404 protein-coding genes, 1 tRNA gene, 3 rRNA genes, 15 pseudogenes, 1 riboswitch and 1 other annotated feature are annotated in these 461,373 nt (G+C 70.6%); of the genes and pseudogenes, 135 read left to right on the forward strand and 288 right to left on the reverse strand.

From position 1 onward, the window contains the following. Window positions 1-335: 335 nt before the first annotated feature. The 3 genes from LJB74_RS00140 (at window position 336) to LJB74_RS00150 (ending at window position 1,875) form a co-directional block, all read left to right on the forward strand. The gene (locus LJB74_RS00140; RefSeq protein WP_259306630.1) at window positions 336-914 is read left to right on the forward strand and encodes a SigE family RNA polymerase sigma factor; all 579 of its coding nucleotides are present in this window, start codon (window positions 336-338) and stop codon (window positions 912-914) included. Then, entirely contained in the window at window positions 911-1,111 is a 201-nt protein-coding gene (locus LJB74_RS00145; protein ID WP_259306631.1) for a hypothetical protein, read from the forward strand. The genes LJB74_RS00140 and LJB74_RS00145 overlap by 4 nt, the downstream gene beginning before the upstream one ends. A 533-nt stretch (window positions 1,112-1,644) precedes the next feature. Continuing rightward, window positions 1,645-1,875 (forward strand): hypothetical protein, encoded by a 231-nt coding sequence (locus LJB74_RS00150; RefSeq protein WP_259306632.1) that lies wholly within the window; start codon window positions 1,645-1,647, stop codon window positions 1,873-1,875. A gap of 209 nt (window positions 1,876-2,084) precedes the next feature. Here the strand turns inward: LJB74_RS00150 and LJB74_RS00155 are convergent, their stop codons facing one another. Beyond that, a complete protein-coding gene (locus LJB74_RS00155; protein ID WP_259306633.1) occupies window positions 2,085-3,239 on the reverse strand; it encodes a glycoside hydrolase family 15 in 1,155 nt (384 codons plus the stop codon). 311 nt (window positions 3,240-3,550) lie between these two features. Beyond that, complete coding sequence (locus LJB74_RS00160; protein WP_259306634.1) at window positions 3,551-3,910, reverse strand: hypothetical protein; 360 nt, start codon at window positions 3,908-3,910, stop codon at window positions 3,551-3,553. Between the two features lie 272 nt (window positions 3,911-4,182). Here LJB74_RS00160 and LJB74_RS00165 point away from each other — a divergent pair, with 272 nt between their 5' ends. From LJB74_RS00165 to LJB74_RS00185, 5 genes and pseudogenes are all read left to right on the forward strand, one after another. Next, window positions 4,183-4,659, forward strand: a complete 477-nt coding sequence (locus LJB74_RS00165) for a relaxase domain-containing protein (protein WP_259306635.1) — start codon at window positions 4,183-4,185, stop codon at window positions 4,657-4,659. After that, window positions 4,601-5,674, forward strand: a complete 1,074-nt coding sequence (gene mobF / locus LJB74_RS00170; protein ID WP_396125098.1) for a MobF family relaxase — start codon at window positions 4,601-4,603, stop codon at window positions 5,672-5,674. The genes LJB74_RS00165 and mobF (LJB74_RS00170) overlap by 59 nt, the downstream gene beginning before the upstream one ends. Then, on the forward strand, window positions 5,656-8,244 hold the full coding sequence (locus LJB74_RS00175; protein WP_259306636.1) for an AAA family ATPase: 2,589 nt from the start codon (window positions 5,656-5,658) through the stop codon (window positions 8,242-8,244). Before mobF (LJB74_RS00170) ends, LJB74_RS00175 begins: the two co-directional genes overlap by 19 nt. Window positions 8,245-8,574: 330 nt before the next feature. Next, window positions 8,575-8,961, forward strand: a pseudogene (locus LJB74_RS20755) (hypothetical protein); the annotation flags it as partial. Between the two features lie 118 nt (window positions 8,962-9,079). Continuing rightward, window positions 9,080-9,742, forward strand: coding sequence for a toprim domain-containing protein (locus tag LJB74_RS00185; RefSeq protein ID WP_259306638.1), 663 nt, complete (start codon window positions 9,080-9,082; stop codon window positions 9,740-9,742). Window positions 9,743-10,162: 420 nt separating this feature from the next. Here the strand turns inward: LJB74_RS00185 and LJB74_RS00190 are convergent, their stop codons facing one another. From LJB74_RS00190 to LJB74_RS00355, 33 genes and pseudogenes are all read right to left on the reverse strand, one after another. Then, a complete protein-coding gene (locus LJB74_RS00190; RefSeq protein WP_259306639.1) occupies window positions 10,163-11,197 on the reverse strand; it encodes a DUF4041 domain-containing protein in 1,035 nt (344 codons plus the stop codon). Window positions 11,198-11,530: 333 nt separating this feature from the next. After that, entirely contained in the window at window positions 11,531-12,808 is a 1,278-nt protein-coding gene (locus LJB74_RS00195) for a hypothetical protein (RefSeq protein WP_259306615.1), read from the reverse strand. Window positions 12,809-13,025: 217 nt separating this feature from the next. Next, window positions 13,026-13,697 (reverse strand): hypothetical protein, encoded by a 672-nt coding sequence (locus LJB74_RS00200; protein ID WP_259306640.1) that lies wholly within the window; start codon window positions 13,695-13,697, stop codon window positions 13,026-13,028. Then, window positions 13,694-15,160: a type IV secretory system conjugative DNA transfer family protein gene (locus LJB74_RS00205; RefSeq protein ID WP_259306617.1), complete on the reverse strand. Its 1,467-nt coding sequence runs from the start codon at window positions 15,158-15,160 to the stop codon at window positions 13,694-13,696. Before LJB74_RS00205 ends, LJB74_RS00200 begins: the two co-directional genes overlap by 4 nt. Next, window positions 15,157-15,615: a hypothetical protein gene (locus LJB74_RS00210; protein WP_259306618.1), complete on the reverse strand. Its 459-nt coding sequence runs from the start codon at window positions 15,613-15,615 to the stop codon at window positions 15,157-15,159. The genes LJB74_RS00205 and LJB74_RS00210 overlap by 4 nt, the downstream gene beginning before the upstream one ends. A gap of 260 nt (window positions 15,616-15,875) precedes the next feature. Next, a complete protein-coding gene (locus LJB74_RS00215; RefSeq protein ID WP_259306641.1) occupies window positions 15,876-18,431 on the reverse strand; it encodes a S8 family peptidase in 2,556 nt (851 codons plus the stop codon). 5 nt (window positions 18,432-18,436) lie between these two features. Further along, window positions 18,437-19,722: pseudogene (locus LJB74_RS20760) on the reverse strand (AAA family ATPase). Continuing rightward, window positions 19,722-20,810 carry a bifunctional lytic transglycosylase/C40 family peptidase gene (locus LJB74_RS00230; protein WP_259306622.1) on the reverse strand — a complete coding sequence of 363 codons (1,089 nt, stop codon included), beginning with the start codon at window positions 20,808-20,810 and terminating at the stop codon, window positions 19,722-19,724. The pseudogene LJB74_RS20760 and the gene LJB74_RS00230 overlap by 1 nt, the downstream one beginning before the upstream one ends. Window positions 20,811-20,813: 3 nt before the next feature. Then, window positions 20,814-22,145, reverse strand: a complete 1,332-nt coding sequence (locus LJB74_RS00235) for an ATP-binding protein (RefSeq protein ID WP_259306644.1) — start codon at window positions 22,143-22,145, stop codon at window positions 20,814-20,816. Between the two features lie 191 nt (window positions 22,146-22,336). Beyond that, the gene (locus LJB74_RS00240) at window positions 22,337-23,848 is read right to left on the reverse strand and encodes an SCO6880 family protein (RefSeq protein WP_259306625.1); all 1,512 of its coding nucleotides are present in this window, start codon (window positions 23,846-23,848) and stop codon (window positions 22,337-22,339) included. Window positions 23,849-23,863: 15 nt separating this feature from the next. Further along, on the reverse strand, window positions 23,864-25,273 hold the full coding sequence (locus LJB74_RS00245) for a type IV secretion system protein (RefSeq protein WP_259306645.1): 1,410 nt from the start codon (window positions 25,271-25,273) through the stop codon (window positions 23,864-23,866). A gap of 7 nt (window positions 25,274-25,280) precedes the next feature. After that, window positions 25,281-26,087, reverse strand: a complete 807-nt coding sequence (locus tag LJB74_RS00250; RefSeq protein ID WP_259306646.1) for a hypothetical protein — start codon at window positions 26,085-26,087, stop codon at window positions 25,281-25,283. After that, on the reverse strand, window positions 26,087-26,386 hold the full coding sequence (locus LJB74_RS00255; protein WP_259306647.1) for a hypothetical protein: 300 nt from the start codon (window positions 26,384-26,386) through the stop codon (window positions 26,087-26,089). Before LJB74_RS00255 ends, LJB74_RS00250 begins: the two co-directional genes overlap by 1 nt. Then, window positions 26,383-27,219 carry a hypothetical protein gene (locus LJB74_RS00260; RefSeq protein WP_259306648.1) on the reverse strand — a complete coding sequence of 279 codons (837 nt, stop codon included), beginning with the start codon at window positions 27,217-27,219 and terminating at the stop codon, window positions 26,383-26,385. Before LJB74_RS00260 ends, LJB74_RS00255 begins: the two co-directional genes overlap by 4 nt. Then, on the reverse strand, window positions 27,216-27,413 hold the full coding sequence (locus LJB74_RS00265; protein ID WP_259306649.1) for a hypothetical protein: 198 nt from the start codon (window positions 27,411-27,413) through the stop codon (window positions 27,216-27,218). Before LJB74_RS00265 ends, LJB74_RS00260 begins: the two co-directional genes overlap by 4 nt. 52 nt (window positions 27,414-27,465) lie before the next feature. Then, window positions 27,466-28,278 carry a hypothetical protein gene (locus LJB74_RS00270; RefSeq protein ID WP_259306650.1) on the reverse strand — a complete coding sequence of 271 codons (813 nt, stop codon included), beginning with the start codon at window positions 28,276-28,278 and terminating at the stop codon, window positions 27,466-27,468. A gap of 750 nt (window positions 28,279-29,028) precedes the next feature. Further along, window positions 29,029-30,252 carry a hypothetical protein gene (locus LJB74_RS00275; RefSeq protein WP_259306651.1) on the reverse strand — a complete coding sequence of 408 codons (1,224 nt, stop codon included), beginning with the start codon at window positions 30,250-30,252 and terminating at the stop codon, window positions 29,029-29,031. A gap of 779 nt (window positions 30,253-31,031) precedes the next feature. Beyond that, window positions 31,032-31,643 carry a hypothetical protein gene (locus LJB74_RS00280; RefSeq protein WP_259306652.1) on the reverse strand — a complete coding sequence of 204 codons (612 nt, stop codon included), beginning with the start codon at window positions 31,641-31,643 and terminating at the stop codon, window positions 31,032-31,034. 65 nt (window positions 31,644-31,708) lie between these two features. Next, entirely contained in the window at window positions 31,709-33,580 is a 1,872-nt protein-coding gene (locus LJB74_RS00285) for a hypothetical protein (protein WP_259306653.1), read from the reverse strand. Continuing rightward, window positions 33,577-34,920 carry a LysM peptidoglycan-binding domain-containing protein gene (locus LJB74_RS00290; protein ID WP_259306654.1) on the reverse strand — a complete coding sequence of 448 codons (1,344 nt, stop codon included), beginning with the start codon at window positions 34,918-34,920 and terminating at the stop codon, window positions 33,577-33,579. Before LJB74_RS00290 ends, LJB74_RS00285 begins: the two co-directional genes overlap by 4 nt. Beyond that, window positions 34,917-35,366 carry a Tad domain-containing protein gene (locus LJB74_RS00295; RefSeq protein ID WP_259306655.1) on the reverse strand — a complete coding sequence of 150 codons (450 nt, stop codon included), beginning with the start codon at window positions 35,364-35,366 and terminating at the stop codon, window positions 34,917-34,919. The genes LJB74_RS00290 and LJB74_RS00295 overlap by 4 nt, the downstream gene beginning before the upstream one ends. 5 nt (window positions 35,367-35,371) lie before the next feature. After that, a complete protein-coding gene (locus LJB74_RS00300; protein WP_259306656.1) occupies window positions 35,372-35,827 on the reverse strand; it encodes a TadE/TadG family type IV pilus assembly protein in 456 nt (151 codons plus the stop codon). Next, window positions 35,824-36,150: a TadE family protein gene (locus LJB74_RS00305; protein ID WP_396125099.1), complete on the reverse strand. Its 327-nt coding sequence runs from the start codon at window positions 36,148-36,150 to the stop codon at window positions 35,824-35,826. Before LJB74_RS00305 ends, LJB74_RS00300 begins: the two co-directional genes overlap by 4 nt. 107 nt (window positions 36,151-36,257) lie before the next feature. Continuing rightward, window positions 36,258-36,461 (reverse strand): hypothetical protein, encoded by a 204-nt coding sequence (locus LJB74_RS00310; RefSeq protein WP_259306657.1) that lies wholly within the window; start codon window positions 36,459-36,461, stop codon window positions 36,258-36,260. Between the two features lie 36 nt (window positions 36,462-36,497). Next, entirely contained in the window at window positions 36,498-37,400 is a 903-nt protein-coding gene (locus LJB74_RS00315) for a hypothetical protein (RefSeq protein WP_259306658.1), read from the reverse strand. Further along, window positions 37,397-38,266, reverse strand: coding sequence for a type II secretion system F family protein (locus tag LJB74_RS00320; RefSeq protein WP_259306659.1), 870 nt, complete (start codon window positions 38,264-38,266; stop codon window positions 37,397-37,399). The genes LJB74_RS00315 and LJB74_RS00320 overlap by 4 nt, the downstream gene beginning before the upstream one ends. Then, a complete protein-coding gene (locus tag LJB74_RS00325; protein ID WP_259306660.1) occupies window positions 38,263-39,873 on the reverse strand; it encodes a CpaF family protein in 1,611 nt (536 codons plus the stop codon). The genes LJB74_RS00320 and LJB74_RS00325 overlap by 4 nt, the downstream gene beginning before the upstream one ends. Further along, window positions 39,870-40,694, reverse strand: a complete 825-nt coding sequence (locus tag LJB74_RS00330) for a hypothetical protein (RefSeq protein WP_259306661.1) — start codon at window positions 40,692-40,694, stop codon at window positions 39,870-39,872. The genes LJB74_RS00325 and LJB74_RS00330 overlap by 4 nt, the downstream gene beginning before the upstream one ends. A gap of 4 nt (window positions 40,695-40,698) precedes the next feature. After that, a complete protein-coding gene (locus tag LJB74_RS00335) occupies window positions 40,699-41,415 on the reverse strand; it encodes an SAF domain-containing protein (RefSeq protein ID WP_259306662.1) in 717 nt (238 codons plus the stop codon). Between the two features lie 23 nt (window positions 41,416-41,438). Next, a complete protein-coding gene (locus LJB74_RS00340) occupies window positions 41,439-42,326 on the reverse strand; it encodes a hypothetical protein (protein ID WP_259306663.1) in 888 nt (295 codons plus the stop codon). Next, window positions 42,314-42,760 carry a hypothetical protein gene (locus LJB74_RS00345; RefSeq protein ID WP_259306664.1) on the reverse strand — a complete coding sequence of 149 codons (447 nt, stop codon included), beginning with the start codon at window positions 42,758-42,760 and terminating at the stop codon, window positions 42,314-42,316. The genes LJB74_RS00340 and LJB74_RS00345 overlap by 13 nt, the downstream gene beginning before the upstream one ends. A 451-nt stretch (window positions 42,761-43,211) precedes the next feature. Further along, a complete protein-coding gene (locus tag LJB74_RS00350; protein ID WP_259306665.1) occupies window positions 43,212-43,634 on the reverse strand; it encodes a helix-turn-helix transcriptional regulator in 423 nt (140 codons plus the stop codon). Between the two features lie 303 nt (window positions 43,635-43,937). Next, window positions 43,938-44,969 carry a site-specific integrase gene (locus tag LJB74_RS00355; RefSeq protein ID WP_259306666.1) on the reverse strand — a complete coding sequence of 344 codons (1,032 nt, stop codon included), beginning with the start codon at window positions 44,967-44,969 and terminating at the stop codon, window positions 43,938-43,940. Between the two features lie 932 nt (window positions 44,970-45,901). Here LJB74_RS00355 and LJB74_RS00360 point away from each other — a divergent pair. The 5 genes from LJB74_RS00360 to LJB74_RS00380 all read left to right on the forward strand — a co-directional run bounded on the left by LJB74_RS00360 (window position 45,902) and on the right by LJB74_RS00380 (window position 50,221). Further along, window positions 45,902-46,243, forward strand: a complete 342-nt coding sequence (locus tag LJB74_RS00360; protein WP_310650777.1) for a metalloregulator ArsR/SmtB family transcription factor — start codon at window positions 45,902-45,904, stop codon at window positions 46,241-46,243. Between the two features lie 52 nt (window positions 46,244-46,295). Next, window positions 46,296-47,258: a cation diffusion facilitator family transporter gene (locus LJB74_RS00365; protein WP_259306667.1), complete on the forward strand. Its 963-nt coding sequence runs from the start codon at window positions 46,296-46,298 to the stop codon at window positions 47,256-47,258. Between the two features lie 210 nt (window positions 47,259-47,468). After that, window positions 47,469-47,894 carry a helix-turn-helix transcriptional regulator gene (locus LJB74_RS00370; RefSeq protein ID WP_259310239.1) on the forward strand — a complete coding sequence of 142 codons (426 nt, stop codon included), beginning with the start codon at window positions 47,469-47,471 and terminating at the stop codon, window positions 47,892-47,894. After that, complete coding sequence (locus tag LJB74_RS00375; RefSeq protein ID WP_259306668.1) at window positions 47,891-49,840, forward strand: cation-translocating P-type ATPase; 1,950 nt, start codon at window positions 47,891-47,893, stop codon at window positions 49,838-49,840. The genes LJB74_RS00370 and LJB74_RS00375 overlap by 4 nt, the downstream gene beginning before the upstream one ends. A gap of 45 nt (window positions 49,841-49,885) precedes the next feature. Then, window positions 49,886-50,221 carry a YnfA family protein gene (locus LJB74_RS00380; RefSeq protein ID WP_259306669.1) on the forward strand — a complete coding sequence of 112 codons (336 nt, stop codon included), beginning with the start codon at window positions 49,886-49,888 and terminating at the stop codon, window positions 50,219-50,221. Between the two features lie 181 nt (window positions 50,222-50,402). Here the strand turns inward: LJB74_RS00380 and LJB74_RS00385 are convergent, their stop codons facing one another. The 8 genes from LJB74_RS00385 to LJB74_RS00420 all read right to left on the reverse strand — a co-directional run bounded on the left by LJB74_RS00385 (window position 50,403) and on the right by LJB74_RS00420 (window position 57,913). Further along, window positions 50,403-51,590 (reverse strand): cell wall metabolism sensor histidine kinase WalK, encoded by a 1,188-nt coding sequence (locus LJB74_RS00385; RefSeq protein WP_259306670.1) that lies wholly within the window; start codon window positions 51,588-51,590, stop codon window positions 50,403-50,405. After that, complete coding sequence (locus tag LJB74_RS00390; protein WP_310650778.1) at window positions 51,559-52,272, reverse strand: response regulator transcription factor; 714 nt, start codon at window positions 52,270-52,272, stop codon at window positions 51,559-51,561. Before LJB74_RS00390 ends, LJB74_RS00385 begins: the two co-directional genes overlap by 32 nt. A 144-nt stretch (window positions 52,273-52,416) precedes the next feature. Beyond that, a complete protein-coding gene (locus LJB74_RS00395; protein ID WP_259306672.1) occupies window positions 52,417-53,040 on the reverse strand; it encodes a sulfocyanin-like copper-binding protein in 624 nt (207 codons plus the stop codon). After that, window positions 53,040-53,312 (reverse strand): SHOCT domain-containing protein, encoded by a 273-nt coding sequence (locus LJB74_RS00400; RefSeq protein ID WP_259306673.1) that lies wholly within the window; start codon window positions 53,310-53,312, stop codon window positions 53,040-53,042. Before LJB74_RS00400 ends, LJB74_RS00395 begins: the two co-directional genes overlap by 1 nt. 218 nt (window positions 53,313-53,530) lie before the next feature. Then, window positions 53,531-54,574 carry a DMT family transporter gene (locus LJB74_RS00405; protein WP_259306674.1) on the reverse strand — a complete coding sequence of 348 codons (1,044 nt, stop codon included), beginning with the start codon at window positions 54,572-54,574 and terminating at the stop codon, window positions 53,531-53,533. Between the two features lie 203 nt (window positions 54,575-54,777). Next, complete coding sequence (locus LJB74_RS00410; protein WP_259306675.1) at window positions 54,778-55,416, reverse strand: DUF3105 domain-containing protein; 639 nt, start codon at window positions 55,414-55,416, stop codon at window positions 54,778-54,780. Between the two features lie 541 nt (window positions 55,417-55,957). Further along, entirely contained in the window at window positions 55,958-56,566 is a 609-nt protein-coding gene (locus LJB74_RS00415) for a DUF305 domain-containing protein (protein ID WP_259306676.1), read from the reverse strand. A gap of 21 nt (window positions 56,567-56,587) precedes the next feature. Beyond that, on the reverse strand, window positions 56,588-57,913 hold the full coding sequence (locus LJB74_RS00420) for a peptidoglycan DD-metalloendopeptidase family protein (RefSeq protein WP_259306677.1): 1,326 nt from the start codon (window positions 57,911-57,913) through the stop codon (window positions 56,588-56,590). A 196-nt stretch (window positions 57,914-58,109) separates the two neighbouring features. On the opposite strand from LJB74_RS00420, the gene LJB74_RS00425 reads away from it, so the two are divergent. After that, window positions 58,110-59,426 (forward strand): type II restriction endonuclease, encoded by a 1,317-nt coding sequence (locus LJB74_RS00425; protein ID WP_259306678.1) that lies wholly within the window; start codon window positions 58,110-58,112, stop codon window positions 59,424-59,426. A gap of 28 nt (window positions 59,427-59,454) precedes the next feature. On the opposite strand, the gene LJB74_RS00430 is transcribed toward LJB74_RS00425, so the two are convergent. From LJB74_RS00430 to LJB74_RS00460, 7 genes are all read right to left on the reverse strand, one after another. Beyond that, window positions 59,455-61,044 carry a multicopper oxidase family protein gene (locus tag LJB74_RS00430; protein WP_259306679.1) on the reverse strand — a complete coding sequence of 530 codons (1,590 nt, stop codon included), beginning with the start codon at window positions 61,042-61,044 and terminating at the stop codon, window positions 59,455-59,457. Between the two features lie 234 nt (window positions 61,045-61,278). Continuing rightward, window positions 61,279-62,124 (reverse strand): ATP-binding cassette domain-containing protein, encoded by an 846-nt coding sequence (locus LJB74_RS00435; RefSeq protein ID WP_259306680.1) that lies wholly within the window; start codon window positions 62,122-62,124, stop codon window positions 61,279-61,281. 5 nt (window positions 62,125-62,129) lie between these two features. Continuing rightward, window positions 62,130-63,269, reverse strand: a complete 1,140-nt coding sequence (locus tag LJB74_RS00440; RefSeq protein ID WP_259306681.1) for an ABC transporter permease — start codon at window positions 63,267-63,269, stop codon at window positions 62,130-62,132. Continuing rightward, entirely contained in the window at window positions 63,266-64,405 is a 1,140-nt protein-coding gene (locus LJB74_RS00445) for an ABC transporter permease (protein WP_259306682.1), read from the reverse strand. The genes LJB74_RS00440 and LJB74_RS00445 overlap by 4 nt, the downstream gene beginning before the upstream one ends. 111 nt (window positions 64,406-64,516) lie before the next feature. Beyond that, on the reverse strand, window positions 64,517-65,236 hold the full coding sequence (locus LJB74_RS00450; RefSeq protein ID WP_259306683.1) for an SGNH/GDSL hydrolase family protein: 720 nt from the start codon (window positions 65,234-65,236) through the stop codon (window positions 64,517-64,519). A gap of 308 nt (window positions 65,237-65,544) precedes the next feature. Continuing rightward, window positions 65,545-65,856 carry a hypothetical protein gene (locus tag LJB74_RS00455; protein ID WP_259306684.1) on the reverse strand — a complete coding sequence of 104 codons (312 nt, stop codon included), beginning with the start codon at window positions 65,854-65,856 and terminating at the stop codon, window positions 65,545-65,547. Next, window positions 65,853-66,098, reverse strand: coding sequence for a DUF2892 domain-containing protein (locus tag LJB74_RS00460; RefSeq protein ID WP_259306685.1), 246 nt, complete (start codon window positions 66,096-66,098; stop codon window positions 65,853-65,855). The genes LJB74_RS00455 and LJB74_RS00460 overlap by 4 nt, the downstream gene beginning before the upstream one ends. A gap of 350 nt (window positions 66,099-66,448) precedes the next feature. On the opposite strand from LJB74_RS00460, the gene LJB74_RS00465 reads away from it, so the two are divergent. The 7 genes and pseudogenes from LJB74_RS00465 to LJB74_RS00495 form a co-directional block, all read left to right on the forward strand. Then, on the forward strand, window positions 66,449-67,909 hold the full coding sequence (locus LJB74_RS00465; protein ID WP_259306686.1) for a hypothetical protein: 1,461 nt from the start codon (window positions 66,449-66,451) through the stop codon (window positions 67,907-67,909). A 71-nt stretch (window positions 67,910-67,980) separates the two neighbouring features. Continuing rightward, window positions 67,981-68,700: a PspA/IM30 family protein gene (locus LJB74_RS00470; protein ID WP_259306687.1), complete on the forward strand. Its 720-nt coding sequence runs from the start codon at window positions 67,981-67,983 to the stop codon at window positions 68,698-68,700. Between the two features lie 116 nt (window positions 68,701-68,816). Continuing rightward, a pseudogene (locus tag LJB74_RS00475) lies at window positions 68,817-69,539 on the forward strand (response regulator transcription factor); the annotation flags it as partial. A 98-nt stretch (window positions 69,540-69,637) separates the two neighbouring features. Then, entirely contained in the window at window positions 69,638-70,063 is a 426-nt protein-coding gene (locus LJB74_RS00480) for a hypothetical protein (RefSeq protein ID WP_259306688.1), read from the forward strand. 136 nt (window positions 70,064-70,199) lie between these two features. After that, window positions 70,200-71,392, forward strand: a protein-coding gene (locus LJB74_RS00485) for an IS3 family transposase (RefSeq protein WP_259306689.1) whose coding sequence is annotated in 2 segments (ribosomal slippage) — window positions 70,200-70,478 and window positions 70,481-71,392 — 1,191 coding nt in all. Because the reading frame shifts where the segments join, the coding sequence is not laid out codon by codon here. A 566-nt stretch (window positions 71,393-71,958) separates the two neighbouring features. Then, the gene (locus LJB74_RS00490) at window positions 71,959-73,137 is read left to right on the forward strand and encodes a site-specific integrase (protein ID WP_259306690.1); all 1,179 of its coding nucleotides are present in this window, start codon (window positions 71,959-71,961) and stop codon (window positions 73,135-73,137) included. Window positions 73,138-73,245: 108 nt separating this feature from the next. Then, window positions 73,246-73,431, forward strand: a pseudogene (locus LJB74_RS00495) (transposase); the annotation flags it as partial. A 36-nt stretch (window positions 73,432-73,467) separates the two neighbouring features. On the opposite strand, the gene LJB74_RS00500 reads toward LJB74_RS00495, so the two are convergent. Beyond that, a complete protein-coding gene (locus LJB74_RS00500; protein ID WP_259306691.1) occupies window positions 73,468-75,099 on the reverse strand; it encodes a TIR domain-containing protein in 1,632 nt (543 codons plus the stop codon). A 273-nt stretch (window positions 75,100-75,372) separates the two neighbouring features. Between LJB74_RS00500 and LJB74_RS00505 the strand changes: the two genes are divergently transcribed. Next, entirely contained in the window at window positions 75,373-76,086 is a 714-nt protein-coding gene (locus tag LJB74_RS00505; RefSeq protein WP_259306692.1) for a hypothetical protein, read from the forward strand. Here LJB74_RS00505 and LJB74_RS00510 read toward each other — a convergent pair. Then, a complete protein-coding gene (locus tag LJB74_RS00510; RefSeq protein ID WP_259306693.1) occupies window positions 76,074-76,349 on the reverse strand; it encodes a Txe/YoeB family addiction module toxin in 276 nt (91 codons plus the stop codon). The two genes, LJB74_RS00505 and LJB74_RS00510, sit on opposite strands and share 13 nt — an antisense overlap. Beyond that, a complete protein-coding gene (locus LJB74_RS00515; protein WP_259306694.1) occupies window positions 76,346-76,597 on the reverse strand; it encodes a type II toxin-antitoxin system Phd/YefM family antitoxin in 252 nt (83 codons plus the stop codon). The genes LJB74_RS00510 and LJB74_RS00515 overlap by 4 nt, the downstream gene beginning before the upstream one ends. A 406-nt stretch (window positions 76,598-77,003) precedes the next feature. Between LJB74_RS00515 and mobF (LJB74_RS00520) the strand changes: the two genes are divergently transcribed. The 7 genes from mobF (LJB74_RS00520) (at window position 77,004) to yicI (ending at window position 87,403) form a co-directional block, all read left to right on the forward strand. Beyond that, entirely contained in the window at window positions 77,004-79,985 is a 2,982-nt protein-coding gene (mobF, locus tag LJB74_RS00520; RefSeq protein WP_259306695.1) for a MobF family relaxase, read from the forward strand. A 56-nt stretch (window positions 79,986-80,041) separates the two neighbouring features. After that, window positions 80,042-80,368, forward strand: coding sequence for a hypothetical protein (locus tag LJB74_RS00525; protein WP_259306696.1), 327 nt, complete (start codon window positions 80,042-80,044; stop codon window positions 80,366-80,368). A gap of 438 nt (window positions 80,369-80,806) precedes the next feature. Then, window positions 80,807-81,826, forward strand: coding sequence for a LacI family DNA-binding transcriptional regulator (locus tag LJB74_RS00530; RefSeq protein ID WP_259306697.1), 1,020 nt, complete (start codon window positions 80,807-80,809; stop codon window positions 81,824-81,826). Window positions 81,827-81,894: 68 nt separating this feature from the next. Further along, window positions 81,895-83,205: an ABC transporter substrate-binding protein gene (locus tag LJB74_RS00535; RefSeq protein WP_259306698.1), complete on the forward strand. Its 1,311-nt coding sequence runs from the start codon at window positions 81,895-81,897 to the stop codon at window positions 83,203-83,205. A gap of 83 nt (window positions 83,206-83,288) precedes the next feature. Beyond that, a complete protein-coding gene (locus LJB74_RS00540) occupies window positions 83,289-84,218 on the forward strand; it encodes a carbohydrate ABC transporter permease (protein ID WP_259306699.1) in 930 nt (309 codons plus the stop codon). Between the two features lies 1 nt (window position 84,219). Beyond that, the gene (locus LJB74_RS00545) at window positions 84,220-85,104 is read left to right on the forward strand and encodes a carbohydrate ABC transporter permease (protein WP_259306700.1); all 885 of its coding nucleotides are present in this window, start codon (window positions 84,220-84,222) and stop codon (window positions 85,102-85,104) included. Between the two features lie 31 nt (window positions 85,105-85,135). Continuing rightward, entirely contained in the window at window positions 85,136-87,403 is a 2,268-nt protein-coding gene (yicI, locus tag LJB74_RS00550; protein WP_259306701.1) for an alpha-xylosidase, read from the forward strand. Between the two features lie 109 nt (window positions 87,404-87,512). On the opposite strand, the gene LJB74_RS00555 is transcribed toward yicI, so the two are convergent. From LJB74_RS00555 to LJB74_RS00565, 3 genes are all read right to left on the reverse strand, one after another. After that, window positions 87,513-88,505, reverse strand: a complete 993-nt coding sequence (locus LJB74_RS00555; protein ID WP_259306702.1) for an alpha/beta hydrolase — start codon at window positions 88,503-88,505, stop codon at window positions 87,513-87,515. After that, window positions 88,502-89,917, reverse strand: coding sequence for an MFS transporter (locus LJB74_RS00560; RefSeq protein ID WP_310650779.1), 1,416 nt, complete (start codon window positions 89,915-89,917; stop codon window positions 88,502-88,504). Before LJB74_RS00560 ends, LJB74_RS00555 begins: the two co-directional genes overlap by 4 nt. 150 nt (window positions 89,918-90,067) lie before the next feature. Further along, entirely contained in the window at window positions 90,068-90,352 is a 285-nt protein-coding gene (locus LJB74_RS00565) for a GNAT family N-acetyltransferase (protein ID WP_310650780.1), read from the reverse strand. Window positions 90,353-90,452: 100 nt separating this feature from the next. Here LJB74_RS00565 and LJB74_RS00570 point away from each other — a divergent pair, with 100 nt between their 5' ends. Continuing rightward, window positions 90,453-92,360 (forward strand): penicillin-binding transpeptidase domain-containing protein, encoded by a 1,908-nt coding sequence (locus tag LJB74_RS00570; RefSeq protein WP_259306704.1) that lies wholly within the window; start codon window positions 90,453-90,455, stop codon window positions 92,358-92,360. A gap of 13 nt (window positions 92,361-92,373) precedes the next feature. After that, window positions 92,374-93,783 carry a CoA transferase gene (locus LJB74_RS00575; protein ID WP_259306705.1) on the forward strand — a complete coding sequence of 470 codons (1,410 nt, stop codon included), beginning with the start codon at window positions 92,374-92,376 and terminating at the stop codon, window positions 93,781-93,783. Between the two features lie 36 nt (window positions 93,784-93,819). Here the strand turns inward: LJB74_RS00575 and LJB74_RS00580 are convergent, their stop codons facing one another. The 3 genes from LJB74_RS00580 to LJB74_RS00590 all read right to left on the reverse strand — a co-directional run bounded on the left by LJB74_RS00580 (window position 93,820) and on the right by LJB74_RS00590 (window position 98,302). Continuing rightward, on the reverse strand, window positions 93,820-94,656 hold the full coding sequence (locus LJB74_RS00580) for a PIG-L family deacetylase (RefSeq protein WP_259306706.1): 837 nt from the start codon (window positions 94,654-94,656) through the stop codon (window positions 93,820-93,822). 131 nt (window positions 94,657-94,787) lie between these two features. Continuing rightward, window positions 94,788-95,858, reverse strand: coding sequence for a methyl-accepting chemotaxis protein (locus LJB74_RS00585; protein WP_259306707.1), 1,071 nt, complete (start codon window positions 95,856-95,858; stop codon window positions 94,788-94,790). A gap of 89 nt (window positions 95,859-95,947) precedes the next feature. Then, window positions 95,948-98,302, reverse strand: a complete 2,355-nt coding sequence (locus LJB74_RS00590; RefSeq protein WP_259306708.1) for a bifunctional diguanylate cyclase/phosphodiesterase — start codon at window positions 98,300-98,302, stop codon at window positions 95,948-95,950. A gap of 1,116 nt (window positions 98,303-99,418) precedes the next feature. Here LJB74_RS00590 and LJB74_RS00595 point away from each other — a divergent pair. Together LJB74_RS00595 and LJB74_RS00600 are read left to right on the forward strand one after the other, a co-directional pair. Next, a complete protein-coding gene (locus LJB74_RS00595; RefSeq protein ID WP_259306709.1) occupies window positions 99,419-101,389 on the forward strand; it encodes a S8 family serine peptidase in 1,971 nt (656 codons plus the stop codon). 147 nt (window positions 101,390-101,536) lie between these two features. Next, the gene (locus LJB74_RS00600) at window positions 101,537-104,065 is read left to right on the forward strand and encodes a bifunctional diguanylate cyclase/phosphodiesterase (protein ID WP_259306710.1); all 2,529 of its coding nucleotides are present in this window, start codon (window positions 101,537-101,539) and stop codon (window positions 104,063-104,065) included. Between the two features lie 52 nt (window positions 104,066-104,117). Here LJB74_RS00600 and LJB74_RS00605 read toward each other — a convergent pair whose 3' ends face one another. The 4 genes from LJB74_RS00605 to ppk2 all read right to left on the reverse strand — a co-directional run bounded on the left by LJB74_RS00605 (window position 104,118) and on the right by ppk2 (window position 108,081). Next, window positions 104,118-104,984 carry an ABC transporter permease gene (locus LJB74_RS00605; RefSeq protein WP_396125100.1) on the reverse strand — a complete coding sequence of 289 codons (867 nt, stop codon included), beginning with the start codon at window positions 104,982-104,984 and terminating at the stop codon, window positions 104,118-104,120. 13 nt (window positions 104,985-104,997) lie between these two features. After that, the gene (locus LJB74_RS00610) at window positions 104,998-105,984 is read right to left on the reverse strand and encodes an ABC transporter ATP-binding protein (RefSeq protein WP_259306711.1); all 987 of its coding nucleotides are present in this window, start codon (window positions 105,982-105,984) and stop codon (window positions 104,998-105,000) included. Further along, entirely contained in the window at window positions 105,981-107,096 is a 1,116-nt protein-coding gene (locus LJB74_RS00615) for a DUF2092 domain-containing protein (RefSeq protein WP_259306712.1), read from the reverse strand. Before LJB74_RS00615 ends, LJB74_RS00610 begins: the two co-directional genes overlap by 4 nt. 145 nt (window positions 107,097-107,241) lie before the next feature. Beyond that, window positions 107,242-108,081, reverse strand: coding sequence for a polyphosphate kinase 2 (gene ppk2, locus LJB74_RS00620; protein ID WP_259306713.1), 840 nt, complete (start codon window positions 108,079-108,081; stop codon window positions 107,242-107,244). Window positions 108,082-108,247: 166 nt separating this feature from the next. On the opposite strand from ppk2, the gene LJB74_RS00625 reads away from it, so the two are divergent. Continuing rightward, complete coding sequence (locus LJB74_RS00625) at window positions 108,248-109,042, forward strand: 4'-phosphopantetheinyl transferase superfamily protein (protein ID WP_259306714.1); 795 nt, start codon at window positions 108,248-108,250, stop codon at window positions 109,040-109,042. Here LJB74_RS00625 and LJB74_RS00630 read toward each other — a convergent pair. Both LJB74_RS00630 and LJB74_RS00635 read right to left on the reverse strand, forming a co-directional pair. Continuing rightward, complete coding sequence (locus LJB74_RS00630) at window positions 109,011-110,336, reverse strand: M1 family metallopeptidase (protein ID WP_259306715.1); 1,326 nt, start codon at window positions 110,334-110,336, stop codon at window positions 109,011-109,013. The genes LJB74_RS00625 and LJB74_RS00630 overlap by 32 nt on opposite strands. Beyond that, the gene (locus LJB74_RS00635) at window positions 110,333-114,229 is read right to left on the reverse strand and encodes a Pls/PosA family non-ribosomal peptide synthetase (protein ID WP_259306716.1); all 3,897 of its coding nucleotides are present in this window, start codon (window positions 114,227-114,229) and stop codon (window positions 110,333-110,335) included. Before LJB74_RS00635 ends, LJB74_RS00630 begins: the two co-directional genes overlap by 4 nt. Before the next feature lie 240 nt (window positions 114,230-114,469). Between LJB74_RS00635 and LJB74_RS00640 the strand changes: the two genes are divergently transcribed. From LJB74_RS00640 to LJB74_RS00650, 3 genes are all read left to right on the forward strand, one after another. Further along, window positions 114,470-115,099, forward strand: a complete 630-nt coding sequence (locus tag LJB74_RS00640) for a hypothetical protein (protein ID WP_259306717.1) — start codon at window positions 114,470-114,472, stop codon at window positions 115,097-115,099. 269 nt (window positions 115,100-115,368) lie between these two features. Next, a complete protein-coding gene (locus LJB74_RS00645) occupies window positions 115,369-115,935 on the forward strand; it encodes a copper chaperone PCu(A)C (protein ID WP_259306718.1) in 567 nt (188 codons plus the stop codon). Beyond that, window positions 115,932-117,146, forward strand: coding sequence for a Dyp-type peroxidase (locus LJB74_RS00650; protein ID WP_259306719.1), 1,215 nt, complete (start codon window positions 115,932-115,934; stop codon window positions 117,144-117,146). The genes LJB74_RS00645 and LJB74_RS00650 overlap by 4 nt, the downstream gene beginning before the upstream one ends. A gap of 9 nt (window positions 117,147-117,155) precedes the next feature. On the opposite strand, the gene nhaA is transcribed toward LJB74_RS00650, so the two are convergent. The 14 genes from nhaA to hisI all read right to left on the reverse strand — a co-directional run bounded on the left by nhaA (window position 117,156) and on the right by hisI (window position 135,634). Beyond that, on the reverse strand, window positions 117,156-118,472 hold the full coding sequence (gene nhaA / locus LJB74_RS00655) for a Na+/H+ antiporter NhaA (RefSeq protein ID WP_259306720.1): 1,317 nt from the start codon (window positions 118,470-118,472) through the stop codon (window positions 117,156-117,158). Window positions 118,473-118,575: 103 nt separating this feature from the next. Then, window positions 118,576-120,144 (reverse strand): Na+/H+ antiporter, encoded by a 1,569-nt coding sequence (locus LJB74_RS00660; protein ID WP_259306721.1) that lies wholly within the window; start codon window positions 120,142-120,144, stop codon window positions 118,576-118,578. A gap of 209 nt (window positions 120,145-120,353) precedes the next feature. Further along, entirely contained in the window at window positions 120,354-121,793 is a 1,440-nt protein-coding gene (gene pyk, locus LJB74_RS00665; protein WP_259306722.1) for a pyruvate kinase, read from the reverse strand. 102 nt (window positions 121,794-121,895) lie between these two features. Next, window positions 121,896-123,371 carry a glutamate synthase subunit beta gene (locus LJB74_RS00670; protein WP_259306723.1) on the reverse strand — a complete coding sequence of 492 codons (1,476 nt, stop codon included), beginning with the start codon at window positions 123,369-123,371 and terminating at the stop codon, window positions 121,896-121,898. Beyond that, entirely contained in the window at window positions 123,364-127,932 is a 4,569-nt protein-coding gene (gene gltB / locus LJB74_RS00675; protein WP_259306724.1) for a glutamate synthase large subunit, read from the reverse strand. Before gltB ends, LJB74_RS00670 begins: the two co-directional genes overlap by 8 nt. A gap of 152 nt (window positions 127,933-128,084) precedes the next feature. After that, entirely contained in the window at window positions 128,085-128,969 is an 885-nt protein-coding gene (gene lgt / locus LJB74_RS00680) for a prolipoprotein diacylglyceryl transferase (RefSeq protein ID WP_259306725.1), read from the reverse strand. A gap of 2 nt (window positions 128,970-128,971) precedes the next feature. Next, window positions 128,972-129,793, reverse strand: a complete 822-nt coding sequence (gene trpA, locus LJB74_RS00685) for a tryptophan synthase subunit alpha (RefSeq protein WP_259306726.1) — start codon at window positions 129,791-129,793, stop codon at window positions 128,972-128,974. After that, window positions 129,790-131,043, reverse strand: a complete 1,254-nt coding sequence (trpB, locus tag LJB74_RS00690; protein ID WP_259310242.1) for a tryptophan synthase subunit beta — start codon at window positions 131,041-131,043, stop codon at window positions 129,790-129,792. The genes trpA and trpB overlap by 4 nt, the downstream gene beginning before the upstream one ends. 207 nt (window positions 131,044-131,250) lie before the next feature. After that, window positions 131,251-132,063, reverse strand: a complete 813-nt coding sequence (gene trpC, locus LJB74_RS00695; RefSeq protein ID WP_259306727.1) for an indole-3-glycerol phosphate synthase TrpC — start codon at window positions 132,061-132,063, stop codon at window positions 131,251-131,253. A gap of 143 nt (window positions 132,064-132,206) precedes the next feature. Then, window positions 132,207-132,647 carry a DUF2752 domain-containing protein gene (locus LJB74_RS00700; protein WP_259306728.1) on the reverse strand — a complete coding sequence of 147 codons (441 nt, stop codon included), beginning with the start codon at window positions 132,645-132,647 and terminating at the stop codon, window positions 132,207-132,209. A 26-nt stretch (window positions 132,648-132,673) separates the two neighbouring features. Further along, window positions 132,674-132,970, reverse strand: coding sequence for an HGxxPAAW family protein (locus tag LJB74_RS00705; RefSeq protein ID WP_259306729.1), 297 nt, complete (start codon window positions 132,968-132,970; stop codon window positions 132,674-132,676). A 62-nt stretch (window positions 132,971-133,032) separates the two neighbouring features. Then, window positions 133,033-133,611 carry a Trp biosynthesis-associated membrane protein gene (locus LJB74_RS00710; protein ID WP_259306730.1) on the reverse strand — a complete coding sequence of 193 codons (579 nt, stop codon included), beginning with the start codon at window positions 133,609-133,611 and terminating at the stop codon, window positions 133,033-133,035. After that, window positions 133,608-135,089, reverse strand: coding sequence for an anthranilate synthase component I (locus tag LJB74_RS00715; protein ID WP_259310243.1), 1,482 nt, complete (start codon window positions 135,087-135,089; stop codon window positions 133,608-133,610). The genes LJB74_RS00710 and LJB74_RS00715 overlap by 4 nt, the downstream gene beginning before the upstream one ends. Before the next feature lie 101 nt (window positions 135,090-135,190). Beyond that, window positions 135,191-135,634: a phosphoribosyl-AMP cyclohydrolase gene (gene hisI, locus LJB74_RS00720; protein ID WP_259306731.1), complete on the reverse strand. Its 444-nt coding sequence runs from the start codon at window positions 135,632-135,634 to the stop codon at window positions 135,191-135,193. Window positions 135,635-135,779: 145 nt separating this feature from the next. Here hisI and LJB74_RS00725 point away from each other — a divergent pair, with 145 nt between their 5' ends. Then, a complete protein-coding gene (locus LJB74_RS00725; RefSeq protein ID WP_259306732.1) occupies window positions 135,780-136,427 on the forward strand; it encodes a TIGR03085 family metal-binding protein in 648 nt (215 codons plus the stop codon). A 95-nt stretch (window positions 136,428-136,522) separates the two neighbouring features. Here the strand turns inward: LJB74_RS00725 and hisF are convergent, their stop codons facing one another. From hisF to LJB74_RS00775, 10 genes and pseudogenes are all read right to left on the reverse strand, one after another. Continuing rightward, window positions 136,523-137,293 carry an imidazole glycerol phosphate synthase subunit HisF gene (gene hisF / locus LJB74_RS00730; protein WP_259306733.1) on the reverse strand — a complete coding sequence of 257 codons (771 nt, stop codon included), beginning with the start codon at window positions 137,291-137,293 and terminating at the stop codon, window positions 136,523-136,525. 13 nt (window positions 137,294-137,306) lie between these two features. Beyond that, complete coding sequence (locus LJB74_RS00735; protein ID WP_259306734.1) at window positions 137,307-138,227, reverse strand: FKBP-type peptidyl-prolyl cis-trans isomerase; 921 nt, start codon at window positions 138,225-138,227, stop codon at window positions 137,307-137,309. A 120-nt stretch (window positions 138,228-138,347) separates the two neighbouring features. Then, entirely contained in the window at window positions 138,348-139,709 is a 1,362-nt protein-coding gene (pafA, locus tag LJB74_RS00740) for a Pup--protein ligase (RefSeq protein WP_259306735.1), read from the reverse strand. Between the two features lie 114 nt (window positions 139,710-139,823). Then, window positions 139,824-140,537 carry a proteasome subunit alpha gene (gene prcA / locus LJB74_RS00745; RefSeq protein WP_259306736.1) on the reverse strand — a complete coding sequence of 238 codons (714 nt, stop codon included), beginning with the start codon at window positions 140,535-140,537 and terminating at the stop codon, window positions 139,824-139,826. Beyond that, complete coding sequence (gene prcB, locus LJB74_RS00750; RefSeq protein ID WP_259306737.1) at window positions 140,534-141,376, reverse strand: proteasome subunit beta; 843 nt, start codon at window positions 141,374-141,376, stop codon at window positions 140,534-140,536. The genes prcA and prcB overlap by 4 nt, the downstream gene beginning before the upstream one ends. A 3-nt stretch (window positions 141,377-141,379) precedes the next feature. Then, window positions 141,380-141,568: a ubiquitin-like protein Pup gene (locus LJB74_RS00755; RefSeq protein ID WP_259306738.1), complete on the reverse strand. Its 189-nt coding sequence runs from the start codon at window positions 141,566-141,568 to the stop codon at window positions 141,380-141,382. Window positions 141,569-141,658: 90 nt separating this feature from the next. Next, window positions 141,659-143,299, reverse strand: coding sequence for a depupylase/deamidase Dop (dop, locus tag LJB74_RS00760; RefSeq protein ID WP_310650781.1), 1,641 nt, complete (start codon window positions 143,297-143,299; stop codon window positions 141,659-141,661). Between the two features lie 73 nt (window positions 143,300-143,372). Then, entirely contained in the window at window positions 143,373-145,016 is a 1,644-nt protein-coding gene (gene arc / locus LJB74_RS00765; RefSeq protein WP_259306739.1) for a proteasome ATPase, read from the reverse strand. Window positions 145,017-145,109: 93 nt separating this feature from the next. After that, window positions 145,110-146,130: pseudogene (locus tag LJB74_RS00770) on the reverse strand (tRNA (adenine-N1)-methyltransferase). A gap of 10 nt (window positions 146,131-146,140) precedes the next feature. Further along, on the reverse strand, window positions 146,141-147,307 hold the full coding sequence (locus LJB74_RS00775; protein WP_259306740.1) for a site-2 protease family protein: 1,167 nt from the start codon (window positions 147,305-147,307) through the stop codon (window positions 146,141-146,143). A 63-nt stretch (window positions 147,308-147,370) separates the two neighbouring features. Here LJB74_RS00775 and LJB74_RS00780 point away from each other — a divergent pair, with 63 nt between their 5' ends. After that, a complete protein-coding gene (locus tag LJB74_RS00780) occupies window positions 147,371-148,249 on the forward strand; it encodes a PD-(D/E)XK nuclease family protein (protein WP_259306741.1) in 879 nt (292 codons plus the stop codon). Between the two features lie 25 nt (window positions 148,250-148,274). Here the strand turns inward: LJB74_RS00780 and LJB74_RS00785 are convergent, their stop codons facing one another. Continuing rightward, window positions 148,275-149,006 carry an HAD family phosphatase gene (locus tag LJB74_RS00785; protein WP_259306742.1) on the reverse strand — a complete coding sequence of 244 codons (732 nt, stop codon included), beginning with the start codon at window positions 149,004-149,006 and terminating at the stop codon, window positions 148,275-148,277. 104 nt (window positions 149,007-149,110) lie between these two features. Between LJB74_RS00785 and LJB74_RS00790 the strand changes: the two genes are divergently transcribed. Further along, window positions 149,111-149,974 carry a PAC2 family protein gene (locus LJB74_RS00790; protein WP_259306743.1) on the forward strand — a complete coding sequence of 288 codons (864 nt, stop codon included), beginning with the start codon at window positions 149,111-149,113 and terminating at the stop codon, window positions 149,972-149,974. Window positions 149,975-150,013: 39 nt separating this feature from the next. Here the strand turns inward: LJB74_RS00790 and mshC are convergent, their stop codons facing one another. Beyond that, the gene (gene mshC, locus LJB74_RS00795; RefSeq protein ID WP_259306744.1) at window positions 150,014-151,309 is read right to left on the reverse strand and encodes a cysteine--1-D-myo-inosityl 2-amino-2-deoxy-alpha-D-glucopyranoside ligase; all 1,296 of its coding nucleotides are present in this window, start codon (window positions 151,307-151,309) and stop codon (window positions 150,014-150,016) included. Between the two features lie 105 nt (window positions 151,310-151,414). Here mshC and LJB74_RS00800 point away from each other — a divergent pair, with 105 nt between their 5' ends. Then, window positions 151,415-152,377: an aldo/keto reductase gene (locus tag LJB74_RS00800; RefSeq protein WP_259306745.1), complete on the forward strand. Its 963-nt coding sequence runs from the start codon at window positions 151,415-151,417 to the stop codon at window positions 152,375-152,377. Window positions 152,378-152,390: 13 nt separating this feature from the next. Here LJB74_RS00800 and LJB74_RS00805 read toward each other — a convergent pair whose 3' ends face one another. Beyond that, complete coding sequence (locus LJB74_RS00805) at window positions 152,391-152,744, reverse strand: primosomal protein (RefSeq protein WP_259306746.1); 354 nt, start codon at window positions 152,742-152,744, stop codon at window positions 152,391-152,393. Between the two features lie 79 nt (window positions 152,745-152,823). Between LJB74_RS00805 and LJB74_RS00810 the strand changes: the two genes are divergently transcribed. Further along, on the forward strand, window positions 152,824-153,072 hold the full coding sequence (locus LJB74_RS00810; protein ID WP_259306747.1) for a DUF5703 family protein: 249 nt from the start codon (window positions 152,824-152,826) through the stop codon (window positions 153,070-153,072). Window positions 153,073-153,103: 31 nt separating this feature from the next. Here LJB74_RS00810 and LJB74_RS00815 read toward each other — a convergent pair whose 3' ends face one another. The 3 genes from LJB74_RS00815 to ald form a co-directional block, all read right to left on the reverse strand. Beyond that, a complete protein-coding gene (locus LJB74_RS00815) occupies window positions 153,104-154,465 on the reverse strand; it encodes a M20/M25/M40 family metallo-hydrolase (RefSeq protein WP_259306748.1) in 1,362 nt (453 codons plus the stop codon). A 33-nt stretch (window positions 154,466-154,498) separates the two neighbouring features. Continuing rightward, window positions 154,499-156,619, reverse strand: a complete 2,121-nt coding sequence (locus tag LJB74_RS00820; RefSeq protein ID WP_259306749.1) for a M3 family metallopeptidase — start codon at window positions 156,617-156,619, stop codon at window positions 154,499-154,501. Between the two features lie 159 nt (window positions 156,620-156,778). After that, on the reverse strand, window positions 156,779-157,894 hold the full coding sequence (ald, locus tag LJB74_RS00825) for an alanine dehydrogenase (protein ID WP_259306750.1): 1,116 nt from the start codon (window positions 157,892-157,894) through the stop codon (window positions 156,779-156,781). 139 nt (window positions 157,895-158,033) lie between these two features. On the opposite strand from ald, the gene LJB74_RS00830 reads away from it, so the two are divergent. From LJB74_RS00830 to LJB74_RS00840, 3 genes are all read left to right on the forward strand, one after another. Then, complete coding sequence (locus LJB74_RS00830) at window positions 158,034-158,555, forward strand: Lrp/AsnC family transcriptional regulator (RefSeq protein WP_259306751.1); 522 nt, start codon at window positions 158,034-158,036, stop codon at window positions 158,553-158,555. Continuing rightward, window positions 158,552-159,343, forward strand: coding sequence for a fructosamine kinase family protein (locus LJB74_RS00835; protein ID WP_259306752.1), 792 nt, complete (start codon window positions 158,552-158,554; stop codon window positions 159,341-159,343). The genes LJB74_RS00830 and LJB74_RS00835 overlap by 4 nt, the downstream gene beginning before the upstream one ends. 527 nt (window positions 159,344-159,870) lie before the next feature. After that, window positions 159,871-160,698, forward strand: a complete 828-nt coding sequence (locus tag LJB74_RS00840; RefSeq protein WP_259306753.1) for an SDR family NAD(P)-dependent oxidoreductase — start codon at window positions 159,871-159,873, stop codon at window positions 160,696-160,698. A 51-nt stretch (window positions 160,699-160,749) separates the two neighbouring features. Here LJB74_RS00840 and LJB74_RS00845 read toward each other — a convergent pair whose 3' ends face one another. The 5 genes from LJB74_RS00845 to LJB74_RS00865 form a co-directional block, all read right to left on the reverse strand. Continuing rightward, a complete protein-coding gene (locus tag LJB74_RS00845) occupies window positions 160,750-161,643 on the reverse strand; it encodes a hypothetical protein (RefSeq protein WP_259306754.1) in 894 nt (297 codons plus the stop codon). Window positions 161,644-161,710: 67 nt separating this feature from the next. Continuing rightward, entirely contained in the window at window positions 161,711-162,712 is a 1,002-nt protein-coding gene (locus LJB74_RS00850) for a sugar ABC transporter permease (RefSeq protein ID WP_259306755.1), read from the reverse strand. 276 nt (window positions 162,713-162,988) lie between these two features. Beyond that, a complete protein-coding gene (locus LJB74_RS00855) occupies window positions 162,989-163,462 on the reverse strand; it encodes an ATP-binding cassette domain-containing protein (protein ID WP_396125209.1) in 474 nt (157 codons plus the stop codon). After that, window positions 163,384-163,812 carry an ATP-binding cassette domain-containing protein gene (locus LJB74_RS20765; RefSeq protein ID WP_396125101.1) on the reverse strand — a complete coding sequence of 143 codons (429 nt, stop codon included), beginning with the start codon at window positions 163,810-163,812 and terminating at the stop codon, window positions 163,384-163,386. Before LJB74_RS20765 ends, LJB74_RS00855 begins: the two co-directional genes overlap by 79 nt. Before the next feature lie 90 nt (window positions 163,813-163,902). Then, window positions 163,903-165,120: a sugar ABC transporter substrate-binding protein gene (locus tag LJB74_RS00865; protein WP_259306757.1), complete on the reverse strand. Its 1,218-nt coding sequence runs from the start codon at window positions 165,118-165,120 to the stop codon at window positions 163,903-163,905. Between the two features lie 496 nt (window positions 165,121-165,616). On the opposite strand from LJB74_RS00865, the gene LJB74_RS00870 reads away from it, so the two are divergent. From LJB74_RS00870 to LJB74_RS20505, 6 genes are all read left to right on the forward strand, one after another. Next, window positions 165,617-166,555 (forward strand): alkaline phosphatase family protein, encoded by a 939-nt coding sequence (locus tag LJB74_RS00870; RefSeq protein WP_259306758.1) that lies wholly within the window; start codon window positions 165,617-165,619, stop codon window positions 166,553-166,555. A 398-nt stretch (window positions 166,556-166,953) separates the two neighbouring features. Next, a complete protein-coding gene (locus tag LJB74_RS00875) occupies window positions 166,954-168,081 on the forward strand; it encodes a 6-phosphofructokinase (protein WP_259306759.1) in 1,128 nt (375 codons plus the stop codon). 72 nt (window positions 168,082-168,153) lie between these two features. Further along, window positions 168,154-169,140, forward strand: coding sequence for an aldo/keto reductase (locus LJB74_RS00880; RefSeq protein ID WP_259306760.1), 987 nt, complete (start codon window positions 168,154-168,156; stop codon window positions 169,138-169,140). Between the two features lie 290 nt (window positions 169,141-169,430). Next, window positions 169,431-170,366 carry a zinc-dependent alcohol dehydrogenase family protein gene (locus tag LJB74_RS00885; protein ID WP_259306761.1) on the forward strand — a complete coding sequence of 312 codons (936 nt, stop codon included), beginning with the start codon at window positions 169,431-169,433 and terminating at the stop codon, window positions 170,364-170,366. A gap of 112 nt (window positions 170,367-170,478) precedes the next feature. Then, complete coding sequence (locus tag LJB74_RS00890) at window positions 170,479-171,306, forward strand: GlxA family transcriptional regulator (RefSeq protein WP_259306762.1); 828 nt, start codon at window positions 170,479-170,481, stop codon at window positions 171,304-171,306. Between the two features lie 12 nt (window positions 171,307-171,318). Further along, complete coding sequence (locus LJB74_RS20505; protein WP_310650883.1) at window positions 171,319-171,453, forward strand: helix-turn-helix domain-containing protein; 135 nt, start codon at window positions 171,319-171,321, stop codon at window positions 171,451-171,453. 161 nt (window positions 171,454-171,614) lie between these two features. Here the strand turns inward: LJB74_RS20505 and LJB74_RS20510 are convergent, their stop codons facing one another. The 5 genes from LJB74_RS20510 to LJB74_RS00910 all read right to left on the reverse strand — a co-directional run bounded on the left by LJB74_RS20510 (window position 171,615) and on the right by LJB74_RS00910 (window position 175,919). Beyond that, the gene (locus LJB74_RS20510) at window positions 171,615-172,457 is read right to left on the reverse strand and encodes a methyl-accepting chemotaxis protein (protein WP_310650782.1); all 843 of its coding nucleotides are present in this window, start codon (window positions 172,455-172,457) and stop codon (window positions 171,615-171,617) included. A gap of 46 nt (window positions 172,458-172,503) precedes the next feature. After that, on the reverse strand, window positions 172,504-173,154 hold the full coding sequence (locus LJB74_RS20515) for an MCP four helix bundle domain-containing protein (RefSeq protein WP_310650783.1): 651 nt from the start codon (window positions 173,152-173,154) through the stop codon (window positions 172,504-172,506). Window positions 173,155-173,701: 547 nt separating this feature from the next. Next, window positions 173,702-174,331: a hypothetical protein gene (locus LJB74_RS00900; protein ID WP_259306763.1), complete on the reverse strand. Its 630-nt coding sequence runs from the start codon at window positions 174,329-174,331 to the stop codon at window positions 173,702-173,704. 193 nt (window positions 174,332-174,524) lie between these two features. Beyond that, window positions 174,525-174,971, reverse strand: a complete 447-nt coding sequence (locus LJB74_RS00905; protein WP_259306764.1) for a LysM peptidoglycan-binding domain-containing protein — start codon at window positions 174,969-174,971, stop codon at window positions 174,525-174,527. Between the two features lie 363 nt (window positions 174,972-175,334). Next, window positions 175,335-175,919: a SigE family RNA polymerase sigma factor gene (locus LJB74_RS00910; protein WP_259306765.1), complete on the reverse strand. Its 585-nt coding sequence runs from the start codon at window positions 175,917-175,919 to the stop codon at window positions 175,335-175,337. A 326-nt stretch (window positions 175,920-176,245) separates the two neighbouring features. On the opposite strand from LJB74_RS00910, the gene LJB74_RS00915 reads away from it, so the two are divergent. From LJB74_RS00915 to LJB74_RS00935, 5 genes are all read left to right on the forward strand, one after another. Continuing rightward, complete coding sequence (locus LJB74_RS00915; RefSeq protein ID WP_259306766.1) at window positions 176,246-177,241, forward strand: NAD(P)-dependent oxidoreductase; 996 nt, start codon at window positions 176,246-176,248, stop codon at window positions 177,239-177,241. Next, window positions 177,238-178,224 (forward strand): RNA polymerase sigma-70 factor, encoded by a 987-nt coding sequence (locus LJB74_RS00920; protein WP_259306767.1) that lies wholly within the window; start codon window positions 177,238-177,240, stop codon window positions 178,222-178,224. The genes LJB74_RS00915 and LJB74_RS00920 overlap by 4 nt, the downstream gene beginning before the upstream one ends. Before the next feature lie 267 nt (window positions 178,225-178,491). Then, window positions 178,492-179,061: an iron transporter gene (locus tag LJB74_RS00925; protein ID WP_259306768.1), complete on the forward strand. Its 570-nt coding sequence runs from the start codon at window positions 178,492-178,494 to the stop codon at window positions 179,059-179,061. A 716-nt stretch (window positions 179,062-179,777) separates the two neighbouring features. Then, window positions 179,778-180,032 (forward strand): DUF6131 family protein, encoded by a 255-nt coding sequence (locus LJB74_RS00930; protein WP_259306769.1) that lies wholly within the window; start codon window positions 179,778-179,780, stop codon window positions 180,030-180,032. Window positions 180,033-180,347: 315 nt separating this feature from the next. After that, on the forward strand, window positions 180,348-180,638 hold the full coding sequence (locus LJB74_RS00935; RefSeq protein WP_259306770.1) for a WhiB family transcriptional regulator: 291 nt from the start codon (window positions 180,348-180,350) through the stop codon (window positions 180,636-180,638). A 228-nt stretch (window positions 180,639-180,866) separates the two neighbouring features. Here LJB74_RS00935 and LJB74_RS00940 read toward each other — a convergent pair whose 3' ends face one another. The 7 genes from LJB74_RS00940 to LJB74_RS00970 form a co-directional block, all read right to left on the reverse strand. After that, window positions 180,867-181,619 carry a DUF4396 domain-containing protein gene (locus LJB74_RS00940; RefSeq protein ID WP_259306771.1) on the reverse strand — a complete coding sequence of 251 codons (753 nt, stop codon included), beginning with the start codon at window positions 181,617-181,619 and terminating at the stop codon, window positions 180,867-180,869. Next, the gene (locus LJB74_RS00945; RefSeq protein ID WP_259306772.1) at window positions 181,604-182,707 is read right to left on the reverse strand and encodes an enolase C-terminal domain-like protein; all 1,104 of its coding nucleotides are present in this window, start codon (window positions 182,705-182,707) and stop codon (window positions 181,604-181,606) included. The genes LJB74_RS00940 and LJB74_RS00945 overlap by 16 nt, the downstream gene beginning before the upstream one ends. Further along, window positions 182,695-185,745: an FAD-binding and (Fe-S)-binding domain-containing protein gene (locus LJB74_RS00950; RefSeq protein ID WP_259306773.1), complete on the reverse strand. Its 3,051-nt coding sequence runs from the start codon at window positions 185,743-185,745 to the stop codon at window positions 182,695-182,697. The genes LJB74_RS00945 and LJB74_RS00950 overlap by 13 nt, the downstream gene beginning before the upstream one ends. A 2-nt stretch (window positions 185,746-185,747) precedes the next feature. Next, entirely contained in the window at window positions 185,748-187,514 is a 1,767-nt protein-coding gene (locus tag LJB74_RS00955; protein WP_259306774.1) for a thiamine pyrophosphate-binding protein, read from the reverse strand. A 90-nt stretch (window positions 187,515-187,604) separates the two neighbouring features. After that, a complete protein-coding gene (locus tag LJB74_RS00960; protein WP_259306775.1) occupies window positions 187,605-189,395 on the reverse strand; it encodes a glycoside hydrolase family 15 protein in 1,791 nt (596 codons plus the stop codon). Beyond that, a complete protein-coding gene (locus LJB74_RS00965; protein ID WP_259306776.1) occupies window positions 189,392-189,757 on the reverse strand; it encodes a hypothetical protein in 366 nt (121 codons plus the stop codon). Before LJB74_RS00965 ends, LJB74_RS00960 begins: the two co-directional genes overlap by 4 nt. Then, on the reverse strand, window positions 189,754-190,773 hold the full coding sequence (locus LJB74_RS00970) for an SDR family oxidoreductase (RefSeq protein WP_259306777.1): 1,020 nt from the start codon (window positions 190,771-190,773) through the stop codon (window positions 189,754-189,756). Before LJB74_RS00970 ends, LJB74_RS00965 begins: the two co-directional genes overlap by 4 nt. A gap of 667 nt (window positions 190,774-191,440) precedes the next feature. Here LJB74_RS00970 and istA (LJB74_RS00975) point away from each other — a divergent pair. Then, a complete protein-coding gene (istA, locus tag LJB74_RS00975) occupies window positions 191,441-192,670 on the forward strand; it encodes an IS21 family transposase (protein WP_259306778.1) in 1,230 nt (409 codons plus the stop codon). Further along, the gene (gene istB / locus LJB74_RS00980; RefSeq protein WP_259306779.1) at window positions 192,667-193,449 is read left to right on the forward strand and encodes an IS21-like element helper ATPase IstB; all 783 of its coding nucleotides are present in this window, start codon (window positions 192,667-192,669) and stop codon (window positions 193,447-193,449) included. Before istA (LJB74_RS00975) ends, istB (LJB74_RS00980) begins: the two co-directional genes overlap by 4 nt. 562 nt (window positions 193,450-194,011) lie before the next feature. Here istB (LJB74_RS00980) and LJB74_RS00985 read toward each other — a convergent pair. Continuing rightward, window positions 194,012-195,112 carry a TIGR04053 family radical SAM/SPASM domain-containing protein gene (locus LJB74_RS00985; RefSeq protein WP_310650784.1) on the reverse strand — a complete coding sequence of 367 codons (1,101 nt, stop codon included), beginning with the start codon at window positions 195,110-195,112 and terminating at the stop codon, window positions 194,012-194,014. Next, window positions 195,109-196,437, reverse strand: a complete 1,329-nt coding sequence (locus LJB74_RS00990) for a nitrate/nitrite transporter (protein ID WP_259306780.1) — start codon at window positions 196,435-196,437, stop codon at window positions 195,109-195,111. Before LJB74_RS00990 ends, LJB74_RS00985 begins: the two co-directional genes overlap by 4 nt. A 540-nt stretch (window positions 196,438-196,977) precedes the next feature. On the opposite strand from LJB74_RS00990, the gene LJB74_RS00995 reads away from it, so the two are divergent. The 4 genes and pseudogenes from LJB74_RS00995 (at window position 196,978) to narI (ending at window position 203,780) form a co-directional block, all read left to right on the forward strand. Next, window positions 196,978-200,652 (forward strand): nitrate reductase subunit alpha, encoded by a 3,675-nt coding sequence (locus tag LJB74_RS00995; protein WP_259306781.1) that lies wholly within the window; start codon window positions 196,978-196,980, stop codon window positions 200,650-200,652. After that, window positions 200,652-202,363: pseudogene (gene narH / locus LJB74_RS01000) on the forward strand (nitrate reductase subunit beta). The gene LJB74_RS00995 and the pseudogene narH overlap by 1 nt, the downstream one beginning before the upstream one ends. Continuing rightward, on the forward strand, window positions 202,360-203,034 hold the full coding sequence (gene narJ, locus LJB74_RS01005; protein ID WP_259306782.1) for a nitrate reductase molybdenum cofactor assembly chaperone: 675 nt from the start codon (window positions 202,360-202,362) through the stop codon (window positions 203,032-203,034). Before narH ends, narJ begins: the two are co-directional and overlap by 4 nt. Beyond that, window positions 203,031-203,780, forward strand: a complete 750-nt coding sequence (gene narI / locus LJB74_RS01010) for a respiratory nitrate reductase subunit gamma (protein WP_259306783.1) — start codon at window positions 203,031-203,033, stop codon at window positions 203,778-203,780. Before narJ ends, narI begins: the two co-directional genes overlap by 4 nt. Window positions 203,781-203,810: 30 nt before the next feature. On the opposite strand, the gene LJB74_RS01015 is transcribed toward narI, so the two are convergent. From LJB74_RS01015 to LJB74_RS01035, 5 genes are read right to left on the reverse strand one after another with little or no spacing between them, the layout of a single operon-like run. Continuing rightward, window positions 203,811-204,251, reverse strand: coding sequence for a hypothetical protein (locus LJB74_RS01015; protein ID WP_259306784.1), 441 nt, complete (start codon window positions 204,249-204,251; stop codon window positions 203,811-203,813). Continuing rightward, complete coding sequence (locus LJB74_RS01020; protein ID WP_259306785.1) at window positions 204,252-205,694, reverse strand: multicopper oxidase domain-containing protein; 1,443 nt, start codon at window positions 205,692-205,694, stop codon at window positions 204,252-204,254. Next, window positions 205,691-206,827 carry a hypothetical protein gene (locus LJB74_RS01025; RefSeq protein ID WP_259306786.1) on the reverse strand — a complete coding sequence of 379 codons (1,137 nt, stop codon included), beginning with the start codon at window positions 206,825-206,827 and terminating at the stop codon, window positions 205,691-205,693. Before LJB74_RS01025 ends, LJB74_RS01020 begins: the two co-directional genes overlap by 4 nt. Then, window positions 206,824-207,162, reverse strand: a complete 339-nt coding sequence (locus LJB74_RS01030) for a metal-sulfur cluster assembly factor (protein ID WP_259306787.1) — start codon at window positions 207,160-207,162, stop codon at window positions 206,824-206,826. The genes LJB74_RS01025 and LJB74_RS01030 overlap by 4 nt, the downstream gene beginning before the upstream one ends. Then, on the reverse strand, window positions 207,159-207,965 hold the full coding sequence (locus tag LJB74_RS01035) for a metalloregulator ArsR/SmtB family transcription factor (protein WP_259306788.1): 807 nt from the start codon (window positions 207,963-207,965) through the stop codon (window positions 207,159-207,161). Before LJB74_RS01035 ends, LJB74_RS01030 begins: the two co-directional genes overlap by 4 nt. 79 nt (window positions 207,966-208,044) lie before the next feature. Between LJB74_RS01035 and LJB74_RS01040 the strand changes: the two genes are divergently transcribed. Beyond that, window positions 208,045-208,788, forward strand: a complete 744-nt coding sequence (locus LJB74_RS01040; RefSeq protein WP_259306789.1) for a DUF2249 domain-containing protein — start codon at window positions 208,045-208,047, stop codon at window positions 208,786-208,788. Further along, entirely contained in the window at window positions 208,778-209,266 is a 489-nt protein-coding gene (locus tag LJB74_RS01045) for a DUF2249 domain-containing protein (RefSeq protein WP_259306790.1), read from the forward strand. Before LJB74_RS01040 ends, LJB74_RS01045 begins: the two co-directional genes overlap by 11 nt. Here LJB74_RS01045 and LJB74_RS01050 read toward each other — a convergent pair. The 3 genes and pseudogenes from LJB74_RS01050 to LJB74_RS01060 form a co-directional block, all read right to left on the reverse strand. After that, entirely contained in the window at window positions 209,206-210,744 is a 1,539-nt protein-coding gene (locus LJB74_RS01050) for an FAD-dependent oxidoreductase (protein ID WP_259306791.1), read from the reverse strand. The genes LJB74_RS01045 and LJB74_RS01050 overlap by 61 nt on opposite strands. Then, window positions 210,735-212,896: pseudogene (locus tag LJB74_RS01055) on the reverse strand (molybdopterin oxidoreductase family protein). The gene LJB74_RS01050 and the pseudogene LJB74_RS01055 overlap by 10 nt, the downstream one beginning before the upstream one ends. Then, window positions 212,897-214,315 (reverse strand): MFS transporter, encoded by a 1,419-nt coding sequence (locus LJB74_RS01060; RefSeq protein ID WP_259306792.1) that lies wholly within the window; start codon window positions 214,313-214,315, stop codon window positions 212,897-212,899. 295 nt (window positions 214,316-214,610) lie between these two features. Here LJB74_RS01060 and nirB point away from each other — a divergent pair. From nirB to LJB74_RS01085, 5 genes and pseudogenes are all read left to right on the forward strand, one after another. Next, a pseudogene (gene nirB, locus LJB74_RS01065) lies at window positions 214,611-217,197 on the forward strand (nitrite reductase large subunit NirB). Then, window positions 217,194-217,652, forward strand: coding sequence for a nitrite reductase small subunit NirD (gene nirD, locus LJB74_RS01070; RefSeq protein ID WP_259306793.1), 459 nt, complete (start codon window positions 217,194-217,196; stop codon window positions 217,650-217,652). The pseudogene nirB and the gene nirD overlap by 4 nt, the downstream one beginning before the upstream one ends. After that, entirely contained in the window at window positions 217,649-218,899 is a 1,251-nt protein-coding gene (gene cobA, locus LJB74_RS01075; RefSeq protein WP_259306794.1) for a uroporphyrinogen-III C-methyltransferase, read from the forward strand. Before nirD ends, cobA begins: the two co-directional genes overlap by 4 nt. After that, window positions 218,896-220,032 (forward strand): uroporphyrinogen-III synthase, encoded by a 1,137-nt coding sequence (locus tag LJB74_RS01080; RefSeq protein WP_259306795.1) that lies wholly within the window; start codon window positions 218,896-218,898, stop codon window positions 220,030-220,032. The genes cobA and LJB74_RS01080 overlap by 4 nt, the downstream gene beginning before the upstream one ends. Continuing rightward, entirely contained in the window at window positions 220,029-220,763 is a 735-nt protein-coding gene (locus LJB74_RS01085; RefSeq protein ID WP_259306796.1) for a sirohydrochlorin chelatase, read from the forward strand. The genes LJB74_RS01080 and LJB74_RS01085 overlap by 4 nt, the downstream gene beginning before the upstream one ends. 58 nt (window positions 220,764-220,821) lie before the next feature. Here the strand turns inward: LJB74_RS01085 and moaA are convergent, their stop codons facing one another. The 3 genes from moaA to glp all read right to left on the reverse strand — a co-directional run bounded on the left by moaA (window position 220,822) and on the right by glp (window position 223,658). Then, the gene (gene moaA, locus LJB74_RS01090; protein WP_259306797.1) at window positions 220,822-221,895 is read right to left on the reverse strand and encodes a GTP 3',8-cyclase MoaA; all 1,074 of its coding nucleotides are present in this window, start codon (window positions 221,893-221,895) and stop codon (window positions 220,822-220,824) included. After that, entirely contained in the window at window positions 221,886-222,362 is a 477-nt protein-coding gene (locus tag LJB74_RS01095; RefSeq protein WP_259306798.1) for a molybdenum cofactor biosynthesis protein MoaE, read from the reverse strand. The genes moaA and LJB74_RS01095 overlap by 10 nt, the downstream gene beginning before the upstream one ends. 84 nt (window positions 222,363-222,446) lie before the next feature. After that, window positions 222,447-223,658, reverse strand: coding sequence for a gephyrin-like molybdotransferase Glp (gene glp, locus LJB74_RS01100; RefSeq protein ID WP_259306799.1), 1,212 nt, complete (start codon window positions 223,656-223,658; stop codon window positions 222,447-222,449). Window positions 223,659-223,714: 56 nt separating this feature from the next. On the opposite strand from glp, the gene LJB74_RS01105 reads away from it, so the two are divergent. Next, the gene (locus LJB74_RS01105) at window positions 223,715-224,356 is read left to right on the forward strand and encodes a molybdenum cofactor guanylyltransferase (RefSeq protein ID WP_259306800.1); all 642 of its coding nucleotides are present in this window, start codon (window positions 223,715-223,717) and stop codon (window positions 224,354-224,356) included. An 11-nt stretch (window positions 224,357-224,367) separates the two neighbouring features. Here the strand turns inward: LJB74_RS01105 and LJB74_RS01110 are convergent, their stop codons facing one another. The 8 genes from LJB74_RS01110 to LJB74_RS01145 all read right to left on the reverse strand — a co-directional run bounded on the left by LJB74_RS01110 (window position 224,368) and on the right by LJB74_RS01145 (window position 232,336). Then, window positions 224,368-224,682, reverse strand: a complete 315-nt coding sequence (locus LJB74_RS01110; RefSeq protein ID WP_259306801.1) for a DUF6457 domain-containing protein — start codon at window positions 224,680-224,682, stop codon at window positions 224,368-224,370. Between the two features lie 72 nt (window positions 224,683-224,754). Next, window positions 224,755-225,102 (reverse strand): ferredoxin, encoded by a 348-nt coding sequence (gene fdxA / locus LJB74_RS01115; protein WP_259306802.1) that lies wholly within the window; start codon window positions 225,100-225,102, stop codon window positions 224,755-224,757. 32 nt (window positions 225,103-225,134) lie between these two features. Next, window positions 225,135-225,809: a metalloregulator ArsR/SmtB family transcription factor gene (locus tag LJB74_RS01120; RefSeq protein WP_259306803.1), complete on the reverse strand. Its 675-nt coding sequence runs from the start codon at window positions 225,807-225,809 to the stop codon at window positions 225,135-225,137. A gap of 46 nt (window positions 225,810-225,855) precedes the next feature. Next, complete coding sequence (locus LJB74_RS01125; protein ID WP_259306804.1) at window positions 225,856-226,236, reverse strand: DUF488 domain-containing protein; 381 nt, start codon at window positions 226,234-226,236, stop codon at window positions 225,856-225,858. Between the two features lie 53 nt (window positions 226,237-226,289). Then, a complete protein-coding gene (locus LJB74_RS01130; protein WP_259306805.1) occupies window positions 226,290-227,405 on the reverse strand; it encodes an FAD-dependent oxidoreductase in 1,116 nt (371 codons plus the stop codon). 345 nt (window positions 227,406-227,750) lie between these two features. Continuing rightward, complete coding sequence (locus tag LJB74_RS01135) at window positions 227,751-228,959, reverse strand: ThiF family adenylyltransferase (protein ID WP_259306806.1); 1,209 nt, start codon at window positions 228,957-228,959, stop codon at window positions 227,751-227,753. 177 nt (window positions 228,960-229,136) lie between these two features. After that, entirely contained in the window at window positions 229,137-229,463 is a 327-nt protein-coding gene (locus LJB74_RS01140) for a DUF2249 domain-containing protein (protein ID WP_259306807.1), read from the reverse strand. Window positions 229,464-230,119: 656 nt separating this feature from the next. Continuing rightward, on the reverse strand, window positions 230,120-232,336 hold the full coding sequence (locus LJB74_RS01145) for an MMPL family transporter (RefSeq protein ID WP_259306808.1): 2,217 nt from the start codon (window positions 232,334-232,336) through the stop codon (window positions 230,120-230,122). Between the two features lie 183 nt (window positions 232,337-232,519). Here LJB74_RS01145 and LJB74_RS01150 point away from each other — a divergent pair, with 183 nt between their 5' ends. Together LJB74_RS01150 and LJB74_RS01160 are read left to right on the forward strand one after the other, a co-directional pair. Continuing rightward, complete coding sequence (locus LJB74_RS01150) at window positions 232,520-233,071, forward strand: TetR/AcrR family transcriptional regulator (RefSeq protein ID WP_259306809.1); 552 nt, start codon at window positions 232,520-232,522, stop codon at window positions 233,069-233,071. Window positions 233,072-233,489: 418 nt separating this feature from the next. Continuing rightward, window positions 233,490-234,242 (forward strand): YwiC-like family protein, encoded by a 753-nt coding sequence (locus tag LJB74_RS01160; protein ID WP_259306810.1) that lies wholly within the window; start codon window positions 233,490-233,492, stop codon window positions 234,240-234,242. A 336-nt stretch (window positions 234,243-234,578) separates the two neighbouring features. Here the strand turns inward: LJB74_RS01160 and LJB74_RS01165 are convergent, their stop codons facing one another. The 4 genes from LJB74_RS01165 to LJB74_RS01180 all read right to left on the reverse strand — a co-directional run bounded on the left by LJB74_RS01165 (window position 234,579) and on the right by LJB74_RS01180 (window position 239,513). Further along, on the reverse strand, window positions 234,579-235,937 hold the full coding sequence (locus LJB74_RS01165; protein ID WP_259306811.1) for an NAD(P)/FAD-dependent oxidoreductase: 1,359 nt from the start codon (window positions 235,935-235,937) through the stop codon (window positions 234,579-234,581). Window positions 235,938-236,184: 247 nt separating this feature from the next. Then, complete coding sequence (locus tag LJB74_RS01170; RefSeq protein ID WP_259306812.1) at window positions 236,185-238,113, reverse strand: cation-translocating P-type ATPase; 1,929 nt, start codon at window positions 238,111-238,113, stop codon at window positions 236,185-236,187. Window positions 238,114-238,416: 303 nt separating this feature from the next. Continuing rightward, window positions 238,417-238,656, reverse strand: a complete 240-nt coding sequence (locus tag LJB74_RS01175) for a heavy-metal-associated domain-containing protein (protein WP_259306813.1) — start codon at window positions 238,654-238,656, stop codon at window positions 238,417-238,419. Window positions 238,657-238,826: 170 nt separating this feature from the next. Further along, a complete protein-coding gene (locus tag LJB74_RS01180; RefSeq protein WP_259310246.1) occupies window positions 238,827-239,513 on the reverse strand; it encodes a Crp/Fnr family transcriptional regulator in 687 nt (228 codons plus the stop codon). A gap of 673 nt (window positions 239,514-240,186) precedes the next feature. Here LJB74_RS01180 and LJB74_RS01185 point away from each other — a divergent pair. After that, window positions 240,187-241,242 carry a zinc-dependent alcohol dehydrogenase family protein gene (locus LJB74_RS01185; RefSeq protein ID WP_259306814.1) on the forward strand — a complete coding sequence of 352 codons (1,056 nt, stop codon included), beginning with the start codon at window positions 240,187-240,189 and terminating at the stop codon, window positions 241,240-241,242. Between the two features lie 26 nt (window positions 241,243-241,268). On the opposite strand, the gene LJB74_RS01190 is transcribed toward LJB74_RS01185, so the two are convergent. Beyond that, window positions 241,269-241,391, reverse strand: coding sequence for a hypothetical protein (locus LJB74_RS01190; protein WP_259306815.1), 123 nt, complete (start codon window positions 241,389-241,391; stop codon window positions 241,269-241,271). Window positions 241,392-241,751: 360 nt separating this feature from the next. Then, window positions 241,752-242,036 carry a hypothetical protein gene (locus LJB74_RS01195; RefSeq protein WP_259306816.1) on the reverse strand — a complete coding sequence of 95 codons (285 nt, stop codon included), beginning with the start codon at window positions 242,034-242,036 and terminating at the stop codon, window positions 241,752-241,754. A 552-nt stretch (window positions 242,037-242,588) separates the two neighbouring features. Between LJB74_RS01195 and LJB74_RS01200 the strand changes: the two genes are divergently transcribed. The 3 genes from LJB74_RS01200 (at window position 242,589) to LJB74_RS01210 (ending at window position 244,768) form a co-directional block, all read left to right on the forward strand. Next, the gene (locus tag LJB74_RS01200) at window positions 242,589-243,182 is read left to right on the forward strand and encodes a WYL domain-containing protein (protein WP_259310247.1); all 594 of its coding nucleotides are present in this window, start codon (window positions 242,589-242,591) and stop codon (window positions 243,180-243,182) included. Between the two features lie 48 nt (window positions 243,183-243,230). Next, a complete protein-coding gene (locus LJB74_RS01205; protein WP_259306817.1) occupies window positions 243,231-243,431 on the forward strand; it encodes a hypothetical protein in 201 nt (66 codons plus the stop codon). A gap of 182 nt (window positions 243,432-243,613) precedes the next feature. Then, the gene (locus tag LJB74_RS01210; protein ID WP_259306818.1) at window positions 243,614-244,768 is read left to right on the forward strand and encodes a cytochrome P450; all 1,155 of its coding nucleotides are present in this window, start codon (window positions 243,614-243,616) and stop codon (window positions 244,766-244,768) included. Window positions 244,769-244,912: 144 nt separating this feature from the next. Here LJB74_RS01210 and LJB74_RS01215 read toward each other — a convergent pair whose 3' ends face one another. After that, window positions 244,913-245,245: a cupin gene (locus tag LJB74_RS01215; RefSeq protein WP_259306819.1), complete on the reverse strand. Its 333-nt coding sequence runs from the start codon at window positions 245,243-245,245 to the stop codon at window positions 244,913-244,915. 233 nt (window positions 245,246-245,478) lie between these two features. Between LJB74_RS01215 and heR the strand changes: the two genes are divergently transcribed. After that, window positions 245,479-246,276: a heliorhodopsin HeR gene (heR, locus tag LJB74_RS01220; protein ID WP_259306820.1), complete on the forward strand. Its 798-nt coding sequence runs from the start codon at window positions 245,479-245,481 to the stop codon at window positions 246,274-246,276. A 308-nt stretch (window positions 246,277-246,584) separates the two neighbouring features. Here heR and LJB74_RS01230 read toward each other — a convergent pair whose 3' ends face one another. After that, entirely contained in the window at window positions 246,585-246,845 is a 261-nt protein-coding gene (locus tag LJB74_RS01230; RefSeq protein ID WP_259306821.1) for a hypothetical protein, read from the reverse strand. Window positions 246,846-246,862: 17 nt separating this feature from the next. Further along, window positions 246,863-246,923: riboswitch (guanidine-III (ykkC-III) riboswitch) on the reverse strand. A 114-nt stretch (window positions 246,924-247,037) separates the two neighbouring features. Continuing rightward, the gene (locus LJB74_RS01235) at window positions 247,038-247,658 is read right to left on the reverse strand and encodes a hypothetical protein (protein WP_259306822.1); all 621 of its coding nucleotides are present in this window, start codon (window positions 247,656-247,658) and stop codon (window positions 247,038-247,040) included. Window positions 247,659-248,338: 680 nt separating this feature from the next. Between LJB74_RS01235 and LJB74_RS01240 the strand changes: the two genes are divergently transcribed. Both LJB74_RS01240 and LJB74_RS01245 read left to right on the forward strand, forming a co-directional pair. Then, window positions 248,339-249,016, forward strand: coding sequence for a response regulator transcription factor (locus LJB74_RS01240; protein WP_259306823.1), 678 nt, complete (start codon window positions 248,339-248,341; stop codon window positions 249,014-249,016). Continuing rightward, window positions 249,013-250,620 carry a histidine kinase gene (locus LJB74_RS01245; RefSeq protein ID WP_259306824.1) on the forward strand — a complete coding sequence of 536 codons (1,608 nt, stop codon included), beginning with the start codon at window positions 249,013-249,015 and terminating at the stop codon, window positions 250,618-250,620. The genes LJB74_RS01240 and LJB74_RS01245 overlap by 4 nt, the downstream gene beginning before the upstream one ends. A 26-nt stretch (window positions 250,621-250,646) precedes the next feature. Here LJB74_RS01245 and LJB74_RS01250 read toward each other — a convergent pair whose 3' ends face one another. Then, window positions 250,647-251,057: a hypothetical protein gene (locus tag LJB74_RS01250; RefSeq protein ID WP_259306825.1), complete on the reverse strand. Its 411-nt coding sequence runs from the start codon at window positions 251,055-251,057 to the stop codon at window positions 250,647-250,649. Window positions 251,058-251,538: 481 nt separating this feature from the next. On the opposite strand from LJB74_RS01250, the gene LJB74_RS01255 reads away from it, so the two are divergent. Genes LJB74_RS01255 through LJB74_RS01270 form a run of 4 tightly spaced genes read left to right on the forward strand, consistent with a single transcriptional unit; the run spans window position 251,539 to window position 254,401 of the window. Further along, window positions 251,539-251,913: a YciI family protein gene (locus tag LJB74_RS01255; protein ID WP_259306826.1), complete on the forward strand. Its 375-nt coding sequence runs from the start codon at window positions 251,539-251,541 to the stop codon at window positions 251,911-251,913. Window positions 251,914-251,942: 29 nt separating this feature from the next. After that, window positions 251,943-253,157 (forward strand): alpha/beta fold hydrolase, encoded by a 1,215-nt coding sequence (locus LJB74_RS01260; protein ID WP_259306827.1) that lies wholly within the window; start codon window positions 251,943-251,945, stop codon window positions 253,155-253,157. Between the two features lie 27 nt (window positions 253,158-253,184). Beyond that, window positions 253,185-253,799, forward strand: a complete 615-nt coding sequence (locus LJB74_RS01265; RefSeq protein ID WP_259306828.1) for a DUF4865 family protein — start codon at window positions 253,185-253,187, stop codon at window positions 253,797-253,799. Continuing rightward, window positions 253,793-254,401, forward strand: coding sequence for a putative glycolipid-binding domain-containing protein (locus tag LJB74_RS01270; protein ID WP_259306829.1), 609 nt, complete (start codon window positions 253,793-253,795; stop codon window positions 254,399-254,401). The genes LJB74_RS01265 and LJB74_RS01270 overlap by 7 nt, the downstream gene beginning before the upstream one ends. On the opposite strand, the gene LJB74_RS01275 is transcribed toward LJB74_RS01270, so the two are convergent. From LJB74_RS01275 to LJB74_RS01295, 5 genes are all read right to left on the reverse strand, one after another. Next, window positions 254,396-254,737: a YrdB family protein gene (locus tag LJB74_RS01275; RefSeq protein WP_259306830.1), complete on the reverse strand. Its 342-nt coding sequence runs from the start codon at window positions 254,735-254,737 to the stop codon at window positions 254,396-254,398. The two genes, LJB74_RS01270 and LJB74_RS01275, sit on opposite strands and share 6 nt — an antisense overlap. A gap of 79 nt (window positions 254,738-254,816) precedes the next feature. Further along, window positions 254,817-255,653, reverse strand: coding sequence for a hypothetical protein (locus LJB74_RS01280; protein ID WP_259306831.1), 837 nt, complete (start codon window positions 255,651-255,653; stop codon window positions 254,817-254,819). Beyond that, window positions 255,650-256,330, reverse strand: a complete 681-nt coding sequence (locus LJB74_RS01285; RefSeq protein WP_259306832.1) for an ABC transporter permease — start codon at window positions 256,328-256,330, stop codon at window positions 255,650-255,652. The genes LJB74_RS01280 and LJB74_RS01285 overlap by 4 nt, the downstream gene beginning before the upstream one ends. Before the next feature lie 12 nt (window positions 256,331-256,342). Beyond that, complete coding sequence (locus tag LJB74_RS01290; RefSeq protein ID WP_259306833.1) at window positions 256,343-256,570, reverse strand: hypothetical protein; 228 nt, start codon at window positions 256,568-256,570, stop codon at window positions 256,343-256,345. Next, on the reverse strand, window positions 256,567-257,538 hold the full coding sequence (locus tag LJB74_RS01295) for an ABC transporter ATP-binding protein (protein WP_259306834.1): 972 nt from the start codon (window positions 257,536-257,538) through the stop codon (window positions 256,567-256,569). Before LJB74_RS01295 ends, LJB74_RS01290 begins: the two co-directional genes overlap by 4 nt. 335 nt (window positions 257,539-257,873) lie before the next feature. On the opposite strand from LJB74_RS01295, the gene LJB74_RS01300 reads away from it, so the two are divergent. The 10 genes from LJB74_RS01300 to LJB74_RS01345 all read left to right on the forward strand — a co-directional run bounded on the left by LJB74_RS01300 (window position 257,874) and on the right by LJB74_RS01345 (window position 265,613). Continuing rightward, the gene (locus tag LJB74_RS01300; RefSeq protein WP_259306835.1) at window positions 257,874-258,293 is read left to right on the forward strand and encodes a response regulator; all 420 of its coding nucleotides are present in this window, start codon (window positions 257,874-257,876) and stop codon (window positions 258,291-258,293) included. A 5-nt stretch (window positions 258,294-258,298) separates the two neighbouring features. Continuing rightward, complete coding sequence (locus LJB74_RS01305) at window positions 258,299-258,985, forward strand: response regulator transcription factor (RefSeq protein ID WP_259306836.1); 687 nt, start codon at window positions 258,299-258,301, stop codon at window positions 258,983-258,985. Beyond that, window positions 258,982-260,634 (forward strand): histidine kinase, encoded by a 1,653-nt coding sequence (locus LJB74_RS01310; RefSeq protein ID WP_259306837.1) that lies wholly within the window; start codon window positions 258,982-258,984, stop codon window positions 260,632-260,634. The genes LJB74_RS01305 and LJB74_RS01310 overlap by 4 nt, the downstream gene beginning before the upstream one ends. A 207-nt stretch (window positions 260,635-260,841) precedes the next feature. Next, on the forward strand, window positions 260,842-261,354 hold the full coding sequence (locus LJB74_RS01315; RefSeq protein ID WP_259306838.1) for a hypothetical protein: 513 nt from the start codon (window positions 260,842-260,844) through the stop codon (window positions 261,352-261,354). Window positions 261,355-261,379: 25 nt separating this feature from the next. Next, window positions 261,380-262,117: a CPBP family intramembrane glutamic endopeptidase gene (locus LJB74_RS01320; protein WP_259306839.1), complete on the forward strand. Its 738-nt coding sequence runs from the start codon at window positions 261,380-261,382 to the stop codon at window positions 262,115-262,117. A gap of 29 nt (window positions 262,118-262,146) precedes the next feature. Then, window positions 262,147-262,794 (forward strand): sensor domain-containing protein, encoded by a 648-nt coding sequence (locus LJB74_RS01325; RefSeq protein ID WP_259306840.1) that lies wholly within the window; start codon window positions 262,147-262,149, stop codon window positions 262,792-262,794. A gap of 133 nt (window positions 262,795-262,927) precedes the next feature. Continuing rightward, a complete protein-coding gene (locus tag LJB74_RS01330; protein WP_259306841.1) occupies window positions 262,928-263,398 on the forward strand; it encodes a DUF3237 domain-containing protein in 471 nt (156 codons plus the stop codon). A gap of 36 nt (window positions 263,399-263,434) precedes the next feature. After that, window positions 263,435-264,406, forward strand: a complete 972-nt coding sequence (locus LJB74_RS01335) for an alpha/beta fold hydrolase (protein ID WP_259306842.1) — start codon at window positions 263,435-263,437, stop codon at window positions 264,404-264,406. 68 nt (window positions 264,407-264,474) lie between these two features. Further along, window positions 264,475-265,218 (forward strand): nucleotidyltransferase domain-containing protein, encoded by a 744-nt coding sequence (locus LJB74_RS01340; protein WP_259306843.1) that lies wholly within the window; start codon window positions 264,475-264,477, stop codon window positions 265,216-265,218. Continuing rightward, the gene (locus tag LJB74_RS01345; protein WP_259306844.1) at window positions 265,215-265,613 is read left to right on the forward strand and encodes a hypothetical protein; all 399 of its coding nucleotides are present in this window, start codon (window positions 265,215-265,217) and stop codon (window positions 265,611-265,613) included. The genes LJB74_RS01340 and LJB74_RS01345 overlap by 4 nt, the downstream gene beginning before the upstream one ends. Window positions 265,614-266,025: 412 nt before the next feature. Here the strand turns inward: LJB74_RS01345 and LJB74_RS01350 are convergent, their stop codons facing one another. The 9 genes from LJB74_RS01350 to LJB74_RS01390 form a co-directional block, all read right to left on the reverse strand. After that, window positions 266,026-266,502: a Mov34/MPN/PAD-1 family protein gene (locus LJB74_RS01350; RefSeq protein ID WP_259306845.1), complete on the reverse strand. Its 477-nt coding sequence runs from the start codon at window positions 266,500-266,502 to the stop codon at window positions 266,026-266,028. 13 nt (window positions 266,503-266,515) lie between these two features. Continuing rightward, complete coding sequence (locus tag LJB74_RS01355) at window positions 266,516-267,802, reverse strand: ThiF family adenylyltransferase (protein ID WP_259306846.1); 1,287 nt, start codon at window positions 267,800-267,802, stop codon at window positions 266,516-266,518. Next, entirely contained in the window at window positions 267,795-268,370 is a 576-nt protein-coding gene (locus tag LJB74_RS01360) for a hypothetical protein (protein WP_259306847.1), read from the reverse strand. The genes LJB74_RS01355 and LJB74_RS01360 overlap by 8 nt, the downstream gene beginning before the upstream one ends. Further along, window positions 268,367-269,329 carry a nucleotidyltransferase gene (locus tag LJB74_RS01365; protein WP_259306848.1) on the reverse strand — a complete coding sequence of 321 codons (963 nt, stop codon included), beginning with the start codon at window positions 269,327-269,329 and terminating at the stop codon, window positions 268,367-268,369. The genes LJB74_RS01360 and LJB74_RS01365 overlap by 4 nt, the downstream gene beginning before the upstream one ends. A 94-nt stretch (window positions 269,330-269,423) precedes the next feature. Beyond that, entirely contained in the window at window positions 269,424-270,695 is a 1,272-nt protein-coding gene (locus LJB74_RS01370) for an SAVED domain-containing protein (protein WP_259306849.1), read from the reverse strand. A 977-nt stretch (window positions 270,696-271,672) separates the two neighbouring features. Continuing rightward, complete coding sequence (locus tag LJB74_RS01375; RefSeq protein ID WP_259306850.1) at window positions 271,673-272,386, reverse strand: SOS response-associated peptidase; 714 nt, start codon at window positions 272,384-272,386, stop codon at window positions 271,673-271,675. A gap of 39 nt (window positions 272,387-272,425) precedes the next feature. Beyond that, complete coding sequence (locus tag LJB74_RS01380; protein ID WP_259306851.1) at window positions 272,426-272,701, reverse strand: hypothetical protein; 276 nt, start codon at window positions 272,699-272,701, stop codon at window positions 272,426-272,428. A 234-nt stretch (window positions 272,702-272,935) separates the two neighbouring features. Beyond that, entirely contained in the window at window positions 272,936-273,289 is a 354-nt protein-coding gene (locus tag LJB74_RS01385; RefSeq protein WP_259306852.1) for a hypothetical protein, read from the reverse strand. A 1,165-nt stretch (window positions 273,290-274,454) separates the two neighbouring features. Beyond that, window positions 274,455-275,114 carry a hypothetical protein gene (locus LJB74_RS01390; protein ID WP_259306853.1) on the reverse strand — a complete coding sequence of 220 codons (660 nt, stop codon included), beginning with the start codon at window positions 275,112-275,114 and terminating at the stop codon, window positions 274,455-274,457. Window positions 275,115-275,682: 568 nt separating this feature from the next. On the opposite strand from LJB74_RS01390, the gene LJB74_RS01395 reads away from it, so the two are divergent. Both LJB74_RS01395 and LJB74_RS01400 read left to right on the forward strand, forming a co-directional pair. After that, entirely contained in the window at window positions 275,683-277,416 is a 1,734-nt protein-coding gene (locus LJB74_RS01395; protein ID WP_259306854.1) for a hypothetical protein, read from the forward strand. Window positions 277,417-277,688: 272 nt separating this feature from the next. Next, on the forward strand, window positions 277,689-278,465 hold the full coding sequence (locus LJB74_RS01400) for a hypothetical protein (RefSeq protein WP_259306855.1): 777 nt from the start codon (window positions 277,689-277,691) through the stop codon (window positions 278,463-278,465). A 223-nt stretch (window positions 278,466-278,688) separates the two neighbouring features. Here LJB74_RS01400 and LJB74_RS01405 read toward each other — a convergent pair whose 3' ends face one another. The 4 genes from LJB74_RS01405 to LJB74_RS01420 all read right to left on the reverse strand — a co-directional run bounded on the left by LJB74_RS01405 (window position 278,689) and on the right by LJB74_RS01420 (window position 283,304). Then, on the reverse strand, window positions 278,689-279,693 hold the full coding sequence (locus tag LJB74_RS01405) for a hypothetical protein (RefSeq protein ID WP_259306856.1): 1,005 nt from the start codon (window positions 279,691-279,693) through the stop codon (window positions 278,689-278,691). A 199-nt stretch (window positions 279,694-279,892) separates the two neighbouring features. Continuing rightward, entirely contained in the window at window positions 279,893-280,360 is a 468-nt protein-coding gene (locus tag LJB74_RS01410) for a hypothetical protein (protein ID WP_259306857.1), read from the reverse strand. Between the two features lie 171 nt (window positions 280,361-280,531). Further along, window positions 280,532-281,830 (reverse strand): tyrosine-type recombinase/integrase, encoded by a 1,299-nt coding sequence (locus LJB74_RS01415; protein WP_259306858.1) that lies wholly within the window; start codon window positions 281,828-281,830, stop codon window positions 280,532-280,534. Further along, window positions 281,817-283,304: a site-specific integrase gene (locus LJB74_RS01420; RefSeq protein WP_259306859.1), complete on the reverse strand. Its 1,488-nt coding sequence runs from the start codon at window positions 283,302-283,304 to the stop codon at window positions 281,817-281,819. The genes LJB74_RS01415 and LJB74_RS01420 overlap by 14 nt, the downstream gene beginning before the upstream one ends. Before the next feature lie 908 nt (window positions 283,305-284,212). Here LJB74_RS01420 and LJB74_RS01425 point away from each other — a divergent pair. Continuing rightward, window positions 284,213-285,181, forward strand: coding sequence for a YfjI family protein (locus LJB74_RS01425; RefSeq protein ID WP_259306860.1), 969 nt, complete (start codon window positions 284,213-284,215; stop codon window positions 285,179-285,181). 301 nt (window positions 285,182-285,482) lie between these two features. After that, window positions 285,483-285,827 carry a hypothetical protein gene (locus LJB74_RS01430; protein WP_259306861.1) on the forward strand — a complete coding sequence of 115 codons (345 nt, stop codon included), beginning with the start codon at window positions 285,483-285,485 and terminating at the stop codon, window positions 285,825-285,827. 57 nt (window positions 285,828-285,884) lie between these two features. Here LJB74_RS01430 and LJB74_RS01435 read toward each other — a convergent pair whose 3' ends face one another. Both LJB74_RS01435 and LJB74_RS01440 read right to left on the reverse strand, forming a co-directional pair. Beyond that, entirely contained in the window at window positions 285,885-286,178 is a 294-nt protein-coding gene (locus LJB74_RS01435; RefSeq protein WP_259306862.1) for a hypothetical protein, read from the reverse strand. A gap of 132 nt (window positions 286,179-286,310) precedes the next feature. Then, window positions 286,311-287,087 carry a hypothetical protein gene (locus tag LJB74_RS01440; protein ID WP_259306863.1) on the reverse strand — a complete coding sequence of 259 codons (777 nt, stop codon included), beginning with the start codon at window positions 287,085-287,087 and terminating at the stop codon, window positions 286,311-286,313. A gap of 408 nt (window positions 287,088-287,495) precedes the next feature. Between LJB74_RS01440 and LJB74_RS01445 the strand changes: the two genes are divergently transcribed. Continuing rightward, a complete protein-coding gene (locus LJB74_RS01445; RefSeq protein WP_259306864.1) occupies window positions 287,496-287,828 on the forward strand; it encodes a hypothetical protein in 333 nt (110 codons plus the stop codon). Window positions 287,829-288,741: 913 nt separating this feature from the next. Here LJB74_RS01445 and LJB74_RS01450 read toward each other — a convergent pair. Both LJB74_RS01450 and LJB74_RS01455 read right to left on the reverse strand, forming a co-directional pair. Further along, a complete protein-coding gene (locus LJB74_RS01450; RefSeq protein ID WP_259306865.1) occupies window positions 288,742-289,005 on the reverse strand; it encodes a hypothetical protein in 264 nt (87 codons plus the stop codon). A 359-nt stretch (window positions 289,006-289,364) separates the two neighbouring features. Further along, the gene (locus tag LJB74_RS01455; protein WP_259306866.1) at window positions 289,365-290,015 is read right to left on the reverse strand and encodes a hypothetical protein; all 651 of its coding nucleotides are present in this window, start codon (window positions 290,013-290,015) and stop codon (window positions 289,365-289,367) included. 1,211 nt (window positions 290,016-291,226) lie between these two features. On the opposite strand from LJB74_RS01455, the gene LJB74_RS01460 reads away from it, so the two are divergent. Next, window positions 291,227-291,487, forward strand: a complete 261-nt coding sequence (locus tag LJB74_RS01460; RefSeq protein WP_259306867.1) for a hypothetical protein — start codon at window positions 291,227-291,229, stop codon at window positions 291,485-291,487. 912 nt (window positions 291,488-292,399) lie between these two features. Here LJB74_RS01460 and LJB74_RS01465 read toward each other — a convergent pair. From LJB74_RS01465 to LJB74_RS01475, 3 genes are all read right to left on the reverse strand, one after another. Next, on the reverse strand, window positions 292,400-293,068 hold the full coding sequence (locus LJB74_RS01465) for a hypothetical protein (RefSeq protein ID WP_259306868.1): 669 nt from the start codon (window positions 293,066-293,068) through the stop codon (window positions 292,400-292,402). Further along, entirely contained in the window at window positions 293,069-293,473 is a 405-nt protein-coding gene (locus LJB74_RS01470; protein WP_259306869.1) for a hypothetical protein, read from the reverse strand. It abuts the gene before it with no gap. Window positions 293,474-293,785: 312 nt separating this feature from the next. Further along, window positions 293,786-294,706 carry a hypothetical protein gene (locus tag LJB74_RS01475; protein WP_259306870.1) on the reverse strand — a complete coding sequence of 307 codons (921 nt, stop codon included), beginning with the start codon at window positions 294,704-294,706 and terminating at the stop codon, window positions 293,786-293,788. A 129-nt stretch (window positions 294,707-294,835) separates the two neighbouring features. On the opposite strand from LJB74_RS01475, the gene istA (LJB74_RS01480) reads away from it, so the two are divergent. Both istA (LJB74_RS01480) and istB (LJB74_RS01485) read left to right on the forward strand, forming a co-directional pair. After that, complete coding sequence (gene istA / locus LJB74_RS01480) at window positions 294,836-296,065, forward strand: IS21 family transposase (protein ID WP_259306778.1); 1,230 nt, start codon at window positions 294,836-294,838, stop codon at window positions 296,063-296,065. Then, window positions 296,062-296,844, forward strand: a complete 783-nt coding sequence (gene istB / locus LJB74_RS01485) for an IS21-like element helper ATPase IstB (protein ID WP_259306779.1) — start codon at window positions 296,062-296,064, stop codon at window positions 296,842-296,844. Before istA (LJB74_RS01480) ends, istB (LJB74_RS01485) begins: the two co-directional genes overlap by 4 nt. Window positions 296,845-297,333: 489 nt before the next feature. On the opposite strand, the gene LJB74_RS01490 is transcribed toward istB (LJB74_RS01485), so the two are convergent. The 3 genes from LJB74_RS01490 to LJB74_RS01500 form a co-directional block, all read right to left on the reverse strand. Further along, window positions 297,334-298,526 (reverse strand): IS3 family transposase gene (locus tag LJB74_RS01490; RefSeq protein WP_259306689.1). Its coding sequence is split into 2 segments (ribosomal slippage): window positions 297,334-298,245 and window positions 298,248-298,526, totalling 1,191 coding nucleotides; the frame shifts between segments, so codons are not numbered across the junction. Window positions 298,527-298,570: 44 nt separating this feature from the next. After that, window positions 298,571-299,800: a competence protein CoiA gene (locus LJB74_RS01495; RefSeq protein ID WP_259306871.1), complete on the reverse strand. Its 1,230-nt coding sequence runs from the start codon at window positions 299,798-299,800 to the stop codon at window positions 298,571-298,573. A 256-nt stretch (window positions 299,801-300,056) separates the two neighbouring features. Further along, window positions 300,057-300,758 (reverse strand): site-specific integrase, encoded by a 702-nt coding sequence (locus tag LJB74_RS01500; RefSeq protein ID WP_259306872.1) that lies wholly within the window; start codon window positions 300,756-300,758, stop codon window positions 300,057-300,059. Between LJB74_RS01500 and LJB74_RS01505 the strand changes: the two genes are divergently transcribed. Continuing rightward, window positions 300,645-301,891, forward strand: a protein-coding gene (locus LJB74_RS01505) for an IS3 family transposase (protein ID WP_259306873.1) whose coding sequence is annotated in 2 segments (ribosomal slippage) — window positions 300,645-300,948 and window positions 300,948-301,891 — 1,248 coding nt in all. Because the reading frame shifts where the segments join, the coding sequence is not laid out codon by codon here. The two genes, LJB74_RS01500 and LJB74_RS01505, sit on opposite strands and share 114 nt — an antisense overlap. After that, window positions 300,944-301,060, forward strand: a sequence feature (AL1L pseudoknot). It overlaps the preceding gene by 117 nt. A gap of 28 nt (window positions 301,892-301,919) precedes the next feature. Here the strand turns inward: LJB74_RS01505 and LJB74_RS01510 are convergent. From LJB74_RS01510 to LJB74_RS01530, 5 genes are all read right to left on the reverse strand, one after another. Then, window positions 301,920-302,453, reverse strand: a complete 534-nt coding sequence (locus LJB74_RS01510; RefSeq protein WP_259306874.1) for a hypothetical protein — start codon at window positions 302,451-302,453, stop codon at window positions 301,920-301,922. A 14-nt stretch (window positions 302,454-302,467) separates the two neighbouring features. Continuing rightward, a complete protein-coding gene (locus LJB74_RS01515) occupies window positions 302,468-302,908 on the reverse strand; it encodes a hypothetical protein (RefSeq protein ID WP_259306875.1) in 441 nt (146 codons plus the stop codon). Between the two features lie 122 nt (window positions 302,909-303,030). Then, window positions 303,031-304,032, reverse strand: coding sequence for a tyrosine-type recombinase/integrase (locus LJB74_RS01520; RefSeq protein WP_259306876.1), 1,002 nt, complete (start codon window positions 304,030-304,032; stop codon window positions 303,031-303,033). Continuing rightward, window positions 304,025-304,363 carry a hypothetical protein gene (locus LJB74_RS01525; protein WP_259306877.1) on the reverse strand — a complete coding sequence of 113 codons (339 nt, stop codon included), beginning with the start codon at window positions 304,361-304,363 and terminating at the stop codon, window positions 304,025-304,027. Before LJB74_RS01525 ends, LJB74_RS01520 begins: the two co-directional genes overlap by 8 nt. Before the next feature lie 113 nt (window positions 304,364-304,476). Beyond that, window positions 304,477-304,561, reverse strand: a tRNA-Leu gene (locus LJB74_RS01530). A 158-nt stretch (window positions 304,562-304,719) separates the two neighbouring features. Between LJB74_RS01530 and LJB74_RS01535 the strand changes: the two genes are divergently transcribed. Further along, window positions 304,720-305,943, forward strand: coding sequence for an AI-2E family transporter (locus tag LJB74_RS01535; protein WP_259306878.1), 1,224 nt, complete (start codon window positions 304,720-304,722; stop codon window positions 305,941-305,943). 50 nt (window positions 305,944-305,993) lie between these two features. On the opposite strand, the gene LJB74_RS01540 is transcribed toward LJB74_RS01535, so the two are convergent. Genes LJB74_RS01540 through LJB74_RS01550 form a run of 3 tightly spaced genes read right to left on the reverse strand, consistent with a single transcriptional unit; the run spans window position 305,994 to window position 311,831 of the window. Continuing rightward, window positions 305,994-309,317, reverse strand: coding sequence for an error-prone DNA polymerase (locus tag LJB74_RS01540; protein ID WP_259306879.1), 3,324 nt, complete (start codon window positions 309,315-309,317; stop codon window positions 305,994-305,996). Beyond that, window positions 309,310-311,073, reverse strand: coding sequence for a DNA polymerase Y family protein (locus LJB74_RS01545; RefSeq protein WP_259306880.1), 1,764 nt, complete (start codon window positions 311,071-311,073; stop codon window positions 309,310-309,312). The genes LJB74_RS01540 and LJB74_RS01545 overlap by 8 nt, the downstream gene beginning before the upstream one ends. Beyond that, on the reverse strand, window positions 311,070-311,831 hold the full coding sequence (locus tag LJB74_RS01550) for a hypothetical protein (protein WP_259306881.1): 762 nt from the start codon (window positions 311,829-311,831) through the stop codon (window positions 311,070-311,072). Before LJB74_RS01550 ends, LJB74_RS01545 begins: the two co-directional genes overlap by 4 nt. A 382-nt stretch (window positions 311,832-312,213) precedes the next feature. Between LJB74_RS01550 and LJB74_RS01555 the strand changes: the two are divergent. Then, a pseudogene (locus LJB74_RS01555) lies at window positions 312,214-312,706 on the forward strand (YbhB/YbcL family Raf kinase inhibitor-like protein). A gap of 113 nt (window positions 312,707-312,819) precedes the next feature. Here the strand turns inward: LJB74_RS01555 and LJB74_RS01560 are convergent. The 16 genes from LJB74_RS01560 to LJB74_RS01635 all read right to left on the reverse strand — a co-directional run bounded on the left by LJB74_RS01560 (window position 312,820) and on the right by LJB74_RS01635 (window position 330,446). Then, entirely contained in the window at window positions 312,820-313,299 is a 480-nt protein-coding gene (locus LJB74_RS01560; RefSeq protein WP_259306882.1) for a DUF779 domain-containing protein, read from the reverse strand. 1 nt (window position 313,300) lies between these two features. After that, a complete protein-coding gene (adhP, locus tag LJB74_RS01565; protein WP_259310248.1) occupies window positions 313,301-314,311 on the reverse strand; it encodes an alcohol dehydrogenase AdhP in 1,011 nt (336 codons plus the stop codon). A gap of 215 nt (window positions 314,312-314,526) precedes the next feature. Beyond that, complete coding sequence (gene adh / locus LJB74_RS01570; RefSeq protein ID WP_259306883.1) at window positions 314,527-316,050, reverse strand: aldehyde dehydrogenase; 1,524 nt, start codon at window positions 316,048-316,050, stop codon at window positions 314,527-314,529. 200 nt (window positions 316,051-316,250) lie between these two features. Next, entirely contained in the window at window positions 316,251-317,708 is a 1,458-nt protein-coding gene (locus tag LJB74_RS01575) for a GAF domain-containing protein (protein ID WP_259306884.1), read from the reverse strand. Between the two features lie 171 nt (window positions 317,709-317,879). Further along, window positions 317,880-318,494, reverse strand: coding sequence for a hypothetical protein (locus LJB74_RS01580; RefSeq protein WP_259306885.1), 615 nt, complete (start codon window positions 318,492-318,494; stop codon window positions 317,880-317,882). After that, window positions 318,491-319,828, reverse strand: coding sequence for a hypothetical protein (locus LJB74_RS01585; protein WP_259306886.1), 1,338 nt, complete (start codon window positions 319,826-319,828; stop codon window positions 318,491-318,493). The genes LJB74_RS01580 and LJB74_RS01585 overlap by 4 nt, the downstream gene beginning before the upstream one ends. Before the next feature lie 26 nt (window positions 319,829-319,854). Then, the gene (locus LJB74_RS01590; protein WP_259306887.1) at window positions 319,855-320,640 is read right to left on the reverse strand and encodes an ABC transporter ATP-binding protein; all 786 of its coding nucleotides are present in this window, start codon (window positions 320,638-320,640) and stop codon (window positions 319,855-319,857) included. Next, window positions 320,637-321,497 carry a hypothetical protein gene (locus LJB74_RS01595; RefSeq protein WP_259306888.1) on the reverse strand — a complete coding sequence of 287 codons (861 nt, stop codon included), beginning with the start codon at window positions 321,495-321,497 and terminating at the stop codon, window positions 320,637-320,639. Before LJB74_RS01595 ends, LJB74_RS01590 begins: the two co-directional genes overlap by 4 nt. Next, window positions 321,494-322,000, reverse strand: a complete 507-nt coding sequence (locus LJB74_RS01600; RefSeq protein WP_259306889.1) for an RNA polymerase sigma factor — start codon at window positions 321,998-322,000, stop codon at window positions 321,494-321,496. Before LJB74_RS01600 ends, LJB74_RS01595 begins: the two co-directional genes overlap by 4 nt. Window positions 322,001-322,245: 245 nt before the next feature. Next, window positions 322,246-323,079 carry an RNA methyltransferase gene (locus LJB74_RS01605; RefSeq protein WP_259306890.1) on the reverse strand — a complete coding sequence of 278 codons (834 nt, stop codon included), beginning with the start codon at window positions 323,077-323,079 and terminating at the stop codon, window positions 322,246-322,248. 39 nt (window positions 323,080-323,118) lie between these two features. Continuing rightward, window positions 323,119-325,158, reverse strand: a complete 2,040-nt coding sequence (locus LJB74_RS01610; protein WP_396125104.1) for an ABC transporter ATP-binding protein — start codon at window positions 325,156-325,158, stop codon at window positions 323,119-323,121. Beyond that, window positions 325,155-326,888 (reverse strand): ABC transporter ATP-binding protein, encoded by a 1,734-nt coding sequence (locus LJB74_RS01615; RefSeq protein ID WP_259306891.1) that lies wholly within the window; start codon window positions 326,886-326,888, stop codon window positions 325,155-325,157. Before LJB74_RS01615 ends, LJB74_RS01610 begins: the two co-directional genes overlap by 4 nt. Before the next feature lie 85 nt (window positions 326,889-326,973). Next, window positions 326,974-327,645, reverse strand: a complete 672-nt coding sequence (locus tag LJB74_RS01620) for a TetR/AcrR family transcriptional regulator (protein ID WP_259306892.1) — start codon at window positions 327,643-327,645, stop codon at window positions 326,974-326,976. A gap of 89 nt (window positions 327,646-327,734) precedes the next feature. After that, on the reverse strand, window positions 327,735-328,958 hold the full coding sequence (locus LJB74_RS01625; RefSeq protein WP_259306893.1) for an SPFH domain-containing protein: 1,224 nt from the start codon (window positions 328,956-328,958) through the stop codon (window positions 327,735-327,737). Between the two features lie 73 nt (window positions 328,959-329,031). After that, window positions 329,032-329,505 (reverse strand): NfeD family protein, encoded by a 474-nt coding sequence (locus tag LJB74_RS01630; RefSeq protein ID WP_259306894.1) that lies wholly within the window; start codon window positions 329,503-329,505, stop codon window positions 329,032-329,034. Between the two features lie 155 nt (window positions 329,506-329,660). Further along, a complete protein-coding gene (locus LJB74_RS01635) occupies window positions 329,661-330,446 on the reverse strand; it encodes an ABC transporter ATP-binding protein (protein WP_259306895.1) in 786 nt (261 codons plus the stop codon). Between the two features lie 90 nt (window positions 330,447-330,536). Here LJB74_RS01635 and LJB74_RS01640 point away from each other — a divergent pair, with 90 nt between their 5' ends. After that, on the forward strand, window positions 330,537-331,319 hold the full coding sequence (locus tag LJB74_RS01640) for a hypothetical protein (protein WP_259306896.1): 783 nt from the start codon (window positions 330,537-330,539) through the stop codon (window positions 331,317-331,319). Between the two features lie 23 nt (window positions 331,320-331,342). Here the strand turns inward: LJB74_RS01640 and glgA are convergent, their stop codons facing one another. After that, complete coding sequence (gene glgA, locus LJB74_RS01645; protein ID WP_259306897.1) at window positions 331,343-332,566, reverse strand: glycogen synthase; 1,224 nt, start codon at window positions 332,564-332,566, stop codon at window positions 331,343-331,345. Between the two features lie 106 nt (window positions 332,567-332,672). Between glgA and LJB74_RS01650 the strand changes: the two genes are divergently transcribed. After that, window positions 332,673-333,917 (forward strand): glucose-1-phosphate adenylyltransferase, encoded by a 1,245-nt coding sequence (locus LJB74_RS01650; protein WP_259306898.1) that lies wholly within the window; start codon window positions 332,673-332,675, stop codon window positions 333,915-333,917. Between the two features lie 99 nt (window positions 333,918-334,016). Then, window positions 334,017-334,757 (forward strand): phosphoserine phosphatase SerB, encoded by a 741-nt coding sequence (gene serB / locus LJB74_RS01655; protein ID WP_259310250.1) that lies wholly within the window; start codon window positions 334,017-334,019, stop codon window positions 334,755-334,757. A gap of 106 nt (window positions 334,758-334,863) precedes the next feature. Here the strand turns inward: serB and LJB74_RS01660 are convergent, their stop codons facing one another. From LJB74_RS01660 to fabG, 3 genes are all read right to left on the reverse strand, one after another. Beyond that, complete coding sequence (locus LJB74_RS01660; protein ID WP_259306899.1) at window positions 334,864-335,397, reverse strand: histidine phosphatase family protein; 534 nt, start codon at window positions 335,395-335,397, stop codon at window positions 334,864-334,866. A gap of 5 nt (window positions 335,398-335,402) precedes the next feature. Next, window positions 335,403-336,170, reverse strand: coding sequence for an enoyl-ACP reductase FabI (gene fabI / locus LJB74_RS01665; protein WP_259306900.1), 768 nt, complete (start codon window positions 336,168-336,170; stop codon window positions 335,403-335,405). Window positions 336,171-336,231: 61 nt separating this feature from the next. Beyond that, the gene (gene fabG / locus LJB74_RS01670; RefSeq protein ID WP_310650785.1) at window positions 336,232-336,939 is read right to left on the reverse strand and encodes a 3-oxoacyl-ACP reductase FabG; all 708 of its coding nucleotides are present in this window, start codon (window positions 336,937-336,939) and stop codon (window positions 336,232-336,234) included. A gap of 216 nt (window positions 336,940-337,155) precedes the next feature. Between fabG and LJB74_RS01675 the strand changes: the two genes are divergently transcribed. Genes LJB74_RS01675 through LJB74_RS01685 form a run of 3 tightly spaced genes read left to right on the forward strand, consistent with a single transcriptional unit; the run spans window position 337,156 to window position 338,589 of the window. Then, complete coding sequence (locus tag LJB74_RS01675) at window positions 337,156-337,494, forward strand: DUF3099 domain-containing protein (RefSeq protein ID WP_259306902.1); 339 nt, start codon at window positions 337,156-337,158, stop codon at window positions 337,492-337,494. Then, complete coding sequence (locus LJB74_RS01680; protein ID WP_259306903.1) at window positions 337,487-337,729, forward strand: hypothetical protein; 243 nt, start codon at window positions 337,487-337,489, stop codon at window positions 337,727-337,729. Before LJB74_RS01675 ends, LJB74_RS01680 begins: the two co-directional genes overlap by 8 nt. Next, window positions 337,726-338,589 (forward strand): SURF1 family protein, encoded by an 864-nt coding sequence (locus tag LJB74_RS01685; protein WP_259306904.1) that lies wholly within the window; start codon window positions 337,726-337,728, stop codon window positions 338,587-338,589. Before LJB74_RS01680 ends, LJB74_RS01685 begins: the two co-directional genes overlap by 4 nt. A gap of 15 nt (window positions 338,590-338,604) precedes the next feature. Here the strand turns inward: LJB74_RS01685 and LJB74_RS01690 are convergent, their stop codons facing one another. Further along, window positions 338,605-340,203: an ABC-F family ATP-binding cassette domain-containing protein gene (locus tag LJB74_RS01690; RefSeq protein WP_259306905.1), complete on the reverse strand. Its 1,599-nt coding sequence runs from the start codon at window positions 340,201-340,203 to the stop codon at window positions 338,605-338,607. Window positions 340,204-340,416: 213 nt separating this feature from the next. On the opposite strand from LJB74_RS01690, the gene LJB74_RS01695 reads away from it, so the two are divergent. The 3 genes from LJB74_RS01695 (at window position 340,417) to LJB74_RS01705 (ending at window position 342,423) form a co-directional block, all read left to right on the forward strand. After that, the gene (locus LJB74_RS01695) at window positions 340,417-341,025 is read left to right on the forward strand and encodes a biotin transporter BioY (RefSeq protein WP_259306906.1); all 609 of its coding nucleotides are present in this window, start codon (window positions 340,417-340,419) and stop codon (window positions 341,023-341,025) included. 10 nt (window positions 341,026-341,035) lie between these two features. Further along, window positions 341,036-341,773, forward strand: coding sequence for an energy-coupling factor ABC transporter ATP-binding protein (locus tag LJB74_RS01700; protein WP_259306907.1), 738 nt, complete (start codon window positions 341,036-341,038; stop codon window positions 341,771-341,773). 62 nt (window positions 341,774-341,835) lie between these two features. Next, a complete protein-coding gene (locus tag LJB74_RS01705) occupies window positions 341,836-342,423 on the forward strand; it encodes an energy-coupling factor transporter transmembrane protein EcfT (RefSeq protein WP_259306908.1) in 588 nt (195 codons plus the stop codon). Between the two features lie 16 nt (window positions 342,424-342,439). On the opposite strand, the gene LJB74_RS01710 is transcribed toward LJB74_RS01705, so the two are convergent. From LJB74_RS01710 to LJB74_RS01745, 8 genes are all read right to left on the reverse strand, one after another. Further along, the gene (locus LJB74_RS01710; RefSeq protein ID WP_259306909.1) at window positions 342,440-342,778 is read right to left on the reverse strand and encodes a metal-sulfur cluster assembly factor; all 339 of its coding nucleotides are present in this window, start codon (window positions 342,776-342,778) and stop codon (window positions 342,440-342,442) included. Next, the gene (gene sufU, locus LJB74_RS01715; protein WP_310650786.1) at window positions 342,775-343,332 is read right to left on the reverse strand and encodes a Fe-S cluster assembly sulfur transfer protein SufU; all 558 of its coding nucleotides are present in this window, start codon (window positions 343,330-343,332) and stop codon (window positions 342,775-342,777) included. Before sufU ends, LJB74_RS01710 begins: the two co-directional genes overlap by 4 nt. Beyond that, window positions 343,329-344,660 carry a cysteine desulfurase gene (locus tag LJB74_RS01720; protein ID WP_259306910.1) on the reverse strand — a complete coding sequence of 444 codons (1,332 nt, stop codon included), beginning with the start codon at window positions 344,658-344,660 and terminating at the stop codon, window positions 343,329-343,331. The genes sufU and LJB74_RS01720 overlap by 4 nt, the downstream gene beginning before the upstream one ends. A gap of 117 nt (window positions 344,661-344,777) precedes the next feature. After that, window positions 344,778-345,542, reverse strand: coding sequence for a Fe-S cluster assembly ATPase SufC (sufC, locus tag LJB74_RS01725; protein ID WP_259306911.1), 765 nt, complete (start codon window positions 345,540-345,542; stop codon window positions 344,778-344,780). A gap of 2 nt (window positions 345,543-345,544) precedes the next feature. Next, a complete protein-coding gene (locus LJB74_RS01730; RefSeq protein WP_259306912.1) occupies window positions 345,545-345,895 on the reverse strand; it encodes a non-heme iron oxygenase ferredoxin subunit in 351 nt (116 codons plus the stop codon). Next, window positions 345,892-347,160: a Fe-S cluster assembly protein SufD gene (gene sufD / locus LJB74_RS01735; protein ID WP_259306913.1), complete on the reverse strand. Its 1,269-nt coding sequence runs from the start codon at window positions 347,158-347,160 to the stop codon at window positions 345,892-345,894. Before sufD ends, LJB74_RS01730 begins: the two co-directional genes overlap by 4 nt. After that, window positions 347,160-348,593, reverse strand: coding sequence for a Fe-S cluster assembly protein SufB (gene sufB / locus LJB74_RS01740; protein WP_259306914.1), 1,434 nt, complete (start codon window positions 348,591-348,593; stop codon window positions 347,160-347,162). The genes sufD and sufB overlap by 1 nt, the downstream gene beginning before the upstream one ends. Further along, window positions 348,590-349,327 carry a metalloregulator ArsR/SmtB family transcription factor gene (locus LJB74_RS01745; protein WP_259306915.1) on the reverse strand — a complete coding sequence of 246 codons (738 nt, stop codon included), beginning with the start codon at window positions 349,325-349,327 and terminating at the stop codon, window positions 348,590-348,592. The genes sufB and LJB74_RS01745 overlap by 4 nt, the downstream gene beginning before the upstream one ends. A 197-nt stretch (window positions 349,328-349,524) precedes the next feature. On the opposite strand from LJB74_RS01745, the gene LJB74_RS01750 reads away from it, so the two are divergent. The 3 genes from LJB74_RS01750 to LJB74_RS01760 all read left to right on the forward strand — a co-directional run bounded on the left by LJB74_RS01750 (window position 349,525) and on the right by LJB74_RS01760 (window position 352,293). Continuing rightward, complete coding sequence (locus LJB74_RS01750; protein ID WP_259306916.1) at window positions 349,525-350,472, forward strand: ABC transporter ATP-binding protein; 948 nt, start codon at window positions 349,525-349,527, stop codon at window positions 350,470-350,472. Next, on the forward strand, window positions 350,469-351,242 hold the full coding sequence (locus LJB74_RS01755; RefSeq protein ID WP_259306917.1) for an ABC transporter permease: 774 nt from the start codon (window positions 350,469-350,471) through the stop codon (window positions 351,240-351,242). The genes LJB74_RS01750 and LJB74_RS01755 overlap by 4 nt, the downstream gene beginning before the upstream one ends. An 82-nt stretch (window positions 351,243-351,324) precedes the next feature. After that, window positions 351,325-352,293 carry a heme A synthase gene (locus LJB74_RS01760; RefSeq protein WP_259306918.1) on the forward strand — a complete coding sequence of 323 codons (969 nt, stop codon included), beginning with the start codon at window positions 351,325-351,327 and terminating at the stop codon, window positions 352,291-352,293. Here LJB74_RS01760 and LJB74_RS01765 read toward each other — a convergent pair. Beyond that, window positions 352,259-353,377 carry a GGDEF domain-containing protein gene (locus tag LJB74_RS01765; RefSeq protein ID WP_259306919.1) on the reverse strand — a complete coding sequence of 373 codons (1,119 nt, stop codon included), beginning with the start codon at window positions 353,375-353,377 and terminating at the stop codon, window positions 352,259-352,261. The genes LJB74_RS01760 and LJB74_RS01765 overlap by 35 nt on opposite strands. Before the next feature lie 127 nt (window positions 353,378-353,504). Here LJB74_RS01765 and LJB74_RS01770 point away from each other — a divergent pair, with 127 nt between their 5' ends. Beyond that, the gene (locus LJB74_RS01770) at window positions 353,505-354,518 is read left to right on the forward strand and encodes an ATP-binding cassette domain-containing protein (protein WP_259306920.1); all 1,014 of its coding nucleotides are present in this window, start codon (window positions 353,505-353,507) and stop codon (window positions 354,516-354,518) included. After that, complete coding sequence (locus LJB74_RS01775) at window positions 354,515-355,333, forward strand: ABC transporter permease (RefSeq protein WP_259306921.1); 819 nt, start codon at window positions 354,515-354,517, stop codon at window positions 355,331-355,333. Before LJB74_RS01770 ends, LJB74_RS01775 begins: the two co-directional genes overlap by 4 nt. 28 nt (window positions 355,334-355,361) lie before the next feature. Here the strand turns inward: LJB74_RS01775 and LJB74_RS01780 are convergent. From LJB74_RS01780 to argC, 29 genes and pseudogenes are all read right to left on the reverse strand, one after another. Continuing rightward, a pseudogene (locus tag LJB74_RS01780) lies at window positions 355,362-355,951 on the reverse strand (NUDIX domain-containing protein). A gap of 102 nt (window positions 355,952-356,053) precedes the next feature. Further along, window positions 356,054-357,757, reverse strand: coding sequence for a CTP synthase (locus tag LJB74_RS01785; RefSeq protein WP_259306922.1), 1,704 nt, complete (start codon window positions 357,755-357,757; stop codon window positions 356,054-356,056). Between the two features lie 106 nt (window positions 357,758-357,863). Beyond that, window positions 357,864-358,001 carry a hypothetical protein gene (locus LJB74_RS01790; protein ID WP_259306923.1) on the reverse strand — a complete coding sequence of 46 codons (138 nt, stop codon included), beginning with the start codon at window positions 357,999-358,001 and terminating at the stop codon, window positions 357,864-357,866. Window positions 358,002-358,053: 52 nt separating this feature from the next. Beyond that, window positions 358,054-359,016 (reverse strand): glycosyltransferase family 4 protein, encoded by a 963-nt coding sequence (locus LJB74_RS01795; RefSeq protein WP_259306924.1) that lies wholly within the window; start codon window positions 359,014-359,016, stop codon window positions 358,054-358,056. Further along, a complete protein-coding gene (gene murJ, locus LJB74_RS01800) occupies window positions 359,009-360,700 on the reverse strand; it encodes a murein biosynthesis integral membrane protein MurJ (RefSeq protein WP_259306925.1) in 1,692 nt (563 codons plus the stop codon). The genes LJB74_RS01795 and murJ overlap by 8 nt, the downstream gene beginning before the upstream one ends. 7 nt (window positions 360,701-360,707) lie before the next feature. After that, window positions 360,708-361,598, reverse strand: a complete 891-nt coding sequence (locus tag LJB74_RS01805) for a hypothetical protein (RefSeq protein WP_259306926.1) — start codon at window positions 361,596-361,598, stop codon at window positions 360,708-360,710. Then, a complete protein-coding gene (locus LJB74_RS01810) occupies window positions 361,595-362,644 on the reverse strand; it encodes a copper transporter (RefSeq protein ID WP_259306927.1) in 1,050 nt (349 codons plus the stop codon). The genes LJB74_RS01805 and LJB74_RS01810 overlap by 4 nt, the downstream gene beginning before the upstream one ends. 37 nt (window positions 362,645-362,681) lie before the next feature. After that, window positions 362,682-363,866, reverse strand: a complete 1,185-nt coding sequence (gene steA, locus LJB74_RS01815; RefSeq protein WP_259306928.1) for a putative cytokinetic ring protein SteA — start codon at window positions 363,864-363,866, stop codon at window positions 362,682-362,684. Window positions 363,867-363,872: 6 nt separating this feature from the next. Further along, window positions 363,873-365,594 carry a DNA repair protein RecN gene (recN, locus tag LJB74_RS01820; RefSeq protein ID WP_259306929.1) on the reverse strand — a complete coding sequence of 574 codons (1,722 nt, stop codon included), beginning with the start codon at window positions 365,592-365,594 and terminating at the stop codon, window positions 363,873-363,875. A 3-nt stretch (window positions 365,595-365,597) separates the two neighbouring features. Beyond that, the gene (locus LJB74_RS01825; RefSeq protein ID WP_259306930.1) at window positions 365,598-366,479 is read right to left on the reverse strand and encodes an NAD kinase; all 882 of its coding nucleotides are present in this window, start codon (window positions 366,477-366,479) and stop codon (window positions 365,598-365,600) included. Beyond that, a complete protein-coding gene (locus tag LJB74_RS01830) occupies window positions 366,476-367,348 on the reverse strand; it encodes a TlyA family RNA methyltransferase (RefSeq protein ID WP_259306931.1) in 873 nt (290 codons plus the stop codon). The genes LJB74_RS01825 and LJB74_RS01830 overlap by 4 nt, the downstream gene beginning before the upstream one ends. Window positions 367,349-367,351: 3 nt before the next feature. Beyond that, window positions 367,352-367,528, reverse strand: coding sequence for a hypothetical protein (locus LJB74_RS01835; RefSeq protein WP_259306932.1), 177 nt, complete (start codon window positions 367,526-367,528; stop codon window positions 367,352-367,354). An 82-nt stretch (window positions 367,529-367,610) separates the two neighbouring features. Continuing rightward, window positions 367,611-368,645 (reverse strand): HAD-IIA family hydrolase, encoded by a 1,035-nt coding sequence (locus LJB74_RS01840; RefSeq protein WP_259306933.1) that lies wholly within the window; start codon window positions 368,643-368,645, stop codon window positions 367,611-367,613. Beyond that, a complete protein-coding gene (locus LJB74_RS01845; RefSeq protein WP_259306934.1) occupies window positions 368,642-369,040 on the reverse strand; it encodes a hypothetical protein in 399 nt (132 codons plus the stop codon). The genes LJB74_RS01840 and LJB74_RS01845 overlap by 4 nt, the downstream gene beginning before the upstream one ends. A gap of 347 nt (window positions 369,041-369,387) precedes the next feature. Then, window positions 369,388-370,374: a hypothetical protein gene (locus tag LJB74_RS01850; protein ID WP_259306935.1), complete on the reverse strand. Its 987-nt coding sequence runs from the start codon at window positions 370,372-370,374 to the stop codon at window positions 369,388-369,390. Window positions 370,375-370,685: 311 nt separating this feature from the next. After that, a 5S ribosomal RNA gene (gene rrf, locus LJB74_RS01855) occupies window positions 370,686-370,802 on the reverse strand. 77 nt (window positions 370,803-370,879) lie between these two features. Continuing rightward, window positions 370,880-373,985, reverse strand: a 23S ribosomal RNA gene (locus tag LJB74_RS01860). 413 nt (window positions 373,986-374,398) lie between these two features. Beyond that, window positions 374,399-375,922, reverse strand: a 16S ribosomal RNA gene (locus LJB74_RS01865). Together the 16S, 23S and 5S rRNA genes form the textbook arrangement of a ribosomal RNA operon. 529 nt (window positions 375,923-376,451) lie before the next feature. After that, window positions 376,452-377,714 carry a tyrosine--tRNA ligase gene (tyrS, locus tag LJB74_RS01870; RefSeq protein ID WP_259306936.1) on the reverse strand — a complete coding sequence of 421 codons (1,263 nt, stop codon included), beginning with the start codon at window positions 377,712-377,714 and terminating at the stop codon, window positions 376,452-376,454. Next, window positions 377,711-378,466, reverse strand: a complete 756-nt coding sequence (locus tag LJB74_RS01875; RefSeq protein ID WP_259306937.1) for a DNA-3-methyladenine glycosylase — start codon at window positions 378,464-378,466, stop codon at window positions 377,711-377,713. The genes tyrS and LJB74_RS01875 overlap by 4 nt, the downstream gene beginning before the upstream one ends. After that, window positions 378,463-379,068 (reverse strand): uridine kinase, encoded by a 606-nt coding sequence (locus LJB74_RS01880; RefSeq protein WP_259306938.1) that lies wholly within the window; start codon window positions 379,066-379,068, stop codon window positions 378,463-378,465. Before LJB74_RS01880 ends, LJB74_RS01875 begins: the two co-directional genes overlap by 4 nt. A 4-nt stretch (window positions 379,069-379,072) precedes the next feature. Continuing rightward, window positions 379,073-380,533: an argininosuccinate lyase gene (argH, locus tag LJB74_RS01885; RefSeq protein ID WP_259306939.1), complete on the reverse strand. Its 1,461-nt coding sequence runs from the start codon at window positions 380,531-380,533 to the stop codon at window positions 379,073-379,075. Next, complete coding sequence (locus LJB74_RS01890) at window positions 380,526-381,782, reverse strand: argininosuccinate synthase (protein ID WP_259306940.1); 1,257 nt, start codon at window positions 381,780-381,782, stop codon at window positions 380,526-380,528. The genes argH and LJB74_RS01890 overlap by 8 nt, the downstream gene beginning before the upstream one ends. Window positions 381,783-381,861: 79 nt before the next feature. Next, entirely contained in the window at window positions 381,862-382,413 is a 552-nt protein-coding gene (locus LJB74_RS01895; protein ID WP_259306941.1) for an arginine repressor, read from the reverse strand. Beyond that, entirely contained in the window at window positions 382,410-383,342 is a 933-nt protein-coding gene (gene argF, locus LJB74_RS01900; protein ID WP_259306942.1) for an ornithine carbamoyltransferase, read from the reverse strand. The genes LJB74_RS01895 and argF overlap by 4 nt, the downstream gene beginning before the upstream one ends. A gap of 1 nt (window position 383,343) precedes the next feature. Continuing rightward, a pseudogene (locus LJB74_RS01905) lies at window positions 383,344-384,599 on the reverse strand (acetylornithine transaminase). Further along, complete coding sequence (gene argB, locus LJB74_RS01910; RefSeq protein WP_259306943.1) at window positions 384,596-385,540, reverse strand: acetylglutamate kinase; 945 nt, start codon at window positions 385,538-385,540, stop codon at window positions 384,596-384,598. Before argB ends, LJB74_RS01905 begins: the two are co-directional and overlap by 4 nt. Next, entirely contained in the window at window positions 385,537-386,700 is a 1,164-nt protein-coding gene (gene argJ, locus LJB74_RS01915; protein ID WP_259306944.1) for a bifunctional glutamate N-acetyltransferase/amino-acid acetyltransferase ArgJ, read from the reverse strand. Before argJ ends, argB begins: the two co-directional genes overlap by 4 nt. Next, on the reverse strand, window positions 386,697-387,761 hold the full coding sequence (argC, locus tag LJB74_RS01920) for an N-acetyl-gamma-glutamyl-phosphate reductase (protein WP_259306945.1): 1,065 nt from the start codon (window positions 387,759-387,761) through the stop codon (window positions 386,697-386,699). Before argC ends, argJ begins: the two co-directional genes overlap by 4 nt. A gap of 130 nt (window positions 387,762-387,891) precedes the next feature. Between argC and LJB74_RS01925 the strand changes: the two genes are divergently transcribed. After that, complete coding sequence (locus LJB74_RS01925) at window positions 387,892-388,878, forward strand: quinone oxidoreductase (RefSeq protein ID WP_259306946.1); 987 nt, start codon at window positions 387,892-387,894, stop codon at window positions 388,876-388,878. A gap of 64 nt (window positions 388,879-388,942) precedes the next feature. Here the strand turns inward: LJB74_RS01925 and pheT are convergent. The 6 genes and pseudogenes from pheT to infC form a co-directional block, all read right to left on the reverse strand. Continuing rightward, window positions 388,943-391,518 (reverse strand): annotated as a pseudogene (pheT, locus tag LJB74_RS01930) (phenylalanine--tRNA ligase subunit beta). Continuing rightward, entirely contained in the window at window positions 391,518-392,585 is a 1,068-nt protein-coding gene (pheS, locus tag LJB74_RS01935) for a phenylalanine--tRNA ligase subunit alpha (RefSeq protein WP_259306947.1), read from the reverse strand. The pseudogene pheT and the gene pheS overlap by 1 nt, the downstream one beginning before the upstream one ends. Before the next feature lie 49 nt (window positions 392,586-392,634). After that, the gene (locus LJB74_RS01940) at window positions 392,635-393,504 is read right to left on the reverse strand and encodes an RNA methyltransferase (RefSeq protein WP_259306948.1); all 870 of its coding nucleotides are present in this window, start codon (window positions 393,502-393,504) and stop codon (window positions 392,635-392,637) included. A 44-nt stretch (window positions 393,505-393,548) separates the two neighbouring features. Continuing rightward, window positions 393,549-393,932 carry a 50S ribosomal protein L20 gene (gene rplT / locus LJB74_RS01945; RefSeq protein ID WP_259306949.1) on the reverse strand — a complete coding sequence of 128 codons (384 nt, stop codon included), beginning with the start codon at window positions 393,930-393,932 and terminating at the stop codon, window positions 393,549-393,551. 61 nt (window positions 393,933-393,993) lie between these two features. After that, complete coding sequence (gene rpmI, locus LJB74_RS01950) at window positions 393,994-394,188, reverse strand: 50S ribosomal protein L35 (protein ID WP_259306950.1); 195 nt, start codon at window positions 394,186-394,188, stop codon at window positions 393,994-393,996. A gap of 81 nt (window positions 394,189-394,269) precedes the next feature. Further along, on the reverse strand, window positions 394,270-395,250 hold the full coding sequence (infC, locus tag LJB74_RS20520) for a translation initiation factor IF-3 (RefSeq protein WP_310650787.1): 981 nt from the start codon (window positions 395,248-395,250) through the stop codon (window positions 394,270-394,272). A gap of 330 nt (window positions 395,251-395,580) precedes the next feature. Here infC and LJB74_RS01960 point away from each other — a divergent pair, with 330 nt between their 5' ends. Then, window positions 395,581-395,946, forward strand: a complete 366-nt coding sequence (locus LJB74_RS01960) for a DUF1844 domain-containing protein (RefSeq protein WP_259306951.1) — start codon at window positions 395,581-395,583, stop codon at window positions 395,944-395,946. Between the two features lie 55 nt (window positions 395,947-396,001). Here the strand turns inward: LJB74_RS01960 and LJB74_RS01965 are convergent, their stop codons facing one another. After that, window positions 396,002-397,336, reverse strand: a complete 1,335-nt coding sequence (locus LJB74_RS01965; RefSeq protein WP_259306952.1) for an MFS transporter — start codon at window positions 397,334-397,336, stop codon at window positions 396,002-396,004. A gap of 105 nt (window positions 397,337-397,441) precedes the next feature. On the opposite strand from LJB74_RS01965, the gene LJB74_RS01970 reads away from it, so the two are divergent. From LJB74_RS01970 to LJB74_RS01980, 3 genes are all read left to right on the forward strand, one after another. Beyond that, window positions 397,442-398,167 carry a hypothetical protein gene (locus LJB74_RS01970; RefSeq protein WP_259306953.1) on the forward strand — a complete coding sequence of 242 codons (726 nt, stop codon included), beginning with the start codon at window positions 397,442-397,444 and terminating at the stop codon, window positions 398,165-398,167. 46 nt (window positions 398,168-398,213) lie between these two features. Then, on the forward strand, window positions 398,214-398,915 hold the full coding sequence (locus tag LJB74_RS01975) for a S1C family serine protease (protein ID WP_259306954.1): 702 nt from the start codon (window positions 398,214-398,216) through the stop codon (window positions 398,913-398,915). Window positions 398,916-399,008: 93 nt separating this feature from the next. Next, complete coding sequence (locus LJB74_RS01980) at window positions 399,009-399,413, forward strand: spore germination protein GerW family protein (protein ID WP_259306955.1); 405 nt, start codon at window positions 399,009-399,011, stop codon at window positions 399,411-399,413. A 34-nt stretch (window positions 399,414-399,447) separates the two neighbouring features. Here the strand turns inward: LJB74_RS01980 and LJB74_RS01985 are convergent, their stop codons facing one another. From LJB74_RS01985 to LJB74_RS02010, 6 genes are all read right to left on the reverse strand, one after another. Then, window positions 399,448-400,164, reverse strand: a complete 717-nt coding sequence (locus LJB74_RS01985) for an SseB family protein (RefSeq protein ID WP_259306956.1) — start codon at window positions 400,162-400,164, stop codon at window positions 399,448-399,450. A gap of 11 nt (window positions 400,165-400,175) precedes the next feature. Further along, entirely contained in the window at window positions 400,176-400,916 is a 741-nt protein-coding gene (gene priA, locus LJB74_RS01990; protein ID WP_259306957.1) for a bifunctional 1-(5-phosphoribosyl)-5-((5-phosphoribosylamino)methylideneamino)imidazole-4-carboxamide isomerase/phosphoribosylanthranilate isomerase PriA, read from the reverse strand. 75 nt (window positions 400,917-400,991) lie between these two features. After that, on the reverse strand, window positions 400,992-401,630 hold the full coding sequence (gene hisH, locus LJB74_RS01995; RefSeq protein ID WP_259306958.1) for an imidazole glycerol phosphate synthase subunit HisH: 639 nt from the start codon (window positions 401,628-401,630) through the stop codon (window positions 400,992-400,994). A 66-nt stretch (window positions 401,631-401,696) separates the two neighbouring features. After that, window positions 401,697-402,227 (reverse strand): hypothetical protein, encoded by a 531-nt coding sequence (locus tag LJB74_RS02000; protein ID WP_259306959.1) that lies wholly within the window; start codon window positions 402,225-402,227, stop codon window positions 401,697-401,699. Then, window positions 402,224-402,844, reverse strand: a complete 621-nt coding sequence (gene hisB, locus LJB74_RS02005; protein ID WP_259306960.1) for an imidazoleglycerol-phosphate dehydratase HisB — start codon at window positions 402,842-402,844, stop codon at window positions 402,224-402,226. The genes LJB74_RS02000 and hisB overlap by 4 nt, the downstream gene beginning before the upstream one ends. Then, complete coding sequence (locus LJB74_RS02010) at window positions 402,841-403,935, reverse strand: histidinol-phosphate transaminase (protein ID WP_259306961.1); 1,095 nt, start codon at window positions 403,933-403,935, stop codon at window positions 402,841-402,843. Before LJB74_RS02010 ends, hisB begins: the two co-directional genes overlap by 4 nt. Window positions 403,936-404,003: 68 nt before the next feature. Between LJB74_RS02010 and LJB74_RS02015 the strand changes: the two genes are divergently transcribed. Next, a complete protein-coding gene (locus tag LJB74_RS02015) occupies window positions 404,004-406,208 on the forward strand; it encodes a RecQ family ATP-dependent DNA helicase (protein ID WP_259306962.1) in 2,205 nt (734 codons plus the stop codon). An 82-nt stretch (window positions 406,209-406,290) separates the two neighbouring features. On the opposite strand, the gene hisD is transcribed toward LJB74_RS02015, so the two are convergent. Beyond that, window positions 406,291-407,613: a histidinol dehydrogenase gene (gene hisD / locus LJB74_RS02020; RefSeq protein WP_259306963.1), complete on the reverse strand. Its 1,323-nt coding sequence runs from the start codon at window positions 407,611-407,613 to the stop codon at window positions 406,291-406,293. A gap of 32 nt (window positions 407,614-407,645) precedes the next feature. Here hisD and LJB74_RS02025 point away from each other — a divergent pair, with 32 nt between their 5' ends. Then, window positions 407,646-407,876 carry an RNA-binding S4 domain-containing protein gene (locus LJB74_RS02025; protein ID WP_259306964.1) on the forward strand — a complete coding sequence of 77 codons (231 nt, stop codon included), beginning with the start codon at window positions 407,646-407,648 and terminating at the stop codon, window positions 407,874-407,876. 55 nt (window positions 407,877-407,931) lie between these two features. On the opposite strand, the pseudogene dnaE reads toward LJB74_RS02025, so the two are convergent. The 21 genes and pseudogenes from dnaE to mraZ all read right to left on the reverse strand — a co-directional run bounded on the left by dnaE (window position 407,932) and on the right by mraZ (window position 432,626). Continuing rightward, window positions 407,932-411,475: pseudogene (gene dnaE / locus LJB74_RS02030) on the reverse strand (DNA polymerase III subunit alpha). 5 nt (window positions 411,476-411,480) lie between these two features. Next, window positions 411,481-412,453: pseudogene (locus LJB74_RS02035) on the reverse strand (RluA family pseudouridine synthase). Next, window positions 412,446-413,165: a signal peptidase II gene (gene lspA / locus LJB74_RS02040; RefSeq protein ID WP_310650788.1), complete on the reverse strand. Its 720-nt coding sequence runs from the start codon at window positions 413,163-413,165 to the stop codon at window positions 412,446-412,448. The pseudogene LJB74_RS02035 and the gene lspA overlap by 8 nt, the downstream one beginning before the upstream one ends. 27 nt (window positions 413,166-413,192) lie before the next feature. Continuing rightward, complete coding sequence (locus LJB74_RS02045; RefSeq protein ID WP_259306965.1) at window positions 413,193-413,630, reverse strand: TraR/DksA family transcriptional regulator; 438 nt, start codon at window positions 413,628-413,630, stop codon at window positions 413,193-413,195. Window positions 413,631-413,873: 243 nt separating this feature from the next. Then, window positions 413,874-414,557, reverse strand: a complete 684-nt coding sequence (locus LJB74_RS02050; protein ID WP_259306966.1) for a DivIVA domain-containing protein — start codon at window positions 414,555-414,557, stop codon at window positions 413,874-413,876. Window positions 414,558-414,706: 149 nt separating this feature from the next. Next, window positions 414,707-414,997 (reverse strand): YggT family protein, encoded by a 291-nt coding sequence (locus LJB74_RS02055; protein ID WP_259306967.1) that lies wholly within the window; start codon window positions 414,995-414,997, stop codon window positions 414,707-414,709. A gap of 3 nt (window positions 414,998-415,000) precedes the next feature. Then, entirely contained in the window at window positions 415,001-415,480 is a 480-nt protein-coding gene (locus tag LJB74_RS02060; protein WP_259306968.1) for a cell division protein SepF, read from the reverse strand. 92 nt (window positions 415,481-415,572) lie between these two features. Continuing rightward, complete coding sequence (gene pgeF / locus LJB74_RS02065; protein ID WP_259306969.1) at window positions 415,573-416,298, reverse strand: peptidoglycan editing factor PgeF; 726 nt, start codon at window positions 416,296-416,298, stop codon at window positions 415,573-415,575. Between the two features lie 74 nt (window positions 416,299-416,372). Continuing rightward, window positions 416,373-417,608, reverse strand: a complete 1,236-nt coding sequence (gene ftsZ / locus LJB74_RS02070) for a cell division protein FtsZ (protein WP_259306970.1) — start codon at window positions 417,606-417,608, stop codon at window positions 416,373-416,375. Between the two features lie 163 nt (window positions 417,609-417,771). Further along, entirely contained in the window at window positions 417,772-418,638 is an 867-nt protein-coding gene (locus LJB74_RS02075; protein WP_259306971.1) for a cell division protein FtsQ/DivIB, read from the reverse strand. 122 nt (window positions 418,639-418,760) lie between these two features. Continuing rightward, window positions 418,761-420,266: a UDP-N-acetylmuramate--L-alanine ligase gene (murC, locus tag LJB74_RS02080; RefSeq protein ID WP_259306972.1), complete on the reverse strand. Its 1,506-nt coding sequence runs from the start codon at window positions 420,264-420,266 to the stop codon at window positions 418,761-418,763. After that, on the reverse strand, window positions 420,263-421,447 hold the full coding sequence (murG, locus tag LJB74_RS02085) for an undecaprenyldiphospho-muramoylpentapeptide beta-N-acetylglucosaminyltransferase (RefSeq protein ID WP_259306973.1): 1,185 nt from the start codon (window positions 421,445-421,447) through the stop codon (window positions 420,263-420,265). Before murG ends, murC begins: the two co-directional genes overlap by 4 nt. 37 nt (window positions 421,448-421,484) lie before the next feature. Beyond that, window positions 421,485-422,605: pseudogene (locus LJB74_RS20770) on the reverse strand (FtsW/RodA/SpoVE family cell cycle protein). A 256-nt stretch (window positions 422,606-422,861) separates the two neighbouring features. After that, window positions 422,862-424,328, reverse strand: a complete 1,467-nt coding sequence (gene murD, locus LJB74_RS02095; RefSeq protein ID WP_259306974.1) for a UDP-N-acetylmuramoyl-L-alanine--D-glutamate ligase — start codon at window positions 424,326-424,328, stop codon at window positions 422,862-422,864. A gap of 2 nt (window positions 424,329-424,330) precedes the next feature. Next, on the reverse strand, window positions 424,331-425,413 hold the full coding sequence (gene mraY / locus LJB74_RS02100; RefSeq protein WP_259306975.1) for a phospho-N-acetylmuramoyl-pentapeptide-transferase: 1,083 nt from the start codon (window positions 425,411-425,413) through the stop codon (window positions 424,331-424,333). Next, complete coding sequence (murF, locus tag LJB74_RS02105; RefSeq protein WP_259306976.1) at window positions 425,410-426,849, reverse strand: UDP-N-acetylmuramoyl-tripeptide--D-alanyl-D-alanine ligase; 1,440 nt, start codon at window positions 426,847-426,849, stop codon at window positions 425,410-425,412. The genes mraY and murF overlap by 4 nt, the downstream gene beginning before the upstream one ends. Then, complete coding sequence (locus LJB74_RS02110; RefSeq protein ID WP_259306977.1) at window positions 426,846-428,453, reverse strand: UDP-N-acetylmuramoyl-L-alanyl-D-glutamate--2,6-diaminopimelate ligase; 1,608 nt, start codon at window positions 428,451-428,453, stop codon at window positions 426,846-426,848. Before LJB74_RS02110 ends, murF begins: the two co-directional genes overlap by 4 nt. 60 nt (window positions 428,454-428,513) lie before the next feature. Continuing rightward, window positions 428,514-430,253, reverse strand: coding sequence for a penicillin-binding protein 2 (locus LJB74_RS02115; RefSeq protein WP_259306978.1), 1,740 nt, complete (start codon window positions 430,251-430,253; stop codon window positions 428,514-428,516). A gap of 290 nt (window positions 430,254-430,543) precedes the next feature. Further along, window positions 430,544-430,945, reverse strand: a complete 402-nt coding sequence (locus tag LJB74_RS02120) for a hypothetical protein (protein ID WP_259306979.1) — start codon at window positions 430,943-430,945, stop codon at window positions 430,544-430,546. Next, window positions 430,942-431,967, reverse strand: a complete 1,026-nt coding sequence (gene rsmH, locus LJB74_RS02125) for a 16S rRNA (cytosine(1402)-N(4))-methyltransferase RsmH (RefSeq protein WP_259306980.1) — start codon at window positions 431,965-431,967, stop codon at window positions 430,942-430,944. Before rsmH ends, LJB74_RS02120 begins: the two co-directional genes overlap by 4 nt. A gap of 182 nt (window positions 431,968-432,149) precedes the next feature. After that, complete coding sequence (mraZ, locus tag LJB74_RS02130) at window positions 432,150-432,626, reverse strand: division/cell wall cluster transcriptional repressor MraZ (RefSeq protein ID WP_259306981.1); 477 nt, start codon at window positions 432,624-432,626, stop codon at window positions 432,150-432,152. Between the two features lie 395 nt (window positions 432,627-433,021). Between mraZ and LJB74_RS02135 the strand changes: the two genes are divergently transcribed. From LJB74_RS02135 to LJB74_RS02145, 3 genes are read left to right on the forward strand one after another with little or no spacing between them, the layout of a single operon-like run. Then, window positions 433,022-434,035, forward strand: a complete 1,014-nt coding sequence (locus tag LJB74_RS02135) for a MoxR family ATPase (protein WP_259306982.1) — start codon at window positions 433,022-433,024, stop codon at window positions 434,033-434,035. Continuing rightward, window positions 434,035-435,285, forward strand: coding sequence for a DUF58 domain-containing protein (locus LJB74_RS02140; protein WP_259306983.1), 1,251 nt, complete (start codon window positions 434,035-434,037; stop codon window positions 435,283-435,285). The genes LJB74_RS02135 and LJB74_RS02140 overlap by 1 nt, the downstream gene beginning before the upstream one ends. Further along, a complete protein-coding gene (locus LJB74_RS02145) occupies window positions 435,282-437,474 on the forward strand; it encodes a DUF3488 and transglutaminase-like domain-containing protein (RefSeq protein WP_259306984.1) in 2,193 nt (730 codons plus the stop codon). Before LJB74_RS02140 ends, LJB74_RS02145 begins: the two co-directional genes overlap by 4 nt. On the opposite strand, the gene LJB74_RS02150 is transcribed toward LJB74_RS02145, so the two are convergent. The 3 genes from LJB74_RS02150 to LJB74_RS02160 all read right to left on the reverse strand — a co-directional run bounded on the left by LJB74_RS02150 (window position 437,419) and on the right by LJB74_RS02160 (window position 439,735). Beyond that, window positions 437,419-437,814 carry a DUF3040 domain-containing protein gene (locus LJB74_RS02150; RefSeq protein ID WP_259306985.1) on the reverse strand — a complete coding sequence of 132 codons (396 nt, stop codon included), beginning with the start codon at window positions 437,812-437,814 and terminating at the stop codon, window positions 437,419-437,421. The two genes, LJB74_RS02145 and LJB74_RS02150, sit on opposite strands and share 56 nt — an antisense overlap. Before the next feature lie 38 nt (window positions 437,815-437,852). Beyond that, window positions 437,853-439,139: a DNA polymerase IV gene (gene dinB / locus LJB74_RS02155; protein WP_259306986.1), complete on the reverse strand. Its 1,287-nt coding sequence runs from the start codon at window positions 439,137-439,139 to the stop codon at window positions 437,853-437,855. Between the two features lie 131 nt (window positions 439,140-439,270). Beyond that, entirely contained in the window at window positions 439,271-439,735 is a 465-nt protein-coding gene (locus LJB74_RS02160) for an SAV_6107 family HEPN domain-containing protein (protein WP_259306987.1), read from the reverse strand. 93 nt (window positions 439,736-439,828) lie between these two features. Between LJB74_RS02160 and LJB74_RS02165 the strand changes: the two genes are divergently transcribed. After that, complete coding sequence (locus tag LJB74_RS02165) at window positions 439,829-440,743, forward strand: spermidine synthase (protein WP_259306988.1); 915 nt, start codon at window positions 439,829-439,831, stop codon at window positions 440,741-440,743. Window positions 440,744-440,827: 84 nt separating this feature from the next. On the opposite strand, the gene LJB74_RS02170 is transcribed toward LJB74_RS02165, so the two are convergent. Together LJB74_RS02170 and LJB74_RS02175 are read right to left on the reverse strand one after the other, a co-directional pair. Further along, on the reverse strand, window positions 440,828-441,031 hold the full coding sequence (locus LJB74_RS02170) for a cold-shock protein (RefSeq protein ID WP_259306989.1): 204 nt from the start codon (window positions 441,029-441,031) through the stop codon (window positions 440,828-440,830). A 256-nt stretch (window positions 441,032-441,287) separates the two neighbouring features. Further along, entirely contained in the window at window positions 441,288-442,229 is a 942-nt protein-coding gene (locus tag LJB74_RS02175; RefSeq protein ID WP_259306990.1) for a proteasome assembly chaperone family protein, read from the reverse strand. A 253-nt stretch (window positions 442,230-442,482) separates the two neighbouring features. Between LJB74_RS02175 and LJB74_RS02180 the strand changes: the two genes are divergently transcribed. Then, on the forward strand, window positions 442,483-444,804 hold the full coding sequence (locus LJB74_RS02180; protein WP_259306991.1) for an AAA family ATPase: 2,322 nt from the start codon (window positions 442,483-442,485) through the stop codon (window positions 444,802-444,804). A 30-nt stretch (window positions 444,805-444,834) separates the two neighbouring features. Here the strand turns inward: LJB74_RS02180 and LJB74_RS02185 are convergent, their stop codons facing one another. Beyond that, window positions 444,835-445,725, reverse strand: a complete 891-nt coding sequence (locus LJB74_RS02185; protein WP_259306992.1) for a peptidase — start codon at window positions 445,723-445,725, stop codon at window positions 444,835-444,837. A 94-nt stretch (window positions 445,726-445,819) separates the two neighbouring features. Here LJB74_RS02185 and serA point away from each other — a divergent pair, with 94 nt between their 5' ends. Beyond that, the gene (gene serA, locus LJB74_RS02190; protein ID WP_259306993.1) at window positions 445,820-447,031 is read left to right on the forward strand and encodes a phosphoglycerate dehydrogenase; all 1,212 of its coding nucleotides are present in this window, start codon (window positions 445,820-445,822) and stop codon (window positions 447,029-447,031) included. 106 nt (window positions 447,032-447,137) lie between these two features. Here serA and LJB74_RS02195 read toward each other — a convergent pair whose 3' ends face one another. After that, on the reverse strand, window positions 447,138-447,335 hold the full coding sequence (locus tag LJB74_RS02195; RefSeq protein ID WP_259306994.1) for a DUF5302 domain-containing protein: 198 nt from the start codon (window positions 447,333-447,335) through the stop codon (window positions 447,138-447,140). A 131-nt stretch (window positions 447,336-447,466) separates the two neighbouring features. Continuing rightward, window positions 447,467-448,111, reverse strand: a complete 645-nt coding sequence (locus LJB74_RS02200; protein WP_259306995.1) for an HAD hydrolase-like protein — start codon at window positions 448,109-448,111, stop codon at window positions 447,467-447,469. Between the two features lie 84 nt (window positions 448,112-448,195). Here LJB74_RS02200 and LJB74_RS02205 point away from each other — a divergent pair, with 84 nt between their 5' ends. Beyond that, complete coding sequence (locus tag LJB74_RS02205; protein WP_259306996.1) at window positions 448,196-449,239, forward strand: aldo/keto reductase; 1,044 nt, start codon at window positions 448,196-448,198, stop codon at window positions 449,237-449,239. Between the two features lie 121 nt (window positions 449,240-449,360). Continuing rightward, the gene (locus LJB74_RS02210; RefSeq protein WP_259310253.1) at window positions 449,361-451,064 is read left to right on the forward strand and encodes an AMP-binding protein; all 1,704 of its coding nucleotides are present in this window, start codon (window positions 449,361-449,363) and stop codon (window positions 451,062-451,064) included. A gap of 96 nt (window positions 451,065-451,160) precedes the next feature. Here LJB74_RS02210 and nrdR read toward each other — a convergent pair whose 3' ends face one another. Both nrdR and LJB74_RS02220 read right to left on the reverse strand, forming a co-directional pair. Continuing rightward, on the reverse strand, window positions 451,161-451,661 hold the full coding sequence (gene nrdR / locus LJB74_RS02215) for a transcriptional regulator NrdR (protein WP_259306997.1): 501 nt from the start codon (window positions 451,659-451,661) through the stop codon (window positions 451,161-451,163). A gap of 303 nt (window positions 451,662-451,964) precedes the next feature. After that, window positions 451,965-452,249 (reverse strand): LysM peptidoglycan-binding domain-containing protein, encoded by a 285-nt coding sequence (locus tag LJB74_RS02220; protein WP_259306998.1) that lies wholly within the window; start codon window positions 452,247-452,249, stop codon window positions 451,965-451,967. A 438-nt stretch (window positions 452,250-452,687) separates the two neighbouring features. Between LJB74_RS02220 and lexA the strand changes: the two genes are divergently transcribed. Next, window positions 452,688-453,473, forward strand: a complete 786-nt coding sequence (gene lexA, locus LJB74_RS02225; RefSeq protein WP_259306999.1) for a transcriptional repressor LexA — start codon at window positions 452,688-452,690, stop codon at window positions 453,471-453,473. A gap of 53 nt (window positions 453,474-453,526) precedes the next feature. Here the strand turns inward: lexA and LJB74_RS02230 are convergent, their stop codons facing one another. Then, entirely contained in the window at window positions 453,527-454,570 is a 1,044-nt protein-coding gene (locus LJB74_RS02230; protein ID WP_259307000.1) for an aminotransferase class V-fold PLP-dependent enzyme, read from the reverse strand. A gap of 81 nt (window positions 454,571-454,651) precedes the next feature. Here LJB74_RS02230 and LJB74_RS02235 point away from each other — a divergent pair, with 81 nt between their 5' ends. After that, window positions 454,652-455,605, forward strand: coding sequence for a LysR family transcriptional regulator (locus LJB74_RS02235; RefSeq protein WP_259307001.1), 954 nt, complete (start codon window positions 454,652-454,654; stop codon window positions 455,603-455,605). Window positions 455,606-455,614: 9 nt separating this feature from the next. On the opposite strand, the gene LJB74_RS02240 is transcribed toward LJB74_RS02235, so the two are convergent. The 4 genes from LJB74_RS02240 to hflX all read right to left on the reverse strand — a co-directional run bounded on the left by LJB74_RS02240 (window position 455,615) and on the right by hflX (window position 461,111). Further along, window positions 455,615-456,628, reverse strand: coding sequence for an L-lactate dehydrogenase (locus LJB74_RS02240; protein ID WP_396125106.1), 1,014 nt, complete (start codon window positions 456,626-456,628; stop codon window positions 455,615-455,617). 88 nt (window positions 456,629-456,716) lie between these two features. After that, window positions 456,717-458,822, reverse strand: a complete 2,106-nt coding sequence (locus LJB74_RS02245; RefSeq protein ID WP_259307002.1) for an ATP-dependent DNA helicase — start codon at window positions 458,820-458,822, stop codon at window positions 456,717-456,719. Then, window positions 458,819-459,652 carry an aminoglycoside N(3)-acetyltransferase gene (locus LJB74_RS02250; protein WP_259307003.1) on the reverse strand — a complete coding sequence of 278 codons (834 nt, stop codon included), beginning with the start codon at window positions 459,650-459,652 and terminating at the stop codon, window positions 458,819-458,821. The genes LJB74_RS02245 and LJB74_RS02250 overlap by 4 nt, the downstream gene beginning before the upstream one ends. A 4-nt stretch (window positions 459,653-459,656) precedes the next feature. Next, window positions 459,657-461,111, reverse strand: a complete 1,455-nt coding sequence (gene hflX, locus LJB74_RS02255) for a GTPase HflX (protein ID WP_259310255.1) — start codon at window positions 461,109-461,111, stop codon at window positions 459,657-459,659. Window positions 461,112-461,373 lie beyond the last annotated feature (262 nt).

Raw genomic sequence — 461,373 nt, forward strand, 5'->3', positions numbered from 1 at the left:
CGACCGAAGCCAGGACGGCATCTGGGCCGAGACCGGCACGTCTCGACAGGTGGCGCAACAAGCTCATCCAGCCCGCCGCCAATGGCGTACGCGCCATCTACCAGTTCGTGCGAGTACGTGCTTGAGGACGCCACCTCCGTGCAATACGACGTCATGATCCTCAGGACGCCCTACCCCCCTCAAGGCCCCGCTGAACTCGCGGCGCCGACACCCAGGCTTCGGCTGGCAACGGACAGTCGAAGGCGCCACCCAGCCGAGAAGGAGAACTGCCAGCCCAGCGAGAGGCAGATCGACGCCAGATGGAACGTCCGGTCGTACCGGTGCGTGTGAGGGGTATGAGCGTGCTTGAGCCGGATGTAGCAGGGCGGCAGTGGCTGCCGCCCGAGGCGGACGACGTCGAGGTCGTCCTCGAGCCGGCCCGCAGCCACGAGCAGGAGTTCGTGGACTTCGTGCGATCGGCGAAGGATCCGCTGTATCGGATGGCCTACCTGCTGTGCGGGGACCCGCACCGGGCCGAGGACCTCGTGCAGCAGACGTTCGAGCGGACGTGGCGGTCGTGGCGGTCTGCTCGCAACGGCGATCCGCTCGTGTGGTCGCGCCGGATCCTGGCGAACCTGCGCATCGACACCTGGCGCAGAACCCGTCGGGAGGTGCTCACCGGCACCGCGCTCGACCTGGCCGACGACGCCCGCGGCGAGCGGACGGTCGACAGCCGCGACGCCGTCGTCCGCGCGCTCCTCGCCCTCCCCGTCAAGCAGCGGCGCATCGTGGTGATGCGCCACCTGCTGGAGCTGAGCGAGGACGAGGTCGCCGCCGAGCTGGGCATCCCGGTCGGCACCGTCAAATCAACGGCGTCCCGGGCACTCGCCCGGCTGCGCGCAACGGTCGGCACGTCGGAGGGGATGGGGTCATGAGCACGGACACGGAACAGTTCGCCGGCAGGCTGCGAGCCGGTCTCGATCTCGACGGACTGCACTCGGGCCTCGAGCCCGTCGCGGTCTTGGCCGGCAGCCGCCGAGCGCGGCGTCGCCGCACCCTGGGACTGACTGCGGGGGCATTGCGGCCGGAGTCGCCGTGGCCGTCGCTGCCCTGGCGCTGCCGGGCGCCCTGATGTCGTCGCCCACGGTCGCACCCGCGGGGCCCACGGAGGCGCCCGCAGTGTCAGCGGAGAGCGTGGAGACTCTGGCCCCTGGTGTCACGGCGGTCGGTGCGGTCACGGGCGACGGCCCAGCATGGAGCACGGGCCTTGCCGTGCGCACACCGCAGGGCACCGACCCGTGACCCTCGCCGCCGGGACCGCCGCCGATCTGAGCGAGACGACCGCTGGGACGGGTGTGCAGGTCGATCACGCTCTCCGGATCGTCGTCGGCCCCGCGGACGCGCCCGCCGCCTCGTTCGTGGTCGCGTGGGCCGGTGTCCGCGAGTCACCCGCGCCGACGGCCCCAGCGTCCGGACGGGTCGTGGACCCGTCCGCCGTGACGCTGTACGACGTGGGCGATCCCGGCCTCGACGCTGGTGGGCTGCCCGTCGCCAACCGGGTCATGGCCGGCGTCGTCCCCGCTTGGCTGCCCGGCGCCCACGTCGTGTTCTTCACCTCCGGCGACCTGACTGACCCGTCGGGCACAAAGGTGCACGCCGTGGAGGGTGCCGACGTTCGCGGACCCCGGTGGCTCGGGGGCTCGCGTCTACCTCGCCGTCGCCGACGCCCAGGTGCCGGTCGGGCAGCGGGCGCGCGGGATCTTCTACGTGTCCGACGACGGGACGTTCATCGATGCGGACGGCACCTGCGCCGACGCGCGCCAGACGCCGGCATGCGACGGCGCGCGGCCCGACGGCCTCGACCTCAAAGCAGAGCTGCTGTCCGCGATCCGGTGACAACGGCCCTGGGGCACCCCTGGACACTTCTCTTCCGTGAGCGGCCTGGTTGTGTCCATTGATGTCGAGCTCGCGGAGGCCTGCGGGGCGAGGGGATGTCCTCGCTCACCTCAAGGTTCATGCGCGTCCGCGAGGGAGATGAGGCCCATGCCGGAGCCCGTCCTACATTCAGATGCTCGAATGAATGCCGTCAGCAGCGTCGACGCGATTCAGCGTTTGGACGTGGTCGAGGCGCCGTGTGCGTCGAGTGCGGCGACGGCGAGGATGACGCTGGCGGCCGTCCAGGCCAAGGGTGCGGGGGCGCCGGGAGTGCCGTCGGAGTTGACCTTCTCCGGGAGGCTGCCCCAGCTGGTCCGGTGCGCACTGAGCCAGTCGAGCCAGTGGCCGGCCACGAGTGGGTCGTTGTCGGATGCCGCGGCCAGGGCGACAAGGGCCGTCTCCGGGGTCCAGGAGAGGCCGTCCTGCTTCCAGCCCGCGCCGGGCGCGAGTCCACCGGCCGGCCGCATCGCGTCGACCTGGTAGCGCCGCCATGCGGTCACCACACCAGCCGAGGGCCGGTCTGTGAAGGGTGGCATGAGGAAGCAGATGGCCGCGTCGGTCCCACCGGAGGTCTCATAGCGCTGGTACCCGTTGGGCTGGAAGCCTTGTGCGATGAGGCGCTCGAGTCCGTCAGCTGCTTGATTGGACCGCGCCGCGGCAACGGGGTCGTCCAAAACTGCGTAGAGCCGCGCGCTCGCCCGTAAACCTGCCAGCAGCGGCGCCGCGGTGCCGAGCGTCAGGTTGGCTTCTCGCTGCTCCCAGTAGTCCGAGCTTGCCGGCGGTAGGCGGGATCCGTCGCTGACTTGGTCGAGCGCGAATCCAGTCGCAGACTCCAGGAGACCTTGGAACTGGGCGGCGGTCGCGCGAGGGTCGCTGCTCGACGCGGCGACCTGGTCGAGTGCCCACAGCGCCCAGCCCGCGCCGTCAGCCTGTTGGGAACGTCGATCGGGTGGGTCGTCACGGCCGAGGAGGTACCGGGCCTGGAACCCACCGTCGTCGCCCTGCACGCTCGCGAGGAAGCCCAGGATCTGCTCCGCCTCGTGAGCATGTCCGGTCTTCGCGAGGGCCGCCGCCGCGAACGCGTTGTCGCGCGGCCACGAGAACCCCCAGTTCTCGCCCGCACCTGCGGCGAGCAAACCGACGGGTTCGCTCAGCTGGTGCAGGTCGAGGAGGGCGTAGCGCACCATGTCGGCCCACGGGGTGCCGACACCCGGGATGGTGCCGCTGCTCAGCCAGCGCTGGTCAGCGGTCGGGCCGACCGTGTCGGAGAAGTCGGTGGTGATACGCCACGCCGACGTGGTGACCAGCTCGACGTGATGCGACACGCCGATCGATGTCCCGCCGCGCCGATCAACGATTGACCAGCCAGTAGCGACGCAAGCGGTCACAGCGACAGCCTCCAAGCCGGCAGTCAAACGCATGCGATGTCCCACCAGCGCGCCTCCTGGGTTGGTTCCGTCCGGTTGTCACGGGACTGTGATTCGCTGACGAACGCACCAATCGATCAGGCGCTGACGGGGCGGCTGGAGCCCCGCACCGATCGCGCGCCTCCTAGGCATTGCCGGACAGATTGCGCAGTTGCCGGCGGCCCCATTCCACGCGAGAACAGCAGGGACCGTCGGTCGGCGCGGCAAGCTCAATTGGCTGAGGCGACTACCCGCGGGGCCCGAGCCACCCGGACCGGCCCGGCGACGGCCGCCGGCTGCGCCGCCTGCCGCAGTCGCGCCGCCTCGCGCACGGTGAACAGGTCCGCGCCGCCGCACCACTCGACCGCCTCCGCCAGGGTCAGTCGCTCCTGCTCGGTCATCTGCACCAGCGCCGCCCCGGCGCGCGCCTCGCATGCCGTGACCACCGCGTCCCGCTCGGCCAGCGCCGAGACGACCACCACCCCGAGCGCGTCGCGCCGCCGCTCCTGCTCCACCCTCCGCGCCCGCATCCGCGCTTGCGCATCCAGCGCCGTCCGCCGCGCCCGCTGCCTCGCCGTCTGATCCGCCATCGGGACTCCCCTACTCGTGTGACCTCACCTCCGAAGGCCGACACGAGCCCGCACGCGCTCACCAGCACCAGCCCACGCACCGCCGACGACGTCCCCTCTACGTGACGACGACCGACGACCAGCGACCGCACCGCCCCGACACGACCCGAAGCCACCAAAGCGCTGCCCCACACCTCTTGCATTCCCGGGAGGAAGGCGGTCAGTCAACCCAGAGTTGACCGGCCATCTCTCGATCGCCGAGGCCACCCCGGACGCCTTCGGCGGATGTGACCATGTCGATCCACAAGCTGACGGCCGGGAGCGGGTACGACTACCTGACCCGCCAGGTCGCAGCCCAGGACGCGACCGAGAAGGGCCACACCAGCCTCGCGTCCTACTACTCGGCCAAAGGCGAGGCCCCCGGCACCTGGATCGGGTCCGGGGTGGCCGGCATCGACGGGCTCCACGAGGGCGACGAGGTCACCGCCGAGCAGATGCGCAATCTGTTCGGCGCCGGCAAGCACCCGCTGGCCGAGCAGCTGCGCGCCGCAGCCGCCGGGGCCGGGCTGAGCGAGCGCGAGCAGGAGACCGCCACGTGGCTGGGCAACCCATTCCGGGTCTACGCCAACGACACCTCCGCGTTCCGGATCCGCGTGGCAAGGGGAGGTCGCCGCCCTCAACGCCACCCGCGGAGTACGCTCCGCCGACCCGGTGCCGCTGGACGACAGGGCGCGCATTCGCACCCAAGTCGCGGCCCAGATGTTCCGTGAGGAGCACGGCCGCGAGCCCGCCGACGCCCGCGAGCTCGCGGCAACGATCGCCAAGCACTCCCGCCCACGCACCAACGCTGTCGCGGGCTACGACCTCACGTTCTCCCCGGTCAAGAGCGTCAGCACGCTGTGGGCGATCGCCGACCGACCGACCGCGGCCGCGATCGAACGGGCACACCAGGCGGCGGTCAGGGACGCGCTGACGTTCCTCGAGAGCACAGCCCTGTTCACCCGCGAGGGCACCGACGGCGTCCGACAGGTCGAGACCCGCGGCCTCGTCGCTGCCGCGTTCACGCACCGCGACAGCCGCGCCGGCGACCCCGACCTGCACAGCCACGTCGCCGTCGCCAACAAGGTCCAGACCCGCGAGGGCGGTCGGTGGCTGGCCATCGACGGGCGGCTCATGTTCGCCGCGACCGTCGCCGCGTCCGAGACCTACAACACTGCGCTCGAGCGGCACCTGACCGACACCCTCGGTGTGCGGTTCGAGGTCCGCGAGGGCGACGACCCGCGCAAGCGTCCGGTCCGCGAGATCGTCGGCGTCGACCCGGCGTTGGCTGCCCGGTGGTCGGACCGACGAGCCAGCATCGAAGAGCGACGAGCCGAACTGGCCAGCTCGTTCCAGGCCACCCACGGACGCCCGCCCTCCCCCGTGGAGTCCGTGCAGCTGGCACAGCAGGCGACCCTCGAGACCCGGCAGGGCAAGCACGGACCACGCAGTCTCGCCGAGCAGCGCGCCACCTGGGCGGACCAAGCACTGCAGGTCCTCGGCAGCGAGAGCGACGCGCAGGCGATGCTGCACCAAGCACTGCACCCGCCCGTGACGCCCACCCATCGCGTCGATGCCGCGTGGGTCCGCGAGACCGCCGCCACCATCCAGGAGACGCTCCAGGAACACCGCTCCTACTGGCAGCGCTGGCACGTCAGGCCGAAGCCCAACGCCGTGTCCGCGGCGTCGACGTTCCCACCCGCGACGTCGACCGCGTCATCGGCTTCTTGGTCGACGAGGTCCTGACCCGCCGATCGGTGCCGCTCACCCGCACCGAGCAGGACATCGACACCCCCGCCGCGCTGCGCCGCAGTGACGGCGCGAGCGTCTACACGGTCGCCGGGTCGACCCTCTACACCTCCCCCGCCCTGCTCGCTGCCGAAGCACGGATCGTCGCCCACGCCGGCGAGCGGGACGGCACCCGCGTCACATCCGCCGCGGTCGAACGGGCGCTCGCCCAGTCCGCCGCCGACGGCCTGCCGCTCAACGCCGGGCAGGCAGCCCTTGTCACCGAGATGGCCACTTCCGGTGCACGGGTCCAGCTCGCGATCGCCCCCGCCGGAGCGGGCAAGACGACCGCGATGCGCGCCCTGGCCGCCGCGTGGACGGCTGGCGGCGGGGACGTCGTCGGGCTCGCGCCGTCCGCCACTGCCGCGACGGTTCTGGGTGAGGCCATCGCCGCCCGCACCGACACCATGGCCAAGCTCCTGTGGCACCTGGACCACGATCCGGAGCACCTGCCCGGCTGGGCGCGGCGCATCGGCCGGGCGAGCCTGGTCGTCGTCGACGAAGCCGGCATGGCCGACACCCTCTCCCTGGACCGCCTGATCGAGTTCGTCACCGCACGCGGCGCGTCGGTGCGGCTCGTCGGCGACGACCAGCAGCTGTCCGCGATCGGCGCGGGCGGCGTCCTGCGCGACGTGCGCGCCACCTACGGCGCCCTGCACCTCACCGAGCTGATGCGATTCGCCGACCCCTCCGAGGGCGCCGCCTCCTTGGCCCTGCGCGACGGACTGCCCGAGTCCCTCGGCTTCTACCTCGACCAGCGCCGGGTTCACGTCGGGGACCTCACCACCCTCACCGACGACGTCTTCGACGCCTGGCGCACCGACCGCGAGAACGGCCGCGACGCCGTCATGCTCGCCCCGACCCGCGAACTCGTCGGTGAGCTCAACGACCGCGCCCGCACCCACCGCCTCGACGGTCAGACCCCGGAGCGCGCCGTGCCCCTCGCCGACGGGTCGACCGCCTCGGCCGGCGACACTGTCCTGACCCGGGCCAACGACCGGAAGCTGCGCGTGACCGGCACTGACTGGGTCAAGAACGGTGACCGGTGGCACGTCACCGCCGTGCACCCGACCGGGGCGCTGACCGTCCGGCACACCACCAGCCGATGTAGCGTCGACCTCCCCCCGGACTACGTGCGCACCTCGGTCGACCTCGGCTACGCCACGACGATCCACACCGCCCAGGGCGTCACGGCGGACACCAGCCACACGCTCCTGACCGGGCAGGAGTCCCGGCAGCTCGCCTACACCGCGGTGACGCGCGGCAAGACGGCCAACCACCTGTACCTCGAGGTCGTCGGCGACGGCGACGAGCACAACGTCATCCGCCCCGAGTACGTCCACCCACTCACCGCGACCGACCTCCTCGAACGCATCCTCGCCCGCGACGATTCAGCGCAGTCGGCCCACACCACACGCCGGGTCGCCGAGGACCCCGCCACCCTGCTGGGCCAAGCGGCGGCCCGGTACGTCGACTCCCTGCACGTCGGCGCCGAACAGCTGCTCGGCGCCGAGCAGGTCGCTCGCCTGGACAGCGCCGCGGACCTCGTCGTGCCCGAGCTGACCAAGGCCGCCGCGTGGCCGACTCTGCGCGCGCACCTGCTCCTGCTCGCGGCCCAGGGAGGCGACCCCGTCCTTCGCCTCCGCGCCACGGCCGGTGCACGCGAGCTGGACACCGCGGACGACGTCGCTGCCGTGCTCGACTGGCGGCTGGACGACACCGGCCTGCGCAACGCCGGCACCGGACCCCTGCCCTGGCTGCCCGGCATCCCCGCCTCCTTGTGCGAGGACCCACAGTGGGGCCCGTACCTCGCAGCCCGCGCCGCACAGGTGCGCGACCTCACCCAACAGGTCACCGAGCAGGCGCGATCGGACCAGTCGACGCCGCAGTGGGCCCGCACCGGGCAGCGTCGCCCCGACGACGAGCTCCTCGTCGACGTCGCCGTGTGGCGCGCGGCCACCGGGGTGCCTGACAGCGACCGGCGCCCCACCGGCGCTCCCCAACTCGGCAAGGCCGCCGCCCGGTACCAGCAGGCACTGGACTCCCGCCTGGCCACCCACCACACCCCGGCCCTCGCCGAGTGGCAGCCCCTGCTCGACCGCGCAATCACCGACACCACACGGGACCCGTTCATACCGGTCCTCGCCGAGCGACTCTCAGCCCTGTCCCGCGCCAGTCTCGACGCCCCGCAGGTCGTCCGCCGTGCCCTCGCCGACGGCCCCCTTCCCGACGACCACGCCGCAGGTGCCCTGTGGTGGCGCATCACCGGTCGCCTGTCTCCCGCGGTGGCCGCGCGAGCCGAGTCCGACCACCACCTGGCCGCGTCGTGGACCCCCGGCTCGCTGACCTCGTCGGCCAGGACACGGCCGACACGTTGCAGGCGAGCCCGTGGTGGCCTGCCCTGGTCACCGCCGTCGACCACGCGATCGCCCGCGGCAGCACCGTCGAGGACCTGCTCGTTGGTCGGATCGCCGACGACGACGTCGACCCGTGCCAGGCGCTCGTCTGGCGGATCTCCATCCTCATAGACCCCGTCATCGACGATCCCGACCGGTACGCGCCCACCCCCGCGCTCGGTGGCGACGACGTCGACCCGTTCGGGCAGGGACGAACCGCAACACGCGCTCGTCGCCCCCACCGACGACGAGTGGCAGCACCTGCTGCCCGCGGTTGACCAGACCTACGACGACCCGTTCGCGCCCGAACCGGACGAGTCCGCCTCGAGGGACCCCTTCGACGACCCTGCAATCGTCGAGGCCTACCTCACCCTCGCGGCGGCTGTGCGAGCCCACGCCACCACACTGCCGCCTACCGACCGGATGATTGACGCCCAGGCGTCCCGTGAGTTCGACGCCGCCATGGCACCGGTCAGCCCTGCCCGCATCCTCGAGCTCAACCGACTGGCCACCGACTACTACGTGCGCCAGTTCCCCGGTTCCTGGGCCCAGCCCTACCTGGCCGAACGGCTCCGTACCGACCTGACCGGCGACCCGTACGTGCTCCCCGGGTACGCCCCGGCCGGTTGGACCCGGCTCGTCGATCACCTGCGCCGCCAGGGCGTCACCGACCTGGAGCTCACCGAGTCCGGCCTGGCCAGCGTCGCGCGGACCGGTCGCCTCATCGACCGCTTCCGCGATCGCCTGATCTTCCCGATCACCCGCGTCGCCGCCGACGGCCAGCTCGAACCCCTCGGCTTCGTCGGCCGCCGTCACCCCGACGCGACCGACCAGACCGGCGGACCGAAGTACCTCAACACCCCCGACACCCCGCTGTTCCACAAAGGTGCGCAGCTCTTCGCCGTGCGCCGCGATCTCCTTGCCCAGGGAGCTGCGCCGGTCCTCGCTGAAGGCCCCATGGACGCCCTTGCCATCTCCCTCGCCGGCCAGGGCACCTACGTCGGAGTCGCCCCCCCTCGGGACATCGCTCACCGAGGAACAGGCCGCCGAACTTGCTGCCGCCACCCACCGCGTCGGTGTCACACCGCTCATCGCCACCGACGCCGACCTCGCAGGCCAGATCGCCGCCCAACGCGACTATTGGCTCCTCACCGCACACGGCATCAACCCCGCCGCCGTGGTGCTGCGCGCCGGCAGCGACCCCGCCGACCTGCTAGCCACCTCCGGCCCGGGCGACCTCCACGTGGCACTGAGTCGGGCGTTCCCTTTGGCCGACGCGCTCGTGCAGGAGCGCCTCCACACGCTCCATGGCACCGCGGGTCTGCGCGCAGCGGTGATCGTCCTCGCCGCCAGCTCACCCGAAGGCTGGGATCTCGGCGCGGTCCGCATCGCCACGGCGACTGGCGTACCGGACCACGTGGTTCGCCGCGAACTGGCTCGGGCGGCCAAGCGATGGACCCACGACCCTCGGACCGCCGCCGGCGCACAGATCGGCGGCCTGTCGTTGGTACGCGACCGCGCCATGTCCACCGCAGCGATCGCCGCTCCCGACGCGGAGCCGGTGCCGTCCGCTGATCGGCATGCGCTGCGCGCTCGCCAGACACCCCGTACACGCACACCACGGCGATGAGCCGTATCGACATCATCGCTCGCAAGGCTGACGACTCGCCTGCGAGCAGCGGGTTAACACGGGATCCGCGCCGCCGGCTGACGCCGTCTCCGTCGCTTGTTCGTCCAGCCCCTCCCAGAGCGGATCGGCTCAGGAGTGGTGTCGGTGCTGCTGTATAGCGTGCGCAGCATGAGAGGCGTGAGATGCCCCACGGCCCGCCCGGCTGTCGCTACCGAGGTCGAAGCTAGCGTGATCGCCTCTCGGGTTCGCAAGGGGCGAAGGCAGAGAGGTGTAGATACTGCGGATGGTGGCACGTCGTCGGACTCGGTCCGGCGCTCGAGCGGCCGTCGAAACATCGCTCACGTCACTAGCCACGTTCCGCGGATGGTCGAGTTGAGCGCGCCAGTAGGCGGCCGCTGGTGAAGACCACTGTGAGCAGCGCTAGCCGACGACGACGGGCCCCGAACCGAGTGTCGCCGCGGGCCATCGACTGCGACTTTGGAAGTACTCCAGCGCTTCGGGGGCATCCGTGAACTCAAGCAGGCCCCCGACCTTCGCGGCTAGGAGGTCTCGAACCTCGTCGGGTGTCGCGAAGAAGAACTCCCGACGTTCGTTTACGAAGTTCACCCGCCGGTCTTCGAACGCCCTATGCAGTTCGCCCTCGAGCGTGATGGCGTCTTCGGAGAAGAACAGCGCATGTACGTCGAAACGGAACGGCACGGACGCGTCGCCCAGTTCCCGGATCCGATCTCGCGGCTCGAGGCGCCGCGTCATGCCGATCTTCACCACGTTTGGGCCGAAGGCGCCGACGTTGGAGATCACGTAGACGTAGCCGGCGCGGATGTTGGCGATCCGGTAGTCGTTCGCCTCGATTGCCTCGTCGATCTGGGCGAGGCGGCCAGCCAACTCGTCCGCCGCCGCGTCGTCGCCGCTCGCACGCAGCGACGCCATGACAATGACGTAGTGGGACTTCTCCTTCTCGAGGCGTTCCCTCTCGGCCGCAAGTTCCTGCTCCGCTCGGCGCTGCTCGCGCAACTGTTCGCGCTCCTCGCGTGCGAGTTCCCGTTCCTCCTGCACCTTCATCTGGAAGTCCGCCGTCAGTTCCAGTTCGGCCAGGCGCAGGGCGTGGAAGGCCGGGTTCACCCGCATCTCCATGATCGTGCCCAGCTTCTCGATCGCCGCAACGGCGGCCTCGAGCCGCTTCTTCGCAGTGCTGATGTTCCCGGATCGCAGTGATCGAACGCAGTTGTCGGCCTCGGCGTTGTATGCGCGAAGCATCAACTTGGAGAGGTCGCCGACCATCTTGCGGCCTTTGGCCAGGGATCCGTCGAAGGTGAACCGGTCCGCTGCCAAGACAGGCTGGCCAACCCTCACGATCGAGTCGATCTGAGTTTCGAGGTCCCGGAGTCTGTCCTTATACGCGGCCGCGTCCTCAAGCGGATGGTGGTAGCGGTAGATGCCCACGTCCTGCAGCACCCGCTGATCACTCAACTCGATGGCCTCCCCCGCGGCTGGCCCGCGCAGCAGTCAAGGCCACCTCGAGCTCAGCGATGCGACTCAGAAGCGTAGCCGCGTCCGGCTGAGTCAGCAGGTCCTGGGCGGTCCCGGAGACGAGACTCGCTTCGATCGCTGTCGAAGGGACGACGCGCGACTCCCCGGCTGATGTTCCAGGCTCGTCGTCGAGCCCTGCAGCCGGTATCCAAAGCTGCCAACCGACGGGCAGGTCTGGCCAGGACGGGTCGGGCTTCCATCCCGGCGGCGGCGCCCAACCGGGCGGCGGGGTCGGCCAACCCGGAGGCGGGTTGTACCTCACTCGGCGCTCCGCGCTCGCACACCTCTGCTGGTGTCTGCTGGTGTGACGTCGAAAGGCGACTTCGACACCGCGGCCCCCAGATGCGCCAGGGTTGCCTGCGGCACGACCTTCTCCAGGTCGAAGTTGCTGAAGGACTCTCGGTCTGCCGACACGATCACCAGAGGGACGCTCTCCGGCCTTCCTGTGGCGGGCGCGATCCGGTCGACACCCACGGTCAGCGCAATGGAGTGGACCTTGCCCGCACGGTCGGCTTCGAAGACCTCATGCAGCGTGCGCACCGCGACCTGCCACACGGCGCCCGCGTAGCGGTCCTTCTGAGCCTTGACCGGCAAGGGAGTCGCCGCGATGAGGTCCTTGGCCTTCACATACTTGTACTCCTTCACTGCAGGGAGCGTTGGCGGCTCCGGCACAGTCACCGTCAGCGTGAGCTCGCGCGTGTCGAGCGTGAACTGATAGTCGTGGCGGACAGGGAACGCCTCCGGGTACACCGAGTTCGACAGCACAATCCCCACGTACTGCTGGATCGCGGACTCCACGTCGAATGCCAGCTCGTTGACGAACGTGTCCAGCTCCTGATTGCGGGCCTCGACTTCGGCTTCACGCTGTCGACAAGCCTCCGCATAAGCTGATTCCGCGGCTGCGAGGCTCGTGATCCGCCGCCGTTCGACGCCCTCACGCCGCGCTTGTGCCGCGACGTAGGCCGCGTGCAGGGCCGTCGCCTCCTCATGCCACTTCAGACGTGCGGCCTCGTAGCCGGACCGCGCACGCTCGACTGCTTCCTGATGCCGCTTCTTGCCACCGAAGGCTGCCCCTAGAGCGCTCGGACCCGACGGTTCCACGTAGGCGGGCTCCGTCGGGTAAACCAGTTCCGGCATGGCCGGCGTTGGGTTGGCAAGAACACCGGCGTCGAACGGCGGATGTTCCGCCGTGGACCTGAGACTCTCCAGGTCGATGTGGTCGTCAACCTCGAGAGTCCAGGCCAGCAAGCCGTCGATCTCTCCGTAGACCCTCGCCAGATCCGAATTCAGTGACGCAACCTTGGCGAGCTTGTACTCGGTGTAGAGGCGCGCGGCCTCGCGCTCAGCAGTCTTCTGATCCGCGAGCGAGGCACGACTGACCGCCAACCGCGCTCGCTCCGCGGCCTTTCGAGAGCGATCCAACTCACGCTCCGCGCTTGCACGCGCCCGGTCGTTAGCTACCTGCTGCGCCCTACTCCGCTTCTCAGCCTGCTGCGCCTGATAGTTCATCTCCGCGAAGAAGCCGCGCTTGGCCACAGATCCCCCTCGACACGTCTGACACCCCAGCAAGCGTGGACGCCTGCCCCCGAACACCGTATCCCTCGACGCCGACGGCGCCGGCGAATCCGAGCCAATCCCGTTCCTCAACGGAGCAGATCGCGTGGATTTAGCCCGCTGGGTCGATTGTCGCTTGGGTGGCATGCGTCCAGACGAGGACGCCATTCTGCGAGGAGCCCCATCCGTCGGCGAACTTTCAAGTCTCGAGATCAGGCCCCGGGCCATCGATGATCTGGAGTTGCGGCTGTGTCGACCGTCCGTGCCACACCGGCGTGGGTGACATTGCGGCGGGCGCGGTCAGAGTGCCGAGATCGGCGTGCTGCACGGCTGCTCGTTCTTGCACGGCCGCTTCAGCCGTGTGCCTCGCATGCCGACTCTTCGCGGGCCAGGCCTGATGGCCGGCTTCTTGGCAATGCTGGCTCATCCGCTGGCGCATCCGGTCGGCGAAGGCAGGCAGCGCGTACCTGTGCCACTCCTCAAGGCCGTCGGCGGTCAACCCGAGGCCAGCTCGGCGGCGCAGGTCGGCGAGGACAGCGAGCTCGTGCACCAAGTGGGGGTGGCTGGGCCAGCACGACGGAATCATCGCGTCGGCGTCCCACACATACTCATGGTTGAGCCAGGTGACGACCTGCTCGAGCCAGCGCCAGATCTCGGCCCGCAGTTGAGGGTCGACGCATGTCGCCGGATCCCAGGGGCGGGCCAGCAGGCGCGGGTCCCCCAGAGCGTTCTGCTGCTCGAGCATCCCGCCGCCCCCGGCCAGGTCGAGCTCGGCGTAGGCGTGCTCCACCCGACGGCCCGCTCGCGGGAAGGCACTCATCATCGCCCGGGCCGCCTGGCTCGGTGCAGGAGTGGGAGCCTCGTCGCTCACGGTCGAGTGTCCTCGCGATCATCGACGAGGCCGCGGCGTCGCGCCTCGGCGAGTGCCGCGACGGCACGAGCCTCAGGGCTGAGCTGGTCCCGGTGGCAGGCGGCTACCTCCACTCGCAGAGCGTCCTTGCCGGCCAGCAGTCGCTGGCCCGCCTTGCCGTCGATGCATCTATGCAACTTGGCAATGATCGGCGCACCGTTCTCCGCGAGGACCAGTGCGTGCCGCTCGGTCAGCTGGCGCACCTCGGCCGGGGTGAGGATCGCGATGTCCTCGCCAGACATCTGTCGACCAGCCATCTGCCCGCTCTGCCGGGAGGTGCGCGCTACGCGTACCTGACCGAGCAGGTCCGAGACCTCCTTGTTGAACGCGACGTCCTTCGATCCGCCGAACACGATCAGGGTGTTGGTCAGCCCGAGCAGGGTGCGGGTCTCCTGCTCACCGAAGATCGCTGTCAGCTGGGGCCATGCCTGGGCGGCCCAGATGAAGCTAATGCCCAGAGCGCGCTCGTTGGCCATGCGGGTGCGCAGGGTCGGCAGCGGCGCGGTCGAGGGCAGCTCGTCCAGCACGGCGTGGAACGGCGGGCACAGCCGTCCCCATGAGCTGGCGTTGGCGATCTCCAGTGCGGTATCGAGGACGTGCTCGGCGAAGGCAGTCATGAGCGGCGAGGCGGAGGCGTAGGGATCCTCACGGCCGAGCAGGTAGATGGTGCCGTGCGCCGCGATGACGTCCGCGATCGCTGTGGCTGGGTAACCCGGGCGGGGCACGCATCGGCGTCGGATGTCGTCTTGGAAGAACAGGGACATGGCCTGCTGGATGGTGGTCACGGTGTTACCGGCGGTGCGGTCGTCGCCGTGCAGGGCGCCGTGCAGCAGCCCGCCCCAGAACGACGCAGCGTGCGGGTGTTCGCGCAGGATCTCGCTTGGCTGGGTGGCGGCCAGCGGCCGGGCGACCCACCGCAGCACGTCCTCCAGGCTGCCGCCGGTCAGTGCGGCCGCGTGGAAGAAGCCCTGAAGCACCTTGGCGGCCTCGGCGGCGTAGAACCGCGCGGCGGTGTCGCCATGACCGCCGGCGACGGCGCCCTTGACCGTGCCTGCGGTGAACGCCTTCGCGCGGCGCTCGGCAACGAGCGGGTCGACGCAGCCGCGGATCGGGTCCCACACCACCTCCGGTAGGCCAGGCACGAGGCCGAACGGGTCGAGCACGACGCACGGGCGGCCGCCGGTGGACCGCGGGCCGAACGACAGCAGCAGGTCGTCCACCTTGGTGAGGGTCGCCATCGCGGCTCCGGGCGCGTCGAGGAGCGCGGGCACGAGCAGGTCCAGGGTCTTGCCCGAGCCCTGCGGGCCGATCACGCCCGCGGTGCGGTCCCACGGCACCCACAGCTCGCCCCCGCGAGGCTCGCTCGCCCTGCCGAGCCTCCAGCCGACGTCGGTGGGGTGCAGTCGTCGGTGACGGTGCGTCATCGGCGGCCGCCTCGCGGAGCGCCGTACAGGTCCGGACGGATCACCCGGGCGTGCCGACGCAGCCGGGTCCGGCCAAGCAGCGCCTCGGCCTCCGCCGCGGTGGCCATGCCACGCAGGCGGGCCGGTCCCCAGCGGTCGAGCCCGAGCTTCACCGCCCAGCCGATCACCAGGACGACGAGGAGTTCGACGACGGCGACGCATGCCCACAGCAGCCCGGACGTCGCGGGGTGACCTACGGCGGGCAGACCGGCACCGGCCTGCCCGCCCAGGAGCGGGGCGAGGGTGGTGAACAGCGCCAGGCGGTCGACGAACACCCATCCATTGCCGGCCACGAGGTTCGCGAGCGACCGTCCGGCTTGCAGGCCCAAGACAAGAGCCAGAAGCACAGTCAGCAAGGTCGCCACCGGGATCTCCCAGGTGAACGGGTACGGCGTCGTGCGACGTGATCGCTGCATGTGCCACCTCTGCCTCCCAAAGGCTGCACAGGCTCGGTCGGTGCTCACGGGGCGTCGGAGCGGGCGCCTCCTACTCTTCGCTCAGTCGCTCCAGTTCTGGATACGCAGGACCGGTTCATAGTCGCGGCCGCCGTAGAACCGCCCGCGAGGAGGCACGCGAACCCGACGGGTCAGCAGCCGCTGCCCGCCCGCAACGTCGGTGGCTCGCCGAACACGGCTCCGTCGCGCCGCGTCGAGCCTGCCGATGTCCTGCGGCGAGGTCAGGATGTGATCTCAACGACGGTGCCGACCACCTGTGCAACTGGCGTCCACAGGTCGACCTCGACCTCAGGCGACTCGATGCTCACGACGAGCGAGTAGTCGACCCCCAGGCTGCTCTGATCGTACGTTCCCCGGTTCTTCCACCAGCCGGCGACCGGATAGACGGCGATGGCTCCCTTGCTCGCCAGCGCGGCCGCTGTTCCTCGCCAGATGTCCGTGTGCAGGGAGCCTGGTGCCTGCTGCTGGTTGCTCCCGAATGTCCAGCCCTGTTCGGTGTCGAGGCCCGGCGGACGCTGGCCGTCTTGCCGTGCGCGCGTGTTGATGCGCTCACGGAATGACTCGACGCTCTCCTCAGGACGCCGGGTCGCGAATCGAAGCCCGTGCGAAGGGTAGATATACCGCCCGGTCCAGCCGCGGCTTGAGGGGTTGGGCTCCACGAAGTAGGACAGCGTGATGCGCAGCCGTACCTGGGTCTCGCCAAGATTCTCAAGTTCCTGCACCGGCCACGGCAGGTCATGCAGGTTCATCTCGCGGACCTTGCCGGCGTTGCTAGCGCCGTCTCGTTCGTACGGGTGAATACGCGCCTCGGCGATGAGCGTCAGTGCGTCGGCTGCGCTGCGCAGCGCCCGGCCAGCGTTGGGTACACCCATGCCGTAACGGCGTAGGAGGCTCACCCGGCGACCCATCGTGGTTGCAGCATCCAGGCGGACGCTCATAGCCGGTGTCCACTCGGCCGAGTGGACGATCAAGGCCCGGACGGTCTCAGGGCGGAGTGTCGGGTAGGCCGCCTGGATGTCCGCTGCGATAGCGGCGACCTGCGCTGTGGCGGCCGACGTGTCCCGGGTGGTGGTGAAGAACCCCTCCCCGGGGCGCTGGAGCCGCGTCGTGAGCAGCGCGAGGTTAGGAGGGGTGTCCACGCCGGTCTTGTCCGGTGAAGCGGCGACGTTGCCCCCGTCGGCGACCACCTCAGGCTTGAAGGGCCACTTCTTGCGATCAAAGACGACCGAGGTACGGCTGACCGGCGAGAGCTCGCCGCGCTGCGCGATTGGCGCGTAGCCGGCGAAGTCGGCTGGTGCACCGGACATGTCGTCCTGCTCGGAGTAGGCGCCGACGGTCAGCGCGTTCCACGCCTGCGCAGGGTCCTCGACCGGTTCGACATCGCTTCGATCAAGGTGATCGTCAGTCGCAGCGAGATCGCGGATGTTGCCGGCGGAGACCACAAACAGGCGCGGTCTGCGCGGCTCGTCGCGATCCAGGTAGGTGAACTTCGGGTCGGTGTCGTCGATCGCACGGCCGAACGACAGTGCGTCGATGGTTGCCGACCACGACGTCGGTCGTCCTGCGTCGGTGTGTTCGGCCGGATCCGCTTCGGCCGTCGATGAGACCGGGCGCGGCGCGGTGACTGCCAGCATGAACACTCGAGTGCGATCGGCGGACTGAATCTCGGGCAGGTCCACCGATCGCGCGATCATCGCGCCGTACAGGTCGCGGTCGTTGTCCCCGTGGTCGGGCAGGAACTTCACCGACTCGAGGCCGTGGCGCAGTCTGACTGGTTGGGTGCTGACGATCGCGCCGTGCAGGTCGCCGTACAGCGCCAGCCCGGCCATCTCGGTGCCGTGGGGGTGGAGGGGCTGCACCCGCCAGCGCGGGTCGGCCACATGCAGATCGCTCTCGTTGATCGAGTCGACGAGCAGAGGGTGTCCGGCCTGGATTCCGGTGTCCAGCAGGCATACCACTGGTGCGTTAGCGTCGGCTGCCCGCAAGCGGTTGCGTAGATCTTCGACCCAGTCGGCCTGCTCCATGGCAGGGAGCTCAGCCAGCAGGTTGGCGACGTCGTGCGGTCGCCTCAACTCGGCAATGTCGTCGAGCGCTTCGAACGCCGAGGCCAGTTGGTCGGCGGTCGCGTGCAGGAGCACGACGGTCCTGTCCCCGAAGCCCAGGTAGTGCTCGCTTGTTCGCAACTGAAATCGCGCAGTGAAAGCAGCGAATCGGTCACGCGAGTGCCCGTCGCGTCTGCGGAGCCACACTTCCCACCAGAACGTCTGCGACGCCTCGCTGGGGTAGAGGTCCTCCGGGTCTGTCCAGAGCTCTCGGGTGGTGGCTCGGCGGATCGACTGGATTCCATCGACGAGCGTGGCGTTGCGCGCTCCATCTGTGCTGGCCGTCTCGACGTACGCGGTCAGGCGCTTGGCGAAGTACTCCTTCTTGCCGTCCGGGATGTACACGGTCGCGACTTGAACGCTGCCGCTTTCCCTCTCGTCCTGTCGCACAGCTACAAGTTCGGGTTGGTCCCCCGCTCGTTGCGGGTCCAGGCTCTCCAGGGCCAGCTCAAGGCCCGGGAACGACTGGAATGTGACGTAGGTGCCTTCCGTCTCGGGCTCATCGGGCGGGGCGGTGAACGCTTGCTCGAGCTCGCGGGTGAGACGACTCCCGTGGCGTCGCCGGTCACCGGTGAAGCCCTCCTTCTCGCCGCCGCCTCCGGCGGCAGCAAGCGTGAACGGCTCGGGATGCGGCGGGGTCGGGACGAGGATGTGCGGGCGATCGCGTACAGCCATACTGCCTACGCGATCGGCTCGAGATGAGCACCAGCGCGCGGCCGCTCCGCCAGTGCTGCGACCAGATCTCCGGTCAGGATGCGGGTCCGCCCGTTGAGGACTGTGCGCTTGGCAGCGTTCTCGGTCGCCGTGGCGATCTCCGCGTGGCTAAGCCCGCGCGCCGCCGGGACCACCCGGGGCCAACTGACGTTGCCAGCATGGAAGGACGCCAGTCGGTTGCCGATGACCGCTCTGATGCTCTCGTCATCGGGAAGCGCGAAATCCATGATCGTGTCGAATCGCCGATACAGGGCGTTGTCCAGCAGCTGCGGGTGGTTGGTGGCGGCCACGATGACGCTCTCGGACGTGTCCTCTTCCAGGAACTGCAGGAACGAGTTCAGCACGCGGCGGATTTCGCCGACGTCGTTGGGGGCAGCTCGGTCGCCGGCGAGCGCGTCGACCTCGTCGAACAGGTACACCCCCGGGTCTCGACGAGGGCGTCGAATATCAGGCGCAGCTTCGCGGCTGTCTCGCCCATGTACTTCGTGATGATGGTGTCGAGCCGGATCGCGAACAGCGGAAGCCCGAGCTCGCCTGCGATGACTCGCGCCGTCGAGGTCTTCCCCGTGCCGGGCGGGCCGATCAACAGCAGCCTGCGTGCCGGGTGCAGCCCGTGCCGGGCGAGCATGTCCCGTTGACGTTGTTCGAGCAGGACGTGCCTCAGCCGCTCGGTCAACGCTGCGGACAGCACAAGGTCCGCCAAGCGTGCCTCGGGATAGCTGACAGTCAGCAGAGAGCCCAGCTCCCCGCGTGGGCGCGCGAAGGGCACCACGGCAGCAACCCGCGCCTGCGACGTTGTTCGCTTGCGTAGTTCGTCGACGAGGTCGCGCAGCTCCTGCGCAAACCTCGACTGCCCGGCGCGAGCAGCCTTGGCGGCCACCTGCATCGCGACCGCGTAGAACTGAGAGTCGTCACCATCGGCGTGGCTCTTCACCAGTGCTTTGAGCTGGTCATTGGTCGCCACGCCGTCACCTCCTCCGCAGCTTTCGGCGCCGTGACCAGGGTTGGTCGGCGTCACGTTCAGGATATCGGTTGCGGATCGCGGCCGGCCGTCGCCTCGCTGTCGGGCTCTGTCGTATGGACGCACCACCCGGACGAGGCCGACCGGTGTGCACGGCAACCGCCTCGCGCCGCGGGCGTGCCTGGGCGCGTGGCCTGGACGGGCAAGTACAACTTGTGGCCGACGTGGTCGACGCAGACCTTCCCGCCGCGGAGGACGCTCACCGAGATCGGAGTCGTTGTTAAAAGGCATCACGTCGCAGCCCCGACCCGCCAGATCGAGAACAGGTGATGGTCGGTCCAGTGGCCGTAGTCGTAGTGGCCGACGCGTGATCCGCCGGCCTCGATGGTGAGCTGCTCAGCGGGGTCGAAGACGATCATCACGTGGCCGACGCGGTTGGGGCCGAGGTAGCTGTCGGTGAAGATCAGGTCACCGGGCCGCTCCTGGCCGAGCGGCACCCGGTAGCCGTTGCCTTGCGCGACCCAGTTCTGCTGGGCAGCGGCAGTGCGCGGCAGGGTGATGCCGATCTGCGCGAACGCGGCCCGGGTGAACGCCGAGCAGTCCCATGCGGAGGGCCCGTTGGCGCCGTAGACGTACGGCTCGCCGAGCTGGGCGGTGGCGAACGCCAGGACGGTCGCGATCTGCTGGTTCGGCAGCTCGGGCAGGGCGGGGTTGCCGACGCCGCCGATGCCGCAGTCGGACGGGTCGCCCGCGACTACCCCTCCCCCGTACGCGGCGGCGTAGTACAGGACGTCGTTCACGTACCAGTCGGCGTGGTTGTACGCGAACAACGCTCGTCGCACGCCGTCGACGCCGGCGGTGACCCCCGACGCGGTCAGGTAGTTCGCCGCGCTCATCACCGAGTCGGCGTCGTTGCCGATGTTCGCGCGCCCGTCGCCGGATCCGTCGACGCCGTACCGGGCCCAGCTTTCGGGCATGAACTGCATGAGCCCCTGCGCGCCGGCTGAACTCGTCGCGCGGGTGCGCCCGTGGGCGGTCTCCTCCATGCCGACGCCCGCCAGCAGGGTCCAGGGCAGGTGGTACCGGTCGGAGGCAGCGAGGTAGAGCACCTTGACGGCGTCGGGGATGGTCGCGGCCGGGTTGCGCAGCGACGCCAGGCGAGGTGTGCCCGGTGCCGGCAGCTCGAAGCCGAGCCCACCCTCGCCGGCCGGATCACCGTCGGTGAGGACGACCGCCTTGGCCGAGGCTGCGTCGGAGACCGTGCAGGCCGCCTGGACGGCCCCGCCGGAGACGGTGGACACGATCGCCGCCGCGCCCATCAGAACCAGCGCGACCGGCATGACGAGGGCCACCACGATCCCGGTTGCGAGGACCTTCATGACCTACGCCGCCCCGGCGATGGCCTCGTTGGTCCACGTCAGCTGCTGCTCGACCGGGTGCAGCCGCGTCTCGACCTTGTACGGGTGCTCGCCGACCATCCACAGCGCCCGGCCCTTGCGCTGCATCGCCCACCCGGTGATCGCCGCGGTCGCCTGCGGGCCAAGGCCGAGCATCGCGTCCAGGTCGCGGGCGATCTCGGGCTTCTGGCCGTGCAGGATCTTGATGTCGGCGAGGTGCATGAGGTCCCGGGCGATGTTCGCGGCCTGGGAGCCGACGTCACCGACGGTGAGCATGTCGGACGGCTTGTGCGCGTTGGCCCACTGGATGTCACCGCCCTTGCCGGCCACGCCCCGCGACAGGCGGAAGTCCTCGTCCAGCGACTTCACGGCGTCCACGCCCAGGCGCATGATCTTCCACACCTCGTCGCGCACGACGACGCGCAGGTCCCCCGGCGGGGCGATCTCGCGCATGCCCCGGCCCCAGGAGTTCAGCGCGAGCAGGGCGATGCCGATCGCCTCGTCGCCCAGCGGGCTCAGCCGCGACAGCGACAGGGACTGGATGGGGGCGGTCCAGTCGACGGCGATGTTCGTGTGGTCGTCGAACAGGCCGGCCAGGGCCCCGGAGACGAGTTGGCCCAGGGCGTCGCGCAGCAGGCGGCTCTCGTCGAGGAACTGCTGGCGGGTGGCGAAGCGGCACTGGTCGACGAGGGTGTCGCTGGGCTCGTCGAGGTGGTGCCACAGCTGCGGGATCGTCGTCTCGGTGAGGGTCGATGAGGCGTGCGCGTAGCCGGTGAGGTCGCGCAGTGCGGTCTTGACGATCACCTCCTCGGAGGGGCCGAATGGGACGCGTTGCTCGCCGATCCGCTGGCTGCCGACGAGGCCGCGGACGAGCGTCAGCCAGCGGGAGAAGACGATTGCGGCGCGCTGCTGTGCCTGCCGGGCGTTCAGCCGGTCCCAGCCGTCGCCGAGGGGTCCGAACGCCAGCGGGTTCACCCGTGCCGGCATGCCGGGGCCGAGGGCGATGGGGTCGACGCCGAAGAATCGGCACAGCGGCTCGTACTCGTCCTTCGGGTCGCCGAGGATGAGGATGCGGTAGCCGAAGTCGGTCATGCGCAGGGCGAACGCCTTCGTGGTGGCGGACTTTCCGGTGCCGGGCTTGCCCATGGTGATGACGTTGGCGTTGGTGACGGGGATGTCGTCGCGCAGCACCCAGCCGATCGGGTCGGCGTAGAACGCGGTGCCCGACATCGTGTCGGCGCCCATCTGAGCCCCGGTCTGTGGCAGCCCGGGGCCGGCGACGAACGGCCAGAACGCCCCGGCCTGGTCGGAGGTCATCTGGTAGGACACCACCGGCGCCGACGCGGGTGCCCAGCCTAGGCCTCGTCGTCGGTCGCCGCGCGCCCGCACGTGCCGGAATAGCCTGTCGGGCGAGGCGGCGGGCGGCGTAGCGAGAGCGGCGGGCAGGTCGTGCCCGAAGTCGGCGAGGAGCCGGGAGACGTCCCTGCCCGTCGTTGCCGGCCGGGGGCTCACGCGTCCCCCGTCCGCGTCAGGCTCACGCCGAGCGGCACGACGGAGGCGGCGAACGCAATGTCGTGGCTGACGTCCAGGCGCAGCGGGGCGAACCCGGCGCGGCGGATCGCTGCGTCCAGGCGGCGCCCATACTCGGCGACGCGCACTGTCTTGGGCACGGTGACCGTACACACCGCGTACGGGCGGGTGACCGCGCTGCCGCGGGCCTGCTTGATCTCCAGGGATCGCACCTGCGCGGCCGCGTCGTGCATCTTCGTCGTCGAGCGCATCCGGGCCCGCTCCCGCAACCCCTGACCCATGTCGGCGGCCCACTCGCGCGACGCCGTCTGCCGAGCGGCCTTGGCCTGGCTCAGGATCGGGAAGGCGACGAGGAAGCTGCGCCGCTCCCCCGGCTCGGTCGGGGTCAGGACCGGAGCGAGCGCACCCAGGACGGCGCCCTTGACCGGGAGCTTGATGGTGGCGCTGATCGAGTTCCACGCGTCGTGGCTGTAGTGCCGGGCGACAACGTCGGCGCCCGATGGGCCGGCCATGGCCCACGGGACGTCCGCGGTGACGTCCTCGCCGTTTGCCGCAGCGAGGAGCGCGTCGACGATCCCGGCGCGGTCACCGGGGGCGAACCCGGTGCGGCACGCCACGGCGAGCTCGGGGCTCGTCAGCCAGGTCACGGCTACCGCGCCGAGGCCGCCCTTGAGCTGGGCCTCGACCTCGGCCATGAGCCCGTACATGACCTGGGCGCGTCCCTCGACCCCACGGCCGGCCTCTCGGGCCGCCTTCCCGATCCGGGTCTCGGGCACGACGATCGTCACGAACGCCTGAGTGCGGACCGACGCCTGCGTCAGGACGCGCTGCAGGTCGTCGTTGATCGCCCGGACCTGCGCCGGCCCGTCGGGGCGGCGGTGACGGCGGATCCACTCGTCGCGCTCGGCGCCGTCCTCGGGGACCGTGCGCACCAAGAGCAGGACCTCGTCGATCAGCTCGGTGCGTCCCGCCTGGTCGATCAGGTCGGCCAGGCCCTTGGCCATCCGCGCCCGGTCGTCGACCCCGCGCATGCCGATACCCGGGTGGACGATCGCCGCCGTCGCCGCCCAGGTGCGCGCGACGTGGTTCTGGATCAGGGCTACCCGCGCGGCGTTCAGGCCGACGGGCGGCCCCTCGTGGATCTCGACGCCGGTCAGCGACCCCGGCAGATCGACGCCTCCGAGGTCGTCGGCCTGCCCGCGCGAGGCCTGGGAGCGAAACCGGGTCCAACCGCCGAGCCCGCCGATCGCGACGGCCGTGCTGGCCAGCAGCCAGCCCAGGGCCGAGCGGCCCCGCACCGGGACGACAGTCACCACGGCGACCACGCCGGCGACCAGGAGAAGGACGGCCGCCGACGCCCACGCTCGTCGGCTCAACGCCCAGAGGACAGGCAGGACGCAGACGGCCAGCACGGCCGCCTGCCAGCCTGTGAGCCCGAACGGGAACCAGCCGATCCTGGCTCGGGAGTACTCGCTGTAGACCTGGCTCACGGGCAGTCTCCTCTCTCAGACGACGACCGCGGCGACGGCTGCCTCGGGCGCTGCGGCTGCGCCGCCTCCGGCACCGCCGGCGGCGCCGGCCGTCGGGGATCCGCCGACCGGGGGCTTCCCGGTGGCGCTCGGGCTGGGACCGAAGCCGGCATCGTCGTCGGGCCCCGAGCCATTGATGTCCGGGGTGTCCTCGTCGCGCGAGCGGCCCTGTTGACCGGGCCGGGAGCGGCTGCCGGAGAAGTCCGGGATGTAGGTGTTGTGGCCGACGCCCATCTGATTCGTCAGGTCCGCACCGAGGGCGGCACCCTGGCTCCCCAGGCCCTGCGCCATGCCCCAGCCCTGCGCCAGCACCTGACCGCCCGCGCCGAGGGCGCCGAGGAAGCCGCCCGCCGAGCGAGCAAACCGGTCGTTCGTGGCCGCCTCCGTGTCGGCCTCCCCTCCGGACTGCCCGGAGGCGTCGCTGCTGGAGGCTGCATCCGAGGTGTTGGCGCCGTCCGCCCGCCCGTTCAGGACTCCTTGCCAGCCGCCCTGGGCGGCCAGCCCGGCGCGCATGGCCGAGCCGGAGCTCGTCCCGGGGTCGACGAACGCGAGCAGCTTGAACAGCGCCAGCGGCGCGAAGCTGCCGACGAAGATCAGCACGACGCCCGGGACGGCAGTGCCGATCGCCGTCTGCAGGGAGTCGGTCATCGACAAGGCCACGCCGCTGGTCGCCTTCACGCCCAGACCAAGCATCAGGACCATCAGGACGGGCGTGAACGCGGCGGCCAGGAACCAGCGGAACGTCTTCCAGAACCAGGACCGTCCGCCGTCCCAGACGAGCCCGGCCGCGGACACCGGATTGGTGGCGGCCAGCACCATGAGCGCGGCCGCGCGGGCGAGCATGACCAGCAAGTGCGCCACGGCCGCGAACACGACGAAGATCCCCAGAACCCCGAGGACCGTCGCGACGGTGCCGTCCGTGAGGTCCGCGGTCGAGAACCCCGTCCACGGCTGCCACGCCGACATTGAGTCGACGCCGAGCAGCGACTGCGTCAGCGCCCTCGTGAGTCCCCCGGCGGCGGCGAGGATCGCGACGGCGAAGACGATCCACATCACCCACACCGCTCCGAACTGGCCTACCCCGAGCAGCACCCGGCCCACGCTCTGCCCGTCGCGGCGCACCCCGGCGATGCCGAGCTGCACCAGGAACAGCAACAGCACCACGGCGCCGGCGATCCAGAACGTCGCGCCGTAGAGGTCCCGCATCGGGCCGCCGGCGCTCAGGTCGGGCACGAGGAACGCGTCCTCGATGGTGAGGGCGAGCTTGAGCAGCCACAGCCCGGCATTCCAGATGCCCAGCATCGCGGCGGTCCACCCGTCGGCGACGACACTGGCGGCAGCGTTGCCCAGGGCAGCGAAGGGGTTGAGGTAGTCCGACCAGTTCATACCGACCTCACTTCGCCGCGCTCGTCGTCCAGGTGCGCCACCCGGCGGCGGCGGCGAGATCGGTCCCGGGCCAGGTCGATGGCGCGGGCGCCGGGGACGCACCGGGCGCGATGACCCAGCGGTCGGCGGCCCACTGCAGGCGTTCGCAGTACCCGTACGCCGCGCGAGCTTCCGTCACGACGGTGACCGTGACGTCGAGCAGCACGCAGGCCACCACCCAGTCATCCTCGTCGCTGCCCTTGATCTGCGCGGCCACGGGGACGGTGACCACCGAGGTGCCGGGTGCGTCGATGTGCCGCCCGGCCTCGCTGGCCAGGAGGGCCTGGACCGCGGCCATCAGCGCCCACTCCTCGACTCCCGGCGCCCCGGGCGCGGACCAGTGCTCGTGCGCGGCTCGCACCTGCGGGATCGACATGCTCTGCAGAACCGTCGTCGCTATCGCGGCGAGCTGGCCGACCGCACCCTCGGGGGTGCGATCGAACCCCGTCGGGACCTCCGCAGGGCCAAGACTCGTCGCCGCGGGCACCACGATCGTCGGCGCCGGGCTGGCGGCCGGGGTGCCGCCGCGGGAGTCGTGCGGGGTCACCCGCAGCATCGGCGCAGCGGCGATGGCGTCCCGGCGGGCTGGCCCGCTCGGCAGCGCGTCGACGACCACCGCGGCGCGATCGTCCCCGGTGCCCCTGGACGCGACGGCGCCGTGCACGGCGTAGACCAGCCCGACCAGGCCGCTCACGACGACGAGGACCAAAGTGACGACGATGGCGAGGAGCCTTCGCCTGCCCCACTGCGGGGTCTCGTCGGGAAGCGCCGACATCACACGCAGCCCGCGCCGGTGATACCCGCGACCATCGGCGGGACCACCATGTACGCGATTCCGGAGATGAACATCATGACCAGCGAGACGATGCCGGCCTTGCTGGCATGCGGCAGCGAGAACACCCGCCCGCCGACGATCGCCCCGAGCCCGACGATCACGCCGATGCCCAGCAGGATGAGCACCCCCCACATCACGTAGCCGGTCATCTGGTCCGCGTAGGCCTGGGCGCCGGGCGGCGCCACCGGGCAGACGGCGCGCATGGCGGTGCCGAGACTGTGCGCGGCGAGGATCCTCATGAGCTTCCCTTCTGTGGATGTCCGGCAGCGCTCACGTGGCGCAAGACGTCGCGCGCGGCCGTGACGAGCGCCGGTGGCAGCGGCGCGGAGTCGATACCGCGCAGGGCGAGCCGCTTGTCGTGCGGGACCGCGACCCACCGCCCGGTGCGGTGCTGGTCCCGCGTAGCGGTGCCCATCGCGGCTGTCAGCGCGGGTGGCCATCGGCGCGGGTCCGGGCCGCGCACCGCGACAACCGGTCGGATTGGATCGAGCAGGGTGAGGGCGATCTCCAGGCGACGGAGCCCCGGCACGGTGGCTGTGCCGACGAGTACGAGCTGCGGCGCTGCGTCCACGGTGGCAAGCAACCAGCCGTGAGTCGCGCGCAGCTGCCCCAGCTGCCAACCGACGTCCAGCACGCTCAGGACCGTGCCGGTGGCCGCGTCGTCGGGCAATGGCAGCTCGCCGGCGCTCACACGGAGAAAGCTCGGTCGGGCGAGATGGACCTGGTCGCGGCGTCCGACGATCCATCCCGAAGAGGTCGTCCCCAGCTCGGCGGTGGCCGCTCCCGCCAGGCCCGACGCGGAGGGCGAGCTGCACTCGATGACACGGGCCGGCGAGGCGTGGGTGGCGATCGCCAGCGCGAGGCTCGTCGCGCCGGCCTGGGGCAGGCAGCCGACCACGGGCAGAACACTCTCCCCCGGACGCCAGAAGTGGGCGTCTGTCACCGCAGGCTCGGTCGGCCTGGGCGCGGCCTTCGAGTCCGTGGGTCGCGGCGCGAGGAACTGCCCCTCCTGGACGGCGAGCCACGCCCGCCGCAGCTCGTCGACCCCGACTGCTCGGGTCGCGCTCGTCATCGTCGACCACCAGCCAGCGCGGTGCGGCGCATCCGCAGCGCCTCGCGCAACTGTTCGGCGGGCAGGCCGGCCAAGGCGGTCTGCGCGGCACGGGCCCGGCGCAAGCGCTCCAGGCTCTCCTCGAGGCCGGCCACGGCGGCGGCCTCGTCGTGGGCCTCGTGCAGCAGCCGCTGCAGCTCCAGGTCGTCGGTCACGGTCATCACCTCGCCACCGAAGGCACACCGCAGCGGTCGGGCGCTCACTGCGTCACGCCGAGAGCTGACGCGCGTAGGCATCAGCCAGCGCCCGGATGCTGCGCCGGGCTCGGCGGCGGACCGTCGCCTCCGAGACCCCGTGCCGCGCCGCGACCACGCTCGACCCGGACCGGGAGCACAACCCGCCGCGCCCCTCTCGGCTGCGGGTCACCTCCATCTGGCAAGCGGCTTCGGCCAGGCCGACGAGCAGCTCCCGATCGTGCTCGTCGATCACCCGGTGGGACGTCGCCCACGAGAGCAGCTCAGCCAGCTCCTCCTCTGGCTCGACCCCAGGGGGTTCTGCGGCCCGGGCGTCGAGAACCCGCCACAGGTCGGCCTCGGGCGCCAGGGGCATCGCATGCGCCCAAGTCGGGTCGACCGCCCGCAGATGTCCAACGGCGCCGAGCTCGCGCAGCACGCCGCGGCGCAGGTTCATGACGATGTTGCCCGCCACCTTCCGGCGTCGCTCCCAGGCAAAGCTGCGCACCTCGATCCACAGCTGCGCAGCGACGCACTCGTCGATCCGAGGCGTCATGTCACGCAGCCGATGAGCCACCTGGATCGCACCGGGGAGCAGCAGCCAGGCCAGCGCGCCGGCTGCCGCGATGTCGTCGCCTCCGGTCGGGCTGCCGAGGCGGGCGAGTCTGTGAAGGACGTCGTCGACGTCGTCGCGGTCCGCCGAGCGGATCCACTCGGGCAGGGCGAGCAGGTCGTTCACGACGGCCAGGCGTGGATCATGCCCGCGCCAGACGGGCCATTCCGTGCGGGCCTGGGCTAGCAGGCCCCCGGCCCGGTCGTCGAGTCCAAGTTGCGCCGAGACACTCATCGTGGGGTCCTTCCGCCGTAGGGATACGGCATGAAAGATCACGCTCGGACGTCCCCTGACTCGTCCCCCGATCGGCCCACGCCACCGATTCACGTCGACTCCGGCGCCGTCCCCCCCTCTCCGCGCGCATCGCCCCACCTGCGGAAACGTCAAGGGCCGCCGTGTCCCCCTTCGTCCCCCTGCTCGTGCTTCAGGAGCGCTGGCGCCACCCCGCGTGGACCGTTCGCCGACTGTCGGTGACCGCTGCCATGCTCGTGTTCGTGACCGACGGCGACAACGAAGAGCTGCCCCACCGGCAGTTGAGGCGGGCCCACCTACGACGGGTAACCGCGGCTGGCATCCCCGCCCGACGCGCTATTCGCCCTGATCGAGTCGGCACAGCTGTCAGTTCTCGAAGTCGCCTGCACGAGTCACCCATCGGGCACCGGACGGGGACGCGAGTGAGAGCTGGCGCGTTGGTGTGCACGGACCGTCCCAACGGTGCCTAACGACCGTCAAGCGGCGGCGCACGCGGACCCGGCTGGGCGCCCGATTCGGTGCACCTGACGGCAGCTCTGACTTCGACTGCCCCTGCGGGGCGATCTCCACGGCGTGGGCGACGGGGGTGGGGGCGTCCACGCTCAAGGTGCCTGCCGGCCACGCGCCCTCGGTGATCCATTTCCGGGCGGCGGTAGGGCCGACGACGACGGGGCATGGCGGCAGCGACTGAGCGCGTGGACACGCACCCGTGCCTGCGGAACCTTGCGCGCGTCAGGTGACCTCGTCCAAGTCATCTTGCCACTGTGTCAGCAGGCTGATCCCAGCGTGCAGGCGCCGGTCCCGGGCGGCGCGGACGGTGGCACGGGTCTCGAGTTCCGCGCGCATCGTGCGCCCGGCCGCGATCGCCTCCATCGCCGACCAGAACGCCTCGAAGGCCCGGAACCTCGACAGGTCAAGCACCGACTCCAGCACGGGCGTGGGCGAAGGTGTGCCGTGCATGATCCCGTTCCGGACCCGCAGGGCCCGGGCGGTCAACAGGTCCCGGGACCGGGTCAGCTCCCGCTCGAGCTCCATGTACAGCCGGGCGTCGCTGATGCTGTCCAACCAACGGGCGGCCGACCGGCGGGTCGTGGCGTCATCGCACCGGGCGAGCAGGTCCTCGCGGCGGTGCGCGGCCTTGACGAAGGAGTACGTCAATCCGCTCTCCCCGCCGGTCCGGACCGCGCGCTCGAGTTCGTCGCCCTCTATCCCACCGCCGGGCAGGCAGGCGGCGATCGCCCGCATCACCTCCTGGGCCCAGGTGGCGTATGGCCAGTCGCCCAGCACGTGTCGCTCAAGGTTCTCCGGGCTCATGCGCGCGTGGGTGGCCAGGTGGTAGTGGGCTGCGTCCTGCAACGCGAGGGCGGTGCGCTGGTCGATCACCCGGCGTCCTTCGACCCGGGACTCGCGGGACTCGCGGGAGTCGACCGCCGCCGCCTCGCCCAGCATCCGCAGAGCCTCGGCGAGGTCGGCCGACAACGGCACCGACAGCAACGTTGCCAGGTCCGGCCCGTGCCGGTTGATCCCGGTCGCCATGAGCCGCTGGCCGTAGTGGTCGACCTCCCCCGCCGGCTGGACGCGGTCGGCGGCGTACCAGCTCTCGGCATCCTGCCCATCGACCAGGAGGTGCGCAGGGCCCGAACGCTGCCACACGACACCGCCGCTGCGCAGCGCGACGGTGCTCAACAGCACCTGCACGGTCCGCTCGGCGTCTTCCAGGGCGAGATGGGTTTCGCGCTGGCCGAGGTCGACGCGGGCCAGTCCCAGGTACGGTCGTCGGCTGCGGTCCGGGACCCAGTTGACATCGTCGAACTGCCACCCAGTCGAATGGCCTTGCGCGAGCCGTCGCAGCTCGTCCCGGTGCGGAAAGGGTTGGCCGTCGTCGGCAAGCGCGTTCGGCAGGGCCCAATCCGCGTCGAAGAAGGTGACCGGCCCGAACGTCTCCTCCGAACCCATCAGGCGGGCCCGAGCGTAGGTGATCCACGCGATGCAGTGGTGCTTGGTGGGGGGTGCGGGTGAGGATCTCGTGCGCGGCGGCCAGACGCACCGCGATCGGCTGCCCGGCGGCGCGGGGATGCTCGGGCTGGGCCCACCGTCCAGGGTGCAGAGCCGACGCGGCGCCCAGGAGTGTGAAGTTGCTTCCTCGTCCGGAAGCGGCGAGCTGGCTGGTCAGATTGGTGAGCGACCACGCGAGAGGTTCGTCGTGACCGGACTGGCTGGCCTCGACGGCGTCCTGCCACGCAGCGCCAATCCCCCGAGCGGAGACCAGGGCAGCCCGCAGTCCAGCGGCCGGCGCGTCCATCGCGGCCACGTCGAGGGCGCCGATCTTTCCCTCCGTGAACCGGCCGTGCACCACGCGCGCGTACTGCGCGAGCCAAGGAGACAAGGCACGGCGCAGGTGCCGCTCGAGCCGGGCACTGCTGGCCGCGAACTCCGCACACAGGGCCCCGCGAGCATCCTTCCGTTGCCAGGTGTCCGGCCGGGCGTGGCGACGCCACTGTTCGATCTCCTCTAACGCGTCGAGCAGCGCCAGCTCGGCCGTGCGTGGCGCGGGCGGGGTGCGCAGGGCCTCAGCCAGCGCAGCAAGCCAGGCCAGGTCCGCGCCCTCGGGCGCTGAGGGGTGCGGCACCCGCACACCGTACGACAGGGGTGCAAAGGAGTCTGTCGGACCGCCGGAACTGGTGCGCGGCACGTCTCACGAAACTTCTTGACGTCCCTTATCGCCACGTAAGTGATCACCCCTCCCCGGAGGGGACAGTGCCGGTCATTCGCCCCCGTCCGGGAGTCACCTGACTGACCGACAGCATGCGCGAGTAGTTCGCGACCAGGTCCCGGTCCCGGGCGTCGAGTTCCATCGGCAGCCCTGGGTATGCAGCGATCAGATGAACCCGTGTGAGGTGCAGTAGGCCGGATCCTCGGTGCGCTGACGCTGCCAACGAGATGCGTACCGGCGGGCGCGCGTGGGTGACCCTCGGCCCAGCAATGAGCCGCCCCGGGTACAGCCCCGCGTCCACAACGAGGAATGCGGCCACGCTGCCGGCTCCGAGCCAGAAGGCCGGCGGCCACAGTACGAGGGAGACGCCCATCGCGGTGCCGATCACCAATGGAGCACCGAGCAGGTGCCAGGCGGGGACCGGCGAGTCCTCAGGAGCATGGATGGCGATCACGGCTCGCCGGTCGAGCCGCCACAGGTGCCGGCTGAGCAGGATCAGCAGCACGAGCCAGACCGGCCAACCGAGCACAGCCAGCGGCCAGCCGACGACGGCACCGAAGGGCCGGCGAGCCATCGCCCGAGCAGCCACCAGAGCCAGCGCCGGCAGGTCGTGGCCGCGGGCTCGCACCAGCATCCCGCTCACCTTTCGACGGCTTGGCTGCCCCGGACCAACGTCATCGCGCCATCGAGGGGCAGCTGTCACGACGCTCTGCTCCGCAGCCAGTCGGCCCGGCCCTGCAGAATCTCCTCGGTGCGGCCGACGAGCTCTGGTGGCGCACCCTCGTCGTCGGTTCGGTTGGCGATCTCGTCGCGGATGATGCGTCGCGCCTCGGCGTGGCGTCCTTCGGCGGTGGCCACCGCAGCCAGATCCAGCCGCGGGATCTCCTCGAACGGAGCCGCCATGGCCGCCGTCTCGGCGGCCATGCGAGCGGGGGCGAGGTCGCCGGCAGCGAGTGCGTGCGTGACGACGAGGTGGGCGACGTCGACGACGGCGACCACTGCGTGCTCGTCGAGCCGGTCGCCGTCGATGAGCCAGGTCCACCCGCCCCCGGCTCGTCGCTGAACCGGGGCGTCGAAGGGGCGGCCCTCGACGAGTCGCAGGGCGGTGCGCAGGTCCCCTATGCCATCGGCGCCGTGCGCCTGCCCCCGACCACGCAGGCGGCGGAACAGGTCGAGGTCGACGAGCAGGTCGACCACCTCGTACACCGCCGTCCCGCGGTGCAGCACCCCGTTCGCAAGGCGGGCGTCGGGCAGGTGCGGCTCCCCGGTGCGGGGGTTGGGGCCGAGCCACTCGCGCACGAGCCGGACGTACTCGCGGACCTTGGCCGGGGTGATCCCGAACGCGTCAGAGACCTCGCCCGGGGTGGCACCGTGCGGGTGCAGCGCGATGAAGGTAAGCAGCTCGGTCATGTAGGGCTTGCGCTTGACCAGGGGCTTGCCGCGAGTCGTGGCGCGCACCGGGCCGAGCAGGCGCAGCTTCGGCTGGCGGCTGGAGTCGGCGAACCACGCGGCGACGTCCTCGTCCAGACGAGGGTCGGCGTCCTCCACGTCGCGGCGCACCGTCGCCGCGACCCGGGGCGCGAGCGCCTGCAAGTCCGCGGGCGTCGTGGCGGACACATCCAGGTACAGCTCGTCGGGTTCGCTCAGGATGCTGCTCGCCTCCGGCTCAGCCGGTGCGCCCTCGCGCCGGCCGCGGTCGGGCTCGGGTTCCCGGGGCAGGGTGTGCTCGTCCCGCAGCGCGCCCGCCTGGTCGACGAAGGACCGCCAGCCCTCGGTGGCTTGGTCGTCGACGGGCACGGCGATGGCGTCAACCTGCTCGCTCTGGGCCAGGAGGGCCGCGCACCCCTGCGCCTCGTCGCTGGTCAGTCCGACGGCGACGAGGTCGAGGCCCGCACTGGCGAGGGTGAGCCGCCCGTCGGCGGTGACGTCCAGCACGATGCCGGGAGCGTCCCGTCGGGTGCCGCTGAGGACGACGCAGGTGCCCGTGTGGCCGGGGTGGTCGTGGACGAGATCGAGCAGCTCATCGAGAGCGGGGTGCGCCGTCGAGGCGTCGAGCAGGATCAGTCGGGCGGGCCACGCATCGGCCCCAGCCTGGGTGGCCCGCGCGGTGACGACGTCGACACCGACAGCGGCCGCGTTGTCGAGGGTGCGCACGGCCTCGGCCAGGGCGTCGTCGACCGGGTCGTCGCCGCCGTCCGCGGGGCCCTCGTGCACCCGGACCCGGTCGGGGTTCAGCGCCGCGAGCTCGTAGCCGACGCCGATGCACTCGACCCTGGCACCCGCCGACCACGGGTTGCACGCGACCTCTGCGACGAGGTAGCGCGCGAAGTCCAGTCCGTAGGTCGGGTCCCCCGTGATCGACACGTCGAGGTCTTCGACGTTGAGCAGCCACACCGCTTCGTCGTCCCCGACCCCGATGGTGGCCAGCAACGGGTAGGGCGCCGGCTGGTCGGTCACGTCGGGTCCGACCTCGTCCAGCGGCACGGCGGCCGGGACGCGCCAGTGATACCCGTCGGAGCTGCCGAGCCACGGCGCGCCCAGCGTGGTCGGCGTCCCCAGGTGCAGAATCACGTGAGTCGCCGTGAGTTCCACAGCCGCCAGGTCCGGCATCGTTGCGCCGCCTCGGGCGACCGTTGCGGCAAGGCGACGCAGGACAGCGTCCATGTGCTCGATGGTGGGGGCCGTGACCGCCCCCACGGCGGTGATCGTCTTCTCGACCGGAGCGAGCGCGCGGTCGGGGGGCGCCAGGGTGCGGCCGGGACGTCGGGCGCGGGACCGGGCGTGGCGTCGGCGAGCTTGCAGCAGGAAGAGGGAGCCCGCAAGTATCGCGCCTCCCCCGTCAGTCCGGCGAGCAGCCACGGCGCGGTGGTTGAGGTCTCTTCGTCGTCCTGCACCGGCACGTCGACCTGCGCGGCACCAGCGGGGACCGGCTCTGTTGCCGGGTAGGTGCTCGTCGGCGCCTCGCTCGGCTCGGGTACGACGACGGACGGAGCCGGCTTGGTCCCGGGCACGGGGGCCGCGGTGACGGACGCCGGGTCGGTCGTGGCGGGGACCGAGGACACAGTGCCGGGGATGGTCAGCAGCTGGCCGACGTCGATCACGTCCGGGTCGGTCACTCGCCGCCCGTCGGGCTGGACGGTGTTCTTGCTGGCTTCGAAGATCTCCGGGTACCTCCCTGCGTCGCCGAGCTCGCGGGCGGCGATGCGCGAGAGGGTGTCGCCCAGTCGCACGGTGTGGGTGTGGGGGCTCGTCACCGGTGCTGCAGGCGCGACAGGCGCGGGCAGCAGCAGCACAGTGCCCGCGTAGATCAGGTCCGGGTCGTCGGCCACCACCGGGTTGAGGTCGACGAGCTCCGGCCACCGATCGGCATCGCCGAGCTGGTCTCGGGCGATTGCCGACAGGCTGTCGCCGGGCCGGACCGTGTAGGTCGACCCCTCGAGCGCCGGCGGGGGTCCGGTGTCGACCTGTCGCGACTCGACCATCACTGGCGCGTCGACGACGTGGTGCGCCATAGCAGCGTGGGCCGGGGCGGCCCCAGCGACGGTCAGGCCCACGGAGGGGATGGCCACGAACAGCAGGCCCGCAGCGCTCACGAGCTGCCGCGCCGCGAGCTGCGGAACGCGCAGGCCCGGGATGCGCGGCGCACGCACCCCACGCAAGCGAGCGACCACCTCGAGCAAGATGGCCACGCTCAGGACCACCCACGCCAGCCATGCGACGAACGTGACGGCCTGAAGCACAAGGGTGCCGTCGTCGGGCGACCGCAGGGCGGTCCAGATCTGCCCGAGGGTGGGCACCTCGCTCGGGATCAGGTCGACGCCGACCCGAAGGAGGGCTGCCGGGACCGCGACCACGACGCCGATCAGCAGGACGCTGGCGACGAGGCCGACCAGGCGGGCGCGCAGTCTCATCGGACGACTCCCTCCACGGCGCGGACAGTCTGCGCCTCGGCATGGCCGGTGACAGTGAGCTCCTGGATCCCGATGATCGACAGAAACCGGGTTCGGTACGTCGTCGCCGTGTCCACCACGACGCGGGTCCCGACGACGCTGGCGGTGCCGGTGACCTCGGGGGTTCCCGCGATGTAGGTCGAGGCCGCCGCGACCGCCGCGGCCGGGTCGACCACCGCAGCTTGGCCGAGCACGGCTGCGGCGCCCTGGAGCTGCTGACCGCCGGCGCGCGCCGCCTCGAACGCGACCACCTGGGCGTGCTGCTTCGCGAGCACCTGGCCACCCAGGTCCACCGCGAGCCCGACCAGCAGCACCATCGTCAGCGCGGTCGTGATCATCCAGAGGGTCACCGAGCCACGCTCGGGATCGTCCTGCCCGAACCGACGACGCGTGGAGGTGGTGGGCATCGCAGTCACCTCTCGCGATAGGTATCGAGGGACGAGCGGACGGTGGCTTCGACGCCGAGCGAGCCGGGAAGGCCTGGCAGGGTGTCGGCGAGGGACACCTGGCACGTCACGGTCGCCCCGACCGACGCCGGTTTTCCGGCCGGTGCCGCGAAGCCGGCGACGTCAACGCTCACGTCACTGGCGACGCAGTTCAGTCCCTGAGCGGCCAGCGCGGAGGTGGCCGCTGATTGCGCCGCGGTCAGCGCCTCGTCCTGGGTGCGGGCGATGGACGCCGCTCGTGCGGCCTGGGCGGCTGCGGCCTCCACCGCCTGGTGGGCGACGGCGAGCCGCCCGCCGGCCATGATGAGCCCGAGGAACAGCGCAAGGACTGGGGCGAGGATGACGACCTCGATGACGGTCGACCCCTTGTCCGAGGGTCGGCCGCCTCGACGTCGTCGAGCGCGAGCGAGCGCGGCGATCATCTAGTCACCCGCTCGACGGGTGCCGACGCGCTCTGGGTGATCTGTGGTGTCCAGCCCGGGACAACGCTCATCGTCGCGCCTGTCACGACCACCGATGCGGTCGTGGCGTCTCGCGTCGCCGTGACCGTGACGCCACGCAGCACGTCCTCACCCCCCGCGGAGGCGACGAACTGCTCCGCAGCGACGTCTCCGGCCCCGGCCGACGAGTACTGCGCAGCGGCGGTGCGCGCACCCTCCTGCGCGGCCGCGATCGCCACCGTGCGGGCGTGGTAGATCAGCGCAGCCTGCATGCCCGCGAACATGAGCAGAAACAGCGCCGGCATCAGCACGACGATCTGCACGGTCGCCGAACCGCGGTCGATCGGCCGGCGCGCCGGCGCAGCGCGCTCCCGACTGCGTCCTAGGGCGGCTCGACGGTGGCGCACGGCACTCAGCTGATCCCTGGGATCTTGCTGTTCACGAATGCCAGGATTGCGGCGTAGACGAGCCCGGCGAGGGCTAGCAGACCGACAGCCCAGAACACGATCTCGATCGTGCTAGCCCCCTCGTCGTCGGCACGGGTCAGCGCGCTCCGGGCGCGGTCGCGCAGAGTGAGCCCGAAGGTCAGCAGGGTGGCGATCAGGTAGTGCGGCATCGTTCGTTCCTTCCTCGTGGCGGGCAGTGCCGTGCTCTACATGCCGAACAGACGAAGCAGGGAAGGGGCCATCAACAGGGCGAGGAACACCAGGCCGAGGAACGACGCAGGCACGTACATGCGCTCCTCGACGACGCTGGCCTCGGCCAGCTCCTCGGACAGCAGGCTGCTGCGCACAGCGGCGCTGCGGGCGCGCAGCGACCGGTAGACCTCTGAGTTCTCGTCGCCCGCCAGCCGCATGATGTGAGCGACGTCGGCCAGCTCGGGCAGGTCGAGGTTGTCCGACAGCTCCTTGAGCACGTCCCAGGGCGGTTGGCCGTTGTACCGGGCGCGGGCCAGCTCCTCGCGGATGCGGTTGAACACCCACGAGTCACCGATCTCGGCCGCGCTGGCCAGCGCGAGGGTCGCCCCGGCGCCGCTGTTGCGCTCCAGGGCGCACAGCTCGATGTAGGCGCTCAGCGCCCGGGCGCACTCGGTGCGCGCCCGCTTGGCCTCCTCGGCGATGTCCCGCGACGGCGCCATGAACATCAGCGCTCCGAGCAGCACCGTTCCGCCGACAGGCACGACGCCCGGCACCCGGATGCCCAGCAGGGCGAAGAACCCGGTGAGCAGGGACGGCAGCACGAGGCCGAGGAGTCCATAGGAGACCTTGCGGCCGTAGAACTCCGCGGAGGTACGGCGCAGGACTGCCAGGTCTCGGGCGGGTGCGGGCCCGAGCAGGCGGGTGGGCAGGGTCCGCTCGGCCCAGATTCCGAGACGTTCCTCCGTGTCGGGGACCGCGGACGACGTCGTGATGGCGCCGCGGCGTCGCGTGGCCGGGGACAGGCGAGCCAGGACGTGGCCGAGGTCCGGCTGGGCGGGCACCAGCGCGTACAGTGCCCCGGCCAGACCGGCGCCGACGACGACGCCGAGCACGAGCGCCAGCTGCAGGGCAGTCATCGGACACCCGCCCTCGCGGACGGACCCAAGAACCTGGGCAGGCCCTTGCCCTCGGTCATCTTCCGCATCCACAGGAGCCCGCCGGCGTAGGCGCCGAGCAGCACGAACAGCAGCACCTGACCCAGCGGAGTGCCGTAGGGCGCGACGTAGTCGCCCGTGAACGCCAGCCACACGAGAACACCGGCGGAGAACATCGTGACGAGCCGGGCGCTCCCCCGCGGCTTCGCGCGACCCGCCTCCACCTTGCGGCGGGAGGTCACGTCCTCAGTGACCGACTCGGCCACGCCCTGCAGGGCGTTCGCCAGGCCACGGTTGCGGCGCTGCGCCGCGAGGATGAGGTTGGCGACGATCAGGTCGCCGGTGACGTCGTCGAGGTCGTCGGCGAAAGCGCGCAGTGCCTGCTCGGTGTCCCACCGGGCACGGAGCCGGGCGACAAGCATGGTGACCTCATGCTTGATCGCGTCGGGCGTCGACCGCAGCGTCGCAGTCACGGCCTGCTCGAGGCCCACTCCCGAGCTCAGAACTCCCGCGAGGTTGCGCGTCCACTCCTCCATCGCCTCCAGCCTGCGAATGGTGGTGGCCGTGGGCGGGGCGGCCAGAAGGTAGGGCACGCCCAGTGCGGCGGCAGGCAGGACCACGACCGCGATCATCCAGCCAGTCGCCAAGGCGAGCAGCAGCCCGCTGCCGACCGAGACGGCCAGCACCAGCCGGGTCCGGCTGGACGTGCCCGCCAGCCGTCGCGCGAGGGCCGAGGGGCGACGCGCGACCGGTTCGCGGACCGTCTGCGGTCGAAGCGCGAGCACGGCCCCGATCAGCCCGGCGACGACCAGCGCACCAAACGCGGCCGACCACGCCCCGACGTTCACGCGCGCCACCCCCGACCGTCCGCCTCGGCCCGGAAGAGATCCAGGTCGAAGCCGTCGACAGTGAGGTCCCTACACCGCTCGCTCATCAGCCCGGTCGCCCGAGCCGGGCCCGCGCCGGAGGGGCCGAACAGGTGCGTCAAGGCGTAGCCCATCTCCCGTTCCCCGGGCTCCACCACGACGACCTCGCTGACCCAGCGCCGCAGCTGCTGACTGCCGTCCGGCATCGCGACGACCCTGCGGTTCAGCTGCACGATCACCTCGAGACACCCGGCGAGCTTCTCCAGGGCCAGGTCCCGCGTAACGTGCCCGCCGGACTCCATCGCGCACGTGACGAGCTTGCGAATGGCCGCCTCCGCGCTGGCGGCATGCGTGGTGGACAGCGACCCGGTACCGCTCTCCATCGCCTTGATCATCGTCCAGACCTCGCGCCCGCGGATCTCCCCGACGATCTGCCGGTCGAGGGCGAACCGGAAGCTGTCGTTGAGCGCCTCGTCGAGGTCAAAGGCACCGGCGGCCCGGCCATCCGCGCCGATCTCGCCCATGCCCGGTCGGGCCTCCCAGTCGACCACGATGTCGTGACGGCCCGTCTCGCGCAGGAACAGCTCGTACTCGGTCTCGAAGGTGCCCAGCACCTCCTCGCGCGGGATCTCCGCACACAACGCGCGCATCAGCGTCGTCTTCCCGGCGGACATCGGACCAGCCACGACGATGCTCCACTTGCCGCGCACCGCCGCAGCGAGGAAGTCCGCGCAGGCAGGACTCATGCAACCGCGGTCCACCCAGGCTGCGAGCGTGTCGACCTTGTGCCGGTGGCGGCGCACGACGACGGTCGGGCTGCTGGTCACCCATGCCGTCGCCGCGAGCCGTGCACCGCCGTCGAGCTTCAGATGCAGCCGCGGGGTGCTCTCGGAAAACGGGCGCGGGTTCGACTCGGAACGATTGGCCAGGAACCGCAGGAAGTCGATCAGCTCGTCGTCGCTGTCCGCCACCGGGTCGACCTGGATACGTGAGCCGTCCAGGAGCTGGAGCAACACCCGGTCGTGGCCGAGGATGAAGATGTTCTCGGCGCGGTCGTCGTCGATCAGCGGCTGAAGCCGACCCATGCGGAAGACGGCATCGAAGATCGCCTGTGCCATCTGCGTCCGTTCGGAAGCGGTCCACGCATCGCCGGTGCCGGCCTGGACGACGTCCGCGATGTGCTCCTTGAGCACGTCGTGGATGACCGCCCAGCCGTGCCGCTCCTGTTCGTCGCTGTCCATGTCGAAAGGTCGGCGGGGCGTGGCCGAGTCGTCGTCGGCCGATTCCCGGCGCCAGTCCCCGCCCAGGGCCGCGGTGAGGCGGCCGGCGACGACGGTGCGGAACGCCCGCACCAGCTCCCAGTCGATCGGCGTCGCGGCGGCGTCGCCCGTCGTCGCGGTGGTCGTCGGCTCTCGGCGCACCGCCGCCCGGCGGCGGCGTGCCTCCTCAAGCGCGGCAGGCCCGGTGACCGCGGGCCGCAGGGAGAAGTCACCACGGACGCGACCGGCCCGGGCCGGCGGGGCGGCGAAGATCGGCAGGGCGATCGGGTCCGTCGGCGGCACAGGTTCGGTGATCGGATCGCTGCTCATCGACGTCCCCCTCCCGTGGCGTCCAGTCGGGCGGCGGTGGCGCGGATCGTGCCAGTGATCGTGCTGCCCGTGGCGCGGATGCTGCGAAGGAGTGATGAGTCCTCCCAGCCCGACCGTCCAGCCAGCCGCTGCAGCGACCCGGGACGAGGCGGTCGCGAGCCGTGCGACAGCACGAGGGCGTGCTCTGGGTCCCAGGCGACGGCGGCCACCACCGGCAGCGACAGCACCCGGGACACCTCGCGAGCACCGAACGGGTCGCCTTCGCCGACCAGCAGCACGCCGAGTGAGCTGCCGGCCCCCGCCCGGTCAAACCGCTCGCGCAGCGTCTCCGCCCAAGACCTGGCTGCCGACAGGGCCACGAGGTCGGTCCGGATGACCAGCAGCGCGAGGTCGGCGGCCTCGATCAACGGCTCCGGACTGCCGAACAGCCCCAGTCGGCCGGCATCGACCACGACGTCCTGCCCAGTGTCCTCGAGCGAGCGCAACGCCGCCGCGAGCGGCTCCCACAGGCCGACGAGGCTGCGCGCCTGCTCATGGGACCGGGTGCCCGGCACGAACCGCATGCCCGAGCCCGGCAGCTCAAGGGAGACCTGCGCAAGGGTGTCGAGGAGTGGCCGGCCGTCCTGCTGAGCCAGGGCCAGCTCGATCATCGCCTCGGGCGGCATGATCGACCCCCGCAGGTACCCGGCGGCGACGGCGGACCCGCCAGTGGGGTCGGCCTCGACGAGCAGGCACGGCCGGTGCCACGTCAGGGCCAACCCGAGCGCCGTGGTCGTCACCCCGGGCGACCCGCTCGCGGAGCACAGGACGATGAGGCTCATGGGCTCACCGCTCTCGGGAGTCCAGAACGAGGGCGACGTTCCCTGTCGCGGCCATGCCTGCCAGGGCCGCGGAGTCGGCTGTGGGCACCTGAACCGTGACAATCGTCTCGGCGCCCGCACCCGTGGCGCTCGTGCCGGCCTGAGTCCCCACGACGACTGCTCCCACCGAGACGGGTGTCGCAGCTGGGTTGATCCCGGTGGCCTGGGCGGGCGTGGCAACGACACGGACCCGATCACCCGCCATGAGGGCGACCCCGGGCATCCGAGCCTGGGCCACCCCGATCCCCACCAGTGAGTTCCCGTCCGACGGAACGGTCGCCTTGGTCACCGACTCGGTCGTCACCAGCGAACCCGCCGCCACATCCAAGGCGGCGCGTTGACCGACAAGGCCGGCGAGGTCGCCACCGGCGACCGTGTGCAGGGACGGGTCCAGTTCGATGCGGACGGTCATGAGGTCCTCGCGAGCGATCACCGAGCCGCGCTCGATCGTCGAGCGCGCCGCGACGACCTCCTGCGCCGTCGTCGTAGAGGCCAGCAGCCAGACGTTGCCCAGCGCGCCCAACGCGACGACGAGCACCATCGCGGCGAACAACCCCCAGCGCCGGCGGGCGCGCGGCGGGTTGGGCACAGTGGCCGACGACGCCGAGCCGTTCGTGAGCCGGGTGTCGTCGGCTGTGCCCCGCCCCGTCTTGACCGGTGAAGTGACCGCGCTCGTCGTCATCGTCTGATTCCTTCCCCCGCGGCTCATTGGGTGAGCACCTGCGCTTCGCCGATCGTCACGCCCGTCGCCTGGGTCAGGTCGAGCGAGAGCGTCCCGGCCTGGCCGATGCCCGACCAGGTCACGACCCAGTGCGACGTGGCCCGCACCGTGTAGTCGCCCTGACGGGCGTATGTGTGCCCGCAGTCGGGCGACGACGCTTCGCCGTACGACACCGCGTAGGGAGTGCCCGGTCCTGCGCACGTCACGACCTGCCCGTCGCCCATGTCCCAGGACACCGAGGCGACCTTTGCCGTGGCCGAGACGCTCCAGCCGCCCGCCGAAGCCGTGCGCGTGATGGGCCCGAACGTCTGCGCGTCCGGGGCTGACACCCACATCCAGTTCGGCATCCCGACCAGTCCGACCGAACCAGCCCGCGCCTCCGGCACGATCCCGACCCGCACCGCCTGGAGCTGCATGGACGCGACCGCTTGCTGGGCGAGGGTCGCGGGGTCCGGCGGCGCAGCCGCCGCCGGCGCCGTCAACGACCAGTACTGGATCAGGAAGCCGACGACGAACATGCCCCCGTGACCTGCCGGCACCTCACACCGGTAGATCGCGCCGTCGGTGTGGCCCTCCCAGACCGGGTCGGTCTTGGGCGGCTGCGGGTCGGCGAGACCGGCCGGCAAGCAGTCTTGCCCGTTGATCTGGATGATCGGGACGGTGCCCGAGCCGCCTCCCGTGCCCGATCCCGATCCACCGCTGCCACCTCCGTCGCTCGGTGCCCCCGGAGCGGCGGACCACAGGACGCAGATGCCGAAGCTGTCGTATGAGACGCAGGTCGCGCCGTCAGCGAACGCCTCGGATACACCCGTGCCGACGACAGCCGCCGCCGTCAGCGTGACCGCCGCAAGGCACCGCCTCAGCCACCGCACGCCAGGTCCTTGGCCGGCTCGACGTATCCGACACGCCACGCTGTCGGATCAGGCAGCTCGTAGTTGTAGACGGAGATCTCCAGCGGGCTCGTCGCTGGACGGCCGGGCTGGACGATGGACTGACCGTCCTTGTCGACGGCGACGTAACGGCTCACGTCGACGCATGCGCCGAACATGACGGTCGGCACTACTGGTGGGGTCGCTTCCGGCATGGTCGTCAGGTCGACACTGCGCCGCTCAATCGAGTCCAGCACCAGGTCGCCCGACACTCTCGTCGCCATCGCTCGTGCAGTCGTCAATGCGTTCTTCCGATTGACCAACTCGGTCCCGATCGCGACCGCGTCGAAGCAGGTGTCGGGCGTGTTCGGCGGGTCAGAGAGGCACTCCGTCTGGGAACGCAGGTATGCCCGCACAACCTCCTCGGCGCGGGCCACCGCCTCGTCCTCCGGGCCTGGCGTAGGCGTGGATGTCTGCGTCGGCGACGTCATCGACGGGCTTGACGTCGCACTTGCTGTGGCAGAGGGCGGCTCAACGGAGCCGCCGGTGCAGCTTGCGATGAGTGCCGCGACGAGCGCGGTGAGCAGAACGCTCAGCGTCTGTCGGACGGATCTCGTCATCTGCGCTCCTCACGCTCTCGTCGCCCTCAGGCGGCGCAGGAAGCCGGCGTGCTCACCCTGAACTCAAGTCGATCCTTTAACGCTAGTGGCTATGGTGCGAATTGACTACTGCCCTCGGGCTCCGAAGAGCCGTGACACTGAGCGGAGGTCGCATCCATCGCGCTCGGACGAAGGTCGCTTCCACCTCAAATGCGGAGAAGTCGACCATCCTAGAGATGCCAGGGCGTTGAGTCACCCCCTGGAGTCACTCTGTGGACAGAGCCTCTGACTACGGGCGCAGTGCGCTCTCGACCTCAGTCGACAAGACGCCCAAAGTCTCCGCCATCGCGTTGAGAGTCGCCGCGGAGGGCAATCGACGGCATCCCTGCGCCTCCCACCGCTTCAGCGATGCGACAGACACGTGGGCGGCTCGGGCAACCTCGTCGACGCTGAGGCCTGCGGCGAACCGCAGCCAACGCAAGCTGGCAGCCCCCTCGGGCGGCAAGAGCAGCGCGGTGACGCGAACTTGAACGGCCCGCGCGACCGCATGTAGCAGTTGAGGGCTCCGTGGGCGCGCCTCGCCGCGCTCCCACATCGAGATGCGCTCCCCGCCGACGACGCCGACCTCGTGCGCGAGCTGGTGCTGCGTCAGTCCAGCACCTATTCGCGCGGCGCGAAGTGCAGCGCCGTCGATCGCCGGTGCGGTCTCCATGCGGCCACAACTTACGCGGTGGAGCCCCTCAGCTCGGAATCGAGTCCCTCGCGCCATTGTGTCCGCGGCGACCAAGGTCGCATCCGCTCCCGCTCGTGCGAGGTTGACTCCGAGCGCACATCGCACGTGGGGTTGGAGGTCAGCCACGCATCCCGCTCGTGGCGGCGGATGCCATCATGGTGGTTCGAAGACGCGGCGAGTCCCGACGTCAGCCGGGGGCATCACGCCTAAGGCGTCGCGCTTGTCGCGTCCGGCCCAACCGCCCTCTATCGCGATGCGCGACGACACGCGTCGCGACGAAGGTCACTCGTCCGGCTCGCTCGCCAACTTCGAGAGGGCATGGGCGAGCGCGTCGTCGCGAGCGGCCGTTGCGTGCTGGTATCGCATCACGGTGGAGGTCGTGGAGTGTCCCGCTCGGGCGCTCAGCTCGGCGAGCGTCGCGCCGGCCTGCGCCGCGAGGGTCAGGCCGGTGTGCCGCAACCAGTGGAACCTGAAGGTGGCCGGCAGGGACGTCTGCAGAACGGCACGCTTGAAGTGGTAGGCGAACGTCGTCTGGCGCATGTGCACTGTGGAGCCCGGCGCGGCCGGGAACAACAGCGCCTCGGGGCCGTCGGGCACGAAGGACTCCAGATGCGCCGCCAGCACTGGGCGGACGTGGGGTGGGATGCTCACCGTCCGCACGCCGGCGTCGGTCTTCGGCGGCCCGACGTGCGCACCCGTCTTGGTCCAGGTCACGCCTCGCTGAACGGAAATGAGTTCGGCCGTCATGTCCTTGCGTCGGAGTTCCAAGACCTCGCCGTTGCGCAGTTGGCACCACGCCCCGATCTGGACCGCCGCAGCCAGTGGCGCCGGCATCGCGGCGGCCAGCTCGTTGACCTGCGCCGGGCTGGCGACGACGGTCTGGGTCGCCGGTCTCGCGTTCGACGCACCGCGCACCCGGCACGGGTTCGCCGCTATCAACTCGTCTTCGATCGCCGTCGCAAGCACGCCCCGCAGCAGCGCGTAGGTCCGCGCCCGCAGCGTTGGCCTGTCCGGGACCAACCGCCGGTACCACCCGTTCACCAACGCCGGCGTCAACTCGGTCAGCAGCACCTCCCCCAACTCGGGATAGATGAGCTTGACCAGATAGTGCTCATACACGCGCCTCGTCGAGGGCCGAAGGGGCTGACCAGACGCGCTGCGCCGATCCCGCAGCCACACATCGGCGTACTCCTGCAGTGCCATCCGCCGAGCCAGAACCGCGGGACGCAGCACATGGTCCTCCAGGGCGGTGCGCTGACGCGCCAACCACGCGTCCGCATCCACCCGCCGGGCGAACGTCTCCGGCGCCTTCACCCACACCTGCGGGTCAGTGCCGGGCACCGTGTATCTGGCCCGGTAACGACCCGAGCCCAGCCGCTCGACACTGCCAAAACCTGAGCGCCTGCGCATGCCCCCCGCCCAGCGTCGTGGAATAACGTGGAATAGGCCACCATACGCGTCGTTCACTACCACGCCCCAAGGTTCCACCGTACAACCTGGTCAGAGGCACAATCTGCGAACACGGAGACGTCCGGTTCCGCACCCCTACAGCACTGAAAGACGGTTCGAATCCACTCGGGGCAGCATTTCAACGCTCTGACCTGGGGAGACGCAAGCAGCGCGAAGTGTCCGTGGAATAAGGCACGGTGCGGAGCCCCCCTGGACTGCGCTACACCGAGCCCCTTGATGCCTCGCGCGCTGGCGGGCCGACGCTGTCGAGGGGCCGTTGGCGAGGCTCACCACTCGGACCACGGACCCGCCACGGGCGACCCGGCGCGGTGCAATACCGGGCCGACACTGCCTCAGCGCGTACTCGCGCAGCACCGCGGTCCACACGATTCCCCACGGCGAGCTCGCGTTGCTCAGTGCGGGTGAGCGCAGCGCCAGAGGAACACCTCGGCGCGATATGGCGCGCGAGGCGCCTTGCGCAGATGGGTCAGGCAGAGGACCTGACCCGACGATCGCCCGCCAGCATTCATGCAGCTCGGCGGTGCCGCAAGCTCCGCGCGGCCCTCCCGGTGTCGTCAGGACCCCCACTCCATCTCGTACCCCCGATGGACATCGCCGGGCAGCACCATCACCCCGCCCAACTCGTGGGCGCGCAGGAGCTTGTCGACGTCATCTGATAGTTTGTTCAGATGTTCATTAGTGACGGGCAGGCGACAGAGGCGATGCATCAGTGCGCACCGGACTCCGATTCAGATCGGATTGCTGCGCTGACCAGTGCACTGCCACCTGAGGCGACCGTGGAGGACCTGGCGTCGGTCTTTGGGCTGTTGGGTGACCCCGCTCGGCTGCGGCTGCTGATCACGCTTCTAGAGGGCGGCGAGGTGTGCGTGCATGACCTGGCGACAGTGACCGGCCAAAGTGAGTCGGGGGTCAGTCACGCTCTGCGGCTGCTCCGTGCGCACCGGGTCGTGGTCGTGCGGCGCAGCGGGCGATCGGGCTTCTACCGGCTGGCGGATGGGCACGTCCGCATCCTGCTGGACGTCGCCTTGGCCCACCTCGGGCATGCGCCCGCGGCACGGGCCGTCCGGACCGACGAGCCCTCGTCGGCCGCCGCCGAGATCAGAGAGGCTCTCGCGTGACACGGGACCAGCAGCTGTCGATGACGCCGACTTGCCCGAGGTGCAGCACCCGATGACAACCGACCACACCACGGACAACGACCCGTGCGATGACACCACTTCGCCCACCAGCGGCGACGGACACGCGCACGGCCCGCGGATCGGCAGCGCAGGCTCCCGGCACCAGCGACCACTGGCCATCGCCTTCGCCCTGACCGCGAGCTATGCCATCGTGGAGGTCGTCGCCGGCCTCACCACGGGGTCGCTCGCCCTGATCAGCGACGCCGCGCACATGGGGACCGACGTCCTGGGCCTCGGGATGGCGTTGGCCGCGATCCAGCTGGCGAAGCGCCCAGCAGCCGGCGGGCGGACCTACGGCACCTACCGACTCGAGGTCCTTGCCGCCGTGATCAACGGGCTGCTGTTGTTCGGGGTCGGGTTCTACGTGCTCTACGAAGCTGTGCAGCGCTTCCGGAATCCACCCGAGGTCGCCGGGATGCCGATGCTCGTCGTCGCCTCGATCGGCCTGGTCGTCAACATCATCTCCTTCCGGCTGCTGACGGCCGGGTCCAAGGAGAGCCTGAACGTCAAGGGCGCCTACCTGGAGGTGCTCTCCGACATGCTTGGCTCCGTCGGGGTCATCGTCGGCGCGATCATCATCACCGTGACCGGGTTCCGCTACGTCGACACGATCGTCGCGGTGGGGATCGGGCTGCTCATCCTGCCCCGCACTTGGAACCTGATGCGCCAGGCCTTGCGGATCCTCATGGAGGTCGCGCCCCCCGGCATCGACATCAACGCCGCTACCGCCGAGCTCGCAGCCCTACCTGGGGTCCGGGAGGTCCACGACCTGCACATCTGGACCCTGACCAGCGGGATGGAGGCCGCAACCGTGCACATCGTGGTCGAAGACGACGCCACCTGGCACCGCGTGCTGGACGGGACACGTCGGATCCTCACCGAGAAGTACGCCGTCACCCACCCCACCATCCAGCTCGAGCCCGCAGACCACGTCGAAGCACCCGTCGGCTTCTGACCGGCGCGCGCCCGAGACCGTCCCCGACACGGAGCGCAGTGGCGCTACCAATCCGCACCAGGAACCGATCCGAGACTCGGCAGGGCCCTGCTCCCGGTCGAGGCCGGAGCCTCACGCACATGGGGCGCCGGTGGCCGCGCCGAGTCGAGAGGGACCAGCAGCCGGCCAGACCGACGCATTACATGAGTACGCTATTATCGCCGCATGTCGATGCCGGACGACGGATCCCCACCAAGTCCACCGACCCTTCCTGCGGGCGGAGTGCTGGCGCTGGCACCGGCCGCTGCGCTGTTCCATTCCTTGTCCGACCCGACGCGTCTGGCCGTCCTGCAGCATCTGACCCACGGTGAGCACCGGGTGCGGGACCTGACCGAGCATATCGGTCTCGCGCAGAGCACGGTGAGCGCGCACCTCGCATGCCTGAAGGAGTGTGGTCTGGTCGACTCGCGCCCGCAGGGTCGGGCGTCGATGTTCTTCCTGACAACAGCCCCGGAGCTTCTCGACGTCCTCGCGGCGGCCGAGCGGCTGCTGGACGCGACCGGGCACGCGGTCGAGCTGTGCCCCACCTACGGTCTGGGCCGAACCGGCGGCCAGACATCGATGGCCGCGGCCACGCACGAGGAGAGCGTCCGATGAGCGACGCCTGCTGCGCCGATCAGACCGCCGCCGCGGAGGTCGACGACAACGACGTCACCAGCATCTGGGGTGTCAGGGAGATCCGCGCCGGTCTCGTCGCGGGCACACTCCTGTTGGCCGCCTTCCTGCTCGGGCTGGGCGGTCAGGACGGGTGGGCGCTGGGACTGAACGTCGCCGCCCTGATGGTCGGGGCGAGCACCTTCGTACCAGAGACCATGCAGAAGCTGGCCCGGGGCAAGATCGGCGTCGGCACCCTGATGACGATCGCCGCCGTCGGAGCAGTGATCCTCGGTGAGTTCGCCGAAGCCGCCACGCTCGCCTTCCTGTACTCCCTGAGCGAGGGCCTGGAGGAGTACTCCCTGGCCAAGACCCGCGGCGGCCTGCGCGCCCTGCTGTCCCTGGTACCCGACAAGGCCACGGTTCGACGGGCCGGGATCGAGCGGGTCATCGACCCGGCCGACCTCGCTGTAGGCGACACGATGCTCGTCAAGCCCGGGGAACGGCTCGCCACCGACGGCGCCATCCGCGTCGGTCGCACCACCCTGGACGTCTCGGCCATCACCGGTGAGTCGATCCCCGTCGAGGCAGGACCCGGCACCCCGGTGTACGCGGGATCCATCAACGGCACCGGAGCTCTCGAGGTCGAGGTCACCACCACCTCCGAGAACAACTCCCTGGCCCGCATCGTGCACATCGTCGAGGCCGAGCAGTCGCGCAAGGGCGCCACCCAGCGCCTCGCCGACCGGGTCGCCAAGCCCCTCGTGCCCGCCATCATGATCGTCGCCACCCTCATCGCGGTCATCGGCTCCCTGCTCGGGGACCCGGGACTATGGATCCAACGGGCGCTGGTCGTGCTGGTAGCCGCGTCCCCGTGCGCCCTGGCCATCTCGGTGCCGGTCTCGGTCGTCTCCGCCATCGGGGCCGCCAGCCGATTCGGTGTGCTGATCAAGGGCGGCGCCGCCCTCGAGGCGCTCGGCGCCATCCGCATCATCGCCCTGGACAAGACCGGCACCCTGACAGCCAACACCCCCACCGTCGTCGCCGTCGCCACCACCGCGGGCCACACCCGCGAGCACGTCCTCGCCGTCGCGGCCGCCCTTGAGGCGCGCAGCGAGCACCCCCTTGCCCGGGCGATCCTCTCCGCTGTCGACACGGTGCCCGACGCCGCTGACGTCCAGGCGGTCCCCGGCGCCGGCCTGATCGGCAACGTCGAGGGCCGGCCGGTACGGCTGGGCCGACCCGGCTGGATCACCGCCGGGTACCTGGTCCACCAGGTGCAGCAGATGCAGGAAGCCGGGGCCACCGCCGTCCTCGTCGAGGAAGACGGGACGGTCGTCGGCGCGATCGCGGTCCGCGACGAGCTGCGTCCCGAAGCGCACGCGGTTGTCGCCGAGCTGCACCGCCAGGGCTACACCGTCACGATGCTCACCGGCGACAACGCCGCAACGGCCCACGCCGTGGCCGCCCAGGCCGGCATCACCGACGTCCACGCCGAACTGCGCCCAGAGGACAAGTCCACCCTGGTCGCCGCACTGCGCACGAAGACCCCCACAGCGATGGTCGGTGACGGCGTCAACGACGCCCCCGCCCTGGCCACCGCCGACCTCGGCATCGCGATGGGCGCCATGGGCTCCGACGTCGCACTGGAGACCGCAGACGTCGCCCTGATGGGCACGGACCTGCGCGCCCTGCCCCAAGCATTCGCCCACGCCCGGCGGGCCCGGCGCATCATGCTCCAGAACGTCGGGCTGTCGCTCACCCTGATCGCGATCCTGATCCCGCTGGCGGTGGCCGGGGTGCTCGGGCTGGCCGCCGTCGTCCTGATCCACGAACTCGCCGAGGTCGTCGTCATCGCCAACGGCGTGCGCGCAGGACGCACCACGAACCTGCACACCACCAGTCCCGCGACCAGCACGTCCAGTCCGCAGCAGGCCATGGCCCGATAGCTGCTGCTAGGTCACCGACGGCCTCCCGCGCCTAGGCTCTCGGCCATGCTGATCGCCAGGTCCGTCGCCCTGTTCATCCTGGCCGCGATCGCCGAGATCGGTGGCGCATGGCTCGTATGGCAGGGAGTGCGTGAACACCGCGGCCTGCTGTGGGTCGGCGCCGGGGTGATCGCGCTCGGTCTGTACGGCTTCGTCGCGACGCTGCAGGCCGACGCCAACTTCGGCCGCATCCTGGCCGCCTACGGCGGTGTGTTCGTGGCCGGTTCACTGACCTGGGGAATGGTGGTCGACGGATTTCGGCCCGACCGCTACGACATCATCGGCGCGGCTGTCTGCCTCGCTGGGGTCGCGGTCATCATGTACGCCCCCCGTGAGGCCTGACCGTCCTCCCCGCCGAGAGGCCGCTCGATCCCAGACGGCGCCGCCGTGCGCGGCGCCGGCGAGGTGCCCTACCGCATCGCGAAGGCTGACTTGCGGGCTGCGTCGTGACGACCCCGTGCCACGGCCAGGCTGGCACGCGCGCAGGCCTGCCCTCGGCGGCTTGACGCCCAAGGCCCGGCCGTCAGCGAGGCATTGACCTGCGGTGCTCGCGATTGCGGGCGGTTGAGGGCGCGGGGAAGTGAATCCGGAAGGTGGCGCCAGTTCCTGGGCCTTTGCTCGAGGCGGTCAGGGTTCCACCATGGGCTTGGACGATCGCGCGCGCGATCGTCAGGCCGATGCCGCTGCCCGCCGTGGTACGAGTTCGGGACGTGTCGGCCCGGTAGAACCTCTCGAAGAGCCGTTCGGCGTTCGAAGGGTCGAACCCTTCGCCCGTGTCGATGACCTTCAGCGTGGCGCCGGTGGGTTCTGCGTCGACGACCACGCGCACCGTGCCACCAGCGGGTGTGTGGCGAAGCGCGTTGTCGAGCAGGTTCGCGAGGGTTTCGCCGAGCCTTTGGCGGTCGACCTGGACGATCGGCGCGCGGCCGGCGGCCTCGATGTCCAGCCGCCTTCCAGCGGCGGTGTACCGGGCGCGGGCCGCTACTACTGCTTCTGTAGCGAGCCCCGCGAGGTCTACGGGCTGGGGGTGCAGGTCGAGCTGGCGTTCTTCGGCTCGTGAGACGGCGCCCATGTCGGCCACGAGGTGCTGGAGTCGCAGCGTCTGCTCTCTCAACGTGGCCATCGTGGCATCGTCGGCGGGCAGGACGCCGTCCACGACGGCCTCGACTGTCGCATCGAGCGACGCCAGGGGCGTGCGCAGCTCGTGGGCGAGGTCACCGATCAGGCGACGGCGCGTGGTCTCGGTCTCGGCAAGGCGGGCGGCCATCGCGTTGAAGGAGTCCGCGAGCTGGGTGAACTCAGGGCCGATCGCCGGCGCCTCGACACGGGCATCCAGGTTTCCTCGAGCGATCCGGTCGGCCGCCACCGCGACGGCGGCCACGGATCCTGCCAGGCGTCGGGCCACGATCCACGTGACCACGGCCGCGGTCAGAATGGCGACCGGCATGGCGACGCCCAGCGAGACGAAGACGGCATTGGCGAATGCCTCGTTGACGTGGGTCTGCACGCCCTGTTCGATCCCGGACCCCATGGCCATCCGCAGGTGGGACTGAAAGATCGCAGGCGCGATGACCAGCGCGACGCCCAGGAGGGTCGCGCCGCCAGAGAGCACAACGAGCCCGAGGGACGCCGCGAGGCGCCAGACGAAGCCGAGGGGGCGCGTCTGCGACGTGGGGTCTTCATCCGAGTCCGATCCGGTAGCCGACGCCACGCACCGTGCGGACGTACCGAGGTGCGGCGACGTCGTCGCCCAGCTTGTGGCGGACGTGTCCGAGGTGGATGTCCACAATTCGCTCGTCACCGAACCAGCTCGGCCCCCAGACCCGCTCGATCAGTCGGGCGCGACTGAACGCCATACCCGGACGTGAGGACAGGACCTCCAGGAGATCGAATTCGATCGGCGTCAGAGCGACCAGCTTGTCGCCGAGCCACACCTCGCGGGCCTCGGGGTCGATCGCCAGGTCTCCGAATCGGCGCAGCGGTTCAGCGTCTGCGGGCGCGGCTGTCCCTGCGACGGCGGGCGCGGTCCGGGGGCGGCGCATCATTGAACGGATCCGGGCGACGAGCACCCGCGCGGAGAAGGGTTTGGACATGTAGTCGTCGGCCCCGACGGACAGCCCGACGAGGGTGTCGATCTCCTCGGTGCGCGCGGTGAGCATGATGACGTACGCGTCACTGAACGTGCGCAGCTGACGGCAGACCTCGATCCCGTCGATCCCCGGCATCATCCAGTCGAGCACGACGACGTCGGGCGTGATTTCTCGCGCGAGGCGCAGGGCCTCGTGCCCTTCGGCGGCAGTCGTGACGTCGAAGCCTTCGCGCTCGAGATACGCCGCCACGACCCGGACCAACGCCGGCTCGTCATCGACCACCAACGCCCTGACACGTGGCACAGGCGAGGGGTCCGCGTCAGACGTGGACCCCTCACGTGTCGCCATGTTCCAGGCCTCTCCCGCTTCGTCGAATCCTTGGTAGCGAGCCTCGTGCTCCCGGGACCCCTCTCCTCGCCCATCGCCCATCGTCCGTGGGCGAGGAGGTCAGGACACCGTCAGCTCGGTAGACATCCCCGCGCCGTAGTGACCGGGAAGGTTGCAGACCAGCTCATATCGCCCGGGCGCCAGAGTCAGCGTGACCCACCCGGACGAACCGGGGCGGATACCGTCGCCAGCACCCTGGGCGCCGCTCGCGGACGCCTCTCCGAGGGTGCCCTCCTCGCTGATCTTGGAGTTGGCACCGATCGGACGCATGCCCGCCTTCTGGTTGTCTCCCAGCGGGAGCACGACCAACTCGTGATCGATGCTGCCGAAGTTGGTCGCCACGAAGGAAACGGTCCCCGCGGGCACGGTTGCGTGGTCAAGGCTCAGGCGCATGACACCGCCGCTCATGTGGTTGCGGCCGCCCATCATGGCGCCACCCATCATGGGTCCCCCCATGCTGGTCAGGGACACATTCACAACAGCTCCTGGCAGATCCGGAACTGCCTGAGATGCGCCGGGGAGAAACCCGGAACCGGCAGCGCCGAGCCGTGTCCTGGTGGTGGCCGCGACGCCTGGACCGAAGGCACCGGCCCACGCCGAGGCCGCCAGCACGGAGCCGAGCAAGACCGCGACCGCGACGGTCAGCGCCGCGATGAGCCAGCCCCGCCTGACCGTCGTCGCCATCATCGGCCACCACGGGCGGCGAACAGCGCCGCGCGCTGCGCCTGGTAGGTCTCGAGGTCAAGCTCACCCGACGCGAACCGACGGTCGAGAATGTCGAGCGCGGACTCCTGGCCTGCCACCTGGTGCGGCGCCGGCGTCGTCGCGCCGGAGTGTGAGCTCGACGGGAGCAGTCGGACCAGCAGCCAGATGATCGCTGCGATCAGGATGATCCAGAACAGCCCCATGAAGATCCACGCGCCGCCACCCATGCCGCCGCCATACCAACCCATCATGTCCGTCTCCTTCGCTCGTGTGCCTGACCTCGGTATGCCACCAGCGTCTCGCTGCGATACGAGGAAGCCCCCGAGGAACGATGAAGTTCCCGCAAAGATCACGAGGCTCTCGGGAGCCATCGTGACGATTCTCATGCCGTCGCCGGACAGCGGGACGTCGATGGGGACGGATCAACGACTCGCTACGGCGTCACGCACCTGAGCGCACCGGCGCAGGGTCAGTGAGGGTGGCGGTGCCGCAGGTCGGGGTAGTGCTCGTGGGTGTGCTCGATCGCGGGGTGGGTGTGCGCGTGGGAGTGCCAGGTTCCTGCCGGCACGGGCTGGGCGTGGGCGTGCTGGTGCTCGGCGTCGTGGGTGTGCGAGTGCTCATGGGTGATCGCGTCGTGGGTGTGCTCGTGCTCGTGGCGCTCGGTGAGGTGCAACCAGACTCCGGCGGCCATGAAAGCTCCCGCCGCGCCCATGGGCCACGTCAGGCTGTCGCCGAGCGCAATCGCCAGGAGGGCACCGAAGAACGGGGCGACGGAGAAGTACGCGGCGGCGCGAGCGGTGCCGACATGGCGCATCGCGACGATTAAGAGAACGAGGCTGACGCCGTAGGCGAAGAACCCCACGCCCAGGGCCGCGACGATGCTCTTGGCAGCGGGGAGCTGGGCACCGAGGGCGAACGCGAGGACAAGGTTCACTGGTCCGGCGACCGCGCCTTTGACCGTTGCGAGCCAGGTCGCGTCCGTGAGCGCGACCTTCCGGGTCAGGTTGTTGTCCAGGCCCCAGGACAGGCATGCGCCGAGGATCGCGAGCGACGGCCACGGGCTGCCGAAGCTCACGCCGGTGGGCACGGACAGAACGATGGCACCGCCGACGATCGCGAGCATTCCGAGCGCGACGCGGCGATCGACGTTCTCCTTGAACACGAACCATGCGAGGAGCGCGGTGAACACGCCCTCGGCGTTGAGCAGCAGCGACGCCCCCGACGCCGGCGTGTTCGACAGGCCCAGCATCAGCAGGACCGGCCCGAGGAGCCCTCCGAAGAAGACCGCACCTGCAAGTGGCAGCAGCTCGCCGCGCGCCAACCGCACCCGTGGTGAGCGACGGACCACGCGGATCAGGCCGAGCCCGAGCCCCGAGCCGCAGTAGAGCAACCCCGCCAGCAGCCATGGGCTGACGTCACCGAGAAGGACTTTTGCCAACGGCGTCCCGGCGCCGAACAGCGCCGCCGAGACCAGTGCGGCCTGCACGCCCCGGTTGCGAAGACTGGCCAGCATCACTCGCCATCACCCCACGCCCGGACGCCCGGCACGCGGGCTGCGCCGGCGAGCATGGCGACGACGTTGCCATGGCGGTGACTTGCTGACCGACGAGTTGGCTTGCTATCTGCGTGCATGCGCAGATACTTCCACGACTGCGCCTTCAGTTCCCTCGACGACGAAGAACCGAACGCAAACGTCCCCCGGCTCACCCCGGCGGGTCAGCTGGCGCCGACACCGCCAGAGCACGCAGCGCCGGGCTCAGGGGTCTGGGGACCGTTCGCGTACTTCGCGACGAACGCCGGCAACCGAGGGTCAGACGCGCTCGTCATGGTCAGCTGCAAGCCCCACGCGCTCGCGACCACCGGTGAGCTCAGCCCGGGGAACGGGCTCAGCAGGCCGTAAGGGTTCTTGCCAATCACGCCGGTAAGGATCGCCACCTGGTCCGCGGGAAGGTCGGGGCTGTAGGTCACCCAGACCGCACCATGCTCCAGAGAGTGCACCGCGTACTCGTTCTTCACAGGCGTCGTGTAGACCGCACAGTTCGTCAACGTCTCCGAGTGGTCACCGCCGACGGGCGGCGTCTCTGGGTACGTCACAGCCCCCTCCACGTGGTTGCGCGCCAGGTTCGGGTACTCCTTGACCCCGGCGATCGGGGTGCTAGCGGCTTCGGCGATCGTGGAGTTGCGTGCCTGCTGGCGAAGGAGCACAGCTGCCGTGATCCCGCCCAGGACCAGGACGAGGACGACAACGACGGCTGTGACCAGCAAGGTCCTGCGTCGCTCCTGACGCTTCTGTTCGGTACGCAGGGCAGCCAACACAGCCGCACGGTCGTTCGCCTGGTTCTCGCGCTTGCTCACGTGGCTCCTCAGATTCAGATGGCCTGTCTAGGCAAGACTCGCTGCACCCTTGCCCGACCCCGACACAGACGCGGGCATCCACCACCCTCTACCGACTATATGAAGTCTCGAGTCGAAGTCGATGAAGATTCCATCAAGTCCCCGTCGGCTCGGGCGCAGCAATGTCGGCCGATCCGCGTCAATCGATGACCCGCGCCTGGCGGTGTGGCGGTACGTCTACTCGCGGAGCCGTGACGATGGCGTGCGTCGACTGGGTCGAGCACCAACCGTCGCGGGCGATCTTCGTCCACCGCAGCGACGCGGCCGCCTCATGCGACGTGGGACAGGACCGTCATCATGCCGAGCGCAGCGTGGTACGTGTTGTGGCAGTGCAGGGCCGCCACCCCGGCCGCGCGATCTGTCGTCCGCGAGGCGCGCGTGCTCCTGTGAATCTCCCCAACACTCGGAACGGTTGCCTCGGGACGCATACCAGCGAGCCGGCCAGTGAGCGCCGCACACCGCAAGTGCACGATCGCACCTCGCCCCGCTGTCTTCCCCCGAGTCAGTGGCTCAGTATCGACTTCATCTCGGCGAGCTCGGCACCCTGGTCACTGGTGATCGTCGCCGCGAAGTGCCGAGCCAGAATGCTCTCGCCGCTCCTTGCTTCCACGTCGGCCCGATCGATCGAGCTGGTGTGGTGCTCGATCATCAGGGACAGGAACTGGCGATCGAACGCGAGACCCGAGGCGTCTTCGAGATCGGCCACCTGCTGGGCCGTGACCAGCCCTGGCATCGAGGCGTCGCGATCGCGCGCTGGTATCGAGCCGATCTCCGGAACCTCGGCGCCCCACGCTTGGAGCCAGGAGGTCATGGCGTCGAACTCCGCGGCGCGCGCCGTCAGGATCGACTCGGCTAGCCGCTGGGTGTCCGGGTCGCTTGATCGTTCCGCCGCAAGCCGCGCGATCGCCAGAGCGCCACTGTGAACGATGACCATCTGGGCGAATTCGACGTCGGCGTCATTGTGCGCCTCGAGCATGCTCGCCGATGCCGAAATCTCAGCCGGCTGCCCTGTGGGCGTCGCCTTGGGTTCCGATGCCGAGCAGGCAGTCAGGATCGCAAGAAGCGTCGCGGTCCCCAGGGCTGCGACATATCGCGTGCGGGTGGTGATCACCGTGCTCCATCCAATCGACGGTCAGAGACCGAGGTAGGCCCGTGGGTTGACGGTGCTCGCGTTGACATAGACCTGGAAGTCCAGGTGGCATCCGGTCGACACTCCACCAGTGTCGCCCGCGTATCCGATCAGCTCGCCCTGGACCACCTTCTGCCCGGGCACGACTGCGTACCGCGACAGGTGGTTGTACGCCGTAATGACGGAGTTCCCGTCGATGAACCCGTGGTCGAGCGTGATCCGGTTCCCGTCGCCGCCGAGAACCCGTGTGCTGAGAACGGTCCCGCCGCGGCCCGCGTAGATCGGCGTCTCGCAACGCGCGCGCAGGTCGATGCCTGCGTGCAGCCGCCAGATGCCGAGGACCGGTTGCAGCCGCATGCCGTACTCGCTGGTCACGGTGATGGGGCTGGTGGCCGTCGGGTTGCCGAACAACGCTCCGGAGACGGTTCCGGACGGCCGCTGGAGCGGCGGCGGGGCCTTCTTGCCCGCCGCAGCCGCAGCGGCGGCCGCTGCGGCCCGAGCGGCTTCCGCCGCGGCGCGCTGCTGGGCGATGATGCCCGCGAGCTCCGCGGCGATCGCGTTGCTCTCGGCCTCCGATGCGGCCTGCTCGACCTCGGCCTGCCCCTTCATCCGGACGAGGGTCTGCTCTTGCGCGCTCTGGTCGGCGATCAGCCTCCCGATCTCGGCTTCGCGAGCAGCTGCCGCCTCGCGCGCGGCTTCAGCCTCGACGACCTTCTGGTCCGCCTCGGCCTGAAGCACGGTGACCTTGTTCTCCACTGCGGACAACCGCGCCTTGTTGTTGCGGTTGGTCGCCTCCACCTGCCGCAGTGCGTCCAGGGTCTTCGTCTGCGTTCGGAGTGCAGTCGTCACGAGGCCGTACTGGCCGATGAAGTCCTGAGTGTTCGTCGCCCCCATCACGACGCCGAGGCGGGTCGGCCCCGTTTGACCCTTGTACGCCCGCCGAGCGACCTGCACAACGGCGGCGCGGATCCTCGTGCGCCGCGTCTCGTCGGCCGTCAGCGTCTCGGTGATGCTCGCCTGCTGCGACCGGGCGTCCTGGAGCCTGCTCGCGAGCAGAGCCGACTCGCGTTGCGAACGCTCGGACTCCACTCGGGCGGCAGCCAGCTCCGCCTGCGCGGCAGGCAGGCGAGCCTGAGTGGCCTCGACAGCGAGCACGGCTTGGCCGATCTCGACACTCAGCCCCTCGACCGAGTCCCGTGCTCTCGCTGCCCGCTGATCAGCAGCTGCGGCCCGGCGCTCCGCGTCGCGCCGCTGGTCGTCGTAGCTGCCCGCGAACGCCGGGGCAGAAAGGGCCGTCAGCCCAGACAGCAGCGCCACGAGGGAGCTCACCGCCACCAGTCGGCGACCTCGCACGCGCGCACCTGCCGTTCTTTGAGGATCGGACACGCTCACCGCGCGCCGTGGCCCGCGCAAATCCATGTTCGGAGTCGCGGACTAAGGACCCCTTCGGATTCGATGTGACTTCGGTGAAGGTCACGGGGGCGTCCGTCTGCGACCGTCGCGACCGAGACGGCACAATGACGGTGTGAGCGCGCCAGCCGTTGATGACTCCCGCCCGTTGCCATTCGACCTGACAGCCATCCAGGAACTTCTGGAGCGCTGGCGCGACGACCCGGGCGGCACGTACCGGACGTGGTTCCTGTGGGACCAGAGGCTCAAGAACTTCCGCTCGTTGCGCCGCGGGATCCAGCAGGTCAGTGCCGAGATCGAAGACGGTGTTTTCGGCACTGCGTACCACGGGTCGTCTCTCGAGACCGTCGTCCGCGGAGTGGCTGAGCAGCGGCAGATCTTTCGCGGCGCTGACCACGCCTTCCTGTGGAAGCCGAAGCTGCGGATCCCCGACATCTACGAGGACCGGACCAATCAGCTCGCGTTCGGACGGATGCTCGAGACTTGCCGATGCTGCACGACCGATGCACAGCTCGTGGCCGCCGTGCGCGCCTTCGCAGGTGTGGGTGTCAAGGGGATGGGGCCCGCGGCGGCGAATCTGTTGTATTTCCTGCACCCGACGCTGCTGCCACCCGTCAACACTGCGATTGTGAACGGCTACAACGCGCTGACTGGCGCCCGGATCAAGCTGGGCAAGTGGGACGAGTACCTCCGGATGCGCTCTGGACTGCTCGCCATCAACGAGCAGTTTCGAAACCTGCTCTCGAATGACCTCGGGGCGATCGCCGGGTTCCTGTTCGACCTGGGAAGCGGCCGCTATGTGGTGCCGCCAGCGGTTGAGTCGGACACAAGGACGAGCCGCGCTCAATGGCATGCCGAGCTTGACGAAAGACTTCGGCGAGCCGCGGCGACGCCCGGGCCCGCGGGCGCAGACGAGCAGGACCTGACGCACACTCAGATCCAGGGGTGGCTGCGCGATCTGGGTCTGGCCCTGGGTTTCGACGTGTGGATCGCGAGCAACGACCGCAATCGCCCATACGCCGGCGGGCGGCTCGCAGACGGGGCCCTCACCGACTTACCTCCGGTGGTGACCGCGAGTCGGGCGGCGGACGCCATCGGGCTGATCGACGTGCTGTGGTTGACCCGTGCAGAAAGCTCGGTGGCTGCCGCGTTCGAGGTCGAGCACACGACATCCATCTATTCGGGGATCGTCCGCATGCTTGATCTCGCCATGTCCACAGAGTCCGGCAGCGTCAGTGCGCTCTACCTGGTCGCGCCGGACTCGCGGCAGGAAGAGGTCCGTGCCCAGCTGCGCAGGCCGGCGTTTGCCCGGGTCGCCGACCTGAAGGTGAAGTACCTGCCCTACAGCGAGCTCGAACAGCACCGGCTCTCAGCGGCAAGATTCGGCCAGGGCCTGCGCCCCATCGAGACGATGGCACGCTCGCTGTGGTGAGTGCGGCCCGTCCGCAACTCTCCTGGGCTCATGCAACGTAGGACAGGACCGTCATCATGCCGAGCTCGGCGTGGTAGGTGTTGTGGCAGTGCAGAGCCCACTGACCTGGGTTGTCTGCCTGCAGGTCGACGGCGAGCTTGCCCATCGGCAACACGTTGACGGTGTCCTTGCGGATCCCCGGGCGACCGTTCGCGCCAACGAGCGCGAACGTGTGCCCGTGGAGATGCATGGGGTGGAACATCATGGAGGCGTTGGTCATGACCAGCCGGACGCGCTCGTCGGCCCGGACCTGCAGCGCATCGTGATCGCCGAACGGCGTGCCGTTGATGAACCACTGCCGCCCGCCGTTGACCATCTGCAGGTTGAGCTCGAGCTCGCGGTCGGGTGCCCGCGACTCGAGCGCCCCTGACGCTCTCGGCGTGAGATCGGCGTAGGCCAGGAGGCGACCGTGGAGCTCCGTCGGGAGGGCGTCCGCTGGCGGCGCAGGAGCGGAGGCGGTTCGCAGGATGGCCGCAGCCGGTGCGGCAGCTTTGCCCTCGGGGACCGCCACGATGGGGAAGGCTCCGTCGCCGGTTGTGATCACAATGTCGTAGCGCTCGCCCATGCCGAGGATCAGAGTGTCGACCTCGAGGGGGTCCACGGGGAAGCCATCGGTGTGGGTCACGGTGAGGCGGTGACCTCCAACGGCGAACCGGTAGGCGGTGTCGCTGCCCGCGTTGATGATCCGCAGCCGGATCCGCCGACCCGGAGTGGTGCTGATGACGAAGGGGTCTTGCGGGGGCCGGCCGTTGATGAGGTGCACCGGATAGGCGACGTCGCCGGTGTCTGCACCGAGTGGGCGATCTACGGAGGGCATGCTGTCCGACATGGACATCGAGCCGGTGTTCGTTCCTCCCATATCCATGCCGTCCATCGCCGTACCCGCCATCGACGAGCCCGACATCGTCATGCCATCTCGCTTCATCCGCGCGAGGATCTGGTCCGGCGAGTCGCCCCAGCCGTCGGTCCAGTCGTCCAGCACCAGGACGACTTCCTCGTCGTACTGTCCGGGCTCGTCGGGATCCTCGACGATGAGGGGAGCCTGGAGCCCTGTGTCGAGCTGGACGCCCACGTGGGGGTGGAACCAGTAGGTCCCTGGGTGCGGAGCGACGAACCTGTAGTCGAAGGTGCTGCCGGCTGCCACAGCGTCCTGGGTGATCCCCGGGACACCGTCCATGTCGTTGCGCAGGGCAATCCCGTGCCAGTGGACGCTGGTGGGGGCTGGCAGAGCATTGCTCAGGCGGATCCTGAGCTCGTCCCCGGCTTTCACTCGCAGCTCGGGGCCTGGCACTGTGCCGTCGAACGCCCACGTCTGCACGGTCCTGCCGGCGAGGTCGATCGTAGTCGGAGCAGCCCGGAGCTCACGCCGAACGATGTTCCCCGTGGAGTGCCGCGCTGCCTCGGTCGCCGCGACGATCGCGTTGGTGGGGCCGACGGGTTGCGGCCCGCCGAGGAGTCGCACACCAGCAAAGGCGCCGGCTCCCACGACGACGACGCCAGCCGCTCCGAGCTGCAGGAATCGGCGGCGATCGAGCCCCTTGGTGGGCTGGAGCGGGGACGGGCGGGGTGTCGAGGCCAAGTCGGACTCCAGAGAACGGAAGGAACGCATCGGAATGTCGCGCGCACCCGTGTGCTGGCGCTGTGCGGCTCCGTGAAACCTACGCAGCCGGGACTAAGGTCCTACGAAGCATCTATGAAGATTCGCTGAAGCCTGCGCTCATGAGTCGCTGATGTCCCCGACGGCCCGGTACCGGCGCTGTCTCCAGCGGAGCCATGCGGTGTTCGAGGTCTGGGTCCCTGCTAGCGGCACCTCTCAGAGAGTCGCCGCGAACTCACCTCGACAACCCTGCGAGCAGAACCAGTAGGTCACGCCATGGGATTCCAGGTGCGGTCCGGTGCGTTCGACGCTCATCCCGCAGACCGGGTCAACGGCCAGTGCGGCGATCTCACGCAGAGTGCCGTCCTCTAGCCAGAGCACCCGGTCGGCGACCTCCCGCAGCCTGGTGTCGTGGCTGACGATCACGACAGCACGGCCGTCCTCGTCGGCCAGGGCTCGCAGTAGCCGTGCCAGGTCGCGGCCGTGGGCAGCGTCCAGGTTGGCGGTCGGCTCGTCGGCGAGCAGGACGCGGGGGTCGTTCGCTAGCGCCCGGGCGACGGCAACCCTCTGCTGCTCGCCGCCGGACAGCTGGGCCGGCCGGAATCCCGCTCTACTTTCCAGGCCCACGCGGGTCAGCAGGCTCGAGGCCCGATCGGAGGCGGCACGTCCGACGACGCCGGCGAAGTTGCACGCAACAGCGATGTTCTCCGCGGCGCTGAGGGCGCCGATGAGAGCGTAGTCCTGGAAGACGAACCCGAAGGTGCGGGCGCGCAGCCCAGGGAGGTGTCGTTCGTCCGCGCTGGTGATGTCGATGCTGGTGCCGTCCCGAGCGGTCACGGCGATGGTCCCGGAGGTGGGGTGCAGGAGTGCGCCGAGCATGAGCAGCAGCGTCGTCTTGCCTGACCCGCTCGGGCCCATGATGAGCAGCACCTCCCCCGCACTCACCTCCAGGTCAACGGCACGCACGGCGTGCACGACGGTGGGGCCAGTCTGGTAGTCACGCGTCAGAGCACGCACCGACATCAGAGGCACCGCTCCGGTGCCGGGTCCTGTCGTGGGCACAGTGGTCATTGTCGCTCCCGGAAGGCGGTGGCGGCGTCGACGCGAGTCAGGCGCAGCAGCGGTAGCAGGGCGGCGATCAGACCCGCCGCGAGGGCACCGAGGCCCGTGGTCAGGACGCTCTCCGGCGTGACGGACAGCAGGACGGTGGGCGCGAGGACCGGGACCAGCCGCGCCAGCACCAGTGCGAGCCCGGTCGCCAGGACCAACGCGAGTCCGACGGTCCACAGCACCTGGCTGGCCACGGTGCCGACGAGCTCCCAGGTCCGTGCCCCGACGGCCTTGAGGACTGCGTAGTCGCGCAGCCTGGCCAGTGTGGAGGTCAGAAGCCCGAGGGCGACGACGGCCAGTGCGATGAGCAGGCCGATCAGGTTCATCAGGACGAGCACGTCGGCGCTCATGCTGCTGACGATGCTGGACTCGGCCGCCACGAACTGGGCGCGGGTCTGCACCGTAGTGCCGGGCAGAGCCGCGGCGACTTGCGCGGCGAGCTGCGTGGCCGAGGTCCCGTCGACGGCGCCGACCAGCACGTACGACACGGTCGCGCCGCGCATCTCGGCGAACTGGTCCAGTGAGACGAACACTGTCGTGTTGGTGATGCTCGTCCCGCTGCTGGTGAGGCCGGCGACCTTCAGAGGCGTTCCGAGCACGGTGGCGTCGGACCCGATCGGCAGGCCGAGGTCGTCGGCGACCAGCTCGTCGAGCACGGCTTCGCCGCGACCGGGCGGTACCCCCGCCTCCAAGGTCAGGGGTCCACCGCGGCCCGAAGACGTGTCGTACCCGACCAGATAGGTCAGCTGGCGTCCCGACGGGCTACCCAGGGCTCCGGAGGTGAACGCGATCGGGGCCGCCCACGCCGCGCCGCGCACGGCCGCCGCAAGGCGCGCGGTGTCGGCGGGCAACGTAGATGCGCTCATGTGCATGGTGCGCACGCCGCCCTGCGAGACGAAGACATCGGCCGGCGAGGTGCGCAAGTAGTACGTGACCCGCTCGAGAGCGCCGGCGAGCACGGCGTCGAGGACGAGGACGAGCAGCAGGGCTGCAGCGACGCCGGCGACAGTCAGCGCGCCTTGGCGCACGTCTCCGAACAGCACCCGCCGCCCCAGCGGCACACGACCCGGCCTCATCGACATCGGAGGGTGGATCATGTCTGACTCCGGAACGCAGCCGCAGCATCAAGCCGTGTGACCTGACGTGCCGGAACCCAGGCGGCAAGCGCGGCCATACCGACCGCGACCAGGGCGGCGCGGGTCAGGGACCCACCCGTGACCGAGACGGGGAACTCCGGCCGCCAGGCGCCGATGACGAGCCGGGCGACGAGGAGCAGCACCACTGCCGCGCCAGCCCCCAGGGCGGTCAGGGACATGGTCTGCATCAGGGCCAGCCGGCGCAACCGCCCCGGTGTGGCGCCCAGCGCCTTGAGCACGCCGAAGTCGCGACGATGCTCGGCCACCAGCGTGTAGGCCACCAGCGCGACGATCAGGACCCCGGCGGCGAACGCGACACCGACCATCAGCCGCACCGGTCCGCCGTAGATCCGGGTCGCAATCGCCAACGAGGCTTCGCGCAGGTCGGTGATCGTGCGCACGCTGTACCCCGCCGTCCGCAACCGATCCGCCACAGCGCCCGGATCCGGAGTAGCGACCAGGACCGCGCCCGTCGTGCCGGGTGCGCGCAGCAGCCCCGCAAGCGTGGCGTCGGTGGTGAACACCAGCGGCGTCATGAACATCGCGGTTCCCCCGGTCAGTCCGACGATCGGCAGGTCATCACCGAGGACGGGGAGCTCGCTGCCGACAACGAGGCCGTGCTTGTCCGCAAAGAGGCTGTCCACCACGACCTCCCCGTCACCTGGGAGCCGCCCGGCGGTCAGGTCCCAGGGGGCCCCGAGGCCGCCTGGCGTGAAGCCCACGAGCGCCACAGCCGCCTTGCCGGCATGCAGTTCGAGGATCGAGTAGGTCGTGCGAACCGCGCTCACCCTGGATACGCCGAGGATCGCCGCGACCTTGTCCACGACGGAGGTCGACATCACACTCGGTTCAGCAAACAGGCTCTGGACGCCCGGGGCGACGACGGCCAGCTGCGCTCCGGAGTGGTCTTCGAACGTCGTCACCCGCTCCCTGACACCCGTCCAGAGCCCGTCGAGCACGAGGATCATCATCAAGGCGAGCCCGATTCCCAAGGCACCCGCGAGCAGTCGGACCGGGCGCGCGATCAACAGTCGTCCGCCGACCTGGACCGACCGCCGCGCGGATGGCCGGCGACCGGCCTGATCTGTGATGACCACGATGACCACCGACTCTCAGGCTCGTCCTTGTCCCCGCGCGCGACACCCAGTCACGACCATCATCGTCTCCAACGCCCGACACCCAACACCCGACCCGGCATCTCCCGATAATCAGGATCTGCGTGCATGGGATCGATCCCGCGAATATGCGATGAAGATCTCCTGAAGACACCTTGCGGCCGAATTGCTCTGGCCGGTGGCGGCCGAATCCGTGCCGACATCCTCCGCGCTGCCCGACTGCTGAGCATCGCGGAGGATTGCGAGCACGGTCGGCGCCAGGGCATCCGCGATCCGCCCGTAGCCGGTGGCCGACGGATGAAAGGAGTCGGCACTCATCGTGCTCGGATCGTGGACGAACTCCCGACCGACGGCAGCGCTCACGTCGACAAGGCGCACAGACGGGCGCCGTGCAGCAGCGCGCCTCTGTGCACCGGTGATCAGCCTGCCGTAGCCGTGCACCGCACTCCGCAAGGGGTGGGGCAGGGCTCGCATCGCGCGGAACTCCGGCAGGCTCGACATCACCACCGGGGCCCCCAGACCCACGAGGGCGTCGAGGAGCTCACCCGAGTGACGCGCAAGGCGCGCGGGCTGAGTCAGGTGGATGACGTCATTGGTACCCACCACGAGCACCGAGACGGCCGTGGTGCGCGAGGCCAACGGCAGCTGACGATCGAGCACGTCACGCGTCAGGGCGCCCGAGCGCGCATGGCACACGACGTGCACCGGACGACCCGCGCCGTCGGCCACCCGCTGGGCGAGCTGCACCGGCAACGCATCTTCCACCTCGTCGACTCGGACGCCCGCCATCGCGGAGTCGCCGAACGCCGACATCTCCACCGGGGTAAGGCCACGGAGAGCTCCTCCGGTCGGCAGGACGGTCACGTCGATGTCAGGCACGCCCCGGGGCGACCGCCCGTAGCGCCGGCGCACACCCCTGGCCTGGCCACCCATGACTGTCACAAGGGCGACCATGAGTGCGAGCATGCCTCCCCACGACCCACGCCGCACCGCCATCCTCATTCCCTTCTTCAGTCATTCCCTCTTTGTGCCGGGCTCCGGCCACCGGCCGCCAAGCGGGGCGTCACCATGAACATTGCCGACGTCACGGAGCGCGATTGCCGACCCCTGAGGGGGATGCGTCAATGGTTGTGCCGACCCGGCATCGCGAACATCATCAGGGCCATCGCGCCGAGACAGATCAGGGCGAACAGGATGGCCCCAGATCCCGCCGCACCCGTTCCGACGAGGATGCCCACGATGACCAGCATCGGGATGCAGCACGCGATCATCATCAGCCGGTGCCCGCCATGTTCGCGGCGGCTCGTCTCGAGGCCCTCGTCCGAATCCGGTTCGCGACCATCATGCTGATGCAGCGGCGCGACCTTCGCCCGAGGCGAGGATGGCGGCTGAAGTCGGCCCTCCTGGCCCATGTCTGGCCGCCGTTCGCTCATGACTTCGCCGCCCTCAATGAGGCGGGCACGTGGCCCAACTTCTTGTACAGCGGGCAGTGTCCGGTGGCTCCCGTCACGACCAGATCGAGGCCGGCCAGAATGAGGAGCAGCTCAAGCACGACCGCGACCGCCGACCCGGCCCCGGACACCAGAAGAGTTCCCCCGGCGACTCCGAGCAGGCCGATCACGATGCGACCGACCCGCTCGATCGGGGCAATGTTGACTGTCAACATGGTGCTCATCACCTCTCGCTGGTGGACCCCGGCGCCGCCGTGGACCGCAGGTCGTCCTTCCCATTCAGCGTGGCCGACGCACGTGCAGACGCGCTTTCCCTTCGATGAAGATGCTCTGAAGCCCGAGGCGCATCGCGCCTCCGCACAGATCCGTCGGGACCTGCTCCGCACCGCAGATGCAGGTGAGTCTCAGATTCGTTCGGTGGGTCGCATCCGGACGAACAACGCGCCGCACGTCCGGCTCGCTGCGGCCGAGAGGCTTAGTCGGATCTTCGTCGTTCCTCCGGGCGATCCTCATGACGGTCGACGAGTGTTGAGGCTTGGCCCCGTGAGATCCAAGCCCAGGAGTGCGAGCAAGAATGCCCAGAGGAACCGGTGCGACGAGCGTGCCCCTCGTCACGGTCATCGTGGTGTCCGTGGTCGTGGCCGTCCTGGTCGCGCTCGTGTGGTCCTGGCGGCAGTCCGTCAGACGGCGTCGCGGTGCGGCATCCGCAGGAGCCTCCGGGCTCCCTGCGGATGAGTTCGCCGCGTTCACGACCGCGTCGCTCAACACGCGGGCAAGCGCGGCTCTGGTCGCGATCGACGACGCGGTGAAGACCTCGGAGCAGGAGCTGGGTTTCGCCGAGGCGCAGTTCGGGCTCGAGGCGACGGCCACCTTCGGGAAAGCCTTGGACGCCGCCAAGACGTCGGTGGCACGTGCCTTCGCGATCCGCCAACAGCTCGACGACGCCTTCCCCGAGACGGAGCCCCAGGCTCGCGCGATGGCCGCCGAGATCATCCGGACCTGCAAGCAGGTCGGTCTTGACCTTGACTCGCACACGCACGAGTTCGACGCGCTCCGTGACCTCCAGTCACGTGCACCCGAGCTCCTGGATGAGGTCGCCCAGCGTGCCGCAGACATCTCGCGGCGCATACCCGCGGCGCGCACGGCTCTGGAGGGCCTGTCGGCTTCCTATCCCGCGACGGCACTCGCGACGGTCAGCGGCAACCCCGATCAGGTCTACCGGCTGATGGCCGGAATCGCAGCGACCGTGGCCGCAGGTCGGTCCGCGATGGCGACCGGAGACCGCGAGGCCGCAGTTCGGGCCGCACGGTCCGGCGAGGCTGCGCTCGCGCAGGCGATCAGTCTGCTGGACGCCGTCGACCATGCCGAAGCCGCGCTCGCCGCTGCATGTCGGCAGCTCGGGGAGACCATCGCCTCCCTGAGCAGCGACGTGATCGAGGCTGCCCGGCTCGCGCCCTCAGATCCGGCCGTGAACGCGCAGGCTGCCGCCGTGACCGCAGCGATCCTGCGGGCCCAGCAGGAGCGCACCGGCGGGGACCCGCTCGGGACGCTTCGCACGCTGACCCAAACGCAGGCCGAGTTCGGCGCGAGCCTGGCACCCTTCCGAGCGCGCGCCGCGCACGATGAACACGTCCGCAAGCGGCTCGCCGAGATGATCGCTCACGCCAGCGCGCAGATCGATGCCGTCGGCGCCTACATCGACAGTCGTCGCGGAGCCGTCGGTCCAGAAGCCCGCACCCGCTTGTCCGAGGCCGCGCGGCACACCGAGCAGGCCCAGGAGCTCGCCACCACGGACCCCGATCGCGCTCTCGCCGAAGCCACCCAGGGCAGCCACCTCGTGGACTCAGCCCAGGTACTCGCGCAACAGGATGTCGCCGACTTCGAGCAGCGGCAACGCCAAGACACCGGCCGGCCCGCCGTCGACTCGCTCGGCAATCCCGTCGGGATGGTGCTCGGGGGGATTCTCATCGACCAGCTCCTGCGCGGGGGCGGTCGCGGGTTCGGCGGAGGTTTCGGGGGCGGCGGAGGGTGTTGACCTCCTCCGGCTCACCCACCGGCAACACATCACGTTCAGCTCAGCCCATCGACCGAAGAAGAGGAACGACAATGGCAGACAAGCAGACCGTTCTCGGACGCATCACCCAGCTCGCCAAGGCGAACATCAACGCGCTCGTCGATCGCGCCGAGGACCCGGGCAAGATGATCGACCAGCTCATCCGGGACTACACGAACAACATCGCTGAGGCAGAGGACGCCGTGGCTCAGACCATCGGCAACCTGCGACTCGCCGAGCAGGACCATGCTGCCGACCTCGCCGCAGCCACCGACTGGGGCCAGAAGGCGCAAACGGCGTCGTCCAAGGCCGAGCAGCTGCGCGCCGCGGGCAACGCGATCGACGCGGACAAGTTCGACAGCCTCGCCAAGCTGGCGATCGGCAAGCAGCTGACCGCCGAACGAGAGGCGGCAGACGCCGAACCACTCATCGCCTCGCAGACCATCGTCGTCCAGCGGCTCAAGGATGGCCTGGTCGCGATGAAGGACAAGCTCGGCGACCTCAAGACACGGCGCAACGCCCTCGTGGCCCGGCACAAGACCGCCGAAGCGCAGACCCGAGTTCAGGGGGCTCTGTCGACGATCAACGTCCTCGACCCGACAAGCGAGATCTCCCGTTTCGAGGAGACGGTGCGCCGCGAGGAGGCCAACGCCGCAGGCCAGGCCGAGGTGGCTGCGTCCTCGCTCGATGCGCAGTTCGACGAGCTCACGACCTCGAGCGAGCACAGCGAGATCGAGGCACGCCTGGCCGCGCTGAAGGCAGGTCAGGTCTGAACGGGATCCGTCCGTCCGTCCCGGTGTCGGCGAGCGAGCCTGCCCCCACCGGGTCGGATGGATCAAGCGCACCAGACTCACCCGTCGGTAGACCCAGGCGTGACGAGACCGTCGCGGCGAACACCCCGCAGGCCCGTCTACTCGTCGTCGACGACGAACCCCACGTCCATGAGCTGGTGCGCTCGCTCCGGCTGGTCGGGTTCGACGTGCACGTCGCCGCCAACGGGGAGGGCGCCCTGAGAGTTGCGCGAGACGTCGATCCGGACCTGGTGGTCCTCGATGTGATGCTCCCTGACACCGACGGTTTCGCCCTGTTCCAGCGACTGCGTGCGAGAGGCGAGCACGCCGCCGTGGTGTTCCTCACGTCACGAGACGCCACCCAGGACAAGATCACGGGCCTGACGATGGGCGCCGACGACTACATCACCAAGCCCTTTCGTGTCGACGAGGTCGTCGCTCGGATCCGCGCGGTCCTGCGGCGCACGCAGGCGAGTGAACAGACTGTCTCGAGCATCCTCACGCACGCCGATGTTCGCCTCGACGAACACAGCCACGGCGTGACGCGCTCGGGGCATCCCGTGGATCTGACGCCCACCGAGTTCAACCTGCTGCGATATCTCATGCTCAACCCAGGACGCGTGCTGACCAAGACGCAAATCCTCAACCACGTCTGGCAGAGCGACTGGGGTCGCGACGCGAACATCGTGGAGACCTACATCTCGTACCTCCGGCGCAAGCTCGACGCCAGCCCAGACGGGCCAGCGTCGGCCACCACGCTGATCCAGACCCGGCGCGGCGTCGGGTACACACTGCGAGAGGTGCCGTCGCAGCGGACCTGAGACCGGCACGAGGGGCCGTCGGCTAGCCCTGGACTGCTTCGCCGAATCTTCATGCGTTCTCAAGCGGTTGGGCACGACCCCGCGACCACCATTCGAGCATGACGACTGACGACACGACGGCACACCCGGCTCTGGACGCCGCGCTCGCAGATGACGAGCAGCGCGAGGCCCCCCTGCCCCCACGACGCCGCACGGCCTGGACCGTCTTCACAGGAGCCGTCGGCGGTGTCGTCGGGCTGGCCCCGCACGTCCTTCACCACATCGGACCGCTCGTGGGAACCGCACTGGTCGCGGGCGCAGGAGGCACGGCGCTTTTCGGCTTCCTCGGTCTCCTCGCGTCCGTGCCGATGCTCATCAAGCTGAGGCGACGGTTCGCCAACTGGTGGGCCCCTGCGATCGCTCTGGCCGTCTTCACGGCGATGTTCCTGCTCTCCGCCTTCGTGATCGGTCCCCTCATCAGCTCGCCGCCAGGCGCGGGATCGGACGTCACTCCGGTCGACCACGCCTCGCATCACGCGCCCTGAGGACGTCGGCCCCGTTCCAGGAAGCAGTGTTCGACGCAGGATGGAGAAGCGACATGGCGATCACAACCCGGGACTGCCCCGGGTCTGGTTGACACCTGATCTGTGAGGATCTGGTCCTCGCTGGAAGGATGTCCCCGTGGCAAAGCCCTATCCTCAGGAGTTCCGCAACGACGTCGTGGCCGTGGCCCGCAAGGGCCAGGCACCGCTGTCTCAGATCGCGAAGGACTTCGGCGTCTCCGAAGGCTCGCTGGCGAACTGGATGAAGCAGGCCGATGTCGAGGACGGCAAGCGTCCCGGTCTGAGCGAAGACGAGCGCAAGCAGTTGCGTGAGGCGAACAAGAGGATCCGCCTGCTCGAGCAGGAGAACGAGGTCCTACGGCGCGCTGCTGCCTACCTGTCGCAGGCCAACTTGCCGGGAAAATAGTCTTCCCTCTCGTCCGTGAGATGGCCGCGGCCGGCGCCCGCATCAGGGTGCCGGTCGCGGTGGCGTGCAGGGTCCTGGGTCTGACGACGCAGGGGTACTACAAGTGGCTCAAGAACCCCGTGTCCCAACGGGACTGGGACGACGCCCACCTCATCGACGTCCTTTACGAGATCCATCAGGACGATGCGACGCTGGGCTACAGGTTCCTCACCGACGAGCTGGCCGACGAGCACGGCATCGTCGTGGGCGAGAACCGCGTGCACCGGCTGTGTGGCATCGCCGGCATCTACGCCTCTCATGCGAAGAAGAAGACCAGCAAGCCAGGTGCCACCGGCCCCGCTCCGCATGACGACCTCCTCGCGGTGGTTGACGAGCACGGCGTGGTCCGTCACGAGTTCGTCGCCGAGGCTCCCAACAAGGTCTGGTTGTGGGATATCTCCGAGCACCCCACGCGCGAGGGCAAGCTCTACATCTGCGCGATCAAGGACCTGTACTCCAACAAGATCGTGGGCTACTCCATCGACTCGCGGATGAAGGCGTCGCTGGCGGTCTCAGCGATGCGGAACGCGATCGCCCTGCGCTCACCGGTGAGAACGATCTGTCACTCGGACAGGGGCGGTCAATTTCGCGCCAAGAAGACCCAGCGCCTGCTCGCGAACAACGGCCTGGTCGGTTCGATGGGCCGCTCATACGGAGCCGGCGACAACGCCAGCATGGAGAGCTTCTTCTCCCTGCTCCAGAAGAACGTCCTGGACACCCGCCGCTGGGACACCCGCCAGGAGCTCCGGCTGGCGATGGTGACCTGGATCGAGACCAAGTACAACCGTCGCCGCCGACAGCGCGCCCTGGGCAAGCTCACCCCCGTCGAGTTTGAGATGATCTACGCAGCCGCAGACGCGGCCTGAGAACCATCAACCCCGAGTGTCAACCAGACCGGGGGCAGTCCCAAGAGGCTGACCTGACGCGCTGCGCCGATCCCGCAGCCACACATCGGCGTACTCCTGCAGTGCCATCCGCCGAGCCAGAACCGCGGGACGCAGCACATGGTCCTCCAGGGCGGTGCGCTGACGCGCCAACCACGCGTCCGCATCCACCCGCCGGGCGAACGTCTCCGGCGCCTTCACCCACACCTGCGGGTCAGTGCCGGGCACCGTGTATCTGGCCCGGTAACGACCCGAGCCCAGCCGCTCGACACTGCCAAAACCTGAGCGCCTGCGCATGCCCCCCGCCCAGCGTCGTGGAATAACGTGGAATAGGCCACCATACGCGTCGTTCACTACCACGCCCCAAGGTTCCACCGTACAACCTGGTCAGAGGCACAATCTGCGAACACGGAGACGTCCGGTTCCGCACCCCTGCAGCACTGAAAGACGGTTCGAATCCCACTCGGGGCACCCTTCTGACCTGCGCAAACGCAAGTCTTGTCCCCACGTGGGGACAAATGTGTCCCCATGAGATGCACCATGGGGAGGTGGCGAGCATCGAGAAGCGCGTTCGCGGGGACGGCACCGTGGCCTTCCGGGTGGTGTGGCGCGACCCCACACAGCCGGGTCGGCAGTCGATGACGTTCGATGATCGACGCCAGGCCGAGCAGACGATCAAGCTGCTCGATTCGAACGGGCAGCGGCTCACGCTCGCCATCGAAGTGGCCAACGCGATCCGCCAGGGCGGCCCGACGGTCGAGGACGTGGTGCGCGAGCACATCGATCTGCTCAACCGCGTCGGGGAGGACACGCGGTCCGGGTACCGGGGCCGGGCGCGGGACCACATCACTCCGCATCTCGGCGCCCTGCCGGTCAAGGCGCTCACGTGGCAGCAGGTGACGCTGTGGATCCGCGAGCTGCAGACCAAGGGGCTCTCACACAAGTCGATCGCCAACATCCACGGGCTGCTGTCGGCGTCGATGAACACCGCGGTCCGCCTCGGGTACCGGGCGGACAACCCGTGCGCGGCCGTGCGACTCCCCCGCAGCCAGCGGGCCGGCGACGACATGGTGGTCCTCGAGCCCGAGGAGCTCGACCTCATCCTGGACAACCTGGTCGAGCACTACCGGCCGTTCATCATCACGCTCGTCGGGACCGGCATGCGCTTCGGCGAGGCGACCGCGCTGCACGTCGAGGACCTCTCCCTGGACGCCCACCCGCCGACCATCCGCATCAACAAGGCCTGGAAGCAGGACGGGGACCGCCAGCCGTACATCGGAGCACCGAAGTCCGCCCGGTCACGGCGGACGATCTCGCTCTCACCCGACCTCACCGAGATGCTGCGCGACCTCACGGCGAGCAAGCGCGGGACAGACCTGGTGTTCGTCAACCTCGCGGGACGCCCGATCCGCAACAACACCTTCTGGGCGACCAACTGGACGCCAGCGATCCTCCGGGCGCAGAACCCCGTCGACGAGAACGGTGCGCCCGACCTCGACGCGAGGCGTCTGACGAAACGGCCGCGGATCCACGACCTGCGGCACACCCACGCGAGCTGGATGCTTGCCGAGGGGATGGACATGTTCACCCTGTCCCGGCGGCTGGGGCACGAGACCTACGCCACGACGGACTCGCGGTACAGCCACATGATGCCGGCGCAGCAGTTGGTGGCGGCGCACGTAGCGGCGGCGGCGCTGGCGAGGCTCCGAACGCGCACGCCCGAGTGACAGCACCACGCCGCCGGGCCAGAACAAGGTGCGCAAACTCGAATCAATCCCGGGTCCTAGAACTCACAGGGCTCTTGGACCCGACTCCCGCTCCAAGACCTACGAGCCTGGCGGGCCCAAGTCCTGGCCTACTTCGACACCGCCGGCCTGAGCAACGGCGGGACCGAAGCCATCAACCTCATCATCGAGAAGACCCAGCGCCTAGCCGACGGCTTCCGCACCTTCGACCACTACCGACTACGCATCCCGCTCGCCGCCTCCGGCACCCGCCCCTGGAGGGTCAACCACGCTTGAGTCCGAAGAACCCTGTATTCGGGTAGGTGCAGACGCCTACAACTCCGGGGTGTCAACCCCGCTGCGATCCAGCTCCTCTGTGGCGTTCCCCTCGTCCGCTGGCTCGTCAGCCTCTCCGCCGACCGCAGGCAATGAGAGAAGCTTCTCCTGAAGCAGGTCGGCCACCTCATCCAGGGAGCGGTTGCCTAGGCTGATGTGGCCCACAGTGTCCGGAAGCCCAACCATGGCGGGACGAGCGCTGCCAACAACGAGCGGGAGCAAGTAGTCGTCGGTTCGCTTGACCGCGGCACCCTTTCCTACCTCGAACTCGAAGACAGCCCAATCCTTCTCAGGGTAGTGCTCTGAAAGGCAGACAATCATGAACTGCGCATCCTGGCTATACACCCGCCCCAACTCCTTGCGCAGATCTTTTCCCCAAAGATGGGCCTGCTGGTCGAAGTCATAGTACACTTCGAGGCCCCGCGACTCGAGCGCCTTTACGAGTTCGACTACAATCGGTCTGTCTTCGCCAGCAAATGACACAGCAACGTCATATTCGTAGCCGACGCGACGAATGTTCACCTGCGACCTAACTCGCGCGAAGTCGAGGTGATCAAGGTAGAAGCGAAAAACGGGGTCATCAATTGTCAGAGTGTCGTTCTCATAGAGCAGAATGTCTGACAGGCTATTCTCCTCGATCACCGCGGGTAGATTGTTCATCGCACGATAGAAACTGTTCCGCTGTCGAGACTTCTGCCGCGCATCCTGGCTCCCGACGATGCTGTGATAGAGCTCATCTTTCGAGATCTGCTGCTTCCCCGTCCGCGCGACGCGCTCGACGATGCGGAAGTACGTATCATGGACCGATCGAGCCTGACGTCGCCCGCGGGCGAGGTTCACGACCTTGGATAGATACCGCCCGTCGTACTGCCGTACCACGGCCTCCCTGATTAACGGCAGTTCAATTGCGACCTCGACTTCGGGCTCGACCGTGTGGAGAACGTCGGCAGAGATGCACGCAATTCTGCAGATTGCCTGGAGAATCGAGGGCGACCCCTGGGCCGCCCCAACGGCGGTCTGAACGCTCTCGGCGCTCATGCGGATATTGAGCGCTTCGCACCCTTTTGCAATCAGAGCCTCCATGAAGGACCCGTCTTGCGATCCGAGCCGCCAAACGTCGTTCCGGATTGCCAACTCTGGATCTAGTCCCAGGATTTCCTCACCGGTCTTGGCAATACCGATCATGAAGAAGCGGATACCTAACTCGTGCCAGAGCTTCAAGAGGCCGGCAAGTTCAGTCCTGGCGTTGAGCGTCAAGTGGTGAACGTCGTCGATTGCGATGATCTCGTACGCCTTAAGCCACGGCTCGATCTCGCCAAGATCGGCTTCGACATCAAACTCCATCGCCAGCACGTCGAGGATGCTCGGCGAGTTGCTGTAGCGCCGTCCGCTGAACATGTGAACGCGAGAGCCGTCGAGGCCGAGAGCTCCCAGGGCCCGGTGTGCGACCGTTGACTTCCCGATACCCGAAGGGCCGACCAGAGTGACGTGCTTCCCCGCCGTGGCCAACGAGCCCTTCAGTTGCTGCGCCTCTCGCGGGGGCACGTATGTGACCTCTGGCAATCCGGCCTCGTTGAAGACAGCATCGAGACGGTATGAAGGCCTGGTCGGCGGTGGCGGGATGGTCATGCAAGCAACTTACTGAATGTGAACGCGTCCCGTGGGCGAACTCCCCGGCGCGTTGGCCCCGGACTCGCACCCCCCTTCGGGCGAGGACAGATCGCAACCGAGGCCGTGCGCACTCAGCGGTGCAAGAAGAGTCTGAACCGATGAGGCTGAACCGATGAGTCTGCTCTCCGTGTCCGGGCTCCTACGCTGAGCGAAGGCGCGCTGGCGGTCGGGGAGTTCGTCGGGCAGACGCGGCCGGGCCCTCTGCAGGCACTCCGCCGTTACGCTCGATGCGTGATCGTCACCGCTGCGGAGCAGGCCAACGCCTCGTCATGGACCTGGCTGGAGGTATACGGGCCGACGATCGGCTTCATAGGGGTGCTCCTGGCGGGCTGGCTCGGGAGCCGGTGGAGAACCAAGGCGGATCACCGGCTGGAAATCCGTCAGAAGTCGCTCAGCCGCTTCGAGGAGTCCGTCGAACTGATCACGCGCGTTCAGGTGGACTTCCGCGAGTTCACTTCGAACGCACCGCGCGGCGGCGATGACCCGAAGGCCGACAGCCTGGCTGGCGATGCAGTCGACCGGATCCTCAAGGGCACCAACGAAATCCGCCTCATCGGCGTCTTCCTGCGACTCGTTGCCTCGCCAGCGGTCGTGACGGCGTATGAGAAGTTCAACCCGCGCATCGACGAGTACCTCCGGGAGGTGACTCGGCAACTCAAGTCGGACGGGGTGTTCCGCGGCAAGCCTGCCCAGGAGTTCGAAGATGACCTTGACGACCTGATCCAGCACTACGTTGACACCCTCCGTGCCGACCTTGGGTTGAGGGCTGTGGCGTGGCGGCTTCAGCCCACGCCTCCCATCCCACCGGCTGCGTCGGTGCCTATCGCTCACGATTTCACTGCCCCGGATGCAACTGCGACGGACGTCACATTGCCAGATCCTCCGCCGTCCCCTCCGCGGCGTGAGGACGTTGGCGGCGACTGGCCAGGCCCTCAGGACTCATAGTGGTACCGACAGGCGGCGATGCGGATCTCGTCGCCGGCCACCTTGTAGATCAGGCGGTGCTCGTCGGTGATGCGCCGTGACCAGTACCCGTGCAGGCCGTGCTTGAGGGCCTCGGGCTTGCCGATTCCCTCGTGCGGGGTCCCGCTGGCGGCGCCGCGGGCGATGTCCTTGATGAGGTCGTTGATGCGCTTGACGACGCGGCGGTCCTGGGTCTGCCAGTACAGGTAGTCGGCCCAGGCGTCGGAGTCCCAGACGTACCTCATTCGGCCAGCTCGTGCTCCGCCCCGGCGCCGGACTCCAGTCGCTCGATCGAGGCGAGCAGGCGGCGGGCGTTGGCCGGGTTCTGCAGCAGGTAGGCCGTCTCCTTGAGGGACTCGTAGTCCGCCAGGGACAAGATCACGACCGGTTCGTGGCCGGCGCGGGTGATCACGACCTCCTCGCGATCGGCCAGCACTCCGTCGAGCACCTCGGCATACCGGGCCCGCGACTGCGAGTACGTCATGGTCTTCACCGCACACCTCCGATGGCTGTACAAGAAACTGTACGTCGACCGTGTCGGTTCGCCAAGTCACCCCTCGCGATGACGAGGCGCCCCGCGGCGTCATCGCGCCCTCGCGCGGCGGCCGATAGCAGAACCGATGACGAACGCACGGAGGGCCCGCCGCCTGTGCCCGTCATCGTCTCGCTGACCTGCGCCTTCACGGCCGTCATCGCCGTGACTATCGCCCCTGAGCAGCCTTGCCTCGCATGTTGCAGGTGAATCCGCATACCTGCTCGTAGGAACCCATCGCGCATCCGGCGCCCGGGGACCCGATCTTCTGCCCGTTCGCTGCACACCTGCTGGTAGAGGCGCTCACACCGGTCCGGGTGGCGGCGCGCGGTGGCGTGGGGTCGGTGAGGGGAGGTGAGTCGCGGTGATGTCGATGCACAAGCTCACGGCCGGTGACGGGTACAAGTACCTGACCCGTCACGTCGCCGCCGGTGACGTGGGCCTGGGTGCGGGCGACTCGTTGACCGGGTACTACGAGCAGTCCGGCAACCCGCCCGGCCGCTGGTACGGCCACGGCCTGGCCGGCCTGGGCACCGACAGGGTGGGGGTCGAGGGGTCAGGGGTCGCCGGCATCGCGCGGCTGGTCCCGGGAGACCTGGTGAGCGAGGAGGCGATGGGCGCGGTCTTCGGCCACGGGGCCGACCCGCTGACCGGTGCGCCGCTCGGGCGCCCCTTCCCCCAATACTGGACAACCCTCGACCCCGCACCCGGGACTCCCGGGCGTCATGCGGTGGTGGGGTATGACCTGACGTTCACGGCCCCCAAGTCCGTCTCGGTCCTGTGGGCGTTGGGCGATGACGCGACCCGCGCACAAGTCCACGGAGCCCACCGGGCCGCAGTGGCCAGCGCGCTGGAGTTCGTCGAGGCGACGGTGGTGCGCACGAGGGTCGGGGCCGCCGGGTGCCGGCAGGTCCGAACCAAGGGGATGATCGCCGCGGGGTTCGAGCACTGGGACACCCGCACCACCGACCCGAACCTGCACACCCACGTCGTGCTCGCCAACAAGGTCCAAGGACCCGACGGGGCCTGGCGGGCCCTGGACGGCAAGACGGTCCATGCCGCCGTGGTGACCGTCTCCGAGCTGTACGACGTGCTGATGGCCGACGAGCTCGCCCGCCGGTTGCCTGTCTCGTGGGGCATGCGCGAGCGAGGCCCGCGGCGCAACCCCGCGTTCGAGGTCGACGGCATCGGAGACGACCTGCTCACGGCGTTCTCCACCCGGGCGGATCAGATCCACTGCGCCGAACAGGACTGGGCCACCGCGTTCGCGGCCGCTCACGGTAGGGCGCCGTCGCGGGTGGAGACGACCAGGGCCCGCCAGCATCTGGCGAGGGTGACCCGGCCACCGAAGACCATCCACCGGTTGAGTGACCTGTTCGCCGACTGGGCGAACCGGGCCCGGGCTCTGACCGGCCTCGAACCGCACGACCTCGCGGCCCGGGCCCTGCAGGGCACCTACGGTCGGGCGCTGCACGCCCACGACGTCGGACCCGAGGTCCGCGACGCCCTCACCACCCAGACCGTCGCAGCAGTCTCGACCAGGCGCTCGGTGTGGACGACATGGAACCTGGGCGCCGAAGCCCTGCGCGCCTCCAAGCTCCTGCGCATGGCATCCCCCACCGAACGACTCGCGCTGCTCAACGCGGTAACCACCGACGCCGCTCGGTTGTGCGTGCACCTGGACGACACCCGAGACCCCGACCGGCGCCGCGTCGGAGAGTCGCTGTTCACCACCACCGAGCTCCTCGCTGCCGAGAAGACCCTGATCGACGCAACTGCCGACGACGCGCGCCTTCCGTATCGGATTGCGGATATGCGTAGCCCTCACGTCCGGCTTCGCCAGTGTCTGGACACCCTGGCGAGCGACCAACGGGCCGCCGTCGAAGCCATCCTGACGTCATCGCATCTGCTCGACGCGATGGTCGGACCAGCAGGCTCGGGCAAGACCACGACGCTCGCGGCACTGGCGACGGCCTGGCGCGCGAACTGCGGCACCGTGCTCGGCCTGGCTCCCTCCGCCACCGCCGCACACGCACTGTCCCAAGCGCTCGGCGTTCCATGCCAGACCACCGTGAAATGGCTGTACGAGTCCGTCGGCCCCGGGGCCCACACCCGCGCCGAGACCTACGCGCAGGGGCTGCGCGCCGAGGCGGCGAGCTCGGACTACTTCGCGATCCGCGACGCCCGCGAGACCCAATGGAAGGCCCGCGCCGAACAGGACGCCTGGCGCGTGACTCCCGGCCAGCTCGTCATCATCGACGAGGCGACCCTGGCGGACACCCGCACCTTGGCAACCCTCACCGAGCAGGCTCGCGACGCGGGCGCCAAGGTCCTCCTGGTCGGGGACCACCTGCAACGCGGGTCGGTCGACGCCGGCGGGTCGTTCGCGATGCTCGCCCGGCGCGGCCCGACCGCCGAGCTCACGTCCCTGTGGCGGTTCAGCGAACCCTGGGAGGCCCGTGCGAGCCTCGAGCTTCGCCGCGCCCACCCTCAGGCCCTGGACACCTACGAGGCCCACGACGCCTTCAGCGACGGCACCCGCGACCAGATGCTCGACGCCGCCCTCGCCGCATGGACCGAGGCCGGCGAGCACGGTCACGTCGCCGTGCTGCAGGCCGCAGACAACCGCACCGTCCGTGACCTCAACGACGCCGCCCGCGCTGCCGGCATCCGCGCCGGGACCGTCAGCCCCGAAGGCGTCGACCTGCACGACGGGCTCACCGCCGGGATCGGCGACCGGATCGTCACCCGACACAACCATCGCCGCCTGCACACCGCCGACGGGTTCGTCCGCAACGGCGACCTGTGGGACGTCGTCGCCATCAGACGCGACGGGTCCCTGCGTGTCCGACCCGCCAGCACGGCCGATCCCCGCGACGGCGACGGCGCCACCGTTCGCCTGCCGGCGACCTACGTCGCCGAGCACGTCGAGCTCGGCTACGCCACGACCACCGCCCGCACCCAAGGCATCACCGTCGACGAGACCCACACTATCGCTGCGCCCGGCATGGCCCGCGAGGACCTGTACGTCGCCATGTCCCGCGGCCGCCACCGGAACCACACCTACGTCATCACCGAACCCACCGGCGACGACTGCCTCCCCGGCCAGACCCAGCAGGCATCGGCCCGCGACGTCCTGGACGCCATCCTCGCGACTTCCCACGCCGAGCAGACCGCTACCGAGACCTGGGACGCGTTCCACCCCGACCAGGCTCCGCCGATCCCGCCTGTTCACCCCCGAGACGACCCGAGCAGCAGCCGCAGTAGCGGCGCGCTTCGGGCCGCACCGCTGGCTCCCCCGGTGCCGAGCTCGTACGACGGCCCGGTCATCGAGAGGAGCTGGCCGTGACCACTCGCTGCGCCCCACCACCGCCGGCATGTCAACAACGCCGAGAGGACTGAACGATGACCGACCCGATGCCCGTCCATGTCCCCGAGCAAACCTTCAGCCCCGAGGAGGTGGCCGAGACCCTCGGCACCTCCGCCTGGTGGGTCCGCGAACAGGCCCGCTCCGGCCGGGCCGCGCACCTGCGCCTCGGAAAGAGCCGCATCCGGTTCACCGCAGCTCAGGTCGCGGATCTCGTCAACCGCGCGACCGTCGTCGCAGACACCTCCCGCACGGAGCGCCAGCCCGAGCAGGTCGATGCATCCGTGCTCGGTGCGACCGTGCGCTCCATCGGCGCTCACCGCATCCGTCGCTCCCCCGCCGCGCCGTCCCGGGAGGCCACCTGACGGCCCGAAAGCCCGTCCCCATTGGGGACGCGACCGCCCGCGCGGTCGCAAGGTGTCCACACGGGTTCACGTGTTTGCGCAGGTCAGCGACCCGTGGCGATCGCTCGCGAGACACCGTCTCACTATTTGGACGGTTTCGAATCCCACTCGGGGCACCCTTCTGACCTGCAGGAACGCGCCGGTTAGCTCCGCCCGAGGCGTCACCTCCCCGACGAGGGCGCCTCTCCGAGCGGCCGGGACTGCACGCCGGGCTCTCCCCAGCGGCGCTCTCGCCGCCGTCCGGCCGGACGCGCGGGCCAATAGTCACGGTCTGAACACGATCGCGCACCGAAACCCCCTCCCGCGTTGACGAACCAGTCCCGGTCGGTATCTACTTTCGGTCGAAGCGCTTCGTCGAAGCGCTTCGATGGACACCATCCGGCTCAGTGAGGAGCATCCGTGGCAGCGACCATGCAGGACGTGGCAGACCTCGCCCAGGTCTCCCTGTCGACGGTGTCCTACACGCTGAGCGGCAAGCGGCCGGTGTCCGCCGAGACGCGCGCCCGGATCGAGAGCGCGATGGCCGAGCTCGGCTTCCGCCGGCACGCAGCGGCCCGCGCCTTGGCCTCCCGTCGCACACACGTGCTTGCCGTCGCTTACCCCGTCTACGGCGTCGCGCTGGGTGCGACCCTGAACGAGATCGTGTCCGGTGCCGCCGCAGCCGCCCGCGCCGCCGAGTACGAGCTCGTGCTGTGGCCGGTCAGCAGCGCGGAACCGGAGCTGCTCCACGAGCTCGCCGGCCAACGCACGGCCGACGGCGTGGTCCTCATGGAGGTCGCCCTCGACGATCCCCGTATCGAGGTCGTCGAAGCCGCCGGGCTGGCCTGCGCCCTCATCGGCCGCACTGAGGACCCCGGCGAGCGCGTCTGGGTGGACATCGACTTCGAGGACGCGCTCGAGCAGGCCGTCACACACCTCGCCGACCTCGGGCATCGGGAGATCGCGTTCATCAGCCGGTCCCAGGCCAGCGTCGACGCCCACTACGGCCCGGTCGTCCGTGCCCAGCGCGGCTACGAACGCGCGATGGCGGCCCGCGGGATGCGCGCCCTCTCGGTGACCTGCGACGTGACGCCACCCGCCGGCCGTCGCGCCATGAAGCGTCTCCTCGCGGACGTCCCCGACCTCACCGGGGTGATCGTCATGAACGAGCTCGCCCTGTTCGGCGTCTCCAGCGCCCTGCGGGAGGCCGGCCGCAGCGTCCCCGACGACGTGTCCGTCCTCGCCATTGCCGTCGCCGACGAGATCAGCGAGATGTACGAGCGCCCCCTGACCTACCTCGGGACCACCTGGAAGGAGCAGGGCGCACGCGCCGTCCGCGGACTCCTCGAGGTTCTCGACGGCCGCCCGGCGCCCGCCGGGGTGAACCTTCCCTGCGAGCTCCACCTCCGCGAGACCACCGGCCCTGCCCCGCGCCCCTGAGCTGCCCGACCGCCCGCACCACCCGCCCGACCGGCTCACCGACGAGTCGCCCGATGGAAGGAACCCCGATGAAGAGACCCACCCGCGCGCTGATCGGTCTGATCGGTGCCGCAACCGCGCTGTCCCTGGCCGCCTGCTCGTCAGGCGGATCCGGCGGCACCAGCACCAGTGCCGGTCCCACGACGCTCGTGTTCTGGCACTACGAGGGCGCCGACTCGGCGATGAACCAGTCGTGGCAGACCGCCATCACCCAGTTCGAGGCCGACAACCCCGGCGTCACGGTCAAGGTCGAGAACCAGACCTTCGAGCAGCTGCAGAAGAACGCCAAGATCGTGCTCGCCGGCAAGGACGTGCCGGACGTCATGGAGTACAACAAGGGCAACGGCACCGCCGGCCAGCTCGCCTCCCAGGGCCTGCTCACGGACCTGACTGCTGACGCCAAGACCTACGGGTGGGACACCACGCTGCCGTCGTCGCTGCAGACCACGGCCAAGTACGACGCGAACGGGCTCATGGGCTCGGGCAACTGGTACGGCGTCCCGACCTACGGCGAGTACGTGACCGTCTACTACAACAAGGACATGTTCGAGCAGAACGGCATCACCGTTCCGACGACCATGGCCGAGCTCAAGACCGCGATGGACGCGTTCGTCGCCAAGGGCATCACCCCGATCGCCACCGCAGGCGCCGAGTACCCGGCCAGCCAGCTCTGGTACGAGCTCGTGCTCTCGCACGCCGACCGGACGTTCGTGGACAACTTCCAGCTGTTCAAGAACGACGTCTCGTGGACCTCCGGGCCGCTGATGGAGGGCACCCAGGACTTCGCCGACTGGGTCGCCAAGGGCTACGTCGCCAAGGACTCCTCGGGCCTCAAGGCGGAGGACATGGGCACCGCGTTCATCGCCGGCAAGTACCCGATCATGGTCTCCGGCTCGTGGTGGTTCGGCCGTCTGAACACCGAGGTCAAGTTCAACATGGGCCAGATGCTGTTCCCGGGCAACAAGCTCAACGCGGGCTCGTCGGGCAACCTCCTGGTCATCCCGACCAACTCGACGCACAAGGAGCTGGCCGCGAAGTTCATCAACACGGCCCTCGGCGCGAAGGCGCAGGCCGTGATGGCAGACAAGGGTGGCCTCCCGGTCGCAGCCGACACCAGCTCGATCACCGACCCGCAGACCAAGCTGCTCACGGACAACTGGAACCAGGTCGTGAAGGACGACGGTCTCTCCTTCTACCCGGACTGGCCGGTCGCCGGCTTCTACGACCAGGTCGTGTCGTTCGGACAGACGATCATCAACGGCTCCAAGTCGCCGGCCGACGCTCTGGCGGCGCTCGGCACGTACTACGAGTCCGGCAAGAAGGACATCACCGGTAAGTGACACCCCCTCGTGCGGGGTCCCGGCTCCGGTCGGGACCCCGCACGGCCCCTCACCCACCCACAACTGACGAGCAGGTGATCGACATGGCGGTGCAGACCGTCGCGCCCCACCGCCGCCGATCTCGGCGCGTGTACTGGCTCTATCTCATCCCCGGCGCCGTGGCGCTCACCGTCATCATCCTCATCCCGTTCGGCCTGAACCTCTGGTACTCGCTGCACAAGTGGAAGGGCGGCCTGGCACCGCAGATCTGGATTGGGCTCGACAACTACAAGGCTCTCCTGCACGACACCGCGTTCTGGAGCTCGTTCCAGAACTCGCTGTGGATGATCCTCGCGATGGTGGTGCTCCCGACGCTGATCGGTCTGGTGCTCGCCGCCGTCCTGTTCGACTACATCGGCAAGAACGTCGGGGCCCGCACCGCGAGCTTCCTGCGGGCCACCTACTACCTGCCGCAGATCCTGCCCGTCGCCGTCGCCGGCATCGTCTGGAACTGGATCTTCAACGCCGAGACCGGTGCCCTGAACGAGATCCTGCGCGGCCTCGGCGTGACCGACCCGCCGAACTGGCTGGGCGACCCCCACCTCGCGCTGCCCGCCGTCATGCTCGTCCTGGTCTGGATCCAGATCGGCTACCCGACGGTGATCTTCATGTCCGCGCTCCAGCGCGTCGACCCCGAGCTGTACGAGGCCGCCGAGCTCGACGGCGCCGGCTGGTTCCGCCGGTTCCGGGCGATCACCATCCCGCAGATCAAGCCCGAGACCTTCGTCATCACGCTGACCTGCACGATCGCCGCGCTGAAGGTGTTCGCGCCGATCTACGTGCTGACCCGTGGCGGCCCCGAGAGCTCGACGCTGGTGCCGTCGTACTACTCGTTCCTCAACTTCTTCGACAAGTCCAAGGTCGGCTACGGCGCCGCGGTGGCGACGGTGCTCACCCTCGTGATCGTCGCGGTGGCCCTGATCATCCAGCTGCTGCAGGCGCGCTCCGAACGGCGCGACGAGGAAGGCGTCTGACATGACGACGACACTCACCCGCACGGTCGCCACCCCGACCGTCACGCACAAGAACGACCGGCACCACCGGGGCACGCTCCGCTGGTTCATCCTCGCCGGCGCGGTCGTCGTCGCGGTGCTCATGCTCGCGCCGTTCGTCCTCATGGTGATGAACGCCTTCAAGGACCCCGCGCAGTACTCGACCGGTGGCCCCCTCGCGCTGCCGACCTCGCTGTACACCGACGGCCTCGTCAAGTTCTGGAACGCCGTCGACTTCCCGGTGAAGCTGTGGAACTCGATCTGGACCTCGGCCGCCGTCGCCGTCGCCGGCACCGCGCTGTCCCTGCTCACCGCGTTCGCGATCGGCATCGGCCGGGTACGCGGGCGGATGTGGATCGTCATGATCTTCCTGCTGGCGAACATGCTGCCCCAGGAGGTCCTGCTCTACCCGCTCTACACGATGGCTCAGAAGGTCGGCCTCAACAACTCCGGCTGGTCGATCGTCATCATCTTCACCGTCATCCAGTCCGCGTTCGGCACCTACCTCCTCGCCTCGGTGCTCGGCACGTTCCCACGCGCCCTGCTCGAAGCCGCCGCGCTCGACGGCGCGAACTCCTGGACGGTGCTCTGGAAGGTCGTGTTCCCGATCGTGCGACCGACGCTGTCGGTGCTGATGATCTTCTTCTTCATCTGGACGTGGAACGAGTTCTTCATCCCGCTGGTCATGCTGACGACCCCGGAGTCGCAGACCGTGCCGATCGCCCTCGCCTCCCTCCAGGGCGACCGGATGCTCGACGTCCCCACCCTCAACGCCGGAGCGCTCGTCTCCCTCGTCCCCACCCTCATCTTCTTCCTCATCTTCCAGCGCACGCTCACCCGCGGGGTGACCGCGGGCGCCGTGAAATAGCCTGCTCGTCCCTCAGAAAGGCGCTCGCACCATGAAGTTCTCCGACGGCTACTGGCAGCTACCCGACGGCTACACCGTCCTGCGTGCCACCGAGGTCCGCGACATCGTGGCGGACCCCCGAGCCGGAACCCTCACCGTGTTCGCGACGACCCACCGGATCCGCGGACGCGGCGACACCCTCAACGCCCCGCTGCTCACCGTGACGTACTCCTCCCCCGCCCCTGGCGTCGTGCGGACGCGGATCTCCCACCACGACGGCGGCCTCCCGCCGCACCCGCAGTTCGCACTGATCGGAGACACCGGCTTCACCCCGACCGTGCAGGCCACCGACGAGGGCGGGAGACTCACGACCGGCGACCTCGAGGTGAGCGTCCGGCGCGGGTTCGGCTGGCACGTGGAGTACCGGTCCGCGGGGCGGTTGCTCACCGCGAGCACGTCGCGGTCCGTCGCGGCCGTCACCGACGACGCCGGGCACGCGTACGTGCACGAGCAGTTGACCATCACCCCCGGCGAGCTCGTCTACGGTCTCGGCGAGCGGTTCGGCCCCGTGGTCAAGAACGGCCAGAGCGTCGACATCTGGAACCTGGACGGCGGGACATCCAGCGAGCAGGCGTACAAGAACGTGCCGTTCTTCCTCAGCTCGCGCGGGTACGGCGTCCTCGTGGACCACCCCGGCAAGGTGTCCTTCGAGATCGGTTCGGAGGCCGTCGAGCGGACCCAGTTCTCCGTCCCCGGAGAGGTCCTCGAGTACCTGGTGTTCGACGGCCCGACCGCGAAGGACGTCCTGCGCCGCTACACAGCCCTCACCGGTCGCGCTCCCCGCGTTCCCGCGTGGTCGTTCGGCCTGTGGCTGACCACGTCGTTCACGACGTCCTACGACGAGGCGACGGTCACGTCGTTCGTCGACGGCATGGCGGAGCGGGACCTGCCCCTCTCGGTGTTCCACTTCGACTGCTTCTGGATGCGGGAGTTCCACTGGACCGACTTCGTCTGGGATCCCGCGACCTTCCCCGAGCCGCAGGCCATGCTCACGCGACTCAAGGCGAAGGGTCTCCACATCTCGGTGTGGATCAACCCGTACATCGCTCAGCGCTCGCGTCTGTTCACCGAGGGCAAGGAGCGCGGGTACCTGCTCCGTCGCACCGACGGCTCGATCTGGCAGACCGACCTCTGGCAGGCGGGCATGGCACTCGTCGACTTCACGAACCCCGACGCGTGCGACTGGTACACCGGTTACCTGCGCGAGCTCCTCGCTACCGGCGTCGACTGCTTCAAGACCGACTTCGGTGAGCGCATCCCCTCCGAGGGCGTCGTCTACCACGACGGCTCCGACCCGGAACGGATGCACAACTACTACACGCACCTGTACAACCAGTCCGTCTTCGACACCCTCGTCGACGTGCGCGGCGAAGGTGAGGCCGTGCTGTTCGCCCGGTCGGCGACGGCCGGCGGGCAGACGATGCCGGTGCACTGGGGCGGCGACAACGACTCGACGTTCGCCTCCATGGCGGAGACCCTCCGTGGCGGACTGTCGCTCGGGCTCTCAGGGTTCGGCTTCTGGAGCCACGACATCGGCGGCTTCGAGGGCACTCCGGACCCGTTGGTGTTCAAGCGGTGGCTGGCGTTCGGGCTGCTCTCGTCGCACTCGCGTCTGCACGGCTCCGGCTCGGTCCGCGTCCCCTGGGCGTTCGACGACGAGGCGGTGGAGATCACACGCCGGTTCACCCACCTGAAGTACCGCCTCATGCCGTACCTCGCCGCCACCGCAGAGGCCGCGCACACCGACGGCCTGCCCGTCCTGCGACACCTGCTCCTCGAGTTCGGCGACGACCGCTCGGCGCTCAACGCCGACACCCAGTACATGCTCGGCGACAGCGTGCTCGTGGCTCCCGTGCTCGACGCCGACGGGCACGTCGACGTGTACGTCCCCGACGGGGTGTGGACGTCGCTGCTCGACGGCTCGACGGTCACCGGCCCGCGGTGGGTGCACCAGGTCCACTCCACCGGTTCGCTGCCCGTCCTGGTCCGCCCCGGAAGCGTGCTCCCCTGGGGCAACCAGACCTCACGTCCGGACTACGACTGGGCCGACGGGGTCACGCTGCGTGCCTTCGAGCTCGCGGACGGCGACCGGCGCGAGGTCGTCGTGCCCGCGGCCGACGGCGGCGACGGGACCCGGTTCGTCGTCGAGCGCGCCGGCGAGCGGCTCGTCGCCACCGGGCCGGCCAGCACTTGGCGCCTGCAGAGCGGAGACGTCGTGGTCGACGCCGTCGACGGGCACGCGGAGCTCACCCTGGCCTGACGGCGGCACGTCCCTCACGGAGGTCGGGGCGGCACCGGACGAACCGGTGCTGCCCCGACTCGTCTCTCGTCCAGGTCCCGGCCCCGGCCCCGGCCCCGGTACGACCGGATCACACCGCCCGGTCCGCCTGTCCCGGCTCCGGCCCGGGAACACGCGCCTCGAGCCAGCGCGTCACCGTCTCGAGGTACAGCGCCCGCGGTGCAGGGGCCGAGAGGCTGAGGTCGTGCACCCCGTCCGGGATCCGCACGAGGGTCACGTCAGGTCCGAGGAGCGCGGAGCGCGTCGCGATCTGGCGTACGTCCAGGATCGTGTCCTGGCGGTCGAGGTCGGGGTTCGCCGCGGTGTTCGGACCGCTGCTCGCCGATGAGCAGACCAGGACGGGAACGCCGATGTCCAGACCGCGGGCCAGCCGGGCCTGGCCTCGTCGGACCGCGCGCAACCACCCCGCCCGAACCGGGAAGCCTTCCGGCGGTTTGAGCGTGAGGTCGTAGTCCCAGACACCGCCGTGGGCGACGTGCAGCCGGTACGAGTACTCGGAGGGACCGTCCGCGAGGACGCGCTTCGGGTCGAGAGGCCCCGCGACGTCGAGCACCCGGGTCGCCACCACCCGCTGGAACCACCGGGCGTTGAGGTCGAACCACGGGCTGTTGAGCACCAGCGCATCCAGGACGTCCGTCTCCCGCAGGCTGTGCGCCCACAGGCTCGCGAGGAGCCCGCCCGTCGAGTGCCCCATGAGGACCAGGCGACGATGCCCGAGCTCACCGCGGACAAGTGCCGCCGCTGCTGTCAGCTCCGGGACGTAGTCCAGGAGGTCCGTGCACGAGTGCGGCGTCTGCCACGGGCGCAGCGAACGGCCGCACTTGCGCAGGTCGAGCGCGTAGAGCTCGTACCCGTGGGCCCGCAGGGCCTCACCCAGGTGGGTCTGGAAGAAGTAGTCGTTGAACCCGTGCACGTAGAGCACCGCCGGGCGGTCGGCCACCGCGGTGCCGTCCGGGACGGCCCGCACGACGGTCGCCACGACCGCCCCTTCGTCGTCCGCACCGAGGTCGAGAGTCGTCTGCTGCCAGTGGGCGCCGAGCGGGTCCGGTTCCCACCGGGTCACGCAGGCACGTCCGTGCCGCGACGACCTCCCGAGCGCACCGGGAGGACCAGCACCAGCCCCAGCAGGATCACAACCATGATCCCGATGATGCCCCAGTACTGCGCGCCGGACAGGGCGATGGCGGTCGAGAACGCCAACGGAGCCATGAACGCCGCGGCGCGTCCGGTCGTCGCGTACATGCCGAACACCTCGCTCTCACGACCGGCCGGGATGGTCCGGGCGAGCAGCGTGCGACTCGAGGACTGCGCCGGGCCGACGAACAGGCACAGGAGGAGTCCGAAGACCCAGAAGACCCGCTGCCCGCCGTCGTGCAGCACGAACACGCACACCCCGGAGACCACCAGCCCCACCAGTGACGTCACGATGATCGCCTTCGGACCGACCTTGTCGTCCAGGTACCCGGCGACGAACGTCGCGAGCCCAGCGACGACGTTGGCGGCGATCGCGAACATGATGACCCCGGACGCGCTGAACCCGAATGTCCCCGACGCGATCACGGCTCCGAACGTGAAGACGCCGGCGAGACCGTCGCGGTACACGGCGCTCGCCACCAGGAACCGCAGCGTGTCCCGCTGCCCGCGCCACAGCGCAGCCACGTCATGACCCAGCCGCCGGTACGACCCGACCAGTCCGAGCCGGGTCCCTCTGCCGGACGGCGTCACCTCGGGCACTGCGATCAGCACCGGCAACGCGAAGAGACCGAACCACACGGCGGCAACCAGGACCGCGACCCTGATGTCCAGACCGTGCGCACCGGTCACACCGAACCAGCCCACCGTCGGGTTGATGAACCCGACGAACAGCACCAGGAGCAGGACGATCCCCCCGATGTACCCCGCGCCCCAGCCGAGGCCGCTGATCCGCCCGACCGTGCGTGGGGTCGAGACCTGGGCGAGCATCGCGTTGTAGTTGACCGCTGCGAGCTCGTAGAAGATCGTGCCGGCGGCCAGCAGGAAGATGCCCAGCAGCAGGTTCTGGGTCAGGCTCGTCGGGTCCGGGGTGACGAGGAACATCGCCGCGCAGATGAGGACCGTGATCGCGGTGTGGACCCCGAGCCAGCGCTTGCGCCGGCCGGTGTCGTCGGCGCGGGCACCCGTCACGGGGGCGAGCACCGCAATGAGGACACCGGACGCCGTCAGCCCCCAGCCGAGCCACGCCGAGTGCTGCGCGAGAACGGCATCGAGCGCCGTCGTGGCCGCGCCGTGCCCGGTGACGTCGAGGGCCGCGGCGTCCACCGTGCCCTGGTCGACGAACGCCTTGCTGGTGAGCCACCGGGTGAACACGAAGGTCGTGATGACCGCGTTGAACGCCGCCGAGCCCCAGTCCCACAGCGCCCACGCGAGCACTCGGGAACGGGGGACGTCACCCGTCGCGGTCGGCCGTGTCGTCGCGAGGGGCTCGATGGCGGTCACGCGCGAAGTATGGCGTGACCACGCCACTGCAGGGTGAACCCCGGATGAACACGCCGCGCGAGTCGCCCGCTCGGCCCCGGTCCGTCGACGCCCGGCGGCGGCGCAACCAGCGTGCAACCTGCATCCGCACACCGACCGCGGAGCGAGCGGTCAGTCCGTGGCGGCGCCTGACGCCGCAGCCACGAGGTCGCCGTACTCGTCGTGTGCCGCGATCCAGCCGCGCACGAACGGGCACAGTGGGACGACGCGACGCGCGCCTCCTGCCCGCACGTCGTCGAGGGCACCGCGGACGAGCGCCGAGCCGACGCCCTTCCCGCCCGCGCGCGGCTCCACCTCGGTGTGGGTGAACACGACCAGCTCCCCGGACCGCTCGTACTCTGCGAAGCCGACGACCTCGCCGTCGATCCGCGCCTCGTAGCGACTCCGTCCGGGCACGTCACGAACCTCGATGCTCACCATGCCGACACCCAAGCACAGGGGACGATCGAGTGGAACTCCCCCAGGTGTGTCGGCGATCCGGTGTTGGATGGCACCCATGCGCACCCGAACCATCGTCGCCGCGACCGCTGCCGCCGCCCTGGTCATCGCGGGGGCGGCAGGGGGATACGTGTACGTCGGGCACCGCCACGAGGCCGAGCTCGACAGCAAGGCGCACGCGCTGTTCACCTCCTACGCCACCGCCTGGACCGACGGAGGTCTGGATGCGATCGCCTACTCCGGCGCCGAGCCGACCGCGGTCGCCGCGGGCTTCCATGCCACGACCGCGGCACTGGGCGACGTCCACCCGACCGTCTCGGTCACGTCCATGACCCGCCACGGCACGTCCGCCTCCGCCGAGCTCGCGGTGTCGTGGCCCGTCACCGCAGGGTCCACCTGGAGCTACTCGATGCCCGTGGAGGCCACGGACGCCACCGGCACCTGGGCCATCGTGACCACACCGACAGCTTCCATGTGGGTTCCCGGCATCGGGCCCGACGCAACGCTCGTGAAGACCCGGACCTGGGGCACCCGTGGCGAGGTCCTCGACCGCAACGGCGCACCGATCCTCGCGAACGGCACCGTGTACGACGTCGAGATCGACCCGACCCGGGCGTCCGACTCGACGGTCTCCGCGCTCGAGACCCTCGTCGGCTCGTCGCCCGGGTCTCTCGTGGCCCAGCTCGACGCGGCCAAGACGTCCGGCTCGAAGGCGCCGATTCCGGTCATCGCCTATCGAGAGTCCGACTTCCTCGCCCGGAAGGCCCAGCTCGACTCCCTCATCGGGGTGATCTACCCGAAGCGGACCCAACCGCTCGCACCGACCTCGGCCTTCGCGCGCCCGCTGCTCGGCTCCTACGGACCCGTGACCGCCGACATCGTGGAGAAGAGCGGCGGACGGTACGTCGCCGGTGACTACGCCGGGCTCAGCGGACTTCAGGCGCAGTACGACGAGGTGCTCGCGGGGACACCAGGCATCAGGATCGCCACGAGCTTCGCGCCGACGACCGCTCTGTTCGAGAAGCCACCCGTGAACGGCACCTCGGTCACGCTCACCCTCGATCTCGCGACCCAGACGGCAGCCGAGAACGCTCTTGCCGGCAGCGGCAGCGTCCCGTCGGCCCTGGTGGCCGTGGACGTCAAGACGGGCGACCTGCTGGCCGTCGCCAACTCGCCGTCGTACGGCATCGACCGAGCGCTCTCCGGGACGTACCCCCCAGGCTCGACGCTCAAGGTCGGCACGACGTATTCGCTGCTCAGCAAGGGTCTCTCCCCCACCACGACGGTCACCTGCCCGCCCTCGGTGACGGTCGGAGGACTCAAGGTCTCCAACTACGCCGGAGAGTCGTTCGGCTCCGTGCCGTTCTCCGTCGACTTCGCGCAGTCCTGCAACACGGCGTTCGTCCAGCTCTCGGAGAAGATGGGCAACTCGGACGTCCACGACGCCGCGCTCGCCCTGGGCATCGGCGCCGGATGGGACAAGCACCTCGGCGTGCCCGACGTCGCGGCCGGGTCGGTCCCGGTGGCCACGTCGACCAGCGAACGCGCCGCCACCGCCTTCGGCCAGGCCAAGACGCTCGTCTCGCCGGCGGACCTCGCCGTGATGGTCGGCTCGGTGGCCCGCGGCAGCTACGTCGAGCCGGCCCTCGTCTCCTCCCCCGCAGTCGCTGGTGCCGACCGGACCCCGCACCCCCTCGACCCGGCCGTGATCGCGCAGCTCCACGACCTGATGCGACTCGTGGTGACCGACGGGACCGGTCAGGTCATGAAGTCGACGCCCGGTGCCCCGGTGTACGGCAAGACCGGGACGGCGGAGTACGGGACCGACACGCCGCCCAAGACCCGCGCGTGGTTCGTCGGGTGGCAGGGCGACGTCGCGTTCTGCGTGCTCGTCGAGGACGGCGAGAGCGGTGGTGCGGTGGCCGCTCCGATCGCCAAGGCCTTCCTCACGACCCTCAACGGCTGACCCCGAGGCGCAGATGACGTCACCCGCGACCACCGACTGGGCCATGGCGGTCTGGCGTGCCCTCGGCACGGATGAGGAGTCGTTCGATCCTGTCGACCCACCGACCATCATCGGTCCGGCGACGGTGCTCCCCGCCACCTTCGACGTCACCGGGTTCGCCGCCGCCACGACCGCCACGGAGCTGCTCGCCGCCGCACAGCTCCTCGCCACGCGCCGTGCGGAGACGGCACGGCCGGTCACGGTCAGTACCCGCAGCGCGGCGGCGGCGTTCCTCGCCGAGCGTCTCTTCACCCCGCTCGGCTGGGACCTCCCTCCGGCCTGGGACCCGATCGCAGGCGACTACCGGACGCAGGACGGCTGGATCCGGCTGCACACGAACTACCCCCACCACCGAGCGGTCGTCCATCGCGTCCTCGGTGCCGCGACCCGCGAGGACGTCACCCGAGCAGTCGCCTCGTGGGAGGGGACGGCACTCGAGGACGCGATCGTCTCCGCTGGCGGGTGCGCGGCCGTCATGCACACCCGAGCGCAGTGGCTCGGCTCCGCGGCCGGCCGCTCGACGCGTGACGAACCGCTCGCCCGCACCGACGTCGGGACACCCACCGGTTCTGCTCCTCGGTGGGTAGCCCGCTCACCGGTGCCGGTCCGGCCGTTCGACGGGGTCCGGGTCCTCGACCTCACACGGGTGCTCGCCGGCCCGATGTGCACCCGCTTCCTCGCCGCATACGGAGCAGACGTGCTGCGCATCGACCCGGTCGGTGTCGACGAGGTGGCGGCGCTCGTCCCGGAGACGACCGCAGGCAAGCACTCGACGCGGCTGGACCTGACCTGCTCGCCTGACCGGACGACCTTCGCCGAGCTCGTGCGCACCGCCGATGTGCTGGTCAGCGGCTACCGGCCCGGTGCCTTCGACGCCCTCGGCTACGACGCCAGCGCGCTTCGCTCCCTCAACCCGGAGCTCATCACCGCCTCCCTCGACGCCTATGGCTGGACCGGGCCGTGGCGGGAGCGACGCGGGTTCGACAGCCTCGTCCAGATGAGTGTCGGCATCGCATCCGCCGGCGCCTCGGAGGACGGCACGGACGCCCCTCGCCCCCTCCCGGCGCAGGCCCTCGATCATGGGACCGGAGCCGTCCTCGCCGCAGCCATCGGCCGCGCCCTGCTCCGACAGCTGCGCCACGGCGCACCGACGTCGGTCCGGTGCTCACTCATCGGCACCGCCACCGCGCTCCTCGGCCACCCGTCGCCGTCCGGTCGCACGACCCCGGACCCGCAGTGGTCGGACACGGACCTCGTGACGACCAGGACGGCGTGGGGCTCCGCCCGGCAGGTGCCGCTGCCGGGAGAGATCGCCGGCACGCCACCGCACTGGTCAGTCGACGCCGGGCCGATCGGCAGCCATGCGCCGGTCTGGTCGAGCTGAAACCACGGCCTCACGCGGCGCACGCCGGGAGCGCTGCTAGCCCGGAACCGCAGCCGTGTGCAACAACGAGGTGAGGTTCGCGTCCCACTCGAGCATCCAGAAGTACCACGGCGTGCTGCGGAACCCGATCGCCTCCAGACCGGCACGCGGTTCCGTCCGCGTGTACGCGTTGATCGCCGCGTGGACCGCAGCCGAGTCGACAGGGGTGAGCGCCTGAAAGCGCACCAGGTCACCGGCCGGCACGTTGTACCGGAACTCGGGCTTGATCCAGAAGAGCGCATCGGTGATCAGCCCCTCGTCGAGGAGGCTCTTGATCACCCGTCCGTTGCCGCGATGGAGCCGGTTGTTGTCGAGCACGTACGAGTGAGCGACGTGCGTGACGGTCCTCCCTGCCGCAGCGGCCGCGCGCTCGAACCTGAGCGCCGTGCGCCGCATCTCCGCGAAGTTGTCATCCGGCCCCGGTGCCGAGTCCTGCAGCACGACCACGTTGCGGCTCTCGACCCCGAGGGCAGCCATCGCCGCACGGAACTCGTCCTCACGGAGCGTGCCTCGCTGCACGCTCGAGAGGGCGTTGAAGTGCGCCGGCTTGAGGAACGGTGTGGCCCCGAGCCCGCGGGACACCAGGACGACGTACACGTTGTCCGCACCCTTGGTGTCGATGGCCGCCCGGACAGCACTACCGCCCCACAGCACCTCGTCGTCGGGGTGCTCGGGGTAGAACACGACGACGTCGCCCGCGAACACCGGGTTGTGGGCCAGGCGCGGCTCGTGCACGATCTCGCCGACGCACACGGCAAGGACGAGGATCACCGCGGCAACGGCACGTACCGACCGCCACTGCGCCACCCTCGCGGCCCACCGCAGCACCGTCATGCCTTCATCGCCCCCGGACCACGTCACCGGCAACCGCCTGCCGCTCGCCGACTCCTCGGCCGCCACCGCACGGCCCCGGCCGCGGGGCCGGAAGTGGGGTCGTCAGACGATACCGCCGACCACCGCCTGGGTCAGTCCGCGACGAGCGCGTGGAGCTCAGCGGCCTTCGCGGTGACGAAGTCGGCAGACCGTCGGAGCTCACCGACCGCGTTGGCCGAGACGGATGCCGCGTCGGCGACCGCCGCCACGCTCGCGCTCATCTCGCTCGCCACCGCCGTCTGCTCCTCGACCGCACCGGCGACCGTGGTCTGCTGTGCCCCGATCTCGTCGATCAGCCGCAGGATGTCGCTGATCGCCCGTGCCGCGTCCGCACTGTCCGTCTGGATCGCCGCGATCATCTCGGTGATCTCCGCCGTGGCGCTGCGCGTGCGACCCGCGAGGTCCTTGACCTCGCCGGCGACGACCGCGAAGCCCTTGCCGGCTTCGCCCGCACGTGCGGCCTCGATCGTCGCGTTGAGCGCGAGGAGGTTGGTCTGCTCGGCGATCGCGGTGATCAGCTTGCTGACAGTGCCGATCCGCGTGCTCGACTCGCCGAGCTTGGCCAGCCGCTCGCTCGCCACGCCCGCCGCGCCGACTGCCGTGCTCGTCCCACTAGCGGCCGCGGCAGCGCTCACCGCGATCTCGCGGATGCTGGCCGACATCTGCTCCGAGCCGGCCGCGACGGCGCCCGCCCTGTTGGACACCTCGCCCGCGCCGGCGGCGATCTGGTCACCGAGGGCGGTCAGCGAGGCAGATGACGCCTCCAGCTCCCCGGCCACCGACTTCGTGGTCCGTGCGACGTCGTGCGCGGCCGTCACGTCGCGCCACACGACGGTGAAGCCGCCGTCGAACCGGTCCACGACCACCTCGGCGTCGGCGTGCTGCCCACCCTCGTTGGCGTGAACCGTCCGGGTCACCGGGAACGACCGCTCGATCCGGACGATCTGCGCGAGCTGGTCGCGGAGCGCGGCCAGCACGGCCGCGCCACGCTCTGCGCCGACCTTCTCGCCGAGGGCGAGACCTGCGCGGTTGCGGTGCACGATCGTGCCGTCGGTGTCGAGCACCATCAGCGCGGCGGGAGTCGCCTCGAGGATCTCGAACGCGCCGACGCGGGAGATCAGCGGGTCGACATCGGACGGCGCGCGCGAGCTCAGGCGGAACATCGAGAGCTTCTCCTTCGTACGTGGGCGCGACGCCGGATCGGTCGCGCTCACGCATGACATCGGCAGTCGCACCCCTGCCATGAGCAACCTCAGCGCGCGGATTCGTCCCGGTTGGACCGTGACGCGTCGGCCGGGCTCACCCGGGAACGAGCCGCCGGGATCGTGAACCCGCCACCGTGGGCGGTGCGTCCGTGCCCACGTGCAAGGCGGTGCTCGGCCGTCCAGCGACGGGTCCACGCGGAGACGTCGTCCGCCGGCATCGGGCGCGCGACGCAGTAGCCCTGGAACACGTCGACGCCGAGCGGCAGAAGGGCTGCGGCCACCTCGGGGCTCTCGACGCCCTCCGCCACGAGCCGGAGTCCGAGCGCTCGCGCCATCTCGCTCGTCGTCCGGACAATCATCCGGCTGCGCTCGTCGTGGACGACGGGAGCGATGAACGATCGGTCGAGCTTGAGCTCCTGCACCGGCAGGTCGCGTAGGTACGCGAGCGATGAGAACCCCGTGCCGTAGTCGTCGACCGACACCTGCACGTGATGGGAGTGGAGCTCGTGCAGCGCGTCGCGAGTCCGTTCAGGATCGGCGAGGAACGAGTCCTCAGTCACCTCGACGAGGATCGAGTCCGCAGGCAGGTCCGCCGCGGCGAGTGCCGCGAACAGCTGCGGGAGCAGCTCGCCCGAGACGAGCTCAGGCGGCGCGCAGTTCATCGCGACCCGGAAGGTCAGCCCCTCGCTCCGCCATCGACGCGCGTCGTCGACGACCCGACGCATGACCAGCTCGGTGAGCGCCGGCATCAGCCCCGCACGACGGACGTCCGCGAGGAACGCGACCGGCGCGAGCAACCCCTCCGTGGGATGCCACCACCGGATCAACGCCTCCATCGCCACGACGGCGCGCGTCCGCGCATCGATCTGCGGCTGGTACCACACCACGAGCTGGCCCTCGGCGAGAGCCTCCCGGAGCTCCTCCTGACGACGAAGCCGTTGACGCGAGAAGCCGTCCTGTGCCGGGTCGAAGAACACCACCCCGGCATGCGCGCTCTTGGCCGCGTACATCGCGATGTCCGCGCGACGCAGCAGCTCGGTGGACGACGTCTCGCTCTGCTCACGCATCGTGATGCCGACCGAGGCATCGATCGACAGGTCGAAGCTCTCGACGCGGAGAAGCTCCCGCAGGGCAGCGCGCACCCGTTGCGCGGTCTCGAGGAGGTGCTCCCGGTTCACGCTGGAGATGAGCAGCGCGAACTCGTCGCCGCCGAGCCGAGCGACCATCACGCGGTGATCCGTCGCCGCACGCATCCGCTGCGCGAGCGCGACCAGCACCTCGTCCCCGATGGTGTGACCGAGGCTGTCGTTGACGTCCTTGAAACCGTCCAGATCCAGCAGGAGGACACCGATCGGTGACGTCGTGCGCAGCGCGTCGTCAGCGGCAGCAAGCAGCGCCCGCCGGTTCGGCAGGCCGGTCAGATCGTCGGTCAGCGACAGACGGGTCGCCTCCGCCGCTCCCTGCGCGTCCCGGAGCGCGAGGGTGAGGCGCGCCCCCGTCGCGACCAACGTCACGAGAGCGAGGAGTCGCATCGTCCAACCGGGGGCGCCGGTCGGGTCACCCACGAGCGCGACGACCGCGACTGCCGCGGCCACCGGTACGGCGCGAGGGGTCTGACGCGGGAGCGGTGTCGCCGCAGCGGGTGGCGGCGTCGCACACGCCGCACCGACGATCGCCGCAAGGCCGGCGCCGCCGATCAGGACGACCAGCAGCCCAACGGTCGACGGAGTACGTGACGACCCCGTCACGATGTCGCTGTCAGCCACCATCAGCGCCACGAAACCCAGGAGCAGAACACCCGTCCGCACCGACCGGTCGCGTTGACGCAGCACCGCCCGACTGAGGACGAGCGAGACGAGCGCGACGTCGCCCAGGTGGGAGAGAACGTCGGTGACCCGCGCATCTCCCGCAGGGATGAAGCCCCCTGGCACGGCCGTCGTCGCGGCGAACACGACCAGGCAGACGCCTACCCACACGACGATCACCTCGAGCCGAACCGCTGGTGACGTGATCAGCCGGCGCGATGCGTCGGTGAGCACGAACGCCGCGAGCACGGCGGCTCCCGCTGCCCGGACTCCCACGTCGAGCCCCGCCGGCAGATCGACGTCCAGGGTCCGAGCCACCCCGGTGAGGACGTCGGCCCCCGACCACAGCGTGAGGCCTGCAGCCAGCAGGGTGAGTGGGCGCCGGCGCTCGGTGGTGCGTGCTCCGACGCGCACCAGTCGCCAGACGAGAAGCAGCACGAGGGCGACCGCCGCACCGAGCTGGAAGCGGCCCGCGGAGGCCACGTCGGTGGCGGCGACGGCGAGAACCGCGACGACGAGCAGGACGAGCCACGGGGCCAGCCCGAGCGTTCGGCTCACGCGCGCACCGGACGGGTCGACCCGGTCGAGAGTCATCATCGACGCATCCCATCCTCGGTGTCGGGAGGAGTCCTGGCGGCGACGCCCGGGTGACCTCGGTCTGTCCACCCTTCGCTGTGGATATCGGCTCGACGACGAGGCGACTTGACGGTAAGTGTCCGGCGTCGCGTGCACCACCCGCTCGGGACGCTGCACAAGAACGGCGTGAAGAGACGGAAGCTATTCGCGTCTCACCCGCCAGGACATTGCCTCCTCACCCGCCCGTCGCCGCGCGATCGGGCGTCGACCTCACCCGCCGCACACCCGTGAGCGCCCTGCCGCGCCTCACCCGCTCCGCCGATCCGCAGGGCGTGACCTGGCTCATCCGCGCACCTCGTCCAAGGCCCACGCGTCGACCCGGCTCATGGCGGTCTGTGATCGCCCGCTCACGCAGACCCGTCGGGCACGGAGTTTCAGATTCCGCGCACCTGCTCGCGCGTCGGCTTCCGCGCCGCAGATGGACGTCTCGCGCTCCTCACCGGCACGCACCCGCGAAGGCCCTCCGCAACGCGTCAGTACCATTGCCAATTCCCACGCGCAAGGCGATCGGCATCACCCGCAGCCGACGGGCGGAAGGCGGACCGAGTCAGCGTCGGACCGAACCATCTCCACGTACACGACGACCCGAACCGATGCCGGGCATCTTCACTGCCCGACGAGGCCGAACCGCTCGTGACCAGGTCTGATCGTAGGCAACCGACCGAGCTGGCCGCGTCCGACCAACGGGGTCGACGACGTCGTCTGCCACATCGCGAGATCAAAAGAATCTAACTTTCAACCAATTGCGGGTGGCGCCGGAGTAAACGCGAGCGGAATTGGGCACGCTCCAAGAACCGACTTGTCTGCGGTCGGTCATCACCATTACTGCGATGTCGAAAAGGACATTTACCCCAGTCGGCTCCACATTCTCGGTGTCATCCCCTATGCTGTTCGCATACGGCGACTCGCCTTGACCCTGGAGGACTGAACAATGCACAGAAGGTGGACATGAACCGCGTCGGTACTCCTGTTGCCGCAACACTTGCCTTGGCGCTCGCCGCAACAGTCACCGTGACAGGCACCAGTTACGGAGTCGAACCCCACCCGAACGCTACCGCGACAACGGCGCCCGCGTCATTGCTCGACAGCACCTGGGGCGACAACAAGGGGTCCTCCGAAGCAGATAAGGCCGTCGCGACCTCCGGCACGTGGGACGCGACGACCGATCTCGGATCGATGTACAACCTCACCAAGGCGATCGGCGCGCAGGACGCGTGGGACATGACCGATGCCCAAGGCCGGCCGATCACTGGCAAGGGCGTCACGGTCGCGCTGGTCGACACGGGCATCGCACCAGTCGAAGGCCTCGACACGGCAGGCAAGGTCATCAACGGTCCCGACCTGTCGTTCGACGGTCAGTCCGACTCCTTGCGGTACCTCGACGCCTACGGTCACGGCACGCACATGGCGGGGATCATCGCCGGCCGGGACGACTCCGTGACGACGGCCACGCTCGACAACCCGAAGCAGTTCGTGGGCGTCGCCCCCGGCGCGAGCCTGCTGAACATGAAGGTGTCCTCCTCCGAGGGGACGACCGACGTCTCTCAGGTGATCGCCGCGATCGACTGGATCGTGCAGCACCGCAACGACAACGGCATGAACGTCCGCGTCATCAACCTCTCCTATGGGACCAACACCAAGCAGCCGTACGAGATCGACCCCCTGGCGAAGGCTGTCGAGAACGCCTGGGAAGCCGGGATCGTCGTCGTGGCCGCAGCGGGCAACGACGGGGTCTCGAAGCCGCTCACGATGCCGGCCGCTGATCCGTTCGTCCTCGCGATCGGGTCGAGCGACAACCACGGCACTGCCACCACCGCCGACGACACGCTGTCGACGTTCACCAACACCGGCGACGCCTCGCGGCACCCGGACCTGCTCGCTCCGGGCAAGTCCCTCGTCTCGCTGCGCGTGCCAGGTTCCAACGTCGATCAGCAGCACCCGGAAGGGCTCGTCGCAGGTGACACCTCCGGACGCCTCTTCCGCGGAAGCGGAACGTCCCAGGCTGCTGCCGTCGTCTCAGGTGCTGTCGCGCTCCTGCTGCAGGCTCACCCGACGCTCACCCCGGACCAGGTGAAGGCGCTGCTCGAACGCTCGGCAGACCCGATGCCGGCCGAGTCGAACGTGGCCCGCGGCGCTGGCGAGCTCAACATCGCCCGTGCGATCGAGTCGCCTGTTCCCGCCGCTGCGACGGTGGCCCAGACGTACCCGACGTCCAACGGGCTCGGCTCGCTCGAGCTCTCGCGCGGTGACACCCACGTCGTGGACAAGGCGACAGGATCTGTCCTCGCCGGTGAGGTCGACGCATACGGGGCCCCGTGGGACGGCAGTCGCTGGGCTGCGGCGTCCACGCGCGGCGCTGCGTGGACCGGTGGCGAGTGGAACAGCACCCGCTGGTCCGGTGACACCTGGACGTCGCTCGGTTGGGCGAGCCCCTGCTGGGCCTCCACCCGCTGGTCGGGTGCCGACTGGTCGTCCACCCGGTGGTCCTCGACTCGCTGGTCGAACGCCGACTGGTCCTCGACCCGGTGGTCGTCCACCCGGTGGTCGGACGCCGACTGGGCCTCCACCCGCTGGTCCTCGACCCGCTGGTCCTCCACCCGCTGGTCGTCCACCCGGTGGTCGGACGCCGACTGGGCCTCCACCCGCTGGTCCTCGACCCGCTGGTCCTCCACCCGCTGGTCGTCCACCCGGTGGTCGGACGCCGACTGGGCCTCCACCCGCTGGTCGTCCACCCGCTGGTCCTCGACCCGGTGGTCGTCCACCCGCTGGTCCTCGACCCGGTGGTCCTCGACCCGGTGGTCGGACGCCGACTGGGCCTCCACCCGCTGGTCGTCGACCCGGTGGTCGGACGCCGACTGGTCCTCGACCCGCTGGTCCTCGACCCGCTGGTCGTCCACCCGGTGGTCGGACGCCGACTGGGCCTCCACCCGCTGGTCCTCGACCCGGTGGTCGGACGCCGACTGGTCCTCCACCCGGTGGTCGGACGCCGACTGGTCCTCCACCCGCTGGTCGTCCACCCGCTGGTCAGCGAGCAGTTGGGGCATCTAGCACGGCGCGCGACGGGGGCTCCAGGATCGCCTGGAGCCCCCGTCGCGTTGCGAGGAAGATGGGCCGAATGGCTTGACTCGCTGGGCCGGTGTGCCGATGGGCTATACGATCGATAAGAACCGCGCCGCGACGGCAAGGGGTAGACGGATGTCACCGGACTCACGCACGCTGCGGCGCGCCTTGACGCCGGTGAACGCCCTGATCGTCGTCCTGGCGGTCGGCACCGCGGCACTCTTCCTCGGTCCAGTCCGCCCGTTCACCTCGAGCCCGACGTCACTCCTCGTCCCGTGGTGGGCCGTTGCGGTCGGATTCGGCCTCGCGGAGATCTTCGTCGTCCACCTGCCGATGGCGCGTAGCGCACGGACCTTCGCCTTCCGTGAGATCCCGTCAGTCGTCGCACTGGTGTACCTGTCCCCGAACGACTACCTCGCCGCGGCACTGGTCGGAAGCGGTCTCGCCCTTGTGCTCTTCGAGCGCCAGCGAGGCAGCAAGCTGGCGTTCAACGTGGCGATGTTCGGGGTCGAGGCAGGGGTCGCGATTCTCGTCTATCGCGCCGTGCTCGGCACCGCCCTCGCCACCGATCCTCGCGGCTGGATCGCGGCACTGACGGCGATGATCGCGACCGGCCTCCTCAGCTGCGTCCTCGTCACCTTGGTCATCTACCTCGCGGGCGACGGGTGGACGTCGGACATCCTGCGTGAGGCGACCCGGAGCGGGATCATCGCCAGCGCCGCCAACACGAGCCTCGCGTTGTTGAGCGTCGTCCTCCTCATGGTCGAGCCCGCGGCTCTGTCGCTGCTCGGTGTCGTCGTCGCTGTGGTGTTCCTCTCCTACCGCGGCTACGTCGCCTTCGCCGCTCGCTACTCGCAGCTCGAGCTCCTCTACCGGTTCGTCGGAACGGTCGGGGCCTCGGTCGACCTCGACCGTACGATCCGGTCCGTGCTCAGCGAGGCGCGCGACGTGCTCGCCTCTTCCCGAGGCGAGCTGATCGTGCTCGCCGCCGAAGGTTCGCCCGGGCAGCACGTCGTCCTGGTCGACGACGTCCTCACCCAAGGCGCGCCACCTGGACGCGAGGGGGCGTCCGAGTGGTGGAGCCCCGCCGCGAGCGGCACGAGTGTGCTCGTTCAGCGCGGCGACGACCGGACGCGCACCCGGTTGCCCTCCGGGCTCGCCGATGCCATGGCGGTCCCGATCGGCATCGACGGTATGACCGCCGTCCTCATCGTTGCGGACCGCCTGTTCACCGGGCGGAGCTTCAGCGAGCAGGACCTGCACCTCTTCGAAGCCCTCGCCGGCCACGCCTCCATCACGCTGCAGAACGCGCGCCTCGTCGACATCATGCGCAAGGACGCCGCGACCCGTGATCACGAGGCCCGCCACGACCCGCTGACGGGCCTGCCGAACCGCCGCGAGCTCCACACCCGGTTCGAGGACGTCGCCCGGCACGGCGAGCTGGCGATGCTCATGCTCGACCTCGACGACTTCAAGGAGATCAACGACACGCTCGGTCACGACGCAGGCGACCACGTCCTCCGGGAGATCGGCCGTCGACTTCAGGAGACGACGACCGGCGTCGTGGCACGGCTCGGAGGCGACGAGTTCGCCATCCTCCTCCCTGGCGTCGGGGACCCCGGAGACGCCCTGGAGCAAGGAGTCTCGCTCCTGGACGCGATCCGGAAGCCTGTCGCGCTCAACGACGTGAATCTCGTGGTCGGCGGAAGCATCGGCGTGGCGCTCTACCCGGCGCACGGTGAGACGAGCGACGTCCTGCTCACTCACGCCGACGTCGCGATGTACTCGGCGAAGGTGGCCGGCACCGGGATCGAGACCTACACGCCCGACCCGGAGACCGGCCGCCACCGCCGCCTCGCCCTCGCAGCGCAGATGGAGGCGGCGATCGAGAGCGGCGGCATCACGCTCTGGTACCAGCCGAAGCTCGACACGACCACCGGCGAGCTGGTGGGCGTCGAAGGTCTCGTCCGCTGGATCCACCCGGTGTACGGACTTGTCTCCCCCGCCGAGATCATCCCCGTCGCCGAGCGCACCGGCCTCGTCCGACGACTCACCGACCACCTGCTCGAGACGGCGCTGCGTCAGCAGGCCGTGTGGCGCGTCGCCGGCCTCGACGTCACCGTCGCCGTCAACATCACCACGCGCGACCTCGTCGACGACAAGCTGCCCCTGATGGTCGAGCGCCTCGTGGCCGAGTCGGGTGGGCGCCCCGATCGGCTCACGCTCGAGATCACCGAGAGCGGGATCATGCGCGACCTCGATCGCAGCCTCGAGATCCTCGACGGGCTCGCAGCGATCGGCGTCAAGCTCTCGATCGACGACTTCGGCACCGGCTACTCGTCGCTCGCCTACCTCGAGCGACTGCCGGTCAGCGAGGTCAAGATCGACCGCAGCTTCGTCCAGTGGTTGTCCGACCCCAACCACAACTCCACGGTCCTCCAGTCGACGATCCAGATGAGCCACGCCCTCGGGCTGTCCGTCGTCGCCGAGGGTGTCGAGTCCCAGCCGGTCTGGGACATCCTGGCCACCCTGGGTGCCGACATCATCCAGGGCTACCACGTGGCCTACCCGATGCCTGCATCGGCCGTCGCCGCCTGGTGTCGGCCGACCGGGTCCTCGGTACCCGAGGCCCGCACCCCGCCGCGGCTCTCCCGTCTCGCCTAGTCGTTCACCGCAACCCGCGACCGTCACCGCCGCGGCATGATGGCACTCGGGTTCAGGACAGCACGTCCTTCGTGACGAACCGCCCGTAGGCGAGAGCCCCGAAGACGGCCACGTAGCCCGCCTGGAGCAACCCGTTGTCGACGAACGACGTCCAGGAGATCGGCGAGCGAAGCAGATCGCCGAGGTCGAGCCAGTAGCGCGTGAACAGCCACGGGTGGAGCCACGAGAGCTGCGGGAGCGACCCGAGCACCTGAGCCGTCACCGACAGCACGATGGTCGCCGCCATCGCACCGACAGGGACCTCGGTCAAGGTGGAGATGAACAGGCCGACCGCCGACAACCCCAGGAGCGAGACGGTGACGAACGCAGCGACCAGCAACGCCCGCACGATCGACGGGCCCACCCCGATCGTGTCCCCGGAGAGCAGCGTCACCGGGCCGACCGGGAACAGCGCCGCCCCGACGAGCGCTCCCGTGAGGACGACGGCGAGCGTCGCTGTCAGCGCGAACACGGCCGCCCCGATGTACTTCACGACGAGCAGCCGCACCCGACCCACCGGCGCGACCAGCAGGTAGCGCAAGGTCCCGAGCCCCGCCTCGCCGGCGATCGTGTCACCGGCCACCACTCCGATCGTCAACGGAAGGAACAGCGGGATCGAGACGACAAGGCCGGTGACCCCCACGAACAGCCCGTTCTGCGTCACCCGGTCGAGGAACGGCGGTCCGTGACCGGGTGCCGGCGGCGAGGACGAGAGGCGCACCGCGACAGCGATGAGGACGGGGATCGCCGCCAGGGCCAGGAGCATCGCCCAGGTGCGCCGCCGCCGGTACAGCACGCCCAGCTCGGAGGCGAGCAGTCCCGCCGTCACCGACGCCCGCAGACCCCGCTGCACGCGCGGCTGCGGCGCGCTCGCGTCCACCGGTCGGTCCTCCTCACTGGGCAACCTCGAACCCCTCCCCGGTGAGCGCGACGAACCGGTCCTCGAGCGTCGCGCCGTCGACCCCGAACCCTCGCAGACGTACCCCGGCGGTGACCAGAGCGGCAGAGATCGCCTCCGCCGGGACCCCCGGGTCGCTCTGGGGCGCCGTGAGCAGGACATCCTCGCCGTCGGGAACAGGTCCGGCGCCGACGCTCGCAGGTGCGGCAGGATCGAGACCGAGGTCCCTCAGGACACGAGCAGCGACGTCGACGTCGGGGGTACGCACCGTCACGCGTGGGCGTCCGACGGCACGGAGCTCGTCGAGGGTGCCCTGGGCGACCAGTCGTCCTGCACTCATCACCGCCGCGTGCGTGCACATCTGCTCGACCTCGGCGAGGAGGTGGCTCGAGACGAACACCGTGGCGCCGTCGGCCGCGAGCGAACGGACGAGTGCGCGGACCTCGCGGGTGCCCTGCGGGTCCAGCCCGTTGGTCGGCTCGTCGAGGACCAGCAGCTCGCGCGGGGACAGCAGCGCATGCGCGATGCCGAGGCGCTGCTTCATCCCGAGCGAGTACGCCCGCACCTTCTTGCCTGCGGCGTGCGTGAGCCCGACCCGGTCGAGGGCGTCCGCGACGCGAGCAGCCCGGGTCGCGGGACTGGCATCCCGGTCGGCCGAGTCGAGCCGGCGCAGGTTGGCCGCACCGGACAGGAACGGGTAGAACGCCGGTCCCTCGACCAACGCTCCCACGCGCGGGAGGACGTCACGCCCCCGGTCCGGCATCGATCGGCCGAGGATCGACACCGTTCCGCTCGTCGCCGCCGCAAGACCCAGCATCACCCGGATCGTCGTGGTCTTGCCCGACCCGTTCGGCCCGAGGAACCCGTACACGGCTCCCCGCGGCACCGCCAGGTCGATGCCGTCGACGGCCGCCTGATGACCGAATCGTTTGGTCAGTCCGCTCGTCTCGATCGCGAGCCCGACCGACGACGGCGACGTCACCGACCTTCCGCCAGGGCCTCGAGCCGCTCGACCGGGACGGCGCTGACGAGCACGGAGCCCTCCGGCGTGATCAGCACGCTGACGAGCGAGGTCGTCAGTGCCCGCCCACCCGGCACTGCGTGGGTCAGCTGACCGATCAACGGCTCCGCGGTCGTCCCGGCCTGCAGGGTTCCCGCAGGGAGACGGAGGACGGTCGCCCATCCGCTGCCGCTGATCGTCGGGATCGTCGCGGCGGTTCCCGCACCGGCCACGCGGGGACCGGTCGGCGCCGCAGCGCTCCCCCGATCTGGGAGGGCGCCCGTCGCGGGAAGGGACCGCTCGTGCACGACGGCCCCCGCCGGCGGGACGAAGTCGAACACCTCAGGTGCAGGCGCCGCGAACGACACCGACGTGAACCCGACGCTGAAGGCCGGAGCCTCCTGGCCGCGCGCGAACACCTGGACCCGCAGCGGCACGCCCGTCCCCGAGTCGACGGCGATCGCCACGGAACCGACGAGCGTGTCCGCGGTGCGCGGGGTCAGGACGAGGTCGTACACCGACCGACCGGCGACCCGGGTGTCTCGCCCCACGGTGATCTGCGAGCTGGGGTCGAGCGCGGCCAGCAGCCGACCCGCGAGCTCACCAGGGGTCGGGACCTCACCGGCGGTCGGGGCATCGCTCGGGGTGGCGACGCGCGCAGCCGACGAGCCTGTGGGGATCGTCAGGTGCGCGACGGTGCCCGTGGACGAGTCGTAGGTCCACACGTCCGAGCCGTGGCGGACGACGTCCCGCTCCGCGAGCTGCTCGAGCACCTGGACCCGGACGTTCGTCGGACCGTCGACGTAGACGCGCGCCGTGTGCGAGCCGGTCAGCAGCCCGAGGACGGTCGCCGCGTCGGTCGACCCCACCGTGAGACCCGACGGCAGGGCCGGCAGCCCGAGCGACGACGACTGCGCGACGGTCCCCGACAACGCACGGGTCGTGCTGCCGGCGACCATCGCGAGCACCTGCTCCGGAGATCTCTCCGGGAGCTGTGCGGTCGCACCGGCTGTCAGGGTTCCGACCAGGCCGCTGACCCCCACCAGCGCCGGAACCACAGCAGCCGGGAGCCAGTGCACCCAGCGACGTGTCATGTCGACCCTTCTCGCACCACCAGTCCGATGAGACGACGCTACGTCCACCGACCGCGCCCAGCACGGTGTGCCGGGTGAAGAGATGGTGCACGATCCGTCACGATCCGCACTGCCGCCTCGAACCGCTCGGACCTGCTGCGGTCCGTCACGACAGCAGCGTGCCGGCGTGGTCCGGGACGTAGTTCTGGGTGTCCCGCGGCGGCCGGATGTAGCCGGTCGAGGGCGGGCGCGGCGGGAGCTCGATCGGCAGCCGCTGCACCTCGCGGTAGTCCACCGTCGAGAGCAGGTGACTGATCATGTTGAGCCGGGCGCGGCGCTTGTCGTCGCTCTCGACGACCCACCACGGCGCCTCGGGGATGTCGGTGTGGACCATCATCTGATCCTTGGCACGCGAGTACTCCTCCCACCGCGTGATGGACTCCAGGTCCATCGGCGAGAGCTTCCAGCGGCGCATCGGGTCACCCAGGCGCGACCGGAACCGCGCTTCCTGCTCGGCATCGCTCACCGAGAACCAGTACTTCCGCAGCAGGACGCCGTCCTCGACGAGCATGCGCTCGAAGATCGGGCACTGGTGGAGGAAACGGTGGTACTCGTCATTGGTGGCGAACCCCATCACCCGCTCGACGCCGGCCCGGTTGTACCACGAGCGGTCGAACAGGACCATCTCTCCTGCAGCCGGCAGCTGGGCGACGTAACGCTGGAAGTACCACTGGGTCCGCTCGCGGTCGCTCGGGGCGGGAAGGGCCGCGATCCGCGCCACACGAGGGTTCAGGTACTGCGTGACCCGCTTGATCGTGCTGCCCTTGCCAGCCGCGTCCCGACCCTCGAAGATCACCACGAGGCGCTGGCCCGTGGACCGGACCCACTCCTGGAGGGTCACGAGCTCGGCCTGGAGCCGGAACAGCTCCGCCTCGTAGACCTTCGCGGGGATCCGCTCGCGCACTGTCGTCTTGGGGACCTTCTCGACCTTCCGGCTCTTCGCCATGGTCGGCATGCTACGACTGCACGGCTCTCGCGGCAGGGTGTGGCGACGACGCACCGAGCGGCAGGTCCGGGCGCCACGCGAGGGGCACCCGCTGCGCCCCGCCCGACGGGGCCCACCAGCGGGCCTGCAGGTTGCCCTGTCACGACCGCGCCCGCAGACTCTGGCCATGACGTTCGTCGGCTCCCCCGCGGTCGAGATCGTCTGGTCCTGGGCGGTCCCCCACCTCGAGCGCCACCTGACCGCCGACGAACGCGCTCGGTACCAGCGGCTACGTCGACAGTCCGACCGGGACATGTTCGCGAGCGGTCGCGCACTCCTGCGGGAGGTCGCCGGGACCTGGATGGGCGTTCCGTGGCGCGAGGTCGTCCTGCGAACCACGTGCGCCCGCTGCGGCGCGACCGATCACGGGGCACCAGTCGTCGAGCAGGTCGCGGGAGCACACCCCGCTCCCCACGTCAGCCTGACACACGCGCGGGGCCTGGTCATGGTCGCCGCAGGAGACTTCGGAGCCCTCGGCGTCGACTGCGAGCCGCTCGACGGTGCGCTCGTCGCCGGGTTCGACGACGTGGCACTCGCACCGTCCGAGCAGGCCGCCCTCGCCGGCGAGGAGGCTCGCCTCGCAGGCCCGGCGATCCCCGACGGCGACCGGTCGATGCTGCGCGAGGCTCGGCTCCGGACCTGGGTGCGGAAGGAAGCCGTGCTCAAGGCCACCGGTCAGGGCCTGGCCACCGATCCGCGCGAGGTCGTGCTCGGACGGTGGTCCGACCCGCCGCAGGTCGTGGCGGCACCGGGCCCGGTCCCAGCGACCAGGTGGTGGATGGTGGATGTCGACCCCGTGCCCGGTTTCCTCGGAGCCGTCGCGTCGGCAGCACCCGGTATCGAGAGGGCTCGGCTCGACGTGCGGCAGGTGGAGCTCGACCGGACCGACGTCACGGGAGCGACGGCAACGAGGCACGCATGAGCCAGGCGTCGAACAGCGGCCCGAGGTCCTGGCGCGCACGTCGCTCGGCACAGTCGATGAACTGCGCAGTCGTCGCCGAGCCGTGCCGGTAGGTGCCGGTCCAGGAGTGCAGCGACTCGACGAACGCGTCGTCACCGATCGTCCGGCGCAGGGCGTGCAGGGTCAGCGCGCCGCGCTGGTAGACCCTGTCGTCGAACATGAGCTCCGGACCCGGGTCGCCGATGACGATGTCCTGCGGGAGATCCGCGAGCCGCTCCCACGACCGCGTGGCGATCTCGTCCGCGGTGGGTCCCCCGGACCGCTCCGACCACAGCCACTCGGCGTAGCACGCGAAGCCCTCGTGCAACCAGATGTGCCGCCAGTGGGCCGCGGTCACGCTGTTGCCGAACCACTGGTGCGCCAGCTCGTGCGCGATCAGGCGCTCGGACCCGCGCCTCCCGTCGACGTGGTTCGCACCGAACACCGACATCCCCTGGGCCTCGAGGGGGATCTCGAGGTCGTCGTCGGTGACCACGACGTCGTACCGTGCGAACGGGTACGGACCGAACAGGTCCTCGAACACGTCCATCATCGTCGACTGTCGCGCGAAGTCGTGCCGGAACGCCGCCTCGAGGCGGGCCGGGAGAGCGGCCACCTGCGGCACGCGGCCGGTCGCCGTCATGAGCGTCGTGTACCTCCCGATCTGCACGGTCGCGAGGTAGGGCGACATGGGCTCGGTCTGCTCGTACACCCACCGGGTCCGACTCGCCCGGGTCGATCGGCTGACGAGAGCGCCGTTCGCGACGACGTGGTACGGGGACTCCGTGGTGATCGCGATCTGGAAGCTCGCCTTGTCGCCGGGGTCGTCGTTGCACGGGAACCAGGACGGTGCGCCGTCGGGCTGACCGGCGACGATCACCCCGTCGGCCAGCTCCTCCCAGCCGACCTCGCCCCATGGTCCGGCGGTCGGCCGCGGGTGCCCGCCGTACTCGATCTCGACGACCACGCTGCTCCCGACCGCGAGCGGCAGCTCGGGCACGATCGACAGGGCGCCGGCGCGATGGCTCCACCGCGTCGCACGCCGACCGTTCACGACCACCCGGGAGACCCGGAGCCCCACGAGGTCCAGCGTGAACCGTGACGCGGCCCGGGTGGCGGTCGCGTGCACCCGGGCGTGCGCGCTCAACCGGTTGCTCGCGACCCGGTAGTCCAGGTCCAGCTCGTACCGAGTCACGTGGAGGTCCGCATGACCGTGCCGAGGCAGGTACGGGTCGGTGCCGTCGGGCTGCCGTCCACCTGGTCGTGTCGCCGTCATGAGCTCCTCGCGGTGTCGCCTGCCGGTGAGATCGGGTTGCCCCGCCAGCGGGTACCGCCCGGGATGGCATCCCCTCGCAGCACCAGCGACGAGGCTCCCACACTGGCGCCCGCCCCGACCGATGCCGCAGGGAGGACGACGCCGTGCGGACCGATGCTCGCCCCGTCCTCGAGCACGACGGTGTCCAGGCTCATGACCCGGTCGTGGAACAGGTGCGTCTGGAGGACGCATCCGCGGTTGACCGTCACCGCGTCCCCGAGCGACACCAGGTCGGCCTCGGGGAGCCAGTACGTCTCGCACCAGACCCCGGCGCCGACGCGTGCCCCGAGAGAGCGCAGCCACAGGTTCAGCGCGGGGGTCCCGTACGACGAGAGCACGAACCAGGGCACCGCCACCAGCTCCACGAACGTGTCCGCGAGCTCGTTGCGCCACACGAACGTGCTCCAGAGCGGGTGCTCCCCTGCTGTCACACGTCCGACCAGGAGCCACTTCGCGGCTGAGGCGATCAGGGCCGCGACCGCACCGGCTGCGAGGATCGCCAGCGGTGCGACGACCAGCACCAGGGCACCGTGGTCGGCGATCACGACCTCGAGCACCACGGCGACACCGAGGGCGAGGAGGACGGTGACGATCACGGGAACCAGGCGGAACGCCTCGACCAGCGCCCGCGCGAACCGCACCCGCCGTGGTGGCGCGAAGGTCCCGGCCGCGTCGGAGACGACGACCGATCGCCGTAGTCGGACCGGCGGCGACCCGAGCCACGACGTCCCCGCCTTGGCGCGCTCCGGGGTCGCCGACAGCACGGCGACGAGTCCGCGCTTGGGGACCTTGCGACCGGGCGCCGTCATCCCCGAGTTCCCGAGGAACGCGCGCTTGCCGACCTTCGCGGGCTCGATCCGCAGCCAGCCACGGCCGAGCTCGTACGACCCGACAAGAGTGTCGTCCGCGAGGAACGCGCCGTCGCCGACGGTGGTCATCCCAGGGAGGAGCAGCACGGTCGAGGCTTCGACGTCACGACCGACCCGGGCACCGAGGAGCCGCAGCCACACCGGGGTCATGAGGCTCGAGTAGAGCGGGAAGAGCGCCGTGCGAGCCTCGTCCATCAGTCGCAGCGTGGCCCACACCTGCCAGCCGACGCGGCTGCGCACCGGGTGGTGCCCCGGGCGGACCCCGATGCCGAGCAGTCTCACGCACACGACCGTGAGGGTTGCGAGAACCACCAGTGCGGTCACGGTCGCCAACGGCACCCACCCGAGCGCCGCGCGGGTGGCCGCTGCCGCCGACACGCTGTCGCGCACCGCGGGCCACAGGACGAGGAGCCCCGCGACGCCGGCGACGAGAGGGAGCCCCGCGAGCAGGACCGCCGTGACCCCGTAGACCGCGACCCAGTGGGACGCACGCGGTGCGCGCTCGAGCGGCCAGTCCCGCGGGGCCGGGCCGATGAACACGGCGGGTGAACCGCCCCACTTCTCGCCGGGCGGGATGTGCTCGAGCACCGCCGAGCCCGGAGCGACCTCGGACCCCTGCCCGACCCGGGCGCCCGGTGCGAGGACGCTCCGCGTCCCCACGGTCGCCCGCGCACCCACCCGCACCCGCCCGACGTGCACGACGTCCCCGTCGACCCAGTGACCGCTCAGGTCGACCTCGGGCTCGATCGACGCCTCGGCCCCGAGCGTGAGCATGCCGGTGAGTGGCGGGAGCGAGTGCAGGTCGACGCCCTGACCGATCGTGGCCCCGAGAGCGCGCGCGTAGTAGGTCACCCACGGTGCGCCCGCCAGGTTCGCCGCACCCGCGACGGTCGCGAACGACTCGACGAACCACAGGCGGAGGTGGACCGATCCGCCACGGGGGTACGTCCCTGGCCGCACGTGACGGAGCAGCAGGCGAGCCACGAGAACGGTCGACAGCATGCGCCCGATCGGCGTGATCAGCAGCACCCACCCCGCGAGCACCCACCACCACGACACGGTCGGCACCCACGGCACCCGACCCGTCGCGTGGACGACGTTCCCGAGCGCCGCGACCCACGTCGACCACCGCAGCCCGGTGACCGCGCTGAGCGGCACCGAGAGAAGGGTCTGGACGACCTGGGCGGTCCGTGGGACCGGGCTGACCACCCGCCCCTCCCGCACGACGGCCGGAGCGAGCTCGTCCAGGCGCTGGGCCAGGTCCGTGACCCGCGGGTTCTCGTAGACGTCTGCCACGGTGACCGTCGGGAACTGCTCGCGGAGCACCGCGACGAGCTGCGCCGCGACGAGGCTCCCGCCGCCGCTGTCGAAGAAGTCGTCGTCGGGACCGGTGACGGCGGTGCCGAGCACGCGTGTCCACTGCTCTGCCAGCCATGCCACCGTCCCCGAGAGGACCTGCGTCGTCTCGGTCGCGGCCTCGTCGACCCGTTCCAGTGGCCACGGGAGCGCATCGCGGTCGACCTTGCCCGAGCCTCGCGTCGGCAGGGCGTCGACGACGGCGACCAGCGGGACGAGCGGCGCCGGGAGCCGTTGCAGGAGGTCCCGCCGTGCAGCGGCGACGTCGACCACCACACCCTCGCGCGCGACGACGTACCCGACCAGGACCTGGCTGCCCCCGGCGGTCCGGCGGACGGCGGCTGCCGCCCCGGCCACCCCGGCCAGCTGCTGCAGCGCCGCGTCGATCTCCCCGAGCTCGATCCGGCGACCGCCGAGCTTGACCTGGTCGTCGCCGCGCCCGACGAACACGAGCCCGGCCGGCTCGTAGCGGACGAGGTCGCCGCTGCGGTAGGCACGGTCCCACCCGAGCGACTCGACGGGCGCGAACCTCTCGCGGTCGCGCTCCTCGTCCAGGTACCGCGCCATGCCGACGCCACCGATCACGAGCTCACCGACCTCACCGGGGGCGACCCGTGCTCCCGTGTCGTCCAGGACGGCGAGGTCCCAGCCGTCGAGGGCGTGCCCGATGCGCACCGGTCCGTCCCCGGTCATCAGCGCGGCGCAGGCGACCACCGTCGTCTCGGTGGGCCCGTACGTGTTCCAGACCTCGCGACCGGGGACCACGAGACGGCCGGCGAGCTCGGCCGGGCAGGCCTCCCCTCCGAAGATCAGCAGACGGACCCCTGCGAGCTCCTCCGGGCGCCACAGGCCGGCCAGGGTCGGCACGGTGGAGATCACGGTGATCTCCCGCGCCACGAGCCACGGTCCGAGGTCCATCCCGGAACGCACCAGTGCGCGCGGTGCCGGGACCAGGCAGGCGCCATGCGCCCAGGCGAGCCACATCTCCTCGCACGATGCGTCGAACGCGACCGACAGCCCGGCGAGCACCCGGTCGCCGGGTGCGATCGGTGCGTCGGTGAGGAAGAGTCGCGACTCGGCGTCGACCAGGGCGGCAGCGGACCGATGGCTGACCGCCACACCCTTCGGCGTGCCCGTCGAGCCGGAGGTGAAGATTACCCACGCGTCGTCTTCCGGCAGCGGTCGGCGCGCACTCCCGCCCACCCCGAGGGAGGGGCGACGGAGCTCGATGCCGCCGTCCTCCACGAGGACGGCGACGACGTCGGCCTCGGCGAAGACGGTCGCGGCCCGCTCCGGGGGGTCGTCGACGTCCACCGGGACGTATGCGGCCCCCGCCCGCAGCACGGCGAGGATCGCCACGTAGAGCTCGTCGGTGCCGGACGGGATGCGGACGCCGACGCGGTCCCCCGGACGCACGCCTGCTCGTTCCAGCTCCCGGGCCCGCGCGTCGACCGCCTCCACCAGTACCGCGTAGGTGAGCGTCGCATGGCCGTCGTCGACCGCCGGCGCTTCCGGGTGGCGGGCCGCGGTCTCCTCGAGGATGTCGATCAGCGTCCGGCTCGGTGCGGCGTGCGCGCCGCGCAGGAAGCCCTCGGTGACTGGAGGTCCCTGCTCGTCCAGCTCAGCCATGACGGCTGTGCCGCTCGACGGGCCGGTGGCCGACCGTGGTTCGTGTGGTGCTCCGCACTGCTCAGCCCCTGTGCTCGGACGATGGTCGTTCAGCCGGGTCGGCGCCTCGTCGCCGCCCCCGCAGCCGCCGTGCCCAGGATAGGTGCCCGGCGGGGTCAGAACCGGCCACGCCCCCGCTGGCACCACCCGGAGATCGGCCCGCTCACAGCTCCCGCTTGGCCTGGAGGTACCCTCGTGGGCGTGGACGAGGCGATGCGCACCGGCGTTCGGGTCGTCCGTGCGACGATGACCGCCGCCACCGTCCTCGCCCTCGCAGCCGGAGCGCACCGGCTCGGCGGCGGCACACTCCCCCCGCTTGCCGTCCTCGCCGCCCTCGGCAGCCTCGTCCTCCTGGTCACGACGGTCCTCTCACGGTGGCACCTGTCCTTCACGGTGCTGCTTCCGGTGCTCGGGGCCGCGCAGTACGCGCTGCACCACGCGCTCGGTGCGCTCGCCGTCCCGGGTGACGCCTCGCTGCCCACCCTCGGGATGCACGCTGCGATGTCCGCCGGTGGTCTCCCGTCCGCCGCGACACCGGGCATGGGGGCCATGGCCGGCATGGCCGGGCCCATGCCGCTCTCGATGACGGTGGCACATGCCGCCGCGACGGTCGTCGCCGCACTCGTGCTCGTCGGGGGCGACCGTGCCGCCCGGATGGCACTGCACTGGTGGTCGACGGTGCTCCCGCTCATCCACGACCGCCGCCCCTCGCCCGTCGTCCGGATCCACCCGCTCGTCCCGGTCCCCGTCGTCCACCCGGCACGTCCGTGCGCTGCGCTGCGGCGCTCCGACCCTCGGCGGGGCCCGCCGCTGCGCCCGGTCTTCGCCTGACGTCGACGGACCTCATGGTCCGTGTCCCCGCCGCGGTGCCGCTCCGGCCACCTGGCGCTCGTCCTCCGACGCTCGTCGTCGCGTGAGCACGCCCTCACGTGGACGAGACCGGGTTCGGGGCCCCGCGGTCGCGATCTCGTGCCTCGACGGTGGCATTCCTTGCGCGTACCGGGCCTCAGCGCCCGCGCGCGGGCCGGATGCCGTCGTCACCCGCATGCCCGACCACTCACGTCACATGGTTCACGACCATGCCCACGAAGGGCTCTCCCATGACTTCCGTCCGCTTCCGCCCCACCCCGCGCACGTGGCTCACGCCCGCGCTCGTCCTCACCCTCGGTCTCACGCTCGGCGCGTGCGGCACCGCCACCTCCTCGACGCCCGCGACGACGGGCGCCGCCGCGGTCGCGACGACCGCTGCCGACCTCACGGTGACCGACCCCTGGGTCAAGGCCGCCGACACCGGCATGACCGCCGTCTTCGGCACGATCACGAACGCCCGCGACACCGACGTCCGGCTCACGTCGGGCACCTCGGCCGCAGCGACGAAGGTCGAGCTGCACGAGATGGCCGCCGACGCGTCCGGAACGATGGTCATGCGTCCCAAGGAGGGTGGGTTCGTCATCCCCGCGCACGGCTCTCTCACCCTCCAGCCCGGCGGTCTGCACGTGATGCTGATGGGGCTCACCGCAGCGGTGAAGCCCGGTGACGAGGTCACCGTCACGCTGCAGGCCGACGACGGCACGACGCTGACGATCGCCGCTCCGGCGCGATCGTTCGCCGGTGCCAACGAGAGCTACACCGGGACGGCGTCACCCATGGCGTCGACCATGCCGTGAGCGGGGACGGTCTCGACCGTCGAGCATTCCTCCAGGGAGGCGCCGCCGCACTCGGCGGCGCCGCCCTGGCGCTCGGCGGTCGCGCGGCGTGGGACGCCGCCACGGCGTCGGAACCGGCGGTCGGTCCGGCGGACGCCGTGGGTCGCGCGTTCGTGGCGGCGCGCGGGGTGCGGCAGGCCGGCGTCGGGACTCCCCCTCAGTCCTTCGCGTCGTTCGTGTCGCTCGACCTCGTCGACGGCGTCGATCGCGCCGCGCTGGTGCGCCTGATGCGGATCTGGACGGACGACATCGACCGGCTGACAGGTGGCCGACCGGGTCTAGCCGACACCGAGCCCGAGCTGGCCGTCGTCCCGGCCCGGCTGACGGTCACGGTCGGGTACGGGCCCGGGGTGTTCTCCGCCGCGGGCCTCGACGACCGACGACCCACGTGGCTCGCGCCGCTGCCCCCGTTCGCGGTCGACCGGCTGGAGGACGCCTGGACCGGGGGGGACCTCATGCTGCAGGTGTGCGCGGACGACGAGGTCACGATCTCCCACGCCATCCGGCTGATGGTCAAGGACGCTCGGACGTTCACCTCGGTGAGATGGGTCCAGCGCGGGTTCCGTCGTTCGCCCGGCGCGACGCCCCCGGGAACCACCATGCGCAACCTCATGGGTCAGGTCGACGGCACCCGCAACCCCTCGCCCGACGCGGACGGCTCGCTGATCTGGCACGAGAGCGGACCGTCCTGGCTCGTCGGCGGGACGTCGATGGTGATCCGCCGGATCGCGATGGACCTCGAGACCTGGGATGCCGTCGACCGCACCGGCAGGGAGTTCGCCCTGGGGCGTCGTCTCTCCGACGGCTCTCCGCTGACCGGGACCAGCGAGCACGACGCGCCTGATCTCGACGCGGTGGACTCGCTCGGGTTCCCGGTGATCGACACCTCGGCGCACATCCGGCGGGCGCGGTCCGCGAACCCGGCCGAGAGGTTCCTCCGACGTCCGTACAACTACGACGACCCGCCGGCCCCCGGCACCCTCTCACGGTCCGGGTTGGTGTTCGTCACCTTCCAGCGTGACCCCGTCACCCAGTTCGTGCCGATCCAGCGTCAGCTCGACAAGGCCGACATGCTCAACCGGTGGACCACACCGATCGGGTCGGCGGTGTTCGCCGTCCCCGGTGGGTTCCAGGCCGGGGAGTACCTCGGACAGCGGCTCCTGGAAGTCTGACCGCCTGCGTCAGACCGCGGCGTCGGCGGCATACACATCCGGTGTGCCGTCGGCGTCGCTGTCGGTCTCCTCGGCCTCCGAGAGCTGGCGGTACACGCGGTTGCGTAGACGCAAGATTCCCGTGGCGAGCAGCGCGGCGGCGAGGGAGCCGAGGACCACCGCCACCTTGACGTGGTCGTCCCGCGTGCTGCCCGTCCCGAACGCGAGCTCTCCGACGAGGAGGGACACCGTGAACCCGATCCCGGCCAGGATCGCCAGCCCCAGCACATCGACCCAGGCCAGCCCCTCGGCGAGCTGCGCTCGGGTGAACCGCGCCATGAGCCAGGTCGCGCCGAAGATGCCGATCGGCTTGCCCACCACGAGGCCGACGACGATGCCGAGGGCGACGGGGTCGGTCAGCGCCGTCGTGAGCCCGCCCCACCCGCCGACCGAGACCCCCGCCGAGAGCAGGGCGAAGATCGGCACCGCCACCCCCGCCGAGAGCGGGCGGAACCGGTGCTCGAAGTGCTCGGCGAGCCCCGGCCCGGCGTCCGGACCCCCGGCGGCGTCGCTGCGGACGACCGGTACCGCGAAGCCGAGCAGGACCCCGGCGACCGTCGCGTGCACGCCCGACGCGTGGACGAGGGCCCACACCGCGGCGGCGAGCGGGAGGAGGAGCCACCAGGACCGCACGCGCCGCTGGACGAGGAACGTGAACAGGGCGAACGGCACGACCGCGATCAGCAACGGCGTGACGGTGAACTCGGCCGTGTAGAAGATCGCGATGATCGTGATGGCGATGAGGTCGTCGACGACGGCCAGGGTGAGCAGGAACGTCCGCAGCGCGGGCGGCAGGTGACGCCCGATCACCGCCAGCACGGCGAGCGCGAACGCGATGTCGGTCGCGGTCGGGATCGCCCAGCCCTGGACCTCACCCGTCGCTGCGGTCGCGTTCACGACGCTGTACAGGACCGCGGGCACGATCACACCACCGATGGCAGCCGCGACCGGCACGGCCGCCCGCCGCGGGTCGCGCAGGTCCCCCGCGACGAACTCGCGCTTGAGCTCGAGGCCCGCCACGAAGAAGAAGATCGCGAGCAGGCCGTCGGCCGCCCAGGCAGAGGCGCTGAGCTCGAGGTGGAGCGCTGCCGGACCGAACGTGGCGTCGCGCACCGTCGCGTACCCGTCCGCCCACGGCGAGTTCGACCACACCAGGGCGACCACGGCACCTGCCATCAGCAGAGCGCCACCGATGGTCTCCTGACGCAGGATGTCGGCGATGCGGACGACCTCGGGCCACGACCCGCGGCCGAACACACGGGGAACGCGGCGGGAGGTATCAGTCATGGAGGCTCCAAGTCGTGGGGTCGCATCAGATGCTGCCGACCAGACTTCCCGGCTCACCGGTCACCAGCCTACGTGACCTCGTAGCGCGTCCGCCGGACGGCGATCAGCCGAGGTCGCGCACCGCCCGCGCCTCGACGTCCTGCATCACGGTGTCCGCGACCTCGGCACTCACCTCTCCGTGCCTCCGTGCCTGCAGCACCACGGTGCGCTCGGCCTCGCTCGCGCGATGCAGCAGCTGCTCGAGCTCACCCGGGTAGTCCACGGCGTCGTCGGCACCCGCACGCGCGCTGCCGAGCGCCGTCTGCGCCGCGAGGAACCCCTCGTACTGCAGGATCACCGCTGCACGGACCGACGGCGGCACCTGATCGGTCGGTGCGACGGCGCGCACCGCCTCGAGCGCGGCCTCGGTGGCCCGACGACGAAGCGAGGCGACCTCCCGCGGCACGTCGGACTCGCTTCCCACCGCGAGTGCCTTGACCAGCGGTGCGAGCGTCAGCCCCTGCACCACGAGCGTCACCAGGACCGTCACGAGCGCCATGAAGACGATCTGGTCCCGGACCGGGAACGGAGCCCCGGCGTCCGTCGTCGTGGGGAGCGCGAGCGCCGTCGCGACCGTCACGACTCCGCGCATCCCGGCCCAGGCCGCCACGACCGTCTCGCGCGGACCGTACGGGGACGCCGTCCGCTGGCGGCCGCGTCGCAGCCGCGCGAGAGCCGTCGCCGGGAACATCCAGCCGAACCGCACCGCCACGAGGACCGCGACGACCAGCGCCGCGACCTGCACCGTCCGCGTGGCGACGTGGCTGCCCTTCAGGACCTCCGTGAGCTCGAACCCGATGAGGACGAACACGAGGCTCGTGATGACGTAGTCGGCGTACCGCCAGACGGCTCGGCCGAGCAGCCACCCGCCGGAGGTGACCGCGGTGTGCGAGTACGTCCTGAGGAACAGGCCGACGGTGAGCACCGCGAGCACCCCTGAACCGTGCAGCTCCTCCGCCACGAGGTAGACCACGAACGGCACCGCCACGGTCACGGTCGTCTCGGCGGTCGCGTCGTGCAGCGCGGCCAGGGCGAACCGGCTCAGGACACCGGCCACCAGCCCGATCGCGATACCGCCGACCACCGCCAGGACGAGGCCCCCGCCGATGTCCACGAGGGACACCCCACCGGTCACGACGGCGGCGACGGCCAGCTTGTAGAGCACCAGAGCGGTGGCGTCGTTGAACATGCCCTCACCCTCGAGGACCGTCACGAGCCGGTCGGGAAGCCGGAGCCGGCGAGCCACCGCGGTAGCGGCCACCGGGTCCGGAGGTGCCACGACCGCACCGAGGACGACGGCAGTCGGCCAGTCGAAGCCGGCCAGCCGCACCGCGCCCGCGACAGCCGCGGTGCTCGCGACGGTCAGCCCGACGGCGAGGAGCAGGATCGGTCGCGCGTCCTGCCGGAACTCGTTGGCGGTCGCGCGCTGGGTGGCGGCGAACAGCAGCGGAGGGAGGACCACCGGGAGGATGATCGACGGCTCGATCGTCAGCGGCGGCACGCCCGGCACCAGGGGCATCGCGAGACCGAAGACTGTGAGCAGCACCGGCAACGGCACCCGGAGACGATCCGCCAGCGGGGTGAGCACGACGACCCCGGTGAGGAGAACCGCCCACAGCACGACGCTCGACATGTCCCCCTCCTCGGCTGTCCGGGTTCGGCACCGCAGCACCCCACCCTCCGGGTGCGCGCGGACAGCGCCCCGGTCCAGGCGTCAGTCTGTCGGACCGCTGCCCGCGGCGCGAGCCTCGCCCGGGCTGCCCGGGCCGCGGCCGGACCGCCGGAGCAGCACGCGGGCCCCGGGACAGCTCGTGTCCCGGGGCCCGCGTGGATCAGATCTGCTCAGTCCTTCTCGCGCACCACGGTGCCGAGCTCTTCACCGATCTTGTGCACGAGGATCGAGTTGGTCGTCCCCGCCTGCCCGACCGGGGCACCCGAGACGACGACCACCAGGTCGCCTTCCTCCGCGAGCCCGTGGGCGCGGAGGGTCGCGTCGACCTGCGCCACCATCGCGTCCGTGTTCGGGACGGGCGGGACCTGGTAGCTCTGGACGCCCCAGCTCAGCGAGAGAACCGAGCGAACCGCGGCGATCGGGGTGAAGGCGAGCAGCGGGATGCCCGACCGCAGGCGCGACATCCGCCGTGCCGAGTCCCCGGTCTGCGTGAACGTCACGAGGTACTTCACGCCCAGCGTCTCGCCGACCTCGGCAGCTGCCCGCGTGATCGCCCCACCGCGCGTCTGCGGCGACGACCCGAGGGGAGCCATCCGCTCACGACCGAGCTCCTCGGTGTTCTCGATGATCCGCGCCATGGTCCGCACGGCCTCGATCGGGTACTCGCCGACACTCGTCTCACCGGAGAGCATCACGGCATCTGCACCGTCGAGCACCGCGTTGGCGCAGTCCGACGCCTCGGCCCGGGTCGGACGCGGCGCCGAGATCATCGACTCGAGAACCTGCGTGGCGACGATGACCGGCTTCGCGCTCCGGCGGGCGAGCTCGACGGCACGCTTCTGGACGAGCGGGACCTGCTCGAGGGGCATCTCGACGCCGAGGTCACCGCGGGCGACCATGATGCCGTCGAAGGCGTCGATGATCTCCGCGAGGTTCTCGACCGCCTGCGGCTTCTCGACCTTGGCGATGACCGGGATTACGCGGCCCTCTTCCTCCATGATCCGGCGCACGTCGTCGTAGTCGGACGCGTTCCGCACGAACGACAGCGCGATCAGGTCGGCACCGATGTTCAGGGCCCACCGGAGGTCGGCCTCGTCCTTGTCGGACATCGCCGGGACGGACACCGCGACGCCCGGCAGGTTCAGGCCCTTGTTGTTCGAGACGGGTCCGCCGACCTCGACGCGGGTCACGACGCGCGGGCCTGTGACCTCGATGATCCGGACCTGGACCCGGCCGTCGTCGATCAGGATCGGGTCACCCACACGGGCGTCGCCGGGAAGACCCTTGTGCGTGGTCGAGGCCAGCTCCTTGGTGCCCTGGACGTCCTCGGTCGTGATCGTGAAGATGTCACCCTCGGCGAGCTCGACCTTCTCGTCGATGAAGCGTCCGAGGCGGATCTTCGGGCCCTGGAGGTCGACGAGCACGGCCACCGATCGACCCGAGGCGTTCGCGGCGGCACGCACGTTGTTGTAGACCCGCTCGTGAACCTCGGTGTCACCGTGGCTGCGGTTGAGTCGGGCCACGTCCATGCCCGCATCGACCAGGGCCTGGATCTGCTCGGCGGACTCGGTGACCGGTCCGATGGTGCATACAATCTTCGCTCTGCGCATGGAATGAAGCCTAGGCCTTTCGTGGAGTACGAGTTCCGGGTCCTCGGTCCTGAGGCTCGTGGTGACGCTCCAGGTATGGGAGGTGTAGGGGGAAGCGGGGGCTCAGGGTCGCAGAGCCACCGTGGCAGCGGTGATCGGTGCAGGGAGCTCGCTGCCTCCGGACAGGTAGGCGTCCACCGCGGCGGCCGCAGCGCGACCCTCGGCGATCGCCCAGACGATCAGCGACTGTCCGCGGCCGGCGTCGCCGGCGACGAACACCCCGGGGACCGAGGTGGCGAAGTCCTCTCGGCGGGCGACGAGACCACGCGCGGTGAGCTCGACGTCGGTCTGCTCGACGAGGGTGCTGGTCTCCGGACCGGTGAACCCCATCGAGATCAGGACCAGATCGGCCGGGATGTCCCGCTCCGTGCCTGTGGTGGGCACCCGTCGACCGTCCGGAAGGTACTCGGTCGTCGCGAGGCGCAGGTGGCGGACGTGCCCGTCCTCGTCGCCGAGGAACGCGACCGTCGAGGCCAGGTAATCACGCTCCCCGCCCTCCTCGTGGGAGCTCGAGACCTCGAAGACGACCGGGTCCATCGGCCACGGCTGCGTCGCCGGCCGCTCCGTCGGAGGCCGCTTCCCGATCGCCAGGGTCGTGACCGACGCGGCCTGCTGCCGGAGAGCGGTACCGAGGCAGTCCGACCCGGTGTCGCCACCGCCGATGATGACGACGTGCTTGCCCGCGGCGGTGATCTGGTCCGGGACCTCGACGCCGGCCGCGGCCTGGTTCGCCTGGTGCAGGTACTCCATCGCGACGTGGACACCCTCGAGCTCGCGCCCTGGCAGGGACAGCTCGCGCGGGACCGTTGCACCCGTGGTGATGACGACCGCGTCGAACCGCGCACGCAGCTGCTGCCAGGTGATGTCGCGACCGACCTCCACCCCCGGCCGGAAGCGGGTGCCCTCGGCTTCCATCTGCGCGATCCGACGATCGATGTGATGCTTCTCGAGCTTGAAGTCCGGCACGCCGTACCGCAGCAGCCCGCCGATCGCGTCGTCCCGCTCGTACACCGCGACGGTGTGGCCGACCCGCGTGAGCTGCTGTGCCGCGGCGAGTCCGGCCGGGCCCGACCCGACGACGGCCACCGTCGAACCGGTGAGTCGTTGGGGCACCTGCGGCTGGACGAGACCGCGAGCGAACGCCTCGTCGATGATCGCGACCTCGACGCTCTTGATCGTCACGGGCGGCTGGTTGATCCCCAGCACGCACGACGACTCGCACGGTGCGGGGCAGATGCGCCCGGTGAACTCCGGGAAGTTGTTGGTCGCGTGCAGACGCTCGATCGCATCCGCCCACTGCCCCCGGCGCACGAGGTCGTTCCACTCGGGGATCAGGTTGCCGAGCGGGCAGCCGTTGTGGCAGAACGGGATCCCGCAGTCCATGCACCGCGACGCCTGGCGACCGAGGAGGGCCCGGTCGTCCGGTTTGCCGACCCGGTACTCGTGCACCTCCTTCCAGTCCAGCAGGCGGACCGGGACCGGCCGGTCCGCAGGCAGCTCGCGGCTGCGGTACGTGAGGAAGCCTCGCGGGTCAGCCACGTGCCACCTCCAGGATCTGGTCCCATGCCCCCGGAGTCGCCGGGTCGAGCCCGTCGGCCTTCGCCTTCTGCAGCGCGAGTGTCATCCGCGCGAACTCGTGCGGCAGGACGCGCGTGAACCGCGCCCGCACCGCGGCCTCGTCGGCGAGGAGCTCGGCCGCGCGCGGCGAGCCGGTCTCCTCGTGGTGGCGAGCGAGCAGCGCCATGACGGTGGCGGTGTCGGCGTCGTCGAGCGGCGTGATGCTGAGCTCACCGTTCGCGACGGCCGACGCGTTGAGCGCGCTGGTCCGCAGGTCGAGGACGTACGCCGTCCCGCCTGACATGCCCGCGGCGAAGTTCCGCCCGGTGGAACCGATGATCACCACGGTCCCGCCCGTCATGTACTCGCACGCATGGTCCCCGACGCCCTCGACCACGAGCGTCGCGCCGGAGTTCCGCACCGCGAACCGCTCACCGACCGTGCCCCGCAGGAAGATCTCCCCCGAGGTCGCGCCGTACCCGATGACGTTCCCCGCGATCACGTCCCGGTCCCCCACGAGGACGGCGCTCCGGTCGGGACGCACCGCGATGGTGCCGCCCGAGAGCCCCTTGCCGACGTAGTCGTTCGCGTCGCCGAACAGCCGCAGCACGATCCCCTGCGGCACGAACGCACCGAAGGACTGACCGGCCGAGCCGTTCAGCGTGATGTCGATCGTGCCGGGTGCGAGCCCGTCGTTCCCGTAGCGCAGCGCGACCTCGTGACCGAGCATCGTCCCGACCGTGCGGTTGACGTTGCGGATCGGCAGCGCGATCCGCACCGGCTCGCGTCGCTCCAGCGCGTCCGTCGCCAGGGCGATCAGCTGGTTGTCGAGCGCCTTGGCCAGCCCGTGGTCCTGCTCGGAGGTGTGATGCAGCGCCGCCCCCGGGGCGACCTGCGGCGGGGACAGGACCGGGCCGAGGTCCAGGCCGTCCGCCTTCCAGTGGTGCACCGCCGCGCGGGTGTCGAGCGCCTGGACCTGCCCGACGGCCTCCTCGATGCTCCGGAAGCCCAGCTCGGCCAGGAGCTCGCGGACCTCCTGCGCGATGAACTCGAAGAACGTCACGACGAACTCGGGCTTGCCGGAGAACCGCGCGCGCAGCTCAGGGTTCTGCGTGGCCACGCCCACCGGGCACGTGTCGAGGTGGCACACACGCATCATGACGCAGCCGGACACGACGAGCGGGGCGGTCGCAAAACCGAACTCCTCCGCCCCGAGCAGGGCGGCGACCACCACGTCGCGACCCGTCTTGAGCTGACCGTCGACCTGCACGACGATCCGCTCGCGAAGGCCGTTGAGCACCAGCGTCTGCTGGGTGTCGGCGAGCCCGATCTCCCAGGGCCCGCCTGCGTGCTTGAGGGACGTGAGCGGACTCGCTCCGGTGCCGCCGTCGTGACCGGAGATCAGGACGACGTCGGCGTGCGCCTTCGAGACCCCGGTCGCGACGGTACCGACCCCGACCTGGCTCACGAGCTTCACGTGGACCCGGGCGTCCGGGTTCGCGTTCTTGAGGTCGTGGATGAGCTGGGCGAGGTCCTCGATCGAGTAGATGTCGTGGTGCGGCGGCGGTGAGATCAGGCCCACCCCTGGCGTCGAGTGCCGGGTCGCGGCGATCCGCGGCGACACCTTGTGCCCGGGGAGCTGACCGCCCTCGCCGGGCTTCGCGCCCTGGGCCATCTTGATCTGCAGGTCGTCGGCATGCGTCAGGTAGTCCGCGGTCACCCCGAACCGGCCGGAGGCCACCTGCTTGATCGCGCTGCGTCGTTCCGGGTCGCGGAGCCGGTCCGGCTCCTCGCCGCCCTCGCCGGTGTTCGACTTGCCGCCGAGCCGGTTCATCGCGATCGCCAGGGTCTCGTGCGCCTCGGGAGAGATCGACCCGAACGACATCGCCCCGGTGCTGAAGCGCTTGACGATCTCGCTGATCGGCTCGACCTCGTCGATCGGCACCGGTGGGCGCTCGCCCTCCTTGAACGTCAGCAGGCCGCGCAACGTCATGAGGCGCGACGACTGGTCGTTGACGCGCTGCGTGTAGGAGCGGAAGACGTCGAACTGCCGGGTCCGGGTCGAGTGCTGCAACCGGAAGACCGTCTCCGGGTCGAAGAGGTGGTCCTCGCCGTCCCGACGCCACTGGTACTCGCCACCGACGGCGAGGCGCTGGTGCGCACGGCGGTTGCCGCTCGCCGGGTAGGCGTCGGCGTGCCGCGCGGACACCTCGGCGGCGATGACGTCGAGCCCGATACCGCCGAGCCGGCTCGTCACCCCGGTGAAGTAGCGGTCCACGAGCGCCTCGGAGAGCCCGATGGCCTCGAACACCTGGGCGCCGCGGTACGACGCGATCGTCGAGATGCCCATCTTGCTCATGACCTTGAGCACACCCTTGCCCAGGGCCTTGATGAGGTTCGCGACCGCCTTCTCCGGGCCGACCGGCAGGTAGCCGGAGATCGCGAGGTCCTCGACGGACTCCATGGCCAGGTACGGGTTCACGGCGGCAGCCCCGAAACCGATCAGCAGCGCGACGTGGTGCACCTCGCGCACGTCACCCGCCTCGACGACCAGCGACACCCGGGTCCGCGTGTGACGGCGCAGGAGGTGGTGGTGGACCGCGCTCGACAGGAGCAACGACGGGATGGGCGCGAGGTCGGCGTCGGAGTCACGGTCGGACAGGACGATGAAGCTCACGCCCTCCTCAACGGCCTGGTCGACCTCGGCGAAGATCTTCTCGAGTCGGGCCTGGAGCGCCTGACCGCCGCCCTCGGCGCGGTAGAGGCCGCGGATCGTGACGGACCGGAAGATCCCCGCGAGCGCCGGGTCGCGGTCGATGCGCACGATCTTCGCAAGCTCGTCGTTGTCGATCACAGGGAACGGCAGGATGAGCTTGCGCGCGTGCTCGGGCGTGTCCTCGAGGAGGTTCGGCTCCGGCCCGATCGCCCCGCCGATCGACGTCACGAGCTCCTCGCGGATCGCGTCCAGCGGCGGGTTGGTGACCTGGGCGAACAGCTGGGTGAAGTAGTCGAAGAGGAGCCGCGGCCTGCTCGACAGGACGGCCAACGGGGTGTCGGACCCCATCGCCCCCAGCGGCTCGGCACCGTTCGACGCGAGGGGCTGGAGGATGACCCGCAGCTCCTCCTCCGTGTAGCCGAACGCCCGCTGACGCCGGCGCACGGAAGCCGCCGAGTGTGCGACGTGCTCGCGCTCGGGAAGCTGTTCGAGGCGCACCGACCGCTCGGCGACCCACTGCGCGTACGGCCGCTGGGACGCGAGCTGCGACTTGATCTCGTCGTCCTCGACGATCCGGCCCTGGGCCGTGTCGACGAGGAACATGCGGCCCGGCTCGAGACGTCCCTTGCGCACCACGGTCGACGGGTCGAGGTCCAGCACCCCAGCCTCGGAGGCCAGCACGACGAAGCCGTCCTCGGTCACCCAGTAGCGCCCGGGACGCAGCCCGTTGCGGTCGAGGACCGCGCCGATCAGGGCGCCGTCGGTGAAGGCCAGGGCCGCCGGCCCGTCCCACGGCTCCATGAGCGTCGAGTGGTACTCGTAGAACGCCCGCCGGGCCGGGTCCATCTCGGTGTGGTTCTCCCACGCCTCCGGGATCATCATGAGGACCGCGTGCGGGAGCGAACGCCCGGCGAGGTGCAGCAGCTCCAGGACCTCGTCGAAGCTCGCGGAGTCGCTGGACTCCTCCGAGCACACGGGAAGCAACGGTGTGAGGTCGCCGAGCATCTCGCTCGCCAACGTGCCCTGACGCGCCGCCAGCCAGTTGCGGTTGCCGCGCACCGTGTTGATCTCACCGTTGTGCGCGATCAGTCGGAACGGCTGCGCGAGGGGCCACGACGGGAACGTGTTCGTCGAGAACCGCGAGTGCACGAGCGCGAGCTCGCTCGCGTAGCGCGCGTCGGACAGGTCCGGGAAGAAGGGCTCGAGCTGCGCCGTCGTCAGCATGCCCTTGTACGTGAGCGTGCGAGCGGACAGGGACGCGAAGTAGACGCCGAGCTCGTGCTCGGCCCTCTTGCGGAGCCGGAACGCGCGTCGGTCCAGGTCGATGCCCGCGAGCTCGCGCGACGGGTCGGCGACCACGAGGTGCCGGAAGGCGGGCATCGCCGCGCGGGCGGTCGGGCCGACGAGGTCCGCGGTGACCGGGACGTCGCGCCAGGCCAGGACCTCGAGCTTCTCCTCGACCGCGATCGCCTCGAGCGCCGCCACCGCGGCGCGCTGCTCGTCGGCGTCGACCGGCAGGAACGCCATGCCGATCGCGTAGGCACCCGGAGGCGGCAGCTCGGCGTCGACGACGTCGCGCAGGAACGCGTCGGGGATCTGCGTGAGGATCCCGGCACCGTCACCGCTGTCCGGCTCCGAGCCGACCGCACCCCGGTGGTCGAGGTTGAGCAGCGCGGTGAGACCCGCGTCGACGATGTCCCGGCCGGGCGTCCCGCGCAGGGTCGCGACGAACGCGACGCCGCACGCGTCGTGCTCGAACGCAGGATCGTACAGACCCGTGGACGAGGTCGCCTCGGGCACGACCGACCGCTGCAACGACGAGGGCATCGACACCGTCCTCCATGACCCCGGCACTGAGCCGGGATGCGACAAGACTTCAGGGGGTTGCGGGACGTCATTGGCCCAGGCGTGACGCACGATACCCCGCGTACGGACCACCGGGCATCGACGCCACGACAAGAGGAGAGGCCACGACCGCCTTACGCGATCGACCGGTCCTCGGCATCCTCGTCCTGCACCACGATCGGTGTGCGTCTGAGGTCGGTGTCACGTCCGGGGTGCCGACGTCCCACCACGACAAAGGCTACCAGCGCACCCAGACCGACCAGGATCGACGTCCAGACGTTGAGGCGCAGCCCGAGCACCTGGTGCGCCGTGTCGATCCTGAGCATCTCGATCCAGCCACGACCCGCGGTGTAGAGCAGCACGTAGAGCCAGAAGACCCGACCGTGCCCGAGGCGCCACCGGCGGTCCAGGTAGACGAGCAGAGCGGCAGCCGTGAGGTTCCACACCAGCTCGTACAGGAAGGTCGGGTGGTACAGCGTTCCCACGGCCGCGCCGGCAGGCAGGTGCGCGGCATCGATCTCGAGACCCCACGGAAGGGTCGTCGGACCACCGAAGATCTCCTGGTTGAACCAGTTGCCGAGCCGACCGATCGCCTGGGCCACGAGGAGCGCGGGAGCGAGCGCGTCCGCGAACGGAGGCATGCGCACCCCCTGGCGACGGCACCCGATCCACGCACCCAACCCACCGAGGGCGATCGCCCCCCAGATGCCGAGACCGCCCTCCCAGATGGCGAAGGCCCGCCACGGGTCCCCGCCTCGGCCGAAGTACGCGTCCGGCGACGAGACGACGTGGTACAGCCGTCCGCCGACGATCCCGAAGGGCACCGCCCAGAAGCTGACCTCGAGGACCGTGTCGGCGTCGCCGCCTCGTTCGACCCAGCGGCGCCTGGCGATCCACAGCGCGACGCCGATGCCCGTGAGGATCGCCAGCGCGTACGCGCGCAGCGGGACGACGCCGATCGTCCACACGCCCTGGGACGGGCTCGGGATCGAGCCCGCAGCGCCCTGGACGAGGGTCATGATCACCGGGTCGACCTGCGGATCCCTGCCGCCAGGTCCGTGACCACCGTGCGCAGCGCGCGGATCCCGTCGGCACGGTCCGGTGCCTCGGCGAGCGGGCGGACGAGGGCCGAACCGACGATCACCCCGTCCGCGTAGCGGGCGACCTCGGCGGCCTGGTCCGCACGCGAGACGCCGAGCCCGACGCAGACGAGGTCCGCACCTGCGTCCCGGGTGTCCCGCGCGAGGCGCTCGGCCTGCGAGCCGACCGTCGCCCGCTCACCGGTCACCCCCATGGTCGATGCGACGTACACGAAGCCGCGGGACGCGGCAGCAGCAGCAGCGAGCCGCTCGGGTGACGAGCTCGGGGCCACCAGGAACACCCGGTCCAGCCCATGCGCGTCCGATGCCGCGATCCACTCGGCGGCCTCGTCGGGGATCAGGTCCGGTGTGATGAGCCCGGCACCACCCGCGGCGCCGAGATCGCGCGCGAACGCCTCCACGCCGTAGCGGACCACCGGGTTCCAGTACGTCATGACGAGCACCGGCGCCCCCGATGCCGCGATCTGCTCGACGGCACCGAACAGGTCGCGCACCCGCGTCCCGCCCGCGAGGGCCTGCTCGACCGCACGCTGGATCTGCGGGCCGTCCATCACGGGGTCGGAGTACGGGATGCCGAGCTCGACGACGTCGACCCCGGCGTCGACCATCGCGCGCGCCGCCTCGATCGACCCGGCCAGGTCCGGGAACCCGAGCGGCAGGTACCCGACCAGCGCGGCCCTGCCCTCGTCCCGCAGCGTGAGCAGGCGAGACGCCGTGACGCTGGTGGTTCCTGTGGTGCTCATCGGTCGCCCCCGTCGGTGGCGTCGTGCGCCGAGTAGCCGGACGCCGAGTCCTCGTCGAGCAGCCCGAACCACCGGGCAGCGGTCTCGACGTCCTTGTCCCCCCGACCGGACAGGTTGACGAGGATCAGCCCGTCCGGGCCGAGCTCCTTGCCGACCTCGAGCGCCCCCGCCAGGGCGTGCGCCGACTCGATCGCCGGGATGATCCCCTCGGTACGGCACAGCAGGCGGAAGGCGTCCATCGCCTGCGTGTCCGTCACGGGCCGGTACTCCGCGCGATGGATGCTCGCGAGCCAGGAGTGCTCGGGCCCGACACCCGGGTAGTCGAGACCGGCGGAGATCGAGTGGCTCTCGATCGTCTGCCCGTCCTCGTCCTGGAGGAGGAAGGATCGTGCCCCGTGCAGCACCCCGGGGACGCCGGCCGTGATCGTCGCCGCGTGCCGACCGGTCTCGACGCCGTCGCCACCTGCCTCGAACCCGAGCAGGCGCACCCCACGGTCGTCGAGGAACGCATGGAAGATGCCGATCGCGTTGCTGCCCCCGCCGACGCACGCGGCCACCACGTCAGGGAGCCGCCCGGTCAGGTCGAGGACCTGCTGACGCGCCTCCTCACCGATGATCTTCTGCAGGTCGCGCACCATGGCGGGGAACGGGTGCGGCCCGGCCACCGTCCCGAAGACGTAGTTGGTGGTCCCGACGTTGGTCACCCAGTCGCGCAGCGCCTCGTTGATCGCGTCCTTGAGCGTGCGCGACCCGGTCGTCACCGGGACGACCTCGGCACCGAGCAGGCGCATCCGCGCGACGTTCAGCGCCTGCCTGCGGGTGTCCTCCTCGCCCATGTAGATCGTGCAGTCGAGGTCGAACAGGGCAGCGGCCGTCGCCGTCGCGACACCGTGCTGACCGGCGCCCGTCTCGGCGATCACGCGCGTCTTGCCGATCCGCTTGGTCAGCAGCGCCTGCCCGAGGACGTTGTTGATCTTGTGGGAGCCGGTGTGGTTGAGGTCCTCGCGCTTGAGGATGATCCGGGCCCCACCGGCATGGGCGGCGAACTTCGGGACCTCGGTGATGATGCTCGGCCGCCCGGTGTAGGTCCGGTGCAGCCGCATGAGCTCCTCGCCGAAGCCGGGGTCGACCTTCGCCTTCTGGTACTCGGTGTCGAGCTCGTCCAGAGCCGCGATCAGCGCCTCCGGGACGAACCTGCCCCCGAACTCCCCGAAGTACGGCCCCTGGCCCGTCGCGAGCGAGTCGGCGATCGATCCCGACCCGGCCGGGGTGCCGGTGTCGCCCGGCACCCGGTCCGGACCCTGTCCCTCAGCTGAAGTACTCACTGCCCTGCTCTCGTGATGGGGTTCGGTCGGTCTCGTCAGGTCGACGAGCCCGGGCGACGACGAGGATCGGCGGTGCGGCCGATCCCGCACACCCCTCCCCTGCCGCCGGCGTGGTCGGCGTCGCGCAGCACGTCAGTGACGGACCGCACGGAGCGACGGGTGCGAGCCCGCGGCGACGAGGTCCGCGACCGAGTCCCGCGGCGCGTCGTCGGTCACGAGCGCCTCGCCGACGAGGACGGCGTCGGCCCCGGCGCGCGCGTAGTCCATGACGTCGTGCGGTCCCCTCACACCCGACTCGGCGATGCGGACGATCCCGCTCGGGATCAGCGGGGCCAACCGCGAGAACGTGTCCCGGTCGACGTCAAGGGTCTTGAGGTCACGCGCGTTCACGCCGATCACCCGAGCACCGGCATCGGCCGCCCGCGCGACCTCCTCACCGGTGTGCACCTCCACGAGCGCGGTCATCCCGAGCGAGTGGACCCGCTCGATGAACGACGTCAGGACCGTCTGCTCGAGCGCCGCGACGATCAGCAGGACGAGGTCGGCGCCGTGGGCCCGAGCCTCCCAGATCTGGTACGGGGAGACGACGAAGTCCTTGCGCAGGACGGGGATGTCCACCGCGGCCCGGACCGCGTCGAGGTCGGCGAGGCTGCCCTTGAAGCGACGCTGCTCGGTCAGCACCGAGATCGCGGCGGCACCGCCCTTCTCGTACTCCGCCGCGAGGGCCGCCGGATCGGTGATCGGTGCGAGCGAGCCCTTGCTCGGGCTCGACCGCTTGACCTCGGCGATCACCCCGACGGCGTCCTCGGCACGCAGTCTGCTCAGGCACTCCTTCGCCTCGGTGACCCGCGCAGCCCGCTCCTTGAGCGCGCTCAGCGGCGTGCGGCTCTCCCGCTCGGCGAGGTCCTCCTTGACCCCCACGATGATGTCGTCGAGCACGGTCATGGACCGTCACCTCCCAGTCGCCTGGCAGGCCCCGCCCCACCGTCGGGTGCCTGCATGCTGACAGCCATCGTAGAGGGGTCCCCGGACTCGGCCGACCAGAGTGATCAGCACCTGGACCTCACCGTCCGGCAGTGGTTCCGGCGCTACGGCGCCAACCACGGCGCCAGCACGGGGATGTTGCGCAGGATCCCGAACGCGAGCAGCACCGCGAGCCCGACCAGCGCCCGGCGCGGCGACAGCGGCCGGAACACCGCCTCACCCCGCCATGCCCGCACGCTCATCCGGAGCCACCCGAGGACGAGGAACGGCACGACGAGCACGAACAGCGGGTTCATGCCCCAGGCTGCGGCAACGTCGGCGTGCGCGAGGTCGTAGACCGCGCGGGTGGAGCCGCACAACGGGCAGTACAGACCCGTGAGCAGGTAGAGCGGGCACCCGAGGTACGAGCCCGCCTGGTAGGGGTCGTGCCAGGCGACGAGGGCCGTGAGGCCGATCGCCAGGGACCCGACCGCCGCCGGAGCACGAAGACCCGCGAGCCGGGCGGCCACGGGCCGATCCGCCTCGCAGAGCTCGGTGATGGCCATGGTCCCCGTCACCCGCCGCGATCCGGTCAGTGCCCGCCGGAGGCGGCCTGACGCGCCAGGGTGTTCGCGCCACCCTGGCCGTAGCCGAGGACCTGGAGGACCTTCCCGGCGAGGCCACCGGCGACCATCACGACGATCCCGACCCAGAAGAGCCAGACGGTCGAGAAGACGACGGCCAGGGCCGACACGAGCCCGCCGAGCACCACGACGATCGTGGTCGTCCACGCCGCGACGGTGTGCCCGTGGTTGCTCGGAGGTGCGCTCGGGGGGAGCCAGGCGGTGGTGCCCGTCGACTCGGCGTTCTCCGTGGACTGCTCGGCCATCTGCCAGTGCCTTTCGCTCGGTTCAGGTGCACCTTATCCGATGGGCCTGCGCCCCTCGTCGATCAGGTCGGGTCGTCGCCGCGGGTCAGGGCGTCCCAGGCACTGTGGTCGTCGTCCGGCACGGTGGTGGTCCGCACGTCATGGCGTGACGAGGTCGACCAGGCGCCGGAGACGCGCGCGACGAAGGCCCCGACCACCACGACCGCCACCCCGACCACGGCCGCGACGTACGGGAACGCGGTGAGCCGCACCGGACCTGACAGGGCACCCGCACCGGTCTGCTCGGCCGCGACGGCGGTCGCGACCGGAACCGGGTCCGCGATCACACCGAGCGCCGTCGCCGTCACGAGGATCCCGGCGGCGACCACGACAGCCACGACGACCCACCGCCCCACGCGACCGACCAGCGAGAGCGCACCGCCGGCGGCGAGCAGCACCAGAGCCGCGGCACCGATCGCCGTCGACGCCCGCGTGCCCGAGATCGCGATCGCGACGTGCGCGTCCAGCGCCGTCGAGCCCTCGGTCCGCACCCAGGCCGGTGCCGCGGCGGCGAACACGATCCCTGCGGTGAGGAGCACGACGAGGATCGCACGTCCCCTGCTCACGGGTCGGCGGCCACGCGCCTCGGTCACGTCGCTCATCGGAGGGCCTGGCGCAACCGGCTCGCGACCTGCACCGCACGCACCGCCGCGGCCGCCTTGTTCCGGGACTCCAGGTACTCGGCCTCCGGCACGGAGTCCGCGACGATGCCACCACCCGCCTGGACGCTGGCCCGGCCGTCGCGGATGAGCGCCGTCCGGATCGCGATCGCCATGTCCATGTCCCCGGCGAAGTCGAAGTACCCCACCGTGCCGCCGTAGATCCCGCGCCGCGCCGGTTCGAGCTCATCGATGAGCGCCACCGCGCGCGGCTTCGGCGCACCGGAGAGCGTCCCGGCCGGGAAGGTCGCGGCGAGGACACCGAGCGCCGTCGCACCCTCACGCATGTGCCCGACGACGGTCGAGCAGATGTGCATGATGTGGCTGAAGCGGCGCACCTCCATGAAGTCCACCACCTCGACGCTCGCGGGCTCGCAGACCTTCGCGAGGTCGTTGCGCGACAGGTCGACGAGCATGACGTGCTCGGCACGTTCCTTGGGGTCGGCGAGCAGCTCGTCGACGAGGCTCCGGTCCTCCTCCGGGCTGGCACCACGCGGCCGCGAGCCGGCGATCGGGAACGTCACGACGCGCCGGTCGGTGACCTTGACGAGCGTCTCCGGGCTCGACCCGACCACAGCGAAGTCGTGACCGTCGGCGTCCTGGAGCTGCAGGTAGTACATGTAAGGGCTCGGGTTGATCGTGCGCAGCACCCGGTAGACGTCGAGCGGCGAGGCGGGGCAGTCCAGGTCGAGACGCTGGGACAGCACCACCTGGAAGACCTCACCGTCGCGGATCGCCTCCTTGCCCGCCAGGATCGACGCCACGAAGTCCTCCTTGGCGGAGCGGAACTCCAGCGCCGGCTCCGGGGCGTCGACGAGCACCGCCGCCGCGGCCGGAGCCGGGTGCAGCAGGTCACGCTGCATCGCGTCCAGACGGTCGACCGCGTCGGCATAGGCCTCGTCGACCCGCTCGTCGGTCGCATCGAAGTTGATCGCGTTCGCGATCAGCCACACCGACCCCTCGGCGTGGTCGATCACCGCCAGGTCGCTCGCGAGGCACAACGTCATCTCCGGGACGCCCAGCTCGTCAGGCGCAGCTGCAGGGAGCGTCGGCTCCCACCGCCGCACCACGTCCCACCCGAGCGCCCCGACGAGCCCTCCGGTCAACGGTGGGAGACCCGGCACCGCTGGCGTGCGGAGCACCTCGAGAGCCTGCGCGAGCACGTCCATCGGCGCACCCGTCGTCGGGACCCCGGTCGGGACGTCACCGGTCCACACGGCCTCGTCGTCGCGGACCGTGAGCGTGGCACGGGACCGCACCCCGACGAACGAGTACCGGGACCAGGTCCCGTCGCTGCCGGCCGACTCGAGCACGAACGTCCCCGGCCGGGCCTGCGCGAGCGTGCGGTACAGGCCCACCGGGGTCACGTCGTCCGCGAGCAACCGCCGCACCACCGGGATCACCCGACGGTCGGACGCCATCGTGCGGAACGTCTCGAGCGACGGCCACACCGCGCCCCAGCGGACGTCGGCCGCCTCGACGACGACACCGCGGCCGGGCTCGCCGACAACGGGCACCCCGCTCACGACCGTTCCCCGGGCACGCCCGCGCCCGCCAGCCCGTCCACGGCCGGGAGGAACCCGCCGGCGTCGAAGCAGGTGCGCGCGCCGGTGTGGCAGGCCGCGCCGACCTGCTCGACCTTGACCAGCAGGGCGTCGCCGTCGCAGTCGAGCTGCACGGACCGGACGAGCTGAAGGTGACCGGACGTGTCGCCCTTGCGCCAGTACTCCTGCCGCGACCTGCTCCAGAACGTCACCCGCCCGCTCGTCAGCGTCCGCCGAAGCGCCTCGTCGTCCATCCAGCCGAGCATGAGCACCTCGCCCGAGTCGTGCTGCTGGATCACCGCAGCCACCAGGCCGTGAGGATCCCGGGTCAGCCGTGCGGCGATGTCGGGGTCGAGCGAGGGCTGCGACGCTCCGTCGGACGAGAGGGGGAAGTCGGTGCGGACACGATCCGATCTTCCCACGTCCCGACCGCACCCCCTCGACCGGTCCCGCACCCGTCGAGGAGAGCAGCGTCGCCCGGCGCTGCCCGGCGCCGAACCCTCCCGTCGACCGCCGCAGCGCCCCCACCTGGCACTGGCCCTCAGCGACCCGTGCCACGATGGCGCCATGAGCTGGCACCTGCACGAGCGGATGGCCCTGGTGGATGCACTCCGGGAGGCGGGTCCGACCGCGCCGACCCTCTGCGCCGGTTGGGAGGCGCGTCACGTCGCCGCCCACGTGCTGCTCCGCGAACGGTCACCGCGTGTCGGTGTCGGGCTCGCGATCCCGGCCCTGACACCACAGTCCGACCGACTCACGGCCGCGCTCGCGGACACCGCGCGGGAGCCCGCCGACTTCGCCGAGCTCGTCGACCGGGTGGCTCGACCGGTATCGCGCTGGACGCCTGTCGCCTGGGCCGGGGACGCGGCGAACCTCGTCGAGTTCCACGTGCACACCGAGGACGTGCGGCGCGGCGCGGGCCCGGTGCCCCCTCGGGTCCTCGAGCCCGAGCTCGTCGCCGCGTTGTGGGAGCACCTCGTGCGGGCCGCGCGGCTCGCCTACCGCCGTTCCCCTGCCGGCGTCGTGCTGGTCGTGCCCGGCGGCCCGCGCAAGGCCGTCCACCGGCCGCACGACGGCCACGGGACCGTCGCAGTGCGCGGGGAGGTGGGTGAGCTCACCCTGCACGCGCTCGGACGTGGCGCTGCCGCCGCCGTCGAGGTCGTGGGCGCCCCGGAGGACGTCGCCGCGCTTCAGCAGGTGCTGCCGGGCGGCTGAGCCCGGTCGGCACCGGCTCGGTGCACGCCGAGGTCGCTCCCGTGCCTCACCGGCTCGCGCGCTGCGCGGCCCCGGGCTCGGGCGCCTGCGCCCGCTCAGCGCACCGTGACCCCGCCCGCGCGCAGGTGCGCCTTCACCTGCTCGATCGTCAGCACGCCGAAGTGGAACACGCTCGCCGCCAGGACGGCGTCCGCACCGGCACGGGCCGCGGCGAGGAAGTGCTCCGGCGTGCCCGCACCACCGCTCGCGATCACCGGCACCCGGACCTCTCGACGCACCGCGGCGATCATCTCGAGGTCGAAGCCCGCGGTCGTGCCGTCGGCGTCCATCGAGTTGAGCAGAATCTCCCCCGCTCCCCGCTCCGCGGCCTCGACGGCCCAGGCGACGGCGTCGATGCCGGTGCCGCGCCGTCCGCCGTGCGTCGTGACCTCGAACCCGGACTCCGTCCTCGTGTCGCCCGTGACGCGGCGGGCGTCCACGGACAGGACCAGTACCTGGCTCCCGAACCGCTCCGCGATCTCCGCGACCAGCTCCGGTCGCGCGATGGCGGCGGTGTTGACACCGACCTTGTCCGCACCCGCGCGGAGCAGCCTGTCGACGTCGTCGGCGGACCGCACCCCACCCCCGACAGTCAACGGGACGAAGACCTGCTCCGCAGTCCTGCGGACGACGTCGTACGTCGTCTCACGATCGCTCGAGGACGCCGACACGTCGAGGAACGTGATCTCGTCCGCGCCCTCGGCGTCGTAGCGGCGCGCCAGCTCGACCGGGTCGCCCGCGTCACGGAGGTTCTCGAAGTTGACCCCCTTGACGACACGACCGGCATCGACGTCGAGGCACGGGATCACACGAAGCGCAAGGGACACGACCTTCTTCTCCTCAGCTGGTGGGTGAGGACGACGGCGCCGTCGACGGCGCGATCGTCACGGGCGGTGAGACCGGCGCCGTGGGCTTGGTGGCAGCAAGGATGTCGACCACGAACACCAAGGTCGCACTCTGCAGCTCGCTGCCCGCCGGGCCGCCGAGCCCGAACGACGGCGGGACGACGACCATCACCTGACTCCCCACGGTCTGCTCGACGAGCCCCTGCGACCAGGCACCGAGCCCCGCGAGGCTGAACGACACCGGCAGACCCGTCGACCAGGTCGAGTCCACGACGGCACCGGTCGCCCAGTCGACCTCGGTGTACTGGATCGTCACCTCGGCGCCGGTGGGCACCTGGTCCCCGGTCCCCTTGATCAGCGGCACGACCGTGAGGTCGGTCGGCGGCGTGGTGGTCGTCGGCGTGATGGTGGGCGCCCCGTCCGCCGCGAGGGTCACGATCGGCATCCCGGGTCGGGCCGGGACCGGGTCACCCTCGGCGCGGGTCGCGAGGACGTCCATCACGATCACCGTCGGGAATGTCATCCCGCGGGCGGCGGACGCCGGGCTCACCTCGACGATGCGGGCCCCGACCCGCTGCCCCCGGAGCGCGGCGAAGAGGTCCGTGCCGAGGCTCTCCTTCGTGAGGAGGTAGGGCTTCGGGCTCGTCGTGTAGCTCTCGGCCACGACCGCACCTGTCTCGGCGTTCTCGAGCCAGTAGTCGATCAGCACCGGCTTCCCCTCGACGAGTGCGCTCCCGGTGCCGGCCCAGACCACGGTCGAGCTGGGCTCCGTCACCGTGAGCGGCGCCCGGAACCGCAGCGTCGGAGAGGCACCCGGGTCCCCGCCGACCTGCACGTCCGCCGCACCGTCGCTGTTGCGGGTGCACCCCGCCACGAGGAGCACGACAGCGAGAGCCACGGCGATCAGTCGGCGCACGGACTTCCTCTTCAGTCGTGGTGGAGATCGGGCAGACCTGCCCGGGGACGTCGATTCTACGGGGCGCCCCGCCCCGGGCCGGGTCCCACCGGCTCGGCTGCATCGGCCCGGCTACATCGACTACATCGACTCGATGAGCCGCTCGACCCTCTCGTCCACGCTGCGGAACGGGTCCTTGCACAGCACCGTCCGCTGCGCCTGGTCGTTCAGCTTGAGGTGCACCCAGTCGACCGTGTAGTCGCGCTTCGCCTCCTGAGCACGCCGTACGAAGTCCCCCCGGAGCTTCGCGCGGGTCGTCTGCGGCGGGAGCGCGGTCGCCTCGAACACCTCGAGGTCGGTCGTCACCCGCTCGACGAGCCCGCGGGCAGCGAGCAGGTTGTACAGCCCCTCGGTGCGCGAGATGTCGTGGTACGCGAGGTCGAGCCGTGCGACCCGGACGTCCGACAGCTCGAGACCGTGCTTGGCGCGGTACCTCTCGATCAGCCGCAGCTTGATGACCCAGTCCAGCTCCCGCTCGACGAGGGTGAGGTCCCCGGTCCGCATCGCCCGGAGCCCTCGCTCCCAGAGGTCGATCACGCGCGCGGTCATGGCGCTCGGCTCGCCCTCGTGCTGCACGAACTCCACGACCCGCGCGAGGTACTCCTCCTGGAGGTCCAGGGCGGTGGCCGTGCGCCCGTTCGCGAGCTGCACCGGGTGCATCCCCGTCATGTCGTGGCTGATGTCACGGATGGCCCGGATCGGGTTCTCGAGGGCCATGTCCCGCATGGGGACCCCGGCCTCGATCATCCGCAGGATCAGATCCGTCGCACCGACCTTGAGCATCGTCGTGGTCTCGGCCATCGAGGAGTCACCCACGATCACGTGCAGCCGTCGGTAGTGCTCGGCGTCCGCGTGCGGCTCGTCGCGCGTGTTGATGATCGGCCTCGACCGCGTGGTCGCGCTCGACACCGCCTCCCAGATGTGGTCCGCACGCTGCGAGAGGCAGTACACGGCGCCGCGCGGCGTGGTGAGCACCTTCCCCGCGCCCGTGAGGACCTGGCGGGTGATCAGGAACGGGACCAGGACGTCCGAGAGCCGGCTGAAGTCGCCCTGGCGTCGCACGAGGTAGTTCTCGTGGCACCCGTAGGAGTTCCCGGCGGAGTCGGTGTTGTTCTTGAAGAGGTGGACGCGGCCGTTGATCCCCTCGTGCTCGAGGCGCTGCTGCGCGTCGGCGACGAGCCCCTCGAGGATCCGCTCCCCGGCGCGGTCGTGGGTGATGAGCTGTCGCACGTCGTCGCACTCGGCCGTGGCGTACTCGGGGTGCGAGCCGACGTCGAGGTACAGGCGTGACCCGTTGCGCAGGAACACGTTCGAGGACCTGCCCCACGCCACGACCTTCCGGAACAGGTAGCGCGCGACCTCGTCGGCGGACAGGCCGCGGCCCTCGGTCGAGGCGCACGTGACCCCGTACTCGGTCTCGAGCCCGAAGATGCGGCGGTCCATCTGTTCCTCCTGCAGGGTGTCGCGGGGCCGGCTGCCCGGGTCGATCGAGGACGTGACGAGGGCCGGTCCGCGCGGCAGGTCCTCACGCACCTGCCGGGGCGCCCGGCCCCGACGTCACCCGGCCGAGCCCGCCACGAGATCCTCGAGCAGCGCCCCGGTGAGACGGCGGAACGCCCGGCGCGGACGCGTCCGGTCGAGCACGGCGACCTCGAGCTGGCTCCCGGGGATCACCCGCGGCTCGGCATCGGCCGCCGGTTCCTGCACGGAGCCGAGGACGGTCACGGCAAGGGCCAGCACCTGGGCGAGCGGCATCCCTGGCTCCCACCGCTCACCGAGCAACGCCCCGAGCCGTTCGGCCTGGCCTCCCATCACCACGTACCCGTGCTCGTCGGCGACCGAGCCGTCGTACGAGAGCCGGTAGATCTGGTCCTCGTCGGCCGTGGCACCGACCTCCGCGACGACGAGCTCGACCTCGAGCGGCTTGGCCTCTGTCGTGAAGACCGTGCCGAGCGTCTGCGCGTACGCGTTGGCGAGACCCCGTGCGTTCACGTCGGTGCGGTCGTAGGAGTATCCGCGCAGGTCCGCGTAGCGCACCCCGGCGACCCGCAGGTTCTCGAACTCGTTGTACTTGCCGACCGCGGCGAACGCGATCCGGTCGTAGATCTCCGAGACCTTGTGCAGCGCCCGCGACGGGTTCTCGGTCGCGAACGCGATGCCGTCGTCGTACGCGAGCACGACGACCGAACGCCCGCGCGCGATGCCCTTGCGCGCGTAGTCCGCCCGGTCCTTCATCAGCTGCTCGGGCGAGACGTAGAACGGCATGCTCATGCGCGGTCACCCCTCTCGTGCCCCTCGCGCCGCTGCGCCGCGAGGTCGGCCACCAACGCGCCGATCCGCTCGTCGGGCACCCGCTGGTAGCCGCTCGCGGTGACGGTCGCGACGACCGGCCAGATCCGTCGTGCGAGGTCCGGGCCGCCGGTCGCCGAGTCGTCGTCGGCCGCGTCGACCAGCGCCTCGAGCGCCACCTGGACGCCGTCGGCCGGCTCGAGGCCGGGCCGCCACCGCTTCTTCAACGAGCCGCGGGCGAACACCGAGCCGGAGCCGACGCTGTGGTGCTCGTGCTCCTCGTAGCGACCACCGGTCACGTCGTAGGAGAAGATCCGTCCGACGAGGCGGTCGAGGTCGTAGCCGGCGAACAGCGGCACCACGGCGAGCCCCTGCATCGCGAGCGGCAGGCTGCCGCGGAGGAGCGTCGAGAGCCGGTTGGCCTTCCCCACGAGCGAGAGGGTGGTGCCCTCGATCTTCTCGTAGTGCTCGAGCTCGAGCTGGAACAGCCGAACCATCTCCACCGCGAGGCCGGCGGTCCCCGCGATGCCGACCGCCGAGAAGTCGTCGGCCGGGAAGACCTTCTCGATCTCCCGGCTGGCGATCATCGACCCCATCGTGGCGCGACGGTCGCCGGCCATCACGACACCGCCGTCGACCGTCAACGCGACGATCGTCGTGCCGTGGGGTGCGAGGGACCCCGCGAGGTCGCTGCCCGGCAGGGCAGGGCGCCCGGACGGCAGGAGCTCGGGGGCGTGCGCGGCAAGGAACTCGACGAAGGACGAGCTGCCCGGTGTCGTGAACGCGCGCGGGAGCCGCCCGCTCGGATCAGTGCCGTTCAAGCGTCACTGACCGCCCTTCTGGACGAACCCCCGCACGAACTGCTCCGCGTTCGACTCGAGCACCTCGTCGATCTCCTCGAGCAGCGCGTCGACCTCCGCGTCCTGCTTCTGCACGGCCGGTGCGACCGGTGCCGGCGCCTCGTCCGGCTGGTCGTCGTCCCGACGCGCGTGCTCACGTTCCTGACCAGTCATGACGACCTCCGGCACATGGTGGGCGGTGCTGCTGCTTCCTACCCTAGGCCCTGCTCCGGCGGGACCCGCGGACGTCCGGTGCGACGGCGCTCATCCACCGCCGAGCTCGGTCAGCAGGGCGGCGGCGTCGGGGCAGCGGTCCAGCAACGCGCCGACGTGCAGGCGCGTCCCGCGCCACGGGTCGCGCATCGGCACCCGCTGCAGGGTCGGTGCACCCGGGACGTCGAACACCACCGAGTCCCAGCTCATCGCCGAGACGTGGCGCCCGTACCGCGCCATCGTCTCTCCCCGGAAGAACGCCCGCGTGTCGTCGGGCGGGTGACCCACCGCGCGCTCGACCTCGGCCTCGTCGACCAGGACGTCGACCGCCCCGGCCGCCCGAAGCCGCTGGTAGAGGCCGCGCTCGGGTCGGACGTCCGACCACTGGAGGTCGACCGCCGCCAGCTGCGGGTGGTCCCATGCGAGCCGGTCCCGTCGGCGCATGCGGTCCAGCAGCCGCAGCTTCGCCAACCACTCGACCTCACGCACGCACGTCGTCAGGTCCGTCGACAGCCGGTCGAGCAGGGATCCCCACCGCGCGACGACGTCCGCGGTCTGCCGGGCCGCCTCGGGGTCGTCCTGCGGGTCGACCACGGCCAGCGCCTCACGCACCACGTCGAGGTATGTCTGCTGGATCTCGAGCGCGGTCAGCAGACGGCCGTCCGCCAGGGCGAGCCGGGTCGTGAGCGCGAGGTCGTGACTCACGACGTGCACCGCCTCGACCGGATCCGCGAGGGCAAGACGGTCCAGTCGGGAGACGAGCCCCGGGACCTCGGCCGCGTGCTCGATCACCCAGAGCACGAGAGAGGTCGTCCCGAGCTTGAGGTAGGTCGCGACCTCGAGCAGGTTCGCGTCCCCGATGATGAGGTGCAGCCGCCGCCACCGCTCCGGGTCGGCGTGCGGCTCGTCCCGCGTGTTGACGATCGGCCGCCGCAGCGTCGTCTCGAGCCCGACCTCCGCCTCGATGTAGTCGGCACGCTGGGAGAGCTGGAACCCCGCCCCTTGGCCGTGCTGCCCGAGCCCCACCCGCCCCGCACCCGTGAAGACCTGGCGCGTCACGAGGAACGGTGTCACGCGCTCGGCGAGCACCGTGAAGGGCACCGCACGGTCGACCATGTAGTTCTCGTGCGTCCCGTACGTCGCACCCTTGCCGTCCACGTTGTTCTTGTAGAGCGCGACGTCCGGCAGGACGGGGTTCTGCGCGAGTGCTCGCACCGAGGCGAGCATCACGAGCTCGCCGGCCCGGTCCCAGCGGACGGCGTCGAGCGGGGTCGTGACCTCCGGGGAGGAGTACTCCGGGTGCGCGTGGTCGACGTAGAGGCGCGCGCCGTTCGTCAGGATCACGTTGGCCGCGCCGGGGTCCTCGTACTCCTCGACGGTCGGGCGCGCCAGCGCCTGCGGGGCGTCGCCCGACGGAGCCGGCTGCGCGGGGTCGTCGGTCAGCAGCGACGGGTGGGCGGAGGCCCGCTGCAGACGGAACCCGCGGGCGTCGTGCAACGGGTCCTCGTCGTCGTAGTCCCAGCGCGCGCGCGTCCGCCGGTGCACGCCGGGCGCAGCCGCGTCCGCCGGGTCGTCGACGGTGGCATGGGCCGCCACGACGTGGCTCGACAGCAGCATCGGGTTGGCCATCGGGTGCCCGGGCTGCAGGACCCCGTACTCGGTCTCGATCCCCATCACGCGGCGCGTCGTCACGGCGACACCCTAGGACGCGGTGCACGTCCCGTGGTGCGGACGCCACGTCGCAGGCGAGCCACGCGTGCGGACGTCACAGGTAGGGGCCGGTACCGGCGATCGTCTCGATCGTCCGTTGCGCGTCGGTGCCCCTCTTGTCCTGGATGATCGTCCGGATGAAGACGATCCGTTCGCCCTTCTTGCCGGAGATGCGGGCCCAGTCGTCGGGGTTGGTCGTGTTCGGCAGGTCTTCGTTCTCCTTGAACTCGTCGACGCAGGCCGTGAGCAGGTGCTCGACACGGATGCCGCGCTGACCGGTGGCGAGCAGGTCCTTGATCGCGCTCTTCTTGGCGCGGTCGACGACGTTCTGGATCATCGCGCCCGAGTTGAAGTCCTTGAAGTGCAGGATCTCCTTGTCCCCCGAGGCGTACGTCACCTCGAGGAACCGGTTCTCCTCGCTCTCCGAGTACATGCGCTCCACGACGCGTTCGATCATCGCCTCGACCGCCGAGCCGACGTCCTCGCCGTGCTCCGCCAGGTCGTCCGGGTGGATCGGCAGGTTCGGGGTGAGGTACTTCGCGAAGATCTCCTTCGCTCCCTCGACGTCCGGCCGCTCGATCTTGATCTTCACGTCCAGCCGACCCGGGCGCAGGATCGCCGGGTCGATCATGTCCTCGCGGTTCGACGCCCCGATGACGATGACGTTGTCGAGGCGCTCGACGCCGTCGATCTCCGCGAGGAGCTGCGGCACGACGGTCGTCTCCACGTCGCTCGAGACTCCGGTCCCCCGCGTGCGGAAGAGCGACTCCATCTCGTCGAAGAAGACGACGACCGGTGAGCCCTGCGAGGCCTTCTCGCGCGCTCGCGCGAAGATCAGCCGGATGTGGCGCTCGGTCTCGCCGACGTACTTGTTGAGCAGCTCCGGGCCCTTGATGTTGAGGAAGTAGCTCTTGGCGTGGGCGACGTCCTCGCCCCGCGCGGTGGCCGCCGTCTCGGCGAGCGAGTGCGCCACCGCCTTCGCGATCAAGGTCTTGCCGCACCCCGGGGGCCCGTACAGCAGCACCCCCTTGGGCGGCTTGAGGCCGTGCTCGCGGAACAGCTCCGGGTGCAGGAACGGCAGCTCGACGGCGTCGCGGATCTGCTCGATCTGCGGGCCGAGCCCTCCGATGTCCTCGTAACGGATGTCGGGCACCTCCTCGAGCACGAGGTCCTCGACCTCCGCACGTGGGATCCGCTCGAACACGAACCCGCTCCGCTGGTCGATCGTCAGGGCGTCCCCGATCCGCACGTGCGCGTCCTCGACCTGCCCCGAGAAGCGCACCACCCGCTCCTCGTCGCTCCGGCCGACGACGAGGGCCCGGCCGTCACCGAGGAGCTCCTTGACGGACACGAGCTCACCGACGAGCTCGTACCCGCCCGCCTCGACCACGGTCATCGCCTCGTTCAGGCGGACCTCCTGGCCCGGGCGCAGCGTCGCCGCGTCGAGGGACGGGCTCGCCACCACGTGCATCTTGCGGCCCGCCGAGATGATGTCGACGGTGCCGTCACCGTGGTCGCGGACGAACAGCCCGTACGTGCCGGGTGGCTTGCCGAGGGCGTCGATCTGCGCCTTCATGTCCGAGAGCTGCGCGCGCGCAGCCTCGAGCATCGTGACCAGCCGCTCGTTCTTCGCGATCAGCAGCTCGATCTGACGGGTCAGCTCGGCGGGAGACGTGCTCCCGGCAGGGGTGGTGGTCATCGGACCTCCCTACGTCTCTCATCAGGCTCCATGTTCGACCCTAACGAGTCCTGTCAATCACGCGCGGCGGCGCACCAGCACGTGAGACCCCGGTCAGTCGACGACCGGCCCCTGGCCGACGTCCCGCCGTACCCGACGGACCTTCTTGTCCGAGACCGCGCGCTCGCCGAGCTCCTCCGCGGTCCACTCGCCCGTGGGGGGCGCCGGTGCCGTCGGTCGGGTAGGCACCCTTCGAAGGTCGACGCCGGCGCACCGGGGCCTCGACGCCGTCCGCCAGCCGACGCGTGGTGAGCAGGAACCCGGTATGGCCGATCATCCGGTGCTCCGGCCGCACGGCGAGGCCCTCGAGGTGCCAGCCGCGCACCATCGACTCCCAGGCCTGCGGCTCGGTGTAGCGTCCGTCGACGCGGATGTCCTCGGCGAGCCGCGACAGCTGGGTGGTGGTCGCGACGTAGGCGATGAACACCCCGCCGGGGGCGAGCGCGGTTGCGGCGGCGTCGAGGTTCTCCCACGGCGCGAGCATGTCCAGCACCACACGGTCGACGCTTCCCGGTGCCGCGACGACCGGCAGCACGTCGGCAAGGTCGCCGATCGAGAGCGACCAGGCCGGGTGCGGCCCACCGAAGAAGGCCTCGACGTTGCCCCGGGCGATCGCCGCGAAGTCCTCCCGACGTTCGATCGAGTGCAGGCTGCCCTCGTCGCCGACGGCCCGCAGCAGCGACATCGTCAGCGCCCCGGAACCGACCCCGGCCTCGATCACCCGGGCACCCGGGAAGATGTCCGCCATGCCGACGATCTGCGCGGCGTCCTTCGGGTACACGACAGCCGCACCACGAGGCATCGACAGGACGTAGTCGCTCAGGAGCGGTCGCATCGCCAGGTACTCCACGCCGGCCGTGTTCCGGACGACGCTGCCCTCGGGCAGACCCACGAGCTCGGCATACGGGAGATACCCCCGATGGGTATGGAACGCGTCCCCGCTCGTCAGCGTGATCGTGCTCAGGCGTCCGCGCTGATCCGTCAGCTGGACGCGCTCGCCCTCGCGGAACGGTCCGCGACGCAGCCCGGCTCCGGTCGGGGCGGTACGGGCGGTCGGGCTCGGGGCCGGCGTCAGGGCCGTCTGGTCATCCACGGGAGCCGAGTCTAGGTGCGCGCAGCGCGGCGACGACGTCCTGCACCCGCACCAGCCCGTGGACGAGCAGCCCGTCGGGACCCGGCGTGACGGCGACCAGCACCGGCGAGACCTGCGACTTCACCCCGACGGCGCGGACCAGATCGTCTCCCGTGAGCCGGGCGTCGATCAGGGCGTCCGCGGGGATCGCGACGGTGACGGCGTCGAGGGCCGTCGTGGCGCGCCGGTCCACCGGGACCGTGGCCGCGGCCGCCTGATCCACGTAGCCACGCGGCCGACCGTCGTGGTCGAGCACGACGATCGCGTCCGCCCCGGCCCGGACGGCCTCCTGGATCGCCGCGGCGACGGTGCCGACGTCACGCAGGCCGACCGCCCGCACCCCGAGGTCGCCGAGCCCGAGCCCCCTGACCCTCAGCTGTGCACGTGCGGCGCCGATCGACTGCCCCGCGCCGCTCCACAGGAACGCGCCGATCAGCGCACCCCACCCGACCATCACGAGGTCGGGGGCACGACCGGACAGCAGCGACGGCACGAGGATCCACGCCGCGACGAGCACGACGACGCCACGTCCGAACCAGCCGGCGGCGAGCGTGCCGCGGCTGCGGTCGCCGCTGAGCCGCCACACGAGAGCCTCGAGGATGTAGCCGCCGTCCATCGGCAGCCCGGGAAGCATGTTGAAGACCGCGACGAACACGTTGCTCACGAGCCCGGCGTAGAGCACCAGGGTGACCACGGTGCCCGGCTCGGTGGCCTGGACGAGGCCCCAGCACAGGGCCGCGACGAGGCCGTTCGCCACGGGTCCGACCACCGCGACGAGCGCGCTGGTCCCCGGCGTCGGTGCCGCGGCGTCGAACGACGTCCGCCCACCCCAGACCGTGATCGCGAGCTCCTTGACCTGCTGCCCGCGTGCCCGTGCCACGAGCGCGTGCGCGAGCTCGTGCAGGAACACCGACAGGAGCAGCAGCAGGGCGAACGCGGCAGCCACCAGGTAGCTGACCGTCCCGAGCTCGGGGGCGTAGGTGCGGACCGTCGGCGCGAACAGCAACGTGATGACCACCGGGGCGATGAGCCACGACGGCGTGAGGATCACCGGGGCCCGGCCGACGTGACCGATCACCCACCCGGAGGTCGTGTCGGGGTCGCGGCGCTCGCTGGTCACGCGGCAAGCCTAGGCGGTGCAGCGACCGGGTCCTGCGTCAGCCCCTGGGCCTACGCTCGCCAGATGACCTCGACCTCACCGGCAGCCGACGCGAACCCTCCTGCGGGAGCGACGACGCGCGCCCGACGACCCGGCTTGTCGCCGTCGCGCGCGAACGACTTCGCCCAGTGCCCGCTGCTGTTCCGCCTGCGGGTGGTCGACCGCCTGCCGGAGCCGCCGAGCGAGGCCGCGACGCGCGGGACGCTCGTCCACGCGGTGCTCGAACGCCTCTTCGACGCCCCGGCCGGCGACCGGACCCTGGAGCACGCGCAGACGTTGCTGCCGACCGAGTGGGCGTCGCTCCGGGCGGCTCACCCCGAGTACGCCGACCTGTTCGGGACGGACGACGACTCCGCGTGGCTCGCGACCGCCGCGAACCTGCTCCGCACCTACTTCTCGCTCGAGGACCCGAACCGGCTCCAACCGGCGGCCCGCGAGCTGTTCGTGGAGACCCAGCTCGAGGACGGCCCGCTCCTGCGCGGGATCGTCGATCGGCTCGACGAGGCACCGGACGGTTCGTTGCGCGTCGTCGACTACAAGACCGGGAAGTCGCCCCGGCAGGGGTACGAGGCCTCGGCGCTGTTCCAGATGCGCTTCTACGGTCTGGTGATCTGGCGCACCCGGGGCGTCGTCCCCCGCATGCTCCAGCTCGTCTACCTCGGGGACGGGCAGATCGTCCGGCACGAGCCGCACGAGCCGGAGCTGCGCACGGTCGAGTCGCGCGTACGCGCGACGTGGGACCAGATCCAGGCGACGGCGGCCTCGGGCGACTGGCAGCCACGCACGTCGGCACTGTGCGGCTGGTGCGCGCACAAGCCGGTCTGCCCGGCCTTCGGCGGTCGTGCGCCACAGGTGCCCGACGGCGCGGTGGAGCTGACGTTGGGCGTGGCACCTCGCGCCTGAGGCGCGAGGCGCGGCCCGACCGCCCTCACGCGTCGAGCAGGTCCACGACCTCGCCGCCCGCGACACGGTGGAGCAGCTCGAGATCCAGGTCCGCCAGGCTGGCGATCCTGCTCAGCCCGGGCCGGGGCTCGATCGGGACCATCACCCGCACGCCGATCGTGCGAGCGCCCGACGCGAGCGCCGACGCCACCCCCGCAGGAGAGTCCTCCACCGCGACGCACCGCGTGACGTCGACGCCGAGGGCGGACGCGGCCCGGAGGTACGGCTCGGGGTCGGGCTTGCCGTGCACGACCTCGTCCCCGCACACCACCGCGGCGAAGGCGTTCGCCGGCGCACCGGACACGACGGCGTCGGCAAGGCGCCGGAACGACATCGTGACCAGCGCGGACGGGATCCCGGCGGTCACCAGGTCACCGAGCAGCGCGTAGGCGCCGGTCTGCCACGGGACCCGACCGAGCACCTGGGACGTGACCTGCTCGACCAGGAGGTCGACGATCTCGTCGATGCCGAGGTTCACGCCCGCGGACCGCAGGACGCCCGCCGAGACGTCGAGCGCGTTCCCGACCAGCCCGAGCCCGTCCTCGTGGCTCCAGCGACCGCCGTGGGCCTCGACCAGCTCGGTCTCGGCCGCCATCCAGTACGGCTCGGAGTTGATGAGGGTCCCGTCCATGTCCCACAGGACCGCGGCCGGCCGGACCGGCCTCACCGCACCGTTCGAAGGCGCCGGTGTGCCGGCGGGGCTCGTCGACAAGGTCATCGGACGATCGTAGGTGTCGCGGGACGCTCCTCCTGCCACACCGGATCTGTCAGCTCCCGCGTGGTTGCCCGTCGCGCCGCCCGCCGACGACCTAGGCTGGCCGGATGAGCGAGCAGAACGAGTGGCTGGCCCGTGTGGACCCTGCAGGCCCGGTGCTGCTGGCTGCGTTCGAGGGGTGGAACGACGCCGGGAGCGCCGCGAGCCAGGCCCTCACCCATCTCCACGAGGTCTGGGGTGCCGAGCAGGTCGACGAGCTCGATGCCGAGGAGTACCACGACTTCCAGGTCAACCGGCCGACCGTGGGCATCGACGCGGACGGGGCCCGTCGCATCTCCTGGCCCACGACGTCGATCGCGGTCGCCCAAGCCCCGCAGTCGGGACGCACCGTCGTGCTGGTGCACGGCATCGAGCCGTCGATGCGGTGGCGCCGGTACTGCGCCGAGATCCTCGACATCGCCGCCGGCCTCGGGGTCACGACCGTCGTGACGATCGGCGCCCTGCTCGCGGACGTCCCGCACTCCCGACCCATCCCGGTCACCACGACGAGCGACGACCCGGACATCCAGCTCGCCCTCGAGATCGAGGCGAACTCGTACGAGGGCCCGACCGGCATCGTCGGCGTCCTCCACCAGGCAGCAGCCGACAGAGGTCTCCGGTCGCTCTCGCTGTGGGCCGCAGTCCCCCACTACGTCGCCCACCCGCCGTCGCCGAAGGCCGCGATGGCGATCCTCACGAAGCTCGAGAGCCTCCTCGGTGAGCCGATCTCGCTCGGCCACCTGCCGGAGGACGCCGCGGCGTGGCAGCTCGGGGTGGACGAGCTCGCGAGCGAGGACACCGAGATCGCCGAGTACGTCCACCAGCTCGAGGAGGCGAAGGACACCGCCGAGCTGCCCGAGGCCTCGGGCGAGGCGATCGCGCAGGAGTTCGAGCGGTACCTCCGGCGCCGAGACAAGGGCACCGGGGCCTGACGCGCAGGACCTGACCGGATCGCACCCGACCGGGTCAGGTCACATCCGGATCCCGAGGAGCGCATCGATCGCCCGTGCGACGATGCCGGGCGCCCCGACCTCCCACGAACCGTCATCGGGATCGCCGGCGGCCACCGCGTCGCACCAGTGATCGACCGCGCGCAGGGCGCGTGGCGCGTCGAGGTCGGTCGCGACGGCCGCACGGAGCTCGGCGAGCGTGGCCGCCGCATCGGGGCCACCGTTGCCCGAGACCGCGTCCCGCCACCGGGCGAGGCGCGCCTCCCCGGCCGTGACGTCGGCCGCGGACCACTCCCAGTCCTCCCGGTAGTGGTGGGCGAGGATCGCCAGTCGCACCGCCATCGGGTCGACACCCGTGGCGCGCAGGCGCGAGACGAGCTCGAGGTTCCCGCGGGACTTGCTCATCTTGTGACCGTCGAGCGCGACCATGCCAGCGTGCACGTGGGCGTGGGCGCAGCCCGCGGCACCGGTCCCGGCCGCGGACGCGAGCGACCGCACGTGCGACGCGCTCATCTCGTGGTGCGGGAAGAGCAGGTCCGTCCCTCCGCCCTGGACGTCGAACGAGACCCCCAGCGCGTCCCGGGCGATCACGGCGCACTCGATGTGCCAGCCCGGTCGACCCGTCCCGAGGGCTCCCCCGTCCCACGCCGGTTCACCGACCCGCTCGCGACGCCACAGCACCGGGTCGAGAGGATCGCGCTTTCCGGGTGCGTCCGGGTCTCCCCCACGCTCGGCGAAGAGCGCGAGCATCTGCGACCGGTCCAGTCGCGACACCGTGCCGAACGCGCTGTCGGCGGACAGGTCGGCGTACACGTCACCGAGGTCGGGCTGCGTCCCGCCTGCCCCGGCGTCGCGGAGCGGGACACGATAGGCGGTCCCTGCGTCAAGCATCTGCTCGACGGCCGCGACGACGCGCGGGATGCTCTCGACGGCGCCGTCCCACACGTCGGGCGGCACCACCCCGAGGGCCGTCATGTCCTCACGGAACAGGGCGGTCTGCTCGAGTGCGAGCTCACGCCAGTCCATCCCGGTGTCGGCGGCGCGCTCGAGCAGCGGGTCGTCGACGTCGGTCACGTTCGAGACGTACGTGACGGCCTTCCCGGCGTCCCGCCACGCCCGGAGCAGCAGGTCGAAGGCGAGGTAGGTGGCGGCGTGACCGATGTGCGTCGCGTCGTACGGCGTGATCCCGCAGACGTACATCCCCGCGTCACGTCCAGGAGCCGCTTCGACGAGGGCGCCTGTCGTCGAGTCGTGCACCCGGACCGTGCCTCCGTGACCAGGAAGGACGGGGATCTCTGGGGCGGGCCAGGTGAGCACCACGGAAGCGTAACGCCCGGCGACGACCGGCGGGTTCGCCGTCGACGGGGGCGTGACCGCCGGAGCGTCGCGAGGTGGCCGGTGCGTGCCGGTAACTTGTGGGGCATGGAACTTCGCCAGCTCGGACGCAGTGGCCTGCGGGTGTCCCGTCTCGGACTGGGAACCATGACCTGGAGCCGCGACACCGACGCGCACGAGGCCGGCGAGCAGCTCAAGGACTTCCTCGACGCGGGTGGCACCCTGCTCGACACCGCGGCGTCCTACGCGAACGGTGCGTCCGAGGAGCTGATCGGCCAGCTCCTGGAGACGGTGGCGCGGCGCGACGACGTCGTGCTGTGCACCAAGGCCGGCGTGCGACGCACCGCGACGGGCGGGGTCGTCGACGCCTCCCGGGGCGCGCTCCTGTCGTCTCTCGACGCGTCGCTCGCCCGCCTGCGGACCGACTCGGTCGACCTCTGGCTCGTCCAGACCCCCGATCCACGCACGTCGATCGAGGAGACCGTCTCGGCGATGCGGCTCGCCGTGACGAGCGGGCGCGCGCGGTACGTCGGGCTCTCGAACCACCCCGGGTGGCAGACCGCCCGTGCGGCGACGCTGCTCGGCACCGAGGTCGGGCTCACCGCGGTCGAGGTCGAGTACTCGCTCCTCCAGCGTGGGGTCGAGCGCGAGGTGCTCCCGGCCGCCGCCGCCCTCGGGATCGGGGTGCTCGCCTGGTCGCCTCTCGGCCGCGGCGTCCTGACCGGCAAGTACCGGCGGACGATCCCCGCCGACTCGCGCGCGGCATCGGCGCACCTCGCCGGCTTCGTGGAGCCGTACCTGGGAGGGGCGTCGGCGCCGGTGGTCGACGCGGTGTGCACGGCGGCCGAAGGACTCGGCCGGCACCCGCTCGAGGTCGCGCTCGCGTGGCTGACCGACGGGACGCCGGTCGCGTCGGCGATCATCGGCGCGAGGACACCTGCCCAGCTACGCGCGTCGCTCGACGCCCTCGACCTGAGTCTTCCGCCGGAGATCCGGCTCGCCCTGGACGAGATCAGCGCCCCGGCCCTCGGCTATCCCGAGCGGCGCTGATCCGCCGCCGGCCTCAGCCGTCGACGACCGAGGAGCCGTTCAGTGCTCGACGCACGTCGTCCTCGGCGTCGTCGCCGACCTCGAGCTCGACCTCCAGGTCGTCGTCCTGATCGTCCTCCTGGTCGTCGTCGTCATCGCCGTCGTCCAGGTCGTCGTCATCGCCGTCGTCCTCTGCGAGGTAGAACGGCATCGCCTCGCCGTGCACCGTCCCGAGCGCGTCGTCGTACACCTCGAACGCGTCCGCGAGGACGTCGTAGGCGTCGTCCACCGCCGGGTCGTCGTCTCCCCGGCGGCTCTCGATCGCGTGGTAGTGCGCCTCGAGGGCGGCAAGGAAGCGGTCCAGGGCGGCGCGCGGGTCGACGGTCATGACCTGACCGTATCTCCGTGACAGGCACAATGACACTGCGTAAGGTCCAACGATGACGCCGGGCGAGCGGAGGGGATGGATGGGCGACACGATGACCCGCCGGGCAGACGGCGAGTGGGGTGCGCACGGACGCCAGTACGAGTACCGCGTCCTCACGTTCTCCGCGTCGACCTCACGCGGCGACGCGTGCCGGGTGCTGACCGACGAGGCCGAGTACGGGCGCTGGGAGCTCGCACGGACACGGCTCTACGCGGGCGGAGTGAGCAAGGTCTGGCTCCGCCGGAAGATCATCCGGGTGCGGAGCACGCTCGACCTCGTCGGGATCTGACCACTCGGGTCGCACCTGCCCGCCGGAACCCTCAGCAGGTTCGCAGCAGACGGTCGAGCACCTGGGTGCCGAAGACCAGGGCGTCGACCGGGACCCGTTCGTCCACGCCGTGGAACATCGCCGGGAAGTCCAGGTCCGCCGGGAGCCGGAGCGGGGCGAAGCCGTAACCCGCGATGCCGAGCCGGGACAGCGACTTGTTGTCGGTGCCCGCGGACAACGCGTACGGGAGCACGGTCGCTCCGGGGTCCTCGTGATGGAGCGCCGCGACCATCGCGTCCACCAGGTCGCCGTCGAACGGCACCTCGAGGGCGATGTCGCGATGGATGTCCTCGATCCGGACGCCGGGGCCGGCGAGCTCGCGCAGCGTGCGCATCGCCTCGGCCTCGTGACCCGGGACGAACCTCGCGTCGAGCGCACCCTCGGCACGGCCGGGGATGACGTTCGCCTTGTAGCCGGCGCCGAGCTGCGTCGGGTTCGCGGTGTTCCGCACGGTCGCACCGACGAACCGCGCCGCCGACCCGAGCGCGTCGATCAGCCGATCGATGGTGTCGGGGTCCTCCGGGTCGAAGGCAAGGCCGGTGAGGTCGGCCACACCGGTCAGGAGCTGGCGAACCGTCGGTGACAGGGCCAACGGCCAGTCGTGCTCCCCGATGCGTGCGACGGCCCCGGCCAGCAGGGTGACGGCGTTGTCGCGATTGACCTGGCTCCCGTGGCCGGCTCGTCCCTCGGCGACCAGCCGGAGCCAGGCGAGACCCTTCTCCGCCGTCTGCAGCAGGTACGCACGGTGACCGGCGATCTCGACCGAGAACCCACCGACCTCGCTGATCGCCTCAGTCGCCCCCTCGAAGAGGTCGGGGCGGTGGTCGACGGACCATCGCGCACCCATCACCCCACCGGCCTCCTCGTCGGCGAACATCGCGACGACGACGTCACGTGCCGGACGGCGCCCCTCGCGGGCCATCTGGCGCACGACCGCCAGGATCATCGCGTCCATGTCCTTCATGTCGACCGCACCACGACCCCAGATCAGGCCGTCGCGCTCCTCCCCCGCGAACGGGTCGACCGACCAGTCCGCCGCCTGCGCGGGGACGACGTCCAGGTGCCCGTGCAGCACGAGAGCGGGGCGCGTGGGGTCGACGCCCGGCAGCCGTACGACCACGTTCGCACGCCCCGGGGCGGACTCGTACAGCTCGGGGTCGAGACCGACCTCGGTCAGGAGCCCCATCACGTGCTCGGCCGCGGCCCGCTCACCAGGGCCCGACCCGTCGCCGAAGTTGGAGGTGTCGAACCGGATCAGGTCCTGACAGATGCGTGCGACCTCGTCCTGTGCCGTCGGGACGGCGGCGGGCCCGTCGGAGCCGTCGGACGTCACCAGGACGGGAGGGCGAGGCATGGGTTCACGGTAGCAACTGGGCGTCGGCGTCCGTCAGGAGCCTGTCAGCCCCTTGCGGGCGAGGAGCGGACCGATGTCCGGGTCGCGTCCGTGGAGCTCGCGGAACGCCTGCATCGGGTCGACCGACCCTCCTCGTGACAGGACGGTCCGCCGGAACGTCTCACCGTTCTCGCGGGTGCGTCCCCCGTTCCGGCGGAACCACTCCGCGGTGTCGGCGTCGAGGATCTCCGACCACAGGTACGAGTAGTACGCCGCGGCGTACCCGCCGGCGAACACGTGGGTGAAGTAGGTCGATCGGTACCGCGGGGGGATCGTGGCCAGGGCGACGCCGGCACGGGCGAGGGCCTCGTCCTCGAAGGCCGTCACGGCGTCGGGCTCGGACGGTACCTCGTCGGGTCCGAGCCGGTGCCAGGCCTGGTCCAGGTGGACGGCGGCGAGGTGCTCGGTGGTGAGGAAGCCCGAGTCGTGCACCTGGGAGGCCACGAGCGCCGTCGCCAGGGGGTCCGGGATCGGCTCGCCGGTGACGTGGTGCACGGCGTACTCGCGCAGCAACGTGGGATCCCAGACCCACATCTCGTTGACCTGCGACGGGTACTCGACCGTGTCGCGCGGCACGTTCGTGCCCGACTGCGACGGGTATCGCACGTCGGACAGCAGGCCGTGCAGCGCATGGCCGAACTCGTGGAACAGGGTCACGACCTCGTCGACCGTCAGCAGCGTCACCTCACCGTCGCGCGGCCGACCGATGTTGAGCGTGGTGATCACCACAGGTCGGGTACCCAGCAGGTGGCTCTGGTCCACGAGGCTGTTCATCCACGCACCCCCGCGCTTGGAGTCGCGTGCGTACAGGTCGGCGAGGTACAGCCCGACGCCGGTGCCGTCCGCGGACCGGGCCTCGTAGACGCGCACGTCCGGGTGGTAGCCGACGAGGTCGCTGCGGCGATGGAACGTCAAGCCGTACAGGTCGCCCGCCGCGCGGAACACCCCCTCGTGCAGGACACGGTCGAGCTCGAGGTAGGGCCGGAGCCGCGAGTCGTCGACGTCGAGCGCCGTCGACCGCGCCTGCTCGGCGTAGTACGTCCAGTCCCACGCCTCGAGCGTTGCCCCCGGCACGTCCGCCATCAGGGCGTCGGCGCGGTCCGTCTCGTCGAGGCGTGCGCGGGCGACCGCAGGGCCCGTCACGCGCTCCAGCACGTCCTGCACCGCCTCGACCGATCCGGCGGTCCCGTCGTCGGCGACGTAGGCGGCATGGTGCGGGAAGCCGAGCAGGCGGGCACGCTCGGCGCGCGCCCGCACGAGCGCGAGCAGCGTCGCACGCGTGTCGTGGTCGGTCTCGGTCTCGGTCTCGGTCTCGGCCCGGGCAGCGTCCGGCGCCGTCGAACCGCGTGACACCGAGGCCCGATGCACTCGTTCACGGACGGCTCGGTCCGTGAGGAGGGCGAGGACCGGCTGCTGGGTCGGGAGGTGCAGGTCGAGCAGGTACGCCCCGCCGTGCCCGCGCTCTGCCGCTGCTCTCGACGCCGACTCGATCATGTCGGCCGGGAGGCCGGCGAGCTCGGCACGGTCGCGGACGAGCACCGCGCCGGCGTTGCTTGCCGCCAGGACCGTGCGACCGAACGTCGCCTCGAGCACGGAGATCTGCTGGTTCAGGGCGCGGAGACGCTCCTGCGCCGCGGGTGCGAGTCTCGCCCCGGCGCGCACCGCATCGCGACGTCGGGTACGGAGCAGCCACGCGGCGTCCGGAGCGAGCTCGACGGTCCCGAGGTCGGCGGCCTCCTGAAGCGCGTCCAACCGGTCGAGCAGGCGAGGGTCCAGCTGGATCGCGTCCTCGTGCGCGGCGAGGAGCGGCGCGACCTCGTCCTCGATCGCGTCGAGGCCCGGTGTCGTGTCGGCGCTGTGCCGGGTGAAGAAGTCGGTCGCTGCTCGCGCCAGGAGAAGACCGGCCCGCTCGAGGGCGTCGAGCGTGTTCTCGACCGTGGGCGGGGCCGGATCGGCGAGGATCGCCTCGACCTCCGCGCGCTCCTGCGCCATCCCGGCAACGAAGGCGGGGCGGTAGTGCTCCTCGCGGACCGCGGCGAAGTCGGGCAGGCCGTAGGGCAGGGTCGAGGGCGTCGCGAAGGGGTTGCGCGGGTCGAGGGTCGTGTCGTCGCTCACGCCGCCATCATGCCCGCATGCTGTGCCCCTGACGGTCCCCCACGGTCCCCGAAAGACGGCGACAGACGCGACAGACGCCGAGCGGGGCCGGACCTCGAGAGGTCCGGCCCCGCTACAGGACGATCAGGCGCCACCCGCATGCGGCGCCGGTTCCCGTTCTCAGGCGAGCGCGACCGCGACCGGCACGTAGTCGTAGCCGTGCGCGGCGGCGACCGCCTCGTTGTGCAGCGTGCCCGCATGCGTCGTCAGGCCACCGGCGAGTGACGCGTCGGCCCGGAGTGCGGCCTCCCACCCGAGATCGGCCAGAGCGGTCAGGTACGGCAGCGTGGCGTTGGTCAGCGCCCACGTCGAGGTCACCGGAACAGCGCCCGGCATGTTCGCGACGCAGTAGAAGACCGAGTTGTGCACGCGGAACGTCGGGTCGGCGTGCGTCGTGGGGTGCGTCGACTCGAAGCAGCCGCCCTGGTCGACCGCGATGTCGACGAGCACCGAGCCCGGCTTCATGCGCGCGACGAGGGTGTCCGGCACCAGCGTGGGCGCCTTGGCCCCGGGCACCAGGACGGCTCCGATCACCAGATCGGCCTCGAGGAGCGCCTGCTCGATCGCGTACGCGCTGGAGGCGATCGTGCGGACGCGGCCACCGAAGGCGGCGTCGAGCTCACGCAGCCGCGGGATGCTGACGTCGAGCACCGTGACGTCGGCGCGCATGCCGACGGCGATCTCGATCGCGTGGCGGCCCGCGACGCCTCCGCCGAGGACGACAACCTTCGCCGGGGTGACGCCGGGGACCCCGCCGAGGATCACGCCGCGTCCGCCCTCGTTCTTCATGAGGTGGTAGGCACCGACCTGAACGGCGAGCCGCCCGGCGACCTCGCTCATCGGGGCGAGCAGGGGAAGCGTGCGGTCCGGGGTCTGGACCGTCTCGTAGGCGATACCGGTGGTCCCGGCGGCGACGAGCGCATCGGTGCACGCCTTGTCCGCCGCAAGGTGGAGGTAGGTGAACAGCACGAGGTCCTTGCGGAGCAGCGGGTACTCCGCGGCGATCGGCTCCTTGACCTTGCACAGCAGCTCGGCGCTGCCCCAGACCTCCTCGGCACTGGCACCGAGCGTGGCACCGGCGGCGACGTAGTCCTCGTCGGCGATGGCGGAGCCCTCGCCGGCGCCGCGCTGCACCATGACCTCGTGACCGGCGGCGACCAGCTGGTGCACTCCTGCCGGGGTGATGGCGACGCGGTACTCGTGGTTCTTGATCTCGGTGGGGATACCGATCTTCATGACGGGGCTCCTCGTGGCGGACTCGCGCGGACCCTCACCGGCCGCGGTCAGTTCCAGTGTGATGGACAAGACGTCAGTAGTGTGAAGATCATTTGTTTCAGTTCCATGAACGGAACGATAGATTCTGTACAATGCGGCCATGAGCGAAGAATCTTCGAAGGCGGGTCCCGGATCGTCGGTCGCCTCGCATGATGTTCGGCCGGTCTCCCTGGACGACGTCGACCGGCAGATCCTGCACCTCCTCCAACAGGATGCGCGCATGCCCAACAACGCGCTCGCCGCCGCCGTCGGGATCGCGCCGTCGACGTGCCTGACCCGCGTCCGCGCCCTGCGGAACGCCGGCGTGATCCGCGGCTTCCACGCCGAGGTCGACCCCGCCGCTCTCGGTCGCGGACTCCAGGCGATGGTCGCGGTCCGCATGCAGTCGGGGGCGCGGAACCGGCTGGCCGCTTTCGCACAACGCCTCGCCGCACGGTCCGAGGTCCTCGACCTGTACTTCGTCGCCGGTGCCGACGACTTCCTCGTCCACGTCGCCGTCGAGGACAGCGACGCCCTGCGCGAGTTCGTCCTCGAGCAGCTCAGCGCCTTCACCGAGGTCGCTCTGACCGAGACGAGCCTGATCTTCGAGCACGTCCGCACCTCGAGCTCCCGGCATGGTTGACGGCTCGGCACGGCAGAGACCGACGTTCCGCAAGAGCCGCGCGGACGCCCCCCGCGGGGTACTTCGCCTACGAGGCGGCGGGGCTGGCGTGGCTCGGCGCAGCGCCTGGAGCGGCGATCGTCGAGGTCGTCGAGGTCGGACCGACGTACCTGGACCTGCGACGCCTGGTCACCGCAGCGCCCGATGCCGTCCGGGCCCGCACGCTCGGGCGCGGTCTTGCTCGGACCCACGACGCGGGCGCGTCCGCATTCGGCTCCGGCCCGGACGGTTGGACCGGCGACCTGTTCTTCGGGCCGCTCGACGACCCGCTCACGCTCCCGGCCGGTACGCACGCACGATGGGGCGAGCACTACGCGGCGCAACGCCTGGAACCCCTCGTCGCCGTCGCTGCCGCGCGTCACCGGCCTCTCGACGACGGGACCACGCGGCTCCTCGCGGCCCTGTGCGAGCGCTTGCGGCGCGGCGAGCTCGACGACGACGACACCCCCGCACGGCTCCACGGCGACCTCTGGGCAGGGAACGTGCTCTGGACACCGGACGGGGCCGTCCTGATCGACCCCGCGGCGCACGGCGGGCACCGGGAGACCGACCTCGCGATGCTGGCGCTGTTCGGGTTCCCGTACCTCGCGGACGTCATCGCCGGCTACCAGGAGGTGCACCCTCTGCGGTGCGGCTGGGAGGGACGGACCGGTCTGCATCAGGTCTTCCCCGTCGCGGTCCACGCGATCCTGTTCGGAGGGCACTACCAGAGCGCGCTCACCCGGCTCCTGCGCCGCTGGGCCGCGTGACGTCGTGCGGACGACCGGCGTCGCGTCCTCTGTGCGACAGTCACGCCGCACCCGAGCCCGCACGCAACGGCGGCCCGCACCGTCGAGGTGCGGGCCGCCGTTCGCCCGTGACCAGCATCTGTTGCGTCACCGTCCACCACACCCGTTTGTCATGCTCACGCGCGGCTTGAACCGTCCCCGGCATCGTTTGGGGACTGTCAATGACGAGCCACCCGATCCGTGTCCGTCCACTCCTCACAAGGAGCGCGTCTCCACGATCGAGCCGGTCCATTCGCGGCGGGATGCTGGCACCACCGCGCAGACCGAGAACTGCAGATCCGCCGACCACCGGTGAGGGTGGCGTCGACCCGAAGGTCCGGGGCGGATCGGTCGCACCGGCTTCCCGGCACGTCCTACAGTCTGCAGTCTACAGCACTACCGGTCCACGGATTATTCCGGGAGGCCCCGCTCGGGGTCGGGCGGAGGCAACGACCCTGGTCAACGCCACGCGGACCGTTGGTCACCGCGCGTCACGAAGGAGAACACCCATGCCCGAACGGACCATCGTCATCACCGGTGCGAGCGACGGTATCGGTGCCGCCGCGGCACGGGCACTCGCCGCGACGGGCGACCAGGTCGTCATCGTCGGACGGTCGCTCCAGAAGACGGCAGCCGTCGCCGCGGAGCTCGGCGTCGCGTCGTACGTCGCCGACTTCGCGCGGCTCGACGAGGTGCGCGAGCTCGCCGCCACGCTCCTTGCCGAGTACCCGCGCATCGACGTGCTCGCGAACAACGCCGGCGGGATCATGGGCGACCGCACGGAGACGGTCGACGGCCACGAGAAGACGTTCCAGGTCAACCACCTCGGGCCGTTCCTGCTGACGACGTTGCTGCTCGATCGCCTCGTCGACAGCCACGCGCGCGTGATCACCACGTCGAGCGCCGCGAACCGCTTCTTCGGCCACCTCGAGATCGACGACCTCGACGCCCGTACCGGGTACCGCCCGAACAAGGCGTACGGGGACGCCAAGCTCGCGAACATCCTGTTCACCCGCGAGCTGCATCGCCGCTACTCCTCGGCCGGGATCAGCGCGGCGTCCTTCCACCCGGGCGGTGTCGCGACCAACTTCGCCGCCGAGTCGACGAGCCCGATGCGGGTCGTCTACACGAGCGTCCTCAAGCGCCTGCTCATCTCGCCGGAGAAGGGCGCGGACACGCTCGTGTGGCTCGCCACGACGGAACCCGGCTCGCAGTGGGTCTCGGGCGAGTACTACGAGAAGCGCAAGATCGCGAAGGCGAACGCACAGGCGTCCGACGCCGACCTGGCGCGTGAGCTGTGGGACCGCAGCGCTGCGATGGTCGCCATGGCCTCCTGAACCCACGGCCCGTCCGACCCCGCCCGGTGAGCCGGTCGGCGCCACCGCCCGTCACCACCCGCAGGCGCGGCCGATGTAGTCGTGGAGCTCCCCGCGGGTCGCATCGTCGACGCCCAGGTAGAACACGTGCTGCGGGATGCCACCGACCGTGGCATGGACCCCGACGAACGTCCCACGCTTGTCCTCGGCCACCGCGTGCGGGTCGCAGCGGGCGGGCACGAAGGCGAGAGGCACCGTCACCGGTGCTGTGCGTGGGGCCGCCAGCTCGGCCGGCGCCCATGCGGCGGTCGGCGCACCGGCGACCAGCGGGGAGAGCAGAACCGTCCCGTCGATCTGCGTGATCACAACCGTCGGGCCACCGGCGACCGGGGTCATCGTCAGATCGAGGGAGCCGACGAGCGTCCCGGCCTGGTCCGTGGCCTCGACGCCCGTTCCCCAGGCGAGCGTCGCGCCGCGCGCGACCGCGGCGGCAGCGCAGTCCTCCGCACGTATCCGCGCCAGGTGCCCCTGCGGGTCCTCGGCGACCAGAGCGAGCTCGGCGGTGGCCCCGGCGGCGTCGGCGAGCGAGATCACGACGTGCGCCGCACCGTCGTCACCGCCGCACGCCGGCGCGCGGAGGGCCACGGACACGTCCCGGTCGTCGCCGGGGTCGACCGTGGGAGGGTTCCGGGGCCGGCCGTGCGACACGCCGTCGACGCCCGGTGTCGTCAGCGCCACACCCGAGACGACGACCGGCTCGGTGCCGTCGTCGTACACGCGGACCTGGACGACCCGGGCGGCCCAGTCGGACCGGCTCTGGCGGATCTCCGCGCGGATCCCGACGAGCGCCGAGGCAGAGATCGTGGCGCGCTCGGCTGTGGTCGCCGACCCGCTCGGCTGCGCGCCGCTGCACCCGACGAGAGGCGACACGAGGAGGAGAGCCAGAGCGGCTCGTACGGCGCGCATCGTGCCATGCTCCCCTGGTGCAGTCCTGACCGCCAGGGGTATCTCACGTCCCTCGTCGTCCAGGCGATCAGGTCCCTGCGGGTCGGTTGCGTCGGGCGACGGCGTCGATGGTGACGGCGACGAGGAGCACGAGGGCGGTCACGACGTACTTCGCCGCGGCGGAGAACCCCAGCAGACCCATGCCGTTGTCGATCGCCGCGATCACGACTCCACCGAGAACCCCGTGCAGGGCCTTGCCGCGGCCACCGAACAGGCTCGTGCCGCCGATCACGGCAGCCGCGACCGAGTACAGGACCAGGGTGCCGCCGTCCAGGGCGGTCGAGATCGAGCGCAGGCGCGAGGCGTAGACCACCCCGCCGATGCCGGCCGTCAGCGAGGCGCACATGAACGCCAACGTGCGCACTCGTGGCAGGTTGATCCCCGCGCGCCGGGCCGCCTCGGCGTTTCCGCCGATCGCGTACACGTACAAGCCGAACCGACGCCGCCCGAGCACGTACGTCCACACCGCCAGCACCGCGAAGACCAGCAGCACCACCCAGGGCATCCCGTAGACGGGGACCAGGACCCCGCGGTCGGCGTTCGTCAGCACCACCAGCACCACCCCACCCACCAAGCCGCCGCCGATCTTCGCCACCGTCAGCGCGGGAGGCGGCGCCACCAGCCCCGAGTCTCGACGGTGCGCGTCCCGCCGCCAGGTCAGCACCGCGAACACGGTCACCACGACGAGCATCACGACCCACCCGGCGAGCTTCGTCAGCACCCCGGAGCTGAGGTCGTTGATCGTGCTGTCCTGGATCAGGACCGATCCGCCGCTCCCGAGGATCCAGAGCATCACGCCCTGCCAGAACAACAGACCGGCCAGCGTGACGACGAACGACGGCAGACCGATGCGTGTGATCAACGTGCCCTGGACCAGCCCGATCAGCGCGCTGACCACCAACGCCGCCGCGATCGCCGCCCACCACGGCCACCCCACGGTCGGCCGGGCCAGCTCGGCCATCACCACCGCGGCCAGCCCCGCGACGAACCCGATCGACAGGTCGATCTCCCCCAGCAGGAGCGCGAACACCTCCCCCCATCGCCAGCAGGCTGAACACCGCCGCCTGGACCAGCAGGTTCACCAGGTTTCCCGCCGTCAGGAAGTGACTGTTCAACGACTGGAACAGCACCGAGACCAGGACCAGCCCGGCTACGACCGGCAGCACCCCGGTCTCACCGCCGCGGATCTTCACCACCGACGCACGCAGATACCCACCGACCGTGTCGACCGTCGCCTCGTTCCCAGACGCAGGTGCGTCCGCAACGGAGCCGGCTGCCGGCGTCGGAGCAGCTACATGACTCCTGGTCATCGTCCAGCCCCGCTCTCCTGTGTCCCCACGGTCCGCGTCGACACGCCCGACGTCATGAGATCCACCACGATCTGCCTGTCGCTCTCGGCGACGGGCCGCACGTCCACCATCCGCCCGTGCCGGAGAACGGCGATCCGGTCGGCCACCTCGAACACATCGTTCAGGTTGTGGGACACGATCATCACGGCATGTCCCCGATCGGCCAGGCGCCGCACGAGGTCCAGCACCATGGTCGTCTGAGCGACCCCAAGAGCCGCGGTGGGCTCGTCCATGATCACGAGCTTGGAGTTCCACAGCACCGCCTTGGCGATCGCCACGGACTGGCGCTGCCCGCCGGACAACGAGGCGACCTGCTGGCGAACCGACTGCACGGTCGTGACCGCCAGGCTCGTCAGGGTCTCGCGGGCGGCGTTCTCCATCGACACCTCGTCCAGCCCGGTACGGCGCAGGCGTTCGCGCCCCAGGAACATGTTCTGGACGATGTCCAGGTTGTCGCACAGCGCGAGGTCCTGGTAGACGGTCTGGATCCCCAACGCCGCCGCCTCCGACGGCGTGCGGACCTGCACCGGGTTCCCCCCTCCCACCACATCTCCCCGTGGTCGGGAACGTGTATCCCCGAGATGCACTTGATGAACGACGACTTCCCGGCTCCGTTGTCCCCGACCAGAGCCGTGACCACGCCGGAGGGGAGATCCAGGTCGACATCCGTGAGTGCTTCCACCGGGCCGAAGTGCTTGCTGATCCCCCTCAACCGGAGAAGTGGTGGAGCGTCGACGCCCTTCCGGGGCGCCACGTCGTCGTGGTCCGTCGCTGTCTGCATGGGTTCCGTCGTGCCTTCCGCGAGTTCAGGGGGTCGTGCACGTCGTGGGGGCACGGCGATCCGCGCCCCCACGACGTCCCGAGATCGGCGCTACTTGATGCCCGCCGCGGCGCACGCGCTGGCAACATTCCCCGCGCAGAGCTGGGCCACGGTGACGGCACCGTCCTTGACCACCGTCGCGGCCATGTTCGCCGAGGTGACCCAGACCGGCGTGGTGTAGACCGACTTGATCGGCTTGTTGATCACCGAGTCGGTGGTCGTGGAGTTGACCAACGTCGTCGGCGGGGTCTGGCCGGCGCGCAGGTACAGCGCCAGAGCCGCGGCGGCCTGCGCTTCGAGGTAGATCGGCTTGTAGACCGTGCCGCACTGGTACCCGGTCAGAATATTCTGCAACCCGGGCAGCGACGCGTCCTGGCCCGTCGTGGGGAATGTCTTGGCCGGAATGTTGTCCTTCTTCAGGACGGCGATCACCGCATTCGCGTTGTCATCGTTCGGCGTCACGACCGCATTGATGTTCGGGTGCGCGGTGTACTGCTGCTCGAACGTCGTCGCGGCCACCGACGGCGTCCACGTCCCCGCCGGCTCACCGACCTTCACATAGGTCTTGTTGTCGAAGTAGGGCTGCAGCACCCCGTTGTATCCCTGGGCGAACAGCTTGGCGTTGTTGTCCGTCGGGTCCCCGTCCATGATCAAGATGTTCGGCTTGGCGACCTTCCAGTCCGTCAGGCACTGCACCTCACCCTTCCCGATCAGCTTGCCGACCTCCACGTTGTCGAAGCTCACGTAGTACCGGTCCGCCGGCCCACCGGTCACCAACCGGTCGTAGTCGATGACCTTCACCCCCGCTGCCTCAGCCTTCGCCTCGATCGCCGCACCACTGCCCGCATCCAGCGGGTCCACCAGCAGCACCGAGGCACCCGCGTTGATGTCGGCCTCGGCCTGCGTCTGCATCGTCGACGCACTGCCGTTCGCGTTGTCGATCTTGAACTGGCTCGACGAGAGCCCCGCCGCCTCGAACGCCTTCTTCAGGTACGGCGCGTCGTACTGCACGTACCGCGTCGAGGTCGTCGTGTCCGGCAGGAGAACCCCGATCATCCCCTTACCTTGGGCCGCCAGACCCGTCAGCTGCTTCATGAGCGCGAAGTCCGACGTGAAGTCCGCAGCATTGATCTGCGGCACGGACGCCGGCGTCGTCGCCGACGCAGACGGTGTGGTGGCCGGCGTCGGCGAGGAGCTGCAGGCAGTGAGCACCAGCCCCAACGAGACCACTGCACCCGTGAGTGCGACGGATCTGCGGACGGTTCCCATGATTACGCCTCCTTTGGCGAGAATGCATCGGTGTGTCCTTCGCATCGTGCCACCAGAATGCCTCGATGTCGAACTATGGCATTTCCAAAGAATCCTCACCGTGGATTCATAGGAATGAATTGTGAATATGATGTGGAGGCGTCGCAGATATCCCCGTCACCGTCGACAGGGACGGCGCGCACCCGACCGCCTCGTCGATGTGCGGTAATGGCGCCCGATCCCCGGCGAAGGTGAGGAAACCGCACAGGGCGCGCTTCACCGCCGCGCTTCCGCACCTCGGAGCACCCGGACAGCGTCACCTCCGACGTCGTCCCCATCTGCGTAGGCTGAGCTCGACCCGTTCAGCTCCTGAGACGGGACCGGCTCTGAGACGGGAGGGCCTCGCACCCCGATGGACGTGGACTCCTCCGCGCGCGCCCCACGGGCCACGCTCACACCCCGCGGTCCCCGACGGCGGACCTCGACGCCGTCACGCCGAGAGGTGACACGCTGGTGTGTGACCGCCGCCGCACTGCTCGGCCTCACAGCGTGCAGCGCGCCGGCGACCGGACCGGGGAGCCCGACCAGGGCGGAGACGACACCCGCGTCGACGATCGCCGCCACCGCGCCTCCGACGACGACCTCCCTCCCACCCGGCGGAGCACCGACGGCCATCACCAAGGTCCTCACGATCGTCCTGGAGAACCACGGCGTCGCGGCGGTGAACCGCGACATGCCCCGTCTCGTGGCACTCGCGCACCAGTTCGGGCGGACGTCGAACGACCGCGCGGTGACGCACCCGTCGCTCCCGAACTACCTCGCCCTCGCCGGTGGATCCACGTTCGGCGTCCATGACGATGCGGGCCCGTCCGCCCACCCGCTCACAGGTCCGTCGGTGTTCGACCTCGCGATCAGCCACGGCCGGTCGGCACGAACCTATGCCGAGGCGATGCCGACGAGCTGTGCCCTCGAGAGCCACGGTCGCTACGCCGTCAAGCACAACCCGTGGACGTACTTCAGCGACCCCGAGTCACGCCGCAGCTGTGCCGTCGACGACGTGCCGCTGGGCACCACGACGTCAGGTCGGTTGGCATCCGACATCGCCAGCGGCTCACTCCCGACCGTCGGCCTGGCGATCCCGGACCTGTGCAACGACGCGCACGACTGCGGTCTGGCGACGGCCGACGCCTGGGTCGCGGACTGGGTCTCGCGCATCCAGCAAGGGACCGACTGGGCATCCGGTCACCTGGCCGTTGTCGTCACGTTCGACGAGGCCGAGACGGGCAGCGACAACACCGTGATGACCGTCGTGATCGCGCCGACGCTCCACGGGGCCGTTGTCGACCAGCCGCTGACCCACCTGTCGTGGACCCGCTGGATGAGCGACCTGGTCAACTCCCCCGCGCCTCGTGACGCGGCCGACGCTCCGTCGCTCGGAGCCGCCTTCGGCCTCTGACGTCCTGGCGCTCCGCAATCGCGGAGCGGGCGTCACAACATCGCCGACACGCGTCGACGGGCCCTCCTGCTGCGCACCGGAGGCCCCGTCGACGTGGACACCTGACGATCAACGGGCCACCGGTGACCCGACTGTCGCCACGGCTTGTTCGCGATTCCCATGATGCCACGCCTCGGCAAAGACGTCACCACATCTTCATCATGAGAATCTCACACGCACCGTTTGCCCGGGTTCGCCAGCGAGGATGCGCCATGTGGACCCGGCACTCGAGCCTCCGACCGGTGAACCGCCCCCTGCACGGCTCTCATGCCGCCACGCCGACGCCGGTCCCCGCCTTGTCCTGCGCCCCGGCCCTCGCCAGACTGGCCGCGCACTGCCGACAAGAATCGAGGCGCCCCATGTCCACGCACAAGCGAATCGGCATCCTCACCGCCGGCGGTGACAGCCCCGGGCTCAACGCCGCGATCCGCGGGTTCGGCAAGACCGCGATCGGCCACTACGGCTGGGAGCTGATCGGCTACCGGGACGGGATCACCGGCCTCGTCAACAACCGGCACATCCCCCTCGACGGCGCGGCCCTGTCCGGGATCCTCACCGTCGGCGGCACGATCCTGGGCACCAGCAGGGACAAGGTCCACAAGTTCCCCGTCGACGGCGAACCCGTCGACATGGTGCCGACCGTCGTGGAGAACTACCACAAGGAAGGTCTGGACGCCCTGATCCTCCTGGGCGGTGGCGGCACCGCGAAGAACGCCAAGCGCCTGGTCGACGCCGGCCTCAACGTCCTGCACCTGCCCAAGACCATCGACAACGACATCGCGATGACCGACACCAGCTTCGGCTTCGCCACCGCGCTCGAGATCGCCACCGACGCCATCGACCGTGTGCACTCCACGGCGCACAGCCACCACCGGATCATCCTCACCGAGCTCATGGGACACCGTGCAGGCTGGCTCACCCTGGGCGCAGGGTTGGCCGGCGGCGCTGACGTGATCCTGATCCCGGAGATCCCCTACACCGTCGAGAAGATCGTCGAGACGATTCAGGCCCGCACCGCGCGCGGCAGCTCGTTCAGCGTCATCGCGATCGCCGAGGGCGCACGCGACGTCGACGACACCGCCGACTTCGAGGCGGCCCGACTGCTCGCCAAGTCAGCGAGGACACCCGAGGCGGCACGTGCAGCGAAGTCGCACCTCGCGAACGTCGAGGACTCCCAGCGGGAGCACACGTTCCGCCTGGCTCGCGAGCTCGAGGCGGCAACCGGCCTCGAGTCACGAGTCACGATCCTCGGCTACGTCCAGCGCGGCGGCACACCGTGCGCTGCGGACCGCCTCCTGGCGACCAGGATCGGCGCCGCGGCAGCCGACCTCGTCGCGGCCGGGGAGTTCGGTTTCATGGTCGCGGCGCGCGGCGAGGGCACCGAGCCGGTGCCCCTCTCCGAGGTCGCCGGCAAGGTCAAGACCGTGCCGGTCGACCACGAGTGGGTCACAGCCGCACGCAAGGTCGGCACCGGCCTGGGCGACTGATCCACCTCGAACACGCGCCCGAGCCGACAGCCGGCAGGCACCTGATCGCACCGACGTACAGGAGGCACCACCATGCACGCACGCACTCTCGGCCAAGGCTTGCAGGTCTCAGCCATCGGCCTCGGGGCCATGGGCATGTCCACGGGCTACGGCCCCAACCCCGGCGACCGCGACGACATGATCGCCGTGCTGCGCGGCGCCGTCGAGCGCGGCGTCACGTTCATCGACACCGCCGAGGTCTACGGGCCGTACGTCAACGAGGAGCTCGTCGGCGAGGCCCTCGCACCGGTGCGCGACCAGGTCGTGATCGCAACCAAGTTCGGCTGGGACATCATCGACGGACGCTCCCAGGGCACCGACTCCCGACCCGAGCAGATCCGCCGCGTGGCCGATGCCTCCCTGCGCCGGCTGCGCACCGACGTCATCGACCTCTTCTACCAGCACCGCGTCGACCCGGACGTTCCCATCGAGGACGTCGCCGGCACCGTCAAGGAGCTCATCGACGCGGGGAAGGTGCGCCACTTCGGCCTCTCGGAGGCGGGTGCCGCGACCATCCGCCGTGCCCACGCCGTGCAACCGGTGACCGCCGTGCAGTCGGAGTACTCGCTGTGGACCCGCGACCCCGAGCCCGCGGTGCTGCCGACATGCGCCGAGCTCGGCATCGGGTTCGTGCCGTTCAGCCCGCTGGGCAGGGGCTTCCTCACCGGCACGATGGACCTCACCACAACCTTCACCGAGGGTGACATTCGCACCCGGGTGCCCCGGTTCGCCGCGGAGAACCGCGCCGCCAACGCGGCGATCGTCGATCACGTCCGCGCCCTTGCATCCGCCCGGAACGCCACCCCGGGTCAGGTCGCCCTCGCGTGGCTGCTCGCGCAGCAGCCGTGGATCGTGCCGATCCCCGGGACCCGTCACCTCGCGCGTGTCGACGAGAACGCGGCGGCAACGACCGTGCCGCTGTCCGCCGACGAGGTCGCGTTCCTCGACGCCCTCGCCACTCGCGTCGGCGTCCAGGGCAACCGGTACGACGACGCGGGCCTGGCGATGGTCGGCCTCTGAGTCCCGGGACATCTCCGCGTCCTTCTCCGGTGCAGCGGTCACCTCGACGTGTCCGACGGCAGGATCTGTGGGGGTCGTGGCCCGAAGATCGGTTCCCGCCGAGAGCGTCAGACGGCACCGTTCACACCGTGCTCGTCGCACCAGAGGTCCACGCTCGTTGTGGTCCCGAGGACAGCCGGGCACGACGCCCGCCCTCCGACGCTCCACCACACCCCAGGGGAACCTCATCAGTCCAGACCATGCGCGCGCAGGTGCTCACCGGGTTCGGTGCACCACTGACCCTCCGGGACGTGCCACGACCACACCCCAGCCCCGGTGAGGTGCTGGTCCGCATCACCTCGAGCGGCGTGAACCCGCTGGACGTGAAGATCGCTGCGGGCGCCGCCGACCATGCCCAGCCGACGCTGCCCACCATCCTCGGACTCGACCTGGCTGGTGTCGTCGTCCAGGTCGGTGCCGACGTCCACGACCTTCGGCCCGGCGACGAGGTGTACGGCATGACCGGGGGCGTCGGGGGCATCCCCGGCAGCCTCGCCGAGTACGCCGCAGTCGACGCCACCTTGTTGGCCCGCACGCCGGCGACCCTCACGGCGATCCAGGCTGCCGCTCTTCCGCTGGTGTTCATCACCGCCTGGGAAGGGCTGGTCGATCGGGCGGACGTCCGCGAGGGACAGCGGGTCCTGGTGCACGGTGGCGCGGGCGGCGTCGGGCACGTCGCGATCCAGATCGCCCGAGCCCGGGGCGCACGGGTCTACGCGACCGGAAGTGCCGGACAGCTCGAGGTCATCGACGCGCTCGGTGCCGCCCCGATCGACTACCGGAGGACGCCGGTGGCCGACTACGTCGCGGCACACACCGGCGGCGAGGGCTTCGACGTCGTCTACGACACCGTCGGCGGGGCGACGCTGGACGCCTCGTTCACCGCGGTGCGCCGATACGCGGGGCACGTCGTGAGCAGCCTGGGCTGGGGAACCCACAGCCTCGCCCCGTTGTCCTTCCGCGGTGCCACCTACTCCGGCGTGTTCACCCTCGCGCCGCTGCTGACCGGTCGGGGCCGCGCTCACCACGGCGAGATCCTCCGCGAGGCCACGGCCCTTGCCGAGGCAGGCGACCTCACCCCAATTGTCGACGCACGAGTCTTCTTGCTCGACGACGCCCCCGAGGCCCACCGGCTCATCGAGACCGGCGGAGGCGCAGGGAAGCTGGTCGTCCGCGTCCGGAGCTGACCCGGCAGCGGCCGCGACCGCCGTCGGGGCCAGCCGACACGCCGCACCGGGGCCTCGTCGGTGGATGATGAGCGCGGGCCGTCGACGAGCCCCGGACCGGAGGTCGCACCGCGTGAGCGCGCCGCACACGGGAGTACCAGCACGGAGCCATCGCGTCGGGATCCTGGTCCACGACGGCGTCACGATGATCGACGTCGCCGGACCTGTCGACGTCTTCGGCCACGCGAACGCGCTCGGCGGTCGCTACGAGGTCGCGATCGTCTCTCCGGACGGCACCGATGCGACGACCTCGGCCGGGATGCGGCTGGCAGTGAGCGGGAGGGCCGTCGACGCCGGTCCCTTCGACACGGTGCTGATCCCCGGCGCCTACAACATGATCGACACCCCGTTCGATCCGCTGCTGCTCGAGGCGACCAGGCACCTGGTCACCCATGCGGGACGGGTGACGTCGGTCTGCACGGGATCGTTCCTCCTGGCCGAGGTGGGGTTGCTGGACGGTCGTCGTGCGACCACGCACTGGCGACAGGTGGCGACGTTCGCGCGCCGCTACCCGACGGTCGACGTCCAGCTCGATGCGCTGTACGTACGGGACGGCTCCATCCTCACCTCGGCAGGGGTCAGCTCGGGGATCGACCTGTCATTGGCGTTGGTGGAGGACGACCTCGGGGTGAAGGTCGCCCGCGACGTCGCCCAGGCCATGGTCGTGTTCATGCAACGGTCCGGCGGGCAGTCGCAGTTCTCCGCCCCCTCGCGCAACCATGTCGGTCGCGACCGCCCCCTGCGCCCGCTGCTCGACGCGATCGCCGCAGATCCCGCCGAGGAGTACACGGTGGCGAGGATGTCGAGGATCGCGGCGGTGAGCCCGCGACAGCTCACCAGGTTCTTCCACGACGAGATCGGCACGACGCCGGCGCGCTACGTCGAGCTGGTCCGCCTCTAGAGCGCACAGGCGCTGCTCGCCGCCGGGTACACCGTGTCCTCGGCTGCCGTCCGGAGCGGGTTCGGCAGTGCAGAGGCCCTCCGACGCGTCTTCACCCACCGCCTCGGCATGTCTCCCAGCGCCTACCGCGCCCAGGCACGCGCCTGACGTCGGCCCGCGCCTCACTCCGGAGCGCATGTCCGCGGCCCCGGGACACGTCCTCGGCGCTACCACGGCTCTCGTCCTCTTGGCGATCGCGAGCCTCTGTCGACTCGACACGGAACCCCCGGAGGTGCGTCAGGTGGCTTGCCGCGTCGAAGTCGTGGGGGTCAGTAGGTGAAGGTGGCCATGCGGGTGCGTAGGTCGGTGGACAACCGGGCCAGCTCGGTCACCGCGTCACCCATCTGCCCCAGCACCTGCGCACTGGAATCGGCAGCCGAGGCCACCCCGGTGATGTTCACCGCGATCTCCCCCGACCCCGCCGCCGCCTCCGCCACCCCACGACTCATCTCGTTCGTCGTGGCCGTCTGCTCCTCCACCGCGCTCGCGATCGTCAGCTGGAAGTCATTGATGCTCGCGATGATCGAACTGATCTCCCCGATCGCCCGCACCGCACCGGCCGTATCAGACTGGATCGCCGCCACCCGACGCGCAATGTCCTCCGTAGCCCGCGCCGTCTCCTGCGCCAACTCCTTGACCTCACCAGCCACCACCGCAAACCCCTTACCCGCCTCACCCGCACGAGCCGCCTCGATCGTCGCATTCAGCGCCAACAGATTCGTCTGCTCCGCAATGCTCGTGATCACCTTCACCACGTTCCCGATCTCCTGCGAACTCACCCCCAACTTCACCACCGTCTCATTGGTCGCAGCCGCCACCCCCGTGGCCTGACCCGCCACCCGCGCCGCCTCATTCGCATTCTGCGCAATCTCCCGGATCGACGCCCCCATCTGCTCCGCCCCCGCCGCCACCGCCTGCACATTCCTACTCACCTGCTCCGCCGCAGCCGCCACCACCCCCGCCTGCACACTCGTCTCCACCGACCCCGCCGACACCTGAGACGAACTCACCGACAACTCCTCCGCCGCCGACGCCACCGTCCCCGCCGTCTCCACCACCCCCGACACCACACCCCGCAACGCATCCTGCGCCACCACCAACGCCTGAGCCATCTGCCCCACCTCGTCACCCGACGACACATGCGGGCGAGCCGTCAGATCACCCCGCGCCAGTGCTTCGAGGGGACTCCTTCACGCGGGCGACGCCGCGCGTGATGGCGTTGGTCGTCAGCAGCGCCAGAGTGATCACGACCATCAGCGCGATCGCGAGTCCGCTGATGAGGATGACTTTCGCCTTGGCGAAGTTGGAGTCCGAGTTGGCGTTGACGCTGTCGGAGATCGCCTTCACCTCGCCCTGCAGGGCGTCGATGTCACCCTTCAGGGCGTCGACTATCGGCTGGCTGACGTTCGAGACGACCGAGTCGTAGGTCGTGAGGTCATTCGACATTGCCGCTGGGACCAGCTGGCCATCACGGGCGGCGAGCCACTTGTCCCGATCCGAGATGTACGTCGTCCAGCTCGGCAGCGTCGCACCCTCTGTCGCCCCGAAGGCGGCGATGGCGTCCTGGATCACCTTGTCGTTCTCGGCCATCTTCTGCTTCCAGGCGGCCTTGGAAGCGGACGATCCCGCCGCCGCCAGCTGGGCGACATAAGCCTGCGCAAGCCCCTGATGCGCGTCAATTGTCTCCATCGGCACCATGAGGTCGGACTGGACAGCCATGAGGTGGTCGGTGTCCCTCATCATGCCCGACATCTCTACGATTCCCAGGATGCCGGCCCCGACCGCTACCAGCGCCAGCAGCCCGATCACCAGGAGAAGCTTGATGCGGATCCCCAGGTCGGTGAACCGTCGATGCGACGACCGACCCCTGCTGGCCTCAGATTCGACTGACAGACTCTGTGCGTGCTGCGTGCTCATGTTCTGGTGCCCCCCGAGGCGATCTCCGCGTGTATGTGCCAGTCATTCTTTCGACACGGTCGTCGTTGTATTGAGGAGAACGAGTTGAATGACTCGTCTTGCATGACATCGCCTATTGCAGATAAGGCACGCCTCACCTAAATATCACTACCATCTGCCCGGATTTGCGGCGCATTCTTCCATGCCGACCCGTCACGATGCCGCGAGGTCGGAGAGCTCGCGCGCTGCCCCACCAGCGCCTACGGCGTGGTCGCGCGCGTGATCCCGTCCGTCGTGCTGCCCTACGCCTTCATGAGCTACTTCCCGGCCACGGCAGTGCTGTCCCCCGGCCGCACGTCCTGGCTCGGCCGCTCACCCGGGTCGCCGCACCGTCCCTCGGACGCCTGGCGCCCCGCGCACCAGTCCCCTCGAACCAGGTCCGGGCAGCGGACGCCGCCGGTCAGATCGCCGCGCCGAGTGCACGCCCCCCGTAGGTGCGGACAAGCTCCTGCACGACCGCGCGAGCATTCGCGTCGCGGACGTCCACCGGTACCGGCGGCAGGTAGTCGTCCCAGACCGCCATCATGGTGCCGCGCAGCTGGGGCATCCGGGTCGGCCGGGCGTAGAAGAAGACGTGCGCATGCGCTCCCCCGTCGCCCCACCTGCTGACGTGGGCGCGGGCGACGCTTGGCAGGGCTTCGATCGCTGCACCAAGAGCCACCATGATCTGCCCCATCTCGGCAGCACGGTCTATCGGCAACGTCGTGAAGTCGAAGTGGGCGTGCGGCGAGAGGATGAGAACCAGCGGTGCGCCGCTGGAGTCGGCTACCGAGAGGTGCCAGTGGTCATCACGCCAGATCTCTCCGTCGACAGGGCCGTCGTCGTGATCGCACGCGTCGCAAGGCGACCCACCTTCGCCACGGCGCGGCGCCTCGGTCGGGGCGAGCGGGCCGATCGGCTTGAGTCGCAGGCCGTCCGACTCGAACGGGAAGATCTCCCAGGCCTGGATCTCGGCATTACCCGCCAAGCGGCCGTCGGCATCGGTGGCCGCCTCGACGCGCGCGTAGTAGTCCTCGATCTGCTCCGGCATGCGATCAACCTAGCGGTGCGCGGCGGTTGCCCTCCACCAGTGCCGCCGCCCGAGGGTGATGCCCCGAGGCGGGACCTCGACGACGAGTGCGGCCGGGGGTGCACAGACGCCCGGCGCGAACCGGGCCCCGGATGACATGGCACAGCCGCTGGCCCCGTCGTGCGCCCGGCCGAGCACGCTGCGCAGGCTCCCGCTACTGGACGAGAATCAGGGAATCTCCGACGAAGACGTTCGTGTCGTTAGCCGTGTAGGGATTCCGCTGCACCAGCTGCCACTGGGCGTTGCCGCACGCCGCGAGCCCGAATCGCTCCGCGATCTGGCTGAGGGTGTCGCCCGTGGCGACCGTGTACGAGGCAGGCGCGCCGAGTGCATCGATCGTGACCGCTCCTTCCGCACCTGTTGACGGACCCGTATCGACCGCAGCGAGAAGCGTGCCGGGCGCGCACTGTGCTGTGCCCGTCCGACTCTCGACAACGGGGTACTGGGCCAAGCAGGTGTAGAACGCAAGATCCACCACTCTCGACCTCGGATCGGACCGTGCCACGTTCCGGATCCCGCTGACCTGCCAGGCGTCGACACCCGCGTCCAACCGGCACACGGTCTGGACTTCACGGAACTCGGACGCGGCGATGTAGCGCACGACATCGACCTGGGGCGGGTCAGCGATGCCGGCCTGCGCTGCATAGGCTCGAAGAAGGTCCGCGCGATGCCGTTCGGCCTCACGCGTCGCCACGACGGGTTCAGCCGTGGTCGCGGTCGACGCCCGGGGGAAGGCTCGGCGGGCAGCGGCGCCGCATCCCGACGGGAGTCCAGCGAGGCGATGCCGCCAACGATGAGGACGGTGGCCGCGACTCCGGCGGACACACGCACTGCCATCACCAGACGGCGATGGCGTCGGGCGGATCGCAGGACCTGCTCACGGTCCACGCGAATGTCTGGCGCCGCGTCGGCAACGGCGCGGCGCTCTCGAATGAAGTCCTCGTCGTCCATCGTGTCGACTCCCTCAACGACCTGCGGTCGGCATGTTCGGCTCGATCGGCTCGCGATAGCTCGTGTCGGTGTCCCCCATGAGGGTCCGGAGCTGGGCCAGACCACGCGAGGCCGTCGACTTCACCGTGCCGACTGAGATCCTCAGGTCCCTGGCGACGTCCTCCTCGGGGAGGTCCATGAGATAACGCAGGACGACCACGCGCCGACGCTGCGGGCTGAGCTCTCTGAGCGCCCGCACGAGCATGTCGCGGTCCGCATGCTGGTCGGCCCCGGAGCGCGCGAACCCGTCAGGCATCTCGTCAGGTGACGTGAGCACCTCTCGGCGGTGTTTGCGCCAGCTGTCGATCCGAAGGTTCGCCAAGACCCGCCGTGAGTAGGCCAACGGGTCCGTCTCGCGGGCGCGGGGCCACGCCATGTAGGTACGGATCAGCGCCTGCTGAACGAGCTCCTCCGCGCGATGCACGTCGCCGCACAGAAGCCACGCGGTACGCCCGAGGTGGGCTCCGGCGTGCTCGACGAACGCCGAGAACTCCGCATCCCGGTCTGCCCCGACGATGGCTACGTGGACATCACTCTCCTCGGGGGTCTCGCCAGTCACTGCCCCACCCCCCGGAAGCGACGTCTCTCTACGCTCTTCACGGATGAGAGGGTCCCCAGGTTGCTCGCCCACGAGACTTGGTCGACTGACTTCGTGTCACCCGGCCGCACGGCCGCTACCGAACGGCGTCACTCACCGTCAGCACACCGAACCAGCAAGACGAAGGGCCTCACCTGCCGGCACCGGGACGCACTGTACGCAGGCTCCCAGGTGACTGTGGCCCGCATCGAGAAGAGGGCATGTCCGGGAGCGTCACAACGACCGGCGCTGTCTCGTCTCAAGGGACGCCAACAGCGGTGATCGACTGAGAGTGTGGAGGTCTTGTGATGCGTGTATTCGTGGCTGGAGGGACAGGTGCCATCGGCCGGAGGCTGGTTCCTCAGCTGGTCGCACACGGCCACCAGGTGACTGCCTCAACCCGGAGCGCGGCCAAGCTGGACGAGCTCAGGGCGTTGGGTGCTGATCCGGTGGTCATGGACGGGTTGGACGCTTCGTCGGTCGGGGAGATGGTCGCGCGTGCGGAACCCGACGTGGTCGTGCACCAGATGACCGCTCTGGCCGGGAACCCGGACCTGCGCAGGTTCGACCGGTGGTTCGCGACCACGAACCGGCTGCGGATCGAAGGCACGGAGCACCTGCTGGCGGCAGCCGAGGCAGCGGGGGTGACCCGGTTCGTCGCGCAGAGCTACACCGGCTGGTCGAACACCCGCACCGGTGGCCCGATCAAGACCGAGGACGACCCCTACGACGCGGACCCGGCCGAGCACCAGAGGGAGTCGATCAAGGGGCTCCAGTTCCTCGACCGGGTGGTGCCCTCGGCCTCGATGGAGGGTGTCGTGCTGCGCTACGGCAACTTCTACGGCCCCGGCGCGACCGAGGCGGTGGTTGAGCTGATCCGCAAGCGGCAGATGCCGATCATTGGCGACGGCGCCGGTGTCTGGTCCTTCATCCACCTCGACGACGCCGCCGCTGCGACGGTGGCAGCCGTGGAGCACGGTCGACGCGGGATCTACAACCTCACCGACGACGACCCCGCCCCGGTCGCCACCTGGCTTCCCTATCTCGCCGAGCAGGTCGGGGCGAAGAAGCCGATGCGGGTGCCGGTCTGGCTGGGCCGGTTGGCTGCGGGCGACGTTGCGGTCCGTTGGATGACCGAAGGCCGCGGCTCGTCCAACGCGAAGGCCAAGCGCAAGCTCAACTGGCAGCCGCGGTGGAGCAGCTGGCGCGACGGCTTCCGCCACGGTCTCACCGACCCGGCGACCGGCGGCACGGCCCCCAGTTCCGCCCCCGGGTCGGTTGGCCGCGGGGAGGCGGCCAGGTGACTCACCCCGCGGGAGGACGCGGGGGCTCGGGGATCTCCGGCACGGAGACCTTCGAGTCGCTGCGTCCACTGCTGTTCTCGATCGCCTACCGGATGCTGTCGAGCGTCACTGACGCCGAAGACGTGGTCCAGGAGGCGTTCGTCCGCTTCCAGCAGGCACAGGCAGACGGTGTCACGATCGCCTCCCCCAAGGCCTATCTCTCGTCGGTCGTGACGCGGCTGTCCATCGACCAGCTCCGTTCGGCACGCCACCGGCGAGAGGCCTACGTCGGACAGTGGCTGCCAGCACCGCTGCTGACCGACGAGGCGCACGACCCCGCCGACCTGGTCGAGCAGGTCGATACGCTTTCCATGGCCTTCCTTCTCGTTCTCGAGCGGCTCAACCCGGTCGAGCGCGCCGTCTTCCTGCTACACGACGTCTTCGCCTATCCCTACGACGAGATCTCCGAGATCGTCGGCAAGACCGAGGCCAACAGCAGGCAGTTGGCGGCACGCGCCAGGCAGCACGTCCGTGCCGAGAAGCCCCGCTTCGAGGCCTCCGCGGAGCAGCGCGACGCCTTGGCCAGCCAGTTCTTCGACGCGCTCAGAGACGGGGACGTCGACGGCCTGGTCTCGATGCTCGCCGCGAACGTGGTCACCTACGGCGACGGCGGTGGCAAGGCACCGCAGTGGGCCCGGCCCGTCGTAGGGGCAGGGCGCGTCGGTCGGCTGTTCGCCGCGTTGAGCGACGAGATCCGACGACACCGGATCCGGATCGAGCCGCACGCGGTCAACGGCCAGCCGGGCGCGATCATGCGTACTCCCGCAGGGGAGATCGTCAACGTCTTCGTCCTCGACATCACCGACGGCAAGGTGCAGACGATCCGATCGGTCATCAACCCCGACAAGCTGGGCCACCTCGGTCCCGTCGCCGACGTCCGCGCCCTTCGCGCCCAGGACCGGCAACACACGGACACAACCGAAGACCGCAAGGAGCACGCATGAGCGACGCGCGGCGAGAGCGCCGTCGACACCGGTGTTTCGAAAGATCGCACGGGCAATCGCGATGGTCTCTCCGCACAGGTGGCCACCTGTCTCACTCCTGACCCACGCGACCCTGGCCGACCAGGTCGCGACGACCATCACCCAGTCGGGCGACGACGCGGCCCTCATTCGCACCGACCAGTGCGCCTCGGCCGCCCGCCTGGGCCGGAGGTGCGTGCGGTCGGTGTTCGGGAGAGGCTGGCCAGATCGATCGGAAGGAGAACAACCTTGAGCACCTCGACACCACCGATGGATCCGGGGACCTCGGAGGCCACGGCCCGCCAGCTCGAGCTGGCCCGGGCGCAGGGCCGGGCGTATCGCGCCGCCCTGGACCACATGACGAGCGATGTCGCCCACGACGGTGGGCACACCACCGTGGCGGACTACCTGGTCGGGTACGCGATCGAAGAGGCCGAGGGGATGTACGCCCTGGAGGACGGCAACCTCCTCTGGCGTAACCCGGGCGAGGCGAACACGCACGTCGAGGTTGTCGTGTGCGACGCCGCGGACGGCCGATTCGTGCCCGGCCTGGACGTGACGGTGACCTTGGTGACGCCCGACGGGCGCGAGCTGGGACCTCACACCCAGGACATGGTGTGGCACCCGATGATGTATCACTACGCCCGCAACTGGACTCTGCCCGCAGACGGCGAGTACATCCTGCGTGTGCATATCGAGCCGCCGACGTTCATGCGTCACGACGAGGTCAACGGGCGCCGCTTCACCGCCGCCGTGGACGTCGAGTTCACCGGTGTCAGCATCACGCGCGGCGCCGAGCCCGTCGACCCGCCGGCGTGAGGGTCGGCATCGGCGCGGCGACGGACGTGGGACGACCCCGTGCACTGGCCTTCGGCAGTTGCCGTGCTGGTGTCCGCGCGTTGGCGTCGGGTCGGACCCTGCTTCCCGATCCGCTCGTCCACCTCTGACCGGAGCGCCACAGCACCGACCTTCGACACCCTGCTCGCCGCGACGAGACCGTACTCCGTCTGTCGACTCGAGCGCTGCGGAGCGGTCTGCGTCAGCCACCGCCGGGCAACCCGTACCTCGCGAGAGATCCGCTCCCGCCCCTCTCGTCATGAGTCTTCCTCCGCCTCCGAGTGTCTGTTGATCTGTGCTCCGTCGCGCGGGGTCGGGGTTCGTCGAGGACGCGGTCGTACGGGCAATCCCGCGTCGGCCTGGCAGCCCGGTGAGCCGCCCTGCTACGCGTGGCATTTGTCATGGATGACGGACAACGGGCGCGGCGAGAGTGTCGATGTCGAAGTTGCGGGTATCGCGGAAGTCATGCAGGATGGATTTGAACCTGTCGCGCCCGGGAACAATCTCGCAGGTCTCGAGCACGAGGCGCCGCGCCGTTGATCGCGTTGGAAGGAGCCTGACATGAAACCGACCGTGAACGCCAGGAACATCCCTCTCCACGTCGTGGCGGGCTAGAAGAAGCAGGCAATCTGCGCGACGAAAAAGGACGGCCATCTCGGCGTCTGAGCGCAGGTCGCGGACCCGGCGAGTGGCTGATCATGGCCGGCGAGAACGCCAGTTCCGCCGAGCTCGAACGACAAGATCCCGTTGAGTGCGCTTTCTGCCACGAGCGCGCGCGCCAAAGGAGGAAGAGCATGATTGTTCTGGGTATCGTATTGATCGTCCTGGGCCTGGTCGTAGCCACGCTGCACATCCTGGTCACGATCGGCATCGTCTTGTTGGCAGTCGGCCTCGTGCTCGCGGTGCTTGGTGGCACGGGACGCGCGATCGCCGGTCGCAGCCACTGGTGGTGAGGCCCCCTCGCCGGCCCGGTCACACGCCGATCGGGAGCAACCGTCCGGAGTCCTCAGGAGTCGTTGGCCGATCGCGACGCGGATTCGCCTCGTCTCTGGGCTCGTCGGCGCCACCGGTGAGCGCCGCAAAGCTCCGGTCGCGTCGCGGCTTCCTTCCGCACGTGGCCTTCGCTCCCTGCCTGCGTGAGGAGGCAGGGCAGATCCCGTGCGGTTCACGTGGGCCGCGCGGGACGAGGCTTGGCGTGGGACGGGCCGTCAAGCCTCGACCGTCGTCGCACACGTTGATCCAGTGGTCAGTGAGCTGAGGAGGCCTTCGTGACCGAGATCTCACGTCTGCCCGGGCCGCAGTGGGAAATCTGGGAGTGGCAGTACCAGGGAGCGTGTCGGGAGGCCGATCCCGCCCTGTTCTTTCACCCGCAGAGCGAGCGTGGGGCACAGCGCCGTCGACGGGATACGGCTGCGAAGGCAATCTGCGCAGAGTGTCCGGTGATCGATGAGTGCCGAGAGCATTCGTTCGCGGTTCGTGAGCCGTACGGGGTCTGGGGCGGACTGACCGAGGATGAACGTGCCGAGGTCCTCGCCCGTTCTGTCCGAAAGTCGGCTTGACTGGTCCACGCACCGAAATAGGCGCGGCCCATTTCTGGCGTATGGCACCGCATGGCTGTTCACATGGATGCCGTTCACGGCGGGGCATGCCGATGTCGACTGTGAGGTCCTCGAGCGAGCGACCACGACACCCGCGGCTAGCGGTCTCTTGGTGCGGGGTCGGACGGGCAGACATCCGTTGGCGACTCTCTGCGTCGAGTGGCCTGCTGCGTCGAGTGACGTGCTCGTTTACATCGCTTCCTTGATCCCGATCTTGATCAACCACCAGTTGACCGGGTAGGCGGTGGCGAATCCGGCGAGCATGGCGAGCTGCATCACCCACCAGAACTCCGGTGTGAGCACGGCCGCCCGTCCGCCGGTGGTGGCGGGCAGCACCACGAGCTGGGCCAGGGCCATCAGCCCGTACATCCCCACCTGCCAGGACGTGATCGACAGCGTGTCCGCCTTGATCGCCTGCCACAGGCTGCGCCGGGCGGACTGGTGGGCCATCGGGGCGATCGCGGCGTACTGGAAGGCGATGCCGATCAGGTAGGCGGCGACGAAGTCGAGCACCCAGCGGGCGTACATCTCGTCGGAGAACACCGTGCCCAGCCCGGCGACCGCAGCCAGACCGGGGACCGCCACCAGGCCCAGCTCCGCGACGAGATCGCCGAGGGTGCACCCCGCACCACAGTGGCTGGCGCCGGTGGCGACCGAGATCCGCAGCGGCACCTCCGTTTGCGCGTCGTGGGCCCCACGGGGCGCCGCGCGTCCCCACCGCAGGTACAGGCGCAGCCACAGCAACCCGCCGAAGAGCATCGTCACCGGCCACACCACCGACATCACCCCCATGGACTGGGGTCGCCGCGCGACGTCCACGGCCGTCCACCCGGCGACGGCGACAGCCACAGCGAGTGAGGCGACGCTCAGCACGGTCAGCCAGGCCGGGAAGTCGGCCGTGTGCAAGATGACCAGGTCGGCGCGGATCAGACCACCCGCCACTGCTCGGCGTCCGGGCGAAGCCTCATCCCGTGCCCCGTGTCCGCGTTCGGTGCCACCACGCCATCGGTGACGACGGGCACGCCGTCGAAGAGCATCGCCTCGAGCCTGGTGTGATCGTGGAACCACTCCAGGTGCGCAAGTGTCGGCGCGCAGCCGGCGACGTGGACCGACAGCGCCGGCGCGCAATGGGTGGAGATCGGCCGTTCGAAGGTCTGGGCGAGAGCGGCGACTCGTCGCCAGCCGGTGAACCCGCCGCAGCGGGTGACATCTGCCTGCAGGGTGTCGACGGCGCCGGCGATGAGCAGGTCGCGGAAGTCGGCGGGAGTTGAGCCGTACTCCCCGGCCGCGATGTCGGCCTCGGCGTGACGGCGCACGTGCGCCAGGCCCGGCAGGTCACGAGAAGAGACGGGCTCCTCGAACCACACGACACCGTGCTCACGCATCGCGCGCTCGACCCGGACGGCCTGTCCGACGCTGTACCCGCCATTCGCGTCCACCATCAGGTCGACGCCGGCTCCGACAAGCTCACGGACCTCGGCAACCCGACCGAGGTCTCGCTGGACCGCCGTTCCCCACGACTCACCGATCTTGATCTTGACCGCGCGGGCGCCCAGCCCGTCGACCCAGCCGAGCACCTGCTCGGCGGTGCGGTGCGAGTCGTAGGTGGTGAAGCCACCACTTCCGTAGATCCGCAGCTGCTCGCGCACAGAGCCGAGAAGGCTGCAGACCGGCATCTCGAGCAGACGCCCTGCGAGGTCCCACATCGCGATGTCGATGGCAGACACCGCTGCCGCGCCGAGCCCGGGCACACCGACGTTGCGCAGCAGGCGCAGCGTCGCGTCGTGCACCGCGACGGGGTTGAGCGCGTCGCGGCCGATCACCTCCGGTGCGAGTACCCGGTGCACGAGGTCGCCGGCGGCCCGGTCGGTGTAGGTCCAGCCCACGCCCGTCGCGTCGCCCGCGGCGACCTGGACGACCACGACCGTGGTGGCGTCCCAGGCGAGGGTGCCGTCCCCCTCCGGTCCATCGGTCGGCACCGTGTACGCGGCAACCCGGACGTCTCGGACCGGGGCCGTCAGACGGGCCACGACGGCCCCCCGTTCGCGCGGTCGGGCGCGGCAGGTGCGTGTGCTGAGCGGTTCCGCACGAGCTGCGGCGGCCCCGGCCGAGTCCCGATCGCGTCCTCTGGCCGAGTCGCCGGCAGCCTGTTCTGCAACGCGCCGGCCAGCAGCTCGGCCAGGTGCACGGCCTGTCGACCGGTCCCGGTCTGCTCGATCTGGGTCCGGCAGCTGAACCCGTCGGCCAGGACGACGGCGTCGTCGGGGGTCGTGCGCAGGGCCGGAAGGAGCTCGTGCTCGGCGACCGCGACCGATACGTCGAGGTGGCCCGCCTCGAAGCCGAAGTTCCCCGCCAGGCCGCAGCACCCGCTGACGGTCGTGGCGTCGACCCCCGCCCTCCGCATGAGCTCCGCGTCGGGGTCCGAGCCGAGCACGGCGTGCTGGTGGCAGTGCGGCTGGACCAGGGCGGCCCGGTCGACGTGCGGTGGCTGCCACCCGTCGGTCGAGGTCAGCAGCTCGGCAAGGGTCCTGGTCTGGTCCCGCAGGCGCACCATGTCGTGGTCGTGCGGAAAGAGCTCCGGACCGTCGGACCTGAAGACGGCTGTGCAGCTCGGTTCGAGCCCGACCACCAGCCCGCCCGCCCTGAGGTGCGGTGCCAGGTGACGCAGCGTGCGGCGCAGGACACGCTCGGCGATGTCGAGCTGGCCGGTGGAGATCCAGGTCAGCCCGCAGCACAAGGTGCCGTCCGGGATCACGACCCGGTACCCGGCGTCCTCGAGGACCTCGACCGCCGCCTGGCCGACGTGGGGGTGCAGGTTGTTCGTGAAGGTGTCCGGCCAGAGCATCACGTCACCGCGTTCGCCGGAGCCGCGGGGTCCACGACTCCGGTAGGAGTCGGTGAACCGGTGGTCGGCGAAGTAGGGCACCGGCCGGTCCGGCTCGATGCCGCCGGCCTGCTGGGCGAGCCGAGTGAGCGGGCCGGCGTGCGAGATCGCGTTGACGGCGCGCGGCGCGAGAGCGGCGAGCCGAGCCCACAAGGGCAACCAGCCCATCGCGTAGTGCGATGCGGGTCTCAACCGGTGCGCGTAGTGGTGCGACAGGAACTCCGCCTTGTACGTGGCCATGTCGACGTCGACCGGGCAGTCGCTCTTGCAGCCCTTGCAGGCCAGGCACAGGTCGAGGGCGTCACGGACTGCTGTCGAGCGCCAGCCGTCGGTGATGGGGCTGTCCGGGTGGTTGCTGAGCATCTCGAACAGCAGACGCGACCTGCCGCGGGTGGAGTGCTCCTCGTCGCCGGTCGCCCGGTAGGAGGGACACATGACTCCCCCGGAGTGGCTGCGGCACTGTCCGACACCGACGCAGCGCAGCACTGAACGGTCGAAGCTCCCGTCGTCACTCGGATAACGGAAGTGCAGGTCGCGGGCTTCGTGCGGGGCGTAGTCCGGTCCGAGTCTCAGGTTCTCGTCCAGGCGGTTCGGGTGGACCACCTTGCCGGGGTTCATCCGGTCGTCCGGGTCGATCAGGGCTTTGAGCTGGGTGAACGCCTCGATCACCCGGTCGCCGAACATGATCGGCAGCAGCTCGCCGCGCTGCTGGCCGTCTCCGTGCTCCCCGGAGAGGGATCCGCCGTAGCTGCGCACGAGGTGAGCCGCTCGGTGCAGGAACCGGCGGTAGTGCGCGACGCCCGGGGCGGTGGTCAGGTCGAAGGGGATCCGGATGTGCAGGCAGCCGTGACCGAAGTGGCCGTAGCGAGACGCCTTGCCGTAGCCGAACTCGTCGAGCAGGTCGCCGAAGTCCCGCAGGTAGTCTCCCAGGCGTTCTGGCGGGACTGCCGAGTCTTCCCAGCCTGGCCACGTGTCTGCCATGTCCGGTACCCGGGCGGTCGCGCCGAGTCCTGACTCGCGAACGTCCCACAGGTCCTGGCGGTGCGCCGGGTCGGTGTACTCCTGGCTGGTTGCTCCGGCGTCCTCGGCTTCGGTCACCAAGGCGTCCATCCGTTCTCGAAGGGTCGCCTCGTCGTCGGCGCCGAGCTGGACCATCAGCCAGCCTTCGCCGGGTGGGAGCAGTCCAAGAGCCCCGGCGTTGAGGCGCTTCTCGCGCTCGAAGTGGATGAGGCGCTCGTCCATGCCTTCGACCACGAGCGGGTCGTGGCGGTTGACCATCACCACGGCGTCCGCAGCCTGCTCGATCGAGGGATAGCCGAGCACGACGAGTGCCTTGTGCGCCACGAGGGGAACCAGCTGCAGCTCGGCGTGCAGCAGGGTGACGAGCGTGCCTTCTGACCCGGCCAGCGCCTTCCCCACATCGAACCCGTTCTCGGGCAGCAGCGAGTCCAGGTCGTAGCCGGAGACGCGGCGGGGTATCTGCGGATACCGGTCGCGCACCGCGTCACCGAATTCCTCGACGATGTGCCGCAGGCCCTGGTAGATCTCGGCGCGGCGACCGCCTGCGGCGACGATCTCGTCGTACTGCTCCTCGCTGGTCGCACCGATCCACATCCGGGTGCCGTCATAGGTGAGCACCTCGGCGCGCACGAGGTTGTCGACGGTCTTGCCGTAGGCCTGGGCGGTCGATCCGCAGGAGTTGTTCCCGATCATCCCGCCCAGCGTGCAGCGCGAGTGGGTCGAGGGTTGGGGGCCGAACTGCAGCCCGTGCTCGGCGAGGGCAGCGTTGAGCTCGTCCAGGACGATGCCCGGTTCGACGATCGCGGTGCGTCGTGCGGTGTCGACCGATACCAGCCGGTGGCAGTACTTGGACCAGTCGAGCACCACGGCGACGTTGCAGGCCTGGCCGGCGAGGCTGGTGCCGCCTCCTCGGGACACGAGGGGTGCGCCCATCTGCGCGCACACCGCGACCGCGGCGACTCCGGCCGCCACGGTCCGAGGCAGGACCACGCCGAGGGGGACCTGACGGAAGTTGGATGCGTCGGTTGCGTACGTGCCGCGGGAGCCGACGTCGAACCTGACCTCTCCGTCCACCGCCTCGGTGAGTCGGCGCTCGAGCTCGCGCAGGTCCAGGCCCGCCAGGTCCGCGTGACGGCGTACCGGAGTGGGGAGCTGTGTGGTCACGCTCAGCTCCCGAGCTGGGAGATCTTGTCCTTGAGCAGCGTGGTCCCTATCGCCACCTTGTGCGGCTGGCCGTGCAGGAACGCAGTTGCGAACTTCTTCGCCTGCTCGTAGGAGACCTTGCCCGGCAACGGCGGCTCGTTCGGTTCGACGTCGACGTCCAGCAGGGCGGGCCCGTCGAACGCGAGCATGTCGGCGACCGCGTCGCGAAGCTCCCAGGGCTCTGTCACCTTGCGGCCGAACCCGCCGCACGACCTCGCCCAGCCGGAGAAGTCCGACGTCGGCTCGGGGAAGCGCACGCCGTGCTCGGGGTAGCCGAGCACCATCTGCTCCCACAGGATCTGTCCGAGCGAGCTGTTGTTGTTGATCACGACCTTGATCGGGAGCTTCTGCTCGGCGGCGGTGAGGAACTCGGCCATCAGCATCGCGAACCCGCCGTCGCCGACGAATGCGATGACCTGCCGGTCGGGGAAGGCGTGCTGGACACCGTTCGCATAGGGCAGGCCGGGGGCCATCGTCGCGAGGTTGCCCGACAGGTAGAACTCGCGCGAGCCGCGGATCGTCCAGTGCCGGGCCGCCCAGGTGGCGATCGTGCCTGAGTCGCAGGTCAGGACGGCGTCGTCGGCGGCGAGGTCGTCGATCACGCTCATGAGGTACTGCGGTGCGATCGGTGAGCGCTCCGGGTTCTCCAGCGCCGCCATGTTCACCCGCCAGTCCGTCATCGCCTTCTGGTACTTCTCCAGGTGCGTGCGGTCGTCCCGGCGTGTCAGCAGAGGCAACAGGGCCGTGAGCCCCTCCTTGGCGTCGCCGATCATCGGCACGTCCGTCGCGATTCGTGTACCGGCGCGCGCAGGGTCGGCCTCGAGCTGGACCACCGTGGCCTGTCCGGGCGCCGGAAGGTGCTGGCTGTAGGGGAAGTTCGTGCCGATCATGAACAGGGCGTCGCAGTCCTCGGCCAGCTCCTCCCCTGGCTTGGTGCCCAGCAACCCGATGCCTCCGACGGCCAGCTCGTGGTCGTCGGGGATGACGGCCTTGCCGGACAAGGTCTTGATCACCGGGGCACCCAGGGCCTCGGCGACGGCGAGCACCTCGTCACGCGCGTGCAGCGCGCCCGCACCGGCCAAGATCGCTGGACGCTGCGCGGCGTTGAGCACCTCCGCGGCGCGAGCGAGATCCTGCTCGCGCGGGCGGCCAGGTGCCGGCAGGTACACCGGTGCGGTGTGCGGCGGGGTGGCGGGCGCGACATGGGCGAACGGGTCGGCGTCGGCGTCGGCGACCTGGATGTCGTTCGGGACGGTCAGGTGCGCCACGCCGCGCCGGGCGTAGGCGGTGCGGATCGCGATGTCGACGACGCCGGGCAGCTGAACGGGGTTGGTGACCAGCAGGTCGTACTCGGCGACGTCGGCGAACACCTTGTCCAGGGCGACCTCCTGCTGGTACCCGGTGCCCAGCACGCTGGTCTCCTGCATGCCGGTGATCGCCAGGACCGGCTGGTGGTCGAGCTTCGCGTCGTACAGGCCGTTGAGGAGGTGGATCCCGCCCGGGCCGGACGTCGCGAGGCACACGCCGATGCGTCCGGTGGCCTTCGCGTGGGCCGCGGCCATGAAGGCCGCTGCCTCTTCGTGGTGCACCAGGACGAAGCGCACCTTGTCTTGATGCCGGCGCAGGCCCTCCATGATCCCGTTGATCCCGTCACCGGGAATCCCGAAGACGGTGTCTACTCCCCAATCGGCTAGTCGCTCGATCAGGGCTTCCGAGGTGATCCGAGTCATCAATTCACGTTAAACACGTTTGTCACGGTCCGCATCTGGAGCGGGGTGACCGCCTCGAACGTGGTCGCGCGGACGACCGGATTGCGCGGACTACTGGTCCGCCCGCCCGGTCACAGGGGTGCGTGCGTGGTGCTGTGTCGCCCCGCCGAGGGTCGTCGAGGTCTCCAGGAGCAGGGCGTGGACGAAGGCCTGCGGCAGGTTGCCTCGGAGCTGGCGTTGTGTCACGTCGAACTCTTCGGAGAGCAGTCCCGGTGGCCCGGGGACGCTGCGGTTGCGTTCGAAGATGCGGATGGCCTCGGTGTGGTGGCCTTGCTGCCACTCCGCCAGTGCGAGGGTGAACCCGCACAGCAAGAAGGCTCCCTCTGCAGTGCCGAGGGGCTCGCCGCCGACGTCGTACCGGTAGACGTACCCGTCGACGAGAAGCGTCTTGCGGACCTGTTCCAGGGTGGCGACCGTGCGGGGGTCCGACGCGGGGAGAGCTCCGCGGACGGCCGGGAGCAGCAGAGCGGCATCGACGTCGCGCAGGCCCGGGCTGCGTTGCCAGTACCCCTGCGGGTTCAGGCATCGTCGCGAGGTCTCGTGCAGGATCTCCGCGGCGAGCCGTGTGGCGCGGTGCGGGTCGCCGAAGGCACGGACGGTCGCGGACGCCCGGAGACCGGCCACGCACGCCAGGCGGGAGTGGGTCCACCAGTCGTCGTCGAGCTCCCAGATCCCGGCATCCGGCCGGCGCCAGCGCGCCTCGATCACGTCGACGGCCACGTGTACCGCCGCGACCACGTCCGGGTCGAGGACGTCGTGCCGGGCGGCTGCGGTGAAGAGCTGGAGGGCTTCGCCGGGTGCGTCGAGCTGGAACTGGTCGTTGACCCAGTTGCCTCGGACGTCGGCCCCGCCGGGGTACCCGGCCAGGGCGAGGCGCGACTCGTCGGGGACGCGTCCGCCGTCGACGGTGTAGGCAGGTGTGAGGTCGGTGCCGTCCGCGAGCAGGGCACCGGCGACGAAGCTCGTCGCAGACCGCAGGAGCGGGTGGGCCCCGTCGGCGGCGACGGCGATCCCTGCGTAGCACTGGTCACGGATCCAGACGTAGCGGTAGTCGTAGTTGCGTCCCTGCTCGGCGCGCTCCGGAAGTGACATCGTGGCCGCCGCAACCATGCCACCGCCGCTGGAGGTCAGACCGCGCAGCACCGCGTAGGACTGCCGCGCGTCCGAGGGCGCCGCACCGCCCGCGAACGACGGGACCGCGCCGGACCACTCACGGGCGGTGCGGACCCACGCGTCCTCGGGATCGACCGGTGCGGGCAGCGGCACGTCGGAGACCTCGAGGACGAGATCCCTCGCACTGTGCGGTGCGAGCTCGAGGTCGAACACGAGCTCGCCCGACGCGGAACGTGACGCCTCAGGCGCACCCGACCAGCGCATCGTGAGGCCGCCGCTGCGGGCCGTCCACCGACCGTCGGCGTCGCGGTGCAGGTCGGTCATCGTCGCGTCGCCGAAGCCGGCTCGGACATCGAGCAGGACGCGAAGCCGGGCCGGGCCGTCGCGGGACTCGATCCGTCGCAGGATCACGGCGCGGTGCGGGTCCGCAGGCATCGCCAGGGCGTCGCGACACTCGATCACCGTGCTCGTGGTCACCCACCTGTTGCGCCAGATCAGCGACCCGGGCTCGTAGGACCCTCCCCACACGTGCGTATCGGACGGCGTGACCGCGTAGCCCCCTTCCCCACCCACCAGGAGCGAGAACACGGCGTCGTCATGCCACCTCGGCGCGCACATCCAGGCGAGGTCTCCGTGCGGTCCGCACAGGGCGCCCCGCTCCCCGTCGGCGATCAGCGCGTAGTCGCGCAGGACGTGCGGGGCGTAGCCGGCGAGCGACTCGGCGATCACGGCGCGTGCTCCGCGCGTGCAGCGATCGCCGCCGAGGCGAGCGCTGCCACCGTCGCCAGCGCGCCGCTCGCCGCCGCTGCCCGGCGGCGCTGCGAGGAGCACGCCGCGAGCGCGACCATGCTCACGGCGTGCACGGCATCGACCAGGGCGGACAGCTGGTGCACCCCTACCCGTCGGGTGGTGGCCACCACGGCCCCCTGCCCGATGAGCCGGGCACCGAGGACCCGTGCCCCGATGCGCGTCGCGGCGTCGTGGTCGGCTCCGATGAGAGCGACGACACGCCGGGGCGAGGAGACCAGCGCGACCCCGAGCCCGAGCTGTACTGCGCCGAGCACGCAGGCGCCGGCAGGTGCCCCCCTCACCGTCGCCCCGCGAGGTAGACGCCGAGACCCACTGCGGCAGCGCCGATGGCAGCGAGCGTCCCGTGGTGGTGGGACGCCCACTGCTGGGGGTCGCTGGAGTGGGACTGCTGCGTGAACACCCCCCGCATCCCGTAGTCGTGGCCGTCACGGCCGTCCGCGGGCTCCCACAAGTTGCTGCGCGCCTCGGGGTCGGTCTGGTCACCGGTCTGCTGGGAGTCGAACCCGGTCCGCGCCAGGTAGCGGTCCAGCAGCCCCGGCGCCAGTGCGTTCGCGGCCAGCGTCGCCGCGGTGCTGGACCCGACCCAGTACTCGCGCCGACGCGGGTGCTCGGCCGCGAACAGCACGGCGCGCCCGGCGAGCTCGGGGTCATAGATCGGCGGGACCGGTTGGGCGTGCCGCGGGAGCTTGTTCAGCAGCCAGGAGAACTGCGGGGTGTTGACCGCGGGCATCTGCACCATCGTCACGCTCACGCCGCTGGCCTCGTGCAGGAGCTCGCACCGCAGCGACTCATGGAACCCCTGGATCGCGTGCTTGGCGCCGCAGTACGCGGTCTGCAGCGGGATCCCCCGGTAGGCCAAGGCCGATCCGACCTGGACGATCGTGCCGCAGTCGCGTGCTCGCATGCGCTTCAGGGCGGCCATCGTGGCGTAGACGTAGCCGAGATAGCTCACCTCGGTCGCACGCCGGTACTCCTCGGGCGTGATGTCGTCGAACCGCGAGAAGACGGACGAGAACGCGACGTTCACCCAGACAGCGATGGGACCGAGCGTCGACTCGACCGTGCCGGCTGCGACCTCGACCGCGTGCGCGTCGGCCACGTCCACCGGGACCACGAGCGCCTCACCGCCGGCCCGTTCGACCTCGGCCGCGACGCCCGCCAGTCCCGCCTCACCACGCGCCAGCAGCGCCACGCGTGCGCCTCGTCGTGCGAAGGCGACCGCGGCGGCGCGCCCGATCCCTCCGCTCGCGCCGGTGACGACCACGACCTCACCGCGTCCTATCGGTGTCCCTCTCATGCATCCGCCCTCTCTGTCGGCCACGTGCCGATGGACTCGAGCACAAGCCATCGACGGTACGAAGGATCAGGCCGACCCGCATCTGGAAAGACCGCCGGCTGTCGGCGCCTGGACGGATCACAGTTGCCGTGTCGGTCCTCACCTTGCGTCTTGGCCGAGGCACGATCTCGGGCTGTGGCGCGCGTCGCGTGCGCGCTTCTCACGCCGGTCGCGAGGTCGTCAGTGGGGGCGGGGCGCGCGGATCCGCGCCGCCTTCAGGAGAGGAGTCCCCTCGTGTCTGTGCGCCCTCGGGGACCCGACCCCCGAACCCGCTGCGCGGTCGAGCCGCCATCGTGGGGGCACGCGAGCAGTTCGCTGCGACGTGGTCATGGACGCCCGCGGACGCCTGGCGCAGGCTCACGGCCGCTCGTCCGCACGGGCGATGTGCCCACGGATTCTCGGAGGTGAAACACGAGAGCCCCCGATCGGCGTTTCCGCTGGTCAGGGGCCACGTGTTCGCTGTCTCTACGAGTGACCGGAGGGGGAGGACAACCGTCCTCCAGGGCAACCGCACTCCAGGGGAGGTTTCCCCCACGGAGGCCGGCTCCCCCGATTCTTGTCGACGTCGGCTGAAGACTGACCCCCTGGCGTCGTTTGAAAGTGAACCCCCTGCACGACGCTGTGGAGGGTGATGAGCGTGGAGGACTGGGCGGAGATCCGTCGGTTGCACCGGGTCGAGGGGATGGCGATCAAGGCGATCGCGCGTCGGCTGGGTGTCTCGAGGAACGCGGTGCGCCGGGCGTTGGCCCATGACGCCCCGCCGAAGTATGTCCGAGAGCCCAGGGGCTCGATCGTCGACGCGGTCGAGCCCAAGGTTCGCGAGCTGCTGCGGGCGGTCCCGGACATGCCGGCGACGGTGATCGCCGAGCGGATCGGGTGGGACCGGTCGATCACGGTCCTCAAGGACCGGATCCGTGAGCTGCGTCCGTACTACCTGCCCCCGGACCCGGCGACGCGGACCTCCTACGACCCGGGTCAGCGGGTCCAGTGCGACCTGTGGTTCCCGCCGGCGCCGATCCCGGTCGGGTTCGGGCACGTCGCCTGTCCGCCGGTGCTGGTGATGGTCGCGGGCTACTCGCGGATGATCTTCGCGGTCATGGTCCCGACCCGTCAGGCCGAGGACCTGATCGCCGGGCACTGGTCGGTGCTGCAGGCGATGGGCGGGGTTCCGGCTCAGCTGGTCTGGGACAACGAGCCCGCGGTGGGGGCCTGGCGGGCCGGCAAGCCCAAGCTCGCCGATCAGTTCGAGGCGTTCCGCGGGACGTTGGGCATCTCGGTGCACCAGTGCCGCCCGCGGGACCCGGAGGCCAAGGGTCTGGTCGAGCGGGTCAACGGCTACTTCGAGACCTCGTTCCTGCCCGGGCGGACCTTCACCGGCCCGGGTGACTTCAACACCCAGCTGACCGACTGGCTGGTGCAGGCGAACGGGCGCCATCACCGGTCGCTGGGTGCTCGTCCGGCTGACCGGTGGGCCGCCGACGCCGCCGCGATGCTCGCCTTGCCGCCCGTGGCCCCGCAGCTCGGCTGGTCGGCGACCGTCCGCCTGCCCCGGGACCACTACGTCCGGTTGGACTCCAACGACTACTCCGTGGACCCGGTCGCGGTCGGCCGCAAGGTCGTGGTGACCGCTGACCTGGCCACCGTGACCGTCCGCCTGGGCACCAAGGTCGTCGCGGCCCATGAGCGGTGCTGGGCCCGTCAGCAGACCATCACCGATCCCGCCCACCGGGCCGCTGCCCTGGCGTTGTCGTTCGCGGCGGCCCACCGGCCGGCGGCCCCACGGATGCAAGAGGTCGAGCAACGGAACCTGGGCGACTACGACCAGGTGTTCGGGCTGGCCGAGGTGATGGCCCGATGAGCGCGACCCAGACCCGCGACGTCACCGCCGAGCTCGCGTTCTTGACCCGCGCGTTGAAGGCGCCCACGTTGCGTGACGCGGTCGACCGCCTCGCCGAACGGGCCCGCGCGGAGTCCTGGACCCACGAGGAGTTCCTCGCGGCGTGTCTGGGCCGCGAGGTCGCCGCCCGTGAGACCCACGGCGGGGAAGGGCGCATCCGCGCCGCCCGGTTCCCCGGACGCAAGTCCCTGGAGGACTTCGACTTCGACCACGCCCGCGGCCTCAAACGCGACCTGATCGCCCACCTGGGGACCTTGGACTTCGTCGCCGCCCGGGAGAACGTCGTGTTCCTCGGCCCGCCCGGGACCGGCAAGACCCACCTGGCCACCGGCATCGCGATCCGCGCCTGCCAAGCCGGCCACCGCGTCCTGTTCGCGACCGCCTCGGAATGGGTCGACCGCCTCGCGACCGCCCACCACGACGGGCGCCTGCAAGACGAGCTCCGCCGCCTGGGCCGCTACCCCCTGCTGGTCATCGACGAGGTCGGCTACATCCCCTTCGAACCCGAAGCCGCGAACCTGTTCTTCCAGCTCGTCTCAGCCCGCTACGAACGAGCCTCCCTGATCGTCACGTCCAACAAGCCCTTCGGCCGCTGGGGCGAGGTCTTCGGCGACGACACCGTCGCCGCCGCCATGATCGACCGCCTCGTCCACCACGCCGAAGTCATCGCCCTCAAAGGCGACTCCTACCGCCTGAAGAACCGCGACCTCGGCCGGGCACCAGGCCCGACCGACGACTGAGCACGACCACCGCAGAGGGGTTCACTTTCAACCGACGACACGGGGTTCACTTTCGGGCGACGTTGACAATTCTCGCCACGTGGAGTCATGGATCGATTGTGCTCCTGTCCGCTGACACGGCACTGATCGCCTTGTCGTGGTGTCCTTGGCAAACCCGATGGCGCGCGGCGAAGCTGGCCGTGTCGACGAGAGGGGCCTCGAGACTCGCGTGAGCGGATTCACGTCCGCGTCCAAGGGCAGTGCTTGCACGCGAGGCAGCGGCGTCACTCGGTAGTGCTCCGGGGGGTCTCGACGGCGTCACGCCGTCACACGCTCGGAGCTCACGGGAACACCACCCAGGGACACCAACGCCCCCCGGGTCCATACCGAGGGGCGTGGTGCCTGCTGTCTCAACAGCCTTAGTCCGGGGGCTCCCGGAGAACGAGGTCAGTCTACCCGGGCCCACCGCGGTCGGATCCGGGTGGGGCGAACCGCGCAGGTCCACCGAGCGGCGTGTCAGTGCGTCACGCGGCGCCAGCGGGTCGGTGCGCACAGCTCGGGTCTTCGGCGAACGGGTCGCCGGTCACGGCGTAGGCATGAGAGCGGGACCCACCACAGACGTTGCGGAACTCGCAGCGTCCACATCGGCCACCGAAACCATCGGGGTGCCGCAGCGCTTGAGCAGCTCCGACTCCCGGTAGATCCGGGGGAACGGCTTGTCGCGCACCGACCCTGCGGCGACAGGCAGGAATCCGCTCGGGTAGACGACTCCGACGTGGTCGACGAAGGCGAAACCTCGCCCGGAGTTAACGTCGAGCGGCGCGCGCGGGTGCCGGCGGACGGGTTCACGCCCGTCGAAGAGCTCGGCGGTGGCGGCCCTGAGCCTCGAGCGCAGCGGGCCGACCGGGAACGCGTCGTCGAGCTCGGGCACACCGGCACGCTGCATCGCCACGCGGCGGAAGTGCGGCGCCTCGGTCGTCTTGATCGCGACGAGCGCCGACACGTCGTGCAGCCAGTGCAGGACCTCTTCCGCTTCGTCGGCGTCCAGCGCCTCGAGGTTCTTGCCCCGACCGGTGGGGACCAGGAAGAACACGCTCCACAGGGAGGCGCCGAGAGTGAGGACGGACTGCAGGATCTGGGGCAGCTCATGCACGTTGCCGCGCGTGACCGTCGTGTTGATCTGCAGGCGGAAACCGATGTCACGCACGGTGCGTGCCGCGTCCAGGGTGGCGCCGAACACGCCGTCGATGCCCCGGAACGCGTCGTGAGTGTGCGCGGTGGCTCCATCCAGGGACAGCGAGACGGCCTTCGCGCCGGCGTCGTGCAGCTCGACGAGGACAGCCCGAGTGAGACGCGCGGTCACCGATGGGGACAGCGCCATGCTCAGGCCGAGGCTTGTGCCGTGCGCGACGAGCTCGGGGAGGTCCGGTCTTTCGAAGGGGTCACCTCCGGTCAGGACGACGAGGGGTCGGGGTGCGCCGAAGGACGCCAGGTCGTCGAGGAGAGCCCGGCCCTCGCGGGTCGAGAGCTCGAGGGGGCTGCGGGTGCGGATCGCGTCGGCCCGGCAGTGGGTGCAGACGAGCTGGCAGGCGCGCGTGACCTCCCAGATGACGATGAACGGCCGCTCGGACGTGTCGTGGCGCAGGTGGCGTATGGACCGATCGGTGACCTCGACGGCCGTCATCCGATCCCGTGGCCGTTCCGCGCGCTCCAGCGGCTCAGGACGGTGACGACGGGTAGGGCGAGTATGACCAGCGCGGCGAACGGCAAGAACCCGCGGGCGTAGCCCGCTGTGCCGCCGACCATTCCGGTGACGACACCCATGACGGGCGGGATGACGAAGCCTCCGAGAGCACCGAGACCGCCGATCCATCCGGATGCTCCTCCGACGGCGTCCGGGACGTAGCGGGGCAGGAGCTTGAAGACGATGGCGTTCTGCAGGCCCATCCCCGCAGCGACCGCCAGCGTCGCGACCAGCGAGACAGCGAACGTCTCGGAGAACGAGAGCACGAGGCTCCCGGCGAGCATCAGCAGGAAGTTCCCGGGCAGGGCGTACCGGATGGAGATCCGATCGGAGAGCAGCCCTCCGGGCACCCGGATGAGCGCGGACAGCAGCGAGAACGTCGCGGTCAGGACACCGGCCTGCGCCAGCGAGGTGCCGTACATCGATGACCAGAACGTCGGGAGCCAGGAGGTGAAGGCGAGGAACCCGCCGAAGGACAGGAAGTAGAAGAACACGAGCATCCACGTCGCGGGGATGCGCGCCGCGAGCTTGAGCCCGGACCAGGCGCCGCCCGTGGGTGCGAACTCCCCCCCTCCGAGGTCCGCGATCTGGTCGGCGGGGACGGCCAGCCCTTGACTCTTGAGCTGGAACCACGGCGCGTCCTTGATGAACACCCAGTAGACGAGAGTCACCGTCAGGAGGATCGCGAACCACACGCTGTAGGCACCGAGCATTCCCATGGCGCCGACAGCCATCGGAAGGAGAAGGCTGGACAGTCCGGGGCTCGTGTTGCCGAGTCCGGCGTAGACGCCGAGCGCACCGCCTTGGTTCTTCCGCGGGAACCAGTAGGACACCTGACCGATCCCGACCGAGAAGGTGGCGATGCCGCACCCGATCAACGCGCCGAGCAGCAGCAGCAGCGGGTAGGTGCCGGTCATCGAGTCCGGGTAGGCGGTGGCCAGCAGGACGAGCAGCCCGATCATCCCTAGGTTGGTGACCAGGAGCAGGGCGACGAAGGGCTTGCGTCCCCCGGCACGTTCGACCGCTGCACCGAACGGGATGCGCAGAAGCGAGCCGGTCAGGGCGGGGATCGCGGCGAGCATGCCCGCAGCGAAGGGGCTGAGGTCGAGCAGATCCTTGAACTTGGGGACCAGGGGGCCGAATACCGAGACCCCAGCGAAGCCGCCGAAGAAGCCGAGAGTCGCGAGCCACATCGCCTGATCGCGAGTGCCTCTGACGCGCGCTCGGAGCCCGAGCGCATCACGTGTCTGCGGGAGTGCCGTCATGGTCGTCCTTCTTCGGTCGGTGCCGCTCAGTCATCGGATCGTTCGGACTCGCACCCGGTCAGCCGACCGGTCCACCGCGCGAGCCTCGAGCGTCCAGCTCCGTGGCCCGACACGGACCAGCATCAGACCGCACGGCGACTCACGCATGCGCTAGTTTATACGACATGTCTCGGATAAACGGCGATTTCGCACGTCGCGTCTCACGCTCGCGGACGTTCGCGCTGGGTCGTCGGCAGGGCGACTCGCGCGGAGCTGCCGTACCTGCGCCGTCGCGAAGCCGGTGTTACGGTCGCAAGGCAGTGGCCTCAGGGGCACATCCGTGGAGTCTCGACGCAGGGAGTCGGCAATGAGGCCGAGTCATCGACGTGCCGTTCCGCCTCCGGACGATCGATCCCGCCGGTGCGGGAACGCGCCCGTTCCGACACGCTCCGCTCTCCGGCCGTGGCAGTCGCCGTGGCCGCACCGCTTGCTCCCCGCCGAACCACCGAGAGGCCTCTGCTCGTGACGACTTCCCCCAGGCCGACCGCACACCCGGCGAAGATGGACGACGAGGTCACCGAAGCGCTGCTCAAGACGCGCCGGTACTTCCAGAAGGCGGAGGTGTCCGACGACCTGCGGACCCTTCATCAGATCGGCGGCCGGGACGCGGACACCTTCTACCGCGACCGCTGGAGCCACGACAAGGTCGTCCGCTCGACGCACGGGGTCAACTGCACCGGGTCATGCTCATGGAAGGTGTACGTCAAGGACGGCATCATCACCTGGGAGACCCAGCAGACCGACTACCCCTCCACCGGCCCTGACCGTCCCGAGTACGAGCCGCGAGGCTGCCCCCGAGGCGCCGCGTTCTCCTGGTACACCTACTCCCCCACCCGGGTGCGCTACCCGTACGTCCGCGGCGTGCTGCTCGAGATGTACCGCGAGGCGAGGGCACGCACCGGGGAGCCGGTGGCGGCATGGGCCGACATCATGACTGACCCTGAGCGCTCCCGCCGCTACAAGGCGGCCCGCGGAAAGGGTGGGCTGGTGCGCGCCACCTGGGACGAGGCGGTCGAGATGATCGCGGCGGCCCACGTGCACACGATCAAGGAGCACGGTCCCGACCGGATCGCCGGCTTCTCCCCGATCCCTGCGATGTCGATGGTCTCGCACGGGGTCGGCTCGCGGTTCTACTCGCTGATCGGCGGCGCGATGCTGTCGTTCTACGACTGGTACGCGGACCTCCCGGTCGCCTCGCCGCAGGTGTTCGGCGACCAGACCGACGTCCCGGAGTCGGGTGACTGGTGGGACGCCGGGTACCTGATCATGTGGGGCTCGAACGTCCCGGTGACCCGCACCCCGGACGCGCACTGGATGGTCGAGGCGCGCTACCGCGGGCAGAAGGTCATCGCGGTGTCGCCCGACTACGCCGACAACGTCAAGTTCGCCGACGAGTGGCTCGCCCCGGCGCCGGGGACCGACGGTGCGCTCGCGATGGCCATGGGGCACGTCGTCCTGAAGGAGTTCTTCGTCGACCGGACGACCCCGTACTTCCAGGACTACGTCCGGTCGTTCAGCGACCTGCCGTTCCTGGTGACTCTCGAGAAGGCCGGCGACACCTACGTCCCCGCCAAGTTTCTCACCGCCGCGGACCTCGGCGAGACGTCCGAGAACGCCCAGTTCAAGACCGTCCTGATCGACGACGCGACCGGCGAGGCCGTCGTGCCCAACGGCTCGCTCGGGTTCCGGTACGGCGACGAGGGTGAGGGCCGGTGGAACCTCGAGCTCGGTGACACCGTCCCGCGCCTGAGTGCCGACGGCGCGGGGTCGGGGGTCGCCGCGATCGACCTCCCCCGCTTCGACGCGGTCGACGGCTCCGCCGGGGCTATCACCCGGGGGGTACCCACGCGCCTCGTCGCCGGGAAGCTCGTCACCACCGTCTACGACCTGCTGCTCGCGCAGTACGGCGTCGGACGCGAGGGCCTGCCGGGGACGTGGCCCACCGGGTACGACGACGCGTCGTCGCCGTGCACGCCCGCCTGGCAGGAGACGATCACCGGTGTCCCGGCCGCGAAGGCCGAGAAGATCGGGCGGGAGTTCGCCGCGAATGCCGAGGAGTCGCGCGGGCGCTCGATGATCATCATGGGCGCCGGCGTCAACCACTGGTTCCACGCCGACACGATCTACCGCGCCTTCCTGACGCTGACGACGCTGTGCGGCACCCAGGGCGTCAACGGTGGCGGGTGGGCGCACTACGTCGGCCAGGAGAAGGTCCGCCCGCTCACCGGGTTCACCCAGTACGCGAACGCGCTCGACTGGTCGCGCCCGCCGCGCCACATGATCCAGACCGCGTACTGGTACCTGCACACCGACCAGTTCCGCTACGACACGTTCAGCGCCGACGCGCTGTCCTCGAACCACCGGGCCGGCGAGAAGCCCGGCGCGTTCGGCGGGATGTCCACCGTCGACGTGCTCGCGCAGTCGGCGCGCCTGGGTTGGATGCCGTCGTACCCGACGTTCGACCGCAGCTCGCTAGCGCTGGCCGACGACGCCGAAGCCGCCGGCGTTCCGGTGGACCAGTACGTGCCGTCCGCGCTCAAGGACGGCAGCCTGAAGTTCGCCGGCGAGGACCCGGACGCCCCGGAGAACTACCCGAGGCTCCTGACGGTCTGGCGCTCGAACCTGCTGGGCAGCTCGGGGAAGGGCAACGAGTACTTCCTCAAGCACCTGCTCGGGACCGACCATGCCGTGCGCGCGACCGAGGCGGAGGTCGTCGACCGACCGCGGGATGTCACCTGGCGCGAGGACGCCCCGGTGGGCAAGCTCGACCTGCTGCTCACGCTCGACTTCCGGATGACGAGCACGACGCTGTTCTCGGACATCGTGCTCCCAGCAGCGACCTGGTACGAGAAGTACGACCTCTCCAGCACCGACATGCACCCGTTCGTGCACTCGTTCAACCCGGCGATCTCCCCGCCGTGGCAGACCCGTACTGATTTCGATGCCTTCCATACGATCGCGCGGGCCTTCTCGACGATGGCGGCCGAGCACCTCGGGGTCCGCAAGGACGTCGTCGCGATGCCGCTCCTGCACGACACCCCGGACGCGATGGCGACCCCGTCGGGCCGGGTGCTGGACTGGAAGTTCGGCGAGTGCGAGCCGATCCCCGGCAAGACGATGCCGAAGCTGATCGTCGTCGAGCGCGACTACGGTGCGATCGCCGACAAGCTGGGCGCGCTCGGGCCACTGGCCGACACGCTCGGGGCGACCACCAAGGGGATCACCTACGACCTGACCAAGCCGATCGAGTATCTCGGGCACAAGAACGGTCGGGTGCGCGGCGGCGTCGCCGACGGCCGGCCGTCGCTCCAGCGCGACATCCACGTGTGCGAGGCGATCCTCGCGCAGTCCGGAACCACGAACGGTCACCTCGCCACGGCCGGGTTCCGCACGCTCGAGAAGCGCACGGGTCGCCGGCTGGCCGACCTCGCGTCGGAGAACGAGGGCAAGCAGGTCACCTTCGCCGACACCCAGGCCGCGCCCACCCCGGTGCTGACGTCCCCCGAGTGGTCTGGCTCGGAGACGGGCGGCCGGCGCTACTCGCCGTTCACGATCAACGTCGAACGCCTCAAGCCGTGGCACACCCTGACGGGCCGGATGCACTTCTTCCTCGACCACGACTGGATGACCGAGCTCGGCGAGCAGCTCCCGGTCTTCCGGCCGCCGCTCAACATGACGGCGCTGTTCCACGAGCCCGAGCTCGGCGACACCGGTGAGCTCGGCATCACCGTGCGGTACCTGACCCCGCACAGCAAGTGGTCCATCCACTCGGAGTACCAGGACAACCTGCTGATGCTGAGCCTGTCCCGCGGCGGTCCCGGCATCTGGATGAGCGAGAAGGACGCCGCGAAGATCGGCGTGAAGGACAACGACTGGATCGAGGCGGTCAACCGCAACGGTGTCGTGGTGGCCCGCGCGATCGTCTCGCACCGGATGCCCGAGGGCACCGTGTACATGTACCACGCGCAGGACCGCCTGATCGATGTCCCCAAGACGGAGACCTCCGGCAAACGCGGCGGGATCCACAACTCGCTGACCAGGATCCTCATGAAGCCGAGCCACCTGATCGGCGGGTACGCGCAGCTGACCTTCGCGTTCAACTACCTCGGACCGACCGGCAACCAGCGCGATGAGGTGACGGTTATTCGCCGTCGCGCCCAGGAGGTGGCGTACTGATGCGCATCATGGCCCAGATGTCGATGGTGATGAACCTCGACAAGTGCATCGGTTGCCACACCTGCTCGGTCACGTGCAAGCAGGCGTGGACCAACCGCACCGGGACCGAGTACGTGTGGTTCAACAACGTCGAGACCCGACCCGGGCAGGGTTACCCGCGCACCTACGAGGACCAGGAGAAGTGGGAGGGCGGCTGGACGCTGACCAAGCACGGGCGGCTCCGGCTCAAGGCCGGTGGCCGGCTGAAGAACCTCGCGACGATCTTCTCCAGCCCGAAGATGCCGTCGATCCAGGACTACTACGAGCCCTGGACGTACGACTACGAGACTCTGACGAACGCGCCGTTGCAGGAGCACAGCCCGGTCGCGCGCCCGATGTCGCTGATCAGCGGCAAGGACATGAACATCGCCTGGAGTGCCAACTGGGACGACGACCTCGGCGGCTCCGAGCTGCTGGCCGCGGACCCGGTGCTGGCCAAGGTCTCGGACAAGGTCAAGCTCGCCTACGAGCAGACGTTCATGTTCTACCTGCCGCGGATCTGCGAGCACTGCCTCAACCCGTCCTGCGCCGCGTCGTGCCCGTCCGGTGCGATCTACAAGCGGGCCGAGGACGGCATCGTCCTCGTGGACCAGGACAAGTGCCGCGGGTGGCGCAAGTGCGTGACCGGGTGCCCGTACAAGAAGGTCTACTTCAACCACAAGACCGGCAAGGCCGAGAAGTGCACGTTCTGCTTCCCGCGCATCGAGGTCGGCCTGCCGACGGTGTGCGCGGAGACGTGCGTGGGCCGGTTGCGGTACATCGGGCTGGTGCTCTACGACGCCGACAAGGTGCTCGAGGCGGCCACCGTCACGGACCCGCACGACCTGCTCGAGTCGCAGCGGGGCGTGTTCCTCGACCCGTTCGACCCGGTCGTCGTGCGGGAGGCGGAGGCGGCGGGCATCCCGCGCGACTGGGTCCTCGCGGCGCAGCGGTCGCCGATCTGGGCGCTGATCAGCACCTTCAAGGTCGCCCTCCCGTTGCACCCCGAGTACCGCACGATGCCGATGGTCTGGTACATCCCGCCGCTGTCGCCGGTGGTCGACGTCGTGGCGGAGACCGGCGAGGACGCCGAGGCGGCCGGGAACCTCTTTGCTGCGATCGACACGCTGCGGATCCCGGTGGAGTACCTGGCCGAGTTGTTCACCGCCGGAGACACCGCACCGGTCACGGGTGTCCTGAAGAAGCTTGCCGCGATGCGGTCCTACATGCGAGACATCAACATGGGCCGGTCCGGTGACCCCTCGATTCCGGCGGCCGTTGGCATGACCACCGCCGAGATGGAGGCCATGTTCCGCCTGCTCGCGATCGCCAAGTACGACGAGCGGTATGTGATCCCGCCGGCGCACGCCGAGCAGGCCCACAATCTCGAGGAGCTCGCCACCGAGTGCAGCCTGGACTACGACGGCGGCCCGGGGATGGGCGGCTCGGGACCGTTCGGGGAGGGGTCCGGGGCTGGGACGCCGCTTGCGGTCGAGAACTTCCGGGCGCTGAAGGAGCGGCAGACCGCTGACAGCACCTCCGGCGCACCGGGGGGAGCACTCGCGTGAATCTCCTGAACTGGGACGGGCGGGGCGCACCTCCCGGGTTGTTCCCCGGACGCGAGAGCTCCGGTGCGGGTCAGGGCGATGAACCACAGGACGGTTCGGCATCAGATGAGGAGACGAGGCGATGAGCCCGCTGGCAGGAAGGCGCGCCGACAAGCGCACGCGTGCCCACGCCCTCGACCTCCGGCAGCGCGCCGTCGTGCATCGGGTGGCGGGACTCGTGCTCGAGTACCCCACCGACGAGCTGATCGCGCGCCTCGGGGACCTTCGCGCTGCTGTCGCCGGGCTTCCGGACCCGGCCCGGTCGGCGCTGTCCGGCGTCCTTGACCACCTGGGGAGCACGTCCGTCCCTCAGCTCGCTGTCGGCTACGTCGAGTCGTTCGACATGCGTCGGCGCGCCTGCCTGTATCTCACGTACTACGGGCACGGCGATACCCGCCAACGTGGGGTCGCCCTGCTCGGCTTCAAGCAGGCCTATCGCGCCGCCGGTCTGGAGCTGACCGAGGAGGAGCTGCCCGACCACCTGTGCGTGCTCCTGGAGTTCTCCGCCACGCATGACGTCGAGGTCGGCACGCGACTGCTCCTTGACCACCGTGCCGGTCTGGAGGTGCTGCGCCTCGCGCTCATCGACGCCGGCTCCCCGTATGCCGGTGCACTGGTTGCCGTCTGCTCGACGTTGCCACCGCTCGTCGGCGAGGAGCGCGAGGCCGTCGCCCGCCTGGCAGCGGAGGGACCGCCGGACGAGTCGGTCGGTCTCGAGCCGTATGGGATGCCCGGTCTCGCGGAGGCCCGCTCATGACGTCGACCCGGGACATCGTGCTGTGGGTCGTCCTGCCCTACGTGTGCCTTGCCGTGTTCGTCGGCGGCCACGCGTGGCGGTACCGCTACGACAAGTTCGGCTGGACGACGCGATCGTCCCAGCTCTATGAGAGCCGTCTGCTGCGCTGGGGTAGCCCGCTGTTCCACTTCGGGATCCTCGCGGTCTTCGCCGGGCACGTGATGGGACTCGGTGTCCCGGAGACCTGGACCTCGGCGGTCGGGATCTCGGAGGGGATGTATCACTTCATGGCCATCAGCATCGGCGCGGTGGCCGGACTGGCCACCGTCGTCGGCATGGCGTTGCTGATCTACCGTCGGCGGACCAACGGCCCGGTCTTCGGTGCGACGACCCGGATGGACAAGCTGATGTACCTGATGCTCGGCCTCGTCGTGGCGCTGGGGATGTGGAACACGATCGCCGGCTCGATGCTGCACACGTACGGGGCGTACGACTACCGCCTCGGGGTATCGGTGTGGTTCCGCGGCATCTTCACCTTCCAGCTCCACCCGGAGCTGATGGCGGCCGCACCGTTCAGCTTCCAGGCTCATGGGACGGTCGCGATGCTGCTGTTCGCGCTGTGGCCGTTCACCCGGCTCGTGCACGTGTTCAGCGTGCCGTTCTTCTACCTGTGGCGTCCCTACGTCGTCTACCGCAGCAAGCCTGAGCGATTCGGCGCACGCGCACCCCGACGGGGCTGGGAGCGGAGCGAACGCTCGCTCCGGTGAGGCAGCGGGTTCCCGACGCTCAGGGACCGTTCAGCTGACCGGAAGTGCGGTGGCCAGCAGCACGACTACGAAGGAGCCGACGAGGGAGGCGAGGGCCAGCGCCCGCGCGAGCGTGGCGCGGCCGGCGGCGTTGGCCCAGCCGTGCAGTCCTGCGGCGAGCATGACCAGCGCGAACGCGACGAGCTTGCCCGCGAGCGTCCGCCCGTAGCCGGGTTGGGCGAGGGAGGCGAGGGTGACGCCCTTGTGCCACGCGAGCGCGAGACCTGTGGCCACCTGCAACGGGATCAGCGCCACCACGGTCGCGATGCCGAACCGCATCCCCAGGGTCCGCATCAGGTCGGCGCGGTCCTGGCGGGTGAGCCTGCGCCGCGCCGCCGGTAGGACCAGCGCGGAGAGCGTGAGTTGACCACCGAGCCAGACCACGGCGCCGACCACGTGCACGAACCGCACGAGCGACCAGAGGCCGAGCACCTAGTACGCCTCGAAGATGCCGTGGGCGCCCCGTTCGCCGTCGACCATCGCGTGGTCGATGAAGGCGTAGTGACCCGCGGCGGGAAGCACGAACTCGACGAATCCGCCCTGCGCGGGGGCGAGGTCGAGGACCTGGGAGGCGCCGTGCTCGGCGTTACCGGGTCGGAGCAGGTAGGCGCCTTCTTTGAACACGGTGTCGAACTGTGTGCCGACGACGTGGAACGCCGCTGATCTTTGGGGTCCGGCGTCCACGACCCAGACCCGGACCCTGTCCCCGGCCTTGATGCGGATCGGTGCGTGGTCGTACTGGTTGACGTACCCGTTGAAGACGATCGCGTCAGGCTTCTCCGCGTCGACCTTGGCCTCGTCTGCGGTGCCGTCCTGCGGTCCGAGGTACAGCTCGGAGTGGATGAGCACGAGCTCGTCGGCGACGGGCGCGAGGTCCGGCGGGTCGATGATGACGGCGCCGAACATGCCGTTGGCGATGTGCAGGGACATGGGCATGGTGCTGCAGTGGTAGAGCCACGCCCCGGAATGGTCGGCGACGAACTGGTAGGTCAGGGACTGCCCGGGAGCGATCGTGCGCATCGCCTGGTCGGGTGAGACGGATCCGGCGTGGAAGTCGATCCCGTGGCCCATGCTCGCCTGGTTCACCAAGGTGATGGTGAACAGGTCACCGACCTTGCCGTGCAGGGTCGGGCCCGGGGCGGTGCCGTTGAAGGTCCACAGCGTCTGGCGCACGCCGGGGGCGACCTCGACCAGGGTGTCGCGCACGGTGAAGGTCACGCGATGCTCGGTGGCTCCGGGGGCGGGCTGCAGTGTCGGGTCGTACGCGTGCCAGCCCGCCGCGGGGGTCGCCTGGAAGTCGATGACCGGGGACGCCTGCGCGGGGGTGCTGGAACCCGCGGCGGACGTACCTCGCGTGGAATTCATCCCGGGCATCGCTGCGGCGGACGGTGCGGCGATCGTCGCGCCGGAGGTGGGGACGATGCTCATCGTCATCCCGGCCGCACGGTGACCGGGGACGCTGCACCAGCCTGAGATCCGGGCACCGACGATCCCGACGTCGAGCGTGGCCGACTGGCCCGCGTCGAGCAGCGGGGTGTGCTGACCGGAGTCCAGGACGAGGTCGTGGCGCATCGCGTCGGTGTTCGTCACGTGCAGCACGAGTCGGGTCCCCGCGGGCACGTCGATGGTTGAAGGGGTGATGCGCATGTCGGCGAGAGTGACCTCGACGGTTCGCGTGCCTCCGGGGCTCACCACGGCGTGGGCGTCACGTGCCCGTGACGGGCCGCCGGTCAGGGCTACCACCAGGGCGATCGTGAGCATGGCCAGTCCCAGGCCCAGACCGCCGATCAGGCTGATGCGGTCCTGGCGGGAGCCGGCTTCGGTCGACGCGGAGGCGTCGTCCACCCCCGGTGCGTGCGTCTGTGGCGGCGTCACGCGGGCCGTCCTTGGCGTCGTGAACGCACGACGGCTGATGCCGACGCGGCGAGGAACGCGAGGACGGCGAGCTCGGTGCCCACGCCACCGATCCGCCACCAGAGATCGAGCCGGGCCGCGTCGCCCAGGACCACGCGGATCAGCAACGAGACGTGCAGCAGGGCGACGTGGCCGTAGAACCAGCGCGCGAACGGCAACCGCACGCGCAGGACGGCCGGGACGATCACGGGCGCGTGCCCGAAGATCATGGACATCACGAATCCGAGGAACACCGCGTGCAGGGCCGCGTCGTAGGTCCCGATCCCGTCACCGAGGTTCCCGGCGACCAACCAGATCGTCCCGCCGATGAAGAGCCAGACGTATCCGGCGAGCAGGCACACCGCCATGAACCGTGTCACACCGGGGATCTTGACCGTGCGACGCGCGACGTCATGCGCTGCACCCCACAGGGCGAGGGCGACCATCCCGGCTCCCGCCGTCCGCACCCCGACCGTCCCGAGGGCCCCCGGTAGCGCGCACAGGACGAGCCCGACCCCGAGGAGCACGGCGCCGACCTGGAACCTGCGGACCGAGGTGCGGGTGAGCATCGCCACGCGCGCGAGCTCGAGGCGTTCACCGATGATCGTCAGGACGAGGAAGCCGGAGATCCAGGGAACCAGACGTGGCAGGGTCAGCCCCGCCAACCAGAGCACGGTGGCGATGTACCAGCACAGTGCTCCTGCTGCCATCACGGTCAGGTGCAGCGCGGGCTGGATCCGGTGGACGACGAGGTAGACGACGACCAGCACGATCGCTGCCGCGCACAGCAGGAGCCTGCCGATGACGGGTGGCAGGCTCACCAGGAGCGCGAGGCTGCCCGCGCCGGCGAGCGCGGGTGCGGCGAAGGCCCATCCGTGTCCGAGGGCGACGGCCCTCTCCAGCGAGATCACGGTGCCGAGGAATCCGAGGGCCATCAGTGGCCCGTGGTCGGCGGCCGTGGTGGCGGCAAGGGTGGGCACGGGCAGCCCCAGCAGCAGCAGCCCGCCCCACAGGCCTGCGAGCAGGCTCACCAGGGCGGCGACGAACAGGGCCAGGCTGCGACGCGGGACGACGGGTGACTGTCGCTTCGGTGCGTCGACAGCCAGTCCTGTCACCATCCGAAGGCCCGCTTGGTCTCCTCGGTGATCATGTCGGGTGACCAGGCGGGAACGTGGGTGATCTCGACGTCGACGTGGTCGACGGCTCCTCCACCGAGCAGGACCCGGCGAACCTCGTCGCTCAGGTACTCACCCAGGGGGCATGCGGGCGTCGTGGTGGTCAGCAGGACCGAGGCTGCCCGTTCGGAGACCTCCAGCCCGTACACCAGCCCCAGGGAGATGATGTCGACACCGAGCTCGGGGTCGATCACCTCCCGCAGCGCGTCTCGCAGCTGGTCGGCCTCGGTCCCCGGGCCGAGGAGCCGGGTCACCGAGAGCGGTTCGCGGGTCATGCGACACCGGCGGTGCGATCGGGGCGGTCGCCTCCGTCGGTCGCCGTCGGCGCGAGGTACGCCAGGCACAGTCGTGGGCTGACGAACGGTTCGAGCCGCACCGAGACGGGCGTTGTGAGCATCTGGTCCAGCGCGCCCTGGATGAGTCCGAGGTGAACCCCGCACACGACGTCGCTGTGGTCGACCGCGACATCGCGGAAGGGGCACTCGTGCAGCTCGATCACCGTGGCGGTGACGGACCCGGGAGCGGGATCCTGCGACTCGGCGGTTGCGGTTGAAGGCTCTCGGAGTCGTGGTGCGAAGCCCACCTCGTCGAGCAGTGCGACGATCCGGCCCACGGCGTCGAGGTGATCGCCGGAGTCCTGGTCGGCTTCCGACCGCGCGGTGCTGTCGACGTCGACCTCGACCGACTGGTGCCCCCACCGTCGTCCCGCCTCGGCGGCGACCGATCCTGGAGCTGCGTCGTCGGTTCGCCGGGTCTGGCCGTCGATGCTGCTCGCCAGGACTCGCGCGAGCATGCGATAGGCGCCTTCGGACTCGACGTCCGTCGATGGCGGGACCGCGCGGAACAGCAGCCGAGGCCGTCCTGGGGTGGTGCGCAGCTGTGCGGCCCTGACGGCGAGCCCGGCGTCCACGAGCTGGTCCAGGTGCGAGCGGACCGTGTTCGGGTGCAGGCCGACCGCGTCGGCGATGGCCTGCACATCCAGAGGTTCGGCGCTGGTGCGCAGGGCCTCCAGGACGGCCACCCGGCTCACGCCGGAGAGCACGCGGTGGGTCTGGGCGTCGATCGGTTCACGGGGCACGGGTACATTTTTCACCGAAAGTGTAGTAAAAACAACTCGAGGTCGACGCGATCGCGACGACGAACCCCTGGGAGAGACCATGCCGGCAGAGACGTATCAGATCTCCTCGACTCCTCCGCCGGGCGTACCCGGGCGGCCCACCACGGCGAACGAGCACGTCATCGCCGCGATCGAGCGCCATCACGCGACGTTGGCCGACGAGCTCGGCGGCCTAACCGCGCGAGTCCTCGACCACGCCAGGGCGGGCGACTACGAGGCCTCCCGCGCGGCCCTGGTGACGTGGTTCACCCTCGACCTGCTCCCCCATGCGCAGGCCGAGGAGGTCGCTCTCTACAGCGCTGGCGCCGAGCTCGAGGCGACCCGGCTTCTGGTGGCGGGCATGGTCGCCGAGCACCGCGCGCTCGCCGCGCTCGTCGCCGCGCTCGATGCCGCGGCCGACCCGGTGTCGGTCACGGCGGCGGCGGCGGCCGCGCAGGCGTTGTTCTCGGTGCACCTGGCCAAAGAGAACGAGCTTCTCCTGCCTGCACTCGACTCAGCCGGCGTCGACCTGGGCGCCGCGCTGGACGGGATGCGCGCGATCCTCGGCGACGACCACGAGCCGGACGAGCTCGACGTCCGCACACTCCCGCACGGTGGTCGCCACGAGGTGATCTTCGGTCGGCTCGACTCGCTCGCCCCTGGCGCGTCGTTCACGATCGTCAACGACCACGATCCGCTCCCCTTGCGGTACCAGACCGAAGCCATGTGGCCCGACCGGTTCGTCTGGACGTACAGGCAGAGCGGGCCGGAGATCTGGCGGGTGGAGATCACCTGTGCCGCATGAGTCCGACGCTCTCGTCGACGGCCTGACCCGCACCCTGGCCCGTGCCTGCCGGGCGCTCGCCGAGGCCGGTCACCCGCACCAGGCTGGACGACTCGCGGCCGATGCGTGGGTGCTGCTCCGCTCGACCCACCCCACCCAGGCCGGGCGCCTCGACGGCACCATGCATCACACCGCACGCCTCGAGACGCAGCGTGCGACCGCCGTTCCACCCAGCTCACCGAGACCGGAGACCGCCATGCCCCTGGACGACCGCATCGTCGATGTTCGCGCCGAGATCCCCCGCACCCGTCACGCCCTCATCTTCGAGACCTTCGCCGAGCTGCCGGCCGGGACCGCGTTCGTCCTGGTCAACGACCATGATCCGAAGCCGTTGTACTACCAGCTCGCGGCGGAGAACACCGACCAGTTCACATGGGACTACCTCGAGGAGGGACCGGAGGTCTGGAGGGTGCGCATCGGCAGGCTCGACGTGGCCTGAGCGCGTCGCGCCATGGCACCGCTGGGCTCGGCTTCGGGCTCCGGCGGGTCGGTGCTCTTGGCGAGCCACTCGAGCAGGCCGCAGACGGCGTCGGTGCATCCGCCGCAGCCCGTCGTCGCGCGGGTGGTGAGCGCAATCTCCTCGACCGTCCTCGCGCCCTGGGTCCAGCGTGCGGAGACCTCGCCCTTCGTGACCCCGTTGCACCGACAGATCGTTGCGCGGTCCGGCATGAGCGTCACCGACGGCTCGACCTCGGTGCCGGCGCCGCGAACGGGCCGGAGCAGCAGCTGGGCGGGGTCGGACGGCACGGGCGTCTGCAGCGTGTAGGCGGCGGTCAGGTCGGCGGCGACAGTGCTGGCACCCACGCACGTGGCGCCGACGACGACGCCTGCGGCGACGACGACCTCGACGTGTCGACCGGTCGCCGGGTCGCTCAGCCGCACGGCCCGGTGGGCTCCGGGGGATGCCACCGCGGACCCGCTGATCCCCATGGTCACGACCTCGAGCCCGTGAGCCTTGAGCCGTACGACGTCCGTGCCGACCTGGTTCGGGGTGAGGCCGGGGAGGCTGCTGGGATCGGCGAGCATCGCGGCGAGTCGTCGCGCCTGGTCCCACCCCTGGGCGATGAGGCCGGTTCCACCTTCCGGCGGTTGGGCGCAGTCGCCGATCGCGAACACGGCCGGGTCTGACGTCGCACCGTCGGGTCCGACGACGATCCCGCGCCCGACCGCGAGTCCCGCGCGCGCGGCGAGGTCCGTCTCCGGGACCGTCCCCGTCGAGAGGACCAGGAGGTCGGTCGCCAGGTGCTCGCCGTCCGGCAGGAGCACGCCGCTCACGCCGTCCGCGGAGGCGACGACCTCTCGAGGCCGTTGCCCGACGCGCACCGCGATGCCGAGATGCTGCAGGCCGTGCTCGACGGCCCTCGCGGCGTCGGCGTCGAGCTGGCGGTCCATGAGGTGCGGACCGCCGTGCACGAGGGTGACCTCGAGGCCGCGCTCGGCCAGCCCGCAGGCGACCTCGAGACCGAGCACCCCGGCTCCGATGACCACGGCTCGGGTGCCGGTCCGGGCGGCTGCGACGATGGCGTGCGCGTCGTCCACGGTCCTGAGCGGATGCACGTGGGCCGGCAACGGGTCGAGACCGGTGATGTCGGGGATGCGCGCACGCGCGCCGGTCGCAAGGACGAGGACGTCGTACGCCAGGACACGCGCGTCGGACGCGGTGACGGTGCGGGCGTGGCGGTCCACCTCGACGCCGGCGACGCCGCGATGAACGGTGACCTGCCGGTTTGCTGGAGCGGGCAGCGTGAGGGAGGTGGCGCCGATGCGTCCTGCGACGAGCTCGCTGAGCAGCACCCTGTTGTACGGCTCGTGGTGCTCGGCACCGAGGACCGTCACCGAGGCGTCCTCGGTGCGCGAGACGAGCTCGTCGACGAATCGCGACCCGACCATCCCGTGACCGATCACGACTACGTGCATCGGCGGACCACCTGACCGTCGGGTGCGGCGCGACGGACGTCGACGGCACACACCTTGAACTCCGGCATCCCGGAGATCGGGTCCGTCGCGTCGGTGGTCAGCCGGTTCGCGCTTCCCGACCCGGACCAGTGGAAGGGCATGAACACGACGTCCTGTCGGGTGCGTGCCGTCACGTGCGCCACCACGACGGCGGTGCCCCGCGCCGACGTGACCTCGACGAGGGCGCCGTCCTCCACGTCGATCCGGTCCGCGAGGAGCGGGTGGAGCTCGACGTACGGGTCGGGCTGTGCCGCCGCGAGGGCCGGCACGCGGCGGGTCTGCGCGCCCGACTGGTAGTGCTGGAGCACGCGTCCGGTGACCAGGTACACCGGGGCGTCGGCCCGCAGGTCGTCGGCCGGACCGTGATGGTCGACGGCGACCATCCGGGCGCGACCGTCCGGCGTCGGGAACCTCTCGAGGAACAGGCGAGGCGTCCCTGGGTGGGGCGGTTCGCCCGTACGTGGTGCGGGGCACGGCCAGAAGAGCCCGTCGGTGTCGGCGTCCAGGCGCTCGTGGCTCAGCCCGCCGTAGTCCGCCACGCCGCCTGCGCTGGCCCGTGCGAGCTCGTCGAAGACCTCTGCCGGGTCGGTGGGGAATCCGCGGGTCACGCCGAGCCGTGCGGCCAGGGCGTTGAGCACCTCGAGCTCGGAGCGGACCCCGTCCGGAGGTTCGAGCGCCTTCCGACGTCGCAGTACACGCCCTTCGAGCGACGTGGTCGTGCCGTCCTCCTCGGCCCACTGGGTGACCGGGAGCACGACGTCGGCGAGCATCGCCGTCTCGGAGGGCACGATGTCGCAGACCACGAGGAGGTCGAGAGCGGCGAGGCGTGCGCGGACGCTGTCGGAGTTCGGTGCGCTGACGACCAGGTTGCTGCCGTGCACGAGCAGGGCTCGGGGACCGTCCGGGGTGCCGCAGCGGTGGAGCAGCTCGACCGCCGGCAGGCCAGGCCGGGAAGCGAGTCGGGGTCGATGCCCCAGACGCGCGCGACGTGCGCGCGTGCCGCGGGGTCGTCGATCCGTCGGTAGCCCGGTAGCTGGTCCGACTTCTGGCCGTGCTCTCGTCCGCCCTGCCCGTTGCCCTGGCCGGTGACGGCTCCGTAGCCGCTCCCCCGGCGCCCCGGTAGTCCGAGGGCGAGGGCGAGGTTGATCGCGGCGGTGACGGTCGCCGTGCCCTGGGTGCTCTGCTCCACCCCGCGCCCGGTGAGCACGTAGGCGCCGCAGCCGCCGTGCGTCGGGGAGGCCGCGGCGAGCAGCCGGGCGGTTCCCCGCATCGCGTCGGCGGGGACGCCGGTCACCTGCTCGGCCCGCTCGGGCCACCAGGCCGCGACGCTCCGGCGGACCTCGTCCGCGCCGTGTGTGCGCGCGGCGAGGTAGGACGCGTCGATGAGGTCCTCTGCCCACAGGACGTGCAGCAGCGCGAGGAGGACGACGAGGTCGGTGCCGGGAATCGGTTGCAGGTGCACACCGGCGCCGCCGTCGGTGAGCGCCGCGGTCGGGCTGTGCCGCGGGTCGACGACGACGAGGCCCCCGGCCGCGCGGGCGCCTGCGAGGTGCACCGAGGAGGGTGGCATGGTTTCGGCGAGGTTGCTGCCGAGGAGGAGGACGGCCTGTGCGCTGCCGAGGTCCGCGAGCGGGAAGGGTAGTCCGCGGTCGATGCCGAAGGCCCGGTTCGCGCCCGCGGCGGCGCTGGCCATGCAGAACCGTCCGTTGTAGTCGATGTTCGGTGTGCGCAGCACGACCCGCGCGAACTTGCCCAACGCGTAGGCCTTCTCGTTGGTCAGGCCGCCGCCGCCGAACACCGCCACCGCTGCGGGACCGTGGGCCTCGCGTAGCGCGATCAGTCGCGTCGCGACGAGGTCGAGCGCCTCGTCCCAGGTGGCCGGGTGGAGGTCGCCGTCGGTTCCGCGGAGCAGTGGGGTCGTGAGCCGGTCCGGTGTACGCAGGACCTGGGCGCTCGTCCAGCCCTTCTGGCACAGACCGCCGCGGCTGGTGGGGAAGTCGCGTCCCGAGACGGTTACCGGCGCGCCGACCTTCTCGGCGGAGGCGTCGGGCGCGGTCAGCTCCATCGCGCACTGGAGGGCGCAGTACGGGCAGTGGGTCGCGGTGGGCAGCATTCAGATCACGGCCGCGCTCATCGGGGCGCTGCGGCGCTGGTAGACGGCCCAGGTCGTGACGCCCAGGACGACGTACACCCCGACGAACACCCACAGCGCCGGTTGGAGGTTGCCGGCGAGCGTGTGGGAGATGGCGAACCCGCGCGGGATGAGGAATCCGCCGAACGCACCTGCGGCGCCTGCGATGCCGATGCAGCCTGCGGCGGCCTTGCGTGCGGCGGCGATGCCTTCTCCGGTCGTCGCGCTGTGCCGGAACACGGCCGGGATCATCCGGTAGTTCGCGCCGTTGCCCGCACCGCTCGCGACGAACAGCACCAGGAACGAGCCGAGGAAGAGCGCGAAGCTGGCCGTGCGCAGTGCCATGACGGCGCTGGAGGCGGCGACCGCCATGACCGCGAATGAGGCGATCGTCACGCGTGCCCCGCCCCACCGGTCGGCGAGGATCCCGCCGACGGGCCGCGAGACCGAGCCGACGAGTGCTCCGAGGAACGCGATGCTGACGGTGATCCGCGGGAACTGTGTTGCCAGCAGCGTCGGGAACACGCCGGCGTAGCCGATGAACGAGCCGAAGGTGCCGATGTAGAGCAGGGAGATGATCCAGGTGTGGCGGTTGCGGACCGCTGAGCCGAACGCCCGGTAGTCCGCCTTGGCCACGGTGAGGTTGTTCATCAGCCGCGCGGCGAGAACGGCTGCGAGCAGGATCAGCGGGAGGAGCATCAGGCCCGCGCGTTCGAGCCGCAGCCCGGCTGAGGAGACGATCACCAGTGGGACGGCGAGCTGCACGGCCGCCGTCCCGATGTTGCCGCCCGCGGCGTTGAGCCCGAGCGCTCTGCCCTTCTCCGCCTCGGGGTAGAAGAACGAGATGTTGGCCATCGAGGAGGCGAAGTTCCCGCCGCCGAGACCGGCGAGCGCTGCGACGACGAGAAGCATCCAGAAGGGCGTGGTCGCGGGGCGGGAGACGACGAATGCGAGGCCGCTTGCGGGCAGCAGCAGGAGCAGTGCCGAGGTGATCGTCCAGTTGCAGCCACCGAATCGCGGGACTGCGAAGGTGTAGGGCACCCGGAGCGTTGCTCCGACGAGGCTCGGGATCGCGATCAGCCAGAACTGCTGGTCGACGGTGAGGGTGAAGCCGGCGGCCGCGAGCTGCGGCACCACGATGCTCCAGGAGGCCCAGACGCTGAACCCGAGGAACTCCGCGAAGATCGACGGGTAGAGGTTGCGTCGGGCGATGCGTCGGCCGATGGTGCTCCAGAAGGTGGGGTCCTCGGGTTCCCAGTGGTCGATCCAGTGGTTCGGTCGGGTGGCCGCGGTCCGGACCGTGTCGGAGCCGGGGCGGTGCAGGTCGGCGCGGGCGGGGGCGTTCACGGTGGTCCGTGCAGCGCGGACGTCGGAGTCGGCGAGGGCTTCGGGTGTCGTCATGAGTTCTCCTGCGTGAGGTCGTCGGGGACCAGCGGTGGCGGTGACGCTACGAACCTGGTGTTTCCGACGCGGTGGTTCGCTGTTACCTCTGCGGAACCACAAACGCACGGTCCCGGAGTGGCCGCGGTGAGATCTCCGGGCCGGTGTCCGCGGACGCCATGCGTCTCACAGGAGCGGCGAGCGCGCTGTGCGCGAAAGGTTGCGTGCGGGAAACCCACGGGCGACACCGTCGGAAACATGAGGTCCGTACGGTCGGCGCCAGTGGCCCGTCGGGCCGTACCGCCTGGAGGTCACGATGTCCCCGCTCCCCCAGCAGCTTGTCGTCGTCGGTGGCGGCATGGTCGCCCAACGGCTCGTCGAGGCGCTGCGTGCGCGCGACGAGGCCGGCCGGTGGCACGTGACCGTCCTCGCCGAGGAGCCCCGCGCGCCCTACGACCGCGTCGCGCTGACGTCCTACTTCTCCGGGAGAGACCCGGAGAGCCTGTCCCTCGGGTCTCCCGACCTGTGGGGCGACCCGTGCGTCACCCTCGTGCGCGGCCGGTCGGTGATCGCCCTCGATCTGGCCGCGCGCACTGTCCGGAGCGACGACGGCACGGTCCGCGGCTACGACCGGCTCGTGCTGGCGACCGGGTCGCGCCCGACCGTGCCACCGATCGTCGGGGCGGACCTTCCCGGCGTCTTCGTGTACCGGACGATCGACGACGTCGCGGCGCTGCGCGGGTGGGTCGAGGAGAGGTCGGCCGGGCTCGACCGGCCGGTGCGCGGCGCCGTGATCGGCGGCGGGCTGCTTGGGCTCGAGGCTGCGGGAGCGCTGCAGGCGCTCGGCACCCGGACCACCGTCGTGCAGGTCGGCTCTCACCTGATGTCTGCGCAGATCGACCTGGGCGGCGGCCATGTGCTGCGGCGTCTGATCACCCGGCTTGGCGTCGACGTCCGGGTGGACGCGGCCACCGCGCGGATCAGGGCGAACGATCGCGGCCAGGTGGGGCGCCTCGAGCTCGCGGATGGTGAGCGGATCGATGTCGATGTCGTCGTCTTGGCGACCGGGGTGACGCCGCGCGACGAGCTCGCCCGGGCGGCGGGCCTTGCGGTTGGTCCGCGCGGGGGCGTCGTCGTCGATGAGGCGTGCCGCACCGCGGATCCGCGGGTGTGGGCCGCGGGCGAGGTCGCGTGCATCGACGGTGCGTGCCTTGGCCTGGTTGCTCCGGGGTATGCGATGGCCGAGGTTGTGGTGGACCGGCTGCTCGGGGGAGCGCGGTGTTCCCGGGCGCTGACACCGCGACGAAGCTCAAGCTTTCTGGTGTGGACGTCGCGAGCTTCGGCGACGCGTTTGCCCGTACTCCGGGCGCGCTCGAGCTCGTGCACTCGGACCCGGCTGCCGGGGTGTACAAGAAGTTGGTCTTGTCCGACGATGCGCGGACGCTTCTGGGCGGCGTCCTCGTCGGGGATGCGTCGGCGTATGCGGGTCTGCGTCCGATGGTCGGGCGTCCGCTCGCGGGTGACCCCTCGGCCCATCTGCTCCCGGCGGGCAGCGGCGCCGGCGCGCCCGGCGGGGACCTGCCGGATGACGCGACGGTGTGCTCGTGCAACAACGTCACTGCCGGGACGGTGCGGGCGGCCGTGACCGAGCACGGGTGCATCGACGTGGCGGGTGTCAAGGCGTGCACGCGCGCCGGGACGAGCTGTGGGTCGTGCGTGCCGCTCGTCAAGCGGCTTGTCGGTGACGAGCTGCTCCGCGCGGGGGTCGCTGTCAACGCCGGCCTGTGCGAGCACGTCGCGCTCTCGCGCGCGCAGCTGTTCGACGCGGTGCGGGTGACCGGGTTGCGCACCTTCAGCGAGATCATGCGCCGGCACGGGACCGCGGTCGCGGGTCGGGGCTGCGACATCTGCAAGCCCGTCGTCGCGTCGATCCTCGCATCCCTGGACGACGGGCACGTGCTGGACGACGAGCGGGCGGCCCTGCAGGACACGAACGATCATGTGATGGCCAACCTGCAGAAGGACGGCTCGTACTCGGTCGTGCCCCGTATCCCCGGTGGGGAGGTCACTCCGGAGGGGTTGCTCGCGATCGGGCAGGTGGCGCTCGACTACGGGTTGTACACGAAGATCACGGGTGGTCAGCGGATCGACCTGTTCGGCGCCCGGTTGGAGCAGCTCCCCGAGATCTGGCGTCGGCTCGTCGACGCGGGGTTCGAGTCCGGGCACGCTTACGGCAAGTCGCTGCGGACCGTGAAGTCCTGCGTCGGCTCGACGTGGTGCCGGTACGGCGTGCAGGATGCGGTCGCCCTCGCGGTCCGCCTCGAGCTGCGGTACCGGGGGCTGCGGTCACCGCACAAGCTCAAGCTCGGGGTGTCGGGCTGCGCGCGGGAGTGTGCCGAGGCCCGGGCCAAGGACGTCGGCGTCGTGGCGACCGATCGCGGCTGGAACCTGTACGTGGGTGGGAACGGGGGTTCACGCCCCGGCACGCACGACTGCTCGCCGAGGATCTCGACACCGAGAGCCTGGTGCGGACGATCGACCGGTTCCTCATGTACTACGTCCGCACGGCGGACCGCCTGCAGCGGACCGCTCCGTGGATCGACGAGGTCGAGGGGGGTCTGGACGGGGTCCGCGCGGTGGTCCTCGAGGACAGCCTCGGGATCGCGGCGGACCTCGACGCGGCGATGGCACGCCACGTGGAGGTGTACGAGGACGAGTGGAAGGCCACGCTGGACGACCCGGTGAAGCTGCGCCGGTTCGCGTCGTTCGTGAACGCGCCGTCGACGGCCGATCCGTCGCTGGCGTACGTCGCCGAGCGCGGTCAGGTGCGACCTGCGACACCGACCGAGCGCGCCGACCCGGCCGTGCTGGTCGCCGGCACGACGCTGGCGGTCCGGTCGTGACCGGCCCTCAGCCCAGGTGGCGCGAGGTGTGCGGGCTCGACGATCTCGTGCTGGAGAGGGGTGCGGCGGCCTTGGTCGACGGGGAGCAGATCGCCCTGTTCCGGGTCGGCGAGCGGGAGGTCCTCGCGGTGCAGCAGCTCGACCCGTACAGCGGTGCCCAGGTGATCTCGCGTGGGATCGTCGGGTCGCGGGCCGGTGCCGTCACGGTCGCCTCGCCGATGTACAAGCAGGTGTTCGACCTGCGGACCGGCCGGTGCCTGGATGCTCTCGGCCGCGAGCCGCAGGACCTGCGGACGTGGTCGGTGCGGGTGGAGAGCGACGTCGTGATGGTCGCCGCGGACGACCTCGAGGCTGCAGCGGTGCCGGGTACTGACGGCACCGACCGCACCGACGGCACCGACGGCTGTGCCGGTTCTGCCGGCTCTGCCGGCACGGTCAGGGCGGCGGCACGATGACCACGCTCCTGGGCGTCGACCTGACGGACCGCCGCGTGCTGGTCGTCGGTGGTGGGCCGGTGGCGGCTCGCCGCACGGCCCAGCTGCTCGGGAACCGCGCGCTGGTCACGCTCGTGGCACCCGAGGTGTGCGAGGACCTCGTGATGCGTCTCGACGACGACCGGCTCGCGTGGCGGCCGCGTGAGGTCCGCGAGGATGATCTCGACGAGGCGTGGCTCGTGCACACGTGCACGGGGAGCCGCGACGCGGACGCCGCGGTGGCCCGGTGGGCGCAGGAGCGCCGCATCTGGTGCGTCGTCGCCGGGGACGCGGAGCGGGGCTCGGCGCGTACCCCGGCGTTGACGTCCTGCGGCGACGTCGTGGTCGGCGTCGTGTCCGCGGGCGTGCCGGACCCGGGCCGGACGGTGGCCGTGCGCGACGCGCTCGCCGAGGTCCTGCGCACGGGGTCCATCGACGTGCGCCGTCGGCGCCGGGCCGCACCGCATGCGGGGCGGGTCGTCCTGGTCGGCGGCGGTCCGGGAGCGGTGGACCTCGTGACGCTGCGCGGACGGCGCGCGCTCGCCGAGGCCGACGTCGTGGTCGCCGACCGGATCGGGCCGACCGACGTCCTGGCGGAGCTCGCGGCCGACGTCGAGGTGATCGACGTCGGCAAGACGCCGGGGCATCACGCCGTCCCGCAGCACGAGATCAACCGGATCCTCGTGGAGCGGGCACAGCGCGGCCAGGTCGTCGTCAGGCTGAAGGGCGGCGACCCGTTCGTGTTCGGGCGCGGGGGCGAGGAGGTGGTGGCGTGCCGTGCGGCCGGCGTGCCCGTCGAGGTGGTGCCGGGGGTGAGCAGCGCGTTCGCGGTGCCGTCCGCTGCGGGCATCCCGGTGACCCATCGCGGCACCACGGCGGCCTGTCACGTGATCAACGGGCACGCCGGGCTGGACGCCTCGGCCCGGAGCGTGCTCCGGGACGGGTCGGCCACCCTCGTCGTGCTGATGGGGGTGTCGGTGCTCTCGGGCCTGGTCGATGACGCGCTCGCCGAGGGCGCGGACCCCGCGACCCCGGTCGCGATCATCGAGAAGGGCACGACCGACCGGCAGCGGGTGACCCGCGACCGTCTCGACGCGATCGTCGACCGCGCGAGCGTCGTCGGCGTCGCGGCTCCGGCGGTGATCGTGATCGGTGGGGTTGCCGCACCGGGCCTGCTCGATCCGCCGCCGTTCCGAGGCGTGGGGCACGACGTGACAATGGGCACGTGACCGACCACATCGACCCGACGCTGGCGGGCTGCACCATGCTGGTGACGGCCGACCGACGCGCGGCCGAGCTGGGCGCGGCGTTGCAGCGCCGTGGTGCCGTCGTCCGCTACGCACCGGCGCTCAGCATGGTGCCGAACGAGAGCGACACCCTCCTGATCGCCGGGACCCGCGCGCTGCTGGCTGACCCGCCGGACATCGCGGTCGTGACGACCGGGATCGGGTTCCGCGCCTGGATCGAGGCGGCCGATGCCGTCGGGCTCGCCGACGAGCTGGTCGCTGCCCTCGGTCGTGCGCGCTTGGTCGCGCGCGGTCCCAAGGCGCGTGGCGCGATCCAGGCTGCGGGCTTGCAGGCGGACTGGGTGGCCGAGTCCGAGACGTCCGCCGAGATCGCGGAGGTGCTGCTGGACGAGGGGGTCGCCGGTCGACGGATCACGGTGCAGCACCACGGCTCCGGGGCGGACGGTTTGGACGAGGCGTTCACGGCGGCGGGGGCGCGGGTGCAGAGCCTGGTCGTCTATCGGTGGGGTCCGCCGCCCGATCCGGCTGCGCTCGAGGCGTCCGTGCGCTCGACGGCGGCCGGAGAGATCGACACGGTCGTGTTCACGTCGGCGCCCGGGTGTGCTGCGTGGCTCGCGGCGGTCGATGCGGCCGGGGTGGACGGGCAGGTCAGGTCGCTGTTCCGCGCCGGTTCGGTCGTCGCGGCGGCCGTGGGGCCGATCACGGCGCAGCCCCTGATCGATCGCGGCATCCTCCCGTTGGTCCCGGCACGGGGGCGCCTTGGGGCTTTGGTGCGCACGATTGTCGACCACTACGGCGGACTGCGAACTGTGGAAACGGTCGCGGGACGGCTCCGGGTGCACCGACGTGCCGCGGTGCTCGACGGGCGGGTGCTCGCGCTGTCGCCCACCGGCATCGAGGTGCTGCGGCTGCTGGCCGAGGCGCACGGTGAGGTCGTCACACCGGCGCAGGTCCTTGCGGCGCTCCCCGGGGATTCGACGGACGCGCATGCCGCCGAGGTCGCCATCGCGCGGTTGCGCCAGGCGGCCGGGAGCCGCGACCTCGTGCGCACGGTCGTCAAACGCGGGTATCGGCTCGCGACCGTGGACCGCGAGCCCGACCGGAGCACGCCGTGAGACACGCGCCGGAGACCGACTTGGCGAGTGCCGCCCGTCCCCCGGTCCTGATCGGGTGCTCCCACGGCACCGACAGCCAGGCCGGCCGAGCCACGGTGCGCGCGATCCTCGCGGACGTGCGCCGGACGCGCCCGGACCTCGATGTCCGCGAGGCGTTCGTCGACCTTCAGCAGCCGGCGGTCGGTGACGCCGTGCGGGAGGCGACGCGGGGTCCCGGTTCCGCGGTCGTCGTGCCGCTGCTGATGTCCACGGGCTTTCACGTGGGTGTCGACATCGCCGCTGCCGTGGCGGGTCGACGGGCGACGAGCGCGGACACCCTCGGACCGGACGACCGGCTCGTCCGGATCCTCGTTGACCGGCTCGAGGCCGCGGGCGCGCACCCGGGGGACGCGATCGTGTGCGCGGCGGCGGGGTCGACCGACCCTCGCGCGGCGGCGGCGGTCGAGCGGGTTGTCGAGGGACTTCGCGCGGCGTGGCCGGTGGGTCCGGTGACGGTTGGTTACGGGTCCGCCGCGGTGCCACGGGTCGCGGACGCGGTGAGCGAGGCTCGCCGCGCGGGCGCCGAGCGCGTCGTCGTGGCGTCCTACCTGCTCGCACCCGGGTTCTTCCACGACCGGCTGCGTGAGTCCGGGGCCGACGTCGTCACGGAACCCCTCGCGCCGGACCCGCTCCTCGTCGCGATCGTCCTCGATCGGTACGCCGAGGCCGCGGCGCTGATCGCGACGGTGTGAGGAGGGCGGGCGTGCGGACCGCCGGTCCGACGACTCGCGGTTCGCGCGCGCCGGGCGGTCAGCCGCCGATGTAGGACATCTCGATCCGATGTCCGCCTGCGCCGAGCGGTTCGGCCGCTCCTCGCGCTTCGGAGTACCGGTCGGTGCGGCTGTGCCAGATCGTGCTCATCGCGTCGGCGAGGTCCTCGTCCGACGCTCCCCCGCGGATCAGTGCGCGCAGGTCGTGGCCGCCGGTGGCGAACAGGCAGGTGAAGAGCTTGCCGTCGGTGGAGATCCGGACCCGCGTGCAGGTGTGGCAGAAGGCCTGGGTCACCGAGGAGATCACGCCGATCTCGCCGCTGCCGTCGCGGTAGCGCCACCGCGTGGAGGTCGCTGCGGGGTACTGCGCCGGGACGGCCTCCAGGGGGAGCTCGGCGTCGATCCGGGCGACCACCTCGGCGGAGGGGACGACGTGCTCCAGGCGCCAGCCGTTGGTGGTCCCGACGTCCATGTACTCGATGAATCTCAGGATGACGCCGGTCCCCGCGAAATGGCGTGCCATCGGGACGATGTCCTGGTCGTTGTGCCCGCGCTTGACGACCATGTTGACCTTGACGGGCCCGAGGCCGGCCTCCAGGGCCGCATCGATGCCGTGGAGGACCTTGGCGACCGGGAAGCCCACGTCGTTCATCGCCATGAAGGTGGCGTCGTCGAGCGAGTCGAGGGAGACGGTCACGCGCCGTAGCCCGGCTGCCCGCAGGCGCTCGGCTTGTTGGGCGAGCAGGGCGCCGTTCGTGGTGAGGGCCAGGTCGACCAGCTGCCCCGACGGGGTGGTCAGGGTGCTCAGCTGCGCGACGAGTACGGGTAGGTCCTTGCGCAGCAGCGGTTCGCCTCCGGTGAGCCGGATCTTCTCGATTCCGTGGTCCACCGCGATGCGGGCGAGGCGGGTGATCTCCTCGAACGAGAGCACGTCCGACCTGGGCAGGAAGGCGTGGTCGCGCCCGTAGACGTCCTTGGGCATGCAGTACACGCAGCGGAACGTGCACCGGTCGGTCACCGAGATCCGCAGGTCACGCATCGCGCGCCCACGGGTGTCGATGACGCTCGGGGCGCCGACGGCGGGGTCGCCTGGTGGCACCGGATCTACGCGCATCCGACCCATTCGTCCGTCCCGTCCGTGAAGACCTGCCGCTTCCAGACCGGAAGCAGGCGTTTGACCTCGTCGACCAGCAGCGCGGCCGCGGCGAAGGCCTGGCCGCGGTGCGCAGCGGAGACTGCAACGGCCAGCGCGCAGTCGCCGACTGCGAGCTCTCCGACCCGATGGGACACCGCGAGCGACTCGACCTCGGTCCGGGCGGCGACGTCCTCGGCGATGCGCCTCAGGATGTCTGCCGCGTCCGGGTGGGCCACGTAGGCGATGCGGTTCACCGAGCGGCCGTCGTCGTGGTCGCGCACGACTCCCGCGAACGTCACGACGGCTCCCGCCTCCGGGCGCTCGACCTCGGTCGCATGTCCTGCTGGGTCGATCGGTTCCGTGGTGACCTGGGCTCGGACGACGGCCCGGGCCGGCAGGTGACCAGTGACCTCGGGGACGGAGTCTCCTGGTGCTGGCGTCCTCATCGCGACAGCCTAGTTCGGCGGGGCGTGACGGCCGCGGCGGTCCCGGGGGGTGGACGGTGCCCCGGGGTCGCGTCGCGGCGCCGCTCACCACAGGTGTGCATGGGAGACCATCACCTCGATGTCGTCACCGGTGGCCATGCGGGTCACGTGCTCGGGCACGATCGCCAGGGCGTTCGCTCGCGCCAACGCACCGACCAGGTGCGAGCCGGAGCCGCCGACGGGTGTCGCGACGCGCTCACCGGCCTCTGTCGCGAGGTCGACCCGGACGAACTGGCGGCGGCCATCGGGTGAGGTCAGCGGCGCACCAAGCCGCGCGCGCACGGTCGGGCCGATGACGTCGCGGTGGCCGTGCAGCCGACGGAGCACCGGGGCGACGAACACGTGGAACGAGACGAACGCGCTCACCGGGTTGCCGGGCATTGTCAGGACCGGGACGCGCCGGTGACCGAGCACGCCGTGGCCTTGCGGCTTTCCGGGCTGCATGGCGACCCGCTCGAACGTGACGGTGCCGAGCGTGCTGAGCGCTTCCTTGACGACGTCGTACGCCCCGACGCTGATCCCGCCGGTCGTCAGGACCAGGTCGACGCCGTCGAGCTCGGAGAGCAGCAGGTGGAGCAGTGCGTCGGCATCGTCGGGGGCGGCGCTCAGCTGACGGAACGTGGCGCCGAGCTGACGGACGGCCGCCGCGAGCATGACCGAGTTCGAGTCGAAGATCTGCGCGGGTCCGAGCGTCGAGCCCGGGGCGACGAGCTCGGAACCCGTGGACAGGACCAGGACGTGCGCCCGGCGGTGCACCGTGACGTGGCTCGCACCGATCGACGCGATCAGGGCGATGGCCGCGGGGTCGATGATCGCGCCCTCACGAAGCACGACCGACCCCCGAGGCACGTCCTCCCCGTGCGTGCGGATGTTCGCCCACGGTGCGGGTTCGCGCGAGATCGTGACCACGGCGACCCCGGCGTCCGTCCATTCGACGGGGACGACGGCGTCGGCGCCGGCCGGCAGCGGTGCGCCCGTCATCACACGGACCGCCGATCCGGGCACGACCGCCGGGGCGACCGTGCCGGCGCCGACGTCGCCGGTGACCGTCATGGTCACCGGGCTCGACTCGGTGGCTCCGGCCAGGTCGCTGCGGCGGACGGCGTACCCGTCCATGGCCGAGTTGGTGAATACGGGCAGGTCGATCTCCGAGCGCAGGTCCTGGGCCAGGACTGCACCGAGGGCATCGATCAGCGGTGCCGTGACAGTCGGGAGGGGGACGTACGCCGTCCAGGACGTCGGCGAGATGCGCGTCAACAGTCTTCACGGGTGCGTCCTGACTCCTCGGGAGGTGCGGTGTCACGATGGTCGCCATGGAACCCGATGTCGCTCGCGAGGTGCCGCCTGCGGCGGATGGCCCTGTGCTCCGCCAGTCCCCGGTTGTGGGGGTCGTGATCCCGGCCGGTGGCACGGCGCGGCGCCTGGGAGGTGTGCCCAAGCCTGCTCTGCGGGTCGGCGACCGCTCGATCGTCGCCCGCCTGGTCGCCGACCTGCGCGCGTTCCCGCTCGTGGTCGTCGGTCCGCGACCCGATGACGTCGTGAGCGACGGGATCGAGGTGACGTGGTGCACCGAGGACCCGCCCGGCGGTGGTCCGGCGGCTGCCCTCGCTGCGGGACTCGTGCACCTGACGCATGTCGATGTCGTCGTCGCGATCGCCGGTGACCAGCCGTTCGCCGCGAGCGCGGTCCCCCGGCTGATCGAGGCGCTCGTCGCCGATCCGGGCGCCGACGTCGCGTGGGGGGTGGACGCGGAGGATCGGGACCAGCCGTTGCTCGCGGCGTACCGGGCAGACGTGCTCCGCTCGCGACTGTGCGGACCGGCTGGCGGGCGCTCGATGCGTCAGGTCACGTCGGGGCTCCGGGCGGTGCGCGTCACGTTGAGCACGGTCGAGGGGATCGACGTCGACGACCCGGCGGACCTTGCCGCCGCGCGGGACGAGGCGCGCAGGGTCTGACGTCGGTGTGCTCACTGCTCGGTCGCCGTCTCCCACACCTGGACGAGGTGCGTGACCTGGTCCAGGCGCATCTGGACCTCGACGTCGATCTGCGTGCCGCTGGCGTTCGCGGCACGCCCGGCCGCGAGCCCGACCAGGAACGCCGTCAACGGCGCTGATGGCCGGTTCACCCCGTGGGCGACGTCGCGCACCATGTCGAGCACGGACCGACTGAGCCTCGCGAGGTCGTCGCTTGCGATGTCGAGCTCGGCAGTCACGAGCGTCGCCCAGCGCACTGCGTCGTCCGCGGGGGCAGGGGTGGCCTCGCGCGCGTCGTTCTCGTTCATGTCTCCAGCCTTCCGTCGTTCGGATCTGGGGTTCGGGGCGTGCGTCGCCCATCCTCGAGGTGGCGCGCGCTGCTAGGCCTTCACCTGAACCGGGAGTGCTGCGACCAGCGGGGTGTCGACGGTGAGAGCTCCGAGCCGGGCGGCGCCGCCCGGTGAGCCGAGCGGTACCTCACGTCCGGGGAGGGTCTGGGTGAAGAAGGTCGCGTTGTCGTCCAGGTACGGTGCCCAGTGGTCGGGTAGGTCGTCCTCGTAGTAGATCGCCTCCACCGGGCACACCGGCTCGCACGCCCCGCAGTCGACGCATTCGTCGGGGTGGATGTAGAGCGTGCGTTCGCCTTCGTAGATGCAGTCCACGGGGCACTCCTGGACACACGCGCGGTCCTTGACGTCGACGCACGGCTGGGCGATCACGTAGGTCATGGCGGTGCTTCCTCAGGCTTGTCGGGTGGCGTTCATGCTGCGACGACCGGTCGCAGGCGGGCGAGACACACGTCTGGTGTCACGAACGGGTTCAGGCTCTCGATCTCCAGGTGCCCCTCCAGGTTGGCGGCGGCGCCTTGCAGGATCCCGAGGTGGATCGCGCACACCACCTCGGGGTGGCGACGTGCGACCTCGCGGTAGGGGCAGTGCCGCAGGTGCAGACTCGTCCCGTCCGGGTCGGTGCGTTCGTGCGGCTCGAAGCCCATCGCGTCGAGCATCCGCACCAGCGGAGCGATCGCGGTCTCGGCGTCGCGTGGTTCGGGAGGTGCGGGCCGATGGACGAGGTGCCGCCCCCAGGTGCGGCCTGTCTCGAGCGGGGACGACGCTGGAACGCCTGCCGTCGCGACGAGGCCGGCCAGCATCTCGGCCAGGAGTCCGTAGCCGAGTGGACCCGAGAGGTCGGTGCGCGTCGCGTAGAGGATCCGCCTGCGACCGGGTGTCGAGCGCTCTTCGGTGGTGCGGTCGACGAGCCCGTCGGCGGCGAGCGCGTCGAGGTGGAACCGTGCCGTGCTGAGCGGCAACCCCGTCCGACGGGCGACCTCGGCTGCGGGAAGCGGCTGGGCGGCTCCGTGCAGGCAGTCCAGCGTCTCTCGGCGGCGTCCGGCCACGTGCGGGGGCGGCGCATCGAGCAGACTCACCTCGTTCACTCCGCCATTGTCCGTCGCGCTCATCGTTGAAACAAGTCTTGTTGTATCAATTGGTCGCACCGTCCGATGCGCCTCTCCTGGCGAGGATGTGCGCGCGTAGCGCCACGGCGCTGTTGTGGTCGCGGTCCTGGGCGCTGTACAGGAGGGTGACGTCACCGGCGGCGGTCAGAAGGAGCTGCCACGCCTGCGGGTTCGCGTCGAGCTCGGCGGCGTACCGGCGGCGGAACTCGGGCCATTTCACCCGGTCGTGGGCGAACCATCGGCGCAGCTCCGTGGAGGGCGCCGCGTCCTTGAGCCACCCGTCCATGGCGATCTGGTCGCGCCGAAGCCCGCGCGGCCACAGCCGCTCGACCAGGTAGACCTGACCCGGGGCCGCAGGAGCCCCGTCGTAGACCCGGTGCACGCGTACAGCAGGCTCGGCGGTCACCTCGCCCCTCCCTCTGTCGTCGAGCCTCACGGCCTCACCTCTTCAGCTCGCCGTCAGCGCGCGGCGGGCGCCGCTGTGCTGAAGAGCTGCGCCATGGCCGTGCTGAAGAGGTCGATCCCCTTCATCTCACTGGTCTCGCGCGCCCCGAGAACCTCGCGCGCGCCGTCGGGACGAAGCACCTGCGACGCTCCTGCGTCGGGGCCGAGCGGGAGCACGACGAGCTCGGCAGCCGGTTCGTGGGTGGCGCTGGGCTCCCTGCCGTCGATCAGGGCCCGGATGTTGGCCGCCGCGACGTGCGCATGGGCGATCGCCGCCGATGCTCGCTTGGTCTCCGGGATGTCCGTGATGTCACCGATCGCAAAGACCGTCGGGAAGCCGGGGATGCTGAGCGTGGGAGCGACAGCGATGTGACCGTCGGCCCGGCGCGCACCGGCGAGGTCGCCGACGAGGAAGTCGGTGACGGGGGTGTTCCCGTAGCACCGGAACCACACGTCCGCGTCGATCCTGCGGCCCGCTCGCGTGTGCACCGTGAACGGCGCGAGAACACCGACGTCGACCGGAGGGAGGTAGCCCAATGGCGAACCCAGCTCGAAGGCCACGCCCCGGTCGTCGAGCTGGGAGCGGATCGCGCTGCACAGCTCAGGGAGGTAGTCGCCCGTGGTGAGGACGTCCCGGGCTCGATCCACGATGGTCAGCTTGAGCGCAGGGAATGCGGCGGACAGCTCCCCGGCCAGCTCGAGGCCGACCGGTCCGGCACCGACGATCATGACGGCCCGGGCCTCCCGTAGCGCCTCGCGAAGGCGTGCCAGACGCGCCTTGGCCACCAGCACGTCGGATTCGATGAACTTCGCCGGGAAGGGGTAGGCGGTCCCGGTGGCGAGCACCAGGTAGTCGGCGTCGACGACTCGGCCGGCTGACACGCGGACCTGCGTCGACGTGACGGCCTGTGCGTACTCGTGCACGACCCGACCGCGCGTCAGCAGGCGGTTGTACGGGAAGAAGACCCGGTCCTCCCAGGACGCGTCGACGGCTGCCCGCAGCGCACCGGTTGCATGAACGAAGCTGTCCTTGGGTTCGATCAGTGTCACGTCGGCCACCGCGTCGAGCGAGGTGGCGATCGTGGCGCCTGCGTAGCCGCCCCCGACGATGACGACGCGCGGATCACCCATGACATCCACCCTTCACCGATCTCGCGAGCAGCTGCGGGTCGAGCCGCCGAGGTGCCCGTGTCCGCAAGCGCGGCCGTCGGGTCGACCGACGCCCGAGCAGCGTCTCGTCTCGACGTTACTACAACACTTTCCGTAAATACTGCTGCGGGCGCATCAGTGCATGTGGCACGCGCCACGTTCCCGAGTCAGATCGATGCCGCGCACGTTCCGCCTCACGCCGTCGCCGGAGCGCGAGTGACGCCATGGCCGCACGCCCCGGCCGAGGTGCCCTGACGCCGACCATCCAGGACCGCCGCGGGGGCACGAGATGTGCCCGACGTGGCGAGATCGACGAGCGGTGGGCGATCAGTACCGTGGAAGTTCGGGGGCGACGCGGTCGACCCACGCCAGGATCCCGCCATCGAGGTGGCTGACGTTGGTGTAGCCGGTGGCGAGGAGCGCCCGCGCCGCCTGCTCCGAGCGAGCTCCGCTGCGGCAGTAGAGCACGACAGGCAGTTCGGTCGGGATGTCCCCGAGCGCGCTCCCGTCCAGGATCGCGCCGAGAGGAACCCCGTGCGCTCCGGGGATCGTGACGATCGACCGCTCAGCGGGCTGGCGCACATCGACGAGAGCGAAGTCCTCGAGACCACTCGCTCGCCGCTCCAGGCGTTCGTGGAGCTCGTGCGGGGTGCACGTCTCGACGCGCCAGCCGGCAGAACGGGCGTCGCCGGTCTCGCACGAGTCGTCGATGTCGACCTCGGCGGGTGCGGGCGTCGGGCGCGAGTCGTGTGCGACCAACGGAATCGCGGTCCAGCGTCCATCGAGGCCGTCCAGGACGAGGACCTGCCCGAGGAGCACGCGCCCTGCCCCCGTGATGAGCTTGACGGCCTCTGCCGCCATCACCGAGCCGACCTGTCCGCACAAGGCTCCGAGCACTCCGCCTTCGGCGCACGAGGGCACGCTTCCGGCGGGCGGGGGTGCGGGAAAAAGGTCGCGCAGCTGCACGGCGCGGGCGCCGCTGCCCTGCGGCGGGCGCCCCCAGAAGACCGCGACCTGGGCATCGAACTGGAACATGGATCCCCAGACGAGAGGCACGCCAAGACGAACGCAGGCGTCGTTGACCAGGTAGCGCGTCGGGAAGTTGTCGGTGCCGTCGATCACCAGGTCGTATCCGGCGAGCACGTCGTCGACGTTCGCCGCCGTCAGCCGCACAGGGTGCAGCGTGACGTCGACGCTCGGGTCGAGCCGGTGGACGGCGTCACGGGCGCTGTCGACCTTGAGCCGGTCGACGTCGTCCGTGCCGTGGATCACCTGGCGCTGCAGGTTCGACAGGTCCACCTGGTCGTCGTCGACGATCCCGAGGTGTCCGACTCCCGCGGCGGCAAGGTAGAGCAGCACCGGCGAGCCGAGACCGCCGGCGCCCACCACGCACACCCTGGCGTTCCGAAGACGGCGTTGACCCGTCTCACCGATCTGTGGCAGGAGCAGGTGACGGGAGTAGCGGTGGATCTCGTCGCGCGTCAGCGGAGGGCCGATCTCGACCAACGGTGCCAGGGAGGTCGTCGTCAGGACCATCGCGCCATGCTATCCGGGGAGCCGGTGTCCACCGGATCCGACCGGGGGCCCGGGACGTATCGCACCGCACGCGCACGTCGAGCCGCGCCGTGCCTGCAGATCAGGCCACCGAGCAGCGGCGAGCCGCCCGTCCGAGGCCTTGGCACGAGGCACGTGATCGCGCTCGGCTCAGTGCGGTCAGACCGCGAGGACGGTACGTGTCAACCGGACGTGGCACTCACTGGGCTCCTCGGCGAGGTACTGGATCGCGAGCGCGCCGTTCGCGTCAGCATCCAGCTCCGCGAGCAGCGGCATCGGTCGGTGCGGTGCGACGAGCACGAGGCTGCCGCCCACAGGGATCGCGGAGAACGCGCCTCGGACAGCAGCGTGACGGACGGCGTGCGGGATCGTCCGCACATCGAGGACGATGTCGCTGTCGTCGTGCTCACAACCGCACACGTGCCCATCGGCCGCACCCGCAGTGGCCGTCGCGCTCTGCTCGGTCTCGATCTTCTCGCCGTTCATCTGGCACTCCCCAAGTCTCGTTGCACCGCGTCGCGGGTACTCCTCGGAGTATCTACGACTCTTTCCGTAAAAACAAATGATGAGGGCCGGCGGTGGACCGAGAGTCCCGCGAGGGATGCGATGCACGCACCCTCGCCGCGGGGTCGTGCGGCTCAGCTGACGGGGCTCCGGAAGTCGCGTCAGACGGTCTCGAGCCGGGAACCTCGAAGGTCGCCTACGACGCGGGTGAGCGCGACGAGTGTTTCGCGGCTGGCGACGTCCGCACACGTGATCGAGCTGACCGACAGCCGTTCCCACCACTCTCGGCATGCTCACCGCGAAGGAGCAGAAGCCGCGCACCACGCTGCAACCACCGCCCTCCAGAAGGAAGCTGCAGTCGCAGCCAGGACAAGAACGGCACCCAGCACGTGACGCTTCACTCGGTTAGCTGAGCTGCCATCGGGTCGGCCCGCGAGCAGGGCTCGAAGATCGACGTGGGACCGGTCGGTCTTCGACACGGTTCGGCGCCGGAGGCGCCTGGGCCGGTCGAAGCGCTGCCCGTTGCTCACGGCGGAGTGCTCAGCCAGGACCAGCGGGGGTGCCGCCGGGCAGGTTGCTCGTTGTGGTCGACGACCCGTTGGTGGATCCGTGCCCGCGTCGGGGTGCTGGGCACGACGTCACCGGCTCGCGGACGTGCCGGTCGGGTCGAGCTCAGCCTCGAATGGGTCCAGCTGCGGCGGCTCGACATGGATCTGGGGAAGCAGCCTGTCGAGCCACCGGGGAACCCACCAGGCCCGCCGCCCGGCGATCGCCATCGCGGCAGGGACGAGGACGAGCCGGACCAGGGTGGCGTCGATGGCGATCGCGACGGCCAGGCCGAAGCCGAACAGGTTGACGACCCGCTGGTCGTTGAGCAGGAAGCTGGCGAAGACCACCACCATGACGGAAGCGGCGGCAGTGATCACCCGGGCGGTAGCGGCGATCCCGTTGGCGACCGCCGGTCCGGCGTCGTCGGTGCGCTGGTACTCCTCGCGTACCCGACTGAGCAGGAACACCTCGTAGTCCATGGACAACCCGAACAGCACAGCAAAGAGCATCATGGGCGCAAACGACTCGATCGGCCCCGGCCGAACGCCGAGCGGTCCGGACAACCAGCCCCACTGAAACACCGCGACGACTACGCCGTACGCGGCACCGACCGACAGCAGGTTCATCAGTGCGGCCTTGACCGGGATGAAGACCGAGCGGAACTCGACCAGCAGGAGCAGGACGCCCAGCCCGATCACCAGTGCGATGAACCACGGCAGTCGCTGTCCGAGCCGGTCCGCCAGGTCGATGGCGGTAGCGGTCTGACCGCCGACGTGCGTCGCTCCCTCGGCCTGTGGCAGCACCTGGGAGCGCAGCCGGTGCACCAGGTCCTCGGTCGATCGGTCCTGGGGCGCTCCGGTAGGCACGACGGAGAGCACCGCTGCGTTGCCTGGGGCGTTCAGGGTGGCACTGGGAACCGCTGCGACGCCAGGGGTAGTGGCCAGGTCCGAGCGCAGGGCGTCAAGCCACGACTGCGTCTGCGCCCGGGAGGCTGTGGCGTCGTACTGGGCCGTGACCAGCAGCGGGCCGGTCCAGCCCGGGCCGAACTCCGAGGCCACCAGATCGTAAGAGGTTCTGGCGGTGGAGCCCACCGGGGCTGAGCCGCCATCGGCGGTGCCGAGCCGAATGGACAGCAACGGGACGGCCAGCACCAGCAGGACGACGGAGGATGCCACCAGGTACGGCCAGGGCCGTCGCTGGATGCGCCGGGTCCACCGGTGCCAGCCGCTCTCCCTCCCGGCGCCGTGGTCCAGACGCAGTGGCCGGACCCGAATCCGGTCGAGGTTCCCCCCGAACACGGCCAGGAGCGCGGGCAGCAGGGTCACCGCAGCCAGCAACGTCGCACCAACCGTGATAGCGCTGGCCAGTCCCAGTGCGGAGACGAAAGGAATCCCGATGAGGAACAGACTGAGCAGTGCCACGATGACCGTGGAACCGGCGACCAAGACCGAACGGCCCGCCGTACCCAGGGCGATCGGGATCGATTCTGCCGCGTCATGTCCGGCGAGTAGCCCTTCGCGGTGCCGGGTGACGATCAGCAGCGCGTAGTCGATCCCCACGCCGAGACCGATCATCGCCGCGACGACTGGCCCCGCAGTACCGATCGAGACCCATGCTGAGGCGATCCCGACGATGGAGATGCCCAACCCGAGAGCGAACAGTGCTGTCACCAAGGGCACCACCATCGCGAACAGCGAGCCGAACACGACAAGCAGCACGACGATCGCCGCGAGGAGCCCGACGACCTCGCTGCCACTCGGCCCGGTCTCGGTCGCCGCGGCCGGGCCGCCGTACTCCACCTGGACACCAGCATCTCGGATCCCTGTCGCGGCGGTCTCGACCGCCTGCACCGATGCTGGGGGAATGTCCTTGGCCCGCTGGGCAAACACCACCGTGATGATCGCGGTGCTGCCGTCCGCGGAGACGGCCGCACCGGGCCCGTAGGGCGACTGGACGGCGGCGACGTCCGGGCTGGTGCGGATCCTCGCCAGCGTGTCCTGCACTGCCGTCCGCACCGCCGGGTCGCCCACCCCTTGCTCGGCTCGGATCACGATCTGAAGGGGGTCCCCGGATAGTTGGGGGAACTGCGTGCGCATCGCGTCGTATGCCGCCTGGGAGTCGGTGCCCGACACGGACAGGTCGTTGACGAACGACCCGCCGACCGCGCGGTTACCCGCTATCCCGACAGCTAGCAGCAGGATCCACCCGGTGATCACGAGCCAGCGGTGCGCGACGGAGAACCTGGCTACCGCGCGCAGTGGGGACCGGTGGGTTGTCGTGCTGTCCAGGGGTTGTGCGGTACTCATCCAGTTCGCTCCCTCGAGCAACGGGCCAATGGTCGCCCTGCTATGGTCGACACGTGTCAACACAGGAGTACAACACATGTCTATCCACGCGTCTAGTACGGCGGTGGTGAGGTGATGGTGAGAACTGCGGGGCTGGGTCCGGCTTCACGATCGACGGGACAGCGACGTCAGACCAGGGACCTGGTGCTCGACGCCGCACTGCGGTTGTTCACCGAGCACGGCTACCTCGGGGTCCGGGTGGAGGACATCGCGAAGGAGGCAGGGGTATCCCGGGCCACCTTCTACAAGCACTTCACCGAGCGAGAGCAGGTGCTCGCCGAGCTGTTCGAGCGACTGCTCGGAGCAGAGGCGGGCCCCGAGCCGGTGCTCGCGTCACCCGGGTCCGGGTCGACCGAGCAGCAGGTCACCGTGCTGATCGAGGACGCCGTGCGTCGGATGGTGGGACAGGAGCAGCTCGCCCGGTTCGTGTACAGCCTCCCGGTGCGCCACAGCGCGTTGCTGCGCCCGGGTGCCCACAGTGTGCCGCCGGTGTTCGCCCACGTCAGCACCCTCCTCGAACGCGGCGTGGTGCGTGGCGAGATCCGCCACGATGTGCCCCTCCCGTTGCTCACCCGCCAGGTCCTGGATGCACTGGAGACAGCGATGCGGGACTGGGCCGAAGAGCACGTCCAGGACCCCCTTGACCACGTCCGCGTGATGCTGGGGCTCACCTTCGGCGGAGTCACGCCTCGATAGCGACTCATCGGTTCCGCTGCCGCGAGAGAAGCGGCGACTGGCGCTGATTGCCGCCCCAGGCCAGCCCGCCCACGAGCTGAGCAGGGCCCTGCCAAGACCAATCGTCGTCGGGGACGGGTGGACGCCCCGGGCCGCGGCGCGCCCTCGGTGTTCGCCGGCCACTGGGGCGGTGGAGTGGGCGGCGCAGTACCGGACCGTTGACCGACCGATCCTCAAGGCCCGCGAGGTCGTCGCGTCATTGCCCGCGACGACGCGTGAGCGGCGGATTGTGGCGTTGCGGTTCACCCGAAGGCGGGGCCCGTACTGAGTCGGTTACCACCTCGGGTCGCCACGCTCGACCGTCGGGCACCGTTAACATCGAGCGGTGCCCCCTGCCAACCTCGCGAAACCTCGCCGGCGACGTCTCGGTGCTGGTTGGGTGCCTAACCAGCACGGGGCCTGGGCGATGCTCGTCGTGCCGTTCGCCGTCGGCGCGCTCGACGCGGGTCCGAGCTGGCGGCACGTGCCGCTGCTGCTGACGTGGCTGGCCGGCTACTTCGCGTTCTTCGCCACCGGTCTTTGGCTCCGGTCGCGGCGCAAGGCGCGCTACTGGCCACCGGTGCGCGCCTACGCGGTGCTGACCGCAGCCCTGGGTCTGATCGTCGTGGTGATCGAACCCGACCTGCTGCGCTGGGCCGTCGTCTTCGCGCCGCTGGCAACCGTCAGCCTGTGGTGCTCCTGGCGACGCGCGGACCGCTCGCTGCTCAACGATGCCGTGACCGTGCTGGCCGCGTGTCTCATGACGGTGGTGGTCGCCGCGGTCGGGACCCACGGCGGGGCGAGGAGCACACCGGGCCTCCCGGGACTGACGTGGCTGCCCGGGGCCGACCAGGTGCGCCCGTGGGTGCTCACCGCGCTGCTCCTGGCGTACTTCGCGGGCACCGTGCTCTACGTCAAGACGATGATCCGCGACCGCGGTGACCGTCGTCGCTACATCCTGTCGGTGGCCTACCACGTCGTGGTCTGCCTACCGGCCGCGGCCGTGAACCCCTGGCTCGGGCTCCTGTTCGTCGCGCTCGCCCTGAGGTCCGCCGTCGTGCCCAAGCGGTGGCCTGGCCTCACCCCGGCAGCACTCGGCGCCGGCGAGATCGTCGCGAGCATCACCCTGGGCGCACTTCTTCTGCTCACCTGAACCTCGAACCACCGATCAACTGCCCGCCACTTCACCCAGGCGTGCGCGGTTCTACGCCACGGCCTGTGCGGACACAGCGGCATAGACCGCCGGATCATGGCGGGACGCAACCGAAACGACGACCTCGTCCAGCCCCACGTAGACGGCACGCCCGGCACATCCTCGGGCCGAATGCCACGCCACACCACCTGACCCAACGCCCGATCGACCCCACGCCGCGACGAATGAACCAGGCTGACCGGTCACGGTGACCAGGCCCTTCGTACCCCAGTCGGCCGCAGACCGGTCCCGGTGCCCTTTCCTTGTCGACAGCGCCGGCCCCGACTCTGGACTTCGCTACCTGCGGGGGAACCGTACTCGGTCGGGGCGACCGGACTGGGCGGGCGTCAGCGTGTCGAGGGCGCGGCGCGCCACTACCTGCTGACGGGTGATGGCACGCTCCGCGCGCCCACCGCCGACGAAGCTGATCGTCCAGTGCAGCAGCGTGGTGACGCGCTGCTTGAAACCGATCAGGTAGAGAAGGTGGATCACCAGCCACATCAGCCAGGCGATGAATCCGGAGAACCGGAACCGGCCAACGCTCGCCACAGCGGCGAACCGCGAGATCGTCGCCATGCTGCCCTTGTCGACGTACTTGAACGGCAAGTGCACGTCCCGGCCGGCAGCCCGAGCCGCGATGATCTTGGCTACGTGCTTGCCCGATTGCATGGCCACCTGCGCTACACCGGGTACGCCCGCATCCATCATGTCGCCAATGACGAAGACTTCAGGGAAACTCGGCAGTGAGCAGTCATCCTCGACGGGCACGCGGCCCAGTCGGTCAACGTCCAGACCGGCCTGGTTGGCGAGGTGTTTGGCCAGTGGAGAGGCGGCAACGCCGGCCGCCCACACCTTGGTGCGGCTCTCGATGCGCCGGACACTGCCGTCAGGGTCCTTGATCTCGATGCCGTGTTCGTCGATGTGAACGACCATCGCGCCAAGCTGGACGTCGACCCCAAGCTGCTTCAGCCTCTTGGTGGCCTTAGCTGCGAGGCGGTCGCCGAACGTGGCGAGCACCGTTGAGGCGCCGTCGAGCAGCACGACCCGTGCCTGTTCAGGGTCGATTCGGCGGTAGTCCTCGCGCAACGTGCGGTGGGCGAGTTCGGCGATCTGCCCGGCCATCTCCACCCCGGTCGGGCCCGCGCCGACCACGACGAAGGTCAGCCACGGCTCCACAGCGTCGGGCTCGGTCTCGATCTCGGCGAACTCGAACGCGCTGAGGATACGGCCGCGCAACTCGAGCGCATCGTCAATCGATTTCAGGCCGGGTGCGTGCTCGGCGAAGTAGTTGTTGCCAAAGTATGACTGAGTAGAGCCGGCGGCCACGATCAGGCTGTCGTAGGGATCGTTCAGCGTTCCACTCGGAGTCCAAGACGTCACAGTCTTGGATTTTATGTCGATGTCGATCACCTCACCGAGGTGCACCTCGGCATTGATTTGACCACGGAGGATCTCCCGTGTCGGCGGGGCAATCGAACCTTCGGAGAGGATTCCGGTGGCCACTTGGTAGAGCAGCGGTTGGAACAGGTGATGGTTGGTCTTCGCGATAATCGTGACATCCACCGGTGCATCCTTCAACGCCTTGGTTGCGAAGAGGCCACCGAAACCCGATCCGATGACCACCACACGGTGGCGTTGCTTCATGCTCTCATTCATGGCCATCGCCCTCGATTCAGATTGTTCATCTCACCCGTCCGGGTTACTCGCCTTCCACGTTATGAGCACTCTGGCGGGACCAGTATGGCGCGTATCAATCGACTAAATAGACGGCTCTGCCGAACTACATTCGGGGGTCCTCCTACTTGTCGCGCTGAGTCCTGACGAAACCCCATCACCGCAGGCCAGATGGACATTCTTTTGTCACGGCACGCTCAGACGAACACATCCACCGGCGTATCCAGGCTCAGGCGTGCTGGGCAAGGGCTGGGACTCGGGTAGGTGCCCGGGTGGGTGTTGCCCGCATGTCGGGACTGCATTTTCGGCGCAGTAGGCGCATGGCGTTGACAATGACGACCAGGACGGAAATCTCGTGGGCGAGCATCCCAATGGCCATCGTGACGCCACCCAGGAGCACACCGAGCAGGAGCATGGAAACGGTGGTCAGGGCGATGGCGATGTTCTGGCGCATGTTGGCCACCGTGCTTTTGGCCAGGGCGATGGCCTCGGGGAGCTTGAGCAGGTTGTCCCCCATCAGGGCGATGTCTGAGGTCTCCACGGCCACGGCCGATCCGGCTGCGCCCATCGCCACGCCGATGTGTGCGGCGGCCAGGGCGGGTGCATCGTTGACGCCGTCACCGACCATTGCCACGATGTGGCCTTGTCGCTGGAGCTCCTGAACGACGAGGAGTTTGTCCTCGGGGAGCAGCCCGGCGTGGACCTCGTCGACCCCGACGGCCGCACCGATGGCCTTCGCGACAAGCGGGGTGTCGCCGGTGAGCATGATGACCTTTCTCACCCCGGCCCAGTGCAGTTCGGCGACCATCTGGGCGGCGTCCTCGCGCACCTCGTCCGCCACGGCGACCACGCCGGCAACCATGTCATCGACGGCCACGATCATCGAGGTACGCCCGGCCGCGGCCAGTCGTTCGACGGCGCCCGCGGCGTCCACGGTGTCCGCGACGCCATACTGCTCGAGCAGGGTCAGGTTGCCGACCAGGACCAGGTGGCCGTAGGTGGTGGCAGCAATGCCCTTGCCGGGGACGGGCGCCGTGTGCTCGGGAAGCCCGACAGTAGTCAGTTTCTGCGCGGCAGCAGCGGTCAGGATCGGACGGGCCAGCGGGTGTTCGGAGCCTGCCTCGGCCCGGGCGGCCCAGGTGAGGACCTGGGCCCGGTCCACCCTCGGGTCGAGCACGACGACATCGGTCAGGTGCGGACGTCCTGTGGTCAGGGTGCCGGTCTTGTCTACCGCCACCGCGGTGATCCTCGCCGAGGTCTCCAGGAACTCCCCACCCTTGATCAGGATGCCGTCCTTGGCGGCTCGGCCGATACCGGCCACGATCGAGACCGGGATGGAGATGACCAACGCCCCGGGACAACCGATGACCAGCAGGGTCAGTGCCAGGACCACGTCGCCACTGATCAGGCCGACGGCCAGAGCCAGGACCATGATGGCCGGGGTGTACCAGGAGGAGAACCGGTCCATGAACTGCTGGGTCCTGGCCTTGGCGTCTTGGGCCTCCTCTACGCGACGGATGATCCTGGCCAGGGTCGTGTCCGCCCCGACACCGGTGGCCTTTGCCTGCAGGAACCCGCCCTTGGAGACGGTTCCGGCGAAGACCCTGTCCCCTGCACTTTTCTCGACCGGCATCGACTCGCCCGTAATGGATGCCTCGTCCAGCGCACCGGTGCCCGCAATGACCTCGCCGTCGACGGGAACCTTGGCCCCGTTTTTTACGAGCACTGTCTCGCCCATAACGACACTTGCCGCGGGGACCTCGACCTGCTCGCCCTCTCGCATGACCACCGCAACATTCGGGGCGATGGAAACCAGCTCCGCCAGAGCCGACCGGGTCCTATTCAGGGTGGCCACCTCCAGGTCGCGGCCGAGACCGAACAGGAATGTGACCGCCGCACCCTCCCAGTACTGGCCGATGATCAGCGCGCCGATGACGGCCACACTCACCAGCAGGTCGATGCCGATCACCCTCAACCTCAGCGCCCGGGCAGCGGTGATCACGATCGGGGTACCAGTCGCCGCCGCCGCCACCATGAAGACGTTGCCTACCTCGTCCGCGCCGAACGCCTTGGCCACGACGAATGAGGCGATGATCAGCGGCCCGGAGACCATCGGGATCGTCCAGCGAACTGCCCCCCACCTGTGCAGCTTGCCCATTTCCGAGTCCCTCCTCAACGTTCCTCAACCCAACTTCTGGGGCGTTGATGAGGACGCTACGAGGGTCAGTCGGTCCTCACCATGACACGCATCAATCGACGGAACAACAGTCTTGGAGGCCCTGACGACGGCACTGCCGTCGACTCGCTCAGAGATGCCCGCCGAGGGGCGGTTCCGTTCACTCGCGCGACGGTTCCGGCCAGCGCAGGGCGGCGCAGTGGCAGACCGTCGAGGCGTGCTCCGCCGCTGGGGTCAGGAGGCCACGGCGATGGCGCTTGTCGTACAGCCACAATCGGTGAACCGTCAGAGGGCGGCCGGGCGCGTGGTGTAGCCGGCCTTGGCGACCGCCGCGACCAGCGCGTCGACGCTGGCCAGGGTCGGGTCGTGGTCGATCTCGATGCGGGCGGAGGCGAACCGCACCTTCACGGTGGCCACACCGTCAAGGCGTCCGACCTGCTTCTCGATCTTCGCGGCGCAGGACGGGCAGGAGAAGCCCTCGGCGCGCAGGATCGTGCGAGTGGTGGTGGCAGCGGTGGTGCTCACGGTATTTGTCCCTTCAGGTCATGCCTCACCCCTCCTGGGGTGACAGCTTCGACGCTAAACGGGCCGCGACACGGGAACCATGATCTGCATCAATCAACCGCGGCACGGGCTCTCGGACGAACCTGGCCCGCTACAAAGGCAGTTCGACTCGCGCTGGCCCGTCGTGGCCTTCAGCCGTCCCTCTCGGCGGTGGCCGCGAGGCGATCGCGGTCGAGCACCGCTGTCCAGCGGCGCCCGGAGTCGATGATGCCCGCTTTCCGCAGCCGGCTCATGACCCGAGATACCGACTCCTCGGTGGAGCCGACCATGCCCGCCAGGTCGGCCCGGGACAGGGGCAGCTGGAGCAGGGTGCCGCGGTTGCCGGAACGCTCTTGACCGAGTTTGTCGACCAGGCGCAGCAGCGCGGCTGCCACGCGTTGGGTGACGGTACCCGTGGATTGTCGGCCGATGTCGGAGCGGGCTTGGGCGAGTCGGCCGGCGACGTCGTCGAGCACCCGCAGCGCCACCTGAGGGTGCTCGACGAGGATCTCGCGGAAGGACTGCGCGGCGATCCTCAGCGCGCATGTGGTGGTCAGCGCCCACGCCGTCTCGGGGTAGACCGGTTGACCGAGCATGCTCAGCGCCCCGAAGAGGTCCCCAGGGGTGAGCAGGTCGACGACGACTTCCTGTCCGCTGGGCGTGGGCTGGGAGAGCTTGGCGCGGCCTGCGGCCAGGACGTAGAGGTGGTCGGCCGACTCACCCGCGGTGAACAGCGGGTCTCCCGCTGCCCAGGAAAGGGAGACCATGCGCTTGTCGATCCCCTCGAGCTCGTGTGGGGACAGGCCTGAGAAGAAGGGGACTGCTCCCAGCACCTGCATTCGCACGGGTCGAGAACAGGGATGAGGTCGGGCACAGGTGGTGGCCAGTGGGACTCTGCGCCGACCCGGTGGTGGGCTGGCCGGCGCCGGTGCGACTGGCTGCGCGTGGGCCTGGGGTGAGCTGCTCATCTTTCCTCCGGTTGCGGCCTGGATCGGTCACCGAGATGACCTACCCGCCGCGGCGTGGCGGTCGCACAGCGCTTCGGAAGCATGACCGTGCGTGGACCAGGCTCAGGCAGGCGCAGGAGACACCAGGGGTACGTCAGCATGGTCCTCGTCGGACCACACTCCGGTCCAGTGGCGTCGAACCTCGCTGTAGGTCGGCGGTCCCCCTGAATGGGCCGCGGCACACCGCTCACGCTCCTCAACCGAAGATCGGGGCACCCCGGGTGGGCACGACGGGATCCCCGCACGTGTTCCGCGCACGGGCCTGCAGGCCGGTCTCCGACACCATGTGCTGAGCACTCGTCGACGTGAGCGCCGGCGTGCTCGCCGGTCCTGACACCCGCTCGCTGGCGACCCACGCTGACTGCGCGCACGGTCTGCGGCGGCTGGGACCTTCGGCCCAGGTATCAGGACCTTCGACCCATTGTCACGGAAATTGCCGGGCGTAGACCGGAGGGCACGGGCGGACAACGCTGTTGGCCCACGCGACAGGATTCCGGGAGAACTCATGAAGGCGCTTGTCTACCACGGTCCGGGCAGCATGAGCTGGGATGAGGTCCCCGACCCCGTCCTGATCCATCCGACCGACGCGATCGTGCAGGTTGACACCACCACGATCTGCGGGACCGACCTGCACATCCTCAAGGGCGACGTCCCTGCTGTCACGCCCGGAAGGATCCTCGGCCACGAGGCCGTGGGAACGGTGCTCGAGGTCGGTGGGTCGGTCACCAACGTGGCTGTCGGTGACCGGGTCATCGTGTCCTGCATCAGCTCGTGCGGCACGTGCAGCTACTGCCGCAGCGGCAACCCGTCGCACTGCCTCGCTGACGAGGGCGCCTCAGGGATCGGGTGGATCCTGGGGCATCTGATCGACGGGACGCAGGCCGAGAAGGTCCGCATCCCGTTCGCGGACACCTCGCTCTACACCCTTCCCGACGGCGTCCCCGATGCTGCGGCGATCCTGCTGTCCGACATCCTCCCGACAGGCTTCGAGATCGGCGTCCAGTACGGGCGGGTCAAGCCCGGGGACACGGTTGCCGTCGTCGGTGCCGGACCGGTGGGGCTTGCGGCCATGGCCACGGCGGGGCTCTACGGCGCCGCCCAGATCATCGCGATCGACCTGGACCCGAGCCGCCTCGAGCTGGCGAGACAGGTCGGGGCCACGCACGGGGTCAACTCGGGTGACGCGGACTGGAAGGAGCAGGTCCTCGCCCTGACGGACGGGTACGGGGTCGACGTGGCGATCGAGGCCGTCGGCGTCCCTGTCACGTTCGACATGTGCACCCGGCTCGTCCGACCCGGTGGCTCGATCGCGAACGTCGGCGTGCACGGCCGGTCGGTCGAGGTCGAGCTGGACCGGCTGTGGATCCAGAACATCACGATCAGCATGGGCCTGGTGAACACGACCACACTCGGCATGCTGCTCAAGCTCGTGGTTCAGGGCAAGCTGCCGGTCGAGACGTTCGTCACGCATCGCTTCGGGCTCGACGACATGATGTCGGCGTACGAGACGTTCGGGAACGCGGCGCAGACCAAGGCACTGAAGGTCCTCCTCAGCCGCTGATCGGCTGCGCGTCCCCGGCCCGGCGGTCACGGACCGGGGACGCGCCACGCCGTCGGGCCGACTCCCGCACCAGGAGCGCGGTCGTCGAACGCGTCGAGGAACTCGGCCGTGATGACGGCGCGCCTGATCGTGCCGCCTGGGGTGTCCATGGCCCGGTGGTCGTCGCGACCCCGAGGTCGGCACGCGACCTCGGGGCTGCGGCACCTTGGCGAGGATGGCGAAGACGATCGTGGCGGCAGGGATGACGATCACCACGAGTGCGGCGGTGCCGATCGCGAACCCGTAGGCGACCCCTGTCCAGCCCGGCGTGACACGGCCCGCCGGGGTCCCGACGTTCGGCAGGCGGTCACGAGCCCACGTCCGGGCGGTGAGACCCCCCGGCAGGAGGTGGCGCGACCGCAGGCCTGGGTCCGTGACCTCGAGGACGGTTCACTCGCCTCGCCGTGGGAACAGTCGGTGGCGGGCTGCTGGTGGTCCTCGGCCCACGTGAGCGCCTCACGCGGAGCCGCTCACACCTTGGCCAGCAGAGCCGCCAGCTGCTGGGGCGCTGTGAGCATCGGCCAGTGTCCGGCCTCGAGCTCGAGCCACGTCCAGTCGGCGGCGAGCAGGTCGGTGAGCATCGGGTTGCCGGGCTCGGACCGTGCGAGAGCCAGGATCTGCCACGCGTCGCGGCAGCCAATGCCGACCCGCCGGTGGCGGCGCTCGTTCCCGCTGTAGGTCACCGGCTGCGTGTACGAGGCGAAAGGGTGCGGCGTGGCGAACCGCTGCAGGCGTTCCCAGGTGTCGTCGTCCATGTCGCCGGCCGCGCCTGGCAGTGCGTCGCGAGCAGGAAGTGGCAGTTTCCAGCCGTCGTTGACCTGCGCACGCATCGCTGCCCGGGCTTCCGGCGGCGCGGAGTCGATCGTCGAGAAGCCCCTGGCAGTGCAGCCATGTCGACATAGACCACGGTGCCGGCAAGCTCCGGCGCCCGATCCGCTGCGGCCGCGACCACCGTGCCGGCGTAGCCGTGCCCGACCAGGACGATGTCCGTCGCCTCCGCGAAGCGCAGGGCCTGGACGACGTCCGTCACGTGGGTGTCCAGATCGGCGCCTGGCCCGCCCAGGTGCGACCTGTCGGCGAGCCCGGTCAGGCTGACCGCGTGCACAGCGTGGCCTCCGTCCGCGCGCAGCCGCTCTTCGACGGTGCGCCACGCCCATCTACGGCGAACGGCGCACCGGGGGCGGCTATCGGCTCGTGGCCGTACCCCCTGCCATGCGCGACGCGGCGACCCACGCGGAGCAGCGCTTCCACCTCGACCCCGACAGCTGGGCGAACGGTGACGATCCCACCGCCCCGCACTTCGCAAGATCGCAGCGACCGTGCGGGACGACCGCCGGCTCCGCATCGAGTACCGGCGCCCGGACCGGTCGCCGTCGACCAGCGACATCGATCCCCTTGGACTGGTGCACAAGACCGGGACCTGGTACCTCGTGGCAGCTCGGGGCACCACCCGACGCGTGTTCCGCGTCGACCGGGTCATCACCGCGACCACTCTCGACGCCCCGGCCCAGCGCCCCGCCGGTTTCGAGCTCACGACGTTCTGGCAGGACTGGAAGCAGTCCTACGTGCGGACCCTGCCGACGTTCGAGGCCCATGCCCGACTCGGCCCGACCGCGATGCGGTTCCGCAACCGGATCGGACCATTGGCGCCGCGAGAGGTCACCGACAAGCGCGTCGACGACGACTGGACCGAGCTGCGGTTGACGTTCGACGACACGCACGTCGCCACCGCCGCGCTGCTCGCACTCTCCCCGGAGGTCGAGGTGCTCGGCCCGCCACGCCTCCGTACCTCCATCGCAACCGCTGACCACGAGAGCCTTCCTCAGACCCGGGGCGAGAGACAAGCCCCTGCTGGGACTACTCGACAGACCCCACGCGAAGCGCCTCGGGAAGGCCGGTGACCGCAGGGAGGTCGGTCTGCGCAGCCTCGAGACGGTGTCGACGACGCGATGGGCGAGTCGTTCAACGGCGCCCTCGAGCACGAGACCCTCGCCGGCACTCACGGCTGGACCGACGTCGCCCACGCCCGCAGAGCCATGCTCGCGGGGATCACCAGCCAGAGTCCCCGCCGCCACTGCCCCTGCGACCGACTCAGCCCCGCGACCTACGAGAACGCCCGCGACGCAGCTACGCTGGCGACCGCCGCGTGAAACCCACCGCGTGTCCACGGTCGGGGGTCAAGCCCCGTTTTCCCAGAACATGTCCATACCGAGCAAGGACGAGCCGACCCAGTACACAGCGCGTGGGTACGTCACTGTCTGCGACCACGGTCGCAGACAGGCGGGAAGCGGGAGCCGTGGACACCGTGCGGCGGTGACGATCAAGGAGAGCGATGACCGAGACCCATCCGTCCGACTGGGACCCGCGATCCTCGGCAGTGCTCGAGAACCAGATCGCCGCCTACGACCAGCTGCGCGGACGCTGCCCGGTCGCCCACAGCGAGTTCCTCGGCTGGTCGGTCCTTCAGCACGCCGACGTCGTGCAGGCCCTCGAAGATCCACAGACGTTCAGCAACGCCGTGCCGCACAGACTGACGGTCCCCAACGGGATGGACCCGCCTGAGCACACCGAGTTCAGGCGCGTCAACGACCGGTACTTCACCCCGGACCTCATGGATGCCTTCGCGCCGTCCTGCCGACGGATCGCCGCAGACCTCGTCGACGACCTGCCGCGTGACGTTCCGACCGACCTCATGCCTGCGCTCGCGGAGGTCTTCGCACTCCGGGTGCAGAGCGCTTTCCTCGGATGGCCGACCGAGCTCGAGGAGCCGCTTCGGCGCTGGACGGCCAAGAATCGTGCGGCCACGCTCGCGCAGGATCGGCAGGCGATGGCCGCGATCGCAGTCGAGTTCGACGGCTTCATCCGTGACCTCCTCGCCGCGCGCCGCCAGGCGGGCGACGCCGCGCCGGACGACCTGACCACCCGCCTGCTCGGCGAACGGGTCTGGGACCGCGCGATGGCCGACGACGAGCTCGTCAGCCTCCTGCGCAACTGGACCGTGGGTGAGCTGAGCACGATCTCGGCGGGCATCGGGATCCTGGCGCACTACCTGGCGGTACACCCCACGACCCAACAGCTGCTCCGCGACGACGCCGCGTTGATCGGCGCGGCCAACGAGGAGATCCTGCGCATCCACGCGCCGCTGATCGCCAACCGTCGCGTGACGACGCAGCAGGTCGAGGTCGGCGGTCAGCTCATCGGCGCCGGCGAGCGGGTCACCGTGCTCTGGGCGTCAGCCAACCGCGATGAGGCCGTCTTCGGCGACCCCGACGAGTTCCGGCTCGACCGCGACCCGGCTGACAACCTCCTGTACGGCCGGGGCATCCACGTGTGCCCCGGCGCCCCGCTGGCCCGCCTCGAGCTTCGGGTCCTCGTCGAGGAGCTGCTGGCGCGCACCACGGAGCTCGCACCGGCAACGGACGTCGCACCGGTGCGCGCCCACTACCCCGGAAGCGGCTTCGCGACACTCCCCCTCGTGCTGCACTGACCGCTGTCCCCGTGCCGACGGCTTGCGCGGGGCGTGAGCTACAGCCGATCACGGCGAGCACCACGACAGCGCCTGTCCTCGAGGCGTCGTCCACCGGGCGTCGTCAGCCCAGCGGTCGTGGGGCACACCCGCGGGCCGCATTGCTCACATCTGGCCATCCACCAGGCCGGTGACTGTGGTGAGCAGGAAGGCGCTGTCCTCCAGCGCGAGAACGGCATGCCGTTGATGCGTGAGCACGGACAGCTCACCTGTGGCGAGCACCGGCTCGTCAAACCCGGTCACCCGCACGCGGCCTTGGATCACGTAGAGGCTCGCCGCCGGAGGCGAGGCGTGCTCGCCGAGCTCGGTCCCCGCTCGCAGCGCGATCACAGACTGGCGGAGGACTCCATCGTGCACGACGAGCTTTGCGCTGCGTCCGTTCTCGGCGGCCCGCGCGGCGTCAAGCTGGGCAGCGGCCAAGGCGTTGAGGTCGTCCATCTGGATCTCCTTGCGTAGAGGGCTCGCCCCGCACCACCAGACAAGGCGAACGTCGTCCGTGAATCTTCGCATCCGAAGCGCGAGTCCGCGCCGCCGCTTTGACCGTGCCCCTGAATGGCACACACGTCGAGGAACTTGCGACGATCGACAGCAAACAGGGCCCCCTCCCATCGATCGGCGCGACAGAACGAGTGAAACCTAGTTCACTTGTATCGCTTCTGAAGGAGGCGCCGATGTCCTCGCCGACCCAGGCTGCGCCGCTGCCCGTCGTACCCGTCTCCGGCAGTCGTGCCCGCTCGCTGCGCCGGGCCAACCTGCTGGCGGCCTTGGTGCATGCAGCGAGCGCCGCAGCGGTTCTGGCGCTGGCCAACGGGTTCACGCTGCCTGTGACGGGGACCTACCTGGTCGGGCCGCCCGGCTCGGCCGGTCAGACCGTCACCGTGCTCGACCTGCCGGTGGCCGGTGCCGTGGCAGGGTTCCTGCTGCTCTCGGCCCTGTTCCACCTGCTGGTCAGCGCACCGGGCACGTTCGAGCGCTACCTCGACGGGTTGGCCCGCCAGCGCAACGTCTTCCGGTGGGTCGAGTACTCGCTGTCGAGCTCGCTGATGATCGTCGTGATCGCCCAGCTGTGCGGGATCACGGACATCGCGGCCCTGCTGGCCATCGCCGGTGTGAACGCGTCGATGATCCTGTTCGGCTGGCTGCAGGAGACCTACCACCAACCCGGGGACGGTGGGTGGCTGCCGTTCGTCTTCGGGTGCATCGCCGGGGTGATCCCCTGGGCGGCGATCGTCATCTACGTCGCCGCACCCGGGTCGACGTCCGCCGCGCAGCCACCGGGGTTCGTCTACGCCATCATCGTGTCGCTGTTCGTGTTCTTCAACGTCTTCGCGCTGGTGCAGTGGCTGCAGTACCGCCCGGTCCGACGGTTCGCGAACTACCTGGTCGGCGAGCGCGCCTACATCGTGCTGAGCTTCCTGGCCAAGTCCGCCCTGGCCTGGCAGGTCTTCGCCGGCACCCTGGCGGCATGAGCGCACACCGCCCCTGTGGAGGCGACCGAGCGGGACGTCCGCGGGCGACGGCGGCGCACGCGTGTGCCGGATAGCGGGCGAGGCTGATGATGGCAGGCGTGCGGGCCGGCCAAGCGGTTCGTGTGCCACCTCGCGCGCCCTTGTGCCGTGCTGTGCCCTCGGCGCCGCAGCGGCGGAACCACGGGTTGTCCCGCACCAGGCTGCACGCCAGGTGCAAGGCCAGGACCACACGGACGGGTTCGAGTCGTTGGCGGACGACCTGCAGACCGAGCAGCGCCAGCGCGTCGCCCTCGGTTGCGATGAGCCGCTTACGGCTGGTGCGACGACGATCGCGTTCTGCTTCCCCGCAAGAGCGCGGCCAACCCCGCCGCGGAGACGATCGCCCAGACACCCTCGAGGAGCAAGAAGCCCCACTGCTGCTCGATCACGGCCTCGACTGACAGCACCGAAGAGCCAAGAAGATTCAACACCAGGTAGACAGTCGACTTCTGATTCAGCCAGCCTCGCTGGGCAGCCGCGAAGGCGACCAGAACCGCGAGTGATCCGACGATCTGCACTGCCTGTCCCATGACGACTCAGCTCCTTGGGAGCGTCGTCTTAGCAGACCGGGTACGGCGCACATCTCGTCCGGGGTCGCGCGGCACCATCTGGGACGACCTGGACCGATAATCTCACACCCTCCGAGCACGAGGCCGTCCGGAGTCGCTGTCGTTCGCAGGTGCGGCTCGTGGTCGGTGTGCCGGCGTGACAGCGGGCGTGGCCTACCTGACTGCGGCGGAGACCCTGAGCTCGCCGCAGGATCCCTCGGCGGGGTTCAGGCCGGCCGACAGGGCCAGGTACGTCCAGGCGGAGCGCGCGCGCTCCCATAAGGGCGCGACGTCTGGGGCGTCGAGGTCGGCAACGGCAAGAGCTTGCTCGTCCACGAGCCGGCCGGCGGCGTCCTCGATCTGCCATGTGGCGTGGGTGGGGTGCATGTCGACGAGCTCGAGGACGACGCTTGCACGCGGTGTGCTTGTACCGACGGCAAACTCGAGCGCCCTGTGGACGGTGGCCGCAACGCGGGCCACCGCACCGTTCGCCTCGACCCGGGCTCGGGGCCAGTCGACGGTCAAGCCATAGAACCCCGCGTCGAGGTCCACTGCCGCCCGCAGCACGTTCATCGCCTCCTGGTCGGTCAGTCCCCTCGCCGCGGCCCGGGCCGCCCAGACCCGTTCGGCCTTGTTCAGGGCCGTGTCCGAGAGTCGACCACGCCATGACTCGCCGGTCCCGGCCGACAGGGCGATCTCGCCGTCAGCGGGCCACCCGCCTATCCCGGAGTCGCCGAAGTCGATGCGCGCAACGAGGTTGGTGCCGTCGTCCAGGCTCAGGGGCTGTGTCGACATGACGCCATCGTGCTCCCCGGGAGCACCTCGACAGTCGCCTTGCACGGCTCGAAACGAGAACCTTCGCGGACGCGGTGACGACGACCCGCCGCCAGGCAGAGTTCCGCGTGGCACTCAACGCCCTCACCCGGGACGGCCCATCTAGGGCCGGGCCGGGCCATGCCACGCACTACCGGAACGCTGCGCCGAGGCGCGCTCATCAAGTCGGCGACGCCGACCACCACGGGGCCCGGAGATCGGGCGGCCGCGCGTCGCACGCGCGCGCACGCCCTGGCAGCTCTCCATGAACCGATGTACCTCGGCGGGACTCCGCGGGCGACCGACTGCTCCATCGGACGTCGGGCCAACTCCTCGCGGTTCGCCCTGACATGGGTGCGCGACGCGAGCCCGGCCGGCGACCCGACGACCTCTTGCGACGTGCGGCGTCGCGCGGACGGTGGTTCACCGTCCACTCCTGGCCTGCGGCTCCCGTAGATGTCGGTGCGATGAGCTTCGCGTCCCGGGCAGGTCCCTCGCTTCGGCTCGGCTGACGGAGGCGCTGGGACCATGCGCCGCCCCCGCGTAGGCCGGATGACGTGCGCCGGCGCCGCGGCTCGACCTGGACGAACCGTCTGCCGTGGTGGAAGCATCTCCCGCACGGCGCGCGTGGGCGCCGCCCCGGCGCGTGCGGAGCAGATGCGGTGGATGACAGCGAGCTGACGAGCGTCTTCCTGGTCGACGACCACGCCGTCGTCCTACGTGGACTTGCCGCCTACCTGGCCACCGAGCCGGGCATGTCGGTGGTCGGTGAAGCCTCGAACGGTCGACGAGCGCTCGAGGAGCTCGCAGTCCTGGCGAACACGGACCGGCTCCCCGACGTGGTGCTCATGGACCTGCTCATGCCCGAGATGGACGGCATCGCTGCAACGGCAGAGATCAAGGCCAGGTGGCCGGAGGTCGAGGTCGTCGCCGTGACGAGCTTCCTCGAGGAGGACAGGATCCGCGGTGCACTAGTCGCCGGCGCCGTCGGCTACCTCCTGAAGGATGCGGACGCCGCCGAGGTCGCCGCGGCCATCCGCTCGGCACGCGCAGGCGAGGTCCACCTCGATCCGGCTGCCGCCAGGGCCCTGACGGACGCCCTGCGAGCGCCGAAGAAGCAGACCGTGAGCCTCACCGCGAGAGAGCGGCAGGTGATCGTCGCGATCGCCGAGGGCGGGACCAACCGCGCCATCGCCAAGCACCTGGGCGTCTCCGAGCGGACGGCGCGCACGCACGTGTCGAACATCCTGGTCAAGCTCGGGCTGGCGAGCCGGACGCAGGCGGCGATGTGGGCCGTGCGCGAAGGACTGGTGCAGGCGTCCTCGACGGACCAGCGATGAGCTGGCCGAGCCCGCTCGAGCGGGAGACCGTGCGGCACGTGACGCGTGTGGACGGCGACCTCGACGCCCAGCTCCTGGACATCTTCTTCGACCAGGTCCCGATGGGCATCGCCGTGTTCAGTACCGACCTTCGGCTTCTGCGCTGCAACAAGACGTGGGCAGGGTTCTTCACCCACTACCTGGGCGCACCGGCCGATTGGGTCTCCCCTGGCAAGCACATCTTCGAGCTCCTTCCGGGCCAGGAGGAGGCGGTCGCACCCCTGCTGGAGGGTGTGCTTGCCGGCAACGTCGTGCGTCAAGCGGCCCATCAGGTCGCCACCGAGGAGGTCACCACCTACTGGGACGTCGTGTTCGCCCCGACCTTCGTCGACGGGCAGGTCGCCGGGTTCGTCGACATCGTCACCGATGCGACCGAACGCGTCCGCACCTACGAGAAGCTCGAGAACCGCGTCGCGGCGTTCACGGTGATCGCCGACGCCATGACCGTCGAGCACCCGCTGCCTCGCACACTCCGCCAGGTTGCTCGCAGTGTGCGCGCGGCCACCGGCTCGGAAGCGGCCGCTGTCATCGTCTGGGAGGACGACGACCTTCGCGACCTCACGGAGTACGGCGACGACGGCCTGCCGGACGGGTACCGGGAGGCGGTCGAGGAGGCGTACGCGCTCGGCGTCAGCTCACCGATCCGGGCCGTGACCACGCAGACCGAGGTGACGGTGATCCGCGACTTCCGCAGCACGGCCGAGGCGGACCCCTGCTACGCACCGCTGCACCCGATGTGGGTCGGCATGGACTTCCAGGACACCGTGGTCGTGCCGCTGGGCGCCCGCGGTCGCTGCGTCGGCTGCCTCCTGCTGTACGTCGAGGCCGGTCGCCAGCTCGACGTCGACGAACGCGTCTTCGTCCAGGCCATCGCCGACCAGACAGCGGTCGCCGTGGAGAACTCCCGCCTCTTCGCTGACGCCGAGTCCCATGCGACCCTGGTCGAACGCCAACGACTCGCCCGCGAGCTGCACGACTCCGTGAGCCAGGCGCTGTTCTCGATGACGCTGCACGCGCGCGCCGCCGAGCGTCATCTCGCTTCCCGGACGACCGACGACCACGACCCGCTGGCGCTGAGCATCGCCACCCTCTCCGAGCTCACGCGGGGCGCACTGGCGGAGATGCGCGCCCTGATCTTCGAGCTGCGCCCGCGCGCCGTGGAGGAGGAGGGCCTTCTCACCGCCCTCACCCGGCAGGCGGAGGCGATCAACGCACGCGAGTCGCTCACCTTGAAGGTCCGTGGACCCCGCGAGCGCCTCCCGGTGGACCCCCGCGCAGAGGAGCACGTGTACCGCCTCGTGCTGGAGGCGATGAACAACACCCTCAAGCACGCCGGCGCGCGGACCTGCGAGGTCGACATCACCGTCGACCAGGGCGCCGACCGCCTGACGGTCCGCGTGCACGACGACGGCCGCGGCTTCGACCCCGACACCGTCCCCGCCGGCCACCTGGGCCAGACGACGATGCGCGACCGGGCGACGGCCGTCGGCGGAACGCTCGAGGTCCTGAGCGCGCCGGGGGCGGGATGCACCGTGACCTTGACGCTGCCCATCGCCCGTCCGTAGGCCGAAGGATCGGGCGACCGCCCACCTCAGCGTGGAGCGGTGCCGCCGGCTCGCCCGCTCGCGACCTCATGGAGGACGGCGACGAGCGTGGCGGCGTCGCCGTCCTTCTCGACGAACGCTGCCGCACCGGCCGCCATCGCGACCGAGCGCACCGCCCCCGACATGCTGACGACGACGGGCGCGAGGAGCGCGAGGATCGTCGCCTGCGCCTCGGAGTCCGCCGCGACTGACATGTCGACCACGGCGACGTCGAAGTCCGAGGCGTCCCCCAGCAGCAGGTGCGTCGCCTGCTGATTGTCGACGGCCCGGCACCGGAACCCGCCGGCGTTAGCGAGGAGCGCACACAGAGCAGCGCGCACCCTGACGTCGTCGTCGACGACCTGCGTCTTGGTGCACGGGCGACCGGTCACCCGGACCTGCCCCTGGGAGCGGACCACACGCCTGCCATCAGAGCCTCACGATTCCCAGACCCGGCATCGGGACGAAGTCGCGCCAGTCACCTGCCGAGCGGGACGAGGTCGCGGCGACGTCGGCACGTGTCGGGCGCGGTCCGCGCCGCACGACCCTGAGGCGCAGCGCACCTCTCGCTCGCCCGCCGGCCGGGATCGAGGCGGCAGCCTCAGACGCGTCGGCAGCCGTGGGCGCCGAGCGGTCGACGGTCGTGGTCATCACATCTGTGCAGCTCACGGTGGACTCCCAGGTCGCGGGTCGAGGTGATCGGGCGGATGGGCCCGGCACGACAAGCGTCGCGTGAGCGGCGGGGTCCTCGCTTCGGCCCTGGCGCCACGACGGATGGGACCAAGAGCCACGTCGGTTCTGGGCCGGATGACGTACGCGCCCTCACGCCTCAGCGGCCAGGCTCGGTATGTCGCGGAGCCTGAGTTCCGGCTCCCCCGCCCCAGTACCGAGAGGCCACCCATGACCGACCACGTCCTGCGCCGTTCGGCGCGGATCATGGCCCGGAGCACCACCGACATCGACGGGAGCCCGGATCGGCGCGACGCGCTGTTCGCCGCGCGGGCCTTCGTCCTCCTTCTCACCTACGTCGCGCCCACCAGCCGGATCGACGAGCTGCTGACCGTGCATCGCGACTGGTTGGACGAGCACTTCGCCGATGGAACGTTCCTGGTCTCCGGACCGCAGGTCCCCCGGACCGGGGGCGCGATCCTGGCCAGCAGCGCGTCGAGGGCGCAGATCGAGGACCTCGTCTCGACGGACCCGCTGGTCCGTGAGGGCGCCGCGACCTACGAGGTCATCGAGTTCCTCCCCACGCGGGGCCCGCACGCCCGATGAGCGCCACCCCCAGCACCGAAGGAGCACTGATGAACGGCCCCCGGACCCGTGGCCACCGCGTCTTCGGCGAGCTGACGGGCAACGATGCCCAGACGGCCCTCGCCACGATCCGCCGTCGGTCCCCGCAGATGCATGACTGGCTGCTCCGCGGGGCCTTCAGCCAACCTCTTGCCGACCCGCGTCTGGCCGGACGGGACCGGGAGCTCGCCACCGTCGCCATCCTTGTTGCGCTCGGCGACACCAGCCCTCAGCTTCGCGTCCATCTCGGCGCTGCGCTCCTCCAGGGCGCCACGGCGGACGAGCTCCGAGCACTGGTCGAGCACACGTCGGTGTACGCGGGGTTCCCGCGGGCGCTGAACGCGCTCGAGATCCTGAGCGAGCTCCTGCACGAGGGCGGTTGGGCCGACCCCGTTCCCGCACGGATGATCGAGCTGTCCGATCACAGCACGCAGCTCGCCGAGGTCGGGGACAGCGGCCCCGCGGTGGTGCTCCTGCACGCCCTGGGACTGTCCTGGCACATGTGGGAGCCGGTCCTGCGAGACCTGGCTCGCGGGCGTCGGGTGCTCGCCTACGACCTCCGAGGTCACGGCGCTGCCACGGACGCACCACCACCCGCCGACCTCAGGACCCTCGCGGACGATCTGCAGGAGGTCCTCGACCACGAGCAGCTCACCGGCGCACACGTCGTGGGGCTCTCGTACGGGGGCGCGGTCGCGCAGACCTTCGCCGTGCACCATCGCGAGTCGGTCCTGTCCCTTACGCTCGCCGCGACCACGGAGCGGGCGTTCGCGTCCTTCGAGCAGCGGGCGTCGGCGATCGAGACGGACGGCCCAGCAGCGCAGGTCGCCGGCTCCCTGACCAGGTGGTTCACGCCGGGAGCCCTCGCCGAGAACGCCTGGGGTGTGCGCTATGCCCGGGACCGCGTCCTGCGAGGCGACCCGGTCCAGGTCGCGGCCGCCTGGCGCGCCTTTTCGCGGATCGACGTCGAGGGGAAGCTACGAGGCCTCCAGCGCCCCGCGCTCGTGCTGTGCGGCGAGCAGGACGCCTCCACCGGTCCCGGGGTGATGCGACCGATGGTCGCCGGGATCCCTGGCAGTACCTACCTCGAGCTCCCCGGCGCTCCTCACATGCCCACGCTCGAGACTCCTCACCTCGTCACCGAGGCGCTGGATCGCTTCCTTCCCCGTGGCGACACCGCCCGGGGAGCCAGCGTGTCGGTGCCACCGCACCGACCACAGCCGTGACCGACCACCAACGAGGAAGGCCTCCCCATGGACGCCATGCAGTACGAGATCACCCTGCCCGCCGACTACGACATGCAGATCATCCGCACCCGCGTCGCCACCGGGGGCGCCGCCCTCGACGACCTCGCAGGCCTGGGCCTGAAGGCATACGCCATCCGCGAGCGCGGGGTCCTGGGCTCCCCGGTGAACCAGTACGCCCCCATCTACTTGTGGAACGACACGGGCGCGATGGCGCGATTCCTTGGCGGCGGCGGGGGATTCCAGAACATCATCCGCGACTTCGGGCGCCCTGTCGTGCGGCACTGGACGGGACTTGCCTACCATGCCGGAACCTCCCGGGCGCCCTCCCCGACGTCCGCCTCGCGACGCCTCACCCCGATCCCCGTCGACCCGGACCAGGACGCCACGGGACTGGGACTGACCACCGTGATCGAGCAGGCGCTCGAGGACCTTCGCCGACTCGCCCGTCACGAGGCGGTGCACACGGCCGCGCTGGCCATCGACCCGCATCACTGGCAGCTGGTCCGCTTCGTCCTGTGGAACGAGACCATCGCAGCCGGCGAGACGGAGACGGAGCGCTACGAGGTCCTGCACATGTCCGCGCCCGGCATCGGCGAGCTCCCCGAGGGCCGCGCATGGTGACGCCCCAGGTGCGCGCCGGGCTCCCAGGCCACCCTGCGGTGACGACCAGGCTCGTCGCTTGGCGTCGGTCGGGCGCGACGCAAGCCGACGAGCACTGCAGGGTCGACATCCACGCGACAGGACTGTCGCTGCACGGCACGGTGCTCGGCGCAGAGAGTGGCACACCCGTTCGCGCCGAGTACCAGGTCGTGGCCGACAGCACCGGCCTCAGCACGACGGTGAACCTCGGCGTCCACCGGGGTCTGGGCTGGACTGAGAAGACACTCGTGCGCGCGCCCGACGGGCACTGGACGGTCGACGGCCTCGACGCTCCGCATCTCGAGGGGTGCACCGATGTCGATCTCGGCTGCACCCCGGCGACCAACACCCTTCCGCTGAGGCGGCTCGGGCTCGACGTGGGAGCCTCGAGAACGATCCGCGCGGCATGGGACCGCTTCCCCGAGCTCACGGTCGCCGCCGTGGACCAGACCTACACGCGGCTCGGTGAGCGTAGCTACCACTACGCGAGCGGCAGCTACGCGGCCGAGCTCACGGTCGACGACCTCTGGCTCATGACGACGTACGACGAGTGGCGGCGGACCGGCGTGGTCGAGCCCTCATAGGCGCCACCACGCGAGCAGGACGCCGTCGACCAGGGCGACGAGGCCCAGGACAACGGCCGGCGTCGTTCCTCCCGCGCTCGCGAGAGCAGCAACCGCGCCCCCGAGGACGACGACCTGGACGGCCACCAACACGGGTGGTGCAAGGTGAACGGGCGCCTTCGGCGCGGCGAGCACGCCCCAGACGACTGCGGCCACCACCGGTGTGCCGATCGCTGCGAGCAGCCGCACGGGAAGTGTCGTCGGAAGCCGCCACCCCCACCATGCGTATGCCATGAGGGCGGTGACCTCGACCAGGAATCGCGTGGCCAGGGTCAGGAGCTGCACACTCTTCAGCACGGGAACCTCCGAGGACGTCGCGGACAGGGGTCATGACCGGGCCTGCTCGCTGGTGATCGAGGTCCGATGGCTCGGGTCGTCATGGGCGCTGACCGATCATCGCGCGCAGGGTGGACCGGGCGTTGTCCCAGCCGCCGCTGATGTCGATCCGCACGGTAACGACGGGGAGCTCCTCCAGGAGCTCGTCCTCCAGGTGCCGGCGGGCTGTCAGTACCTGCACCGCCCCGTCCAGGCCCTGCAGCGAATGGTCGCGCCCGTACGCCTGCTGGGTGTGGTAGCCGACGAAGGACTCTGCCCATGCGGTCGGTCGCTCGGCGATCGCGCGATCGAGGGTCGCCCGGATGTCGTCCTGGACGAGCTGCACGACCACGGGATCGAGTGCCGACACCGACTCGACCACGGCGCGGATGTGCTCGCGAACGGTCTGCGGATTGCAGTTGTGCTTGACCATCAGCATGGTGATGGGGTTCTGGAGCAGGCAGCAGTCCAGCACCCAGACATCCGGTGCGGCGGCTGCCTGCTCCGCGAAGGCTCGCCAGCGTCGTAGTGCGAGCCGTCGGTACAGCTGCTCGGGGAGCTCGTACACGTCGTGGCGGGCGAGGGCGTCGAGAGTCGACGCGGCGACCTGCCCCGTCTCACGTAGCACGCCGTAGGGCACCAGGAGCCCGCCCTCGTGCGCCTCGGCGCAGGCCCGGACCGGGCCGGCGTCCCCGGGGTGGTCCTCGAGCAGGTCGGCGTAGTCGGTGGTGGACAACCAGGCCGTCGACTCGTGGTCTGCGGGATTGTTCAGGTCGCCCTCGACGACGACGTGGTGAGCAGTCCCGCGCCGCTCGAGGAGGTCACCGACGTACCTCGCAAGAGTCGACTTGCCCGAGCCTGCGACACCTTCCAGGACGATGAGGCGGGGCTGACTCATGGACGCATCCTTCCAGCGGGGTCCTCGTCCCCACGGTTCGGGTGGCACACCAACGATCGGGGCCCTCGACCGAGGCGACGAGGGCCGACGGCAGGTTCAGACCGCGCGGTGTCCCGACGGAATCGCCACGCGGCACCGGTGGCGAAGACGAACGGCCAGCCAGCGAGGTTCACGGCCCAGCTCAGATGGAAGGGGTCGTGGGCACCGGAGACCGTCTGCGTCAGGGGCCAGTGCGCGATCTGAGCGAGCCCGTAGATCGGCGTGAAGGAGGCCAGCCTGTCGAACGTCGACCCGGCGGCGATGGGGACGAGGACGCCGCCGAGCATCGACAGGATCGCCAGGATCGGGCCGAGGGGCTGCATCGTGTTCTCGCTCGGCAGCAGGTACCCCATGAACAGACCGGACGCGGCGAACGCAAGAGAGCCGACCAGGACCACCACCCCGCAGATCACCCACGCCGGGGCGGAGGCGACCGCCTTCCCGCTGAGAGCGCCGGCCGCGAAGGTCACCCCGGTGGCCAAGGCACCGAGGGCCAGCGCCGTCGCCATCTTCATCACGATGTAGGCCATCGGCCGCAGCGGCGTCAGCCGCAGCTGTCGGCTCCACCCGCTGGCCCGCTCGATCGAGACCGATGCGCCGGCGCTGGTCGAGGCCATCACGGCCCCGTAGACCGCCATGGAGACCCTCGCCTACGCCGAGACGTTGGCGCGCACGCCCGCGCCGAGCGACTGCCCGTCGGAGGGGATCGACGCCGAGATGAAGAAGAACATCGCGACCAGGAAGACGAGCGTGAAGATCAGGGTGCGGCGGTTGCGCAGCACCCTGCGCAGCTCGATGACCATGATCCGCTGGTTGAGGAAGGGTGCGCGGCGCGCAACCCGGTCGGACCGGCCGGTCAGGGTGGTCGTGGTGCTCATCGCAGGTCCTCCTCGACGTCGTCGGTGGTCAACGCGACGAACGCGTCCTCGAGCCCGCGGGCGACGATCTCGAGGTCCGTCGCCGGGGTCTGGGTCAGCAGGGAGCGGGCCACCGAGTCGCTGTCGGTGCCGGTGACGGTCAGGGTGTGCCCGCGGATCTGGACGCCGGTGACTCCGGGGAGCCGATGCAGCGCCGCGCCGTCCGCCGCAGGCCAGACGGCCGTCACATGGCGAGCCCCCGCGAGCGCGTTGATGTGGGCGGCGGTGCCGTCGGCGACGACCTCGCCCTGGTGCATGAGCACGACCCGGTCCGCGTAGGCGTCGGCCTCTTCCAGGTAGTGCGTCGCGAAGATCACCGTGCGGCCCCGGGCTGCATCGGTACGGATCGCCGACCAGAAGGACCGTCGGGCGCTCACATCCATCCCCGTCGTCGGTTCGTCGAGGATGATCAGCTGGGGGTCGGGGACCAGGGCCATCGCGAATCGCAGGCGCTGCTGCTCACCCCCGCTGCACGCGCCGACGCGGCGCCCGGCGATCTGGGTGAGGCCGACGGTCGCGAGCACCTCGGCTGCCGGGCGGCCCGTCGCGAACAGGCTCGCGGTGTACCCGACGGTCTCGCGGACGGTGAGGTCCTTGAGCAGGCCGCCGGTCTGCATCACCGCGGAGACGAGCCCGCAGGCGATGGCGTCGGACGGGTCCAGCCAGAAGACGCGAGCCAGGCCTGCATCGGGCTCTGCCAGGCCGAGGACCAGGTCGATCGTCGTGGTCTTACCCGCACCGTTGGGTCCCAGGAGGGCGACGACCTCGCCCCGGCGCACGCGAAGGTCGACCCGGCGCACCGCATGGACGGCGCCGAAGGCCTTCGTCAGGCCGGTGAGCGCGATCGCCCAGGGACCCTCGTCCGCGTGGTCACGGCCGCGCGGGTGACGGGTCAGATCCGGTACAGGGGAAGCTTCTGCTGTGGTCATGCGGCCAGCCTGCGGTCGAGCCGGCCGGCGAACCACGGACGGATGGCGTACCGCGCCTCTGACGAACCTCGGAGTAATCCATCTCCGGCAGCCCGCCACGACGGCGACCTCCTACGTCATTCGGCCGAGGATCACCTCGGCCGATGCGGCGGCCAGGTCGCGGCCTACGCGCCGACGCGGCGGATGCCCGCCTCGGGTCATGCTCGAGGCGACCAAGAGAAGGAGGTCGCCATGCGACTCGCCCCGGTCGGTCGAGTCGGCCGCCCGTCCCCGGTCATGCCGACGCACCACCCGCGAGGTGGCGATGCCCCGCGCACCCGTCGGCTGGTCGAACCGTGACGGGTGCGGGCGTCGCTCCGCCTCTCGCCGTCCTCGTCGTGGACGACGACCCTCGCGTGCGGGCCTCTCTCGTGCACCTGCTCGACGAGGTGGGGGCCGTGAACGCGATCGCCGTCGACGCGGATCAGGCGTGGCGGCTCGCGGCGATGGGGGCGGCTGCCGACGTGGCCGTCGTCGACGTGCCGGGCGGTGACGGGGTCGGGCTGCGACTGGTGTCACATCTGGCGTCGATGATGCCGGTGGTCGCCGTCGGCCTGCGGGCTTCGGTCGGCAAGATCGCGCGCGGTGCCGGGGCCGTCGCCTTCGTCGAGAAGGACGGCGATGCCGACACGCTCGTCGCCACGATCCGCGCGGCGGGCCCAGGTCGGTCGCACGATAATGTTCCTTGCTCGGCGTCACTGGACGACGAAGGGTGAGGCAGATGGCCGAGGTGCAGCACGGCAATGACGTGATCACCGTGGTGCTGGTCGACGACCACGCGATCGTCCGCACGGGCCTGAGGTCCTACCTCGACACCGAACCGGGGATCTCGGTCGTCGCGGAGGCCGCGGACGGCCTCGAGGCGCTCGCGCGGATCGACGCGCTCGCCCGTCAGGACCAGGTCCCGGACGTGGTCCTGATGGACATGCAGATGCCCCGGCTGGACGGGGTCGAAGCCACCGGTCGGATCAAGGACCGTTGGCCCGAGATCGACGTGATCGCGGTGACCTCGTTCGTCGAGGAGGCAAGGATCCGCGCGGCGCTCGAGGCGGGCGCGACCGGCTACCTGCTCAAGGACGCCGACGCGGCCGACGTGGTCGACGCGATCCGCGGCGCCGTCGCCGGCCAGATCCGGCTGGACCCGGCCGTGGCAACGGCGCTCGCGATGTCGATGCGCACCCCTGCGTCGTCGACAGCATCGCTGACCCCGCGCGAGCTCGAGGTCGTCACCCTCGTCGCCGAGGGTCGGACGAACCGCGAGATCGGGCGGCGCCTCGGGGTCGCGGAGCGCACCGCGCGCACGCACGTGTCCAACATCCTCACCAAGCTCGGGCTCGCCTCGCGGACCCAGGCAGCGATGTGGGCTGTCCGCGAGGGCCTGGTGGACCCAGAGGGCACGACGCGATGAGCGTGCCCTCCCCTGATGTCGGCCAGGTGCGCCCCTCCCCCCTGCGCAGCACGTCGATGCCGACCGAGCCCGAGCTCGAGCGGGTCGTTGCTTCAAGGGAGCCGATCGAGCGTCAGATGGTCGACCTGTTCTTCGACCGGGTGCCGTTCGGGCTGGCGGTGTTCGACCTCGAGGGCCGCCTGGAGCGGTGCAATCGCACCTGGGTCGGCTTCTACGAGCTGTACTTCGGCGCCGGGCCCGACTACACCGCACCCGGTCGCCACCTCAACGACCTGATCCCGGGCAACGAGGAGGCCGTCGCCGAGTTGTTCGCCGCCGTGCGGGGCGGGCAGGTCGTCCGGCAGGCAGCGCAACGCATCACCATCCCGGGCCTGACGACGTACTGGGACGTGGTGTTCGCGCCGCTCTTCGAGGACGGCGAGATCGTCGGGGTGCTCGACGTCGTCACGGACGCGACCGACCGGGTGCTGTCGACCGAGCGCCTGGAGGCACGGATCCGCGCGTTCACGTCGGTGTCGAGCGCGATGACCGTCGACCAGCCACTTCCCTCGACGCTGACCACGATCCGTGAGCAGATCATGCGGACCACGAGCGCTGCAGCGGTGAGCATCGTGGTCTGGCAGGACCGACCGGGTCCGCTGGACGACGTCCTCACGGTCGTCGCTGACCCTGGCTTCGGCTCCGGGTACGCGGATGCCTTCAGGCAGCTGTACGAGGCGGCGGGGGACGACCGGCGCGGCGCCGACGACGTGAGGCCCGTCGAGCTGCGGCGGGACGCGAGGTCGACAGCACTGATCGATCCCCGATTCGAGCCGGTGCACCCGTACTGGTCACGCCCGACCCCCGACTGGGATGACCTCGTCGCGCTACCTCTGGTGTCGGGCCGGGTGTTCTTCGGCGAGCTGCACGTCCACCTTCCGGCCGGCGCACGCGTCTCCGCCGATGACGAGGACTACCTGCGCGCGATGGCCGACCAGGCGGCGCTCGCCGTCGAGAACTCCTTCCTGTTCGCCGAGGAGACGCGAGCCGCCGGCACGGCCGAGCGGCAACGGCTCGCGCGCGAGCTGCACGACTCGGTGAGCCAGGCCCTGTTCTCGATGACGCTGCACGCGCGCACGGCCGAGCGCCGGCTCGAGCCCCTGGGCCCCGGCGCCGACCTTGCCCGTGCCGAGGTCCACCGGCTGCAGGAGCTCACGCGCGGGGCGCTCGCGGAGATGCGAGCGCTGATCTTCGAGCTCCGCCCGGACGCGCTGGCCGAGGAGGGACTCGGCTCGGCACTGACGAAGCAGGCGGCCGCGATGGCCGCGCGCGAGCAGGTCGCGATCCCCGTGAACGCACCGACGACGCGACTGCCCCTCTCGGCCGATGCCGAGGAGCACCTGTACCGCATCGCCCTGGAGGCGATGCACAACGCGCTCAAGCATGCCCACCCCTCCCGGATAGGCGTCCGGCTCAGCGTGGGCCCCGCAGGCGTGGACCTGCTCGTCGACGACGACGGCCTCGGCTTCGACCCGGCGGTCGAGCACCCCGGCCACCTCGGGCTCGGAACCATGCGGGATCGTGCCCGGAGCCTGGGCGGCAGCATGCGGATCGAATCGGCACCGGGCAGTGGGACCCAGGTGCACGTGAACGTCCCCGCGCACTGCTGACCCGGTCCGAACTGGGCGCAGCCAGGACGCGCGCCGAGCGTCGCTCACCCGAGCCCGGTGCCGCGCACGTCACCGCGCGGCCTGCTCTACGTCATCCGGCCGAGGTCGTCGACGGCCGTTGATCCCGGGGCGGGCAGACCGTCCCGCCGACGTGCGCCACCCTCGCCCGGCGGGACGCTCGGAGCACCCAGAAGAAGGGAGCTCCCGATGAGCACCACCCAGTGGATCCTGTCGATCGCCCTCCTCGCGTGGGCGTTGCTGCGCAACGTCGGCACACGCGAGATCACCCGCGCCACCTACCTCGTCCCGATCGTGCTCGTCGTCGTCGCCGGCGGATACTTCCTGTTCCCGCTCCCGACCGCGGGCAACGACCTCGACCTCGTCGTGGCACTCGGCGTCATCGGCGTCCTCTTCGGGCTCGCCGCCAGCGCCGTGACCCGGCTGAGCCATCGCGACGGGCGACTCGTCGCCACCGCCGGCGCGGGCTTCGCCTCGCTCTGGCTCGTGATGATCGGCGGACGCATCGTGTTCGCCGAGTGGGCCAACGGCACCGGTGCACGCGCAGTCGGCACCTTCTCCATGGATCACGCCATCACCGGCGCCGACGCCTGGACCGCAGCCCTGGTCGTCATGGCCTTGGGCATGGTCCTCGCCCGCACCGTCGCCCTCGCCCTGCGTGCCCGCCGCATCCAGACCCAGCCCGCCCCCGCCGTCGCCTGACCGACCGAGAACTCGGGAGAACCCCATGACCACGCTCGCGCCGCACTCACCAGCCCCGCTCCTCGGCCGACGACACCCTGTCAGGACGTCGCTCGCCCTCACCGGTGCATCTGTCGGCGTGACGCTCGTCGGCGCGCTGGTCGTCGAGCTCGTGGCACCGGGTTCCGACCCGCTGCTGCGCCGTCTTCCCGTCGTGCTGGCGCTTCTCGCGATGGCCCTGGTCGTCGTTCGTCGCATCGGCTGGCGCCGGGTGGGCGCCGGCGGACCTGCCACCTGGCGACGGACGTCCTTGCTGGTGGCTCCTGCAGTCGTTGCCCTCGTGCCGCTCGCGTGGGGCTGGGCGCCGGACCTGGCCACGCTCCCTGCGCTCGTCGTCGGCTACCTGGCCACCGGGCTCTACGAGGAGCTGTGGTTCCGGGGAGTCATGCTCCGTTCGGCACTGCCGCTCGGCCCGGTGCGGGCTGCTGCGCTCACGGCAGTGCTGTTCGGAGCCGCACACCTGGGGAACGTGGCGTTCGGCGCCAACGCCGCCGTCACCGCGGCCCAGGCCGTGGGTGCGGCGGCCGGCGGCTTCGGCTACGCGATCCTGCGCCAACGGACCGGCGCGGTCTGGGCCCTCGCGGCCATCCACTTCGGCAGCGACCTGCTGCTGCACACGACCGGCCTGCACGGTGGCGCCCTCTGGGCAGTGCTCGTCGGCCACGACGTCGCCCTGTCCGTCATCGGGCTGCTCGCCGTGCGCGGCCTTCGCCGCACCGCCTGACCCGCCCACGACCTCACCCCGGAGATCACATGTCCGTCACCGCCGCCCCGCTCGTCCCGCCGAGCGCCAGCACATCAGCTCCCGACGCCCGCACCGACTCGTGGAGCCCATGGTCCCGGTGCACGTGGTTGGCAAGCGCCCACCTGCTGCTCGACCTTCCCGTCGGCATGCTGTGGGGCACCCTCGTGGTCGCCCTCCTCGCTTCCTCGATCGGACTGATGCCGCTCGCACTGCTCGGCGTGCCACTGCTCGTCGTGACGTTGGCCGGTTCGCTCCTGGCCGCGCGCGCCGAGCACGCCAGGACTCGCATGCTTCTCGGTGCTGCCCCGGTCGCGCCCGTGCCCCTGCCTCGCACCGCGACCGGCTGGCTCCGACTGCTGGCCGACGGGCGCGCCTGGCTCTCGTGCCTCTACGCCGTCGTGCTCCTCCCGCTCGGCATCGTCAACGCCACCGTCACGTTCACGGGCTGGGCGGTCGTGGCCGCAGGACTGACCTCGCAGGTCTGGGCGTGGCTCCTGCCCACGCGGGCCGTCACCGTCGGCACCTGGGTCGTCGACGGTGAGCCCGCCGTGATCGCGACGACCGCGCTCGCCGTGCTGCTCGCCATCGCCATGCCTCGGGCCGTCCGCCTCCTCGCTGCCGTCGACCGCTGGCTGGTGCGCACGCTGCTGCGCTGACCAGGCGGCGGGCAAGCACCGCATTGCGCAGGAACCTGCCCACCTCAGAACCGGACCGGCGGCGTGAGCCGCGCTCGGCCGGCCAGGTCCCGCCCGGGACCTGCCGTGCCGGGATTCCACCATGGAGGACACGATGGAGCTCGTACCGCTGATGACCCTGCGTCCCACCGTGGACCCACCTGTCGACACGGGTCCAGGCGCGCTCGGACGGCGCTTCGTCGGCGCGTGCACGGGAGGGACCGTCGAGGGGCCGCGCTTGTCCGGGACGATCCTGCCGTCCGGCGGTGACTGGCTGCTGCTCGACGGCGCCGGCACGGGGCACGTCGACGGACGCCTGACCCTACGGACCGACGACGGCGCGGCTGTCTACCTCGCCTACCGCGGGATCGCCCGAGTCACCGCGCAGGTCGGGGCCGCGCTGGCACAGGGACAGGCTGCCGGCTTCGGCGACATGTACTACGTCGTCCAGCCGCAGTTCGAGACCGGCGACGACCGGTACGCGTGGCTGACCCGCATCGTCACGGTCGCCGAGGGCAGGTTGGTGCCCGGTGGGGCCGAGTACCGCGTGTTCGAGGTCGCCCACACAACGACGCCGACGGCGTAGGCACCGCAGATCATGGTGTCGTCCCTCGTCGGGGCCATGCCGAGCGCGGCAGACTCCCCACCGACCGTCGTGCTGCTACACGGCGCCGGCGACACACCGCTCTCCTGGGCCATGGTGTGTGCCGAGCTCGTCGGCACGTTCGCGGTCGTGGTTCCTGGCCGCACGGGGACGGACCCCGAAAGCCTCACGCTCGCCGGCCGGCTGCGGACCCTCACCGCAGCGCTGACCGATCTGCCAGGCCCGCTCGTCCTGGTCGGCCACTCTTTCGGCGGTCTGCTCGCCCGCGCGTGGGCCGGCGAGCAGCCCGAACGCGTCAGCGGTCTGGTCCTTCTCGACCCCACTCCGCCCCAAGCCGGGGAGCTGCGGGCCGTCAGCGCCGGTATGCACGCCTCCGCCGCCGTCCTCGACCTGATGCGCCTGCTCGCGCCCACAGGCGTCCCGACGCTGCTGCTCCGCACGGGCCTGCACCCTCTGTACCCGGAGCACCGCGCCGCCGCACGAGCGATGCCGCCGAGTGCGCGCCACGCCTGGCGTCACGCCGTGGCCGACGCGGCACGCGGAGGCGGAGCCCAGGAGCTCCGCGCCGTGCCCAGCATCGCGCGTGAGGCGCGCGAGGTCCTCACCCCTCCCGAGGTGCAGTCGATCGTGCTGGCCAGCAACGCCTACGGACCAACCTGGATCGAGTGGCAGCAGACCACCGCCGACGAGCTCAGCGCCGAGCTGTGGCGCACCGGCGACCGGTCGCACAACATCCACCTGCGCCACCCCGACCTCGTCGCGCGAGCCGTGCGAGTCGTCGCCCCGCCCCCGGCATCGGCGGCCTACCCGCCCGCTTCAACTGGTGCGTGCGGGGCAACGGTCGAGTCCCGGAGCAGTGCTCGCACTACGCGCGGCAACGGCAGGTACCCGCGCGTCGACGTTGTCGATGGAATCGCAATGAGACCTCCGCAACAGGCTCGGATCCGAACAAAGATGGCCGCGCCGGGCCCCTATGCGATCGCGGTGTGATGGCAACTCCTGTGCCGAAGGTCAGCGATGAGCGGCGTCCGGGGCGATCACGTCCAGGGACGGACGCAGTGATAGGTGGAATTATTTTGCCAGTCTGGCGCCTCATTGCCAAACTGGCACTGCACCGGCATGATGGCTGTATGGACCTCACCGCACCGCTGCAGTCGCTGATCCCGAGCGTGGACTCGGCGGCGCTGACCGTGCTCGCCGGGACCGAAGGTGCGCTGGGGCAGTCGCAGATCCACCGTCTAGCCCCGCGTGGCACACGGCGAGGTCTAGGTGTCGTGCTGGACCGCCTCGTCGAGCATGGACTCGTCCTCGCCGAAGCCACCAACCATGGCTTCATGTACCGGCTCAACAGGGACCACGTGCTCGCTCCCGCGGTGCTGGCTGCGGCCGGGGCGCGCCAGGAGTTTCTCCGGCGCCTCACGGACGGGGCCGCACAGTTGCAGCCGCCCGTCGTGAGCGCAGCGCTGTTCGGCTCGGTTGCTCGCCGCCAGTCGGGGCCCGACAGCGACGTCGACCTGCTGCTGGTCGTGCCTGATGACACCGATACCGACGACCCATCATGGGGCGACCAGGCCCGCCACCTGGCGGCCCAGGTCCTGGCCTGGTCGGGAAACCGGCTAGAGATCGTGACTGTGACACGAACCCACCTGGCCGACCTCGTCGCCGTCGAGGAACCGGTCATCGGCTCGTGGCGCGATGACGCACTGACGCTGGTCGGGGCAGACCTGCCGCGATTGCTCTCCGAGGTCAGAGGCCATCCACGGCGGCCCCGCACGAGGACCTCACCGAAGGAAGATCGATGACACCGAAGAAGCTGCGCACGCGAGAGGCTGGGCGGGGCGAGGCGCGGAGCCGTCGACTCGTGGCCGAGAAGTACCTGGAGGTGGCCGATCTGGCTTCCGGCGAGGACGGCGCCACGATCAACGTCACCGTCGGCATCGCGGTCCTTGCAGGCATCGCCGCCGGCGACGCCATCTGCATGACAGCGACCGGCGAGTACTACTCCGGACCGGACCACGCAGCCGCCGCGGAACTGCTCGCCCGCATCGACGCGGAGCTGGGCAAGAGGCTCAGCGAGCTCGTCGCACTCAAGCCTGCCGCCCACTACGGCTACAAGATCCTCGACGGCAACGACCGCACGAGAGCGCTGCGCCACGCCACCGCGCTGGTCACGCAAGCTCGCGCCCGCACGGCCTGACGACCACGTCACCGCCCGGGCCCGGTACCAGTGGGTGTGCGTACTCCGGGCTGGCGCTCGACATCGTCGACGCCGGCCTCGCTGTGCGCGCGGGTTCCCGGCCGGGCTCCCTGTGCGATCCGGGTGTGACAGCTTCAGGCACCTGATCACCGCCAACCTGCAACCACTACGTCACTTATCACACCGTGATCGCATAGGGGGCGCCGGGGAACACCAACGCCCCCCGGGTCCATACCGAGGGGCGTGGCGCCTGCTGTCTCAACAGCCTTAGTCCGGGTATCCCCCGGAGAACACGAGGAGTTTACCCGAGCCCGCGCCGAAGCGATGCCGATGTGGGCGAACTGCGGCCTCAACATCGGCCATGCGATGGTTCTCTCCCCGTCTCTGACCTCATAGCGATCCGGTACTGCACCTAGCTGTCGGTGACGTCGAGTTTGGCGGGTGAGGTCCCGTTTGGCTCGGTGATCCAGGCCGCGACGAGGGTGCGGCGCTGAGGACCGATGGCCACGAGGAGGCTCACGAATCGAGCGAACCCTAGCTCGGGGTCGCGTACGTGGCGTAGGTATGAGTGGTGGTCGATGCGACTGGGCACGGGCTGCCCATGGGGGTGCGTGTGCCACTCGCCGATCCACTGGGAGTGGTCGAGTCGCCATGCCATGTCCGCGAGCTGCTGGGAGTGTTGTAGGTCGCGGGAGAAGAAGCGGGGCTGACGGACGGCGGCCGGTCCAGGGTCGCCCGCGGTCGTGACCCGAGTCGTACTGGCTGGTTCGTCTTCGTGGCCCAGGAGGATGCCTCCGGTCTCGAGCTCGCGCTCGCCGTCGTCGGCGAGGCGCAGAATTCCCTGGAGAACCGACCTCGGTATCGACAAGCTCCACGCGGTCGCCACCATGGCGGTCGCGCCACTACTCGCAGGTCCAGCAGCCGGGAAGAGGACCGGTGGCGGGATACCACGCGACCTTGCCCGTGTGACTGACGTTGAAGGGCGACGCCAGGTCGTTGCCTGTGCGCAATGCCAGGACCGCCTGTTCTCCGGGCAACTGGTGTTCGGCGTATCCGAGGGCTTCCAGCAACGTCGAGATCGATGCCTTCGCGGCGAGCTCGGCGACGAGCCATAGGTCGGGGCCGACGGCCGTCATTGGTTTGTGGACCAGTCCCGTGCCGTAGTCGAGTTCCTGGTCGGCTTCCGCGTCGAGCGCACCGGCCGCCTCTAGCGCTCGGCGCTGGCACATGAGGCAGCCGAACCGCGAGCCCGGGCGTAGGCGCAGTACCTCGCCGACGGCGCCGTCGTCCAGGACGCACGTCAGGACCGCGGTCCTTCCGGTTTGCCGTGCGAGGTGGCTGACGGTGCGACGCGGAGCGATACCGTCGGCAGCGCACACGATCAGGTCCGCATGGGCGAACAGGGGTCGGATCAGGTGCGCGTCACGCACGACGTCTAGCGGGTGGGCGACGACCGATGTGGTCGGCCAGCGGTTCTCGATTCGCTCCTTTAGAGCGCTGACCTTCATGCGCCCGACATCGTCGGGGCCGAGGATGTGACGGACGAGGTTGTGCCAGAGGAATCGGTCCGGGTCGACGAGTTCGAGGTTGCCGACCCCGGACGCGGCGAGTGACTGGGCCACGATGCCGCCGATGCTGCCCAGGCCCACGATCACGACCCGCGCGCCTCGCAGTTGTTCGACGGGCCACTGCAACGCCAGCCGCGAGACACCGGCGACCTCGGGCTCGACGGCAACGTCTAGCGGCCAGACTCCCCCGCTGGTGACGTTCCAGCCGGCGACGGTGGGCACGCCAGCGGTCCGAGCCTCGGGCGGTACATCGGCCGTGTGCGTGATCAGTGGGTAGCGTCCCGAGCGGGGATCGCGGGCGTCTGGGACGAGCGCCATGAACGTGCGAAGCGGGTAGGCGGTGTCGGGTCGCAGCGCCAGTTCTCGGTGCAAGATGTGCGCACCGAGCGGGACGTCGCGAAGCCACTGGCCGTCGATGCGTCCGTCGGCGCGCGCCAGCGCACCGTACCCGCGCCGTTCTGCCGGTAGTCGTGCGCCGCTGATGGACTCGACGACGGTGACGACGTACAGGTCGTCGGCGTCGGAGTGGGCGAGCCATAGATCGCCGCCTCCGGAAGGGGAACTGACCATGTGGTTCAGAGCGTCGCGGGTGACAGCGATGAGCTCGTTCGCGTTACGCATCTTCGTCCGCGTGCGTGCCGCGTGACGCGATGGCCGCTGCCGTTCTGGCAACGAGGTCGTCGAGTTCGTTGCCGCTGACGATGCCGTCGAGAGTCATTGCGCTGAGGGCTCCCCTCTTCATCAGGGCGTATTCGACGCGCCATGCGCATGCCTTCGCCAGCAGGTCGCTGACGGTGTCGGAGGGGCGCCACGCGCCGATGGTCTGCATGAGGCATAACCGCCCGTCGGGTGCGACGTGCCAGATGTGCTGGCTACGCTCGGCGATCTCGGGCAGAGGGTCGAGGGGGAACACCGCGGGCGGGATGACCGGGTGCGCCGCCGAGCACTCCACCTGGACTCGAAAGCCGGTAGGGACGAGTTCGTCCAGGCCGGCTGGCTTCGGGCGGTCGAACGGCCAGACGGGTAGCACTCCGGTCCACACCCCGTGGTGCTCTGTGCGGGGGTCGACACCGGGCGGGGCCTGGAAGTCGAGGTCGGGGGCGAAGGCGCTGACGTCGGCCAGGTCGCGCGCCAGCCGTCGGGGGTCGACATCGGTCCAGTAAACGGGGTTCAGCGTCGGCGGGCTCATCCCTGCGGGGTGTCCTTGACGGGCCGCGGGGCGACAATGGCAGCGGGAGCGGGGTTGAGTCCGACGGGCGCGGGGAATCTCGGGCCAAACACCTCTCGCCACAAGGTGATCGCACCGTGCTGGTCGTTGCGCAGGACAGACTGCTGCGCCTTGGCTGCGGTGTTGCCTGCGGTTCGCAGGAGTATGGCGAGCTGGTCGTAGTCGAGGTCCGGCTGGATCTCTCCGCAGACCTTGGCGGGGTCTTCGATGATGCCGCTGTTGTCCAAGTGCCAGGCCGCGGCAAGGAAGAACTGCTCGATCGCGGTTGGGCGGTTGTTGGCGGCCGGAAGGTGTGCGAGTGCGAGGGTCTCTATGGCCAGTGATTTGATCTCGAGGGTCGGCGCCTGGTTCTTCCCCCAGAACTTGAGCATGCGGACCGTGCTGGCGAACTTGTTCCATTCACGGTGCCGTCTGGCGACCTCGGCTATCAGGTATTCCGGGTTGGTCGGGACCCAGGTGCCGGTTGCGGTCTGTGGAATCAGGAGCATGTCGTTGCGACGGAACGCCGGCATGACGTCGACGGTGAACTTGTCCTCGGCGTTGGGGTCGTCGAGGAAGCACTTGACGGCGTGGTTGCGGGGGTCGGCGCGCCAGACCGCGTGCTCGACGGTGCCGTTCGTCTTGCCGAGCTTCTCGTTGACGCGCGTACTTGTGACGTTCAGAGCGTCATGGGCCGACTCGCCGGACACTCCCCAGTTGGGGTGGGTGCTCTCGTCGTAGATCGCGATGAGGTCTACGTCGTGAATGGGGTCCTTCTGGGTGCCTCGTGCGAGGGAGCCGGACGGGACAATCTCGGGGATGTCGTCGTACTGCCCGAGAGCGGTTCGAAACAGGTCGCGACGTCGGCGGGCCTCGGCCACCTGCTTGGGGTCGGCATCGACCTGCTTGCGGAAGTCCTCGAAGGCGCTGTTCACGTCCATGCCGGTGCTCCGATCGGCCCGCCCTTCGGGCCACTGCACGCGAAGGTACTCGCCACCTCCGACATGCACGGGGTGCGCCCCGCAGCTCGTTGTGTCAGGGCGTGAGCAGGACTTGGACGGGTTCGGTCATGTCGGACGGGACGCATCGTAGGGTCGCTACGTACCGGGGGCTTCCCGGCGTGCTCGGGTCCCACTCGTATGCCACTGTGCGCACGGTGTTCAGTAGCCGTCCGATCAGCACTGCTAGTCCGAACGGTCCGCGGTAGAGCAGGTGCAGTTCGGCGTTCGCGTGGCTGCCTGACAGCAGGCGGGCGAAGCTGGCGCAGCCTGTGGCCAGGTCGCGAGCCTGGGCGGGGTCCAGGCTGCCGGCGAGTGTAGGGCGTACGTGCGCGAACGCGGCGAATCCGGGTTCGTGCTCACGGATGAAGGTGTCGTATGCCGCGTCGCTGGGGCCGTCGCGCAGGTCCAGGTATAGGCAGACCGGTCCATCCTGGTTGGGTTCGCGCATCTCGATAGTCGTGAGCAGATCGTCCCGGACCGCCGGGTGGTGCTCGTTTCCGGCGGCCCAGTGCTGGTCGTACTGGTCGACGACTTCCATGTGTCCGATGCGTGTGGCGGGCAGCAGCGTGCCCAGTGCTAGGGCGAAGCTCAGGTGCGCGCCGCCGGTGATCAGCACGCGCTGCGCCCCCGCGCGGGTGAGGGCGGCGGGAAGTCCGGGGGCGGCGTCCGCAAAGTACCGCAGTCCTTCGGCGTCGGGCAGCGGGCCGCTTCCTGAGGGCTTGATCCGGATGTCGAGCTCGGCGCCTGTTCGGTCCCCGGCGGCGCCGTGGTTGCGTGTCTGTACGTCGATCCGAGCACGTGCCCCTTCTGCATTGATCTGTGCCCGCGCGTTCCTCATCCGAAGGTTCCGCACGCCGTCGACTAGCTTGCGCATCTCGGCGGGGTCGCCGATTGCGTACTGCAGGACGCCGCGGAGTTTGCCGTCGTCGCGCTGCAAGAGCCGGTCCGGTGCGCCGTGGTCGGCTTGGCCGTGCTCGTCCACGACGGTGTTCGCGATCGTGAGCGCGAACTGCGTCTGCTGGGAGAGGGCGATCAGCCGGGGGGCCTCAAGGTCCCGGACCACCGAGCTGTGTGCGACCTCGCCGGTGATCACGAGGACTCCACCGGCCAGGCCTTCCGCGAGGGCCTCGATCAGCCGCTCGGAGGTGTCACCCGGCAGCAGGTCGCTCGCGTCGCGCCACACCGGGATGCCGGCAGCGCGCAGGCGCCACATGATTTCGTCGGTCACGGTTGTTCCGTCGGACTGCCGGTACGACAGGAAGTGAGCACCCAGCGGTTGGAAACCGTCGCCCGTGGCATCGTTCATCGGCGCTCTCCGTTCCACTCGGCGTCGGCTGTAGCGGCGCCCGAGGCGGGAGGCTTCGAGCGCACGGCCAAGAAGTTCAGGGACAGGATTGACAAGACAACGACTGAAGAAGCCGAATCGTTGCTCGCCAAGTTAGTCACCGCAGTCTGCCAGCGGGACGGTGCCGGGGCCCGGAGTGCTCGGGGGCTGGCGCCCTCGTATCGCGTCACCGAGGTGGATCTGGCGGTTGTGTTCGGTCAGAGTGCCGCGATGGTCGACGTCATGACAACCGATACCGCTCCCCAGAGCGCCGATGCACCGCGCATGTGCGGGCAGTGTTCGCACGACTTTGCCCCTCACGCCCTACTCGTAGTGATCGAAAGCGAGCCGGCCCCGATGGGTCTGATCGTGTGTCCCGCGCCCGGGTGCGCGTGCGCGGGGACATGGCGAGCCGGGGCAGGGCGCTCAACGCCCGAACAGGTCGCCGAGACCCGGACCCTGGTCCGCGCGAAGCTGATCTCCGACGGGTACCCGCTCCCTGAGTTCCTCGAGTAGCACCATCCCAGCAACCTCACCACGGTGGCCCCGGCATGCAGCCGGGGCCACCGCACCATGGGATGCTGCTAACGGTTGCGTCGCCTCGGCGGGTGGATCGCCCGAAGACTGGACGGTGTCGCCGGTTCAGGCCGCGGTCGCGGCCGGCGGCGGCCGCTGCGGCCGTGCTGGTGGCCCCGTCGACTTCGACCTGTATGACTCCCGCGTCTGCCGCGGATGGTGGACCCGAGCCCGAAGCCCACGCGCGGTCCCGTGAGGTCACCGGTGTGCTGATGTGTTGGCCGTCGGCCAGGGACGTCGGGCGCTTGTGCGCGACGGGCTGGGAGGGAGTGCTGTCGATCTCAGTCTTGCCGTGTCGGGATGGTGCGCGGAGGTGGACTCGGCGAGGGCGCCGATGGTGGTGACGTCCAAGGGTGAGCAGTTGACGCGGGCGAGCTTGGAGCTCAGGCGGGTGCGATGAGCTGGGGTCCGTCGTTGTGCACGGCGCCGACCTCGGGGCCGACTTCGCGGGCTTGCAGGACCGGTTCGGACAGGGATCGCAGCAGTGCGTCGACCTCGGTCGCGTCTTGAAGGTGGGTGTCGAGCCACTGGTCGTACCGGTCGGGAGGGATGAACACGGGGCTGCGGTCGTGGATGTGCCCGAGGGCGTCGGTGGCCGAGGCGGTCGCGATGGTGGCGGTCCACAACCACTTCTTCGGGTCGTCCTCCGCCAGGGTCGGGTCGGGCCACAGCTCGTACAGTCCGGCGGCGGCCAAGAGCCCGTCGTCGGCGGCGTGCAGGAAGTACGGGGTCTTGGTGCCGCCGGGGTTCTTCATCCACTCGTAGTACCCGTCCATCGGGACCAGGCAGCGCCGGCGGGTCGCGGCGGCCTTGAACGACGGCTTGCTGGTGAGGGTCTCCGAACGGGCGTTGATCATCCGCGACCCGATCTTCGGGTCCTTCGCCCAGGACGGGACCAGCCCCCACCGGACCCGGCGTAGCTGACGCACGGGCGCGGCGTCGGGTTCTTCGCGGGGTGGGCGCTCGAGAACCACTCGGATGCCCTGCATGGGGGCCACGTTCCAGGACGGGCCGCGTTCCTCACCCAGGATCTGCTGGACCATCAGGGCGCGGGCGATCTCGTCGTCGCGCCGGAAGCTCGCGTACCTTCCGCACATCGGCCCAGGTTCGCATCCCGGCCACGGTTCCGCCAGCGTTCAGCGGCGCGCGACGTGCTCGGTGTGCCCCCAGGCGTATGTGGCGCGGGACCGCACGTCACGGACTTGCACGCGCACGAGCTGACGGGCCCACCCAAGGGCGACCGTGTTGAGGAACTCGGGGCCGTCGCGTTGCCAGATCAGCCGGACGCGGACGGGGACCGGGGTGGTGAGGTCGTGTTGCAGGCGCCGGTCGGGGACCGAGTGAGTGTTGGTGAGCGGCTGCCAGGTGTCACGGTGGGCGTACCAGCTTTCTAGGTGCTGGTCGTCGCTCATGGGGTCAGTGTGCTGGCGGGGTCGGACACCGGTGGGAATGGAGGTGCCCGTCGTGGGGTACCTGTCCAAGTCACCGGCGCAACGTCGCTCCGCCCGACCCGGTAGCTGGGAGTTGCCGGGGCTTGCCGATGCCGTGCGCCAGTCGGGTCCACCGGCTCCGTCGGCTGAAGGAGACGGCGGCGCGGGAGCTGCCGGGAGCTGTTCAGGGAAAATCCGGCGATAGCGGCAGCGCCATCAGCGTGTGCTTGTCCCTTGCTCCTTCGGTAGGTCCGATGTGGTGACCGGTTCGATGGCGACGCACACCCGCGGGATCCAGTATCGGAGGTCGTGGGCGCCGCCTGCCGGGTCGGTGAGGAATTCGTGCCGGTCTCCGACGCGGATGACGCCGACGTCCCCTCGTTGCGACCGGACCTCGACGAGTGGCACCCACTGACCGTCGTAGGGGAACGCTGGGCTTCCCGGTCCTCGGTCTCGTAGGAGCCGCTGGGTGTCGAGATCGAGGTGGCACACCGTGAGGCTGGTGCTGCGAATGAGCCATCGTCCGCCCTCGTCGAGCCGGAGGGTGGTCTTGGTCTCGTTGTCTGTCATGGGGTTGACCGTGCTTGGGGTTCAGCTGGTGGCATTGACCGGTGTCGGGCTCCAGTCCGAGCTTGTGCACTCCTCTACACATGCGGCCGAGATCGTGCATGTACGAGGAGTGTCGTGGACGTCGTGATTCCGTTCAGCTGCGTAGCGCCGTCGCCCGACAGCCCGGTGCTGGCGGTGCCCGCGGGCACGACCGTGTCCCGGGTGGCGGCCTTCGGCATCGCCGAGTCGAGGGCTGGGCGTGCAGGTGGGGCACACGCGTCGGGCGTGCGCGTCGCGGGCGGGCTGGGTGTTCGTGCTGGTGGTGGGGTCCGCGGTGGGCTGAATGGGTGAAGTGCGGGTGCGTGTGTAACGGCTGGGGGTCCCGGGCCGATGCTGAGGTTGCAGGCACACGGACGCTTCCCCGCGTATACGGGGTTTCCCCGCGCAAGCGGGGGTGTACCAACCGTCCGAGAAGAGCGCCCGAAGGGTCTTTCACCAGATTCCGTCTGGCACTGAGGATGAACACGTCCGTGCGCCTGTGGAGGTACTCCCCCGAGTTGGAGGGGTCCCACCAGGAGTCTGGCGTGCGACGTGCGCCTGGCCCCGAGGAGAAGACCCGGACCTTGCGGTCCGGGTCTTCTCCATTGGTGACGTCGTCGCTGGTGAGGGAGGCAGCGCGGACCTGCCGCTTTGACCTCGCAGCGGCAAGTGCTCGTCGCGTGAGGTTGCTTCGCCTGCGCGCCGCTGCCACGTGCCGCGCGCCCTGATGGCGCGCGGGTTGCCGGGCGGATGGCGGTCGTTGTCGTAGGGACGATGACCGTGGCGGCTGCGGGTGACGGACGCGTCAGAGACGCCGGCGGGTTGATCGCAGCGGCGCGGTTCATGACGCGCGGTTCACCTGTCGCGTCTGCAGCTTGCGGTTGGTGTCCAGGCGCTGAGGTGACTTTCGAGTCGGCCCTTCGTTGCCGGTCGTTGCCAGGCCTGCCGGGACGGCATGCTGGGACTACGGAGCTGGGGTCGAGCGTGTGGCTGGGGCGCGCGCGTCAGGCGGGCGAACGGCGGAGCGAGCGCGATCGCCGAGCCCCTTTAATGCGACTGCTTCTCGTTATCATCTGAGATGTGTGGTGTCGCCATCGTGAGCGGCCGCGGCTCGTAGGCGGGATCCGGGCGTGAGAACGGGCGTCGCCTACCTGACTGCGGCGGACACCCGGAGCTCACCGCAGGATCCCTCATCGAGGTCGCTGACCGCCAGCGTCATGGTCAAGCCCTCGGCGGCGCTCAAACCGGCCGACAGGGCCAGGGACGTCCAGGCGTAACGCGCACGCTCCCACAGGGTCCCAAGGTCCGGGGCGTCGAAGTCGGCCACGGCCAGATCTTGCTCGTCCGCGAGCCCGCCGTGAGCGTCCTCGACCTGCCATCCGGCGTGGGTGGGGTGCATGTCCACGAGCTCGAGGATGACGTTCGCACGCCGTCCGCCTGTACCGACGATGGCTTCAGGCGTCCTGTGCACGGTGGCCGCGACGCGGACCACCGCACCGTCCACCTCGACCCGCGCTCGCAGCCAGTCGACGGTCAAGCCGTAGAACCGCGTGTCGCAGTCCACCGCGGCCCGTAGCACATCTTCCGCTTCCTGGTCGGTCGGCCCCTCGGCGGGTGCGCGGGTTGCCCAGGCCCGTTCGGCCTTGTCCAGCGCCGTGTCCGACAGTCGACCACGCCATGACTCGCCGGTCCCGGCCGACAGGGCGATCTCGCCGTCAGCGGGCCACCCACCCACCCCGGAGTCGCCGAAGTCGATGTGCGCAACGAGGTTGGTGACGTCGTCCAGGCTCAGGGTCTGTGTCCTCATGACGCCATCGTGCTCGCAGCGTGCGCCTCGACAGTCACCTGGCACGCTTCGCGACGACGACCCTCCCCGATGCGGTGACGACAGCCCGCTGTGAAGGAGAGCCCCGAGCTGCTCTCAACTGCCTCGCCCGGGACGACCTGTCCCGAGCCGATGCTGCGACGGAGCACCGGCGAGGGTCGGTCGGGCCTGTTGATCGAGCCGGGTGTCGGCGATGCGGAGCAGCACGGGCCCCGGAGATCGGGCAGATGCCAATCACTCGTCCGCACGCGGCGCAACCGGGCCGCTCTCCTCGACTCGTTCCCCGGACCCAGCGGGCGACCGTGTGCCCCATCGGGCGTCGGGCCGACCCCACGCGGTTCGCCCTGGCGCGGGTGCGCGACGCGAACCCGGCGTGCGACCCGATGGCCCCTTGCGATGTGCGTCGTCGCGCGAACGGTGGTTCAGCGTCCACTCCTGGCCTTCGATAACCGCCCTTCTCGCAGGCCAGGCTTGACGCTGAACGGTCAATGCCCAGGTCACAGCCCCGGGCACGGTCTCGGTGAGCGTCAACCGTCACTTGGAGGCCTCCGTGGTTCACCCCACCCGCACCCGTCACCACCATGCACTGATCACCCCACCGGACCTGGGTCTGGTGCCCGATCGCTCCCTGTACCCGGCTCCGGCGTCGTGGACGGCCGAGGCTGTGCGCGCGACCTTTCTGCGCGGCGGTGAGCTGGTGCCCCCGGTGCAGTGGACGACCATCGGCATGGGTGACGAGCGGTATGCGACGGCGGCGGCTGAGCTGGCGGCGGCCTCCCGGGCGCAGAGCACGCGGCGCACCTACGGGCGCCTGGTGGAGCACTGGCTGAGGTGGGCGGACACGCAGGGCGTGTGCCCCTTGCCGGCAGACCCCGACGCCGTGCACATGTACATCGTCGAGCGCTCCATGGGCCTTGACGTGCGCAACGAGCTGGAGCGCGACTCCGAAGGCCACCTCGTCGGGGCCCTGGTGATGGGCACGATCAGCCAGATCCTGGCTGCGATCTCCCGGCTCCACGCGCTGGCGAACCACCCGAGCCCGACCGACCACCCCATGATCCGCACGCTCGTCGAGGGCCTGGGCCGGACACTGACGACCGCGCCGTTGCTGGCGAAGGCGGCCTTGACGTGGGACCTGCTGACCGAGGTCCTCGAGGCCCAGCAGGCCCCGACGTCCACGACCGCCCTGCGCGAGGCCGTTGCCCGCGCGCTGCATGCGGCGACCGGGGCCACGGCCGGCCAGCTCGCACGCGCCCAGTGGAGCGACATCACGGTCGACCCGGACGCCATCACGGTGGTCTTGGCTCCGACCCGGCGCGGAGGTCCGGTCCAGCGCCACCAGGTGGCCCTGGACACTGATGCGGCACAGCTGCTCACCCGGTGGCGCCGGCACACCTTGACGTGGCCGGGCACTGCGGTCCTTCGCGACGAGACCGGCAAGGCCCTGACCCGCCAGGGCCTGCACCTGATCTTGACCCGGCACGACGCATCGATGGCGGGCATCCCCTCCGTCGAGGCCTCGCAGGTGCGCGACCGGGCCGTGCTGCTTGTCGGGTGGGTGAGCGCGCTGCGACGCTCGAACCTCGCGTCGCTCACCTGGGACCAGATGACCCGCACGTCCGCAGGGTGGTTGGCATACCTCGCGCGGTCCAAGACCGACCAGGAGGGCCGCGGGGACACGGTCTCGATCGCGCCCGCTCCCCCGGGCTCCGGACTGGCCGATGCCGTCGCAGCCCTGGACGACTGGTTGGAGCTCCTGACGGCGATGTGGGGCCGCGACCCGCGCCGGCTCACCGGGGTGCCGGTGTTCACCCGGATCGACCGGCACGGCCACCTCGAGCTGCGCGACGGGCGCCCCGCCGGACTCTCCGGCGCAGCGATTGGTGTGATCGTGACCAAGTGGGTGGCGGCCGCGGGCCTCGACCAGCGCACGCACCTGACCTACGGCGGTCACCGCACCGCGACCGGCCGCGCCGCCTTCGGCGCCCACTCCTTGCGGGCGGGCTTCGTCACCACCGGCCTGGCACTGGGCATCCCCGCCTCGACCATTATCGCGCAGACCAAGCACACCACCGAGGCAGCGCTCAAGCCGTACAACAAGCCCGCCACCAGGCCCGACCTTCTGGCCGCCACGGCCGTGCTCGGCGCCGTCGCCCACGACGCGACCGGGCCAGGACAACCCGCACACGCACCCGAAACCCGACCGGCCCGGCGTACCCCGCGCGGGCCGCACTGGGACGCAGTGCCCTGGGCCGAGCAGCCGCGTACACGCGAAGGCTCGTAGCGTCGCGGTCCGCCGTGCCGGGCACGGTGACGTCCCACCCGGTGGTGGAGGTACACGGCACCCTTGGCGGGGCCGCGCGACGAGTTTGCCGAGCATCGCGCCTTCCACACGTCAGCTTCGAGCGCGGCCTCGATGCCGAACAGCGGCGACCAGGCGAACGTCCCCACCCGGAGCCATGTGCGGACGGGTGATCAAGCGACGGGTCCAGTGGCGGACCTTTCAGACTCAGTCGGGCGACCGGGTGGCGTCTTCGCCTGACAGACTCATCGAGCATGGGCACTCGAAAGCCGGACGAGGATGTTTGGTGGGTCGGGATGCGCTGGGTTGAGGCGGCGCAGATGCAGGCAGATCGTTTCGAGGAGACCTTCTACGCGTGGCATCGAGCCCTCCTCGACGCGAAGACGCGGGCGAACCTTCAGGCCGACACGGAACACGCTGAATTGTGGCGCGACTCGTACGGGGCACGCCCGCCCTACGATCCTGAGCGGCCGATCCACGTACCGTCGCACGCGCTGCGGATGCAGGTCAGTTCGGAGGCCGCATTCCTGCTGGTCGCGGCCCGCAATGTGATGCGAGCCCAGGATCGGCTACCTGCCGACGTGCGTACCTCCATGGGCGATCAGGAGGCTGTCAAGGCCCTGCGCGACATCTTCGAGCACTACGACGAGGTCGACGGTCGATCCTTCCGAACGCTCGCGGCGGGCTTCCCGAACGTGAACGCGGAGGCCTTCGCGTACACGAACAACGAGATCTGGCTCGGCGGTCTCGAAGGAGTCCCGCTCTCGCGCGTTCGCGCGTGGCTCTACCGGATCCGTGTAGCCCTCGTGGCCGCACTGCCGGCGGCACGGGTCGAGGTACCGCATGACCTCCTCGCGTCAACGGTAGAGGGTGACGATGAGCTGGCGTGGCCGCCCGAGCGCGTCCACTACGGCTGCTGGATCCCGCATGTGGACGAACCGGAGTGGCCGCGGCGAGGCGCGCCACCTGGCGTTGCCGAACTGATGGCCGAACGGTTCAGGCTGTTGCGCGCGCGGGACATCGTGGACTGAGGGCGCAGAGGATTCGCGGCGGTCGGCCATCGACTAGCCTTTCGGCCGAGCGCCGTGCCGGTCGGTCGGTCGGTCGGTCGGTCGGAGGATGGTCGAGTTGGTCCGGCGGAGTGCGGTGAGGGCGACGTCGCGCCCTTGGCGTGCGCTCGGTCGTGGCGACTGCGTGGGGTCGACGACGGCGCCGGTCTCGCAACGCCGCGAAGAGTGGCTCCAGAGAGCGCCGCTAGCCGCGGAATGGAATCTGCGACGCGGAGACTTCAACGTCTATGTACCCGTGGTCTCGGAGCAGCGCGGTTATCTGCCGGACCTCTCGATCGACTTCTGACCCGTAGCGGGGTCCGATGCGGACACTTCGCAGTGGGAGGCGTCCCGGGGTCCCGACGCTGTATAGGTCCAGATCGTCTGATGCTGCCGCAACCTTTACGAACGCGGTTTGACCCGTGGGGCTGAAGCCCCCTTCTCGCTCATGCACAAAACCCGGAAACGGTGGCTCGACGAAAGCAAGGCGCGCTTCTTCCTCCTCCGCGTAGCCCTCGTGCTTGTTGAAGCAAACCGAAACAAGGTAGCTCTGCTCCAGGTGCTCCCAGAAGGCCACCTCGTCGGGGCGCTCGCCTCGCGCCCGAGCGGCGAATTCATTGAGGGCGTGTTCCGCGATCCCCTCGCTGCCGGTCAGCAGGCTCGCACCTCGGGCGCTCCGCCCGTTCACATAGTCGCCGTACGTCACGGGACGCCACCACGGACTCGGGGCAAAGCCCGGCCAGTAGAGGCATGGTCCAGAGGAGGGCTCTAGCAGTCTGTACTCCGCGTTCCGGTCGAGCTCGAGCGCGTAGCCGCGCCCTCCGGCGTACGACTTCCAGTGCTGCAACTTGTCGCCGTCGTAGCACGCGGAGACGAAGAAGAACCGGCGGCGAGAAACCACTGCGGTCATCTCGTGCAACCAACGATCGACCTCTTCCATTGGCGCCGCCGGGATAAGGTCCATGAGCGACCCGCCCCAGGCTTCTAGCAGGCTCTCCGCCGCACGGGCAACTTCGCTGGGATCATTCAAGGATCCGCTCTCGGTTGCCCACAAGACCCCGCTAGAGAGAACTCCGTCGAGGCCTTCCCTGTTGGTGTAATGCCAAGGATCTATCGCGAACTCGAGGTACCGTCGCGACGGGTGGTACAGGTGAGGGACGAGCCAGCGGTCCGTTCGGTCTCGGTCGAGCCCACTTGCGCCGTCACTCATGGAGCAAGTCTGCTGCGGGGACCCAGCGCGAGCGACGTCGGCGCGCCGGCGACCGAACCGTCACCCCCTCGGCGCCACCGGCGGTGGCGGAGACACCAACGATCCGCACATCGGCCACGAGCGCGGATCGCGGCATGACCGGTCGAACGTCCCCGCCCCGACAGCGACACGTGGCGGCGTTAAGCGAACTCCAAAGGGGTCACGCTGGCGGCCACTGCTGGTCGAGAAGAGCCTTCGATTCCGCGACGATTCGCCTCGCGTACTCCTCGCGCTCGACCCCCCAGCTCTCCGTCCAATCCTCCCACTCACTCACCCAACTAACGATCGGCTGGAGAGCGTCCGGGTGGTCGAGCTCATTCCAGCCCCTCAACCAGATTAGACGTCCGCCAATCTCGGGACGCACTCGCCCGTCGACGATCTCCGTGCACCACCAGCGCACCAACTCCCACCTGGCGCTGCGGGGATCGGCAGGCAGACTCGGAGTGAGGTCGAGTTCGTCCGCAACGGCGCGAAATAGTTCCTGGGCCTCGGACTCCTCAGCTCGCGTCAGTCCCGCGAGTTCCCGTAGAGACGGGGTGTCTAGACCTTGCAGGAGGGCGTCCAGACCCGCAGCGATCAGAACGTCCGCCCCGACGACCTCACCCAACGTCTGTCTGATCGCGATCACTCTGAGACTGTCCGCGCTATCCACCTGCCGGAGTCTTCCATCAGCCGACTGCACCCGTGGGCCAATCCGCTCATCGGCATGAGCGGACGGTCGCCGGGGAACGGTGCCCGTGGGTGCTGGCACGTTTCAGGGTGGGGACGGGGTCAGTCGGGGCGTGGGCGCGTGCGTGGGTCAGGGTGTGGTGTGCCGGGTCGGTGGTGTGAGGTCGAGCTGGATGGTGTCTGCGGGGGTGCCGAGGCGGCGGATGTATAGGTCGGCTTGGTTGATGTCGTGGTGGCCGGTGATCTCGCGGGCGATCTGCTCGAGTGTCTGTCCGGCTTCCCATGCGCTTGTGGCTGCGCCGGCGCGTAGGGAGCGGGTGCTGCCCCAGGGGTGGTCGGCGATGTGGCTGGTGGCTTCGCGGATCCGGTGCCGGGCGTTCTGGCGTGTCATGCGGCGCACCGTGCCGCCGTATCGGGTGGCGAAAACCGGGCCGGTGGTGCGGCCCACGCACTGGTTCTCCCAGTCGAGCAGGTCTTGGAGTGCGCACGCGGCGCATTCGACGCCGCAGGTGGTGTCCGGTGCGGTCACGTGGTGCAGGTCTCTGGCGATGGTGGTGTGGTTCTTGTGGTCGAGGTAGGTGATGTGGAACCCGGCCGTGGTGGGTGTGATGTCCTCGAAGTCCAGGCGGCGGAGCTCGGCGTGGCGGCGGGCGTGGGCGAGGCCGACGAGCACGTATGCGCGGTCGCGCAACCGTCTCGGCATGTCGGGGTCGGTCCCGCGCCACAGCCAGATCCATTGCGCGTCGGTCAGGGTGCCGACGGGCGTGTCCGGTCGGATCCCTGAGCGGTGAAGTGCCGTTTGGGCTCGCCGGCTCAGGCGTGTGCGGTCTGCGAGCAGGTCGAGGTGCCGGGCCCACTGATCTGCGCCGTCGGGTGTGAGGTCGGCGAGTATTCGACCGGTGGCGTCGCGAAGGGTGTGCCCGTCGCTTTGATCGAGCCGTAGGCGGGCGAGGTTGACTGTGGCGGGGTGGATTGCCTGCTCGGGTCCAGCGGTGGAGCGCAGCACGACGAGCGCGTCTCGCAGTGCCTGCACGTACGGGTCGGTGCATGCGACCTCGCGCGCTTCCATGGACGCGGCGACCTCGCGAGCGTCCTGGACGCGTAGTGCGGGGACTACCGGCAGGGGCGCACGCGCGTCGCGGGCTCGGCGGGCCAGGTGGGAGGTGATGGTGGGTCCGCGAAGCTCGATGTTCGCGGTGGTGCGGTAGTAGGAGCAGAGCGCGGACACGTTGGACTTCGCCGTGGTCGGGGCCCACTGGGGGTGGTCGAGGAGGTAGGCGAGCAGGAGGACCTCGTTCAGGGGCTGGTCGCCGGCGCGGTCTTGCCACCAGGTCTCGAACGTGTGGGCGCGGGTGAGGGTGGAGGGGTCCAGGGCGGGTGCGCCGGTGAGCTCGGCTACAGCCGCCGCGACGAGGTCAGGCGCGGCCATCGTCGTCCTGGTTCGCGAGGGCTTGCAGGACCTGCGCGGCGGCGCTCTGATCGGCGGTGTCGTGCAGGTATGGCGTTGTCGTGCCGGGGCGCTTGTGACGAAGGGCCTTTTGGATTGCGTGCTCGCGGTGTCCTTCGGCTTTGGCTTGCTGCGCGAAGGCTCGGCGGGCACTGTGCGGGGTTAACGTCTCACGCAGACCGGCGCTGTTCTCGTCGAGCGTGATGTCTTGCTCGACCAGCCAGGTGCGCACGGCCTGGTACAGGGCGCGCCCGGGGCCGTGGGGCGGGTCGACCGGGTGGCGCAGCGCGCCCTTGCCGCGTGTGGGGACCATGAAGAACCTGCGCGTGGGCAGGTAGGTGCGCACCCACCGGTCGTAGCTGGCCATCGCTTCCACCGGGCACAAGGGGTCACCGGTCGCGGTGAGCACGACCGTGTACGGGCGGGCGGGAGTCTCGCCCTTACCCACGATGCTCAGCGTGACCGTGTCGTCTCGGAAGTGGACGTCGGTGCAGGTGAGGTCGTCGATGTCGTCCAGGCGCAGGCCCACGGCCCGCATGGGCAGCAGGGCGGCGCGCATCCGCAACCACCGCGCGGCGCCCGGGGTCAGTCCCAGCGCGAGACGGGTCCATGGGTCGTCGTCGTCCACGTGCAGGCGGTCGCCGGTGAAGTTCGCGCGTGCCAGGCGTCGCGCGGCCAGGGCCCACTGCGCTCGGATGCGCACGATGTCGCTCACGTCGACCAGGGGCTCGGGTGCCGGGTCGGTGAGCCAGGATCCAAGGGCGCAGTGCCCGCACGCGGAAGACGTGATCGTGTCGTCGATGACCGTGCGCAGGCAGGGCGCTGACCGGTCCTCGTCGCCGAATTTGACGTCCACGCGGGCCGGTGACCAGGTGACCTGGGTCGGGTCCAGTGCTGCCAGGGCCCTGATCGACAGGCCCAGGGCGACCGCGACCGCCCGTGCGCGTGCGTCGCGCACCCACGGGTCGCCGGCCGGCTCGAGGGCGTGCGTCGCGAACAGTCTCGCCACGTGGTCCAGGCTCATCGGTGCGGCCTGGACGGCTCTCGCGCCGTGGACGGTGCGGTACCCGGCCACGAGCTCGCGGACGTGGGTGTCGTCTCCGTGCCAGACCAGGCCCGCGTCCAGGTGCACCGCCCGCAGAGCCGAGAGCACCCCTTCGAGTGACGGGACGCTCAAGGGTGCCCCTACCCGCTCAGCCGCCCGGGCCCCGTCGCGGGTTCCGCGCCGGATGTCCCCGGCCGCGCACGCGGCGACGAACCGGGCGATCTGCGGGGCCGTGAGCGGGTGCACCTCTTCGGTGGCGTCGTACTGGGGTAGGTCGTTGGCGCGGGCGTAGGGGCCCCACCACGCCGCGAGGTGCTCGGCGTAGGTCCGCGCCGTGGACTGCGTACGGGCCACGCCCGTCTTGAGGCGTTCGAGCTCGGCGTTGACCAGTGCTTGCAGGTCAGGATCCATGCACCGGACAGTCCGCGCTGCATGCCGACGCGCAAGGGGCCCTCCAGCACGCGTGGGTCTGGGTGCCGGTGGCCCGTTCGGTCCGGCCGGTCAGGTCCCCGTGGGGGGTGCGTGTTGGCGGGGCTGCGGTGCCCGATGGACGGCGCCCGGAGGCAGTAGGCGAGGTGCGCCCACCCGGCTCGCCGTGCCGGGAGCATCGTCGGCTGGTCGCCGTTGATGGCCGCGCCGAGACGGGCCTTTGGGTCGCACGCGCGGACGCGTGTGCCGTGCGCGGCCACGGTGGCTCGGGTTCGCGTCCCGGCGCCTTCGCTGGAGGTTGCGTCGGGCGGCGTTGTGGCGTGCGTCGTTGGTGGGGGTGGGTGCCGCGGGCCGGGTGCTGCGGTGCCTTCCAGGCCGGCGCGCCGGTATCAGCCGATGACGCGGATGAGGGTCGCAGTGCTCGTGGTGTGGCGAGTGCCGCGGGCCGTGCTGTGCGGACCTTCCCATCTCACCGCGCCCGCGGCGCTTGAGATGACAGTGAGAAAGGACCGAACGTGACTACCGCACCGATGACCGACGAGGACGCGAGCAACATGCCCGGGGCCTGTACAGGCGCCCCTGATTGCTCGTACGAGATCCTTGGTCGACTTCGCCTGGCCAGCCGGCTGGGCGCACGAGAACACGCCCCCGAGCTCGGCGCTGACGCCTTCCATGGACTTGTCGGAGAGATCGTCCAGGAGATCGCGCCGCTGACCGAGGCCTCACCCGCGGCCATGCTCGTGACGCTGCTGGCTTCCTTCTCCGCGATGGCGGGCCGCTACTCCTACGTGCACGTGGGTGCCCAGCGGCACTACCCGCTGATCTTCGCCTTGGTGATTGGACGCACCGCACGCGACCGGAAGGGGACGTCGGCTGCTGCGGTGCGCCCCGTGCTGGACGCCGCCGACGATCCCGGTGCACCGTTCATGCGTGACCGTCAGATTCGTGGCGGCTTGCAGTCTGCCGAGGCGCTGATTCAGGCGGCCGCATCGGCGGGTTCGACTGGGTCGTTGATCGACGGTGGCGAGCCGGACCAGCGGTTGCTGGTGGTTGAGGAGGAGTACGCGCGGCTTCTGGTGGTCGCGTCTCGGCAGGGCTCGACCCTGTCGCCCACGTTGCGGTCTGTCTGGGATGGGGACGTGATCGCGGCTCACACGAAGGCCGCGACGCTCAAGGCCGAGCATCCGCACGTGGCGATCGTTGGGCACGTCACGATGGATGAGTTGACGTTCTTGCTCAAGGCCACTGATGTGGCCAACGGTTACGCGAACAGGTTCTTGCACGTGCTGAGCCGGCGCACCCAGCTTCTGTCCGAACCGGGCCGTCTGTCCGAGGATCGGATTCGGTACTTCGGTGAGCGGCTCCGCGAGGTCATCGCCTTCTCGCACATTCCCCGTGAGATCACCCGGAGCCCGGAGTTTCGGCGAGAGTGGGACCGGCTTTACCGCATCGTGGAGAGTCAGCCGTCGGGTGGGGTGATGTACGACTCGCTCACGGCGAGGGCGAGTCCGCAGCTGCTCCGGCTTGCGTTGATCTTTGCTCTGCTGGACCAGTCCCCCGTCCTTGAGGTCGTGCACCTGCGTGCGGCTGCGGCGCTGTGGGAGTACTGCGAAGCGTCCATCGCCCACATCTGGGGTGCCACGCTCGGTGACCCGAAGCTCGACGAGCTCTTGACCGCGACCATCGCGGCTGGAGACGACGGCCTGGACCGCACGACCATCAATCGCCTCTTCTCGAACAACCTCGGCAAGGAGCAGGTCGACGCCCTCGTCGGCGCGCTCCTCAGCAGGGGACTGGTGCGCAGGGATCGCCTGAGCACCGGCGGCCGACCCCGCGAAGTCATCGTCGCGCTCCGGTGACGAGGCAAACGAATCAACGAAGGAAGTCGCACGTCGACTTCCTTCGTTGATTCGTCTTGTTCGGCGTGCGTGCGCGTCTCCGGGGTTCGTCCGGACGGCACCTGGTCTCGGGCCTCGACGCTTCGGGGAATGGAGCCCGCGACCCGCGACGCCTCATGAATCCTTCTGGGCGCTGTGTCTCCGCCCAATGTCAGGACTGCAGGTGCCGGCACTTGGTGCGGTGGGTCTTGCCGTCGGTGGGGCTCCGCGCGGTGCTCCCCCGGTCGGTGCCCGCGCCTGCGGTGGGCCGGGTGGAGGCACCATGACAGATTCACAGCGTCTTGATCTGGCTGTATCGCGGGGTTGCTGGGTGGTGGACTGCGCCGGCGGGACGCGGTTCCTGCTGGATCTCGATCAGGGGGCCGTGTTGCGCGAGCCTGCCGACGGCAGGCGCCTGCCGTGGGACGGGCGCTTCGTCCGCGGGGCGTACCTGGTCGATGAGGCGTCGGGTCTGCCGGTGATCAGCGTCGGTGCGCTGGCCCGGTGGCAGCTCGGCGTCAAGTTCTTCATCTTCACCGGGCGGATCACGCGGATCTCTCCGTACCGGGCGCCGACCTGCTCGGCGCCGGGGGTGGGGCGGACGGTTGCGCGGGCGGTGTTGGTCTGAGGTGAGTTTGCAGGGTCGAGCACAGGGGCGGTCCGCGTGGCGGACCGCCCCTTGCGGTTAGGGCAGCTTGCCCGAGCAGACCAGGCAGACTCGCCCGGGTTGATGCGGATCGTCGGTGTCGAGGAGCCAGGCGCCCCTGCTCAGGGTGCAGGCAAGCCGGGGGTGCCGGTCGGCGACGACGCGTTCGAGCTCGGCGAGGGCGGCAAACTGGTCCTCGTGGGGCAGGTCGTGGGCGCGCAGGCTCGCGACCTGGATCGCGAGCTGGTCGTGGGCTCGCAGCAGCGCGGCCAGGTCGCGCGGACGCCGCGGTGGGCGGGTAGCGGCTGGGGTGGTGATGGTTGGGGTGGACATGTGACCTCCCTGGGTTGGGCACACACAGGCCTCGTGGCCGGTGCGCGGGCCGCCGAAGGCGACCGCCCCCACCCGTGGGCGCTGGCGCCCACGAACCAAGACCTGCACGGGTCGCCGTGTGCCGAGGGCGGGTCACCAGCCCGCGACCTCCTTCATGACGTCGGCCCGGTTCAGGTGAGCGGGATAGAAGTAGGCGCGCCGGTCGTGGTGCAGGACCCGGACGCGCGGTACGCCAGCCGTTCGCTGTTCCAGGACCGTCAGGTCGCGGCGCACACTCGCTGCGGGCGTGACCCCGTGCCTCGGTGCAATGGCCTGTAGTAGGGCGACGACCGTGGGCGTGTCCACGGGGCCGCCCGCGTCCAGGACCGCGCGCACGGCAGTCTCCGACGCGGTCGTGGCCGGGATCGTCAGCGCCCCTCGGGCACCACCCAGCACCAGCCGGCGCACATCAGCCAGAAGCGCGTCGCCATGGGCCGCTACAGCGCCCGCCCGCTTCCCCAGCTGCCTAGTCGCCGCCGGCGCACCGGTCACGGTGTTGAGCCCGATGATCCCGAAGGCATTCGCCCCGCGCACAAGCCTCTTCTCGATCAGCTCGAGCTCGGGACGGGTCGGACGAGTCAGCAGACGGATCAGCGCGACCCGCTCGGCGCGCAGCAGCCCGGTCTGCAACGCCCACCGCCGCAAGCTCACGGCGGGTCGCTGACCATCAAGGTCCGCGGTGATCCCGACATACACGGCCGGGCAGTGGTGGATCGCGTGCCGGCCACTCAGGACGTACAGATCCGCGGCTAGCCCACGGGCGGCCCGCCAGCGATCACCCGGGCGAAGATCAGGACGCACGGTGGCCACGGTCATCGTGGCCCCGGTGACGGGGTAGGCGGTCAGGTCGCTCAGCAGGTCACGGCGCATGCACCGATTTGAGCGTGCCTGGCAGACACCGATCCGTTCGCTTTCAGCCACCTGGTGGCTTGCAGGGCGGCCGCCGACGCAAGTGAGGAAGCCCCGATCCGCGTCAGTGCAGGTCAGCGGGGCGACTGCCTGTGGATCGGATCACCCAATCGGTGGACGGACCGGTGATCGTTTTCGTGACTCGTCAGGGGCGCGCGTCGGAGGGTGCGCCGGGGATGACTGCTCCCGATCCCCGAGAGATGCGTCTCTCCGGTGGGCTTTTCGAGGGCGCCGATCGTGTCCTCGAGCCAGGCCCTAGGTGAGGCCGGGGACGTGATGTGCGTCGATTGCCTGCGGCTGCCTGTCGCCGGACGGTGTGCGACGCGCACCAACCCCGGTGCGTGCCGTGACACCTCAAGGAGACTCAGCATGTCCAGCACTGACAGCAACATCGCGATCCTCGACCGTGCGCTCGCCGTGAGCGCGCTGCTCGTTGAGGTCCAGTACGCCTTTCGAGCGCAGACGGCGATCACGCGCCTACACGACGAACGCTTGAAGGCGCTCGCCTTCGAGGAAGCCCTGTACCGGATCTCGGAGCGTCTCAACCCGATGAGTAGGTGGGCGACGCTCACACCCGAGCAGAAGGAGGACTTCGAGGCAGGACTTGCGGTCCACGCGCAGGTCCTGAGTGGCGCCGGAGCGTACGCGTCGGGTGGCTCCGACATGGAGGACGACATGGAAGACGAGATGGAAGAGGAGTGACGGTCTCACAGGGCCTGGCCGTGGCTCGCGACCCTGCGGAGGATTACGCATTTGACGTCGACCGGTCGCGGAGACCGGTCAGGGGACCGCCACCTCTCCGAGGTGCGCCTGACGGCTGGCGTCGACGTGCGGCGCCGACACCCGAAGGCTCGGTTCGCATGTCAGGTGCCGCATGCTCGGCTTTGCTGTGGGCGTCGGCAGAGAAGCGAAGGGATCCGTTGGTGCCCAGCTGGTCGTGCGCGCATCATGCGGCGGCCGTCCGGCCAGTGAGCTGCCGCGTCTGCGGCGTCGCTGAGCGGGGGCGCGGCCCGTTGTGAGCGCGTGCCCCCTTTCCGAGGGAGTGGGTTTCATAGCACAGTCGCCGGGTACTACTGCGAAACCCCCTGCCGCGCACGTGACGCGGGAGGCCGTGCGTGCCCTCCCGCCGGACCGACGAAACCGGGTGCTCCGGACACGTCGGCAGCGAGGCGTCACGGGGTCGGGCCACCCGAAGAGACGACCGCCCACCACCGACATGAGACCGACTCCCTCGTAAGGTGGGCCGCCACCAGCACGGACGAGGGCCCGACCCGTGGTCGGGCCCTCGCAGGGGAACGCTCAGGTTTGAGCGGCGGCGTTCACCTGCAGGAGCAGATCGGTTGCGTGCTGGGACTCCCTCCAGATCCGGTCAGCGTTGAGTTCCTCGGGGGTGTGTGCGCCAGGATGGCGCGGAACGCGACCAGCTCCGACCACGGGTCGGTGCGGACCGGCACTCCGATCTCCAGGCGGTGGACCTCGGCGTCGTTGCCGGGGTCGATCCATGACTTCATCACCGCGAGCTGGCGCAGACGGTCGTGCGCCTACTGCTGACGCGGAACGGCGACAAGGTCGGCGATCTCGCAAAGTGTGCGCCCCGACCCCTTGGGCGCGGTGCTCACAGCGGGTCGGCTACGCCGCCCACCCCAGGGGTGTCATCCGCGAGCACATGCACGTAGGAGCCCACGAGCTCGTTCGCGGCCGCGACGAACCGTGCCATCGCGGAGTAGCCCCTGTCGGGGGCGCTGACGACGATCGCGCCATCGCGGCGTAGCCGCGGGTTGCCCAGGTGGTACTCGTCCACGAGCGCCTTGAGTGCAGCGCGGTGGGCGCGGATCTCGCCAGCCGTTGCTCTGCGGTCCTCGACGATCGTGTCGGGCATGGTTGCCACTGTAGCCATTCATCTCCTTTCCCTCTTGATCGGTTGATGCGGATGACCGTCCGTACGGTCCGCCACCGCGCTAGCCGCCGACCTGCAGTGCGCTTGCGCTCAGCTGGGACGGTGACAGTTGCGCGCGTCCCGCGGGCTGAACCGCCCGTCGTCGATTCCACAGTGCCCGCGGCTCGACCACCGTGCAGCCCCGGGTTCCATGGGACGGTACGGCCCGACGGGGGAACGTCGTGCTCCTGGGGCCGCTCGGGACCGGAGAGGCCCACCTCGCGATCGCGCTGGGCATCAAGGCCGCTGAGGCCGCGCTGCCCGTCGCGCTCGAATCCACAGGCTGCAGGCCGGTTTCAGCGTTATGCCGCGCGGTGTTCCAGGGGCCGCGTGGCGTCGGCGACAACCGCTGCCAACTCGGCTGCGATCTCGTCGATGAATGGCTGCTCGACCAACTCTCCCCGGAAGCCATCAAGGCGTGCGTTCCTCTTGCGCCAGACAATTGCACCGTTGGTGGACGTGACCAGCGGCTTCCCCCTCAAGAACTCGTCCGTGGCGTCAACGACGTGCCCCGCGACATCGATCCCGAGATCCGGCGCGCTGAATTGCGCCGCGGTCGGGTCAACGAGTCGAGCTTTGCGCCTGCCTTGCAGCGCCTGCACGTACGTAACGACGTGGCCCGACCATCCGTCGTCGAGCATGGCGTCCGTACCCATGAACGCGACGGCGTCGACGTTGCGTGGCAGCTCCCAAGGCGTCGGGCCGCTGGCGACGAGCGACGCGGCGCTGGGGTGCGCGACAACGAGGTCGACGCCGACCGGCACCGCGCCGTTGATGCCGAAGTGCGCCAGTACCGCCGAGGTGATCCGCGATGCGGGGACGCAGATGTTGACGGCCAGGTCGTGCTCGTCAACGTAGTCGGCGTACGCCAGCAGGTAGGCATCGAGCAGCTGGTCGAGCCGGGCGTCGGCCAGCGCGCGGGAGACGGTGCGGGTGGTGAGCGTGGGCAGCATGGCGACAGTCCTCTTTTCGTAAGGCCACCGGACGGCGACGGAGAGACACGGTCAGGGACCGGGCGGACGCGGCAATCGCCACACCCCTCGATCTCCCGAGGTGCCCGAAATGGCTCGTCGCGGCCGACCGTCTTCGGCTCGCGCATCGACGCCGAGACAGTGACGAGGACACGACCTGCGCGTTCGGCGTTGCCCACGCGCGCACGCCAAGCGGCCCGTCGACGGCCTCACTCCCGGGGAGTCCCGGAACCTCACACGCCCGCGAACCGGGCTCGTGTCCCGCGCTAGATCTAGCCCTGCGAGAAGCGACCGACCTCCTCGAGGCCGGCTCGGAGCCGAGCTCGGCGGTCGAGCAGCCTCGAGGTCGCGGTGCTCGTTCTCCTGTCGCTCGACAACAGTGTCGACGGGGTACTCGGCGATCGGGGTCGACTGCCGATTCGGAAGTTCTTCCTCTACTCAAGCGCCCCGCTCGTGCCCCTCGGAAGCCGACTGGCTCGCGGACAGTGAGGCCAGGTAGGCGGCGTGCGCCGCCGGATCCGGCGATTCGAACCCGGGCTCGCTGGACAGTCCCCCGCAGAGTGGCGGACATGCGGTATCCGACGCCCGACCTGCCCGCCGTCGTGTTGCACCGCGACGGCGACGGTGGCCGCTTCGCACGAAGCCAGCCCGGCCGATCGGCCGAGATGCGTTCACGCCTCAGCGTCGAGGACGGCCAATAGAGCTCCTGCTCGGGGCTCGGCTTGGTCGGTGTCCCCGCGCCGACGGTCGTTGACGGGTAGTTCGGCTGGGCGATGAGCGTGAAGGAGGGCGCGGGCGCGGACTCGTCGATCTGTACGGCGAGGAACCTCGTGCGATCGTCGACGCGCGTGTTCAGCCAGTCGATCGCCGCGCGGTGCTCGGGCCGAAATGACGCCGCGATCCTTGCGATCGTCGTGGGTTGGGTGCCCGCCGCGAACGTCAACAGCCGGCCGAGGTGGCCCTGCTAGGAGGCCCCTGGTTGGTTCTCGACGATCTCGTCGGTCGCTAGGTGTCGACCCACACGGTCCAGGTGTTGTCTTCGAGCAGCACGAGCGCCCAGTCGCGGCGTGGGGGGCTGGGACCCGAATGTGGGCGTCGACGTTGTGTGTGGCGATTGCCGACAGCTTCGCCGCCGGACCGTGTACGACGCGCACCAACCGGATGCGTGCCGTGTCACCCCTAGGAGAAGCACCATGTCCAGCACGAGAAGCAACATCGCGATCCTCGACCGCGCGCTCGCCGTGAGCGCGGTGCTCGTCGACGTCCAGTACGCCTACGAAGTCCAGACCGCGATCACGCGACTGCACGACGAGCGCAGCAAGGCGCTGGCCTTCGAAATGGCGCTGTTCAGGATCTCGGAGGTCTTTGACCCGATGCGGAGGTGGAGCACGCTCACCCCCAAGCAGAGGGAAGACTTCGAAGCGGGACTCCTGGTCCACGGACAGGTCATGTGACGTGGACGGCGGCTCGCCGTCGGGCAGGCTCACGATGGCGTCGGCGTCATGATCACAGCACGAACGACCGACGTACGCGACCCTAATGAGAGTCACGCGCCCGCCGTCGACCGGAGTCCGGACCACAGAGCGGACCCACCTCCGGTCAAGGCGCAGCAGTGGTGTGACGTGCGGCGCCGGGCACCCGAAAGATCAGCTCGGGTGCCCGTCCCGCCGCACGCTCAGGTTCGTGCCAGGCACCAACGAGCGGCAACACCGACGTCTCGGTGAACGCGTCGGCGATGGCCGTCGAGGGGACTCACCCCTCGACGACCTTCACCGTTCAGCCGCCCACGGGCGCGCTTCGCCGGGCGAGGCGTGCCCTCGCAGGCTCGCGCGGACGTATCCGCCAGCGGTGCGTGAGCTCGACCCCCGCGCGTGCGCGGGCACTGCGCGGCTCAGTCAGCCGAGCACCGTGCGCGCCATGACAACTCCAGATGACACAAGGGAACCCTCGTTGACGGACCTGGCATCCGCGGTTGACGGAGCGGGTGACGCGGTGGGGCGCCTGGCGGCCGTACGGGAGCTGAACATCCGCGTGACCGGTGTCGCTGGGGAAGCGGTGCGAACGGCCCGCTCCTCCGGGGTGGCTTGGCGGGTCATCGGCGAGTGCCTGGGTGTCTCCAAACAAGCGGTTGCGAAGCGATTCGCGGACGCCGGCTTACCGCACCCCCCGGCCGAACGTCGTGAACCGGATGGGAGCACTTCGCGTGGGCGCGCCGGCGCAGCCGTGCAGGTAGTTGAGATGAGAGGAGGCGCCGAGAGCGTCGCCCGTCGCAGCCGAGCCTCGTGGGAGGTCCGGACCCCCGGGGGCCGAACCCTCCTACACGTCGAGCGGAGTCGATGACCTCCGACATCGAGGGGACCGCTGGGCTACAGCGAACCGGCTTCGGTGTACGCCGCCGGGTCGGTGAGGATCCGAATGCCCTCGAAGAGGGTCTCGATCCGCACCGTGTTCGGCGCGACGTCGGCGAGGTACGAGGACGGGTACTTGTGCCAATTGTTCGTGCGGGCCTCGGCGATCTTGCGCGCGAGACTTGGGATGCGCTCGAGTACTCCGGCTGCCGCTTCGATGCGGTCGGTACCGATGTGGTTGACCAGGTCCGCGAGGTTAAGCGCCATGTACGCCCGCCCGGAGGGCTGGGCGACGCTGGCGTTAAGCCCCCACACGCCGGCGGGTCGCCCATGTAGCGAGTACCAGCCGGCGACGCCGGGCGTGGAACCCCTCCCCCACACAAGCCCAACGCCTCGCTCGCGAACATCGTCCATGAGCCTGCCGACCAGGCTCACCTCCGCAGGGGTGCAGCGCGCGTTGACCGCCGCGAGGAACAATGCCTCATCCCATTGCTGCGCCCCCGTGGTCGACTTCTGGGCAACGGCCGTGGACGTGTTCCCGACCACCCGCGGCACGTACACGATGTGCTCACCACCCACGTACTGACGCACCTCGACGCCGAGGACCTCAGCCGAGCTCATCTGCTCGTTGAGGAACTCAATGATGCGCACCAGCGACACGGGCAGCGCGTCAGCGACGAAGACCATTCAGATGCGGCCCGAGCGAAGGTTCGACTCGACCACCCGCCAGAACTCCGCGACGTCGATGTCCGCACGCAGGTCACGCACCAGCTCGGCCGGGTCACGGCCAGCTTCACCCGCAGTCTGCTCGCAGGCCTGACGTACGGTCTCGATCGACCAGACCTTCACCGCGCTGGCCGCGTAGTCGAGCATCTGACCGACCACCTGCCGGCGGATCTCTGAGTTCGACGACCGCTTGACCTCGACAAGTACCGGCACCCCGGCCCGGTCCAGGAAGAGATGGTCGACACTGAACGGACCTGGGACGTCCCCGGCGCTCGCGACACCCATCTCGCGACCCACCAGCAATAACCCAGGTTCACCGTCGCCGGTCGTGGTCGACCCGGCGAGCACCTCAGGGAACTGAGCCAAGACCGCCTGGAGGAGCGACTCCGAGTCGTACGCGCGCCGCTCCAGCAGTGTCAGACCGTCACCAGATAGCGCCCGTGGTCGGTTTCTATTTGGCAACCGAAACAAGTCCGCCGAACGACCATCGCCGCGACGACGAGCACCCTAAGCACGGAAGCCCACTCCTGAGGCGGATCTGGCGGTGTGTGAATCGCGGCCCGGGGGCTTGGGCTCTGTATACAGGACGAACGCGCACTGATTGCGCTGAATTCTTCTGACTGGTGCGCGGAACCCTGCTAGAGCCGGCCGCCCAACTGCTCCGATCGCTTCTCGAGGTCACATAGTCCGTGTGCGATACCAATGATGAGCGGACGCGGCGCCGATCAGACGGCTCAGGATAGGCACTCGCCCCCTTCGCACCAACCACGGGTCCCATTGCCCTACCGTAAGCGCACCATCGACGCACACGGACTGGTAAGGAACCAGTTCCGCGAAACGCAGTTGCCTTCGCAAGGTCGCCCATCGAATGGGCGACACGCCTGATGAAAGCCGCCAAAGGCGCTTCCGGCAGGTGACTCCCGACCCGCTTCTCTTCTTGTGGCTGGCTACTCCCAGTATCGAGTGCGGCTCGTTGTCTCCTCGTTTCGCCACCTCGGACCAAAGTAGGTCCAGAAGTAGAAGAACGCGCTCCTGTTCTCCCCGGTACATGCCCTCGGGTACCTGGGAGAACAATCTGCTGCCAGCTCCGGTCGGAGGTGTCGCGAACTCCTGTGGTGACTGGCTGCCGATCATCCAGCGAATGGCGTGAGCGTGCCTGGAGACATCAGGTCCAAACATCGAATACAGACTCGTCACGCTCAAGCTGCCCTCGAGCATGAGGTCAGCCGCATGCGCGAGGAATCGAACCACCGTCCTTACGTGTGCTGTTTCCTCGCGCAAGGAGTTGATGATGTCGGTCAGTTCGCGGCCGTAGTTCGGGTCCGCGTAGTCGGTTGACTTGAAATCGTCGACGCGCTTCACGAGCTTTCGGATTTCGCTTCTCAGTTCGACTGGTGCGTCGACGTAGTAGTCGTCCGGATTCCGAGCAAGAAGAAGGCTACGGCTCCAGTGGTCATGTAAGTCCTCCCACTCCTTTCTCAAGGCGGTGGTATACACGCTTTCGCTTGCTCGGCGGTTCAGTAGTGACACAAGGAGCGCCAACAGGGCCAGCGCTGCGCTGACCCATCCGACGTCGAACGTCGATCCAGTTCCACTCATGCCCCCATGGTCCCCCAAGTCCATACGTCCGTCACGAGATTCGATCCTTGTTCGAGGGTGTCGACGTCGGCTGAAGACTGACCCCCTGGCGTCGTTTGAAAGTGAACCCCCTGCACGACGCTGTGGAGGGTGATGAGCGTGGAGGACTGGGCGGAGATCCGTCGGTTGCACCGGGTCGAGGGGATGGCGATCAAGGCGATCGCGCGTCGGCTGGGTGTCTCGAGGAACGCGGTGCGCCGGGCGTTGGCCCATGACGCCCCGCCGAAGTATGTCCGAGAGCCCAGGGGCTCGATCGTCGACGCGGTCGAGCCCAAGGTTCGCGAGCTGCTGCGGGCGGTCCCGGACATGCCGGCGACGGTGATCGCCGAGCGGATCGGGTGGGACCGGTCGATCACGGTCCTCAAGGACCGGATCCGTGAGCTGCGTCCGTACTACCTGCCCCCGGACCCGGCGACGCGGACCTCCTACGACCCGGGTCAGCGGGTCCAGTGCGACCTGTGGTTCCCGCCGGCGCCGATCCCGGTCGGGTTCGGGCACGTCGCCTGTCCGCCGGTGCTGGTGATGGTCGCGGGCTACTCGCGGATGATCTTCGCGGTCATGGTCCCGACCCGTCAGGCCGAGGACCTGATCGCCGGGCACTGGTCGGTGCTGCAGGCGATGGGCGGGGTTCCGGCTCAGCTGGTCTGGGACAACGAGCCCGCGGTGGGGGCCTGGCGGGCCGGCAAGCCCAAGCTCGCCGATCAGTTCGAGGCGTTCCGCGGGACGTTGGGCATCTCGGTGCACCAGTGCCGCCCGCGGGACCCGGAGGCCAAGGGTCTGGTCGAGCGGGTCAACGGCTACTTCGAGACCTCGTTCCTGCCCGGGCGGACCTTCACCGGCCCGGGTGACTTCAACACCCAGCTGACCGACTGGCTGGTGCAGGCGAACGGGCGCCATCACCGGTCGCTGGGTGCTCGTCCGGCTGACCGGTGGGCCGCCGACGCCGCCGCGATGCTCGCCTTGCCGCCCGTGGCCCCGCAGCTCGGCTGGTCGGCGACCGTCCGCCTGCCCCGGGACCACTACGTCCGGTTGGACTCCAACGACTACTCCGTGGACCCGGTCGCGGTCGGCCGCAAGGTCGTGGTGACCGCTGACCTGGCCACCGTGACCGTCCGCCTGGGCACCAAGGTCGTCGCGGCCCATGAGCGGTGCTGGGCCCGTCAGCAGACCATCACCGATCCCGCCCACCGGGCCGCTGCCCTGGCGTTGTCGTTCGCGGCGGCCCACCGGCCGGCGGCCCCACGGATGCAAGAGGTCGAGCAACGGAACCTGGGCGACTACGACCAGGTGTTCGGGCTGGCCGAGGTGATGGCCCGATGAGCGCGACCCAGACCCGCGACGTCACCGCCGAGCTCGCGTTCTTGACCCGCGCGTTGAAGGCGCCCACGTTGCGTGACGCGGTCGACCGCCTCGCCGAACGGGCCCGCGCGGAGTCCTGGACCCACGAGGAGTTCCTCGCGGCGTGTCTGGGCCGCGAGGTCGCCGCCCGTGAGACCCACGGCGGGGAAGGGCGCATCCGCGCCGCCCGGTTCCCCGGACGCAAGTCCCTGGAGGACTTCGACTTCGACCACGCCCGCGGCCTCAAACGCGACCTGATCGCCCACCTGGGGACCTTGGACTTCGTCGCCGCCCGGGAGAACGTCGTGTTCCTCGGCCCGCCCGGGACCGGCAAGACCCACCTGGCCACCGGCATCGCGATCCGCGCCTGCCAAGCCGGCCACCGCGTCCTGTTCGCGACCGCCTCGGAATGGGTCGACCGCCTCGCGACCGCCCACCACGACGGGCGCCTGCAAGACGAGCTCCGCCGCCTGGGCCGCTACCCCCTGCTGGTCATCGACGAGGTCGGCTACATCCCCTTCGAACCCGAAGCCGCGAACCTGTTCTTCCAGCTCGTCTCAGCCCGCTACGAACGAGCCTCCCTGATCGTCACGTCCAACAAGCCCTTCGGCCGCTGGGGCGAGGTCTTCGGCGACGACACCGTCGCCGCCGCCATGATCGACCGCCTCGTCCACCACGCCGAAGTCATCGCCCTCAAAGGCGACTCCTACCGCCTGAAGAACCGCGACCTCGGCCGGGCACCAGGCCCGACCGACGACTGAGCACGACCACCGCAGAGGGGTTCACTTTCAACCGACGACACGGGGTTCACTTTCGGGCGACGTTGACAGAGGGTGCTTCACACCTACTGCGGTGAAGATGGGGCTGCAGGAGTTCTGGTCGACCCGTTCGGTGAGTGGCTTTCGGCTTGCGCAAGCCTTGAACTTTCACCGGCCGTGGTTGAGGTTGCGGGCAGTTCTGCTGCCGTTGGGCGTTGATTGTGCCGCCTGGGTGCGACACGTCGTCCCGGTGCCCCCCCGAGGTTCGGGTGGTGGCGGGGAGCCGGGGTTCCGAGTCACCCCAAGGATGGTTCGGGCCACCTGCGAACGGCCGTGCACGGAGCAGTCAAGCTGTGGGGGGCAAGTACTTGGCGGCCTTGAGTCGCCACGGTTCACATCCAGAATGATGGGTCACTGTGGGGTCGCTGTCAGCGGGCAGCGGGAGTGCGCGGGACTGCCCCCGGTCTGGTTGACACTCGGGGTTGATGGTTCTCAGGCCGCGTCTGCGGCTGCGTAGATCATCTCAAACTCGACGGGGGTGAGCTTGCCCAGGGCGCGCTGTCGGCGGCGACGGTTGTACTTGGTCTCGATCCAGGTCACCATCGCCAGCCGGAGCTCCTGGCGGGTGTCCCAGCGGCGGGTGTCCAGGACGTTCTTCTGGAGCAGGGAGAAGAAGCTCTCCATGCTGGCGTTGTCGCCGGCTCCGTATGAGCGGCCCATCGAACCGACCAGGCCGTTGTTCGCGAGCAGGCGCTGGGTCTTCTTGGCGCGAAATTGACCGCCCCTGTCCGAGTGACAGATCGTTCTCACCGGTGAGCGCAGGGCGATCGCGTTCCGCATCGCTGAGACCGCCAGCGACGCCTTCATCCGCGAGTCGATGGAGTAGCCCACGATCTTGTTGGAGTACAGGTCCTTGATCGCGCAGATGTAGAGCTTGCCCTCGCGCGTGGGGTGCTCGGAGATATCCCACAACCAGACCTTGTTGGGAGCCTCGGCGACGAACTCGTGACGGACCACGCCGTGCTCGTCAACCACCGCGAGGAGGTCGTCATGCGGAGCGGGGCCGGTGGCACCTGGCTTGCTGGTCTTCTTCTTCGCATGAGAGGCGTAGATGCCGGCGATGCCACACAGCCGGTGCACGCGGTTCTCGCCCACGACGATGCCGTGCTCGTCGGCCAGCTCGTCGGTGAGGAACCTGTAGCCCAGCGTCGCATCGTCCTGATGGATCTCGTAAAGGACGTCGATGAGGTGGGCGTCGTCCCAGTCCCGTTGGGACACGGGGTTCTTGAGCCACTTGTAGTACCCCTGCGTCGTCAGACCCAGGACCCTGCACGCCACCGCGACCGGCACCCTGATGCGGGCGCCGGCCGCGGCCATCTCACGGACGAGAGGGAAGACTATTTTCCCGGCAAGTTGGCCTGCGACAGGTAGGCAGCAGCGCGCCGTAGGACCTCGTTCTCCTGCTCGAGCAGGCGGATCCTCTTGTTCGCCTCACGCAACTGCTTGCGCTCGTCTTCGCTCAGACCGGGACGCTTGCCGTCCTCGACATCGGCCTGCTTCATCCAGTTCGCCAGCGAGCCTTCGGAGACGCCGAAGTCCTTCGCGATCTGAGACAGCGGTGCCTGGCCCTTGCGGGCCACGGCCACGACGTCGTTGCGGAACTCCTGAGGATAGGGCTTTGCCACGGGGACATCCTTCCAGCGAGGACCAGATCCTCACAGATCAGGTGTCAACCAGACCCGGGGCAGTCCCGGTGGGCGTCCGCGTTGTACTGGATGCGGTGCTCGTCGAGCACGCTCAGGCAGTCGCGAACGGTGACGGTGTCTCCAATGTGATTCAGCATCACGTGCCCGAACACGAGTGCTTGCCAGTGCTGATGGTGCGCCCAGATGGCATCAGCACTTGGGGTTACGTCCAGGTGGGCGGGGATCGTGTTGCCGTGCGCCGCGAGAACGTTGGCGCGCATGGACGACTCCAGCCACCGCTGTTCCTGTGCGCGCAGGCGTTCTCGGAGCGCTCGCTCTAGCCGGGCGGCCTTCGCGGCGACGTGTTGAGCTCGCTGCGCCGCGTTCTTGGCGGCCAACGCAGCTTGCTTGTTCCGTTCAGCCTCGGCGGTGGCTTCGTGGGCGCGGGCCGCGGCCAGTGCGTCGTCGTGCGCGCGACGCTGCTGGTCGAGGAAGTCGAGGCGAGGGCTGTGGACTCCGGCTCCGGTGAGCGTCAGCGTGTCGAGCGAGTCAACCCACAGGTGTACGGCGCGCGTTTCGCTCGTGGGCCGGAGTTGGAACATGCGCTCGCCAACGTGAGAGATCACGTACGGAACGGCGACTGTCCCGAGGATCGGGTTGACCCACCACAGAGGCATGCCAGCCTCGAGGATCGCGCGGCCGAGCGCTCCGAGGGCGACGGTGCCGTCGCGCCGATCGGTGAAGTGCACACCGCGGTGGCCGAGAATCCACACGGGTGCTATCCCGGCGTCCTGGTAGTCGCGGGTGCGGGCCGCCCACGATTCCGAGCCCTCGGCAAGTTCGAGGTGCGAGTACTGGACCTCTAGAGCGACACGTTCACCCGTCGGGTGAACGGCGAGGACGTCTGCTCGTCGATTGACGACAGGCAGCAGCGACACCTCGAGGCGCGCGTCCACTTCGGGATGCCGTCGAGCGAGCCAGCCGAGCAGTGCATGCTTGCCCTGCTTGTGGAACAAGCTCTCCTCGGAATGTCCACCACCGGTGAGGTGCTTGAAACCGTCCCGCCCGGATCGTCGGGCGACGGTGGTGAACTCGGGTGTGGGGCATTCGGCGACGAAGCACCGCAGGTGCGCCTTCGCGTATTCGCGCATCTCGAGCGCCGTGTTGTCTTCGAGCAGTACGAGCGGCCCAGTCGGGGCGTCCTTTCGGGCCGCATACACCAAACGCGTCTCGCCGCTGGTGAACGCGGCGACCTCCCCTGGCGTGTGACCCACGGGACGGACCGTAGCGTCGAGTACTGACAGATCGATCGCATGGCACCCCAACGGGCACCGACGAGCCCGGCGTCGACCGGTACGGCTCGACAGCCTCACGGCGGAACGGCCCGGCGGGTGGCGACTTGGCCTTTGACCTTGAGCTGTAGACACGAGATTCGTGGTTGTGCGGCCGCGCGCAGTGTTCACGAATCGGGGTTAGGGCCCGGGTGTCGAGCTCGTGGTCGGTCGTCTCCGTGACGAGCGAGCGCGGGTGTCAGAGGGTGAGTGGAGGGCGGATGGTTCCCGATCCGAGGGGGTGCGCTTCGCCGCTGCGTCGTTCGAAGGCGTCGATTACGTCGGCGGGTTGGGCCCCGCCGTAGTTTTCGTTGGTCGTGCGGTTGCGAAGGGAGTGGCCGGCGAAGGCTGTGGAGACGCTGAGCCCTCCGATCTCGCGGTACTCCGCGATGGCGGTGTGGCGGAGCCAGTGCACGGTTACCCCGAGGTTGCGAAGCGACTCCGACTGGTACCAGCGGTCGTGCACGCGACCGTAGGTGCCCCGGCTGATGGGATTGCCGGTCTTGGATCGGAAGATGCGCTGCTCACCTGGCGCGTCGGGTGAGGTGCGCGAAAGGCAGTGCCGGATGAGTGACCGGAGGAGCTCTTCGGTTGCTGGAACCTCACGGACGGTCAGGCCCTTCTCGTGCAGCTCGATCATGCCCCGGCGGTAGTCGAGGTCCATGAGGCGAAGGGTCAGTCCCCCGCCGCGGCGCGCGCCGGTCTCGTGGTGGAAGCGAAGGAGGAGGGTGTATGAATCGCCCTGGGGATGTTGGAGGCTCCTGACCTTGGAAACGAGGATGGAGCCATGCCACGAGAGGTGTCGAAAGGGAAGCCGACTACGCGTCGGTACTCGCCGGAGGAGAGGGCCGCCGCGGTGCGGATGGTCCGGTCCCTGCGCGCGGAGCTGGGGACCGAGCACGGGACGGTCCAGCGGGTCGCCGCGCAGCTGGGATACGGAACTGAGTCGGTGCGGCTGTGGGTGCGTCAGGCCGACATCGACGAGGGTCACGTGCCGGGGGTGACCACGGCCGAGAGCGCCCGGATGCGTGAGCTGGAGCAGGAGAACCGTGAGCTGCGCCGGGCCAACGAGATCCTGAAGCGGGCCGCGAGTTTCTTCGGGGCGGAGCTCGACCGCCAACACAAGAGGTAGTCGCGTTCATCGACGCGAACCGTCACGAGCTCGGTGTCGAGCCCATCTGCAGCGTGCTGCAGGTGGCGCCGAGCACGTACTACGCGGCCAAGACGCGTGTCCCGTCGACGCGGACGGTCCGCGACGGCGTGCTGCGCCCGGTGCTGCGCCAGCTCTGGGCGGACAACTACTGCGTCTACGGGGCCCGCAAGCTCTGGAAGGCCGCCCGCCGAGCCGGCTGGGACCTGGGCCGTGACCAGGTCGCCCGCCTCATGCGCGCCGAGGGCATCGAAGGAGCGGTGCGCACCAAACGGGTCCGCACCACCAAGGCCGACCCGACCGCGGCCCGTCACCCGGACCTGGTGCGCCGGGACTTCACCGCCGATGCCCCGAACCGGCTGTGGGTCACGGACCTGACCTATGTGCCGACCTGGGCCGGGGTGGCCTACGTCTGCTTCATCACCGACGTGTACTCCCGGATGATCGTCGGGTGGCGCGTCGCGGGGCACATGCGCACCGAGATGGTCCTGGACGCCATCGAGATGGCCCGCTGGTCACGCGGGACCCGCATCGACGGGCTGAGGTGTCACTCCGATGCCGGGTCGCAATTCACGTCGATCCGCTACGGCGAGCGCCTCGCCGAGATCGGCGCGACGCCCTCGATCGGGACCGTCGCCGACTCGTACGATAACGCGCTGGCCGAGACCGTCAACGGCTACTACAAGACCGAGCTGATCCGCGGACCGGCCCGCGCACAGCCCTGGCGCACCGTCGAGGACGTCGAGCTCGCCACCCTCGGATGGGTCCACTGGCACAACACCACCAGGCTGCACGGCTACCTCGGAGACGTCCCACCCACCGAGTACGAAACGACGTTCTACGCTACCCACGGGAGCGACCAGACCCTGGCCGCAATCCCATAGCCCGAGCCTCCATCAGACCCAGGGCGATTCAGTACAGCTCGGGGTCGACGGTTTTGGCCTCGAGGTCGTAGAGCTCGTCGAGTTCGTGCTCGACGAGGGCGCGGCGTAGTGCCGGGTCGTACGGCTTGTGCCGGACTTTCTTGGCCGGGTTGGTCTTGATGTGGTGGGCGTCCTTGGCGTTGGCGAAGAAGCAGCGCGCTGCGGCGACAGCGTTGCGGCGTGCCCCGAGGCCTTCTCGCGAGTTGCGTCGGACCAGGGCGGACTTGCGGCAGAGCTTGGCGAACCCCATCACGTCGGTCTTGGTGACGTCTGCGAGCTGCTTGTCGCCGAGAGCCTCGACGAGCTTGCGCCAGTAGGTGCCGTAGTTGGCGACGGTCTCGTCTTCGCATGCGTCGAGGAGGGTGGCGTAGAACTCGCGCACGGTGGGTGTTGGTCGTTGCTCCTTCTTGTTCGGGCTGTCGGCGCGCTGTTGTGCGAATGAGCGCCGTGCGTCGTCTTCGCCTGCGTGGCGCTCGTCGGCAAGGAGCGCGATGAGCTCCTCGGTGGTCATGGAGATGGGCATGGTTTCGGGCTCCTTCAGATGTCGATTTCGGTGACGGGTCGCAGGACGAGGACCCCGGGGACGGCCGTGATGAGGACGTCGGCGCCGGCTCGCCATCCGCGCCAGGTGCGCGCCCCGGCGCTCAGTGCGAGGCGGCGGCGTTCGTCGAGCGGGTGGTCGCCGCCGGCAGTGATTCGCAGCCGGGTGCCTTCTTGGGTCATCGACACGCGAGTGTCCGGGCTGAAGCCGGCGACGTCCCACGCCCGGGCGTCCATGAGGCGACCTGAGGCGTCGATGCGCGCGATGCGGTGCATCTGGGGACCGGGAAGGGTCGGGGTAGTTGCCGCGGCTCGGGTGGAGGGCTCGGAGGGGTGGTCGGGGTGGGTGCAGGTGAGTCGGGTTGCGCTCTGACGTTCGACGACGTGCGACCGGAACCGGGTGATGGGTCCGGGTGCCGTGATGGTGGTGGTGGTCACCATCGCGACCGTCAGGTGGGCTCGCGTTGCGGCAATCGGCGCACGGCTGCTCGCATCACCTTGAGGTGAGGGGTTGTGGGCGGTCCGTGCGCAGAAGGCTGAGAGCCCGCGCGGGGCGGAGTTCAGTCCGCGGTGGCGAGCGGGTGGGTGGTGCCGGTGCGGATCTCGAGTGCTCGGGCGACCTCGGCGATCGTCGCCTTGGTGTAGCTGGCTGTCACGCTTGTGGGCGCGTGCCCGGCGAGGGCTGCGGCTACGGCGTGTCCGGCGATGCGTTCGACTTCGGTTAGAGCGGTGTGGCGTAGCCAGTGGATGCTGACGGGTGCTGTGGCGGTCCAGCTGAGTTCGCGCTGCCAGCGTTCGGCGAGCGTGTTGTAGCGCCGGCGGGTCAGGGGTGCTCCCGACCGGTAGCGAAGGACGGGGTCGTCGCCGGTGGCACCCGGTGCGCGGCGGGTCGCGTGGTTCTGCAGGTGGTCAAGGAGTTCGGCGGTGACGGGCACGTCGCGCTGCTTGTCTCCCTTCTCCAGCAGGCGCACGACCTGGCGGCGGTAGTCGAGGTCGCGCATGCGCAGGCCGATTGCTCCCTGGCGGCGAGCGGCAGTCTCCAAGTGGAAGCGCACAAGGAGGGTGTCGAGCTCGGGGTCGTCGCTGCGGGTGCGGGCGATCTGGTCGAGGTCGGCGATCTCTGCCGGGGTCAGCGCGCGGCGTTCGCGGGGGTTCCTGCGCGGTTTGCGGACGGCTGCCGCGGGGTTGGAGCTGATGATGCCGTCTTGGACCGCGAGGCGGAAGAACGCCCTTGCCGTGGTGATCGCGTTCGTCTCGGCTCCGGTGCCGCCGATGGTGTTACGGCGCAGTTGGGCGTTCTCGCGGCAGGTTCGGGCGAAGGTGGCGATGTCGCTGGTCCGGACGTCGTCGATCCGACGGTCGCCGAGCTGGTTGTTCAGGCGCTTCCAGTAGCTCGCGAAGGTGCGTGCCGCCTTCGTCGGGGTGGCTCGTTCCACGGTTGGCAGGTACTCCGCGATGGTGGGTGCCGCGGGTGTGTCGTGCGCGGCGAGCAGGTCTTCTGGGCTGACGCCCAGGCGTGCGAGCATCTCGAGGGCAAGGGCGCGGGTGGCCGCATCAGGCATGGTCGGCCCCCGACGTGTCCAGGAGAGCGGTCGACCGGACCCACAAGGTGGCTTCGTCGGCGGCCAGCCACACATCCGAACCAGACTGCCACCCGATGCTTCTGAGCAGCCCCACCGGCAGGCGCACCCGGGACCGTGGGTCCAGCTCGAGGGTCGCATCAGCAGCGCGCTCAAGGACGATGGTCCGCCCGCTCGCGTTCGCTGCCAGGTGCATGCCCGGCGTCCATCGCAGGCGGCGCCAGCACACGTGATCCATGACGCGGTACGAGGCGTCCACGCTGACGATGCGATGAGTGCGCCGGGCGGCCAGGGGCGTCACTGGTACAGGCATGGCCACACGCGCCAGATGGGGGCCCGTGGCTCTTGACGCCGGGGCCTGGGGATGTGTGAGGGGCGGGGTGAGTACCCCTGCCCGCAGAGCCGGGGAAGTTTCCCCAGTATGAGTGTCCGGAGGGGGACTTGAACCCCCACGCCCGTTAAAGGGCACTAGCACCTCAAGCTAGCGCGTCTGCCATTTCGCCACCCGGACGAGTGGACCATCGCGAGCCTCTCGGCCCGTTCAGGTGCGGCGGTAAAGATAGCACGGAGCGGCGGTCCCCTGCTGCCACCGTCCTGCGGCAGACTGTCCCGCAGCGGCACCGTGCCCTCACGGTCGGCGCCGCGTGTTCGTGACCCGGGAGGACGGCCATGTCGGACCAGGACGGCACCACGCAGTCGACGGGCGACCGCGCGCCGGCATCGAACCGGCACCTCGTCGGGGCGAGCCCAGCGGCACGCAGGATCGCCGGCGCGCGCCGCAACCCGTCGGTCGTGGGGTACGAGGAGTCGGCACCCGCGTGGTTGCGGGTGGCCGCCGGGTGGTCGTGGCGGATGCTGACCGTGATCGCCGCAATCGTGCTGGTCTTCTACGCGACCTCGCGCGTGCAGCTGGTCTTCATCGCGGTCTTCCTCGCATTCGTCTTCACAGCCGTGCTCCGGCCTCTCGTCGACTTCTTCGACCGGTTCATCCCGCGGGGGCTCGCCGTTCTCCTCGGCCTCCTGTCGGCCATCTCGTTCGTCGCCGGGCTGATCACCTACGTCGTCGCGTCGGTCACCGGGCAGTGGGAGTCGCTGTCGAGGCAGTTCAGCACCGGCATCGACCAGGTGATCAACTACCTCGAGCACGGACCGCTGCCGGTCACGGTCACCCAGGCAGACATCACCCAATGGATCAACAACGGCCAGCAGTGGCTGCAGACCCACAGCAGCGAGCTCGCGGGCCAGGCGGCGTCGAGCGCCGGCTCGGTCGTCGAGGTCTTCACGATCCTCGCGCTCGCCACCTTCTGCACCGTGTTCTTCCTGGCGCGCGGCCGGGACATGTGGTCATGGTTCCTGAACCAGCTACCCGCCCACTCACGTGAGAGCTGGAAGGCTGCGGGTGGGGTCGGCTGGTACACGTTCTCCGGGTATGCGCGCGGCACCGTGATCATCGCCGTGACCGACGCGATCCTCGCGGCGATCATCCTGCTCATCGTCGGCGTCCCGCTCGCGGCGCCGCTGGCGGTCCTCGTGTTCATCGGTGCGTTCATCCCGCTCGTCGGGGCACCGGCCGCCATGGTCATCGCCATGGTCGTCGCGCTGGCGGCGAACGGGCTCGTCAAGGCGATCGTCGTCGGGATCGGCATCGCTCTGGTCGGGCAGTTCGAGGGGCATGTCCTGCAACCGCTCGTGATGGGCAAGCAGGTGTCGTTGCACCCGGTCGTCGTCGCGCTCGCCGTCACGACCGGCACGCTCGTCGCCGGGATCCTCGGCGCGGTCATCTCGGTGCCGTTGATCGCGGTCGCGTGGGCGGTCTTCTCGCGGCTCCGACACCTCGACCCACCGATGGAGGAGCTGGCGACGGCCGACGACGAGACGACCGAGGACGAGTAGCCGCGGCCGAGCGGAATCACGCGTCCGTCCCGACGGGACGGACGCGATCGTCAACGGAAGTCCCGGGACGACGTCGGCACCTGGAGCGACATCGGCGTGAGGTGCTCCGCGACGAGGTTCGTCGCGTTGTCCGCACGTTCCAGCCGACCGCGGACGACGAGGGCTGCCGAGGACCGCGCCACCCGACGGAACCGTTGCCACAGCCCCGGGCTGCAGACGACGTTGAGCAGTCCGGTCTCGTCCTCCAACGACAGGAACGTCACACCACCGGCCGTGCCTGGACGCTGCCGGTGCGTGACCACACCGGCCACGGCGACCCGGCGCCCCACCTCGTGGCGGAACGCCTGCTCGACGCGTAGCACCCCGGCGGCGTCCAGCCCCTCCCGCAGGTGCTGGGTCGGGTAGGAGTCCACCGACACTCCGGTCGCCCACACGTCGGCCACCGCGAGCTCGACGTCGCTCATGCCCGGCAGGGTCGGCGCCGACACCCCGACGGACACCCCCGGCAGGGTGTCCGGGCTCTCCTGGGCGAGGGCTCCGGCCGCCCAGAGGGCTTCACGCCGCGTCACCCCGAGCCCGTCGAGCACACCACCGGTGGCGAGCGCCTCGAGCTGCACCGTGGACAGCCGGACGCGTCGCACCAGGTCACGCAGGTCGACGAACGGTCCCCCTCGGGCGCGTGCCGCCACGATCGTCGCAGCGACCTCCTCCCCCAGGCCTCGCACCGCGGCCAGTCCCATGCGCACCGCCAGCGTCCGCTCGACCTCGACCGGCCCGGCGTCGGCCCGCGCGGCGACCGGTCCCGTCCCGGACGGCAACGGGATCAACGGAGCGTCCGGCCCCGCACCGGGCCGGACGCGCTCGACCACCGCCTGGACGCCCGACCTCTGCACGTCCGGTCGCAGCACCGCGACCCCGTGCCGACGTGCGTCGGCGGACAGGGTCTGCGGTGAGTAGAAGCCCATCGGCTGCGCTGCGAGCAGGCCCGCGTAGAAGGCCGCCGGGTGGTGCACCTTGAGCCAGGCGCTCGCGTACACCAGGAAGGCGAAGGAGTAGGCGTGCGACTCGGGGAACCCGAAGTCGGCGAAGGCCTTGAGCTTGTCGAAGATCTGCTCGGCGACGTCGGTCGCGATGCCGTTCCGGGCCATCCCGGCGAGCAGCCGCGTGTGGAGCGCCTCCATCCGTTCGGTGGACCGCTTGGACCCCATGGCCCGGCGCAGCTGGTCGGCCTCGGACGGGGTGAAGTCCGCCACGTCGATCGCCATCTGCATGAGCTGCTCCTGGAACAGCGGGACGCCCAGCGTCTTGGCGAGGGACTTCTCCAGCAGCGGGTGCAGGTACGTGACCTTCTGCCGATTACGCACCCGCTCGATGTACGGGTGCACGGAGCCACCCTGGATGGGTCCGGGCCGGATGAGGGCGACCTCCACGACGATGTCGTAGAAGCAGCGCGGCTGGAGCCGGGGCAGCGTGGACATCTGCGCGCGGGACTCCACCTGGAAGACCCCGACGGTGTCGGCCGCGCACAGGAGGTCGTACACGAGGGGGTCCTCGTGCGGGAGCCGGTGCAGCCCCAGGTCGGTTCCCTCGTGCTCGCGCACCAGGTCGAAGGCGATCCGCAGCGCAGTAAGCATCCCGAGCCCCAGCAGGTCGAACTTCACCAGCCCGGCGTCGGCGCAGTCGTCCTTGTCCCACTGGAGCACCGTGCGGCCGGGCATCCGCGCCCACTCCACCGGGCACACCTCGATCACCGGTCGGTCGCACAGCACCATGCCGCCGGAGTGGATGCCCAGGTGCCGGGGCAGTCGCAGCATGCGTTCCGCGAGGTCGAGCACGGGTTCGGGGATCTCGTCGAGCTCGCTGGCCGGTGGCGGCTGCACCGCGGGGACGACGTCGTGACGGTCTGCCGTCGGGGTCGACGACGGCACAGACGTGGTCCCCCGCAGGCTCCCCCACCGCTCGATCGATCTGCTCCAGGCGTCCTGCTGCCCGACGTCGTACCCGAGCGCCCGCGCGGCGTCGCGCACCGCGGAACGCGGCCGGTAGGAGATCACGTTGGCGACTTGGGCCGCGTGCTCACGGTCGAACCGCTCGTAGACGTACTGGATGACCTCCTCGCGGCGCCCCGACTCGATGTCGACGTCGATGTCCGGTGGTCCGTCCCGCTCCGGGGCCAGGAATCGCTCGAAGAGCAGCCCGTGGGCGACGGCGTCCACTGCGGTGACCCCCAGCGCGTAGCAGACCGCCGAGTTGGCCGCCGACCCGCGCCCTTGGCAGAGGATCCCGCGTCGGCGACAGAAGTCCACGAGGTCGTGGACGATCAGGAAGTACCCCGGGAACCCGAGGGTCTCGATCACATCGAGCTCGTGGGCGACCTGCGCGTACGCGCCGGGGATGCGCTCGGCCGTCGGCTCCCCGTAGCGATCGAGGGCGCCCCGACGCACCAGCTCGCGCAGCCAGGTGGCCTCGGTGTGCCCGGGCGGGACGGGGTAGGGCGGCAGGCTCGGCGCGACGAGGGACAGGTCGAACGCGCACTCGTCGCCGAGCTCCGCCGCGGTCCGCACCGCCTGCGGGTGCCGACGGTGCCGGGTCGCCATCTCGACCACCGAACGCAGGTGGGCCGTCGGGGCGCCCGGCAGCCACCCGTCCATGTCGTCGAGGCTGGCGCGTGCGCGCACGGCCGCGAGCGCGGACGCGAGATCGGCGTCGCGCGGACGGGCGTAGTGGACGTTGCCGGTCGCGACCAGCGGCAGTCCGGCCCCGGCTGCGAGCGCAGCCAGCGCATCGCCCCGGTCGGAGTCGAACGGGTCCCCCGCCTCGGTGATCTCGACGGCGACGTTCTCACGTCCGAACAGCGCGGTCAGCCGGTCCAGCTCGGTCCGGGCTGCGGTCGCGGCATCGGTGCCGCCGCGGTCCAGGGCCTGACGCACTGCTCCTTTGCGGCAGCCGGTCAGGATCAGCCACTGCCCGGCCGCCTGCTCGGCGAGGTGCTCGAGCCGGTAGTCGGCGGCTCCCTTGGACCCGGTCGCCAGGTGGGCCTGGGCGATCGCACGGGACAGCGCCCGGTAGCCGTCCGGTCCGCGGGCCAGCACCAGCAGGTGGGTGGCGCGCGGGTCCGGGACCCCTGTGGGTGGGTCCAGCAGCCCGGACGGGGCGGGCAGGTGCAGCTCGGCCCCGAACACCGTGGGCAGGCCGACGGCACGTGCCGCCTGGGCGAAGCGGACCACCCCGTACAGCCCGTCGTGGTCGGTGAGGGCGAGTGCGGACAGGCCCAGCCGCGCCGCCTCGGCGACGAGCTCCTCCGGTTGGCTGGCACCGTCGAGGAAGCTGAACGCGGAGTGGGCATGCAGCTCCGCATACCGCGGGTCAGTCATAGCGCGCCTCGCAGCCCCAGGCACCGTCGCGCTGCGCCAGGAGGAGTGCCGTGCCGTCCTCGAGGCTGACCTGCAGGTAGACCCGACGCTGCGGGGTGCGGCTCCACCAGCGCTCAACCGACGGCCAGGGACCGGCCCAGCCGACGACCCCGACGTCGCGACCTCCCCCCGTGGGCGTTCCGTCCCGGTCGACGCCCGCGCCACGACCACCCGCGCCCTGCTCCTCATCCTCCGGTGCGCGCCTCCCCGCGCCGGGTCGCGGCGGGGGTGGCAGCCGGACCCGGGCCGGGGCACCGCTCATCGCGAGCCGGACGTCGATGCGGACCGGGACGCCGTCGGCATCGACGACCTGGACGGGCTCGGGCTCGCGGTACACCGTGGAGGGTGCCGGCTGCGGCAACCTCCCGGGCCAGGGGCGGTCGACCGGACGCGCGACCTGTGTCGCCTCGGCCCACGGAGCGAGGTGCACCTGGTCTCCCGGTCCGCGCCCGCCCTGCACCGTGGCGGTGAGCACGCCCTCGCCACCGAGGAGCCCCTGCACCCGCAGCAGGGCGCGCCGCGCACGGAGGTCGCCACCGCTCGGGCCACCCCACAGCCGTCCCTGCTCGGCGCCGGCGGGGCCGACGTCCTCGGCGGCGACCGCGAGGTGCACGAGTGCTGCCGGGACGGGGTGCGTGCTGTCGCCGTGCGGCCGCATCGCACCTGCCGTGAGCCACCCGTCGAGCTGCCACCGGATCCGGTCCGTGATGCGGTTCGCGGTCAGGCCACCCAGGCCGCCCAGGTCCGTCCGCCAGGTGCGGACCAGCTCCTCACCGGCGTCGGTGCGCGCGGTGATCCGGAGCCGACCACAGCTTGCGGAACGCGCGACGAGCTGGTCGTGGAGCTGTTCCGCGAGCCGGCGGCCGGCGAAGGTCGCCTCGTCCACCCGGGTCGCCGGCGGGTCCAGCTCGCACCCCACCTCCACGTCGGCCTCGGGGCGACGACGGGCCGGTGGCCGCAGGTCCCCGCCCCCCGCGAGCAGGTGCGCCCAGGCGCCCCGCGGCCCGAACCGCGCGGCCACGTCCGCCGCGGGCAACGCCGCGAGGTCGCCCAGGGTGCGCATGCCGAGCCGGCGCAGGAGGTCGACGAGGTCCGCGACCTGGGCGGACTCGGCGTCCTGGGTCGTGGCGTGCGCGAGGTCGGCGACGTCGCGGCCGGCGAGGAACGAGGGTGAGAGCCCGGGCGCAACGACGAGGCCGCTCCGGGCTGCCAGGATCGCGGCGAGCAGCCCGTCCGCCACCCCGACCTGGCACTCGTGCCCCGTGTGCTCGACCACCTCGCCGACGAGCCGCTCGGCCAGGGCCTGCTCCCCTCCGTGATACCGGCTCGCCCCACCTGCGGGGAGCAGCAGCAGGCCCGGGCGGCTGACCTCGATCCCGGCGACCACCCTCTCGGCCGCGATCGCGACCGCCTCGAAGCCCCGGACGTCCCGCCCCTCGTCCGTCGGGAGCATGACGATGTCGGGGCAGCACGCCTGGGCCTGACGGCGCCGCATCCCTCGACGCACACCCTGGGAACGGGCGACGGCGGAGACCGCCGTCAACCGTCGCCCGTCGTGCACCGCCGCGGGTCGGTGACTCTCGACCTGGCCTGCCTCCATCGCGGCGAGCACGGGCCAGTCCGGGACCCACAGCACGGCCGTACGGGTCGACGCGGGCCGTGCCGCAGCCGCGTGGACCGTCGTCCCGGGAACGGTGCCGGTGGTGCGGGTGCTCATCCGACCAGCCGCAACGTTCCGGGCTGCTCACCGTCCGGGTGCGCGCCGACGGAGCGCGGTGCGTCACGCTCGTCGCCGGTCACCACCCGCGCGCCTGCCTGGACCGCCCCACCGTGCAGCACGATCTCGCGACGCAACGGCGCAGCCGCACGCCCCCGACCGTTGCGGCGCACCGTCACCCGCTGAGCACGCAGCCGCCCGTCGCCCTCCCCCAGCCCCGACCACTGCTGCTCCTCCACGGTCAGCACGAGCGAGGCGCCGGGCCACGACGTCGTGGACACCAGGACGCTGCCGCGCTCGCGCGCCCGGGCCATCAGTCGCCGCCTGTCGGCACCGGTCAGGCCGACCTCGGGGCCGAGCACGACGACGTCCATCCCGTCGATCAACGCGGCCACCACGACGGCAGCCTGCGCACCCGGGGCCGGGACGAGGGCGAGGCGGACCAGGACCACCCCGACCTCCTCAGCAGCCAGCAGGCCGACCCCCGGCAACCCCACCATGGCCACCCAGGACCCTGCACGGGAAGCCTCGGAGACGAGTGCGAGAAGCAGGGAGGTCGAGCCGGCGACCACGGTGGTCCCCCCGCGTGGCAGCCCCCCGGGCAGCAGGGAGGCCAGCACGGCCGGGACCGGCAGCGGGGGACGTTCTCGTCCCGGGTCCACGACCGGATGGACGACGGCGCCCGTCGACCGGTGGGCTCCGACCCCGCTCCGACCCGCGGCGCCTCGGACGAGCTTCGCCGTGGGAGGGGTTCGCACCGCTGCCTCGTCGACGGACGGGGCCGACCATCGGCGGGCCCCCGTCCGCTGCTCGGCACGGGCCAGCGCGGCACGGGCCAACGCGGCACGATCCCGCCCTGTCCGGGCGTCCGTGCCTGCGGTGGCAGGCTCGGCGGTACCTTCCCTGACGGGGTGACTGGTCATCAGGCCACCCCCTGCACGATCCGCGCTCTCGACACAATCCTTCGAACATGTGTTCGAAGGCCTCCAGTAGACGGCGGCGCGACCCCTCGTGTCAATCGCGGGCGCCCTCGACCACCCGCGTCTACGGTGAGAGAGCACGCCACCACCGTTCGGACACCTGGGGGACCCCGTGAGCACGTTCTCGTTCGACCGCCCGACCGCACCCGACCCCTACCTGATGCTGCCGACCGTCCCCGCCTTCACCGTGACCAGCACGGACCTGACCGACGGTGCGCCGATGCCCGCCGCGCACACCAACGCGGGCGACAACCTGTCCCCCCAGCTGAGCTGGGAGGGTTTCCCACCGCAGACCCGCTCGTTCGTGGTGAGCTGCTTCGACCCCGACGCCCCCCACCCCGGCCGGGTTCTGGCACTGGACGGTGGTCGACCTTCCCGCGAGCGTCCACTCCCTGCCCACCGGGGCCGGGTCGGCATCGGGCGAGCGGCTCCCCCATCCCGCCTTCCAGTCCCACAACGACGGCGGCAGCGCGGGCTACATCGGGGCCGCACCCCCGTCAGGTGACCGGGCCCACCGCTACGTCTTCGCAGTGCACGCCCTCGACGTCGAGACCCTCGGCCTCAACCCCGACACCAGCCCCACGGCGGTCGCCTTCACCGCGCTGTTCCACACGATCGCCCGGGCGACGATCACGGCGACGCACCAGGAGTAGCCGGCACGACGAGGAGTCGGCCGTTCACGCCGGTGCCCCACCGGCGTGAACGGCGGTCAGGCCGCCGCATCGCAGAGCCCTCGTCGTCACACCCCGGTCAGGGCGCCGACCGGTCAGAACGCCCAGCTCGTCGCCGCGTCCGCGTCATCGGTCGGCGCAGCGGCGTCGAGCGCCCGTTGCTCCTCGTCCGTGAACAGCCGGGATCGGATGAGGAACCGCACCCCCTCCGGCGCCTCGAGGGAGAACCCGGCTCCCCGTCCGCTCACGACGTCGATCGTCAGGTGGGTGTGCCGCCAGTACGCGTACTGGCTGCGACTCATCCAGACCGGGACCGTGACCGCACGAGCGTCTCCCGACCCGGCGAGGACGAGGTCCCCCAGCCGGATGTCGGCATCACCCGTGAGGAACTCACCGGCCGGGTAGCACATCGGCGACGACCCGTCGCAGCAACCGCCGGACTGGTGGAACATCAGCTCGCCGTGCTGGGCGTGCAGCCGGCGGAGCACCTCGACCGCGGCCTCGGTCACCCCGACGCGTGCCGGCGCCGCGACGCGTTCCGGCACCGCTCGGGGCTGCTCCTCCTGCGGTGGCACGTCAGTACCGGATCACGACGCGACCGTCGATCGCCCCGTGCCTCATCTCGTCGAAGACCGTGTTGATCTCGCCGAGCCCGCGCGTGGACACCGTGGGGTGGATCTGACCCCGGGCGTAGAAGTCGAGCGCTTCCTCGAGGTCCTGCCGGGTCCCGACGATCGAGCCACGGACCGTGAGGCCCTTGAGCACGATCTCGAAGATCGGGGCGGGGAAATCGCCCGGTGGCAGACCGTTGAACACGATCGTGCCGCCGCGTCGGGCCATCCCGATCGCCTGACCGAAGGCCGACGGGTGCACGGCCGTGACGAGCACCCCGTGGGCGCCCCCGGTCTCTCGCTGGACCACCTCGGCCGGGTCGTCGACGAGCGCGTTGACGACCAGCTCGGCACCGTGCTTCGTCGCGAGCGCGAGCTTGTCGTCAGCGATGTCGACGGCGACCACGCGCAGCCCCATCGCCCGCGCGTACTGCACCGCGATGTGGCCGAGGCCGCCGATGCCGGAGATGACGACCCACTGCCCGGGCCGTGCCTCGGTCATCTTCAGCCCCTTGTACACGGTGACCCCGGCGCACAGGATCGGGGCGACCTCGACCAGGTCGACGCCGTCCGGGATGCGGGCCGCGAAGCGCGAGTCCACGAGCATGTACTGCCCGAACGACCCGTCGACGCTGTACCCGCCGTTCTGCTGCTGCTCGCACAGCGTCTCCCACCCGGTGCGGCAGTACTGGCAGGTGCCGCACGCGGACCAGAGCCACGCGTTCCCGACGAGCTGGCCGATCGCGAGGTCGGTGACACCCTCGCCGAGAGCGACGACGGTGCCGACGCCCTCGTGGCCGGGGATGAAGGGTGGCGACGGCTTGACCGGCCAGTCGCCCTGGACGGCGTGCAGGTCCGTGTGGCACACGCCGCTGCTGATGAGCTTCACCAGCGCCTGACCGGGCCCTGGCCGGGGAACGGGGACATCCTCGACGGTGAGGCCTGCCCCGAGCTCGTGGACGACTGCTGCCGTCATGGTCGACATCGTGGTGCTCCTTGCTTGTCGGTTGCCTATCGGTTCGCTGTCAGTCGCGCGTCGGCTGCGCGCCGGCGCCTGTCGTCGTTCTGGTCCTCGGTGAGGTGAGGACCGTGCGGGTCGGGTGGCCGCCCACGTCGCTCCGACGTCCGGCCGGAGCGACGTGGGCGAGGCTCACGCCCCGACCCGGGTGCGCGGGTCTGGCCGGTCCGGGCTCAGAAGAAGCCGAGCTTCTGCGCCGAGTACGAGACCAGCAGGTTCTTGGTCTGCTGGTAGTGGTCGAGCATCATCTTGTGGTTCTCACGGCCGATGCCCGAACCCTTGTAGCCGCCGAACGCCGCAGCGGCCGGGTAGGCGTGGTAGCAGTTGGTCCAGACCCGACCGGCCTGGATCTCGCGGCCGGCACGGTAGGCGATCGTGCTCTCGCGCGACCACACACCGGCGCCGAGCCCGTACAGCGTGTCGTTGGCGATCGTCATCGCGTCGTCGTAGTCGGCGAAGCTCGTCACGGCGAGCACGGGGCCGAAGATCTCCTCCTGGAAGATCCGCATCGAGTTCTTGCCCTCGAAGATCGTCGGCTGCATGTAGTACCCGCCGGCGAGGTCGCCGTCGAGCACGTTGCGCTCACCACCGGTGACCAGCCGGGCACCCTCGGCCGTGCCGATGTCGACGTAGCTGAGGATCTTCTCGAGCTGGTCGTTCGACGCCTGCGCGCCCATCATCGTCTCGGTGTCGAGCGGGTTGCCCTGCCGGATCGCCTGCGTCCGCGACACGGCGTCGCCCAGGAACCGGTCGTAGATCGACTCCTGGATGAGGGCCCGGGACGGTGCGGTGCAGACCTCGCCCTGGTTGAAGGCGAACATCGTGAAGCCCTCGAGCGTCTTGTCGTAGTAGGCGTCCTGCTCCCGCGCGACGTCCTCGAAGAAGATGTTGGGGCTCTTGCCGCCGAGCTCGAGCGTGACCGGGATGAGGTTCTGGCTCGCGTACTGCATGATCAGGCGGCCCGTCGTGGTCTCACCCGTGAAGGCGATCTTGCGGATCCGCGGGGAGGAGGCGAGCGGCTTACCGGCCTCGACGCCGAACCCGTTGACGACGTTGACGACGCCCGGCGGCAGCAGGTCCGCGATGAGCTCCATGAGGACGAGGATCGACGCGGGCGTCTGCTCGGCGGGCTTGAGCACGACGCAGTTGCCGGCCGCGAGCGCCGGCGCGAGCTTCCACACCGCCATGAGCAGCGGGAAGTTCCACGGGATGATCTGCCCGACGACGCCGAGCGGCTCGTGGAAGTGGTAGGCGACGGTGTCCTCGTCGATCTGCGAGATCGAGCCCTCCTCGGCTCGTAGGGCACCGGCGAAGTACCGGAAGTGGTCGATCGCGAGCGGGATGTCGGCCCCGACCGTCTCGCGGATCGCCTTGCCGTTGTCCCAGGTCTCGGCGACCGCGAGCATCTCGAGGTTCTGCTCCATGCGGTCGGCGATCTTGTTGAGGATCACGGCCCGTTGGGTGGCGGTGGTCTTCCCCCAGGTGCGGGCCGCACCGTGAGCGGCGTCGAGGGCACGCTCGATGTCGGCCGCGTCCCCGCGGGCCACCTCGGTGAACGTGCGACCGGTCACCGGTGTCGGGTTCTCGAAGTACCGCCCGGAGGCCGGGGCGACGTACTCGCCGCCGATCCACTGGTCGTAGCGTTCGCGGAAGGTGGCCAGGCTGCCCGGTTGACCGGGTGCTGCGTAGATCGTCATGGAAGACCTCCGTGCAGATCGCTGGGTGCCGCGGCGGCGGACCCAGGGGCGCCGCACCGTTGCGGCGCTCCACGAGGTGGACGTTAGGTCGGTGCACGTTGCACGGACGTTGCACGGCGGCGTCGCGCGACAGAGCGACGGCAAGCGACCGGACGGCGGCAGGCGACGCGGTACGGCGGTGCACGGCGTCACACGCCGGCTCAGGGCCGCAGGACCCGGATCCCCGGCCTCGGATGGCTCGCCGACCGCTCCGCGCCACGACGCGGACCGGTGGAGCCCAGCGAGCGGTCGAGCACGTCCACGTGGGCCCGCGCGCGGATCCACGTCGGTGATCCCGCGGGGACGAGGCACAGCAGCGCGTTCCACGCCTCCCAGTCGTCCGACCCGGCGGGCCCATGGGTCCAGGCCTCGAGGGCGCGGACGTCGTGCGTCCGGGTCAGCGCGGCCCGGACCTCAGCGGCCAGCTCTTCCCGCAGCGCGACGACTCCGGGGGCGTCGGACCTGGGGAGGACCGGTCCGGAGTACGCGCGGACCGCCGCGAGCACGTCGCCTCGCGCGAGCTGCTCGCGCACCTCGTCGACGGTCGTGCGCACGGCGGCGGCGAGCCGGTACGGACGCGACTCGCCGATCAGGGGTCCGACGGCGCGACGCAGTCGTGACATCTCGGCGCGGACGGTGACGGCCGAGGACGTCTCGCCGTAGAGGCGCACGGTGAGCTCGTCGCCGCTCAGCCCGTCCGGGTGGGTCGCGAGCATCAGCAGCAGCTCCGCGTGCCGGAGCGTGAGCGGTCGCCGCTCGCCGTCGACGACGAGCGCACCGGACGAGGTCCCGAGCACCTCGAGACGATGCGGCTCGCGCTGGTCTCCCGACCACGCCATGGATCGACTCGCGGTCCTGCCGGTGGTGCGCCTGCCTGGACCGCGGTCCGCCTCGGCGTCGGACAGCCGCAGGTGCAGCGCGCGGACCGCGAGCTCGGACTCCATCGCCGCGACCGCCGACCGCACGAGGGACAGCATCAGCGGTGACGCCGCAGGGGCACGACCGGTGATGTCGAGGACGCCGATCATCCGCCCGGTCGTCGGGTCGTGCACGGGCGCCGCGGTGCAGCTCCACGGCTGGACGGCGCGGGCGAAGTGCTCGGCGGTGAAGATCTGCACCTCGTGGTCGCTCGCCAGAGCCATCCCGGGGGCGTTCGTGCCGGCATCCTGCTCGGCCCAGCGCGCCCCCTCGACGAATCCCACGTTCTCGATGTCGCGGCGGACCGCACGATCACCGTCCACCCAGAGCAGCCGACCCGAGACGTCGGCGAGGGCGACGACCATCCCGTCCGACCCGGTCCCGTCGATCAGCAGGCGCTGGACGACCGGCATGAGCGGTGCGAGGACGTGGGCGCGGCGGTAGGCACGCAGCTCGGCCGGTGCGAGGTCCATCGGTGGGACGGGACGTTCCGGGTCGATCCCGCTGCTGCGGCTCCGGAGCCACGAGTCGAGCACGACGCGGCGGACGGTCCCGAGCTTCCCCGGGCGACCGCCGACCTCACCGGGCGCTGTCGAGCCACCGGCCAGGAACTGCTCGTGCGCGGCGCGCAGGCGCGAGGCCAGCTCGGCGGGGTCGGAGCCGACCGGCCACGCCGCCCATGGGCTCGTCGTCCTCGTCACGCGATGGATCCCCCTCGACGTCGCTGTCGGGCGGTACGTGCGCGAACCGGGCCGCGCACCCCGTCGAAGAATAACCCCGGCACTCGCCGTTGTAGTACGCCCGTACCGGCGCGAGCCGGCAGCTCTCGTGGTGCCGTCCGTCAGGACGGCACCATCGGCGCGCACGGCGGGTCAGGGAGCGGTGCTCACCCTGGCCCCGCATCGGGCGTGGACCGCGAGACCGGTCACCCCGAGCACGAGCGCCGCGACCCCGGCCGCCCGCCCATCGGACGGCTGGACCTGCCAGGTCAGCACGGCCGCGGACGTCGCCGGATCGGTGGGCCCGCGGGTGAGCGCGACGATCGCCAGGACAAGCGCGGGGACCCAGCTGGCACGCGCGCCGATGATCGACGCGGTGAGCGCGACGAGCCCGACCTCGCCGACGACGCCCCGGACGAGCGCCTGCGCACCGAGTCCCTGAGGCACCCAGCCGCCGGTCAGCGCGAGCAGAACTGACGCCAGCAGCGTCAGGATGGCGAGCGGTCCGGCACGCAGCGCGGCCCAGCGCGATCGGGTCGAGAGCTCGAGCCCGTCGTCGGCCCCGGAGAACGTCGAGGAGATGAGGACGGCCGCGACGAGCGGCGCCATGACCGTGAGCATCAGCAGGTTCGCGGAGCCGGCGCCCCCGGAGTCGCGAGCGAGCGGGGTCCCGAGCGCCCAGGAGGTGGCCGCGAGCGCGCCCAGACCGGCGGTGATCCCCGGGATGCGGCGGGCCCGCGCGTGCAGCACCAGCAGTCGCACGTTCATGAGATGCCCGCAAGTGCGTCGAGCACCTTCTCGTCGCACGGTCCGGTCGAGCGAGCCGCCGTCAGGTAGCGGCCGAGCCAGGCCCGCCGTTCGGTGAGGGTCATGGCATCGAGCGCCGAGCTGAGCCGCGCGCTCACCTGGGCTGCCTCCGAGGTCAGACGGTACCTCGCGTCGGAGCCCCCGCCGAGCAGCCTGCCGGCTGAGGTCGCGAGCGCCGGGGCGTTCGTGCGGAACCGACTCGTGCCGCTCGTCTGATCGCACTGCAGGCTCACGACGTTCGCGATCAGGTTGTCGTCCTGCAGGCGGCCCCATTCCAGTCGCCCGCGCAGGTCGCTGTCGAGGGAGAAGAGATACACGGTCTGCGCATCTGGCGAGTACTCCCCCTGCGGCGCCTCACGGATCACTGTCGGGATCCCGTCGATGCCGCCGAGCCCGCCGAGCCGGAGCCAGAGCGCGTCGACACGTGCCGTGAGGTCGTCGAGCAGGAAGGCCGACACCTGGCTCACACAGACCCGAGGAGCGTCGCCGCGACAGACCTCGCGTGTCGCGGCACTGCTCAGCGGCCACCTGTCCTGCCCGGGGCCCTGGGCGAGAGGGATCGCCACGACCACGGCCATCACGGCAGGCAGGAGCGCCCACCAGCGCTGCCGAGCGCCCGCGACCAGCAGAAATGCCCCGGTGAGTGCCGCGAACCACAGGACCTCGAGGACACCGCCGTTCGACGACAGGTTGAGGACCCGGGCTCCCCATTGCGGAGGAGCGGGCGAGAGCCACATCGAACCGTCGTTGACCTGTCCCGAGTCCAGGAAGGCGAGGACGTAGAGCACGACGATCGCCGCCACGGGTGCGGTCCCCCGCCACGGCACGAACCTGCCGATCACGACCCCCGCCGCGGCGAACGTCCCGACCGAGACGGCAGCGACGACCGGGTGCCAGACGCGGCCTCCGTCGTACGACGCGACGCGGGCGACGAGCACGGCCGCCACGGCCCACACCAGGACCAGCCCGGCCGTCGCACCGAGGGTCATGGCTCCCCAACCGAGAACGATCCGCTGCCACGGCGGGCGCGCGGTGGACCCGAGCAGCTCGCCCATGCCTCGTCGACGGTCGCGCCCGGCCGCCCAGATCGCACCGGCGACGACGGCCGGGCCGGCGAACTGGAGAGCGCTGCGGAGTGCGACGCCGAGGCCGATCCAGGTGCCGCCCCACGTGCCGGCCCCGGGCGGCGAGAGGACGAAGACCCCGTAGACGAGTCCGGCGGTCGCGGCGACCCCCGTCGTCACGGCGCTCCCGCGGAGGACCTCGGTGCGCAGGACCCGTGCGATGCCCGGCACCCGTCGGCCCGACGATGCCGCGACCATCAGCGCGGCCCCCGAGCCGCCCGCAGGACGGCGGTGTACCCGCGCTCCGCCGGGGTGTCACCCGCGGCGCCGACCCACGCACCACCCGCCCCTGCGGCGGCGAGCTCGTCCGGCGTCCCGCGGAACACCGCACGCCCGGCGTCCAGGAGCGTCACGGTGGAGCACGCCGCGGCGACGTCCTCGACGAGGTGGGTGCTGACGAGCACGCACGAGTCGACCCCGATCTCACGCAGCAGTGTGCGCAGGGCGACCCTCTGCTCAGGGTCGAGCCCGGCGGTCGGCTCGTCGAGCAGGAGCAGGTCCGGGTCGTTGACGATCGCCTGCGCGATGCCGACGCGGCGCAGCATCCCTCCGGACAGCGACCTCATCCGGTCCTCGGCCCGGTCGGTCAGCCCGACCCGCTCGATCGCGCGGTCCACCGCGATCGGTACCTGCGGGCCGGGTACCTCCTTGAGCCACGCGATGTACTCGACGAACTCCCGCACCCGGAACCGCGGGTAGAACCCGAAGGTCTGCGGCAGGTACCCGAGGCGACGGCGCGCGTCCCGCTCGACCTCGCGTCCGTCGAGCGCACCCCCGAGCAGCCGCACGCTGCCCGACGACGGCGCGACGACGGTCGCCAGGACTCGCATGAGCGTCGTCTTGCCCGCGCCGTTGGGGCCGAGCAGGCCGTGCACGCCCGGGCCCAGCGTGAGATCGAGCCCGTCGAGTGCGCAACGCCGGCCGTAGGTCACGACCAGATCCTGCACGTCGACGTGCGGCGCGAGGTGGGTGGACAGGGTCACGAGACCTCCCGACCGAGGGGCAAAGGACGACGTGAGAACGCGTCTCGACGTGTGACGAGGGCCATGCCGCCGAGGAGCAGGACGACGACCCAGAGCGGTACGACGCGGTCCTCGAGCAGCACGGGTGTGGACTCGGTGAGACCTGGACCGATCACGGCCACCAGCCAGCCGACGCCCACACCGACCGCGGCCCGGGAGAGCTCGACGAACGACCCGAGCGCGAGGGCAAGCGTGGTCAGGGCCAGTGACGGCAGCAGCCAGACGGCAGGTGCGGTCTTCCCGACGACGAGCCCGGCGACGAGCACGGCCGGCAGGCTCACCGTCAGGACCGCCAAGGTCCGCCAGAGCACCAGCCCGAGACCGGCGGTCGCCGTCGAGGCGACGAGCTCGCGTGCCGGGTCGAAGGCCCCGTAGGAGAGCGCGACGCCGGCGAGCGGCAGCAGCGGTGCGACGACGAGCAGCAGGCCGCCCGGCGACGCCCATCCGGCCGTGAACCCTGACCCGTGCCCTCCGGCACCACCCAGCACGACGGCCGCCGCGACGGTGGCCAGAACGGCCACCAGCCAGGCTGCTCGGGGACCACCTCCGCCGGTCGAGAGGAGCCAGGCCCGATGCGCGGCCGTCGGTCGGGGGGTGTGCGACGGCGCGGGCAGGTCGTCGAGCAGCCGGCCTCGGACGTCGGCCAGGAGCGTTCCGACCTCCGTCCCCTCGACCACCCGGGCAAGGTCACGTCGGCAGCGCGGGCACTGGCCCAGGTGTGCCTCGACGGACCAGGCGTCGGCGTCACGCACGCGGTCCTCCGCGTACGCGCGCAGGACCGCGTCCGGCACGTGCCAGGTCGTCGGGGTCTCGGTCATGCCAACGCCTCCCTCATCGCGCGTCGTGCACGCATCGCGCGGGTCTTGACGGTGCCCTCGGGCAGCCCGAGCAGCACCGCGGTCTCGCGGGTCGACAACCCGTCGAGAACGGTTGCCTGGAGCACGGCGCGCAGCTCGGGCGACAGCCGGTCCAGGGCGACGGCGACCCGGTCGTCGTAGGTGTCCCGCAGCGCCTCGTCCTCCGCGGAGGCGGTCGCCGCACGTTCGTGGTGAGACTCGCCGACGGTCCGCACCCGCACGGTCGTTCGCCGGTGCGCGTCGATGAGGCGACGGGAGGCGATCGTCCACAGCCACCCGCCGACCTGGTCGACGCCGCGGTACGTCCCTGCGGACCGCCAGACCGCGAGGAAGGTCTCCTGGAGGAGGTCCGCGGCCAGCTCGTCGTCGCGGCACCTCCGCCGCAGCCGGACGGCGAGCCAGGGGGCGTGCCGCGCGTAGACCTGGTCGAAGGCTCCACGGTCGCCCCCGGCGACACGACGCATCAAGGCGTCGTCCGACGCCTGCTCGTCCCCCCTGGCTACCCCTCACACCTCACCTTGACGCACACGACGACGGTCCGGTTCACGAGACCGATCACCGACACGGGCCGCGCCCAAGGGGCGGCAGCCAGGGCGCGACATCAGTACCCCGGGAGCGCGAGGTACAGCCGCGGCTCATCCGGCGTGCGCAGCGGGAGCACGATCAACGCCGTGATGCCGAGCTCAGCGGCCGATAGCGGGCCCACCGGTCATCCTGTCCGCGTCGCCCAGAACGCGACCGCCGACGCCGCGGCGACGTTGAGCGAGTCGACCCCGCCGGCCATCGGGATCCGCACGACGGTGTCGGCCCCGGTGATGGTCCCCGGGCGCAGCCCGTCACCCTCGGTCCCGAGCACCAGCGCCAACCGCTCGGGGATGTCGGCAGCAAGCTCGTCGAGGGTGATCGACCGGTCCGTGAGCGCCAGCGCGGCAGTGACGAACCCGGCGGCCCGCAGCACCTCGATGCCGTCCGGCCACGGGTCTATGCGCGTCCACGGGACCTGGAAGACGGTGCCCATCGACACGCGGACGCTCCGCCGGTAGAGCGGGTCCGCGCACCGCGGGGTCACCAGGACCGCGTCGACGCCGATCCCGGCGGCGCTCCGGAAGATCGCCCCGACGTTGGTGTGGTCGACGATGTCCTCGAGCACCGCCACCCGCCGCGCGCCACGACCTCCGCGAGCCGACGCCAGCACATCCGCCACGGTCGGCAGCACGGGCCGGTGCATGGCGGCGAGCGCACCGCGGTGCACATGGAACCCGGTCACCTGCTCGAGCAGCTCCGGGGCTGCGACGTAGACCGGCACGTCTCCCCCACCGGGCACCGCGGCAAGCATCTCCTCGACGTCCGGCAGCCAGCGGTGCGCGAGGAGCACGGACCTCGGCCGGTGCCCGGCCTCGAGGGCACGCCGCAGCACCGTCGAGCTCTCGGCGATGTACAGGCCCTTCTCCGGTTCGCTCTTGGAGCGCAGGGCGACGTCGGTGAGGCCGGTGTAGTCGGTGAGCCGCTCGTCGGCGGGGTCGTCGATCGTGATCACGGGCACGCGGTGATTCTCCCCCACCGCGCGCCCGTGACCTGCCGATCAGTCGACCGGTGCCACCGCTGCGGCGAACTGGCTCGCGTACAGGCGGGCGTAGGCGCCGTCGGCCGCGATCAGCTCGTCGTGAGACCCCTGCTCGACGATCGAGCCGTGCTCCATCACGAGGATGATGTCCGCGTCGCGGATCGTGGAGAGCCGGTGCGCGATCACGAAGCTCGTCCGGCCGACCCGGAGTGCGTTCATCGCCTGCTGCACGAGCACCTCGGTGCGGGTGTCCACCGAGCTGGTCGCCTCGTCGAGGATGAGCAGCGCCGGGTCGGCGAGGAAGGCGCGCGCGATCGTCAGGAGCTGCTTCTCGCCGGCGCTGACCCCGGTCGCCTCGTCGTCGATCTCGGTGTCGTAGCCGTGCGGGAGCGTCCGGACGAACGGGTCGACGTGCGTCGCGACGGCCGCGGCCACCATCGCCTCGTGCGTCGCATCCTCGGCGCCGTAGCGGAGGTTGTCCGCGATCGTGCCACCGAAGATCCAGGTGTCCTGCAGGACCATCCCGACGTTCGAGCGGAGCTCGTCGCGGGTCATCGTGGACACGTCGACGCCGTCGAGGGTGATCCGGCCCGAGTCCACCTCGTAGAACCGCATGAGCAGGTTGACGAGCGTCGTCTTGCCCGCGCCGGTCGGTCCGACGATGGCGATCGTCTGACCCGGTTCGGCGACCAGCGACAGCCCCTCGATCAGCGGCGTCTCCGGCGTGTAGCTGAACGAGACGTCCTCGAACGTCACGCGTCCGCGGACCGCGCCGTCGACGTGCGCGGGGGTCTCCGGGTCGGGCGACTGCTCGTCGGCGTCCATGAGGTCGAAGACACGCTCGACCGACGCCACGCCGGACTGCAGCAGGTTCATCATCGACGCGATCTGGGTGATCGGCTGCGTGAACTGGCGCGAGTACTGGATGAACGCCTGCACGTCGCCGAGGGACAGCGTTCCGGAAGCCACCTTCAGGCCACCGACGACGGCGATGACGACGTAGTTGAGGTTCGCGATGAAGCCCATGGCCGGCTGGATGATGCCGGAGACGAACTGCGCCTTGAAGCTCGCGTCGTACAGCTCGCCGTTCTGCTCGTGGAAGGTGTCGATCGCCCGCTGCTGGTGGCCGAACACCTTGACCAGGGCATGACCGGTGTACATCTCCTCGATGTGCGCGTTCAGGCGCCCCGTCCACGACCACTGCGCGACGAACTGCGGCTGGGACCGCTTGGCGATCGCCATCGTCACGACGAACGACAACGGCACCGTCACCAGGGCAACGAGCGCGAGCACCCACGAGATCCAGAACATCATCGCCAGCACCCCGATCACCGTCAGGACCGAGGTGATCAGCTGCGAGAGGGTCTGCTGGAGGGTCTGGCTGATGTTGTCGATGTCGTTGGTCACGCGGGAGAGCAGCTCACCGCGCGGCTGGTGGTCGAAGTAGCTCAGCGGGAGGCGGGCGAGCTTGGCCTCGACCCGCTCACGCATGTCGTACACCGTCGACTGCACGACGGTCGTCGTGATCCGCGCCTGCAGCCAGCCGAACAGGAACGAGCCGACGTAGATCGCGGCGACCCAGGCGAGCAGGACCCCGAGGGCGTGGAAGTCGATGCCCTTGCCGGGCACCAGCCCGGTCATGCCGGAGATCAGGTCCGCGACCCGGTTCTGCCCCGCGGCACGCAGGGTCTCGACGGCCTGCGCCTGGGTGGCCCCGGCCGGGAGCTGCTGCCCGAGCACGCGCCCGACGACCCCCGCGAAGATGACGTTGGTCGCGTTGCCGAGGAGCTTCGGCCCGGTCACCGCCAGGCCGACGGACGCGACGCCGAGCACCATGATCACCGCGATCCGGAGGCGCTGCGGTCGCAGCTCCCGCAGGAACCTCTTCCCGCTGCCGCGGAAGTCCATGGACTTCTCGGCCGGCATGCCGAGGCCGCCCATCGGCCCGTGGGCGCGTTGCCCGGCGCCCATGCGTGCAGGTGCGGCAGGTGCGGCAGGTGCGGTACCGGAGCCTGCTCCGGTCGGACGGTCGGAGGGGCCGGGTCGGACGGCGCTCATGCGGCCTCCTCGACCGACAGCTGGGAGTACACGATCTCTTGGTAGGTCTCGCACGTGGCGAGGAGCTCGGTATGGGTGCCACATCCGACGATGCGCCCCTCGTCGAGGACGATGATCTGGTCGGCGCCGCGGATCGTCGCGACACGCTGCGCGACCACGATCACGGTCGCCTCGCGGGTCGAGGGCACGAGGGCGGCGCGCAGGGCGGCGTCGGTCGCGTAGTCGAGGGCCGAGAACGAGTCGTCGAACAGGTAGATCAACGGTCGACGTACGAGGGCGCGCGCGATCGCAAGGCGCTGGCGCTGCCCTCCTGACACGTCGGTGCCGCCCTGCGCGATCGCGGACTCGAGCTCGCCGTCACGTTCACGGACGAACCCGTCCGCCTGGGCGATCCGCAACGCGTCCCACAGGTCCTCGTCGGTCGCGTCCTGGTCGCCGTAGCGCAGGTTCGACGCCACCGTCCCGGAGAACAGGTAGGGCTTCTGCGGCACGAGGCCGATCATCGACCAGAGCACGTCCGGGTCGATGTCCTTGACGTCGACCCCGTCGATCAGCACGGAGCCGGCCGTCGCGTCGAAGAGCCTCGGCACCAGCCCCAGCAGGGTCGTCTTGCCGGACCCGGTGGAACCGATGATCGCGGTCGTCCGGCCGGGCTCGGCGAGCAGGGAGACGTCCTGGAGGACGGCCGCCTCGGCGCCGGGGTACTGGTAGCCGACGCCGCGCAGCTCGACGACGCCGCGGCGTTCGACCGGTCGCACCGGACGTTCCGGCGGGACCACGGTCGTCCCGGTGTCGAGGATCTCGCCGATGCGGTCGGCCGCCACGGCCGCGCGCGGCACCATGATCAGCATGAACGTCGACATCATGACGGCCATGAGGATGTACATGATGTAGCTGAGGAACGCGGTCAGGGCACCGACCTGCATCCGGCCGGTGTCGATCTCGTCCGCACCGAACCACAGCACCGCCACGCTCGTGGCGTTCATGACGAGCATCACGGTCGGGAACATCAAAGCCATGAGCCGACCGGCGCGCAACGAGGTCCACCGCAGGTCCTCGTTCGCGCTCGCGAACCGACGCGCCTCGTGCTTCTCCCGGACGAACGCCCGGACGACCCGGATGCCGGAGATCTGCTCGCGCAGCACCCGGTTGATCGCGTCGATGCGCTTCTGCATGAGCCGGAAGTACGGCACCATCCGCCAGATGATCAGCCCGACGACGACGCCGAGCACCGGCACCGCGACGAGCAGCAGCCGGGACAGCAGGACGTCTTCGCGCAGGGCCATGACGACGCCGCCGACCAGCATGATCGGCGCCATCACCATCATCGTGAAGGTCATCAGGACGACCATCTGGACCTGCTGCACGTCGTTCGTCGTGCGGGTGATGAGCGTCGGTGCGCCGAACTGGCCGACCTCGCGCGCCGAGAACGTCTGCACGTGGGTGAACAGCGCCTCGCGGACGTCTCGACCGAACGACATCGCGGTCCGCGCACCGTAGTACACGGCGACGATCGCACAGATCACCTGGACCAGGCTGATCCCGAGCATCACCGCGCCGGTCCGCATGATGTAGCCGGTGTCGCCGGTGATCACCCCGTTGTCGATGATGTCGGCGTTGAGGCTCGGCAGGTACAGCGTCGCCAGGGTCTGGACGAGCTGCAGTCCGAGGAGCAGCAGGATCGGCTGCAGGTACGGACGCAGGTACTGCCGCAGCAGTCGCATCAGCATGGGTGTGGCTCCCGGTCTCGGAGAGGTACGAGGTGAACGGCGCCGTGTCGCCGGGGCGCCGGCCGGTTCGGCTGAGGCACGAGGGTCATGGGTGGTCGGGCTCGGTCAGGATGCCGCGCACGAGCACCGCCGCCACCTCTGCCGGGGCGAGGGGTGGGTGGTTGCCGATCCAGGGGAGCTGACCAGCCACGACGAGAGTCTGCATGAGGTCCACGACACGGTCCACAGGAATTCGCAGGCGTGGCAGGTCGGGTCCGATCACGTCGGTGATCGACTCGACGAGGAACGCGTGACCTTCCTGGAGCCGCGCGTGCCGGGCCGAGTGGTCGGGAGCCTCGCCGGTCAGCTGTGGATGCCGCACGACGATCGTGCGCATCAGACCCATGAGCTCGACGATCACGGCCATGCGGGAGTTGCTGACCTCGATCACGCGGGCCAGCCGTTCCTCCAGCGGGAGCGTCCGGTCGATCGCGAGCAGCTCGACCCGGCCGGGACCAGGTTCGGTCGCCAGCTCGATGCCGTGACGGACAGCGGCGGCCAGGAGTGCCGGCTTGTCCGGGAAGACCCGGAACAGTGTTCCCTCGGCGACGCCGGCCGCATCGGCGAGCTCGCGGGTGCTGACGTCGAGCCCACGCTCACGGAGCAAGGGCACGACCGCGGTGAGGATCTGCGCGCGTCGGTCGTCGGGCGTCAGCGGCGCGGCACGCCCCGACCTGCCGCGCGCGCACGCGGCTGTCGGGTCATCCGTCGTGGTCACGGCGACAGACTAACTGAGTGAGCACTCACTCACAAGTGTTGATCGCGTCGCGCCCGACCGGGTCGAGGTCGGGCGCGACGCTGTCGCTGCTACTCCGTCGGCGGTTCCGCCTCCGGTGCCGCAGGCACGTCAGGATCGGCCTGCGGAGTGCGGGGCCGAGGGCTGCTCGGCCCCTGACCTGCCTCGACGGACTTGTCGAACGGACGACCGCTCAACGTCCCGGCGCTCGTCGCGTCGTCAGTGGCGGCCTTGAGCTCACGCTGCGCCTGGGCGAGCGCCTCAGCCGGGTCGAGCAGCAGCGACGCCGTGAGCAGGTCTCCACCTGCGTACACGCGACGCCGACGCTCGCTCCGGGTGCTCTCCTCGGGCGCCTGCTCGCCCGCCTGCTCGCCCGCCGCGGCCGCTCCGAACGGGCTCGAGCCCTCGCCGGCGAAGCCGCGGACCAGCTGACCGAGCGACCCGGTCAGCTCGGACGGGAGGATCCACACCTTGTTCGCCGGGCTCGCGGCGATCTTGGGCAGCGTCTGGAGGTACTGGTACGCAAGCAGCTTCGGGTCGGCGTCGCCCTCGTGGACGGCGTCGAAGACGCGGAGGATGGCCCGCGACTCCCCCTCGGCCGTGAGGATCGCCGCCTGGGCGGCCCCCTCGGCCCGCAGGATCGCGGCCTGCTTGTCACCCTCGGCCGTGAGGATCTGCGACTGCTTGACGCCCTCGGCGGTCAGGATCGCCGCACGACGGTCACGCTCGGCGCGCATCTGCTGCTCCATCGAGCCCTGGATGCTCTGCGGCGGATCGATCGACTTGAGCTCGACCCGGTTGACGCGGATCCCCCACCGGCCGGTCGCCTCGTCGAGCACGCCACGCAGCTGGCCGTTGATCTGGTCGCGGCTCGTCAGCGTCTGCTCGAGGTCCATCGAGCCGATGACGTTACGGAGCGTCGTCACGGTGAGCTGCTCGATACCCATGATGTAGTTCGCGATCTCGTACACCGCGGACTTCGGATCGGTGACCTGGAAGTACAGCACCGTGTCGATGCTCACGACGAGGTTGTCCGACGTGATGACCGGCTGCGGCGGGAACGACTGGACCTGCTCACGCAGGTCGACACCGGCACGGATGCGGTCGACGAACGGGATCAGCAGGTGGAGCCCGGGCTCCAGGGTGCGCGAGTACCGGCCGAGCCGCTCGATGACGAGCGCGGTCGCCTGCGGAACGATCCGCACGGCGCGCACGAGCGTCACCACGACGAAGAACGCCGCGAGGACCAGGACGATCAGTCCGAGGACCTGCTCCGGTGCGAGGTCGTTGGTCATAGTTCTCCTTCTCCCGGCGCCGGTTCGGCGCAGTGGGCGCGCGACACCCGAGTGGGCATCGCACGTGGGGCTGTCACGACGTGACGCCTCGGGTGTCTCCGGTCGCGGAGGGAGCAGTGGGGGCCGCGTCGCTCACGACGGCGGTTGCGCCGTCGATCCGCTCGACCGTCACCTCGGCACCCGGCGCGTAGGTGCGCCCTTCGGCCGCACGGGCCGACCACACCTCGCCGTTGAGCTTGACCCGTCCGCCACCCTCGGTGACGGTCGCGACGACGACGGCCTCGCGGCCGACGAGAGCGTTCGCGTTCGTCTCCGGCAGCGGAACACGCTCCCGCAGGTGCCGAAGCAGCCACGGCCGCAGCCCGACCATCAGGACGAGAGCGACGACCGGCGCGATCACGAACTGGACCGCCGGCGGCGCTCCGAGGGCATCGGCGATCGCCGCGGCGAGTGCGCCACCGGCGAGCATCAGCAGGAACAGGCTCAACGAGAGCATCTCGGCCACACCGAGGACCAAGGCCCCAGCGACCCACCACAGCCATCCCATGGGGGTTCCTCCTCCGTGCACCTGGACATCGGCGGCCCCAGCACGACGACGTCGCCTGTACCGATCCTAGAGGAGTTCTTTGCCCGACGACACGGGAATCCGTGCAGGACCCCGGATGCCACGCGCGGCGGTCGACGGACGGAGCGGTCGAGCTCTCACCGCACCGCGCGTGCGGACCACCGCCCGTCGCGGTGGTCGACCACGAGGTCGAGCCCGAACGCCCCGGACAGGTTCTCCGCGGTCAACGTCTCCTCGAGGCGCCCGGACGCGTGCACCGTGCCGCCGCGCAGCAGGAGCGCATGGGTGAACCCCGGCGGGATCTCCTCGACGTGGTGCGTCACGAGCCCGAGCACCGGTGACCGGGCGTCGCCGGCGAGCTCGCTCAGGGCTGCGACGAGCTCTTCACGGCCGCCGAGGTCGAGACCCGCCGCGGGCTCGTCGAGAAGGAGGAGCTCGGGATCGGTCATGAGCGACCGCGCGATCTGCGCCCGCTTGCGCTCGCCCTCGCTGAGGGTCCCGAACGTGCGGGCCGCCAGGTGGTCGACCCCGAACAAGGAGAGGAGATCCGAAGCCCTCGTCTCGTCGACGTCCTCGTACGTCTCGCGCCAGCGGCCCGTCACGCCGTACGCCGCCGTGAGGACGACGTCACGCACGGTCTCCCCCGGCGGGATGCGGTCCGCGAGCGCGGCACTCGCCAGCCCGATACGCGGCCGCAGCTCGAACACGTCGACCCGACCCATGCGTTCGCCCAGCAGGTCTGCCGTCCCGGCCGTCGGGTGCATCCGCCCCGAGGCGACCTGGAGGAGGGTGGTCTTGCCGGCGCCGTTGCGGCCGAGGACCACCCAGCGCTCGCCTTCCCGGACCGTCCAGCTCACGTTGTCGAGGATCGTCGTCGTGCCTCGTCGGATGGTCACGCCCTGCAGGTCGAGCACGTCGGTCATGACCACAGACCTTAGCCGCCCGCGGGGACCCGACCGTGGCGGTCCTCGGCGCGACATCGGTCACACAGCCCGGCGTCGTAGGTTGAGGGCGTGCGCACGACCGGTTCCCCCCACGACCTCCCCCGATCGGTCCTCCTCGCGTTGTGGCTCGACGCGCGACCATCCGACGGCCACGCGCTCGACCGTGCCCTGCAGGCGGTGCAGCGCGACGACGAGCCGCACACCGTCTCCGGCTGGGCGGACACCGAGGTGTCGCTGCGCGACGCGATGTCGAGCTGGTGCCGCCACCCGATCGTGAGCGCAGCGCTCCTCCCTGCCCCCGGGGACGTCGCCGGGGTCCCGGCGGCGGTCAGCGCAGCCGCGATCGACGCCGGCGAGTGCGTGCTCGTCGAGGCCGAGGGGAGGTCTTTCGCCGTCGTCCCTGTCGTCGAGCAGTTCGGGAGCGACCTCGAACCCGGCCACCTGGTCTCGTGGCACGTGCGCGACGTGCCCTCCTGGCGCACCGCGGTGCTGGGTCAGATCGGTTCCCTCGCCGATGCGGAGCGCCGGTTGCGCACCGGTCTCGCGCAGGCGACCGAGGCCCTCGCCGCGCTCGACGTCGCCCGGTGGCGCCCCGACGCCGCCGAGGCGATCGTCGGGCTGCGCAGCACCGCTCCTGCCGGCTGGGGCCCACCCTCCTCGCTCGACCCGCGCCGCGCGAGCGTGATCACGACGGCGATGCGACTGCTGACCATCGTGCGTCTCGCGACCGAGGACGACGGCGGAGCGGTCAACCTCTGGCAGGCGGACCAACGATCGACGGCGCTGCGCGAGATCGACCGGGTCGCCCGGCACGCCCTCGCAGCCGCGGCCACCTCACCGCTCGGCGACTGAGAACCTCCGACCGCACGCGGGCATCACCCGAGGACGGTGCGGTACACCTCGATCGTGCGGTCGGCGATCGCCTCCCACGCGAAGTGGTCCTCCACCCGACGACGTGCCGCCTGCCCCATCGACGCGGCGCGCGTCGGGTCGGTGGCGAGCGACGTCAGCGCGTCGGCCAGGTCCGCGACGAACTCCTCGGGGTGCACGGGGGTTCCGGTGCCGTCGGTGACCTGGTCGATCGGCACGAGGGTCCCGGTCACCCCGTCGTCGACGACCTCGGGGATACCACCGGTCGCCGTCCCGACCACCGGCAGCCCGACCGCCATCGCCTCGAGGTTGACGATCCCGAGCGGCTCGTAGACCGAGGGGCAGGCGAACACCGTCCCGCTGGCGAGCACCGCGACGAGCTCGGGCCGGGCGAGCATCTGCTCGATCCACACGACCCCGTCCCGCTTCGCACGGAGCGCCTCCACCAGGCCCGTGACCTCCGCCGCGATCTGCGGGGTGTCCGGTGCACCGGCGCACAGCACGAGCTGGACCTCCGGGGGCAGCAGCTCGGCCGCCCGGAGCAGGTACGGCAGACCCTTCTGCCGGGTGATCCGCCCGACGAACACGATCGACGGCCGGTCCGGGTCGATACCCAGCCCGCGCACGACCGCGTCGGCGCGCGCGAGGTCCTCCGCCGCGGACGGGCGCGCCCACCCGGCCAGGTCGATCCCGTTGTGCACCACGTGGACGCGTGCCGGGTCCACGGCCGGGTAGGAGCGCAGGATGTCCGCACGCATGCCGGCGCTCACCGCGATGATGCCGGCCGCCGCCTCGTACGCCGTGCGCTCGGCCCAGCTCGACAGCGCGTAGCCCCCGCCGAGCTGCTCGGCCTTCCACGGGCGCAACGGCTCGAGCGAGTGGGCCGACAGGACGTGCGGGATGTCGTGCAGCAGCCCCGCCAGGTGCCCGGCGAGGTTCGCGTACCAGGTGTGCGAGTGCACGAGGTCCGCCGGACCACGGCCGTCGTCCTCACCGACCGCGTCCGCCATGGCGAGGTCGACCCCGAAGGTCGCCAGCGCCGCGTTCGCGCCCGCGAGCTCGGTCGGCACCGAGTAGCCGGTGACGTCCGCCTCGGTACGCGGTCCGTCGAAGCACCGCACGCGCACGTCGATGGTCCGTCTGAGGACCGCGGCGAGCTCGGTCACGTGAACGCCTGCACCGCCGTAGACGTGCGGCGGGTACTCGCGAGTGAGCAGGTCGACTCTCACGGTGATCCTTCCGACGCGGGCCCTGACCGGGCCGCCCTGCGCGACACGCTAGCGCGTCCGCCGCACACGCTCGCCCTCAGCACGCTGGAGGCCTAAGGTCGGGGCCATGGCAGCGCCGCGAGTTCTTGCAATCGTCCTTGCAGGTGGAGAAGGCAAGCGGCTCATGCCTCTGACGGCGCACCGGGCCAAGCCTGCCGTGCCGTTCGGTGGCATCTACCGCCTCGTCGACTTCGCCTTGTCGAACCTGGTGAACTCGCGCTATCTACGGATAGTCGTCCTCACCCAGTACAAGTCGCACAGCCTCGACCGCCACGTCTCGAAGACCTGGCGGATGTCGACCCTCCTCGGCAACTACGTCGCGCCGGTCCCCGCCCAGCAGCGGGTCGGCAAGCACTGGTACCTCGGCAGCGCCGACGCGATCTACCAGTGCCTCAACATCATCGAGGACGAGCGACCCGACATCGTCGTCGTGGTCGGTGCGGACCACGTGTACCGCATGGACTTCTCCCAGATGGTGGATCACCACATCGCGTCCGGCGCCGAGATGACCGTCGCCGGAATCCGGCAACCGATCGCGATGGCCGACCAGTTCGGCGTCATCGAGGTCGACCCGGCGCACCCGGACCGCATCTCGGCATTCCGGGAGAAGCCCAGCGACCCGATCGGGCTCGCGGACTCCCCCGGCGAGATCCTCGCCTCGATGGGCAACTACGTCATCAACGCCGACGCCCTGGTCCGGGCCGTCAGCGAGGACGCGGAGAACCCGACGTCCCGCCACGACATGGGCGGCGACCTGGTCCCCGCATTCGTCGCCCGCGGCACCGCCGGTGTCTACGACTTCATCCACAACGACGTCGCAGGCTCGACCGAGCGGGACCGGGACTACTGGCGCGACGTCGGGACCCTCGACTCGTACTTCGACGCGAACCAGGACCTCATCTCGATCGAACCGGTCTTCAACCTCTACAACGAGCTGTGGCCGGTCTTCACCGGGTACACCGGCCTCCCTCCGGCGAAGTTCGTCCACGCCGGTCCCGGACGCCTGGGACACGCGGCGGACTCGATCGTCTCCCCCGGCGTGCTCGTGTCCGGGGCCACCGTCTCCGGCTCGGTCCTGTCGCCGTGGGTCTACCTGCACTCCTGGGCGCAGGTGACCGACTCCGTGCTGCTCGACGGGGTTCAGGTCGAGCGCTACGCGCAGGTCCATCGCGCGATCCTCGACAAGAACGTCGTCGTCCCGGAGCGCGCACGGATCGGCCTCGACCACGACCACGACCGCGCGCGCGGGTTCACCGTGACCGAGAGCGGGATCACCGTGGTCCCGAAGGGCACGATCGTCTCCGCCGACTGACACCGCTCGTCTCCGCCGGCACGGGTCACGGGCGACCGCACACCGGTCGCACATGACCCGTGCCGTCCCCGGCGCACTACCCTTCCCGGCGTGACCAACGTGACGCCGAACGTGCCCGGTTCCGGGGGCCGCCCCCGAAGCACGCTGCTCGCCGGGCCACGGCGACTCGTGGTGACGGACGTGGACTCCACGTTCATCACGGCGGAGGTGATCGAGCTCCTGGCTGCGCACGCCGGCTCGCAGGCCCAGGTCGCCCGCATCACCGACCGGGCGATGCGCGGCGAGCTGGACTTCGCGGCCTCCCTGCACGAGCGCGTCGCGACCCTTGCGGGCCTGCCCGTCTCGGTGTTCGACGACGTCCTGGCCGAGGTCGAGCTGTCCCCCGGCGCCGCGGAGCTCGTCGACACCCTCGCCGCAGCAGGCTGGCCGCTCGCCCTGGTCTCCGGCGGCTTCCACGAGGTCGTCGACCGGCTCGCGGCTCCGCTCGGGATCACTCGGACGCGGGCCAACCGGCTCGAGGTCATCGCCGGTCGGCTGACCGGGCGGGTGCTGGGAGACGTCGTGGATCGCGCCGGCAAGGCGGCTGCGCTCCGCGAGTTCGCCGCGAGCGAGGGGATCGACCTGCAGCACACGGTCGCGATCGGGGACGGCGCCAACGACCTCGACATGCTCGCAGCCGCCGGGATCGGTGTCGCCTACCGTGCGAAGCCGGCCGTGCGCGCGCAGGTCGACCTGTCGTGGGACGGTCCGCTGGACGGTGTCCTGGACCTCGTCGCCACCGCGCTCCAGGGTCCGGGCGCGGGCCCGACGCTCGGCACGACCCCGACAGCCGACTCCTAGGGGACGCTGTCCGCCCTCGACCGTCGGGTCGAGCGTGGAGCGTCCATGACCGACTGCTCGTCCGGTTCCCGACGGACCGCCGCGATGTCAGTGGGCCAGCGCGACGTCAGTGGGCCGGCGCGACGATCCGGGTCAGCCGTCCGTTCTCTGCACTCAACGACCACCACGGGCCGGTCGTCTCGATCACGCTGAACGTCGCGGTCGGAACACCGGCGTGCGCACGCGCGACCGCTGCGGCATCCGACCCGTCTCCCGCCAGCGTGGCGGCCGTCCGGGACATCGTGGGTTCGTGGCCCACGACGAGCACCGTGCGCACACCCTCGCCGAGTGCTCTCACCATCTCGAGGAGGTCGTCGACCCCGGCGTGGTAGACCGCCTCGTCGATCCTGACCTCGATGCCGTCGGTCCCGAGCGCGCCCCGGCTCAGCTCCCAGGTCTGCCGGGTTCGCAAGGAGCTGGAGCACAGCACGAGGTCGGGACGGAGCCCGGCCGAGGCCAACGCCAGCCCGACCTGACCGGACTGACGGCGCCCGACGAGGGCGAGAGGCCGCTGGGCGTCGCCGTGCACGGCTCCACCAGCCTGCTCGGCCTTGGCATGGCGGAGCAGGACGAGACGACGGGCGTCAGTGGAGGCTGGCACGCCTCCTAGAGTCCCATTGCATGCACGCCGCCGTCGACATGCACGATCTCGCCGGTGGTCGCCGGGAACCAGTCGGACAGCAGCGCGGCGACCGCCCGCGCGGTGGGCTCGGCATCCGTCATGTCCCACCCGAGCGGGGAACGGTCCGACCAGCCGCCCTCGATCTCCTCGAACCCGGGGATCGACTTGGCGGCCGTCGTCCGGATCGGACCGGCCGACACGAGGTTCACCCGCACCCCCTGCGGGCCGAGGTCGCGGGCGAGATAGCGCGCGGTCGCCTCGAACGCAGCCTTCGCGACACCCATCCAGTCGTAGACCGGCCATGCGTACCGGGCGTCGAACGTGAGGCCGACGATCGACGCACCCCGCACCAGCAACGGCTGCGTCGCGACCGCGAGCGACTTGAGCGAGTATGCCGAGATCTCGAGGGCCGTCGCGACGTCGGGCCACTGCGCCGACAGGAAGTTCCCGCCGAGCACCGACTGCGGGGCGAACCCGATCGAGTGCACCACGCCGTCGAGGTGGTCCGTGTGCGCGCGCACCGCGTCGGCGAGGGCCCCGAGGTCGTCCTCGGACGTCACGTCGAGCTGGACGACGGGCGCCTCGACGGGGAGCCGTCGGGCGATCGCCTGCGTGAGGCGCATCTGCCGACCGAACGACGTCAGGACGACCTCGGCGCCCTGCTCCTGGGCGAGACGAGCCACGTGGAAGGCGATCGAGCCCTCGGTGAGGACACCGGTGACGAGGAGCTTCTTGCCGTCGAGCAGACCCATGTGCTGACTTCCGTTCGGTTCGAGAGAGGTGCGTGAGAGGACGGGACGAGCAGCGCCGCGGTCAGTGACCCATGCCGAGACCACCGTCGACGGGGATCACGGCGCCGTTGATGTACGCCGCCGCGTCCGAGGCGACGAACTCGACGACGGCGGCGACCTCCGACGGCTGCGCGAAGCGGCCGGCCGGGATGGCGGCAAGATACGCCTGACGCCGCTCCTCCGGGAGCGCACCGGTCATCGCGGTGTCGATGAAGCCGGGGGCGACGACATTGGCCGTGATGCCGCGCCCGCCGAGCTCACGGGCGATCGACCGGGCCATCCCGACGAGCCCGGCCTTCGACGCGGCGTAGTTCACCTGGCCGACGCCGCCGTACAGCCCGACGACCGACGAGATCAGGACGATCCGGCCGCGGCGCAGTCGGATCATGCCCTTCGACGCCCGGCGCACGCAGCGGAACGTACCCGTGAGGTTCACGTCGAGGACCTCGTCGAACTCCTCGTCCGACATCCGCATCAGGAGCTGGTCCCGGGTGATCCCGGCATTGGCGACCAGGACCTCGACGGGCCCGTGGGCCGCTTCCACCTGGCTGAACGCCGCATCGACGCTGGCGCCGTCCCGGACGTCGCCGATCACGCCGAGCACTCCCGCAGGGAGGTCACCGCCGCGGTACAGGGTCGCGACCTTGTCACCCGCAGCGACGAACCGCTCCGCGATCGCGCGGCCGATGCCACGGTTCGCCCCGGTCACCAGCACGCTTCGTGGCTCCACCACGGTCCTCCCAGGGTTGTGGACGGCATCCGACCGGGTCGCGGCCGTCAGGCGCGTCCGGGACACTCGCCCGACGGTATCCGACAACGATCGACGGCTGCGGGACTCGTGACGCCTAGGTTCGTCCCCTGCAGTTGTCCGATCCGTACAACCACACGCCGCGCATGTGCGCCGCCCGGGCGAGGGTGCCTGGTGAGGCAGGGCTAAAATCTGCGAGTGAGCAGGACCCGCCCCGGGACGTCCGGGCCCGACGAGGTGCATCGCATCACGCACGCGCCGTCGCCGCTGGCCGAGGACCAGTCCCGCCGCGAGCGGCGCTACCTGGTGCAGATGGGCATCCGGGTCGTCGCGTTCCTGCTCGTCGTGGTGCTCTGGAGTCATGTCCCGGCATGGATCAGCTGGCTTCTCGTCGCGACGGCGGTGGTGATGCCGTACATCGCGGTGCTGCTCGCGAATGCCGGCCGAGAGCGCCGGGAGACGAGCACCCTGCTGATCGACCCCCGCGCCCTGGGTGCGCAAGCCGAATCCTTCGGGAAGGACGTCCACCATGACTGACACCGCCGCCGCCCCGGACCCGGTGGCGGAGCTCGTGTGCAGCGCACGGGGGTGTCGCCAGGACGCGACATGGGGGCTCCTGTGGAACAACCCCCGCCTGCACGCACCGGAGCGGCGCAAGGTGTGGTTGGCGTGCCCCGATCACCGCGAGCAGCTCGAGCAGTTCCTCGGCGTGCGCGGGTTCCACCGCTCCACCGTCCCGGTGGGCGAGCTCGAGACGTCGTCGGGCCGATGAACGGGGGCCGCCGCCGCGCCATCGGTCTGGTGCTGCTCGCCGTCGTGCTCGCCGTCGGCTGCACGTTCGCCGGCCGTTGGCAGTGGGGACGGCACGTGACGGTCGACGCCGAGATCGCCGTCGTCAAGGCCAACTACTCCGCCCCTGCGGTTCCGATCGCCTCGGTGCTCCCCCACCTCGACACCCCGCTCCCCGACGCACGCGTGTGGACACGGGTCTCGCTCACCGGGCACTACCTCACCGGCGCGACCGTCCTCCTGCGGAACCGTCCGGTGAACAGCCAGTCCGCGTTCCACGTCCTCGTGCCGTTCCAGCTCGACCCCACCGACGGTGCAGCAGGTCCCGTCCTGGTGGTCGACCGTGGCTGGATCCCGCAGTCGTCCACCGAGGAGAGCCCGTCAGCCGCCCCGACGCCGCCCTCAGGGCACGTCACGATCACGGTGCACCTGCGCCAGCAGGAACCGGTCTCGACCAGGAGCGCACCACCGGGGCAGGTGCAGACCATCGCGGTCCGCCAGGTCCTGGACGCCGGCGGGGTCGCAGCGGACGTCCAGGCCTACGACGTCTTCGGCGGGCTCGACACCGAGACCCCGGCACCGGCGACACCGCTCGCGGCACTCCCGGCACCGAGCACGGACCCCGGTCCTCACCTGTCGTACGCGTTCCAGTGGTGGACGTTCGCGCTCGGCGCCCTGATCGGCTTCGGCCGGATGGCTCTCCGGGAGGCACGCGGCGAGGGCCCGGTACCGGGCGCGCGCACGGCACCCGCGCCGCGTCGCGTGCCCGCGAGCGTCGCGCGCCGCGGCCCGTCCGCCGAGGACGAGGAGGACGCCCTGATCGACGCGCAGCTCGGTCGCTGACCGGCAGCGCCCCGCTCAGGCGAGCGAGATGAGGTCCAGGTAGTCCGGGCCGAAGAGGTCCTCGTCACCGTCGGGCAGAAGGACGACCCGCTCCGGGTCCAGCGCGGCCACAGCGCCCTCGTCGTGGCTGACCAGCACCACCGCGCCCTTGTACCCCCTCAGCGCGGCGAGGATCTCCTCGCGGCTCGCCGGGTCGAGGTTGTTGGTCGGCTCGTCGAGCAGCAGCACGTTCGCCGACGAGACCACCAGCGCGGCGAGAGCGAGCCGGGTCTTCTCACCGCCGGAGAGCACCCGGGCGGGCTTGTCGGCATCGTCGCCGGAGAACAGGAACGACCCGAGCACCGACCGGACCTGCGTGTCGGTGAGGTCCGGGGCCGAGGTACGCAGGTTCTCCAGCACTGTGCGGTCCAGGTCGAGGGTCTCGTGCTCCTGCGCGTAGTACCCGAGCTTCAGGCCGTGACCGGCCCGGACCTCGCCGGTGTCCGGTGTGTCGAGACCGGCGAGCATCCGGAGCAGCGTCGTCTTCCCGGCGCCGTTGAACCCGAGCACCACGACGCGGCTCCCCCGGTCGATCGCGAGGCCGACATCGGTGAAGACCTCCTGCGACCCGTAGGACTTGCTCAGACCGATCGCGGTCAACGGTGTCTTGCCGCACGGCGCCGGCTCGGGGAACCTCAGCCTCGCGACCTTGTCCGAGACCCGCGCCTCGTCCAACGACGACAGCATTCGCTCGGCGCGGCGTGCCATGTTCTGCGCCGCGACCGCCTTGGTCGCCTTCGCGCGCATCTTGTCGGCCTGGGCGAGCAGGACGGCCGCCTTCTTCTCGGTGTTGGCACGCTCGCGCCGACGTCGCTTCTCGTCGGTCTCTCGCTGCAGGATGTACGCGTCCCACCCGAGGTTGTACTGGTCCAGCTCACCGCGGTTCGCGTCGAGGTGGAAGACCTTGTTCACGGTGGCCCGGAGCAGGTCGACGTCGTGGCTGATCACGACGAGCCCGCCGGAGTAGCCCTTGAGGAAGTCGCGCAGCCAGATGATCGAGTCGGCGTCGAGGTGGTTGGTCGGCTCGTCGAGCAGCAGGGTCTCGACGCCGGAGAACAGGATGCGCGCGAGCTCGACCCGCCGACGCTGACCACCGGAGAGCGTGCCGATCGTCTGGCCGAGCACACGTTCGTCGAGGCCGAGGTTGGACGCGATCCGGCTCGCCTCGCTCTCGGCCGCGTAGCCACCGGCAGCGGTGAAACGCGCCTCGAGGCGGGCGTAGCGTTCCATCGCGGCGTCACGCGTCTCGTCGATCGCGCTCGCCATCGCCCCTTCGGTCTCCCGCATGGAACGCACGATCTGGTCGAGGCCTCGCGCCGACAGGATCCGGTCCATGGCGACGACGTCGAGGTTCCCGGTGCGCGGGTCCTGCGGCAGGTACCCGACCTCACCGGACCGGGTGATCGTCCCCCCGGTCGGCTGGGTCTCGCCCGCGAGGGTCTTGGTGAGCGTGGTCTTGCCCGCACCGTTCCGACCGACGAGCCCGATGCGGTCGCCTGCGGCGATGCGGAACGTCGCGTCGTCCAGCAGCACGCGCGCGCCGACGCGCAGCTCGACGGCATGGGCAGTGATCACAGGGGTGTCCTTCCGGCGTCGGCGTGCGCCGACTGCGGTTTCCTCCGAACATGGCCCGCGAGCGTTGGCCGCAGGCACAAACGCAGCCAAGTCTATGTCTCCGCTAGCGTGACGAGCGGCGGGCTGCCGCCGTCGGCGCCGCGACCGGGCGCTGCTGCGAGCAGTCGCCCCACCGATCCGTGCACCGTCCGACCACCGATCCTCGGGGGAACCATGACCGCCGCACCAGACCACGACACCCCGGCCACCGTCCTCCCGGCGCCGATGGCTCGGGCGACCCCCGTCGTCGACGTCGCCCTCGTCTCGACGTTCGCAGCCTTCCTCGCGGTGTGCTCGCTCACGTCCGTCTCGATCGGCGTGGTCCCGGTCCCGATCACGCTCCAGACCTTCGGGGTACTCCTTGCCGGTGCCGTCCTCGGTGCGCGGCGCGGCGCGCTCGCCGTGCTCCTCTACCTGGCCGTCGGCCTGGCGGGGGTGCCGGTGTTCGCGCAGGGCACCGGTGGTCTCGGCGTGCTCGCCACCCCGTCGGTGGGTTACCTGCTCGCGTTCCCTCTCGTCGCCTGGTTGACAGGTCTCGCGGTCGAGCGGGCCGCGCACCGCACGCTGCGCCCGCTGGTGATCCTCGCCGCGACGCTCGGGGCGACCGTCGTGCTGTACCTGGTCGGGGTCCCGGTGATGGCCTGGCGGGCCGGCGTCTCCCTCACGACCGCCACCGCATGGAACGTCGGCTTCGTCCCGCTCGACCTCGTCAAGGCGGCCCTCGCCGCGATCGTGGCCGCCGCCGTGCACCGGGCGTTCCCCGACCTTCTCCGCCGACGTTGACGTCGTCCGCGTGATCCGGTTCGATGCCGCGACCGTCACCGCCCCGGGGCCACGTCCGGGCGCGGACCCGATCCAGCTGCTTGCCCCGCTGACGTGCACGCTCAGCGAGCGCCGGATCGCGGTGATCGGGGCGAACGGCTCCGGCAAGAGCACGCTCGCCCGGCTCGTCAACGGACTGGTGCTGCCGGCTGCCGGGCACGTGACGGTGGACGGCTGGGACACCGCACGTCACGGCGGTGAGGTTCGACGGCGCGTCGGGTTCGTGTTCACGGACCCCGACGCCCAGCTCGTCATGCCGACGCCGCTCGAGGACGTGACCCTGTCCCTGCGCCGCCTCGACCTGTCTCGCGCCGAGCGCGCCTCACGTGCCCGGGCGGTCCTGGAGTCGTTCGGTCTGGGAGATCGGGCCGACGTCGCCGTGCACTCCCTGTCCGGGGGCCAGAAGCAGCTCCTCGCCCTCGCCTGCGTCCTCGCGACCGACCCGGTCGTCCTCGTCTGCGACGAGCCGACGACGCTGCTCGACCTCCGGTGGCGGCGGCACGTCGAGACCGTGCTCGACGGGCTCACCCAGCAGGTCCTGCTGGTCACGCACGACCTGGCGAGCGCCGCTCGCGCCGACCGCGTCCTCGTCGTGGACGGTGGGCACGTGGTGCACGACGGCGACGCGTCCGCCGGCGTCGCGTACTACGAGTCCCTCATGACCGCCGGCTCCTCGACCGACTCCACGCGCGGGACGGGCTCGCCGTGAGACGCGGAGAGCGCCGCGCAGGCGGATCCGGTGCCACCTGGTCACCCTCATCGGGTCCCGCCGTGACGACCACGCTGCACCGCGCACCGGTGCCGGCCAAGCTCGCCGTCCTCGCCGGCCTCGGTGTCGCGACCGTCGTCCTGCCCGGTCCGGTGCCCGCGATGCTCCTCCTGGCCGGCGTCATCGCCGCCGCTGCCGTCGCGCAGGTCCCCCGCCGGGTCGCGCTCGCCGGCCTCCGCCCGGTCGCGATGGTCGTCCTCGCGCTCGGGGCCGTGCAGTGGTGGCAGCGCGGCTGGCTCACCGCCGTCGAGGCGATGTCCGACCTCACGGCCCTCGTGCTCGCCGCCACGGTCGTGCTGGCGACGACGCCGGTCGACGACCTCCTCGACGCGGTCGTCCGCGGTGTGCGTCCGTTGCGGCGCGTCGGGCTGGACCCCGAGCTCACGGCCCTGGCCGTGATGCTGATGCTGCGCACCGTCCCGGCGCTCCTCGACCTGGTCGCCGAGGTGCGGGACGCCGCGCGGGCGCGGGGGCTCGGGCGTCACCCCCGTGCGCTGCTGGTACCGGCAGCGATCCGTACGGTCGCGCGGGCACGGCTGGTCGGCGACGCCCTCGTCGCACGAGGCATCGGCGACACGACCGACCGGTGACCGTCAGCCGCCCGGCTCAGATGTTGAAGCCGAGCGCCCGCATCTGCTCGCGACCCTCGTCGGTGATCTTCTCCGGGCCCCACGGCGGCATCCAGACCCAGTTGATCCGGAACCCGTCGACGATGCCCTCGAGCGACTGCCCGGCCTGGTCCTCGATCACGTCGGTCAGCGGGCACGCCGCCGACGTCAGCGTCATGTCGATCACTGCGGTGTTCGACTGGTCGATCGTCACGCCGTACACGAGCCCGAGGTCGACGACGTTGATGCCGAGCTCCGGGTCGATGACGTCGCGCAGCGCCTCTTCGACGTCCGCGACGCTCGACGGGACCTCGCGCTCGGATGGGATGGTGCTCATGCGTCCTCCTTCAGCCCTGCGGTGTCCGGTCGTGCGTCGTCCAGCTCGCCGTCGTCGGGCCCCGCGACACCGTCGCCCACGCCTGCCTTGACGATCGCGTCCCGCAGTGCGGCCCAGCCCAGCAGCGCGCACTTGATCCGGGCCGGGAACTTGCCCACACCGGTGAATGCCGTCGCGTCGCCGAGCGCGTCCTGGGCGGCCTCGTCCAGGGCGAGACCACGTGAGCGCATCAGCTCCCGGAACGTCTCACCGAGCTTCTCGGCCTGGGCCACCGGGGCGTCCGTGACGAGCTCGGAGAGCACCGACACCGAGGCGCGGGAGATGCTGCACCCCTGGCCCTCCCAGCTGACGCTGCGCAGGACGTCGTGCCCGGTGCCGTCGGACCCGATCTCGACCCGCAGGGTCAGCTCGTCACCGCAGGTCGTGTTGACCTGGTGGGACTCCCCCACGCGCGCGTCGTCCCCGTGCGGGGGCACGAGGCCGTAGCCGCACGGGTCCTTGGCGTGGTCGAGGATCACCTGCTGGTAGAGCTGTTCCATCGCCGTGGCGGTCATCGACCGTCACCTCCGTTCGTCGTCAGTCCGAAGAACGCGCGGACCCCGCCCAGCGCTTCCCGGAAGATCTCGACCTCGTCCAGCGTCGTGTAGACCGATGCCGAGGCGCGAGCCGTCGCGGTGATGCCGAACCGGCGGTGCAGCGGCTGCGCGCAGTGGTGCCCGACGCGCACCGCGACCCCGGCGTCGTCGAGGACCTGACCGACGTCGTGCGCGTGGACGCCGTCGACCACGAACGCCACCGTCGCCAACCGGTCGACCGCCTCCGTGGGTCCGAGGACGCGGACGTGCGGCACCGACGCGACCGCGTCGAGCAGGGCCTGCGCGAGCACGTGCTCGTGCGCCGCGACGGCCTCCATGCCGAGCTCACCGAGGTAGGCCGCGGCTGCCCCCATCCCTACCGCCTGGGCGACCATCTGGGTCCCCGCCTCGAACTTCTGCGGCGGCGGTGCGAAGGTCGTGGACTCCATGGTCACGACCTCGACCATCGAGCCGCCGGTCATCACGGGCGGCAGCGCCTCGAGCAGCTCCCGGCGACCGTACAGTGCCCCGACCCCGGTCGGTCCGAGCATCTTGTGACCGGAGAACGCCGCGAAGTCGACGCCGAGCGCTGCCAGGTCGACCGGCAGGTGCGGCACGCTCTGGCAGGCGTCCAGCACGGTCAGCGCCCCGACCTCGCGCGCCCGGGCGACCAGCTCCACGACGGGTGCGATCGCGCCGGTGACGTTGGACGCGTGGCCGAACGCGAGCACCTTCGTGCGCTCACCCACGACCGTCGCGAGATCCTCGGTGCGGATCCGGCCGTCGTCGTGCAGGCCGAGCCACCGCAGGGTCGCCCCGGTCCGCGCGGCCAGCTCCTGCCACGGGACCAGGTTGGCGTGGTGCTCGGCCTCGGTGACGACGATCTCGTCCCCCGGTCCGAGCGCGAAGCGCCGCGCCGCCGCGCCGCCGCGTCCGGCCGTCGCGTTCGACATCGCGTAGGCGACGAGGTTGATCGCCGCGGTGGCGTTGGAGGTCCAGACGATCTCGTCCGACGCGACACCGACGAACCGCGCGACCTGGTCACGTGCTCCTTCGAACGCGTCGGTGGCCTCTTCGGCGAGCTGGTGCGCCCCGCGGTGCACCGCGGCGTTCCGCTGCGTGTAGAAGTCCCGCTCGGCGTCCAGGACCACGTCGGGCTTCTGCGACGTCGCCCCGGAGTCCAGGTACACGAGCGGACGTCCGTCCCGCAGGGTCCGGTCGAGCAGCGGGAAGTCCGCGCGCACCGCCGCGAGCTCGACGTCGGTGAGTCCCGACGGCGCGCCGGGCGGATGGACGGTCTGTGTCACAACGGTGTCCTTGCTCGTAGGGGCTCGTCGAGGCCGGTCGGGCCTGGTCGGTGCTCGTGTGGGTCGTGGTGCAGGTTCGAGCGGGTTCAGACAGGTTCGGACAGGTTCAGACGGCCGTCAGGCGGTCGCGCCCGCGCCGAGGAACCGGTCGTAGCCCTCGTCCTCGAGCCGGTCCGCGAGCTCCGGCCCGCCTTCCTCGGCGACCCGACCGTCGACGAAGACGTGCACGAAGTCCGGCGTGATGTAGCGCAGGATCCGGGTGTAGTGCGTGATGAGCAGCACCCCGATGTCGGAGGTCTCCTTCACACGGTTGACCCCCTCGGAGACGATCCGGAGCGCGTCGACGTCCAGACCCGAGTCGGTCTCGTCGAGGATCGCGAACTTCGGTGCGAGCAGCTCGAGCTGGAGGATCTCGTGGCGCTTCTTCTCGCCACCGGAGAAGCCCTCGTTCACGCTGCGTGCGGCGAAGGACTCGTCCATCCGGAGCTTGTCCATCGCCGCCCGGACCTCCTTGGTCCAGGTGCGCAGCTTCGGGGCATGACCGTCGATCGCGGTCTTCGCGGTCCGCAGGAAGTTCGTCACGCTGACGCCGGGCACCTCGACCGGGTACTGCATGGCAAGGAAGAGCCCGGCCCGTGCGCGCTCGTCGACGGTCATGGCGAGCACGTCGACACCGTCGAGCGTCACCGTCCCCGACGTGACCGTGTACTTCGGGTGGCCGGCGAGCGAGTAGGCGAGCGTCGACTTGCCGGAGCCGTTGGGGCCCATGATGGCGTGCGTCTCGCCGCTGGAGATGGAGAGGTTGACGCCGCGGAGGATCTGCTTCGCGCCCTCCTTGGTCTCGACGCTGACGTGCAGGTCACGGATCTCGAGCGTGGACATGGTCAGTTCTCCTCGGACGGGCGGTGGACGACGTCGACGTCGACGAGCACGTGCTCGCCGTCGACGGTCACGGGGTAGACAGGGACGGGGTGCGTCGCGGGGAGCCCGAGGGCCGCACCGGTACGCAGGTCGAAGCGGGAGCCGTGGAGCCAGCACTCGATCGTGCGGCCCTCCACGTCACCGTCGGACAGCGAGACGGCGCCGTGCGAGCACACGTCGGAGATCGCGTGGAGTGCGCCGTCGTCGTCGCGCACGACCGCGACCGCGACAGGGCCACGCTCTCCGACGAGCTCGACACGGAGCGCCTCGCCCGTGGCGACGTCGGCGACCAGGCAGGCCGGCTGGGCGCTCATGCGTCCGCCGCAGCGAGAGCGTCGACGCCACCGATCGCGTCGAGGATGCTCATGCTCTTCTCGAGCTCGGCCTCGATCGCGGCGAGCAGGCGCTCCTCGACCTCGGGCACGCCGATCTGCTGGATGAGCTCGTTGAAGAACCCCCGGACGACGAGGCGCCGGGCGTCGGGCTCGGGGATGCCCCGCGACCGCAGGTAGAACAGCTGCTCGTCGTCGAAGCGACCGGTCGCGCTGGCGTGACCGGCACCTTCGATGAGCCCGGTCTCGATCTCGAGGTTCGGCACCGAGTCGGCGCGGGCCCCGTCGGAGAGCACGAGGTTCCGGTTGAGCTCGTAGGTGTCCGTGCCCTCGGCCTCGGCGCGGATCAGGACGTCGCCCACCCACACGGTGTGCGCACCTTCGCCCTGCAGCGCGCCCTTGTAGGTGACCCGGGACCGGCACGACGGCACGGCGTGGTCGACGAACAGCCGGTGCTCCTGGTGCTGGCCGGCGTCCGCGAAGTACAGACCGACCATCTCGAGGGAGCCGTTCTCGCCGGTGAACTCGGCATCCGGGGTGACCCGGACGATGCTTCCGCCGAGCGTCACGACGATGTGCTTGACCGTCGCGTCGCGACCGAGCCGGATCCGGTGCGACGACAGGTGGACGGTGTCCGGGGCCCAGTCGTGCACCGAGACGAGCGTCAGGTGTGCACCGTCCTCGACGACGACCTCGATCGTCTCCGACAGCATCGCCGACCCGGTGTGGTCCACGACCACGAGCGACTCGGACAGCTCTCGCGCATGGACGAGCAGGTGCGACGCAGTCGGGTTCGACGCGTCGACACCCTCGACCCGCACCGAGGTCGCGGTGCCCGCGACCAGCTGCGGTGGGATCGTCACGACGGTCGCGCGCTGGAACGAGCTCCAGGCCGTGACCGCAGACCGGTCGCCGGGCTTGCCCGCGGTCCCGAGTCGGGGATCGTCACGGTCGACGATCTCGACCACGACCCCGGGCGCCTCGACCACCGTGGTGATGACCTTCGGTCCTGAGAGGTCCGACGCGAAGAGCGGTGCGACGCGGTCGACCGGGGCGAACCGCCACTCCTCCTCGCGCCCGGTCGGCACCGGGAAGTCCGCGAGGTCGAACGACGTCGTCCGCTGGGCCCGCGAGCTCGCGGGGACCGTCGGCACACCGTGCGTGTGCGTCCCGTCGGCGACCGCCCGTGAGTGGTCGGTGGAGAGGCCCCCGGGTACGGCGGTCTCGTGGTCGGTGGTGCTGGTCATCAGCCGACGGATCCTTCCATCTGGAGCTCGATCAAGCGGTTCAGCTCGAGGGCGTACTCCATGGGGAGCTCGCGTGCGATGGGCTCCACGAACCCGCGCACGATCATCGCCATGGCTTCGGTCTCCTTCATCCCGCGGGACATCAGGTAGAACAGCTGGTCCTCGCTCACGCGCGAGACCGTCGCCTCGTGCCCCATCGACACGTCGTCCTCACGGACGTCCACGTAGGGATAGGTGTCGGAACGGGAGATCTGGTCGACGAGGAGGGCATCGCAGAGCACGTTGGACGCCGAGTGGTGGGCACCCTCGAGGATCTGGACGAGCCCGCGGTAGGACGTGCGACCGCCGCCGCGCGCGACCGACTTGGAGACGATCGACGACGACGTGTGCGGCGCGGCGTGGACCATCTTCGCGCCTGCGTCCTGGTGCTGCCCCTCGCCGGCGAACGCGATCGAGAGTGTCTCGCCGCGCGCGTGCTCTCCCATGAGGTAGATCGCGGGGTACTTCATCGTGACCTTGGAGCCGATGTTCCCGTCGACCCACTCCATGGTCGCGCCCTCGCCGGCGGTCGCCCGCTTGGTGACCAGGTTGTACACGTTGTTCGACCAGTTCTGGATCGTCGTGTACCGGACCCGTGCGTTCTTCTTCACGATGATCTCGACCACGGCCGAGTGCAGCGAGTCCGACTGGTAGATCGGTGCGGTGCAGCCCTCGACGTAGTGCACGTACGAGCCCTCGTCGGCGATGATCAGGGTCCGCTCGAACTGGCCCATGTTCTCGGTGTTGATCCGGAAGTAGGCCTGCAGCGGGATGTCGACGTGCACGCCCGGCGGGACGTAGACGAACGACCCACCGGACCACACCGCGGTGTTCAGCGACGCGAACTTGTTGTCCCCCACCGGGATGACCGAGCCGAAGTACTGCTCGAAGATCTCCGGGTGCTCGCGCAGCCCGGTGTCGGTGTCGAGGAAGATGACGCCCTGCTCTTCGAGGTCCTCACGGATCTGGTGGTAGACGACCTCGGACTCGTACTGCGCGGCGACGCCCGAGACCAGGCGCTGCTTCTCGGCCTCCGGGATGCCCAGGCGGTCGTACGTGTTCTTGATGTCGTCCGGGAGCTCGTCCCAGGTCGTGGCCTGCTTCTCCGTCGAGCGGACGAAGTACTTGATGTTGTCGAAGTCGATGCCGGTGAGGTCCGAGCCCCAGTTGGGCATGGGCTTCTTGTCGAACAGGCGGAGACCCTTGAGCCGCAGCTTGAGCATCCACTCGGGCTCGTTCTTGAGCGCCGAGATGTTGCGGACGACCTCCTCTGACAGGCCGCGCCGCGCGGTCTCACCGGCGATGTCGGAGTCGTGCCAGCCGTATCCGTACGACCCGATCGACGCGATGGCCTCGTCCTGGGTCAGGGGCGAGCTGTCGGTGGGAGCGGTCATGGGGTTCCTTCCGCAGGGACGTGGAGAGCGCCGATCGGGATGTTCGTCGTGCAGACGTGCCCACCGGCTGCCAGCGTCGACAGACGCTGGACATGGACGCCGAGAAGGCGGGAGAAGACGTGGGTCTCGGCCTCGCAGAGCTCCGGGAACTCGGCCGCGACCTGCTGGACGGGGCAGTGACCTTGGCACAGCTGGACCGTCGCCATCCCGGGGATGGGTCGAGCCGTCGCGGCGTACCCGTCCGTCGTCAGGCCGGCGGCGAGTGCCTGGACCCGGGCGAGGGGGTCGGTGCCCGCGGCCGCGAGCGTCGGCGCGTGCCGTCGTTCGAGGTCCTCGAGACGCCGCTCGGCGAACGCGGTGACGGCCTCGCGGCCGGCGAGCTCCTCGATCAGGCGCAGTGCCTGACCGGCGAGCTCCGGATAGCTGTTGGAGAGCGCCGCCTGCCCGCGCCCCGTCACGATGTACCGACGGGCCGGCCGACCCCGTGGAGCCGGCTGCCCGGCACACGTGGTCGGTTCGTGGACGACGATGCGCCCGGCGCCCTCGAGGACCGAGAGGTGCCGACGGATCGCTGCCGTTGTCAGACCGAGGCCGCGGGCGAGCTGGGCCGCCGTGACCGGGCCGTCGGACGCCACGATCTGGAGCACGCGGTCCCGCGTGGACTCGTCGTTGTCGCCGGTCTCGCCGTCGTGGTCGGACCGGTGCGCGGGCGCATCGACCAGGGTCGTGCTCATCGTCACCTCCACTGCGGTCTCTCCGGGCCCGAGGACCCGCCGGGACTTGATCGCCCTCGATATAGGCAACATAGTTGTTGCCAATATAGTCCCACGCAAGGAAGGTCACCCTCACTTCCGACCGGGCCGCGCGTCGCAGGTAGCCCTGAGCCGGGACCTGGGCCCCGCTGACAGCAGGCGTGCCTAGACTCTCCCCCGTGTCGCGCCCCCCTGCAGTCGAGATCCATGCACTCGTCAAGGGCTACAGCGGTCGCACGGTCGTCTCCGGACTCGACCTGACCGCCCCCGCCGGACAGGTGACCGCGGTCCTCGGACCGAACGGAGCCGGCAAGACGACGACGATCGAGTGCTGCGAGGGGCTCCGCGTCCCCGACTCCGGAACCGTGCGGGTCCTGGGGCTCGACCCGCAGCGCGACGCCCGCGCCCTTCGACCTCGCGTCGGTGTGATGCTCCAGGACGGTGGGCTGCCGACCGGCGTACGTCCGCTCGAGATGCTCCGCCACCTCGCGTCCATGTATGCGACACCGCTCGACGTCGGCCCGCTCGCCGAACGGCTCGGCATCACCTCGTTCGCCCGGACCACGGTGCGACGGCTGTCCGGGGGGCAGCGTCAACGACTCGCCCTCGCCGCCGCGATCATCGGCCGCCCCGAGCTCGTGTTCCTGGACGAGCCCAGCGCCGGGATGGACCCGCAGAGCCGCCACGCGGTGTGGGACCTCGTCCGCGAGCTCCGGTCCGAGGGGGTCAGCATCGTGCTCACGACCCACCTGATGGACGAGGCCGAGGACCTCGCCGACAACGTGGTGATCGTCGACGGAGGTGCGGTGATCGCGCGCGGGTCGGTTCGCGAGCTCACGAGCGCGGTCGACGACAGCACGCTCCGCTTCTCCGCCGTGCCGGACCTCGACACGGCGTCGCTCGCGCGCGCACTGTCCGACGACGCGAGGCAAGAGCCCGGCGGCGAGCACCGCGTGCAGCACGAGGGCGATGGCGACTTCACCGTGAACGGCCCCATCACCCCGGCGACGGTGGCCGCGCTGGCGGGCTGGTGCGCCTCCCACGACGTCCTCGTCAGCCGTCTGAGCATCGGTCGCCGCACCCTCGAGGACGTCTTCCTCGACCTCACCGGAAGGAGCCTGCGATGAGCGCCGCACCGTTGGCCGCCACCTCGGCGCCAGCGCCCGCGCCGCGCCGCGTCCTCGCGCAGGCCGGGTTCGAGATGAAGATGATCCTGCGCAACGGCGAGCAGCTGCTCATCACGCTGGTCATGCCGATCTTCGTCCTCGTCGGCCTCACCCGGAGCTCGGTGATCGAGATCGGGACCGCAGGGGCGACCCGCATCGACTTCTTCGCGCCCGGGGTGATCGCGCTCGCCGTCATGAGCACGTCGTTCACGTCGCAAGCCATCGCCACTGCATTCGACCGACGCAACGGCGTGCTCCGCCTCATGGCCACCACGCCCCTCGGCCGCGGCGGACTCCTCGCGGGTAAGGCCCTCGGTGTGCTCGCGGTCGAGGTCGTCCAGGTCGTCGTCATCGGCGCGGTGGCGCTCGGACTCGGCTGGCACCCGGTCACGAGCGGCGTGGTCGTCGCCGTCATCGGGATCCTGCTCGGGACCGCGGCGTTCACCTCCCTGGCTCTCCTGATCGCCGGCACGCTCCGGGCCGAGGGCGTCCTCGCCCTGGCGAACCTCGTGCTCGTGCTCCTCGCCGTCGGCGGCGGCATCGTGGTCCCGGCGAGCAGGCTCCCGGGCGTCCTGGCGCACCTCGCGCTCCTGCTGCCGTCGGGTGCGCTCGGCGAGTGCCTGCGCGGCGCCCTGATGCACGGCAGCCTCCCGCTCGCCTCGGTGGCCGTCCTCGTCGCGTGGACCGCGGGCCTCGCCTGGGGTGCGGGTCGACTGTTCCGATGGCACTGACCATCTGCACGTGGGCCGGTCCGGGGCCAGCACCGTCACGATGCGGCGGCTGCGCCCTGCTTCCCCGACTACGGTGTCTCCCGTGAGCACGCCCCCAGCCCCCGTCCAGGTCCCCGACTCGTCGCACGGCAACCGCCGGGCGCTGTGGCGGGCCCGGTGGGGCACATGGCCCACCCGCTGGACGTTCCCGGTCCTGGTCGCCAATCTCGTCGCGCAGGTCGTGATCATCGGTACCGGAGGCGCCGTGCGGCTCACCGCCTCCGGACTCGGGTGCTCGACGTGGCCTCAGTGCGAGCCGGGCCACTTCACCCCGATGCACGTCGACGCCGCCTCGTACCACGCAGCCATCGAGTTCGGGAACCGGATGATCACCGGGATCCTCCTCGTGATCTCGCTGCTCGTCGCCGTCGCCGTCTGGTCCGGACGGGAGCGCGCCCGCTCGTACCGGCTCCTCGGGCTCGTGCCGCTCGCCGGCGTCCTGCTGCAGGCCGTGATCGGCGGGATCACCGTGCTCGTCAAGCTCAACCCGGCGATCGTCGCCAGTCACCTGCTGATCTCGATGGCGCTCGTCGCTGCATCGACCGTGCTGGTCCGGCGTCACCGGCGCGAGGACGGCACCCCCCGCCCTGTCGTCGGACCGCTGATCGTGGTCATGTCGCGTGCGCTCGTGGTCGCGACGGTCGTCGTCCTCGCTCTCGGCGTGGTCGTGACCGGTTCCGGGCCGCACTCCGGCGACTCGGTGGTCGGCTACCGGTTCGCGGTGGACCCGGCCGCGATGGCCAAGGTGCATGCCGGTGCGGTCTGGGTGTTCCTGGTGGTGCTGGCAGCGATCCTCGTCGCCCTTCGGCGGGAGCACGCGCCGGCCGAGACCCGTCGCTCGGCACTCGTGCTCCTCGCCCTCACCCTGGCCCAGGGGGTGATCGGCTACGTGCAGTACGCGACCGGGCTGCCGGCCCTGCTCGTCGGTGTCCACATGGTCGCCGCTGCCCTGCTCACGGTCGCGGTCACGTGGTTCGTCACCACACTGAGGGTGCGGAGCGGATCTCGCTGACCGCGTCGTCGTGGCGGCGGCGCCGGTCGCGGGCCTTGGCACGGTAGAGCTGGTCGTCCGCCCGCGCGAGCAGGGCCTCCGCGTCGAGGTCGCCCGCCGGGATCCCGCCCGACCGACCCTCGTCACCCACCGGGCCATCGTCTCCTGCCGGTTCTGTGCCCCCCGCTGAGCCCACGACGCGGACCATCGTCCCGTGGTCCGCCGAACGCAGACACACCACCCCCGCGCTCCACCGGACGTCGGTCAGGGCACGGACGGTCGCGACGACCGCAGCGCCGCGCGCTTCGTCGGCCTCGGTCAGCAGGACGGCGAACTCGTCCCCGCCGGTCCGGGCGATCGCGTCGCGCCCGTGGAGCACCTGCCGCCACGAGTCGACCAGCCGCACCAGTGCCGCGTCACCGGCGGCGTGGCCGTGCGTGTCATTGAGGTGCTTGAACGCGTCGAGGTCCACCGCCACGACGCACAGCGCACCCCCCTCGGACCGGACCTGGTCGATCTCCCTCTCGAGCATCTGCTGGAACAGACGTCGGGTGAGGGCCCCCGTGAGGTCGTCCGTGGTCGAGCTCCAGCGGAGCAGCTCGAGCAGGTAGCCGAAGGTGCCCGCGCTGACCGCGACCGTCGTGACCAGGACGACCCACACCGTCGGGGCGAACGGCACCGGGGAGGCCAGCATGCCCACGGTGAGCGCCACGACGATCCCGGGGATCACCACCCGCAGCTGGCGGAACGGGTAGGCGTACGCCGCGAACTGGCTCGCGACGACGAGCCCGAGGCTCGTGAGGACGAGGCCCTCGACCGTCTGGCACGCCGCCAGCAGCACCGCACCGGTGGCGACGGACACCACGACCACCACGTGGCGCACCCCCGGCACCCGCCCGAGCAGGACCATCCCCAGCGCCATCGCGGCGAAGATCCCTGCGGCCGTCCGCCAGACCTCGACGATCGAGGAGGGCGTCAGCGGCCAGACCCCCGAGATCAGGCACATCGCCGACGCCAGGCCGAGGAACAGCGCGTAGTGCCATGGCGACGGGAAGAGCGGGAGCTTCCTGTCGTGGCCCCGAGGATGCGCGAACGAACCTGTCACCTCCTCGATATCGGCATCACGGCGCAGCGGGTCAACCCGATCGGCCAGGCGTGGCCTGTGAACATCATGTGAACGGTCGACCGTCGGCCGCCTCGCGGGTGTCGGACCCTCGCCCTAGCCTCGACCCATGGACCACGACACCGCCACGACGGGCGCCACCCGTCACGCGATCAACGCCGAGGGACTCGTCAAGCGGTTCGGGTCGGTGACCGCGCTCGACGGCATCGATCTCGCCGTGCCGACGGGATCGGTGCTGGGACTTCTCGGGCCGAACGGCGCCGGCAAGACGACCGTGGTCCGCATCCTCGCGACCCTGCTGCACCCGGACGCCGGTCGCGCCCACGTCGCCGGCGTCGACCTCCGGAAGGACCCGGCCGGCGTGCGACGGCGGATCGGCCTGTCGGGCCAGTACGCGGCCGTCGACGAGTACCTGACCGGCTACGAGAACCTCGACATGATCGGACGGCTCTATCACCTGGGCCGGCGAGCGAGTCGCGAGAGGGCCCGGGAGCTGCTCGCCGACTTCAAGCTCGAGGATGCGGCGAACCGCCCCACCCGCACCTACTCGGGTGGGATGCGTCGACGCCTCGACCTTGCCGGCGCCCTGGTCGCACGGCCACCGGTGCTGTTCCTCGACGAGCCGACCACGGGGCTCGACCCGCGGGGACGGATCGACATGTGGGAGGTCATCCAGACGCTCGTGTCCGGCGGCACCACGCTGCTGCTGACGACCCAGTACCTCGAGGAGGCCGACGTCCTCGCCGACGAGATCGTGGTGATCGACCACGGGCGGATCATCGCCCAGGGCACCTCGGACCAGCTCAAGGCCCAGGTCGGCGGTGAACGGCTCGAGATCACGGTGAACGACGGTCGACGCCTCGCCGAGGCCGGCACGCTGCTCGCTCCGCTCGGCCTCGCCAGCCCGACGCTCGACGTCCACCGCCACGCCCTGCTCATGCCGGTGAGCGGCGGCGCGAGCGCCCTCACCGACGCCCTCCGACGGCTCGACGCCGCCGGTATCGGGATCGACGACGTCGGGCTGCGCCGACCGACCCTCGACGACGTCTTCCTCACCCTCACCGGGCACGGCACTGCCGGTACCGACGACCCGTCCGCCACGGAGAAGGAGACGGCCCGATGACCATCCCGCACGTGATCGCCGACGCGCATGTCGTCGCGAAGCGCAACATCATCAAGATCAAGCGCGTGCCGGACCTCCTGGTCTTCACCGTGCTGTCGCCGATCATGTTCGTGCTGCTGTTCGCCTACGTGTTCGGCGGGGCGATCGGCGGGACGATCAGCGGGAGCAGCGGCAGCTCTGCGTATCGCGAGTACCTCATCGCAGGGATCTTCGCCCAGACCGTGATCTTCGGGGCGACGATCACCGGCGCCGGCCTCGCCGAGGACGTCAAGAAGGGGATCATCGACCGGTTCCGTTCGCTGCCGATGGCGCCGTCGGCGGTCCTGACCGGCCGCACCCTGTCCGACGTCATCAACAACGTCATCGTGCTCGTCGTGATGTCGCTGACCGGGTTGGCGGTCGGGTGGCGGATCCGCGGCTCGTTCCTCGACGCGCTCACCGGCTACGGGGTACTGCTCGTCTTCGCCTACGCCATCTCGTGGATCATGGCCTGGATCGGCATGCTCGTCCCGAGCCCGGAGGTCGTCAACAACGCCTCGTTCATCGTGATCTTCCCGCTCACGTTCATCGCGAACACGTTCGTGCCCCTGAGCACGCTCCCGTCGGCCCTCCAGCGCTTCGCCGAGTGGAATCCCGTGTCAGCGGTGACCCAGGCCGCACGCGAGCTCTTCGGCAACATCCAGCCCGGGACGCCGGAACCGACGGCGTGGGCACTGCAGCACCCGGCTCTCTACACCCTCATCTGGTCCGCAGCGATCCTCGTGATCTTCATCCCTCTCGCGAACGCCCAGTACCGGGTCTCCACGAGCCGCTGAAGAGCGAACCAGTCGCGAGAACCCCGCGTCAGGCCTGGAACGCCGGCCCGGGCACGTCGCCGGGGTGACGACGCTCGGGCCACGGCGTCTCGACCGGTCGCAGCGCCGTCCATCCCGTGGCCCGCGCCGCCTGCGCGGCAAGGATCCCGACGACGGCCGACGGGTTGTGCACGCGCCCCTCGAGCACGGCCGCCACGGCGTCGTCCAGCGGCACCCATCGCGGCTCCATCTCGAGCTCCTCGGCCTCACGGGCGAACCGCTCGTGCACCGGCACCTCGTGCAGGCCCCGTGCGAGGAACATCCGGATCGCCTCGTTGCTCCCGCCGGGCGAGGTGAAGTAGTCCACCAGCACGTCCCAGCGGTCCGCGACGAGATCGGCCTCCTCCGCGAGCTCTCGTGCCGCGGCGATCTGCGCAGGCTCGCCGTCGACGTCGAGCAGGCCGGCAGGAGGCTCCCACAGCTCGCGACCGACCGGGTGCCGGTACTGCCGCTGGAGCAGCAGCCGGTCCTCGTCGTCGATCGCGATGACCGCCACCGCGCCGGGGTGGTCGATGAACTCCCGTCGCACCCTCCCCCGTCACCGAGATCGACCTGCTCCGCGACGACGTCCCAGATCATGCCGTCGTGGAGCAGGTCACGACCCCCTGCCGGACGCGCCGCCACGACGTCCCGGAGCTCGCCGGTGCTGAGCCCTTCTCGCTGCGTCGGTGCGCGCTCCACTCAGATCGTCGCCGGCGTCGCGGTGGCAGCTGCCACCCTGACGTCCAGCGCTGCCCCGATCAACCCGGCGAACAGCGGATGCGCACGGGTCGGACGGGACTTGAACTCCGGGTGGGCCTGCGTGGCGACGTAGTACGGGTGCACCTCCGCCGGGAGCTCGACGAACTCGACCAGGGACGAGTCGGGTGACACCCCGGAGATCACCAGGCCCGAGGCCTCGAGCTCCTCGCGGTAGGCGTTGTTCACCTCGTAGCGGTGGCGGTGCCGCTCGGACACGTGCTCGGAGCCGTAGGCGGCCGCGACCACGGACCCGGGTGCGAGTACGGCGTCGTACGCTCCGAGCCGCATCGTCCCGCCGAGGTCCCCGTCGCCGTCGACGTACGCGAGCTGCTCGGCCATCGTCGCGATGACCGGGATCGGGGTACCGGGGTCGAACTCCGAGGACGATGCCTCCGCGAGCCCCATGACGTTCCGCGCGTACTCGATGACCATGCACTGGAGCCCGAGGCAGATCCCGAGCGTCGGCACGCGGTTCTCGCGCGACCAGCGAAGCGCACCGAGCTTGCCCTCGATCCCCCGCACGCCGAAGCCGCCGGGGATCAGCACCGCGTCGACCCCACCGAGCGCACGCTGCGCGCCGTCCGGTGTCTGGCAGTCGTCCGAGGTGACCCACCGGACCACGACCTTCGCGTTCTTCGCGAACCCACCCGCCCGCAGCGCCTCGCTGACCGAGAGGTAGGCGTCCGGGAGGTCGATGTACTTGCCGACGAGCGCGACCTCGACCTCGTGGACCGGGTGGTGGACGCGATGGGTGACCTGTTCCCAGGCCTCCCAGTCGACGTCGTGGAAGGGCAGGTCGAGACGTCGCACGACGTACGCGTCCAGGCCTTCGGAGTGCAGCACGCGCGGGATGTCGTAGATGCTCGGGGCATCGGGACAAGCGATGACGGCCTCGACGTCGACGTCGGACATGAGGGCGATCTTGCGCCGGGTGCTCTCCGGAAGATCCCGGTCGGCGCGCAGGACGATCGCGTCGGGCTGGATGCCGATCGAGCGAAGTGCCGCGACCGAGTGCTGGGTCGGCTTGGTCTTGAGCTCGCCGCTCGGCCCGATGTACGGGACGAGGGAGACGTGCAGGAAGAAGACATTGTCACGACCGAGGTCGTGACGCACCTGGCGTGCCGCCTCCAGGAACGGAAGAGACTCGATGTCGCCGACCGTGCCACCGATCTCCGTGATGATGACGTCCGGTGCGCTACCGACTGCCGGGTCGGCCTGCGCGCGCATGCGGGCCTTGATCTCGTCGGTGATGTGCGGGATCACCTGCACGGTGTCGCCCAGGTACTCGCCGCGGCGCTCCTTGGCGATCACGCTCGAGTAGATCTGCCCCGTCGTCACGTTCGCCGGTGCGCTGAGGTTGACGTCGAGGAACCGCTCGTAGTGCCCGATGTCCAGGTCCGTCTCGGCACCGTCCTCGGTGACGAAGACCTCACCGTGCTGGAACGGGTTCATGGTCCCAGGGTCGACGTTGAGGTACGGGTCGAGCTTCTGCATCGTGACCCGTAGGCCACGCGATCGCAGGAGTCGTCCCAGGCTGGATGCCGTGAGGCCCTTGCCAAGAGAGGAGGCGACGCCTCCGGTGACGAAGATGTGCCGGGTCGAATTGTCCGACCGCCCGGAGAGTCGATTTGCGCGCTCTGCCACGGGCTTTCACTCTACCGGACGTCTGCGACGCTCTGGACCGGACCCGCCGTCGAGCGAGCGGTCGCGACCTGCCGCAGGGCGGTGCACGTCATGGGCCTCCGGCAGCTCACCTGCGGTCCGGGAGCGGCTCGTAGACGGCCGCCAGCTGGGCCAGGACGTCCCCGATCGTCGGGAGCTCACGTGCCCGCTCGATCGCCGCCTCACCGAGAGCGGTTCGCCGTGGCTCGTCGGTGAGCAGGTGCACGATCCGCGCACTGAGGTGACCCGGACGCGCTGCGGGGACGAGTGCGGCGCCGTCAGCGGTGACTTCGCTCGTCCCCCCCGACGTCCGTCGCGACGACCGCCGCACCGAGAGCGAGCGCTTCCTGCAGCCAGAGGGGTTGTCCCTCCCACACGGCGGTGCTGACGACCAGGTCGGCGGCCGCGAGGAGGTCCGGCACGTCGTCGCGGCGACCCAGGACGACGACGGGGAGGTCCTCAGCGGCAACCCGTGCTGCAAGATGCTCACGGAGCGGGCCGTCACCTGCGACGACCCAGACGAGCCGGCTGAGCTCCGGCAGGTCTCCCGCGGCGACGCGGTCCTTGAGCAGGCCGGCGGTGTCGCACAACATGTCGATGCCCTTCTGCGGGGCGAGTCGCGCCACCGTGACGAGGAGGGCGGCATCCGGCTCGAGCCCGAGGTCGGCACGCACCTGCGACGCCGTCCGACCGACCGGCGGGCGCGCCGGTGCCGGGACCAACGCCCGTTCGGTACGTCGCGCACCCCGCTCACGCGCCCCCTCGACCAGGTCCGCCGAGACGCCGAGGACGACATCGGCACGGCGGTTGACCAGGTGCTCGAGCGCGGTCGCGACCGTCCTGACCCCCCGGCCGCCGACGGGTCGGTTGTGCAACGTCACCACGACCCATGGGCGGTCCTCGGTCCGTAGCCCGGCGACGGCCAGCACCGCCGCCGCACCGGCACGTAGCCCGTGCGCGTGCACGACGTCAGCCCCGGCAGCCAGCGCGCGCAGCCGTCGTGTGACCTCGACGTCCCGTGGTCCAGGTCGCGGGCCCAGGGGGATGGCACGGTAGGTCACCCGGCTGTCGGCGGGCGCGATCTGCCCCTCCAGGGCAGCGGGACCTGCCACCTTGACGACAGCACCTGGGCCGTCTGGCGGCTCGGCCGCGAGCGCGGCGCTGATCTGGGCGACGTGGCGCGCAACGCCTCCGGAGCTGGAGCCGAGCACCTGGAGCACGTGCTGGGGGTTCTCACCCACGAGTGACCTCCTCACCGCGAGAGCGCACCTCGTCCGAATGGCCGCTGCGCCGTACCGCGCGGATCAGCGACCGGTCGCCGACGACCACCACCGTACCGATCACCAGGACCGCGACCGTCGCGGCGACGAGTCCGGCGGACACCGACGCCGCCGCCCCGGTCCCCCACGCGTCCTGCAACCGACCCTCGGCCCACCGCCCTGCACCTGCTGCGACGACGGCACCGACGAGCGTCACGGCCACGGTGCGGGTGATCCCCGTCATGGCGTCGCGTCCCGCCGCTCGCCGCACGACGATCAGCAGGACGACACCGGCGACGAGCATCCCGACCGAGTTGCCTGCCGCGAGCCCCCGCAGGGTTCCGCCCGGATCGCCCGACGTCGGTGCCGCGAGCCGCACCCCCACGATGGAGGCGACGGCGACGGTGAACCATCCCGTGGCGACGGCGCTGACCGCTGCTCGCCCGCGTTCCAGCGCGAACAGCACCCGCGAGAGCTGGAAGATCAGGGCGTAGCCCAGGAGCCCCGGTGCCAGGAGCGTCAGGGTCGGACTCATGTGGGCGACGAGCGCAGGATCCCGGCTCGCGTCGATCGTCCCGAAGAATGCCGCGACCGCCGGGGCCACGGCGATGAGCACGGCTGCTCCGAGCATCGAGACGGCGAGCACCCCGCGGGTGCTCACCGACACGAGCTGCCCGTAGCGCTCGCGGTCACCCGTCGCGGCGTGCTCCGCCAGCCGGGGGAAGGCGGCCGTCGCGAGGGGAACGGCGAGGACCGCATAGGGAAGCAGGTACACGGCCTGGGAGTACATGAACAGGTTGATGGTGCCGAGACCACCGACGTCGTTCGCGAGCTTGGCCGTCACGAGGACCGAGACCTGCTGCGCGACCAGACCGCCGAGTCCGGCGAACGCGAGGTTCCTCGCCCGCGTCCCGACCCCTGGTGGGAAACGGAACGTCGGGCGCAGACGGAGCCCCGACCGCAGCACGGGTGCGAGGAGCGGAAGACTCATCGCCGCCACTCCGAGCGTCGTTCCCCACCCGAGCCAGGCCACAGCCGATGCCGACAGCTCACCAGGGTGGTCACGGGTCGACCCGACGGCGAGGTGCCGGAACACGAGGTAGGTGGTGATGACCACCGCACTGGAGGCGAGCGGCGCGGCGGCAGGCCAGCTGAACCGTCGCTGCGCCTGGAGCACCCCGGTGAGCACGACGCCGATCCCGTAGAGGACGACCTGAGGCGCGAACACGGCGACGAGCGACACGGCGAGGTCGGTCGTCTGGGCGGCGACCGCGGGATCGGTGGTCGGACCAGGCTGGTACAGGAGACCGACGATCGGGCGCGCGAAGACGGTGAGGAGGACGGCCGTCGGCACCAGGAGCGCGACGGCCCACGTCAGCAGGGCAGAGGCGATCCGGTCGACCTCGGTCCGTAGGCGTCGTGCGAGCGGCGCGGCAAGGAGTGGCACGACGGCGCCGGCGAGCGCTCCGCCTGCGACGACCTCGAACAGGACGTTCGGGAGGAGGTTCGCCGTGGCGTACGCGGTGCCCGTCGCGCTGGCCCCGACGCCGTACGACTGCGCCATCCACCGCCCGAAGCCCACCACCCTGCTCAGCAGGGTGATCGCGGCGATGAGCGCCGCCGCACCGGCGAGGCCGGCGCCGACGCGGCGCTGCGCGAACCTCACCACCCGCTCATCCGACGGCGCCGCGGGACGCGTCCTGGTGGACCTCGGAGTCACGGCGACCCCAGTGGTCGACGGCCCGGAGCACGGGCGTGCGGGCGATCACCTCGGTGAAGCTCACCCGCTCGCTCGCGAGGGTCAACGCGACGACACCGGCGAGCAGACCCCACCGGACGCTGCGCGGAGTGTCGAGCACGACCGCGGTGCCGAGGGCGGCTCCGATCGCGTTCGCTCCCCCGTCGCCGAGCATGTCGGTGCCGTGGAGATCTGCCTTCGCCGCCCCGGCGGCCGCACCCAGCACGGCGCCCGCGACCCCGGCGCCGTCTCGGCCGGCGAGCGCGATCGGCGCCGATACGAGCACCGCCACCTTGAGGGCACGTCCGGGCCGGAGGTCGAACAGGTTCACGAGGTTGGCACACCCGGCGATCAGCGCCCCGGACGACAGGACGTCCACCGCCCACGGGAGGCGGCGGCCAGACGGTGGGCGCGGTGTCGCAAGTACCGCTGCCATCAGGCTCGATGCACCGATCCCGAGCACCTTGAGCCCCCCGGTCGTGAGCCGACCCCGGCGAAGCGCACCCAGGTGCCCGCGAAGCCCCTTGGCCCGGTCGCCAGAGGCCTCACCGAGATCGTCGACGAGGCCGAGCACGGCGGCGCCGACTGTCGCGCTCGCGACCGCGAGAGCACCACGACGGTTCGGTGCCTCGAGGACCCCGCCTGCGAGCAACCCGGCGGCCACTGCAGGCCCTTCGAGCAGGCTCACGGGCGCTCCGCGGTGGTTCGTCCGGGTCCACCGGTCACCACCGCCCCGGAGGACGCTCTCGAGCGCGAGTCGAGTCACCGCGGTCGTCGACCCGGCGCCGACGGCTCCGCAGAGCCAGGACCGTGCCGGGTCCGTCATCCCGCCGCACCTGGCGACGACGGAGCCGTGGCACCTGTCGAGGACGGGGTCGTCGCCCCGGTGCTCCCGGTCGGGACGGGTGTCCTGTCGACGGGCTCGAGCTTGACGGTGGTCGGGATCGGCGTCAGGTCGGCTCCCGTCCCGTAGTGACCGTTCACCCCGCCGATCCTGGCGTTGAGCGCAAGGGGCACCGAGATCTGGCCGACGACCTCGTGACCGTCCGAGACGGTCGTCAGCCGGCTCGACACGGTGCTGTCGGCGAGGATGTCCGTCACGAGCCCCTGCTTGACCGAGCCGCCCACGATCACCGCACCCTCCGACCGGGCCTGGGCGGCCCGGGCGATGTCCATCTCCGCGGTCGTGACCTCCGTCGGGTCCGGGGTCGCCAGCGGGTCGCTGCTCGTCGAGATCGGACCGGCCAGCACGACGATCGCGTCGGCCGGCGCCGTCACGTCGGCGGTGGTGGTGACCAGCTTCCCCTTGACCAGGAGCTGGAGCACGATCCCGGCCGACTCGGACAAGGTGTTCGGGGCAGAGGGGTTGGCGCCGGTCAGTGACTGCGCCAGCGCCTCGGCGAGCTGGGTCTCCACGGTGGCGTTGTCCGCCGGGGCCGGGTCGAGGTACGTCGTGAGCGTTCCTGCGAGCTTCTGCCGGAACGTCGACTCACCACTCGAGGTCCAGGTGTCCGTCACCTGCACCTGGGCGCTGACGCTCGCGCCTGCTGCCTTGAGCTGCGCCGTGATCGCGTCGGTGATCGTCTGGTCGGTCTGTCCGAGGAGCACCAGCGCCACGCGACGCCCTGGGAGCGTGCCTCCGACGAGCTGGGGCGAGGCGGCCGAGAGGAACGCCTGCGCGTCCTTGAGCGACCCGTTGGCGGTGTCGAGCTCGCCCCGCAGGGCGTCCTTCTCGGTGCGCAGCTGCGCCACCTGACCCGTCAGCGTGTCCCCGATCGTCTCCTTGAGCGGGCCGGCACCGAGCGCGATGCCCACGGCGAGCGCGAGGAAGACCGAGATGAGCGAGACGATGTGGTAGCGGAAGTCGATCACGGTGCAGTCTCTCGATCAGTGGTGAGGCGGGTCGGCACTACACGCCTCCGAAGAGCGAGCCGACCCAGGAGAAGAGGTCATCGAACCGTGCTCCGGTCAGCCCGAACAGGGTCTGCCCGGCGGAGGTGGCCGACAGCGCGACGCCGAGGGCGACCAGTCCCGACAGGACGAGGAGCGACAGCTGCTTGTTGGAGATCCGCTGACGGTACAGCCGTGAGACACCCTTCGCGTCGACGAGCTTGCTGCCGACGCGCAGCCGTGTCAGGAAGGTGCTGGCCATCCCGGACCGCCCCTTGTCGAGGAACTCGACCAACGTCGCATGGCTGCCGACCGCCACGATCAGCTCGGCGCCCTTGTCGTCGGCGAGCAGCATCGCCACGTCCTCGCTCGTCCCCGTCGCGGGGAAGAGGACGTGCGGCACGCCGAGCTTCTCGACCCTCTCGAGGCCCGGGGCCCGACCGTCCCGGTACGCGTGGACCACGATCTCCGCCCCGCAGGTGAGCGCCTTGTCGGAGACCGAGTCCATGTCTCCGACGATCAGCGCCGGTGTCCAGCCGGCGTCGAGGATCGCGTCGGCACCTCCGTCGACGCCGATCAGCACGGGCCGGTACTCGATGATGTACGGCCGCAGTGTCGCAAGGTCGTCCTTGTAGTGGTAGCCGCGCACGACGACGAGGACGTGCCGACCGTCGATCGGCGTCGTGATGTCGGGCACACCGACACCGTCGAGCAGGAGGTCCCGTTCGCGGCGCAGGTAGTCCATCGTGTTCGCCGCGAAGGACTCGAGCTGGACGGACAGACCGGCGCGGGCCTCTTCGAGATTGGCTGCGACCGTCTCGGGCGTCTGCACGACCCCCTCGGCGACGAGCTGCCCGTCGACGTGCACCGCCCCGTCGAGGACTCGCACGAGCCGCCCGTCGGTCAGGGACATCACATCGGGTCCGAGGTCGTCCACCAGGGGGATGCCCGCCTCGAGGAGGATCTCAGGCCCGAGGTTCGGGTAGCGCCCCGAGGTCGAGCGTGCGGCGTTGAGCACGGCTGCGGGCCGGCAGGTCACAAGCGCCTCGGCTGAGACCCGGTCGATGTCCTGATGGTCGATCACCGCGATGTCGCCGGGCATCAGCCGCTTGGTGAGCGACTTCGTCCGCGGGTCGACCCGGGCGGGTCCGTGCACACCGGGTTCGGTCGGGACCGGTTCGTGTCGGCGCAGGCTGAGTTTCATCGCAGGTCATCGTCCCATGCTGGACTGCTCGAGGAGCTCAGCGGCATGCGCTCGTGCCGCCTCAGAGTCCTCCTGCCCGGAGAGCATCCGGGCGAGCTCGCGGACACGGTCCTCACCCTCGACCTGCCGGACGTCGGAGTCGGTGACGACGTCGCCGCCATCGGCCCGGGACTTGGTCACGACCAGATGGTGCTCGGCGAACGCGGCGACCTGAGCCAGATGCGTCACGACCACGACCTGCGACCCTCGCGCGAGAGCGGCGAGCCGCCGCCCGACCTCGAGCGCCGCGCGACCGCCGACCCCTGCGTCCACCTCGTCGAACACGAACGTCGGCGGTCGACTCGCCCCGGACGACGGCGCTGTGGCCAACGTCACCTCGATCGCCAGCATGACGCGGGACAGCTCGCCGCCTGATGCCCCCTTGCCCAGCGGGCGCGCCGGCGCCCCACGGTGCGGGACCAGCCGCATCTCGACGACGTCGCTGCCCCACGGCCCCGGCTCGGGAGCCGGTTCGACCGTGACCTCGAGCGACGCCCCAGCCATCGCCAGTCCGTGGAGCTCCTCCGTGACCGCCGACGCGAGCAGCTCGGCCGCGGTCTGACGCCGCCTACTGATCGAGCCGGCGAGCGCCACCAGGCGCGACTCGACCCGGTCACGCCGCTCCGTGGCCCGCGCGAGCCGCTCGTCGCCGCTCTCGAGCTCGAGCAGGCGCAGCCCTGCTCTGGCCCCCCAGGCGAGCACCTCGGACACGTCGGCGCCGTAGCTGCGCATGAGCGACCCGAGCTCGGCCCGTCGGTGCTGCACCGCGTCGAGGCGACGTGGGTCCGCCTGGAGGTCGTCCAGGTAGCGCGCGAGGTCCGTGGACACGTCTCCGATGCCGTAGCTGATCCCGGCCAGACGCTGCGCCAGCTCGGCGAGCACCGGGTCGTGCCCGGCTACGTGCTCGAGTGCCTGGCGCGAGGCCTCGACGAGCAGCATCGCCGCGACGCCCTCGGCACCGTCGTCCGACCCGGCGAGGGCCGTGTGTGCGAGCGCGGCGGCGGTTCGCAGGTCCTCGGCGTGGCCGAGCCGTTCCGCCTCCGCCGCGAGCTCGATGTCCTCACCCGGCTGAGGCGAGACGCGCTCGATCTCGTCGAGCCCATGCCGCAGCAGGGCCGTCTCGCGCTCGAAGTCGTCGCGGCGTGACGTCAGCTCGTCGATCTCCTTCAGGAGCTGCGCCCGCTCGTTCCACGTCTCGCGGTACTCCGCAAGCTCTCCCTGGTGCTCGTCGCCGGCGAAGGCGTCGAGCGCCTCACGTTGCCGTGCCGGGGATCGCAGCCGTGCCTGGTCGGCCTGCCCGTGTACTGTCACGAGGTCGTCGGCGAGCTCGGCGAGGACCGCTTGCGGCACGCTGCGTCCGCCGAGGAAGGCACGCGAGCGCCCTTCGGCTGCCACCGTGCGCACGAGGATCAGTCCCCCGTCGTCGTCGGGCTCGGCCCCGGCGTCCCGCGCACGTGCGAGCACCGGTGAGTCAGCGTCCACCCTCACCCGCCCCTCGGCGCTGGCCGACGCCGAGCCGGCGCGCACGGCGCCCGGGTCCGCCCGCCCCCCGAGCAGCAGGGCGAGCCCGGTGAGGACCATGGTCTTGCCCGCGCCCGTCTCTCCCGTGATCACGGTCAGGCCAGGCGCGAGTCGCGCGTGCGCGCTCGTGATCACGCCGAGGTTCTCGATCCGGATCTCCTCGAGCACGGCTCAGCCCTCGTGCCCGCGAGCGGTCCTGCGGCGGTTCGCCGCACGTCCTCGCCACCCGATCACCGGAAGGTCGAACTTGCTCACGAGCCGATCCGTGAACGGCGCGCTCGTCATGCGTGCGAGCCTGACCGGAACGGCCCCCTTGCGTACCTCGACGCGCGTCCCGGCCGGGAGGTCGGTCTGGCGACGACCGTCGCACGTCAGGACCCCGGCACTGCCCGTCCGTGTGAGGAGCTCGACGGCGAGCACGCTGCCGGGGCCCACGACGAGCGGGCGCGCGAACAGTGCGTGTGCCGACAGCGGGACGAGCATCATGGCGTCGACATCGGGCCAGACCACCGGTCCGCCGGCGGAGAACGCGTGCGCGGTGGATCCCGTCGCCGTGGCCATGACCACGCCGTCGCAGCCGAACGACGACAGCGGGCGCCCATCGACCTCGATCGCGACCTCCACCATCTTGGCGCGTTCACGCTTCTCGACCGTCGCCTCGTTGACGGCCCAGCCGATGATCGGCGCGCCGTCCCCGGGCAGCAGCGTCCGCACGTCGAGCGTCCCGCGCTCATCGACCTCGTAGTCCCCGGCAGCCAGACGTCGCACGGCTGCTCCGATGTGATCGCGCTCGCTCTCGGCGAGGAAACCGACATGTCCCAGGTTGATGCCGAGCAGGGGGATGCCTGTCCCGCGGGTGATCTCCGCTGCGCGCAGGAGCGTACCGTCGCCGCCGAGCACCACGGCGAACTCGAGACCGTCGATCCCGTCCGCCCAGTCGATCTCGTGGACAGGCTCGATGCCGACGGCCTCGAGTTCGGCCACCGCCTCGTCGGTCGCGATGCCGGCGTCTTCACGACCGGTATGGGTCACCACGAGTGCGCGCCGCGTCATGCGTCGTCCCCGCCGGTCCGGGTCATGTCGCTGCCGCCTCCGATGCCTCGCTCGATGATCGCCCGGATGGCGTCGTCACCGGGCCCGCCGCCTGCCGACACAGATGCTCGCTCCTTCAGCCAGAGGAAGTACTCGATGTTGCCGCTCGGACCTGGAAGCGGGCTCGTGACGACGTCGCGCGGTTCGAGCCCCTCGGCCACTGCTGCCCTGGCGACGGCACCCACTGCCGCGTGCCGCAACGCAGGCGAGCGCACCACACCGGTCGACCCCAATCTCTCACGCCCGACCTCGAACTGAGGCTTGACCATGAGCAGATATTCGGCGGAGCGTGCCGCGACGGCCCGCAGAACGGGGACCACCAGGGTCAGCGAGATGAACGAGAGATCGGCGACAACCAGCGTGGGGGCGGGGTCCATGTCGCCGGCGACGAGCGTCCGGACGTTCACCCCGTCACGCACCTCGACCCGTGGGTCGTCTCGGAGCACGGGGAGAAGCTGATCGTGGCCGACGTCCACCGCGCCGACGTGCCGGGCGCCTCGGCGGAGCAGGACGTCGGTGAAGCCACCGGTGCTCGCCCCGGCGTCGAGACAGATCCGATCACGGGGGCTCGGTGCCTCGAGACCCCACCGTCGTTCGAGCTCATCGAGCGCGCCCGCAAGCTTGAACCCGGCGCGCGAGGCGTAACCGGGGTCACGGTCGTCGTCCCGGACCTGGAGCTCCTGGTCCGCGCGCGTGCCGGACGACGCCTTCGTCGCCGGGACGCCGTCGACCGTCACTCGTCCGGCAGCCACCAGCTCCACCGCGTGCCGCCGAGACCGCGCCATCCCGCGACGCACGAGTTCCACGTCGAGCCGTCCCTCAGTCGTCACCGGTCACGCCTCGGTGTCGGCGAGCCGATCCTGAAGGACGGAGTGGATCGACTCGTACACGGCCACGTGATCCTTGACGACCGCGGCCGACAGCTCATCGAGCCGGGTGAGGGCCTCGTCAACGGCGTGGTCGCCCGTCGAGGCGCGCTCCTCGTCACCCTCGTGCATCACCGTGCTCATCGTCCTCCCACTCGGAACGGGTGACTCTCATGCAGGCGCACCAGCGCTTTGCTCGACCACGCTACCGGGACACCGAGCACCATCACGCGTTGTGCACAACGATCTCCGGGACGGTGCCCGGATCAAGGGTCTCTCCGGCATCGACGGCCGCCCAGGCTGCGCCGCAGGCGGCCCGGACAAGGTCGACACGTGCCTCGACGTCGCTCGATGATCCCGGGTCGAGCTCAAGCGCGCCGTTGACGACCCGCGCCGCGGCGTCTCCGCAGCGCCACCACCCGTCGCCTGCGGGCATCGGGGCCTCGTGCGGGACGAGCAGACTCGTCAGGTCCGCACCGATGTAGTGCGGGCGTTCGGAAGGCACCGCGAGGATGTCGTCGCGCGCACGGCTCACGCCGGTCAGGACGTGCAGGCCCGGAAGGTCCCCGGCCCTGGCGCCGGCGAGGTCGGTGTCGAGCCTGTCGCCGACGACTAGCGGCGAGCGTGCCCCGGCTCGTTCGATGGCCAGCCGGTACATCGTCGGAGAGGGCTTGCCTGCGCTGTCGGGCACGACGCCCGTCGCCGCCTGGACCGCGCCGACCAGCGCGCCGTTACCTGGGGCGAAGCCACGCGCGGTGGGGAGGCTGAGGTCGAGGTTGCTCGCCACGAACCAGGCGCCCCGTTCCACCGCGTAGGCGGCTTCGGCAAGGTTCGCCCATCCGAGCTCCGGGGCGAAGCCCTGGACCACCGCATCGGGCCCGTCGTCGGCGGATGTCACGATCTCGAAGCCAGCGGCGCGCACGGCGGTCACGAGGCCCGCTCCGCCGACCACCAGCACCTTCTGCCCGGGTGACAGTCGACGGGTGAGGAGTGCGGCTGCGGCCTGGGCGGCGGTCATCACCTCCGAGGCCTCGGTCGGGATCGCCAGGCCCGTGAGCTGTGCCGCGACTGACTCCGGCTCCCGCGAGGCGTTGTTGGTCACGAAGACCATCCGCATGCCGCAGGCTCTCGCACCGGCGATGCCCGGTGCTGCTCCCTCGATCGGCTCGTGCCCCCGGTAGGCCACACCGTCCAGGTCGACGAGTGCGAGATCGTATTTCTCCGCCAGCGGGGTGTCAGATCCCAGCAGCGTGCTGTTCACGCGCCGCCCTCACCTTCGAGCGTGTCAGTCGGTCGGACTGCATCATCAGACAGGACCGCACCGTCACGCGATGCAGGATCCGCTGCCGCCGAGTCTTCACCCAGACCGGTTTCCTTCTCGTCGGGCGCGGCCGAGTCGTCCTCATCGGGCTCGAGGTCGTACACGACGATCTCGTCGTCGACCTCGACCTCGCCGGCCGCCTCGGCGAGCTCATCGGATGTGAAGCCCTCCAAGAGCGTCGCCGCCTCGGTTGTGCGACCGGCGGCCTCGAGCGCTGCCGCTCGTGCCTGCGCGACACGCACCGCTTGCACGCCGCTGGCAGCCTCCACGGATGTCCCGGAGAGCGCGGCGACGGCCGCCTCCGCTTCGCCCAGGTCGAGGCGCGCACCGCTCAAGACGATCGCCAGCTCGATCCGGGCTTCCGGACCGAGCTCCTCTGCCTCCGGTGAGCCTGCGAGTGCGACTGCACGGTCCGGCCGTCCGAGCCCCCGCTCACAGTCGGCCATGATTGCCAGGTGCTCGGACGAGCCGTTCAGACGCCGCACCGTTCGGAGCTCACGTAGGGCCTCGGCATACCGACCAGTCCGATAAGCGGCAAGCCCAGCGGCCTCACGGACGACGTCGACGCGACCGCCACGATGCGCCGCTGCCTGCGCGTGCTCGTACGCCCGCTCCGGGTCGGTCTCGAGCAGCCGCCCCGCCATTACGAGGTGAAGTCCGACGATCTCCGCGTTTTCCTTGGTCAGGGTCCGCAGGCGAGCCCGGACTGACCGATCGAGATCTGAGAACTGGATGTCGTCCGGGAGCGCCGGTGCGTCGGTCCGCGCCGACTGCGGGGGCCGCGACTCTCGCCGCACACCCTCAGACGACCGCGCACGCTCGGAACGCTCGCCACCGGGACGGTAGGGCGCACGCTCAGGACGCTGGGCCCCTCCACGCTCGGAACGCTCACCAGCAGGACGGTAGGGCGCACGCTCGGAACGCTCACCAGCAGGACGGTAGGGCGCACGCTCGGAACGCTCACCACCGGGACGGTAAGGCGCACGCTCAGGACGCTGGGCCCCTCCACGCTCGGAACGCTCACCGGCAGGACGGTACGGCGCACGCTCGGCACGCTCACCACCGGGACGGTACGGCGCACGCTCGGCACGCTCACCACCGGGACGGTACGGCGCACGCTCGGCACGCTCACCACCGGGACGGTACGGCGCACGCTCGGCACGCTCACCACCGGGACGGTACGGCGCACGCTCGGCACGCTCACCACCGGGACGGTACGGCGCACGCTCGGCACGCTCACCACCGGGACGGTACGGCGCACGCTCAGGACGCTGGGCTCCTCCACGCTCGGAACGCTCACCAGCAGGACGGTAGGGCGCACGCTCAGGACGCTGGGCTCCTCCACGCTCGGAACGCTCACCAGCAGGACGGTAGGGCGCACGCTCAGGACGCTGGGCTCCTCCACGCTCGGAACGCTCACCAGCAGGACGGTAGGGCGCACGCTCAGGACGCTGGGCTCCTCCACGCTCGGAACGCTCACCAGCAGGACGGTAGGGCGCACGCTCGGAACGCTCACCACCGGGACGGTAGGGCGCACGCTCAGGACGCTGGGCTCCTCCACGCTCGGAACGCTCACCAGCAGGACGGTAGGGCGCACGCTCGGAACGCTCACCACCGGGACGGTACGGCGCACGCTCGGACCGCTCACCAGCAGGACGGAACGGCGCACGCTCGGCACGCTGGGCCCCGCCACGTGCGCCCGCGCTGTCAGACCGCATCGCACTGCGACCTGACGAGTTGCGCTCACGCCCCGCGCCGCTGCCGGCCGACCGGGCTTGACCGGTGCTAGGCGCGCCAGACGTACGGGGGCGCTTCTTGTCGTAGTCCACTCGTGCTCTCCTCATAGAACTGTCTACGCCATCGTCTCATCCAGGAACGGTATGGCGACAAGCTGCGTGCCGAGCAGGGGTGCAGGTCATCGCATCGCCGGGCCCCCACAACAGAAATAGCCACCCCGTGGGGTGGCTATTTCTGAATGGTGTCCGGCGGCGTCCTACTCTCCCACACAGTCTCCCGTGCAGTACCATCGGCGCTGAAGGGCTTAGCTTCCGGGTTCGGAATGGGACCGGGCGTTTCCCCTTCGCTATGACCGCCGTAACTCTATGGAGATATTCATTCGCGGTTCGCGATCGTATCTCGAGAACCGCACAGTGGACGCGTAGCACCTTGAAAGGTGTGTCAAGTTGTCGGCAAATTAGTACCGGTCAGCTGCGTGAGTCGTTAGTCCTCACTTCCACATCCGGCCTATCAACCCAGTGGTCTCGCTGGGTGCCTCTCGGGGTCAAGCCCCATGGAAACCTCATCTCGAAGCAGGCTTCCCGCTTAGATGCTTTCAGCGGTTATCCCTTCCGAACGTAGCTAACCAGCCGTGCTCCTGGCGGAACAACTGGCACACCAGAGGTTCGTCCGTCCCGGTCCTCTCGTACTAGGGACAGCCCTTCTCAAGTTTCCTGCGCGCGCAGCGGATAGGGACCGAACTGTCTCACGACGTTCTAAACCCAGCTCGCGTACCGCTTTAATGGGCGAACAGCCCAACCCTTGGGACCTACTCCAGCCCCAGGATGCGACGAGCCGACATCGAGGTGCCAAACCATGCCGTCGATATGGACTCTTGGGCAAGATCAGCCTGTTATCCCCGGGGTACCTTTTATCCGTTGAGCGACGGCGCTTCCACAAGCCACCGCCGGATCACTAGTTCCGACTTTCGTCCCTGCTCGACCTGTCAGTCTCACAGTCAAGCTCCCTTGTGCACTTGCACTCGCCACCTGATTGCCAACCAGGCTGAGGGAACCTTTGAGCGCCTCCGTTACATTTTAGGAGGCAACCGCCCCAGTTAAACTACCCACCAGGCACTGTCCCTGGTCCGGATTACGGACCGAAGTTAGATATCCAGAGCGACCAGAGTGGTATTTCAACGTTGACTCCACCGACACTGGCGTGCCGACTTCACAGTCTCCCACCTATCCTACACAAGCCGCACCGAACACCAATACCAAGCTATAGTAAAGGTCCCGGGGTCTTTCCGTCCTGCTGCGCGTAACGAGCATCTTTACTCGTAGTGCAATTTCGCCGAGTTCACGGTTGAGACAGCGGAGAAGTCGTTACGCCATTCGTGCAGGTCGGAACTTACCCGACAAGGAATTTCGCTACCTTAGGATGGTTATAGTTACCACCGCCGTTTACTGGGGCTTAAATTCTGAGCTTCGCCTTGCGGCTGACCCGTCCTCTTAACCTTCCAGCACCGGGCAGGCGTCAGTCCGTATACATCGTCTTGCGACTTCGCACGGACCTGTGTTTTTAGTAAACAGTCGCTTCTCCCTGGTCTCTGCGGCCCTCAAACGCTCCCCCAGCAAGTGGGTTCACGCCTCAGGCCCCCCTTCTCCCGAAGTTACGGGGGTATTTTGCCGAGTTCCTTAACCATGATTCTCTCGATCGCCTTAGTATTCTCTACCTGACCACCTGAGTCGGTTTAGGGTACGGGCGGCTAGAACCTCGCGTCGAGGCTTTTCTTGGCAGCATAGGATCACCCAATATCGCGCATTCGCGCTCACCATCAGCTCTCAGGATATGTGAGAGGCGGATTTGCCTACCTCTCTCCCTACAGCCTTGAACGTGGACAACCACCGCCACGCTGGGCTACCTTCCTGCGTCACCCCTGTTAATACGCTTACCTACTACCAGCTCGGGTCGCGCGCTCCACCATCACCGTCCCCGAAGGGACATACGGACAGCTTCAGGCGCTTAGCATCACCGGGTTCGGCATGGGCGGTTCTTCGCCGGTACGGGAATATCAACCCGTTGTCCATCGACTACGCCTGTCGGCCTCGCCTTAGGTCCCGACTTACCCAGGGCGGATTAGCCTGGCCCTGGAACCCTTGGTCATTCGGCGGACGGGTTTCTCACCCGTCTTTCGCTACTCATGCCTGCATTCTCACTCGTGTGGGCTCCACCACTGGGTCACCCCGCAGCTTCACTGCCCACACGACGCTCCCCTACCCATCCACGCACCTGGACCGAAGTCAGGTTAATGCGTGAATGCCACAGCTTCGGCGGTATGCTTGAGCCCCGCTACATTGTCGGCGCGGAATCACTTGACCAGTGAGCTATTACGCACTCTTTCAAGGGTGGCTGCTTCTAAGCCAACCTCCTGGTTGTCTGTGCAACTCCACATCCTTTCCCACTTAGCATACGCTTAGGGGCCTTAGCTGGTGGTCTGGGCTGTTTCCCTCTCGACTACGGAGCTTATCCCCCGCAGTCTCACTGCCACGCTCTCACTTACCGGCATTCGGAGTTTGGCTAACGTCAGTAACCTTGTAGGGCCCATCGGCTATCCAGTAGCTCTACCTCCGGCAAGAAACACGTGACGCTGCACCTAAATGCATTTCGGGGAGAACCAGCTATCACGGAGTTTGATTGGCCTTTCACCCCTAACCACAGGTCATCCCCTCGGTTTTCAACCCAAGTGGGTTCGGTCCTCCACGCGGTCTTACCCGCGCTTCAACCTGCCCATGGCTAGATCACTCCGCTTCGGGTCTAGAGCACGCGACTGAATCGCCCTATTCGGACTCGCTTTCGCTACGGCTTCCCCACACGGGTTAACCTCGCCACGTACCACTAACTCGCAGGCTCATTCTTCAAAAGGCACGCTGTCACCCCTGCTAGGGAGGCTCCAACGGTTTGTAGGCACACGGTTTCAGGTACTATTTCACTCCCCTCCCGGGGTACTTTTCACCTTTCCCTCACGGTACTTGTCCGCTATCGGTCACTAGGTAGTATTTAGGCTTACACAGTGGTCTGTGCGGATTCACACGAGATTTCTCGGGTCCCGTGCTACTTGGGATCCCCCTCGGGAGGCCACGCCATTTCGTCTACGGGGGTCACACCCTCTGTGCCGGGCCTTTCAATGCCCTTCGACTATGACGCGACTTTCTGACTCCCTGTCGACTCGGCAGAATCAACTGAAAGGTCCCACAACCCCGATCACGCAACGCCTGCCGGCTATCACACGCCATCGGTTTGGCCTCTTCCGCTTTCGCTCGCCACTACTCACGGAATATCTCTTCCTGTCGGTACTGAGATGTTTCACTTCCCGACGTTCCCTCCACACACCCTATATATTCAGGTGCGGGTCACTGGACATGACTCCAGCGGGGTTTCCCCATTCGGACATCCTCGGATCACGGTTCGTTTGCCAACTCCCCGAGGCTTATCGCAGGCTACAACGTCCTTCTTCGGCTCCTAGTGCCAAGGCATCCACCCTGTGCCCTTAAAAACTTGCCACAAAAATCTTACAAAGATGCTCGCGTCCACTGTGCAGTTCTCAAGCTACGAGCGGACCGTGCGATCCCCGGCGCCTGACCCAACCCCCAAAGGAGCCGAACCGGTTCACCCGGACCACGCACACCCGCGCAGCCACCCACCCCAACCCCGAAGGACCGAAGCAGATCGCCCCGAGCAACCCTGCGTCCCCCACCCGGGGAACAGCCGGATCCCTCAGGACCCAACAGCGTGCCAGACCACACCCACCACCCACCCAGGTTCCACCCGCACCCCCGAAGAGACACGACGTACTACCAGACAAGCGCTACGCGCAGCCATAGTTGATGTTCCACCCTTGAGCACCACCCCCGACACATACGGCCGAGGCATGGGCCTGGACACACGCAACCAGTGCGCATGCCAGAGCTCCTTAGAAAGGAGGTGATCCAGCCGCACCTTCCGGTACGGCTACCTTGTTACGACTTAGTCCCAATCGCCAGTCCCACCTTCGACGGCTCCCCCCTCAAGAGGTTGGGCCACCGGCTTCGGGTGTTACCGACTTTCGTGACTTGACGGGCGGTGTGTACAAGGCCCGGGAACGTATTCACCGCAGCGTTGCTGATCTGCGATTACTAGCGACTCCGACTTCATGGGGTCGAGTTGCAGACCCCAATCCGAACTGAGACCGGCTTTTTGGGATTCGCTCCACCTTGCGGTATCGCAGCCCTTTGTACCGGCCATTGTAGCATGCGTGAAGCCCAAGACATAAGGGGCATGATGATTTGACGTCATCCCCACCTTCCTCCGAGTTGACCCCGGCAGTCTCCTATGAGTCCCCACCATAACGTGCTGGCAACATAGGACGAGGGTTGCGCTCGTTGCGGGACTTAACCCAACATCTCACGACACGAGCTGACGACAACCATGCACCACCTGTACACCGACCTTGCGGGGAGCACATCTCTGCACTTTTCCGGTGTATGTCAAGCCTTGGTAAGGTTCTTCGCGTTGCATCGAATTAATCCGCATGCTCCGCCGCTTGTGCGGGCCCCCGTCAATTCCTTTGAGTTTTAGCCTTGCGGCCGTACTCCCCAGGCGGGGCACTTAATGCGTTTGCTGCGGCACGGAACTCGTGGAATGAGCCCCACACCTAGTGCCCAACGTTTACGGCATGGACTACCAGGGTATCTAATCCTGTTCGCTCCCCATGCTTTCGCTCCTCAGCGTCAGTTGCGGCCCAGTGACCTGCCTTCGCCATCGGTGTTCCTCCTGATATCTGCGCATTCCACCGCTACACCAGGAATTCCAGTCACCCCTACCGCACTCTAGTCTGCCCGTACCCACTGCAAGCCCGAGGTTGAGCCTCAGGATTTCACAGCAGACGCGACAAACCGCCTACGAGCTCTTTACGCCCAATAATTCCGGACAACGCTTGCGCCCTACGTATTACCGCGGCTGCTGGCACGTAGTTAGCCGGCGCTTCTTCTGCAGGTACCGTCACTTTCGCTTCTTCCCTGCTGAAAGGGGTTTACAACCCGAAGGCCTTCATCCCCCACGCGGCGTCGCTGCATCAGGCTTTCGCCCATTGTGCAATATTCCCCACTGCTGCCTCCCGTAGGAGTCTGGGCCGTATCTCAGTCCCAGTGTGGCCGGTCGCCCTCTCAGGCCGGCTACCCGTCGTCGCCTTGGTAGGCCATTACCCCACCAACAAGCTGATAGGCCGCGAGTCCATCCCAGACCAATAAATCTTTCCAGACGCTCCACATGCGTGGACGTCTCATATCCGGTATTAGCCGTCGTTTCCCACGGTTATCCCAGAGTCAGGGGCAGGTTACTCACGTGTTACTCACCCGTTCGCCACTGATCAGACAGGGCAAGCCCCATCATCACCGTTCGACTTGCATGTGTTAAGCACGCCGCCAGCGTTCGTCCTGAGCCAGGATCAAACTCTCCGTAAATGTCTATCAGTCACCCCACACCCGAAGACGCGAGGAAACAAACACACGAAGAAGCCCCCCAGGAACAACCCCGGGAGACCATTCAATCTGGCAAGAAGCACACCTGCCCACGGGATGGACAAGCACACTCCCAACCAACACCCACTCCCCCACACATACCCCGCACAACACGAGACACGCGCAAGAAAAGCAAGCAATTGGCATCAACTACTTGGCACACTGTTGAGTTCTCAAAGATCCGACGCGCACCGCTCGAAGTCTTCCGACTCCCTCACGGGGCTTACCTACTGTACTCGCACTCTCGCTCCCAGTCGAATCCGCTGCGAGGCGGTCCGACCGGTCTGAGTGCGCCCTGCACGCCGAGCGACGCAGACACACGTCTGCTGCTCGAAGCGAGGGGGTGGCCACCCGCGGGACCAGCCATCCTTCAGCGCTGAGCGCTTCCGGTGTCCGTTCCTCCCTGCCGGGCGACATCGAGAACACTACGTGCGAGGCCAGGCACCGTCAAATCGCGCGTGCGGGACCTCCGTCACGGGCAGACGTCGACCACCGCGAGGGTCCTCTTGCCGCGGCGCAGGAGCGCCCAGCGCCCGTGCAGCAGGTCCTCCGAGCGGAGCTCAGCCGCCTCGTCCACGAGCTTGACGTTGTTCAGGTACGCGCCGCCCTCCGACACGGCCCTCCGGGCCGCACCCTTCGACGGCACGAGGCCGCTGGCCGCCATGAGGTCGACCACCTGGGCCCCGACGGCTCCCTCGGTGCGAGGGATCTCGGCGAGTGCAGCAGCCACCGTGGGCTCGTCCAGGTCGGCCAGGTTCCCCCGGCCGAACAGCGCCTGGCTTGCCGTCACCACCTTGGCCGTCGCCTCTTCCCCGTGCACGAGCGCCGTCACGTCCGCAGCGAGGGTCCGCTGCGCCTCGCGCGCCGCCGGCCGCTCCGCCACGGCTCGTTCGAGCGTGTCGATCTCCTCGTGGCTGCGGAACGTGAAGACCTTGAGGTAACCGACCACGTCGGCATCGTCGGCGTTGAGCCAGAACTGGTAGAAGGCGTAGGGGCTCGTCAGCTCCGGGTCGAGCCACACCGTGCCGGTCTCGGTCTTGCCGAACTTCGTCCCGTCGGCCTTCGTGATCAAGGGTGTGGTGAGAGCGTGCACCTGCGACTGAGTGACCTTGCGAATCAGCTCCACCCCGGACAGCAGGTTGCCCCACTGGTCGTTGCCACCCGTCTGCAGCGTGGCGCCGTATCTCCGATGAAGCTCGAGGTAGTCCATGCCCTGCAGGATCTGGTAGCTGAACTCCGTGAAGCTGATCCCCTGATCGCTGTTGAGCCGCCGGGCCACGGTGTCCTTGGCGAGCATCGTGCCGAGCCGGTAGTGCTTGCCGACGTCGCGCAGGAAGTCGATCGCCGACATCGGCGCGGTCCAGTCGAGGTTGTTGACCATCCTGGCGGCAGCCGGCCCGTCGAAGTCCAGGAGCGGCTCGATCTGTCGACGGATGCGTTCCACCCATCCCGCCACCACCTCGGGCGCGTTCAGGGTGCGCTCCCCGGTCATCTTCGGGTCGCCGATCAGGCCTGTCGCGCCACCTACCAGGGCAAGCGGACGATGGCCGGCCAGCTGGAGCCGGCGCACGGTCAGGATCTGAACCAGGTTGCCGATGTGCAGGCTCGGCGCCGTGGGATCGAAGCCGCAATACAGGGTGATCGGTCCCGCCGTGACGGCATCACGCAAGGCGGTCTCGTCCGTCGACTGGGCGATGAGCCCACGCCAACGAAGGTCCTCGAGGATGTCGGTCACAGCTTCTCCTTCGGAACGGGTGTGGCGCCATTGTGCCGCGAACCGGACGTCGGACCGAACGTGGACCGCCGCGGTGCTGCCGCCCGGTACGCCGACACGGTCCGGTCGCCCACCAGCCAGAACCTCCACGGGTAGAGCCGGGCGTCGCCGCCGGCGCCACTCACCCCGACCCGGGGTCCGCTCGCGACGACGCGGTCACATGCACCCCCGGGCCCGGGGTCGAGGACACCACGCACGCCCGGCTCGCAGCCAGCATCTCCCGCCGCAGGAACACGAAGGCCGACCGCGTCGTCGTCCACCACGTCGAGACCGTTCCAGGCGAGATCGACGCCCAGAGCGACCGCGAGCCGCGCCGGGCCCCGTGCGAGGTCGGCATCGACGCGCACCACACCTGACGCCCTCCGGCGCGTCGACGCAAGAGCTTCCCCGTCGACGACCTGGCCGGCGCGGATCAGCACGGCTGCAGCCGTCCCCCGGGGGCCCACCACGATGTTCACGCAGTGGTGCAGGCCCAGATGGCGGTAGACGTAGAGGCGACCCGGCTCGTCGAACATGACGGCGTTGCGGCGGGTCAGGCCCCGGTACGCGTGAGAACCCGGGTCCCCCGCACCGCCGTAGGCCTCCACCTCCGAGATCCGTACCGTCACGGTGCCGTCCGGGGTGCGCGTCGTCAGCGTCGCGCCGAGGAGATCCTGCGCCACCACCGTCACGTCACGCTCGAACCAGCCTGCCGATGGCGATCCACCGCTCATCGTCGTGATCTCGGATGACTCTCGACGACCCGACCGCGGGCGTCCACGGTCAGATCCGCCCGGTCGCGGGTCCGTTCGGCGGCGAAGACCGCATCCTCCTGGGCCATCCAGGGGATCCAGTGCTCGAGCACCGCCTCGCCGTCGCGAGCGACGCCCCGTGCGATGCGCAGCTCGCGCGGCGCCTCCACCCAGACGAGGACGCTGATCCAGTCGTCGATCGCCTGCGGCGCGCTCCCACAGCCCTCGACCACCAGCACCTCTGCGACCGGGACGTCATGCCACTCGGCGAACTCGGCCGCCGCCCAGTCGTAGCGGCGGTAGCGGCCCGCCTCGCCGCCCGACAGCGGCTCGAGGACCCAGCCCGCGAGCCGTCGCCACGCGTCGGCGAGACCGCCCCACCCCTCGTAGAGGTCGTCCATGTGGACCACCTGGGCGCCAAGTGCCGTCCCGAGCGGGGCCGCGAACGTCGTCTTCCCCGAACCGGCAGGGCCGTCGACGCACACGAGCCGCACCGGCCCGAGACAGGCCGGTGCGGCACGCACCAGGGTCGCGGCGACGGACACGGCCGAACCGTCGTCCGACGAGCCGTCGGGACCGGTCATCGCGTCAGGCGCTCGCCCATGCGCGAAGCTCGCGGCTGCGCGCGCGGGCGTGCTCGAGCTGCTCCGCGACCCGCACCGGGGCCGTGCCGCCGTGCGCCGACCGGGACGCCATCGAACCCGTCACGGTGAGCACCGTCCGGACCTCGGGCGTCAGGTGCGAAGAGACCGCGGCGAGATCGGCGTCCGAGAGGTCCCACAGCTCGATGCCGCGCTCCTCGCAGACCCGCACACACGCGCCCGCGACCTCGTGCGCAACGCGGAACGGGACTCCCTCGCGGACGAGCCACTCGGCGATGTCCGTCGCGAGCGAGAAGCCCTGAGGCGCGAGGTCCGCCATCCGATCCGTGCGGAACGTGAGGGTGGAGATCATGCCGGCGAAGGCCGGAAGCAGGACGGTCAGCGTGTCGACCTGGTCGAACACCGGCTCCTTGTCCTCCTGCAGATCGCGGTTGTAGGCGAGCGGAAGACCCTTGAGCGTCGTGAGCAGGCCCGTGAGGTCACCGATCATCCGACCGGACTTCCCCCGTGCGAGCTCCGCGATGTCCGGGTTCTTCTTCTGCGGCATGATGCTCGACCCCGTCGAGTAGGCGTCATCCAGCCTGACGAACCCGAACTCCTTGGTCGCCCAGAGGATCACCTCCTCGGCGAGCCGGGAGAGGTCGACGCCGGCCATCGCGGCGACGAACGCGAACTCGGCCACGACGTCGCGGCTTGCCGTCCCGTCGATCGAGTTCTCCACGGGCCCGTCGAAACCGAGCTCCGCCGCGACCGCCGCCGGATCGAGGCCGAGCGACGACCCCGCCAGCGCACCCGAGCCGTACGGCGAGCGTGCCGCCCGACGGTCCCAGTCCGTCCAGCGTTCGACGTCGCGCAGCAAGGGCCATGCATGCGCGAGCAGGTGGTGCGCGAGCAGGACCGGCTGTGCGTGCTGGAGATGGGTCCGTCCGGGCATCGGAGCATCCGGATGGGCCGCGGCCTGGTCGATGAGCGCGTCGACCACGTCCAGCACGAGCCCCGAGATCGCACGGGACTCGGTGCGCAGGTACATCCGGACCAGCGTCGCGATCTGGTCGTTGCGAGACCGCCCCGCGCGAAGCTTGCCGCCGAGCTCTGCTCCCGCTCGGTCGATCAGGCCACGCTCGAGAGCCGTGTGCACGTCCTCGTCCGCGAGCACCGGAAGGAAGTCGCCGCTCGCGACATCCACGCGAAGGCGCTCGAGGGCATCCAGCATCCCGGCGAGCTCGGCGTCGTCGAGCAGACCCGCGGCGTGCAGGACCCTGGCGTGCGCCTTCGAGCCGGCGATGTCGTGCGACGCCAGGCGCCAGTCGAAGTGCGTCGACTGCGACAACGCCGCGAGGGCGTCCGCCGGTCCGCCACTGAACCGGCCGCCCCACAGACTCACCGGTGCACCGCCGCCGGCCACCTCGGACGAGGCGGCCGGCGCACCTGAGGACAGCTCAGACATCAGCGCCAGCACCGGTGGCCGGGAGGTCACCGACACCGAAGTCGACGCCGTTGCCGAACTTCACGTCTCGCGCGGCGGACAGCTTCGCGGTCAGGCCGTAGATCGCGATGAACCCCTTCGCCTGCGACTGGTCAAACGTGTCGCCGGTGTCGTAGGTCGCGAGGTTGAAGTCGTAGAGGCTCGCCTCGCTCCGACGCCCGGTCACCATCGCCCGACCGCCGTGCAAGACGAGCCGCACGTCGCCCGACACGTACCGCTGGGTGTCGTCGATGAAGGTGTCCAGGGACCGCTTGAGCGGCGAGAACCACATGCCGTCGTAGACGAGCTCGGTCCAGCGCTGCTCGACCCCCCGCTTGAACCGCGCCTGCTCACGCTCGACCGTGACGTTCTCGAGCTCCTGGTGGGCGGCGATCAGCGCCATCGCCCCGGGGGCCTCGTAGATCTCGCGCGACTTGATGCCGACCAACCGGTCCTCGACCATGTCGATCCGGCCGACGCCCTGGGCGCCGGCGCGCCGGTTCATCTCCTGGATGGCCTGCAACGAGGTCACCGCCACACCGTCCAGAGCCACCGGGACGCCCTGCTCGAACGTGATGACGACCTCGTCGGCCACCGGCGGGAACGTCGGGTCGTCCGTGTAGCTGTACACGTCCTTGGTCGGCGCGTTCCAGATGTCCTCGAGGAAGCCGGTCTCGACGGCGCGCCCCCAGACGTTCTGGTCGATCGAGAACGGGTTGTGCTTGGTCGTCGCGATCGGCAGGGAGTGTCGCGTCGCGTACTCGATCGCCTTGTCGCGGGTGAGCGCCAGGTCACGGATCGGGGCGATGCACTGCATCTCCGGGGCGAGCGACGTGATGCCGACCTCGAAGCGGACCTGGTCGTTCCCCTTGCCCGTGCAGCCGTGGGCGACGGTCGTCGCGCCGAACTGCCGGGCGGCCCGTACCAGGTGCTTGACGATCACCGGGCGCGACAGCGCGGAGACGAGCGGGTACCGGTCCAGGTACAAGGCGTTCGCCCGCAGGGCCGGCATGCAGTACTCCTCCGCGAACTCGTCGCGCGCATCCGCGACGTACGCCTCGACCGCACCGCAGTCCAGCGCCCGCTGGCGGATGACCTCGAGGTCCTCGCCGCCCTGGCCGACGTCGACCGCGACAGCGATCACCTCGGCTCCTGTGGCCTCGGCGATCCAGCCGATCCCCACAGAGGTGTCCAGGCCACCGGAGTAGGCGAGCACGACACGTTCAGTCATGACAGTTCTCTTTCGTCGAGGCGGGGTACCAGTGTCCCAGCAGCGTGGGTGGAACGGGGGTTGTCGTCACAGGTCGGACTCACGCGCCGTCGGAGGCGAGCGAGAGGAAGCGGTCGGCCAGCTCGGCACCTGCGGTGCTCGCCGTCGGCGACTGGTCGCGCGCGATCACCAGGACGGTGTCGTCGCCCGCGATGGTCCCCAGCACGGAGGGCATCACCGAGTGGTCGATCGCCGAGGCGAGGAACTGCGCGGCACCGGGCGGGGTGCGCAGGACCACGAAGTTGCCGGATGCCTCGGCCGTCACCAGGAGCTCGGCGCACAGCCGCGCCAGGCGTGCGGCGAGCTGCTCGACGTCCGTGACACGCTGCGGCGTCCGGTCGCCGCCCTCACCGGGCAACGCGTACAGCAGAGAGCCCGCGGAGCTGCGGATCCGTACGGCTCGGAGCTCGACCAGGTCCCGGGACAGCGTCGCCTGGGTCACCGAGACCCCGGCATCCGCCAAGGCGTGCGCGAGCTCGGACTGCGAGTGGATCTCGTGGTGCTCGAGCAGCGACGCGATCAGGGCATGGCGCGCCGCTTTGGTGGCGGGCACGCCGGACGCTCCCGTCGCGCCGCCGGCCTGGTCGCTCACGAGCGCTCCAGGAGCCACGTCAGCAGCGCCTTCTGCGCGTGCAGGCGGTTCTCCGCCTCGTCCCAGACGACCGACTGAGGTCCGTCGATCACGTCGGCGGTGATCTCCTTCCCGCGGTACGCCGGGAGGCAGTGCAGCACGATCGCGTCCGGCGCAGCCAGGGCCACGGCCGCGGCATCGAGCCGGAACGGGACGAACGGCTGCTCACGGACGGCGGCCTCGGCCTCCTGCCCCATCGACACCCAGGTGTCCGTCGCGACGACGTCCGCGCCGGTGACGGCGGTCGCGAGATCGTGGGTGACCAGCACCGAGCCACCGGTCTCGCGGGCCCGCGCGTCCGCCGCGGCGACCACGGCCGGATCGGGCAGATACCCCTCGGGGGTACCGATCCGCACGTGGAGACCGGCCGTCACGCCACCGAGGAGGTACGAGTGCGCCATGTTGTTCGCACCGTCGCCGACGTACGCGAGCGTCTGCCCCGCGAGCGCGTCGATACCACCGCGATGCTGGGCGACCGTCGTCAGGTCCGCGAGGATCTGGCACGGGTGGAACTGGTCCGTGAGGGCGTTGACGACCGGCACGCCGCCGACTGCGGCCATCTCCTCGACACGGGACTGGTCGAAGGTACGCCAGACGATCGCCGCGACCTGGCGACCGAGCACCCGTGCGGTGTCGGCGACGGACTCCCGCACCCCGATCCGCGCAAGGTTGCCGTCGACCGCGAGCGGGAAGCCGCCGAGCTCGGCAATCCCCGTCGCGAAGGACACCTGTGTCCGCAGCGTCGGCTTGTCGAAGATCACCGCGACCGCACGCGGACCCGCCAGGGGCCGACGGACGTAGCGGTCCTCGCGGAAGGCGAGCGCGAGGGTGAGGACCTCACGCTGCTCGGCCGGGCTCAGGTCGTCGTCTCGGAGGAAGTGCCGGACCATGTCAGATCTCCGTCTCGGTGGTGGACCCGGCCGACGCGGCGAAGAACTCGACGAAGTCGGTGGCCTGGTCGCGGGTCAGGATCAGTGGCGGCGCGAGCCGCAGGGTCGTGGGGGTGCACGCGTTGATGATGAACCCGGCGGCGAGCGCCCGGGCGGCGATGTCGGCGGCTGCCGGCTGGGTGAGCTCGATCGCGATCAGCAGGCCGTCGCCGCGCACCTCCCGCAGGAGCGGGTGCCCCGTCGCGGCGATGCCGGCCCGCAGGACACCGCCGATCTCAGTGACGTGCGCGAGCAGGCCGTCGCGCTCGATCACACCGATCGTCGCGAGCGCTGCGGCAGCCGCGACCGGGTTCCCCCGAACGTCGTCCCGTGCTGGCCGCGCCCGAGCAACGTCGCCGCACGCTCACCGAAGGCGATGACCGCGCCGACGGGGAACCCGCCGCCCAGTCCCTTCGCGAGCGTGACGGCATCCGGGGTGATCCCCCCGCCCAGGTGCGGGTGCTGGTGCGCGAGCCAGGCCCCGGTCCGCCCCATCCCGGTCTGCACCTCGTCGAGCACGAGCAGGGCACCGCACGCGGCGGTGAGCTCCCGCGCACGTGCCAGGTACCCGGGCGGCAACGGGCGGACGCCCGCCTCGCCCTGGATCGGCTCGACGACCAGTGCCGCGACGTCCTCGTCGAGGGCGGCCTCGAGAGCGTCGACGTCTCCGAACGGCAGGAACTCGACGCCACCGGGGAGCGGCTCGAACGGTTCGCGGTAAGCGGCCTTGTACGTGAGGGCCAGGGCGCCCATGGTGCGGCCGTGGAACGCTCCCTCGAGAGCGAGGATCCGCGGCCGACCGGTGCGGCGGGCCATCTTGACGACGGCCTCGTTGGCCTCGGTCCCGGAGTTCGTGAGGAACACCCGCGAACCCTCGTCGGCGCCGGCGAGCTGCAGCAGCCGCTCCGCAAGGGCGATCTGCGTCGGCGTGGCGAAGAAGTTCGAGACGTGCCCGAGGGTGCCGAGCTGCGCCGAGATCGCCGCCGTCAACGTCGGATGGGCGTGGCCGAGCGCGTTCACCGCGATCCCCGCGAGCAGGTCGAGGTACCGCACGCCGTCGGCGTCCCACACGTAGGCACCGTCACCGCGGACGAGCACCCGCTGCGGAGGGCCGAAGGTGTCCATGAGCGCATGGCTGTAGCGCTCGGTCCACGCCGCGACGCTCCCGTGGCCGTCGAGCCCGACGAGGGGCTTCGGTGTCTCGACTGCTCCGCTCACGCGTCTTCCTCCGTCGTCTCGTCGGGCAGAACCATCGTGCCGATGCCCTTCGTGGTGAAGACCTCGACGAGGATCGAGTGCGGGGCGCGCCCGTCGATCACGTGCGCCTGGCTGACACCACCGTGGACCGCGCGCAGGCAGGCCTCCATCTTGGGTCGCATGCCGGAGTCGAGCGACGGCAGCAGCGCGGCGAGCTCGGTGACGCGGATCTCGCTCGCGAGGGACGACCGGTCGGGCCACCGGGTGTACAACCCCTCGACGTCGGTCAGGACGATGAGCTTCCGGGCACCGAGAGCGATCGCGAGGGCCGCGGCGGCAGTGTCGGCGTTCACGTTGAGGACCTGCGACGGGTCGTCGATGTCCGGTGCGACGGTCGACACGACGGGGATCCGGCCTGCGGCGAGGAGGTCGAGCACCGCACCCGGGTTGACCTCGACGACGTCCCCGACGAGCCCGACGTCGATCGGCTGACCGTCGACCATCGCCGTCCGGCGACGGGCGCGGAGGAGCCCGCCATCCTCGCCCGAGAGCCCGACCGCGTGCGGACCGTGCGCGTTGAGCAGGGCCACGAGCTCGCGCGAGACCTGCCCGGTGAGCACCATCCGGACGACGTCCATCGCTTCCGGGGTCGTGACCCGCAGCCCACCGCGGAACTCGCTCTCGATCCCGAGCCGGTCGAGCATCGCGCTGATCTGGGGGCCGCCGCCGTGCACGACCACCGGGTGCAGCCCGACCCGCCGGAGGAAGACCATGTCCTGCGCGAACGCCTTCTTGAGGTCCTCGTCGATCATGGCGTTCCCGCCGTACTTCACGACGACGAGCGCACCGGCGAAGCTCTCGAGCCACGGCAGCGCCTCGATCAGGACCTCGGCCTTCTGGTCGGGGCGCAGGTCCGTCCGGGTGTCGAACGTGAAGTCGTCGCTCGCGACAGGACCGGTCATGACGAGTACGCGCTGTTCTCGTGGACGTAGTCGTGCGTGAGGTCGTTGGTCCACACGGTCGCCTCAGCCGTGCCCGCATGCAGGTCGACCAGGACCCGCACCTCGCGTGCCGTCGCGAGGTCGACGAGAGACCTGTCCTCGCCGACACCACCGGCCCGGCACACCTGGACACCGTTGATCGACACGTCCAGGAGCTCCGCGTCGAACGCCGCGACCCCGGCCGGCACGGTGCCGACGGCGGCCAGGACCCGACCCCAGTTGGGGTCGTTCCCGAAGACGGCCGCCTTGAACAGGTTCGACCTCGTCACGGCGCGAGCGACGGCCACTGCGGCGTCCTCGGTCCCGGCGTTGACGACCTGCACCGCGATGTCGTGGCTCGCACCTTCCGCATCCGCGACGAGGGCGCGGGCGAGGGAACGGCAGACCTCGGTCACCGCTCCTGCGAGCTCCTCAGCGGACGGGGTGACGCCGCTCGCGCCCGAGGCGAGCAGGACCACGGTGTCGTTCGTCGACATGCAGCCGTCGGAGTCGACCCGGTCGAAGGTCGTGCGCGTCGCCGCACGCAGCACGGCGTCGGCCTGGTCCGAGGTGGTCACGGCGTCGGTCGTGAGGACGACGAGCATCGTCGCGAGCCCCGGCGCCAGCATGCCGGCCCCCTTGGCCATGCCCCCGACGGACCAGCCGTCGCGGACCGCGGTCGCCGTCTTCTGCACGGTGTCGGTCGTCATGATCGCGACGGCGGCGTCGTCACCGCCGTCGGCAGCGAGCGCGGCCGCAGCGGTGTCGACGCCCGGGAGCAGCCGCTCCATCGGTAGCCGCTCGCCGATCAGCCCGGTCGAGCACACGACCACGTCGCCGGCGGACACCCCGAGCACGTCGGCGACCCGCTCGGCCGTCCGGTGCGTGTCACCGAAGCCCTCGGGTCCGGTGCACGCGTTCGCGCCACCGGAGTTCAGCACGACTGCCGACACCACGCCGTCGGCCACGACCTGCCGCGACCAGACGACCGGCGCCGCGACCACGCGGTTGGTCGTGAAGACCCCGGCCGCGACCTGCAACGGTCCGTCGTTCACCACGAGAGCGAGGTCGGGCCGACCCGAGGCCTTCAGCCCGGCGGTGACGCCGGAGGCCCGGAAGCCCTGGGGATGGGTGACGGTCACGGTGCGACTCCGTTCACGGACAGGCCGGTCGACTCCGGGAGGCCGAGGGCGAGGTTGAGGGACTGCACAGCGCCACCGGCGGTGCCCTTGACGAGGTTGTCGATCGCCGTGACGGTCACGACGCGTCCGGCGCGCTCGTCGACGGCGACCTGGACGAGCGCGGTGTTGGCGCCGAGCGTCATCGCGGTCGACGGCCATTGCCCGTCGGGGAGCAGCTCGACGAAGGGTTCGTCCGCGTAGGCCGAGCGCCAGGCCTCGCGCACCTCGGACGGCGTCGTCCCGGGGACGAGTCGCGCCGTCGCGGTGGCAAGGATGCCCCGGGCCATCGGGACGAGCGTCGGGGTGAACGACACCTGCACCGGGCCGCCGCCTGCACGCCTGAGGTTCTGCTCGATCTCCGGGATGTGCCGATGCACGCCGCCGACCGCGTACGGCTGGGCTGCGCCGAGCGCCTCGCTCGCCAGCAGGTGTGGCTTGAGCGTCTTCCCGGCGCCGGAGTACCCGTTCGCCAGCACGGCGACGAGGTCGAGCGGCTCGATGACGCCAGCGGCGACGCCCGGCTGGAGACCGAGGGTCACGGCCGTCACGTTGCAGCCGGGGACCGCGATCCTTCGCGCCCGTGCGAGCACCTCTCGCTGGCCCCGGGCCTGCGACTCTCCGGCATGGAGGAGCTCCGGCAGCCCGTAGGGCCAGGTCCCGGCATGGGCGCTTCCGTAGAAGGTCTCCCACTCCGTCGCGTCGGTCAGCCGGTGGTCGGCACCGAGGTCGAGCAGGACCGCGCGGTCACCGGCCGCCTCGAGCTCTGCGGCGATCGCACCGGAGGCACCGTGCGGCAGAGCGAGGACGACGACGTCGTGCCCTGTGAGGGCGGCGGGTGTCGTCGGCTCGAGGATGCGGTCCGCCAGCGCGCGCAGGTGCGGATGGTGGGTCCCGAGCGTCGTCCCTGCGCTCGCGTGTGCCGTGAGCGCGCCGATGCTCGCCTCCGGGTGCATGAGGAGGACCCGAAGGATCTCACCGCCCGCGTACCCGCTCGCTCCTGCGACCGCCACCGTGAACGACATGTGCATGAACATACACCAGCGTGAGGATTCATGTGACGTTGCTCAGGCGTCAGCGCGATGGCGACACCGCCATCATCGGACACACCGGCACCGGCGGGAAGAATGGCGGCGGATCGCGCGTTGCCGCAGCATGCGAGCGATTCAGGCGTCCCACCCTGGAGGACCCGAGGTCCTCCGTGCCGTCGACCTCCCGGCACCCTCCCCCGCACCGGACGAGGTGCTCGTGCAGGTGGCTGCTGCCGGTGTCAACTTCATCGACACCTACCGGCGAGGTGGCATCTACCCGATGCCGTTCCCGCACGTCGTGGGGAGCGAGGGCGCCGGCACGGTCGTCGAGGTCGGCGACGAGGTCGACGGGATCGCCGTCGGCGAGCGCGTCGCCTGGCACGCCTCACGCACGGGCTCGTACGCCGACGTCGTCGCCGTGCGCGCATCCGGCACGGTTCCCGTTCCCGACGGAGTCCCGACGACGGTCGCCGCCGCGCTCCTCCTGCAGGGACTGACCGCGCACTACCTGACGCACTCGACCTTCCCCGTCGCTCCCGGCCAGGACGTCCTCGTGCACGCGGGAGCCGGAGGCGTCGGCCTGCTGCTCACCCAGATCGCCAGCGCTCTCGGTGCTCGCGTGATCACCACGGTCTCGACCGAGGAGAAGGCAGCACTCTCGCGCGCCGCAGGCGCCGCGGACGTGCTGCGCTACGACCTGTTCCACGACCTCACCGCAGACCTCACCGCCGCCGTCCGGGAGCTCACCGAGGGCGCCGGGGTGCACACGGTCTTCGACGGCGTCGGTCGCGCGACCTTCGACGCGTCGCTCGCCTCGCTCCGGCGACGCGGCGGCCTCGCCCTCTTCGGGGCGTCCTCCGGTCCCGTCCCACCGATCGACCCGCAACGCCTCAACGCCGCCGGATCCGTCTACCTCACCCGACCGACGCTCGGGGACTACACGGCCACGCGGGACGAGCTCCTCGCCCGCGCGCAGGACCTCTTCGACGCGGTCCTCGCCGGCACGCTCGAGGTCCGGATCGGTGCGACGTTCGCTCTCGCCGACGCGGCAGACGCCCACCGTGCGCTCGAGGCGCGCGCGACCACCGGGAAGGTGCTGCTCGTCCCGTGAACCACGGACAGGCGCACGACGCGGGCCACCGACGTCGGGCAGCCCGGCCGCACCCGTCCCGCTCCTACGCGCGGAGCGTCGCCCCGAACCGGTGTGCCGCCTCGGCGACGACCGCCTCGCGCACACCGGCCGCCTCGTCCGCGGTGAGCGTGCGGTCGCTCGCCCGCAGCCGGAGCGAGAACGCGAGCGACTTCCGTCCTGCGCCCACCTGTGCACCCTCGTAGACGTCGAACAAGCGCACCTCCTCGACGATGTCGCCGGCCGGCGACCCCGCCGCTCCCGCACGAACAGCCTCCAGCACGTCGCCCGCGGGGACATCCGCGTCGATCACGAGGGCGATGTCCTCCTTCGCGACCGGGAAGGTCGAGACCTCGCGCGCCTGGCGCGGTTCGGTCGGGACCGCGCCGAGCAGGACGTCCAGGTCGACCTCGAACGCCGCCGTCCGGGCCGGCAGCCCGAGCTCGGCGACCACGGACGGGTGGAGCTCGCCGGCGAAGCCGACGACGGCGCCGCCGTCCGCGAGCTCGAGCCGTGCCGTCCGTCCGGGGTGCCACGGCATCTGCCCCTGCTCCTGACGCAGGACGACCGCGGCGCCCACGACATCGGCGACGAGGCATGCCGCGTCGATCGCATCGGTGTGGTCCGCGCGGCGACCCTGCCCCCACCAGCCGGATCGCTCACGTGCGCCGGCGAGGACGGCCGCGACGTGCCGCGGCTGCGCGGGCACAGCGCTCCTGATCCGGTCGAGGACGTCGTCCGCCGGGCGCGAGCCACCGGGCAGCGCCGGGACCTGACGCACGTCGCCGTCCGGCAGCGTGACGAGCCCGAGCTCGAACAGCAGGACGTCCGAGGCCCCGCGACCGATGTTCCGCCGGGCGGTCTCGAGCAGGGTCATCAGCAGGTTCGTCCGCATCTCCGGCTGCTCCTCGGAGAGCGGGTTCACGAGACGCACCGCGCGCCGGCGTCCGTCGTCCGCGGGTATCCCGAGCGCGTCGAACTGCTCGGGACCGACGAACGGGTAGCTCAGCGTCTCGACGAGACCCGCCTCCGCCAGCGCCGTCGCCACGGCCCGACGTGCACGCTGGGCCTGCGTGAGGCCACGGCCGACCGGGGCCGGCGGGACGATCGACGGGATCGCGTCGTAGCCGCGCAACCGCGCGACCTCCTCGACGAGATCGACGGGCGCCACGAGGTCGGGTCGCCACGAGGGCACCTGGACCCGGACCGTGCCCGGCTCGGTGCCGTCCGCGACGCCGCACCCGATCACGAGGAGCGTCTCACGCACCTCGGCCTCGGTGTAGTCGACGCCGATGAGCGCAGCCGGCAACCCGACGGGCAGGACGATCGGCGCTGGGGCGTTGGTGCGATCGACGTCTGTGAGCGCGGCGTCGGCGACCCCGCCACCGTGCTCGACGAGCAGCTCGACGACACGTGCCACGGCGACGCGCGGGAGCTGAGGGTCGACCCCCGCTCGAAGCGTCGTGAGGCCTCGCTCGGCAGCTTGTGCCGACGGGCGGTCCTCGCGATGGTGATCGGGTCGAAGTGGGCGGCCTCGATCAGCAGGTCGGTGGTCGTCGGTGCGACCTCGCTCTCCGCGCCGCCCATGACACCGGCCAGACCGAGGATCCGGCCCCCGCGAACCCCGTTCGGGCTGTCGGTGATGAGGAGGTCCTCGGCGACCAGGGCGCGGTCGACACCGTCGAGCGTCGTGAGGCGCTCCCCCGGTGCGGCCCGGCGCACGACGACGGGCTCCGCCACCCGTGCGAGGTCGTAGGCGTGCAGTGGCTGGCCGAGGTCGAGCATGACGTAGTTCGTGACGTCGACCGCGAGCGAGATCGGACGCATGCCGGCCTGCGTGAGCCTCTGCTGCATCCAGGTCGGCGACGGCGCCGAGGCGGCGACGCCGCGTACGACCTGGGCGACGAACCGATCCGCCCCTGCGACCCCGTTGATCGGCGCGGCGTCGTCGATCTCCACCGCGACACCCTCGGGCGCGGCGTCGGGCACGCGCGCCGCGAGACCGCGGTCGACGAAGGCCGCGCCGGTCGAATGGCTGTACTCGCGCGCGACACCGCGCATCGAGAAGCAGTAGCCACGGTCCGGGGTCACGTTGATCTCGAGGACGTCCTCACCGAGCCCGAGGAGCGCACGGGCGTCCGTCCCGGGCTCGGCCTCGAGACCGAGGCGCGAGATCACGATGATGCCGTCGTGGTCGTCACCGAGCCCGAGCTCGCGCGCCGAGCAGATCATGCCGTCCGAGACGTGACCGTAGGTCTTCCGCGCAGCGATCGGGAACGGTCCCGGGAGCACCACCCCGGGCAGCGCCACGACGACGCGGTCGCCCACGTCGAAGTTGTGCGCACCGCAGACGATCCCGCGCGGGCGCAGCGTCCCGTCCTCGCCGACCTCGTTGTGCGAGCCGACGTCGACCCGGCACCAGTTGATGGTCTTGCCGTTCTTCTGCGGCTCGGGCGTGCGCTCGACGACCTCGCCGATCACGAGCGGACCGCTGACGGCTGCGGGGTGGATCGCCTCCTCCTCCAGGCCGACGCGGACCAGGTCCGCAGCGAGCTGGTCGGCGGTGAGGCTGTCGGGCAGGGTGACGTGGTCGGCGAGCCACGTCAGGGGGATGCGGGGCATCAGATCTCCGTCCCGAGCTGCAGGGAGAACCGTGCGTCCCCCTCGACCATGTCGTGCATGTCCGCGATGCCGTGGCGGAGCATCAACGTGCGCTCGATCCCCATGCCGAACGCGAAGCCCGAGTAGACCTCGGGGTCGACCCCGCAGGCCCGAAGCACGTGGGGGTTGACCATGCCGCAGCCACCCCACTCGATCCAGCCGGGCCCGCCCTTCTTCTGCGGGAACCACAGGTCCATCTCGGCGCTGGGCTCGGTGAAGGGGAAGAACGACGGTCGCAGCCGCGTGCGCGCCTCCGGTCCGAAGATCGCGCGGGCGAAGTGGTCCAGGGTCCCCTTGAGGTGCGCCATCGTGAGGCCCTTGTCGACCGCGAGCCCCTCCACCTGGTGGAAGACGGGCGTGTGGGTCGCGTCCAGCTCGTCGGTGCGGAACACCTTCCCCGGGCAGGCGATGTACACCGGCAGCTCACGCTCGAGCAGCGTGCGTGCCTGCACCGGAGACGTGTGCGTGCGCAGGACCAGGTGCGAGTCGACCCCCGGGGCGCCGCTCTCGACGAAGAACGTGTCCTGCATCTGCCGCGCGGGGTGGTCGACACCGAAGTTCAGCGCATCGAAGTTGAACCACTCGGCCTCGAGCTCCGGCCCTTCGGCGATCTCCCAGCCCATGGCCACGAACATGTCGGCGATGCGCTCCTGCAGGGTCTCGAGGGGGTGCCGGGCCCCGCGCGGCCTCCGGTCGCTGCGCACGGTCACGTCCACCGACTCCTCGAGGAGCACCCGGGCGTCCCGCTCGGCCTCGAGCTCGGACTGGCGCTGTGCCAGGGCCGCGTTCAGTCGCCCGCGGGCCGCACCGACGAGCTTGCCCGCCTGTGCCTTGTCCGCGGGTGCGAGACGACCGATCTCCCGGTTGGCGAGCGACAGCGGGCTGCGGTCGCCCACGTGCGCCAGTCGGGCGAGCTTGAGCTCGTCGAGGTCCGCGGCCGCACCGAACGCGCCCAGCGCCTGCTGGACGGCACGGTCGACGGCGTCGGCGTCGAGCGGGGAGATGGGCGGTGCGTCTGAGATGGACATCCGTGCCTTCCGGGGCAGGTCGAATCGGCCGTACGACCAGGTCGAGAGTCTAGTGCGAGCCGTCCGACGCGACGGCCGACGACCGCGCCGTGGACCGGTGCGCGCGCGCTGACGCGTAGAGGCACACCGTTGCCGCCGTCGCGAGGTTGAGCGACTCGGCCCGACCCCAGATCGGTACCCGTACCACCCCGTCCGCGAGGGCTCGGTCCTCGTCGGACAACCCCCACGCCTCGTTGCCGAACACCCATGCCGTGGGGTGGGTGAGGTCCGGCATGGTGCTCGCCCCGGCGCCGCCGGCGACGTCGGCGAGGTCGTCGAGGTCGAGATCGCCCGCGCCGTCCGCGGCAAGGACGCTCAGTCCTGCCGCGCGAGCAGCGAGCACGGTCTCCGCGAGAGACGGGCCGGTGACGACGGGGAGGTGGAACAACGAGCCCGCGGTCGCGCGAACGACCTTCGGGTTGTGCAGCTCGACGCTCTCACTGGTCAGGATGACGGCATCCGCACCGGCGGCGTCCGCTGCCCGGATCACCGTGCCGGCATTGCCGGGGTCACGCACCCGGGCAAGGATCGCCACGAGCCGCGGCCCCCGAGAGAGCACGTCGGACAGAAGCGGGGCGACGACATCCATGACGGCGACCAGCCCCTGGGCGTCCGCGCTCATCGCCGCCAGGACCTCGTCGCTCGCCTCGTGCACCCGGACGCCTCCGGAGTGCGCCGAACCGACGATGTCGGGGTACCGCGCTGCCGCCGTCGCGGTGACGTAGAGGTCATGGATCCGCCCGGGGGCCTCGCGCACCGCTTCACGGACCCCCTGAGGGCCCTCGACGACGAACCGTCCTGTCCGCAGGCGCGACGAACGCCCGGAGAGTGCTCGTACCGACCTCACCCGCTCGGCGCGGGGGTTGGTCAGCACCGGCATCGTCCGGGCGTTCCTCGTGACCTGCGTCTGACCGACGTCGATGCTCAGACCGCGGCCGGGGCGTTGACGTCCGCCGGCAGCGCGGCCTTGGCGACCGCGACGAGCGCGTTGAACGCGGTGACGTCGTTGACCGCCATGTCGGCGAGCACGCGACGGTCGACCTCGACACCTGCGAGCTTGAGGCCCTGGATCAGCCGGTTGTAGGTCATCCCCTGGGCGCGGGACGCTGCGTTGATCCGCTGGATCCACAGCTTCCGGAAGTCGCCCTTGCGCGCCTTGCGGTCGCGGTACGCGTAGGTGAGGGAGTGGGTGACCTGCTCCTTCGCCTTGCGGTACAGACGCGAACGCTGACCGCGGTAGCCGCTGGCCCGCTCGAGGGTTGAACGACGCTTCTTGTGGGCGTTGACTGCCCGCTTCACGCGTGCCACGTGATGCTCCTTGGTTCTCGGGGCTCACAGGTGAGGGAGGGGCGCACGGGCGCCCCGGACCTCACTTGCCGAGCAGCTTCTTGATCTTGGGGGTGTCGGCCTTGGAGACGACCAGGTCGGGAGTCAGACGCCGGGTACGGCGGCTCGACTTGTGCTCGAGCAGGTGGCGCTTGCCCGCCTGCTCACGCATGAGCTTGCCGCTGCCGGTCAGCCGGAAGCGCTTCTTGGCACCGGAGTGCGTCTTGTTCTTCGGCATGGCTGCCGTCTCTCCTCATCGTCACATCGCGCGGACCTCACGCGACTTGGTCGTGCGGGGATCGCTCGATCCCCACGCAGGTCAGTTCTGGTCGGTCCCGGGCTTCGGTGCCGGAGCCTGGGGAGTTGCTGGTCTCGGTGCCCGCGGCGCGGGCGTCCTCGGTGCGGGAGCCTTGGCGGCGGGTGCCCTGGGTGTCGGCGGCTTGGGTGCCGCGACGGGGCGCGGTGCCGGGGCCGCCGGAGCAGGTGCGACGGCTTCAGGCGCCGCAACGGGAACATCCGCCACGGCGGCTTCGACCACCGGAGCCACGACCGCAGGAGCCTCCGTCGCCGGGACCTCCATTGCCGGAGCCTCCGTAGCCGGGGCGTCGACGACCGGTGCGGGACTGGAAACTTGCTCCGGAGCAACCGGGGCTTCAGGTGCCGTCGGGCTCTGACCCGCCGTCGGCTGCTGCGCGGCGGCAGGCTGCTCCGTACGGGACGCGGCGCGACGCTGCTCGCTCTTCTGGTCGGCCTTCTTCTTGACCGGGCCGATGACCATGATCATGTTGCGGCCGTCCTGCTTCGGCGCGCTCTCGACGAAGCCGAGCTCGGCCACGTCGTCGGCCAGACGCTGAAGGAGGCGGATGCCCATCTCCGGGCGCGACTGCTCGCGACCACGGAACATGATCATGACCTTGACCTTGTCGCCGGCCTTCAGGAACCGCTCGACATGGCCCTTCTTCGTGCCGTAGTCGTGCGGGTCGATCTTGAGCCGGAAGCGAATCTCCTTGAGGACCGTGTTGGTCTGGTTGCGGCGGGCTTCGCGCGCCTTCATGTCTGCTTCGTACTTGAACTTGCCGTAGTCCATGATCTTGCAGACAGGCGGTCGCGCGTCCGGGGCGACCTCGACGAGATCGAGGTCGGCGTCCTGCGCCAGACGAAGGGCGTCCTCCACGCGGACGATGCCGACCTGCTCGCCCTCAGGGCCGACCAGGCGGACCTCGGCGACGCGGATCCGATCGTTGATGCGGGGCTCGCTGATGTGGGACTCCTCACGTTCGTGTCGACGACCACCGCTCACGAAGAACGCCCCCGTGTGCGAGCACAAGAGGGCGTGAGATCCGACGGCGCGTCGCACCGCGAAGCGGCACGCCACGTGCGACTCAGAACGGCGGTACCGCCCCGAGCCAACCTTCGGACCGAACCCGGCACCTGGTGGCGTCAGGCACGAGGCCTGGCAGCGCGGTCGGCGACAGGTGGGATCAGCTCCACTTGTGCACTGGTACGTGCCTGTGACAGCGCGCACCAGTCGGTCGAGGGCCAACTCTAGCATCGGAGCGCCAGTCCGGCTGTCGCGGGTGCTGCACGGCCTGTCGGTCCTCCGCCGTCGCCGGGTGAGAGGATCGTCCCCATGACCGACCTCTCCCCCGATCCGGACATCGCCGCCGCGACCCGCGACATCGCCGAGGTGAGCGCCGTGGAGGTGATCACGACCGCGGCGGTGCACCTGATGAGCGCCGCAGCCGTCAAGTGCGGCCTCTCGGAGGACACCGCCGAGACCACGGGCGCCGACCTCCTCGACCTGGACGAGGCGCGGAAGCTGATCACGGCCCTGGCTGCTCTCGTCACCGCCTCAGCCCCTGACCTCGGCAACCAGCACGCTCGCGCGCTTCGCGACGGGTTGCGTTCGCTGCAGCTCGCCTTCCGGGAGGCGTCGCCGTTCCCGGACCCCCTCGGCCAAGGCCCCGGCGAGAGCTACACCGGTCCGGTCAGCTGATCGACCTCGCACCGGATCCCACCGGTGGGATCCGGCGGGATCCGGGCAGATCCCGTCAGTCGACGAGACTGGGCTCGGCACGCAGCAGATCGGCATCCAGCTGCCCGGTGCGCGACGGTTCCGCGGTCAACGGCCCGGCAGACGGCTCAGCAGGTGCAACCTCGCCAGGCGCATGCTCGAGACCGACGCTCTCCGGCGCCGCACGACGCCGGGACACGCCGAGCACCATCACGCCGACCCCGGCAAGCACTCCCGCCACGACGCTCGCGGCGAGGAAGCCCGTGCTCGGGCCGAACCGGTCGATGGCCCAGCCGCAGAACGGCGCACCCACGGCTGCGCCGACGGTCATCGCCGTACCGTTCCACCCCATCACCTCGCCGCGCCTGTCCTCGCTCACCTCGCGCACCAGCTCCGCGGTGATCGCCGACAGGGCCGGGGCGCACGGGATCCCCGCGACGACGAGCGCCACCGCGAGCAGCAGCGGCGTCCCGGCGAACGCCACCGGGACGGTCGCGACCGAGAGCACCAGGACCAGCACCAACGGGCTGACCCGTCGGTGGCCCGCACCGTAGACGAGCCCGCCGATCATCGAGCCGCCCGCCCACAGCGCGACCATCCAGCCGATCGACGAGCCCTCGCCCCACTGCCGCAGCACGGCGACGATGCTCACGTCGGTCCCGTTCAGGACGAACGCCGCCGCCGATGACGCCGCAAGGACCACGACGAGACCGGGGGTGATGACCCTCGTGACGGCCCTCGGTGACGCCGCGACGCCGCTGCCCGCTCCGACCACGGGCTCGCTCGGGGTCGCACTGCGTGTCGGCGGGTTGAACCACATGAGGAGCGCACCCGCGCCGACCGTCGACAGCCCGACCACCACCAGCGCCGCAGTCGTCGACACCTGGGTCGCGATCATCACCCCGGCCACCGGTGCCAGCATGAACGTGAGCTCGGTTCCGACCGAGTCGAGCGCGTAGGCGGTGTGCTGCTGGGGCTGCGGCACCAGCACCGCGAGCGACTGGCGAACGACGGGGAACACCGGGACCAGGAACAGACCGGCGAGGAACGCAGCCGCGACCAGTGCCCGGTAGCCGAGGAACGGCGCGACCGTCCAGACCGAGGCTTCGACGATCACCGACGGGACGAGAGCTCGTCGGAGCCCGATCGTGTCGACGCGACGCCCACGCCACGGCCCACCGACCGCCATGCCGATCGTCAGGGCCCCCGCGACGATCCCGGCCTGCGCATACCCCTTGCCGAGCGGACCGACGACGTGGAGCGTCACGACCACACCCGTCATCGCATGCGGGAGGCGCGCCACGAGAGCGATGAGGTTGAGCCGGAGCACGCCCGGACGGCGCAGCAGATCGGAGTAGGGGGCGAGGGACACCAGGACATTCTCCCGCGCGTGACGGTGCACCGGCACCATATTTTCCTGTCCCCACCACCCGACCGCCTGATGCCCGGACAACCCGCACGTCCGTATCCTGGCGGAGTGATCACCGAGCCTCCGGTCCCCGACGGGCGCGGGCGCACCGGCGCCCGCGACGGAGCCGACCCGCTCCCGACGGCCGCACTGCCGGTGGCCCCCGATCCAGCCGCGGGAGACACCGTCCCGATCGCTCTGCCGTCCGCCGGACAGCCGACCGCCGACGCAGCGCGCGTGGCGTACGCGCCCACGCCCGAGCACCTGGCGAGCGCACCTCCAGTCCGGCGTCGGCGAGTCTCACGGGCCATCGCCGCCCTGGTCGTCCCGCTCGTGGCGCTGCTCGGCCTGTCCGGCTACCTGGTCGTCGCGACGCACGAGCACCAGCGCGCCAGTGCGGAGTGGCGCACGCTGGCCGAGCGCAAGGCCGACGAGCTCGCGACCGCGCAGCGAGACCTCCAGGGCGCGACCAGCGAGCTCGCGGCCGTCCGGGACCAGCTCGCGACCGCGACCTCCCGGATCACCGAGCTGGCGAACGAGAAGGCCCAGATCGGCGACGAGATCGCGACCCAGCAACAGCTCGCCGACTACCAGAAGAGGATCGGCGCCGCGGCCGCGACCGTCGCCTCGGCCCTCGACCGCTGCGTCACCGCCCAGCAGACCTTGATCGGATACCTGCGCGACGCGGCGAGCTACGACAGCACGGACCTCGCGCGCTACTCGTCCGACGTCGACGCGTTGTGCCGGTCGGCGCAGAACGCGAACACGTCGCTGCAGGCCGAGCTCGCCAAGTGAGCACGCGCAGCAGGCGACCTTCCCCCCGCTCCTGGTGGTGGTCGGCGTGACCGCAGCGTGGGGACTCCTCACCGGCTGCGGCGTGGTCCCTGCACTGCCCGCCCCCGTGCCCACCGACATCTCCGGGACCACGCAGCCCGAACCTGCACCCACCGCGACCGGCAACCTCTCGCCCGACGGCTTCGACCAGGCGCAGCGGATGACCGTCCGGATCCGGAACATCGGCTGCTCGTCCCTGTCGACCGGCTCGGGCTTCGCGATCGACGCGAACACCCTCATCACCAACCGGCACGTCGTCGCCGACTCGGCCGACCTCCAGCTCAGCACCTACGACGGTCGGGACGTCGCGGTCACCGCTGCGAGCACCGCGTCGCTCGCTGATCTCGCGGTCGTCCGCACCGCCGAGCGGCTGCCGGCCGCACCCGAGCTCGCCGACCACGACCCGACGGTGGGCGACCCGGTGACCGTCGTCGGGTACCCGCTCGGCGGACGGCTCACGGTGACGAGCGGACGGGTGACCGGTCAGACGACCGACCCGCTGCACCAGAGCCTCGGCACCGTGCTGGTCACCGATGCGCCGGTAGAACCCGGCAGCTCCGGCTCCGCCGCGCTCGACGCGCGCGGACGGGTGATCGGCGTCGTGTACGCGAAGGACTCCGCGGGCGACAGCTTCCTGGTCCCGATCAGCACGGTGCGGGCGGTGCTGGCGGACGCGAGCGCTTTCACGCCGGTTCCCTCGTGCTCCTGACAGGACGACCCTGTCACGGTCGCACGACCTGCACGTGGGACAGTGGGCCCGACCGAGGAGTCGGTCCTCGGCAGACCCGTGGAGGAGTGCCTCATGGCCAAGCACCCGGAGCTCGACCTTGCGTCCCTGGTCGGTGCGGCGAGCGATGCACTGCACGTTCGGCGCGTGTTCGGAGAGCCGTACGAGCGCGATGGCCGCACCGTGATCCCGGTGGCGAAGGTCCTCGGCGGTACCGGCGGGGGTAGCGGCGGGGCGGCCACAGACGACCCGGCGCCAGGTCAGGAGAGCGGCGGGTTCGGGGCAGGCGGCGGGTTCGGGATCCAGGTGAGACCGATCGGTGTCTACGTGATCGACTCAACGGGCGTCCACTGGAAGCCGGCCGTGGACGTGAACCGAGTGGTGCTCGGCGGACAGATCACCGGCGGGCTCCTCGGGATGTCACTCGTGATGCTGCTGACCGTCCGGAGCCTGCGTCGACGCGGTCCACGACGCGCCTGAGCCGTCGGCGGGCGCGTCACGCGTGCCGTGGTCCTCAGGCGGACCGCAGTCGCAGCTCGAGCGAGTCGACCCGCTGCGAGACGACCTCCTCGGCGGCGAGAGCCGCGCCGACACGTTCCAGGACGACATCGAGCTCGGCCTGCCGCAGACCCGCACGGAGGGTCAGGACCACGGCGACCTCGGCACGTCCTCCTGCGGTCGTCTGGACGTCGACGACCTCGCCGATCGCTGCCAGGGCTCCGCGCACGGACCGGGTGACCGCGGGATCCACGACGTCCCCGACGACAGCCGGCACCCACTCCTGTCCCTGCGCGAGCGCCCAGACCGCCGGTCGAGGCACCAGGACCGGTACCGGACCGGCCGGGTCGAGCACCATGACCTCCCAGCCCTCGTCCACGGCAGACAGCGCCGCCCGAGTCGCCTGCGCCGGCACGGGGCGTGCGTCGCGGCGCCACGCCGCCATCGTCTCGACGCTCGAGAACACCGGGAGCGCGGTGCGCCCGTCCGGTGTCCGGATCGCGACGATGCCGGTGGACCCCTGCGAGTCGACGACGTGCGGACCGGCCGCGACGAGCTCCTCGGCGTGCGCGACGACCGGGACGAGCACGCGCGCACCCGCGAGCGCACGCACGACGTCCACAGGGCCCTGCTCCTCACCGGCGAGGCGTGACAGGGCTGCCGACAGCTCCAGGTCGGCGCGCCCGTCGTCGCCGGCGAAGGCAGAGGTCGGTGGAAGCTCGCGTCCGGGCACCGCGATGCCCGTCAGGGTCGCCCGGCGACGTCGAGCGCCTGGGGCAACGTGAACGCCCCGGCGTAGAGCGCCTTGCCGACGATCGCACCCTCGACCCCGACCGCCACGAGGGACCGGAGAGCGACGAGGTCCTCCAGGCTCGAGATCCCACCCGACGCGACCACCGGGGCGTCGGTCCGCTCGCACACGGCTCGCAGCAGCTCGAGGTTCGGACCGCGCAGCGTGCCGTCCTTGGTGACGTCCGTGACGACGTACCGCGCGCAGCCGGCGTCCTCGAGCCGCGCGAGCACCTCCCAGAGGTCACCGCCTTCCTGGGTCCAACCGCGCGCCGCAAGCGTGGTCCCGCGCACGTCGAGACCGACCGCGACCGCGTCGCCGTGGCTCGCGATGACCTTCGCGGTCCACTCGGGGTTCTCGAGAGCGGCGGTCCCCAGGTTGACCCGGCGTGCCCCGGTGGCCAGCGCCCGGTCCAGCGACGCGTCGTCGCGGACACCTCCCGACAGCTCGACCTTCACCCCGAGACGACCGAGCTCGTGGGCGACCTCCGCGAGAAGCGGCGCGTTCGAGCCTCGGCCGAACGCCGCGTCCAGGTCCACCAGGTGGATCCACTCGGCCCCGCCCCGCTGCCAGTCGAGCGCCGCCGCGAGCGGGTCACCGTACGAGGTCTCCGAGCCGGCCTCGCCCTGGACAAGTCGGACGGCCTGGCCGTCGGCGACGTCGACGGCGGGCAGCAGCTCCAGACGATCGGTCATCGGGGTCCTCTCGGGTGTGGTGCCCGGCATCGGGCTCTCGGACGTGACCGGGAGACCGGCATGCCCGCACGGATGTCAGCGCAGCGACTCGACCCAGTTGGTCAGCAGCTGCGCACCGGCGTCGCCGGACTTCTCGGGGTGGAACTGGGTTGCGCACAGCGGTCCGTTCTCGACCGCCGCCACGAACCGGTCACCGTGCTCCGCCCACGTCACCGCGGGCGGTTCGAACCTCGCGTCACCGAGCGGTGCGAACGACCTCGCGGCGTACGAGTGCACGAAGTAGAAACGCTCGTCCTCGACGCCCGCGAACAGCCTCGAGCCGGCCGGGGGTTCGACAGTCGCCCACCCCATGTGCGGGACGACGTCGGCCTCGAGCCGGTCGACAAGACCGGGCCACTCCCCCAGGCCGTCGGTACGCGTACCGTGCTCGTCGCCGGCCTCGAACATCACCTGCATCCCGACGCAGATCCCCAGGACCGGCCGACCGCCGGCGAGCCTTCGGTCGATGATCTGCCCGCCGCGAACCGCCTGCAGGCCCGCCATGACCGCGGCGAACGCCCCGACACCGGGCACGACGAGCCCGTCCGCCTCGGCTGCGGCGCGGGCGTCGGCGGTGAGCTCGACCTGCGCGCCGACACGTTCGAGGGCACGGACCGCGGAGCGGACGTTGCCGAACCCGTAGTCGAGGACGACGACGGTCGGCGAGGTGCTCACGGACCCCAGGTTACCGGTCGGCTCCCGCGACGACGCACGCGTCTGCGCCGCGAGACGCCGCCGGCGTCACTCGGCTGCGCGACGTGCCGAGCGTGCCTGCGCGGCGAGCGTGCGCATCGCCTTCCACCGCGACATCCCCACGCTCGTGACGACTCCCTCGACGTCGGCCGCGTCCGTCGTGCCGAGCACGAGGTCCTCGAGGACCGCCGGCGCGTCGGACAGGACGAGTCCGGCAGGGAGATCGTCCCCCGCCTGACCGTCGAGCCACCGCTGGGCCGCGACCTGACCGCCACGGCGCGTGAGCAGGATCACGGGGACACCCTTGACCGCCGCCGACAGCACCGACGCGACGCTCGCCGGACCGGTGCCTGCAGGGTCGCGGCAGATCGCGATCGCCCCGACCGGCGAGTCGACCGCGTCGATCGCGAGACCGTTGAGGGCCCCGGCGGCCGCGAGCGCCTGTGCCGAGGCGACCTGTGTCAGCACGAGCGCACGCGTGACCTCCTCCTCGAGGGACGAGAGGTCGTCGGGGATCTCGAGGTCGTGCGGCAGCTCACCCTCGGGGTGCGTGCCGCCGTCGGGCTCGAGGTAGCTCACAGCGCGCCCTTCGTGCTCGGGACGCCGGTGACGCGCGGGTCGGGCTGCACCGCGAACCGCAGCGCCCGCGCGAACGCCTTGAACTGCGCCTCCACGACGTGGTGCGGGTCGCGGCCCGCGAGCACGCGCATGTGGAGGCAGATCCCCGCGTGGTGCGCGATCGACTCGAAGACGTGGCGGGTCAGCGACCCGGTGAAGTGGCCGCCGATCAGGTGGTACTCCTGTCCGGCGGGCTCTCCGACGTGCACCAGGTAGGGCCGGCCGGACACGTCGACCACCGCCTGGGCGAGGGCCTCGTCGAGCGGGACCAGGGCATCCCCGAACCGCGAGATGCCGGCCTTGTCGCCGAGCGCCTGCCGGAGCGCCTCGCCGATCGAGATCGCGACGTCCTCCACGGTGTGGTGCACGTCGATGTGCGTGTCCCCCGTCGCACGGACGGTCAGGTCGATCAGGGAGTGCTTGCCCAGGGCCGTGAGCATGTGGTCGTAGAACGGCACCGTCGTCGCGATCTCGGTACGTCCCGTCCCGTCGAGATCGAGCTCGACCAGCACGCTCGACTCGGACGTCACCCGCTCGACCCGTCCGGTCCGTCCGGCTCTCGTCGCCGCAGTGGTCACAGTCCCGCCACCTCCACCAGGGCGTCGCGGAACGACGCCATCTCCGCCGGGGTGCCGATCGACACCCGCAGCCAGCCCTCGGGCCCGACCTCCCGGATGAGGACCCCGCGCTCCAGCAGACCCTGCCAGATCGCGTGCCTGTCGTCGAACAGGCCGAACAGCACGAAGTTCGCGTCCGAGTCGGCCACGGTGAAGCCGCGCTCGCGGAGCCACGCGACGCAGGCGTCCCGGTCGTCGCGGAGCGAGCCGACCTGGGCCATCAGCTCGTCGGCGAACGACAGTGCCGCGCGGGCGACGGCCTGGGTGACCCCGGAGAGGTGGTACGGCAGGCGCACCACCCGGAGCGCGTCGATCAGCGCGGGGGCCGCCGCGAGGTACCCGACGCGCGCGCCCGCGAGCCCGAACGCCTTGGACATCGTGCGGCTGACCGCGAGGTTCGGGTGCTCGGCGAGCAGCTCGAGCGCCGACGGCGTGCCCGCGCGCCGGAACTCCCCGTAGGCCTCGTCGACGACGACCACGCACCCACCCGCCACCGCGTCGGCGGCGGCCAGGACCGCCTCCACGTCCGCGAGCGGGAGTGCGGTGCCGGTCGGGTTGTTCGGGCTCGCCAGGAGGATCACGCTCGGCTGGTGCCGGACGATCGACTCCACCGCGACCGTGGTGTCGAGGCTGAAGTCGTCGGCGCGCCGCCCGGCCACCCACGCGGTCGACGTGTCGCGCGCGTACTCGGGGTACATCGAGTACGTCGGGGCGAAGGACAGCGCGGTGCGCCCGGGTCCGCCGAACGCCTGCAGGAGGTGGAGCATGATCTCGTTCGAGCCGTTCGCGGCCCAGATCTGGTCCGGAGCGAGCACGACCCCGGACTCACGCCCGAGGTACGCCGCGAGATCCCGCCGGAGCCCGAGGAAGTCGCGGTCCGGGTACCGGTTCAGCCCGTGCGCCGCCTCGGCGACGTCCGCGGCGATCCGGGCCACCACGGCGTCGGACGGCGGGTACGGGTTCTCGTTGACGTTGAGCAGGACCGGGACGTCGAGCTGCGGGGCACCGTACGGTTCGAGTCCCGCGAGCTCGGGGCGAAGGGGAAGGGTCACGGGGCGATTCTAGGTTCTGGGAGCGGATCGTCCGCCGACTGTCGGTGGGACCTGCCTACCATCGCCGCATGACTCCCCCGGCGCAGGCCCCGACAGCGACCGACCGGACGACGATGCGACGCGACGCCCAGGCGGCGCTCGTGGCGCTCGTCGGTCGTGACGACGCGGTCCTCCGGGAGGACCAGTGGACCGCGATCGAGGCGCTCGTCGCCGATCGACGCCGCGCCCTCGTCGTGCAGCGGACCGGTTGGGGCAAGTCGGCGGTGTACTTCGTGGCGACCGCGCTGCTGCGGGCACGTGGCGCGGGGCCGACGGTGATCGTCTCGCCGCTGCTCGCCCTGATGCGCAACCAGGTCGAAGCCGCTCAACGGGCCGGCATCCGTGCCGAGACGATCAACTCCTCGAACGTCACCGAGTGGGCCGACGTCCACGACCGGATCTCCGCCGGCGAGGTCGACGTCCTGCTCGTGTCACCGGAGCGCCTCAACAACCCGGGCTTCCGCGACGAGGTCCTGCCTCGGCTCGCCGCCGATGCCGGCCTGGTCGTGGTCGACGAGGCCCACTGCATCTCGGACTGGGGGCACGACTTCCGGCCCGACTACCGGCGCATCCGCACGCTGCTCGACGAGCTTCCGGCCGGGATCCCGGTTCTCGCGACCACCGCGACCGCCAACGCGCGCGTCACCGCCGACGTGGCGGAGCAGCTCGCCGGGACCGCTGGACCTGCGGGAGCCGGTGCCGCCGGTGACGTCCTCGTGCTGCGTGGCGGTCTCGACCGCGAGAGCCTGCACCTGGCCGTGCACCGCCTTCCGGACGCCGCGTCCCAGCTCGCCTGGCTCGCGCACCGGCTGCCGCGGATCGACGGCTCGGGGATCGTCTACTGCCTCACGGTCGCAGCCGCGCAGCAGGTGACCGAGCACCTGCGTGGCATCGGGCTCGAGGTGCGGGCCTACACCGGTCAGACCGACACCGCCGAGCGCGAGCAGTCCGAACAGGACCTGCTCGCGAACCGGGTCAAGGCCCTCGTCGCGACCTCCGCCCTCGGCATGGGCTTCGACAAGGGCGACCTCGCGTTCGTCGTCCACCTCGGTGCGCCGGCGTCACCGATCGCGTACTACCAGCAGGTCGGCCGCGCGGGTCGCGCCACCGCGAAGGCCGAGGTCGCTCTCCTTCCCGGACGGGAGGATCGTGCGATCTGGGACTACTTCGCGTCGCTGTCGTTCCCGCCCGAGGCCGAGGTCCGACGCACCCTCGCTGCACTCGAGGATGCCGGAACGCTGTCGACCGCGGCGCTCGAGACACGCGTCGACCTCCGGCGCAACCGGCTCGAGCTCATGCTGAAGGTGCTCGACGTCGACGGCGCCGTCCGCCGTGTCCGTGGCGGCTGGGAGTCCACAGGACGCCCGTGGGCCTACGACGAGGTCCGGTACGAGCGCGTGGCGGCGACGCGGCGAGCCGAGCAGCAGGCGATGGTCGACTACGTCGGTCTCGACTCGTGCAGGATGGCCTACCTGCGCGCCGCGCTGGACGATCCCGAGCTCGCACCCGGGTGGCGCTGCGGCCGTTGCGACGTGTGCGTCGGAGGCGCGATCGGGCCGGGACCGGAGACCGGACCGGACGAGGCGGAGATCGCCGCGGCGCGGGAGCGGCTCGCCACGCCCGGCGTGGAGGTCGAGCCGCGCCGTCAGTGGCCGACCGGGATGGAACGCCTGGGTGTCCCGCTCAGCGGGAGGCTCAGGGCCGACGAACGGGCCGAACCTGGGCGTGCCGTGGCACGGCTCGACGGCCTCGGCTGGGGCGGACTCCTGCGGGACCTCTTCGCCGCGGGTGCACCAGGTAGCTCGGAGCAGGCTCAGGGCGACGGGCTCCCGGTACCGCTGCGTCGGCCGGTGCTGGACGTCCTCGCCGCGTGGGCCATGGACCCTGCCCCGGAGGGGATCGTGTACGTGGAGTCCGCCTCACGGCCCGGACTGGTCCGGCACCTCGCCGAGGGGGTCGGCCGCCAGCTCGGGATCCCGGTGATCGGCACCGTCCGCCCGATCTCGGGGACCGCCGCCGGACGCCACGACGTCAACTCGGCGCAACGCCTGGCGGGCGTCGTCCGGAGGCTCGAGCTCGCGCTCTCGGACCAGGCGGCCGCAGGGCTCGCCGGGCGCGCCGTCCTGCTGGTCGACGACCGGATCGACTCGGGCTGGACGATCACCGTCGCGGCACGGCTCGTGCGCCTGGCCGGTGCGAGCGCAGTCCACCCGTTCGTGCTGGGCGTCGGCTGACCGCGCGCGACGGACGCCACCTCGGACGTCAGAACCGGGCTGGCAGTCGGGACCGGGCCGACGGCCAGAATCGAGCCAGCAGTCAGAACCGGGCGCGGACCGCCTCGCCGTGCGCCGGAAGGTCCTCCGCGTCGGCCAATGCCACGATCCGGTCGGCGAGCGTCCGGAGAGCCTCTGCGTCGTACTCGATCACCTGGACCGGTCGGACGAAGCTGTGCACCCCGAGCCCCGAGGCGAAGTGCGCGCACCCACCGGTCGGCAGGACGTGGTTCGAGCCGGCCATGTAGTCGCCGAGCGAGACCGGGGAGTACGGACCCACGAAGATCGCGCCGGCGCTCGTCACCCGCTCGGCGACCGCCGCAGCGTCCGCGGTCTGGATCTCGAGGTGCTCGGCACCGTAGGCGTTGACCACGGCCAGCCCGGCGTCGAGATCGTCGACGAGGACGACGGCGGACTGCGAGCCGGCCAACGACACCCCGATGCGCTCGGAGTGCTTCGTTGCCGCCGCACGCTGCGCGAGCTCGACGTCCACGGCATCGGCCAGCTCGGCCGACGGCGTCACGAGGACCGCGGCCGCCAGCGGGTCGTGCTCGGCCTGGGAGATGAGGTCGGCGGCGACGTGGGCCGGGTCCGCCCCGGCATCCGCCAGGATCGCGATCTCGGTCGGTCCCGCCTCGGCGTCGATCCCCACGACCCCACGCACGAGCCGCTTCGCCGCGGCGACGTACACGTTCCCGGGTCCGGTCACGATGTCGACGGGCTCGCACAGCTGCGCGCCGTCCTGCGGCTCGCTGCCGGCCGCGCCGTACGCGAACATCGCGACCGCCTGCGCGCCGCCGACGGCGTAGACCTCGTCGATGCCGAGCAGCGCGCAGGTCGCCATGACGGTCGCGTCCGGGAGCCCGCCGCCAGAGAGCTGGGGCGGCGACGCGACCGCGAGGGACCCGACACCCGCCTCCTGGGCGGCGACCACGTTCATGACGACGGACGACGGGTAGACCGCGAGCCCACCCGGGACGTAGAGGCCCACGCGACGGACCGGGATCCACCGCTGCCGGACCTGGGCGCCCGGCGCGAGATCCACCGAGAAGTCGGCCGGGCGCTGCGCCGCGTGCACGGTGCGCACACGAGCGATCGTCTCGTCGAGCGCCGTCCGCACCCCAGGGTCGAGCGCGGCCAGAGCGGCGTCGAGCGCGCTCTGCGGGACGCGCACGTGCTCAGGGCGCACGTGGTCGAACTGCTCGGCGAGGTCACGGAGGGCCGCCGCACCGCGTTCACGGACGTCCGCGAGGATCGGGGCCACGCGCGCACTGGCGGCGTCGACATCGAGCTCGGCTCGCGGCAGGGCCTGGACGAGCTCACGGGCGGTGAGGTTGCGACCACGCAGGTCGATGCGGAAGATCACCGGTCAAGTCTAGTTGCCGACACAATGGCCTCATGAACAGCGACCCCAGCCCGGTACCCATCTCCGACGACACGATCCGGCTCGGCCAGTTCCTCAAGCTTGCCGACCTGGCCGAGACCGGGGCCCACGCGCGCGAGCTGCTCGAGGACGACGCGGTCACGGTGAACGGCGAGCCCGAGCAGCGTCGCGGCCGTCAGCTCCACCGAGGGGACGTCGTGTCCGTCGACCTGCCGACCGGGTCCCGCACGGCCGTCGTCGGCTGAGATCCGGCACGTCCGTCGGCCGGCACCTGCGCAGGGAGGTGGCGGCCGCGTCGCGTCACGACGCGAGGCAGCTCGGTCCGAGAAGCGCCTTGAGGTCACCGAACAACGCGGGCGACCGCTCCACCCGGAGGTTCTCCTCGAGTCGCATGACCGTCGCCCGCCCCGGACTCGTGAGACGGAGGTGGACCTCGGTGACCCCTGGGTGCGTGCAGAGGATCTCTCGCAGCTTCTCGACCACCGGCGGGATGCACCGGGACACCTGCATCGACACGACGACCGGCGCGTCGGCGACGGCCGTCATGTCCGGGAGGGTGACCTCCATGGCCTGGAGCTGCATCGTGTCGTCGCGCCGACGCACCCGGCCACGGAGCACGACGACCTGGTCCTCGGCGAGCACGGTCGAGTACGCGAGATAGGTCTCGCCGAAGAACATGACCTCGACGGAGCCCTCCATGTCCTCGATCGTCACGGCCGCCCACGGGTTCCCCTGCTTCGACATCTTGCGCTGCAGGGACGTGATGAGCCCGGCGATCACGACGGTCGAACCGTCCGGCCGGAACTCGTCCGCGAGCAGCGTCGCGATCGAGACGTCTGCCGACTGCGCGAGGACGTGCTCGAGACCGGACAGCGGGTGGTCGGAGACGTACAGGCCGAGCATCTCGCGCTCGAATGCCAGGCGCTGCTTCTTGTCCCAGTCCGGTAGGTCCGGGACGACGACCGAGAAGCCGGTCGCCGCCGAGTCCTCTGCGGCGAACACGTCGGCGAACAGGTCGAACTGCCCCTCCGCCTCCTTGCGCTTGACCCCGATCACCGAGTCGACGGCCTGCTCGTGCACGAGCAGGAGCGCCCGACGGGTGTGCCCGAGCGAGTCGAAGGCGCCGGCCTTGATCAGCGACTCGATCGTCCGTTTGTTGCACACGACCGCCGGGACCTTGTCGAGGAAGTCCGTGAACGACGTGAAGGCTCCCTTGGACTCCCGGGCCTTCACGATCGCATCGACGACGTTCGCCCCGACGTTCCGCACCGCGGTGAGACCGAAACGGATGTCCGGGCCGACGGCGGTGAAGTTGGCCGACGACGAGTTCACGTCCGGCGGCAGCACCGTGATGCCCATGTGACGGCACTCGCCGAGGTACAGGGCCGACTTGTCCTTGTCGTCCCGCACGCTCGTGAGGAGACCGGCCATGTACTCGGTCGGGTAGTTGGCCTTGAGGAAGGCCGTCCAGTAGGAGACGACGCCGTAGGCCGCCGAGTGCGCCTTGTTGAACGCGTAGCCGGCGAACGGGACCAGGACGTCCCACACGGCTTGGATCGCCCCGTCGGAGTAGCCGCGCTCGCGGCAGCCGGCCTGGAACGGCACGAACTCCTTGTCCAGGACCTCCTTCTTCTTCTTGCCCATCGCCCGGCGCAGCAGGTCGGCCTGGCCGAGCGTGTACCCCGCGAGCTTCTGCGCGGCGCGCTGCACCTGCTCCTGGTAGACGATCAGGCCGTGGGTGATCCCGACGATCTCCTCGAGCGGTTCCGCCAGCTCCGGGTGGATCGGCTCGATCTCCTGGAGACCGTTCTTGCGCAGGGCGTAGTTGATGTGCGAGTTCATGCCCATCGGACCGGGCCGGTACAGCGCGATGACGGCGGAGATGTCCTCGAAGTTGTCGGGGCGCATCTGGCGCAGCAACGACCGCATCGGGCCACCGTCGAGCTGGAAGACCCCGAGGGTGTCACCCCGCCCGAGCAGCTCGTAGGTTGCCGGGTCGTCGAGAGGGACCTCCTCGATGCGGATCGCCGGCTTGCCGTTCATCACGATGTTCTCGAGCGCGTCGTCGAGGATCGTGAGGTTCCGCAGGCCGAGGAAGTCCATCTTGATCAGGCCGAGCGCCTCGGCGGCCGGCTGGTCGAACTGCGTGATGATCGCGCCGTCCTGCGGTCGCCGCATGATCGGCACGATGTCGATCAGGGGTTCGCTCGACATGATCACGCCGGCCGCGTGCACGCCCCACTGGCGCTTGAGGTTCTCGAGGCCCCGTGCCGTCTCCAGGACGCGTTGCGCCTCCGGGTCCGCCTCGACGACCTTGCGGAACTCCTCCGCCTCGGCGTAGCGCGGGTCGTCCGGGTTGTAGATCCCCTTGAGCGTGATGTCCTTGCCCATCACCGCGGGGGGGCATCGCCTTGGTGAGCTTCTCCCCCATCGCGAACGGGAAGCCGAGCACCCGGGACGCGTCCTTGAGCGCCTGCTTCGCCTTGATCGTGCCGTAGGTCACGATCTGCGCGACGCGGTCCTCGCCGTACTTCTCGGTGACGTACCGGATGACTTCTCCACGCCGACGCTCGTCGAAGTCGACGTCGACGTCGGGCCAGGAGATCCGCTCGGGGTTCAGGAACCGTTCGAAGATGAGTCCGTGCTCGAGCGGGTCCAGCTCGGTGATGCCCATCGCGTAGGACGCCATCGACCCGGCCGCGGAGCCTCGCCCGGGCCCGACCCGGATGCCCTGGTCCTTGGCCCAGTTGATGAAGTCTGCGACGACCAGGAAGTAGCCCGAGAACCCGAGCTGCGTGATGACGCCGGTCTCGTACTCGGCCTGCGCCCGGACGTCGTCCGGGACAGCTCCCGAGTACCGGCGCTGCAGCCCCGTCTCGACGGCCTTGATGAACCACGACTGCTCGTCCTCACCGGCTGGCACCGGGAACCGCGGCATGTAGTTCGCGTTCGTGTTGAACTCGACCTCGCACTGCTCGGCGATGAGCAGCGTGTTGTCGCACGCCTCCGGCAGCTCCGCCCAGGTACGACGCATCTCCTCAGCGGACCAGACGTAGAACTGGTCCGTGTCGAACTTGAACCGGTCGGGGTCGGCGAGCGTCGTGCCGGACTGCACGCACAGCAGCACCTCGTGCGCGTGGCTGTCCTCGTGACGCGTGTAGTGGAGGTCGTTCGTCGCGACGAGCGGGGCGTCGATGACCTTCGCGAGCCGGATCAGGTCCTTGAGGACCCTCCGCTCGATCTCCAGGCCGTGGTCCATGAGCTCGACGTAGAAGTACTCCTTGCCGAACATGTCCTGCAGCTCGCCGGCAGCGCGGACGGCCTCGTCCCACTGCCCGAGCCGGAGCCGCGTCTGCACCTCGCTCGACGGGCAGCCCGAGAAGGCGATGATGCCCTCGGAGTATCGGCTCAGCAGCTCCCGGTCCATCCGGGGCCACTTCGCCATCTGGCCCTCGAGCGACGCGAGAGAACCCATCCGGAAGAGGTTGTGCATGCCCTCGGTCGTCCGGGACAGCAGCGTCATGTGCGTGTAGGCGCCCCGGGCGGAGACGTCGTCCGCTGCCTGGTGCGCCTCGCCCCACTTGACGCGGGTCTGGTCGAACCTGCTCGTCCCTGGGGTGAGGTAGGCCTCGATGCCGATGATCGGCTTGATGCCGTGCGCACGTGCCCGGGACCAGAAGTCGAACGCCCCGAAGAGGTAGCCGTGGTCCGTGATCGCCATGGCCTTCTGGCCCAGCCGTTCGGCCTCCGTGAGGAGCTCGTCGATCCGCGCCGCACCGTCGAGCATCGAGTACTCGGTGTGAGCGTGGAGGTGGACGAAGTCGGAGCCTCCGGACGATGCCATGCGGGTCAGTCTAGGTCGCCGCCACCCACACGCGGAGCCTGCAGGTCCTGCTCGTAGGTCGCCCGGAGAGTGCCGAGCGCTGCCGCGAGATCGTCCGGGTACGTGCTCGTGACCTCGAGCCACTCACCGCTCGACGGGTGCGTGAACCCGAGGCGCACGGCGTGGAGCCACTGCCGAGACAGGCCGACCCGCGCGGCAAGGCTCGGGTCGGCACCGTAGGTGAGATCGCCGACGCACGGGTGGCGCAGCGCCGCGAAGTGCACGCGGATCTGATGGGTGCGACCGGTCTCGAGATGCACCTCGACGAGCGAGGCCGCCGGCAGCATCTCGAGCACCTCGTAGTGCGTGATCGACGGCTTGCCGCCGGCGATCACGGCGAACTTGTAGTCCGCCGACGGGTGCCGGCCGATCGGCGCGTCGATCGTGCCGGTCGTCGGCTCCGGGTGACCCTGCACCAGGGCGTGGTACACCTTCTCGACCGTGCGCTCCTTGAACGCCCGCTTGAGGACGCTGTAGGCGTGCTCGCTCTTCGCGACGACCATCAGACCCGACGTCCCGACGTCGAGCCGGTGGACGATCCCCTGCCGTTCCGCTGCGCCGGAGGTCGAAATCCGGTATCCGGCAGCAGCCAGCGCCCCGACGACCGTCGGGCCCGTCCACCCCGGCGACGGGTGCGCGGCGACGCCGACGGGCTTGTCGACGACCACGACGTCGTCGTCGTCGTGCAGCACACGCATCCCGGGCACCGGTTCCGCCACCACGACCAACGGCGCCGGGGTCGTCAGGGTCACCTCGAGCCACGAGCCCGGGACCAACCGGTCCGACTTGACGACCGTGCGCCCGTCGACGAGGACGTCTCCGTTCTCGGCGAGCTCGGCCGCGCGCGTCCGGGACACCCCCCAGGAGCCGCGAGAGCCCGGTGTCGACCCGTTCGCCACCGAGGCCGTCCGGGACGGGCAGCGCGCGGACCTCAGACATCGGCGGGGTCGACCGTCGGGTCCCCGTACGTGCCGTCGGTCCGGAGCAGGTCGCCCTCACCGGTGCGCGCGTCCGTCGGGGCGTCGGACCCACCGGCCGCGGCGTGCGGACCCGGGTCCGTCGTGCGCGTCGCCTCGAGGGTGCCGTCGATCCGGATTCCCCGCATCGACAGCAGCACGATGACGACAGCAGCCACCACGATCGCGACGTCGGCGACGTTCCCGACGAACAGGTGCGCGTACGCGATGAAGTCGACGACCTCGCCGCGCCCGAGGCCGGGCTCCCGCACCAGCCGGTCGATGAGGTTGCCGAGCGCGCCGCCGAGGAGCAGGCCGAGCGCGACGGCCCACCCCGTCGAGCCGATCCGGCGCGACGCGCGCACGATCACGACCGCCACCACGACCGCCACCACGGTGAGCACCCAGGTCATCCCGGTCGCGATGGACAGCGCGGCACCCGGGTTGTAGACGAGGGAGAGGCCGAGGAGGCTGCCGATGACCGGCGTGCGCTCACCCGGGGTGAGCGCACCTACCGCCCAGGCCTTCGACACCTGGTCGACGACAAGGACGGACAGCGTCAGTGCCGTCAGCAGCACCATCAGTCGCCGCCGCCGGCGCGCCGAGACCGGCGCGTCCGTCGGAGCCGCGCCCGCCGGCACGACCGAGGGGGTGGGCTCGTCGTGGCCCGTCACAGGTTCAGGAGTCGTAGACATCGGGGAGAAGTCTCCCACGAGTGACGGTCAGCGCCGTTCCTCGCGCTGCTTGCAGACGACGCACAGCGTGGCCCGCGGGAACGCGAGCACGCGATCCTTGCCGATCGGTTCGCCACAGGACTCGCACGTCGCGAAGCTCCCGTCGCTCACGCGTTCGAGTGCGCGCGTGGTCTGCGTGAGCAGGTTGCGCGTGTTGTTGACGAGCGTCAGCTCCTGCTCGCGCTCCAGCGCGCTCGAGCCGGAGTCCGCCTGGTCGTCCCCGGCGCCGTCCCCCGAGTTGCGGAGCAGGTCGGACAGCTCGGTGTCCGCGGCCGACAGCTCAGCGGTCAGCCGGTCGACCTCGCTGATCAGCTCGCTCCGCAGAGCGCGCACGTCTTCGACGGTCCACGGCTCCTCACCAGGGCGGACCGCGAGGTCCTCGATGACCGGAAGCCCGTCATCGCCCACGATCCGAGCCGTCGTCATCGCGTCATCGGCGACCATCAGTGCCCTCTCTCCACGGAAGTCAGGAGAGAGTATGCGCCAGCGCCGATGCGCACAACACGACGCGCACGTCCGATCTCCTCCGGCGTCTCCCAGGACCGGACAAACACCCCGTCCCGGGGTACGACGAACGCCGCCCTCCCGTGCTGACCGGAGGACGGCGTTCGTCGGTGCCGCTGGACACGTACCCGAAGGTCCGTGCAGCGGCCATGGTTCGTGCAGAGGTCAGAGAGACTGCCCCTCGCCCTGCGGCTGACCGCCGGGGGTGGTGCGACCCTGGAGCGCGCTGCCCCGGTTGTCCAGGTCCCCGAGAAGGTTCTCCAGGTAGCTCTTCAGGCGCGTGCGGTAGTCGCGCTCGAAGACGCGGAGCTCGTCGATCTTGCGCTCGAGGAGCGACCGCTCCTGCTCCAGCTGGCCGAGGGTACGGCTCGACGTCTCCTCCGCCTCACGCACGATCCGGGTGCCCTGGGACTTCGCCTCGGCGATGAGTCGCTCGCCCTCCTCCTGGCCGCTGCGCACGTAGTCGTCGTGGAGCTTCTGGGCCAGCGCAAGCATCCCGGTCGCGGACTCGGGCTCGCTCTGCCGCACCGGGGCCGACACGACGGGTGCCGGTGCGACCGGGGCCGCGACGACGGGGGCAGGAGCGGGAGTCGGCTCAGGTGTCGGCTCAGGTGCCGGTGCCGCGACCACCGGAGCACCCTGAGCTGCTCCGGTGCGGCTCAGCTCGGCGATGCGCCGCTCGGCCGCCGCCAGCTTCGTCTTGAGGTCGTCGTTCTCTCCCTGGAGCTCACGGAGAGTGCCGACGACGAGGTCGAGGAAGTCGTCGACCTCGTCCTGGTCGTACCCCTCGCGGAACTTGGTCGCCTGGAACTTCTTGTTCAGGACGTCATCTGCTGTCAGCAGCGCCATCGGTGTCACCTCTGTCGATCGAGCTCGGTCGGGCCGGGGCAGTCCACCGACCGCCGCCGTTCACGTTAGCGGACATTGACCCTCATGCGCGTGACCACCACGTGACCACGCCGCGGGACCTGCGGAAAGGCGTCTCGCAGTCCAGCCGCTCAGCTCCCGAGGATGCTCAGCACGAGCAGCAGGAACCAGCACAGGAGCAGCAGGACGGTGAATGCCAGGTCGAGGCGCATGTTGCCGAGCGTGAGCGGCGGCAGGAGTCGACGCAGGGCACGCAGCGGCGGGTCCGTGACCGTGTACACGGTCTCGGTCAGGACGAGGACCGCGCCCCGCGGTCGCCAGTCCCGGGCGAAGAACTGCACCCAGTCGACCACCATCCGTGCGAGCAGGGCGACGATGAACAGCGTGACGACGAGCGACAACGCACCCGCGACGAGCCTCACCTGTCAGCTCTGGTTGTAGAACGCGGCGCGGGACTCGGCGTTCGCCGGACGGTCGTCACCCGTGACCTCGACGTGCACCGGGGAGAGCAGGAACACCCTGTTCGTCACCCGCTCGATCGCCCCGTGCAGGCCGAAGATCAGGCCCGCAGAGAAGTCCACGAGACGCTTCGCGTCGGCGTCGTCCATGTCGGAGAGGTTCATGATGACCGGCGTGCCCTCGCGGAACGCCTCCCCGATCTTGCGCGCGTCGTTGTACGAGCGCGGGTGGATCGTGGTGATGCGGCGAAGATCACCGGCGGCCGGGGCAGGCGCTGCCGCCCGAACGCCGACCGCACGGCTGATCGGTGTGACCTGAGCGTCGAAGTCGTGCGACATGGAGTCCTCGATGTCCTCGTACTCGTCGACGTAGTCCTCGTCCAGCTGCTCGCCGTGGTCGTCGGCAAGGCCGAGGTACAGCATCGTCTTGCGCAGCGCTCCGGCCATTGCCCTCTCCCCATCTGTCCATCTGTCCTGCTGCTCGTGCCTCGCTCGTGCGGGGTCCGTCGCGTCAGTCGCCACGCTAGCAACGGACCAGGTCACGACCGCGGCGACACGCCCGTCAGACGGATGACACCTGCGAAGCGCCCGGTCGGTTCCCCGCGGCGCGTGGACAGCCGGTGCGAGAAGAACTGTGCGTCGCTCATGGTGCACCGCTCGACCCGTTGCACGTCACGGACCCCGCAGGCGTCGAGGACGGCCGCGACGCCGGCGGGCAGGTCGAGGGACGGGGTCCCCCACGACGTCTCGGCGTGCGCCGCCGGCACAGTGCTCGCGACGTCGTCGCGCATGTCCGCCGGTACCTCGTAGCACGCCCCGCACACGCACGGGCCGATCGCCGCCCGCAGACGACCCGGGTCCGCCCCGAGGTCCCGCATCGCAGCGACGGCGTTCTGGACGACCCCCGAGACGAGCCCACGACGGCCCGCATGGAGCGCGGACACGACCCGCGCGACGGGGTCGGCGAGCAGAACCGGGACGCAGTCCGCGACGAGCACGCCCACCGCGACCTCCGCCGAACCCGTCACGAGGGCATCGGCCCGCGCGACGGGTCGCAGCGGGTCGCCCGGCGGACCCGTGACCACGTGCGCCTCGGCTCCGTGCACCTGGTCCGCCCAGGCGATCGGCGCGCCGATCCTGCTCTCGAGAAGCTGCCGGTTCCGTGCGACCGCGGCCGTGTCGTCACCGACGTGGGTCGCAAGGTCGAGACCGGCCCACGGCCCGGTGCTGACGCCGCCGCCGCGTGTCGTGAAAGCACCGGTCACGCCGGGGCCGAGATCGACCTCGAGGAGCTCGACGGACGTGACCGTCAGGTCGCGTTCCGCGGTGATCGCCTACTTCAGGAAGTCGGGGACGTCGAGGTCGTCGCGGCCCCGACGACTCGGCTCCTCCTCGAAGGTGCGTGGCATCTCGAGCTGACCGGTGGCGGTGACCGCCTCCGGGTCAGGCGAGAGGAACGCGGGGATCTCCTCGCCCGGGACCTGTGCCGGCACGTACGGGGCCTCGGTGTCGGGAGCCACCGGGACGACGGCCGGTATCGCGTGCGACGCCGAGGAGCCGGGCCGGGGGTGGGGAGCGCCCCGCCCGTGACCTGACCGAGGGCGCGCGCGTCCCGACGCACGGTGGGCGAGCCGCTGTCGAAGCCGGCGGCGATCACCGTGACCCGGACCTCGTCGCCCAGGGCGTCGTCGATCACGGCGCCGAAGATGATGTTGGCCTCGGCGTGCGCAGCCTCCTGGACGAGCCGGGCTGCTTCGTTGATCTCGAAGAGACCGAGGTCCGAGCCGCCCTGGATCGACAGCAGCACACCGTGCGCGCCGTCGATGCTCGCCTCGAGGAGCGGCGACGAGATCGCGAGCTCGGCTGCCTGGACCGCGCGGTCCTCGCCGCGGGCGGACCCGATCCCCATCAGCGCACTCCCGGCGCCCTGCATGACCGACTTGACGTCGGCGAAGTCGAGGTTGATCAGACCAGGGGTCGTGATCAGGTCGGTGATGCCCTGCACACCGGAGAGCAGCACCTGGTCGGCCGAACGGAACGCGTCGAGCACCGACACCGACCGATCGCTGATCGAGAGCAGGCGGTCGTTGGGGATCACGATGAGCGTGTCGACCTCGGCCCGGAGCCCGTCGATCCCCGAGTCGGCCTGCACCGAGCGACGGCGCCCCTCGAACGTGAACGGACGGGTGACGACACCGATCGTCAGGGCCCCGAGCGAGCGAGCGATCCGAGCCACCACCGGCGCGCCACCCGTCCCGGTCCCGCCGCCCTCGCCTGCGGTCACGAAGACCATGTCCGCGCCGCGGAGCACGTCCTCGATCTCCTCGGCGTGATCCTCGGCCGCCTTCTTCCCGACCTCCGGATCCGCCCCGGCGCCGAGGCCTCGGGTCAGCTCGCGACCGACGTCGAGCTTGACGTCGGCATCCGACATCAGCAGTGCCTGGGCGTCGGTGTTGATGGCGATGAACTCGACACCCTTGAGGCCGACCTCGATCATCCGGTTCACGGCATTGACGCCACCACCACCGATGCCGACGACCTTGATGACCGCCAGGTAGTTCTGGGGAGCTGCCACGATGGGTGCCTCTCGTTCTGCTTGCGTGTCGTGCGGTGCGTCAACCTTCACCCTCAGGCTGAGGGTTATAGTTATGTCAGACTGTGCCACCAGTGACGCTAGGTGGCCGACGGGCTCCGATCAACGACCGACGGGCGCGTGTCGGTCGCCACGTTGCGCGCACTCACCGTGTGATCGGCAGGGTCGGCGCCGACAGGTCGTAGACCTTGGCGTGGGCACTGGTCGGCGCCGCACGCAACGCCTTCAGCACCGCGATCTTGAGCGCCGTCTGATCGGCGCTCCCCCACACCACGTGCGCACCGTCCCGCAGATCCATCCCGACGGTGTCCTGGCTCGACGCCTCGACGGACGCCACCTGCGCGCTCAGGTCCGGCGGGAGTGCATCGAGCACCCCCAGGACCGCCGCGAGCGTGCGCTTCGTGTCGGTCGCCGTCGCAGGGATCGTCACCACCGGGAGCCCGGTCGGCGGGGTGTCGGCCCGGCCGACCTGCACGCCGTCCGCGTCCCGCAGCACGTAGCCTCCGGACGGGTCGGGGATCGCCGCGACCGGTTCACGGGAGACGAGCGTGATCGTCAGCCCGTGCGGCCAGTCGCGCATGACCTTCGCCGACCGCACCCCCGGGACCTCGAGGATCGCGTCCCGGAGCGCAACCGTGTCAAGCCGCGGGAGCGGCGTCCCGGCCCGCGCATCGACGACAGCGAGCACGTCCGCGACGGTCACGACGGTCCCGGGGTCCTTGACGACGACCCGATCGGGCTCGAGTGCCAGGACGGGCGACAGCAGCAGCAGCCACGACAGCAGACCGGCGACCACCGTGACCGCCACCCCGAGGTAGACGTGCCGACGGGTCACGGCTCGCCGCGCGCTCACCCTCTCCGCGAAGCGCTCCGCCGACCGGGACGAGACCACCGCCGGCCGCACCGGCAGCCCCGGTGCCCGGCGCCGAGCGGCGTACGTCGTCACGGCGACGGCGGGCGCGGACTCGGGCGTCGGACGCGCCGGACGCGCCGGAGCCGACGGCTCGGCCACCGGCAACGCTCGCGACGACGTGGCACCCTCGCGCGACGCCGACGACGCACCACGCGCGCCCCCGCCCGCCGGGCGCCGCGGACGAGCCGGGCGCGATGGCTGACCCGGTCTCGACGGCGGGGTCACGCCGGACCCCCACCCGGCCGACCGCCGTGCCGGCGCGCGAGCTCGTCCAGCACCACGGGCCCGAGGTCGGTGACGTCCCCCGCACCGACGGTCAGGACCAGGTCGCCGGAGCGCGCCTCCGCGGCGAGGCGGGACGCCGCCTCGCCCCGATCGGCCACGTACGCGCCGGGACGAGTCATGGCGTCGACGATCAGCGCGCCCGTGACACCAGGTTCGGGATCCTCCCGCGCACCGTAGATCCCGGTCACGACGACGACGTCGGCGAGCGCGAGCGCCTCGGCGAACTCCCTCGCGAACACCCGCGTCCGGGAGTAGAGGTGCGGCTGGAAGAGCACCAGCACGCGCCCGGCACCGGCAACGGTTCGCGCTGCGCGGAGCAGCGCGGCCACCTCGGTCGGGTGGTGCGCGTAGTCGTCGACCACCCGGACCCCGGCCACCGTCCCCCGGTCCTCGAAGCGACGTCCGGTCCCGCGGAACGCGGCAGCGCCCGCGGCGGCCTGCACCGGGTCGACCCCGAGCAGCGTCGCCACGATCCACGCCGCCGTGGCGTTCGCCACGTTGTGGGCACCGGGAACGGCGAGCTCGAGCGAGACGGGACCCGTCATCCGCAGCGGACCCCGGCCCGAGGTCGCCCGGACGACCGCACGGCCGCCGTCCCCGTCCGCGACGTAGTCCGCGATCGTCACATGGGCGTCCGAGCCGGCAGGAGCGTCCGCGGTCCCGTACGTCACCACCTGCACACCACGAGCGGCCAGGGCGGCGTGCGCCGTCCCGACGAGCCGGCATGCGCCGGCGTCGTCGGAGCACGCGACCAGCCACCCCCCGTCGACGATCCGTTCGGTGAACTCGACGAACACGGCCTCGAAGGCAGCCAGCGACCCGTAGTGGTCGAGATGGTCCGCCTCGACGTTCGTCACCACCGCGATCGTCGGCGAGTACGCGAGGAACGACCCGTCGGACTCGTCCGCCTCGGCGACGAACACCCGCCCGCTCCCGTTCCGCGCACCCCGGACCGGGAGCGACACGGCTGCGCCGCCGACGCCGAGCACCGTGCCGCCGATCGCGTACGAGGGATCGAGCCCCACGTCGGAGAGGATCACCGCCGTCATCGCCGACGTCGTCGTCTTGCCGTGCGCGCCGGCCACGGCGACAGCCGTACGACCCGCCATGAGCGCCGCGAGCGCCTCCGACCGGTGCACGACGCGTCGGCCGAGCTCACGGGCCCGGACGAGCTCGGGGTTCGAGGAGCGCACCGCGGTGGAGACCACCACCACATCCGCGTCGTCGACGTGCGCTGCCTCGTGGCCCACCCACGTCCGCACCCCGGACGCACGGACCGCGGCGAGCGTCGCCGAGTCGCGCGCGTCGGATCCGCTGACCGTCAAGCCACGTGCGGCGAGAAGAGCAGCGATCGCCGACATCCCCGCGCCACCGACACCGATCAGGTGGACGCGGCCCCAGTCCTCCACCCGGCTCGCACCGCTCGGGTCGATCGCCGTCATCGGAGCGCCTCCTCGACGATGTCGGCCACCCGGGCGGCACCGTCGCGCACGCCGACCCGGGCCGCCGCGACCCCCATGTCACGCAGCCGCCCGTCGCCGGCCACCGCGCCCGCGAGCAGGGGCAGCACGTTCTCGCGCAGCCACTCGATGCCGAGGTCGGCGTCGGCCACCAGGATCCCTCCTCCTGCGTCGACGACCGGCACCGCGTTGAACCGCTGCTCGCCGTTGCCGATCGGCAGCGGGACGTAGACCGCAGGGAGACCGAGGGCGGCAAGCTCGCTCACGGTGGCGGCACCTGCACGACACACCACGAGATCGGCCAGGGCGTACGCGTGCTCCATCTCCACGAGGTACTCGCGCACCACGTAGCGGCCGGACTCGAGCGCCTCGCGCCCGACCGCCCCGGCACCGAGATCGGCCAGGACCTCGTCGGCCTTGCCACGGCCGGTGAGATGAAGCACCTGGGCACCGGCCGCCAGCACGTCCGGCCCGAACGCCGCCATCACCCGGTTGAGCCGCTGCGCGCCCAGCGAACCGCCGGTGACCAGCAGGGTCACCCGCGCAGGATCGAGGGCCAGGGCAGCGGCCGCCTCCGCCCGTGCACGCTCACGATCGGCCATCGCCTCGACCACGGCGACGACGTCGGCCCGGAGCGGCATCCCGACGACCTGCGCGCGGGGCAACGGCGTGCCGGGGAACGTGACGGTGACCGATCGCGCCCAGCGAGCGCCCAGCCTGTTCGCCAGACCCGGACGCGCGTTCGCCTCGTGGATCACGACCGGCACGCCGCGACGCCGCGCCGCGAGATACGCCGGTGTCGAGACGTAGCCACCGAAGCCGACCACCACCTGGGCGCCGCTCCGGTCGATCGCGGCACCCGCAGCTCGCACCGCCGCCGCCAGCCGCCCAGGCAGCCGGAACCAGTCGAGGGTCGGACGTCGCGGCATCGGGACCCTCGGGACCAGTGCGAGCGGGAACCCGCGAGCCGGGACCAGTGTCGACTCGAGCCCCCGCTCGGTCCCGAGAACGGTCAGGACCATCTCCGGGTCCCGGCGACGCAGCTCGTCCGCGACGGCCAGGAGCGGGTTGACGTGGCCGGCGGTGCCACCGCCGGCCAGGAGCACCGACCGGGCGGTCCGACCGTCTGGCGTGGAACCCGGCGCAGCGGACGCCCCGGTCATCGGGTCGGCCCGTCGAGACTCGCGTCGCTCGGCGCGTTCATCGGCGACCGGTCCGCACGCTCGCGCGCCGGGCTGCGCTGAGCACTCCGAGAGAGCGCCGCACGACCCCCGAGCGCGCCGCGAGCGCCTCCCCCGCGCCCGGCTCGTCACGCGCGAAGGCGATCACGACCCCGAGGGCGGCCATCGTCGTGATCAGCGCCGAACCACCCGAGGACACCAGCGGGAGCGGGAGGCCGATCACCGGGGCCAGGCCGATGACGACGGCGATGTTCAGCAACGCCTGTCCGATCACCCAGCTCATGATGGCGCCCGTCGTGATCTTGACGAACGGGTCGGGGTGCCGACGGATGATCCGGGCCATCGCCAGTCCGAGCAGCGCGAACAGCAGCAGGACCAGGAGCGTGCCGATCAGGCCGAGCTCCTCACCGAGGATCGCGAAGATGAAGTCGTTGTGGCGTTCGGGTAGGTAGCCCCACTTCTCACGGCTTCCCCCAAGCCGAGTCCCCCGATCCCGCCGGTCGCAAGCCCCCAGATCCCGTGCTTCGTCTGGTAGCACGCGCCCTGGTCGTCGCAGCTGCTGCTCAACCAGGACGAGATGCGCGAGGTCCGGTTCGCGCTGAACACCGTCAGGGCGCCCACCACGACGACCGCGAGACCGCCGGCGACGGCGAACATCCGCAACGGGACCCCCGCGACGAACATCGCACCGGCGACGAGCAGGAAGAGGATCAGGGCTGTCCCGAGGTCGTGACCGATCAGCACGAGCCCGATCATGAGCCCGGAGACCGGCACCACCGGCACGAGCGCATGCTTCCACTCGTGCAGGAGCGGTCGTTTCCGGGCGAGCACCGCACCGAGCCAGACCGCCAGGGCCAGCTTCACGAGCTCCGACGGCTGCGCCGTGAAGCTGCCGATGTGGATCCAGTTCTCGTTGCCGAGCACGGAGAGACCGATCCCGGGGATGAAGACGGCGAGCTGGAGCGCCGCCGACCCGCCCAGGGCCACCCACGCGATCCCCTCGAAGAACTTGATCGGCAGCCGCGACGCGACGAGGAGCAGCGGGAGCCCGATCAGCGCGAACTGCGCCTGGACCAAGAAGTCTGCGTACGGGGACTTGTCCGCCGAGATCGCGTCGACGCTCGAGCTCGAGAGGACCATCACCAGACCGATGACCAGGAGCAGCGTCGTCGCGCCCGTGATCACGTAGTAGCTCGTCACGGCGCTGTTCCACTGTCCGAGCAGACGCCCCCGTTCGCGCGGCACCGGGGCGTCGAGCGTCACCGTCGGCGGGGTCGCGGCGCGCGCGCCCCGACCGGCACGCGGCGTCGGCAGTGCACGGCCCGTGGCGACCGTGGACGTCCCGGTCGGCGGCGTCCCGGTCGCGCGAGCCCCCTGGGCCGTCGGGCGCGACACGTCAGCTCCCGGGCGTCGTCAGGTCACGCGCCGCCGCGGCGAAGCTCTCGCCTCGCTCGGCATACGAGCGGAACTGGTCCATCGACGCGCAGGCCGGCGCCAGGAGCACGGTGTCACCGGGCTGCGCCAGCTGTTCAGCCCGACGGACCGCGCGAGTCATCACCGTCCCAGTGTCACCGGGATCGGTGGCGACCACGGGAACCTCGGGCGCGTGTCGCTCGAGCGCGTCGCGCAACGGCGCCTGGTCGACCCCGATCAGGACCACCGCACGCAGGCGGTCGCGAACGGCGAGCACGAGGTCGTCGAACGTCGCGCCCTTCGCCAGACCTCCGGCGATCCACACGACCGTGCCCGGTGCGAAGCCGGCGAGAGAGGCGGCGGCGGCGTGCGCGTTGGTCGCCTTCGAGTCGTCGACGTAGGCGACGTCGGCGACACGAGCGACCGTCTGGATCCGGTGGGCACCCGGCGCGTAGGCGCGGAGCCCGGCCGAGACCGCGGTCGGAGGCACCCCGTGGGCGAGAGACAGTGCGGCGGCGGCCAACGCGTTGCTCACCACGTGGGCGGGGACGTGGCCGTCCGGTCCCGCGAGCTGGGCGAGGTCGGCGACAGTGGCCAGCTCGACGCCGTGGGTATGCCGGCGTGCCGCGAACCCCCGGTCCACGAGCACCCCGTCCACGACCCCCACATGCCCGAGCGCCGGCGCCCCGAGGGTGAACCCGACCGCCAGCGCGCCGTCGGCCACGTCGGCCTCGCGGACGAGGCGTTCGGTCGTCCGGTCCGCCGCGTTGTACACGCACGCTCGCACGACGTTCGCGAACACCCGACCCTTGGCGTCCTCGTACGCCACCCGCGACCCGTGCCAGTCGAGATGGTCGTCCGCGACGTTGAGGACGGCGGCGGCCTCGGCTGCCATGGTGTGCGTGAAGTGGAGCTGGAAGCTCGAGAGCTCGACGGCCAGCACGTCGAGCTCCGGATCGGTCGCGGCGAGCACCACCGGGGTGCCGACGTTCCCGACGGCGAGCGCACGCTCCCCCGCCGCCAGCAGGATCTGCTCGAGCATGCCGACGGTCGTCGTCTTGCCGTTCGTCCCGGTCACCGCCAACCAGGGGGCCGGGCCGCGGTCGGTGCCGTCGACGGACGTCCGTGGGACGCGCAGCTGCCACGCGAGCTCGACCTCGCTCCAGACCGGTACGCCCCGGCTCAGCGCCTGCACCAGCAGGGCGTCGGTCGGCCGCCAACCCGGTGACACGACCACCAGGTCGGCACCGTCGAGGCCTCCTGCCGCATCGAGCGCCGCAGCATCGACGTGATCCGCCTCCGGGTCCGACGCGTCGACGGTCACCACGCGCGCACCCCGCTCCGCGAGCACCGTCCGAGCGGCGCGACCGGACACGCCGAGGCCGGCGACCACCACCGTCAGTCCGCCGACGGGTCGGCCGAGCAGTCGGGTCTCGCTGGGTGTGCCCACGATCAGCTGGCCACCCACTCGGCGTAGAAGATCCCGACGCCCAGGGCGACGAACAGTCCCGCGATGATCCAGAACCGGATGACGATCGTCACCTCACCCCACCCCGAGAGCTCGAAGTGGTGATGGAGGGGCGCCATCTTGAAGACCCGGCGTCGGGTCAGCTTGAAGAACCCGATCTGGATCACGTCCGAGAGCACGACGATGACGAAGAGCCCACCGATGATCGCCGCGAGGATCTCGGTCCGCGAGAGGATCGACAGCCCCGCGAGGGCGCCGCCGAGGGCGAGAGCACCGGTGTCCCCCATGAAGATCTTCGCCGGAGAGGCGTTCCACCACAGGAACCCGAAGCACGCGCCCGTGATCGCCGCCGCGACCACGGCGAGCCCAATCGGGTCACGCACCTCGTAGCAGCTGGGACCGGCCGTGAGCACCGACTGGCAGCGCTGGTTGAACTGCCAGATCCCGATGATGACGTACGAGCCGAAGACGAGCAGTGAGGCCCCGGTCGCCAGCCCGTCCAGGCCGTCGGTCAGGTTCACCGCGTTGGACCACGCCGTGATGAGGAAGTTCGCCCACAGCACGAAGAGGATCAGCCCGATCGTCGCACCGGCGAACCGGAGATCGAGGCCGGTGTCGCGGATGAACGAGATCCTGGTCGACGCCGGCGTGCGGAAGTTGCGGTTGGGGAACTGGAGGGCGAGCACCGCGAAGATCACGCCGACGAGTCCCTGACCGGCGATCTTCCACCGGGCACGCAGCCCGAGGCTCCGCTGCCGGGAGATCTTGACGAAGTCGTCGAGGAACCCCACGACACCGAGCCCGGTCATGAGGAACAGCACGAGGACGGCCGAGACGTTCGGCAGCTGGCCGGTGGCGGCGACCGCCGCGCTCCACCCGATCAGGGTGGCGAGGATGATGACGACCCCGCCCATCGTCGGCGTGCCGCGCTTGGTGAAGTGCCCGGTCGGACCGTCCTGGCGGATGAACTGCCCGTACTGCCGGTGCACCAGGAACCGGATGAACACCGGGGTGCCGAGGAGCGACACGACGAGGGAGATGGCCCCGGCCAGCAGCACGGCCTTCACGCGTGACCGCCCGCCTCGATGAGCTCGTCCGCGAGTCGCCAGAGCCCGGCGCCGTGGGACGACTTCACCAGGACCACGTCCCCGGGTCGCAGCACCTCGCGCAGCAGGAGACGGGCGTTCTCGACATCGTCGACGCGAAGGATCTCGTCGCCCCACGACCCTTCGTGGTTCGCGCCGTCCCCGATCGGCCCCGCGCCCGGTCCGACCACCACGGTGAGAGCGATGTTCAGACGGACGATCAGGCGCCCGATCGCATCGTGCTCGGTGCGGGACTCCGCCCCGAGCTCGAGCATCTCGCCCAGGACGGCGACGCTCCGGCGGTCACGGCCGGCGATCGTCGCGAGTGCCTTGAGGGCGGCACGCATCGAGTCCGGGTTCGCGTTGTACGAGTCGTCGACGATCGTGACCCCGTCCTCCCGGTCGACCACGTGCATGCGGTGCGCGCTGAGCGCCTCGGCCGCGCTCAGCCGCGTCGCGACCTCCGGGAGCGTCACGCCGAGCTCGAGGGCGACCGCCGCGGCGGCGAGCGCGTTCGAGACGTGGTGGTCCCCCACGAGCCGCAGGGTGACCGGCGCGGTGCCGGATCCCGTGACCAGCGTGAAGGAGGCGCGACCGGCGCGGTCGATCGCCACGTCGCGCGCCCGTACGTCGGCCGCCGCGTTCGTGCCGAACGTGACCACCCGGCCGGGAGCGAACGAGGCCATCTCGGCCACACGCGGGTCGTCGGCGTTGAGGACCGCCACCCCGGTCGGCGTGAGTGCGCGCACGATCTCGGCCTTGGTGCGTGCGACGGCGTCGATCCCGCCGAACCCGGCCAGGTGGGCGTGCCCGACCGCGAGGACCACCGAGACGTCGGGACGCGCGATCCGCGTGAGCTCGGCGATGTGCCCCACTCCGCTGGCCCCCATCTCGAGCACGAGGTACCGGGTGGCTGCGTCGGCACGCAGCACCGTCAGCGGGAGCCCGATCGTGTTGTTGAACGACCCCGCCGCGGCGACGGTGGCCGCATGACCTGCGAGGAGCTGGGACAGGAGGTCCTTCGTCGTCGTCTTCCCGACCGAGCCCGTCACGCCCACGACGACGGGAGCGGGGACCCCGTCGTCCGATGCGTTCGCACCCCTCAGTCGTTCGAGGACGCCGTGCGCCAACGCGCCCAGCGCGGCATCGACGTCAGCGACGACGACGCACGGCAGGGCGCCCGCGACGCCGTTCAACGGACGATCGGTGAGGACGAGCCGAGCACCGGCGGCCACAGCCGCCTCGGCGTAGTCGTGGCCATCGAGGTGCTCTCCCTGGAGCGCCGCGAAGACCGCACCGGGCGCGACGAGCCGCGAGTCGACCACGACCGGGCCGTCGACGAGCTCTCCCGGCCCGATCGGACCGGAGAGCACGCCGCCGACGAGAGCCGCCACCTCAGCGGCCGTGAGCGCGATCACGCGAGGTGACCAGGTGTGGTGGAGGCGACGGCGGCGCGCAACGTCTCCTGGTCGGAGAAGGCGTACGTGACACCACCGATCTCCTGAGTCAGCTCGTGCCCCTTGCCGGCCACCACGATCGTGTCGTCCTCCTGTGCGATGCGCAGAGCGAGGCGGATCGCTTCGCTCCGGTCGGCGATGTCGTCGACCCGTGACGCGCGGGAGCCCTGCTCCCGTGCACCTTGAAGGATCTCGGCCCTGATCGCCGCCGGGTCCTCGGACCTCGGGTTGTCGTCCGTGACGATCACGACCTCGGCGTGGAGCCCGGCGGCCTGACCCATGAGGGTCCGCTTCCCACGGTCCCGGTCACCGCCGGCGCCGAGCACCACGATCACCCGACCCGGGGTCACCGGCCGGACCGCGTCCAACGCCAGCGCCAGGGCGTCCGGGGTGTGCGCGTAGTCGACGAGCGCGAGCGGACGGCCACCGCCACGTTCGAGGACCCGCTCCATCCGCCCGGGCACCCCCGGCGCTGCCGCGACCGCGCGGATCGCGTCGGCGAGCGGGACGCCGGCCCGGTGGGCGACGACGAGGGCGAGCGCAGCGTTGGAGACGTTGATCCAGCCCGGGAGCGGGCTCGTCGCGTGATGGATCGCGCCGTCCGGGCCACGGAGGTCGAAGTCGGTCCCGACGCCGTCCCTCGACGTGGTCGCGCCTGTGACCGACCAGTCGGCCTGGTCGTCGCCGGGGCGGGTCGACAGCGTGTCGACCTCGATCGTCGCCTCGTCGGCGAGCCGGCGTCCCCAGTCGTCATCGACGACGACGACGCCTCGACGTGCCCGGCGAGGCGTGAAGAGCTGAGCCTTGGCCCGGAAGTACTCCTCCATGCTGCCGTGGAAGTCCAGGTGGTCGCGCTGGAGGTTCGTGAAGCCGGCGACGTCGAGCACGAGCCCGTTGACCCGGCCGAGCGCGAGGGCGTGGGACGACACCTCCATCGTCACCGCCGTCACGCCCAGCTCACGTGCCCGCGCCAGCGTCGCGTGCAGCGCCGGGGCCTCCACGGTGGTCCGCAGGCTCCGGGTGGACTGGTCCGCGAGGCGGGTCTCGATCGTGCCGAGCAGCGCCGTCTGCCGGTGCGACGCCCGCAGTGCGGCATCAACGAGGTAGGTCGTCGTGGTCTTGCCGTTCGTGCCGGTGATCCCGACGGTCACCAGGTGCGTCCCCGGCTCGTCGTGCACCGACGCCGCCACGGCCCCTGCGGCCGCGCGCGGGTCCGCCGTGACGAGGACGGGGACCCCCGACCGTCCGAGCGGGCCCGCCGCGAGGAGCTGGGCCCCCGCCGGGTCCGTCAGCACCGCCACCGCTCCGGCCGACACCGCCTGCTCGGCGAACGTCGCCCCGTGGGCACGGAGACCCGGCACCGCGATGAAGAGGTCGCCCGGCTGCACGTCCCCGCTGTCCATGGTCGCGCCGGTCACCTCGACGGCGCGCCATCCGGCGTCCCCGCCGGCCGAGCCGTGCGCTGCGGAAAGGGCGACCTCGACCGGGCCGAGCGACTCGGCCAGGGCCGTCAGCCGGTGCGCCGCGGGGGCCGCAGGACGCAGCCGAACCTGCGGTGGAGTCATGCGCCGAACCTACCATTTGGCCCGATCACGACAGCCGTCCCGACCGGTGCCAGGGCCCTGTCACCACTCGGAGGCGTACGGCGTCGCGGTCGCACCGCTCGGGGCGATCCCGAGCTCCTGGAGGGCGTAGGACGCGATCTCGGAGAACACCGGAGCCGCGACCGTTCCGCCGTACTCCGAGGTCCTCGGGTGGAACACGACCACGCTCACGGCGAGACGCGGCTTGTCGGCCGGGACGATCCCGATGAACGACGCGGTCATGTTGGTCAACCCACCCGACTTGTCGGCCCCCTGCGACGTCCCCGTCTTGCCGGCCACGAGGTACCCGGAGATCTGGGCCGCGGTGCCGGTGCCGGCGTCGACCACGCTCTCCAGCATCGTGAGGACCTCGTGCGCGGTCTTCTGGGAGATGACGCGGGTCTCCGTCGGGACGACCGGGTGGTAGGTCCCGTCGGCATCGGTCACCCCCTTGACCAGGTGCGGCGCGACGTGGACCCCGCCGTTGCCGATCGTCGCGAACACCCCGGTGTCCTGGACAGCGTTGACGGCGACCCCCTGACCGAACAGGACGTTGTACTCGGTCCGACCGTCCCACTGGTCCGCAGGGTGCAGGATCCCCGCCGTCTCACCGGGGAGCCCGACGCCGGTCGCGGTGCCGAACCCGAACTTCTTCAGGTAGTCGTACCGGACCTGCTTCGGGAGCTGGCGGCCGATCATCACCGCTCCGATGTTCGACGACTTCGCAAGGATCCCCGTCATCGTGAGCCGCTCGAGACCGTGCACCTCGGCGTCGTGGACCGTCCCCGCCGCACCCAGGTCGAGCTGCCCGGGGATCTCGTACTGGCTGGTGGGCGTCCCGATCCCCTCTTCGAGCGCGGCGGACATCGTGATCACCTTGGCGGTCGACCCCGGCTCGAACGCGTTCGACACCGCGCGCGAGCCGCGCAGCGCCGCCGGGGTCGCCCCAGGGTCGTTCGGGTTCACGGAACCGGAGTCCACGAGCGCGAGGATGTCGCCGTTCGTCACGTCGTACACGACAGCGGCCGCACCGTCCGCCTGGGTCTTGGCGACCATGGCGTCGACGGCCGTCTGAGCCTTGTACTGCAGGTCCCGCAGGATCGTCAGCTGGACCGAGGCGCCGGGCTTGGCCGGGGTCGTCTTGTCGTAGCCGCCCGGGATCTTGACGTAGCCCATCCCGCGCTCGTACGTCTCCGAGCCGGCGGTCCCGGAGAGCTCGGAGTTGAGGCTGTACTCGATCCCTGCCTGCCCCTTGCCGTCCGCACCGACGAAGCCGATGACGTTGCCGCCCACCGCACCGGCCGGGTAGACGCGCTCGGTCGTCCGCTCGGCGTTGATGCCGGGGATCGCCAGCTCCATGACGGCGTTCCGGACCTCGGGCAGGACGTCCTTCTTGAGGATCACGTACCGACGGTCTCCGACGAGCTTCGCCCCGAGCTCGGCAGGGTCGAGCTCGAGCAGCGGCGCGAGGGCTGCTGCCGCGCCGGCCGGGCCGCGCTGGTCCGGCGTCGTCGCGGACGTCGGGTCCCAGGAGGCGATGAGCGTCTGGTCCGCGGTGATCGTGTACCGCTCGACGGACACCGCGAGAGCCACCCCGTTGGCGTCCGTGATCTCACCCCGGTCGGCGGGGAGGGTCGTCGTGGTCAGTCGGTCGTCCAGAGCGACCTGGGCGATCGCCGGCCCCTTGATCGCCTGGACGTACACGAGACGACCACCGAAGACCGCCATCACCGCCAAGGTGATCACTGTCAGGATCGCCTGTCGCCGCTCCGGAGCACCCACCCGCGCACGACGCCGGGCCGCGTTCCGGGCTGCCCTCGCTACCTTCGCCGCGTGAGGCGACTGGACGGCACGAGCAGCACGGGCGGCGGGACCGGGCGTGCGACCTGCCGAGCGACCGGCACCGGTGCCGCGCCCGACGGGCGAGCCGTGCGTCGTGCCGCGGTCGGACGCCGGTCGCCGCCCCTGTCCGCGCACGCCGTCCCGCGGTCCTGGCACTCTCCCCTGGCTGCCGGGCCGCGGCGCAGGGGTGCGCCGCACCCGGTCGCGCGGTCCCTCGTCGTCGTGCGCCATCAGTGCGCCGCCGCCGGGGTGCCGAGGACCGCGCCGTCCGAGAGCCGGAGGAAGGCGAGGCCCGGTGCGGGGACCATGCCGAGCGCCTGCGCCGCGGCGGCCAGCTCGGCCGGCGACGCCTTCGCGTCGAGCGCGGTCGAGAGCCCCTGCTCGTCACGTGCGAGGGACGCCAGCTGCCGGGTCAGGTCGTGGGCCTCGTAGGCACCACGCGCCATGCTCGTGTTGAGCAGCAGAGCGCCGAGCAGCGCCGCCGCCAGGATGGACATGCAGAGCAGGACGAACGGCACCCGGGTGCGCTCGTGCGCGGGTGCGTGCACGACCCGCAGCCGTGGTCGCGGCGCGGGTGTCGCCCGTTGCGGGGCCGGACGCGGGGCCGGCGCGAACTGTGGCAGTGCGCTCACGACGACGCCCCCTTTCGACGGGTGTTGGTGGATCGGTTCGGGCGGAGGTGGTCGGGGGTCGGGCGGAGTCGTTCGGCGGCACGGAGCCGCACCGACTGCGACCGGGGGTTGCGGGCGATCTCGGCGGCGTCGGCCTCCTCGGCCCCGCGGGTGACCGCCCGGAGGAAGGGGCGGTGCGTCTCGGGCTCGACCGGCAGGTCGACCGGTGCGCTCGAGACGGCGCCGAGTGCGATCGCCCGCTTGACGAGACGGTCCTCGAGGGAGTGGTACGCCTCGACGACGATCCGCCCGCCGACGGCGAGCGCCTCGATCGAGGCCGGCAGCGCGCGTTCGAGGGTCTCGAGCTCCCCGTTGACCTCGATCCGCAGCGCCTGGAACGTCCGCTTGGCCGGGTGCCCACCGGTCTTGCGTGTCGCGGCCGGGATGCTCGCCTGCAGGATCGAGACGAGCTCGCTCGTCCGCTCGAGCGGACGCCGTTCACGCGCCGCCACGACGTTGCGTGCGATGCGCTGGGCGAACCGCTCCTCGCCGTACTCGCGCAGCACCCGGGTGAGCGCGCGCTCGTCGTAGGTGTTGAGGATGTCGGCGGCCGTCACGCCGCGCGATGCGTCCATGCGCATGTCGAGGGGCGCGTCCTGGGAGTACGAGAAGCCGCGCGCGACCTCGTCCAGCTGCAGCGAGGAGACCCCGAGGTCCATCAGGACGCCCTCGACGTGCGGGACGCCGAGACGGTCCAGGACGCCGAGGATGTCGTCGTACACCGCGTGCACGGCGGTGAACCGCTCGCCGAACCTGGCCAGTCGGCGCCCGGCGAGCTCGAGCGCCTCCGGGTCGCGGTCGAGGCCGACCACGGTGACCTCGGGGAACGCCTCGAGGACCGCCTCGGTGTGCCCACCCATGCCGAGGGTCGCGTCCACCATCACCGCACCGGGGTGCTGCAGTGCGGGCGCCAGGAGCTCGACGCAGCGCGCGAGCATCACGGGGGTGTGCCGGGCGGCCGCCTCGTCTGGCTGCTCGCTCATCGGTCCTCCTCCGTGGGCCTCGTGGTGGTGCGGATCGTGCGTGACGCGAGGCAGGTCGCGTGCCGTGATGGATGGTCGGACGGCCCCTCCGCCGTCCGACCAGGTCCCCCACCGGCCCTCTGACGCCGGGGAAGTGCGTCAGAACGGACGGGAGGAGACCTCACCGGAGGGCGATGAGGAGGTCACGGGACCATGTGGCGCCCCACCTCCTCGGCCGTCGTGGCGTAGCCCTCTTCCTGCTCAGCCAGGTACGACTCCCAGGACGCGAGGTCCCAGAGCTCGACGCGGGCACCCATGCCGATCACGGCCACGTCGCGGTCGAGGCCGGCATACGCGCGCAGAGGAGCCGGGATGGAGATGCGGCCCTGCTTGTCCGGCAGCTCGTCACTGGCACCGGACAGGAACACGCGCTGGTAGTCACGCGCCTGCTTCGAGGTCACCGGCGCCTGCCGGATCTCCTCGTGCATGCGGCGGAACTCGTCGAGCGGGAGGAGGAACAGGCAGCGCTCCTGCCCACGCGTGACGACCAGTCCAGGGGCCAGGTGGGCACGGAACTTGGCCGGAAGGATCAGCCGGCCCTTGTCGTCGAGACGTGGCGTGTACGTCCCCATGAAGGGGAGGCCGGAGCCGAGTGCGCCGAGGGACGACTCGATGCTCATCCGCGCACCTCCCCCCACGACTCCCCGGCCCTCCCGGTTGCTCCACGGTACTCCACATTCCTCCACCGTCAACGAGATGTGCGCCGTTCCACTGCGTCCGAACGGGTGAACTCGCAGGTCAACGGCGGTGGTGGGAAGTGGAGGAGATCGAGGGGCCGGACGCCCCTCTCCCTCGGCAGGCAGGCGTTGACCTGCACCGATGCCATCCCGACGCCCCGACGCCACGCGCCAGGACCGGACAGGCGTCCGCGACGGGGCACCGCTGGAGTCCGGCGTGGAGCGAAGTGGAGGGCTCGGGGTCGACGGCACCGTGCCCCGCGCGATGGGGTGGCCGTCCGCTCCCGGTTCGACGGATCACCATCTACGCTCGGAGCAGTCGGAACAGAGGAGTCCCGTTGCTGCAGCCCACGCCCACCGCCGACCAGCTCGACGAGCTGGTCGACGTGACCGGCCGGATCATGACCGGCGTCGAGACCGTGCTGTCCGGACGGCCCGACCTCGTCCGCCTGACCGTCGCCGTCCTCCTCGCGGAGGGTCACCTCCTGCTCGAGGACGTACCAGGCGTCGGCAAGACCACCCTCGCCAAGGCGCTCGCGCGGACCATCGACTGCACCGTCGGCCGGATCCAGTTCACCCCGGACCTGCTGCCGAGCGACCTCACCGGCGTCACGATCTACCGGTCCGAGTCCCACGAGTTCGAGTTCCGTCCCGGGCCGATCTTCTCCCACATCGTGATCGGCGACGAGATCAACCGCGCCTCGCCGAAGACGCAGTCCGCGCTCCTCGAGTCGATGCAGGAAGCCCACACGACGGTCGACGGGACGACCTACGCGCTTCCACGCCCGTTCCTGGTCATCGCCACCCAGAACCCGATCGAGATGGAGGGGACGTACCCGCTCCCCGAGGCCCAGCGAGATCGCTTCATGGCACGCCTCGCCATCGGCTACCCCGGCGCCCAGGCGGAGCTCGAGATGCTCGAGCGGCAGGAGACGACCGACCCGCTCGACCACCTCCATGCGGTCACCGACGCGGCGACGGTCCTCCGTCTCATCACGGTCGCGCGCAGCCTGTACGCCGCACCTGCCGTCAAGCGGTACGTCGTCGCGCTGGTCGAGGAGACCCGCCAGGACGACGGCCTCCGGCTCGGCGCCTCGCCACGCGCGGCGATCCAGCTCCTGCGAGCGGCCAAGTCGCTCGCGGCCATCAACGGGCGCGACCATGTCCTTCCGGACGACGTCCAGACCCTCGCCGAGCCGGTCCTCGCGCACCGTCTCCTGCCGAGCACCCAGGCGCGACTCGCAGGCCGGTCGCCGGCCGACACCATCCGGGACCTCGTCGCGCGTGTCCCGCTCCCGACGTACGCGCCGGGATCGCTCGACGCGGCGCGCGCCCGGCGGGCCACCGGCTGATGGATCTCCGGCCGACCACGCGCGGCTGGGCTCTTGCGGTCGCCGGTGCTGTCGCCACCGTCGTCGCCGTCGCACTCGGGTCGGAGGACCTCGCCCGCGCAGGAGCTCTCCTCGTGGTGCTCGTCGTGGTGTCCGCCGTCGCGGCCACCGTCGAGCACCATCTCGCACATCGGAACCTCCAGGTCCGCCGCACGATCACCCCGTCGACCCTGAGCGTCGGCCGGCCCGGGCACGTCACCGTGCACATCACCCCGATGCCCGGCCACCGTGCGCAGCTCGGCAGGCTCCGGCTCCGTGAACGCGCGGCGGTCGAGCTGTCGAACGGGCAGCCGATCCGCGCGACGGTCACCCGCCGACCACGCGAGCTGGCGCTCGCCTACGGGGTTCACGCCTCCCGCCGTGGCCGGTGGCCGATCGGCCCGATCACCGCGACCGTCGGCGACCCGTTCGGGCTCTTCACCCGGTCGCAGACCCTCGGTCGCGCCGTCGACGTCGCCGTGTGGCCGCGCGTGGTCGACCTCGACGTCCCACCAGGTGGTCTGAGCAGCGACCCCGACACCGCGGCGCGAGGAGCGCGCACCCCGTCCGCGGACGACGCCTCCCTCCGGGTCTACCGCCCGGGGGACGACCTCCGCCGCGTGCACTGGGCCTCGAGCGCGAAGCGCGGGACGCTGCTGGTCCGGAACGACGAACGGTCGGGCAAGAGGCCGGTCACCGTTCTCCTCGATCTCCCGGTCGACGACGTCGGCGTCGAGTGGTCGATCTCACTCGCGGCGTCGATCGCGCTGGCGATGCTGCGGTCCGGTCACCCGGTGCGGTTCCTCCCCACCGGGGACCCAGGGACCGCCGGGCCACGCCTGACTCAGGTCCATGCCCATCCGCCGCGGAACGACGCCGCGGTGGCGAGCCTGCTCGACGCCACGATCGACCTCGCAGGGCCGGTCACGAGCGAGCAGGGCGAGGCGCAGCTCCTCGACGCGGCAGAGGTCCTCGCGACCCACGACCCGTCGGAGACAGTCATCGCCGTGGTCGGTCCGATGACGCCCCAGGCGCGCACCGCCCTCGCCGCAGCCGTCGGCCCCGGGCACGGCTGGGCCGTGATCCGCACCCACGACGCGAGCACCGCCGAGACCGGGACGACCCAGGACACCCGCACCGCGCTCCTGCACGCGGGCTGGTGGACGTCGCTCGCCTCACCCACCTCGGACCTGACCGAGACCTGGGACACGCTCGTCAGGACCCGCCCGTGAACGCGCCCGCGAGCCTGACGCGGTCCGTCGTCGTGCAGATCGCGTGCGTGGCGATGGTCGCCGGTGGGCTGGGGGCGCTGACCGCCGCGGTCGAACCGGGGCGCTGGATCGTCATGGCGTTCGCCGCGGTCACCGCCATCGCGGCCATGGTCGGGCTGCTGCGCCGCGGTTCACGTCACGCAGCGATGCCGACCCTCGCAGGTCTCGCCCTGAGTGCGCTCGGGCTGCTCCTCGGCTACGGCGGCCCTGGAGGCGCTGCCCAGCTGCTCCTCGACGCAGGGACCCTCGGACGCGTGGTCGCGACCGCCCACGAGGCGGCCACGCAGGCCAACGCCTCCTTCCCGCCGATGCCGTCGTCCCGCCCCATCGAGATGCTCGTGGTGGCCGGCGCCCTGGCCGTGTATCTGCTGCTCGACGCGGTCGCGGTCGGCCTCCGGGCCCCGGCATGGTCCGGCCTTGTCGCCCTGGGCCTGTGGGTGCCGACGACACTGCTCGTGCTCCCGGCTCCTCTGTGGGCCTTCGTCATCTCCGCCACCGGCTATCTCCTGCTGCTCGCGGCGAGCACCGCCTCCGGCTCGAACGCAGCGAACAGCCTCGCGGAGCGGGCTCGGGTGACATCCTTCACGGCCCGGTACATCGCCGCGGTCGCGGCGGCGACGCTCCTGGTCGCCCCGGCACTCACGCACCTCCCGATCTGGGCGAGCGTGACCCTCCCGACGCTCGGAGGCGATGTCGGCGGGCCCGTGCGCATCAGCTCGGACCTCGACCTCCGCGCCGATCTCGGTTCCCGGTCCGGTCAGGTCATCCTCACGTACACCACGGCCGCACCCGATCTCGGTCCGCTTCGGGTGTTCACCATGACGAACTTCAACGGCCGGTCCTGGAGCGATCCCGACAGCCCGGCGAACGATCTCGTCCCCGTCGTCCCGGGAGAGCAGCTCGTTCCCGTCGGTGTGGACGCGCCGGCACCGGCCAGTGCTGCGGTGCGCGTCACGATCGCCCGTCTCCAGGACGTGCACCTGCCGATCACGATCTCACCGCGATCGGTGACGATCGGCGGGAGGTGGGAGTACGACGCGACCCGTGACCAGGTGATCGGCCGCCAGACCACGTCGGCGGGCCTGACGTACTCGATGTCGGCGAGCATCCCGACCTGGACCTCCGCCGAGCTCGCGGCCGCGGGGCGAGGCGGCGACGTGCCGGCAGAGGCGCTCGACGTCCCCCTGACGAGCCGGACGGCCGCGGTTCGTGAGGTTGCCCAGCGGGTCACCGCCGGAGCGACGACGCCGTACGAGCAGGCTGTCGCACTGCAGAACTACTTCCGCGACACCCGCAACTTCACCTACGACACCACAGTCGCCCCTGTCACGTCCGACGACGCGGTGTGGGACTTCCTCCAGGAGAAGCGCGGGTACTGCGTCCACTTCGCGACCGCGATGACCGTGATGGCGCGCATGCTCGGCATCCCGGCGCGCATCGCGGTCGGGTTCCTGCCGGGGCAGCCGACCGGCACCACGTACACCGTCACCGGCAAGCAGACACATGCGTGGCCCGAGCTCTACTTCGCGGGCGCCGGATGGGTTCGGTTCGAGCCCACACCGGCCGTGCAGACGGGGCTCGCACCGGCCTGGACGTCTCCCGGAACGGCGCCGGCCGCCTCACCGTCGCCGTCGGCCACGGCCGACAGCGCCCCGGTGCCGACCTCGTCCGCTCCGACGACCGCACCTGCTGCCGGCGCTGGTGGCGCCACGGGGTCGGTCTCGTCGTGGCCCGCGGGCTGGCCGTGGATCGGGGGGCTCGTCCTGCTCGGTTCCGCGCTCGGCCTCGTCGGACTGCGTCGGCACCGCCGGCGCACGACGATCGATCCGGAGGAGGCGTGGGCGTCCCTGCGGCGACGGACGTCCGGGGCGGGCGTGCAGTGGACCGACGCGAGCACGCCTCGTGCCGTGGTCGCGGCGGTGACCCGGCGTGTCAGCGAGCTGGGTGGGGCACTGAGCGACGAGGAGCTCGCCGCTCTGCGTTCGCTCGCGGCGGCCGTCGAGGACCTTCGTTACGCGCCGCGCCCGGCCGAACCGGGCGGCGTCGACCTCCGTCGGCACGTCGACGCGGTGGCCTCGGCCATCAGCCGTGCGGTCAGCGGTCGCCCTGCTCGCGACGCCGGTCCCACCGTTCTTCCATCCGCGCCATGAAGGTGCGTCCCCGTGACGCCGACTTGCGCGCCGGCTTCACTCCGCGGACCTTGCCGTTCTCAACCACACCGCGCGGGCCGGAGCGCCGGGGACCGGCGAAGGCGAACGTCACGGCGGAGAACATCACCACGAAGCCGAGCACGCCCAGCCACCAGGCGGGACGAGAGACGCCGGCCACGAGCAGCAGCATCCCGAGCGTCGCACCGACTCCTGCGAGCACGTAACGGCTCACGCCCCGGTGCCGCCGAGTCGTGAGCGTGTTGGCGAGCCGAGGGTCATCAGATGAGAGCTGCCGCTCCATCTGCTCCAGTACACGCTGCTCGTACTCGGAGAGAGGCATTCCTACCCCCGTCACTCCCACACTGGGACTCTTCACGATCAGGATAGATCGAGCGTAGGACTGATGGTAGTCGGAAGTTCTGAGCGCCCGACCGCCGCGAGCGATCCCGGTGCGATCGCACCTCGTCCGAAGCGGCTCCGGACAAGATCGACCACGCGGTCCGCACCTCGTCCGGCCGCATGCGTGTCGTCGTCCGTCAGGGCCAACGCCTCGTCCAGCGTCGGCTGGCTCATCCGCTCCGACGCCGCAGCGAGTCCTTCGACCCGCACGCCCACCAGCCTGACGGGAAGACCACCGAGGTCCACCGTTGCCAGCAGGTCCCGCACGGTGAGGTACAGCTCTCGGCTGACGTCGCTCGGCGTCGGCAGCGTGCGTGACCGGGTGAGCGTGCGGAAGTCGCTCGTCCGCACCTTCACCGAGACCGTGCGCGCGACCAGACCCAGCTCACGAAGCCGGCTCGCGCACCTGTCCGTGAGGTCGAGCGCCGCCGTCTGCACACGCCCCATGTCGTGCTCGTCCCGGGCGAACGTCGTCTCCGCACCGACGCTCTTCTCCCTGCGCACCGGGCTCACCGGGCGCGGGTCACGCCCCCAGGCGAGGTCGTGCAGGTGCGCTCCTGCCACGCGCCCGACGGCGCGCTGCACGGTCGCGACATCGCTGTCGGCGATGTCGGCCACCGTGGTCATGCCCCAACGCGCGAGAGCGGCCTCGGTTCGCTCACCCACCCCCCACAGAGCGCCGACCGGGAGCTCACGAAGATAGGCCACCGTCGCGTCTCGCGGGACGAGCATCACGCCGTCGGGCTTCGCATGTCCCGACGCGATCTTCGCGACGAACTTCGTGCTCGCGATGCCGACCGAGCAGCCGATCCCGTGCCGACGGCGCACGTCCGACCGGATCCTCTCGGCGATCACCGTCGGTCTGCCGAGCCGCCTCCGCGCGCCCGACACGTCGAGGAAGGCCTCGTCGACACTCACCTGCTCCATGACGGCGGTGACGTCACCGAGGATCTCCATGACCGACCGTGACACCTCACGGTAGGCGGACATGTCGGGCGGGATCACGACGGCCTGGGGGCACAGCCGCCGCGCGACCGTCATCGGCATCGCCGAGTGGATCCCCCAGGCGCGCGCCTCGTAGGTCGCTGCGAGGACGACAGCCCGCTCGGAACCGCCCACGATCACGGGCAGCCCCTTCAGCTGCGGTCGACGGGCGAGCTCGACGGACGCGAAGAACGCGTCCATGTCGACGTGGAGGATCGAGCAGCCGTCCTCGTCGGTCCCCCAGCTGCGCCGGGACGACGACGGCCGTGGGCCCCTGCTCACGGAGGACCTCCGGCAGACCGGAGAGCCGGCAGCCAGGTGAGCGGACCCACCGTCCTGCGGGCGCGCGCCCCCCCTCGCCACTCGCGTCACGGCACGTCCTCCTGTGGTGCATCCGCACCGACGACGGTCGGTCACGACGCACGCAGCGCCAGGACGGCGCCGTGCTCTGACGTGCCGTCCGCGAGGATCCGCCGGACCTCGTCGACGAAGTCCTCCGCGTCGCACAGCAGGGACTCCGCGCTCTCGGGCGTCACCGCATCGAACCGCCCGGCCTCGATCGCCGTCCGCGTCCCGGCCCCTGCTGCGAACCGGTCCGCCCAGTCGCTCAGCTCCGGTGCCACGACCCTGAGCATCTCCCACACGGTCCGCGGAGCCCGGCGACCCGACGGGCGGCCGTGGAAGGCGACGACGGCGGCGGCCGCTCGCAGCGCTGCCAGATGGGCATGGCCGAACCGCTCCCAGCTCTCGGGAGCGAACTGCGCGGCGACGAGCTCGGCATCTGAGCGCGCGAGCAGCGCAACGGACGCGGCCGACCCGACGCTCGTCGCACCGGCGGCGGTGCGTGACCGTGACCGGACGACCTGGCGCTCGCTCATCTCTCCTCCTCCGTGTCTCCCCGACACCAGTCTCGAACACCTGTTCGAAGGAGTCAAGAGGAGGGGCGGCGGCACGGTGTCTACCGTGGTGCCGTGGCACATCGCTCCGTCCGCCCGTCCCGGCTCCCAGGACCACTGTCGACCCGACCACTGACACGCGAGCCCGCGTGGCCCGCCGGACCGGTGGCGATCAGCACCGGCACCGTCGAGCTCCAGCGCGACCGCGACGACCCTCGGTCGGTCACGGTCGTCGTCAACGGTGTCCCGAGCTCCTCGCTGCACCTCGACGACCCGGCACGCCTCGACTTCGAGTACATGCAGCAGATGGCGGTGTTCGTCGCGCACGCGGCCCCGCCTGCCACCGCGCTCTCGGTGGTCCACCTGGGTGCCGCCGGGTGCGCGTTCGCCCGGCACGTCCACGCCACGCGTCCCGGCTCGCGTCAGACGGCCATCGAGCTCGACCCGACCCTGGCCGAGCTCGTGCGGGCATGGTTCTCGCTGCCCCGATCCCCCGCGCTCCGGATCCGCGCCGGCGATGCGCGAGAGGTGCTTCGCCTGCTCCCGGACGCGAGTGCCGACGTCGTCGTCCGCGACGTCTTCGCCGGCGACCGCACCCCGTCGCACGTCACCACCCGACAGTTCCTGCACGACGTGGCCCGCGTGCTCCGGCCCGGCGGCCTCTACCTCGCGAACTGCGCCGACCGACCGCCCCTGGCGCAGGCCCGGTCCGAGGTCGCCACCGCACTCGCGGTCATGGCAGACGTCGCCCTCGTCGCAGAACCGGGCCAGCTCCGCGGGCGCAGGTACGGGAACCTCGTGATCGCCGGCATCACGAGGGGTTCGTCGCCCGGTGCCGAGGCCCTGCTCGGGCGGGCCGACGTCGCACGCGAGCTCCGGTCGCTGCCGGTCCCCGCGCACGTCGTGCACGGCACCGAGCTGGTGGCCTTCGCCGCGACCGCCCCGGTCCTCGAGGACCCTTCGCCACCTGCCGAGACCGTGCGCCCATGAGCCGACGCGTCGCCGACGCGCGAAGGCCGCGCCACCCAGTGGGTGACGCGGCCTCCGTGCATGCTCGAGGACCAGCGCTCCGAGTCAGAGCGGGCGGACCTGCTCCGCCTGGGGACCCTTCGGGCCCTGGGTGATCTCGAACTCCACGCGCTGCCCCTCGTCGAGAGAGCGGTAGCCCTGCGTGTCGATGGCCGAGTAGTGGACGAAGACGTCGGCGCCGCCGTCGTCCTGGGCGATGAACCCGTAGCCCTTCTCAGCGTTGAACCACTTGACAGCACCCTGTGCCATGTTCCAGTCCTTCTGTCCATCCGGTGGCGACGCCAGGCACAGCACCGTGGCGTCGTGCCGCAATGCCTTGTCCCACGTCCTGCACCGGGTGGACCAACCCGAACGGGCTGGAGGTGCCACTGCCTGTCGTGGCGCCGGTCAAGCGTCAGTTCGTCACTGCAACACGCTCGATCTTGGCATGTTCGAGGGTTCGAGCGCCATCGTTTCGCGGAAGTGCACCCGTCCGGTCACGCTCACGACGTACCTGCGCGCGGCCTTACCGGGCGCTGTCGTCGCCGCCCTGCTGCGCCAGGAACCGCTCGAACTCCGCCCCGATCTCGTCCGCCGTGGGGATCTCCGAGGTGTCCGACAGCAGGTTCGACCGGGCCCGCCCGTCCGTGAACGCGTCGTACTGCTGCTCGAGCGCCCGCACCACGGCACCGACCTCGGAGGAGCCCTCGACCTGCCGCTCGATCTCCGCGAGGGCGTCAGCAGCCGGGCGTTCGAGGGCCTTCACGTCCAGCTCGAGACCGGTCGCCCGCTCGACCGCCTGGAGCGCGGTGATGCTCGCCTGCGGGTAGGAGGACTGCGCGAGGTAGTGCGGGACGTGGATCGCGAAGCCCATCGCGTCGTGCCCGGACTGGCCGAGCCGCAGCTCGACGAGCGACGCCGCGCTCGCAGGCACCTGCACGGTCCCGAGCCACGACACGTGGTCCGCCACGAGCTCGGCACGGGTGGCGTGCGCGGTGAACGACAACGGGCGGGTGTGCGGGATCCCCATCGGGATGCCGTTGATCCCGATCGTCAGCGGCACGTCGAACCGCTCGACGAGCTGCCGGACGGCCGCCGCGTAGCGCTCCCACTGGACGTCGGGCTCGATGCCGTGGAGCAGCAGGAACGACCGGCCCGCTGCGTCCGACACCACATCGAGCACCAGCTCCGGTTCCGCGTAGGAGCTCCAGGTCGTCGAGTCGAAGACCATCATCGGCCGACGCGACCGGTAGTCGATCAGCTGGTCGACGTCGAACGTCGCGAGCCGTCGGGACCCGAAGGTCTCCCGGAGGTGGTCCGTCGCGACCTGCCCGGCTCCGCCGGCGTCGACGAAGCCGCTGACGACGTGCAGGAGCACCGGGCCGACGCCCGCCTGCTCCTCGGAGCTCTGCTGGAGCTCGGCGGCGACGTCCTCGTCGACCTCGTAGATCAGGTTCGGGTCACGCATGGTTCATCCTCCGGTGCAACGGGCGGCAAGGGTCGGCGGACGACGCCGCTCGCGGGATCTGTCCCGCGAGTCGTGTAACGCATGCGGCAGGGCCCGACATTCCGCCCGCACGGGGCGAGCGGCCCGACACCCGCCGGTCGTGCCCGAGCTCACCGACCGTTCAGGTGCCGCGACGACCTCCGGTGTCGGATAATGGTCAACCCTCTGCCGCGTGCAGGGGTCATGCGCGACATCCACGAGCGGGAGCGATCGGTTGACAGGCAGGGACGCGGATGTGCAGGGGCGGCTGCAGCAGGAGCTCGAGGCAGAGCAGGCCGTCGTCGACGTGCTCTACGCACGACTCGACGGCCTGCGGGCGCAGACCCGCGAGCGCCTGCGCGCGGTCCGCAGGACCGGGCCGTCGGGTTCGCCGCAGAACCGGAGCGAGCGCGACGCGTTCGCGACCCTCTACGAGGACCGCCTCGCTCAGCTCGAGGCCGTCGAGGACCGGCTCGCGTTCGGTCGGCTCGACCTCGTCGACGACTCCGCGCACTACATCGGTCGCATCGGGCTCAACGACGAGAACCACACCTCGCTGCTCACCGACTGGCGGGCACCCGCGGCCCAGGCCTTCTACCGGGCGACGTCGGCGCACCCGGACGGGGTCAGGCGGCGACGTCACCTCGTCTCGCGCCGTCGGACCGTGACCGGGGTCGAGGACGAGGTGCTGGACCTCTCGCTGCTGGTCGACGACTCGGGTGCGCAGACCCCCGGAGCAGGTGCGGTCCTGGCGGGCCTCTCGGGAGAAGGAGCGCTCCTCGCGGCGCTCGCGGCCGGTCGGACCGGGCACATGGGCGACATCGTCGCGACGATCCAGGCCGAGCAGGACGCGATCATCCGGTCCGAGCTCGCCGGGACGCTCGTCGTCCAGGGTGGCCCCGGCACCGGGAAGACGGCGGTCGCCCTCCACCGGGCCGCCTACCTGCTCTACGCCCACCGACGGCTGCTCGAGCGCTCCGGCGTGCTGCTGATCGGGCCGAGCCGCACGTTCCTGCACTACATCGACCAGGTGCTGCCGTCGCTCGGCGAGACCGGCGTCGTCACGACGACGATCGCCGACCTGTTCCCCGGGGTGTCGGCCCGCGGCGAGGAGGACCCTGCCACCACCGCGCTCAAGGGACGGCTCACGATGGCGCGTGTGATCGAGCGCGCGGTGCGGCAACGGCAACGCGTCCCGCAGCACGAGACGGTGGTCCGGGTCGACGGGCGAACGATCGTCATCAGTCCGACGGACATCCAGGCAGCGATGAACCGGACACGTCGGCACCCCCGGCCCCACAACCTCGCGCGGGTGACGTTCGTGCGCGAGATGCTGCACCGGCTCGCCGAGCAGTACGTCGGTCAGCTCGGGTACCCGATCGCACCGGAGGAACGCGGCGAGATCATCGAGGAGCTCCGGACGACCCGAGAGGTCCGGATCGCACTCAACCTCGCCTGGATGCCCCTGACACCGGAGAAGCTCGTCGACGACCTGCTCAGCCGACCTCACCGCCTCGAGGCCGCGGCCCCTGATCTCCGACCCGAGGAGCGGGCGCTCCTGCTCCGAGCCCCCGGATCGCCGTGGACGGAGTCGGACGTCCCGCTCCTGGACGAGGCCGCGGAGCTGCTCGGCGAGGACGACCAGGCGTCGCGCGCGCTGGCGCACGCCGATGCGGAACGTCGTGCCGGGGAGCTCGAGTACGCCCGTCAGGTGCTCGAGTCGACCGGGGGCAACGGGATCGTCTCGGCAGAGCTCCTCGCCGACCGGTTCACGAGCACCGGGCCGGTGCTGACGACGGCCGAGCGCGCGGCCGCCGACCGGTCGTGGACCTACGGCCATGTGGTCGTCGACGAGGCACAGGAGCTCTCCGCGATGGCGTGGCGCATGCTGCTGCGCCGGGTCCCGACCCGGTCGATGACCGTCGTCGGCGATGTCGCCCAGACCTCCTCGTCGGCGGGGGCGCACTCCTGGCGGGCGAGCCTGGACCCCGTGCTCCGGCAGTCCTGGCGACTCGCGGAGCTCACGGTGAACTACCGCACGCCGGCGGTGATCGCCGATGCAGCGCAACGCATGGCACGCGCCGCGGACCTCCCGGTCAGCACCGTGACGTCGGCGCGGACGACACCCGACTCGCTCGTGATCGACCACCTCGGGCCCGGTGCCACCGTCGGTGCAGCGCTCCCGGACGCGGTGGTGCGTCATGTGCGTGCGGCCCTGGAGTCCGTGGCCGACGGCACCGGCGCGGGTCGCGTCGCGGTGATCGGCACGTCGCCCGATCTCGAGGCGGTCCAGTCCGCCGTCGACGCCGACGCCTGGCTCAGCTCGCTCACGCGGGCGTCGCAGGGTGGGCGCGGCGTGGACCTCGACGCCGCCGTGACCCTCCTGACACCGCGGCAGAGCAAGGGGCTCGAGTTCGACGTCGTCGTCCTGGTCGAGCCCGCCCACGTCCTCGAGGTCGGCGCGGGTGACCTCTACGTCGCCATGACGAGGCCGACGCGCCAGCTGCGTGTCGTGCACCGCGCGCCACTTCCCGACGGGTTCGCGGACCACACCTGATCGGGGCACCTCATGGTCGGCCAGGAGTGCTCACGAGTCGGCACAGCTGATCTGGCCGATCAGCGCCAGCCCCTCCCGGTCGCCTGGGCCGAGCTCGGTCACCGTGCCCGCTCGCGGCGCCATGAGCTCGGTCGCGTCGTCGACGTGATCGAGCCCAACGACGTGCGCGAGCTCGTGCGTGAGGATCGCCCGGGCGCGCTGGTAGCCGCCGGGCTGACCGAGGATCGCCGTGATGTCCGGGGCGTCGAGCAGGACGCGTCCGGCGGCGAGGAACGAGCGGTCTCCGCGAGGTGCGGGGACGACGCTCGAACCACCGAGACCGACCACCTCGCCCGCGAGATCGGGTGAGTCGGTCGCGTCGGACCAGGCGAACAGCACCGGCGCCCACCCGCTGCCGTACCGCGGCTGGATGGGCAGGCGGTCGTCGACCAGAGGCTCGTCGGTCGTCCCGAGGGACACGAAGGACAGCCCGGTGGCCGCCTGGATGGAGGCGACGGCGTCGGCGACCAGGGCGTCGGCCTCGGAGGGGGCACCGGTCGTCCGCATGACGTACCGGATCGGGAGGCACGGGTCGTACCCGACCGGGCTGCCGTCCGGCGCCGTGTACTCGAACGCGTAGGAGCCCGTCGTCGTGACCGGGACGGCCGGGAGCAGCCGCTGCCCGTCCGGCGACCCCGCCGGGACGACCGTCACGCGTCCGTCGAGCCACAGGACGTTCCGGGGCCCGCTGATGTCGAGCACCGCGGTCAGCACACCGGTCGTCCACAGCAGCGCGACGACCGAGAGGACCAGCATCGCCAGGAGGAACCGGTTGACGCGCGGACGACGCCGCGCGGCAGGCACAGGACCGGGGACGAGGACGCCCGTCTGCCACGCAGGGACGGCGGTGTCCCTGCGTCGACGGCGCGACATCGGCATCACCGCACCAGTCTGGCAGCGCGACCGCCCGGAGGCGGGCCGTCCGAGGGACGGAACTCAGTTGGGACCTGGCCCGGTGCGGGAGCACCATAGGGGCGTGCTACGCGCCCTCCTTCTCGAGAACCTCCATCCGCTCGCCACCGAGATCTTGACCGCCCAGGGGATCGAGGTGGTCAACCGGACCGGTGCACTCGACGAGAACGAGCTGATCGCCGCGCTCGACGGGGTGCACCTCCTCGGCATCAGGTCGAAGACCCAGGTCACCGCACGCGTGCTCGAGCATGCGCCCGACCTGATCGGCCTCGGGGCGTTCTGCATCGGCACCAACCAGATCGACCTCGGGACCGCCGCACGACGCGGTGTCGCGACCTTCAACGCGCCGTTCTCGAACACCCGGTCGGTCGTCGAGATCGCTCTCGCGGACATCATCTCGTTGACCCGTCGTCTGACGGTGTTCGACCGTGAGATGCACCAGGGCATCTGGAACAAGTCCGCGATCGGCGCGCACGAGGTCCGTGGCCGGACGCTCGGGATCATCGGCTACGGCAACATCGGGACCCAGCTCTCCGTGCTCGCCGAGAACCTCGGGATGTCGGTCGTCTTCTACGACACGTCCGAGAAGCTCGCGCTCGGCAACGCCCGCCGGATGAGCTCGATGGACGAGCTGCTCGACGCCGCCGACATCGTCACGTTGCACGTCGACGGACGGAGCGGCAACGCCGGCCTCTTCGGCGCCGAGCAGTTCGCGCGGATGCGGCCGGGGTCGATCTTCCTCAACCTCTCCCGTGGGTTCGTGGTCGACTACTCCGCACTGCGGGAGGCGGTGCTCTCGGGTCACGTCGCCGGCGCAGCGGTGGACGTCTTCCCGGTGGAGCCCAAGCGCAAGGGCGACCCGTTCGAGTCCGACCTGATCGGGCTCCCGAACGTCATCCTCACCCCGCACACCGGCGGCTCGACCGAGGAGGCCCAGGAGGCGATCGGCCGCTTCGTCGCGACGAAGCTCCGGGACTACCTGACGACGGGGTCGACGACGCTCAGCGTCAACCTGCCCAACCTGGCACTCGACCAGGCGTCCGGTGCCCATCGCCTCGCGTTCCTGCACCACAACACCCCGGGTGTCCTCGCCGCGGTGAACGCGATGCTGGCCGATCACGACGTCAACATCGAGGGCCAGCTGCTCGCCACCCGTGGCGAGATCGGCTACGTCGTCACGGACGCCGACTCCGGGCTCGACCCCGCGGTCGCCGAGTCGGTCGCGGAGGCGCTGACCGGCCACCCGCAGTCGATCCGCCTGCGCGTCCTGTCCTGAACCTCAGGCACGCGCACGAACGCGCCCGGTGCCTGGCACCGGGCGCGTTCGCACATCTCCCCGAGCCCGTGCGGCCTGCCGCGAGGTCCGCGCGGGCACCGTGGACTCAGGCCGAGCCTGCGCGACGCCGGAACGTCCGCTGCGACGGCCCCGTGGTCTCGGGGCCATGGACGTTGCCCGTGTTCCGCTGACCGTCAGCAGTCCGGTGCGCGGCCGCGTTCTTGCGGTCCAGGGCCTCCCGGAACTTCGCCTTGGCGTCCTGAGCCGGTGCCGTCTCGGCGTGCTCGTCATCCTGCTGCGCCATGGTGATGCCTCCTGATCGGTGCGTGACGGCCGAAGGTCGACGGCCTCGGCACTAGCCTGACCATTCACGCTCGTGGACGCCAATCGATATCGCGCGACCGTGCCCGCGGCCTCGTCGACGGCGTCCGCCGATCAGCCGAGCAGGAGGGTTCGCAGCTCCTCGACCGTCCCGACGACGTGGTCCGCACCCGCCGTCTCGAGCTCGTCGGCGGCGGCGAACCCCCACCCGACCCCGATCGCGACGAGCCCGTTCTCGTGGGCGCCCTCCACGTCATGACGGCGGTCGCCGACCATGACCGCACGTGAGCGGTCCGTGGCACCGACGCGCTCGAGCACGTCGGCGACGACCTCGCCCTTGGTCCTCGTCACCGGGAGCCGCATGCCGCCGATCACCGTGAAGTGCGTGTCGAGCCCGAAGTGCCTGAGCGTCTCGACACCCTGGTCCTCCGGCTTCGCTGTCGCGAGTGCGAGGGCCGCACCCGCCGCGACCAGCTCTGCCAGGAGTGCCTCGATGCCCGGGATGACCACCGCCTGGTACAGGCCGACCGCGACGTGTCGCTCGCGGTACGCGGCCACGACCGCGTCGACCTCGGACGCGGGCACCCCGAGGCGCTCCAGGTTGTCCACGATCCCGGGCCCGATGACCCAGGAGAGGTCCACGTCGTCCGGCACCGGACGACCGACCTGCGCCAGTGCGTACCGGTAGGAGCCGGTGATCCCGACGTACGGGTCTGTCACGGTGCCGTCGAGGTCGAGCAGGACGTGGTCGAAGCGCACCGGGTGAACCTACCTCCTCTCTCGACGCGCCCGGCGCCGCGGTCCACGACTGCCGTCCCGGACGCACCGGCGTACCGTCGTGCCATGCACGTCGCCTCAGCGGACCGCTACGACTCGATCCCCTACCGACGTGCGGGCCGCAGCGGGCTGAGTCTCCCGGCGATCTCGCTCGGGCTCTGGCAGAACTTCGGCGAGGGCGACCCGTACGACCGTCAACGCGAGATCGTGCTCCACGCGTTCGACCGTGGGATCACCCACCTGGACCTGGCGAACAACTACGGCCCGCCGCCCGGCTCGGCCGAGTCGTCGCTCGGCCGCATGCTCGCCCAGGATCTCCGCCCGTACCGCGACGAGCTCGTCATCTCGACCAAGGCCGGCTACCGGCAGTGGCCCGGTCCGTACGGTGAGGGCGGGTCGCGGGCGTACCTCCTGCGGTCGCTCGACCAGTCGCTCCGCCGGTTGGGTCTCGACCACGTGGACGTGTTCTACAGCCACCGGTACGACCCCACGACCCCGCTCGAGGAGACACTCGGCGCCCTCAAGACCGCAGTGGACTCGGGACGAGCGCTGTACGCAGGCATCTCGTCGTACTCCGCCCGGAGGACCTCAGAGGCCCTGGCCGTGGCGGCACAGCTCGGCCTCACCCTCACGCTGCATCAGCCGTCGTACTCGATGCTCAACCGCTGGATCGAGCGGCCCGACGTGAGCGGCCGGTCACTGCTCGACGTCGTCGGCGACGTCGGCCTGGGCATGATCGTGTTCTCCCCGCTCGCTCAGGGCATGCTCACGGACCGGTACCTCGACGGGATCCCGGCCGGATCCCGGGCGGCGCGGGACGGCTCGCTGCAACGTCGTTTCCTCAGCCCGGAGAACCTCGGTCATGTCCGCGCCCTCGACGCCATCGCACGACGTCGGGGCCAGACCCTCGCGCAGCTGGCCTTGGCCTGGGCGCTGCGCGACGAACGGATCACGGCCGTCCTCCTCGGCGCCAGCAGCCCCACCCAGCTCGACGAGAACCTTGCCGCGCTGGACTACCTCTCGCTCACGCCGCAGGAGCTCGCCGAGATCGAGGACCACGCGGTGGACGCGGGCATCAACATCTGGGCGCCTCGGTCGAGCGATCTGTGAGCGGCGCCGAGGCACTGTCGAACGGGCCGGCACGGTCGACGAGCGGCGCGACGCCAGGCTCGCTCCGGCTTCTTGTTACCGCCTGGTAACTTACGGTCCCGTAAGTTAGGCTGGACGTGTGATGCCGTATACGGACCGCCCCTGGCTTGCGTCCTACGCCCCCGACGTCCCGGCCGACATCGAGGTTCCGGACGAGCCCGTCACGCGCGCACTGGCGCGGACCGCGACGGACCTCCCCGACCGCGTCGCCGTCGACTTCGAGGGACGCACCACGACGTACCGTGAGCTCGCCGAGCAGGTGGACCGCGCCGCAGGGGCACTGCTCGCGCTCGGCGTCCAGCCCGGTGACCGCGTCGCGATCGCTCTCCCGAACTGCACGTCGCACGTGGTCGCCTTCTACGCCGTGCTGCGGATCGGCGCCGTCGTGGTCGAGCACAACCCGCTGTACACCGCGAGCGAGCTCGCCCACCAGCTCGCCGACAGCGGTGCGACCGTCGTCGTGAGCTGGGAGAAGACCGCCCCACGCGTGCTCGAGGTGCGCGAACGGACACAGGTGCGCACCGTCCTCTCGGTGGACGTGAGCCGGGATCTTCCGTTCATGAAGCGACTTGCCCTTCGGCTCCCCGTCTCCCGCGCCCGCGACGTCCGTGCGGCGCTCTGCGGCACGACGCCGGCCGGCGCCCTCCGCTGGCACGACGTCCTCGCGCACGCCACGCCGATGCCGGCGGAACACCCGGAACCCCGCTCGGCGGACATCGCCCTGCTGCAGTACACGGGAGGGACGACCGGCACCCCCAAGGGCGCGGTCCTCACCCACCGGAACCTGGTCGCGAACGCACTTCAGGGCGCCGCGTGGACCGGCGTCCGGCCAGGCCAGGAGCGAATCATCGGGGCGCTCCCGTTCTTCCACGCCTTCGGCCTCACGCTCTGCCTCACGTTCGCCACCCGCGTCGGTGCCACGCTCGTCGCCTTCCCGAAGTTCGACGCCGAGGCCGTCCTCGCCAGCCAGCGACGCCACCCGGCCACGTTCATGCCGGGTGTGGCGCCGATGTACGAGCGGCTCGCCCAGCTCGCCGAGACACGCCACGTCGACCTGAGCTCGATCCGCCTCGGCATCGCCGGGGCGATGCCGATCCCTGCAGCGACGGCCGAGCTCTGGGAACGCGTCACCGGCGGCCTCCTGATCGAGGGCTACGGCATGACCGAGACCTCGCCGGTGGTCCTCGGCAACCCCTGCTCCGCGCAACGTCGCCCCGGCATGCTCGGACTGCCGTTCCCGAGCACCGAGATGCGCGTCGTGGACGTCGACGACTCGTCCGTCGACGTCGCTCCTGGTGAGCGCGGCGAGCTCCTCGTTCGCGGACCCCAGGTGTTCACGGGCTACTGGCACCGACCGGAGGAGACCGCCGAGGTTCTGCTCCCCGGCGGTTGGCTGCGCACGGGCGACGTCGTCGTGGTCGAGGAGGACGGCTTCACGCGCCTCGTCGACCGCACCAAGGAGATGATCGTCACGGGTGGGTTCAAGGTGTACCCGTCTCAGGTCGAGGACCGGCTCCGGCTCATGCCCGGCGTCGCGGACGTCGCCGTCGTCGGCATGCCGGGCGGAGACCTCGGCGAGAAGGTCGTCGCTGCGGTCGTCCTCGCCACGGGAGCCACCGGCGTCGATCTCGCCGCGATCCGCGAGTGGGGTGCGGAGCATCTCGCCCGGTACGCCCTGCCGCGCGAGCTGGTCATCCTGCAGGAGCTACCGCGCTCAGCGATCGGCAAGGTCCTGCGCCGCGTCGTGCGCGACCAGCTGACGAGCCCGGCCACGGCGGTCGTCTGAGGTGAGCGACGCGGTCGTCCGAGCCGGACGACCCGGTCGGCCACCGTTCCGGTACGTTCCGTGCCGGCTCCCTCGGCCGCGCATCGATCGCCGGTGCTACGCGCTCCCGCTTCCCTCGCTCACGGCACGGCCGTCCGAGCCGGCCTCCGCATCCCGCTCCGACCGCAGCACGGTGATCGCCGCCTCGAAGTCCTCGAGCGAGTTGAACGCCTGGTAGACGCTCGCGAACCGGAGATAGGCCACCTCGTCCAGCTCGCGGAGCGGCCCGAGGATCGAGAGACCGATCTCATACGCGTCCAGCTCGGCACTTCCGTTGCTGCGAAGCGTCTCCTCGACGCGCTGAGCGAGAAGGGCGAGGTCGTCCTCGCTCACCGGGCGCCCCTGGCACGCCTTGCGTACCCCGTTCACGATCTTCTCGCGACTGAAAGGCTCAGTCGCTCCGGATCGCTTGACGACCGACAGGCTCGCGGTCTCCACCGTGGTGAACCGACGATTGCACTCCGGGCACTGACGCCGTCGACGGATCGAGGACCCGTCGTCGGACGTCCGTGAGTCCACCACGCGCGAGTCCCCGTGCCGACAGAACGGACAGTGCACCGAAAGCCCCTCACTCCGTCGTCGCGGCACGCCGCTGGGCGACGCGCTCCGCGAGGCTCCCGACCATGCGCCGTGATCTCCGCATGCACCTGCGAGATCCTCTATCTGGGGGCACGATCGATCGCTGACCACAAGATGTTGATTGACCTTAGGACCAGCAGCGTCGGCGCGCAAGACCGTACGTCCGGGGCGCAGCGCAGATCGTCACCATGCGGAGCTCGGCCCGACCGCCCGGGCCGTCACAGCCGGTCGCGGAGACGCGTGCACGCTCATGACGCCGCGACACTCGCACGACAGCGACTCTCACGAGAGAGCAGGGATCAGGATCTGCTCGCCGGCTCGCAGGTCGACCGACGACATCCGATTGAGCTCTTCGAGGCGGAGCACCACGTCGCGGACGTCCTCCCCGGGGGTCGTGACGCGCGAGGCGATCTGCCAGAGCGTGTCACCCGACGCCACCGTGTACAGCTCGACCTGGAGCGGGCCGCTGTCGTCCGCCGCCGCCGCTCGACCGGCCAGCAGGAAGACTCCGACCACCAGAAGGGCGATCAGCCCTCCCACACGTCGGCCGCGGGCGGTCAACCTCATCCGCGCAGCAGGTGCGGCCGCCTCACGCGACGCCGCGCCCCGCTCACCACGCGAGGACGGTGCGGGGCCGCTCTCGACCCCCGGCCGTCGAGACGTCGTCCGCCGAGTCGTGGCGTCCGTCCGGACGATGCGAGGCGAAGTCACCACAGCGCTCATCGTCGGTCCCTTCCGCAACCCCATGGGGGTCAGCATCTCCATAGTCGAACACCTGTACGACGTACATCTGTACGAAGGTCTACCACCACGCGCCGACATTTGTCGAGACACGCTCGAACACCTGTTTGATCCGGACCGTGTTCCGCCCTAGGCTCTCGAACCGAGGACAGCGGATCACGAGCCACTGACACACCCCGCGCAGGGCAGCTCGTCCGGCAGGTCAGCACCGATGACCGACCGGTACGCGCAGGCGGGCACCAGCGGCGGGAGAAGGAGACCGGGATGGCAAGACGCGAGACCCCCGCGGGCGGAGACCCGGACCAGGCGGAGGCGTCGATCGCCTCCGTCCACGCCCTCCCGGACGGCTCCGCGGACGCCGACGGCCTGACACCGCGTCAGCGTCTCGTCCTCGACACGATCCGCAGCTCGGTCGAGCGCCGCGGGTATCCCCCGAGCATGCGCGAGATCGGCGACGCCGTCGGGCTCACGAGCCCGTCGAGCGTCAAGCACCAGCTCACGACCCTCGAGCGCAAGGGCTACCTGCGTCGGGACCCCAACCGCCCACGCGCGATCGAGGTCATGCACCCTGACGACTCGCGCGCCATCACCCCGCTCGCCGGGCAGCCGTGGTCGCGCCCCGACGAGCTGGGCACCCTCGGCGAGGAGGCCCTCGCACCGCGCGACGGTACGCCGACGCCGTCCTACGTCCCGGTGGTGGGCCGGATCGCCGCCGGCGGTCCGATCCTCGCGGAGCAGGTCGTGGAGGACGTGTTCCCGTTGCCGCGCCAGCTCGTCGGCGACGGCGACCTCTTCCTGCTCCGCGTCGCGGGTGACTCGATGATCGATGCGGCCATCTGCGACGGGGACTGGGTGGTCGTCCGGCGGCAGCCGGTGGCCGAGAACGGCGAGATCGTCGCGGCGATGATCGACGGCGAAGCCACCGTCAAGACGTTCCGGCGTCGCGACGGGCACGTCTGGCTGATGCCGCACAACCCGGCGTACGACCCGATCCCCGGCGACGAGTCGCTCGTCCTCGGTCGCGTCGTGAGCGTCCTGCGCAGCCTCTGAGACCAGGTCTCTCCTGCGAACCGTCCAGGCCTCAGGCGCGCGGCGTCAGCACTTCAGGAACGGAGCGCACCCACCGCACGGGAGACGTCCTCCGCGTCGTTCCAGACGTGGAACGAGAGCCTGACCCGGCCCGCCCGACCGGCGACCGTGCACCCGGCCGCGGCGAGTCGTCCGCGCGCGTCGCCGAACGGGTCGGGCAACGAGACGATCGCGCTGTCACCAGGTCCCAGACCCAGGGCAGAACGGAACATGTCGGCCAGGTCGACGTCCCAGCGCCGCACCGCAGTCATGTCCACCCCGGCGAACAGCTCCAGCGCGGTCGCGGCGCCGATCCACACCGGCCAGGCGGGCGAGACGTCGAAGCGTCGCGCATCCCCCGCAAGAGCCATCGTCGGCCCGTAGCACGACTCCCACACGTCACCGCCGGCGTACCAGCCCGCGTGGATCGGGCGGAGTCGATCGCGCAGGTGCTCCCCGACCGTGAGGAAGCCTGTCCCCCTCGGCGCGGTGAGCCACTTGTACGCCGCGCACGCCGTGGCGTCGAACATCGTCGCGTCGACCGGCGTCCAGCCCGCGGCCTGTGTGAGATCGCAGAAGGTCAGCGCACCCGCCGCCCGCGCTGCCGCGACGACCGCCTCGGCGTCGGCCGCCTCCCCCGTCGCCGACTGCACCAGCGAGAAGGCGACGAGGAAGGTGCGCGGTCCGATCTCCTCGGCCAGCCGGTCGAGCGCGACGTGCCGAACGACGATCCGGTCGGCATGAGCGAGGAACGGGAAGACCATCGAGGAGAAGTCACCCTCGACGCAGAGCACCTCGGCCCCGTCCGGGACCGCGACGGCGAGCAGCGACGCCATGACCGACACCTGGGTGCCGATGGCCACCGCGCCGACCGGGGCGTGGACGATCCGCGCATAGGCAGCCCGCGCACGCGCCACGGCGTCGTCGTAGGTCGCCGGTCCGGCCGTCCCGGCCGCCCACGCCGTGAGGTTCGCGGTCATGTCTGCCACGACCCGTCGTGCGCCACGGCCTCCGGACGCCGCGTCGAGGTACCCCGGGTGGCGATCGAACTCGGAACGAAGAGTCTCCAGGCTGGTCATGTCCCGAGCATGGCGTCGATCAATCCATGAGAACAAGGGCGTCTATCTCCGTGTCCCATGCAGTGCGCTTATGCTTGTGTCGTGACCAGACGCCGCCTCGACGCCGCCGGTCTCCGCCTCGTCCGGGCGATCGAGAGCGAAGGGTCGGTGACGGGAGCAGCGCGCCTCCTGGGCATCACCCAACCCGCAGCGAGTCAACAGCTCCGCGCGCTGGACAGGCTGCTCGGGACACCGATCGTGGTGCGTCACGGCCGGACGGTACGGCTCACGGATGCCGGCGCGGTCCTCGCCCGGCACGCCCGCGGCGTCGACCAGGCGCTCGATGCCGCGGTCGAGGAGGTGGCCGCGGTGGCGAGCCTGCGGGCCGGCCGGATCCGGCTCACCGCGTTCCCGTCCGCTGCCGCGACCGTGATGCCCCGAGCTCTCGCGGCGCTGCGCGCAGCACATCCCGGTCTCACGATCAGCTTCACCGAGGCCGAGCCCCCGCAGGCGCTCGCCCTCCTCGACGCCGGGCGCTGCGACGTCGCGGTGACCTTCCGTCCGGCCGACAGCATCGGTGACCCCGAGCGGGTCGCCGTCGGTCTGCTCGAGGACGAGCTCGTCGCCGTGGTCACACAGGACAGGCCCAACGTCCACGAGCCCATCGAGCTCAGCTCCCTCGCCGCAGAGACCTGGATCGCCGGGTGCCCGCAGTGCCGCACGACCCTGCTCGACTCCTGCCGCGACGCGGGGTTCGACCCGCAGATCGACTTCGCGACGGACGACTACGTGACCGTCCTCGCGCTCGTCGCAACGGGTCTGGGCATCGCGACCCTCCCCGGGCTCGCGCTCCTCGCCACGCACCCACCCGGGACCCGCGTCGTCCGGACCGTGCGCCCTGCGACGAGGCTCGTGGAAGCCGTCACGACCCCGGCGCTCGCCCGCGTGCCGGCCGTCCGCGCGGCTGTCGACGCGCTGGCCGTCGCCGCGCGGGAGATCACCTCCGGACCGCTGGTCCGGCCGCCGGCCCGACGTCAACCGACCGGCGGGCCCTGAGCCGACGCGTCAGAGACCGAAGCGGCGCGAGATCGTCCGCATCGTCTCCGCCGACCGCATCAGCCCGCCCAGCTCGCGCGCCGACAGCGGAACCTCCAGCCGCTCGCCGACCCCGTTGCGGCCCACGATCGCCGGCACCGACAGGCAGACGTCCGAGATCCCGTAGTAGTCCTCGAGCAACGACGAGACCGGCAGCACCCGCTTCTCGTCGTGCAGGACAGCCTCGATGATGCGCGACCCGGCCAGCGCGACCGCGTAGTTGGTCGCGCCCTTGCCGGCGATGATCCGGTACGCGGAGTCGATGACCTCGTGGGTGATCTCGTCACGCGCGGCCTCGTCCAGCACCGACGCCCCACCGGGCCCGCGCCAGTCGAGCAGCGGGACCCCGCCGATCGACGCCGAGCTCCACAGCGGGAGCTCGGAGTCCCCGTGCTCCCCGGCGATGTACGCGTGAACGTTCTGGACCGCGACGCCGCACCGCTGCGCCACGAGATACCTCAGGCGCGACGAGTCCAGCACTGTGCCCGAGCCGAACAGCTGGTGCGGCGGCAGGCCTGAGATCTTCAGCGCGGCGTACGTGACGATGTCCACCGGGTTCGTCACCATCACGAACACCGCATCCGGAGCCACCTCGACGAGCGACGGGAGGATCTTCCCGACGAGGGAGATCGTGGCCTCCGCCAGATCGATCCGGGACTGCCCCGGCTTCTGCTTGGCGCCCGCGGTCACGACCACGACGTCGGCACCCGCGCACACGGCGATGTCGTCCGACCCGATCACCTCGGCCATCGGCATGAACTGGATGCCGTGCCCGAGGTCCAGCGCCTCAGCCTCGACCTTGGCGGCGTTGATGTCGTACAACGCCACCGTCCGCGCCGCGCCCCTCATCAGCGCCGCGTATGCCATGGTCGATCCGACCGCACCGGCGCCGACCACAGCGAGCTTGGTCGTGCGGCGGTCGACGCGAGGATCGTGCGGCGGTGGGTTCAGGCCGAGCTCGTCGGAGTCGTTGGTCTCGCTCACGGGGGTGCCTCTCGGTCGGGAGCGCCGGCGGACGCCTCGATGGTGACAGGCCCGTACCGGGATCACCCGCTACGGGCCTGCATCGCGTTCAGGATAGTGCCGAGAGCCGACGTAGGGCCGCGAGCGCGACGGCGCGATCCGTCGTGCGCCAGAACGGTGGCAACGACCGGGCGAGGAAGTCGCCGTACCGTGCCGTCGCGAGGCGCGGGTCGAGAACGGCGACCACGCCGCGGTCCTCCGTGGTCCGGATCAGCCGACCGGCACCCTGGGCGAGGAGCAGCGCGGCGTGCGCCGCCGACACCGCCATGAACCCGTTACCACCGGCCGCGTTCGCGGCGTCTGCGCGTGCCGAGCGGACAGGGTCGTCCGGCCGCGGGAACGGGATCCGGTCGATCAGGACGAGTCGGCACGTCGGGCCGGGAACGTCGACCCCCTGCCAGAGCGAGAGGGTGCCGAACAGGCACGTCGGCTCGTCGTCCGCGAACGCCCGCACGAGCGTCGGGAGCTGGTCGTCCCCCTGCGCGAGGACGGGGACGTCGAGCCGCTCGCGCATCGCGTCCGCGACCGTCAGCGCCGCCCGCCGCGACGAGAACAGACCCAGCGTGCGTCCACCCGCCGCGGTGATGAGCTCCGCGATCTCGTCGAGCTGCGACTCCGTGGTCGCCTCGCGCCCCGGCGGGGGCAACGAGGTCGCGATGTAGAGGATCCCCTGCCGCGCGTAGTCGAACGGGCTGCCGACGTCGAGCCCGCGCCATCGGATCGCCGGCTCCTCGGCGGACGACGCGTTCGCCTGGCGCTCGAGCCCGACCGAACGCGCGACCACGTCGAACGACCCGCCCAGGGCAAGGGTCGCGGAGGTGAGCACCGTCGACCGGCCCGCGAGGAGCTGGCTGCGGATCAGCCCGTTGACGGCCAACGGCGCTGCGTGCAACCGGGGCATGCCGGCGTCCCGACGGTTGGACCCCTCGGCACGCGAGCACCAGAGAACGTCCGGGCCGGTGCCGTCGGCCGGTGCCCCGGCGATCCGTTCGGCGATCTCGAACACCGCCAGCATCGCCGCGGCAGCCATCCGGACCCCACCCGTGGAGTCGGCACCCTCGGTCCCCGCGCGGCCGGGCCCCGGCTCCGGCCGCAGCGCGCTGACCAGGGTGCGGGCGGCGTCGCGGACGGCCGAGACGGCATCACGGACCTCGTCGGGAAGGCCGTGGGCGAGTCGCCCCTCCGGTACGTGGATCAGGGCAGCGCCCAGGGCCGCGGCCGCGGAGTCGAGGTCCGTGGTCGCGAGACCACCCTGCCGACGCGCGAGTCGGCCGGCGTGCTCGAGGCTCGCGACCGAGAGCTCCACCGTGGCCTGCGCCGTCACCCGCTCCGTCAGCTCGTGCGCCTCGTCGACGACGAGCACCTCGTGCTCCGGCAGGACGTGGGGAGAGCCCGACGCCGCGATCCCGAGCATCGCGTGGTTCGTGACGACGACGTCCGCCTCCTTCGCCTGCGTGCGAGCACGCTGCGGGAAGCACTCGTCGAGCATCGGGCACCGCGTACCGAGGCACTCGAGAGCCGTCACCGAGACCTGGCGCCAGGCGCGGTCGGTCACACCGGGGACGAGGTCGTCACGGTCCCCGGTGGCCGTCTCCTCGGCCCACTCCCGCAGTCGCACGACCTGTGCGCCCAGATCGGCGGCCGGACCCGCCGCCGATCTCGCATCGGCCGCCGGGTGGTCCGCAGCGCCCGCGTGCTCCGACGCGTTCGCGAGGTCGAACAGCGTGCCCGGCTCGTCCGGCGGGTACCCGCCGGCGACCTTCTGGAGGCAGAGGTAGTTGTGCCAGCCCTTGAGCAGGGCGATGACCGGGGGCCGAGGCAGCCGCGGCGCGACCGCGGCCGCGACCAGCGGGAGGTCGCGGGTGATCACCTGCCGCTGGAGCGCGAGGGTCGCGGTCGACACCACGACGCGCTCCGAGGCGAGCACCGCGTGACGCACCGCGGGGACCAGGTAGCCGAGCGACTTCCCGGTTCCGGTACCGGCCTGCACGAGGAGGTGCTCACCGGCGTCGATGGACGCCGTGACCGCGCGCGCCATCTCGTGTTGGCCGTCCCGACGCTGACCGCCGAGCGCGACCACCGCCAGGTCGAGCAGCGCATCGATGCTGTCCTGCGCCGCCGACCCCGTCTCCTCGGCCCGCTCCGCATCCGTCACCGGTCGCGCGATCCGTCGGGCGCCGCCGACCGGTGGGTCCGGAACCAGCTCGCGGCGAAGTCCACCAGCGGGCGGACAGGGACCAGTCGCGCGAACGCCGCGCCGACCACCCCGGCGCGAAGCTCGCGACTCTGTCGCGCGAACGCTGATCCGACGGCCGGGAAGTCTGCGTCGTCGACGACGGGTTCGTCGAAGGTGACCCACTCACGTCTGCCCTCCGACGTCATCGGGGCCCCGTTGGCCACGACAGCCCGCCCGGGCAGGTGCGCGCGGTCCTCGGCAAGGTGAAGGGCGGTGCACTTGTCGAAGCCGACCCCGAGAAGCAGCACGTCGGCATCAGCCTCGTACAGCGCGGCGAGCGGGGAGCGCTCGCCCACGGGCGAGTCGAGGTCGTGCCGCGCGAGCAACCGATCGGCGTCCGGCCCGAGGGCTGCGAAGGACCGGTGCGGGTGCGCGCTGCGCTGCGCCCCGGGCCAGGTCCGGAACAGCTCCGCCACGCGACCCATCGTCCGGGTCGGCGTCCTGCGCGGGTCGTACGCCGGAAGGTGGGCGCGTATCGCGTCCTCGTGGTCGACGGACGCGGTACCGGCGAGGTACGCGGGATCGCACAGCTGCCACGACTGCGCGGGCATGACCACGGTCCCCCCGTCGACGACCGACAGCAGCGCCTGGATCACCACCTGCTCGCCGCCGACCACGTGCCCGAGCGAGGACAACGAGGTGTGCACCAGCACCGTCGACCCGGGCCGAAGACCGAGCGACGTGAGGTCACGGACGAGCGAGCTCTCCGTGACGAGCTCGGGCACGGCGGGGGACGGCGAGGCAGGCACCGCGTCAGCCTAGTGCGGCCGCGGCCCTCAGCTCCGAGGCCAGCCCCTCGCCCACGCGGGCGCGGAGCGCGGTCCCCTCGGGGGTGTGCTCCTCGGCCTCGATGTCGCCCTCGCCGTGCACCCGGCTGATCAGGTCACCCCGGTGGTACGGGATCACGACCTCGACCTGCACCCCCGGGCGAGGAAGCTGGTCGGCGATCAGCGCCTGGAGCTCGTCGATGCCCTCGCCGGTGTGCGCCGAGACCACGATCGAGTGGATCTCACGCGACCGGAGCCGCGCGACGACCTCGGGATCGGCCACGTCGACCTTGTTCAGCACGATCACCTCCGGGACGTCCATGGCACCGGGGATGTCGGCGAGGACGTGCCGGACGGCGGAGATCTGACCCTCCGGGTTCGGGTGCGACGCGTCGACCACGTGGAGCAGCAGGTCCGCGTCGGCGACCTCCTCGAGGGTCGACCGGAACGCCTCGACCAGCTGGTGCGGGAGCGACCGGACGAACCCGACCGTGTCCGCGAGGGTGTAGACCCGGCCGTCCTCGGTCTGCGCCCGCCGTACCGTCGGGTCGAGAGTCGCGAACAGGGCGTTCTCCACGAGCACGCCGGCACCCGTGAGGCGATTCAGGAGCGAGGACTTCCCCGCGTTCGTGTAGCCGGCGATCGCGACCGAGGGGATCGCGTGCCGCTTCCGCGAGGACCGCTTGGTGGCCCGCGAGGGCTCCATCGCGGCGATCTCACGCCGCAGCTTCGCCATCCGGTTCCGGATCTTCCGGCGATCGAGCTCCATCTTCGTCTCACCAGGGCCGCGAGAGCCCATGCCGGCCGCGGCCCCACCGACCTGACCACCAGCCTGCCGGGACATCGACTCGCCCCAGCCGCGCAGACGGGGAAGCAGGTACTCGAGCTGAGCGAGCTCGACCTGAACCTTGCCCTCCCGGGACTTCGCGTGCTGCGCGAAGATGTCCAGGATCAGCGCCGTGCGGTCCACGACCTTCACCTTGACGATGTCCTCGAGCGCACGACGCTGGGACGGTGCCAGCTCGCCATCGACCACGACGGTGTCGGCACCGGACGACGCGACGACCGCCGCGAGCTCGACGGCCTTCCCCGACCCGAGGTAGGTGCCCGGATCGGGCTTCTGGCGGCGCTGGAGCATCCCGTCGAGGACGACCGATCCCGCCGTCTCCGCGAGGGCGGCGAGCTCGGCGAGCGAGTTCTCCGCGTCGGTGACCGTCCCGGATCCCCAGAGCCCGACGAGGACGACCCGCTCGAGCCGCAGCTGCCGGTACTCGACCTCGGTCACGTCCTGGAGCTCGGTCGACAGGTTCGCGACGCGCCGGAGCGAGGTCCGCTCCTCGAGGTCGATCTGATCGCCGTCGTAGGCCGAGTGGATCGTCACCCCGTCGTGCAGCGTCCGGCCGGCCCGTGCCAGCACCCGCGCGACGACGTCGTCCGCCACGTCCTGGGTGCTGCGCGGCGCGCCTGCCTCGACGACGCTCGCGACGCTCTCGCCTGCGGTGCCACGGGTCCCGCCGTCGGCGCTGCCCTGGTCGTCGTACTGCGGATCGGTCACGTGCTCCCTCTCGTTCGGTGGTACCAGCCTGACACGTGCCGTCGACGCTCGGCCACGCAATTCGCTACCGGCGCACGCGAGCCGGTCGAAGCCACGACCACACAGGTGCAGCGGCCGCGTCCGGGCGGGTGCCGTCGGGCGGATAGGG

Origin of the sequence: Cellulomonas sp. P24 (assembly GCF_024704385.1) — a bacterium.
GTDB lineage: Bacteria > Actinomycetota > Actinomycetes > Actinomycetales > Cellulomonadaceae > JAJDFX01.

Coding starts and splice junctions, on each gene's coding strand:
- LJB74_RS00140 (WP_259306630.1), top strand. CDS start 336: ATGAGCGTGCTTGAGCCGGATGTAGCAGGGCGGCAGTGGCTGCCGCCC.
- LJB74_RS00145 (WP_259306631.1), top strand. CDS start 911: ATGAGCACGGACACGGAACAGTTCGCCGGCAGGCTGCGAGCCGGTCTC.
- LJB74_RS00160 (WP_259306634.1), bottom strand. CDS start 3,910: ATGGCGGATCAGACGGCGAGGCAGCGGGCGCGGCGGACGGCGCTGGAT.
- LJB74_RS00165 (WP_259306635.1), top strand. CDS start 4,183: ATGTCGATCCACAAGCTGACGGCCGGGAGCGGGTACGACTACCTGACC.
- LJB74_RS00205 (WP_259306617.1), bottom strand. CDS start 15,160: ATGACGCACCGTCACCGACGACTGCACCCCACCGACGTCGGCTGGAGG.
- LJB74_RS00210 (WP_259306618.1), bottom strand. CDS start 15,615: ATGCAGCGATCACGTCGCACGACGCCGTACCCGTTCACCTGGGAGATC.
- LJB74_RS00215 (WP_259306641.1), bottom strand. CDS start 18,431: ATGGCTGTACGCGATCGCCCGCACATCCTCGTCCCGACCCCGCCGCAT.
- LJB74_RS00230 (WP_259306622.1), bottom strand. CDS start 20,810: ATGAAGGTCCTCGCAACCGGGATCGTGGTGGCCCTCGTCATGCCGGTC.
- LJB74_RS00235 (WP_259306644.1), bottom strand. CDS start 22,145: ATGACCTCCGACCAGGCCGGGGCGTTCTGGCCGTTCGTCGCCGGCCCC.
- LJB74_RS00245 (WP_259306645.1), bottom strand. CDS start 25,273: ATGAACTGGTCGGACTACCTCAACCCCTTCGCTGCCCTGGGCAACGCT.
- LJB74_RS00250 (WP_259306646.1), bottom strand. CDS start 26,087: ATGTCGGCGCTTCCCGACGAGACCCCGCAGTGGGGCAGGCGAAGGCTC.
- LJB74_RS00255 (WP_259306647.1), bottom strand. CDS start 26,386: ATGAGGATCCTCGCCGCGCACAGTCTCGGCACCGCCATGCGCGCCGTC.
- LJB74_RS00260 (WP_259306648.1), bottom strand. CDS start 27,219: ATGACGAGCGCGACCCGAGCAGTCGGGGTCGACGAGCTGCGGCGGGCG.
- LJB74_RS00270 (WP_259306650.1), bottom strand. CDS start 28,278: ATGAGTGTCTCGGCGCAACTTGGACTCGACGACCGGGCCGGGGGCCTG.
- LJB74_RS00275 (WP_259306651.1), bottom strand. CDS start 30,252: ATGGGTTCGGAGGAGACGTTCGGGCCGGTCACCTTCTTCGACGCGGAT.
- LJB74_RS00280 (WP_259306652.1), bottom strand. CDS start 31,643: ATGCTGGTGCGAGCCCGCGGCCACGACCTGCCGGCGCTGGCTCTGGTG.
- LJB74_RS00290 (WP_259306654.1), bottom strand. CDS start 34,920: ATGAGACTGCGCGCCCGCCTGGTCGGCCTCGTCGCCAGCGTCCTGCTG.
- LJB74_RS00295 (WP_259306655.1), bottom strand. CDS start 35,366: ATGCCCACCACCTCCACGCGTCGTCGGTTCGGGCAGGACGATCCCGAG.
- LJB74_RS00300 (WP_259306656.1), bottom strand. CDS start 35,827: ATGATCGCCGCGCTCGCTCGCGCTCGACGACGTCGAGGCGGCCGACCC.
- LJB74_RS00305 (WP_396125099.1), bottom strand. CDS start 36,150: ATGCCGGCGCTGTTTCTGCTCATGTTCGCGGGCATGCAGGCTGCGCTG.
- LJB74_RS00310 (WP_259306657.1), bottom strand. CDS start 36,461: ATGCCGCACTACCTGATCGCCACCCTGCTGACCTTCGGGCTCACTCTG.
- LJB74_RS00315 (WP_259306658.1), bottom strand. CDS start 37,400: ATGACTGCCCTGCAGCTGGCGCTCGTGCTCGGCGTCGTCGTCGGCGCC.
- LJB74_RS00325 (WP_259306660.1), bottom strand. CDS start 39,873: ATGAGCAGCGATCCGATCACCGAACCTGTGCCGCCGACGGACCCGATC.
- LJB74_RS00330 (WP_259306661.1), bottom strand. CDS start 40,694: ATGAGCCTCATCGTCCTGTGCTCCGCGAGCGGGTCGCCCGGGGTGACG.
- LJB74_RS00335 (WP_259306662.1), bottom strand. CDS start 41,415: ATGACGACGAGCGCGGTCACTTCACCGGTCAAGACGGGGCGGGGCACA.
- LJB74_RS00350 (WP_259306665.1), bottom strand. CDS start 43,634: ATGGAGACCGCACCGGCGATCGACGGCGCTGCACTTCGCGCCGCGCGA.
- LJB74_RS00365 (WP_259306667.1), top strand. CDS start 46,296: ATGACAACCGACCACACCACGGACAACGACCCGTGCGATGACACCACT.
- LJB74_RS00370 (WP_259310239.1), top strand. CDS start 47,469: ATGCCGGACGACGGATCCCCACCAAGTCCACCGACCCTTCCTGCGGGC.
- LJB74_RS00375 (WP_259306668.1), top strand. CDS start 47,891: ATGAGCGACGCCTGCTGCGCCGATCAGACCGCCGCCGCGGAGGTCGAC.
- LJB74_RS00380 (WP_259306669.1), top strand. CDS start 49,886: ATGCTGATCGCCAGGTCCGTCGCCCTGTTCATCCTGGCCGCGATCGCC.
- LJB74_RS00395 (WP_259306672.1), bottom strand. CDS start 53,040: ATGGCGACGACGGTCAGGCGGGGCTGGCTCATCGCGGCGCTGACCGTC.
- LJB74_RS00400 (WP_259306673.1), bottom strand. CDS start 53,312: ATGATGGGTTGGTATGGCGGCGGCATGGGTGGCGGCGCGTGGATCTTC.
- LJB74_RS00405 (WP_259306674.1), bottom strand. CDS start 54,574: ATGCTGGCCAGTCTTCGCAACCGGGGCGTGCAGGCCGCACTGGTCTCG.
- LJB74_RS00440 (WP_259306681.1), bottom strand. CDS start 63,269: ATGATCCACCCTCCGATGTCGATGAGGCCGGGTCGTGTGCCGCTGGGG.
- LJB74_RS00450 (WP_259306683.1), bottom strand. CDS start 65,236: ATGTCGGCGTTCGGCGACTCCGCGATGGCGGGCGTCCGAGTCGACGAG.
- LJB74_RS00455 (WP_259306684.1), bottom strand. CDS start 65,856: ATGAGCGAACGGCGGCCAGACATGGGCCAGGAGGGCCGACTTCAGCCG.
- LJB74_RS00460 (WP_259306685.1), bottom strand. CDS start 66,098: ATGAGCACCATGTTGACAGTCAACATTGCCCCGATCGAGCGGGTCGGT.
- LJB74_RS00465 (WP_259306686.1), top strand. CDS start 66,449: ATGCCCAGAGGAACCGGTGCGACGAGCGTGCCCCTCGTCACGGTCATC.
- LJB74_RS00470 (WP_259306687.1), top strand. CDS start 67,981: ATGGCAGACAAGCAGACCGTTCTCGGACGCATCACCCAGCTCGCCAAG.
- LJB74_RS00480 (WP_259306688.1), top strand. CDS start 69,638: ATGACGACTGACGACACGACGGCACACCCGGCTCTGGACGCCGCGCTC.
- LJB74_RS00500 (WP_259306691.1), bottom strand. CDS start 75,099: ATGACCATCCCGCCACCGCCGACCAGGCCTTCATACCGTCTCGATGCT.
- LJB74_RS00510 (WP_259306693.1), bottom strand. CDS start 76,349: ATGAGGTACGTCTGGGACTCCGACGCCTGGGCCGACTACCTGTACTGG.
- mobF (WP_259306695.1), top strand. CDS start 77,004: ATGTCGATGCACAAGCTCACGGCCGGTGACGGGTACAAGTACCTGACC.
- LJB74_RS00525 (WP_259306696.1), top strand. CDS start 80,042: ATGACCGACCCGATGCCCGTCCATGTCCCCGAGCAAACCTTCAGCCCC.
- LJB74_RS00535 (WP_259306698.1), top strand. CDS start 81,895: ATGAAGAGACCCACCCGCGCGCTGATCGGTCTGATCGGTGCCGCAACC.
- LJB74_RS00540 (WP_259306699.1), top strand. CDS start 83,289: ATGGCGGTGCAGACCGTCGCGCCCCACCGCCGCCGATCTCGGCGCGTG.
- LJB74_RS00545 (WP_259306700.1), top strand. CDS start 84,220: ATGACGACGACACTCACCCGCACGGTCGCCACCCCGACCGTCACGCAC.
- yicI (WP_259306701.1), top strand. CDS start 85,136: ATGAAGTTCTCCGACGGCTACTGGCAGCTACCCGACGGCTACACCGTC.
- LJB74_RS00570 (WP_259306704.1), top strand. CDS start 90,453: ATGCGCACCCGAACCATCGTCGCCGCGACCGCTGCCGCCGCCCTGGTC.
- LJB74_RS00575 (WP_259306705.1), top strand. CDS start 92,374: ATGACGTCACCCGCGACCACCGACTGGGCCATGGCGGTCTGGCGTGCC.
- LJB74_RS00580 (WP_259306706.1), bottom strand. CDS start 94,656: ATGACGGTGCTGCGGTGGGCCGCGAGGGTGGCGCAGTGGCGGTCGGTA.
- LJB74_RS00585 (WP_259306707.1), bottom strand. CDS start 95,858: ATGTTCCGCCTGAGCTCGCGCGCGCCGTCCGATGTCGACCCGCTGATC.
- LJB74_RS00590 (WP_259306708.1), bottom strand. CDS start 98,302: ATGATGACTCTCGACCGGGTCGACCCGTCCGGTGCGCGCGTGAGCCGA.
- LJB74_RS00600 (WP_259306710.1), top strand. CDS start 101,537: ATGTCACCGGACTCACGCACGCTGCGGCGCGCCTTGACGCCGGTGAAC.
- LJB74_RS00615 (WP_259306712.1), bottom strand. CDS start 107,096: ATGACACGTCGCTGGGTGCACTGGCTCCCGGCTGCTGTGGTTCCGGCG.
- ppk2 (WP_259306713.1), bottom strand. CDS start 108,081: ATGGCGAAGAGCCGGAAGGTCGAGAAGGTCCCCAAGACGACAGTGCGC.
- LJB74_RS00625 (WP_259306714.1), top strand. CDS start 108,248: ATGACGTTCGTCGGCTCCCCCGCGGTCGAGATCGTCTGGTCCTGGGCG.
- LJB74_RS00630 (WP_259306715.1), bottom strand. CDS start 110,336: ATGACGGCGACACGACCAGGTGGACGGCAGCCCGACGGCACCGACCCG.
- LJB74_RS00635 (WP_259306716.1), bottom strand. CDS start 114,229: ATGGCTGAGCTGGACGAGCAGGGACCTCCAGTCACCGAGGGCTTCCTG.
- LJB74_RS00645 (WP_259306718.1), top strand. CDS start 115,369: ATGACTTCCGTCCGCTTCCGCCCCACCCCGCGCACGTGGCTCACGCCC.
- nhaA (WP_259306720.1), bottom strand. CDS start 118,472: ATGACTGATACCTCCCGCCGCGTTCCCCGTGTGTTCGGCCGCGGGTCG.
- LJB74_RS00660 (WP_259306721.1), bottom strand. CDS start 120,144: ATGTCGAGCGTCGTGCTGTGGGCGGTTCTCCTCACCGGGGTCGTCGTG.
- pyk (WP_259306722.1), bottom strand. CDS start 121,793: ATGCGCAGAGCGAAGATTGTATGCACCATCGGACCGGTCACCGAGTCC.
- gltB (WP_259306724.1), bottom strand. CDS start 127,932: ATGCCCTCGTCGTTGCAGCGGTCGGTCGTGCCCGAGGCGACCTCGTCC.
- lgt (WP_259306725.1), bottom strand. CDS start 128,969: ATGACCCTCGTCCAGGGCGCTGCGGGCTCGATCCCGAGCCCGTCCCAG.
- trpA (WP_259306726.1), bottom strand. CDS start 129,793: ATGAGCACCACAGGAACCACCAGCGTCACGGCGTCTCGCCTGCTCACG.
- trpC (WP_259306727.1), bottom strand. CDS start 132,063: ATGACCGTGCTCGACGACATCATCGTGGGGGTCAAGGAGGACCTCGCC.
- LJB74_RS00700 (WP_259306728.1), bottom strand. CDS start 132,647: ATGGCCATCACCGAGCTCTGCGAGGCGGATCGGCCCGTGGCCGCCCGG.
- LJB74_RS00705 (WP_259306729.1), bottom strand. CDS start 132,970: ATGGCCGAGCAGTCCACGGAGAACGCCGAGTCGACGGGCACCACCGCC.
- LJB74_RS00710 (WP_259306730.1), bottom strand. CDS start 133,611: ATGAGCGACGTGACCGAGGCGCGTGGCCGCCGACCCGTGAGCAGGGGA.
- LJB74_RS00715 (WP_259310243.1), bottom strand. CDS start 135,089: ATGGCGTCCGACCGTCGGGTGATCCCGGTGGTGCGGCGGTTGCTCGCG.
- LJB74_RS00725 (WP_259306732.1), top strand. CDS start 135,780: ATGAGCTGGCACCTGCACGAGCGGATGGCCCTGGTGGATGCACTCCGG.
- pafA (WP_259306735.1), bottom strand. CDS start 139,709: ATGGACCGCCGCATCTTCGGGCTCGAGACCGAGTACGGGGTCACGTGC.
- prcA (WP_259306736.1), bottom strand. CDS start 140,537: ATGAGCATGCCGTTCTACGTCTCGCCCGAGCAGCTGATGAAGGACCGG.
- LJB74_RS00755 (WP_259306738.1), bottom strand. CDS start 141,568: ATGACTGGTCAGGAACGTGAGCACGCGCGTCGGGACGACGACCAGCCG.
- arc (WP_259306739.1), bottom strand. CDS start 145,016: ATGACCACCACCCCTGCCGGGAGCACGTCTCCCGCCGAGCTGACCCGT.
- LJB74_RS00780 (WP_259306741.1), top strand. CDS start 147,371: ATGACCTCGACCTCACCGGCAGCCGACGCGAACCCTCCTGCGGGAGCG.
- LJB74_RS00785 (WP_259306742.1), bottom strand. CDS start 149,006: ATGACCTTGTCGACGAGCCCCGCCGGCACACCGGCGCCTTCGAACGGT.
- LJB74_RS00790 (WP_259306743.1), top strand. CDS start 149,111: ATGAGCGAGCAGAACGAGTGGCTGGCCCGTGTGGACCCTGCAGGCCCG.
- LJB74_RS00800 (WP_259306745.1), top strand. CDS start 151,415: ATGGAACTTCGCCAGCTCGGACGCAGTGGCCTGCGGGTGTCCCGTCTC.
- LJB74_RS00805 (WP_259306746.1), bottom strand. CDS start 152,744: ATGACCGTCGACCCGCGCGCCGCCCTGGACCGCTTCCTTGCCGCCCTC.
- LJB74_RS00810 (WP_259306747.1), top strand. CDS start 152,824: ATGGGCGACACGATGACCCGCCGGGCAGACGGCGAGTGGGGTGCGCAC.
- LJB74_RS00815 (WP_259306748.1), bottom strand. CDS start 154,465: ATGCCTCGCCCTCCCGTCCTGGTGACGTCCGACGGCTCCGACGGGCCC.
- ald (WP_259306750.1), bottom strand. CDS start 157,894: ATGAAGATCGGTATCCCCACCGAGATCAAGAACCACGAGTACCGCGTC.
- LJB74_RS00830 (WP_259306751.1), top strand. CDS start 158,034: ATGAGCGAAGAATCTTCGAAGGCGGGTCCCGGATCGTCGGTCGCCTCG.
- LJB74_RS00840 (WP_259306753.1), top strand. CDS start 159,871: ATGCCCGAACGGACCATCGTCATCACCGGTGCGAGCGACGGTATCGGT.
- LJB74_RS00845 (WP_259306754.1), bottom strand. CDS start 161,643: ATGCGCGCCGTACGAGCCGCTCTGGCTCTCCTCCTCGTGTCGCCTCTC.
- LJB74_RS00855 (WP_396125209.1), bottom strand. CDS start 163,462: ATGTTCCTGGGGCGCGAACGCCTGCGCCGTACCGGGCTGGACGAGGTG.
- LJB74_RS20765 (WP_396125101.1), bottom strand. CDS start 163,812: ATGCAGACAGCGACGGACCACGACGACGTGGCGCCCCGGAAGGGCGTC.
- LJB74_RS00865 (WP_259306757.1), bottom strand. CDS start 165,120: ATGGGAACCGTCCGCAGATCCGTCGCACTCACGGGTGCAGTGGTCTCG.
- LJB74_RS00875 (WP_259306759.1), top strand. CDS start 166,954: ATGTCCACGCACAAGCGAATCGGCATCCTCACCGCCGGCGGTGACAGC.
- LJB74_RS00880 (WP_259306760.1), top strand. CDS start 168,154: ATGCACGCACGCACTCTCGGCCAAGGCTTGCAGGTCTCAGCCATCGGC.
- LJB74_RS20510 (WP_310650782.1), bottom strand. CDS start 172,457: ATGGCTCAGGCGTTGGTGGTGGCGCAGGATGCGTTGCGGGGTGTGGTG.
- LJB74_RS00900 (WP_259306763.1), bottom strand. CDS start 174,331: ATGCCGGAGCAGATCGAGGACTACTACGCGCGCGTCGAGGCGGCCACC.
- LJB74_RS00915 (WP_259306766.1), top strand. CDS start 176,246: ATGCGTGTATTCGTGGCTGGAGGGACAGGTGCCATCGGCCGGAGGCTG.
- LJB74_RS00930 (WP_259306769.1), top strand. CDS start 179,778: ATGGCCGGCGAGAACGCCAGTTCCGCCGAGCTCGAACGACAAGATCCC.
- LJB74_RS00955 (WP_259306774.1), bottom strand. CDS start 187,514: ATGACTCGGATCACCTCGGAAGCCCTGATCGAGCGACTAGCCGATTGG.
- LJB74_RS00970 (WP_259306777.1), bottom strand. CDS start 190,773: ATGAGAGGGACACCGATAGGACGCGGTGAGGTCGTGGTCGTCACCGGC.
- istB (WP_259306779.1), top strand. CDS start 192,667: ATGAGCGCGACCCAGACCCGCGACGTCACCGCCGAGCTCGCGTTCTTG.
- LJB74_RS00985 (WP_310650784.1), bottom strand. CDS start 195,112: ATGACGGCCGTCGAGGTCACCGATCGGTCCATACGCCACCTGCGCCAC.
- LJB74_RS00990 (WP_259306780.1), bottom strand. CDS start 196,437: ATGACGGCACTCCCGCAGACACGTGATGCGCTCGGGCTCCGAGCGCGC.
- LJB74_RS00995 (WP_259306781.1), top strand. CDS start 196,978: ATGGACGACGAGGTCACCGAAGCGCTGCTCAAGACGCGCCGGTACTTC.
- narJ (WP_259306782.1), top strand. CDS start 202,360: ATGAGCCCGCTGGCAGGAAGGCGCGCCGACAAGCGCACGCGTGCCCAC.
- narI (WP_259306783.1), top strand. CDS start 203,031: ATGACGTCGACCCGGGACATCGTGCTGTGGGTCGTCCTGCCCTACGTG.
- LJB74_RS01030 (WP_259306787.1), bottom strand. CDS start 207,162: ATGACCCGCGAACCGCTCTCGGTGACCCGGCTCCTCGGCCCGGGGACC.
- LJB74_RS01040 (WP_259306789.1), top strand. CDS start 208,045: ATGCCGGCAGAGACGTATCAGATCTCCTCGACTCCTCCGCCGGGCGTA.
- LJB74_RS01050 (WP_259306791.1), bottom strand. CDS start 210,744: ATGCACGTAGTCGTGATCGGTCACGGGATGGTCGGGTCGCGATTCGTC.
- LJB74_RS01060 (WP_259306792.1), bottom strand. CDS start 214,315: ATGACGACACCCGAAGCCCTCGCCGACTCCGACGTCCGCGCTGCACGG.
- cobA (WP_259306794.1), top strand. CDS start 217,649: ATGACCACGCTCCTGGGCGTCGACCTGACGGACCGCCGCGTGCTGGTC.
- moaA (WP_259306797.1), bottom strand. CDS start 221,895: ATGCGCGTAGATCCGGTGCCACCAGGCGACCCCGCCGTCGGCGCCCCG.
- LJB74_RS01095 (WP_259306798.1), bottom strand. CDS start 222,362: ATGAGGACGCCAGCACCAGGAGACTCCGTCCCCGAGGTCACTGGTCAC.
- LJB74_RS01105 (WP_259306800.1), top strand. CDS start 223,715: ATGGAACCCGATGTCGCTCGCGAGGTGCCGCCTGCGGCGGATGGCCCT.
- LJB74_RS01110 (WP_259306801.1), bottom strand. CDS start 224,682: ATGAACGAGAACGACGCGCGCGAGGCCACCCCTGCCCCCGCGGACGAC.
- fdxA (WP_259306802.1), bottom strand. CDS start 225,102: ATGACCTACGTGATCGCCCAGCCGTGCGTCGACGTCAAGGACCGCGCG.
- LJB74_RS01130 (WP_259306805.1), bottom strand. CDS start 227,405: ATGGGTGATCCGCGCGTCGTCATCGTCGGGGGCGGCTACGCAGGCGCC.
- LJB74_RS01135 (WP_259306806.1), bottom strand. CDS start 228,959: ATGGTCCTGACGACGACCTCCCTGGCACCGTTGGTCGAGATCGGCCCT.
- LJB74_RS01140 (WP_259306807.1), bottom strand. CDS start 229,463: ATGAACGGCGAGAAGATCGAGACCGAGCAGAGCGCGACGGCCACTGCG.
- LJB74_RS01145 (WP_259306808.1), bottom strand. CDS start 232,336: ATGAGTACCGCACAACCCCTGGACAGCACGACAACCCACCGGTCCCCA.
- LJB74_RS01165 (WP_259306811.1), bottom strand. CDS start 235,937: ATGAATGAGAGCATGAAGCAACGCCACCGTGTGGTGGTCATCGGATCG.
- LJB74_RS01170 (WP_259306812.1), bottom strand. CDS start 238,113: ATGGGCAAGCTGCACAGGTGGGGGGCAGTTCGCTGGACGATCCCGATG.
- LJB74_RS01180 (WP_259310246.1), bottom strand. CDS start 239,513: ATGCAGGTGCTGGGAGCAGTCCCCTTCTTCTCAGGCCTGTCCCCACAC.
- LJB74_RS01185 (WP_259306814.1), top strand. CDS start 240,187: ATGAAGGCGCTTGTCTACCACGGTCCGGGCAGCATGAGCTGGGATGAG.
- LJB74_RS01190 (WP_259306815.1), bottom strand. CDS start 241,391: ATGGACACCCCAGGCGGCACGATCAGGCGCGCCGTCATCACGGCCGAG.
- LJB74_RS01195 (WP_259306816.1), bottom strand. CDS start 242,036: ATGGACGACGACACCTGGGAACGCCTGCAGCGGTTCGCCACGCCGCAC.
- LJB74_RS01205 (WP_259306817.1), top strand. CDS start 243,231: ATGGGCGAGTCGTTCAACGGCGCCCTCGAGCACGAGACCCTCGCCGGC.
- LJB74_RS01210 (WP_259306818.1), top strand. CDS start 243,614: ATGACCGAGACCCATCCGTCCGACTGGGACCCGCGATCCTCGGCAGTG.
- LJB74_RS01215 (WP_259306819.1), bottom strand. CDS start 245,245: ATGGACGACCTCAACGCCTTGGCCGCTGCCCAGCTTGACGCCGCGCGG.
- heR (WP_259306820.1), top strand. CDS start 245,479: ATGTCCTCGCCGACCCAGGCTGCGCCGCTGCCCGTCGTACCCGTCTCC.
- LJB74_RS01230 (WP_259306821.1), bottom strand. CDS start 246,845: ATGGGACAGGCAGTGCAGATCGTCGGATCACTCGCGGTTCTGGTCGCC.
- LJB74_RS01235 (WP_259306822.1), bottom strand. CDS start 247,658: ATGTCGACACAGCCCCTGAGCCTGGACGACGGCACCAACCTCGTTGCG.
- LJB74_RS01245 (WP_259306824.1), top strand. CDS start 249,013: ATGAGCTGGCCGAGCCCGCTCGAGCGGGAGACCGTGCGGCACGTGACG.
- LJB74_RS01255 (WP_259306826.1), top strand. CDS start 251,539: ATGACCGACCACGTCCTGCGCCGTTCGGCGCGGATCATGGCCCGGAGC.
- LJB74_RS01260 (WP_259306827.1), top strand. CDS start 251,943: ATGAACGGCCCCCGGACCCGTGGCCACCGCGTCTTCGGCGAGCTGACG.
- LJB74_RS01265 (WP_259306828.1), top strand. CDS start 253,185: ATGGACGCCATGCAGTACGAGATCACCCTGCCCGCCGACTACGACATG.
- LJB74_RS01270 (WP_259306829.1), top strand. CDS start 253,793: ATGGTGACGCCCCAGGTGCGCGCCGGGCTCCCAGGCCACCCTGCGGTG.
- LJB74_RS01280 (WP_259306831.1), bottom strand. CDS start 255,653: ATGAGTCAGCCCCGCCTCATCGTCCTGGAAGGTGTCGCAGGCTCGGGC.
- LJB74_RS01285 (WP_259306832.1), bottom strand. CDS start 256,330: ATGGCGGTCTACGGGGCCGTGATGGCCTCGACCAGCGCCGGCGCATCG.
- LJB74_RS01290 (WP_259306833.1), bottom strand. CDS start 256,570: ATGAGCACCACGACCACCCTGACCGGCCGGTCCGACCGGGTTGCGCGC.
- LJB74_RS01295 (WP_259306834.1), bottom strand. CDS start 257,538: ATGACCACAGCAGAAGCTTCCCCTGTACCGGATCTGACCCGTCACCCG.
- LJB74_RS01305 (WP_259306836.1), top strand. CDS start 258,299: ATGGCCGAGGTGCAGCACGGCAATGACGTGATCACCGTGGTGCTGGTC.
- LJB74_RS01310 (WP_259306837.1), top strand. CDS start 258,982: ATGAGCGTGCCCTCCCCTGATGTCGGCCAGGTGCGCCCCTCCCCCCTG.
- LJB74_RS01315 (WP_259306838.1), top strand. CDS start 260,842: ATGAGCACCACCCAGTGGATCCTGTCGATCGCCCTCCTCGCGTGGGCG.
- LJB74_RS01320 (WP_259306839.1), top strand. CDS start 261,380: ATGACCACGCTCGCGCCGCACTCACCAGCCCCGCTCCTCGGCCGACGA.
- LJB74_RS01325 (WP_259306840.1), top strand. CDS start 262,147: ATGTCCGTCACCGCCGCCCCGCTCGTCCCGCCGAGCGCCAGCACATCA.
- LJB74_RS01330 (WP_259306841.1), top strand. CDS start 262,928: ATGGAGCTCGTACCGCTGATGACCCTGCGTCCCACCGTGGACCCACCT.
- LJB74_RS01335 (WP_259306842.1), top strand. CDS start 263,435: ATGCCGAGCGCGGCAGACTCCCCACCGACCGTCGTGCTGCTACACGGC.
- LJB74_RS01345 (WP_259306844.1), top strand. CDS start 265,215: ATGACACCGAAGAAGCTGCGCACGCGAGAGGCTGGGCGGGGCGAGGCG.
- LJB74_RS01350 (WP_259306845.1), bottom strand. CDS start 266,502: ATGGTGGCGACCGCGTGGAGCTTGTCGATACCGAGGTCGGTTCTCCAG.
- LJB74_RS01355 (WP_259306846.1), bottom strand. CDS start 267,802: ATGCGTAACGCGAACGAGCTCATCGCTGTCACCCGCGACGCTCTGAAC.
- LJB74_RS01360 (WP_259306847.1), bottom strand. CDS start 268,370: ATGAGCCCGCCGACGCTGAACCCCGTTTACTGGACCGATGTCGACCCC.
- LJB74_RS01365 (WP_259306848.1), bottom strand. CDS start 269,329: ATGGACGTGAACAGCGCCTTCGAGGACTTCCGCAAGCAGGTCGATGCC.
- LJB74_RS01370 (WP_259306849.1), bottom strand. CDS start 270,695: ATGAACGATGCCACGGGCGACGGTTTCCAACCGCTGGGTGCTCACTTC.
- LJB74_RS01375 (WP_259306850.1), bottom strand. CDS start 272,386: ATGTGCGGAAGGTACGCGAGCTTCCGGCGCGACGACGAGATCGCCCGC.
- LJB74_RS01380 (WP_259306851.1), bottom strand. CDS start 272,701: ATGAGCGACGACCAGCACCTAGAAAGCTGGTACGCCCACCGTGACACC.
- LJB74_RS01385 (WP_259306852.1), bottom strand. CDS start 273,289: ATGACAGACAACGAGACCAAGACCACCCTCCGGCTCGACGAGGGCGGA.
- LJB74_RS01390 (WP_259306853.1), bottom strand. CDS start 275,114: ATGAGGACACAGACCCTGAGCCTGGACGACGTCACCAACCTCGTTGCG.
- LJB74_RS01400 (WP_259306855.1), top strand. CDS start 277,689: ATGGGCACTCGAAAGCCGGACGAGGATGTTTGGTGGGTCGGGATGCGC.
- LJB74_RS01405 (WP_259306856.1), bottom strand. CDS start 279,693: ATGAGTGACGGCGCAAGTGGGCTCGACCGAGACCGAACGGACCGCTGG.
- LJB74_RS01415 (WP_259306858.1), bottom strand. CDS start 281,830: ATGGCCGCGCCTGACCTCGTCGCGGCGGCTGTAGCCGAGCTCACCGGC.
- LJB74_RS01420 (WP_259306859.1), bottom strand. CDS start 283,304: ATGGATCCTGACCTGCAAGCACTGGTCAACGCCGAGCTCGAACGCCTC.
- LJB74_RS01430 (WP_259306861.1), top strand. CDS start 285,483: ATGACAGATTCACAGCGTCTTGATCTGGCTGTATCGCGGGGTTGCTGG.
- LJB74_RS01435 (WP_259306862.1), bottom strand. CDS start 286,178: ATGTCCACCCCAACCATCACCACCCCAGCCGCTACCCGCCCACCGCGG.
- LJB74_RS01440 (WP_259306863.1), bottom strand. CDS start 287,087: ATGCGCCGTGACCTGCTGAGCGACCTGACCGCCTACCCCGTCACCGGG.
- LJB74_RS01445 (WP_259306864.1), top strand. CDS start 287,496: ATGTCCAGCACTGACAGCAACATCGCGATCCTCGACCGTGCGCTCGCC.
- LJB74_RS01450 (WP_259306865.1), bottom strand. CDS start 289,005: ATGCCCGACACGATCGTCGAGGACCGCAGAGCAACGGCTGGCGAGATC.
- LJB74_RS01455 (WP_259306866.1), bottom strand. CDS start 290,015: ATGCTGCCCACGCTCACCACCCGCACCGTCTCCCGCGCGCTGGCCGAC.
- LJB74_RS01460 (WP_259306867.1), top strand. CDS start 291,227: ATGTCCAGCACGAGAAGCAACATCGCGATCCTCGACCGCGCGCTCGCC.
- LJB74_RS01465 (WP_259306868.1), bottom strand. CDS start 293,068: ATGGTCTTCGTCGCTGACGCGCTGCCCGTGTCGCTGGTGCGCATCATT.
- LJB74_RS01475 (WP_259306870.1), bottom strand. CDS start 294,706: ATGAGTGGAACTGGATCGACGTTCGACGTCGGATGGGTCAGCGCAGCG.
- istB (WP_259306779.1), top strand. CDS start 296,062: ATGAGCGCGACCCAGACCCGCGACGTCACCGCCGAGCTCGCGTTCTTG.
- LJB74_RS01510 (WP_259306874.1), bottom strand. CDS start 302,453: ATGCCCATCTCCATGACCACCGAGGAGCTCATCGCGCTCCTTGCCGAC.
- LJB74_RS01520 (WP_259306876.1), bottom strand. CDS start 304,032: ATGCCTGATGCGGCCACCCGCGCCCTTGCCCTCGAGATGCTCGCACGC.
- LJB74_RS01525 (WP_259306877.1), bottom strand. CDS start 304,363: ATGCCTGTACCAGTGACGCCCCTGGCCGCCCGGCGCACTCATCGCATC.
- LJB74_RS01535 (WP_259306878.1), top strand. CDS start 304,720: ATGTCGGACCAGGACGGCACCACGCAGTCGACGGGCGACCGCGCGCCG.
- LJB74_RS01540 (WP_259306879.1), bottom strand. CDS start 309,317: ATGACTGACCCGCGGTATGCGGAGCTGCATGCCCACTCCGCGTTCAGC.
- LJB74_RS01545 (WP_259306880.1), bottom strand. CDS start 311,073: ATGAGCACCCGCACCACCGGCACCGTTCCCGGGACGACGGTCCACGCG.
- adhP (WP_259310248.1), bottom strand. CDS start 314,311: ATGACGGCAGCAGTCGTCCACGAGCTCGGGGCAGGCCTCACCGTCGAG.
- adh (WP_259306883.1), bottom strand. CDS start 316,050: ATGACGATCTACGCAGCACCCGGTCAACCGGGCAGCCTGGCCACCTTC.
- LJB74_RS01580 (WP_259306885.1), bottom strand. CDS start 318,494: ATGAACGTGCGACTGCTGGTGCTGCACGCGCGGGCCCGCCGCATCCCG.
- LJB74_RS01595 (WP_259306888.1), bottom strand. CDS start 321,497: ATGACCGAGACCCCGACGACCTGGCACGTGCCGGACGCGGTCCTGCGC.
- LJB74_RS01600 (WP_259306889.1), bottom strand. CDS start 322,000: ATGCGTCGTGTCGCCGGGGGCGACCGTGGAGCCTTCGACCAGGTCTAC.
- LJB74_RS01610 (WP_396125104.1), bottom strand. CDS start 325,158: ATGAGCGCCGTCCGACCCGGCCCCTCCGACCGTCCGACCGGAGCAGGC.
- LJB74_RS01615 (WP_259306891.1), bottom strand. CDS start 326,888: ATGCTGATGCGACTGCTGCGGCAGTACCTGCGTCCGTACCTGCAGCCG.
- LJB74_RS01625 (WP_259306893.1), bottom strand. CDS start 328,958: ATGACCAACGACCTCGCACCGGAGCAGGTCCTCGGACTGATCGTCCTG.
- LJB74_RS01630 (WP_259306894.1), bottom strand. CDS start 329,505: ATGGGATGGCTGTGGTGGGTCGCTGGGGCCTTGGTCCTCGGTGTGGCC.
- LJB74_RS01635 (WP_259306895.1), bottom strand. CDS start 330,446: ATGACCGACGTGCTCGACCTGCAGGGCGTGACCATCCGACGAGGCACG.
- LJB74_RS01650 (WP_259306898.1), top strand. CDS start 332,673: ATGGCAGCGCCGCGAGTTCTTGCAATCGTCCTTGCAGGTGGAGAAGGC.
- fabI (WP_259306900.1), bottom strand. CDS start 336,170: ATGGGTCTGCTCGACGGCAAGAAGCTCCTCGTCACCGGTGTCCTCACC.
- LJB74_RS01680 (WP_259306903.1), top strand. CDS start 337,487: ATGACTGACACCGCCGCCGCCCCGGACCCGGTGGCGGAGCTCGTGTGC.
- LJB74_RS01685 (WP_259306904.1), top strand. CDS start 337,726: ATGAACGGGGGCCGCCGCCGCGCCATCGGTCTGGTGCTGCTCGCCGTC.
- LJB74_RS01695 (WP_259306906.1), top strand. CDS start 340,417: ATGACCGCCGCACCAGACCACGACACCCCGGCCACCGTCCTCCCGGCG.
- LJB74_RS01710 (WP_259306909.1), bottom strand. CDS start 342,778: ATGAGCACCATCCCATCCGAGCGCGAGGTCCCGTCGAGCGTCGCGGAC.
- sufU (WP_310650786.1), bottom strand. CDS start 343,332: ATGACCGCCACGGCGATGGAACAGCTCTACCAGCAGGTGATCCTCGAC.
- sufC (WP_259306911.1), bottom strand. CDS start 345,542: ATGTCCACGCTCGAGATCCGTGACCTGCACGTCAGCGTCGAGACCAAG.
- LJB74_RS01730 (WP_259306912.1), bottom strand. CDS start 345,895: ATGAGCGCCCAGCCGGCCTGCCTGGTCGCCGACGTCGCCACGGGCGAG.
- sufD (WP_259306913.1), bottom strand. CDS start 347,160: ATGACCAGCACCACCGACCACGAGACCGCCGTACCCGGGGGCCTCTCC.
- sufB (WP_259306914.1), bottom strand. CDS start 348,593: ATGACCGCTCCCACCGACAGCTCGCCCCTGACCCAGGACGAGGCCATC.
- LJB74_RS01745 (WP_259306915.1), bottom strand. CDS start 349,327: ATGAGCACGACCCTGGTCGATGCGCCCGCGCACCGGTCCGACCACGAC.
- LJB74_RS01755 (WP_259306917.1), top strand. CDS start 350,469: ATGAGCGCCGCACCGTTGGCCGCCACCTCGGCGCCAGCGCCCGCGCCG.
- LJB74_RS01770 (WP_259306920.1), top strand. CDS start 353,505: ATGGACCACGACACCGCCACGACGGGCGCCACCCGTCACGCGATCAAC.
- LJB74_RS01775 (WP_259306921.1), top strand. CDS start 354,515: ATGACCATCCCGCACGTGATCGCCGACGCGCATGTCGTCGCGAAGCGC.
- LJB74_RS01805 (WP_259306926.1), bottom strand. CDS start 361,598: ATGACGGACCCGGCACGGTCCTGGCTCTGCGGAGCCGTCGGCGCCGGG.
- steA (WP_259306928.1), bottom strand. CDS start 363,866: ATGAAACTCAGCCTGCGCCGACACGAACCGGTCCCGACCGAACCCGGT.
- LJB74_RS01825 (WP_259306930.1), bottom strand. CDS start 366,479: ATGACGCGGCGCGCACTCGTGGTGACCCATACCGGTCGTGAAGACGCC.
- LJB74_RS01835 (WP_259306932.1), bottom strand. CDS start 367,528: ATGAGCACGGTGATGCACGAGGGTGACGAGGAGCGCGCCTCGACGGGC.
- LJB74_RS01875 (WP_259306937.1), bottom strand. CDS start 378,466: ATGAGCGGTGGATCGCCATCGGCAGGCTGGTTCGAGCGTGACGTGACG.
- LJB74_RS01880 (WP_259306938.1), bottom strand. CDS start 379,068: ATGACCGGTCCCGACGGCTCGTCGGACGACGGTTCGGCCGTGTCCGTC.
- argH (WP_259306939.1), bottom strand. CDS start 380,533: ATGTCTGAGCTGTCCTCAGGTGCGCCGGCCGCCTCGTCCGAGGTGGCC.
- LJB74_RS01890 (WP_259306940.1), bottom strand. CDS start 381,782: ATGACTGAACGTGTCGTGCTCGCCTACTCCGGTGGCCTGGACACCTCT.
- argF (WP_259306942.1), bottom strand. CDS start 383,342: ATGGTCCGGCACTTCCTCCGAGACGACGACCTGAGCCCGGCCGAGCAG.
- argB (WP_259306943.1), bottom strand. CDS start 385,540: ATGACCGGTCCTGTCGCGAGCGACGACTTCACGTTCGACACCCGGACG.
- argC (WP_259306945.1), bottom strand. CDS start 387,761: ATGTCGTTCACGGTGGCGGTCGCAGGAGCGAGCGGGTACGCGGGCGGT.
- LJB74_RS01925 (WP_259306946.1), top strand. CDS start 387,892: ATGCGAGCGATTCAGGCGTCCCACCCTGGAGGACCCGAGGTCCTCCGT.
- pheS (WP_259306947.1), bottom strand. CDS start 392,585: ATGTCCATCTCAGACGCACCGCCCATCTCCCCGCTCGACGCCGACGCC.
- LJB74_RS01940 (WP_259306948.1), bottom strand. CDS start 393,504: ATGCCGGTGCTGACCAACCCCCGCGCCGAGCGGGTGAGGTCGGTACGA.
- rpmI (WP_259306950.1), bottom strand. CDS start 394,188: ATGCCGAAGAACAAGACGCACTCCGGTGCCAAGAAGCGCTTCCGGCTG.
- LJB74_RS01960 (WP_259306951.1), top strand. CDS start 395,581: ATGACCGACCTCTCCCCCGATCCGGACATCGCCGCCGCGACCCGCGAC.
- LJB74_RS01980 (WP_259306955.1), top strand. CDS start 399,009: ATGGCCAAGCACCCGGAGCTCGACCTTGCGTCCCTGGTCGGTGCGGCG.
- priA (WP_259306957.1), bottom strand. CDS start 400,916: ATGACCGATCGTCTGGAGCTGCTGCCCGCCGTCGACGTCGCCGACGGC.
- LJB74_RS02015 (WP_259306962.1), top strand. CDS start 404,004: ATGACTCCCCCGGCGCAGGCCCCGACAGCGACCGACCGGACGACGATG.
- LJB74_RS02025 (WP_259306964.1), top strand. CDS start 407,646: ATGAACAGCGACCCCAGCCCGGTACCCATCTCCGACGACACGATCCGG.
- lspA (WP_310650788.1), bottom strand. CDS start 413,165: ATGTCTACGACTCCTGAACCTGTGACGGGCCACGACGAGCCCACCCCC.
- LJB74_RS02045 (WP_259306965.1), bottom strand. CDS start 413,630: ATGACGACGGCTCGGATCGTGGGCGATGACGGGCTTCCGGTCATCGAG.
- LJB74_RS02050 (WP_259306966.1), bottom strand. CDS start 414,557: ATGGCGCTGCTGACAGCAGATGACGTCCTGAACAAGAAGTTCCAGGCG.
- LJB74_RS02060 (WP_259306968.1), bottom strand. CDS start 415,480: ATGGCCGGAGCGCTGCGCAAGACGATGCTGTACCTCGGCCTTGCCGAC.
- murC (WP_259306972.1), bottom strand. CDS start 420,266: ATGACGGCGATCGACCCGAGCGGTGCGAGCCGGGTGGAGGACTGGGGC.
- murG (WP_259306973.1), bottom strand. CDS start 421,447: ATGACCGGGGCGTCCGCTGCGCCGGGTTCCACGCCAGACGGTCGGACC.
- LJB74_RS02110 (WP_259306977.1), bottom strand. CDS start 428,453: ATGACTCCACCGCAGGTTCGGCTGCGTCCTGCGGCCCCCGCGGCGCAC.
- rsmH (WP_259306980.1), bottom strand. CDS start 431,967: ATGAGCGAGCAGCCAGACGAGGCGGCCGCCCGGCACACCCCCGTGATG.
- mraZ (WP_259306981.1), bottom strand. CDS start 432,626: ATGAGCATCGAGTCGTCCCTCGGCGCACTCGGCTCCGGCCTCCCCTTC.
- LJB74_RS02140 (WP_259306983.1), top strand. CDS start 434,035: ATGGATCTCCGGCCGACCACGCGCGGCTGGGCTCTTGCGGTCGCCGGT.
- LJB74_RS02150 (WP_259306985.1), bottom strand. CDS start 437,814: ATGCCTCTCTCCGAGTACGAGCAGCGTGTACTGGAGCAGATGGAGCGG.
- LJB74_RS02160 (WP_259306987.1), bottom strand. CDS start 439,735: ATGAGCGAGCGCCAGGTCGTCCGGTCACGGTCACGCACCGCCGCCGGT.
- LJB74_RS02170 (WP_259306989.1), bottom strand. CDS start 441,031: ATGGCACAGGGTGCTGTCAAGTGGTTCAACGCTGAGAAGGGCTACGGG.
- LJB74_RS02175 (WP_259306990.1), bottom strand. CDS start 442,229: ATGCGTGACCCGAACCTGATCTACGAGGTCGACGAGGACGTCGCCGCC.
- LJB74_RS02195 (WP_259306994.1), bottom strand. CDS start 447,335: ATGGCGCAGCAGGATGACGAGCACGCCGAGACGGCACCGGCTCAGGAC.
- LJB74_RS02205 (WP_259306996.1), top strand. CDS start 448,196: ATGCACGTCGCCTCAGCGGACCGCTACGACTCGATCCCCTACCGACGT.
- LJB74_RS02210 (WP_259310253.1), top strand. CDS start 449,361: ATGCCGTATACGGACCGCCCCTGGCTTGCGTCCTACGCCCCCGACGTC.
- LJB74_RS02220 (WP_259306998.1), bottom strand. CDS start 452,249: ATGAGGTTGACCGCCCGCGGCCGACGTGTGGGAGGGCTGATCGCCCTT.
- lexA (WP_259306999.1), top strand. CDS start 452,688: ATGGCAAGACGCGAGACCCCCGCGGGCGGAGACCCGGACCAGGCGGAG.
- LJB74_RS02230 (WP_259307000.1), bottom strand. CDS start 454,570: ATGACCAGCCTGGAGACTCTTCGTTCCGAGTTCGATCGCCACCCGGGG.